Here is a 461373-nt window from a genome sequence, read left to right on the forward strand (position 1 = left end):
CTCAAGACGGTCTTCCTCCTTCGACTGAATCTGCGGAAGGCTCGCCCGCCGCTCTCGCCGAGCGATCGCTGACGCTGCGCGCCGCCCTGTTTCTGACGGGCCGCATCGCGCTTATGCTGGCGGGCATCGCGGTCATGGGGCTTGGCATCGACATCGTCGTGAAGGCCGATTTGGGCAACTCGCCCATCTCCGCCACGCCCAACGTGCTCTCCCTCGGGTTCACGGCCGTGAGCTTCGGCACGTTCATGCTGGGGTGGCAGTGCTTTCTCGTGCTCGTGCAGATTGCTCTGCTGCGCCGGGAATTCCGCCTAGTGGACTTGTGGCAGATTCCCATCTCGGTGTTCTTCGGCGTGTGCATTGACGCCTTCATGGCACTGCTCGGCCCCGCTGCGCCGACGAGTTATGTCGCCTCGTGGCTGTGGCTCGCCGGCGGCATGGCCGTTCTCGCGCTGGGCATTGTGATGACGGTCGTCTCGGGCACGGTCATGAACTGCGGCGAGGCCGTGGTGCAGGCCGTGGTGCGCAAGACCGGCGCCCGGTTCGGCACCGTGAAGGTGGGCTTCGATCTCGCCTGCGCGGCCTTGGCGTGCCTGTGCGCGTTCCTGTTCGTGGGTCATTTGGCCGGCGTGCGCGAGGGCACCTTCGTCTGCGCCGCCTTCACCGGCGTCATCGTGAACGTCTACATGGGCCTCTACGGCAAGCTGCGCGACGCAGCCCGCAGCCACCGCGCCGCAGATTCTGGTACGGCGTCGGAATGCTGCACATCGGCTGAAACGGTAGGGCCCTTTACTTCCGAGTGAATAAATACTAGGCGGTGGCTTTTTCGTCTGGATCGAACAAGCAGTCTGGCTGGTGGACCTGGGTTACGCGTGGCTGGCGTCGCGCGTGGCCATTGCCGATCGCCTTTGCTATGCGCAGGATCGTGTAGGCTCCGAAGAGGGCGGTGTATACGAGCAGCGATCGCTGCGCGGCGATTCCGCCGTGCAGAGCTGCCGGCGCCAGAATGAATGCGAGATGGCAGAATACCAGGCCGAAAAATACATAGGAAAGCCGCTGCGCTCTATTCCAGGTTGTTGCAGTCATAATGCGTTTGACGACGTTAAGTGACGTGATCCCTAAGACGGTTAAGAGTGCAAGCAGAATGAGCGCCACAGCCATGGAGACGACGATGTTCTCGTCGAGATTGTTCGTACTTAGGAGTCGCGGCAGATAGGAGACGGCATAAACGGTCACATGGCTCATGGCGAGTATCCAGGCGATGATCGATAGCTCTCCCCGAATAGGGCTGAGGCGGCGATGGAGACGGGAGGTGCTGTCGAGACATCCTATGAGCATGACGATGGCGAAGAGTGCCAGAGCAAGCTCGCATCGTTGTACGAGTTCCACCAGGATTCCCCACAGCCAGCGGGGGAGGACAATGAAGCCGCTGGCGAGATAGAGCGTATCGAGGGCGATGGCGCAGAGGTAGAAGACGACCGGCCAGCGTTTGATCGGTTTTCGAAGCAGGTAGACTGCCGCGCAGGTCGTAGGGAAAGTCAGAAGGAAGTTCATGGCGGCCTCCTTGGTTTCGAGAAGCGACGGCCGACAGCTCATCAGAGCGTGCCGGCCGTGCGATGCGGTTTACGAGAGGGGCGTTCCCGCTAGCTCGTTTTCGATGCTGGCAAGCGTTATCGCGGTGAGGTGCGCCAGCGCTTGATAGAAGCTCCCCTCAGCTGCGCTGTTGAGCTTTTCGAGATAGGTCGGCGCCCAGGGAAGCAGATGCTGATCCAGAAACTCGCCAACGAGTTCGGGGCGATTGCTGGCGAGCCAGCTGAGAAGCGCGAGCATGCGTCCGATGTGGTCGATCGGCTCCCGGCTTTCCGCCTCGTGGAGCTCGATGCCCTGGGCGCGCATCCATCGGCTGATCGCGAGGCACGAATCGCCGAACACGACCGCCTCGGAATCGAGGTACACCGATCCCCAGGGAGGCGCCGCTAGCTTCCGGGGGCCGACGAAAAGGCGGTGGTAGGCGCGGTCTGTCTCGTGGATGTCCGCTCTGCCTGTTCGAGCGAGCTCCTCGGAGACGGCATGCAAGTCTTCGGCCGTGCCCCAGGGCCATTCTTCGGCGAGGTTCATGGCGGCCAGGCCGCGGATAATCTCCTTGCAGTGGGGCAGTGCCGGGCGCTCCAAGAAGAGGGTGCCCAAAAGCAGGGCGCACTGCTCGATATCCTCAACGTTCGCGTTCATGACTATTCCACTTCCAGCGGATTGGCGATGTAGCCTTCGTCGAGATTGTAGGTGTTCGAGTCGATGGCTTGGCAGGAGCCGATAACAAGGTTGGGTGCCGTGGTCGGCTCGGGAAGGGGAGCGACTTGGCTCGTGTCCCCGTACTTTTCTCGCAGCTCGTCAATGGGGCCGAATTCAAGGGCTCGCAGTGGGCAGGCGCCTACGCACATGGGCTGTTCCTCGTTGCGCACGCGGGCCAGACAGCCGTCGCACTTGCGGGCGCGAGAGAGTTCGGCGTCGATGCGCGGGGCGTCGTAGGGGCAGGAGTTTCGACAGGTGCCGCAGCCTATGCAGACTTCTGGATCGGAATTCACCAGGCCGGTCTCCTCGTCCTTCTGCATGGCTCCGGTGGGGCAGTTTTCCACGCAGGCGGCGTTGTCGCAGTGGTTGCAGGAGATCGCCAGATGGTAGTTGAATGCCGTCTTGTTCCAAGCGCCCTCGGAGGTCTTCTCCCAGCTGCCGCCCTCGAAGTCGTAGATGCGGCGGAACAGGATATCGGGTCCCAGGTCGTGGTAGTCCTTGCAGACCAGCTCGCAGGTCTTGCAGCCGGTGCAGCGGGACGAGTCGAAATAGAAGCCGTACTGGGTCATGGGTTCCTCCTTAAGCCTTCTCGACCTGGACGAGCGTGGAGCCGGTCGACGGACAGTTCTTCGAGATGGGCGACCAATGGTGGCCGCTCAGTGTGTTGGCGTTGGCGCCGATATCCACGCCGTCAACCATTTCGCGACGATGTGCATGCGGCATTCCCACCACGCCGGGCATGATGCGGGAAGTGACGCGGGCCATGATCTGTACCTCGCCACGGTCGTTGAACACGCGCAGGGTGTCACCGTTCTGGATGCCGCGCGATTCGGCGTCGATGGGGTTGATCCACAGGCAGTGGCGACAGGCCTGCTGGAGCTCCTCGATTACCTGGTAGCGGCTGTGGAACTGGTTTTTGGCCTTCCAAGTGGAGAACAAGAGCGGGTAAGTGTCGTTGATATCGGCCACGCCCTCGATTTCGGGGAAGTAGCTGGGCACGGGACGTACTACGTCGCGGTCGCCGTTGTGGAACGTCCAGGTGTCGCGAATGGTGGCCAGGCGCTCGGAGTACAACTCGATCTTTCCCGACGGCGTCGTGCGCGGGCGGCCCTCCGGGTCGTCGACGTAGTCTTTGAGGGCGATGAAAGGAACGGCTTGCACCGGGTCGCGCCAGAAGCCCATTTCGAGCCCCTCTTGGAACGACGGTGCATTGCCGTTGGGGGCCGAGGGACGGCTGTACTCTTCGTAGCGGGTCTCCATCCAGTCCTCCCAGGTTTTGCCCTCGGTGAACTCGTCGCGCAGCCCGAGGCGCTCGGCGAGATCGGCGACCCAATCATACGAGAGACGGCATTCGAACTGCGGTTCCTGGACAGGGCGGCCGAAGACGAACCCGAGAGCGGATCCGCCGGTCACGGTGGAAACCATGTTCATGCGTTCCTGGTACATGAGATCGGGCAAGATGATGTCGCAGAAGGGCAGTGAAGTGGACATGATGACGTCGCAGCCAAGGATGAACTCGCACTTGCTCTCGTCTTCGAGGATTGTCGCGGCCCAATTCAGGTCGGAGCTGGAGTTGCCGAAGCAGCCGGCCTCGTACAGGGCGAGGAACTTGATGCCGACCTCCAGCTTGTCGCCGCCCTGGATGCCGTCGGTGAGCGCGGTCATCTCGAGCGGATGGTCGATAGCGTTGAACCGGCCGGAGATGGAGATCTTCTTGGTGACGGGATTCTCTCCGATGGGCACCGAGTTCCACATACCGCCGTCGAAGTTCATCTGCATGCCCTTGCCGTTGAGGCCGGGGCATGTGCCCTCGCGGCCGATATTGCCGGTGATGACGGGAAGGGCAGCGATGGCGGCTGCGTTCCATTCGCCGTTGTGCCGACGCTGCGGCCCAAAACCTTGGGTGATGAAGCAGGTTTCGTGGTCGGTGATGAAATGGGCGAGATAGGTGATCTTCTCGGAGGGAAGCCCGCAGATGGGGGCGGCCCACTCGGGGGTCTTAGGAATGTTGTCATAGCCGGTGCCCATGATATAGTCCATATAGGAGGAGTTTGCCGGCGCAGATTCAGGCATCGTGTCGGCATCAAATCCGACGACATACTTGTCCAAGAAGGCCTTGTCGTGCTTCCCCTCGCTGATAATGACATAGGCGATAGCGCTCGCCAGAGCTCCATCGGTGCCCGGGTAGATGGGGAACCACTCGTCCGGATTGCCAGATGACCCCTCTCCCAGGCGGTAATCTACGAAGGCGACCGGGATGCCTGCCTCGCGCGCTTTGGCCACCTCGTAGACCTCTCCCATGCCGCACATACGCGATTCACCCGACCCGCAGCCGAAGAACAGACCGCAATCGGCGTCTTTGATGGCCGAGGTGTTGCTTCCGAGACCACCAGCACAATCGAATGTCTGGCTGTCGAAGCCGAACAGGTAGTTGGCTGTCTGGGCGATCTGGCCATTCGATTCCGAGTTAATGGTTCCCAAATGACCGCCGGTCAAATTGAAGAGGCGCTGGATGGGGTAGTTGCGGGTTCCTGTTGCGCACAGGAAGAATGCCTCGGGACCGTAGGTGTCAAGGGTGTAGCGATACTTCTCGGCGATGATATCGAGAGCCTCATCCCAGCTGATGCGTTCGAACTCCCCGCTTCCTCGTTTGCCCACGCGTTTCATGGGGTATTTGAGGCGATCGGGGCTGTTGATCCATTTTCGCACCGAACGAGCCTTGAGGCACGCGCGGAACGATACAGCGCCGAACTCGTCGTCGCCGTCGGTGTCGTTGTCGATCCAGCGAAGGGTGCCGTCTACGACGTGGCACTTGAGGGGGCATGCAACAAAGCCGCAGTGGCAGCAGCTCTGCCAGATGATTTCTCCCTCCTCGGGAATCTCGTTGGCGACGACACCATTCGACCCCGTCTGCGCGAGCTCACCTTTGCTTTGCGCGCTCTGAGGGGCGCAGCCGAATAGGGAGGCGGCGGTGCCGGCTCCGGCCGCAGTTGCAAGGGTCGCGAGTGTCGATCCCTTGATGAAGCCTCGCCGCGAGACGGCCCTCTCCGTTGCTTTTCTGGTCATAGATATCTCCTTCCTCTCTTAGGCGGCGTCCCAATAGCTGCTGTGCCGCTTGACGACAGTGTGCGCCTAGAGAGGGGGCCATCGTGAGACCTCGTTTTGGTGAAAGGGATTCAAAACGTGTCAACCTTTTTCGTGATTTTTTGAGAAACGCCTGGTGATCGCAGAATCAGCAGAGAGTGTAAGGCGTGGTTGTGCTGAGAGGGAATTATCTTTTCTGGTAGACTTCAGCTGTTCGCGGATGAGGAGGGGCACTGTCGATGAAACTGTTCGATGCGGGCAAGATCATCTCGTCGTCTCTCGGCATGGCCGTGGCCATGTCGCTTTCGTCGCTCTTTTTATGGAAGAGTGACTGGCTTTCCGTTCCTTCTGGTTCCTTTCACGGCTCCCATGGCATGGGGATCGTCATCGGCATTGTGACGAGCGCGGCGGTGATGTTGTGGTGTTCTCTGTCGCGGCAATCGCTGCGGCGCTTCGGGATGCAAGTAGTCCCTCCTATTGCCCTTGCGAGCCTCGTCGTCTCTGGTTTGCCGGTGGTGCAGGGGTCGGCTCAGTGGGTACTTGGCATCGCCATTCCCGTGATCGGCTCTTACACGCTTATGTTCTCGTGGTTCTACGTTGTGTCTCTGCGCGATATCGAGGGCAGCCTCATGACCCTGCTCTTTGCCTGGGTGGTAAGCTTTTTTGTGAGAACTTTCTTCGAGTCGTTTACAGGAGCGGCGGTAACCTTGGCTATTTCCGCTACCCTGATGAGCGTCTGCTGGGGACTGCTTCTTGTCCAAGCGCGTCAACTCGATCTCGCTTCGCCCATGGCGTCGAGCTCTTTCTCCGCCAATCGTGTGAGCTATGTCCATGGGCTCGCAAGTTTCTGGCGTAGCGTGCTGTACTGTGGCACCTTCGCCTTTCTCGGGGGAGTTGTTCGCTTTCTGGCTGTCGACACGACGGCCATGACCTTCATCAACTATAGTTCCGCGCTCGCGGGCCTGTTCGCCCCCATCGTCCTTATGGCGCTCTGGCGGTTTCGGACGGTGCGGTACAACATCGATGGCGTATTTCGCCTGGCGTTCCCGCTGATTGTGGTCGCTCTCGGAATTCTGCCATTCGCTGCTGGCATCCCCTTTGTCATTCTAGCGGCGTTGCTCTACATGACATATAGCTTCTTGTCGCTGAGCGTTCAGGCGCTTTCCATTCAGATTTCTCATGACTACGGCATTGACCCCGTGTTCTGTCTCAGCTTCCAGACGCTCGTGTGCGTGGTCGCCCAGGGGGTAGGGTATCTCCTAGGAGCCTGCGCGCCCGCAGGCGAGTCCTTCGGAGTTTCCCCCTATGCCGTCATCGCCCTCGGGTCGGTGTGCTTTCTCGCCTTGGCGCTCTACGTCACGCGAGCGCTGCATCCCTCGCAATCTGAGAAAAGCCGACCCGTCGAGTTTCTCTCGCTCGCTAGCGGACGAGTCGATTGCGGGACCCAGTCCACGCCGTTTGCCGAGATTGAAGAGGAAGACGATGGGGCTGCGTCAGTCTCTGAGGAGACGATCGTCCGGCCGCGCTACGAGGATAAGACGGCTCTTCGCTGCGATCTCATAGGGCGCAAGTACGCTCTGTCCCAGCGGGAGATCGAAGTCATGCTTCTCTTTGCTCGCGGAAATACTATCAGCTCCATAGCGGGGGAGTTGTTCATATCTGACAACACAGTGAAGACTCACATGCGGCGCCTTTACGCAAAACTGGGGATTCACAAGAAGCAAGAGTTGTTCGCCCTCATAAACAGCTACGTCGAGTGACCCATATTTTTCTTTGCGAAGAGGACGCAGGACGGCTATACTGTACCAGTTTGAACCAAACGCGGCGGCCGACCGGAGGGTTTGCTGCGGCGCGTGAGCAGGAAAGGAAACATCCGTGGCAAGCATTTCTACCGCCGATTTCAAGAACGGCATGTGCATCATCAACAACGGCAAGATGTGCACCATCGTCGAGTTCCAGCATGTGAAGCCGGGCAAGGGCGGCGCGTTTGTACGCACCAAGCTCAAGGACATCAAGACCGGCCGCGTGGTCGACTACACCTTCAACGCCGGCACGAAGTTCGATTCCGTGCGCTTGGAGTCCAAGAAGATGCAGTACCTTTACAACGACGGTGCCGACTTCTGGTTCATGGATAACAGCACGTTCGAGCAGTTGCCCGTTTCCGCTGATATGGTGGGCTCCGCGGCCGACTGGCTGAAGGAGAACGACGAGGCGACGCTTCTGTACGCCGGCGACGAGCTCATCAGCCTGGAGCCCCAGATGTTCGTGGAGCTTGAGGTCACCCATACCGAGCCGGGCTTCAAGGGCGATACCGCCACCAACACGCTGAAGCCGGCCACCCTGGAGACGGGCAAGGAGGTGCAGGTGCCGACGTTCATCGAGATTGGCGACGTCCTGCAGATCGACACCCGCGACGGCCGCGTCATCAAGCGCGTGTAAAGTTCCGCCGCCGTTTCAGTGATCTTGGGCCTCCCTTCGGGGAGGCCTTTTTTTGTGCTCCAGACAAAATGCCCTCGCGATTTTTCCGAAATATTGCGTTTGTTAGCGTTCGCAGCCTCGTTTTGGGGCACCGCCCATCCAGTTCAGTGAATTTGGGTATAATTTCTCCGTTATGTCCCCCGTTATGAGCTAAAAACAGGATCCAAACAGGGTCGTTTGGGCCATCTTTACGCTAACAAACGCAATTTCTTGGAAAAGATGGCCATGCAAATGTTCTGGGAGGACGGGATGGCTCTACGAAAGAGCGCGAAAGACTATGCGGGCCCTATTCCCGTGCGAAGAAGGCGAAGGCGACGCCGCCCGGGCCGACGTGGGTGCCGATGACGGCGCCGACCTGCGTGAGGGGCAGATCGTCCGGCGCGGCGGACTCGTCGGCGGCCGCTTCCTCGGCGGCTTTCGCCTGCGCCAGGCTGTCGGCGATGTACTTGCGGGCCGTCGTGTCGGACAGGCCCGAGTAGGCCACCCAGATGGGCCGCGTGAAGTCGATGCCGCCGGCCTCGTCGATCTTCTGGAACACCATGTTTTTCGACTGCTTCGATCCGCGCGCCTTGCCGAGCACCACGACGTCGCCATCGACGACGCCCACCACGGGCTTGATGGAGAGCATGCCGCCCACAAGGGCCGCCGCTCCGGAAATGCGGCCTCCACGGCGCAGGTACTCCAGTGTATCCAGCGAGGCCACGAGCCGGATATCCTTCTTCTCCTGGTTGAGGCAGTAGGCGATGTCGGCGGCGGAAAGCCCTTCGTCGCGCAGAGCCCAGGCGCGCTCGGCCAAGATGCGCTCGCCGATGGTGGCGTTCTCGCTGTCGACCACGAAGACCGACTCCTTGAACGGGGCCGCGGCGATGCAGGCGCTCTGGTAGGTGCCGGAGATGTGGCTGGAAAGCGTGATGCAGACGACCTCGTTGCCGGCATCGACGGCCTCTTGGAAGAGGTCTTGGAACACCATGGGAGGGATCTGGCTCGTGCGGGGCAGCTCGTCGGTTTCCACGAGGCGCTCGAAGAATTCCTCGCGCGAAAGGTCGACGCCCTCGGCGTACTGTTCGGAGCCGAATGCGATGGTCATGGGGATGATGGTAATGTCGTGGGCGCGGGCGTAGTCCTCTTCCATGTCCGCCGACGAGTCCACGATGATGCGAATGGCCACGGTGCCTCCCTCGAAGTCGTTTCCTTTATTTTATCGTCCGTACGCGGAGCCTCGGCGAGGTGGCGTAAAGGCAAGTAAATTGTTCATAATTTGGGAACGGTTTCTCGATTGACAGCGAGCCGCAAAAGTGGCCACTGGGAAGTGTTTAGCCTTCCACCAGATCGAGCAGCTCCTGGTGGGAATGGATGCCGAGTTTCGCGTAGACGTGCTTCACGTGGGCCTTCACGGTGTTGCGGGACACGACGAGCGCCTCCTCGATGTAGGCGCGGTCGCGGCCCCGGGCGAGCATGGCGAATACCTCGGCTTCGCGCGGGGTGAGGGAGAACTCCTCGGCGATGGCCTCGCAGCGGGAGGCGAAGGCCTCCTCGGGGGTGCGGGCCGCGGGCATCGGCAGCGGCACTGGCCCCGTTCCGGTGCCCGGTACCGCTTCTGCTCCCGCATCGGTTCCCTTCCCGGCGGCCGTTGCCCCCACCAGCACCGGATCGATGCCGTCGATGGCTCCGGCGAAGGTGAAGCGTTTCAGCCCGATGGTCACGTAGGCGGCGAACACCAAAAGCAGTACTGCGGGGGTGGCCACACGCAGGGCGGGCATGCTTGCCGCGGCGCTGTTGGCAAGCATGCCCGCGGCGGCTCCCGTAAGCGATCCTAAGGCCGAGACACCGTTTCCCCAGGCTACCGTTGTGATGGCTCCGAGTGGGTTGCGTGCGGCAATGGTGACCAGCGCCATCTGGGCGGCCATGATGAACAGGCCGTTGCCTGCGTTCAGCAGCGCCACGTCGGCCGCACCGCTGTCAGCGGCGAGCAGGGGCTGGGTTGCCAGAAGGAACCCGGCCATCACCGTGAGGGCCGACAGCTGCACGAGACCGTCGGCGGGAAAGCGCCGGCGCGAACAAGTCACGTAAAGGGCCACGAGGGCAAGCGGGATGGCCGAGAGAAACGACATGCGCGGTGTGCCTGCCACCTCCCCGAAGCGCAGGGCGAAGCCGAAGGCCACCTGGAACAAAAACAAGCACACGAACAGGGCCGAGAACGGCGCGAGGAACGAGGCCGGCCGCGTGACGGCGATGTCGCTCGGCGAAGGCCGGTCGTGGGCCATGTCGAAGTAAAGGCGGGCGCCGCGGGCGGTAAGCGCGATGGCCGCCAAGGGGAAAATCAGGAAGAGGGCGGTTCCGACCCACGGGGGCAGAAGCGACGACGCGGGGCTCGCCGCCAGCTGAACGGTGTAGGCCGCAGCGATGATCACGGCCGTCGTGTGCATTTCGAGGCGCACGAGATAAAGCGCCGTCGACACCGTGGCCACCGAGCGGCCGATGGCGGCGAGGCTCGCACCCGCAACGAGGAGCGCCGGCGCGGAAAACCCAAGCCCCAGGGACAGAAGCGCGCCGCCGCCTACAAGACAGGCTACCGCCACGGCGACGATGGCGCGCTCCCGCAGAAGGCGCGGGGCGCGGTAGGCCGCAAGCCCAAGGCCGAGCAAAGTTGCTGCCGAGAACGTGACGGAGATGTCGCGGGCGAACATGAAGATCGCGTCGAACTGCGGGAAGAGCGAGCCGTTCATGAGGGAGGTGGTGCCGAGCGTCAAAAGCAGCGCGACGAACCCGCACAAGGGGCTCGCCTTTTCTGCAGTGCATTCCGTTTCCATGTCACTCCCTTTCGCTCCCTTTCGCTCCCTTTCGCCTCCCTCCATTCTACACGCGAAAACCCCCTGTCCGCACGGGACAGGGGGTTCGCTCTTATAACCGCTGGTCGCTGGAGGGGAGGCGCGACCGGCGGTATCCCTTGGGAAGGGCTTGACGAACTGCCTTCGCGGGCTGCGGAATAAACGGCTCGCGAAGGCGAAGGGGTCTTGAAGGCACGGACGCCTTACGCCTGCCCGGTTGCCGCCAGCATGCCGGCGCGGCGGCCGAAGGTCATGGTGCGCCCGCAGGCGAGCCCCGTCAGCAGGTTCGGGTAGCTCACCGAGAAGAAGCCGCCCGAGTCGTTGCCGGTGAGGTACAGGCCCTCGATGGGGTCGCCGTTCTCGTCGCAGGGGTGCATGTTCGTGTCGATGGTGACGCCGTCGAGCGTCGCCAAGAACCACGCCCCGGTGCGCACGCCGTAGAAGGGCGGCGTGTCGATGGCCATCAGGCGGTGCTTCTCCTTGTAGTAGTCGGTGTCCTCGCCGGCCGCGGCCATCTCGTTGTAGTGCTTCCACGAGGCCACGGTGGTCTCCACGGGCAGGTTCAGCTTCTCAGCGAGCTCTTCCATGGTGTCGGCCTTCTGCACGTAACCGTCCTCGATGAGCTTCTCGATCATGCCGTCCACCACCTGCATGGGAATGTTGTTCTTCGCCCCGTTGGGGAAGGGGAACAGCCGGCAGCAGCCCACCTCGTCGAAGGCCTCGGCCTGCGCGGCGTGGTTCGCGTCCCAGATGTCCACGTAGGTCTGGTGCGGCTGCATGATGGTGGAGTGCAGCATGTAGTCGTAGGGGCCGCTCTCGTTGCAGAAGCGCTCACCCTTCAGGTTCAGCTTCAGGAAGGGCTGCTCGCCGAACCAGAACCAGCGGCCGAGCACCCCGTCGCCGGCGTACTGGTCGGGCTTCACGCAGGCGCGGTTGAAGGTGCAGGCCGCGCCGAGCGGGTCCATGGTGGCGCCGAGCCACAGCGCCGCCTTGATGCCGGATCCGGTGGGGTTGCCGCCGGAGCCGGGGGCCGCGATGCGGATCTTCTGGTTCCAGGCCTGGCGATCCTCCATCATCTCCAGGTTGTTGCCGTAGCCGCCGGTGGAGAGGATGACACCCTTGCTGGCGTTGATGCGCAGGTAGGGGCGCTCGCCCTGCACGTCGCGGGCGATGACGCCGGTCACGCGGCCGGATTCATCGGTCTCGCACTTGATGAACTCGGTGTACCAGCGCACCTCGGCGCCCTGCTCGGCGGCGTAGGCCAGGATAGATTCGGCGAAGCCCCATTCCTCGTCCTCGGCCACGGCATCGGTCTTTTGCGGACTGTGGCCGGTGGCGAAGGCCTTGTCGCGGCCCGGGTCGGAGGTGTCGCCCACGCCGCCCTCGAATTCCATGACGAGCTTGCCGTCGCGCTGGATGATGTCGGTGAGCCAGTCCACCATGGCGCCGGACTCGTCGGCCCACAGCTTCACCAGGTCGTAGTTCACAAAGCCGTTGGCGTAGCGGACGATGTCCTCAACGGCCTCTTTCTTCTCGATGCGGAACTCAGGGAACTCGTCGAAGGAGGCCTGCTGCAGGCGCGAGTCGATGGCGCCGATGTCCTCGCGGACGTTGTGCGGGGTGCCCTGGCGGTCGATGCCGAGCACGCGCGCGCCGTTCTCGGCAGCCGAGATCATGGCCGGGATGCCGCCGGTGCCCATGCCCACGACGAGCACCTCGGTCTCGATGGTCTCGGCGATATCGGCCTCGTCGATGACGGGCGGCGCTCCCAGCCAGGAGGGGCCGCCGAAGTCGCCGGTGCTCGGGTTGGCGGGATCCGCGGCTGCATAGCCTTGGCCGCATCCGGACAGCGTGCCGGCGGTCAGCGCGCCCATGGCCGCGAGGCCGGCGCCTTTGAAGAAGCTGCGGCGGGAAACGTTACTCTGCATTGGGGGCCTCCCATCCTTCGGGCAGGGTCAGGTCGTGGCACTCGTTGCAGACGAGCACCTGGTTCTCGTGGGCTTTATGGCAGTCGCCACATTCCAGGGCCGCGTCCTCGTGGTTGGCATGCGGGTTGTACTTCTCGTCGTTGCCGGCGAATCCCCACAGGCCCGCGGTGATCTCGTCAAAGGACTTGCCTCCGTGGCACTCGGGGCGCGCGCAGAACTCCTCGCTTGCGAACTGCTTGCCCGTGGCGAGCATGGTGCCGTCCTCAGTCATGGGGTAGTTGTCGGACACCCAGGCCATCGCCTCCGAGATTTGGGTCGTCAGCTCGGCGGTGTGGCAGTCGAGGCACGACTCGCCGGCCTTCGCGTGCACAGTCACGCCCAGCTGCGGGTCGCCGGAGTCGTAGGTCTCCACGTAGTAGTCCATGGGGCTGTGGCAGATGGCGTTGCAGAAGCTCGGCTGCTCGTGCCACACCCAGAACCCGGCGCCGGCCACCACGATGACGGCCGCCACCACGCCGGCGACGATCCACCCGCGCTTGGGACGTTTCTTGGGAGCCGGTCCGCCCGCGGCCGTCGCTGAGCCGGCAGCTGCGGCCGAGCTTGTGTCCGTTGCCGGGCCCGCATGGCTCGGCGCCCCCGCGGCCCTCTTCTCTTCATCGATGCTCATGATCGCTTCCTCCCTTCCTTGTCGTGACAGAAACGATGGCGCCCAGTGTGCGCCGCGCCGCCCCGAAAAGCTATTACCCCAGCGGGGTAAACTTCGCGTTTAGCCTGATAAATAAGGGATATTAAAGGGCGAGCGCTTGTTTTTCCTGCCCTAAGCGGAGGGAGAGCTTGAGGATGCTGTTTTCCATCTGCGAGTACTGCGGTCATGAATGTTGGTTCCATCGATCTTATCCCGCGAACGCTTTTCCACGGTCGCGGCACGGTATCGTGCTTGCCCATGAACGTGTATCTTTCCCATAACACGGCGCTGCTGTTCTGGCGCGCTTGGTCCGCCGCCGCGGCTATTCCTCTGTGTGTGTTCCACGATTTGGGCGTGGCGGACGCGTCGCTGTTTCCTGCGACTCTCTTTCCGACATCGGAGGTGCTTCGCAATGAAGCGGTGCTGAGCAGGGATGTGCGGACGATCTTGGAGGACGCACTGCAAAGCCTCGCGGGCGCAGATCCGGTGCGTCCGGCTGACGCGGGTTCGGTGGCCTCGCCGGACGGTTCTGCGGCGTCTGCGGCCGCCGTCGGCGGGATGCTCCCGCAAACTACCGCCGTGGCGTCGGCGCTGAAGGAGGTTGTTCGCTCTCGGGGAGCAGCGCCGCTGCACATCATGGTCGCAAAGGGTCATGGCACGCGGAACTCCAGCGATCTTATACGCCATCGCTCGGTCGCCGCTTTTCCTCGGCAAGCTTTCATCAAAGTAGCTCCGGGCGTGTTCGTCTGCTCTCCCGAGCTCGTCTTCGTTCAAATGGCCTCTTCGTTGACGCGCGGAGGGCTCTTGGCGGTCGGTTACGAGTTGTGTGGCTGCTATCCGCTGGGGGAGGAGCGCGTCGGTGCCCTCGTGCGCCGTCCTCTTTCGTCACCGCGGCGCCTTACGGCTTTTACCGCCCGTGCAAAGGGTCTGGCGGGCGTGAAGGTGGCCCGATCGGCGGCGAAGCAGGTGCTTGCCAAGTCGGGGTCTCTCATGGAGACCGAGGTATCCATCATTGCGTTCTCCCTGTTTTCCCAGGGAGGGCTGGGCTTGAGAACGCCTCTTCTGAACGAACCGGTCGCATTGTCCGACCGCGCGAGGACGGCCACGGGATTGAGCCGCGTGGTGTGCGATTGGCTTTGGGCCGCCGAGCGAGTTGTGCTGGAATACGACGGGCACGATGCGCACAGCTCGCCGCAGCAACAAGCCCATGATGCCCGCAAGCGCGATGCCTTGCGCATCGACGGCTTCGACCTTGCCGTTCTCACGAGCTCCCAATTTCACCACGTCAACCAATGCACTGAGCTGCTGCGCGGGGTTGCCCGAAGCGCCGGGCAAAGGTCGCCTGCCCTGAAGCCCGAGCATCTCCCGCGTCATTTGGCCTTGCGCGAGCAGGTGCGGAAACATCATCGCGCCCATTTTCCCTCGCGTTTTCGGAGGGCGCGTTCGTAAGATGCGCCCGTAAGGTATGTCTGCGGGACGTATCCGGGGGACGCATCCGCAGGCGTGCCTGCGGGGGGCTTCGCAAGGCGCGGGTTCCGGAAAGGTCTCTTCGGATCGCCTCGGCCTTGGCTGCCCGGTTCGCTTCGGGAAAAGCGCCGCCGCTGCAGAAAAAAGTGCGATCGTGCGAGTCTTGAGAGGCGAAAAACTCGCACGATCGCACTTTTTCCTGCATCGGGGGCCTTTTCGAGCGCTTTGGACTCGCATAATCGCACTTTTCTCCGCACGAGATGCCAAAAACTTGTTTTGGAAGGTCTCGGAGCCGGGAAATTAGCTGGAAATACGATAGGGAACAAGCGGTTGTTCTCTGCATCGGGGATCTCGGAGCTGGGCGATTGGTTGGGAAGGTAGGGGATGGGCGGGGGAGGGAAGTTCGGGATTCGCCCCTTCGGCCGCTTCGTTGATGTTTCTTGTCGGCAAATCGGGCGGCGTGGCGCGGGGCCGTGGTAGGCTTCCTCTATAATCCGAAACTTGATCTTTGACTAACCTGTGTATAAGGAGGTGTGAGTTCATGCCACGGCTTCAGATCATGGACACGACCATCCGCGACGGTCAGCAGAGCCTCTGGGCCACCCGTATGCAGATCGGCGACATGCTGCCGATTCTGCCGAAGATGGACCGCGTCGGCTACTGGGCCATCGAGGCGTGGGGCGGGGCGACGTTCGACTCCTGCCTGCGCTTTCTGGACGAGAACCCCTGGGAGCGTCTGCGCGCCATCAAGGCGAACACGCCCAATACGCCGCTTGCCATGCTCTCGCGCGGGCAGAACCTCGTCGGCTACAAGCACTACTCCAAGGAGATCGTGCATCGCTTTATCAACGCGGCGCACCGCAACGGCGTCGAGGTCTTCCGCGTCTTCGACGCGCTGAACGACATCCGCAACGTCGTGGACAACGCCGAGGCCATCAAGGAGTGCGGCGGTCTGTTCGAGGGCGCCATCTCCTACACGATCTCGCCGGTGCACACGCTGGACTCCTACTTGGAATACGGCCAGCAGCTGAAGGATCTGGGCGCCGACACCATCGCCATCAAGGACATGGCCGGCATGCTCACGCCCTATCGCGCCGAGCGCATGGTGAAGGCGTTCAACGAGGAAATCGGCCTGCCGGTGCACATCCACTGCCACTATGTCGGCGGCATGGCCCCGGCCAACATCCTGAAGGCCGCCGAGGCGGGCGTGGCCGTGGCCGACACGGCTCATGCTCCGCTCGCGTTCGGCAACTCGCATCCGGCGGTGGAGATGATCGTGGCCGCTCTGAAGGAGAGCCGCTACGACACCGACCTCGACTTGGATCTGCTGTTCGAGATCTCCGAGTACTGGGAGGAGATGCGCAAGCGCGGCCATTACAAGCGCGGCGTGTCCTCGCTCATTCATATGCAGGTGTACTCGCATCAGGTGCCCGGTGGCATGATGAGCAACCTCATCAGCCAGCTGGAGGTGCAGAAGGCCGCGCACCGTCTGCCCGAGGTGATGGCCGAGATTCCGAAGGTGCGCGCCGAGGTGGGCTATCCGCCGCTTGTAACGCCGATGTCCCAGATCGTGGGCACCCAGGCGGTGTTCAACGTGCTGACGGGCAAGCGCTGGAGCGTCATCTCCAAGGAGATGAAGGACTATGTGTGCGGCTACTACGGCAAGGCGCCGGGCAACATGGACAAGGAAATCGTGGCGAAGGTGGCCGGCGATGCCGAGATCTTGGATCCGAAGATCGCCCCCGGCACGCTGGTGACCACCACCTACGACGAGTGCGCCGCCGAGATTGGCGATTTGGCCCAAAGCGAGGAGGACGTGCTCATGTACGCCCTGTTCCCCAACGAGGCCCGCACCTATTTGAGCAAGCACCGGGTATCCGAGAAAGTCGATTTCATGCTGGAGCAGGAGTCCAGCGCCACCAAGGAGGACGATTACGTGGACATCAATCAGATTCGCGAGCTGGTTCGCGTTGCCGAGGAGAGCGGCGTCGGAGAGATCGTCGTAGAGGAAGAGGGCATGCGCATCGCTGTCCGCATGCCGGGTCAGGGTGCTCCGGCCGCTGCCGTGCCCGCCGCTCCGCAGGCCCAGGCGGCTCCCGTTGCCGCCGTGCCCGCGCCGGCCGCCGAGGAGCCGGCGAGCGATCGTCCGGCCACGTGGAAGCCGGTAGTGGCTCCCATGGTGGGCACCTACTACGAGGCCCCGGCTCCGGGCGAGCCGCCCTTCGTGAAGGTGGGCGACGAGGTGGCCGCCGGCGAGACGCTGTGCATCGTGGAGGCCATGAAGCTCATGAATGAGATCGCCGCCGAAGAGATGGGCACCGTGCGCGAGGTGTGCCTGTCCGACGCCACGCCGGTGGAGTACGGCACCGTGCTCTTCTACGTGGAGCCCCACGACCCCACGCCGGGCGCGTAGGAGACAAGCATGTTCGAGAAAATTCTAGTTGCCAACCGCGGCGAGGTGGCGCTGCGCATCATGCGCGCCGCCCGCGAGCTGGGCGTGAAGACGGTGGCCGTGTACTCCACGGAGGATGCCGACACCTATCCGGTGCGCTACGCCGACGAGGCCGTCTGCATCGGCCCTGCCCAGTCGAACAAGAGCTATCTGGTCATGGCCTCCATCATTGCCGCGGCGAAGAACACCGGCGCCGAGGCGATCCATCCCGGCTACGGCTTTTTGGCCGAGAACGCGGAGTTCGCCCGCGCCTGCGCCGACAACGACCTGGTGTTCATCGGCCCCGCCCCGGAGTGCATCGACCGCATGGGCGACAAGTCGTCGGCCCGCGAGACTATGAAGATGTGCGGCGTGCCCACGGTGCCCGGCTCCGACGGTTGCCTGGATACGGTGGAAGAGGCTGCGGCCTTCGCCGAGAAGGTGGGCTACCCGGTGCTCATCAAGGCCACGGCCGGTGGCGGCGGCAAGGGCATGCGCGAGGTGCACGACCCGGCCGATCTCGCGGCCCAGTACAAGGCCGCCCGCACCGAGGCCGGCGCCGCCTTCGGCAACGACGGGGTGTATCTGGAAAAGCTCGTGCTGCGCCCGCGCCACGTGGAGGTGCAGGTGCTCGCCGACGATCACGGCAACGCTGTGGCGCTCTGCGAGCGCGACTGCTCCATCCAGCGGCGTCATCAGAAGCTTCTGGAAGAGGCCCCCTCGCCGGCGCTTTCCGAGAACCTGCGTCGCGACATGATGAAGGCGGCCCTGAAGGCCGTGCGCGCCGTGGACTACCGCAACGCCGGCACCATCGAGTTTCTGCTGGACGAGCGCGGCCAGTTCTACTTCATGGAAATGAACACTCGCGTGCAGGTGGAGCACCCGGTCACTGAGGAGATCACCGGCACCGACATCATCAAGGAGCAGCTGCGCATCGCCGCCGGCGAGCCCATGAGCTGCGCGGGCCGCGCCCCGTTCACGCCGGCGGGACACGCCATCGAGCTGCGCATCAACGCCGAGGATCCCGAGCACGGCTTCCGCCCGTGCCCCGGCACCGTCACGCGCTTCGAGCCCCCGGCGGGCCCCGGCGTGCGCGTGGAGACCTACCTGCGCCCCGGTTCGCGCATCTCGCCCCACTACGACTCGCTCGTGGCCAAGGTGGTCGTGCACGGCCAGGATCGCGCCGAGGCCGTCGCCCGCGCCAAGCGCGCCTTGGACGAGTTCGTTATTGAAGGAATTGCAACAACTATCCCGTTCCACAAACGCGTGCTCGATAACGAGGTATTCTTGGCCGGTGACGCGACAACCGACTTTATCGAAACCCAGATGGGAGACGTACTATGACAGACCAGATGAACGTCGAGGGCCTTTCCATCGCCCCGGGGGTCATGGAGACCATCATCTCCGTGGCCGCCAGCGAGGTGGACGGGGTGGCCTCGCTGGGCTCCTTCGCCACGAGCGGCATCCGCTCCATGCTGGCGAGCAAGCCCTCCACCTCCGGCATCGAGACCAAGATGGACGAGGACGGCAAGCTTTCCGTGGCGGTGCACGTGGAAGTCTACTACGGCTACGTGCTGCCCGAGCTGGCGGCCCAGCTGCGCACCGCCATCGCCGAGGCGCTGGCCACCCAGGCTGGCGTGGAGGTGTCCTCGGTGGACGTGTACATCGACGGCCTTCAGTTCAAGGCGTAGGTGGCGCGCGGTATGGCTCCGAGAATCCACGAGCGCACCCGCGACCGCGTGAGCGCGGTGCAGGTGCTCTATACGAGCGAGCTGACGGGGAAATCGCCCAGCGAGCTGCTCGATTGCGGGCTGTGCCTGGTGGCTCGCGAGGCTCCCGCCGATGAGGCCGAAGCCGCCGAGGCGGGCGCGTTCGGCCGCATCGAGGAGGGGACGCTGACCGACTACGCCTTGGCGCTCATCCACGGCGTGGAGGCGAACCAGGCTCAGGTGGACGAGCGTATTGAAGCGGCGTCCGAGAACTGGGCGCTCTCCCGCATGCCCATCGTGGACCGCTCCATTCTGCGCTTGGCCGTCTTCGAGATGTTCAACTGCGACGACGTGCCGGTGTCCGTTTCCATCAACGAGGCGGTGGAGCTGGCCAAGGGCTTCGGCGGCGAGGACGATTCGCCGCGCTTCGTGAATGGCGTGCTGGGACGCATCGCGCGTTCTATGGAAGGCGATGGCGCGGGCGCGGTCGGGGTGGCCGGGGCTGATGCTGCTGCCGCCGGCCCGGTGGATGCCCTGGTGGGCGCCTCGGGCGCGGCCGCCTGTGTGCAGGTGGGGGTGTAGGCGCCATGGCCGACGAGCAGGGTCGCACCTTCGAGGACGTGCACGAGCGTCTTTCCGAGATCGTTGACGAGGTGTCCGCCGAGGACATCTCGCTGGACGACGCCTTGAAGTTGTACGAGGAGGCCGTGAAGCTGGGCCTTTCCGCGTGCGACTTGTCCGAGCAGGACTTGGACGCGTTTCTGGCGACGGAAGAGGAAGGCGAGTCTTCCCCGGCTGAGGAGGGCGGCGCAAGCACCGCCCCTACGGGTTCAGCCGGCACGCCGTCTTCCGCTGACGCGCCCGTGCCCGGCGAGGCCTAAAGGAAACCGCTCATGGACGTCCCCCGCATACTTGATGCTATCAGCTCGCCGGCCGATTTGAAGGTGCTCGACAACGAGGAGCTGGCCATTCTCGCCCGCGAGATCCGCCAGGAGATCGTCGCCACCACCTCGGTCACCGGGGGACATGTGGCGTCGTCTTTGGGCGCCGTGGACATCATCGTGGCCCTGGAGAGCCTGCTCGACATGCCGCGCGACCGCGTGGTGTTCGACGTGGGGCACCAGGCCTACGCCCACAAACTGCTCACCGGCCGGCGCGAGGCGTTCAAAACCCTGCGCACCTACGGTGGCCTTTCCGGCTTCACCAAGCCATCGGAGAGCCCTTACGACGTGCACCCGTCGGGTCACGCGTCCGACTCGCTTTCCATCGCCACGGGTCTCGCGAAGGCGCGGCAGCTGAAGGGTACCGACGAGAAGGTGGTGGCCCTCATAGGCGACGCGTCGCTCGCCGGCGGCATGGCCTTCGAGGCGCTGAACTACATGGGCAACGAGCAGCTGCCGCTCGTCGTCATCTTGAACGACAACGAGATGTCCATCTCTCGCAACGTGGGCGCCCTCATGAAGCATCTGGGCAACATCCGCGCCAACAGCCATTACCGCGAGGCGCGCGAGGGTCTGCAGGCGGCCATGGAGCAGGGCGGTCCTGCGGCCCGCGGACTGCTCGGCTTCGGCAAGAACATGAAGGAATCCCTCAAGCAGATGGTGATTCCCCATACCATGATCTACGAATCGCTCGGCATTGTGTGCACCGCTCCCATCGACGGCCACAACATCGCCGAGCTGCGCGACGTTTTGTCGCTCGTGTTGGAAATGGACGGCCCGGCGCTTGTGCACGTGGTCACGCGGAAAGGGGAGGGCTACGAGCCTGCCCGCCGCGATCCCGAGGCGTTTCATGGCACCGGCCCCTACGATATTGCCACGGGCCGCGCGTTGAAGAAGCCCGGGCGCGCCCCCAGCTACACCGAGGTCTTCGGCGCGGCGCTCGCCGACGAGGCGGCCAACGATGCGGATGTGGTGGCCATCACGGCGGCCATGACCGGCGGCACGGGGTTGAAGACCTTCGCGGCGGAGTTCCCCTCGCGTTTTGTGGACGTGGGCATTGCCGAGGAGCAGGCGGTGGGCATGGCGGCCGGCCTCTCATCGGGCGGCAAGAAGCCCGTGGTGGCGCTGTACTCCACCTTCATGCAGCGAGCCGTGGACCAGATGATCATCGATGTGGCCCTGCCCGAGGCCAACGTCGTGTTCGCCTTCGATCGCGCGGGCCTGGTGGGCGATGATGGCCCCACGCACCACGGCGTCTTCGACATGGTGTACACGCGCATGGTGCCGAACATGCGGGCGCTCGCGCCCTCCGACGAGGCGGAGCTCGTGCACGCCCTGCACACGGCGCTCATTTTGGAAGGCCCCGTGTCGCTGCGCTACCCGCGCGGCGAGGCCGAGGGTGCGCCGTTGCCGGATGTGCCGGAAATCTTGGAAGTGGGGAAGTCCCGCATGGTGCGCGAGGGGGACGACGTGGCCCTGCTCGCCTTCGGTCGCATGGTGGGCCAAGCCCGCGCCGCCGCCGAGCTGCTGTCCGCCGAGGGCATCGAGTGCCGCGTGGTGGACATGCGCTGGGTGAAGCCGCTCGACGAGGAGGCCATCGCCGCTGCGGCGGCCTGTCGTTTGGTGGTCACGGTGGAAGAGGGCGTCATCGCGGGAGGCGCCGGCGAGGGCGTGTTGGAAGTGCTGGCCCGCCAGGGTGCCACGACGCCTGCCGTCACGTTGGGCATCCCCGACCGCTTCATCGGCCAGGGCCCCGTGTCCCAGCTCTTCGCCGACCTCGGCCTGAACGCCGAGGGCATCGCCGCCACCGTGCGCGAGGCGCTGTGATAGCGCCGTTCGCGCTCGTGCCGATCTGGATTAGACCAGCTTCTTCTCCATGATGTAGTCGTCCATGATGTAGCCGTCGCCGATGTCGGTTTCCACGGCGTCGATGACCTCAAAGCCCTTGGCTTTGTAGGCGCGGATGGCCATCTCGTTGTGCTTGTTCACCGTGAGGTAGAGGGCGTCCAGGCCGCGCTCGCGGGCGAGGCGCTCGTAGAAGCGGATGGTGGCCGAGCACAGGCCCTCGCCGCGGTGCTCCTTCAGCAGGTAGATCTTCGAGATGAAGAAGCGGTTCGTGTCCGCCTCCACGTGTCCGCCGGTGTAGCCGACGATGCGGGGGACGGCGGCGGTGCGGGCGAAATCCTCGGTGTCGCGGGCCAGCTCGCCGTCGCGGTCGGATTCGATGTCGTCGTTGACGCGGCCGGCTACGGTGTCGCCTTGGTCGTGGATGTCGGCGCCGTGCGTCGCCGCGCCCAGCTCGTGGGGCGTTTCGTCCTCGTGCTGCATGATGAAGAAGTACTCGTAGCCATTGTCGGCGATGTCGGTGCGGAAGGCATTCAGGCTCTGGAACTTCTCCACCATGTAGTCGGTTTGCGCTTGGCCGATGATGGCCGGCCAGTACTCGTTCCAAATATGGTAGGCCATATGGGCCAGGGCCTCGACCTCTTCGTCGCGCTCGACCTGTCGAAATGTAACGCTCATGGGTGCATCCTTCCGCGTCGTGACAAAACTTTTCGAAAAAGTGGTCACAAAATCGAGTTCTGGGTTTTCTTTACGGGAGATATGACCCAATTAACGGCTGCGAGCCTGCGCAATATAGCGTTTGGCGATATATCCCTCTTGTTCTCATGCTGCCTTGAGGCCTGCAAAAACCCAGAACTCGATTTTGTGACCAAATCGCGCCGATTTTTTGCAAGGGCAGCGCTGCCATTGTAATGCTTCGGCGGTTCGTGACGGGACGCGCGGGCATTTGTTTCCGCCCAGTAACAAGGATTGGTCGCCAGTGTTAACACTTATTTTTGAGGGGGTTAACAATCATCGTTGAGCGCGCGGGTCACCAGGTGCCGTGGAACAATCGGGTTGTCCTTGCCGTTGGGCACCTTGGGCGACAAGGGGTGGGGAGGCCCGCGCGGTGCGGCGCGCGGCGCCTCCCGACCTCTTTTCGCCGAGGGCCCGCGAACTGTGAAAGGGGTTGATCGCGATGATTGACACCGGTTCCACCGGGTTCATGCTCGTCTGCGCCATGCTGGTGCTGCTCATGACGCCCGGACTCGCCTTCTTCTACGGAGGCCTCTCCCGCCGCAAGAACGTCGTGAACACCATGGTGATGGTGTTCGGCGTGCTCGGCATCGTCGGGGTGGTTTGGGTCGTGTGCGGCTGGTCGTTCGCCTACGGCGGCGACGGGTCGCTGCCGTTCTTCGGCGGCTTCGACCAGATCGGGTGCTTGGGCGCCGTGAACGACATGGTGGCCGAGGCCGAGGGCACGCCCGATGCCTTCGCGGTGCTGTCCGGCCAGGGTGCGCTGGCCAATGACCCGGAGCTGGCAGCGGGCTACCCGGCCATCATCGACATCGTCTTCCAAATGGCCTTCGCCATGATCACCTGCGCCATCATCACGGGTGCTGTGGCCGGGCGCATGAAGTTCGGCGCCGTGTGCGCGTTCGTGGCCGTGTGGGTCGTCGTGGTGTACGCGCCGCTGGCGCACATGGTGTGGGGCGGCGACGGCTCGCTCATCGGCGACATGATCGGGGCCTTGGACTTCGCCGGCGGCGACGTGGTGCACATCTCCTCGGGCCTCACCGGGCTCATCCTGTGCCTCATGCTGGGGCGTCGCAAGGGGTTCGCCGTGCTGTCCTACCGTCCCCACAACGTGCCGTTCGTGGCCCTGGGCGCGGCGCTTCTGTGGTTCGGCTGGTTCGGCTTCAATGCCGGCAGCGAGTTCGCGGCCGACGGCGTGGCCGGGCTCGCGCTGCTGAACACCGTGGCGGCCAGCGCGGCCGGCGTGCTCTCCTGGATGCTTACCGAGCGCATCACGGTGGGGAAGTGCACGCTCGTCGGCGCGGCGACGGGCCTGGTGGCCGGTCTTGTGGTCATCACCCCGGCGGCCGGGTTCGTGGAGCCCTGGGCGGCGATCGTCATGGGGCTGATCGTGAGTCCCATCGTGTATTGGGCCATCTCCCAGGCTAAGCGGCGCCTCGGCTACGACGACGCGCTGGACGCCTTCGGCTGCCACTGCGTCGGCGGCATCGTGGGCGGTATCCTCACGGGCCTGTTCTGCGTGCCCGGGCTCTCCTGGACCGAGCACGGCGGCCTGCTGTACACGGGCGACTGGTCGCTTCTGGGAGCGCAGGTGCTGGGCATTCTGGTGACTATCGCCTTCGTGGCCATCGCCGATGTGGTGCTCGGGCTCATCATCAAGGCGTGCTTTGCAGGCAGCCTGCGCGTGAGCGCCGAGGACGAGGCGGCGGGGCTCGACGTGGCCGTCCATGGCGAATCAGCCTACCCGGCCTACCTGGGCCTGGACTAAAGGTTCCGTTCGCCCTGCGGGACGAACGGACCGGCCGACGCTGCGGATCCGACAGGCACCTGCCCTTGCCCCTTGTTTTGGGCTCGGCGTTGCGCGAAGGCAACTTGGCCCAAAGGCGGGGCAATTGCAGGCACCTGTCGAACCCTCGCTGACTTTGCCAAGAAAGTTGGATGGTGCAAATAGGAGGATATTATGAAACGAGTAACGGCTATTGTGCGGCCCGAGAAGATGGAGCCGCTGAAGGACGCCCTGTTCGCGGCCGACGTGAAGGGTATGACCATCTCGCAGGTGCACGGCTGCGGCGCCCAGCACGGCTGGAGCGAGTACGTGCGCGGCACCGAGGTGATGCTGAACATGGTGCCGAAGGTGAAGTTCGAGGTGGTGGTGGAAGACGACGCGGTGGACGCGCTGGTGGACACCATCGTGGGCGCCGCCCGCACCGGCGAGGTGGGCGACGGCAAGATCTTCGTGGCGCCCGTGGAGGAAGTGGTGCGCATCCGCACCGGCGAGCGGGGCGCGTCGGCGGTGTAGGCCAAGATGCGGTACAATCTCGCCGAAACAAGTTGCGAGAAAGGAACCGGCATGCACACCTACATTCCCCGCGGCGTCTGCTCCCGCCAGATCGATGTGGAGCTGGACGGCGACACCATCAAGAGCGTCCAGTTCACCGGCGGCTGCGATGGCAACTTGAAGGCCATCTCCAAGTTGGTGACCGGCCAGAATGTCGACGACATCGTCGCCATGATGGAGGGTCACACCTGCGGGCGGCGCTCCACCTCCTGCGTCGACCAAATGACCAAGGCCATCCGCGAGGCTCAAGCGAAGGCCGCCGATCAGGCGTAAGGTATCGGCTGTATGCCTAATCGCCCGAATGAGGCAAGTTCCAGGGCCCGGATGTTTCATCCGGGCCCCCCTTTATGTCGTAAGCTAGCCTTTAAGCCAGGGTTGCAAGAGCTCTTCTGGGAAACGTGTTGTCACCAGGCAGCACGCTGGTGGACGAGGCCGAGCACGGTGACGCGGTCGGCCTCGTCTTCGTAGAAGATAACGATATCGAAGGGGCCGACGGGGATTTTGCGCACGCCTTCGCCGTACTCGTATGCGAGGGCGGCCGCCACGTCGGTCGACCCCATGCTGGGTATCGTCGGCAGAATCTCGATGATCTTGAGGATGTCATCGAGAACTTTGTCCGACAGAACGATCCCCAAATCCTCCTCGAAGCCCTCGGAGATGCGCACTTCGGCCATCAGAGCCCCCGCTTCTCGCGAATGCGGGCGACGAAACCATCGACATCGGTGGTGAAACGCCCCTCCTCGATATCGCGCTTGCCGCGTCGGAGAACGAATTCCATCTCCGCTTCGTAGCGAGCGTCTTCACGGGCTTGCTTGAGCTCTCGATCGAATATCTCTTCGGAGCAGAACACGTAAGCGCCGTTGCCGTTCTCGGTGATGTAGACGACTTGGCGATCGGCCACGTCCTTTACCTCGCGTTGGCGCGAGGCGAGGGCGGTAGACGAATAGATGGAGCCTTTGGGGGCAACCATGGCGTACCTCATTTCCTAGGATTTAGCTAGGTTGATCATATCACGCTTTCAGTAGGAAATTCTACAAGATATCATATTGGTGATAAAAGGAAAGTTCCCTTATAGAAAAGGCCTTACAGCATCATGAACAGCTTGGCCAAGGCCCAGCCGATGAAGCCGCAGCAGGGGAAGGTGAGCACCCAGGCCCATACCATGCGGCGGGCGACGCCCCAGTTCACGCGGCGGAAGCTCTTCGATGCGCCCACGCCCATGATGGAGGCGGTGGAGCAGTGGGAGGTGGAGACGGGCATGCCGGTCATTGAGGCCACGAACAGCGTGATCACGGTAGAGATGGAGGCCGCCACGCCCTGGTACTTCTCCAGCGAGACCATGTCCATGGCCACCGATTTGATGATGCGCTTGCCGCCGAGCAGCGTGCCCAGAGACATTGCCGCCGAGCAGATGATCATGAGCCACAGGGGGAAGTCGGTGGCGCCGCTTGTCTCCATGCCGAAGGCGAGCGCGATGCCCAAAAGTCCGATGGACATGAACTTCTGCCCGTCCTGGGCGCCGTGGAGGAACGACAGCGCGCAGGCGCAGATGTCCTGCAGCACCATGCACACTTTGTTGCCGCGCTGGCGGTTGACGCGGGAGAAGAGAAACTCGATGATCTTGGTGGTCGCCATGCCGAGGATGAAGCCGCCCACCAGCGAGAACACCATGCCGTAGATGACGAGCATCCACTCGGAGAGCACGACACCGGCCAGCCCGTTCAGCGCGATGGCCCCGCCGGTGACGCCGGCGATGAGCGAGTGGGACTTGCTGGCGGGGATGCCCCAGAACCAGCAGAAGACGCCCCAGCCGATAGAGCCTATCATGGCGGCTATGAGCGCGAGGAGCGCCTGGTGGGTGTTGCCGGAGAAGTCGACCATGTTGAACATGGTGTGGGCCACGGCGGTGGAGATGTAGGTCATGCCCACCAGGCCCACGAAGTTGAACACGGCGGCCAGCGCGAGCGCCGCGCCGGGGGTGAGACAGCGGGTGGAGACCGCGCTGGCGATGGCGTTGGGGGCGTCGGTGGCGCCCGAGATGATGGTCACACCGATGACCAGCGCCAGAATGCCGAGCAGGACCGGATGGTCTCCTGCCTGCGAGAGGAACACCGAAAGAGTCAATTCCATGCCTGAGCCTTATCCCGATGAAGCCGACCGGACGCAAACGCACCTTCCTATTCTAGCGCAACGGCTGCACGCACGAAAGATGACCTTGCGAGTCAACTCAAATCCCGGGTGCGGCCGCACGGGCGTCGTGAGTCTGCGGGCGCCTTGTGGGCGCGCTGCGAAAAATGTCGGCACTCGGGGAAAATTCACAAGGAAGCGCGCGCGAGCGGTGCTATACTGGGCGGGCTTGCCGATAGGCGGCAAGTGTAAGTATCTGTTGGCCCCCGAGACATGTTTGTTGCACCGCGATCCTTGCTTCTGCAAGCGAACATGGTACGTATCAACCATCATGACGAAGGGTCCCCGATTTAGTTTTTGAAAGGGGTCCGTTTTGACCGAAATCAAGAACACCTCCGTGATCGACTTCTCCGACATCTCCGATGAGCAGATGAACGAGATGATCGACGGCACGCTGACCGAGTTCGACGAGGGCGATCTCGTCGACGGCACCGTCGTCAAGCTGGAGCACGACGAGGTGCTGGTGGACATCGGCTTCAAGAGCGAGGGCGTCATCCCGGCCCGCGAGCTGTCCATCCGCAAGGACGCCGATCCGTCCGACATCGTGAGCCTGGGCGACAAGATCGAGGCGCTGGTTCTCCAGAAGGAGGACAAGGACGGCCGCCTCATCCTCTCCAAGAAGCGCGCCGAGTACGAGCGTGCCTGGATTTCCGTCGAGGAGAAGTTCAAGGCCGGCGAAGTGGTCACCGGCGAGGTCATCGAGGTGGTCAAGGGCGGTCTTATCCTGGACATCGGCCTGCGCGGCTTCCTTCCGGCGTCTCTCGTGGACCTGCGCCGCGTGAAGGATCTGGACGCCTACCTGGGCACCGAGATCGAGGCCCGCGTCATCGAGATGGATCGCAACCGCAACAACGTCGTGCTGTCCCGCCGCGTTCTCTTGGAGGAGGGCCGCAAGAACGAGCGCGCCGAGATCCTCTCCAAGCTCTCCAAGGGCATGCGCCTCAAGGGCAACGTTTCCTCCATCGTGGACTTCGGCGCCTTCGTGGACCTGGGCGGCATCGACGGCCTGGTGCACATCTCCGAGCTGTCCTGGAACCATGTCAACCATCCCTCCGAGGTCGTCAAGGTGGGCGACGAGGTGGAGGTCGAGGTGCTCGACGTCGATCTGCAGCGTGAGCGCATCTCCCTCGGTCTCAAGCAGACCACGCCCGACCCGTGGATCCAGCTGGTGGAGAACTACCCGGTGGGCACCATCGTCGACGGCAAGGTCACCAAGATCGTGCCCTTCGGCGCCTTCGTCGAGCTGGGCGACTCCATCGAGGGCCTGGTGCACATCTCCGAGATGGCCGGCCGCCACATCGACACCCCGGCGCAGGTCGTGCATGCGGGCGACGATGTGAAGGTGAAGGTCATGGAGATCAACCCGGATCGCCGCCGCATCTCGCTTTCCATGAAGGCTGCTGCCGAGGAGCTCGGCTTCGAGATCGACGTGGACGAGTCGGTGCAGGCCGAGGAGAAGCCGGCCCGCCGCAAGAAGGACGAGACTCCGGCCGAGGCCGAGGTCGTCGAGGTGGAGACCGTCGAGGAGTAGCCTCCAACGCAAAAGCGTGAATTTGACGGGCCGCCCATCGGGGTGGCCCGTTCCTTTTCGTGTATCATGATGCCAGCGAATTCGAAACTCCGAAGGAGAGGTGCGACATGAAGAAGCTGTTTCTCATCGGCGGCATGGGCGCCGGCAAGTCCACGGCGCGCAAGGCGCTCACCGACGAGGGCCTGGCTTGGATCGATCTCGATCAGGTGGGGCACGAGGTGCTCATGTGGGATACGGTGAAGGACGACTTGCGCGGCGCGTTCGGCGACGACATCTTCGACGAGAACGGTGAAGTGGTGCGCAGCGCCCTGGCCGCCAAGGCCTTCGCGACGCCGGCCGCCACGCGCAAGCTGAACACCATCACGATGCCCCGCATCGAGGAGCGCTACACCGACCTCATCGACGGCTTCGAGGCCGAGGGCAAGCCGGCGGTCGTGGTGGAATACTCGGTGTTCCGCAACCGCCAGAGCTCGCTGGCCTACGGAGCCGATGTCGTCATGGCCGTGCTGGCGCCGCTGGAGACCCGCATCGAGCGCGCCGTGAAGTCGGGCTTTTCCGAGGAGGACGTGCGTGCCCGCATCGCTCGCCAGATCACCGACGCCGACCGCATCGAGGCGTCGGATGTCGTCTTCAACAACGACGGTACCCCCGAGGAGCTGCGCAACGAGGTCATCTCCTGGTGGAACGAGTACAAGAAGACGATCTAGCGAGTTCCGGAACACGCCCTTAGAAAGACGCCTCGAAACTCGAGGCGTCTTTTGTGGGCGGTACGAGTGCGACTCACCCGCGAAAGGAATGCCGTGGACCTCGATGCGAAAAAAGAACTCGTCGCTTTTTACGAGCGGCATTTCGACGAACTGGTGGAGGTGTGCCTGGAGGTTTCCTCGCGCAAGTATCGTCTGTCTCCCTTGAACACTTTGCCTTTCGACGAGCGTCGGCAGTGGGTGAGTGTCGGATTCAGGGAAATCATTCGGGCGATGCTTTCCGAAGATGATTCCGTCGAAGGCTCGTCGCTCCGCGTCTATTTTCCTCGCGTGTCGGAACTTGCTGACACGCCGCTGTTCGGTATGGCGGACGTTATCGATAGCTGCGAGTGCGCACTTCTGCCCGATGACGGCATTCTGCCGCTTCTGTGGGAGGATTATGGCGAAAGCCCCGAAGAGCTACTCGCGCTGGTCATGGAATTTCGTCGGGCGCAGAATAACATGATCAAGCTGCAGGTGCGGTGTCAGATCGAAGACTATGAGCGCTTCATCGCCTTTGCCAAAACGCTTGCGGTCAATGAGGAGCGGTCGCGGCTTGAAGGCGAGATTTATCAGCGGTTTTACCTCGCACTGCGCTCTCTGCGCGAGAAGACAGGAGAACTGTACGCGCTCGTTGGGTCAGGGGCGGATCGGGCGATGCTCTCGACGGAAATCACGCAGCTGAAGATGATGGAGGCCGACCTTTTGGCCGAGGTATTCCGTGTGAGCCCCGAAGCTGATGCCGAGCATGGCGCCGCGCCCGCCCCTCCGCCAAAGCGCACCTTCTCCGAGGCAGCTGTGGCTCGTGGGCTTACCGAGCGGGAACGGGAGGTGGTGGCGCTGGTTGCTCGTGGTTACAACAATAAGACCATCGCCAAGCGCCTTCAACTTGCGGAAAGCACAGTGAAGAACAATCTCAGCAACATCCTCTCTAAGCTGGAGTGCGAGAATCGTGCCCAAATCGTGGTGTTCGCCGCCGAGAACGGGTACTTCGAAGATGCTGATGGAGATGCTGTCGGACGCTAAGGCGCTGTTTTGAAGAGGGCTCCTTTCCGTGGAGACAAGCCAGCTTTTTCGTGCGCTTTATGAAGCGGCGTAGGTACTTTTGTCTCTAGCCGCGGTACTTGAGGGCCTTTGAAAGCATTTTCAGTGCAGAAAACCTGACGATACTGTTGAAAGAGTGGCACTTAGTCTCCTCCCTTCGAATCTAGGAGAAGTCCCCGTATCTCTTTAGAATGCCTGATCGTAGTAATGAGCCGCGCATGCGGAAACCGCTAGGGAAGGGGACTCCCATGAGAGAGCGATCGATAAATACAGTGAGCCGTCGTAGCTTTATCGCCGGCGCCACGTCTTTGGGCGTTGTGGCGCTTGCATCGATGGCTGGCTGTGCACCGAAGGCTAAGGGCGAGGATAAAACCCCCGTTGCTGCCACGGGCGGAAGCGATGTGCCTTCAAGTTGGGATATGGAATCCGACGTTGTAATCATTGGCGCGGGCGGTGCTGGTATGTCTGCTGCTTGCACGGCCAAGGAGGCCGGTGCTTCGGTCCTCGTGCTGGAAAAAGGTGGTGTCACAGGTGGCGATACGGCGCTCAGCGGCCAATCGGCCCTCGGCCCCTGGATTTCCAAGCAAAAGGAAGCGGGCATCGACGAGTCCGTTGAGAAGTACATTGCCGATATGGCCAACAGCTACGTCCATGGCGCTTTTGCCGAGCAGGGCCGCGAACTTCCTGCCGAGCATCCCTTTACTCAGCTGCAGACCGAGCTGACCGAGGAGATGTTCGAATGGACGACCGGCACTATCGGCATTGATTGGCAGTGCGATTTGGAAAGTCCCGTATCCGAGGGCGTGCTGCCCCAGCCTACATGGGATACCGTTGCCGGTCGTTCCTGGATGAATCAGACCCCCGATGCCTCCGTGATGGCGGCTTTCAACAAGGCTGCCAGGGATATGGCCATCGATGTGCGCCTGCGCACCGAGGTCGATCGTCTCATCAAGAACAGCGATGGCCGCGTGGTGGGCGTGTGGGCCTACGATGAGAACGACAATTCTGTGGCTGTGAAGGCCGCCAAGGCCGTCATCGTCGCCACGGGATCGTTCTGCTCGAACCGCGGTATGATGGAACGCTATCTGCCTGTGACTCGCGGCATTCAGGGCGGAGGGTGCTATGGCGTGACGGGCGATGGCATTCGAATGGTGCGCAACGTAGGCGGTTCGGTGTCCGAGCTCGACCTCGGCTGTCATTGGTACCCTTATGAGACTTCAACGAACTCGGGCCAGTTCTCTACTACCCTTATCTTCTTCGGCGGACTTCCGGGCCAGGTTCCTATCAGTCAGCAGCCCGGCGTGCTACTGAACTACGAGGGCGAGCGCTTTGTGAGCGAGTCTGACGGATACCACCTTATCGGTCGTGCGACGGCACAACAGACGGGTCAGGAAGCATGGTACGTTTTCGATAGCTCACCCATGGTGGCTGACATGATTTTGGACATCATTCCGTACAACAACCGCGTGGTTCAGGCCGAGACTCTCGATGAGCTGTGGAAGATCACTCGCCTGCCCGCCGAGGCTGCCGACGCTTCTATCGAGGCTTACAACGCCGCGGTGGTCGCCGGCTCCGATGAGGCCTTTGGCAAGCTGCTCGACGGTTGCCAGCCCGTGGCTCAAGGACCCTTCTATGCTATCAACATTCGTCCGAAGCCCTATTGCACCTATGGTGGCGTGGACACCGATCTTGATGCTCGTGTTGTGGACGCGTCCGGCGCAGCTATCCCTGGCCTGTACGCTGCGGGCATCGTTACCGGCTCCTTTGCTGCTCGTGAGGGTTTCTACTACAACGGCGGTCTGGCTCAGGCGCTCATCTTCGGCCGTTTGGCGGGTAAGAACGCCGCAGCTGAGGAAGCATGGGAGGCGGCTGCTCCTACTGGCGCCGAGTCGGAGAAGCAGAACCTCAACGAGTTGGCTCGCTGCGGCGACTGCCATGGAGACAAGCGCGCCCCTGGTGAGCCGAACTATCACAACTTTTAGAAAGAGCATGGCGTCGTGGCTGGTACGCCTGCCGGAAGCTCTAGATTGCCTCCCCTCCTTAAGTGGATCCTCTTTGAGGGTCCACTTTTTGCCCTGGGGCTTTGTCGTTCGGTTGAGAGCTGGCGCGCTGCCGAGCTTGCGGGCTTCATTTCGCTTTGAGTGCTTAACCTTTGGAACTCTCCGATTCCTGAAAGAATTCCTCATAGGCCTCTCGGGCTGTCATCTTCGGAACGAAGGACGACTTGAAAGCCGCCTTATCGTAGCTGATGATGGCATCTACTTGTAGCTCCTCTGCGGCGACGCGGATAAGGCCGTCCTCGTAGTCGGGCTCGTCGGAATCGATGGACTCGAAGACAAAAAGTCCCGTAAGATCGACGAGATCAAACGTTTCGGCGATATCGCGCAGAGACTCCCGTGCCTCCGGCTCCTCCATGTAATGGCGATGCAGAATGTAGTAGACCTCGTTCAAGGAAGAAGAGAGGGCGTAGACGCTTCCCTGATTGAGGAAGGCTTCGTCTATGAGGCACGATATCTCATCGTGATAGATAGAATCGGGATGAGCCCAGTAAATAAGAGCATTGGCATCAAAGAGCAAGGAAGTCACGATAGCGCTCCTCCTTCGCTTCGGCAATGAGATCTTCGGCTGTGATTCCGTCAGGCCAGGGCTTTATCTTTTTGCGCCGCGCCGCAATGCGCGCTTCGGCCCGTTTCAGCTGAGCACGGCGATCGTCGTCCTCTTGGAGGAGAGACGTTATGACCACAACGCCTTTTCTCGGGGATGCGATGCGCAAGGGCGTTTCTTGGTCGATGTCAGCCTCTTGCCGCAGTGCCTTCGGAAGAAGGACGGCCATACTGTTGCCGACTTTGGTGAGAGTTGCCGTTGCCATAATGGGCTCCTTTCATCAGGAGCATTATAACACGTTATAACAAGAGCGGGAAGAATGCAGAACCTTGGTTACCACAGGTTGAGTAGATGTTGCATTCCCAAGCTGGCACCTGCTATGCAGATCCAGCAGATGAGGCCCATGAGGATGGGCTTGCCGCCGGATTTCACGAGCTTCACGAGATCGGTGTTCAGGCCGATGGCGGCCATGGCCATGATGATGAAGAACTTGGAAAGCGTCTTCAGCGGCGCGAACGCCGCCTCGTCGGCACCGGCGGCCACGGCGATGGTGGTGATGATGCTGGCCACGAGGAAGAACAGGATGAACATCGGGAAGGCGCGCTTCAACGAGAAGTTGCCGAGGCCGTCGGCGCCCTCCTTGCGGGCCATGACGATGCCGAGCACGAGCGTGATGGGGATGATGGCGAGCGTTCGCGTGAGTTTCACGATGGTGGCGCCGTCCAGGGCGTTCGAGCCGGGGTGCATGCCGTCCCAGGCAGCTGCGGCGGCGGTGACCGACGAGGTGTCGTTCACGGCGGTGCCGGCGAACAGGCCGAAGCCCTCGTTGGACATGCCGAGCATGCCTCCCAGAGTTGGGAAGATGAGCGCCGCCACCACGTTGAACAGAAAGATGACCGAGATGGCCTGGGCCACCTGCTCGTCTTTGGCGCGGATGACCGGGGCCGTGGCGGCGATGGCCGACCCGCCGCAGATGGACGAGCCCACGGCGATGAGCGTGGCGATGGCGGAATCCACGGACAGCACGCGGTAGAGGATATAGCCCACGATGAGCGCCGTGGCGATGGTGGTGAGGATGATGGGCAGGCTCTCGGCGCCCACGGCGGCGATCTGGGCGAGGTTCAGCCCGAAGCCCAGCAGGATGACGGCGTACTGCAGCACCTTCTTCGCGGTGAACCCTATGCCGTCTTGCACAGCGCCGCGCACGGGCTGCTTCCACCAAAGGGCGATGACCATGCCGATGAGGATGGCGAACACCGGGCCGCCCACCACGGGCAGCGCCTCGCCGAGAAACCAGCAGGGGATGGCGATGGCGGCGCACAGGCCGATGCCGGGGGCCACGTTCTTCACGTTCGCCACGATGAGCTCCTCACGTCACGAGATGTCAACAGCGATTGCAGAGTATAGCACTCATGGTTGGACGGATCGTGAACTTTAAGCGAACATCTGTTCATTTATTGGGGAAGGTGCTAGACTGTTCTCCTTATAGCTAATTACTGCGAGAGGAGGGACGCGCGTGTCCACTCATCTTTCCAATATAGAAGGTATGGAAATGGCGGGGAAGCTGCCCGAGGTGCGGCTGGCGAACACGCCGTTCAAGGTGGTCTCGCCCTTCGAGCCGTCGGGAGACCAGCCCGAGGCCATCGCCGCGCTCGCGAAGGGCGTGGAGGATGGTCTGCGCTACCAGACGCTGCTCGGCGTCACCGGTTCGGGCAAGACGTTCACCATGGCCAAAACCATCGAGGCAGTGCAGAAGCCGACGCTCGTCATGGCACCGAACAAGACGCTCGCCGCCCAGCTGGCAGCCGAGCTGAAGGAGTTCTTCCCCGATAACGCCGTGGTGTACTTCGTCTCCTACTACGACTACTACCAGCCCGAGGCCTACGTGCCCTCATCGGACACCTTCATCGAGAAGGACGCCTCCATCAACGAGGAGGTGGAGAAGCTGCGCCATGCGGCCACCTCGGCTCTGCTCTCGCGGCGGGACGTCATCGTGGTGGCGTCGGTGAGCTGCATCTACGGCATCGGCTCGCCGATGGACTACGCCGGCATGGCAGTGTTCGTCGACAAGCAGAAGGAGATGGACCGCGACGAGGTCATCCACGAGCTCATCGACATCCAGTACGACCGCAACGACTACGAGCAGAAGCGCGGCACCTTCCGCGTGCGGGGCGACGCGCTGGACGTGTTCCCGCCCTACGCCGACCATCCCATCCGCATCGAGTTCTGGGGGGACGAGATCGAATCCATCGACGAGATCGACCAGGTCACCGGCGAGGTGCTGAATAGCTACGAGGCGCTGCCCATCTGGCCCGCGTCCCATTACGTCACGGCGCGGCCGAAGATGGACAAGGCCCTCGGCACGATTCAGGACGAGCTGCGCGAGCGCCTCATACAGTTCAAGGAAGAGGGGAAGCTCCTGGAGGCCCAGCGCCTGGAGATGCGCGTGAACTACGACTTGGAGATGCTGGAGACCATGGGCTTCTGCTCCGGCATCGAGAACTACTCGCGGCATCTGGACGGCCGCGCGCCGGGCGAGCCGCCCTACACCCTCATCGACTACTTCCCGAAGGACTTCCTCTGCATCATCGACGAGTCCCACGTCACGGTGCCGCAGATCCGCGGCATGCACGAGGGCGACCGCTCCCGCAAGATCACGCTGGCCGAGCACGGCTTCCGCCTGCCCAGCTGCCTGGACAACCGCCCCTTGCGCTTCGACGAGTTCGAGGAGCGCATCCCGCAGTTCATCTACGTGTCGGCCACGCCGGGCGACTACGAGGAGCGCGTGAGCCAGGCGAAGGTGGACCAGGTCATCCGCCCGACGGGCCTTCTGGATCCGGAGATTGTCGTGCGCACGAGCGCCAGCCAAATCGACGACATCATCGACGAGGCGAAAGAGCGGGCCGCGCGAAACGAGCGCGTGCTCATCACGACGCTCACGAAGAAGATGGCCGAGGACTTGACCGACCATTTGCTGGACCAAGGCGTGAAGGCGCGCTACATGCACTCGGACATCGCCACCCTGGAGCGTACGGAGATCCTGCGCGATCTGCGCCGCGGCGAGTTCGACGTGCTCGTGGGCATCAACCTTCTGCGCGAGGGGCTCGACTTGCCCGAGGTGTCGCTCGTGGCCATCCTGGATGCCGACAAGGAGGGCTTTCTGCGCAACCACCGCTCGCTCATCCAGACCATAGGCCGCGCGGCGCGCAACGTGTCCGGCCAGGTCATCATGTACGCCGACCGCATCACCGATTCCATGCGTCGGGCTATCGACGAGACGCGCCGGCGCCGCGACATCCAGATGGCCTACAACGAGGAGCACGGTATCAAGCCCCAGACTATCCGCAAAGCCATCAACGACATCATGGGCTTCATCACCGAAGACGTGGAGGGCACCACCGCCGAGCAGGTGAACAAGGAGCTGGCAGAGCTTTCCCGTGAAGAGGTCCTGCGGCTCATCTCGTCCATGGAGGACGACATGGCCGCCGCGTCCCGCGACATGGACTTCGAGGAGGCGGCGCGCCTGCGCGACCAGGTGGTGAAGCTGAAGAGCACCGTGGAGGACAAGTCCGAGGAAGACGTGCTGAAGGATTTGAAGAAGGGCGCGCGCAAGGGGAGCGCCTACGGCAACCGCAAGCACGCCGCCTACGGGTCGTCGCGCGCGAATTAGGGCCCGATGCCCGGGCGCCTCGCCGCTATCGCGGGCGCTTTTCGGCGCGGGGCGCCCCGACGGGTTGACGAGACGCGTTCAATTTTCGTGGAACTCTTGAGGATTGCGAACTTTACGGAAATGTAAGCTGCTCTGCTGTGGACGTTCTGGCGCTTCGTCGTATAATCGCGAGAAAGCTCCTGCACCACCTGAAGTACTTCCAAAGGAATAAAGCGATGCCCGATCAGCCCGCCTCCCACGGTTCGAACAACCCCCGCAACAATCCGCGACAGCACAAGAAGCCCACGCGCCGCCATCCGGGTGCTCCTGCGCCGGCTCCGGCTCCCCGTGCCCATGGGGCCGCGGCGCCGCGTCCGCAGTCGACGGCCGCCCCATCGGGACATCAGACCCAGCCGGCACCGCAGGCGCCGACCCTCCAGCAGGAGTCGGTTGCGCCCCGCGAGCAGCCGGCCGCTGCCGCCCAGTCGCAGGATCCGCGCCTTCACGAGGCGCAACCCTATCAGCCGCATGACTATCAGCCGCCCCAGCCCCAGCCCCAGCCCCAGCCGCACCAGGCATCGTCGCCGCACGGCTACGCGGGCTATGCGGCCCAGGTGCCCCCGCGGGTCGTTCCCGCCACCAAGGCCGATGGCCAGGTGGCTCCCTATGCCGACATGGGGCGCTACAAGAAGAAGGGCAAGAAGAAGGCGAGCGTCGTCTCCATTATCGTCTCCGTGGTCATTCTGGCCGCCATCGGCGTGGGGGTGTACCTGTATTTGAACCCCCTGCAGTTCAACGTGACGGTCAACGGCATGACGCGCACGGTGGATCGGGGCACGACCTTGAACGACATGATCGCCGAGGGCGTGGTGTCCCCGCAGCCGGGCAACTTGCTCGCCGTCGACGGGGAAGTCCTGGAAGAGGGGGGTGGCGCGGTCTTTGCCGGCACGGTCAACGGCAACGAGGTGACCGACGGCGCGACCGAGCTGCACAAGGGCGATGTGGTTCAGCTGGACGACGGCGCCGACGCGACCGAGGACTACGATGTTTCCACCGAGGAGACGGTTCCGGGCCAGGTGGAGCTGGGCGAGGGGGCCATCCACGTGTACGTGCCCGGCGAGCCGGCCCAGGTGGAGACGCGCACGGGCAAGGTATCGGGCAAATCCGTGCAGGAGACGGTGAAGGAGGGCTCCGACAACGTCTATCTGAAGTACAACGCGAACACGAACGGCGAGAAGGTCATCGCGCTGACCTTCGACGACGGCCCGTGGCCCACGACGAGCGAGCTGCTCGACGTGCTGAAGGAGAACGACGCCGTGGCGACGTTCTTTACCATTGGTGAGCAGATATCCGATAAGACCGATTACGTGGAGACGATCCAGCGCATGGCGGCCGAGGGGCACCAGATCGGCACCCATTCCTACGACCATGCGGCCACCGGCGGCGGCAATGGCGTGGACATGACGCGCCAGAGCCCGGAAAAGCAGATCGAAGAGGTGCAAATGGGCCAGCAGGCCATCGCGGACGCGACGGGCAGCGAGGCGTCTAAGGTGTTCCGCTCGCCGGGCGGCAACTTCCACGACGAGATCATCTGGAATCTGCAACCCTATATCACGAGCGAGATCGGCTGGAACGTGGACACGGAGGACTGGCGGCGACCGGGCGCCGATGCCATAGCGGAGCGCCTGCTGTCGGTGAAGCCGGGGGATGTCGTGCTCATGCACGACGGCGGCGGCGATCGCAGCCAGACGATCGAGGCGCTCAAGGTCGCCCTGCCGCAGCTTAGGGCCGAGGGCTACAAGTTCGTGACCATCGACCAGCTTCTGGCCTACGACGATGCCAAGGCGCTCGCCCAAGAGTTGGCCGATCAGCAGACAGCGGAATAACAGCATTCTCCGAAAAACTTTTCAGACAACCTTTGTAGGGGGCGACCTTGGTCGCCCCTTGTCGCGAGCATGGCCATTGTCGGGAGGGCAGACCAAGGTCTGCCCCTACGGGTGGGGATGCACGTATGGCCGTTGCTGGGAGGGCAGACCAAGGTCTGCCCCTACGGGGGACGGATGGCTGCGAGCATGGCCGTTGCCGGGGGTAGCGGCCGATCTGTGCGGAAGCGCCGGGTTATTGCCTGAGGAGCTCGCGGGCGTGGGCGAGGGAGGTCTCGGTGGCGGTGCCCGATAGCAGGCGCGCCACTTCGGCCACGCGCGCATCGCCCGTGACGGGGGTGAGGATGGTCTCGGGCGCATCGCCGGCGGTCTTCGTCACCGTGTAATGGGCATCGGCGAGCACGGCCACTTGAGCCAGATGCGTGATGGCGATGACCTGATGGCTGCTCGCGAGCTCGGCCAGCACGGTGGCGAGCGCATTGGCGGTGCTGCCGCCCACGCCGGCATCCACTTCGTCGAAGACAAGCGTCTCGGTTCCGTCCTTCGCGCCCAAGGCCACTTTGATGGCCAGCATGACGCGGCTGATCTCACCGCCGGAGGCGATGCGGGCCAAGGGACGCGGTTGCATGGAGGCGCCGGGCTTGAACTCGAAGACGACGCTCGCACTGCCCGCGGTGCTCCAGTTTTCGCGGGGCAGCGGCTCCACCGTGCACACCAGCGCCGCCGTTCCCATCTCCAGACGTCCGAGCACCTCGTTGACCGCTGCCGCGAACTGCGGGGCGGCCTCGGCGCGGGCGGCGTCGTAGGCGGCCGCCGCCTGGGCTAGCGCCGCCTCGGCCGCTTCCAGCGCCGCCTCGGCGCGGGCCAGGTTCTCATCGGCGTCGTCGATGAGGCCGACGAGGGCCGCCGCCGCGTCCCAGCGCTCGAAGACGGCTTCCATGGTGGGGCCGAAGGAGCGCATGAGGCCCATGAGCTGCCCCATGCGCTCCTGGGCCGCCGCCAAAGACTCGCCGTCGAAATCGATGGAGTCGCAGTAGCCGGCCATATCTCGGGCGACGTCCTCCACAACAAAGCATGTTTCCCTCAGCGTTGTGGCGAAGGGCGCCAGCGACTCGTCGGCCCGGGAGGCCTCCTCGATGAGCGAGATGGCCGTGTTCAGGGCGTCCAGTGCCCCGCCGTCGCTGGAGAGCGCCTCGGCGGCTCCGTGGGAGTTGCGGGCGAGCACCTCGGCGTGCTCGGCCCGGGCGAGCCAGTCGCGCGTTTCCTCGTACTCGCCGCCCTCGGGGTTCACCGCCTCTATCTGCTGCAGCGTGAAGCGGGCCTCCTCCAGCTGCGTGTTGGAGGCGCTCGCCGTTGCCCTCATCTCTTCCAGGGCCGCCTCGGCGGCACGGGCATCGGCGAGGGCCTCGCGAAAGGCCGCCCCTACGGTACTTTCCAGATCGGCCCAACCATCGAGGATGCGGCCGTGCTCTGCCGGCTTCAGCAGCGATTGGTACTCGTGCTGCCCGCAGAGCTCCACCAAAGGCCCCACCGTGCGCGCGAGCTCCGACACGCTGGCCATGGTTCCGTTGATGGTGGCGCGACTGCGCCCGTCGGCGCTGACCTTGCGCACTGCGACGAGCTCATCGGCGGTGGGATCGGAAGGGAACAGGCGCCCCCGCACCTCGGCGTTTTTCGCCCCCTCGCGCACGTAAGAGCTGTCGGCGCGCTCGCCGACGAGCAGCTTCACGGCGCTGACGAGCGCCGTCTTTCCGGCGCCCGTCTCGCCGGTGAGGACGGTGAGACCGGGGGAGGGCGAAAGGGAGGCCTCGCGGATGAGGGCCACGTCCTTCACTTGGATTTCGTCGATCATGGTTCCCCGCTAGAAGTCGATGACGTCGAAGACGATGCCCTGCTCCGCCTCAAGCACGCTGAACAGCTCGTCGGGGGCCACGCGGCGCACGGCCCGGGAGACGGATACCTCGCCGCCGTGGGTGACGATGAAGTCGGCCTGCAGCTTGCGGGCGCAGGATTCGGTGAGGGCCGCGCGATAGGGCAGCCCCTCGTGCTCCAGGGCGAAGCGCACGTCGGGGCCGTCGATCGAGCACACGGACAGAAACGCCATGGCCGAGCGCAAAGCCGAGCGGGCGTCGTGGTCGGAGAGGGCCTCGGCGAGGGCAGCGCGCACCTCTCCGAAGGCCTCGGCGGAGACCCACAGCTCCGCGGCCCCGGCCAGCTCCATGGCATGGAGCTTCACCCAGGCGGCGGCGGTGCTCTCGCGTTCGCCGATGAAGTCGAGCAGAACGTCGCTATCGATGAGCAGGCGCATGGCTATTCTCCTTCCCTGGTTGCGGGCGCGCCGTCGCGGGCCTCCCAGAACGACGCCGGTACGGGGCGCGTGGCCTGGCGCAAGCGGAAGCGCAGCTCGTTGGCCTGGGCGTCGGTGAGGGTGATGCGAAGGGGAGATTCTCCCCGTTGCGCATCGGGCAGCTCGCCGGTGGCAAGTACGTAATCGTAGGCGGCGTTCACCAGCTCGGTGGGCGACGAGCCGATGGACCGCAGCTTCGCGTTCACCTGGTCGCGGATTTCCAGGGGCACTCGGGCCGTTACCATGGCGTGCATGGCCGCTCCTTTCTCTTACTTTTGGCGCAGTATAACGGAACACCGAACAAATTGCAATAATAATACGAACAAGTATTTGCATTATGGTCAAAAAGTGTTATGCTCCATGGACAAGGAGTCGACGGCTCGTGTCTTTTTCGGCAAGACGCTTGCCTCGGTCGGTCGATTTGGGGAAGATGGAGCGATGCAGCGCACCGGTCGGCGTGTTCGCCCGGGGCAAGCTGCGGCGTAATGGCAGAACGGAAGGGAAACCTTGGCACAGCGAGCGTTCGGAAAAGGAAAAGCGACGAGGGTCTTTCTCGCCCTGTTGCTCGCCTTCTCCCTCGTCGGCATCGGCGCGGTTCCGGCTGCGGCCGATCCTGCCGACGACACTCAGGCTGCCGTGGATGCGGCGCAGGCCACGCTGGATGAGGCCGAATCCCGCATGGCCCAGATCAATAGCGAGTACGAGCAGCTCACCGCTGAGGTGGCCGAGCTGCAGACCAAGATCGACGAGACGGCGGCGGCGGCCATGGAGGCCCAGCAGGCCATGCTCGAGGGGCGCGCGGCTTTAGGCCAGGTGGCCGTGGGCGAGTACCGCGACGGCAGTTCCATGGGGCTTTTGGGCCTCATCCTTGATTCGAAGAACTTCGACGAGTTGCTCCGCAACATGGAGTACGTCACTCAGATCATGTCCTATCAGGCCGACGAGGTGGCCGAGCAGAAGGAGCGCAAGCGCGCCTTCGACGACGTGAGCGACGAGCTGAACGCCCAGAAGAACGAGCAGGAAGAGGCGTTGGCGGCCCAGGAGGCCAAGCGCGCCGAGGCCCAAAGCGTCGTGGAGGATGCCACGGCCCGCCTGGAGGGCGCTCAGGAGGAGCACGCGGCCCGTCTGGCCGAGCTCGCCGCTCAGGCCGAGGCCCTGCGCAAGCAGGAAGAGGAGGCCGCCGCAGCGGCGGCCGCGGCCGTGCAGGAGAGCCCCGACGCCAATACGGGCGATCGCGAGCCGGTGGTCTCCGACGACGAGGGCCCCTCCGATAACGGCGGCTCGTCGGGTAGCTCTGGCGATTCCGGCAGCTCGGGATCATCGGGGAATTCCGGCAGCTCCGGCGGCTCCGGCAACGGGGGCGGATCCGGCGGCTCGTCGGAGGAAGGGTGGCTTTCAGGCGTGGCCTCGGCCTACGGCGGCAGCACCGATCCGAACACGCCGAACCCCGGCACCACGTCCACCGGCGCCGTCTGCGACGACAACTCCATGGGCGTGGCGGTGCCCAAGTCGATGCCGAACTACCGCAGTTATTTCGGACGTACGGTGGAAATCGTCTACGGCGGTCAGACCGTGTATGCCACGGTGAACGACTGCGGCTCCATGGGCGGCGGTTCCCGCGTCCTCGATCTGCAGCCGGGCGTGTGGAAGGCCTTCGGCTTCTCCAGCTGCCGCGCCTGGGGCCTGCGCACCGTCAAGTACCGCTTCCTGTAGGGCGCCTCGCCGCGCCACTGGAGCGCCGCGCCTCTTCGCGGCTCGCCGGAGCCCGCTCCCCGTCTGCCTCCGCGCGCCCGCGGCCCGCTTCCCGTCTGTCGGGCGCGGGAAAGTTCTGCGCTCGTTCCGCTTCGAAGTGCGTTATACTGTGGCGTTACATGCGATGACGAAGACAGCGGACGCGCGTCACGGTCGCCAGAGAAGGGCTTCACCGGCTGAGAGAGTCCGACCCTCTGAGTGCGTCTTATTCCCTTCCGAGCAGCATTCCCGAACGCGAACGCTCACCGGCGAGGCGACCAGTAGGGGTGCCGGGTGCTCCCGTCACAGAGCGCGAACAAGCGGGCGACGCTGCATCGCCACCCAATGGGTGCGCGGGTGCGTTGCCAACCGAGGTGGTACCGCGAGAGCCTTCTCCCGTCCTTGGATTCCTGGTAAGCCGCAAGCGGCCCCAGGCGGGACGGAAGAAGGCTCTTTTTTTGTTGGCTCGAGAAGAAAGGCGAACCTTATGGCAATCGCAGAGGAGTTGGCGGCGCTGCGTGAGCGCACCTTGGCCGAAATCGCCGCGGCGGACACGTCGGCGGCGCTCGAGGCGGTGCGCGTGGCGGTGCTGGGCAAGTCCGGCACGCTGACTGGGTATTTGAGATCCATGGGCCAGGTGCCCGCTGAAGAGCGCGCGAGCGTGGGCAAGGCCGTGAACGCGGCCCGCGTGGAAGTGGAAGAGGCGCTGGCCGCCCGCAAGGCGGCACTCGATGCCGCCGAGCTTGAGGCGGCCATGGGGGCGGCGGCCGTGGACGTGACGCTGCCCGGCCGCGCCCAGCAGGTGGGTACCCGCCACCTCATCAACGGCATCATCGACGAGGTGTCCGACATCTTCTTGGGCCTGGGCTACAAAGTGGTGGAAGGCGAGGAGATCGAGACCGACTACTACAACTTCACGGCCCTGAACGCCCCGGCCGACCATCCGAGCCGTTCCATGCAGGACACCTTCTACGTGCACGATCTGTCCGGCGACACCTCGCGGGTGCGCGGCGAGTCCGACGTGCTGCTGCGCACCCAGACTTCCGGCGTGCAGGTGCACGTCATGGAGGACTGGGACCTGCCCATCTACATGATCGCCCCGGGCAAGGTGTACCGCCGCGATGTGGCCGATCCGTCGCATCTGCCGCAGTTCCACCAGATTGAGGGGCTCGTGGTGGATCGCGGCATCACCTTCGGCGACCTGAAGGGTACCCTCGACTACGTGTGCAAGCAGATCTTCGGGCCCGAGCGCAAGACGCGCTTCCGCGCCCACTACTTCCCGTTCACGGAGCCCTCGGCCGAGGCGGACGTGAGCTGCGGCATCTGCCACGGCGAGGGTTGCCGCATGTGCAAGGGCACCGGCTGGATCGAGATTTTGGGCTGCGGCATGGTGGACCCGAACGTGCTTTCCATGAGCGGCATCGACCCGGAGGAGTACTCGGGGTTCGCCTTCGGCATGGGGGTGGAGCGCATCGCCTGCCTGAAGTACGACGTGCCGGATTTGCGTATGCTTTTGGAAGGCGACATGCGGTTCTTGCGGCAATTTTAGTTGTAGCTCTGCCGGGGTCGGGCTTCCGAGTAGTGCTCAGTCGCTCAGACAGTCCTCGCTCGGCGGAAATGCCCACTGGGCATTTCCGTTCGCTGCGGAACTCGCTTGGTGAGCACCACTCGAAATCCCTCTGCGCATTCCCATGGTGGAGAGTGGAATAGAACCGGCTAGAAATCTTGTTGTCAAATGAGACAGGCGATTAAGAGGAAGAAACCAGTATGAAAGTATCTTTGAAGTGGCTTTCTGAGTATACGGCGGTGCCGGAGGATTTGAAGGCGTTCTGCGACAGGCTCGATCTGACGGGCACGGGCGTGGAAGGCGTGGAGAAGACCGGCGAGGCCTTCGAGGGCGTTGTGGTGGGGCACGTGCTCACCTGCGAGCCGCATCCCGATTCCGACCACATGCACGTGGTGACGGTGGATGTGGGCGCCGAGGAACCCGTGCAGATCGTCTGCGGGGCGCCGAACATCGCGGCGGACATCAAGGTGCCCGTGGCGCTCGTGGGCGCGGTGCTGCCCGGCGATTTCAAGATCAAGAAATCGAAGCTGCGCGGCGTGGTGAGCTGCGGCATGTGCTGCTCGAAGCGCGAGTTGGGGCTCGGCCAGGATCATTCCGGCATTTGGGTGCTTCCCGCCGATGCGCCGGTGGGGCAGTCCATGGCGGACTTCATGGGCGCGGGAGATACCGTGCTCGACCTGGAGATCACGCCGAACCGGCCGGACTGCCTGTCCATGGTGGGCATGGCCCGCGAGGTGGGGGCCATGTACCAGCAGCCGGTGGCCTGGCCGCTTTCCGGCGACGTGGAGAAACTGGCCGCCGTGACCGCCGGCGAGGACGTGGCGGCCGCCGTCACCGTTGAGGTGCCCGATGCCGCGCGCTGCCCGCGCTACACCGCCCGGGTCATCGACAACGTGAAGGTGGGGCCTTCCCCCGAATGGCTTGCCGAGCGCGTGACTGCTGCCGGGGGCCGTTCCATCAACAATGTCGTGGACGTGACGAACTACATCCTGTACCTGTACGGCCAGCCGCTGCACGCCTTCGATTTCGCGAAAGTGGCCAGCGCCGACGGGTGCGCCCATATCGTCGTGCGCGCCGCCGCCGACGGCGAGCACCTCACCACCCTGGACGGGGAGGACCGCGAGCTGACGAGCGACATGACGGTCATCGCCACCCCCGAGCGCGCCGTGGCGCTCGCCGGCGTCATGGGCGGCGAGAACAGCGAGGTCACCGAGGAGACCACCTGCGTGCTTTTGGAGTCCGCCGCCTTCGAGCGCGGCCGCACCTCCCGCACGAGCCGCAACCTGGGCCTTATCTCCGAGGCCTCCATGCGCTACGAGCGCGGCGTGGACGATCACTTGTGCGAAGTGGTCTCCCAGGCTGCGGCGGCGCTTCTGGCCGAGGTGTCCGGGGGCACCGTGCGTCCCGGCGTGGTGGACGTATACGAGCTTCCCACCGCCCGTCCGGAGCTCATCTTCCGCATTCCGCGCTTTGTGGCCATGATGGGGGCCGACATTCCCGCCGACTTCATCGAGGACATTCTCGTGCGCCTCGGCTGTGCCGTTGAGGCCACCGATGACCCCTCCGTGCTCTCGGTGCTGCCGCCCACCTTCCGCCCCGACCTGGAGCGCGAGATTGACCTGTACGAGGAAGTGCTGCGCCTGTGGGGTATGGACCGCATCCCGCCGACGCTGCCCGGCGGCCGTGAGCGCGTGGGCGCGCGCACGCCGGAGCAGGAGACGGTGCGCGTGATCAACGACACCCTGCGCGCCTCCGGCATGAACGAGACCATGACCTACTCCTTCGCCGAGCCCGGCGACATCGAGCGGCTGCGCCTGCCCGCCGAGGGGCTGGGGCTGGCCGTGGAGCTTCTGAACCCGCTGAATGCGGACATGTCGGTCATGCGCCAGTCCATTGTGCCCGGGCTTCTGCGCTCGGTGGCCTACAACCAGGCCCGCGGCGTGAAGAACATCCAGCTCTACGAGATCGGCACGGTGTTCGCCGCTGCCGAGGGCCGCAAGAAGGCCAAGGAGCGCAAGAAGCTCGCCGGCGTTCTGGCCGGCTCCATGCGCGATGCGGCGTGGAACTCACCAGCGGTGCCCTTCGACTTCTTCGACGCCAAGGGCGTGCTGGAGAACCTGGCCCGCGAGCTGGCGCTGCCCAAAGTGCGCTTCCGGGCGCTTTCCGCCGAGGAGGCCCCGCAGCTGCAGCCGGGCCGCGCCGCCGAAATGATGGCGAACGGGGCGGTTATCGGCTGGGTGGGGGAGATCCATCCGCTCGTGGCCGACGCCTTCGGGGCCGAGCCTCCCGTGGTGGCCTTCGAGCTTGATGTGGCGGCGCTCGTGCGCGCGTGCCGCCCGGCCCGCGACTACGTGGACGTGCCCACCTTCCCGGCCGTCACGGTGGATCAGGCCTTCGTGGTGGCCGAGGACGTGCCCCACGAGAAGATGGTCCAGGTGATGACCTCGGCCGGCGGCAAGCTCTTGGAATCCGTGGCGCTGTTCGACGTGTACCGCGATGCGGAGCGCGTGGGCGCCGGCAAGAAGTCCATGGCCTACAGCCTCGTCTACCGCGCGCCCGACCGCACGCTGACCAGCGAGGAAGTGGAGCGCGCCCACGGCAAGCTCGTGTCGAAGGTGGAAAAGGCCACCGGCGCCGAGATCCGCGGGTAGGCGTCGGGCGAAGGCGGAACCACGCGGTATTCTGATTCGCTCAGGCAGTCCTCGCTCTGCAGGACAGGACATTCAGTCCTGTCCTGTTCGCTGCGGAACTCGCTCGGTCAGAACACCCCGTGTTTCCGCTTGATCCGGCAGCGGTCGAGACGGGCTTTTCGTGGAAGGCGGCCGGGGACGGCGCCCCTTCGGTACAATAGCGAACCGGCAAATGAGTGAGGGCGGCCTCGTGCCGCCCGCTTTCGATAAAGGAGCATTTATGTGCGGAATCGTCGGCTATACCGGTGAGGCGAGCGCCACTCCCATCCTGGTGGAGGGGCTCACCCGCATGGAATACCGCGGCTACGACTCGGCGGGTGTGGCCGTGGAGCAGGACGGCGGCATTCAGGTGATCACCCGCAAGGGCAAGGTGGCCGAGCTCGCGCACACCCTCGGCCACTTCGAAATGACGGGCACCTGCGGCATCGGGCACACCCGCTGGGCCACCCACGGCAAGCCGAGCGAGGCCAACGCGCACCCGCACACCTCGTGCTCCGGCGACATCGCCGTGGTGCACAACGGCATCATCGAGAACTTCGCCGAGCTGCGCGAGGAGCTCGTCGGTCGCGGTCACGTCTTCAAGAGCGAGACGGATACCGAGGTGGTGGCGCACCTCGTGGAGGAGTCCTACCACCGCATGCTCGCCGAAGGTACCGGCGACCTGCGTGCGGCGGTGGCCGAGGCGGCCGCGCGGCTCGTCGGGGCCTACGGTCTGGCCGTCATGGCCGATGCCGAGCCGGGCACGATCATCGCCTGCCGCAAGGATTCCCCCATCGTGGTGGGCTGCGGCGAGACCGGCAGCTACGTGGCCTCCGACATCATTGCGATGATCGACGCCACGCGTGATGTGGTGGTGCTCGCCGACGGGCAGATGGCGCGCCTGCGCCCCGATGGCATCGAGTACTACGACGAGGCCGGCAACCCCATTAAGCCCGACGTCACCCATGTCGATTGGGATCTCGACGTCGCCGAAAAGGGCGGCTACCCCGACTTCATGCTGAAGGAGATTCACGAGCAGCCCCGCGTCATCCGCGATACGCTGGCCGGCCGCCTGGTCGCTGGCTCGCTGGTCATCGACGAGCTGGACATGACGCCGGCCGAGCTCAACCTGGTCGATCGCGTCTACATTATCGCGTGCGGCACCTCCTACCATGCGGGCCTTATCGCCAAGAACCTCATCGAGAGCTGGGCGCGCATCCCCTGCGAGGTGGAGGTCGCCAGCGAGTTCCGCTACCGCAATCCCATCATCACGCCCACGACGCTGGTCGTGGCCGTATCGCAATCGGGCGAGACGGCCGATACGCTGGCGGCCATCCGCGACGCCCGCGTGAAGGGGGCGAAGGTCTTCGGCATCACGAACGTGGTGGGAAGCCCGGTGGCCCGCGAATCCGACGGCGTCATCTACACCAAGGCCAACAAGGAGATCGCCGTGGCCTCCACGAAGAGCTTTTTGGGGCAGGTCGTCTCCCTCACACTTTTGGCGATGCTGCTCGGCCAGGCGGTGGGCCGGCTGACCGGCCGGCAGATCAAGCTTCTGTTCAGCGAGCTGGCCGATACCGCCGAGCAGGTCGAGCGCATCCTCGCCGACTGCGATCCGGCGGTGGAGGCGGCGGCCGACGCCATGGTGGACGCGACAAGCGCCCTGTTCATCGGCCGGGGCATGGGGGCCGCCACCAGCTACGAGGGCGCCCTTAAGATGAAGGAGATCAGCTACCTGCACGCCGAGGCCTACGCCGCCGGCGAGATGAAACACGGCCCCATCGCCCTTATCGACGAGGGATTCCCCGTGGTGGCCATCGCGACGAAGAGCCCCGTTTACGACAAGGTGGTGTCGAATTTGCAGGAGTCCCGGGCCCGCGGCGCCTGCATCATCGCCGTGGCCACCGAGGGCGATGAGGAAATCGCCAAGCACGCCAACCACGTCATCTACGTGCCGAAGGTGCGCGACGCCTTCTCGCCCATCACGGCCAGCGTGCCCTTGCAGCTGCTCTCGCGCGCCGTGGCCGTCAAACGCGGCTGCGACGTGGACCAGCCCCGCAATCTCGCGAAATCGGTGACGGTCGAATAGCTTCGAATCTCTTTCGGCGCCGCGCTCGACCCCGAGGCGGCGCCTTTGCGTATCCCCGATGATCTGAAAGGCAGATGGAGTGGCCCGATCGAAGAAATCCCAAGCCGCCGTCGATGGCGCGCTTGCCATGGACGTGCCCAACGAGGAAGTGGGCCTCGGCGTGGACATCGTGGAAATCGCGCGCATGCGCAAGATCATCGATCGCTCGCCGGCCTTCGTGGAGAAGGTGTACTCCGCCGCCGAGCGGGCCTATTGCGACTCCCATGCTCATCCCGAAGTGCACTACGCCACCCGCTTCGCCGCCAAGGAGGCGGTGCTGAAGGCGCTCGGCACGGGGTTTTCCGAGGGCATCGGCTGGCTCGATGTGGAAGTACGCCGCACGAGCAAGGGGCGCCCCTACGTGGTGCTCACCGGACGCGCCCGCGAAGTGGCCCGGGAACAGGGCGTGCGGGAGATTCCCCTCTCGCTGTCCTACACCCATACCGACGCCGTGGCCTGCGCCATGGCCATCACCGAGGAGTCGGTGGCGGCCACCGAGCGGCGGCGCGACCCCATGGAGGAGCTCACCCGCCAGTTCAAGGACGCCCGCTCCCTGCTGGACGACCTCCCGGGAGCGCTTGCAGCCGGGTAGAATGGGCGATCTTCGAAACCCGCTGTCGATCCACCTTCCTGCGCAACCATCGATATCCCAAAGCAAGCCCTCGGGACAACTTTTCAGCATTTCGTGCAGAGAAAAGTGCGATTGTGCGAGTCTGAAGCGCCTTCGTTGACTCATTTTGCGGAGAAAATCACGATCGTGCGAGTTTTTCTCTTCTCGGAACTCGCACGATCGTGATTTTCTCGACATTTGCGACGCATTTTATGTTTTGTCCCGAGGTTTGCTGAGTTTTGCGAAGCGAACAGACAAATGCGGCTAACGCGACAGGTCGGTTTTGCCCTATTGCGACAGCTTGGCTACCACGCGTTCCAGGGCGTGGACGTCGATGGGCTTGGCGACATGGGCGTTCATGCCGGCCGCCAGGGCCTGGCGCTCGTCCTCGGCGAAGGCGTTGGCCGTCATGGCGATGATGGGGATGGTGCCGGCGTCGGGGCGATCCATCGCGCGGATGGCCCGGGCGGCGTCGTGGCCGTTCATGACGGGCATCTGCACGTCCATGAAGATCATGTCGAAGGTGCCCGGGGCGCTCATCCCGAACTTCGCCACGGCCTCCTCGCCGTTGGCGGCCACCTCGCAGGTGGCGTCGTGGATGTTCAGGATGGCGGTGATGACCTCTGCGTTCAGGGCGTTGTCCTCCGCCACGAGGACGTGCTTGTGCGCCAGGGCGTTCCCTTCGGCCCCGCTCGCGTCGCCGACTCGCTTTCCGCCGTCGCCCTCGCTGCCGTCCGACTCGTCGCCGGCCGGCGGGAAGTCCAGATCGACGATGAAGGTGCTGCCCGTCCCCGGCTCGCTTTCCACGGAGATGGTGCCTCCCATAAGATCGACGAGGTTCTTCGTGATGGCCATGCCGCTTGGCGGAGCCGTCGACGCGAAAGAGGATGTGGCCGCCCTCGGGCGTGTACTTCATGGCGTTGGAGAGCAGGTTCATGAGGATCTGGCGCAGCCGCCCCTCGTCGCCGACGAGCCGGTCGTGCTCGACCTTGTCCACTTCCACGGTGAACACTTGGTTTTTGGCGTCGGTCTGCTGGCGCATCATGGCCTCGACGGACTCCACGGTGCCGGAGAGGGCGAAGGCGCTTGCTGCCAGGGTGGTCTTGCCGGCCTCGATCTTCGACATGTCCAGCACGTCGTTGATGAGCCCCAAAAGATGCTGGCCGGAGGTGGCGATCTTGCGGTTGTAGTCGCGCACGTGGGCGGGGTTGTCGGCCTCGCGGTCGATGAGCGTGGAGAAGCCCAGGATGGCGTTCATGGGCGTGCGGATGTCGTGGCTCATGGAGGAGAGGAACGAGCTTTTGGCGCGGTTGGCGTCCTCGGCGGCGGTGGCGGCGCGCTCGAGCCGGGCGCGGATCTCGTGGTCGGCGGTGACGTCGGTGAGCGAGAAGATGGTCTTCTCGCGCTCGGCGAGCATCACGGGCCGCGCCGTCATGCGCAGCCACTGCGAGCGGCCCAGCGCCGGGTTGTCCGCCTCGAATTCCCAGGTGCGCGCCTTATCGCCGGCGCCGGAGTGCACGATGGCGGCCACGTTGGCGTAGGCCTCGTTGGGCGACAGCTCGTTGGGGACGAAGAAGTCGCGGGCCGGAATGCCGAGGATGTCCTGGGTGTTCTCGAAGACGGCCTCGATGAGGCGCTCCTTGCGATCGACGATGAAGATGGCGGTGTCGATGTTGGCGCCGATGGCCGAGTACACGCTCTGGATGTACTGCTCGTAGCGGTGCTCGCGGCGGCGCCGGTACACCATGAGGGCCACCATGGCCGCCGCCGCCACGGCCACGGCCACGGCGAGCACGGCCACCATCTGGTTGGTGATGCCGACGATCTGCGTGCCGTCGGATTCCACCACCGAAAGCGGCAGGATGGTCACGAGCGACCAGCCGCTTTTGGCGCTAATGGGGGTGTAGAAGACGAACTGGTCGGCGCCGTCGAGGGTCATGACGAGGCTGCCGGAGGTATCGGAGGCGGTGCCGGCGAGCAACGAGGAGACCTGGGACGAGTCGGCGTTGTCGTTGATGAGGGCCGAAAGGCTGCCCTGGACCGCCTCGTCGGCGCCGCGGTTGGCGTCGAGCACGATGGTGCCGGAGGAGTCGACGACGAAGGTGGCGCCGGCGCTGGAATAGGCGGTGCCGTAGGAATTCTGCAGCTCGTCGGCGGGGTAGGAGACGTAGACGGCGCCGAGGACGTCGCCGGGATCCGCGGGTGTGGCGGTCGTCCCGGGGCCGGCGGTGACGGGGGCGTCGACGATGGGGGCGTAGAAGAGGATGCGGCGCTCGCCGGCGTGGCCGAGATACATCTCCGAGGAACCGGTCTCGCCGGCCATGGCCGGGCCGAACAGCTTGTCTTCCAAGGCCGGATCGTACAGGTCGGTCTCGCTCGAGGAGCACCAGGTGGTGCCGTCCTTGGAGCGAATCCAGGCGGCGGCGGCCTCGTGGGTGGAGATGAAGCCCTTCACCTGGTCGCGGGCCTCTTGCGGGGTGACGTCGGCGATGAAGTGGGCGAGGCTTTTCACGGAGTTCTGGTCGGAGGCGAGGCATTCGTCCAGGTAGTGGGCGCGGGCCGTGGCCAGCTCCATGACCGAGGTGGTCGTGGTGTTGCGCACGAGGGACTGGATCTGCCCCAAGTAGAACAGATTCACCGTGATGGCGACGGCGGCGAAGACGGCCACGATGACCAGGCCTGCGGCCATGATCTTGCGGCTGTCGACTTTGACGGCGTGCACGGCCTCCCCTTTCTGCTCTCAATGACACCTCAGTATAAGGCCATAAAGCCGCAATTGTGGCGAGATTCGCTATTAACCCCTGTCAATAGGAGGGGGCGAGCGCCCCGCCTTAGGACTCGATGGCGCGGATGGCATCGGGAAGGTGCGTGATGAGATCCTCGGCGGCGACGCAGATGTCGGTGAGGGCGGCCGCGGCGGCCCGACCCGCCTCGGCATGCAGGGCGCAGCCGAGGGCCGCCGCGTCGCGGGGGCTAAGGCCCTGGGCGAGCAGGGCGCCGATGATGCCCGCGAGCACGTCGCCCGTGCCGGCCTTGGCGAGCGCGGACGTGCCCCGGTCCATGACCTCCGCGGTGCCGTCGGGCGAGGCGATGAAGGTCACGGGGCCTTTGAGGGCCACGACGGCGCCGTAGGCCTCGGCGAGCGCGCAGGCCAGGGCCGCAGGCGCGGGGTCGGCTTCGGCTAGCGTGGCGCGGCTTGCGGGGGAGAGGGCGGCCGCAGCCTCCGCGAGGGGGCTGCGCGTTCCGCGGGCGGCCGCGTCCTCGGCCTCTTCCAGGGCCTCCCGGGCGCCTTGGGCCAGCCGCGCCGCCTCGCCGCCGTGGGGCGTGAGCAGTGTCGAGCGCCCGGCGGCGGCCCGCTCGCGGGCCAGGCGCAGGCCGGTGGCGTTGGCGAGAAGCCCGAGGGCGCCCCCGTCGATGAGCAGAGGGGCCTCCCAGCCCCGCACCGTCTCCATGAGAAGCGAGGTGAGGGAGGTTTCCGCCGCGTCGAAGCCGCAGCCGATGACGCAGGCCGTCGGGTGGCCCGGCCGGGGCGCCGGCGCCTTGGCCGGCTTCCACGCTCTCCAGTCGTGCACCACCAAAGACGGCCGCCAGCCGCGCACGGTGATCATCGATTTCCCGGCGCAGAACACCTCAGTGTAGCCGGCCCCGGCACGCTCGCCGGCCGCAGCCGCCAGGCAGGCCGCGCCGGGGTAGGCGGCCGATCCGACCACGAGGCTCAAGTGCCCGCGGGTGTACTTGTTGGCATCGGCGGCCGGGTGCGGCAGCAGGCAGGCCAGCTCGGCATTGCTCCGGCCGGGGGCCGCTTTCAGATCCTCTGCGTCTTCCATCTCTTCCACACCTTCCAAATAATGAGCAAAACCCTCATGAAACACAGCGCCAACGCAGCGCAATCCTATCGGAAACGGGACGGCCGCGCGGCGTAATTCTCATGTTCCCGCTTCTAGAATGAATATCGTCACCGTAGCACACTGCGATGGCGGATAGCCAAAGGGTTAAGGAGTTGTGATTATCATGGACATCAAGGTAGGACGCAACTGGGGCCTGTTCGCCGCGGGCATCGCCCTGGTCATCATCGGATTCGTGCTGCTCATGGTGCCGGGGCTCACGCTGGTGAGCATCGCTGTCATTGCCGGCTGCATGTTTCTGGCCGCGGGCATCGTGGATGCCTACGCTTACTTCAAGTACCGCGAGGCCGAGGGGCTGTCCGGCTGGGCGCTCGCCTACGCCGTCTGCGACATTATCTTGGGCGTGCTGTTCATCGTGCACCCCATAGCGTCGGCCGTGGTGATTCCCTGGGTCATGGGCATCTTCGTGGTGGCCTACGGCATCTTCGAGATTGTGGCCGCGGTTCGCTTCCGCGACGCGCTTCCCGGCTGGGGCTGGGTGCTGTTCGCCGGCATCGTGTCGCTGTTCTGCGGCATCGCCTTCTTCCTGTGGCCGGGCACCTTCGCGCTGTTCTTGGGCTTCTTCCTGATGGCCCGCGGCGTGCAGATGGCCGTCTACGGCGTGTCGCTGCCCCAGGCGACCATCGTGGCCCACACCCACTAGGAAGTGCGCACGCTCGGGAGGAGTTGCGCTCTGAGGAAGCAACGCCCGCTAGGCGAGGAGTTGGCGGCACTACGGCCGCGCCAGTGATACCATAGGCGCGAAGAGATTCGAGGCCCGGAAACGCTTCCGGGCCTCTTCATGCGGAAAGCGAGGAATCATGGCGGAGCAGGGCAATCTGTTCGAAGGGCAGGATCCGGCGGCGCGGGCCGAGGCGCTCAGGCGCGAGATCGAGCACCACAGCTACCAGTACTACGCCCTGGACGCGCCCACCATTTCGGACGCGGCCTTCGACTCGCTCATGCGGGAGCTGCGCGAGATAGAGGCGGCGCACCCCGAGCTGGTGACGGCCTCCTCGCCCACCCAGCGAGTCGGCGGGTATGTGGGCGAGCAGTTCGCACCCGTCGTGCACGAGCGGCGCATGTACTCGCTCGACAACGCCATGGACTTGGACGAGCTTGACGAGTGGATGGAGCGCACCGCCGAGGCCTGCGGAGGGGCGCTTCCGCCTTTGTGCTGCGAGCTGAAGATTGACGGCAGCTCCATCGCGCTCACCTACGAGGACGGCGTGCTCGTGCGGGCGGCCACCCGCGGCGACGGCACCACCGGCGAGGACGTGACCGTGAACATGCGCACCGTGCGCGACGTGCCCTTGCGCCTGCGCGACGAGGCGCGCGCGGCCATCGCGCCGGGGGTGGAGACGCTGGAGCTTCGCGGCGAGGTGTACATGCCGAAGAAGAGCTTCGAGGCTTTGAACGCCGCCGCCGAGGAGGAGGGGCGCGCCCCGTTCGCGAACCCGCGCAACGCCGCTGCCGGGTCGCTGCGCCAGAAGGATCCGGCTGTGACGAAGATGCGCGACCTTTCTACCTTTATGTACGCCATCGCCGACGACGCCGCCTTGGAGGTGGAAGGCCAGTGGGAGCTTTTGCAGTGGCTGCGGAAGGCCGGTTTCCACGTGAACCCGGACGTGCGGCTGTGCACGAGCGCCGAGGAGGTGCGCGGGTTCTGCCGCGAGTGCCTGAATTGCCGCGAGTCGCTGCCCTACGAGATCGACGGCGTGGTGGTGAAGGTGAACGACTTCGCCCGCCAGCGCGCTATGGGGTTCACGGCTCGGGCGCCGCGTTGGGCCATCGCGTTCAAGTTCCCGCCCGAGGAGAAGACGACGCTTCTGCGCGACATCACCGTGCAGGTGGGGCGCACCGGGGCGCTCACGCCCGTGGCGGAGCTGGTGCCCGTGGTGGTGGCCGGTTCCACGGTGGCCCGGGCGACGCTGCACAACCTGGATGAGGTACACCGCAAGGACGTGCGCGTGGGCGATACAGTCATCGTGCGGAAGGCGGGCGACGTGATCCCCGAGGTACTGGGGCCGGTGCTTTCCCTGCGCAGCCCCGAGGCGCGCATCTGGGAGATGCCGAGCGTGTGTCCGAGCTGCGGCAGCCCCGTGGTGCGCGATCCGGGCGAGGTGGCGTTCCGCTGCATCTCCATCGACTGCCCGGCCCAGGCGCTGGAGCGGCTGCTGCATTGGGCGAGCCGCGGGGCGCTGGACATTGACGGCATGGGGGAGGAGATCGTCTCGCGGCTCGTAGAGAGCGGGCGCGTGGCGGACGTGGCCGACTACTACTCGCTTTCCGAAGAGGAGCTGGCGAGCCTGGACATGGGCCGCGTGAAGGCCGACGGGGAGCCGGTGCGCCTCGGGCACACGGTGGCGAAGAAGCTGGTGGCGGCCATCGAGGCGTCGAAGGGCCGCTCGTTTGCGCGCGTGCTGTTCGGGCTGGGCATCCGGCACGTGGGTAAGACCACGGCCGAGGCCATTGCGGCGGCCTATCCCTCCATGGACGCGCTCGCGGCGGCCGGGGAGGACGAGCTGGCGGGCGTCTACGGCGTGGGGCCGAAGGTGGCCCACGGGATGTGGCTGTTCTTCCGCACGCCGGACAACGTGTCGGTCATCGAGCGGTTGCGCGCGGCCGGCGTGACCATGGCCGATGAGGCCGCAGCTCCCGGTGAGGAGGTGCCCCAGGTGCTGGCGGGCCTTACCTTCGTGCTGACGGGGACGCTTGCGCACTCGGGCATGACCCGCGACGAGGCCGGGGCGCGCCTGAAGGCCATGGGGGCCAAGGTGTCGGGATCGGTGTCGAAGAAGACGAGCTTCGTCGTGGCGGGGGAGAACGCGGGCTCGAAGTACGACAAGGCGGTGGCGTTGGGCGTGCCCGTGCTGGACGAGGCACAGCTATTGAACCTGCTGGAGACCGGGGAGGTTCCGCGCGAGGTGTAGGTGCGGGGCTTCCGGGGGCGGAGCCGTGGGGTACCCTGATTCGCTCAGACAGTCCTCGCTTGGTGGAACAGCCCACTGGGCTGTTCCAGTCGCTGCGGAACTCGCTCGGTCAGGGCACCCCGCGTCTCCGCCGGGCTCGGCCTTGCTTGCGGTTTGCATCGTCGCTTCGCTCGATGCAGTGCGTCCAGCATTCAACTATGAGCTGTGAAATAGCAGGTCAAGACCAAACTGTCACGTGTCAGCCATTTCTAAGTTGCGTACTTCGGGATGGGGAAGGCGTGAACGGGGCGTGGGGGTTCGGTTTAGTTCTCGCGCACGGGGCGTGAACTGAAGGCGGGCAAGTTGTGGAGGGGGTTGGCGGGCGCGTCTTCCTCCTTTAGGCTTCGGCCCCATGGTTATGTTCAAAGCGCACATCAAGGCCGCGGGGATGATTGCCGCGGCTGCTCTTCTGGCGGCGTTGTGCACCGCCTTCTCCCACACTTCGGCCCATGCATCGGAGGTGGAAAGCCCCTTTACCAAAGTGGAAAGCTTCGCCCAGGACATCCGTGACTACGTCGGCGGTGTGGCCGACGAGGCCGCAGCGGCCGCCCAGGCGCAGGCCGAGGCCGAGGCGCTGGCGGGACGTCGGCAGTCCGTGGTGGACGAGGCGGCCGCGCAGCTCGGCGTGCCGTACGCCTACGGCGGGACGACGCCCTCGGGCTTCGATTGCTCCGGGTTCACGCGCTGGGTGTTCTCCCACGCCCTCGGGCGCGAGCTGCCGCGCACGGCCGCCGAGCAGAGCGCGCTGGGCACCGGCGTCTCGCTGGACGAGCTGGTGCCGGGAGACCTTCTGTTCTGGGGGCGCGGCTCGGGCGTCTACCACGTGGGCATCTACGCCGGCGACGGCGAGTACATCCACGCCTCCACGGGTGGGGGCCGCGTCATGCGTGCCACCTTCGACTATTTCGCCCCCGACTTCGCCAAGCGCGTCATCGAGTAAAGATGACTCCGTTCATCAGCGAAAATGGCCGCAGGGCGCCGATTGTTCAAAAACCATATTTGTTGCCTTTGCGATGATGCCGTGCGAATTCTGCGAGAAAATGCCAGTTCAGCAACAGTGCGAGCAACTTACTTGCCAAATGATCTGCTGATTTCTTCGCTCAACAACTGTCAACAGGGAAAAATACCTGCTGGACAGCCCTTCTCTTCACGTTATAATGCAAGCTTCCAGGCAATTTATTGCCCTGGTCTTGCGCACCCAAATGCGCAAACGCGAAACGACGACGATAGAGGAGGCACGATGACTTCACCGAGGGAGGCAGTATCTATTCTCACTGCTGTGGCGCTGGTCGTTGCCCCTGTGGGCGGCGTGGCCGCAACCTACACGTCCAGCTACGCCGATGATGACCTTTTGGCCAAGCACACCGCTCAGGAGAAGGCGTTTCCGAAAAGCTACGATGAGCTCGTCGAGCGCATTGAGGCCGGGGAGCTGTTCTCGCTGGCCGATTTGGATATTATGGCCGATGCGAAAATGGGCTTTCTGACCGCTGAGGAGTACGGTGTCCTGCATCCGACCTTCGAGACCATGCAGAGGGTTCTCGATCAGCAGGAGGCCGCCGCTGCTGCCGCAGAGGCCGAAGCCGCCGCACAGAAGGCGGAAGAGGAGCGTCTGGCTGCCGAGAAGGCCGCGCAGGAAGAGGCTGCGCGCCTGGAGGAGGCCGAGCGTGTCGCTGCCGAAGAGGCGGCGAAGCAGGCCGAGGCCGCGCAGAACGCCGCAATGGTGCAGACGCTCGAGGCGACTCAGCAGACCCAGCCCGAGACGGTTCCCGATGAGGCGGGCTCTGCCAACCAGGGCGATTCCGGCCCCACCGAGGACCAGGGCACGGACACTAACGGCCCGAGCACCGATGGTGCGGGCGGCACCGTCGAGGGCGAGGGCAACGAGGGCGAGGTCACGCCTCCCGCAGTCGAGCCCGAGGCGCTGATCATGCCCGACTGGGCGAACGACGAGACGGTCACCCTCGAGTCTCTCATCGCCTTCTTAACGGACAACAAAATCACCTACGTGCAAGAGGAAGTCGAGAGCGACGAGCCTGCGGGAACAATCTTGGAGACGCTTCCGGAGGCCGGCGCGGAGATTCCCGCCGGAACCGAGGTCGTCATCAAGGTGGCCGTCGCGAAATCCGAAGAGCCCGCCCCCGAGGTTCCCGAGCAGCCTTCGGTTCCCGACACCCCTGAAGTTCCCGAAGCCCCCGAGGTTCCGGGTGGATCCGAAATCGATGTGAGCAATCCGGTCGATTCCGGCATCCAGAAGCCCGGCAACGCCGGTGGCGTGACGGACGAGTCGCACACTGCCGCCGTCATCAAGGGCCAGGCCCAGACGCCCCTCAAGCAGGTGGCCGTCACGGTGCCTTCCATCTCCTTCACGCACATCGACAACTCGGCCTACGTGGCGCGCCATTACAGCGAGGATCTCACCACCGAGAAGTTCATCTCGCTGGTGGGCGAGTCGGCCCGCACCATCGCCGCCGAGAACGACCTGTACGCGTCGGTCATGATCGCCCAGGCCATTCTGGAGTCCGCCTCCGGCAACTCCACGCTGGCCCAGGCGCCGAACAACAACCTGTTCGGCATCAAGGGCACCTATCACGGCAACTCGGTGCAGCTGCCCACCCGCGAGGATGACGGCACCGGCGCCACCTACACCATCATGAGCGACTTCCGCCAGTACGAGACGGTGGACGAGTCGCTTTCCGACTACGCCGATCTGCTCAGCAACTCCATGGGCGATTTCTACGCGGGAGCGCGCAAGTCGAACTCCGACAGCTTCGTGGACGCCTGCGACTTCCTCGTGGGCCGCTACGCCACGGATATCTTCTACTCCGAGAAGCTGCAGGACCTCATCGAGACCTACGACCTCACCCGCTTCGACGTGCCGCTCACCTACGAGCTCACCGACACCTTCGTGCTGCCGGTCAAAGACGAGGTCTCGGGCCTGGACAAGTACCTCGACCCCGTCACCGACAAGATGGAGTACGAGGCGCTCGTGGCCGAGTACGAGGACTACATCGCCCGCACCGAAGACTACCAGCAGGCTCTCGCCGAGTGGGAGGCGCAGATGGCCGCCGCCGAGCAGCTCTATCATGTGCCCGTCTACCTGGAGAAGCCCTCGGTTCCGGCCACGGACACCCCCATGCAGCAGCATGCCGACGCCATCGACGCCGAGCGCTTTGAGGGCTTCGAGGAGCTCATCGCGAAGCATCAGCCGCTGCCGGTGCGCGAGGCTCGCACACTGAATGACCTCACGGCCCTGGCGAACTCCTTCCTGGGGGTGCCCTATGTGTGGGGCGGCACGACGCCTGACGGCTTCGACTGCTCCGGTCTGGTACAGTACTGCTACCGCGAGGTCTTCAACATCGAGCTTCCGCGCACCACGTACTATCAGTGCGAGGTGGGCGAGGAAGTGCCCTTCGAGGAGCTGCTGCCGGGTGACCTGCTGTTCTTCGCCGAGGGCGGCGACGTTCACCATGTGGCGATGTATCTGGGCGACGGCTACTACGTGGAGGCGCCGCACACGGGCGACGTGGTGAAGATCACCGCCATGAACGACAAGCTGCCGGATTTCGCCAAGCGCATCGTGGATGTGCGCGACATAGATATGACGGAGTTCTCCGACGAGCAGCTGGCGCAGTTTGTAGAACGGGAGAAGTACCTGCAGGAGCGCGAGCAGCGCCTGGGCGTCACCGACGAGACGCTGGTCGAGCTCACCGAGTGGCTTCGCGGCCTCGAGTTCTAAGCTGCCGGCAGCTGCGTGGGAGTAACTCTGCGACATTTCGTGGTGCTGGGCCTTCTCGCCTTTGCAGTAACGTATCTCTGCGTTCCGCTGGCGCGAAGGCTCGCACTGCGTTTGGACGCCGTCGACTACCCGAGCGCGCGCCGTGTGAACAAGCGCCCCGTTCCGCGCATGGGCGGTATCGCCATGGCCGCTGGTATTGCGGTGGCGTTGCTCGTGGAAGTGGCCGGCGAGTTCTTCCTCGGGTGGGCCGGATTCTATGTGCACGGCGACAACACGGTGAACCACCCCGGCGTCATGGTGGGCCTGCTCGTCATCGTGCTTGTGGGCGCCCTTGACGACGTGTATTCGTTGAAGCCGAGCGTCAAGCTCGCCGGGCAGATTCTCGGGGCAACGATCATCGCCGGATCGGGCCTTCTGCTTTCGAGCATCGCCAATCCCGTGGGACCCGGGTACATCGAGTTCGGATGGTTCGCCTATCCGCTCACGGTGCTCTACCTCGTGTGCTTCATGAACGTCATCAACCTCATCGACGGTCTCGACGGCCTGGCGGCGGGCATTTCGACCATCGCGTCGTTCTTCCTGTTCATCATCGCGTTCGGGCGCGGCATGGAGGAGACGGCCATGCTCTCCATCATCCTGCTCGGCGTCACGTTGGCGTTTCTGCGCTACAACTTCACGCCGGCCAGCATCTTCATGGGAGATTCCGGTTCGCTTCTCCTCGGCGCCATGATCGGCGTCATCTCGCTCATGGGCGTCATGCGCTCGCCGACGGTCATCGTGCTCGCCGTACCGCTCGTGATCGCCGCCATACCCATCGCGGATACGGCGGCGGCCATCGCGCGTCGCCTCTACCACCACCGCCCCATCCAGCAGGCCGACCGAAAGCATCTGCACCATCTGTTGCTCAGCCGGGGCCTGGGAGTGCGCAGGAGCGTGCTCATCGTGTACGCTTGGACGGCCCTGCTGGGTTTAGGGGCGTGGGTCATGAGTAGCTCCCACGGCATTGTGGTTTGGATCGTGATCGTCGTGCTGCTCATCGGGTCGTTCCTCATTCTGTGGAAGCTGGGGATCTTCGACCAAGTGCTGCGTCACCACTACCACGGCCGCCACACCCGTCAGGAGGACAAGCCCCGCTGGTACGGCCAGCATGGGCGGTAGAATCGGTTTCGCCTAGCGTGCCCCCCAGATTTCATTGGCATTCACGCGGTAGCGTCCGATCCAGGTGTTGACGGACATGACGTCCGATGCGTAGAGATTGAAGCGTACTACCCCCCTGGTGCGGCGGCAAGATGCATTATTCGATGGCGTACAGCCTCATGTCGCCGTCCTTAAGGATCAGCTTGAAACCGGGAGTCGCCTCGTCAACGGCATCGATGCCGGCGTAGTTCTTCATGTTGTCCTCGTTCGTCTGTATCAGCCAGACCCCCGTATCCAGCGACACGTCGTGGTCGAGCTGCAGCACGTAGCGCGCCCCGGTGGCGGCCACCGCCTCGGCCACGGCCTCGTCAGTTGCGATAGCGGCCAAACCCTCGCGGATGATGGGGCTCTGCTCGGTCTCCTCGCCGGTGTCGATATGGCGGTAGTAGGTGTTCAGGCCGTTGAGTCCGTAGGCGAAAACGCTGCCGTCGTGGGGTTGGTTGATGACGAGCGCTCCCTCGGGTATGATGCCCATCACCTGACGCACGAAGGCCTCCTCCACGGCGCTGTAGGTCTGCTCCTGTCCCAGGTCGTAGCCCTCGGTCACCAGGTAGTGCATGAAGGCGATGGCTGTTCCTTCGGTGGAAACGAAATGGGGCTCCTCGACTCCCTTGGGGAGCTCCACCTTCACGGGCGGAATATAACAGGGGGAGAAGTTCGCAAGGGAGAAGAGGGCCAGGACGAGGGCGAGGAGGACTTGCCGGTGCCGCCCGCTCGCGAGACGCGCGATGGCGCCGGCGATGGCGGCCAGACCCACGGCGGCTACCGGCACGAGGAACAGCTCGGCGCAGCAGAGGATGCGGTAAGGGTCGCTGTACCAGAAACCCGCCAGGAAGGTGCGCAGCGTGTAGCTCGCCTCGGTGCACCGGCAGACCGCGTATACGATCAGCATGTAGGCGCCGGGCAGCGCGAGCCAGCCGCGCCCTCGGCGAGAGAGCGCGGCCGCGCCGGTAAGGCACACGGCGAACAGCAGCCACTGGGGCGGTTGGTTGGGATATAAGGAAAGGGCGGCGGCCGCGTAGAAGCTCTCGGGCCAGGTAAGGTTCAAGTTCCCGACGTTGTCGTAGAGCACCACCTGCTGCAGCGGCGGCGCGTACAGCATCGCCTGCCACAGGACGAGGCAGACGGCGAATCCCAGGGCCCACACCACCCAGCGGCGGCGCAGCGGGTTAGCGGGGGACAGACGTGGGCTCGCGCGCAGGGCATCGGCGGCGCGCCGGATGGCGAGCGGCGCGACGAACACGAGGGTCGTGAACAGCCCGTTGGGATGGGCGAGGCCGAAGAAGACGGCGAGGGTGGCCGCCGAAACGATGAGCCCCTTCCAACGTATGGGCCCAGGCCCGGTCAGGTAGGACGCGATAAGGGCCAGGGCCGCCGGTACCAAGCTGAAGCTGATGAGGTTCGCGAGCAGCTGGCCCTTCAGAAGGAGCACCCAGGGGAAGCAGGCGAAGGCCATGGTGGAAACCGCCCCAGCCAATATGACGTCGCGGCGCCGGGGGAACAGCACGGTCATAAGGGCGAGGGAGCTGATCGGGTACGCGATGCCGGACAGCACCGTGTTCAGGGCGTTGAAGATAACGGGGAGGTCGAGGCCTGTGGCCGAGTATGCGAGGGCCGCCAGGATATGCCAGGCCGCCGGGTAGTAGCTCGGCGGCGATACCAGCGATTCGGCGCCGAGCGAGGTGGCCAGCGGCGACCAGATGCCGGTGTCGATGAAGACGCGGGGCAGGGTGTCGTGGGTCTGGTTGTCGAAGCGGCAGTAGAACGATGCGGGGGTGTCGAGCGATTTCACGAAGATGTAGCCGCAGACGGCCAAGCCGACGGCGATATAGAGGCACAGCACGAGCAGATCGCGCGTCGCCACGGGCCGCCTCAGGCCCTGCCCGCGCCTGCGGCGGAGCATGTGTCCCGCCGCGGCAACGACGGCGGCGGCCAAGGCGACCGACCCCAGCACGTTGCCCCAGAAGCAGGGCACCCCCGCTTTTTCCCACAGTATGGCGAAAAGCCCGTAGCCGATGCAACTGGCGATAGGGGCGCAGCCCAGGCAGAGGGCCCGCCGCAGCCCCAGGCCCCGCAACAGGGGGTATCCCGGCCCGTAGAGGATGCCGACGAACAGTGCGGCGCAGAGGAAGAAGCTCGTCCACATGGCCCGTCGCTACTCCCGTCCGCTCGCCAGATCCATGATGCGGCGGCACAAATGGGCCGTGCACGTTTCGTTCTCTGGCAGGGCGATGTTGCGCGCGACGAAGGCGTCGAAGGCGCCATGGTCGAAGCCACCTTCCTCTATGGCGGCCATGATCTCGCGGGCGTCGGCGGTGAAGAGCGCGGGGACGTCGCGCTCGAGATCGATGTTGAATGCCCGCTTCTCATGGTAGTCGTCCCAGTCGTAGGCGTACAAAAAGACGGGGATGCCGAGCAGTCCGGCCTCGTACATGACCGTCGAGTAGTCGCTGATGACGTAGTCGGCGCGGTAGAGAGGGTCGATGGCGGGATCCTCAATGCGGATGGCGCGCGGGTCGTCTATCACCTGGGTGCTGACGGGGTGCGGCTTGTAGACGAGGGCGTAGCGGCTGAAGTCGATGGCGTTCAGAAGCGCCGCCATGGCCTCCTTCTCGTTGGCGGGCTCCGCTTTGCGGAAAGTCGGGCAGTAGACGATGACCTTTTTGCCCATGAGGCTGGGGCAGGCCTGCTCGACGGCGGCGCGCTGGGCGGCGCGGTTGCCTTTGTCAAGCAGTAGATCGACCCGGGGCAGCGGCGCCTCGAAGACGATGGACGGCTCCACGTTAAACCCAGCCGCCAGATCCTCGGCGAAGGTGAGCGACGACACGGCCACGGCGTCGTAGCCCTCGTGCATGTGCATGAGGGCCGCCGTCTCCGCGCTATGGCCTTCCTCGGTGTCCAACGCCGTGTAGCCGAACTTCTTCATGTTGCCCAGGGCATGCCAAATCTGCACGACGGGCGCCTTGATGCGCTCGCCCAGCAGGCTGACGACGATGCAGTAGGAGTCGAGCACCACCGCGGGGCTCGTGGCGATGTAGAACACCTGGCGCATCATCACGGGCAGATAGGACAGGGGACTCTTCAGGGTGTTCGCCAAAACGACGACGCGCCAGCCGGGCCACTCGCGCTGGAAGTACGCACGGATCATGCGGAAGTCGACGGGCTCCTGGTCGCTCTGGCGGCTGATGCAGACGATCTGGTCGCGGACGGGCAGCAGTCGGCAGAGGGCGTACCAGGCGGCAAGTAGGGCGGTTGCTATGCGCACGGCGAGGGACTTCACGGCGGCCTTTCATCGGGGTTGGGGGCGGGCCCTCGCGCGGCGCCCATAGGGGAGGGGAGGCGCGGACCCGTGAGTGGCCCCATTATAGTGGAAACGGCGGAAAGGCGGGAAGGGCGCTGGATGCGGCCCTTCCCGCCCCTCAGTTCAAAGGGATTGAGGAAGCGCTTACGGGGGAATGCTGTGAAGGCGGGGTGAGGGCGGCAAGTCAATGGTAGAATAGGAACTCGCCTTTGCCGCCGGGAGAAAAGGGGATTGTGAGCACGCTTTCCGAGATACTGAAGGAGCAGTGGGCTTGGCGCAAGCAGATTCTGAGCCTCGGACTGTTCGATTTGCGCAAGGTGTCGGCAGGCGCAGTGCTGGGTCCGCTGTGGTTCTTTGCCAAGCCAGCTGTCTATATTTTCGTGTTCTGGTTCGCATTGGAAGTCGGGCTGCGCAGCGCTGATCAAACAGGGTCCGACTTGCCCTACCTGCTGTGGCTCATGGGTGGCCTCATCCCGTGGTTCTACATGCAGGAGATGCTTGGAACCGGCGTCGATGTATTCAAGCGGTATTCCTATTTGGTCACCAAAATCAAGTTTCCGCTTTCGGGCATTCCGACCATTTACGGTATCTCCACGTTCATTATCCAGATCGGGCTTGTGGCGGCGCTGCTTGTGGTGTACTTCCTCTACGGGCAGAAACTTGACTGGTATCTGCTGCAGATTCCAGTGGCCATGGTGCTCATGTTCGTGTTCTTCGACATGTTCTCGCTCATGACAAGCTTGCTCTCCGCCATCAGCAAGGATTTCATGAACCTTGTGAAGACACTTTCCACGCCGCTGTTCTGGCTTTCGGGCATCATATTCAACGTGTACAACATGCAGATGCCCGCCATCGAGACCATTCTCATGTTTAACCCCATCACCTTCATTGTGACCATGTACCGCTGTGCGGTGTACGACAAAATGTGGATCTGGGATGTGCCCGGCGCGGTGCCGGGGTTTGCCATCGTGTTCCTCGTCACGCTGGTGGCTATGTGCATAATTTACCGGAGAACGCGCGAGGAGGTGGCCGATGTCCTTTAGCAGCGATGCGCCCCTTGCTATCAAATTTGATCACGTTACGAAGACCTACAAGCTTTTCGAGAACGATCGCCAACGGTTCATGAGCGTTTTCTGGACGCCGGATAAGCGCAAACAGATTACGCGCATCGATGCCAGCAACGACCTTTCCTTTGAAATTCGCAAGGGCGAGGCGGTGGCGTTTCTCGGACGCAACGGCGCCGGCAAATCTACGGCGCTGAAGATGATCACGGGAGTCACCTTTCCCACCAAGGGTACCGTGACGGTCAATGGCACGGTGAGCGCCCTTTTGGAGTTGACGGCCGGCTTCGACTCGAAGCTTACAGGTCGCGAGAACATATATCTGCGCGGACATGCCCTCGGTCTTAATCACGATGAAATCGCCCAGCTGGAGCCCAAGGTGGTTGATTTCGCCGATCTGGGCGTGTACATCGACCAGCCGGTGCGCACCTATTCTTCGGGCATGAAGGCGCGCCTCGGCTTCGCCTTCGCCGTGTCGTCGGATCCGGAAGTGCTCGTGGTGGACGAGGCGCTGTCGGTCGGCGACAAGAAGTTCCAGGAGAAATGCTTCGCCCGGGTGCGCGAGATCATGGAGGACGAGAACGTGACGGTGCTCTTCGTTACTCATTCCTCCTCGGCTGCCGAGGAGTTCTGCACGCGCGGCATTGTGCTCGATCACGGCACGAAAAAGTTCGATGGCCCCATCCAGGAGGCCATCGCCTACTACGAGAACAACTACTGAGCGTCGGCCGCCTGCGCGGCGCCCTCGTCCTCGGTGGCGGTGATCTTGTACAGCCTCATGTCGTCGCCTTCCGACAGAACGAGCTCGAGGCCCGGCGTCTCGTCGGTCACGTTGTTCAGGCCCGCCCACAGGGGCACGTATCCCTCGTGATAGGTGGTGAGCCACTTGCCCTCGTCGTAGGGCACCCCCTCGTCGAGGAGCAGAAGGTACTCGGCTCCGGTGCTGGCGACGGCGTTGCGCACATCGTCGTCGAGGGTGATTTTGTCCATGCCCTGGCGGATGGCGTCGGCCGTGGCCGAGTAGTCGAAGGAGCCCGCGCTTCGGAAATAGGTGTTCAGGCCGTCGAGCCCGTAGGCGAAGACGCTGCCGTCTTGCGGCTGGTTGATTACCAGGGCCCCCTCGGGGATGACCTCCTTGACTTTCTGGACGAAAGCGCGCTCGTCGGCGCTGTACACCTGCTCCCGGGCTGTGTCGTACTCGTTGGCGATGCGCATCTTCACAATGCCGATGGGGGTGGGCGTCACGTTGTCCTTTTCCCAAATGTTGGGTGTGAAGTTGGGGAAATAGGCATAGCAGCTAAACGCGGCGAGGCATGCGACGACGATGGCCGCGCGCGCCTTCTCGTCAAGTTCGACGAGCCCGGCGGAACTCGCGAGGCTCTTAACGAGACGGACGACGAGGCGCAGGGTCATTGCGAGGCCCAAACTTACGATGGGGGTGAGAAAGATGGTCAAGCCTCCTGCGAGGCGGGTGGGGTCGCTGTACCAAAAGCCGGCGATGTACTGCCGTGGCGCCTTCTCGTAGAACGCGCGGGCAAAGAAGTAGGCCACGGCGAAGAACGCCGGCGGCACAATGTGCCAGGGGCGTTTTTTTGCTAGAAGGGCCAAGATGCCGGCGAATGCAAGGGCTACGAGGAGCCACTGCGGGAACGACAGCACGAGCCCGAGGGAGAGGACGTCGTACAGCGTGTTGAAGGGGTCGAGGCCGTTGTCGCTCTTGTAGCGGAAGTTCACGACGCTTTGGAACGTGGGTACCTTGTAGGCCGCGAACCACAGGACCACGACGAGCGCAAGGAAGCCTCCGAACAGCAGAACGCATTGGGCGCGGGACAGGCGCTGCTCGCGGTACTTCCGCTTCAAAAGGCGGTACAGTTTATGCCCGAGGAACGCCACGGCGAAGATGTAGAAGGTAAAAAGGCCGTTGGGTTGGGACAGCCCGAGGGCCACGCAGGCGATGAGGGCGACGGCGCAGAAGGTGACGACGAATCCGGCGCTTTTGCGCGCCGCCTTGCACAGCGCGATGAACGCCGCGCACACGGCGGGCACGATGGCGTAGGAGAGCATGTTGCCCACAAGCGGGCCCTTCAGGAAGAAGTACCAGGGAAACGCGTTGAAGGCGGGGGTCACGAACGCGCCCGCGAGGATGGCCAGGCGATCGCCCTTGTTCAGGTGCAGCATGAGCAGGTACATGCTCAGTGGGTAGACGATGCCCGTGATGACCGCGTTGAACGCGTTGACGCCCACGGCCACCGGGCAGTTGACGACGGACACGGCCAGGGCGACGACGTCATGCCAGGCGCTCGGGTAGAAGACGGCGCTGGAATCGAAGGGCTGGGCGTTGTCCGGCGAGGTGAGGTAGACGTTCATGCCTACGGACGACCAGTTACCCGAATCGATGAAGGCGCGTATGGCGTTCAGGTGCGTCGAATTGTCGTGGCGGTTGTAGAACGTGTCGAAGTCGCCCAGGCCCGACACGAGGATGAACCAGCAGGCGGCCAGGCCCATGGCGAGGTATAGGCAGAGAATGAGCCAGGGCCTATCGATGCAGGGATTTCCGTACTCCTGGTTTCCCTGCCGATTGAAGACGAGCAAAAGGGCGATGGCGAGAAGCAGGGCCGGCAGGACGAGGATCGCCCAGTTGCAGAAGATCCCGCACTTCTCGTAGACGATGGGCAGCGCCGCGTACAGGGCGAGCGTGTAGAGGGGTGCACACCCGAAGGCGAACAACCGCGAGAGGCGCAGCGCTCGGAAGAACAGGTATCCCGGCAGATAGAGGGCTGTCAAAATGATAAGCGCGCATAAGAGAAATGAGTTCCACATGGGGATGTAGGCACCTCGTTTTGCTGTAGAGCCCTCGACGGGGGAGGGAATCAATCGACCGAGTTGTGGGTTTTATACCGCCCGCAATTCCAAGTAGATCATAATAGCATGACCTCACTTGCCAAAGAGGTATCATTACGTCGTTTGCAAAAGAGACGGAGGAAGCCGTGGCCATCGTAATCGAAGACATCTCTTGGGAGCGCGTGTTCCTTCGGGTGACTTACCGCACCGACGACGGTGGCTCCCTCAAGCTCTTTCGCGTACGGTCGCGCCAGTTCGCCTCGTTCCGCGAGGAGCGCGAAAGAGGCGAGGGAGCCTCGGACGAAGTGGTTCATGCGACGATGAACCTCACCCAGGGTCTGGGTCGCGAGCCGCTGGGCGACGGCGAGTGGATCTTCTGCCAACAGGTGAGCCCCGCCGAGGCGAACCTTGCCTGGGCGCGCGAGCACGCCCCCTACCAGATCGCCTTGGCGAAGAAGCGTCTCTGGGGCGAGCTGGGCACCCTGAAGCGACGGCGGCTGGCGCGCAGCGGCGTGGATTACGCCGGTTTTCCCTTCGACGACGGGCAGGTAGATCGTGACCTGCGCGATCATCCCTTCGACACCCATGGCATCGCCTACCGCGAAGAGCTTGTCGAGCGCATGCGCGACCTATCCCGGGTGTTCCGCTATGTCGAGGGGAAGTATTCGATGGCCGCCTCCGTTCTTCCCGAGACCGATGCCACGGACTACTTCATAGTAAAGCTGGCCGTCGATTACTACGTGAAGAACAAGACGCCCCGTACGCGCCGTTTCAGCCTCCGCCAGCTGGAGAAGCGCGCCTTCCGCTTGTACTACCACTTCGCACGCAAGTTGTTGCGGCCCAAAGAGAGCACGGTACTTTTCCTCAAGGAAAACGGCGAGGAACCCACGGAGAACTTGGCGGCCGTGCGCGATCGGATGGTCGAGCGCGGGCTGGAAGAGGCGTTTCCCGTCATCGAACGCTACCGCAACACGTTCACGTCCCGCCAGAGCCTGGGAGCGTGGCTGAAGGACATCGATGCCATCGCCCGCAGCCGCTACATCTTCATCGACGACTATTGCCCCGTTTTCAACTTCATCGAGCCAGATCGCGATACCGTGCTCACCCAAGTGTGGCATGCCGGCGTGGGCTTCAAATCGGTGGGCTATGCCCGGTTCGGCATTTCGGGCTCGCCGGATCCCTACCAGTCGGCCCATCGCCGTTACGACTACGCTTTGGTGGGCAACGAGCAGCTGCGCGATATTTACGCTGAGGTGTTCGGCATCGAGCAGGAGGCGCTCCTGGCCACGGGCATGCCCCGGCTCGACCACTTCCTGGATGCGGATCGGCAGGCGAGCGCGAGGGAGGACCTGCTCGGGCGGTATCCCTGGATGAGCCAGGGCCGCGTCATCGTGTTCGCCCCCACCTTCCGCGGCGCCGGCCAGAAGACGGCCTACTACCCCTATGACACGTTCATCGACTATCGGGCGCTGTGGGAGATGTGCGAGCGCACGAACTCCTATTTCGTGTTCGAGATGCACCACTTCATCGACGAGCGCCCCGAGATTTCGCCCCAGTACGCCGATCGGCTGTTCGACTTGTCCGACGAGCGCTTAAGCGAGCTGCTTTCCGTGGCCGACGTGCTGGTCACCGACTACTCGTCGTGCTTCTACGACTGCCTGCTTCTGGAGAAGCCGGTGGTCTTCTACGTGCCCGACAAGGTGGAGTACTCGGCGACGCGGGGCGTGCAGCGCTCGGTGGACGACATGGCGCCGGGCATCGTGTGCGACACCTTCCCGGCCTTCGTGGAAGTGCTGGAGACGGCGGGCTATGCCGCCGTGCCGCCGGACCCGTCGATGATCGACCGCTGCCTGGAGGGAACGGGCTACGCCGCCGACCGGGTGATAGACACGGTGCTTTTGGGCGAGGACGTGCCCGGCGTGCGCTGCGCTGGCGCGACGCGGGTTCGGCCGGAGGTCCGCAACGGCAAGCTCGACAAGTACAACGGGTATGACGACAGCGACGATAGCGACGATAGCGACGATAGCGACGACTGAGGCGTCGGGAAGGAACCGGACACGTGAACTACGCACTCATCTTTGCCGGGGGCACCGGCCAGCGCATGAACACCAAGACGCGGCCCAAGCAGTTTCTGGAGCTGCACGGCAAACCCATCCTGCTTTACACCATCGAGGTGTTCGAGAACCACCCGGACATCGACGGCATCGTGGTGGTGTGCCTGGAGGACTGGATCCCCTTCCTGAAGAAGAAGCTTTCGCACTACGACATTGCCAAGGTGATCGACGTGGTGCCCGGCGGCGCGACGGGGCAGGAATCGATCCGCCGGGGGCTGGATGCCCTGGAGACGGCCGTGGGGCGCGGCCACACGGTGCTCGTGCACGACGGCGTCAGGCCCTTGGTGAGCGACGAGACCATTTCCCAGTGCGTGGCCTCGGTGGCGGCCCACGGCAACGCCGTGTCGGTGACGCCGGCCATCGAGACCATCGTGCAGGAAGAGGGCGGCACGGTGACCAACATCATCGACCGCAGCGCCTGCCGGCTGGCCAAGGCGCCCCAGTGCTTCAACATCGGCGAGCTCATCGACGCCCACGACCGCGCTCGGGCCGATGGCGAGGAGGGGTTCATCGACTCGGCGAGCCTCATGCGCCATTACGGGCACGAGCTGCACACCGTGGCGACGGGCCCCGAGAACATCAAGATCACCACGCCGTCGGACTTCTACATCTTCCGTGCCTTCGTGGACGCCCGCGAGAGCTCGGAGATCTTCGGATTCTAGGAGGATTCCATGTTCGATCTGACCGCCGAATCGCGCGAGCAGGCGCGCGCGCTTTCGCTGCCCTGGGAGAAACTGGAGGGGCGCCGCGTGCTCATCACGGGGGCCACGGGCCTCATCGGGTTCGCCTGCGCGCGGCTTCTGCTGGAGCGCAACCGGCTGGGGGAGGGAGCGCCCATCGGCGTGGTCTGCCTCGTGCGCGACGAGGCTCGGGCGTGGAAAGTGTTCGCGGGTTACGGCGAGGCCGACGGGCTGGAGTTCGCCGTGGGCGCGGTGGAGGGCTTCCCCTGGCCCGAGGGGCCGGTGGACTACATCGTGCACGCGGCCTGCCCGACGGCCTCGCGGTTCTTCGCCGAGCATCCCGTGGAAACGGCGGACGCCATCGTGCTGGGCACGCGGCGGGTGCTCGAGCTCGCCCGCGCGAAGGGCTCATCCGGCGTCGTGTACGCCTCGAGCATGGAGGCCTACGGCGACGGCAATGAGCGGCCCGGTCTGGAGCCGCTGCTGGACGAGAGCCGCGTAGGCTACGTGGACCCGATGCGCGTACGCAGCTGCTATCCCGAGGGCAAGCGCATGGCCGAGCAGTACTGCTGCGCCTACGCCTCCGAGTACGGGGTGCCGGCCATGGTGGTGCGCCTGGCCCAGACGTTCGGCCCGGGCATTCCCAAAGCCGACGCGCGGCTGTTCGCCCTGTGCGCCCGCAACGCCCTGGCCGGCGAGGACATCGTGCTGAAGACAACGGGCGTGAGCACCCGCATGTACCTGTACACGGCCGACGCCGTGGCGGCGCTGATGACGGTGATGCTGGCCGGCAAGCCGGGGGCGGCCTACAACGCGGCGAATCCGGAGACGTACTCCTCCGTGCGCGAGATGGCCGAGATGGTGGCTCAGCTGGCGCCCGGCGGCGCGGTGGAGGTGCGCTGCGATATTGACCCCGACGCGCCCTTCCCGCCGGAGCACCACCTGCCCTTAGATGTGTCGCGGCTGCGGGCCTTAGGCTGGGAGCCCACCCAGGATCTGCCGGGCATGTACCGCAACCTCATGGCCTACCTGGAGGACTAGCATGGTGGATTCGGCGAAGGTCAGCGTGGTGGTGCCCGTTTACAACACGGCAGCTTACCTGCGGGAATGCCTCGACAGCCTGGTGGGGCAGACGCTCGCGGATATCGAGATCGTCTGTGTGGACGACGGCTCCACCGACGAGTCGCCCTCCATTTTGGAGGAGTATGCCGCCCGCGACGGGCGGGTGCGCGTGCTGCGCCAAAAGAACCAGGGGGCCGGTGCCGCCCGCAACAACGGGCTTCTGCAGGCCCGCGGAGCCTACGTCATGTTCTGCGACTCCGACGATTTCATGGCCCGCGACGCGCTGGAGCTTCTATGGACCCAATGCGAGCAGGATGCGGCCGACGTGTGCGTCTGCGCCGGAGAGCGCTTCTACGAGTCGCTGGGGCTCACGGTGGCCGCGCCGGGGTACCTGGAAGTGAACCGACTGCCCGAGGAGATGCCCTTCAACCGGCACAGCAACGCTGAGCACCTGTTCAGCTTCACCACCATCATGATGTTCAACAAGATGTTCCGCCGCCAGTTCCTTTTGGATCACGGCCTGCGCTACGGCACCACGCGCAACGGGGAGGATGTCGAGATCTGCGCCTTCGCGCTGTGGTACGCCGAGCGCATCACGGTGGTGCGCAAACCGCTCGTCACCTACCGTATCGACCGCCCCGACAGCCTCGTGGGCACGCTCTCCGCCTCGGCCACCGACCCGCTTCGCGCCTGGATGCGCGTGTGGGACGCCATCGGCGGCGAGCTGGGAGCGGCCCGGCGCAGCTTCGACTGCAAGTTCTTGGGCGTCATCCGCCACGGCTTCCGCAACGTCACGACGGCCGAGGCCTTCGCCGCCTGCTACAATTACGTGCGCGACGAGGTGCTTCAGAAGATTGATTTCAGGCCACGCAAGGAGGGCTACTACTACACGCCCTGGTACAACGTGTTCGTCGAGCATCTGACGCGCGACTCGCTGGAAAACTTCATGGCCTACATGGTGTACGCTGCCTCGCGCGAGCTTGAGGCCGAGGAGGCGCGCAGGCTGGACGAGCGCCGCAAGCTGAAAGAGGAGAGACGGGATGTAGCGCGCCTCTCCAAGGAGAACAAGGAGCTCGCCCGCAAGTTCTCGAAGGTGGAGGGTATCTATCGCGCCGGGGCCGCCGTGCGCCGCGTCCTGCGGAAAGCGAAGCGCGGCGCCTAGCTTCGGCCCTTGCGAAAATCGCGCGCGATGCGCTGAATCTTCCTCGGTAGGCGGCAAACGGCTCGGCCTACGCGGTACTCAGCGGACTTCTTCGCACGCGCCCCGGCTTTGGCGTCCTTCTCGGCTTTGGCGAGGCGATTCTTCAAATCGCGGATCTCGTCGAGGCGCACGGCGGCGCGGTACACGGCGCGCTGGCGGATGTCCTCGGTGGTCGCGTACAGGCTGAACAGGTACTCGTCGGCGGTAAGGTGCCTCAGATCTTCCACGAAAGCGCGATTGCGGTCGCTTTGGAAAAGGGCCGGATCGGCATCGATGAGTCCCAGATCTCTCGCACCGCCCCGGGCGAGCGTATCGTAGACGAGCTTGAAGGCATCGTAGGTGTTGAGGGTGTTCAAATTGTACTGGCAGCCCCCGGCCGCCCAATTGAGATAGGCGGCTTCGAGGGGTTCGTAGAGGCCGCGCTCCTCAAGCCATGCCCTTAGGGCGAGAAAGGCGCTCAGGAAGTCCAGGGGGTGTCGGTCCTTGCCGGCCATGGTGTTCTCGCCCGTGCCCTTGCGATGGTAGACGAGGGCTTGGTCCAACTGCGCAATGCCCTTTGCCAGAACGAGGGCGGGTGCGCAGAACATGAGGTCCTCGGTGAGGTAGATTTCCTGGTAGAGGAGGTGGTTGTCGCGCACGAAATCCATGCGGAGCACCTTGTTCCAGGGGAAATTGCCGAAGCTTTCGAGCACCCAATCGGGGTTATCGCGCCATGTTACAACCTCGGCGGGGAACTTGTCGCGCAGGATGGACCAACTTGCGCGTAGAGGGATGCCGTAGCGCTCATCGAATTCATAGTGAGGAAGGGCGGCTATGTTGGCCCCCGTGCGCTCGAGCAGCGCCACGGCCTTCTCGAGCAGCGAGGGGTCGCACCAGTCGTCGGCGTCGAGAAAGTACAGGTAATCGCCCCGGGCCCTCTCGATGCCCCGGTTGCGCGCCACACCGGGTCCGGCGTTCTCCTGGTTAAAGATGCGGACGCGGCCGTCGCGCGAGGCGTAGTCGGCCAGCAGCTGCGGGGTGCCGTCGGTGGAGCCGTCGTCCACGCAGATCACCTCGAGGTTGCCGTGGGTTTGGGCAAGCAGGCTGTCGAGGGCCTGCCCCAGGTGCTTCTCTGCGTTGAAAACCGGGACGACGACGGATACAAGGGGCTCGTCTGCCATATTCTCCTACTTTCCCGCTTTGCCGAGGCTCTTCTTGAGGGCGCGAGCCGGCGCCGTGATCGCATGGCCGACTTTGAACGCGTGGGATGCGCGGACGGCCTGGAGAGAGGTCTGCGCCATTTGTAGCCGCTTTTCGGTTTCGGTGAGGCGCTTTTGCGTCTCACCCAGTTTCTTGGAGCATTCGTCGAGCCGCCTTTTTGCGGCTTCCAACTCGGCCTGGGTGCGGCGCAGGCCGACGGCGGTTTCGTTGCGCTCGGCGGTGCGCTCTGCCATGCCGCACTCGTAGAGATCGGAAAGCCAGCGTGCGTAGTCGAGTGCGTTTTCCTCGTAGGCTCCTTGAGAGCGCAGGAGATCTTCCACTTCCCGGGCCACCTCGAGGGGGCGCGTGAAGTCGAGATGCGGCGCGCCGGTCGGATAGCGCCGCGTGACGACGCGACCGTTCAGCACCATTGCGCGCTCTGCCAGCGAGAGGGCCTCCTGTGCGAAGTCGCCCACGGGGTCGCCGCCGGAATGAAAGCGAAGCTGGTTGTCTGCCAGGAACGAGGCACGGAACATCTTGTTCGACAGAAGCGCTGTGTCGAAGCGAAGAACGTAACCCCGGGCATCTCGGGCGCTGCAGATGCGACTGGGGCGCGGCCAGTCGAGCAGGGGATCGCCGGCCAGGGACGGCGCGCTGCCGATCTTGCGCAGCCAGCGGGAGAGAATGACGTCCAGGTCGTTCCTCTCGGCGTTGCCCACGAAGTAGCCGAGCGTGGGCGCGTCCAAGCGGTCGGCCACTCCGGTGAAGAGCAGATAGGTGCCCGAGGCGTGGGAAAGCCCCGCATTCAGGGCGCTCGCAAGATCGGCACAGGCGTCGAGGACGGAGAGGCGCTCGTCGGATGCGCGGTACCGATCGAAGAGCTCGGCGAGGGCGTTGGCGGAAGCTGCTGCCAACGCTTCGGCGACGTCCTCGCTTTCCTGGGCGCCACCTTCTGCCGGTGATGCGTAGGGAACGCAAATGATCTCGATGGTTGCGTCGGTGAGCGCGACGAGGTTCTCAAGGCGAGAGGCGACAGCCTCGGTGCCCGCGCTTGCGCCTGCGGCGAACACGACGCTCACCTCGGGAGTGCCGTTGGTCATGCGTTTGACGAGATCGTAGTCGCTCCTCTTGAACAGCGTGCGGTCGATGCGGCCCGCACGGTAGTCGTCGCCCAGCTCCTTCCACATGACCGAGGCGAACTCCTCTTTGAACTCGTCACTCACGCGCTGGGAATTCCATTGGTAGGTGCGAAAGCGGAGAGCCGCCAGAGGGGCGCCGAGACGTTCTTCCGCGTCACGTTCGTCGATGAAGCGCGCGCATTCGGCCGTCTCGTCGCAGAGGGCGAAGACCTTGCTCTTCGAATTGGAGGAGGAGGACTCGTTGTCCCGGTTGTAATAGATGACGGGCACGTCCAGCAGCATCACGCGCTTGGCCAGCGCCCAGGTTTTGAAGCCGAAGGCGGTGTCCTGATACGATGCTCCAGGCGTTTCGGTGAACCAGATGCCTTCCTCTTCAAGGAACGCCCGACGGTAGAGACCCGTCCACAAGCTGGGGTTCACCCAGTAGCAAAGCGGGTAGTTCGCTGGGTCGAACACCTCGTCGAATGGGAGCGCCTTCTGTGTGGGCGAGCAGAAGGAAGCAGCGCCCTTATGGGGATCGTAAGGCGATTCGGCGCCGCTGCAACAGCGGATGTAGGAGCCGCGCACCATGTCCAGCTCGTTCGCGATGGCGACGTCGAGGAGGGTCTGCCAGGCGCCATCGCACACCTTGTCGTCCGATTCCAGAATGCCCACGTAACGCCCGCGCGCGGCCTTGAGCCCATCGTTCATGGCGGCACCGTAGCCGGCGTTCGGCTTGTCAATGACGGCAATACGCTCGTCACGAGCGGCAAAGGCCTGCAGGATCCCGGGCGATGAATCGGTTGAGCCGTCGTTGACGCAGATGATCTCCAGGCCGGGGATGTCTTGGGCCAGCGCGCTTTCCAGGCAGCCGGGGAGATACTTCTCGACGTTGTACACGGGAATGATGATGGATAGGACAGGCTCCATGGGGACCCCTTGTCTGCAAGGCGTTTCGTTTGTCTCCCCATTCTACCTTTCTTGCCGCTGCCGATTCTGGCGCAGCAAGCAAATCACCGCAAAAGGACGACGCACCCCAAGTTGTCGGAGCCGAGTCTCGCCTCGGCATTATCGCCGGTGGTTTTGCCGTTGTGCCATCTTCGAAGATTCGTTCGTGGCAATTACGTCGAATCTTGAAGCCGTGCTGGCCTCGTCGAATATCAGCGCTAGGCCGTTGTTGAGATTCTTCTCTCTTTCGGAGAACAAGGGGGTGCGGAAGAGATCCGGTGATCGAGCCCTAAACGCGATATTTACCCTGGTAACACTCGCCATTGGACGTTGAATCGGACGCTTTTTGCTGCAAAGTCGACATTTTGCAGCCAATTCGCGAGGTGTTGGTGGTGCGGCGTGATAAGATGATGGTGTTAGTAATATTACTTTTAGCGAAAGGGGTTTTATGGAACGGACGATTCGCCAGAAGGCAGCTTCCGTGGCGCTGGCAGTCATGTTGGTGCTTGGGGGAGGGCTGCTTGCAGGTGCTGCCCAGGCTACGGTCGAGGCGCAGCCGGCCTTCGCGGCACAGAAGGGGGCGTGGAAGTCGTCCTCGGGCAAATGGTGGTATGCCTACAACGACGGCAGCTGTGCCAAGTCCGGTTGGGCTTCGATTGGGGGTTCGTGGTACCTCTTCGACAATGCCGGCTGGATGAAGACTGGCTGGCAGAAGATCGGGAAGTCGTGGTACTACCTTAAGTCTTCCGGCGCGATGGCCACGGGATGGCAGCAGGTCGGAGGCAAGTGGTACTACCTGAACGGCTCGGGAGTTATGGCTGCTAGCAAATGGATCGGCGACTATTATGTTGATGGCTCGGGCGCCATGGCTACGAACAAGTGGATCGGCAAGTACTACGTGGGCGCTGACGGGAAGTGGGACCGGAGCACAGGATCAGGCACGACGAACAGCTCGACGGTTTATTGGGTTGACTCCGGCAAGGTATACCACACCACGAAGGATTGCCCGTCTTTGAGCCGATCGAAGAACATCCACTCGGGAACGGTGGCGCAGTCCGGCAAATCGCGTGCATGCAAAAACTGCAGTTAGGATGTTCGAGACTCTGGTGAGAGCAGATTGAGCTCTGGTGAAAGCAGATCGAGATCATTTCGAAGGGAAGTGGGGGAGAGCAGCGTGATTGCTCTCCCCCACTTGCTTTGCTGGTGGTTCGCGGCAGGCTGAGGCGCTGCTGCGAATTGTGGTGCCGTGACGGCCTGTGGAACACGACGGCACAGCGAGGCGAAGGCTCATACACCGAGGCAGAGGCTAACCCTTCGGGGTGCCAGAGTCGCTGGGAACCGAGTCGTTCAGGCCCGAGGGAGCGGATCCGGAGGAGGAATCGGGAGCGGAGCCGGAATCGGAGCTTCCGGATCGGGGATCCTCGAGGGGAATCTCTATATGCTTGTCAGTTTTGTGCCAATTGTTGAGGTCCAAAGCGCTGCCGTCGATCTCGTACTCCTGCCAGTCGGTATCGGCCTTGCCGTTGCTGAATGTGGTCCAGTAGTAGCGCGGCCGGTCGCCCTCGGGCACATCCCACACGGGCGTGCCGTACTTCGACACGTCGCCGCCGACGGCGGCGATAAGGGTCGCGGGATAATCGCCGTGGCCCGTGGGCACCTCCGACACCTTGAGCGGCTGGGCCGCCTCCTCGGCGCTCTCCGGAGGCTTCACCAGCATGATGGGAGACGAGGCGTATTCGAGCTCGTCGGCGTTAAGCCGCCAATAGCCGTGATCGGCGGTGATGATAATGGTGGCGCTGTCGTAAAGCCCCAGGCGCTTCATCTCGCGCAGGTAGTCGGCGACGATGCCGAGGGAGCCCTCGCTTTGGGTTATGAGGTCGGTGCCGTTGGCCCGTGCGCCCTGCTTGTCAAGGGTGTAGGGCCAATGCGCGCCCATCAGGTGAATGAACCGGAAGGAGTTCTCCTCGTCGTTCAGGGTGAGGCCGCCTGTGCGCAGCATGTCGCCGTAGAAGGCGTCATCGATGAGGTACTCGGCGCCCTCGGACCGATCGCGGCCCACGTAGGCGTTGTTCATGTCCTCGGTGGAGAACCAGAACAGGGGCTTCAGCGCCCAGGGCATGTCGCGGTACAGCGACACCTTGGCGAGCATGGCCAGCGCTGCGGGGATGTCGGGGCGCGCCGAATCGCCCTCCTCGTGGATGTTCTCGGCAAGTGCGTCCGCGTTGTCGTTGTGGTCGCCCAGCGTGTCGGTGTACACGCCGACGTCGTAACCGGCGTCGGCTATATCGGCTAGCAGCGTGCTATCGGAGAACCAGTTGTCGTAGAAGTCGTAGAACTCCTCATTGCCTTCGGGCACGCGGCCGGTGAGCAGGTACTTCAGACCGTAACGGGTGGGCACCATGGAGCCGGCGGAGTCGTGGTAGTAGGTGAAGCCGGTGAACTCGTCCAGGATATTGGGGTCGTCTGCGAGCACCTGGTCCATGGTGGCGGTGTCGAACATGTCCAGCACGAACACCACGACGTTGCCGTTCTTGGACAGGTCGAACAGGCCCTCGCGGGTAATGACGGTGCGGGGCGCGTCGCCGCCCTCGGCGCTCTGCTGGTCGACGACGGCGCTGATGCCGCCGGCGGCTTGCACCACAATGAGGCAGGCGCTGATGACGAGCACGCAGGCCCTCTCTATGCGGGGTTTCTTCACGGCCAGCATAACGAAGCCGCCCACGACGGCTATCCACACCAGGGCGCTTAAGGCGGTCATGCGCTTGTGGGACCACAGGTCCAGCGATTGGCCGTCGGCAATGGGCAGGCCGCTGTTGAGGAAGAGCGCCTGAAGGTAGCATCCCAAGCCGACGGCGCAGACGATGCCGAGGGCAATGGTGAAGGGCCGTCCGCGCAGAAGCGAGAGCGCCAGCGCGAGGGCAAGCGCCGCGGCGCCTGCGGTCACAAGCAGCGGACCCAGGATGTCGGAGGTGGAGAACACGAGGCTCGTGCCGCTGCCGCTGACGATTTCGATGGGGGCCATCACGAACACCGTGCCAACAGCGAACACCGAGGCGAGCAGGGCGCGCACGAAGCGCAGCGGCCAGGTGAGCGGGCGATCGGCCGAAAGCGACGAGGACAGGCGGCGCTTGCGGGCGCGGGCGTCGTCGTCGGCTTGGGCGATGGCCTCCTTGTAACCGGGGGCGTCGGGTATAAGCTCGTGCACGGCGGGATCGTGCTCCTTCTTGGCGTCCTCGTCGATGCCGAGGATCCTCATGAGGGCGCGGCGGCTGCGGCGGAAGGCCACGCCGATGACCGCGCTTAGGGCCACGGCCACGCCAGCCAGGGCCTGGATGGCGTAGGTCATGACCGACGGGTCCACGTAGGCCCAGGCCCGCCCGGGCAGCCCCAGTGTGGCGATAAGGGCGAAGAGCCCCAGGAAGAACGCGCTGTGAAGGAAGAGCGCGCAGCGCTTAGCGAGCCTCATGGGCGGTCCCCTTTCCGTTGTCGGAGTCGCCGGCGGCCGACGCGTTCTGCGCCGTCAGCACTGCGCCCAGCAGGTAGCGCCCGGCCGCCTCGCCGCCGTGCCCCAGGTTGAACACGAAGCCGTCGCGCACCTCGCGGATGCGATCCTCCCACAGCGCGCGGTCGCGCAGAAGCTCGGCGGCCACGTCGCCGAACGTGCCGGCTTCCTCAAGGGCGATGGATTTCCCCAGGCGGTTGCGCAGCGAGACGTCGGTGGAATCTATGCCGAATCGCTTGTAGTTGGGGTTGCGCACCTTCGGGGGCGTGTCCATGAAGATGGCGGGCTTGAAGGTGGTGAAGCAGAACTCGCAGAAGATGGACGACCAGTCGGTCACGATGAGGTCTGCCTGCAGGATGGAATCGAAGCCGCTGAAGTCGCCCTCGAAGACAAGTTCCTCGCGCGGCACGTCGGCGTAGCGGGTCTTGAACGCGTCCCAGCGGGCGCGGTAGCGCTTGATGTACTCGGGGTGGGGCCGCACGATGATCTGGTAGCCGCGCCCGAGCGCCGATTCCAGCATGGGGTCGATGCAGCTGTCCATGATGTTGTCCTCTTGCCAGCTGGGGGCGATGAGGATGACCGGTCGCTCGTTGGCCACGTGCAGCTCGGGGCGCGCCTCGTAGTCGGCGATCTCCTCGTCGAGCAGGTTGTAGCCGCATTCCACGAGGTTCTTCGGGACGGCGCCCTTCACCTTCTCTATCTGGCGCATCTCGGTGATCTGGTGCGGGCCGGTGCACAGAAGCGTGTCGTAGTTGTCGTACTCGCCCTCGGTGGAGGTCATGTCCATCGAGGTCATGTGGTGGAACATGTACACGTACTCGATGTCGCGGCGCACGTAGGAGCGCTTGATGTAGAAGTTGTCCAAGTCGCCCAGGGTGGTCACCACCACGTCGGCGTCCATCTTCATCATGAGGGTGATGGCGCGCTTCTCGCCGATGTAGTAGGGAAACAGCCTCGGCTGCGTTTCCGCCAGGGCGAACACCTGGTCGTTGGGGTCGTTCGTCACGTAGTGGATACAGATGTCGGAATGGGCGAGCAGCCATTCGATGGCGCCCTTGAAGTACTTGTAGAAGCCGCTGCCCTCCGAGTAGAAGACGATGTGCTTGCCGGCGATGGAGAAGAACCGCTTGAAATCGGTCTTCTCGCGCTTGGCGAGGGGGTCGCGTTGGTACCACTTCGTCTGCTTCTTGCCGATGGCGTTCAGCCCCTCCAGCTCCTCGCGGCTGGCGTTGAGCTCGTCGTAGTCGATGTACTTCGCCGGCTTGATGATGATGTTGCAGGCGATCTGCACCAGGATGGAGAGCAGATTAGAGCAGATCCAGTAGAAGGCCATGCCGGCCGCCACGAACATGCCCAAGAAGAACGAGAGTGCGATGGAAAGCCCGTTGGTGGTGTTCTTCTCGAGGCGCGTCTGCTCCTTCTGCAGGGGGTTGATGACGTTCTGGGTGCAGCCCATGGCTACCGCGGACAGGCCGGCCAGCACGGGCATGACCCACGACAGGCCGCCGTCCTCCACGGGGACGAGGCCCAGAAACTCGGTGCCGGGGGTGCCACTGTCGGTGATGCCGTGGACGACGTCGACCAGGCCGAACAGGATGAGGATCTGGATGGCCAGCGGAATGAGGCTGAGCATCGGGTGGTAGTGCTTCTCCTTGTAAAGGGCCGTTTGCTTCTCGCCGATGGTCTCCGCGTCGCCGAAGTAGCGGATCTTGATGCGGTTGAGCGCCGGCATCAGCTGCACCATGACGATGGAGTTCTTCTGAACCCACAGCGCCATAGGCATGAGGATGATCTTGATGATGATGGTGAACAGCAGGATGGCGAGCCACCAGTTATGGGTGAGCGCGTAGCACGGGTCGACGATGAGAGAGAAGGCGTCCGCTAGAAACTGCATGCCGCCCTCCCTTCTCGCCAGGCCCGGCGGGCGCTTCGGCGGACCTCTTCGATGGGTGCGGTCATAGTGCGCGAATGCCTTTCGGACGAATCGGGGACAAACGCCGCTATTGTAGCGCTCCGGGTTGGAAATGGGGCTGGCGTTTGGCTTCCCACCGTTTGCGCCCACTCGTGTTGGCTGCAAATTTGCGACTTTGCAGCCAACACGAGCGCGGCAAGCATCCCAATACATGGTCTCATGTTGGCGTTTCGCCTGGTGTCGAGCGGCGCTGCACTCACCATGGCGAACGTGGTGCTGCAAAGTCGACAGTTTGCAGCCAATCGGGCGGACGCGCACGGTTCGGAGTTTGCATTTTCGTGAGTATAGCGCGGACTGAACGAATAGTGCGAACGCTATGGCAATAATCTGAGCCGATGCCACGGATGATCGTCTGCCGAATGCCTCCATGTGGGCATCTGAGATCGAGCTGTTTGATGTTAAATTGACCGTTGGTCGAAACAAATTCTGTTGTTTACCAACAGCGAAAAACACATCTTGTTCGATTGTCGAATATTGAGGCTATGGCTACCATAGGCGTCAAGAGGGCGAGTTCCACGGATGCGCGGCAACGTAAACCATTATTGAGATACCTAAAAGGGAGAGGCCAATGGCGGTAATCACATCATTGAAAGCGAAACACATCAAGGGCACCGAAGAGATCGATATCCTGTGTCGGTTGGTGCCGAATCAGCCGAATTTCCTGGTTGCGCCCAACGGCTCGGGCAAATCGTCGCTGGCGGTCGGCTTCGAATCGCTCAGGCGTACTGGGCTGAGGCTCACTGAGGAATCGCTTCACGAAGGAATAGAGTGGCCGGATTCGGAATTAGGGCTAACGCTTGAAGATGGAACGTACCTCGGCGCCACAAGCAGCAAGAATGACATCGCGGGGCAGTTCGATGTCGCCGTCATTCGAGGCAGCCTTTATGCCAAGCAAAGCGTGAGGCAGTTCAATGGACGCGCCTTCGGCAAAGCGCAGATCTGCCTGCCCGACGTCGTCCTCAGCAGTAAGATTCCTGAGAAGACGGCACTTGGGTACCTGATGACGAATGTGAGGGCCGAGTGCCGCGCATCGCTGAGGAAACTCCTCTTCAACTTCTCGGATTTGCTCGCCACCGCATCTTTTCTCGAGAAAGTGATGGACAACAACTGCTTCTTTGCAGATTGCAGCGGTTCTCGCAATTCGGCGCGTATCGAAGCTTTCATGGACAAGCTTGAAGCGGCTGGCACGACAAAACAGGAGATACTTGACGCCGCGGTGGACTGTTCCGATGTGGAGCGAGTCAAACCGATCAAAGAAATCGCCGATCTGATTGCAGGCGATCTGAGCTCGCAAGCTAGGCACTACTGTCTATTTAACGCGATTCAACTGAATCGGTTTTGCGCCAGCAGAAGGAGCCTTTTGTATAAAGCCCTGAAGAGGGCGCAGTTCGAGAAAATGGAGCAGAATTGCGGGGAACTCCTTCACGCCGTTAATGCGACGCGCCTTGAGATCGGCCTAAAACGAGAGAAGGGCAAACTCGTCCTCAAGCTCCCGGATAGGTCGCAGGTGTCGAATGGGGAGTTGGATGTGCTCTATTTTGCCGCCGCAATCTTAAAAGCTCGGGCTCAGCTTTCGAAAGATAACTCAATCTTGCTGATCGACGAGGTATTCGACTATCTCGACGATGGGAACTTGCTTGTGGCGCAGTATTACCTGCTCGAGGTGATGCGTGAGTTCAAAAGCCAGGGAAAGAATCTGTATCCAGTCATATGCACGCACATAGATCCCTCGACTATGAGCAGCTACCGATTCAAGATAAAACACGTCTTCTATTTTGGGAAAGAGGCGCATTGCAAGATCTCGTCCTATATGGCCGCACTGCTTTGCGACAGGAAGAGGACGCAGAAGGAGTGCGAAGCCGTATACAACGAGATATCGGGCAAGTACCTGCATTATTCACCATGCGGTAGTGTCTCGGGGGAGATGAGGGACTATCTGATCTCGAAGAAAGTGCCATCCGGCATGGTTCTTCCGCAGGACTTTGCGAATGCGATGGCAGATGAGCTTGAAGCGTATCTCGCCGGCGATGAGTATGATGCGGCGAAAGTCTGCTGCGCCCTGCGACGCCGCATTGAGCAGAGCGCGTACTTCCAGCTTCCCGAGGAGTGCAAGGAAGCATTCCTCGGGCAAAACGGCACTGAGAAGCGATTGGAATACGCAGAAAGCAAGGGTGTGGCTGTCCCAGAAGTTCACTATCTCCTCGGCTCTGTTTACAACAGCTGCATGCACTTGAACAGGGAACACAACGAGGAGCCACTGATCTACCGAAAGCTGAACAACCGCGTAATCCAGAGCATGATAAGGGCGTCGGTCGAAGGCCTTTAGCAGCGTGACACTGCTGTTCTGTTGCAATATCTTGCCTATGCTAACAGGTGTCCTGCAAGGGACTCTGCTGTTTATGGCAGTTTCAGTTAATGCTTGGTATGAACAATAAAAGATTAGTGATGAACTAGTGTACTGATAATTTGTAGTATTTATAGTGCCGTAGAGGGGTAGCCTTTTGCTCCCCGAGGGTTGCTGACCGAAGGCTTGGAGGAATATTGGAAGAACAATTCAAGTGCCAATTTGACGATGGGGGTATTCGAGACGTCCATAAGGCAATGGAAAATTTGAAACTAGAGGATCCGAACTTACAGTTGGCCGATTTGGTGGCTTCGGTGCGCTCTGCAATGGAGCAAACAAGAGAACAGTCTGTGGTATATCAACAGATGGCGGAGGCTTCGAAGTCGTTGAAGCAGTTTTGCGAAATGAAGGATGAGATAATCTCTCAGTTTCGTTCTATAACTGCCCCGTTTGCAGATCTTGTTCCACCAACACCTTTTAAGATTCCCGAGCTGGACCGTTCTGCATTCATCGAGCCTGTTCTTGCGGCAAGGGAAACCATTCGTGTTTGTGGTCTGATGAAAAGGGCTCGTTGGCCACTTATGCTGGTCCGTAACGGAGCAATGGATGATGAGCTGATGGAGATCAATGATCTTGTCGAAGATGATGATTTGGCGATCGCAGTTTCCGACATTGCTTCTCGTTACCTAGATGACGATTGGCTTTCGGACACAAAGAACCGGTGGTTGCAATGCGATTGCCTAGGTAGTGCACAAAAGAAGAAGCTTATTGATGCATTGAGTCGTCATGGGCATGGCGATTACGATGGCTGTGTAGCGATGCTTGCGTGCATGCTTTCTGGGCTTATTGACTGCTTCCATAAGCGTGTTATCGCACGATCGGATGTTGATGTCGATGTGTTTGACTGGAAGGCGAAGAAATACAATTTGGAACCACTTCACAAAAAAGATAATAAGCAGAGAAGAATATGTGAAAAAGATAAAGTTATCATTATATTCATAAATGCTGATCAAGGTATTTTTATATGGGAGTCTCTGGCCGACTATGTCGTTGAAGTTGTTCTGACGAATCAGTATGATGAAAAAATAGTCGCAAGCAATCCGTGCAGGAACAAAATATGTCATGGGGAGCAATTGAATTATGGAACTTGGGAGCACTCTGCCAAGTGCATACTGGTGATTGACGCAATTCTGCGTATGGGAACTTGCTCTCTTTCTGCAGTTTAATCTTCGCACGATGCTGTTGCCAGGTTTGTTGACGGCATCGGGTGAAGCTTTATCAACATCCTCATGTCTTTCGGTAAAACTGGCGATATGCTTTCTTATGGTCACGGTGGGGCTCGATTTTTGAATGTGAATCGCATTCGCTCAACGATGGCGTCTTTATCAGGTGCTCGCTTGTCTCAGAACAGATTTACCGTGGTCTACGGTACGTCCTGACCGGAAGGAGTCCTGCCGTGGCTGGTTTGAAAGATGAGTTCTTGAGGATGCAGTCGAATCGTGATTTGGCGTATTTTCTCGGTGTGTCTCTGCAAACGTTAACCTATTTTGCCTATTCCGGCAATCAATTCTACACTACTTTCCCCATTCCCAAGAAGATCGGTAATGCGGTGCGTAAGATTGATGCCCCGTGCCCTAAACTCAAAGAAATGCAGTGTCGCATCAACCAGGCTCTTGTAGAAATATACGATGCGCCAGATTGTGTTCATGGGTTCGTGCCAGAGAGAAGCATTGTCACTAACGCTGCTCTTCACGTGGACAGACCGACTGTTGTCAAAGTTGATCTGAAAAGCTTTTTCCCGAGCATTTCCTCCAGCAGGATACACGGTCTGTTTTCTAGCGCCCCATTCAGCTTTCCGGGTGAGGTGTGCAATACGCTCACCAATCTAGTCTGCCATAATGGCTGTTTGCCTCAAGGCGCTCCAACGTCACCCGTACTCAGCAACATGATCTGCTACAAGATGGATTGCGCGCTCCAATCTTTCGCGCGTAACAGGAAGCTCCGATATACGCGGTATGTAGACGATCTTGCATTCTCGTCGAGCAGCAAGCGGGCGATCCACGCTGTTGCACGAGAGGATGCCGAGACGGGGGATATCTTCTGAGCGAACGGCGGTGTCCATCATCGAAAGAAATGGCTTCTCTTTGAACGAGGAGAAGACGGCGATCTTGGGGAGAGGCGCCAGGCAGGTTGTGACGGGAGTGGTTGTCAACAAGAAATGCAACTTCCGACGCAGCGAGTATAGGCGATTGAGCGTTATGTTTCATCGTTGGGAAACGCAGGGCGTAGAGTGCGCTGTGCGAGGTTTTGTCGAGCTATCCGATCGTCGCCGATACGCGAACGCCTTTTTCGCGGAGACTGGCGGGTTCGACAAAAAGCGATTCGTGTCCCATATTGAGGGGTTACTAGCTTACTTCACGATGATCGAACGAGCTAGTGGCTTCGAATCCACCCCTCTTCGTAAATTGTGGGATCGGTTCAGCGATCTAAGTATGAGGCGAGTTCCGGAAATGTCCACATCTCGATCAATCGTTCGCATCGATTCGTTGGCGAGCTGCAGGAAACTGGGGACGGCTGAAAGTCGCGATTATGGAATGGTTGGTACGGGCTTCGTCCTGTCAAATGGAAAACTGCTTTCCGCTGCTCACTGCTTTAAGGACATAGGTGCGTCATCGATGGTTTACAATGAAAGTTCGTTTGCCATCTTAACGTTAGGCGAAGAAGGAGTGACCGTCCATTATGATGGTTTAAGAGTGAGCTACGCAGACGACTGGGCTATTTTGAATAAACCCGAAGAATTCTCTCGCTGTGTCGGCTTATTGCCTTCGATAAACACGGGCTTGCAGGTTGGGCAAAAGGTTGTCGCCTTCGGGTTTGCTGAGGGCGATCCTGCGCTTCGCAGGATAGAAGCGAGGGTGCTGGAAGTAGTTGGGGACATGGTGATCGTCGACAGGGCTTTTGTTGCTGGCATGAGCGGAGGGCCCGTGCTCAATGGGCACGGAGAAGTTGTCGGGATTGTCACGAAGGGGAGCGGCGACATGGCGTATGACCGAGACGGGCAGTTCATCACGTTAGAATCTGTTCCGGAAATCGCCGAGCAGTTTTACTCATAAGTCGCCATTGCTCGAGTGGGGAGGATCGTCTTTGTGCATGCGAATGCGAATGCCCAAACGGCGTGCGGGATTGTGGCAAGGCGTTGCTAGATATGCTGTTAGATGATGGAAAGGCCAGGTATCTCTTCGACTTCATTCGCTGTCGTGATACTGACCAGTACTGATTCGGAAGTAGCGCTCAAAGAGGACGATTTCAATTGTGATCCGAGCATCACCGGATCGCGTGCCGGATGTCGGTGTAGCGGACGTTTCGCGGACTGATTAGCCGGTGCATGAGAAACGGCCATCGCTAGAATCGTTTATTGCGAAGTAAATGATTCAGAGAAAGGCGATGACCGCAATGAACACTTTAGCAGCAATCGGCCCCGATTTGTCCGAGATGCCGAGATTCGACGACGGCATGGTCAACATCCGCGAGCTGATCCGGACGATGGCCGAGGCGTTCGTGAACGAGATCATGGACGCCCAGGCCGAGGACGCGTGCGCCGACGGCAACCAGAGGAACGGCTACCGCGACCGCGCGCTCGTCACCAGCGTGGGGGTCATCAACCTGCGCATCCCCAAGCTCAGGCGGGGCAGCTACTTCTCGGAGGACCTGCTCGTGCGCTACTCGCGCGTGGACAGGGCCGTCGTCGCCGCGGTATCCGAGATGGTGACGTGCGGCGTGTCGACGAGGAAGGTGGAGAAGGTGGCTTCGGCGCTTGGGGCTGACCGCATGGGCGCCAGCCAGGTGTTGTCCTGCGTGCGCGCTGGTCACGGCGATAGGGGCCAGGTCGGACGGCTGCCGGCGGGTTTTCGGCCTGGGCGCCGTCGGCGCCAACGTTTGGGACACTACCAAACAATCGGAAGCGCCTCAAATCCTCTTAACCAGCAGGGTCATCAGTACGGCGTAAAGCGTTCGGGAGGCCGAGGCGATGGCGTGCGAGAAGGGCACTCCCTGAAGTGCCGCCAGATCCTTCCAGGGCACCCACCAGTCGAGGCAGTGGAAGCAGTAAATGTACATGCTGTTGCGCCCCATGAAAGTCAGGAAGCGCGTGAGAAGTCTCGAGAACCGCTCGATCAGCATCGAAAGCCAGCACGTCACCAGCGATCCGCCCAGCGCTCCGGCGATGCACAGCGGGGCAATGCCGTAGAGGCGCATCGCGAGCTCCAGGTAGCTGAAGCTGAAGGCCGCTATGTAAAGGATCGCTGCCGCGACGAGCACGTACCAGCGTGTGCCCCAGCGGGCCATGAAGCTCGTCTTGCGTGCTGTGTATCCGCACCACATGAACCCAGCGGTAACCAGCGCAAGATCGAGATCGAACGGCAGGAATACGTGCAGCTCGTCTCCGATGAAGATCCCCGCTGCGGCCATGACGGCAAACACGACTGCTTGCGCGACAAGCCCGATGCCATGGTGGTCGAACAGGCCCACAAGCCCGTTCAGCATCACCCTTGACACGAACAGGCACATGAGGAACCACGCCATGCCCGTCGTCGTTATGCCCATGTCGTCGTTGGGCGATCCAGAGGCGAAAATGAACCGAAGGGCCAAATCGCCGAGCGCGCCTAAGCTGAGCGCGTCGGGCTGTCGCAGCCACTTGACGCCCTGCCACAGGACGAAGATGATCGCATAGGGAACGAGCAGCCTCTGCGCCGACGATCGAATCACCTCGCCTGCCGGTTTGGGCTTGAAGGTGTATCCGGACATTATGAAGAACAGGGGCATGTGGAACATGAATATCATGGGGATGAGCTGCGATCCGCTGGAAACAGTATGCCCCGTCACCACCAAGATGATCGCGATGCCCTTGGCGATGTCGATCCAGGCCACGCGCCCTTTGGGCTTGCGGGCTTCGCCTTTGGGCGTAGCTTTGCCATTGGGCTCGCGGCCTTTGGCTACGGCAGCCGTCTGTCGCGTCGCGGTGCCCCCGGTGCTGCTCATTGCTCTTACATTGTGCGCCATGTGTCGTCCTTTGCGGGGATAGCTCTCTCGTGTACGAGTCTTAATCATCCGGCTGGCCGCCCATCCCGACACGGAACACGGCGCACGTCATAAGGGGCAGCACCGGAACAAGGGGAAGGAAGTACCTCATATAGCCGTTGACGGGCCCCAGTACACAGAAAACGAGGATCATCAGCCCCGCAACCAGCGAGACGATGCCAGCGGCACCGCGTCTTCGCGCCCCTGCGATAGCAAAGACCACCATGAAGGTGAGAACCCATGTGTAAATACCCGGATTGGATAGCAGGCACAGCGCCGGGTTCGTAACCCACAGTCGGCAATAGCCCTCGAATCCCTCGCGTATGGAAGCGGTATCGTCCGGGAGCAGGAAGCCGAGCGCCATGTCGGGCTCCCTCTGCTCGCGCGGAGTGAGTTGGAAGTTGTCGCGCGGATGTGCGCATAGGTTCTCGGGCCATGGCAGAAAGAAGCCGTAGCTCTCTTGCACAAAGGCGTCGAAATACACGCCGGGATGCCTGATCAGCATCGAGCCCCAGGCCTTCAGGTATCTCAGAATCTGCCCGTTGCTCTGTCCCACCCACAGCGCCTTCACGGGGTCGGCGGAGTTCGGATCGTACACCTCTATCGCCTTATCTATGTCGATGACGTCGGCGATGGCGTCCCTCTCCTCGGCGGTTACGTCGTCGCCGTGATATATCAGACAGCGGATCGTCTGCTGCAGCGGCACGCTGAACGCCTCTCCGCGCGACCCGCTGGTGACGCCGAGGGCCGGCCAAGCAAGCGCATTCGTCAGGCCAACCGTCGCGATTAGCCCAACGGAAATCGCCAGTGTCGCTGTTTTGGTGCTGCGCCCCTTAAGGAAAAGCAAGGCTAAGCACGAGACGACAACGACGAATATGCCGTCCTTTCTCAGCAGCACGAGCAGCAGTCCGAACAGGGCGAGCTCCATCCATGTACGGGCGCCCCTTTTGCCCAAGCAGGCGATTTCAATGAAGGCGCATGTGAAGAGCACGAAGAAGGGGAGGTAAAGAGACTCCTTGTATACGGAAACCTCGCGCGCTGGAAAGAAGCAGAACACGGTGCAGAACACCACAAAGGCGGCTACGAGGCCGAACCGCACGCCGAACGTTCGCATGAGCTCGGCAACTCTTGCCACGGCGCATGCGAACAGCAGCACCTGCAGCAAAACGAGCGCGAACATGGAACCGCTGCCCGGAGTGTAGAAGGCGCCGAGCAGAAGCGTATGGGCCGGAGGGTGGTGGTTGGTGAATGTGGTATAGCCCATGAACTGGCGGATCTCGTAGTTCGGGTCGTAGCCGACCACACCCGGATAGTACGCGACGATTAGGGGAATCCAGCATATGAATATGAACAGGGGCACGATAGCGCCAAGGTGATCGTCCACGAAGGTCTGCCATCCCGATGGTACGCGCCCTACCGCCTTGTTCTTGCAGAAGCAGAGGAAGGCCGAGGAGAGTAGGAAGGCCAAAACGAAGCCGCCAGCGAAAAGGCCAAGCGCAGAAAACGGCTTAGCCGCCAATCCCGAAAGGCTACCCTCGAGACGTGCGGTAACGCCGATCAAGACGTAAAGCGCCAGTACCACAGAAGTGGCAATGAGCGGCCTGATATGTTCGCGGATGATTTCCAGCGATCGGTGTCCTTAAACGAAAACGGGGCGTCGGCAAGATGGCCCTCGTGGGGTTCGTGTTTGAAAGTATAAGCTTTCCCGCGCCCCTTTCCTGCGTTTTTGTCGTGATTGCGCTCAATTGCCAGGCTCTCGAATCATCGAAGCACCGAGGCGCCGATCTTGCGGGCAAGACTACAACACTTACACTAGGGAACCAATGGCATAGTTATTTACCATATGAGACGCGCAAAGCAAGCGATCTCGTCCATAATGTATAGTGCATTTGTTGAATAGGCATCGCTTAAACTTGCCCTTTCGCTCTGAGACTTGGAGACACTAGGAGGAGCTGTGCAGATTTCCGTAATCGTTCCTTGCTTCAACGAGGAGGATACGGTGCGTGCTTTCGAGGCAGCCCTTAGGGGTGTCTGCGAGACGCAGTTGCCGGAGTACGACATGGAAATCCTTTTTGTCGACGATGGCTCAACCGATGCGACTCTGAGCATAGTAAAAGAGCTTGCAGAAAAATCCAACGACATTCGGTACCTTTCCTTTTCCCGAAACTTCGGAAAAGAAGCCGCGATTTACGCTGGGCTTCAATATGCGACGGGCGATCTGGTGGCGATAATGGACGCAGATTTGCAGGATCCGCCCACCCTTTTGCCGAAGCTGGTGGAAGCTGTAACGCGCAGAGACGGAGCAAGTTGCGACATAGCGCGAGTGAGGCGTGTGGACCGGAGCAAAGAGCCCCTGATCCGCTCAGTTTGTGCCCGGACATTTTATCGCGTGATAAATAGCATCTCAGATACGAAGATCGTTGATGGCGCGCGCGATTATCAGGTTATGAAACGGTGTGTCGTCGAAGCTATTTTATCAATGGGGGAGTACAACCGCTTTTTTAAGGGTATCTCCAGTTGGGTGGGATTTAACACCGAATGGTTCGAATACCAAAACGAGGAGCGCGTCGGAGGCAGCAGCTCTTGGAGTTTTGTGGGTTTGGTCCGCTATGCGCTGGAAGGTATCTCGTCTTTCTCCTCGGCGCCATTGCTCCTGGCTTCGGGGGCTGGCATTGTCTGTTTTCTCGTTGCCTTGGTGCTCATTCTTTTCATCGTGGTGCGAGCCTTGCTGTTCGGGGATCCTGTTCCCGGCTGGCCTTCATTGGTGTGCATTATTCTCCTGATAGGTGGTATTCAGCTGCTTTGCATCGGCATTTTGGGACAATATGTGTCAAAGATATACTTGGAGGTAAAGAACCGCCCAATTTTCGTCTTAAGAGAGTCGAATGTGAGAGGGGAAGCGGAATTGCCTTGTCGAAGCAGCGTGAACGGGTCCGTTGACCCTGGTGCTGCGAGAGCACACCGCCCTACATCCCCAGGTGACAGTTCGACTCAGGTATAATGCTTGACATGAATAAGTCTTTTCAAGCACAGCACGCGCAAGGCAGTAAGCTCCTGTCTCGATGGAAGGCAGCGCCGGTTTTCCGACTGCTGCTGATCTGCTTGCTTATTTGCGCTGTTCTCGAGGTGGTCGTTTTCAATTTTGGCAACCTGAGAACCTTGGACGAAACGGGGGAGGGCTTGCTGTCGGAGCCCGCGGAGCTTACGGCTGCAAGCAACGAGCTACTGCTGGAAAACGTTCCAGCTGATATGGGCGATGTTCGAGTCGAAATAGCCGATGCGGATGTTTCCCACTCGCTCGTATCGGTGACGCTGTATTTGCAGGACGAGGGCAACTCAGCTTTCTACGAGCTCGGGAATGCAACCATGACTCAGTCGGCCCCTCTGACTCAGTACTTGCATTTCAGCACATATGGCGAGGCGAAAAGCATGAAACTGCAGTTTCGTTTGGCCGATGGAGAATCGGTTAAGGTCAAGCAGGTTGTGGCCAATCCCAATTATCCCTTCGTGGTTTCGCCATTCAGGATAGTTCTTTACGTGCTGGCTACCGGATTCGTTTTGACCTTCAGGAAAAATGGGTTGCGCCGGGTGCTTGTCAAAGATAACGAGCATCTGCTCAACATGTCTACGGCGGCACTCATGGTCGTATACGTTGTGCTCATGTGCTCGCTTCTGCTGTTGAAGCCCATATATGTGGGCGTGGCAACGGACAGCTTCAACGGGCAGCGCCACGAAGATGGCAAGTCCTTTAGCACGTTTGTGTTTTCGGATCCGAACAATCCGGCAGCCGATCGCTTCCATGTGGATCGCTATTATGAGCTGGCGAAATCTATCGCCCATGGCCGCCTAAATTTGGAGATAGACCCGCCATCGTGGATGCAGGAGATAGAGAATCCCTACGACTTGTACGCTCGTGAGGCCGCAGTTCAGGAAACCGGCGAAGAGTACAAGTGGGACGTGGCCTATTACGAGGGAAGGTACTACCTCTATTTCGGGATAGTTCCCTGCCTGCTGCTCTATCTTCCTATGTATCTTCTGACGGGCATGACGTTCCCTGCCGGTATAGGAGTTTTGATAGGCGTTGCGGGCTACGGATTGGGCCTTGTTGTGCTGCTCAGAACGCTGGCGAAAAACTTCTTCAGCAACATATCCATCGGGTCGTTTCTCCTGGTGTCTATAGGCGCCCTGTCCTCCTCGGGCCTTTTGTACGCGATTCTGAGGGCAACCTCCTATTCGCTGCCCATGGTGTGGGGCCTGCTGTTCGCTGTTTGGGGCGTATGGTTTTTGCTGAAAGCCTGCTTGTCGCTAAAAAAGAAGTACTTCTTCTTCAGCGGGCTGGCGCTGGCTCTGGTTTTTGGATGCCGTCCGCAGCTGGGCATATCCATTCTCTTCGCATTCCCCACGCTTCTATGGCTCTATCGGAGGGCGAAGGCGGATAGCGCTTCCTCTTTGCGCGAGATACTTGCTCCGCGCGCTGGCAGCTTTGTTCTGCCAATCGTGGTCGTTGGATGCCTGCTGGCGCTTTACAATTATGCAAGATTTGGATCCCCACTCGATTTCGGCGCCAATTACAACCTCACTACGAACGACATGACGTTTCGCGAGGCATCTCCCGGGTTGGCGCTGCAGGGGATCTTCTTCTATCTGCTGCAACCGGCGAACATGGCCTTCGATTTCCCGTATCTTTTCGCGGCGAATGACGCAACATCCTATCTGGGCGTCAATATCGTGGAGCAGACCTTCGGCGGCGCTTTTGCCACTCTGCCATTCTTGCTCGGAGCTGTTTTAGCGTTGCGAAGGGCTATGAAGAGCGCTCCGTGGTCGCTCGCTATCGCAGCTCTCTGCGCGATGGGCTTTATTATCGCTGTGTTCGACTCAATTGCCGCAGGTGTTCTTGGAAGATACATGGTCGATTTCTGTCCGTTTTTCGCGACGGCAGCGGGAATTGGCTTTATGGTGCTTGAGGCAAACCGCGATTTGGGATGCTCGAAAGCGTTGGCGCAGAGTCTGCTCGTGGCCGCAGTAGTTGTAACGCTCGTGTACAACTTCTTTCTGCTGCTGGCCTTTTTCGGCGTCGATGGGGGAAGTACTGTCGGAGTCAATCAGTTCGATCCTGCGATGTGGGGCCGTTTGTGCAGCGCTTTCAGTCTTGCCGGGTAGGAGGTCGCCGTGCATTCTCGTGAAGTTGCGCCGCTAAGTAATAGCGGGCATCGGCTTGTCGTCTCGAAGGTACAGGGGAGCCGTCTAGTAGTACTCGCCCTTGCGGTAGCTGTTCTCATCAGCAGCTTTCCGTACTTCAGCAGCTTTCTTCCCTACATCCCTCATCAAGATATGGTGTTCCACCTGTATCGAATCGAAGGCATCGCTGGAGCGCTTTCCGATGGGCAGTTCCCGGTTCGAATGCAATACTCCCAATTCGATGGCGCCGGTTATCCGGTCTCCATTATGTATGGCGATCTGTTCCTGTACTTTCCCGCAATTCTAGTTCTGCTGGGACTTTCTGCCACACGGGCTTATTCCGTGTTCGTCATTGCCATTAACGTGGCCACCGTCGTGATTGCCTACTTCTCTTTTTCGAGGATATTTCGTTCGCGCCGCATTGGCGTGTTCTCCGCGTTTCTCTGGACCTTATCTTCCTACCGGCTCATGGATGCTTTCGTGCGAGCCGCAGTTGGGGAGTACGTTGCCCTTGCCTTTTTGCCGCTCATTGCCTTTGCGGTGTATGCGGTGTTCTCGAAGCAGCCCGATCTTCGAAGAGGCTACTCTTGGCTTTGGGGTGCCGTAGGATTAAGTGCTGTTATCTACTCCCACATAATAAGCGTGTTCCTTGTTCTGGTAGTGCTTCTCCCCGCTATCATAATCGGCCTTATCTATAACCATGAAGGGTATGTTTGGCTAAGGCTGGCTATCGTGGCGGCATTGACGCTCGCGCTTAGTGCAGCTTTTTGGGTACCCTTTTTAGACTTCTATACTATGGAGAGGCTTTCGATAAACAGCGCACAGGTGCCCGCAGAGCAGCAGTTGCTTGAATTCGCCCGTGCTGCGCTGCAGCCCTCACAGCTGTTCGAGTGCTTTTCTCCAATGAATCTGTCTCGCGCGGAGGAGGTGGATGCTGGGATCTACTTGTATGCAGATTCGATGCCCCTATCTTTGGGTGTCGCCCTTATCGGCTGCGTGGTGCTATTTCTTGGCTCTCGGGCGCTTGGCTCTGGCCTATGCAAGCAGTCGGAAAGAACGGTGGTAAGGGTCGGGTGGTTGTGCTTAGCAGGTGGAGCGGTGCTATGCCTTCTGACCACTTGCATTGTTCCGTTCGAATCGGCGGATCCGAACTCGTTGGTAGGTCGTTTCGCGCTTCTGGTGAGCCGCATCCAGTTCCCTTGGCGCTTTCTCGGCGAAGCGGATTTGCTGCTTTTGCTAGCTGGGTGCTGCGCTTTGAAGAGCGTAAGGCGAAACATAAAGGACGTAATAGCGCTTGCAGCAAGCGCACTCGTTTTGCTCGCCATGTTGGAGGGCGGCTTTGCGGGCACATCGTTCCTGGAAAACTCTAAAGCCTATAGAAGCATGGATGAGATAGCCGATTCATGGAGCGTTGGATCGGGGGAATACTTGCCCTACCACGACGGACCGGCCGCGCCGCCGCTTCATCCGGAAATAAAGACGGAAGGCGATGTCATCGAGGCGTCATTGTCTCGCAAGGGAACAACATTCGAAGTTAATTATTCGTCAGGAGCAAAAGGGGGCACCATTGCGCTTCCGATTTTTAGTTACGCGCACCTTGCTATAGGCGGAGTCGACCAAGATGAGGTGGACGTAGCGACCAACAAAGAGGGAATGCTTCAAATTGCTATTCCCCCTAATAGGAACGGAGAGCTGATTGTGTCGTTTGCCCAACCTATCGGGTGGACTCTTGCTGGCTGGTGCTCGTTCCTCTCTCTAGTCGCGCTTACGGTCTTTGCCTGTTGGTCTTTTCGGCAACGACGGCGCAGAGCCGCTTTGCACAAGATGTTCACATAATCCGGGAGTCAATACATGATGGAAGCACCACTGTACCGCCTTGCAAATGAAGGTTCCGTGCTATTCGCGGCCTAAAAAGCTACCGAAAAGAAAAAAAGTCAAAAAATCTGGCAAAACGTTGAGGCTTCGTATAGAACTCGTCCGTGAAAGATTTGCTTCGGTCATATCTTTTGCCTAACTACAGAGGCACAAGCGTTATGCGACAACCACAAGATTTCCGACCCTTAGCAATTCTCTTCAGGAAAGTGTGCTAGAACTGAGGAAGGAGTCATACATGACTACCAGCACAAACAAGACCGTGATCGAGGGTTCTATGAAAGGAGGAGTTGCTAAGGCTACGAGCGTGACGCTTGCCGGTGTTCTTGCTGTCGGCATGGTGCCTGCCGTTGCTCTTGCTGACGATGCTGCCGAGGTCGAGAGCGATGATGGCATCTCTGCGCTGCTTGCAGGCGATGCGTTTACCGGTGGTGCTGTTACTGCAGCTACTTATTGGGCCGACGCCAACGCCGCGAATAAGGATTGGACAACTGGCGCAATTTCTATCGAGGCAACTGGCGATCCCATTAACGTGGTGCCGACAGCTGTGACGCCCGTGGGCGCTGCTGCTGTGAATGTTGCGACCGTTACTGACTATGCTGCTGGTACGCCTGCGACTGGAACCGAGGGTGATCCGGATTACAAGCCCGCTACGCCGGCAACGCCTAACTCCTATCAGATGGCGGAGGGCTATACTCTGACCTATTATCAGGCTAATGCTGATGGCTCGAAGGGTGCTCAGGTTGCCAGCGTGATTTATCCCGGCAAGTATCTTGCAGTTGTTACTGCAACTGCCGGTGACTACGCTGGCGGAGAGATTGCTCTTCCGTTCACCGTTACTCCTGCAAGTTTTGGTGATTTGAGCGTTTACGAGGTAAATCCTGACGATGCTACGGATACGGATGACAAGACCCTCGTTTACACTGGTGCTCCGCTTAACCTTGGCGTTTGCAAGAAGGACGACGGCACGCTTCTTAAAAGTGGTCAGTACAGCGTGAAATTCCTCAAGGGTGGTTCGTCTGCTACTGATGCTGGTATTGACGTTGTAAATGAGGGCACGTACTTCGCAGTGGTTACTGGTACAGGCATTTACGCTGGCCAAAAGGTTACACTTGCGGACGTTGAAGTGAAGGCGTTTGACCTTACTGCGGGTAACGGATCAGACGGCTCTGTTGTTGTGGAGGTGCCCGCCGCTGTTACTGGCACCTATCCCACTACTCCTACTTCCGTGACATGGACTGATGCTTCTGGCAACGTGACCAAGCTTGCCAATCCTGCGCTTGTGAACCTGACTCTGGACAATGACCAGATTTGGGGTAATGTTGGAAGCTACAATTTCACTGCTGCCTCCGCAAAGAAGGATGATGCGAATATCACTGGTACTGCGAATGTGGCTATTGCAAAGGTTGAGGCGCTTGCAACCTTTAAGTACAACAACGCTGCATTTGCAAATGTGACTATCAACAAGGCTAATAACGACGCTGCCTACGACACCACCAAGATTACCGCATGGAACGGCAGCACGGCGCTTGCAGCTCCTACGGTGACTGTGACCAAGAAAGAAACTGTTGAGGGTGCTTCGGCTGCCGCCGATCTGGCTTCCAATAAGGCTGGTACCTATACCGTTACTGCAACTGTTGCGCCGGAGACTCCTTGGGCGGCTGCTGGTGATCAGAGTGTAACGGTTACGGTTACTAACGGAACACTTAACGCGGATACTAACCTTTACGTGTCTTACAAGAACGTAAGTACCACCGCGGTGACGGCTACTTATGACGGTACTGGTATTGCTGCGACTGATATTGCATGGAGTGTCAAGGGCGCAAATAATACTGTAGTTGCATCCGGCAATGGCGGTCAGCAGACCACTGTTACCGATGCGCAGGGTAAGAAGGTAAATTGGCCTCTGGTTGATGCTGGTACCTACACGGTTACTTTCAATCCGACTGGTTATGAGATGACCGGCGTCAATACCCTGCCTATTACGATCAATAAGCTCAATCTTACCGAGGGCAACATTCAGCTTTCTTCTGATCCCGCCGCTATTGAGGATAAATTGGTTGTTAATGAGACCTCTACTGGCTACAAGTGGTTTGACTCTACTGCGGATGTGCCGCTGCCGACAAACTTGTGGGTTAACGTAGGCAAGAAGGGCACTGGCGATGCGGATTTCGATAACGCTGCCTATGATAGCGTCGCAAATACGCTCGCCACTGTAACTTGGGAGCTTTATGACGCCGATACTGATAAGTGGAATACGGTAGTGAAGATTCCTGCTGGCACCACTTCTCAGGTTCGTGCAATCATCACTGCGGCCAACAAGGATGATGCGGACAACTTCGTCTTTACTGATGCTGAAGATAACCAGACTGTGCTTACCTATGAGACTGCTCCCGTTGCCGACATTAAGTTTGTCGATGTTCTTCCGGGTTCTTGGTACTTTACTCCAGTTTACAAGGCTACCCAGACCTTGGGTTATATGAATGGTTATGCCAACACGAAACTGTTTGGACCCAATGACCGTCTTACACGCGGCCAAGCAGCTTGTATCTTGTATAACATGGCTGGCGGTACTGTAAGTATCGATGAAGGTGCTATTGTTGGCAATGATCAAACTGGATACGAGTCGTTCGCCGATGTTGCTCCGAAGGCATATTACGCTAAGGCAATCGCCTGGGCAAAAGCTGCTGGTGTGGTGAACGGATTTGCCGGTACTGACAACTTCGGTCCTGACCAGACGGTTACCCGTGAGCAGTTCGCCTGCATGCTGTGGAACTATGCTAAGGCAGTGAATTCTTCTACCGTTGCTGGTGTGGATGTCGATGCCACTCTGTCCTCTAAGAAGGATGGCGCTAGCGTGTCCGGCTGGGCAAAGGATGGCGTGGCTTGGGCAGTGGCTAACGAAGTGATGGGTAATGGCGGAGTCATTAATCCCCTGTCGAACGTTACTCGTGCTGAAGCAGCCGCAATGGCTGTGAATTATCAGCCCGCAAAGCTGTTGGCCTAGTTACAATAGTGCATCAATTTGCATCCTAAGCCTTAGGATGAGAACGGTTGTCGTATAGGCTTTCGATAGAAACTCCCTCCGTGAATCTCACGGAGGGAGTTTCATGTATTAGCGATTTGGATCTGAGGTTTGTGAATGTCAAAACTATTGTCAAAGTTTCTTACTCTGGGTGAAGGCAAGCGACTTAAGCAATATCGTGAAAAAGTTGGAATGATCAATAATTGCGAAGAAGAGTACGCCGATAAGAATGATGCAGAGCTTCGTGGAATTGCAAACAGAATGCGCGAGCGTATTGCTATGGGTGAGAGTGTTGACAATCTTATGATTGAGGCATTCGCGCTAGTACGAGAGGCAAGCCGACGTTCGATTGGCATGAGGCATTATGATGTGCAACTGATTGGGGCCATGGCGCTTCATGATGGGTGTATCGCAGAAATGAAAACTGGTGAAGGAAAAACTCTGGTATCAACTGCAGCAGGCTTTCTTAATGCACTTGATGGTTCAAATGTCCACATCGTAACAGTGAATGACTATCTCGCTAAACGCGATAGCGAGTGGATGGGGCAAATCTACAATTTCTTAGGAATGCAAGTTGGTTTGCTTCAAAGCGGCATGAGTTCGCATGAAAGAAAGCCTGCGTATATGGCAGCTGTAACTTATGGGACCAATTCTGAGTTCGGATTCGACTATCTTCGTGACAACACGGCAATGAGCAAAGATGGACGAGTTCAACGTGGTCACTCGTTTGCGGTAATCGATGAAGTTGATTCGATACTTATTGACGAGGCGAGGACACCTCTCATTATTTCGAGTCAAGGTTTAGATGCCATTAGCAGATATGAGAGATTTGCGGAAGCTGTGCTCGGCTTGACGGAAGAAGACTATTCTATAGATGAAAAACGACGTACTATTTTTGCGACGGAACTCGGTCTAAAAAAAATTGAAGAGCGTCTAAGCATAGATATATACAGTGACGTAACAGGCCAATTGGCTAATCATTTAAAGCAGGCGTTAACAGCCCAGTATCTCTTTAATCGTGATAATCAATATGTTGTTGTTGACGGCGAAGTTAAGATTGTCGATGAATTCACCGGAAGGGTAATGGAAGGGCGCCGTTATAACGAGGGATTGCATCAAGCTATTGAAGCTAAGGAACGTGTGAAGCTTCAGCCAGAAAACCATACTCTAGCAACCGTAACTTTACAGAACTATTATCGTATGTACGAAAAGCTCTCAGGCATGACTGGTACGGCAATAACCGAAGACAGTGAATTCCTCGAGATATACCATCTTCCTGTTGTGCCGATACCGACGAATAAGCCAATTGCGAGAATAGATCAGCCTGATTTAATTTACAGAACGTCTGATGCGCGAAACAATGCTGTAGTGAATGAAGTAAAGCGGAGGAACGAGGAGGGTCAACCGGTTCTAGTAGGCACATCATCTGTTAAAGAATCAGAGCAAATATCACTTTTGTTAAAAAGGAACGGCATTAAGCATGAGGTACTGAATGCTAAAAACAATGAGCGTGAAGCTGAGATAGTTGCGGGAGCGGGTAGAAGAGGGGCGGTAACTATTTCTACGAATATGGCCGGACGAGGGACGGACATTCTTTTAGGCGGTAGCTATAAGCAGCTATACGAAAAGGCAATAAGTGTTTTTCATATCGATGAGCAGGAGGCTAGTGATTGGCAAAAACAACATGCAAAGAGCGAAGCCGACTATATTATTGAGCGTGAGGGTTATGCGGTAAGGCAGTGCGGTGGCTTGTGCGTAATTGGTACTCAACGCCATGAATCACGACGAATAGATAACCAACTTCGTGGTCGTGCTGGACGGCAGGGCGATCCTGGCGTTTCACAGTTTTTTCTCTCTCTGGACGATCCGCTTATAAAAAGATTTGGAGGGGATCGCCTTGAGGCTGTGGCCAATTTAATGGATAAGAATAGCATTCCAGAAGATCAACCTCTTCAGGATGAGTTGGTTTCTAAGGTTATAGATTTGGCCCAACGGCAAGTCGAGTCCATGCATTTTTCGACCCGGAAGAGTGTTCTAGAGTACGATGATGTTATGGATTTGCAACGTAAAGCTGTTTATTCCGAAAGAAATGCTGTGTTAGACGGAAAGCATATCCTTGACATAATTGATGAAATAGCGACTGATGTCGTCAGGCAAAATGTTTATGCTAGATGTCAGCAGAGCTTGGCCAGCGATGATTGGGATATGGAATCATTGGATCACTGGTATGAATCGGTTACGGGCGATGGATCGTGGTCGATGCGGGCTGTTGATCATGGGGAGGATGTAAATGTTCTTGCCGATGCGATATTGGATAGAATGCTAGAGATAGTCAAGAAAAAAGTTGATGCTTTCGGGGTGGATCAATTCAGGTGTATATGCGATAGCATGATGCTAAACTTATTAGATTTGCATTGGGTAGACCATTTATCAGATATGGACTATACAAAAAAGGGAATTAGTTTGCGAAGCTTGGGTCACAGGGATCCTCTAGTCGAGTATAAGGAAGAGGCTTATCGCTCTTTTGAGCTGATGGTTGATTCGGTTTACGAAAGCTTACTTCAATCGATTTTGCGCATTGAACCACCGAACGATCAGGATCTTGCTATATCTGAAGCCATAGAGATAATCCAAGGATTAGAAGGTTCGATTCCGATGGATCCAAGCAAGATGGTTTTATCGGGCCCCAATACTCCTGAGTGAATCGAGGAAAACAAACAATAACCATGCGAGTATTGGAGAAAGACTCAGCTTTCTTTCGTGATCGTTATAGCCAGTAACATATATTCGCTCGTGAACTTTGATAGCAGCATAGTCTCGATGGCGGAAGACAAGGCACTTGCCTTCAGCATGATCGAATTGCTAGGTTCGATCATGCTCGGAGACGGAATCATGGCCGATTCCATCGTAGCATTCGACGAAGAGGCCGTGTGCGGCGAGTTAAAGGGGTTCGTCAGGAGAATGGTCGAGGATACTCTGAACGGTACTGTCCAGACTCTTGCGCAAATTCCAGCAGGCGGCTGCCGGCCGTCGGCATGGTCACTCGTCCAGCAGCGACACGTCCAGATACCGCCTCGATCCCCACTCGCTGTCGGCCACGTACTTGAGCCTGGCCGTCACCAGCATGAGCGCGCTATTGCCGTCGGGGAACGTGCCCACCACCCGCGTGCGGCGGCGGATCTCGCGGTTCAGCCGCTCTATGGCGTTGTTGGTGCGGATGCGCCGCCAGTGCCGCATGGGGAAGCGCGTGTAGGTCAGCGTCTCCGCGACGCCGTCGCGGACGCACTTGGCGGCCGCCGCCAGCCTCATGCCGTCCAATTTGGCGGCGACGTCGCCGGCCTTCTCCGAGCTGGCCTCCAGCGACTCCTGGGCATGAATGGCCTTGAGCATCGCGGCCACCTCGGCGCGCTTGGACTTGGGGACCTTCGAGAGCACGTTGCGGTAGAAGTGCACCGTGCAGCGCTGGTAGGCGGCGTCCGGGAACACCTCGGCGATGGCGCCGGTCATGGCGGCGGCCTTGTCGCCGGTGAACATGCGCACGCCCGTCAGGCCGCGGCCCTTGAGCCAGGACAGGAACTCCCGCCAGCACTCGGCCGACTCGGTGAAGCCCTCCGCCGCCCCGATCACCTCTCGGTAGCCGTCGTCGTTGACGCCGATGGCCACCATCACGGCCACGTTCTCGAAGGAGCCGCCCCAGCTTCTCTTGAGGTAGATGCCGTCGACGAAGACGTAGGGGTACTCGCGGGCCAACGGCCTGCTCCTCCATTCCTCGACGGCCTCGAACGCTTTCTCGTTCAAGCTCGACACGGTGGCCGCCGACACGCTCGCGCCCCACAGGATCTCGGAGACGTCCTCGATGCGCCTGGTGGACACGCCGGCCAGGTACATCTCGATCATGGCCTCCTCCGCGCTGGTCTCGCGGCGTCTGTAGCGCTCGATGATGGCGGTGGCGAACCGCATGCCCTTGAGCTTGGGCATCCTGAGGGTCACCTGGCCCGAGGTGGTCGTGAGGCCGCGCTCGTAGTGGCCCGCGCGGTACGCCTCGCGCCCCGCCGTCCGCTCGTAGCGGTCGGCGCCTATGAGGTCGTCGGCCTCCTCCTCGAGAAGCGCGTTCAGGGTGTCCTCGACCGTTCTTCTGACGAGCTCCCTGAGCTCGCCGCGCACTGCTTCCTCGTCGAATGTTACGATGGGATCGGACATGGCTCCGCCTCCTAATATGATCGAATCTAAGCAACTCAATCATACCGAAGGCCGGGGCCGTGTCTTTTGGTATCTAGGCTATGCTGCTGTGAAAGTGCGCAAGAGATTGTACGTTATCCGAATAGTTTTTATGACCTTATTTGCCGAGGATCGCTATGCAGGTGACCCTCGGCGCGTTTTGCGCTCTTTGATTGCGGACGTTCCGTACGCTTGACCGCTGCTTTGTTCAGCTTCGGACAGAAGAGGAAGCATAGTAGAAGCGGAGCTGTGTAGATGAGTGGCAGGGCGTATCGGGCATGGAACATGGGGGTTATGAGGCAGGCTATAAGCGAGATCGCCACAGCTCCGTAACTAACGGTGATGAGAGAGCGTCGTTTCAGGCCTACGATGAACCCGATGAGCGGGACGTAGAACGAATAGAGGCAGGTCTGGAAGAGGATGCGCAGTACGGGCGCGCCGGCCAGTGCGTCGTAGAGGTTCATCATGAAATCGTGATAGCCGTTCAGCGCGGACGGGCGCCAGATGAGCGGCGATCCGTCGTGTTCGACATCCCCTGTGTCGCGGTGAATCCCGATGGTGCCGCCTGGAGCCAGGTAGGGTGCTGCTGTGGCCCATGTTGCCTTAAAATAGGCATCGGGGTGTTTCAATCCCTGCCTCACCCAGGTTCGAAGATAGTTCGCCAGATCTTGTGAGCTGCTTTCCGTGTTGAAGCCGAACTTGACCGGATCGGCCCAAATGGCGACGTAGCGCTCGGCCAGGTCGTCGTAGCCGAGCACCGCGTCGATGGCCTCGCGCTCGTCGGGCGTGACTTCGTCACCGTAGTCGATCACATAGCGAGCCGTCTGCTGGAAGAGGGGGCCTAGGGCTTCCTGCTTGCCGCCGGGAACCACGTCGAGCACAGGAAAGATGATGTAAGGGAGGATGCCCCACATGAGAACAAGGCTGGCGGCTCCGCAAGTGCAGAGTCTTGTCAGGGTCGTACAGTGCGAGGACCGATGAATAGTGGCCGGCTTGTTTTCGACTTTTTCTTTTCGGTAATTCCGTACCGTCGCGATGGCGAGGATGGCCAAAGTGAAGAGGACGACGTAGACGCCGGTCTTCTTCGTGAGACAGAGCAGCAGGCTGAGAGCTAGAAACCAGGCGAATGCCCTGTTATTCTCGAGGCACGACGCTCGGGTGCGGGCGATTTCAACGACAATGAGAAACCACGGGACATACAGCCAGGAGAACAGGGAGTCCTTGATCATGGCGCCCGTGTAACAGGCGTAGAAGGGCATAAGCGCGAAGAACAAAGCGCAGCTCAGACACAAGGGCCGCGGACAGCCTTGGCGGCGCAGGTACTCTATGGCCGCTGCGAAGCTTGCCGCCGTGCCGAGGGCCTGCAGGAGGATGTAAGCGAACACACCCTGGTTCCAGGAGCCGAACAGGGCGTCACTGGCTCGGGCGAAGGCGCCGAAGATGAGCGTATCGAAGATGGGATGGTGGTCGGAAAAGTAGTTGTCAACAAAACTCTCCGTCGGATCCCAGGGGATCAGGTAGATGGGATGGCCTTCGGGGTAGCACTGCCAAATCTGGTAGTAAGTGTCCCAGAGCATGGCCCCGGGGTACAACGAGATGATCCAGGGGAGCCAGAGAACGAAGATGAGGATTGTCGTTTTAGCAATGCGCCGGTAATTCATGAGCGGCGCCGTTTCGGATGAGCTGCCATCTGGTCTACTTTCCTGCTAGCCTTCTCTTGACGGCCCTCAGGACCGAGCGCGGGGCGCGTTTGGAGGGCTTCGATGCTTCTTTCAACTGCTTTTTCAGGGCGGCGAGTTCCTTGTCTTTCTGGGCGCATTCGGCCTTCAGGGCGTCGCGCTCGGCTTTGGTTTCGGCGAGGGATTTCTCTAGGTTCGCCGTACGACGGTGGGAGAACGGGCGGCTGTTGAGGAAGAACTCGGCGGGAATGGCCCCGCTCTTTGCGGGACGGGTGTTCTCGATGCGTTCCAGCAGGAAATCGAAAGCGCGATGGCTGGCGGCCTGCAGGGGTGCGATGTGGGCGCACAGCGTTGCGTGCTAGGCGTCGGCATTCTCCAGAGCCGAGCGCAGGGCCGTCGCACATTGCTCGGCAGTGGCCGTCGGGGGCACCAGCAGATCGGCGATGCCCAGATCTTCGTAAAGCGCCGCCACCTTCGGAAGATAGTCCATGCCGACGCAAGGGATGCCGGCGGCGCTCATCACCAAGGCACTGTGGTAACGCATGGAGAAGCCCGCGCGGGCGCCCTTCAGAAAGGCGGTGAGGGCCGAGAGGTCGTTGCCGTAATCCTGAATGGAGCATTGCTGCTTGCAAGTTGCGACGGCGATCACCTTCTCGGCAAGGGCGCGGTCGCCGGGGTCAAGGATGCAGAAGGCGAAGCGCGCGTCGGGGTGCGCCTCGGCCACGATGTCCAGGGCGTGGGCCATGCGCGCGGGGAAGTCGGCCGGGGTGTTCTCGTACTCGCGCAGGGAAATGGCGACGGGGAGCTGCGGGGCGTCGGAGGTTGCGGCCGGCTGGGGCGGCTCTGCGGTCTCGTCTGCCGTGAGGAAGATGGTATCGGCGCCTTCGATCACCTGGCTGGCGGGGACGCCGCAGGAGCGGATGAGGTCGCCGGTCTCGCGGTCGCGCGGGGTGAACAGCGCTCCCTGACGGCCCATGAGTTTCACCAGCTGCCGGCCGTCCAGCACCTCCAGGGGGCCGGCACCGATGCCGTGGAAGACGACGGGGGTATCGTTTGCCGCCGCCAGGGAGGCGTAGGCCACGATGCCCGGAATGTCCGACACGCGGGCCGAGGTGAAGGTCTCCGCCTTGCCCGCCGTCCAACGGATGCCCTGGTCGAACAGAAGGCCCGCCACGACGAGGGCCGCGCTTGAATAGGCGAGCGCGCGGTCCACCGCGATGATGTCCTTCAGCGTAATGGCATAAATGCCGCGCTCGACGAGGGTGTGCTGCGGGTTCTCGCTGACGGCGACGACGGATGATCCCTCAACGTCGGCGCGGATGCGCTCGTCCAAGGTGGCGAGGATGAGCTCGTCGCCGTAGTTGCCCATGCCGAAATATCCCAGGATAGATATGATAGTGCGGGGGCTCCCGGTGCCGGAAAGCCCGGAGCGACCGGGCTCGGGCTTCTCCAAACGATCGATAGCGCTTGAGATAGCTGTTTCCAGCATGGGGAAATCCGCTCCGCTGTCGCGCCAGGCGGCGAGGCGGCGGGATTGAAGGGGCAGTCCCTCGGCGACGAGGTCTTTGAGTGCCCTTTCGGCTGCGGGGGCGCCGTTCTCGCTGGTCTCATCCCAAAGGATGACGGGCGCCCCATCGGCTTCGGTGAGCAGCGACAGGTTCTCTTGGGGCGCCGGCCCCTCGCCGGTGAAGTGCACTTGGGCCACGGCCGAGCGGGAGGTGTAAACAAAGCCGTTCCACAGGCTTTTGTCGGTTTGCCATTCTTTGGGCCATCCTTCGCCCGTGCAGCGGATGGGCAGCTTCAGCTCCTTGGCGGTGGGGGCGAGCGTGCGCAGCGCTTCAATGCGCTTTGGAGTGGCATCCTGGAGGCAGATGAGGCGCGGAGGATAGGCTATGGTGTTCGCAAGGGGGGTGGCTAGATAGGTGTCGTCGATAAGCGGGCGGTCGCAGAGCTCGTCCAAGGTCATGACGATCATGGAGGAGGCAAGGCTCATCGCCTCGTTGCGCTGCGCTTCGGTAAGAAGAACCCCGTCGGCGACGATGAGGCCGTCGGGCTGTTGCCGCTCGAGGAATCTTGCTAGTGGGGTGATGTCTATCGCTTCTCTGTCTTTGCTGAAAAGGAACGGATGACGTTGCGAGTCGAACCAGAAGACCGTGTGCCCTAGATTCTCCAAGGCGCATTTCGCGCGCCACGAGAGGGAGGCAGAGCCATCGGTGGGGTTGGCTAGCAAGACGAAGCGGTGGTACATGGGAGATCCTTTCCGCGAGGGGAGGGAGGCGGTGCCAAAAGGCATCCGGCAAGAAGCGGCAGGGCGCAGGCGATGGGCAGCGCGTAGCGCAGCTGGCCGTTCAGGGGACCGGCGAGCACGGTGAGAAGCAGCATGGCCAAGGGCACCGCCAGCACCAGGGCGCGGCGGTTGCCTCGATGGGCGGCGTAGGCGACAAGGATGAGGAAGGCCCACACGTACAGCGCGGGCGAGTAGATGGCCGACAGCACGGGGATGCTAAGCTGGGCATCGAAGAATTTCGTGACGGGACGGCGCAGCTCGTCGGGCGTGAGGTTGTGCACCTTGAAGGTCTTGTTGATGGGCTCGCCCTGCATCCAGACGTACCACAGCGGTCGGTCGACATCGGGTCCCACGATGGCCCAGGGGTAGAAGTAGGCGTAGGTGTTGGCCAGGGTGGCCCTCAGATAGGTGGCCGGGTGGCGCAGCCCCATGGAGAGCCACGCGCGGAAATAGGCGTCGCGGGCCTCGCCTTCCAAGTTGCCGGACTCGTCCTTGAGGGATTCTTTCACCGGGTCGGCCAGATCGGGGAGGTAGAGGTCGGCCAGCTCGTCGTAGGGCAGCACGGCGGCGATGGCGTCGCGCTCGGCGTCGGTCACGTCGCCGGGGTGCTCCAGCAGCACGCGGGCCGTTTGCTGGAAGGGGACCGACAGCATCTCCTTGTTCTCCTTGGTGTTCACGCCGAGGGCCGGCCATGCCACGTTCATGGCGAGCAGGTAGGCGGCGGCGCAGGCGACGGCGACGCCCAGGGCCGTGCGCGCACGGCGTCGCCCGGCGCGGCGGGGAAAGGCGCGGCCGAGGCCGAAGAGCGCGGCGAGGGCCAGCAGGGAGGGCAGCACAATGTAGACGCCGTTGTTACGCGTGAAGCACAGAGCGAGGCCGGCGGCGGCCGCCCAGGCCCACGCGGAGGGCGCCGGTCGCGCCGAGGCCATGAGGCGCAAAAGCGAGAGCGCGAACAGGCAGAACACGGCGAAGAACAGCGTGTCCTTGATGGCCGTTTGGGCGAAGAGCCCCCAGCCGGGGTACAGCGCGAAGAAGGTCAGGGAGGCGATGACGAGCCAGCGCGGCGCCTTCATGGAGACGAGCTGGCGCACGGAAAGGGAGAAGGCGGCGACGCAGGCGGCGTACTGGAGCAGCACGATGAGGAGGAGCCCCAGGTTGTCGGAGTAGAGCGTGCGGCCGAGCGTCATGAGGCCGGCGTAGAGCAGGTTCATGAGGACGGGGTGGTGGTTCTCCAGCGGGGCGTCGGTGATGAACTGGTTCATGGAGCGCGCGCCGTCCCAGGTGAGCGTGCCGGGGAAGTAAATGATGAGGTAGGGGAGCCAGCACAGGGCGATGACGGCCGCGGAGACGAGCAGGCAATGGCGGCCGAAGAAGCCGTTCTCCGCCACGGTGCGCCAACCGCGCCGGCTTCCTCGGTCGAGCCAGCGGAAGAGGGTGCGCAGCAGCAGGTAGCCTATGGCCCACAGCGCTGCCACGACGGCGACGAGGGCGGGGGCGCTCGGCCAGTGCAGGGCATAGCCGTCATCGGGCACGGCGTGGGAGCACACGTAGCCGGCGACGTTCGCCAGGGCGACGAAGAGGGCGCAGATAAGCGCCGGCCAGACGATCTTGGGCGAACGACGGGTGGCGGCCATGGTATCCTTTCAAATCTCTCTTGTGAGCAGGCGGGCAGTATGTTAAAAGTATCACAAACAAGTTGAGCGCCCATGCGACTATTGGGGAATGACATGAACAAAGAACTGAGACGACCGATATCCGCTCTGCTGGCGGCCCTTCTGGCCGCGAGCCTGCTCGCCGTGCCGGGCACCGCCCTGGCCGAGGAGGCCGCGCAGCCGACCGCCGATGCGCCGGCGGCGGACACGGACGGCATTCTGGTTATCGCGGAGGGCACCTCATCGGTTGCCGCCCTTGCCGCCGACGGCGGGGGAGAGACGGGGGTCGAGGCGGCCGAGGTGCGCGAGGCGCTGGAGGATGCCGGGCTGCAGGTTACCGAGCAGCTTTCCGACGAGGCGGGCGGTGCGGTCTTCGCGGCCAACGCCCCCGCGGGGATGAGCGACGAGGAGGCCGCCCGGATGGCGGGCGAGCTTCCCGGCGTGGCCTGTGCCCAGCCGAACTACGTGTACTACGCCATTGACGACATCTCTCAGCCGGATTTGCTTTCGGCGGGTTTGGACGAGGGGGAGGTTGCCGTACTGGCGGCCCTGCCGCTGCGGGCCAACGACCCCTATGCGGCCATCTCGTCCCCTACGGCATCACGCAACCAGTACTGGCTGTACGCGAGCGCCTTCCCCGAGGCCTGGGAGTTCGTCACCACCGATGGCGCGGTCACTGTCGCCGTTATGGACTCGGCCGTCTATTCCGACCACGAGGACCTGCGCGCTAATGTGCTGCGCGACGAGGCATGGGATGCCACCGATGACGGACCCATGGATTTCGACACTGCGAACTACACGGTGAACTCCGGACATGGCACGAGTGTAGCCGGTGTGGTGTCCGGCGTGGCCAATAACGGCAGGGGCATCGCTGGCGCTTCGTTCAACGGCCAGGTGCTTCCGGTACGCGTCTTCAACAACGAGGGCCAAAGCTCCACCAAATTCATCTACCAGGCGTTCATGCACCTGATGCGGGAGAAGGCTTCCGGCCGGCTGACGGATCTGCGGGTGGTGAACCTGAGTCTTGGCACCTACAAGGCGGAGGCTGTGGCCGACGGCATATTGCGAGGGTGCATCGCTCTTATGCGCGACGACTTCGGTGTCGTCACGATATGTGCCGGGGGCAACGGCGACAAGGCTGGTCGTCCCCGAACCGACCCCTTGTACCCGGCGGACTGGCCCGAGTGCGTGGCCGTGACGGCCCTGACCGCTGACGGCGCGAACGCCTCGTGGTCGGACTACAACCCCTACAAGGACATCAGTGCGCCGGGCGTCTCCATGCTGACGACGCGGCCGGGGTCTTCCAACGCCTACGGCACGATGAGCGGCACGTCGTTCTCGGCGCCGCTCGTGTCCGGGGCCTTCATGCTGCTGTTCACTGCCTTCCCAGAAGCATCGGTAGGCGACGCGCGCGACGCGGTGTACGCGTCGGCGACGCCCATTTCCGATAGCGTGAACGACCGCAGCGAGACGAGCGGCAGCCACGGGGCCCTGAACGCCAAGGGCGCGCTGTGCTACCTGAAGGCATGGCGGTTCACCGACATGCCCCGCAACCATTGGTCCTGCGAGAGTGTCGGCTACGCCGCCTTGAAGGGCATTGTCAACGGATACGCCGACGGCAGCGGGGCCTTCGGCGTGGAGGCGACGGTCACCCGCGAGCAGGCAGCCTGCATGCTGTACAACTACCTGGGCGATGACGCGTCGGCGCCGGCGGCGCCCCAGGGCGATGTGGATCAGGGTCAGTGGTACGCCGGCGGCGTGAACTGGGCCGTGGCGACCGGCGCCATGAACGGATACAGCGCCAGCGATTTTGGGGTGGGTCATCGCCTTACCCGCGAGCAGGCGGCCTGCATCCTCGCCAACGCATCCCATGCGGATGTGGACGTGGCCGATCCGACGAAGTTCAACGGGCTGAAGGGCACTGCCCAGGCGAGCGATTGGGCGCGTGCGGCCCTTATATGGGCCGTGGACGAGGGCATTCTGAACGGCGTGGACAACGGCGACGGCACGCGCAGCCTGGCCCCGGGGCAGTACGTGACCCGCTCGCAGATGGCCGCCCTCATGACGAACGCCATCGAGGCGGGCATTCTGTAGGACGTTGCCGTCTTCGGCGCCGCGGCGAGCAGGTGGTTTTAGCGTAGCCGGTGGGCCTAGCGCCTAGCGGCCGCCCTTTAGGGCGCGCTTGACCTTCGCGGCGAGGCTCGCCTTCTGGGCCGGCTTGGCGGGAGCTGCCGTGCCGCTGAAGGCGAAGCGGTTCTTCTGCCCGTCGGCGTAGGCGCGGGCCAGAAGCTCGTATTTCGCCTGGGCGTCGGTGCCCAGGGCGTACAGCTCGTCTCCCAGCTTGGCCAGACCGCTGGCTGCGGCGCCGGCGGGGCCCTGGTAGGTCCACTGGTCGCTTCCGTAGGTTTGGGATTTCTCGGTGTCGGCCTCGGCGTAGTTGTGCACCGAGGCGCCGTCGAACAGGACGCCCTCGGCCACCTGGCGCGCGGGGTTGCCGGCCCAGCTGGTGTTCGAGGGCACCTTCTTGCCCGCCACCACGGCCTTAGCGCCGATGATGCTGCCCGAGCCTACGGTGGTGCCCTTCAGCAGCATGGCGTCCTGACCGAGCCACACATGATCGCCCACCAGCACGTCGCGGCTGGGGTTCAGGCGCTTCTTCGTCTGGGTAGAGTACACCAAATGCGGGTCGGCCGTGCGGGCCCACAGCCCGAAGGAGAAGAGCCCGCGCTTTCCCAGCACGATGGAGCGCCGCTCCGAGGCGATGGCGTTGAAGGCCCCGTTGGTGAAGGTACTCGCGCCGATGGCGAACACCGAGGCGCTCCACACCGTGACCGACAGGCGCAGGTTCTTGTTCGGGCCCTCGATGAACACCACGGCGTTCGACCCGTTGAAGGTGATGCGCGTGCCGGCGAGGGAGACGCCCTCACCGCAGAACAGGATGTTGCCCCGGGCCCCCTCGGCGAATTCGATGCGCGAGGACGCCATGGCGGGCGCGCAGCCATAAAGCGTGTTGTCGGACTCGGCGAAGTAGGCGGCCACCTCTTCGGGCGTCGTGAGGACGGTGCTCATGGTTTCCCTTCGATCCCTTCTGGTTTGTCTAGTTCTGGAAGAAGCTGATGCCGCAGCCCTCGGCCTCGAGGCCCAGGCTGTGCACGGTCATGGAACCGTCGCGGTAGGCCTCGATAAGGCCGCTGAGCGCCACGGTTTGGGCCTCGGTGATGTCCAGGTTGGGCTTCTTGCCGTCCTGGATGGTCTTCGCGAACACCGATATCTCGTCGCGGATGCCCTCGCCGTTCAGCTGGTAGAAATAGCGCTTGTTGCGGGACAGATCCTCGAAGCGTACTTCGTAGTAGTCCGTTTTCCACCAGGGGGCGGGCACGTACACGTAGCCCTTGGTGCCGGCGACGACCAGCTCGCCCTCGGACTTCACGCCGCTGCCCACCTCGAAGGTGGCGCAGGCGCCCTCGTAGACGAAGTCCACCTTGGTGTACACGTCGGTGCCGTCCTCGCGGCTGGTGAGCGACGCGGCGCTGACGCTCTGGTAATCGGTGCCCAGGATCTCGAAGACGGGCAGGCTGGCGATGGGACCCCAGCCGATGAGGCTGCCCGCCGGGCTCTTGAACGACTGGCTTGTGCAGGTAGCGCGCACCGAGACAGGCGTGCCGATCATGCCGCTTTTCACGAGCAGCGTCAGCCGCGAGAAGGCCAGGGAGTAGGCGGTCTTGATGGCCTCGTGGAAGACGAGGTCGCTTTTGCGGGCGAGCTCGAACAGCGAGCGGACCTCTTCTGCGGTAAGGGCTACCGGCGACTCGCTCAGCACGTGCTTGCCCGCCTTAAGGGCGGCGTGGGCGGTCTGGTAGCGCCGGGCGGGGGCGTTGGCCACATACACGGCGTCGCTTTTCTCGAGCAGGTCCTCCAGGGAGGCGGCGGTGGGGACGCGGCCGGCCAGGTCGAAGTCGTCCCCGTCGGGGAACACGGCGATAACGTCCACGCCGCTCACGTACTTGCTCTCGTCGATGAACTTCGCGATGTCGCGGGAGGCGCCCACGATGCCGAGGGAGATGTGGTTGCGGTCCTCGCGCAGCTGGGTGGAGGAGATGCCCTCGGTGCGGTCGAGGTAGACCACTTCGCAGTACTCGTTCAGGTAGTCGAAGTGCCCGCGCCAGTCCGAGCCGATGGCGAAGATGTCCACGTCGTAGTTGCGGATGTCGTCTATCTTCTGGCCGTAGTACTCCTCGGGGATGACCTCGTCGGCGATGCCGAGGGCCTTCACGGCCTCGATGCGGTCCATGAGCGACTGCTTGACGTTGATCTTCCCCCGATTCTTGTCGAAGTCGCTGGAGGTGACGCCCACGATGAGGTAGTCGCCGAGCTCCTTGGCGCGCCGCAGCAGGTTAACGTGTCCCCGGTGCAGCAGATCGAAGGTGCCGTAGGTGATGACTTTTTTCACAGGGAATCCTCGCTTTTGGGTGATGGGGTCTTAGGCGGCGTCCACGGCGCCCAGGGCGTCGACGAGCTTTTCCATGGCGGCCTTCGACCCGGTGGAGACGCGCAGGTAGTCCTTCAACATGCCCGAGCCCCAGGACTTCACGAGGATGCCCCGGGCCTCCAGGTCAGCGGCCACCTCGCTGGCGGGCCGGTGCGTGCGCACGAAGATGAAGTTGCCCTCGGAGGGGCGGGCCTCCCAGCCACGCTTCTGCAGGGTCTCGATGGTCCAGAAGCGGCCCTCGCGCTCGGCGGCCACCAGATCGTCGATGAGCTCGGGGTGGTCGAGGATCTTCTCGCCGAACAGCAGCGCCAGGGCGTTCACGTCGAAGGTGAGCCGCGTGTTGTTCACGTAGTGGATGATCTGGGGGTTCGATACGATCACGCCCAAACGGCACGCCGCCAGCGAGAACAGCTTCGAGAAGGTGCGCATGACGATGACGTTGTCGTAGGTCTGGGTGAGGTCGATGAAGGTGCTCGGGCAGAAGTAGTGGTAGGCCTCGTCGATGATGACCACGGCGTCGTTGGCCCGGGCCGCCTCGACGGCGGCGACGACGTCCTCGCGGGAGAAGGCGTCGCCCACGGGGTTGTTGGGGTTCAGCAGCACCACCACGTCGGTGTTGGGGGTGATGGCGTCGATGAGGTTCTGCATGTTGAAGGAGAGGTCGTCGTTGTAGGCCACGGGCACGTGGTTAAGGCCCAAGATGTTGCAGTTCACCCAGTACATCTCGAAGGAGGGGGTGACGGTGACGACGTCGTGGCCCTGGGCGCAGAAGGTCTGCAGCAGGTAGCGGATGGCCTGATCGGTGCCGTTGGTGCAGGTGACGCAGTCGCGGGGGACGCCCACGTAGTCGGCGTACTTGGTGAGGAAGCGGTCGGGTTCGGGGTAGATGGCGAGGTATTCCGGCGTGATGGACTTCTTCACCTCTTCCACGAACCACGCGGGAAGCCCCTCGGGGTTCTCGTTCATGTCGTAGCGGAGGAAGTCGTAGCGCCCCTGCTCGGGGAAGACGCGCTGGGTATTCTTGATGTGCTTGTCGACATAGTAGGCCATGAAACGGATCTCCTTTACGATTGGTAGAACTTGACGAAGGCCTCTTTGGTGGTAAGGCCGAAGGTGCGGGGCATGGCGCTGGCGGACGCGTCCTTCAGGGCAGTGCCATCGGCATCTATGTAGGCGATGCCCGTCTGTTCGCGGTAGAAGTCGAGCAGCGTGTCGATGGTCGGCGTGGGCACGCCCGCCATGGAGGCGATGTCCTTGATGATGGCCACGCCGAAGGGATAGTCCTCGGTGAACATGCGATCGTTCCAGTTGGGCACGAAGGTGCCCTCGTCGGTGGGGGAGAGCGGCACCTTAACGGCCTCGAAGGCGCGGATGCTCTTCAGCTTCGCCGTCATGGCCTCGGGCGTGGGCGACTCGTAGTACTCGCGCAGCGAGACCACCTCGGAAAGGTCGAGGGGCGCCAGGGCGCGGCAGATGGCCTGCAGCTCGTCGTCGTAGGCGAGAAGGAAGCGCGAGGTGTCGTCGTTCCACTGCTCGTAGAACATGAGCTGCTCGGGATAGGTGTCGCCGGGGCGGTAGTCCTTGAAGACGCCGTAGGCGCCGGAGGTGTGCAGAAGCGGGTTGGAGGGCACGAGCGTCACCGCCAGGAACTCCTTGAGGGGCACGGTGGGAATGTGGAAGAGGCCTTCGATGGTGCGCGCCACGTCGGCGGTGCGGTCTTTCGGCAGGGCGGCCACGTAGAGGGTGGTCTTCGCCGAGAGGATGCCGGCGGTGCGGTCGCTCCAGCTGGACCGGGACACGTAGGGCACCCGCTGCAGGCCGAAGACGGTGACCCCGCGGGCGATGAGGTCCTGGCAGAAGTACTCGATGCCGCCGTAGCCGGGCATGAAGCCCAAGGAGGTGCCGGCCTGCACGTAGGGTTCGATGTCGGCCACGAACTGCTGGCGCAGGAAGGCGGGGTAGGTGCACAGGATCATGTCGGCCTGGCAGGCGGCGGCGATGTCGTCGGTCACGGCGAAGGGCGCCGAGTGCCCCGGTTTCCCCTCGTAGGTGAAATCGAGGGCCTCGCGGTTTTTGTGGGGCTTGGCCGTGAACAGCGTGACGTCGTTGTCCTGGGCCAGCACGGCGCAGCTGGCAAGGCCGAGGTTGCCCGCGCCGAAGATGGTAATGCGCATAAAGGGACTCCTTTTCGGGCCGGCGTCGCCGCCGACCGGATTGACGTCCTTCATGATAAACGAGAACCGCGGCGCGTCCCGCCGTATTTTCTATCTTACGGCAGATGAACAAAATGCGCCGCCGCGGCCCTGTGGTAAGATGCGAGGTTGAATTTGGAAACGCCCCGCCCGCCGGCCGCCGCGGGGCTGGTTTTGTCCCCGACCGGAGGAGCACCGTGCCGAACTTCGATATTACCGTCGTCATCCCTGTGTACAACGCCGAGGAGTACCTGGGCGAGACGCTTGCCTCGGTGGAGGCCCAGACGCTGGGCATGGACCGCATCCAGGTGGTGCTCGTCGACGACGGCAGCACGGACGGCAGCGCGGGCATCTGCCGCGCCTTCGCGGACAAGCACCCGGGACACGTGGTGTTCGTGCAGCAGGAGAACGCCGGCGTCTCCCGGGCCCGCAACGTCGGGCTCGATCACGCCTTGGGCCGCATCGTCACCTGCCTGGACAGCGACGACGCCTGGACGGCCGACTCCTTCGCCCACGCCGTGGCCTTCTTCGACGAGGGGGGCCATGGGGTGGACGTTCTGTGCGGCAAGCTGGAGCTGTTCGAGGGCCAGAGCAGCGACCATCCGCTGGACTACCGCTTCACGCGCAGCGACGACAAGGACGCGCTCGTCTACCTGGGCATGCAGCCGGCCGACATCCAGAGCACCATCGGCAACTGCTTCTTCCTGCGAAAGGCCATCGGCAACACGCGCTTCGACGAGGGTCTGGCCACGTCGGAGGACACGCTGTTCGTGGCCAAGGTTCTTCTGGGGAAGTGCTGCTACGGCGTGGCGCCCCTCTGCCGCTACCGCTACCGCAAGCGCTCCGACGGCTCGTCGCTCAGCCAGGTGATCACCTTTAAGAAGCATCGCCAGAACCTGGAGGTGTGCCGGCGCCTGTTCGCGGCCTCGCGCGAGGCCTACGGCGAGATCCTGCCGTTCATTCAGGCGACGGCGCTCTACATTGTGAACTGGCAGATCTTCGGCGCTACGGCCGAGCCCCTTACCGAGGAGGAGCGCGCCCTGTGGAGGGCCGAGGTGGAGGAGCTGCTGGTCGATATCTCCCTGGACGTGCTGGCCAAGCCCTCCTGGCTCGCCCGCGAGAAGAAGCTCGTGCTGTACCGCATGAAGTACGGCGAGGACGTCTTCAGCCGCATGGCGTGGGTGGAGAAGGACCGGGGCCTTCTGGAGGGTGTGCGCGCCACGAGCCTGAACGCCAAGGCGCCCTGCTACATTTACGACCTGGAGCAGCGCGGGGACGTGCTGCACCTGGAGGGGACGACGGATCTTTCCGTGTTCCGCGAGCCCTTCCAGCTGTTCGTACTGGACGAGAAATCGGGTCGGCGCTACGACGCCTGCCTGTTCGACTACCCGACGGCCACCCATGAGACCATCGCCGGCGAGGTGGTGTTCGAGGGGCTTCGCTTCACGGTGGATGTGCCCTTGAAGCCCGGATGCGCCTACTCTTTCTGCGCGCAGATCGGCGAGGGCGGCCGCACGCTGGCGCTCACGCCCCACTACGGCCACTTCGCCCTGTTCAGCCAATCGATGAAGCATGACTACCACCGCTTCGGCGACGTCATGGTGAAGCACATCGGCAAGCAGCTGCGCACCTACCGGGCCACGGTCCGCATGGCCGTCGTCTCGGAGCTGCGCCGTTTGAAGGAGGTCGCCACCTACGACAAGGCGGACGCGAAGACCCGCCGCGCCTACGTCGGCCTGCGCCTGCGCTACCACCTGCACCGGCTCCTCTTCAAGAAGCCCATCTGGATCTTCGGCGACAAGGAGTGGAAAGCCGGCGACAACGCCGAGAACGTCTACCGCTACGCGGTGCGGGAATCGGGCTTCCACGGCGCGAAGATGTACTTCGCCTTGGAGAAGTCCAGCGTGGACTACCCAGCCGTGGCCGCCTACGGCAACGTGGTCGATCCCTCGACGGCGCGCTACCGGCTTCTGTTCTTGCTGGCGTCGGTGGTGGTCTCGTCGCGCTCGGAGGAGTCGATGGTCAACCCCTTCGGCGCCAACTTGCCCTTGGTGAAGGACCTTCTGAACTACGACTTCGTCTACCTGACCCACGGCACCCTGTTCGGGGATTTGGCCTTCATGCTGGCCAAGCCGGCCAAGGACATCCGGCGGTTCTGCGTGAGCACCCAGATGGAGCGCCGAGCGCTTCTGACGAGCGCCTACGCCTACGGTGAGGACGAAGTGGTGCTGACGGGCATGGCGCGCTACGACGCCTACGGCGACGCGAAGCCGCGCAAGGTGGTGGCGTTTCTGCCCACCTGGCGGGCGCACCTGGCCGGCAAGATCATCCCGGGCACGAGCACCCGCGAGTACGTGCCCCACTTCAAGGACACCGATTTCTGGGCGTTCTACAACGGGCTCATCAACGACGAGCGGCTGCTTGAGGCCATGCGCCGCACCGGCTACACGGGCGAGTTCTACGTTCACCCCGCCTTCGAGAAGCAGGCCGCCGATTTCTCCGGCAACGAGCTCATCAGCGTGGGGGACGGCTCGGCCGACTACGAGCGCGTGCTCAGCGAGTCGGCGCTGCTGGTTACCGACTACTCCGGCGTCGGGTTCGACTTCGGCTATCAGCGCAAGCCGGTGGTGTACAGCCAGTACGACTCGGTGTTCAGCGGCGGCCACACCTACGGCGAGGACAGCTACTTCGACTACGACGCCGACGGCTTCGGGCCGGTGGCGCGAAGCCTGGACGAGACGGTGGACGCCATCATCGCCTACCTGGAAGCCGACTGCGCCGCAGAGCCGCTCTACCGCGAGCGCGCCGACGCCATGTTCGGCTTCTCGGACTACCAAAGCTGCAAGCGCATCTTCGACGCCGTGGTGGCCATGAGGTCATCAAGCCGAGGATCGGGCGAGGGCGCCTGACGGTTTCTTCAGGCTTGTGGTGTGAACGTGGTGGCTCTGTCGAGGAACCATGAAACCCTCGCGGACAAATTCTCGCGGAGCGACATTTTCCCGACGAAAGGCATGGGCATTGCTAAAATAGCGCAAGGGGTCGCAGCCTGCGACCCCTTGCAATGTTCAGGAGTATAAACGGGAGAGGGGACTTTCCCGGGAAGCGAGGATATTTTTGAAGCGGTTAGCGGCCATGGTCTTGGCGGCGGTCTTGGCCTGCGCGCCTCTAATGCCGGGCGTGGCGGGCGACACTTCACAGTTGGAAGAGGCCATCGCCGATGCGCCTTATCAGATCTGGCCGGCCAAGGCTCGCTCGAATTCGCCGGAATTCGTGCGGGCAGCCATCAAGCAGCGCAACGCCCAGGGCGACAACTGCAAAGTTGTGATGGGGACCTCCGAATTCCGATGGGTGTACCCGGATACGGTCTCCTCGCATCCGGCGAACTTTTTCGCCAACAACAACTACGGTATGGATACGTTCTTGCTGGGCCAACCGTACTGCCAGGATTTATGGCACGCCATCGAGGTGGGCGCTTTGGCCGACGCGTTCCCTGACGACAAGGTGGTCTTCTTTGCCGGCATCACGTGGTTCATGGATTACCAGAATCCCGCCAAATGCTTTCGGAACTCGTTTTCCGAGGAGGCTTATCGGGAGCTAATGGCGAACCCAGCGGTGAGCGATGAGACCAAGGGCAAGATTCAGAAAAAGATGATCGATTACGGCATCGAGGAAGCGGTCGTCTATCCTGAAGGCGAAAAAGGCGAGCAATCGCTCACCGAGGCGATAAACGACCTGTTCCACTCCTCTATCGACGAGACGAAGAGCTACGACGAAGTGCTCTCCGATACGGAGGACGATTGGAACCCGCCCGAGCGCGAGCTGAACCGGAGCCGGCCGGTGCCCGAGGGGCGCCACGGCGAGCTTGAGGAACCCGATTGGGACGGCTGGCTGGCGGCCATGGAACAGGAGGGAGCCGAGCAGACCTCCAGCAACGATTTGGGCGTTTACAACAGCTGGTACGAGAAGGGCAAGTGCGAAGAGTGGATAAAGGGCGCCAAGGAGTGGTGCATCTACACCGACGAGCCCTACCAGGAGACGGAGTTCGAGGACTTCCGGCTGTTTCTGGACGTGTGCCGCGAGACGGGCATCGAGCCTCTGGTGGTGCTGATGCCCCTTAAGGGCGAGCTGTTCGACGAGACGGTGTACACCGCCGACGTGCGGGCCCAATGGTACGACCGCATGAAGGCCATCTGCGACGAGTACGGCGTGGAATACGTCGACTTCTCGCCCTACGAGTACGACCCCTACTTCCTGTACGACATGGCGCACTTCGGCTGGACGGGCTGGGTGCACGTCAACCGCGCCATCTACGAGTTCTATATGGGCGAGGGGGAGTAGACCGTGAGGCGGTTCTGGGACAGGCTTGTGGAGTGGTTCTTCAGCGACACGTGGCTGGGGGCGCTTCTGTGGTTCGTCGTCGTGCTGGGGCTTCTGGCCCTGCTCGTGTGGTTCACCGTGTTCTCCGGATTCGGCGCTCCGGCGGCGCCGGTGTACGAGAACTTCTAGGCGGCTTTTCGCATGTGCTGTCGCGTAGATGAGAGGAACGATTGGTTGTGAGGGTACTGTGAGCAGATTTCTTGAGACGTTCGAAAAGAGGGCGGCACGCTGCCCCGAAAGGCGCGCGTTCTTCAACTCCCGCGGGGGAGAGGGGTCGTCGATCACCTTCGGCGAGCTAAGCGCCCTGTCGGACAATCTGGCCGCCGCCTTGGCCGAAAAGGCGCCCGCCGGCAAGCCCGTGGTGGTGTACGGCCACAAGTCGCCGCTCATGCTCGTCTCGTTTCTAGCCGCCGTGAAGGCGGGGCTCACCTACGCTCCCGTGGACATCGCCTACCCCGCCGACCGCGTGAGCGATATCCTGGCCCAGCTGGACCGACCGCTCGTGCTGTCGCTGGCCGATGGCCCCTTCGTGGGGGATGCGGCCTTGGCCGGCGAGGTGTGGGACGAGGCCGAGGTGCGGGCTGCCTGCGCGGTGGCCTCCGAGGCCGACCGCTCCCGCTGGATTGCCGACGAGACGCCCTTCTACCTGCTGTTCACTTCGGGAAGCACGGGGCGCCCCAAGGGAGTTCAGATGCCCTCCCGCTGCGTGGACGCCTTCATGGACTACTTCTCGCGGCTCTTCCCCTCCCGCGAGGACGGCGTGAGCTTCAACCGCGTGCCCTACACCTTCGACGTGAGCCTCTTCGACATCATCGGGGCGCTGCCGTTCGGCTACACCCTCTTTTCCCTGGAGAGCGAGCACGAGCAGAGCATGCGCGATACCTTCGAGGCCCTGCGCGAAAGCGGCATGACTGCTTGGATTTCCACTCCGTCGTTCGCGGAGATGTGCCTGGCCGACCCCAGCTTCAACGCCCAGCTTCTGCCGCGCCTTGACGCCATCATCCTGTGCGGCGAGGTGCTGCGCAACGCCACGGCGCTGAAGCTTTTGGATCGCTTCCCGGATGCGACGCTGTACAACACCTATGGGCCCACGGAGACCCAGGCGGTGACCGATATTGTGGTGGACTGCGCTCTGGCGACCGATGTGAACCCGCTTCCCGTGGGCTACCTTACCTCCAGCGGGGGCGCCCGCATTCTGGATCTGGAGACCGGCGAGGAGCTGGGGGCCGGGCAGGTGGGCGAGATCTACCTGTTCGGCGACACGGTGTCGGCGGGCTATTACGGCCGCCCCGACCTGACCGAGGCCGCTTTCTCGGTAGTGGAAGAGGGCACGGGGCTCGGCCAACGCTGCTACAAGACCGGCGACAAGGGCTATCTTGACGAGCAGGGGCGCCTGTTCTGCCTCGGACGGCTCGACTTCCAAGTGAAGCTGAACGGCTTCCGGGTGGAGCTGGCCGATGTGGAGCAGGCCCTGGTACGCCTGCCCGAAGTCGGCGAGGCCGTGGTGCTGCCCGTCGAGCGCGACGGCAAGGTGTCGCATCTGGCGGCCCATGTGCGCCTGGCCGACGGCGGCGAGGGCGATCGCGAGACGACGCGCGCCCTGAAGGCGGCCCTGAAGCAGCTCGTGCCCGAGTACATGGTTCCGAAGAAGTTCGTGTACCACGACGAGTTCGCGTTGAACGTCAACGGCAAGATCGACCGCAAGGCGCTGGCCTAGAGCGGAGCGCGACCATGAACTTCTATGTCGATCCCGCGTTCTACGTCTATCTGCTTGTGGCCCTGGTTCCGGCGGCCGTCCTCGGTTTCACGGGGCATCGCATCAAGCGTTACGGGCTTGCGGCCTCGCTGGTATTCCTCCTCCTGCTGTTCGGGGAGAACTGGCAGGGTATGGCGGCCTTCGTCGCCTTCATCGCCATTGCCTGCGCCGCGACGTTCTGGGTGCTGCGCAGCTGGCAGTCCGGCGAAAAGGCGCTGTGGAAGTACCGTGTGGCCTTGGCGGCGGTCATCGCCCCGGTCGTCATCTATAAGATAGGGGCCGTGTTCGACCAGAACCTCATGGGCTTTTTGGGCATCTCCTACATCACGTTCAAGGCCGTGCAGGTGATCATCGAGGTGCGCGACGACATCATCACCGAGATGAACTTCTCGGACTACCTGTACTTCCTGGTATTCTTCGCGCCGTTCACCTCCGGCCCCATCGATCGCAGCCGGCGATTCACCGAGGACGCCAACCGCGTGTACACGCCCCGGGAGTACGGGGACCTGCTCTCGCGCGGGCTTCTGCTCCTCTTGGTTGGCGCGGTGTACCAGATGGTGCTCGGGTCGGTGTTCCACCACTTCTTCACGCCCGCACCGCTGGGAGACGGGCCCTGGTGGTGGGAGATCGGCGCGCAGGTGAAGGATGCGTACATGTACGGCTTCTACCTGTTCTTCGACTTCGCGGGCTACTCGCTCATGGCCATGGGCGTGAGCTACTGCTTCGGCATCAAGACCCCGCGCAACTTCCGCGCACCCTTCCTTGCCACCGACGTGCGCGACTTCTGGGACCGCTGGCACATATCGCTTTCCACATGGCTGCGCGACTTCGTCTTCATGCGCCTGGTGAAGTCGGCCACGCGCCGCAAGGTGTTCAAGAACCGCTTGAACACGGCCTGCGCCGGCTATATGGCGAACTTCATGCTCATGGGCGCCTGGCACGGGCTGACGCTAGATTACCTGGTGTACGGCGCTTACTACGGGGTGCTCATGGGAGCCACCGACGTCTACCAGAAGAAGTCGGGCTTTCACAAGCGGCACAAAAAGAAGAAGTGGTATAAAGTTCTGCAATGGTTCGTTACCATCAATCTGGTCATGTTGGGCATGGCCATCTTTTCCGGGCAAATGCACACCGTAGTGGGAGGTATGATTCATGGCTGACAATTCGGTCGAGGAGCGCATGCTCGAGCTCATCGAGGAGATCTGCGACGACGACGCCATCTACGAGATCCGCGATGCGGATCTGTTCGAGGAGGGGCTTCTGGACTCCATGGCCGCCATCGAGCTTCTGGTGGCCATCGAGACGGAGTTCGGCGTGACTATCGCCCCCACGGCTGTGGAGCGCGAGGAGATGAACTCGGTCAACAAGATCATCCATCAGGTGCAGATACGCGTTGACTAGCCACCCGGTTCGTTGTTCTTGAAGTGAGGCGGTATGGCGCGCGACGCTTTCGAGCCCCGGCGCATTTTGGTGACCGGCGGCGCCGGGTTCATCGGCAGCAACTTCGTCCACTGGGTAGTGGACAACCAGTCCGACGTGCACGTGACGGTGCTGGACGCGCTCACCCACGCCGGGAACCGGGAGAACCTGGCCGGCATTCCCGAGGAGCGCCTGACGTTCGTCCACGGCGACATTTGCGACGCAGCGCTTCTGGAGGAGCTGTTCCCCAGCACCGACGCGGTGGTGCACTTTGCGGCGGAGTCCCACAACGACAACTCCATTGCCGACCCGGCGCCGTTTGTGCGCACCAACGTGGAGGGCACGTTCTGCCTTCTGGAGGCGGCGCGGCGCCACGGCACGCGCTTCCACCATATCTCGACCGACGAGGTGTACGGGGATTTGGCCTTGGACGACCCCGCGCGGTTCAACGAGGAATCGCCCTATCGCCCCTCGAGCCCCTACAGCTCCACCAAGGCCGCTTCCGACATGCTCGTGCGGGCGTGGCGGCGCACCTACGGGCTCGATGTCACCATTTCGAACTGCTCAAACAACTATGGGCCGCGCCAGCACATTGAGAAGTTCATTCCCCATCAGATTGCCGCCGTGCTCACGGGAGGGCGTCCCCAGCTGTACGGCGACGGGTTGAACGTGCGCGACTGGATTCACGTGGACGACCATTCCTCGGCCGTGTGGACCATCCTCGCGCGTGGCGAGCCGGGGGAGACCTACCTCATCGGTGCCGACGGGGAGCGCAGCAACCTGGAGGTGATGCGCGGCATCCTGGGGCGCATGGGGCGCGACGCCGACGACTTCGACTGGGTGCGCGATAGGCCGGGCCACGACCGCCGCTACGCCATAGACTCCTCGAAGCTGCGCCGTGAGCTGGGCTGGCGCCCGCAGCACACCGATCTCGAGGCGGGGCTGGACGAGACCATCCGCTGGTACCGCGAGAACGAAAGCTGGTGGCGCGGCGCCGCAGGCGGAAATCTTTGTTGACTTGGCGTCATCTTCTCGCGGGCGGGGATCCTCTCGCATAGTAGAATAGGGAATCATTCTTGAATCTGCCGCTGGCGCTCGTCGGGAAGGGGCCCTTATGAAGCAATCGGGGAAGGCGTCGTTCCAGCATATCCTCTCAGGCGTTCTGTCGGTTCTGGTGGCCGTCACGCTGGCGCTGTCGCTCGACGGCTATGGGGCGGTGGGGGCGGCCGTCATCGGCGATGCCGAGACGCCCCTGGCCGATGCGCTGGCGAGCGCCGGCGTGGATGCTGCCGGCGAGGCGGCCGCGGCCGAGGCCGAGCGCGCGGAGAACCCGGGCGATTTGGGCTACGTGCCCGGCGAGATCGTGGTCGTGTACGAGGAATTCGCCACAAAGGCCGAGAAGGACGCGGTGGGCGATTTGGTAGAGGGCGCGGTGGCCTCCGAGGAGGCCGTCTTCGAGGGAGGCGCGGCGGCCACGGTGGCGATATCTGACGAGCTCACTGTGGAGACGGCGGCCGGCATCGCCCAGGAGGATCCGGCGGTGAAGTACGCCCTGCCGAACTACGTGGCCACGCCCATGGATGATCCTGTCGCCGGGGCCCAGGGGGCGGTGGCGGTGCCGGACGAGCGCCGGGGGCAGCAGTGGTACCTCGATTACGTGGAGGCCCCGGCGGCCTGGGAGCTTCTGGCCCAGTGGGCCGCCGGCGTGGCCCCGGTGAAGGTGGGGGTCATCGACACGGGCGCCTCGCTTTCCCATCCCGACCTGGCCCGCGTCGTCGACCGCGCGCTGAGCGCCGAGGTCGTGCACGACGAGGGCGCGACGGCCGTCTCGGCGTGGCGCGGCGAGCCTCTGCGGGGCGACGGCTATGTGAACGGCAGCGCGGCGGTGGAGGAGTTCTCCAGCCACGGCACCCATGTGTGCGGCATCATCGCCGCCGAGGCGGGCAATGGCGGCGTTCTGGGCGTGGCCAGCGGGGGCGACACGGCCGTGGCCAACGGAATCGTGGACTTGGTGGCCATCGACGCCTTCTCCGCGAAGGCCCAGGACAAGCGCGGCCAGTGGGTGGCCAACGGAACGCTGCAGGACATCCTGTTCGCGTTGGAGTACGCCCGCGACGCGGGCTGCTCGGTGGTGAACATGTCGCTGGAGTTCGATGTCGCAGACCAGAAGCTCGTCGACGTCTTCGAGGACGTCACGTCGGGGCTCGCGCGGTCCAACGACGTGCTCGTCGTTGCGGCCGCCGGCAACAGCGGCGCCAATGCGCCCTGCGTGCCGGCCGTCTGCCCTAGCGTGATGGGCGTCGTCAGCCTCACGCAGAAGGGGCACGAGGGGGCCGGGTGGGGCAGCATCGCCAAGGCCGCATGGATGAGCGGCGACGTGACGCGCTCGGCGTTTTCCAACTACGGTTCTTGGTGCGACATCGCCGCGCCCGGGGAGGGCATCCACTCCACCTTCCTCTCGCGGGGGACGAGCGACAGCTACGCGAACATGGACGGCACCTCCATGGCCTGCCCGGTGGTGAGCGCCGTGGCGGCCATGGTGCGGGCCGCCGACCCGACGCTCTCGGCGGCCGAGGTGCGCGACCTTCTGTGCCGCACGGCGGTGGACCTGTGCGATGCGGGCAAGGACGACCAGACCGGTTACGGCGCCGTGAACGCCCGGGCGGCGGTGGCGGCGGCTTTGCCGGCGGCGCAGGTGCCGGTGGCCGGCGGGGACGCCCAGGGCGGCGAGACGCCCCAGGGGACGTCCGGGACGGAGCCCTCGCAGCTCTCGGGCGGTGCGGGCAATTCCGACAGCACAGGCAACTTTGGCAACTCCGGCAATTCAGGCGGCTCCGGCAATGCCGGCAGCCCGGGCGACTCCGGCAGCTCTGGCGGTTCCGGCGGCGCGCCCGCTCCGGGTCCGTCGCCCGCGCCCGGCCCCGATGTTCCGGAGGCCGACGATTCCGCCGGCTCCGACGGCGACGGGGCGGCGGACGGCGAGGGGCAAGAGGAGCCCAAGGACGGCGAGGACGCCGACGCGCCCGCTCCTTCCGACCCGCAGCCTTCCCGGAAGGCCGGCTGGCAGTCGTCGGGCGGCACGTGGCGCTACCGCCAGGCGGACGGCTCCAATGCTACGGGCTGGCTGAGGGACGGTTCTTCGTGGTACTACCTCGACAAGGCGGGAGCGATGGTCACTGGATGGGTGAAGGTCGGCAAGAGCTGGTACTACCTCAACCGCTCCGGCGCCATGGCCACCGGCTGGCAGAAGGTGGGGAAAAGCTGGTACTACCTGAAGGGCTCCGGCGCCATGGCCACGGGCTGGTACCGGGTGGGCTCGAAGTGGTACTACTCGAATGGCTCGGGGGCCATGCAGGCCGGCAAGTGGATCGGCAACTACTACGTGACCTCTTCCGGTGCTATGGCCGTCAGCACCTGGGTGGGCAAGTACCACGTGAACGCCTCGGGTGTATGGGACAAGACCCGTTAGGGCAAAAGGGACGCGGCGCAAGCGCGCCCCTACACGAAGTGCTTGTTGAAGAACGGGATCTTCGTCATGAGCGCCGCCAGGGCGAAGGAGATGACGATGGCGGCGCCTGCCGTGGCCGGCACGGCCAGGACGGGGTTGAAGGCCAGGGCGCTCAGGCCCAAACGAGCCAGGGCGTCCAGCACGATGACGTGCACGAGGTAGACACCGAGGGTGCTGGCGGAGAGCCGCGAGACGACGGGGTGCTTGCCGCCGGGGGCGATGGGCCAGCGCCTCGACCACGTGAACAGCGCGGTGCTGGCGAGGCACACTGGCAGCGAGAAGTTGCCGTAGTAGGTGAGCACCGGTTTGCCGGCCGCCTGGGAGGCGGCGTAGGTGAGCAGGATGGTGGCCGCCACCCCAGCGATGCCCAACAGGTAGATGCCCGTCTCCTGCTTGCGGGTGAAGTCGCGTTGGCTCAGCCAGAAGCCCAACAGGAAGTAGAACGAGTAGCCCAAAGGCATTTGGAACAGCATGTTGTCGGTCAGCTGGGTGATGAGCGACAGGTGCCCGAAGCTCGTCAGGAACGGCAGCGCCGTGTTCAGCACGAAGGCGACGGCGAGGAAGTAGTCGAGGGTCTTCGGAGAGGCGGCGATGCAGCGCATCACGGGCACCAGGATGTACAGGCCCGCTATCATGTAGAGGAACCACATGTGGTAGTGGCCCAGCACCGCCGTGCAGAAGAAGGCGTAGAGGCTTTCGGAGGAGAGATCAGCGGGTGGGTGGTTCAGCGCCGCGTACACTAGGCCCCAGAACAGGATGATGGTGACGATGCGCAGCACGTTCTTCGCATACAGCTTCTTCAGCGGCTGCTCCTTGGCGGGGTTTAAGAACAGCACGCCGCTTATCATGACGAAGACGGGCACGGCCCAGCGGACAAGCCCGTCGTAGACGTTCAGGACGGCCCAATCGAGGCCGGTTACGTCCAGCTTGCTCATGTTCTGGGTGGTGTGGATGACCACGACGGCCGAAATGGCCACGATGCGCAGGATGTCGAGGTTCCAAAGTCGTTGCACGGCGGGTTCCTTTCCGAGGGGCCGTTTTAGCGGCAGCCTATCCACTGTACCCCACTCGGAGGCCGCGCGCCACCGAAAGACGTGCGTTGTTTCCGTTATTGCCCCGCGGCGCGCGCTGGAGCGCCCGCAGTTGCCTACAATAGCCTGCACTGCGAAAAACCGCGCCGGAGGAAGGAGGTCGTCGGGCGCCATGGCCGATAAAGCGATACAGCCGAAGTCCATCAAGCAGAACATGATGTGGTACTCGGCCGGCTCTATCACCTATCTGGGGTGCCAGTGGCTGCTCTCCGTGGTGGTCGCCCGCATGTCCGCCGGGTTCGACGACGCCGGCGCCCTGGCGCTCGCCATGGCCATCGGCAACATCTTCACGCCTCTGGCCTACTACAACACGCGCACCTACCAGGTGTCCGACGTGCGCAACGAGTACACCGATGAGCAGTACGTAGCCTTCCGCATTATCACGACGTTTCTGGCGTTCGTCGCCTGCACGATGTACGCGGTGCTCACGGCCGGGCTTTCTCTGGCGCCGGTGGTGGCGTTCCTCGTGTACAAGTCGGTGGTCGTGATCATCGACATTCTGCACGGCGTTGACCAGCGCTATTCCCGGCTTGACTACGCCGGCGTCTCCCTCATCACCCAGGGCGTCACGTCGCTTGGCGCCTTCGTCGCGGTGTTCGGGCTTACCCAGAACCTGACGGCGGCCATCACGGGCATGACGGCGACGGCGGTGGTGATCCTGTTCTCCTACGACGTGCGGCACTCGTCGCGGCTGGACAGCATTGTGCCGCGCATCTCCCTGCGCGCCGCCAAGAGCCTGGCGGTGGTGTGCTTCCCCGCCGTCGTGTCCGGCGTGCTGTGCAGCGCCGTAGTGACGGTGGCCCGCCAGTTCCTCTACGGCATGGAGGGCGAGGCGGCGCTGGGGTCCTACGCCTCGGTGGCCACGCTGGCCGTTATCGTGCAGATGGCCGCCAGCTACATCTACAACCCGCTGCTGGGCACCTTCGCCGAGCTTTCCCTGAAGGGCGACCGCAAGGGCGTCGTCTCGCTCATCGGCAAGGTGTGCCTTGCCGTGATGGGCATCACGGTGGCGGTGAGCATCCTGTTTTTGCTGTTCGGCGAGCTGGGCCTCACGCTGCTGTTTGGCGAGAAGATCGTCCCCTACGTGTACCTGCTGCAGCCCATGCTCTTGTGCACCATGGCCACGGCCTACATCTGGTTCTTCATGGACATTCTCATCGTGTACCGCCGTATGCGGGAGGTGCTCATCGGGAACGCGGCGGCGTTCGTCGCCGTGTTCCCGCTTTCCGTGTGGCTCATCGGGGCCTGCGGCGCCAACGGGGTGAGCTTCGCCGGTGCCATCGCCTACGCCCTGGGCAGCGCGCTGCTGGTATACTTCACCTTCCGGGCCGTAAAAGAAGGAAGAGGCTAGCCCATGGCGACCTACTCGAACGATGATCTGAAGAAGCTCCAGAAGGTGGAGCTGGACATGCTGCGCGTGGTGGACGCGTTCTGCCGCGAGCACGGCATCGCCTACTTCCTGGACGGCGGCACCTGCATCGGCGCCGTGCGCCACGGCGGGTTCATCCCCTGGGACGACGACATCGACCTGGGCATGATGCGCGACGACTACGAGCGGTTCATCCGCCTGTTTGAGGAGCAGCCCCCCGAGGGCTATTCCATCCACACCTTCCAGAACACGGAGAACTACCCCTACCTGTTCGCGAAGGTGTACCGGGAGGGGACGCGGTTTCTGGCCCGGGAGAGCATTGATGCCGGGCTTGACTCGTGCATCTACCTGGACATCTTCGCCTACGACTACGTGGGGCCGGCCCTGGGCGACGCCGAGCTTGGGAAGTGCATCAAGCGCGCCATGTTCTGGCAGCGCATGATGTATTTGTACTACACGCCGCACCCGGCCATTCAGCCCACGGCGTCGTTCCGAACGTTGAAGCGGTGGCTGTGCCGGACCGGCCACGGGGCGGTGCGGGCGCTGTTTACCCCGCAGGGCATCGCGGATCGCCACGACCGGTGGGTGCGGCGCATCGCCGAGGGCGGCTCGGCAGAGGCCTCCGGGCGCATCTGCTGCGTGCAGGACTTCGGCTTCCTGCGCGCCGGGGACGTGCTGCCGCCCCGACCCGTCCGGTTCGAAGGCGATCAGTTTCTGGCCCCGCGCGACATCGACGCCTACCTCACCATGATGTACGGCGATTATATGCAGCTGCCGCCGGAGGAGAAGCGCAAGACGCACTCTCCGGAAGTCCTCGATTTCGGCGATTTGTAGGCGCGCGGCATGAGGGACGTCATCGTCATCTTCTCGGCCCACTTCCTGCCCCACGTGGGCGGGGTGGAGGTGTTCACCGACGGCCTGTCCCGGGCGCTTGAGCGCCGCGGCTACGACGTCGTCGTGGTGACGAGCCGACTGGACGGCGCGCCGGAGCGCGAACGGCTTTCCGACGGCGTAGAGGTGCTGCGGCTGCCGTGCTGGCCGCTGGTGGGCGGGCGGCTCCCCTTCGCGAAGCCCGGTCGGTGCCAGCGCGAGCTTCTGGCCACGCTGGACGGGCGCCGGGTCGTCGCCGTGGTGGTGAATACGCGGTTCTACCCCCTGTCGCTGGTGGGGGCGCGCTTCGCGCGGCGGCGCGGGCTCGTGCCTCTGGTCATCGACCACGGGGCCGACTACCTTACCTTCGGCAACGGGGCCATCGACGTGGCCGTGCGGGCCTACGAGCATGCCATCACGGCCCTGCTGAAGCGCTTGCGGCCCCGCTTCTACGGCGTGTCGGAGGCGAGTGCCCGCTGGCTTCCCACCTTCGGCATCAGGCCTTCCGGCATCATCACCAACGCCATCGACGCGCCGTCCTTTCGCCGGGGCGCCTCGGGGCGGTCGTTCCGCCAGGAGCTGGGCGTTCCCGAAGGCGCGGTGCTGGTCGCCTACACCGGGCGGCTCATTCCCGAGAAGGGCGTCGAGGCCCTGGTGAGCGCCGCCGAGCAGCTGGCGGCGGCGGGGGAGGACGTCGCGTTCGCTCTGGCCGGCGAAGGGCCGCTGCGCGCGGCGCTGGAGGCGCGCGGCGTGCCGACGGTGCATTTCACGGGCCGGCTTGATGCGGCCGATGTGGCCGCGCTGCTGCTGGAATCGGACATCTTCTGCTTCCCCAGCCGCTCCGAGGGCTTCGGCAGCTCGCTTCTGGAGGCCGCCGTGTGCGGGTGCGCCATCGTCTCCACCGACGTGGGCATCGCCGGCGCGCTTGTCGGCGACGAGGGGGGCGTGCTGCTTCCCGACGCCGATGCGGACGGCATCGCACGGGCGGTGCGGGCGTTGGCCGGCGACCGGGAGCGCCTGGCCCGGGCGCAGGATGCCGCGCGCCGGCGCTCGGAATCCCTTTATACTTGGGATGAATCGGTTGAAAACGTCATAGATGCCGCTGGTCTGGGCGGTAAGTGAGGTGCATGACTCGTAATGGGTGATCGTCTGGTGGGTGCTGACCATGGTCTTTTCTAGCACGATATTCCTGTTCGCGTTCCTGCCGCTGTTTCTGGCGGTGTACTTCGCCGTGCCGTGGCGGCCGGCGAAGAACGTGGTCCTGCTGCTGTTCTCGCTTCTGTTCTACGCCTGGGGCGAGCCTGTGTATGTGTGGCTCATGGTGGCCTCCATCTGCCTCAACTGGCTGTTCGCCTTCATCATCGGCAAGTGCGGCGAGGGCAAGACGGCTCCTAAGCGCTTCTGGCTCGTGATGGCGCTTGCGGCCAACCTGCTCGTGCTCGGGTTCTACAAGTACCAGGGCTTTCTGGCCGAGAACGTGAACCGGGCGCTGGGCGAGGAGTTCATCGCCGAGTTGAACTTGGCGCTGCCCATCGGCATATCGTTCTTCACCCTGCAGGCCATCACCTACGTGGTGGACGTTTACCGCGGCGAGGTGAAGGTGCAGAAGAACCCACTTTACCTCGGCATGTACATCGCCATGTTCCCTCAGCTGGTGGCCGGTCCCATCGTGCGCTACGCCGACATCGAGCATGAGATAGACCACCGCCGCGCGACGCTTGAGGGCTTCGCCCAGGGCCTGCGGCTGTTCTGCGTGGGCCTGGGCAAAAAGGTGCTGCTCGCCAACACCGCCGGCGTGCTGGCCGACTCGCTGCTGCCCCGCGAGGCGGCCGAGATCGGCTTCATCGGCTGCTTCTCGGGCGTGGCCGCCTACACCTTCCAGATCTACTTCGACTTCTCCGGCTACTCGGACATGGCCATCGGCCTCGGCAAGATGATGGGATTCGAGTACCCGCGCAACTTCAACTACCCCTACACGTCGAAGTCGGCCACGGAGTTCTGGCGCCGCTGGCATATGTCGCTCGGCGGCTTCTTTCGCGACTACGTATACATCCCGCTCGGCGGCAACCGCGTGAGCACGCCGCGCTTCGTGCTGAACACCATGATCGTGTGGGGCCTGACGGGCATCTGGCACGGCGCCGCGTGGAACTTCCTTCTGTGGGGCCTGTACTGGGGCGTGCTGATTCTGCTGGAGAAGTTCTTCGTCATGAAGGTGCTCGACCGGCTGCCGCGGTTCGTGAGCCACATCTGGTGCATCGTGCTGTTCTTCTTCGGGTGGCTCCTGTTCGCCGTGACGGGGCTGTCGAACGTGGGGGAGTGGTTCTGCGCCATGTTCGGCGCCTACGGATGGCTGGGCACCTCCACGCTGTGGGAGCTGCAGTCCTGGAGCTACGTGAGCCTCGTGCCCATCTTCATCGTGGGGTCGCTGCCCTGGGCGCCGTGGCTGCGCAAGAAGATCCAGGCCTGGGCCGAAGGCGACCCGCACCGCGCCATCGTCGCCGCCTCGCAGAAGGGCAACACCGCCGTGCCGCCCTGCCAGGTGGTCTGCGAGGGCCCCGTGCCCGCCGGCCGCGCCCGCGCCGTGACTGCCGTGAACGTGCTCGCCGACGTGGCCCTTCTGGCCGTCTTCGTGCTGAGCTGCATGTCGGTGGTCTCCAGCTCGTACAACCCGTTCATTTACTTCCAGTTCTAGAGGTGTCCTTTGAGAGTACGCAGCCTTTTGTTCTCGGTGCTTGTCTGCCTCGTGCTCTGTGGCCCGGCGGCGCTTTACCTTGCCGAGCGGGCGGGCGCGGCGGTGCCTCTGTGGCTGACGACTGAGGACGCGAATTATCTTTCCGGCTCGGAGGAGTCTGCCAATGTGGCCGCGGTGGCCACGCTTGAGGGCTTTGAGACCAAGGCGTTCCAGGCAGCTGTTGAAACCGAGGTGTCCGCTCACGTGCCTGCCAAGGCCTCGGCGCTTTTGGCCACGGCAGCTTGGCAGCGTGGAGCCATAACGGCGTCCAATGTCCTGTTTGGATGGGAATGCTATCCCACGTTCTACGACTCCGGCATCGTCGACATTCCCTCCGAGAGTCGCTTGGCGGAGATAGCCAAGAAAGCCGACGAGGATATTACTGCTTGCGCGCGCCGTGTCGCCGCTGGCATGGATGCGCTGGGCCGCGAATTTCCCGACAGACGGTTTTTCGTGTACCTTAGCCCCGACACGCTCAATGTGAGCGGCACGCCTACCGAGGGCCTTGTGTCTAACCCTTTGACCTACGAGGGCATCCAGGCGCTTTTTGAAGAGCAGGACGGCGCATTCCAGATGATCGACGGCGATGTGGGCTACGGAGATTTCAAGGGCCAGTGGTTCTCGACGGATCATCATTGGAACAACGCGGGGGCCTATGCCGCCTACTGCCGTATAGCGTCAGCGCTAGGATTCGGCGACGAGCTTCTTAAACCCGAGGGGGAAGTTGTCTACGATGAGCCGGCGTTCTATGGCGCCTTGGCACGGCAAGGGCTCGTCACGGGCTATTCCGACCGTATCGCCGATTATGCGTTCAGAGATTTTCCGAACCTCACCGTAAGCATCAACGGCAACGCTGCAAGTGAGGAAGATGTCGTCCATCGCGAGATGTACGCCGAAGGAGGCTGGGATGCGAACCGGTACGCTAATCGCTACGCCGAGTATTATCACGGGGACAAGGGTCTGATCGAGTTCGGCAACCCGGATGCTCCGACCGACGCTGAGCTCCTCATCGTCACCGATTCCAACAGCAACTCCATGGAACGCTGGCTGGCGGCTCACTATCGCACCACTTATGCGCTGGATCCGCGCCATGCGTCCGTGACCGTGGGGGATTTTCTGGAGAAGCATGATGGCGTGACCGATGTGGTGTTCATCATGCGCGAGGCGAATCTGTTGTATGAAACAACTGAGGAGGCCTTGGCCCTCTCGTGACGTATCCCCTCAACGGCGCGGCGCGATAAGGCAATGCGCGGCTTTGGGGTATACTGGTGCGCATCGATCAATTGCAACCCGACCTTTGGGAGATAAGTTGAAGGTTCTTGCCATCGTTCCCGCCTACAACGAGGAGGAGAACATCGTTTCCACCGTCAGCGACCTTGTGAGCAACGCCCCGGGCGTCGATCACGTGGTCATCAACGACGGCTCCACGGATGCCACCGAGGCCATCTGCCTCGAGCACGGTTTCAACATCATCACGCTGCCCGTGAACCTCGGCCTGGCCGGAGGGTTCCAGACGGGCATGAAGTACGCCTACGCCAACGGCTACGACTACGCTATCCAGTTCGATGCCGACGGCCAGCACTCGGCGGCCTACGTGTGGCCCATGGTGAAGCAGGCCGAGGCCGACGGCTCCGATATCGTCATTGGGTCGCGGTTCTGCGCCCAGAAGAAACCCATCTCGGCGCGCATGGCCGGATCGACCCTCATTACGGCCATGATCCGTCTCACCACGGGCAAGAAGATACAGGACCCCACCTCGGGCATGCGCCTGTTCGATCGCGACATGATCCGCCGCTTCGCCCTCAGCTACGACTACAGCCCCGAGCCCGACACCATCGCCCTGTGCATCCGCAACGGGGCCAAGGTCTCCGAGATGCAGGTGGAGATGCGCGACCGCGTGGCGGGGGAGAGCTACCTGAACTTCACGAAGTCCGTGGCCTACATGCTGCGGGTGTGCATCTCCATCATGTTCGTGCAGTGGTTCCGCAAGAAGGTGAGCTAAATGTACTGGATTGTGCTCATTGTCGGCGCCGTTCTGGCCCTGGCCTACGTGGTAGTGAAGATTCGCCATAACCAGCTGACGACCGCCGATGCGGTGTTCTGGTTCCTGTTCGCCCTGGCCCTCATCGTGATGGCGGTGTTCCCGCAGATCGTCTACGCCTGCTCGGCGGCGCTCGGGTTCGAGTCGCCCTCGAACTTCGTGTTCCTCTGCATGCTGGCCATCGTCATCTTCCGGCAGCTCACCGTGTCGGTGGAGCTGGCCCGCCAGCGCAATAAGATCTCCCAGCTGACCCAGGTCATCGCCTTGTCCCGCGTAACCGACGGAACCGAGGAAAAGCTCGATAGCTAATCCTCGGTTCTTTTGATTCGTGCTTCCGCAGCGGTGCGGGAAGGGTGTTTCGGGACCTGCGTCTGCGGGAAGGCCCCTACCAGATGTAGACCTTCGTGCCGCGAGGGATGGTGTCGTAAATCCACTTCGCGTTGTTGAGCTTCAGGCGCACGCAGCCGTGAGAGAGGCCCATGCCCACGCGGCCGTCCATGACCGAAGTCGGTCGCGAGTTCTGGTAGTAGAGAACCGAGTGGAACAGATAGTTGCCGCTGAATTGCGTGTAGTAGAAGCAGCGTGCCGCGCCGGAGTCGAAGTAGTAGCCCTTGCCGCCCACGGTGAAGCGGCCCTTTTTGGTGGGAGTGGAGGCCTTGCCCGGTGCGCAGTCCATCATGCGCTGGAGTTGCCAGTTGCCCTGGGAGCCGTAGAAAACGCCCACCTTGCACCGCTTAGTATCGACGAGAATGAGCCATTTGGTGGCGCTTTTCTCCGGTTGGGCCCATTTGACGAAGAGATCCTCGACGCTGTCGCGCCCCTGCCAAACACCGCCGCTGCTGAAGATATGAGCCTGGCCGTTGATGGTGCGCCGGCCCGTCGCCATGGCTCCCGATCCGTCAAGATAGTACCAGGTGCCTTTGAGGTCGAGCCAACCGGTTCGCATGGCACCGGAACCGGGAGCGAGATAGTACCAGGTGCCGCTGACTTTCTGCCAGCCTTCGGCCATGGCGCCGGAGTTCTTCAGAAAGTACCAAGCCTTGCCTTTGGAGAGCCACCCGGTTCTCATGGCGCCGGAGCTGGCGAAATAGTACCAGAGGCCATCGGACTTGGCCCAACCGGTGGCCATCGTCCCGGTTCCAGGTGTGAGGTAGTACCAGGTTCCCTTGATTTTCTTCCAGCCTTCCGCGCGGGCGCCGGAAGGGTTGAAGTAGTACCAGCTTTTCCCGAGTTTCGTCCAGCCCGTTACCATGGCTCCCGATCCGCCCAGGTAATACGTGCTGCCATTTACGTTGACCCAACCTGTGGCCATGTGTCCGTCTTCGGGCATGAGGTAGTACCAGACGCCTTTGACGGAGATCCAACCGGTACGGGGCGTTCCCTGGGCATTGCCGTAGTACCACTTGCCATCGATGATGTTCCATCCGTTCTTGAGGGCGGGCAAGGAGGGCTCGGGGTCGGGTTCTGGCTCGGGCGCAGGGTCGGGATCGGGCTCGGGCGCCGGCTCGGGTGCCGCCGCAGGCTCGGGATCCGTCGCCGGCTGCAGGTCGGGGGCGCCTTCGACGCTACCCTCCTTCTGATCGCCGCCGAGCGCGGCGCTGGCGTCCTTGACGGCGACAGCATCGTCGGCCCAGGCTTTCTGAACGCCGCTCAGTGCTCCGAGGGGCGCACAGCCGATGGTTAGCAAGATCGCAAGGCCTATGGCGCTGGCTGATTTTGCGAGATGGGCGGAAGTCATGGGCGTCTCCTTCGCGAAAGTCCTGATGGGCAAGGTATAGTCATTCTTTGTCATATCGTCAATGTGTTGTCATTCTGTAACAAACGATGGTACCATAAGCGGTCACGATCACCCAGAGGAGAGCGGTGTTTCTGCTAGATTCTCCGCTTTCTGCCAGGAATCGCGATGTGCAAGGAGGTAGAGCATGACCGCGCAAACGAAACTGAAACGTACCATGGCGGTGTTGCTTGCAGCCACGTTGGCCCTGGGGCTGGTTCCCTCGGCGGCCTATGCGGCGTCGGGCGATGCGTTCTTGGACGAGGCTGCGACGGACGCCGAGGCGCTGGCGCCTTCGGAGGATGGCGACGATGCGTCAAGCTGGCGCTTCGCTGTGTCGGATGACGATGCGTCAATGTCGGCCGAAAGCGCTGCCGAGGCCTTTCCGGCCGATGACGGCATTGAGCCTCTGGCTAATGTTACGGTAGCGGGCACCAAAATAAAGATGCCCTCTTACGTGCGCAAGCCGTTGAACGCCACGCGAATCGGCATCGATGTGAGCGAGCACAACGGCAAGATCAACTGGAGCACCGTAAAAGCCGCCGGTGTCCAGTTCGCCATCATTCGCTGCGGCTACGGCCAGGATTACTCGAGCCAGCACGATGATCGGTGGTTGGACAATGTGCGTGGCGCAGTTCGCGCGGGCATTCCCTACGGGGTGTATCTTTACTCCTATGCCGACTCGGTGGCCAAGGCCCAGGGAGAGGCTGACCACATGATCCGCCTTCTGAAGGAGAGCGGTTGCAAGCCGGAGTTCCCCGTCTACTATGACCTTGAGGAAAGCGCGCTGGCCTCGTGGACCAAGGCACCGCTTCTGGCCGAGATGGCCTTCGCCTTCTGCTCGAAGGTGAGCGCCGCCGGTTACACGCCGGCGATTTACGCCAATACGAACTGGTTCAACAACTATCTCACCGATCCGGTGTTCGACGGATGGGGTCGCTGGGTCGCCCAGTACAACGCAACCTGCACCTACAAGGGCACGTACCAAATGTGGCAATGTACCTCCGATGGCTACGTGCCTGGGCTTTCCGGCAGCCGCGGCCGCGCCGATTTGAATTACGAGCTGAGCAATAGCTGCGGCCAACTGGGGGGAAGAACCGGCCTGCAAATGGTCGAGGGGTCCATGGTTTTCCTGGATCGCTCGGGGTCTCGCACGACAGGCTGGCAGACCATCGGGGGGAAGACGTACTACTTCGATGCTTCGGGCGCCATGGTCACCGGCGAGCAGACTATCGATGGCAAAAGGCTCATGTTCAGTCGCGCCGGCGCTCTGGAGGGGGCTTGGGTTCAGCAAAACGGCGCCTGGTACCTGCGCGATCAGAACGATTGCAACAAGACCGGCTGGCAGTACGTGAAGGGGGCGTGGTACTTCTTCGACTACTCAACGGGTCGTATGAAAACGGGCTGGGTGAAAACGGGTGGAAAGTGGTACTTCTTCAAGGACTCCGGCACCATGGCCCTCGGCTGGGTGAACAGCGGCGGTGCATGGTATTACCAGGGAAAGAGCGGCGCCATGGTGACCGGCTGGCAGTCCATAGGGGGGAAACGATACTATTTCAGCAGCTCGGGAGCCATGAAAACAGGCTGGCTTCAGCGCGGACAGAACTGGTACCACCTTTCCAGCTCCGGCGCGCTTGACACCGGATGGCAGAAGATCTCGGGTAAGTGGTACTACCTGAACGGTGGATCAGGCGCTATGGCGACGGGATGGAAGAAGCTGTCGGGCACATGGTTCTATCTGAAGGATTCAGGCGCCATGGCCGAGGGCTGGGTGTGCGTCGATGGCCGCTGGTACTATTTGACGCCCGGTTCGGGCGCCATGAGGACCGGATGGCTGCGCTTGGCAGGAACCTGGTACTACCTGACCGGCTCCGGCGCCATGAAGACCGGATGGCTTAAGCAAGGATCTACGTGGTACTACCTGATGCCTGGCTCCGGCGCCATGGCTGCTGGTACGACGTTGACTATTAATGGCACGAACTATCGGTTCGATACCAGCGGCGCCTGGGTTTAGGAGGTGGCTTGGCCGTGAAATGTTCGAAGTCTTGCAAGGGGATCGCTCTGGCGGTCGGGTTGGCACTGGTGTGCGGAACGGTTCCAGCACTGGCCTATGCCGAGACCGTCGAGTTAGATCCTGAGGATTGCGCTAACAGCTGGCGTTACGATGATGGTGCATGGCTCTACAGCGAAGACGATGCTGACAATGGCGATGAGGGCATCTCCGCGCTCGCGTACCAGAAGGGATGGAACTGGCCGAAGGTCGCCGGTGGTTACCAGAGCAACGACGGGAGTGTGTTCCCCGCCATACGCAAGGGCGTCGATGTGAGCTACCACCAGGGCGTCATCAACTGGGAGAAGGTGAAGGCTGACGGTATCGATTTCGCCATTCTGCGCTGCGGTTACATGCGTACTCTGGGCAAGCCCCAGGTTGATCAGCAGTGGAGGCGAAATGCTCAGGAGTGCGAGAGGCTTGGCATTCCCTACGGTGTGTACATCTATTCATACGCGACTACCGTGGAAGGGGCCAAAGCCGAGGCAGATCATGTTGTCAATACATTGCGGGGTTTCAGCCCTAGCTACCCGGTCTATTTCGATCTCGAGGAAGTGAATCTTGAGAGCACAGAGAATAGAGCGCTTCTGGCCGATATGGCCACGGCCTTCTGCGCGAAGGTGAGTGCCGCCGGTTACACACCGGGCATCTATGCCAATACAAACTGGTGGAACAACTATCTGACCGATCCGGCGTTCAGCCAGTGGGATCGGTGGGTGGCCCAGTACAACAGCAAGTGCACCTACCGGGGATCCTACCGCCTGTGGCAATGTTCGTCGAGCGGCAGCGTGAACGGCATCGCGGGCAATGTGGATCTCGATCTCGAGCGCGATGGCGACTTCGCCACTGTGGCCATGAAGAAGACGTGGGTCAAGGTGGGATCGAACTGGTACTTGCGCGACGGGGCCGGGAATAACCTTATTGGGTGGCAGGTCGTAGACGGGCAGCGCTACTACATGAACAGCGCCGGCGTCATGCAGACGGGCTGGTTGAAATACGAGGGCTCGTGGTACTACCTGACAGGTTCCGGGGCCATGAAGACGGGCTGGGTCAAGGTGTCCGGCTCCTGGTACTACCTTGACGCTCACGGCAAGATGCTCACCGGTTGGCAGGCCATCGGCGGAAAAACGTACTACCTTTACCCATCGACCGGAGCTATGGCGACAGGGAAGGTGACCATCGACGGCAAACGGTATCAGTTCGACAGCTCCGGCGCTCTCGTTGGGGGCGCCGCGCCCGGCAGCGGGTTCACCGATGTGCTTCCAGGTGCTTGGTACTACGACAACGTGTGTCGGGCCACACAGACGCTGGGGTACATGAACGGCTATGGCGCCAAGTTCGGCCCCGATGATGTGCTCAGTCGCGGCCAGGCAGCCTGCATTCTCTACAACATGGCTGGCGGGACGACGAGTATTCTGAAGACGGCCCTAACGGGCAACGAAAGTGTCGGCTATTTCTCGTTCACCGACGTACCGCCAAAGGCCTACTACGCCAAGGCTGTGGCCTGGGCCAAGGCGGCGGGCATTGTGAACGGCATGGGGGGAACCGGGAACTTTGCACCCGACCAGCCGGTTACACGCGAGCAGTTTGCCTGCATGCTGTGGAACTACGCCAAGGCGACGGGCTCGCCCACGGTATCCGGCGTCAACGTCAGTCAGGCGCTTGCGTCGAAGAAGGACGGTGGCTCCGTTTCCGGATGGGCGAGGAACGGCGTTGCCTGGGCGGTGGCCAACAAAGTCATGGGCAATGGCGGCGTCATCGCCCCGACTTCCAACGTGCTGCGCGCCCAAGCGGCGACCATGGCCGTGAACTACCAGCCGGAGAAGTTCATTGCTTAAGGTGTTTACGCCTCGGCCTTCTTCGTGCCGAACAGCTCGCCCCAGTCGCAGGCGGCCAGAATCGTGCCGCAGAGGATGGCGATGCAGCAGACGATCTCCACCGGGCCGGGCACGGTGCCCAGAAGGATGAGCCCGAACAGCACCGCCCAGGCGGAGTAGGAGATGTTCAGCGCCATGCCGCGGGCCGCACCGATGACCGCGATGCCCTTGTAGTAGAACAGATACGAGCACGTGCCAGCAAGTGCCGCCAGCGCCACCACCGCCGTGCCCGGGTTCGGGACGGCATTCCACGTGAAGGCCCAGGCGCCGAAAATGGGCAGCACCACGATGAGGTACACGAGGGCGGACGTGGTCTCGCGGATTTGCAGGGCGGTCTCGTTGTCCACGGCGTCGTCGCGCATGCCCCAGGCGCACAGCACCGCCTCGCTGCCCCAGCCGAACACGGCGGCGAGAGCCCCCAGAAGGCCGATGATCGGGTCGCCCGTCACCGTGGTGTCGGCCGACAGGTAGCCCATGGCGATGATACCCGCGAGTGCCACGATGAGGGCCACCACGCGGCCTGGAGTGATCTTCTCCTTCAGGAGCAGCACGGCCATGAGCGTGCCGAAAGCCGGATAGAACGACGAGATGATGGCCGTGTAGCCGGCACCGATGTTGTTGATGGCGATGACGTAGCCGGTCATGCCAATGGGTCCGCCCAGAAGCGCGCCCAGGATGACCACCTTGCCGCTGCGCGTCTTCAGCGCCGCCAGCGTGTCCTTCAGACGGCCGCGCACACCCATGTACAGAAGCAGCCACAGCGCGCAGCACACGTCGTGCAGTGCCGAGCTGACAATGGCGCCGAGCGCCAGAGCCTCGGCCGTGCCGATGAACGGCACCATGGTGAGGGCGATGCCCAGAATCACCGTGTCCAGGCCCCAGAGGCACCCGCTGAAAAGTCCGTACTTCATGATGAGCTATCCTTCCGTGTAGAAACTCTCGTCGTACCAACGCAGTACTTTGGCCAGGTATTTCTTCGCGTAGTTGTAATAGATGTAGAGCCATTCGCCCACGAAGTCGCCCTCCGCCTCCTTCACGAGGCTCCAAACGTACCAGCACCACCCGGCCAGGGCCACGTAAGCGAAGTTGTGGCGCACCTCCTCGAAGGTGGGCTTGCGGTCGAAGTAGTGCTCCAGCGCGCGCAGTGCCTCTTCGTCGGAGCATTCGCAGCATACGACGTAGGTGCCGAAGTCGTTGGCGTAGTCGCCCATGCCGGCGTACTCCCAGTCGATGAGGTAGAGGTGGTCGTCGCCGTCGATGAGGAAGTTCAAATAGAAGAAGTCGTTGTGGGTCAGGCATACGGGCGCCCCATCGGCTTCGGCGTACTCCTTCACGCGGCGGGCCATGGCGGCCATCTCGTGGTAGCCGGGCACGTCGATGGGCCCCTTCTCGCGCAGCAGCGCCTCGTAGTGACAGCCTTCCTCATAGAAATCGAAGCGGTTGTCGACGCTGGCGCCGGACTCATGGATGAGGCGCGCCATCTTCATTGCCCGGGCCACTTCGGCGTCGTTGCGCGGATCGAGGTTGCGGGCGTTGGAAACGAATCGCGAGATCTTCCAACCGCGGGGATCCTCGTGGATGAAGGTGTCGTCGAGTCCCAGCTCGTGGGCGATTTTCTGCGCCGCGCTCTCGCTTGTGCGGTCGATCATGGCCTCGGTGCCGATGCCGGGATGGCGGTAGACGTACTCGCCGTCGGCGGTGGCGAAGTGGCAGGAGAGGTTCGTGAGCCCCTGCTTCAGCGGGTACACGTCATGGATGGCGCTCTTCTCGCAGCCGACCACGGCCACGATGTTGTCGAAGACCTCGGAGTCGAGGTTTTCTAGAAACAGGGGATCGAACTGGCGCACCTCGTCCAGGCTGTCGAACTCGAAGATGGCGCCGGCGGGGTAGCGGCGGGCGACCATGTCCAGCTTCTTGATGTTGTCCAGGTAGATGTGCTCCCAGAGCTTGTCTTTGGTGTCGGGGTTGTCATAGATGACGTCGAGTAGAGGGACGTAGGTTTCGGAGAAGGCATGGTCGAAGTAGACGTGGCCTATCATGTACCAGGCGTTCTCGCCGCCGATGGTCGCGCCGATGATGCGGTCGTGGGCGCCGGTTTGGACGCACCACTCGGGAGTGGGGCCCTCGGCGAATTCCACGGCGTAATAGGCCTTCCATACGTACGGCTCGAAGGGATTCTCCGTGAAGTAGTCGTCCGAGGAGCAAATGTAGGTGTTGCCGAGGCGATCTTCTACGCGCTTGATGGAGGAGCTGTTGTTGCGCGAGGCGTAGTCGGGATTCACGACGATGGAGACGCCGAACTTGTCTTCGAGATAAAAGAAGTACTCCTTCTTGTAGCCGACGACCACGGTGATGTCAGTGATGCCGGCGGCGAGCAGCTGCTCGATTTGCCGCTCGACGAGCACCTCGCCGCGCACCTTCAGCAGGCCTTTGGGCTTCTCGTAGGAGATGGGGGCGAAGCGGGACGAGAGGCCCGCGGCCAGGATGACGGCGTTTTCCACGCGATAGGGGGCGAGCGCTGCCGTGCCGGCTTCCGTGGGCTCGCCGTCGGCTATGAGTCCGGCGGCCGTGAGCGCCTTCATGGCGTTGTTCACACTGCCGAGGGAGAGCTCTGTGGCCTCGGTGATCTTGCGCTGCGCGCACCCGGGATGCAGGACGATCTCCCGCAGCACCAGAAACTCGTTCTTGCTAAGGGGCAAAGCTGACCTCGATTCCTCGGAAATTCAATAAATGGGATTATAGGACCTGAGATGTGAGAAAGTGTTCAAAATTATGAAGAACAACAAAATATTGAACAACTTGGACGCGAACGGCTGGTAGCGGAGAGATTCGGGGAGACTCGTGCGGAAAGCGGGATTCACGTTGGGCGCGAGATAAACGTTAGGTAACTAAGTAAGATTTGGGACTTCTGCTTGCCTTCGCTTCCCTCGTGTCCCGCTATAATGGCAAGGGATTCCATAGGCTTCTTGAAAGGATTATTCATGATCGATCGCAAGGCATTCCGCTCCCTGTCTTCGGGGCTCTACCTCATCACGGCCAAGGCGGGCGATGCGCGCTGCGGCTGCGTGGTGAACACGCTCGTGCAGGTGGCGAGCGAGCCGGCCACGCTGTCGGTGTCGCTGAACAAGGAGAACGCCACCACCGCCGCCATCCTGGAGTCGGGCCGCTTTGCCGCCACGGTGCTCGCCGAGGACACCCCCATGGAGCTCATCGGCACCTTCGGCTTCCATACTTCCGCCGATACCGACAAGTTCGCCGCCTGCGCGAGCGCCCTCGACGGCGAGGAGGTGCCCTACGTGACCGAGCACGGCTTGGCGCGCTTCTCCGTCTCCGTCACCGAGACCATTGACGTGGGCAGCCACTACCTGTTCGTGGGCGTCGTGGAAGAGGCCGAGGTGCTCGGCGCCGGCGACCCGCTCACTTACGCCTACTACCACGCTGCGAAGGGTGGCAAGACCCCGCCCAAGGCCGCCACCTACAACAACGGCGACGAGGCCGCGGTTCCTGGCGTCACCGAGACGGCTGCCGGCGCGCCCGAGGCCGGCAAGAAGATCGCCTGGCGCTGCACCATCTGTGGCTACATCGAGGAGGGCTACCCGGACGGCCTGCCCGAGGGCTACATGTGCCCCATCTGCGGCGCCCCCCGCGAGATGTTCGAGCGCGTGGAGCTGTAGATTTCCGAATAGAGCTGGAGATTTCTGGAACCGGCCGCGGCCGCGCTATAATTCGTTGACGGAGTATCGATAGGTGCCCGACGAAGCAAGGAGGCTCGATGGACGAGGCCGCGGCCGGGATTGAAACAAGGAAGAGCGCACAGGGGGTTTACGTTCCCGTGCGTTGGACGCGGAAGAAGCGCGCTCTCGCCATTGTCGCGGGGGTTGTCGTCGCATTCTTGTCTCTCGGTTGCGCGGCGGCGCTTTACGTTCACACCATCGATTTGGCCCTGACGGCTGGCATGGACGACGACGAGCGCCGCGAGTTGGTTGGCGTGCTGACGCGGCCGAAGCCCGAGTTGGAGGCCCCCACGAGAGTGGTTGTGGAAGAGCCGGACCCGGAGCCTGTGGTGCCGCAGACCAATGCCTATTATGTGGTCATACTCGGCTGCGACGCGCGTCCGCATGAGACGATCGCGCGATCGGACGTGACCATGCTCGCCCGCATCGATCCGGATACGGGCACGGTGCACCTCATCTCCATTCCCCGCGATACCATGGTGGAGATCGACGGGTACGGCGTTCAGAAGATAAACGCCGCGCTTGCCTTCGGGGGGCCCGCCGGGGCCGTGAAGGCGATATCGGAGTTCGCGGGCGTGCCGATCACCCATTATCTGGAGGTCCGCTTCGAGCAGCTAGTGGAGCTGGTGGATCGGCTCGGCGGCGTTACCGTGAACGTGCCTGAGGGGTTCACGGCCGATACGAGCGGCATAACGCTGGCGGCCGGCGAGCAGCGGCTCACGGGCGAGGAGGCCCTCGCCTTCGCCCGCGAGCGCCACGCCGTCTCCTCGGGCGACTTCAGCCGCGCCGCCGCCCAGCGGGCCATCATCTCCGCCATCGCCGATAAGGTGCTCGCCTCGCCGCCGACGGAGATGCCCTCGCTGGTGGGCTCGCTCGCCGCCTACGTGACCACCGACTACACCGTGGCCGAGCTGGCCGATACGGCCCTCGCCCTGAAGGACGCTGGCGTCACGGTGTACTCGGCTGCCTGCCCCAGCTACTCCTTCGGCGAGGGCGGCATCAGCTACGTCGGTGTCATGTACGACGAGTGGCACGCCATGATGCAGCGGGTCGATGCGGGGCTCGATCCCGCCGACGAGTCCGCGGAAATCCCCGAGCCCCAGGTCAGCGACGAGGATCTCGGCGCCGCCGCCAACGCCCGCTCCCCGCGCGACTATTCCGGCCGCGTCGATCAAGCCGGCTTCAAGGACAACTGAGAACGGGCTGCTTGCGACCCATCCGTAGGGGCCGACCTCGGTCGGCCCTCCCGAGTGGGGGAGTCTCGCTTGCGGCGAGGGGCGACCAAGGTCGCCCCCTACGGAGGGTGCTACACTCGCTCCATGCTCCAAATTGAAAAACCCGGCGACTTCCATCGCCGGGGTTCTAGCTCACAGGAGGTTATGCCGAGCGCCTACAGCGTGCCGTCGCGCCAGGCCTCCAGGCCTTCCACGACGAGCGCATGGGCGCGCTCCACTTCGGGGAGGTGCTTGGCGGCGGCCTCGTACTCGCCGGCGTACAGCGCGTCGGAGAGGAGCGCCGCGCACTCGTAGAGATCCTTGAACGACAGATTGCCCGCCACGCCCTTCAGCGCATGGGCCTGGCTGTAGCCCTCCGAGTAGTCCTTGGCCTCCATGGCGGCCTGAAGCGCCACCAAATGGCCGTCGTCCAGATACTTCAGGGCCAGGCGCTCGTACAGCTCGGCGTTGTCGCCGAAGCGGTCCATGGCGTCCACGTAGTCGATGCCGAAGGGGCGAAGCTTGTCTGCGAGCTGAGCGGTCATGATCGGTCCTTTCCCGTGCTATTCCAGCGCCCGCGGCCCTCTCTCCTCTTCTTTGGACGGCAGTCGCGTTAAGTAAAACTGCTGCTCAGTGTAGTCGCACGTCACGAAGCTGTCAGCGAAGCGGGCCACTCGTTTACGTTTCGTAGCCAGTTGTAAGCAAGCTGTAATATGAATTTTGACAAACCGTCACCAAAGTGCGGACGATATGTGGTATTGACGCTCGTCAACAATGTTTTCCGACGTCAGGCTGCCGAAACGGAGGCTGGCTCCAAGGGAAGCGCGGCGTCAGCCCAGCGGTTGTCGCGCGGTGTGGCGTCGGCGGCTTCGACGGCGGTTGACGGTGGTGGCGGAGCCGCCGGGGTTAACGGGCGCCTAGTAGTCCGCCGCCGCGTCGCTTTCCATCCACTGCTCGAAGAACTCCTCGTAGGCGTCGGCGAGCACGGCTTCCCGCGCGCGGCGCATGAGATCCAGCAGGAAGTGCAGGTTGTGCACCGACAGCAGGATGGCGCCGAGCATCTCGTTCTGCTTCACCAAGTGCCGGATGTAGGCGCGCGTGTGGTTTTTGCAGGTGGGGCAGTCGCAGGTGGGGTCGAGCGGCGTGAAGTCGCGGGCGTACTTGGCGTTGCGCATGTTCATGCGGCCGGCGCTGGAGAACGCGGTGCCCATGCGGGCCGTGCGGGTGGGCAGCACGCAGTCGAACATGTCGACGCCCTCGCGCACCGCGCGCACGAGCGTGGTGGGGTTGCCCACGCCCATGAGGTAGCGCGGCCGGTCGTCCGGGCAGGCGCGGGCCACTTCTCCCAAGGTCTCGAACATCACCTCGTGGTCCTCGCCCACGGAGTAGCCGCCGATGCCGTAGCCGCCGAAGCGCCGGCCGCCCGCAGTCAGCGACTCCTCTTCGATCTCGCGTAGCCGCCGCACGCTTTCCAAGCGCAAATCCAGGTGCATGCCGCCCTGCACGATGCCGAAGAGCGTCTGATCGGGTCGTTTGTGGGCGGCCAGGCAGCGACGCGCCCAAGCGCTGGAGTAGTCCACGGCGCGCGCCACGAACTCGCGGGTGGCGGGGTAGGGAGCGCACTGGTCCAGCTGCATGGCGATGTCGGCACCGATGAGCTCCTGGATGCGCATGTTCTCCTCGGGCGTCCAGTGGATCTTGCTGCCGTCGTAGATGGACTGGAACGTGACCCCGTCGTCAGAGAGCTTCACGGTGTCGGCGAGGCTGAATACCTGAAAGCCGCCGGAGTCGGTGAGCATGGGGCCGTCGTAGTTCATGAAGCGGTGGATGCCGCCGGCCTCGGCCACCAGGTCCGCGCCGGGCCGCATGGCCAAATGATAGGTGTTCGCGAGCACCACCTGGCTGCCCAGCTCGCGCAGCTGGCTCGTCGTGATGCCCTTCACCGTGGCGGAGGTGCCCACGGGCATGAACATCGGGGTGTGGAAATCGCCGTGGGCGGTGGTGTAGGTGAGCGCGCGGGCGTGCCCGCTGGTAGCGTCGCACGTGCAATCGAAGAGTGCCAAAAGAGGATCCTAACATCGGGGGCGTCCGAGCTCGGAGGGGGTGCTCGCAGCCCGCTGAACGCTTTTCCCCGCTGCGAATGCGATAACAGAAATAGCGAAGATGACGCACATCAGCGGGTACCATCCCGGCACCGCTGCTGCTGAAGTGGAAGCTATTTCCTTACGATCGCGTTCTCCGCGGGGCGTTCAGAGGTCTGCGAGCACCCCCTCCGAGCCCGGACGACGCATGGTCATCGAAGATCATGGTAGTATAGCGCCTGCATGCATTCTAAGGAGCGCTTTTCATGAGAACCGATGATTTCGACTACAACTTGCCCGAAGAGCTGATTGCTCAGGAGCCGGCGGCGGTGCGCGACGAGTGCCGGCTGCTCGTGATGGATCGCGTTAGCGGGGAAGTGGAAGATCGCATCTTCAAGGACATCATCGACTATTTACAACCGGGCGATTTGCTTGTGGCCAACGAGACGCGGGTCATGCCGGCGCGCTTGCTCGGCACCAAGCGGGGCACGGGCGGGGCGGCCGAGGTGTTTCTGCTGCGCGAGTGCGGAGGCCCGGAGCCGCGCACGAACCGCGTGGCCTTCTGGGAGGTGCTTGTGCGGCCGGGCAAGCGCCTGAAGCCGGGCTCCGGGGCCGTGGTGGATTTCACCAACGCCGCCGGGGACGTGGTGCTTTCCGCCGAGATCATCGATTGGGCCCGCGACGGGCAGCGCGGCGAGCGCGTGGCGCGACTTTCCACGCCCTTGCCGTCGCTTGACGAGGCTCTACATGCCGTGGGGCACACGCCCTTGCCGCCCTATATCCGCGACTACGCCGGCGACGAGGAGCTGTACCAGACGGTGTACTCGCGCCGGGAAAGCTCGGCGGCCGCGCCCACGGCCGGGCTGCACTTCACGCCCGAGCTCATCGAGCGCTTGCGCGAGCGCGGCATCGGCTGGGCCACGGTAGAGCTGGAAGTGGGCCTGGACACCTTCCGCGTCGTCGACGAGGACGATCCGGAAAAGCACCACATCCACACCGAGTTCTACACGGTGCCCCAGGCCACGGTGGATGCCGTGAACGCGACCCATGCTGCGGGCGGCCGCGTCATCGCCGTGGGCACCACGAGCGTCCGCAGCCTGGAAAGCGCCTGGGATCCCGAGGCCGACGGCGGCCGGGGCGCCCTTGTTGCCCGCGATCGCGAGGCCACGAGCCTTTATATCCTGCCGGGCTACGAGTTCCACGTGGTGGATGCCCTCATCACCAACTTCCACGTGCCGCGCTCCACGCTCATGATGCTCGTCTCCGCCTTCAGCACCCGCGAGAACATCCTGGCCGCCTACCAGCACGCCATCGACGAGCGCTACCGCCTCCTCTCCTTCGGCGACGCCATGTTCTTGCACTAGAGGGATGGCCTGCGGTAGAGGGCCGGCCCCTCATCGGCGGATGCCCAGAAGCGTCTGGCGCTGGAGGCGGACGGCTACAAGGTCATCACGGTGACGGCGGGGCAGATCGGCAATTCGGGCGAGATGCGGCGCATCGCCGAGCAGTGCTATCGACGGCGGGGCAAGAGATTCCGCCCTCAAAGCAAGGAATTCGCGAATCAGCAAGCTCTCCTGTTCCGCATGGGCTGGTCGCTGGAGGATTACTGCCTCAAAGAGCAGCCTCGCTAGGTGCTTTTCAAGAAAATAGTTTTCCCAGCTCACAGTAAAGGATTAGGAAAAAGATTACGAGAATAATCTTTTTCTCGCTCGCTTTCCGATGCGCGATGGCGCGGCAGCGGCCATAGTGGGGGCCGTCACGGGGCGCAAGAGAGCGTCCGCCGACAGCGAGGCATCGGGACGCGCAGAGGCGCCCGGCGCAAGGAGAGGCACGAGGGCGCACGAAAGGCGTCCCGCGCAACGGAAAGAGAGGGAGTTCACCATGACCACCACTGTTACTCGTCGCGACCTGTTCAAGTTCGGCGGCCTGGCCGCGCTCGGCGTGGCCGGCGCCAGCACGCTCGCCGGCTGTGGCCAGCCCAAGACCGTCGCCGAGGCCGCTGCCGAGAAGGGCCTGGCCGACACGGGTGCCGCTACCGGCCCCGCGTTCCTCGCGCTCCAGGAACCCATCACCGATTTCGCCGAGACCCACGAGTACGACGTCGTCGTGGTCGGCGCCGGCGAGTCGGGCCTGTCCGCCGTGCACACCGCGCTCGAGGCCGGCGCGCGCGTGGCCTGCGTGCAGAACATCAACGCCGCCCAGACCACCGGCAACATGGCCGCCTCCATCGACCTCACCCAGACCGACGAGGCCGCCATCCAGGCCTGCGTGAGCTTCATCAACTGGAAGAGCGACTACCGCTCCAACCGCGACCTCGTGAGCATCTGGGCCCACAACTCTCAGGAGGCCCTGGCCTGGTGGGCCGAGGAGGCGGCGAAGGGCGGCGTGGAGAGCAAGCCCCACGACGCCGTGCTCTCCTACAACGGCTACGACATTCACCTGCACGCCAACACCTACTTCCACGTGGAGGGCAACCACAACGCCGCCGCCACGGTGATCGCCGAGAACCTGGCCGCCGCCGGTGCCGAGTTCTTCTACAACATGCCCTGCAAGCAGCTGCAAACCGACGAGTCCGGTGCGGTCACGGGCGCCATCTGCGAGGACGCCGACGGGGCGCACCACCTGTTCACGGCGACCAAGGGCGTCATTCTGGCCTGCGGCGACTACTCCTCCAACCAGGAGATGCTCGACTACTACGCGCCGGACACCAAGGGCTTCTCGCTGTTCACCGACTTCCGCGACGGCTCGGGCCTGGTGGCCGGCATGAACGCGGGAGCCATCATGACGCCGCACACCCACACCAAGATGATCCACGGCGAGCCGGCGGCCGTGCGCTTGGAGATGCCCTTCCTCTTCGTCGACCAGGAGGGCAACCGCTTCATGGACGAGACCTGCTGCCGCATGGGCTACATGAACAACTTCGCCCGCCCGTACCTGGCGAAGGCCGGCTTCGCGGACTCCACGGCGGCGAAGTTCTTCAGTCTGGTGCCCGCGAACTGGGAGAGCTACTACGAGGAGTGGAAGGCCGCCAGCCCCTACGACATCTCCCAGTACAACGGCGACAACAAGGTGAACCCCGAGAAGTGGATCACCGCCGACACCATTGAGGGCCTGGCCGAGGCCATGAATGCCTACGCCGCGGAGAACGATTGGAAGCTCACGAACATCGATGCCGCCGCCCTGGCCGACACCGTGGCCCGCTACAACGAGCTGTGCGCCGCCGGCCGCGACGAGGACTTCGGCAAGGCCGCCAAGTACCTTGTGCCCATCGAGGGCGGCCCCTACTACGCCATCCCCCGCGGCTCCAACAAGCTGCCGGCCATCCTGGGAGGCCTCGTGGTCGATAGCAACCACCAGTGCCTGAACGGGGAGTTCGAGCCCATCGGCGGCCTGTACGCCGTGGGCAATGCCTCGGGCCAGTTCTTCGGTGGCGTGGATTACCCCATGGACATCGAGGGACTCTCCATCGGCCGCGCCATCACCTCGGGCTACTACACCGGCCGCTTGGTGGCGAGCCTGTAGGCCGCCCGCCGTCTCACCCTCCCGTGCCCGGCCGACGCTCCCTCCCCGTCGGCCGGGCTTTTGTTTGCGAGCGTTTGCATCCTCCGATGGGCAAGGGGCTCGGGAAAGCGCCGACCCGGTCGCCAGCCGGCCCCGTCACCTGCTATAATGGCCGCCATGGGGAATCTGCTGAAGGACATACGGAAGGGGAGGGAGGATCGCTCCCTGTACCTGCGGGGCATCTTGCCCTACCTGTTCGCGCTCGGTTGCGCCCGCGCTTGGGTGACGCTGGCCGTGGCGGCGCCGGCCCTCGCGCTGCCGGCCGCCTTCGATCTGCACGACGTCTTCGATTACTCGTTCTGTCTGATCTCCATCGCGGCGGCGCTCGCCGCGCGCCGCCTTCTGCCGCTGAACGCCACGGGGCGGATGCGCGCAGCGTCGGCGGCGTTGATGACGGGGGCGTCGCTCTGCCTCATCGCCGCCGGCACTGGCCTGGTCGGAGGGCCCGCGGCCGTCGTCCTTGTGGCCGCGGGCGCGGCGGCGGGAGGCGCGGGCTTCGGCCTCTTCCTGCTTCTGTGGGCCGAGGTCCTAAGCTGCATCTCGCTCATCCGCATTTTCCTGTATACGACGGCCTCCCAGCTGGTGGCCGTCGTCTGCGTGTTCTTCTGCGACGGCCTGGACGATTTGCGCGTGGCCTGCGCTTTGGTGATCCTGCCGCCGGTGGCGCTGCTCTGCCTGCGCCGGGCCTTCTCGGCGCTGCCCGCCGCCGATCGCCCCTCGCCGGTCATTCCGAAGTTCACCTACCCGTGGAAGATCTTCGTGCTTCTGGCCCTGTACTCCTTCGCCTACGGGCTGCGCCAGCACCAGCTGGCCGCCGGCGCCGGCATGCACTCGTCGGTCTCGACGGCCATCGTCATGGCGGTGCTGTTCGCGAGCGCCTACTTCTTCTCGAACCGCTTCAATATCGGGACGCTGTACCGCTCGCCGCTCGTGCTCATCGTGTGCGGCTTTCTGCTCGTGCCCGTCGAGGGCGTCTTCGGCACGGCGGCGTCCAGCTATCTCATCTCCATGAGCTACTCGCTCGTGGGCATTATCGTGGCGCTGCTTCTGTACGACATCTCGAAGCGTCTCGGGGTCACGGTCGTCATCTTCGCCGCCATCAAAGGCGCCGAGCAGGTGTTCGTCATCTGGGGTAAGGGGGTCGCCGAGGCCATGGCCGCGGCCGGCATGAACGCCGGCGCCCAGGACGCGGTCATCGCGGTTGCGGTGGTGGCCATGATGCTGGCGGCGACGCTCATCCTGCTGTCCGAGAAGGAGCTGGCGAGCCGCTGGGGCGTGCGCATCCTGGATGCGGGCGGCCTCGTGGAGAAGACCCCGGAAGAGCTGCGGCGCGACGAGCGGGCGGCCGAGCTGGCCGAGCACGCCCGCCTCACCCCGCGGGAGACCGAGATTCTGGCGCTGGTGGCCCAGGGCAAGAACGGCCCGGCCATCATGCAGGAGCTGTTCATCGCCGAGGGCACCTTCAAGGCCCATATGAGCCACATCTACGAGAAGTGCGGCGTCGCGAATCGCCGCGAGCTCGTGGCGCTTTTGGGCGCGAGATAGGGCGCGCCCGCTCAGCGGAGGCTCGCCGCCGATTGGAGGAGCGTTGCGGCGTTGGGGCGCGCCTCCGAGGCTCCCGAGGCGCTTCCGATTATGCCGCATAAGTTGTTGCGATGTCGGAATAGGGCTTTGACCTTCGGTTCATTTATGGCACAATAGGCAAGTTAACGCAAAAGCGCCGCTTCGGGGGAGGCTGGGGCGCTCTTCGCGCAAGAGATTTTAGGAACGCGAAAGAAGAAGGTCGCATCCCATGGCATTGGAACGCAACGTCAAGAAGAAGCCGGCCCGTACGGCGGATCGCCGCAACGTGTGGCTGCTCATCCTCACCACCCTGCTCATCGTCGTGTCGGCGGTGCTGTTCACCCCGCCCAACGAGAAGATCAACCAGGGCCTCGACATTCAAGGCGGCCTGTCGGTGGTGCTCACGGCGAAGTCCACGGACGGCCAGCCGGTCACCCCCGAGGACATGGAGAAGTCCCGCGCCATCATCGAGAGCCGCGTGAACGCGTTGGGCGCCTCGGAGGCCACGGTGCAGGAGCAGGGCTCCGACCAGATTCTCGTGCAGATCCCCGGCCTGGCCGACACGGAGGAGGCGCTCGCCACCATCGGGCGCACCGGCTCGCTGGAGTTCGCCCGGCTTGACTCGTTCACCGACGAGGACACCCGCAACGCCATCGACTCCGGCCAGACCTCCGGCGAGGGCACGGTGACCGACGAGTTCGGCAACGCCTTCCCCTCGGGCCAGGTGCAGCACATGGCCGTGGAGCCGGGCACCTACACGCCCATCGTCACCGGCGCCGACATCACCAACGTCACCATCGGCCGCGAGAGCGAGGGCAGCACCTACTACAGCGTGAACATCACGTTGAACTCTCAGGGAGCCAAGGCCTTCGCCGACGCCTCGCGCGATCTGGTGGCCGACCACGGCAAGATCGTCATCATCCTAGACGGCGAGGTGCAATCCGCCCCGGCCGTGCAGTCCGAGATTCCCAACGGCGAGGTGTCCATCACCGGCCAGTACTCTTTGGAAGACGCCAAGGCGCTGCAGACCATCCTGGAGTCCGGCTCGCTGCCGGTGTCCTTCGAGTACGCCCAATCCCAGGTCGTCGGCCCCACCTTGGGCCAGGACGCGCTCGTCTCCGGCGTCATCGTGGCCCTTATCGGCCTGGCGCTTGTCATGCTGTACCTGCTGTTCTTCTACAAGGGGCTCGGCATCATCACCGCCGCGGCCATGGGCGTGTTCGCCGTGCTTTACCTCGGCATCCTGGCGGCCCTTTCCGCCTTCCACCTGTTCAGCCTCTCTTTGGCGGGCATTGCCGGCATCGTGCTGACCATCGGCATGGCGGCGGACTCCTCCATCCTCACGGTGGAGCGCTTCCGCGAGGAGATCCGCATGGGCCGCTCGGTGAAGGCGGCCTCCATCACCGGCGTGAAGCACGCCATCTTCACCTCCATCGACGCCGACCTCGTGACCATGGTCTCGGCGCTGTGCCTGTTCTTCCTCGCCGCCGCCTCCGTCAAGGGCTTCGGCATGACGCTGGCCTTGGGCATCATCTGCGACATCGCCATGATGCTCATCTTCAAGGCACCGCTCATCCGCCTGCTGGCGCCGAAGGTCATCGCGAGGCACCCCGGCTTCTGGGGCATCAAGGACTCCATCGACGCGTCGAAGGGTTACGCCGAACTGGCCGCTGCCGAGGGCGTGCCTGAGGCCGAGGCCGAGGCCGGCGCCCAGATGAACGCCGCCGAGACCCGCGTCATCGCCGAGGGCGAGGGCGAGCCGGGCTCGGTTGCCGTCACCGCCGTGCGCAAGATCAAGGGCCGCTTCATCAAGCGCGACATCAACTTCCTCGGCTACCGCAAGGTGTTCCTCACCGTGGCCGCCGTGGCCATGGTGGCCTGCCTTGCCATCGTGGGCTTCCGCGGCCTGAACTTCGGCATCGAGTTCGTTGGCGGCACGTCGGTGGCCTTCCACGGCACCGGCGACATCACCACCGAGCAGATGCGCGAGGCCTTCAACGACGCCGGCGAGCCGGATGCCGTCATCCAGACCACCGAGACCGGCGGCGAGCCCGGCTTCCTCGTGCGCACCACGACCACCTCGGCCGAGGACGCCACGGCCCACGCCAACCAGGTGGCCGAGGCGCTCGGCATGACCTCGAGCGACTTCGAAGTGACCACCATCGGCCCGGACTGGGGCGCAAGCGTCATCCAGAGCTCGCTCATCGCCTTCCTCGTGTCCATCCTGCTCATCATCGTCTACATCGCCATCCGCTTCGAGTACAAGATGGGCGTCATGGCCATTGTCGCGCTGTTCCACGACCTCATCCTGGTGGTGGGCATCTACGCGCTCGTGGGTCGCGAGGTGAACCCGAACACCATCGCCGCGCTGCTCACGATCCTCGGCTACTCGCTCTACGACACCGTGGTCGTGTTCCACCGCATCAACGACAACATGAAGGGCGAGGACATCCGTTGCACCTTTATGACCATGGCCAACCACTCCATGAACCAGGTGTTCATCCGCACCATCAACACGACGCTCACCTCGTTCATCCCGGTGTTCGCCATGCTCTTGTTCGGCGGCGAGACGCTGAAGGACTTCGCGTTCGCCATGGCCATCGGCCTTATCGCCGGCTCGTACTCGTCCGTCGCCATCGCGTGCCCCCTGTACTGCCTGTGGAAGACGCGCGAGCCGAAGTTCGCGAAGCTGCAGAAGAAGTACGGCACGGAAGTGGGCCTGTTCGAGTTCGACCACTCCGCTTCCACGGGCATCGCCCAGGTGCCGCTGGCGCGCCTTGAGGCCAACGCGCGCGCCGAGGCCTACGTAGCTGAGCAGAAGGAAGCGACCGGCGAGGCGCCCGACGCCGCAGCGGTGGCGGCGGCCGCCAAGCCCAAGCCGGTGAACAACAAGAAAAAGAAGCACCGCCACGGAAGGGCGCAGTAATTATGGTTCGTGAAGGTTCGGCCCCCAACTTTTGTCCGCCTACCGAGGAGGGCATCACCATTACGCTCGTCGACGAGAAGGGCGAGCAGGTGGAACTGGAGTTCCTCGGGCTCGTGCTGAAGGGAGAGAGCTCGTTCGGGTTCTTCTTCCCGGTGGACGATGAGCATCCGGCCATGTCTTCCGGCGAGGTGGTGGTGCTGGAAGTGACCGAGGTCGACGAGGACGGTCAGCCCTGCTCCTTCGAGCTGGTGGACGACGAGGTCATCGCCGCCGAGGCCTACGCGGACTTCCAGGAAGCCGCCAAGGACCTGTACGACTTCGCCTAAGGGCGCGGTTCGAAGGACGCTCGATGATCTTCGTCGCCGACCCTGCCTCCGCGTTCACCTTGCGCGAGCAGCAGATCCTCTACTACATTGCCGGCGGTCTCTCGAACAAGGAGATCGCCGGGCGGCTCTCCCTCTCCGAGCAGACGGTGAAGGCGCACCTGTCCCATATGACCACGAAGTGCGGTCGCGCGAACCGCGCGGCGCTTGTGGCCTACGGCTTCGAAACCGGTCTGCTGCGCCGCCGCTGATTAGCCCGAACGGGGGATGGCGGGGGAGGCGGCCTCGGGTAAACTGGGACTCTCTCGCGGGGAGGAAAGCGCGCTTGTGACCTTGTTCGTCTTCGAAATACTCTGCATCCTGCTCTACGGCGCGGCGAGCGCCTTGGGAGCGTTCGGCCTCAGGCGCGATCACCGTCGGGCCGCGCGGGCGGCCAAGGGCGTCTATCTGGTCGCCGTGGCCGCGCACTCCGCGGTCATCGGCATGGAATCGGTGAGCACGGAGGGCACGCTGCTGTCCGGCCCCAACATCGTCATGCTGGCCTCGTGGGTGCTTGCCGTGGTGACGGCGGCGGGGCTGCTCGTCACCCGCCGCGGGCTCGCCTTCTCCACCGCCGCCGCGCCGGTGGTGGCGCTGCTCATCCTGGTGTCCCAGTGGCTGCGCATCCTCGATCCCGCGGGCGCCGACAATATGGCCTTCTACCACTGGCCGCTCCTCGTGCCCCATATCGTGCTCGTGTTCGTCGCCCTGGCCTGTTTCGCCACCTCGGCCATATCGGCTGCGCTCGACTGGTACCAGCGCCGTCTCATGGCGGCCCGCAGCGCCAAGGTGCTCGAGCTGAACACGCCGGCGCTGGACACGCTCGCCCTCATCTCGCGCTTGGCGGGGCTGGTGGGCCTGACCGCGCTCATCGCCGCCATGCTCATCGGGTTCACGCACCTGGTGGCGCTCTACGCGGCCATGGCCCAAATCGGCACCGAGGGCAATCTGGGCTATCTGGTGCCGCGTGTGGCGCTCTCCCTGGCGACGACGGCCGTCTGGTCGGTGTTCTGCGTCTTGTCGTTCCTCGCGCCCTGGGCTGCGTCGGCGCGGGCTCGCGATGCCCTCGCCATCGCCGGCCTTGCGGCGGCGGTGCTGCTCGTCGCGGTGTCGGCGGGGTAGGGCCATGGGCTTGTTCGTTGCGGGCGTGAACCCGCGTCGCGCCGTCTTCTCGCCGATAAGCCAGCGTCTCGCCGACGGGGCTTCTCGGCGCGCGCTTCTGGTCGAGGTGTCGGCCCACCGGAGCCTCTCCGAGGGGCTCATCGTGGCGAGTGGCGCGCGCGTGGAGCTGTACGCGGTGGCGGAGGAGGGCTGCGACGCCTACGATATCGCCGCCGGGCTTCTCGGTGCTATGGCCGAGGGGGAAGTGGGCGGCGCGCTCTATTTCGCCGAGGGAATCGACGCCGCCTCTCACCTGTTTGCCGCCTTATACGGTCTGGACGAATTCGCCCGGGAGTCCCAGGCGGGGGCGTCGCTTCTTCGGGAAGGCGACTCGCTTGCTGCGGGGGATCTGGCGCAGCCGGGAGGGCGCGGGGTCCTCGGGGCGCCGGGTTCGCCGGACGCGCTGTCCGCATGCTGGGCGCGTGCCCTGTCGGAGGCACGGCGGGCGGGCGCGCTGGGCGACGACCTGACCCGGCTCGCGGCGGCGGTCTCCCGCCTGTCGAGCGCTCTGTCGGCGGCCGACACCTCCGCTTCGACGGCGGCGCTGGCCGAGACGGCCGTGGAGCTGGCCCGGCGCGTGTTCGGTCACCTTGAGCGCCGATGCGTGCTCGTTGCCGGCCCGGACGATTTATCGCTGGCCTTCGCCGGTGCGTTCCTCAGTGCTGGTGTAGAACGCTTCCAGCTCCTCGGCGACGAGGAGCATGGCGTCGCCGCCCGCGCGTTCGACGCGGCCATGGCCGACCCTCAACTGCTTTCGGCACTGCTCGTCGATGCCGACATCGTCTTGGCGGAAAGCGCCGTGGAAGGCGCCGCGCTCGATCGTCGGCTCATGAAGGGCGTCGTCCGCCTGCGTCGGGGCCGTCCGATGCTGCTCGTCGATGCTAGCGCGGACGGCTCGCTCGTCGATCGCCGCATCGCCTCCCTCGACGGCGTCTTCCTCTATACCGCCGCCGACCTGGCCGCTATCACGCGAGACGCCCCCTGGGCGCGTCTCGGTGCCGACGACGCCCGCGAACATCTCCTCGCCGATGCGGTTCGCGCTTTCGCTCTGGAGTTGGGCGAATAGGTTGCACGGCGTTTTCCCGCTTTTGGCTGTGATAGCCTTCTCATTCCCAACCTAACCCGTTCGGGCGATTCCCGCGAAAAGCGCTCTGGGTATCCTTGGAGCCACGTTGCGGCCGAGTCTGCGGCAAACCCGCCGTCGGCCCTGCGGCAAGGCTGCTGCCAAACCTGCGGCCGCGTCCATGCGTGGGAGAGGAGACCCCGACATGATCGTATCGTGGATGACCACGAACCAATGCAACTTGAAGTGCGTCCACTGCTACCAGGACGCCGAGGAGGCCACCGAGCGCGAACTTTCCACCGATGAAGCGAAGAAGATGATCGACGAGATCGCCCGGGCGGGCTTCAAGATCATGATCTTCTCCGGTGGCGAGCCGCTTTTGCGTCCCGACATCTACGAGCTGGTGGCCCATGCGGCCTCCCGCGGTTTGCGCCCGGTGTTCGGCAGCAACGGCACGCTCATCACCGACGAGGTGGCTTGCCGCCTGAAGGACGCCGGCGCCTGCGCCATGGGCATCTCGGTGGACAGCCTCGATGCGGAAAAGCACGACCGGTTCCGCGGGCTGCCCAACGCCCACGCCCTCACCCTCGCTGGCATCGAGGCCTGCAAGCGCGCCGGCCTGCCCTTCCAGCTGCACACCACCGTGGTCGATTGGAACCGCGATGAGGTGTGCGCCATCACTGACTTCGCCGAAGAGATCGGCGCCGTGGCCCACTACATCTTCTTCCTGATCCCCGTCGGCCGCGGCGAGTACATCCAGGAGACGAGCTTGGAAGTGCTGGAAAACGAGGCGCTCCTTCGCGAGATCATGGAGAAGTCGGCGGAAGTGTCCATCGACGTGAAGCCCACCTGCGCGCCGCAGTTCACCCGCGTGGCGAAGCAGCTGGGCGTGGAAACCCGCTTTACCCGCGGCTGCTTGGCGGGGCTCACCTACTGCGTCGTGGGCAGCGAGGGGATCGTGCGTCCTTGCGCCTACATGACCGAGGGGGCCGGCGACGTGCGCGTGCAGCCCTTCGACGAGATTTGGAAGACGAGCCCGGTGTTCGAGCGCCTACGCACCCAGGCCTACTCCGGCGCCTGCGGGACGTGCGACTACAAGGACGGCTGCGGCGGCTGCCGCGCCCGGGCCGCCTACTACCACGACGGCGACATCCTGGCCCAAGACGACTACTGCGCCCATGGCCAACAACTTGACGTTCATTCGGCCATTGCCGAATGAACGTCCTGACGCTGCGGTTCCGACAGGCACCTGGCCTTGGCCCTTGTTTTGGGCTCGGCGCGGCACGAAGGCCGCTTGGCCCAAAGGCGGGCCAATTCCAGGCACCTGTCGAACCCTCGCTGACTTCCTTGGGCGAACCGGTGAGTTTTTGTATAGAAAGGATTTTGTTTTGAAGAAGTTTGTCCTGTGCGCTGCTGCGGCGGCGTTGGCGCTGGCGCTGGTCGGATGCGGCCAGCAGGAAGGCGAGGCCCCGGCGGCCGATGCGCCCCAGCAGGAGCAGCAGACCTCTGGGGCTCCCGCAGCGGAAGCAACGGCGTCCGGTCCGGTCACCTTCACCGACGATATGGGCAGTGAGGTTACCGTGGACGACCCGCAGCGGGTCGTGGCCTGCATGGGCAGTTTCGCGAACGCCTGGGAGCTGGCCGGGGGCACGCTCGTGGGCGTTTCCGACGATGCGCTCACGGCTGCCGGCTGGACCATCGAGAGCCCGGATGTGGCCACGGTAGGGGACTTCACGGCGGTGAATCTCGAGGCCATCATGGCGCTTAACCCCGATTTCGTCATCATGACGAGCGGCACCGGCGGCCGCGGCGGCGACTCCAGCCAGGTCGACCTGCGCGACGCGCTTGTGGGCGCGGGCATCCCCGTGGCCTACTTCGAGGTGACCACCTTCGACGACTACGAGCGCCTCATGCGCACCTTCACCGACATCACCGGGCGCGCGGACCTCTACGAGCAGAACGTCGCGAAGGTGGCCGAGGCCATCGACGGCATCGTGGGCGCGGTGCCGGCCGAGAACCCGCCGACGGCGCTTTTGCTCACCACGTTCTCCGGCGGCACCCGCGTGCAGAGCTCCGGCACCCAGACCGGCGCCATGATGGCCGACCTCGGCGTGAACAACCTCGCTGACGAGAACAAGAGTCTCCTGAAGGACTTCAGCTTGGAGGCGGTTATCGAGATGGACCCGGACTTCATCTTCGTCATTCCCATGGGCAACGACACCGAGGCGGCCATGCGCAACCTCGAGGAGGCCACGGCGGCCAATCCGGCGTGGGGCTCGCTTTCCGCCGTGCAGAACGGCCGCTACATCACCTTGGACCCGACGCTGTACCTCGCAAAGCCCAACGCCCAGTGGGGTGCGGCCTACCAGGGGCTCTTCGATAACCTCTACGGGCAGAACTAGCGACGGGGGATGTCTCGCGCCATGGGTTCTGTCTCCCGCAACATCGTCGTCGTTGCCGCGACCGCCGTCTTTCTTGCGGCGGTCACGGCGGCGGCGCTCATGCTCGGCGCCTCCTCGGTGAGCCTGCCGGAGCTGGCGACGTGGCTTTTCGGCGGCGACGTCTCCGCCACGGCCCGCAACATCTTGGAGAACGTCCGCGTGCCGCGGGTACTGGCGGCCCTTCTGGCCGGTGCCGCCCTGGCCGCCTCTGGCGCGCTTATCCAGGCGTGCCTGGACAACCCGCTGGCGAGCCCCAACGTCATCGGCGTGAACTCCGGTGCGGGGCTTGCCGTGCTGCTGGCCGCCTCGCTCGTTCCCGGGGCGCTGTGGCTCACGCCGCTGGCGGCCTTCGCCGGGGCGCTCGCGACGGCGCTCATCATCTTCGCGCTGTCGCTGGGCACGGGACTCAGCCGCCTTACCGTGGTCCTCGCCGGCATCGCCATCACCACCGTGTTCGGCGCGGGCATGAACACCATCCTCATCGTTGACCCGGACGCCTACATCGGCTCGTCCACCTTCCTCGTGGGCGGCCTGTCCGGGATCCTTATGCGCGATCTGGCGTGGCCGGCCGCCTACATCGCCGTGGGCCTGGCGGCGGCGCTGGCGGGCGCGGCGAAGCTGAACATCCTCTCGCTCGGCGACGAGGCGGCCCACAGCCTGGGCGTGAACGTGCGCGCCGTGCGCCTGGGGATGCTCGCCGTGGCCGCCGTGCTCGCCGGCGCGGCCGTGAGCTTCGCGGGCCTTATCGGATTTGTGGGGCTGGTGGTGCCGCATCTCATGCGCTTCTTCGTGGGTCACGACAACCGCTGGGTGGTGCCGGCGTCCGCCTTGGCCGGCGCGGCCTTCGTCGTGGGATGCGACCTTCTGGCCCGGGTGCTGTTCGCCCCCTACGAGCTGCCCGTGGGCATTCTGCTCGCCTTCATCGGCGGCCCCTTCTTCATCTACCTCATCCTGAAGAACAAAGGAGGCGGCCTTGACTGAGCGTGCCATTCAGGGCGAGAGGACGTCGTGCGCGCGTCTCGCCGACGCTAAGGCGCGCGCGTCGGAGTGCGCCATCCGCTACGAGGACCTCTCGTTCTCCTACAGGGCGGGCGCCCCCTTCATGGAGGGGCTTTCCGCCGCCATTCCCGTCGGCGCGGTGACGAGCATCGTCGGCCCCAACGGCTGCGGGAAATCGACGTTGGTGAAGTTGGCTGCCGGCCTTTTGCGCCCTGTGGCGGGACGGGTGGAAGTGGCCGGCCGCGACACCAGTGCGCTTGTTCCTCGCGAGCGGGCGCGGCTGATGGCGGTGTTGGCTCAGAGCTCGCGCGTGCCTCCCATGACTGTGGAGGCCCTGGTGGCCTGCGGGCGGCAGCCGTACGTGGGCTGGGGCGGCCGCCTCGGCCCCGACGACCGCGCGGCCGTGGAAGCCGCCATGGAACGGGCCGGGGTCGCGGTCTTCCGCAATCACGACCTGCGCCAGCTTTCCGGCGGCGAGCGCCAGCGAGTGCATCTGGCCCGAACGCTCGCCCAGGACACCGACCTCATCGTGCTGGACGAGCCCACCACCTATCTGGATATCAGCGCCTGCCACGACCTCATGGCCCTCGTGCGCGACTTGAACCGCCGCGAGGGCAAGACCGTCGCCATGGTCATCCACGATTTGGATCTTGCCCTGCGCTACTCCGATTACCTCGTGGTGATGCGGAAGGGGAGGGTCGCCGCCCAGGGCCCGACCGACGAGGTGCTCGCCTCGGGCGCCGTCGGCGACGCCTTCCAAATGGACATCTGCCCCCACGACCGCCCGCATCCGTCCGTGCCCGGCGAAGGTGTCGGAACGATTTCGTATACGGAGAGCAATGCGGGCGCTGAAGCTGTCCGCGAAGCCGAGCGCGGCTACGTCCTGTACCCCCGCAGCCGCTAAAAGGCGCCCCGGCGTCCCGAAGCATCGGCGACGGCTATGAACCGCTGCGCGCATCCGATGGCTCGGGGGTTGCGCACGCGGCTCGCGTCGCCTACAATGTGCCCCGTGAATTCTGTTTCAGGGCGAGGTGGAAATCCTCACTGGCGGTAAGCACGGCGCCTGCGCGCGCCGGCAAGCCCGCGACCCTGTGCGAGAGCGCAGGCTGACCCGGTGAAATTCCGGGGCCAACGGTTACAGTCCGGATGGAAGAGGCAGACGCTCGCGCTTCCGGCGCCCCGGCCGATGGGGCCAACGCAAACGGAAGCGCGACATCATGGAAGCCTGTATGAAAGGAATTCATACGGGCTCGTTTTCTTTTTGCGAGGGGAAGCGGCTCCGGAAGATACGCCTCGCGAAGAGAAAGAAGGTCCATCATGGCCAACAAACCCACGACTCACCCCGCTGTCGGTTCCTCCACCGTGCGCCCCGCCAAGGCGCCCACGGCCCAGAAGACCATGGCGAACACGAACCGCTGGTCTACCCGCGTGCTCGTGACCATCGCGCTTCTGTGCGCCATCTCGGTGCTCTTGTCCTTCGTCGAGTTCCCGCTTCTGCCCGGCGTGGCGTGGCTGTCCTACGACGCCTCCATCATGCCCGCGGCGGTCTGCGGCTTTGCCTACGGCCCGGCGGCGGGTCTCGCCTGCGGCATCATCTCGGTGGTGGCCCACGGCATCCTCTTCGCCGACTTCACCGGCGCCCTCATGAACCTGCTCGTGGTCATCGGCTTCATCCTGCCCTCGGCGCTCGTGTACAAGAAGATCCACACCCTGAAGGGCGCCATCATCGGCCTTCTGCTCGGCATCGTGTTCGCCGTCGTCATGGCCGTGCTCGGCAACCTCGTGGTCACCCCGGCCTGGCTCGGCGTGCCGCTCGATGCCGTCGTGGCCATGATCGTGCCCATCCTCATCCCGTTCAACCTGCTGAAGGGCCTTTTGAACGCCATTCTGACGCTTATCGTCTACAAGGCCATCTCGAACCTCATCACCCCGAAGAAAGACCAGGTTAAGGGCCGCTAATGAGCACCGATGTCTTCGTCGACTTCCGCGATGCCGCCTTCACCTACGATGGGGAGGCCTTCGTCTTCCGCCACTTGAACCTGACGGTGCCCCAGGGGCAGTTTTTGTGCCTGCTCGGCGGCAACGGCTCGGGGAAGTCCACCCTGGCCAAGCACATCAACGCGCTGCTTCTGCCCGACGAGGGCGAGGTGGTCGTGTTCGGCTGCGACACCCGCGACGCGGAGCAGACCTACTTCATCCGTTCCAACGCGGGGCTGGTCTTCCAGAACCCCGACGACCAGCTGGTGGCGAGCCTCATCGAGAACGACGTCGCCTTCGGCCCGGAGAACCTCGGCATCCCGAACCCCGAGCTGCGCGAGCGCGTGACCCGGGCGCTCGCCGAAGTGGGCCTGCAGGGCTTCGAGGCCCACGAGACCAATGCGCTCTCGGGCGGTCAGAAGCAGCGCGTGGCCATCGCCGGGGTGCTCGCCATGGATCCGGCCATCCTCATTCTGGACGAGGCCACGGCCATGCTCGATCCGCGCGGGCGCGCCGGGCTCATGCGCGTCGTGCGCGAGCTGCACGAGCGCGGCATGACCGTCGTGATGATCACCCACTTCATGGAGGAGGCGGCCGCCGCCGACCGCGTGGTGGTGCTCGACGGCGGCGAGGTGCGTATGGACGGCGCCCCGGAAGAGGTGCTCGTGCGCGCCGACGAGCTGCGCGCGCTTTCCCTGGAAGTGCCCTTCGCCTGCCGGCTCTCGCTCGAGCTGCAGGCCGCCGGCGTGCCCGTTTCCACCTGCATCACCGACGACGCCCTGAAGGAGGAGCTATGCGCCTTGCGTTCGAAGATGTGAGCTACTCCTACGAGGGCGGCGAGGCGAAGAAGAGGCGCCGCCGCAAGAAGGACGCCGCGCGCCAGGCCGACTGGGGCAACGCTCCCGACGCCGTGTGGGCCTTGCGCGATGTGAGTTTCGCGGTGGAGCCGGGGGAGTTCTTCGGCGTCGCCGGGCATACCGGAAGCGGCAAGTCCACGCTTATCCAGCACATGAACGGCCTTGTGCATCCCACCTGCGGCCGCGTTCTGGCCGATGGGCTCGATCTGGCCGAGAAGGGGGTTGCCACGGAGGTGCGCCGACAGGTGGGGCTCGTCTTCCAGTACCCCGAGAACCAGCTGTTCGCCAGCACCGTCTACGACGACGTGGCCTTCGGGCCGCGCAACATGGGACTGGGCGCCGAGGAGGTCGACCGCCGCGTGCGGGAAGGGCTGGCCCTGGTGGGGCTTTCCTTCGACGAGCTTTCCGAGCGCAGCCCCTTCGACCTGTCCGGCGGCCAGCAGCGCCGCGTGGCCTTCGCCGGCGTGCTCGCCATGGAGCCGGAGGTGCTCGTGCTCGACGAGCCGGTGGCCGGCCTCGACCCGCTCTCCCGCGAGGAGTTCCTGGGGCTCATCCGCGAGCTGCACGCCGGGGGCCGCACCATCGTCATGGTGTCCCATTCCATGGAGGATCTGGCGGTCTTGAGCGACCGCATCCTCGTGCTGTCCGAGGGACGCGTGTTCCGCCTGGGCACGCCGGCCGAGGTGTTCGCCGATGCGGCAGCGCTGAAGGCCGTGGGCCTGGGGGCGCCGGCGCCCGAGGCCTTCGCCGCTTCCCTGCGCGAGGTCGGCTTCACGCTGGGGCGCGACCTCTACGACGAGCGCACCCTGGCCGCCGACATCGCCGCCCAGCTGAGAGGCGGTGATGGCGATGCCTGATCGCGCCATCATCGGCCAGTACTGGCCCGAGGACTCGCTCGTCCACGCTATGGATCCCCGGGTGAAGTTCATCCTGTCCTTCGTGCTCATGGCGGCGGTGTTCTGCGCGGCGACGCCCCTCTCGCTCGCGGTGGCGGCCCTGTTCATCGTGGGCTTCTATGCGGCGAGCCGCATCCCGCTGCTCCAGGCCATCCGCGCCATCGGCCCTCTGCTCGTGCTCGTGGTGCTGACGGCGCTCCTGAACGTGCTCTTCGTCCAGGGCGGTCACGTGTACTTCGAGTTCGGCATCATCTGCATCAGCGAGAAGGGCCTGCAGTCGGCCGTCTTCATCGGCTGCCGCCTGCTGCTTCTGCTCATGGGGATGAGCCTGCTCACCCTGACGACCACCACCCTCGACATCACGGCGGCCTTCGAGCGTCTGATGGCGCCGCTTTCGCGTATCGGCGTTCCCGCCCACGAGCTGGGCATGATTCTCGGCATCGCGCTGCGCTTCCTGCCTCAGTTCATGACCGAGCTCGGCATCATCTACCGCGCCCAGAAAAGTCGCGGCGCCCACTTCAACGCGAATCCCTTCCGCGGCGGCATCCAGTCGCTCACGGCTCTGCTCATCCCGCTGTTTACGAGCGCTTTCCGCCATGCCGAAACGCTGAGCGCCGCCATGGAGGCCCGCTGCTATCACGGCGGCGTCGGCACCACCCGCCTCGATCCGTTGCGCCTCACCTGGCGCGACGCCGTCGGCGCCGGCGCTCTCGTCCTCATGATCGCCGCCGTCATCGCCACCAACTACGTTCCGCTTTCGTTTTGAGTTGAGTAGCGTGGGGCTGGAGGCGGTGGTGCCGCGCGCAGTTCATTCAATGGCAAGAGGAGAACGATATGGCCCTCATCGAGCAATGCCATTGAATGCTGTTTGAGCACGGCACCACCGCCTCCAGCCCCACGCGGACAAGCCACATTCCCGAGAAAGGACCCCGAAATGACCGGAAACGAGCTTATCGTCGACTACCTCACCAGCGTCCCCGCCTGGTACCTCGCCACGGTGGAGGATACCCCGGAGGGCGCTCAGCCCCACGTGCGCCCCTTCAGCTTCGCCGCGCTGCAGGACGGCGAGATCCAGTTCTGCACCGCCACCACTAAGGACTGCTACCGCGAAATGCAGGCCAATCCCCGCGTGGAGCTGACCGCTTGGAAGCCCGGGCGCGGCTGGATCATCCTGCGGGGCCGCGCGAACCTGGAAGACCGCGCCAGCGCGGAGGTTCGCGAGGAGGGCTTCAAGCACATGGTCGCCCTCGGCGAGGACTGGGATGATGCGGCTGATCCGCGCCTCACCTTCTTCACCATCGACGACGCCGAGGCGTGGCTCTGCGACATCGACGGCTCCTGGAACCCCATCGAGCTGTAGAGGTCCCGCCCATCACTTTGTTGACATTCGGCGCATTGCGCGCGGAAGGCCCCTCGATGCAGTACAATCGCACCCATGATTGAACTTCTCACAACTATCGATTCTGTCGTGTGGGGCCCGGCGATGATCGCGCTGTTGCTCGGCACGCATATCTACCTGACGTTCCGCACGGGGTTCATCCAGCGCAAGTTGCCCCAGGCTATCCGCATGTCGGTGCGCCGTGATCCGTCGGGCAAGGGCGACATCTCCAGCTTCGGGGCGCTGGCCACGGCGCTGGCCGCCACCATCGGCACCGGCTCCATCGTCGGCGTGGCCACGGCGCTCCTCGCCGGCGGCCCCGGCGCCATCTTCTGGATGTGGATCGCGGGACTGTTCGGCATCGCCACCAAGTACGTCGAGACCTACGCGGCCGTGAAGTACCGCGTTCGCGACAAAACTGGCGCCATGTTGGGCGGCGCCATGTTCGTGTGGAAGCGCGCCTTCGCGCGGCCGGACGGCAGCGTGCCGTGGTGGGCGACGCTGGGTGCCGTGTCCTTCGCCGCTTTCGCCGTCATCGCCACCATCGGGACTGGCTCGGCGGTGCAGGCGGCGGCCATCTCCGGCATCGTCACCTCGTCGGTGCCCGCCATTCCGGCCGTGGCCGTGGGCGTTGTGATCGTCGTGGCCGTGGCGGCCGTTATCTTCGGCGGCGTGAACTCTATCGCGCGGGTGTGCGAGTGGCTCGTGCCCATCATGGCCGGCGCTTACGCGCTCGGTTGCCTGGTCATCATGGGCATGAACGCCCCGGTGCTCGGCGAGGCCGTCGGGCTTATTCTGGAATGCGCCTTCACGCCGAAGGCGGCTTTCGGCGGCGCGGTGGGTTCCGGCATGGTGATGGCCCTGCAGTTCGGCTGCGCGCGCGGCCTGTTCTCCAACGAGTCGGGGCTGGGCACCGCCCCCATTGTGGCGGCGGCGGCCAAGACGAAGAACCCCGCCGACCAGGCGCTCATCTCCATGACCGGCGCGTTTTGGTCCACGGGCGTCATCTGCCTGCTCACGGGGCTCGTACTCGTGTCCACCATGATCGTGCACCCGGAGATCGGCGCGGACATCCTGGCCAACCCCTCCATCTTCACCGGGGCCGCCTTGGCCAGTGCCGCCTTCGCCGAGATCCCCGTGTTCGGGACGCCGGTGCTCGTGCTCGGCATGTGCGCGTTCGCCTACTCCACCATCCTCGGCTGGTCCTATTACGGCAATCGTTGCGTGGCCTATCTGTTCGGCCCCAAGGGCATCAAGCCGTACCAGGTGATCTACGTGGCCGTGGCCTTCTTCGGCGCCATCGGGGTGGGGGACGTGGTGTGGACCATCTCCGACATCGGCAACGCGTTGATGGCCATTCCCAACATCATCGTCATTCTGCTGCTTTCGGGCATGATCGCCCGGGAGACCAAGCACTACGTCTACGACGGGCACCTCGACGAGGAGTATGCCGAGCCCGTGCCCCGCGTGGACAAGGCACAGCTTTAGAAGGCCCCGCCGCCGCTTACGGGGAATTCTTCCATTGTTAACAAAGACGCTCAACTTCTCCCTCTATAATGCGGCTACTTTAGCACGTTAAAGTGCGAAGGCCCGATGAGCGCGCCTTGCCTCGCCGGGACCGCCGCGCCGAGCCGCTGGCTTTGAAGTCCCGCCGCACTGCGCTCACTGAGAGGAGAACCGCCACATGGACATGATTGTTGACGTTATCAACAGCATCGACGCCTTCGTTTGGGGGCCGCCGATGCTCGTGCTGCTGTTAGGCTCGCACATCTTTCTGACCTTCCGCACCGGCTTCATCCAGCGCAAGCTGCCCACGGCCATCAAGCTGTCGGTGACCAAGGATCCCGACGCTCCCGGCGACATCAGCCAGTTCGGCGCGCTGTGCACGGCGTTGTCGGCCACCATCGGCACCGGCAACATCGTCGGCGTGGGCACCGCCATCATCGCGGGTGGTCCGGGCGCGGTGTTCTGGATGTGGATCACCGGCGTGTTCGGCATCGCCACGAAGTACTCCGAGACCTTCGCTGCCGTTAAGTACCGCGTGAAGGATCACAACGGCGACATGCTCGGCGGCGCCATGTACGCGTGGAAGCGCGGCTTCACTGACAAGAACGGCAACACGCCCTGGTGGGCGCTGCTCGGCGCCGGGGCTTTTGCCCTGTTCGCGGCCATCGCGTCCTTCGGCATCGGCTCGGCCGTGCAGTCCTCCGCCATGACCGAGGTCATCTCCACGAATCTGCCCGGCGTGCCTGCCTGGGGCATCGGATTGGCCATCGTCATCATGGTGTCGGTCGTCATCTTCGGCGGCGTGAAGGTCATCTCGAACGTGTGCGAGAAGCTCGTGCCCTTCATGGCCATCGCCTACATCTGGGGCTGCGTTGTCATCCTCGGCATGAACTGGGAGCTCGTCTGGCCCGCGTTCTGCCTCATCGTGGAGAGCGCCTTCACCGCCAAGGCGGCCTTCGGCGGCGCGCTGGGGTCCGGCCTCATGCTGGCCCTGCAGTTCGGCTGCGCGCGCGGCCTGTTCTCCAACGAGTCGGGCCTCGGCTCCGCGCCCATCGTGGCCTCGGCGGCCGCGACCCGCAACCCGGCCCGTCAGGCGCTCGTCTCCATGACCGGCACCTTCTGGGACACGGTCATCATCTGCCTGCTCACCGGTCTCGTGCTCGTGTCCACCATGCTCGGCAACGCCGATCTGCAGTCCGAGATCATGGCCGGCAACATCACCGCCGGTGCGGCGCTGTCCTCCGCGGCCTTCGCGAGCATTCCCTACATCGGCACGCCCATTCTCATCTTCGGCATGATTCTGTTCGCCTACTCCACCATCCTGGGTTGGTCCTACTACGGCAACCGCTGCGTCACCTACCTGTTCGGCAAGCGCGCCATCCGCCCCTACCAGGTGCTCTACGTGGTGGTGGCCTTCCTCGGCGCCATCGGCGTGGGCGAGGTGGTCTGGACGGTCTCCGACATCACCAACGCCCTTATGGCCATCCCGAACATCATCATGGTGCTGCTGCTCTCCGGGCTCATCGCGAAGGAGACGAAGCATTACGTCTACGAGGGCAACCTCGACGAGCGCGACGAGGCTCCCATTCCGCAGCTGGACAGCAAGTAGGTTCTAGCGACATAGTGTGTCATGAGCGAGCGCCCTGCAATGCGGGGCGCTCGTGTTAGAATGGCCAGATGGCCGACGGGCCGTAAGTCCTGAGCGCCAGGCGGTGCCTTCTTTTGCGAAAGGATGTGAATCGCTTGGACGTCCTCGTTTTCGTCGTGCGCCTGGCGACTGCGGTCGTCGGGTTGCTGAGGGAGGCGGTTGCGTTCTCCGAGACGCTCAGGAGGGGCCGGAATAGGAAGGACCGCTAGTTCGCGCTAGCGGTCCTAACTAAACGACGGTGCCGCCTGCATCCACCTCAGGCTGGTCCGTTGGTCGTATTCTAGCATATATTGCATTGGGAAGCGAGCGGATGGAAGCAGCATGGGCGAAGCGAAGACGATTGCAGTCATAGGCGGCGGGGCCTCGGGGCTGGCTGCGGCCGTGGCGGCCGGGGAGGCTCTACGGGATTTGGAAGGTGCCGGAGGTGCGGCCGGTGAGGTCGTAGAAGGTGACGCGGGCGCGGCGCGGGTCGTCGTGTACGAGGCCTCCGACCGCGTGGGACGCTCTATTCTGGCCACGGGCAACGGACGCTGCAACTTCTCGAACGCGCGGCCCGACGAGGGCGACTACCGCAACGCCGCTTTTGTCAGGCGCGTGCTTTTCGAGTTCGAATGCCAGGCGAGCCGCTATGTGCCGTCCCAGGCCAAGACGAGCACCGCCTATCCGAACGGCGTGCTGGGGTTCTTCTCCGATCACGGGCTGATGTGGCGCGAGGAAGGGGAAGGGCGGCTGTACCCCTTGGCGAACAAGGCCGCATCCGTGCTTGATTGCCTGCGGGCGGCCTGCGTTGCGGCGGGGGTGGAAGAGCGCGTGGAATGCGAGGTCGTGGCCGTGGAGCCGCCGCGCGCCGAGGGCGCCCCGTTCACGCTGCGCTTGGCCGACGGGCGCTTCGAGCGGGCCGGTGTGGTTATCGTGGCCGCAGGCGGCACCGTCGCGCGCGGGCTTCTGCCCAAGGGCACCTCCTTTCGCGAGCCGGAGCCGACGCTGGGGCCGCTGTCCACCGATCCGAGCTGGCCGCGTCGCCTCGACAACATCCGCGTGCGCGGGGCGCTCGAGCTGTGGCGACCCGGCAAGGAGATGACGCCCCAAGAGCTCAACCGCCACGGCTTCCCGATGGGCACCCACGAAGGCGAGCGGCTGGTGTCCCGCGAGGTGGGCGAGGTGATGTTCCGCAAGTACGGCGTTTCGGGGATCGCTGCATTCAACCTGAGCCGCCTGGTCGAGCCCGGCGACGTGCTCGCCGTGGACTTCGTGCCCTGGGTGCGCCTTTGCGACATGGAGGCGTTCCTCAACCGTCGCCGCAAGCTGCTGCGCGCCTCGCTCGGGCGCGATGTGATGTGGAACGATATGCTGCGCGGTATGGTGCTCGCGCCCGTGGCCGACGTGCTGCTAGAGGCGGCGGCGCTGGACGGTGCGCGCCCGGTGGCCAAGGGGGAGACGGCCGTCATAGCGCCGGTGCTCAAGGGGCTGCGGCTTCCTGTGACGGGCCTCGGCGATGTGCGGCAGTGCCAGGTGCACCGCGGGGGCGTGAGCGTCCGGGCGGTGGACGACCGCACGTGCGAGGTGCGGCGCGTGCCGGGGCTCTACGTCGTCGGCGAGGCGCTGGACGTGGATGCGGCGTGCGGCGGCTTCAACCTGCACTGGGCCTGGGCCTCGGGGCTGCTCGCGGGCTGGTCGGCGGCGGAAAGAATCGCGGACCTCGCCAGCTTAGCCGACGCTTCGGGCTCCTCCGGCTCGGAGCGGCGGGAGGGGGCGCCGTGCTCAAACAGCATTGAAGTGCAGGGCTCGTCGCGGGTCGCTGGCGGGAACTTATGCACTTCAATGAACTGCGCGCGGACCCCCTCCCGCCACTCCGAGCCTGCTCGTCGGAACAAGAGGGGGCGCGCATGATTCAGGCTTCCAATGTTCCGGTTTCTCTTGATGCGCTTCTCCCTGAAAACGAATCGCTCTTCCGCCGAGAAATCGCGCGGACGCTCGGGGTTAAGACGGGCGCTATCACTGAGGTGAAGCTGCTGAAGCGGTCGATCGATGCGCGGAAGAAGTCGAACGTGCATGGCGTCGTGACCGTGGCGGTTGGGCTCGCGGAGGGTGCTGCGCCGCGACCGGCGAAGGGTGTGGCGGTGAAGGCCTACGAGCCCCCTGAGCCTCTTTCGATACCGCACGTGGAACCGACTGGGCTGCGGCCTGTTGTGGTCGGGGCGGGGCCGGCGGGGCTGTTCTGCGCGCTGTATCTGGCGCGGGCCGGGTTGCGTCCGCTGGTGGTGGAGCGGGGCGCTTCCGTGGACGAGCGCGTGGAGATCGTCGAGGCCTTCAACGCCGGCGCGCCGCTCGATGAGCGCACGAACATCCAGTTCGGCGAGGGCGGGGCGGGCACATTCTCAGACGGCAAGCTGAACACCGGTATCAAGTCGCCCCATATCCGCCACGTGCTGGAGGCCTTCGTGGAAGCCGGCGCGCCTGCGGACATCCTCGTGGACGCCAAGCCGCACATTGGCACCGACCTGCTCGTCGGCGTCGTGCGCAACCTGCGTCGGGCCATCGAGGAGGCCGGGGGAGAGGTGCGGTTCCTCACGCGCCTCGACGGCCTTGTGCTTGAGGGCGGAGCTGCTGATCGTCCGGGCGTCGCTGATGCTGTGGATGAGGTTGGCGGCGAAGATGGCGAAGCGCGCGTCACTGCCGTTCGCCTCGTCGATGAGCGCACGGGAGCGGCGGAAGTCTTCGCCACCGATTGCGTCGTGCTGGCCTGCGGGCACTCCGCGCGTGACACCTTCCAAATGGTTTGCGAGGCCGGGGCGGACATGGCCCGCAAGCCCTTTGCCGTGGGCGTGCGCATCGAGCATCCCCAGGCTCTCGTGAACGAGTCCCAGTACGGGTCGGCCGCTGGTCATGCGGCCCTCGGGGCGGCCGACTACAAGCTGGCGGTGAAGACCGACGACGGCCGGGGCGTCTACAGTTTCTGCATGTGTCCGGGCGGGGAGGTGGTGGCGGCCGCCAGCGAGGAGGGGCTGCTCTGCGTGAACGGCATGAGCCGCCACGCCCGCGCCGGGGCCAATGCTAACGCGGCGCTGCTCGTGGAGGTGCGCCCCGACGACCTGCCCGGCGACGATCCGCTGGCCGGCGTCGCCTTCCAGCGCCAGTTGGAGCGGGATGCGTATCAGCTCGGCCGCGGCTTGACGGCTGGCGGCGGGGAAGATGCTAGCGCACTTTGTCCTCCGTACACGGCTCCGGCCCAAACGGTCGGCGACTTCCTCGTGCACGCCAGCGGCACCCCGAGCGCCGCGGTGACGCCCACCTACCCGCGCGGCGTGGCTTGGCGCGACCTGCGCGATTGCCTGCCGCCGTTCGTGACCGATGCCCTCGCCGAGGCGCTGCCGGCCCTCGATCGCAAGCTGCACGGATTCGCCAGCGACGATGCCGTCATGACCGCCGTGGAGGCCCGCAGCTCAAGCCCCGTGCGCATCGTTCGCGACGATGGCTTCCAATCGAATATCGCGGGCTTGTACCCCTGCGGGGAAGGAGCCGGGTACGCCGGCGGCATCACGAGCGCCGCCGTGGACGGCCTGCGCGTCGCCGAGGCCATCGTGACCGAACGGCTTTCAGAAACCGCAGCGCCCGTGATCTGCGAGGGGATCGCGTCGGCGCAACCAGTATCTGGCGAAACTGCTTTCTGCGAGAAGGAGGGCCGATGAGCAACTGCCCCTTCGATGGCGCCTGCTGTCCGCTCTCGCTCGGCGAGGCCGCCTGTGCCCTGGCCGCCGGCGAGGCTGTCGTCTTTCCGACGGACACCGTTTTCGGCTTGGGTGTCTCCGTGAAGGCGGCCGCAGGCCCCCGTCTCCTCTACGACCTGAAGCACCGTGACGCTGGCAAGCCCGTGGCGTGGCTCGTGGAAGGCCCCGAGACGCTGGACGTTTACGGCAGGGATGTTCCCGCCTACGCCCGGCGCCTCGCCGAGACCTTCTGGCCCGGTGCCCTCACCTTGGTGGTGCGCGCGTCGGCGGCCGTTCCCGCTGCCTTCCGGTCGCCCGCGGGTACTATCGGGCTGCGCATGCCCGACAGCGAGGCGGCTCTCGCCCTCATCCGTGCCGTCGGCTGTCCCTTGGCCGTCACCTCGGCCAACCTCTCGGGAGCGCCCGATACGGCCCGGATCGAAGATCTCGATGGGGCTCTCATGGCGCGCACCGCCGGTGTGTACCTTCCCGATGATCTCCCGCCGTACTCGATCGCGTCCGGCGTCGCCGAAGCAGCTGAAGCTGTCGAAGCTGGCGAAGCAGCCGAAGCAGCCGAGGGCGCTGCCGCGCTCATGTCGTCGAGCGCTCGCGTCCGCGCCGACGTCGCGGCAGGAACCGCCGGCGATTCTGATGCCCCTTCTGCGGGCATCGCCTCCACCGTGCTCGACTGCACTGGCGACGTCCCCCGTGTCCTGCGCGCAGGCGCCCTCACCTTGGAAGATATGAAAGGATGCCTCTCATGAGCGCCGCAAACGATGCCTTCGCGACCACTGGCCGCACCGAATTCTCCTTCGATTCCGCCGACGGAAAAAGCCAAGTCCGCGCCGTGCTCTGGGTGCCCCTGGCCATGGAGCGGGCCGATGCGGCTGCCGGCGAGCCGTCGCTTGGCTGCTTCAAGCCGCGCGGCGTCGTGCAGCTCGTCCACGGCATGGCCGAGCATATCGACCGTTACGATGATTTCGCCCGTTTCCTCGCCGACGCAGGCTACCTTGTGGCCGGTCACGACCATATCGGCCACGGGGACACGGCCGCCGCGCCCGAATGCCGCGGCGTGATCGGTGCCGAGGGCGGTGCCGACGCCATGACCGACGACGTGGAACAGCTGCGCCTGCTCGTCTCCCAGCAGGTGGCGCCTGGCACGCCGTACTTCATCTTCGGGCATTCCATGGGCTCGCTCGTGCTGCGCAGCTATCTGCCGCGCTACGGGCAGGGCCTTGCCGGCGCTGTCATCTGCGGTACGGCCAACGAGGCCACCGCCGTCTCCCGCGCCGGCAACCTGGCTGCCCGGGCTATCGCGGCCGTGCGAGGCGACGGCTACCGCAGCGGCCTTCTGCACGCGCTCGCCGACGGCGCCTACAGCCGCGCCATCAAGGACGCCCGCACCCCCTTCGACTGGCTTTCCCGCGACCCGGCCGTGCCCGACGCGTTTATGGCCGATGAGGCTTGCGGCTTCATGTTCGGTGCCGGCGCCTACGCCACCCTAACCGAGCTGGCCTGGCGCGCCGCCGCGCCGGCGACCTTGGCCGCCACGCCCCACGACTTGCCCCTGCTCTACGTGGCCGGCGACGCCGACCCCGTCGGCAAATGCGGCCGCGCTGTCGCTGCCGCCGCCGAGTCCATGGAGGCCGCCGGCGCCGAGGACCTCACCTTGCGCCTGTTTCCCGGCATGCGCCACGAAATTCTCAACGAATTCGGCAAAGAAGAAGTCTACGATTTCATCCTGAACTGGATAAACCTACACGAATAGGCCAAAGTGCAACTCGACAATCTCGTCGAGCTGCACTTTGATGTCCTCGAAGGGCGTATCGAGATCAAGCGTCTTCACGCTAATCTGGTTCCCGCTCATTCTGTAAACGCCATCTGGCTGTATTTCCTCGTCGGTTTGCGCGTACAGCAACATCCCCGACACCTCGTGGGGCACGTCGGCGCGTGCGAGTTCCGCCTCCTTATTTTTCACATAGGTGAAAATCTGGTATAGATTGTGCGAATGGACGCTATGCGTGTTGTACTGATGCTGCGTAGCATGCGAGTAATATTTCGCGTCGATGATGAGCGTCGTGTGGCCGAGTGAGAGCACAACGTCGCTCTTCATGACAGGCAGCATATCGTCGAAGTCGTCGTCAAGCGTCCAGCTGATGTGAGGAGCGCCAACATGTAGCTTGGGATGCTCGCGCTTGAAGTATTCTAGGATGAACCGTTCATACAATCGGCTCATGCGCTGTTCGTCTAGAAAGTCCATGAGTTTGGTTGATCCGTCTTCTTGGGTCTGCAGCAGCCCTTTGGCAATGAGCCAGCACACATTTATCAGCATGCGGTAGGTCTGGTTATTTCGATTGAAGCGCATCTGCCAGTTCGCGGTTGCCAGATCGATGTCGCTCACGTCGTCGAAGTATGCGAGCAGTCGCTTGATATCCCGCTTGCGCTCTTTGCTTAGGTTCGAGCGTACCAGCAGCATCATCGTTGCCTTGAGGATGCGATTCATGGGTGTGTCGATTGAGGACTCGTCGTAGCTGCACACCATTTGTCGTCGCAGTACGGATCTTGTTTTCACCGAATCGGTAATCTCGAGTTTTCCTCGTAAAGTCGAGAGTGTATCGGTATGGTCTATGTACTCCCGTCCGAGGCCGCGTTTGACTTGAGAGTTTGTGCCGCGTATCAAAATAGCAGCGCAGAGCTCCGCCGCGTTGTCGAACTCTTCGGTAGCCATCTCGCGATACCCTTGCTCGCACAGCACCTGGAAGGCGTAGGCGAGCATATGATAGATGTTCTGGATGCGGATCATTTGATGGACTTGCGCAGAGCGTCGGTCCACTCGCGAACCTTCGATGGCTCGTCGAACCAGTACTCGCGCAGCATTGGTGCAAGTTCGTATTCCACGATGGCCGAGAGTTTTGCGTCTGTTACGTCGGCAGCTTTCATGCCGCAGAAATAGCTATGCCCGATGCAAAAGCCATCGCCCAAAGTGTCATCGTCGGAGATGGCGGCGTTCAGCTTTACTGTGCATGCGAGAAGGTTGTTAAGCTTCGGGTTGCCCAGGCTGTCGCGGTAGGCAATGAACCCCTTGGAATCGAATCCAGGACGCAGGTCGAAAAATGCGAACCGTCGACGTAGCGCATAATCGAGCATTGCGAGCGAGCGGTCAGCGGTATTCATCATGCCGATGAGATACACATTGCTTGGCACGTAGAAGCGTTCGCGTGAATAGAGTAGCTGCAACTTGTTATTGGGCCCTCGCTTGTCGTTCTCGATGAGCATGAAGAGCTCGCCGAAGATCTTCGATAAGTTGCCTCGGTTGATCTCGTCGACGATGAAGAAGTAATCATTGTCGGTATCGTCTTGCGCCTTCTTGCAGAACGTGTAGAAGCTTCCCTTGATGAGGTCGAAGCCCGATGCGGAAGGACGAAAGCCTTCGATGAAATCCTCGTAGCTATAACTTTGATGGAACTGCACCATCATCACGCGATCGCGATCTTTTGCGCCCATCATCGAATAGGCCAAGCGCTTTGCAACGAAAGTTTTTCCCACGCCGGGAGCGCCTTGCAAGATGATGTTCTTTTTTGAACGAAGCACACCGACGAGCGTGTCGTAAGTTTCCTCGTCCATGTATGCCTCGGAGAGGAATTGCTCGCGGTCGTAAGGGAGGTCTGCGGGGAGCGTCCCCCCGAGGGTTTCCTCGGCATCCTCCTCGAAATAGCCGTTTACCTTCTCCACGAAGTCGGTATAGTCGGTGACGTCAGTGAGGGTCTTCATCGCGAACTGGTCGTCATGGGTCCAGTGACCCTTGTGGGTCCACTTTACTTCGCGTAGGTTGGGGTAGTGGCCAGCATCCGCATCGTATGCGTAGCCCCCTACAACCACTCCGCGACCAAGGATTTCCGTACGCCCCCGCTTAACAAAGACGATATCGCCAGGTTTGATGTCGTGGGTAAACTGCCACACTGCGTGTGCCGAGTTTTTCTGCGAGGTTTCATTACCACGTATCTGCTGAAGAGCGAGCCTCATGTCTTCTTTGGTCGAATACTCGCGCAGGTCGCCGAGTTCGTGCCAACCGAGGCCCATGACGCCACGGGTGTAGAAGTCCTCCCACATGCTTGCGCCTTCGCCGGGTGCATAGAGCCAATAATGGACGACTTCCACCCCCGCGTCGCCAAGTGCGTTCTCCTCTGCTTCTTGTTCAGCGGCCTTGGCTGCTGCCTTTCTCTCTCTATTGACTCGTTCCGATTCGATAAATGCCGCATTAGAGAGTGAAGGAAAGCCATTGTATGGGCAGTCGGCGCTGTTAAGCTCTGCTCGGATAGTGTCACAGATGGCAAGATAATGTTTGCCATCGTGAATAGGCGCGTCTTTTTCTTTTGGCATGATGCTTGCTATAGGGACACCGGCCTTTGCGGTATCGCCCATGAACCACCTATTGCGCGAGTCTAGATTGATGAACGCGAGCGGTCTGGCCCAATAAAGCCCCATAGTGAGTTTCCAGCCCAGGCCGAACTGCCCAACTGTTTTATCGAAGGCGGCCGCAAAGGCATTGCGATTTTCGGGGTTGTCTGCGTCAGCTAGAGCAAGTTCCGCTTCGAACAAATCCCAGAGATTGTCGATATCGGATTCGCCGCGCCTGCTGTCCCCAATGAAAGCGTAGAAGGTGGCATTCAAGTTGTTGAGCAAGGGGGTTCCAGCGAAATCGTTTGGTAGTTCAGCGGTGATGCAGAATACGTCTGCGAGAGCGGCAACGATTTTTCGTCTGTTCTGACTTGAGATACCTTTGTTGAAGAGTCCGAATATCGTAAAGGGGTCAATATCGTTAGGGACGCCGCCGTCATCAAGCTTAGGAAGCTTCGTGTCGATGCTCTCGTACATCGCTTGCAGCTTGTCGATCAAGGCAGCGCGGTCGTTCTTGTAAGGCAATAGCTTGTTTGCCAGCTCGGTGTAAAAAGGAACCCATGTGTAGAGTTCTTCCGCCATGTAATCGCCTCTCTAGCCGATCTCTTTTTCCGTTATCGTATCATACCGTGCGCCAGAAGGGCTGTTGGACGCACTGGTCAGTCCATACCCTTCGCACCTCGTTGCTGGAACGGGGTGCTTCGGCTAAAGTTGAGCGAAGCGGGATGCGGGGTGCCGCTCACCAAGCGAGTTCCGCAGGTGGTATCGAAGGCGCAATGATACGGGGAGGAGTAATCCTTGGTGCCTTCGATACCAACGAGGACTGTCTGAGCGACTGAGCGGTACCCCGCAGCCCGCCCCCGAAGAGCCACAGCAAGAAAGCGAGAAGAGGAGAAACGAACATGAAAAAATACGTCATAGCGCTCGATGCGGGCACCACCTCTTCCCGCGCCATGCTCATCGACCGCGCCGGCCGCCCCGTCGCCTCGGTTCAGCGCCCGTTCCCGCAGATATACCCGCAGCCCGGCTGGGTCGAGCACGACCCGCAAGACATTCTCTCCTCGCAGCTGGGCGCGCTCACCGAGCTCATCATGTCCTCGAACGTGGACACCGCCGAGATCGATTCCATCGGCATCACCAACCAGCGCGAGACCACCATCGTGTGGGACCGCGCCACCGGCGAGCCCATCATGAACGCCATCGTCTGGCAGTGCCGCCGCACGGCGCCCATGGTGGAGGCCATCGCGAGCGACCCGGCGACCGCGGCCGAGATCACCGCGCGCACGGGCCTCGTGCCCGACGCCTACTTCTCCGCCAGCAAGCTCGCCTGGATCTTGGGTGAGGTGCCCGGCGCCCGTGCCCGCGCCGAGGCGGGGGAGCTCTGCTTCGGCACCGTGGACAGCTGGCTCATTTGGAAGCTCACCGACGGGGCCGTGCACGCCACGGACGTGACCAATGCGAGCCGGACCATGCTCTACAACATCCACGAGAGGCACTGGGATCCCTTCCTGCTTAAACTCTTCGGCATTCCCGAGGCCATTCTTCCCGAGGTGCGCCCCTCTTCCGGCAGCTTCGGCATAACGGCGAACCCGGGGCTCGTCCAGGGCATCCCCATCTGCGGCGTGGCGGGCGACCAGCAGGCGGCGCTCTTCGGCCAGTGCTGCTTCCATGCGGGCCAGGCGAAGAACACCTACGGCACCGGCTGCTTTCTGCTCATGCACACCGGGCACGAGGCCTGCGCGAGCGAGCACGGGCTCGTGACCACGGTGGCGGCCTCGGCCCCCAACGCGGGGGGCACCGAGTACGCGCTCGAGGGCAGCGTGTTCATGGCCGGCGCCCTCATCCAGTGGCTCCGCGACGAGCTCGGCATCATCGACAGCGTCGCCGAAACCGACGCCATCGCCCGCAGCGTGGCCACGACCGACGGCGTCTTCGTCGTGCCCGCGTTCACGGGTCTGGGCGCCCCCTGGTGGGATGCCGACGCCCGCGGTGCCATTTTGGGTCTCACCCGCGGCGCCGGGCGCGCCCACATCGTGCGGGCGGCGTTGGAGTCGATCGCCTACCAGGTGTGCGACTTGGCCCGCGCCATGGCCGAGGACGCGCGCATGCCGCTTTCGGTGCTGAACGTCGACGGGGGAGCGGCGGCCAACGACTTCCTCATGCAGTTCCAAGCCGACATGCTCGGCGCGCCCCTGCGCCGCCCCGACAACGCCGAGACCACCGCTCTCGGCGCCGCCTACCTGGCCGGTCTTTCCACGGGCTTCTGGAAAAGCACCGAGGAGCTGGCGGCCCTGCGCGAGGGCGAAGACCGCTTCCTGCCCACCTTCGACGAGCCCATGCGCGCCGCCCGCCTCGCCGCCTGGCACGAGGCCGTCTCCCGCATCCGCAGCTAGGACTTCGCCCGTCTCTCCCGATTTGGTGCGGAAAGCGTGAGCGAGGGGGCGCGGGGGCACTCGAGCGCCTACAATAGGCCTCAAGGCATTCGCGACGGAAAGGAAGTGGCCCATGCGCGTGAGCATCGGAAGCGACCACGCCGGCTTCGAGCAGAAGCAGGCCCTGGTGGATTACCTGGTGGGGAAGGGGTACGACGTCATCGACCGCGGCCCCGACAACGATGATCGCGTCGATTACCCCGACTACGCGGCCCCCGTGGCCCACGATGTGGCCGACGGTGTCGCCGAGCGCGGCGTGCTCGTGTGCGGAACGGGCATCGGCATGGCCATGGCCGCCGACAAGGTGCCCGGCGTGCGTGCCGCTAACATCATCAACTCCGAGTTCGCCGCCTTGTGCCGCGAGCACAACGATGCGAACGTCATTACCCTTTCCGGCCGCTTCGTGCCGCTCGAGGAGAACGAGCGCATCCTCGACACCTTCTTCGCCACCGACTTCGGCGGCGGCCGCCACGCCGGCCGCGTTCAGAAGATAATGGAACTAGATTAGAGAAGACCAGGGAAGCTCAGAGAAGATTAGCAAAGGAGACAATAGATGGCTTTGGAATTTCTCGCCGCTGAAGATCCGCAGGTGACCGACTGCCTGCGCCAAGAACTCGCCCGCCAGCGGGGGAGTGTGGAGCTCATTGCGTCGGAGAACTTCACCTCCCGCGCCGTCATGGAAGCGGTGGGCAGCGTGCTCACCAACAAGTACGCCGAAGGGTACCCCGGCAAGCGCTACTACGGCGGCTGCGAGAAGGTCGACATGGTGGAGGATCTCGCCCGCGACCGCGCCTGCGAGCTGTACGGCGCGAAGTACGCCAACGTGCAGCCCCATTCCGGTGCCAGCGCGAACTTCGGCGCGTATCTTTCCATCATCGAGCCCGGCGACACGGTGCTCGGCATGAGCCTCGACCACGGCGGCCATCTCACCCACGGCAGCCCCGTGAACTTCTCCGGTCTTCTGTACAATATCGTCTCCTACGGCGTGAACCCCGAGACCGAGACCATCGACTACGACGAGCTCGAGCGCATCGCGAAGGAGTGCCGCCCGAAGGTCATCGTCGGCGGCGCCTCGGCCTACCCGCGCTTCATCGACTTCGCGCGCATGGCGGAAATCGCCCATGAGGTGGGCGCCTACCTCATGGTGGACATGGCCCACATCGCCGGCCTCGTGGCCGCGGGGCTGCACCCGAGCCCGGTGCCCCACGCCGACATCGTCACTTCCACGAGCCACAAGACCCTGCGCGGCCCGCGCGGCGGCTTCATTCTCACGAACTCGGATGAGCTGGGTCCGAAGATCAACAAGGCCATCTTCCCCGGTGCTCAGGGCGGCCCTCTCATGCACGTCATCGCCGGCAAGGCCGTGGCCTTCGGCGAGGCGCTGCGTCCCGATTACCGTGTTTATATGGAGCATGTGGTGGAGAACTGCCGCACCCTCGGCCAGGGCATGACCGACGGCGGCCTGCGCCTCGTCTCCGGCGGCACGGACAACCACCTGTGCCTCGTGGACCTCACGGCCTCCGACATCACCGGCAAGGACGCCGAGAAGCTTCTGGAATCCGTGGGCCTTACGGTGAACAAGAACTCCATCCCCAACGAGCAGCGCTCGCCCTTCGTGACGAGCGGCATCCGCGTGGGCTCCGCGGCCGCCACCACTCGAGGATTTACCGCCGAGGACTTCTACGAGATCGGCCAGCTCATCGCGACCACGGTGTTCAACGCCACCGACGACGCCAAACTCGCCGACGTGCGTCGCCGCGTAGACGCCCTGCTGGAAGCCCACCCTCTGTACCCGGGTTTAGAGTATTAAAAGAGGCATTGGGCTTGGCTGAGCAGGCTGCGAGGCGGGGGCGCCCGCGCGCAGGTTGCGCAGCGAACAGGCGACACGGATGTTGCTGCGATAGTAGTTGGGTAGGTGCGGGGGCGGACGAAAGGAACGAACTTATGGAACCGAACGACCGCGTCGTCGTCCTCGATCACCCCATCGTGCAGCACAAGCTGGCCATCCTGCGCGACAAGCACACCCCCTCCAACGAATTCCGCGATGTCGTGCGCGAGCTCTCGCTGTTCGAGACCTACGAGGCCACCCGCGACTTGCCGCTCACGAACGTTTTCATCCAAACGCCCATCGCGCCCTTCGACGCCAAGCAGATCACGGGCCGCAAGGTGGCCTTCGTGCCCATTTTGCGCGCCGGCCTCGGCATGGTGGACGGAGCGCTGGAGGTTATCCCTCGGGCCCGCGTGGGACATCTGGGCATGCAGCGCAACGAGGAGACCCACGAGCCCGAGAGCTATTACGACAAGCTGCCCCGCGACATCGCGAGCCGCCGCGTCTACGTGCTCGATCCCATGCTCGCCACCGGCGGTTCTGCCGAGGCGGCCGTCAAGTACCTGCGCGAGGCGGGCGTGTCGGGCACCATCCGCTTTTTGTGCCTCGTCTCGGCCCCGGAGGGCATCGAGCGTCTGCTCGCCGCCGACGATGATCTCATCATCTACACCTGCGCCATCGACGACGGCCTCAACGAGAACGCCTACATCGTCCCCGGCCTCGGCGACGCCGGCGACCGCATCTTCGGAACCGAGTAATCTGACCGGATTGATTTCGGCAAAGGCTGAGCAGGCACGGGGATGGCGGGGGTCTCCGCGCGCAGGTTGCGCAGCGAACGGAACAGCCCAGTGGGCTGTTCCGCCGAGCGAGCCATTGCTTGAGCACGGAGGCCCCCGCCATCCCCCGCGCCGGACGAAAGGAACAACCATGGCAGAAGATAACCGTCCCAGCTGGGACGAGTACTTCATGAAGATGGCCAACGACGTGGCCACCCGCACCACCTGCCTGCGCCGCGGCGTCGGCGCCGTCATCGTGAAGGACCGCCGTATCCTGGCCACGGGATACAACGGCGTGCCCACCGGCCTGACCCACTGCAGCGAGACTGGATGCCTTCGCGAGCAGCTGGGCGTGCCGAGCGGCCAGCGTCACGAGATCTGCCGCGGTTTGCACGCCGAGCAGAACGCCATCATCCAGGCGGCCCGCTACGGTATCAACATCGCCGGCGCCACCATCTACGTGAACACGCAGCCCTGCGTCGTGTGCGCCAAGATGCTCATCAACGCCGGCATCACCGAGATCGTCTACCAGAACCCGTACCCCGACGAGCTGTCCCAGGAGCTTTTGGCCGAGTCCGGCATCCTCGTCCGGGAGTACACGGGGGAGTAGATCAGGGAAAAGTCGGTGATCGAAGCGACGGACGCGCCGATGGCTTCGTTTTAGTGCACCTGCACAAATTTTCCCAGATCAGGGGCGCAAGCCGCCGCCGCGATCATTTCACCGCTCACCCCAGAAATTGGTTGAGTTGGTCAGCTTTTGTGAACAAGACGTTATCATAGGCAACGGTTTACATTGGGTGTAACAGCGCGCAAGCGCCCCGACGGAAGTAGGTTATGGTACTGGCAATCGCACTCGGCATCTTGGCGGGCATCGCGGGGTTTTTGCCCCTCGTGTTCGGCTTGCACCGGGTGAAGCACATGACGGATTCGGGCAATCTGGGGCACATGGGCGTGCTCATGCTCTGCCTGCTCTTCTCATTTGTCCTCATGTTCGCCTTCGCCATCCTCTGCATCAACGTCAACCGGGATGCTGCGCTGCCCTTTGTCCTGTCGGAAGCCGGGGCTCTCTCCGTCACCGCCATCGCGTTCGGCGTGACGAGGCTGACTCGGAAAAGCTAGGAAAGGTTGATACGTGGACGCTCTTTCAATGCTCTCTGAAGAAGTGCCTCATCTTCAGGCATCCTTCGATCCCACCGTGGTTTTCGGCGGAGTCACCCAGTACATTGTATGGATGGTCATCTGCTGGATCATCACGCTGGTGCTGATCCTCGTCGTGGGCCGCAAGCTCACGCTCATCCCGACGAACAAGTTCGTCAACACCGTCGAGTACGGTTACCAGTTCGTGCGCAACGACATGGGCGAGGGCATCATCGGTCACGGCTTCAAGAAGCACGTGCCCTTCCTCGCCACGCTGTTCTTCTTCATCCTCATCTCGAACTTCGTGGGTCTTATCCCCGGCTGCAAGACGCCGACGGGCACCATCTCGGTGACCTGGGCGCTCGCTACCATCTCGTTTATCTACTTCAACGTCTGGGGCATCAAGGCCAAGGGTGGCCTGACCTACCTGAAGTCCTTCGCTCCGGCGGGGCTCCCGAAGGTCATGGTGCCGATCATCTGGTTCTTGGAGCTCATCTCCACCTGCATCCGCTGGCTCACGCTCGCCGTCCGACTTTACGGCAACATGTTCGCCGGCCACATGGTGCTCGGCATCTTCGCGCTGGCCTCCAGCGTGTTCCTCACCTGCGGCATCCAGGCGCTCGATCCCATCAGCGGCGTGCTGTCGCTGCCCTGGTTCCTGCTGCTCATCGCCATGTACGCCCTGGAGACGCTGGTGGCGTTCCTTCAGGCCTACGTGTTCACGGTGCTCTCCGCGGTCTACGTCCAGATCGCCACGAGCGCCCACTAGGAACCGCTCCCGCGCGCCGCACCCCGCGCCGCGCACCCGGGGCCACCAAGGCCCCACCCCCCATCTGGGTTAAGCCGGCTCCTCCAAAGCCGGAAACCATAATCCGTAAGTGTTTTTGGGAAACAGGCTCAAAAACGACCTAAAGGAGGAAACTGTGGAAACTGTATTCGTCATTGCTGCGCTGAAGCTCGTCGGCTATGGCCTGGCCACCATCGGCCCCGGCCTCGGCATCGGCATCGCCTGCTACGGCTGCTGCGTGGGCACCGCCCGCCAGCCCGAGGTGGGTGGCCGTCTGTTCACGAACTTCATCATCGGTGCCGCTCTGGCCGAGGCCCTGGCCCTCATCGGCTTCGTTCTCGCCTTCATCCTCTAGTTCTAGTCTTTAACCGGTTGTCATAGCCGTTATAAGGCTGGAAGGAGGAATTGCACGTGAAGACAAGAGCGAACAAAGCAGTTGCGAAGGTCGCCTTCGGCGCCTTGGCTCTCAACGCTGCTTTCCCGGCGCTCGCGTTCGCTGCTGAGGCGGAACAGGAGGGCGGTATCTCCGCCATCCTCCCGGACATGGCGGAGTTCATCCCCATGCTCATCGCCTTCATCATCCTCTGGATCATTCTCGCGAAGTTCGGCTGGCCGATGTTTGCCGGCATGCTGGAGAAGCGCGAGAACACCATCCGCGAGGCCCTGAAGAAGTCTGAGGAAGCTCAGATCGAGAGCGAGCGCGTGCTGGCTGAGTACAACAAGCAGCTGGCCGACGCCAAGGCCCAGTCCGCGCAGATCATCGCCGACGCCCGCTCGGTGGGCGAGGCCGTCAAGGCGGACATCACCGCCCAGGCCCAAACCGAGGCCGCCGACATGATCGCGAAGGCCAAGGCCGCCATCGAGGCCGAGAAGAAGCAGGCCATTTCCGAGCTGCAGGCCACCGTGGCCGACACCTCGGTCGATGTGGCCGCGCGCCTGATCGGCGAGGATCTCACCGAGGGTGAGCACCGCGCCATCATTGAGCGCTACGTCAAAGAGGCGGGTAGTTTCAATGGCAACTAATCGTCTCGTCGTGAAAGAGGAAGTCGCGGTTTACGCATCGGTGCTCTTCGATGCCGCCCATACCGCCGGCGGCCAGGAGGCAGTGCTTGAGGTGCGCGAGCAGATGGGCGAGATCATCCGTCTCATGCGCGCCGACCTCGAGCTCACCCAGAGCCTGTCGAACCCGGACTTCACCCCCGCCCAGCGCAAGGAGCTGGTGGAAGGCACCTTTGCCGACTGCCATCTGGCGCTGCGCGAGGTGCTCGCGGTCATGGCCGAGCGCGGCCAGGCGGACCTGCTGCCGCGGGTCTTCGACGCGTACCGCGAGCTGCTGGGCGACAAGCTGGGCATTTGCGTGGTCGACGTGACCACCGCCGTGCCGCTCGACGACGGACTGCGCCAACTCATTACGGAAAAAGCCGAGGCCGATTTGGGACGGCGCGCGGTGCTGCGCGAGCGCATCGATGCGTCCATCCTGGGCGGCATCATCATGGATGTTGACGGCAACTACATTGACGCGAGCATGATCTCGCAGCTCAATCGCGCCCGCAACGTCCTCAAGGACACAACAGATGGAGGTGAATGCTAGTGACTGAAATCACCGCACAGTCCATCGACGAGGCGCTGAAGAAGCAGCTCGAGCAGCTGAACGTCAGCGTCGAGTCTCGCGAAGTGGGCACGGTCATCCAGGTCGGCGACGGCATTGCGCGCGTCGACGGCCTGCGCGATGCCATGGCCGGCGAGCTGCTCGAGTTCATCGGAGAGGGCGGCAAGACCGTGTACGGTCTGGCCCAGAACCTCGAAGAGGACGAGGTCGGCGCCGTGCTTCTGGGTGACGTCACCGCAATCAAGGAGAACGACCAGGTCCGCACGACCGGTCGTATCGTGGAGGTTCCCGCCGGCAAGGCCATGCTCGGCCGCGTGGTGAACCCGCTGGGCCAGCCCATCGACGGCAAGGGCCCCATCAAGGCCGAGGGCACGCGCCCGGTGGAGTTCAAGGCTCCCGGCGTTATCTCCCGCCAGCCCGTGAACGAGCCGATGCAGACCGGTATCCTGGCCATCGACTCCATGGTGCCGATCGGCCGCGGCCAGCGCGAGCTCATCATCGGCGACCGCCAGACCGGTAAGACCGCTATCGCGATCGACGCCATCATCAACCAAAAAGATCAGGACATGATCTGCATCTACGTCGCCATCGGCCAGAAGGCCTCCACGGTGGCCGGCGTGGTGGAGACCCTCGAGCGCCACGGCGCCATGAAGAACACCATCATCGTGGCCGCCACCGCCTCCGACTCCGCTCCGCTGCAGTACATCGCGCCGATGGCCGGCGCCGCCATGGGCGAGTACTTCGTCTACAACGGCGAGGACGGCAAGCCCGCGGGTCCCGAGAACAAGGGCCGCGCCGTGCTCATCGTCTACGACGACCTGTCCAAGCAGGCCGTGGCCTATCGTCAGATGTCGCTGACCCTGCGCCGCCCGCCGGGACGCGAGGCCTATCCGGGCGACGTGTTCTACCTGCACTCCCGCCTGCTGGAGCGCGCGGTCAAGATGTCCGACGAGAACGGCGGCGGCTCCATGACCGCCCTGCCGATCATCGAGACCCAGGCCGGCGACGTGTCCGCCTACATTCCGACCAACGTGATCTCCATTACCGACGGTCAGATCTTCCTGCAGACCGACCTGTTCTTCCAGGGCCAGCGCCCGGCAGTCGACGTGGGCATCTCGGTGTCCCGCGTGGGCGGCTCCGCGCAGATCAAGGCCATGAAGCAGGTGGCCGGCTCCCTGCGTCTGGATCTCGCCAGCTACCGCGAGCTGCAGGCCTTCACCCAGTTCGGCAGCGATCTGGACAAGGCCACCCAGGATCAGCTGACCCGCGGTTCGCACATGACCGAGCTTCTGAAGCAGGGTCGTTACATGCCGATGCCCGTGGCCGAGCAGGTCATTGCCATCTTCGCCGGCAACGAGGGCTTCCTCGACGATCTGCCGCTCACGTCCGTGGTTCGCTTCCGCACCGAGCTGCTCGCGTCGCTGCGCGCCTCCAAGCCGGAGATCCTGCAGACGATCAACACGGAGAAGAAGCTCAGCGACGAGACCAAGGTCGCTCTGAAGGAGGCCATCGCCGCCTTCAAGCAGTCCTTCGACGCCGCAGCGTAAGGTAGGTAGACCATGCCCAACCTACACGACATCGAACGGCGAATCAAATCCGTCACCTCGACGAAGCAGATCACGCGCACCATGGAAATGGTCGCGGCTGCTAAGATTCGCCGTGCTTCCGAGCGCGTGGAGAGCGCGCTCCCTTGGGCGGTCGCCATCTCAGACATGCTCATCAGCACGGCAAAGTACGCTCACTTGGATAACGAGCCGCTGCTGCAGGTCCACGACGAGGTGAAGCGGGTGCTCATCGTAGCCGTCACCTCCGACCGGGGTCTCGCCGGCGGCTTCAACACCAACGTGCTTCGCTATGTGGAGAAGCTCTCGAAGGAAAAGCAGCGGGAAGGTGCCGAGGTGGAGGTGGCTGCCTGTGGCAAGAAGGCCATCGGGTACTTCACCTACCGAGGCATCGAGCCGGTGTTCTCCTTCGCGGGATATTCGGCCGACCCCGAGTTCGCTCAGGCGGCCGAGCTGTCCGGCTATGTGATGCAGGCTTACGCCGAGGGCAAGCTCGACGAGGTGTTCATCGTGTACAACCACGCGAAGAACGCCGCCGAGCAGACCTTGGTCGAGCAGCAGGTGCTGCCGGTGAAGGAGGAGTCCTACGCGGATCTTCTGGGTCTTAAGGCCAAGGAGGAGGACGTTTTCAAGTCCTTCCGCGAGCGGGACGATTCCGCCATCCCGGGCGACATCGACTTCGAGCCGAGCACGGAGTCGGTCATGTCCTACATGATGAACGCCTACCTGAACAACGCGTTCTACTACGCGATGCTCGATTCCGCAGCGGGCGAACAAGGCGCTCGCCGCAACGCGATGAAATCGGCTACCGACAACGCGAACGAGATGGTCTCCACCCTGGAGCGCATTTACAACACGGTGCGCCAGGGCGCCATTACCACGGAGATCACCGAGATCGTCGGCGGTGCCGCAGCTTTGGAGGATTAAATGGCTGATAACACTTCTACTGAAGCGGCCAAGGGAGGCGCCATCGGACGCATCGTCCGAATCGTCGGCGCCGTTGTGGATGTGGAGTTCCCGGCAGACGCCATGCCGGCCATCTACAACGCCCTTACCGTGAAGGCACAAACCCCAACGGGTGAAGTGTCCACCGTGCTCGAGGTGCAGACGCACCTGCCCGGTGACATCGTCCGTACCGTCGCTATGACGTCCACCGACGGCATGGTGCGCGGCTTGGAGGCAACCGACACCGGTTCCCCCATCATGATGCCCGTGGGCAAGGCGACCCTGGGCCGTATTTGGAACGTGCTGGGCGAGCCCGTTGACGGCAAGCCCATGCCCGAAGACGTCGAGTGGCGCCCGATTCACCATCCGGCCCCGCCGTTCGACACCCTGGTGACCACCACCGAGACCTTCGAGACCGGCATCAAGGTCGTCGACCTCATCGAGCCCTACGTCAAGGGCGGTAAGACCGGTCTGTTCGGCGGCGCTGGCGTGGGCAAGACCGTCTGCATCCAGGAGCTCATCAACAACCTGGCTCAGGAGCATGGCGGCACCTCCGTGTTCACCGGCGTGGGCGAGCGTACCCGCGAGGGTACCGACCTCTACCTCGAGATGACCGACTCCGGCGTTATCGAGAAGACCTGCCTGGTCTACGGCCAGATGAACGAGCCTCCGGGAGCCCGTCTGCGCGTGGGCCTCGCGGGTCTGACCGAAGCCGAGTACTTCCGTGACCAGGGTCAGGACGTGCTGTTGTTCATCGACAACATCTTCCGCTTCACCCAGGCCGGTTCCGAGGTGTCCGCACTGCTCGGCCGTATGCCCTCCGCTGTGGGCTACCAGCCGACGCTGGCCACCGAGATGGGCGATCTGCAGGAGCGCATCTGCTCCACGCAGACCGGTTCCATCACGTCCGTGCAGGCCGTGTACGTGCCCGCCGACGACCTGACCGACCCGGCCCCGGCCACGACGTTCACCCACCTGGACGCCAAGACCGTTCTGTCCCGTTCCATCGCCGAGCTGGGCATCTACCCGGCCGTGGATCCGCTGGAGTCCACCTCCCGCGCGCTGGATCCCGAGATCGTCGGTCAGGAGCACTACGACGTGGCCATGGGCGTGCAGCAGATCCTGCAGCAGTACAAGGATCTGCAGGACATCATTGCCATTCTGGGCATGGACGAGCTGTCCGAGGATCAGAAGCTGACCGTGAACCGCGCCCGTAAGGTGCAGAAGTTCCTGGGCCAGCCGTTCCACGTGGCCGAGGTCTTCACGGGCCTGCCCGGCGTGTACGTCAAGGTCGAGGACACCGTGCGCTCCTTCAAGGAGATCCTCGATGGCAAGTGCGACCACATCCCGGAGCAGTGCTTCGTGAACAAGGGCGCCATCGAGCAGGTCTACGAGGCCTACGACGCCATGCAGAAGGAAGGTAACTAATGGCCTCCATGGGCTGCATTGTGGCTCTTCCCGACAAGGCCCTGTTCCAGGGCGAGATCACCTATGCCAACATCCCGGGCACCGACGGCTACTTCGGCGTGCTGCCCGGGCATGAGCTGACGGTGTCGCTGAACCGCGAGGGCGGTGTTGTGACGCTGACCATCGGCGAGAACGAGAAGCGCGAGTTCCTCGTGATGGGCGGCGCCACCTCCGTGCTCGACGACAAGGTGACGGTGCTGGCCCGCTTCGGTACGGCCGTTGAGGACATCGACGCCGAGGCCGTGCGCGCCGAGGCCGCCGAGTGCAAGAGCGCCATCGCCGAGCTGGAGCAGAAGAACGATCCCCAGGATCAGGCGACGCTGATGACCCATCAGAAGAAGCTCGAGTGGTGCGAGGCCCAGCTTGCGCACGTAGGCCAGGCCGCGTAAGGCCCAGCCGAGCCAAGAAAGGGAGCCGCGACACGCGCAGCCCCAAATTTTGAGCCTGTTTCGAGAGGCGCCCACCCGGGCGCCTCTCGTCGTTTGAACGCGAAACCGATTTCGCTTCATGTCCGACGTACGAAATCGACTTCGCTTCATGCTCAACGGCTTTTCCCTGCGCTCGAGCGAGTCGGAAATTTTCGGAGCCTTCCCAGCGGCCACCCCTCCCAGTCAACGAACACCCCCGTTTTTGCATGAAATCTCGAGTTGTTAGCGTCTAGGGCCGCTGCGCGAGAAGATCGGGAAGATGCGCGCCAAATGCGCTCTCGTAAAATACCAGGTCAGGATCTTGCTCCCAAGAGATGTCTCCAAGCTCGCCATTCAGGTGCACTCTCGAGACGCTAACAACTCGAGATTTCATGCGATTTCGGGACAGTTCGTCGACCGAACGAGCGATAAGCAGTAGTCTTGACTTTCTCAAAGGTTGTACTCAAAATGTTGTACATCGGAAAGGAGGTCACTGTGACCGATGCGATGGTGACGGGGCGGATGCCGGAGCGGAAGAAGCAGCAGGGGCTTCGTGTGCTCAAGCGAGATGGAATGAACGCCTCTCAGGCGGTGAACCTCTTGTTCGACCGGCTGATCGAGGAGGGAAGCGCCGACTTCCTTTTGCAAGATGGCGATGCGTCTGCGGACGAGCGGTGGGCATCGGCGGCGCGCTTTGTCGATAGCCTCTCGCGCAAGCGCTCAACACGGTTCGACGATATGACGAAGGCGGAGATCAAACTTGACCGTCTCGCCGCCAAGGGGCTGGTGTGACATGGCCCAAGTCGAGCTACTTCTCGACACCAACGTGGTTGTGGACTACCTGAATGAACGCGAGCCGTTCTACGAGAAGGCGCGCTTGCTGATGATCGGCGGCCGGGTGGGGGAGTTCGAGCTGTGGATCTCCTCGTCTCAGATGACCGACCTCGTGTACATCCTTTCCAACGGAGGACGAACGAGCGAGATGGATGTCGTCATGGGGCAACTGCGGGGCTTGCGCACCTTCGTCAACGTGTTTGCAGCGAGCGAGAGGGAAGTCGACCTGATGCTCGCCGCCTCGTGGCACGACCCAGAGGACTACCTCCTTCACGAAATCGCCCTGGCGCTTAGGGCCGATGCCCTCATCACACGTAACCAGCCCGATTTCCCCCAGGGCCTCGTTCCCGTCATGAACTGCGACGAGTTCTTCCAATGGATGCGAGATACGCACGGCCTCGACTACGGCGAGATCGAGTTCTGATTTGCTGAGGAAAGCGATGGCTTTCTTCACTGATTCCTTTAGAACTGCAAGATTAGTGCTGGGCCTCATCGTCCGTAATACTTCGTGCTAGAATCAGGCAAGTGGAAAAGGCCGAGCATGAAAGGCGAGTGGCGAGCGTGCGATTTTGGGAAGACGGGGAGGGGCGCCTCTATACCGACGAGCAGCTGCTGCGCCATATCGCTCATTACGGCTCGTTGGGGGCGACGCTTGCATATGGCGACATTCGCCTCGTGAGCGAGTCTCCACAGCTCTCGCGTACGCGCCCTGGCGAGCGTCCCCGTCTCGCCGATTACCTCGAGGAGGCCTAACGGCTCATGACCGACGAACTTCTGAAATCGGCCTACGAGGGTCTTGTGGCCACGTGGCGTGCGTTGAACAAGGGACATCGCTCGCAGCTGCTCGATCGGTTCAAGGTCTCCTATTCCTTCAATTCCGGCAACATCGAGAACCCCGAGATCACTTACCACGATACCGCCGAGATATTCGATGAAAACGGCGTGTCGAACTTCACGGGGGATGTGCGGACCATCTACGAGATCAACAACCTCAAGAACGCCTGGATCTGGCTCGAGGATGCACTTGCAAGTGATGCGGCTCTCGACGAGGAACTTGTCCTGTCGGCGCACCTCGTTCTCACGCGCGGCACCTACGATGACGCCCGTTGGGCCAAGGGCGAGCGGCCGGGAACGTTCAAGAAGGGCGACTATCGCGTCGCCGATGACGTGGGAGCCGCGCCTGAGGAGGTTCCCGGGCTTGTTAAAGCATTGGCAGCCGAGGTTCAGGAGGCCCTGCTCTCTGAAAGCGCCGAGAAAAATGCTCTGACCATCGCCGCATACCTTCATGCGCAGCTGGTCGATATCCATCCCTTTGCCGATGGCAACGGACGCACGGCGAGGCTGCTCATGAACTACGTCCTCCTGAAGCTGAACGGCGCTCCCTGCACCATCAGCGCTGACGACCGCCTGGCCTATTTCGGCGCCCTGGACGCCTTCCATCAGGAGGGCGAGCTCGTCCCCTTCATCGACTTCTGCCGTATTCAGACCCTGAAGACCTGGGAGCAATTGCTGTAGGTTTCTCTGGCGCAATCGATGTCGTCTTTTTCAGCGAAAATTGCGTTTGTTAGCATGTTGGGCGGAGTTAAAGGGCGAAATAGGCCGCTCAAGACAAGGGAGGTCTCTCTGGAGTTAACGCCTAACGAATATCTGGAGAGATGTGCGATGGCTGCGGATCGTCTGGAAGGAGGTTCTGCATCCTCGCAGAGCTAACAATCGCAATTTCTGCCAAATTCTTCGAGGGCAAATGGTCTTCATAGATCGGAGGATCTTGCGTCGTGCGAGTTACGCCTAAAAAACTGCTTCGGCCCTCCGCACTCTCCGCGCGGAGGGCATTCCATGCAAAACTCACTGTTTGTTCGCACACCGTGGGGCGACAGGCTGGTATCATGGCAGCCGAGAAAATGACGGAACATAAGAGCGGTCGGAAGGGAAGCGGAGCAGCGGGAAGTCCTCGCGTCAGCTGCGCGCTTTCGGCCTAGCATGACACGACACAGTGCGCATAATCACACCATAAACGAACTCGTGCGCCGCCGACCTTATCGAAGGGGCTGACGATGGCATTTGTCCATTTGCACAACCATACGGAATACTCGCTGCTCGACGGGCTCACCCATATCAAGGACATGGTGCGCCGCGCCGCCGAGCTGGACATGCCGGCGGTGGCCGTCACCGACCACGGCGTCATGTCCGGCATGGTGGAGCTCTCCGACGCCTGCGACGCCGTCGAGAAGGAGACGGGCAAGCGCGTGAAGCCCATCTTCGGCTGCGAGGTGTACTTCACCCCCGACGAGTCGCTGCGCAAGGACGTGAAGCCGAAGCTGTATCACCTGCTGCTTCTGGCGAAAAACAACGAGGGCTACCACAACCTGCTGAAGCTCGTCAGCGAGTCCCACGTGGACAACTTCTACTACAAGCCGCGCACCACCTTCTCCATGCTGCAGAAGTACGGCCACGGTATCATCGGCTCGTCGGCCTGCATCGCCGGCGTCATTCCGAAGCTGCTCGACGAGCGCCGTTTCGACGACGCCGTGGAATGGGCCCGTAAGTTCGCCAGCTGCTTCGACGAGGGCGACTTCTACATCGAGCTGCAGAACCAGGGCATCCGCACCGACGCCGGCTTCACCCAGACCGAGCTGAACCACGAGCTCACCCGCGTGGCGAAGGCCGCGGGCTTAAAGACCATCGCCACCAACGACTTCCACTACCTGCTGAAGGAAGACGCCGAGGCCCAGGACATCATGCTGTGCATCGGCACCGGTTCCACGGTCAACCAGACGAACCGCATGAAGTTCGAGAACGACCAGTTCTACATGAAGACCGAAGAGGAAATGCGCGAGGCCATGAAGGACTTCCCCGAGGCCTGCGACAACACCGTGGAAGTGGCGGCGAAGTGCGACGTCACGTTAGAGCGCGAGCCCATCCTGCCGAAGTTTCCCCTGCCCGAGGGCGAAACCGAGGAGTCGTGGTTCCGCAAGCGCGTGCAGGAGGGCCTGGAGAAGCGCTACGGCACCCCGGTGCCCGAGCGCGAGCAGAAGCAGGCCGACTACGAGATGGGCATCATCATCCAGCAGGGCTTCCCGGCCTATTTCCTCATCGTGCAGGAGTACATCGAATGGGCGCGCAGCCAGGGCATCGGCGTGGGCCCGGGCCGCGGCTCGGCCGCCGGCGCCATCGTGGCCTACGCCATGGGCATCACCGACCTTGACCCTATGCCCAACGGCCTCATGTTCGAGCGATTCCTCTCGCCCGAGCGCGTGGAGATGCCCGATATCGACGTCGACTTCGAGCAGGGCCGCCGCGAAGAGGTCATCAACCACATCAAGGACGTCTACGGCGAGGATCACGTCTCCCAGGTGATCACCTTCGGCACGCTGCAGGCCAAGAACGCCGTGCGCGACTCGGCCCGCGTGCTGGACTACCCCTACGGCGTGGGCGACCGCATCTGCAAGATGATCGGCGACGAGCTGGGCATCACCATCGACAAGGCGCTGGACACGAACCCCGACCTGAAGAAGGCCTACGACACCGAAGAGGACGTCAAGCGCATCATCGACGCCGCGAAGTCCATCGAGGGCCACGTGCGCGGCGAGGGCGTGCACGCCTGCGCCACCATTATCTGCCGCGACCCCATGAGCGATCACGTGCCCATGAAACGCGACACCAAGGGCGGCGGCATCATCACGCAGTACGACGGCCATTACACGCCGGACCTGGGCCTGTTGAAGATGGACTTTCTGGGTCTGCGCACCTTGGACGTGCTTTCCATCGCCTGCCGCAACATCGAGGAGCGCACCGGCACGAAGATCGTGCCCGAGGAGATTCCCACCGACGACGAGAAAGCCTTCCGCCTCATGCAGTCCGGCAACATGGACGGCCTGTTCCAGGTGGAGGGCGCCCTGTACGTGAGCCTGTTCAAGCGCCTGCCCCCCAAGCAGTTCTCCGACGTCGTCGCCTCCATCGCCCTGAACCGCCCGGGCCCGCTGGAGTCCGGCATGGTGGAGGACTACATCAAGGCGGCGAAGAGCCCGGCCGCCGTGCACTACTACGACGACCGCCTGCGCCCCATTCTGGAAGAGACCCACGGCACCATGGTCTACCAAGAGCAGATCATGCAGATCTCCATGGCCATGTCCGGCTTCTCCGCCGGCAAGTCCGACAAGCTGCGCAAGGCCATGGGCAAGAAGAAGCTCGACATCATGCGCCAGCTGCAGGCCGACTGGGACGAAGGCGCCGTGGCCAACGGCTATCCGCTCGAGATCGCCCAGCAGATCTGGGCCGACGCCGAGAAGTTCGCGAAGTACGCCTTCAACAAGTCGCACTCGGCGGCCTACGCCATCCTCGTGATGCGCACGGCCTACCTGAAGGCGCACTACCCGAACGACTTCATGGCCGCCGTGCTCACCAGCTACATGGGCAACACCGACCGTCTCATCCGCTACATCGCCAGCTGCAACAAGAACGGCACGCCGGTGCTGCCGCCGGACATCAACGCCTCCCGCGCCGAGTTCACCCCGGTCGAGGGCGGCATCCGCTTCGGTTTGGTGGGCGTGCGCGGCGTGGGCAAGAACGTCGCCGACGAGATCATCGCCGAGCGCGAGGCCAACGGTCCGTTCACCTCGCTGCACGATTTCGTGAACCGACTCGACGCGAAGTGCTACAACCGCAAGACGCTCGAAGCCCTCATCAAGGGCGGTGCCTTCGACTCCACCGGCTACACCCGCAAGCAGCTCATGTACTTCGTGGAAGAAACGCCGCTTCTGGAAGGCGCGGCCAAGCGCCAGAAGGATCGCGATGCCGGTCAGGTGTCCATGTTCGACATGTTCGCCGACGACGCCGACTCCGGCTTCCAGGAGGACGTGCCCGCCCCCGACGGCGTGGAGTGGGACAAGCGCACCAAGCTCGCCTACGAGAAGGAGATCATGAAGATCTACGTGAGCGAGCACCCGCTGGCCCCCTTCGAGGGCACGCTGCGCCGTATGTCCCGCTACGACATGGGCATGCTCTCCGAACAGACCAAGGAGATCAAGAACGGCGTGTTCGTGGGCATGATCTCGAATGTGGCGACGAAGCTCACGAAGCGCGGCACGAAGATGGCCACGTTCACCCTGGAGGACACCACCGGCTCCATCGAGTGCATCTGCTTCAAGTACGACGACTTTGCCGAGGTCATCCAGGAGGACGTCATCGCGAAGATCAAGGGCAAGTTCGAGAGCGGTGACCGCGGTAACCAGATCATGGCCTTCGAGCTGGAGGCGCTGGAGCTTAACGAGGAAGATGCGCGGCCGAGCCACTTGGAGCTGCGGGTGCCCTCGTGCTCCTTCGACCAGAACCGCTCGGCGCACCTGAGTCGCATCCTGAACTCGTACCCGGGTCGCGACGGCGTGGTGCTCTTCGTGCAGCAGGCCGACGGCCGCCGTTTCCGCGCCGAGCTGCCAGTGTCGGTAGATGCCCAGTCCACGGTGCTGAAGGCCGAGATCCGCGACCTCTTCGGGCCAGAAGCGATGATTGCCTAATGGAAATCTCGCGACCGAGCTTGGAAGAGCGGGCGGCCGAGTGCGCGCGGGAGCTCACGTTCTCGGCGACGGTGGCTTATGACGGGGCGCCGTTTGCGGGGTTCGCTAAGCAGCCGGGGCAGCTCACCGTGCAAGGGGAGCTGGAGCAGGCGCTGTCGTTGTTGTTCCGCCGGCCGGTGGACGTGGTCTGCGCCGGGCGCACCGATGCCGGCGTGCACGCCCGCGGGCAGGTGGTCTCCTTCGACATCGACGAGTGCGAGCTGCGCGGGCGCACGCCCTATAACCTGCGGCGCTCGCTGAACGCGCTCACCTGCGAGGGCATCGTGGTTCGCGCGGTGGAGGAGCGGCCGCGGGGCTTCTCGGCCCGCTTCGACGCCCAGTGGCGCGAGTACAAGTACTTCCTCGCCACGGGGGATACGCCGCCGGTGTTCACCGATCGCACCGCCTGGTATGTGGGTCCGAACTTGGACATCGCCGCCATGGAACGGGGCGCCACGCACCTCATCGGCGAGCACGACTTCAAGAGCTTTTGCATGGCCGCTTCGGCCGTCGGCAAGCCGACCTGCCGCAATGTGGAGGAGATCTCCATTGCCTCCGAGGAGATTCTGGGCGAGCCGCACCGCGTCATCACCGTGCGCGGCAACGCCTTCCTCCATTCCATGGTGCGCACCATCGTGGGCACGCTGGTCATGGTGGGCCGCGGCCAGCGCGACCCCGACTGGGTCGCCGAGGTCCTCGCCGCCCGCGACCGCCAAGCCGCCGGCGAAAACGCCCCCGCCCGCGGCCTCATCTTCTGGTCGGTAGGGTACTAACCTGCTATGATAAGCGCATCGGTAATTTTTGCGCGTGCGCACAAGAAAAGGGGAGTACCATGGAGACTGCAGGGAAGTTGGCGCCGCTCGGGTTCGGGTTCATGCGGCTGCCGCTTAAGGACGCGGACGATCCGACGTCCATCGACATCGACAAGTGCTGCGAGCTGGTGGACATCTTCATGGATGCCGGCTTCACCTACTTCGACTCGGCGCGCGGCTATCACGGCGGCAAGTCCGAGTGGGCGTTGAGGAAGGCGCTGGTCGAGCGCTATCCGCGCGACTCGTTCACCATCGCCACCAAGCTGCCGGCCTGGCTGGCCGAAAACGCGGAGCACGCGCGGGCCATGTTCGACAAGTCGTTGCGCGAGTGCGGCATCGATTACTTTGATTACTACCTGCTGCACAACCTGGGCGAGTCGCTCACGCCGGGGTTCGAGGAGTACGGCCTGTGGGACTTTTGCGCCGAGAAGAAGGCCGAGGGCAAGATCAAGAAGTTCGGCTTCTCCATCCACGACAACGCCGAGGAGCTCGAGAAGGTGCTCGACGCCCATCCCGAGGTGGATTTCGTCCAGCTGCAGATCAACTACATCGATTGGGAGAGCCCCATCATCCAGTCGCGCCGCTGCTACGAGGTGTGCCAAGAGCGCGGGCTGCCCGTGGTCATCATGGAGCCGGTGAAGGGCGGCACGCTCGTGAAGCTGCCCGATCCGGTGGCCGACATCCTGCGCGCGGCCGAGCCGGGCGCGCCTTTGGCCTCCTGGGCGCTGCGCTTCGCCGGATCGCTTCCGAACGTGATCGCCGTGCTCTCGGGCATGAACACGCCCGAGATGGTGGCCGAGAACGCCGCCATCATGCGCGACGGCGTGCCCCTGACGCCGGCCGAGTACGAGGTGATCGAGGCGGCGCGCGACGCCCTGGCCGCGTTGCCGGGCGTTCCGTGCACCGATTGCCGCTACTGCGTGAAGGGCTGTCCCGAAGGCGTGCACATCAACACCATCATGCAGTCGCTCAACATCTACGACCAGATGGGCGATGCCTACCGCGCCCAGGAGAACTACAACTGGAACACCGGCGACGGCAAGGCGAGCGCCTGCATCCAGTGCGGCGCGTGCGAGAGCGTCTGCCCCCAGCATATCGAAATCGTGAGCCAGCTTGAGCGCGCGGTGAAGCTGTTCGAGTAGTGGCCGCCCCGCGTTCTCCGTTTCTCGGAAACATGGGGTGTTCAGGTCAATTTCACGCTATAATCACACAGTTTCAACGGGCGGCTGCACCGTGCGCGATGCAGCCGCCCGTTCCTTCAAGCTAGGCGAGGGCGCGCGGGCGCCTTGGAAATGGGAAAGGAAGACTATGGCAGGAGAGATTAAGAAGCAGCGCGCTTCCTGGTCGGGGAAGTGGGCGTTCATTTTGGCCGCGGCCGCCTCGGCGGTGGGCCTGGGGAACATGTGGCGCTTCCCCTATCTGGCGGCGAAGTACGGCGGGGGCACCTTCCTGCTCACCTATGTGGTGCTCGTGTTCACGTTCGGCGTGTCGCTTTTGCTGCTGGAGACGGCGCTCGGCCGCAAGACGGGGCAGTCCGCTATCGGCGCCTTCAAGGCCTTCGGCAAGAAGTACGCCTTCATCGGCATTTTGGCTTCGGCGGTGCCCTTCATCATCACACCCTACTACTGCATCATCGGCGGCTGGGTGACGAAGTACACGGCGGCCTACCTGGTGAACGGACCGGAGGCCTTAGCCGACGGCGGCGACTTCTTCACCGGCTTCATCACCTCCAACGCCGAGAGCTACATCTGGATGCTCGTGTTCATGGCCATCGTGTTCGTCATCGTGGGCCTGGGCGTGAAGGGCGGCATCGAGAAGGCGAACCTGTTCATGATGCCGGCGCTCATCATCATGGCCGTCGCCATCGCCATCTACACGCTCACCATGCCGGGCGCTGTGGAGGGCGCGCTGTACTACCTCACGCCGGACTTCAGCAAGTTCTCGCCGGAGCTCGTGATCGGCGCGTTGGGGCAGATGTTCTACAGCCTGTCGCTGGCCATGGGCATCATGATCACCTACGGCTCCTACATGCGCAAGCAGGACAGCCTCACCTCCTCGGTCGTGCGCATCGGCGGCTTCGATCTGGGCGTGTCCTTCATCGCCGGCCTGCTCATCGTGTCCGCGGCCTTCGTGGCCATGGGCTCCGGCGACGCGGTGGCCGCCAAGGCGGGCCCCTCGCTCATGTTCGTGACGCTGCCGACGGTGTTCGTCGACATGGGCGGCATGGCCACCTTCATCGGCTTCTTGTTCTTCCTGCTGGTGCTGTTCGCCGCGCTGACGAGCGCCATCTCGCTCGTGGAGACGCTCGTCTCCATCGTGCACGACGGCCTTCAGTGCACGCGCGCCAAGGCCCTCGGCATCGTTATCGCCTTCGTGGTCATCGCCGGCGCCATCATCAACGCGGGCTACAACGGGCTGTCGTTCATCGAGCCGCTCGGGGCCGGTTCCTCGATCCTCGATTTCGCGGACTTCATCTCCAACTCGGTGCTCATGCCCATCGTGGCCCTGCTCACCTGCGTGTTCGTCGGCTGGATCGTGAAGCCCAAGACCATCATCGACGAGGTGCGCATCTCCTCGAAGTTCTCGGCCGCCGGTGCTTGGACGATCATGATCAAGTACATCGCCCCGGTGTTGGTGATTATCATTCTGGTCGCCTACGTCGCGGCTCAGTTCGGCTTCTTTTCCATGTGAGTTAGAAAGCTTCGGCTTTCTAACTCACCTCGACGCTGCGGGTCCGACAGGCACCTGCACTCGACCCTTGTTTTGGGCGCGGCGTTGGCGAAAGCCAACTTAGCCCAAAGGCGGGCCGATTGCAGGCACCTGTCGGGCCCTCGCTGTCTTCCTTGGGCGAACCTGTGAATTGCAAAATAAAGTTCTATAATGGTTTAGCTTTGAAACGCTCTTTCTAGTAAGGAATTTGAATGGCTCTCTCAATCGGTATCGTGGGGCTTCCGAACGTCGGCAAGTCCACGCTGTTCACGGCGATGACCAACAAGGGCGGTCTGGCCGCCAACTACCCGTTCGCCACCATCGAGCCCAACGTGGGCATCGTGCCGGTGCCCGACGACCGCCTGCAGGCGCTGGCCGAAATCGACCATCCGGCGAAGATCGTGCCCGCCACGGTGGAGTTCGTGGACATCGCCGGTTTGGTGGCCGGAGCGAGCCATGGGGAGGGCCTGGGCAACCAGTTCCTCGCGAACATCCGCGAGACCGATGCCATCGCCGAGGTGGTGCGCTTCTTCGGCGATCCGGACGTGACCCACGTGGCCGGCAAGGTGGATCCGCAGTCGGACGTGGACACTATCAAGACCGAGCTCATTCTGGCCGACATCGCCACGGTGGAGAAGGCCATCCCGCGTCTGGAAAAGGAGGCCAAGCGCGATAAATCTGGCGCGGCGAAGCTGGAGGCGGCGCGCAAGGTGCTCGCCGGCCTGAACGAGGGCCATCGCGCCCGCACGCTGGGGCTGACCGAGGACGAGGTCGCGGCCATCTACGAGCTGCACCTGCTCACCATGAAGCCGATGCTCTACATCGCGAACGTGGACGAGGACGCCGTGGACGCCGAGCTGCCCGAGATCGACGGCTGCACCCCGGTGCCGATTTCGGCGAAGGTGGAGGCCGACATCGCCGAGCTGGCCGAGATGGATCCGGACGAGGCCAAGGAGTACATGGAAGCGCTGGGGCTCACCGACAGCGGCCTGGCGCGCCTCATCCGCGAGGCCTATCACCTGCTCGGCCTGCAGAGCTACTTCACGAGCGGCGAGACCGAGACCCGCGCCTGGACCATCCCGGTGGGCGCGAAGGCCCCCCAGGCCGCCGGCGTCATCCACAGCGATTTCGAGCGCGGCTTCATCAAGGCCGAGACGGCCTCCTTCGAGGACTACGTGGCCTTGGGCGGCGAGAAGGGCTGCCGCGATGCGGGCAAACTCCGCCAAGAGGGCAAGGACTACGTCGTCCAAGACGGCGACGTCATGCACTTCAAATTCAACGTGTAGGTCGGGAGAACCTCGCTGACTTCCTTGGGCGAACAGGTGACGTAGAGGAGATTAATGGCTGATTTGCTTGAAGAATACCGTCGCCAGCGCCGCTTGAAGCTTGAGGGAAACATCTACCACAAGACTCAGGTGGAGTTGGCTTACAACTCGAACCATATCGAAGGATCACGCCTGACCGAGGAGCAGACCCGGCAGATATTCGAGACACGGACCGTCGACGGTCACGCCCGCCTTGCGGACATCCAGGACGCAACGAACCACTTCCGTCTGTTCGATGCCATGCTGGACACGGCGGAGGAACCGCTTTCCCCGGAATTGCTCCTGTCCTTCCAGGAGGTGCTGAAGCAGGGCACCGAGCAAGCGGCCTCCGATCCCATTTTTGCCCCTGGCGTCTTCAAGGCGCTGCCCAACGAGGTGGGCGGCCTTGTGACGACGCTTCCCGAGGAGGTTCCCGGACAGCTGGCGTCGCTCATCGGGCGCTACGAAGGCGGCCCGCGCGCCTTCGAGGATATAGTGGATCTCCATTACCGTTTCGAGCGCATTCATCCGTTCCAGGACGGCAACGGCCGCATCGGTCGCATGGTGCTGTTCAAGGAATGCCTCCGCAACGGTGTGTTGCCGTTCATCGTGCCCGACGATAGGAAGCATTTTTACTATCACGGCCTAGCGAACTACGAAGACGAGCCCGGTTGGCTGCTTGACACCTGCCGCGCCTTCCAAGACGACTTTGCCGCCCGCTTCCTGCCCTTGGTGCCGCATCTGGCCTAGCGAGGTTTCTGCTGAGTCGAACTGTTTTGCGACTTGCGCTTGCTGCTGGAGCGCTGCTGCTCCAGGTTGCCCTGGTGACAAAAAGAACCCCTCCGATGCACAAAAATCGACTTATATAGCATCTCGGGGATGCGGGCATACGGATTTCGGGACTTATATAGCCAAAAATCGCCCCTCTGGTTCCCTCTGGATCTTTCGGTTGGCTATATAAGTCCGATTTCGTGCATTCGAAGGCCGTTCCGTGTCACCAGGTTGGCCAATGCGCGGAGATCGCGCTATGGTGTGGGGGTATCAACGACAGTTCGGGGGCGGGAAGGTGCGATGACCAAGACGCGTGAGGATGCGATGGCTGACCGTCGCGAGGGTGCGATGGCGGAAGAGAAGATGGGGAAAGCAGAAGCGAAAGTGCGCGATTCCATCTGGAGCGTGCCCTTCGTCATTCTTATGGCGGTGAACTTCTTCCAGTCGATGGCGGCGTTCATGGCCAATGCCACGCTGCCGGTGTTCGCGGACTCGCTGGGGGCGACGGCTTCCATGGTGGGCGTCGTCGTGAGCTCGTTCACGCTGTCGGCGCTGCTCGTGCGCCCCTTCGCCGGCCCCGCCTTCGACAGCTTCTCGCGCAAGCGGCTCCTGCTTATCGCCCAGGGCATCATCTGCCTTTCGTTTTTCGCCTACGGGTTCGTCGATTCGCTGGGCGTGCTCATCGCCATCCGGCTCTTCCACGGCGTGGGCATCGGGTGCAGCGGGCCTTTGGCGATGTCGCTCGTGTCCGAGTACCTGCCGGCGACGAAGTTCGCCAGCGGCATCAGCATTTACGCGCTGGCGCAGTCCTTCGCCCAGGTCATCGGGCCGGCGACGGGGCTCTATCTGGTGGACGCCGTGGGATTTACGGCAGCTTACTTCCTGGCCGCGGCGCTTCTGGTGGTGGCCATGGGCGGCATCTTCGCTATCCGCGAGCCTTATCGCGAGCGCCTGCCCTATCAACTGAAGCTTTCCCGCATGTTCGCCCGCGAGGCCGTGGGCAAGGCGGCCGCCCTCATGCTCATCGCCGTGTCGTTCTCGTGCATGGGATCCTATGTGGTGCTCTACGGCTACGGACGGGGCGTGACGGATATGGGGCTGTTCTTCGTGGTGTACGCGCTGTGCCTGGTGGTGACGCGCCCGGCTTTGGGCGGCCTTGCCGATAGGGTGGGAACGCCCCGGGTACTCGTCTTCGGAACGATCTGCTTTGCGGTTTCCTACGTGGCGCTCTTCTACGCGCAGGACTTGCCTGGCTTCTTGCTCGCCGCCGTCATCGGCTCGGCGGGGTTCGGCTGCTGCGCGCCGCTTCTGCAGTCCATGGGGCTCGCCTCGGTGGGCATCGATCGGCGCGGGGCGGCCAGCAACACCATGTTCACAGGCCTCGATCTGGGAATGCTCATGGGGCCGGTGGCCGGGGGCGCGGTGACCGAGGCCCTGGCCCCTGCGGCCGGCGGCATCACGGGCGGCTACGGGCTCATGTGGCTTGTCATGATCGTGCCGGCCTTGGGCACGCTGGCCATCGCCCTGGGATGGAGCCTGCGGGGGAGAGCCCAGCGACGCTAAAAGGTGCGCGAGACGCGCAATTGCATTATTATGGCGAGCGGATCATTTGAATGGAAGGAGCGCGGTATGGCGGGTTTCAATGACAGGCGTCCGAATCGGGACGAGCAGCGGGAGGAGCGGCGGCGCGAGGCGGCGCGGCACACGGGCCTCATGAAGGCCGCCTTCGGGCGTGAGACCGACGAGGCCATTGAGAACGCGCGCATCTATGAGGAAGGGGAGGGGCGCTCGCTTCTGTGGGGCGCCGAGGCCGCTGCGGCCGCCGAGGCGGCGAAGCGCGCAGCGGAGATGGCCGAGGCGGATGCCGAGGGGGCGCAAGCGGGCAATGAGGAGGCCCGCGAGGCCGCCGAGATTGCCGAGGGAGCCGCCGAGGAAGCAGCTGAATCCGACGCAGTTGCACCGACCGCCACGGAGACGACGGTCAAGGTCGTGACCTCCTTCGCTCCCGAGGCGCTCTACCGCGATGCCACGGGCAAGACGATGATCGTGGATCCCGGCGCCTTCACCCGCCCCGGCGGCGCCTACGAGGACGGCGCCTTCGGCCCGGAGCAGATCCTGTGCTCCGAGAGCAACCTGTACCCGATCCTTGTAGCCCACAAGCGCGATTTCTACGACAAGAACCGTGACTACCGCCGAGGCTCGCTGTTCACCGACCGGGCTCTGTACGTGCCCGAGGTGCTGTTCTCCCGCGGGGGCGATGTGCGCCGCGCCGACGTGCTGGTCATCGCCGAGCCCATCCGTGCCTTCGCCCTGGAGAACCACCGTTCCGAACGCGAGTGCGACAAGGCGCTCGCCGACCGCATCGAGGCCATCTTCCGCATCGCCGCCGCCAACGGCACTGAGACGCTCATCATGGGCGCCTTCGGCTGCGGTCGCAACGGCTACCCTGTCGAGCAGGTGATCGAGCTCATCCAGAACTGGATCGCGGAACACCCCGGCGCCGTGCCGAACGTGGTGTTCGCCGTGCCGCGCATGCACGCCGATGCCTTCCGCGAGGCCTTCGGCGCCCCGGAGCCCGAGCGCCCCGCGCCGGTCGTTGTCGCCGAGGACGAGAACGACCGCGAAGGCGATGACGAGGACTGGCGCAACGTGGAACTGCCCGAGGGCGTCACGCTGCGCTAAGGATGGCTGCTCCTTGAGGGGCAGAGCATAGAAGAGAACGAATCGGGCGGTGTGTGGCTTCGGCGCGTCGCCCGATATAGTACAGAAGGCGAGTATGGAAGTAACGAAAGTCGCAGAGATCGAGGAAAAGAGCGTGGAAACGGCGGTGGATTTCGAAAGCGTCGTCGCCGAGGACACCGAGGACGTGGGGCCGGGACAGCACCTGTTCGGAGAGCCGCTGGAGATGTATCTTCTGCGCGAGCCAAAGCTGGCCGTGGCCTTTTCGGGCGGCTGCGACTCGGCGCTGCTTCTGGCGGCGGCGAAGCTGGCGGGGTGCGAGGTGCGCGCCTATCTGGTGAAGACCGCCTTCCAGCCCGATTTCGAGCTTGATGACGCCCGTGCTGTGGCGGCGGCGCTGGATGTGCCCCTCACGGTAGTGGAAGCGGACGTGCTGGCTCAGGAGGCTATCTGCGCGAATCCCGCCGACCGCTGCTACCGCTGCAAGCGCTTCATCTTCGGGGAAGTGCGCCGGGCCGCGGCAGCTGACGGGTTCACGGTGATCGTCGACGGCACCAACGCCACCGACGACCCCGAGCGGCGCCCCGGTTTCAAGGCGCTGGCCGAGGCCGGGGTGGTGTCGCCCTTGCGCCGCGCCGGCATGACCAAGGCCAACGTGCGCCACGTGCTCGCCAGCTTGGAAGAGCGTTTCGGCCTGCCGTCCGGCGCGCTCATGTCCGCCAAGCCGAGCTTCCCCTGCCTGGCCGTCTACGTGCCCCAAGGCGAGTCGATCACTGAAGCGTCTTTGCGGGAGGCCGCCCGAATGCGCGGACTGTGAGTCGCCCGCTCTGTTAAATCTTCGCGCTCGGTGGGCGCGGGGCGCGCTGGTGGCGCGCCTTTTGCTATCATGGAGCGGTTGACTTAACGAACCGGGGAGTGCCGATCGCCACGGCGCGGCCGCTCCCAGAGAAGGAGCGCGATTCATGACGCAGCATCTTTCCGAGGCTGATGTGCGGGGCATCGCGGAATACACCCGCATTGGCCTTGACGCGGAGGAGGTCGTCGCCATGACGGCCGACCTGAACGCCATCATCGACAGCCTGGCGCCTATCACCGAGTTCGACCTCGACGGGGTCGAGCCGACGTTCCATCCCATCGGCGACTTGTCCAACGTCATGCGCGATGACGAGGTGTGCGGGAGCTTCACCCAGGAAGTGGCGCTGGAAAACGCGCCCAAGCAGGAAGATGGCAGCTTCCTCATCCCGTCCATCTTGGGGGAAGGGGGCGATCGCTAATGGCGCGCACCTTCGGAGAAATGGGCATTCGCGAGATTCAAACCGGTCTCGCCGCCAAGGAGTTCTCGGCCGCCGAGGTGGCCCGCGGCACCTTCGAGCGCATCGGCGAGGCCGACGGGGCGGTGCATGCCTTCCTGGAAACCACCGAGGAACTCGCGCTCGACGCGGCGGCTCGCATCGACGCGGCCGTCGCTGAGGGGCGCCTCGCCGAGATGGGCCCGCTCGCGGGCGTTCCCGTGGGCTACAAGGACAACCTGAACCTCACGGGCACGCACACGACGTGCTCCTCGAACATGCTGCGCGACTACGTGTCCCCCTACACGGCGACCTGCGTGGAAAAGACGCTGCGCGCCGGCGCTCTTCCCATCGGCAAGCTGAACATGGACGAGTTCGCCTTCGGCGGCTCCACCGAGACCTCCGCCTTCGGCCCCACCTTCAACCCGTGGGATGTCGAGCGCGTGCCCGGCGGCAGCTCGGGCGGAAGCGCCGCGGCCGTGGCGGCGGGCTTTGTGCCGGTGTCGCTCGGGTCGGATACGGGCGGCTCCATCCGCCAACCGGGCTCGTTCTGCGGTCTGGTGGCCGTGAAGCCCACCTACGGCGTGGTGTCGCGCTACGGTGTGGTGGCCTTCGGCAGCTCGCTCGACCAGGTGGGCCCCTTCGCCCGTTCGGTGGAGGATGCGGCGCTCGCGCTGAACGCGCTTTCCGGCCGCGACGAGCTGGACTGCACGAGCCAGCCGTGCGACGTGGACTTCACGGCCAACCTCGCTGAGGGCGCGCGCGGCATGAAGATCGGCATCGTTCCCGCGTTCATGGAGGCGGCCGGTCTTGCGCCCGAGGTGCGGGCGAAGGTGGAAGAGGCCGCGGCTGTTCTTCAGGATATGGGCGCGGAACTGGTGGAAGTGGAGCTTCCGCACGCCCAGGCCGCCATGAGCGCCTACTACGTGCTCGGCCCCTGCGAGGCCTTCAGCAACCTGGCCCGCTTCGACTCGGTGCGCTACGGCTACTGCGACCCGGGCCACAAGGATCTGGCTAGCCAGTACGAGGCGAGCCGCGCGAAGGGCTTCGGCCCCGAGGCGCGCCGCCGCATCATGCTCGGTAGCTACCTTCTGTCCGCCGGCGTCTACGACAAGTACTACTATCCGGCTCAGCAGGTGCGCACCCTCATCACGCGTGACTATGCGGCGGCCTTCGAGAAGGTGGATGTCATCCTCTCGCCGGTGGCGCCGACCACGGCGTTCAAGATCGGCGAGATCTGCGATCCCACCGAGATGTACCTCGCGGACATGTTCACCATCTCCATCAACATCGCCGGCAACGGCGGCCTGTCGTTCCCGGTCGGCCTCGGCGCCGACACGGGCCTTCCGGTGGGCGTGCAGATCATCGCGCCCCCCTTCAAGGACAAGAACATGTTCCGGGCGGCGGCGGCCTTGGAGCAGCACTACGGCCCGGCTCCGGTCGCCCCCGATTTTGCCGACGGAAAGGTGGGTGCGTAAATGAAGACGCTCGAAGAGGTGTTCGAGACCTGGGAGGCCGTCATCGGCCTGGAGATTCACGCGGAGCTGACCACGCTGGAGACGAAGATGTTCTGCGGCTGCAAGCTGGAGTTCGGCGCCGCTCCCAACACCCATACCTGCCCGGTGTGCCTGGGGCTTCCCGGCGCGCTGCCGGTGCCCAACCGCGCCGCCATCGAGTCCATCGTGCTGGCGGGCCTTGCCACTAACTGCGACATCGAGAAGCACTCGATGTTCTACCGCAAGAACTACATGTACCCCGACATGGCCAAGAACTTCCAGACCACCCAGGGCCCCATCGCGTTCTGCATGCGGGGCCACCTCGACCTGGACGTGGACGGTCGGGGCGCGACCGAGCGCTACCGCCTGGACGCGCTCGCCCCCGGCGAGACGGAGGGCAACATCACGCGCACCGAGGACGGCTACGTGGCGCATGTGGGCATCACGCGCATCCACATGGAAGAGGACGCCGGCAAGATGGTGCACCTCGGCGGCGGTGAGGGTCGCATCGCCGGGGCCACGCAATCGCTCGTGGACTACAATCGCGCCGGCACGCCCTTGATCGAGCTGGTGACCGAGCCCGATCTGCGCACGCCCGAGGAGGCGCGCCTGTTCATGCAGAAGCTGCGCCAGATCTATCTGGCCTTAGGGATCTCCGACTGCTCCATGGAGGAAGGCTCCCTGCGCTGTGACGGCAACGTGTCGCTGCGCCGCCGCGGCACCACCGCGTTCGGCACCAAGACCGAGCTGAAGAACATGAACTCGTTCAAGAACCTGCACGACGGGCTGGCCTACGAGATCTGCCGTCAGGCCGAGGTGCTCGAGGAGGGCGGCGTCATCTACCAGGAGACGCGCCACTGGGATCCGTCCGCCAAGCGCACCATCGTCATGCGCGTGAAGGAGACGGCCGACGACTACCGGCTGTTCCCCGAGCCGGATTTGGCGCCCTACGACTTGTCCGACGAGTTCATCGAAGGCGTGCGGGCGAAGCTGCCCGAGCTGCCCGACCAGAAGGCCGCGCGATTCGCCGCCGACTTCGGGCTCACCTCCTACGATGCGCGCCATCTGGTGGACCACCGCGCCACGGCCGACTTCTTCGACGAGTGCATGGCGCTCGCGAAAGCCGAGGCGGACGGCAGCAAGTTCGCCAAACCGCTCGCGAACCTCATCATCAACGACGTGGCCGCGTGGCTGAACGCCCACGAGGGCACGCTGCTCGCCGACACGCCGCTGACGGCGGCCCGGGCGCTTTCGCTTGTGAAGATGCTTGCGGATGACACTATCTCCTCGAAGCAGGCCAAGGAGGTGTTCGCGGCCATCATGGACGAGGACGCCGACCCCGAGGCCATCGTGGAGGCCCGCGGCATGAAGCAGGTGTCGGACACCGGCGCCATCGAGGCCGTGGTGGACGAGGTCATCGCCGCCAACCCCGACGAGGTGGCCCGCTACCGCGACGGCAACACCAAGGTCATCGGCTTTTTCGTCGGCCAGTGCATGAAGGCCATGCGCGGCCAGGGCAATCCCAAGATCATCAACGAGCTTTTGGCGAAGAAGCTCGCCGAGTAGGAGCAACCATGGGCATCTTCAAAGACGAGAACGGCAACAGCTACGGCGACTGGACGCACCGCGGCCAGGGGCGCACGCGCGAGAACGCCAACGACATCGTGGGGACGGGAGACGAGAAGAAGTGGTACGACCAGACCTTCTGGATCATCTTCTTCCTCGTGGTGCTGTGGCCCGTGGGGCTCGTGCTCATGTGGCGCGGCGCCTGCACGTGGCACGTGGCGGTGAAGATCGTCGTGACCATCGTGCTGGTGGGCGTGGTGGCGCTGTCCTACCAGATGTCCCAGGCCGTGATGGCTGCTCAAGGGACGATGGGGATATAGCAGGTCGTCCGGGCGTGGGTACGGGATTATCCCCCGTGCTCAAGCAATGGCTCGCTCGGCTCCACCGTCCACTGGGCTGTTCCGTTCGCTGCGCAACCTGCGCGCGGGGGACAATCCCGCACCCACGCCCTGCCCAATTATTTTCCCAGATGAAAGCCTGCTATCGGGGTCGCCGATGGCGGGCTTTTCCTATTCCGTATGCCGTTTCCCCTTGTGCGCGCGGGCGGCTTCGGGCATCATACTGACCCACGAAACCCCGCCGGGCGCTGGTCGCTCGGCGCTATCCAGTCGGGCGATCCGCGCCCGACATCCGGAAGACCGAACCCGAACGAGGAGCAGTGATGGCGAAGAAGAACATTCCCTACGACCAGAAGTACTACGATCCCGAGATCGAGTGCATGCCGCGCGCCGAACTGGAGGCCATGCAGCTTGAGCGCCTTCAGGAGATGGTTCGCTACGCCTACGACAACACGGTGTACTACAAGCGCTCCTTCGACGAGGCCGGCGTGAAACCCGAGGACATCAAGACCCTGAAGGATCTGGAGAAGTTCCCCTTCATCGACAAGAAGACCGAGCGCGAGACCCAGCACGTGGGCAGCTTCTTCGGCGAGATGTGCTCGGTGCCCGAGGAGGACGTCATCTTCATGGCCACCTCGTCCGGCTCCACGGGCGTGCCCACGGTGAGCCCCTTTACCCAGGAGGACTTCGATCTGTGGCAAGACACCGAGGCGCGGCTGTTCTGGCAGGCCGGCATGCGCCCGACCGACCGCTACGTGCACGGCCTGAACTTCGCCCTGTACGTGGGTGGCCCGGACGTCATCGGCGCCCAGCGCTTGGGCGCGCTCGCCATCTGGGTGGGCGCGGTGCCGAGCGACCGCCTCATCTTCGTGCTGCAGCAGTACCAGCCCACCATCATCTGGACGAGCCCGTCCTACGCCTGGACGCTCGGCGAGAAGATCAAGGAGAAGGGCCTCGACCCGCGCACCGACTTCTCCATCCACACCATCATCGTGGCCGGCGAGCCGGGCGGCTCCATCCAGAGCACCCGCGAGGCCATCGAGGACTTGTGGGACGCGAAGGTGGTCGACTTCTTCGGGCTCTCCGACATCTACGGCGCCTGCGCGGCCATGTGCGAGGCGAAGGATGGCCTGCACATCGTGGAGGACCAGATCCTCGTGGAAACGGTGGACCCGGTCACCGGCGAGGTGCTCGAGCCGGGCAGCGTGGGCGAGCTGGTGTACACCACGCTCATGAAGAAGGCTCGTCCCATGATCCGCTTCCGCACCGGAGATATCGGCTACTTCTCCACCGAGAAGTGCGAGTGCGGGCGCACCTTGGGCCGCATCCACATCACCGGCCGCAAGGACGAGATGTTCATCGTGGGCGCCGTGAACGTGTTCCCCTCCGATGTGGAGTACGTGGTGCGCGCCGAGAAGGGCCTCACCGGCGAGTACCTCATCCGCGTGTACGACGAGAACTTCTCCACCCGTTACGAGGTGTCCGTGGAGCGCGCCCAGGGCTCCGATGAGCCCTTCGACGCCGTGGCTGCCCGCGTGACGGCCGCGTTGAAGGCCCACACCGGCGTGAAGCCGGCCCGCGTCATCGTCTACGACGCCGGCAAGCTCGGCACGTCTTCCGAGCACAAGGCGAGCCGCTTCATCGACGAGCGCGGCAGCGCGAAGTAGGCAACGAACGCGCAAACCGATGGCCGGGCGGGACGCTTTGTTCGGCCATCGGGTATCATTTCATTTGAAGAGATCCCACCGAAGAAGGGAACCTACATGACCTCTTACGACTTCGCCATTTCCGGGCAGCACTACCTGTTCGACGTGCAGTCCTTCGCCCACACCATCCTGGCGGCCGGCGGCGACGCCTTCTCCTACGCGCTTTTAGACCGCACGACCCAGGGCGTCATCGACGACGTGGCCTCCGGGGCCGCCGAGCTGGGCGTCATCATGCAGACCTCCGAGACGGAAAGCGCCCTGAACGAGGCGCTGGCCGAGGCGGGGCTCGCCTTCCACGAGCTGGCCGTCTCCGCGCCGCTCGTGGCCCTGCCGTCAAGCCACCCCTTCGTGAACGCGAAGAGCCTCACCTTGGAGCAGCTGGCCGACTTCCCCTACGTGTACTTCGACCAGGGCGAGGACGCGCCCATTGCCTTCTACGAGGAGGCGCTCTCGCAGGTGCCGCGTGCCAAGAAGGTGGCCTGCACTGACCGCGCGTCGCTCACCGAGCTCATCATGGCCATCAACGGCTACACGGTGACGAGCGGTATCCTCGTGGGCATCACCGACGGCAGCGCGCTCACCACCATCCCGCTTGAGACCGACCTCAAGCTGCATCTGGGTTACGTGACCGCCGACAACCGCGAGCTCTCCGTCATGGGCGAGCGCTTCGTAAGCCATCTCGCACGCAGCTTGGACTTGTACGCGAACCGATAGAGAAGAGCGATGCTGCCAGTGAGGCAACGACAGGTATAATGAAGGGACGGGCGAGAGACCCGTCCCTTTCTTTTCACGTAAGGAACCACTATGCTGGAATTCATTTGGCATGCCCGGGGTGGGCAGGGGGCCTTTACGGCGGCCCGGTGCCTGGGGGCGGCCGCAGCGCTGTCGGCAGGCGCCTATGCGCTGGCGTTCCCCACCTTCGGCCCCGAGCGGCGTGGCGCCCCCATGCGGGCGTTCACGAAGATCGACACCGCTCCCATTGGCGACCGCAGCGCCGTGCATCGGGCCGCGTTCGTCATCTATTTGGACGAGACGCTCGTGGAAGACGGCTGGGAGGACGAGCTCGCCCCCGGCGGCCTCATGCTGCTGAACACGAAGCGGGCCCTTGACGACCCGCGCATTCTGGGAATCGACGCCGATGGCATTTCCGCTGCCGTGCTCGGCCGCCCCATTCCCAACACGGTGTTTCTCGGGGCCATTCCCGCGCTCACGGCGGCCGTGACCATCGAGGACATCCATGCCGGCATCTGTGCCACCATGCCCGAGAAGCTGCACGCGAAGAACTTACGCATCGCGGATGCCGCCTTCGCCGAGGTGGCCTCCCGCGAGATCGCCGCCACGCGCGACCTGGTGGCCGCCGAGCAGGCGGCGACGGATGTGACCGCCGTGCTTTCCGAGAAGGACGCCATGTTCTCGCTGGCCGCCGAGATGCTCGTCGAGGGAGAGGGGAGGGATTTCGATGTCCGCGATTGCTAGTCAGAGCCGCCGCCCCTTCACGCCCACGTTGCGTGAGGGCCTGGCCGTGCGCCCGAGCCAGTTCGCCCGCTCCACCTGCTTTGAGGCGGGGCACCTCACCTCGGTGAACGCCGGATGGCGCAGCGTGCGCCCCGTCATCGACGCTGAGCAGTGCACGCTCTGCCTCAACTGTTATATGTACTGTCCTGACGGCACCATCGCAAAGGTGCGCGACGACGAGGGCGCCTGCGTGGCCGTCGTCGTCGACTACGATTTCTGCAAGGGCTGCGGCGTGTGCGCGAAGGTGTGTCCCGTGCCCTGCATCGCCATGGTGGACGAACATGCGGGCGAGAACGAGGGCGCTTCCGAGACGGCCGAGACCCTGGACGAGACCTCGCCTTCGAGTGGCGTTGCCGGGGTTTCGGGTGTCTCGACCGAGCGAGTTCCGCAGCGACGGGAACAGGACTTAATGTCCTGTTCCCCAAAGCGAGGACTGTCTGAGCGAATCGAGATTCCCGAAACCCGCACTGGGAAGGGAGGCGCGGCATGAGGAAGTTCCTTTCCGGCAACGAGGCCTTCGCCGAGGGGGTGCGGCTCGCCCGGCCCCAGGTGATCTCCGCCTATCCCATCACGCCCCAGACCACGGTCGTGGAGGCGCTCGCCTCCATGGTCGAGGACGGCAGCCTCGCCTGCGAGTACCTGCACGTGGAAAGCGAGCACACGGCGCTCTCCGCCGCCATCGGCGCGTCCGCTACGGGTGCGCGCACGTTCACGGCCACCTCGTCCCAGGGGCTGCTGTATATGGCCGAGTGCCTCACCTACGCCTCGGGCGGCCGGTTCCCCATCGTGATGATGAACGCGAACCGCGCGCTCGCGCTGCCCTGGAACATCTACGGCGACCAGCGCGACTCGCTGTCGCTGCTCGATCATGGCTGGATCCAGGTGTACGCCGAGAACAACCAGGAGGCGCTCGATCTGGCGCTCATGGCCTATGCCGTGGCGGAGGATCCGCGCGTGAGCCTGCCGGTGATGGTGAACGTGGACGGCTTCGCGCTCACCCACACCTACGAGTCGGTGGAGGTTCCCACCGCCGATGAGGCCGACGCCTTCCTGCCGCCTTACCGCACGGCCAACAAGTTCGACTTCGAGAACCCCGTGAACATCGGCTACTCAGCCGGCCCGGACTTCAATCGCTACTACCAGTACTGGCACCACCGCGACATGCTGGCCGCCGAGGCGGTGGTGGAAGAGGTGGAGGCGCGCTTCGCCGAGATGTTCGGCCGGGCGTATCCCGGCATGGTGGACGCCTACCTTTGCGAGGACGCCGATTTCGTGCTCGTCACGCTGGGCTCGGCGGCCGGCCTTGCCCGCGATGTGGCCGACGAGCTGCGAGCGGCGGGCAAGCGGGCAGGCGTCTTGCGCATCCGCTACCTGCGGCCGATGCCCGACGCCGCTCTCGTTCGGGCGTTGGCCGACGCGGCGGCCGTGGGCGTGTTGGAACAGGACATCTCCTTCGGCGGCACCGGCACCGTGTACGCGAATGTGCTGGCGTCGCTCGCCCGTGCGGGCATCGCGCGACCGAGCGCGAACTTCATCGGCGGCCTCGGCGGTGACGATATCAGCCGCGAGGCCGTGCGCGGCGCCTTCGCGCGCCTGGAAGCGCTGGCAGCGGGGGAGGGCGCCTCGGGTGAGATCGTCTTCCTCGGCATCGAAGAGGGAGAGGAGGACCAGCGATGACGGTTAACGCGCGCACCATTACCGACGAGGAGTTCTTCTACGGGCACAAGGCGTGCCCCGGCTGCGGAGGCGCCCTGGCCGTGCGCCAGGCGCTCAAGGTGCTCGGCCCCCATGCGGTGGCGGCGCTACCCGCCGGCTGCATGAGCGCCACCGGCTTCAACTTCCCCCAGTTGGCCTTCGGCAACAACGCGATGATCACGCCCTTTGCGGCCACGGCGGCGGTGCTCTCGGGCATCGAGGCGGGCCTGCGCGCCCAGGGGGCGGCGCCCGAGGACGTCACCGTGGTGGGTTTCGCCGGCGACGGCGGCACGGCGGACATCGGCTTGCAGGCGCTCTCCGGCGTCATCGACCGCAATGACGACGTGCTCTACATCTGCTACGACAACGAGGCCTACATGAACACGGGCATCCAGAAGTCGAGCCTCACCCCCTTCGGCGCCTCCACCACGACCACGCCGGCCGGAAAGCGCGAGCACGGCTGTCTCACGCAGAAGAAGAGCCTGTTCGACATCGTGGCGGCCCACCGCATCCCCTACGCGGCCACGGCCTCGGTGGGGTATCTGAACGACTTCACCAAGAAGGTGGAGCGGGCGCGCGATATCAAGGGCACCCGCTTCATCCACGTGATGGCACCCTGCCCCGTGGGCTGGGGCTTTCCCTCGGCTGACATGGTGGATGTGGCGAAGGAGATCGTGGATACGGGCCTGTGGTACCTCGCCGAGTACGAGGGCCCAGCGCTCACGGGCACGCCCGGCGGCGCGTTCCGCCTGAACCGCGACCCCAAGCAGTTCAAACCCATCGAGCCCTACCTGCGCCACCAAGGTCGCTTCTCCGCCGACGACGGAGCCGATCTGGCCCTCATCGAGCGCGCCCGCGACGAGCGCTGGTCCTACATGCGCGAAGTGTGGGGGTAGGGCGGGCGGAAAGCAAACCAGAGAGTCTGCTGCGAAATCGTGTTGCCGTGCGCCTTAATCTCCCAGGCGATAGCCGAGTCGCCCCACTGTTTGGATGTGTTTCGGTTCCGCAGGATTCTCTTCGATTTTTTCTCGAATATGGCGAATATACGTGGGGATGCTGATTGACGTCCCCACGTATTCGGCCCCCCAAATCTCTGCGATTATTTCCTCGCGTGTGTAGACGCGGCCTGCATTGCATGCGAGAAGAAAGACGATATCGGTCTCCTTCGGCGTGAGGGAAACGGGGCTGCCTTCCATCTTCACTTCGCGACGATGGGGGTCGATAGACAGCTTCCCGATCTCGATGGGGGTCTGTGACAATTGGGTCGTGCGGGATGCTCTTCTCAAGAGGGCCTCGACACGCAAGAGCAGCTCCTTTTGGCTGAAGGGCTTCGTCAGGTAGTCGTCGCCGCCGCTATGAAATCCGGCCGCTTTATCTGAGATGGTGTTTTTGGCTGAGAGAAACAGGAGAGGCACCTCGGGGGACATCTTTCTGATGACCGAGCATGCCTCGATGCCGTTGAGGCGCGGCAGCATGATGTCCATGATGACAAGATCTGGGTGCTGGTCATCAAAGGATTTCAGAGCTTCGATGCCGTCTTTTGCCTCAGAGGTGGCGTAGCCGGCATTGCCGAGCATGATTGACAATGCCGATCTGAGGCTCTTGTCGTCATCCACGATCAATACTCTCTGCATGTCTCTCTCCTTGTTTCTTCTCGCCGGTCTCAGTCCTTGTGCGGCGCGTTCGCGCTGACTGGAAATCGGAGGGAAAACGTACTTCCCTCTCCCGGCTGACTCGTCACTTCGAGTGTCGCCCCTATCATGGCGGCCAGTTGCCGCGAGAGCGACAAGCCCAATCCGCTGCCCTGCTCACCCTCGGGGTGGGTTGATGACGCTTGACCGAATCGATCGAAAATAAGCGCCAGGTCTTCTTGGGCAATCCCGCATCCCGTATCGGAAACCTCGACGGTCAGCGTGCCGGAATCATCGGTTTTCGCAGAAACGGTCACCGATCCTCCTGCATCAGTGAACTTCAGGGCGTTTCCAACCAAATTGGTCAGTATCTTACGAACTGCCTCCCAGTCAGTGAGGACGATGGGAATGCCTGGCATTGCCTCGAACCAAAGAGATATGCCCTTCTTTATAGCGAGTGGATCGGCGGTGGCTTTGACCGCATTCATGATGTCGACGATATCGACTTCCTCGGCTGAGGTTTTGTACTTTCCCGATTCCACGCGAGCCATATCGATGATGTTGTTGACCATGCCGAGAAGCACCTTGCTGTTGTCCCTGACCTCTTCTACCAGATACTGTTCGTCGGGCGGGCGCTCCTTTTCGGAGCTTTGCCAAATGTCTGCAAAGGCGATGATCGAGGAGAGCGGCGTCTTCAGTTCGTGGCTGACGAGGGTGAGAAAATCCGTTTTGGCCGCATTGTCTTCTTCGAGGCGAGCGTTCGTTTCGTCGGCAGGGTCGATGACCCATTTTTTCAGAGCCCACCTTACCAACACGATAGTGACGGCCAGCATGATGCTGAAAAAGGCGATGGTGAGCACCGATTTCGCGAGCGCCTCCTCCCTATGAGCCGACAGCGGAACGACGATGCTAGCGGCCCCGGCTATCCCGCCCTCTTTGAAGCCTTCGCGGTAAGATCCCGTCTCGTCACGCGATCCAGCTGGTTCGCCGTGGCAGGAAAGGCAGCTTTTTTCAACGGTCAGCAGAGACACGTATCTGAAAACGGGCTGTCCGTTTACAACGTCTTTTCCGTAATACTCTGTGGTCCCGCTATTGCGGAATGCCTGGAGCGCTTCAGTCTCGAACGCATCGGGTTCATCTTCGGGGTTGCGCGGGTTGTCGCGAACGTAGCGAATGGCATAGTCAGATGAGCTGTCGGTGAAATCTTTCGCTATCCTCTTTGCCGCTGTGGCGCAGTAGATTCCCTTGAAGTTGTAGCTTCCATCGGCGTCGTAGTTGATCTCGTCTTGGATGCCGCCTATGTAGCGCCATGCGGCCTGCATCTGCAAATCAATGGTGCGGGCCTCAAGGAGTGCTGCCTGATCTGCGGCCGCATCTTGGGCGACGATGCTCCAAGCCACATAGATGGTCGATGCTGCGACAACGACGGCGGCAACCAAATAGGTGAATCTGGATCGGAGCCTCACTGCGCTTTCCCTGGTCTTCGAGGGCATGGGCTGTCCCTTTCGGTCTCGAGCGTATCAGGCGCTGGGTGCGCCGGCGTTTGATTTCGATTATAGAGGACGAGGTTCGTCTGCTGCCACGATTGGCAAATGCAAGCAAAACGCAAGCGAATCGCGATTGCGGGGGCGAAATCGGCACCTACAATGGTGGCGAGGGGAAGGCTGGGCCCTTCAGCGCAACGACCGCGACCGAAGGAGAGAAGGAGCTGTTATGAGACGAGTCTTATCTGGAAAGAGGGAACGTAAAGTTTTTCTGTTGGCAGCATGCGTCGCCTTCGCCTGCTGCCTGTGCCTAGGCGCCTGCGCTGTCCAGCAGAGCGAATTGTCGACGACAGGCGATGCTCCCATGGCGTCGGAAACCGATGCCGGGACGGCCATCTTGAGTCCTTATGCGTGGAAAGATCAGTATCCGAATCAGTATGCGAGCTACATAGATGCCGGCTATGAGACCTACGATGACCGACAGCCCGATGCCCACGGCAAGGTGAACACGTTTTTTAGCGCGACGCATTTCTCCAATATGACGCCAGAGACGGGATGCATGCGCTGTCACACGAGCGAATTCTCATCTTTGGTGAAAGAACATGGAGACGGGCTGTTTGCGATGGATTTCACTGATTTCCGGCGCCAGGTCACAGTCGGCGTGACGTGCTATTCGTGCCATGGCAACAACCCAGGTGAATTGACGCCGGCGAACACGTGGGTCATTGACGCCGCAAAGCGCGGGGGAATCGAAACGGACGAGAAGAATCTTGTCTGCGCCCAATGCCATGCCCTGCCGGATTGGGGCACTATCATGGACAATCCCGATCCGTCTTCGTGGTCGATGCTTCAATTCGGTCTCGATGCGGATGCTTATTGGGAGCATTATGAGGCTTCGGGCAACGAGAACCCCATCGTTCCCGCGGAAGAGATGGAATTCAACAGCTTTGTTGGCAGTATCATGGAGAAGGCCGGCGCCACGTGTGTGGACTGCCATATGCCCAAGGCCCAAAGCGATGACGGCACGATGTACAGCGTGCATATCTTCAAGGGGCCCGACTGCAACGAGGAGCTGTATGAGAATTGCCTTGGCTGCCATACTGACTCGACCGTCGAGCAGCGCAAAGCGGCTGTCGAGGAAGTGAAGGCAGACTACGAGACGAGGAGGGCGCCGGCCCAAGCTGCGGTGGACGAGCTTGCATCGGCTATTGAGCGTGCCGGGAACTCCGTCGACGCATCGAAGGTAGAGCAGGCGACGGTGCTGCTTAACAAAGCCACATTCTATTTGAACTACGGATCGGATTGGGGAAGCGGTATCCACAACATGGGTAATCCAAACAATGTCGATTGCTTCGAGGATGCTATTGCGTTTGCCGAGGAAGGGACGGCATTGCTGGCGTAGTGTTTCGAATGGAAAGAATAGTGCGGCAAGTCTCTGTTTGACGCGGCCTGTCGAGACGCCGGACAATGCGGGGCATGTGTTCTTGAGCCTGTCCCGCATTGCCTGCGCCTTCCAGCAAGCTCGTATGGGAGTGTCTGAAGGAGATTCCCCGCGGTGCGGCCGTCATGGAGGATCCTCTTGGCTCTCTGGGGCCCTTTAAGTCGCACCGCTTCCGAAGGCTGCAGACCTGGGATCGGCCCCGTGTCCTACCGCATGGAAAGATGCGCTATAATGGCTTGCTGCCGGGCGACCCGGCGAACGTTAAGCGCCCATGGCTCAACGGATAGAGCAACGGACTTCTAATCCGTAGGTTGTAGGTTCGATTCCTACTGGGCGCACCAGAAGGCCTGTGAGCCGGGTTTCGGCCCGGCTCTTTCTCTTGGAGCGAGTTTGTACGAGTATTGCGATATCGCCATGCGCCCCGCATCCGTTCTCACGACGGTCGATGAGACCGTCGCTGCTGTGGCGGCGATTTGCCGCGATCATCAATCGGAGGCATGGTTGTTCGGTTCTCAAGCTCGGCATGAAGCTCATGCCGGAAGCGACATTGATATCGCCGTCAGAAGTGACGATTTCGATGCCATCGAAGAGCTCGTCGACGAAATCGACACCGTGTTCCTTATCGACCTCGTCGATTTGAACGTCACCCATAAGAAGGGATTGGAAGATGCCTGGATTAGCATTGCGTGACCGGTTTGAGTCGTTTTTGCGTCTGCTGGCCGATACGAATGAGTTCATCGCCGAGATGCCCGCGTACCGCAAGCGCGATGGTGCTGCGATTATCTACGCCTTCAATAGCCTGTTCGATATCGCTTGGAAGCTCATGAAAGACTCCCTTACTGAGTTCTATGGGCTTGCTGACGTGAAGCCCTCTCCTCGCGATGTCATTAAGCAAGCAGGAGCGGTGGGGCTTATCGCGGAGCAGGAGCGATGGTTGTCCATGCTCAAGAACCGCAACCTGAGCACCCATGACTACATGAGCGTGAACCAAGAGCACTACTGCGAGCTGATCAAATGCGAGTATCTACCTTTGATGGATTCGCTGAAAGCGGCAATCGCGAGCCAGATTGCCGAGATGGATGCGGAGTAGGCTGTCGCAAAGAACCGACGAACGAAAACGGCCCCGTCGCAATGGCGGGGCCGTGGCGTTTCTGGAGCGGGTGACGGGAATCGAACCCGCGTTATCAGCTTGGAAGGCTGGAGTTCTACCATTGAACTACACCCGCAAAGGTAGAGGGGATTATACCCCAATTGATTCGCCTTCCAAAACAAACCCGATGAATATTCCATTAAGCGGCAATATCGTAGGATCTAAGGAAATTCATATAGCGACTGCCCAACTCGACGCCGGTCTTGGGCACGTATCCGGCATACAGGTCAAGCGTGTATCGGTGCTCTCGTGACCTAAGAGCACCGATACGGTCTTGATGTTCTCCCCATTGGCGAGGTTCAGCATCACGAAGGTACGGCGAGGGGCGTAGGGCGTAGGGTACTCTCGCGGAAAAGTTTTCGCGGCCCTTGCGCGCCGCCCGGTTCCCGGCCGAGCATCCGGGCATCGAGGACGCCGGGGGCTGGGGCCGCGCCCGTGGAGGTCGGATGGCGACGGGGGAAGCTGTTCCGTTGCGGCGATGTTCCGCTTTCGGGAACGCATGGTTTCTGGGCGATGACGGCTTGCGTAGAATAGGGGCATGGAAGAAACGGAAAAGACATACACCGCTTGGGGCCTGGACGAAGGCGAGCACGAGGCGCAAGGATTGAAGCCCATGCTGACGCCCGAAGGACAGGTCGAACTGCTGAAGGCGAAAGGCGTCACGTTCGATCGCTGCAGCGAGGAGCAGGCCATCGAGGCGCTGTCGGGCAGGGACACGTTCCTGCACACCGCCGCGTACCGGAAGTTGTTCCAGGTTCACCGCGAAGGAGGCAAGGCGGGCCAATACGTCAAGCTGGATTTCGCAGACTTGCTTGACCTCGATGCATTGGACGGCAGGTTGAGACGCACGTTCCTCGCCGTGACGGGCGACATCGAGCGGATCGCCAAGACGAGGCTCATCGCTAGGTTGGCCGACGATCCAACAGAAGACGGGTACGGCATCGTTTCAGAGTTCATGCAAGGCCAGAGAGCCACTTACCGCAATTCAATAGCGCGGGGGCTAAAGGCGCGTGCAGGGAGTTCAGGAGGTGCCGACACTTATTCAGGGAACCTCATCGAGCATTACCGCTCCGCGATGCCGGTGTGGGTGTTTCTGGAGGTAGTTCCCTTCGGCACGCTGCTGGCCTTCCTTCTGTTCTGCGCTGACCGTTGGGGCGACAAGGCGCTTGAGAACAGGCATTACGAGCTGACAGGCGTTAAGGCGGTGCGCAACTGCTGCGCCCATCAAAGCTGCATCATAAACGGCTTCACAGACGGGAACCGCGCAAGCCATGCACCCCGCTACAGAATCATGGAGTGGCTGTCGGGGAGAGAGGTTGGAAGCGCCAGAGCTCGCAAGGAGAAGATGAGGAACGAGGGGATGCAGCAGCTAGTGACGACGCTGGCGGTGTTCGACACTATCGAGGGTCAGAGATCATCCGATACAAAGGCTGCGCTCGTCGAGCTGTCGGGTGCTTTGAAGGACCACTGCCAAAGGTACGGAGAGCAAAACGCCTTCGTGTCGTTCCTGTCGTTTCTCGCCAAGACAATTGACGCGGTGCGGGATATTTGGGAATATAATCGCACGTAGAAAAACCGCAAGGTTTTGCAAGGGCCGGTCCTGTTGGGACTGGCCCTAGTTTTATCTAGGCGTGTTCCAGGACCCCGTCGAGGTTCGCCGCGCAGGTCTCCACGATGCAGCGCACGGCTGCCAGCTCGGAGGCGGTTATCCTCCGGTTGTCGGCCTTGTCCTCAAGCATCTCAAGGAGCGATGCTGCGCCTTCCAGCTTCCCCGAGGACTGCACCCTAACGTTGACGAGCTCTTTCGGCGGGGCGTATTCTGCGCTTGCTGCCATGGGGCCACCTTTCCGTATTCGGGATGAAGAAGATAGTGGCCCCAGAGAACGTGCGGCAACCTAGGTGGCAGCACCGAAGGGCGGCCCTTTCCAAGGGCCGGGATCGGATCCGCGCGACTGCCTTTGGAGGATCGGGTGTCGCGACCGGTGTCGATATCCGGAGGTTTGGAACTTCGGGGCGACGAACTGCCTGAAAAATGCACGAGATCGCGAGTTGTAAGCGTCCCGGGGGTGCGAATGACTCGGAACTGAAGGCTTGCAAATCGGCTCCAATTCGCTGACCAGGCATTTCTCAATAGCTTTTCAGAGCACGGGTCTTCATCGGCGGGATCGGACGCTTACAACTCGAGATTTCGTGCATTTTCGGGGTGCTTCGGCGACTGAGCGGGGCGCCCGCGTTAGCGAACCTCTGCCAAATAGGCGTTGGCGCTGCGGGGGAACTCGCGCTTGAAGGCCTCCTTCAGCAGGCGCTTGCCAGCAGCGCCCGGCGGCAGGGGAGAGCGGCTCTTCTCGAAGCCGTCCTCGACGAGGAGCCAGCCCTCTCCGTCGCGCTCGAGGGTGAGGGAGCGGTCCTTCTTGAACGTCGCCAGAGTGAGCGACTTCAGTCCTTTGTCGGCCGGAGCGTTGAAGAGCTTGGCCTGGGCCTGCTTCACGGGAACGAGCTTCATAGCGACCTCCTGTCGGGCGCGCCTCGGCCGAAGGTCGGGTACCGGGCCAGGTCGCAGAGATGCTTTTCGCGATGATTGTACGCGTTGCCAATGCTCCTTCGAACGGCCCGTTTTTTCCTTCCCCGAACTGTAACGCGCGCCGAAGAAAGAACGGCCTGTTTCGCCGATCGGGCACGGCCGGCATCGGTCTGCTATAGTGGCGTCGGGAAATGGGCGCCGGGCATGTCGGCGCAGTTGATAGGAGGTTTTCATGGAGATCGTTGTTGCGGAACCTGAGCAGGTGGATGCCATGGTCGCTATCACCGAGCAGGCCCGGGCCAACATGGCCGCTATGGGCATCGATCAGTGGCAGTGCGGTTATCCCGACCGGGGTACCTGGGAGGCTGACGTGGCGGCAGGTGCCGCCTATGTTGCCCTGGACGAGGGACGCGTGGTGGCTGTGTTCCGCTACGCCGATGAGCCCGAGGCCGCTTATGAGACTCTGGAAGGGGAGTGGCTGACCGACGGTCCCTACGCCACGGTGCACCGCTGCGCCGTGGATCCGGCCTGTCGGGGGCGCGGCATCATCGGAAAGCTCTTCGCCTTCGCCTGCGAAAAGGCGGCTGCCGACGGCATGGTTTCCGTGCGCATCGACACCCATGCCGACAACGCCCCCATGCGCCGGGCGGTGGAGAAGTTCGGCTTCGTCCCCTGCGGCGACATCACGCTGACGGAAGGCCCCGAGGCCGGCGCCCCGCGCATCGCCTTCGAGAAGGTTCTAGGTTAGGCGGTCGAAAACGGGGGCTTCAGCTGCATCGGGAAGGCGAAAGCGTGCGGATGACTTTGCGGGCGCTATAATGGCACCCGACCAGAGATTCGGGGAGGCATCTATGACCGCGACGCGCATCTACACCTACGACTCCACCTTGCGCGATGGGGAGCAATGCGAGGGCATCACGCTCTCGCTGGCCGACAAGCTCGCCATCGTGCGGCGTCTCGACGAGTTCGGCATCGACTACATCGAGGGCGGCTTCCCTGCGTCGAACCCCAAGGACGTGGTCTTCTTCCGCGAAGTGGCGGCTATGGATTTGAAGCACGCCCAAATCGCGGCCTTCGGTTCCACCTGCAAGAAGGGCGTCGCCGCTGCCGAGGATCCCGGGTTGGCCGACCTCATCGCGTGCGGGGCGCCGGTGGTCACTATCGTCGGGAAGACGTGGGACGCCCAGGTGGAGCGCGCGCTGCAAACGACGCTCGAAGAGAACCTGCGCATGATCGGCGAGTCGGTGGCCCACTTGAAGGCGGCTGGCCGGCATGTGGTGTTCGATGCCGAGCACTACTTCGACGGCTTCAAAGCAAATCGCGACTATGCCCTGGCCTGCGTGGGAGCGGCCGTGGAGGCGGGTGCCGATTCGGTGGATCTTTGCGAGACCAACGGAGGCGCGCTGCCCTTCGAAGTGGAGCAGATCGTCGCAGCCACAGTCGCTGCCTTTCCGAGCCAGGCTTTCGGCATCCACTGCCACAACGACTCCGGTTGCGCGGTGGCCAACACGCTCGCGGCCGTGCGCGCCGGCGCCACGCAGGTGCAGGGTACCGTGAACGGCATCGGCGAGCGCGTGGGCAACACCGACCTGCTCACGGTCATCGCCGACTTGGAGCTGAAGATGGGTGCGGAATGCGTGGGGCACCGCAGCCTCGTCCAGCTTACAGGCGTGGCCCAGTACGTGGCCGAGCTCTGCAACGTGTCCATGCCCGCGCATCATCCCTACACGGGTTCTTCGGCCTTCGCCCACAAGGGCGGCTTGCACGCCAGCGCCATCGCGCGGTTCCCCGCCGCCTACGAGCACGTGAGCCCCGCCGCCGTGGGCAACACGAGCCGCACAGTGGTGAGTGAGCTGGCCGGCAAGGCATCGCTTCTGGCGAAGGCGAGAAGCCTCGGCTTCGATCTGGAAGCGGCCGGCGTGGACGTGCAGGCGGTGCTCGACGACATCAAGGCGCGCGAGGCGGCCGGCTTCACCTACGAGGTGGCCGACGGCTCGCTGGGCCTTCTGCTCATGCGCCACCTGAGGCTGTACGCGCCGGCGTTCACGTTGGAGAGCTTCCGCGTCATCGTGGACGATCGCGAGGACACGGGAGCCCTGGCTAAAGACGCCCTGTCCGAGGCCACGGTGAAGATCCACGTGGGGGAGGGGCGGTTTGTGGCAACGGGCGAGAGCGCGGGCCCCGTGGGCGCCCTGGACGCTGCCCTGCGCATGGCCATCGTGGCGTCGTATCCGCAGGTGGAGGCCATGGAGCTCATCGACTACAAGGTGCGTCTGCTCGACGAGTCCCAGGGCACCGACGCCATCACCCGCGTGACCATCACCGCCACCGACGGCGTAGACACCTGGGGCACCGTGGGCGTCTCGGAAAACGTCATCGAGGCCTCCTGGAACGCGCTCGTCGATTCCCTGGAATACGGCCTTTTCCGCGCCCGTGTACGGGCGGGGAAGTAGGTTTTCGTATCCCTCGGCGAAGATGCTCGGTTGCCTTGGATATTAGTCGGTTGGCGTTTCCTCGGGCTTCTCTTCTCGGGCCTCGGCGAGGAGGAGGTCTACCATGCGGCCGTAGCTGCGGGTGCCGTCTTGCTGCTGGTTGGCCTTCAAATAGGCGTCGTTGGCGGCGTTTGATGCCTCGGCCACGGGGCCCTCGAACTGTTTCAGGTACTCAGCGCGCGCACGGCGGTCGGCCTTCACCTCTTCCGACAGCCCGTCGCTCACGGCAACGGCCGTATCGCGATCCGCCTTGACGAGCGCCGAGAGCGCGTATTCGTAGGCCAGCGAATAGCCGCTGTAGCGCGTGAGCGGGTCGGTTGCGTCCTTGCAGGCGAGGTATCCGATGAAGTTCGCCTCGTCCTCGCGCATGAAGCCGCATTGGTGGGCCATCTCGTGCCCCATGGTGGCGGGAATGGTGAAGAACGGCCCGTCCACGTTGATGTTCGATCCCACGGTGAAGGGGAAGTACATGCCCGCGATGTCGGCGTAGCTCATCAGCTCCGAGAAGAGCACGGGTTTGGGAGGGGAGTACAGCGGCCGCGCGAGCGCCGGGTAGCGCTCGGCCAGCGCCTCCATGTTCGCGACGGTCTCGTGGGAGTAGGTCCAGAAGCCGCCGCGAGATTCGGCGTACTCGTCGGGGATCGCGGCCATTTCGGCGCCGGCTCGGGTGGCTTCTCCCTCGTTTGTTGTCGCGGTCACCTCGGCCCGCGTCTCGTTCATGTTGGCGGCCAGGCTCTCGCACAGCGCCGCCAGCTCGTCGGTGGAAGATTCCCTCAGCTCGAATCCGGCGTCCTCGGCGAAGGTGTGGCGGTAGTAGTTCAGCCCGCACATGAGGGCGAAGATGCAGTAGGCTACCGAGAGCACGGCGAGCATTGTGGTCAGCGCGCGCCACAGCACGAACCGCCGCCGACCGCGCCCACGTACGAAGGCGACGAGGTAGAAGCCGAGCCACCCGATGCAGAACGCGAGTGCCGCCACCACGACCCACTGCGCCACCGAGAACGGCGCCAGCGACGGCAGAAACCCCCATGCCGACGACAGCCACGGGTAGACGCCCCGCGAGAACCACGCCTCGGTCAGCGACGGGTTCGCGCTCGCCACCCAGGTCAGCACAAGCGCGGCCGCGCCGGGCAGCAAAAGCCAAAGCCGCTTCAGCCGGTATGTCTCGGATTTTTCCATAGACGCTATTATGCAGGTGTGCGGGGGCGCAAGCAAAAGAAGACTTACATGGTAATGGTTTTGTTTCCGTGTTTGAGAACCCAAAGATTTTGTGCAGGATTTTGCGTTTGGGAGAGTCGCACGCTCCCTGCGAGCTCTCCCAAACGCAAAATCCTGCACCGAAAAGGACCATAAGGAGTTCCGAGGCTCTCCCAAACGCAAAATCCTGCGCTTTTGCTCGATAGCGAGGGTTCTGCTATACTTTCCGCGCTATTTCGGGACGTGGCGCAGTCTGGTAGCGCGCCTGCTTTGGGAGCAGGATGTCGCAGGTTCGAATCCTGTCGTCCCGACCATGAATTTAGGCTGCGAGCCCTGCCGAGCAATCACGTTTGGCAGGGCTCGCCTTTCCCTTACCAAAAAGCTCACCGAAAATAAAGAGCAGTTGGCCGATTTGCAGGTGACAAATTCGTATCATCTCGTTTCCGCTGAGAAAAGCAAACCGTCGGCTTCCTGGAGCGAACCACAAGTTGTGGGACAGTAGATACCGTCAAACACAACAGACCTTGTTACGACTTGGTGGGCCTCTGCTCTCGAAGCCGCGTGAGATCTTGTGTGGCTGGCACGTTTCTATCTGTATCCGATCTAGGATAGGAGAGCTTCTATGCAAGGAGTAAACGTCAAAAGCGAGATCGGCAATCTCAAGAAGGTCATCCTTCACCGCCCCGGCGACGAGTTGCTGAACCTCACCCCGAACACCTTGGAAGAGCTGCTGTTCGACGACATCCCGTTCCTTCCCGTGGCCCAGGAAGAGCATGACGCCTTCGCGAAGATCCTTCGCGACGAGGGCGTCGAGGTCGTGTACCTGGAGGATCTCATGGCCGAGGTCCTGGACGCCAAGCCCGAGCTGCGCCGCCAGTTCCTCGATCAGTGGATCTACGAGGCGGGCATCCGCACTGATATGTACCACGACATCATCACCGACTATATCGAGAGCAACTACCCGAACACCAAGGACATGGTCATGAAGACCATGGCCGGCATCAACCTGCAGGAGCTGCCGCAGAAGGACACGCACCTGCTCGTGGACATGGTGTCCGACCGCTGCAAGCTCGTGTGCGCCCCGATGCCGAACCTGTACTTCACCCGCGACCCGTTCGCGATGATCGGCAACGGCGTGTCCATCAACCGCATGTACAGCCAGACGCGCAACCGCGAGACCATCTACGGCGATTACATCTTCAAGAATCACCCCGATTTCGTGGGCACCCCCGAGTACTACAGCCGCAACGACACCTTCCATATCGAGGGCGGCGACATCCTGAACATCAACGAGCACGTGCTGGCCATCGGCATCTCCCAGCGCACCGAGCCCGACGCCATCGACCACATCGCTCACAACATCTTCAACGACGAGACGAGCCCGATCGACACCATCCTGGCGTTCAACATCCCGGTATCCCGCGCCTTCATGCACCTCGATACCGTGTTCACGCAGATCGACCGCGATAAGTTCACCATTCATCCCGGCATCATGGGTCCGCTGACCGTCTTCGAGATCACCCCGGACGGCAAGGGCGGCACCAAGATCCGCGAGCGCAACGAGGATCTGGAGTCCGTGCTCTCCGAGTACGTCGGCGAGAAGGTCACGCTCATCCCCTGCGGCGGCGGCGACCGCATCGCGGCCGAGCGCGAGCAGTGGAACGACGGCTCCAACACCCTGTGCGTCCGCCCCGGCACCGTGGTGGTCTATCAGCGCAACAACGTCACCAACGACGTGCTGTACAAGAACGGCATCAACTGCCTGGTCATGCCGTCCGCGGAGCTCTCCCGCGGCCGTGGCGGCCCGCGCTGCATGTCCATGCCGGCCTGGCGCGAGGCGCTGTAAGGCAACCCACCGCGCGGCTTGAAGCGCTGCGCATTGCTTGAGAATTTCCCTGCGGCCGGCCTGTCGGTCGGCCGCCATCTCATTGAAAGGAACGTATTATGCCCGTGAATATTTCCGGCCAGTCCTACCTCCGCCTGCTCGATTTCTCCACCGAGCAGATCGAGTACCTGCTGAAGCTCTCCAAGAACTTCAAGGACTTGAAGCGCACCGGCACCCCGCACCGCTACCTCGAGGGCAAGAACATCGTTCTCTTGTTCCAGAAGACCTCCACGCGCACCCGCTGCGCCTTCGAGGTCGGCGCCATGGACCTCGGCATGGGCGTGACCTACCTTGATCCGGGCAGCTCCCAGATGGGCAAGAAGGAGTCCATCGAGGACACCGCCCGCGTGCTCGGCCGCTTCTACGACGGCATCGAGTTCCGCGGCTTCGCCCAGTCCGATGTGGAGGAGCTCGCCGAGAAGGCCGGCGTCCCGGTGTGGAACGGCCTGACCGACATGTGGCATCCCACCCAGATGCTCGCCGACGCGCTCACCGTGCAGGAGAACTTCAACTACGACATCAAGGGCCTGAAGTTCGTCTTCTTCGGCGACCTTAAGAACAACATGGGCCGCTCGCTCATGGTGATGTGCGCCAAGCTCGGCATGAACTTCGTCGGCTGCGGCCCGAAGGACTGCTGGATGGACGATGAGCTCATCAAGACCTGCGAGGGCATCGCCGCCGAGAACGGCTGCACCGTGAAGTGCACCGAGGACGTGAAGGAAGCCGCCACGGACGCCGACGTCATCTACACCGACGTGTGGGTGTCCATGGGCGAGCCCGACGAGGTGTGGCAGCAGCGCATCGAGCAGCTGCAGCCCTATCGCGTGACCAAGGAGATCATGGCCATGGCGAAGCCGACGGCCATCTTCCTGCACTGCCTGCCGGCCTTCCACGACACCAACACCACCACCGGCGCCGACATCGCGAAGCGCTTCGGCGTGACGGAGATGGAAGTGGAAGACGACGTGTTCGAGTCGAAGCAGTCGAAGGTCTTCGACGAGGCCGAGAACCGCATGCACACCATCAAGGCCGTCATGTACGCCACGCTGCAGTAGCTTTCGTACCGCTACGGTAGCTGGCACATAGTTCGACACCTCGGGGCCGTGCGGAGTCGGGAGGGGAACCGCACGGCCCCCGTGTTTTGTCAGTCATTCGATTAAGGAGGGATAACCATGGCAGCTGCAGAGAAAGGCAAGAAAAAGAGGGCGCCTCTGTCCTCGTTCACCATCTTGCTCATCATCTTGGTGGTTCTGGCGATTGTCACTGTTATCATGTCCGCGTCGGGCGTCGAGGGCGTCCAGGGCGCGACGCTTTCCCAGGTGCTCACCGCGCCCGTGTTCGGCTTCCAGGACGCCATCGGCGTGTGCCTGTTCGTCATGATCCTGGGCGGCTTTCTGGGCATCGTCACCGAGACCGGCGCCCTTGACGCCGGCATCGCGGCCCTCGTGCACAAGCTGAAGGGCAACGAGCTCGTGCTCATCCCGATTTTGATGGCGATCTTCTCCATCGGCGGCACCACCTACGGCATGTGCGAGGAGACGGTGCCCTTCTACCTGCTGCTCGCCGCCACCATGGTGGCCGCCGGCTTCGACAGCCTGACCGGCGCGGCCGTGGTGCTGCTCGGCGCCGGCGTCGGCGTCATGGGCTCCACCGTGAACCCGTTCGCCGTCGGCGTGGCCGTCGACGCTTTGAACGGCATCGGCGTGTCCGTGAACCAGGGCATCATCATCGCGCTCGGCGTGATCATTTGGCTCGTGTCGCTCGCCATCGCCATCGTCTTCGTGATGCGCTACGCCAAGAAGGTGAAGGCCGACAAGGGCTCCACCTTCCTGTCGCTGCAGGAGCAGCAGGACATGATGAACGAGTGGGGCATGAAGGAGTCCGAGACCGAGGCCGCCGACGATGACGCCGCCGCGACGCCGAAGATGTCCGGCCGCCAGAAGTGGTCGCTCATCGTGTTCGCGCTCACCTTCGTCATCATGATCGTCTCGTTCATTCCCTGGGCCGACCTCGGCGTCACCATCTTCGATGCCGGCGCCACCACCCAGGAAGTGACGACCACCGTGACCGGCGAGGAGCTTGTGAGCGCCTACGACGAGGCGAACGGCACCACGACGACGCTTGCCGCTCCGGTTGAGGCCACCTCGGTCTCCGAGGAAGAGGTCACCCCGGCCTGGTCTTCCTTCCTGACCGGCGTGCCGCTGGGTAGCTGGTACTTCGACGAGGCCTCCACGTGGTTCCTGCTCATGGCGCTCATCATCGGCGTCATCGGCGGCGTGTCCGAGAGCCGCTTCGTGAAGGCGTTCATCAACGGCGCCGCCGACATGATGTCGGTCGTGCTCATCATCGCGCTGGCTCGCTCCATCACCGTGCTCATGGCCAAGACGGGCCTTGACATGTGGATCCTGAACAACGCCGCCGCGGCGCTGACGGGCATGTCGGCGATCATCTTCGCGCCGCTGTCGTTCCTGCTCTACATCGTCCTGTCCTTCCTGATCCCGTCCTCCTCCGGCATGGCCACGGTGTCCATCCCGATTCTGGGCGGCCTGGCCCACCAGCTGAACTTCTCGGTCGAGACCATGGTCATGATCTACTCCGCCGGCAACGGTCTTGTGAACCTGTTCACGCCGACCTCCGGCGCCATCATGGGCGGCTTGGCCCTCGCCAAGGTGGAGTACTCCACGTGGCTCAAATTCGGTGCCAAGCTGTTCGTGGTTCTCGGCGTGGTCTGCATCGTGATCCTCACGGCGGCCATGGTGATCCTGTCATAGCATCCACGGCAAGCGTGCGAACTTGTGCACTTGCACAGTTCTGACCTGCGGAACCGTTAGCGGGAGCGCCCGGGCACAGTGCTCGGGCGCTCCTGTTTTTCTCGGGCCGTTCATGCTATTATGGCCGCTTATAGGCGCGATTGGGTACGGCACAGCCCGCGCGCGTGGTAACGCCGACGTACTGAAGACGTACAGAAGAGGAAGTTAGACCAATGGAAATTCGCGAATCCCTCGAAGCGATCATCGACGCCGCGATTGACGCGGCCCGTGCCGACGGCTCACTTGAGCTGGCGGAGGCCCCGCAGGCAGCTCTTGAGCGACCCCGCGACGAGGCCAACGGCGACTGGGCGAGCACCGTCGCCATGCGCACCGCGAAGCTCGCTCACAAGAACCCCCGCGAGATCGCCCAGATCATCGTGGACCACATTCCCGCAAACGACATGATCGCCTCCGTGGAGATCGCCGGCCCCGGCTTCATCAACATCCGCCTGTCCGATGCCGTGCTGCAGGGCGTGGTGCGCGAGGTGCGCGAGGAGGGCGACAACTTCGGTCGCGGCACCATTCCCGAGGGCGAGCGCTACGTGAACCTCGAGTACGTGTCCGCCAACCCCACCGGCCCCTTCCACGTGGGCCATGGCCGTTGGGCGTCCTTGGGCGATGCCATGGCGCGCGTCATGCGCCACGGCGGCTACGACGTGTACGAGGAGTACTACATCAACGACCACGGCAACCAGATGGACGTGTTCGGCAACTCCGTGAACGTGCGCTACCAGCAGCTGCTCGGCCGCGACGTGGAGATGCCCGAGGCGTGCTACGGCGGCGCCTACGTGAAGGACATCGCCCAGGACATCATCGACCGCGACGGCGACAAGTGGCTGAACGTCTCCGACGAGGAGCGCGTTGAGGCCTTCCGCGAGATGGCTTACGACATGACGCTCAAGAACCAGCGCGAGGTGCTGGCCAACTTCGGCACCACCTTCGACAAGTGGTTCTCCGAGCGCTCGCTGTACGTGGAGGACGAGAACGGCGAGAGCGCCGTGTCCCGCTCCCTGGACGCCATGCGCGAGAAGGGCTACCTCTACGAGAAGGACGGCGCCCTGTGGTTCCGCTCGACGGATCTGGGCGACGACAAGGATCGCGTGCTCATCAAGGGCGACGGCGAGGCCACCTACTTCATGAGCGACGTGGCCTACCACTACGACAAGATGATGCGCGGCTTCGACCACCTTATCGATCTGTGGGGCGCCGACCACCACGGCTACATCAAGCGCTGCGAGTGCATGCTCGAGGCTTGGGGCTGGCCCGGGGCGCTCGAGGTGCAGCTGGGGCAGCTCGTGAACCTGTTCCGCGATGGCAAGGCCGTGCGCATGTCCAAGCGCACCGGCGAGATGGTCACCTTCGAGGAGCTCATCGACGAGGTGGGCGTGGATGCCACCCGCTACCTCATGCTCTCCCGCTCGGCTGACCAGCCCATCGACTTCGATATCGAGGTGGCGAAGAAGAAGGACGCCTCCAACCCGGTGTACTACGTGCAGTACGCCCACGCGCGCATCTGCTCCATCCTGCGCAAGGCGGCCAATGAGGCCGACGCCGCCGCCGTCGAGGCGGGGGAGATGACGATGGGCGAGCTCGCCGAGAAGATCATTCCCGAGGATTGCGACCTGACGCCGCTCACCCATCCCTCCGAGCTGGCGCTCATGCGCAAGATGGCCGACTTCGGCAACCTCATCGCCCTGGCGGCCCGCGACCGCGCGCCGTTCCGCCTGACCCACTACGCGCAGGACCTGGCGTCGCTGTTCCACCAGTTCTACACCAACTGCCACGTGCTCACCGACGACGCCGACGTGCAGACGGCGCGTTTGGCCCTGTGCGACGCCACCCGCATCGTGCTGGCCTTGACGCTGAACCTGCTGGGCGTGTCGGCTCCGGTGAAGATGTAGCCATCGGATTTTGTGCTTTCACCCATTTGAAATAATTTGGGTAATTGACTATCGGGAAGAACGGCCGTAATATCCTTCCCGTCGAACAACTACATAGCATCTTCAGGGCAGGGTGAGATTCCCGACCGGCGGTAAAGTCCGCGAGCCTTAGGGCTGACTCGGTGAAATTCCGAGACCGACAGTACAGTCTGGATGGAAGAAGATCTTCAGCGTGCGCGCGTATGCTCAAGGGCCCTGGAACCTCGTGTTTCAGGGCCCTTTGCGATGCGGGCGCCCCCCTGTCCTGAGGTGTCTTTGTGAAAGGAGGCATGATGGACGGAGGGCGCAGCGTCCCCGATGGGGCGCGAGGGGGCGTGCGATCGTCGGAAGTGGGTGCGCAATCAGCGGATGCCGACGGCTCGCTGCCCGCTGAGGCTGATGAGCGCTTCATGGCCCGAGCCGTTGAGCTGGCCCGGCGCGGAGCGGGATGGACGAGCCCCAACCCCCTTGTCGGCGCCGTCATTGTGCGAGACGGCCGTATCATCGGCGAGGGCTGGCACCACCGTTTCGGCGGTCCCCATGCCGAGCGGGAGGCGCTTGCGGCTTGCAGCGAGTCGCCGGCCGGTGCCACGGCCTATGTCACCTTGGAGCCCTGCTGCCATACGGGCAAGACGCCGCCGTGCACCGAGGCGCTTATCGAGGCCGGCATTGCGCGCGTGGTCGTGGGCGTGCTCGATCCCAACCCTCTTGTGGCGGGCAGGGGCAACGAGGCTCTGCGGCGGGCCGGCATCGAAGTGGCCGTGGGGGTCTTGGAGCCATCGTGCCGCGCTGTCAACGAACCGTTCCTGCACGCCATGGAGCAGCGCCGTCCCCTGGTGATAGCCAAATACGCCATGACCTTGGACGGGAAGGTGGCCACGCGGGAGGGGCTTTCTCGCTGGGTGACCGGAGAGGCGGCGCGCCGCCGCGTTCATGAGGACCGCCACCGCCATGCCGGGGTCATGGTGGGCATCGGCACGGCGCTCGCCGACGATCCTCTGCTGACGTGCCGCCTCGATGGACGCGAGGTCTCCCAGCCGGCGCGCGTCGTGGTCGATGCCGCCGCGCGCCTTCCCCTGGAATCCCAACTGGTTCGCACGGCAAGCGAGGCGCCCGTGATAGTGGCCGTGGCCGAGGGCGCGCTGCTGGCTCGCCGCAACGCCCTGGCCGAGCGCGGATGCGCGGTGGTTGCGGTGCCTGCGAGAGAAGGTCGCGTTGACCCTCGCATTCTCATGGAGCTGCTCTGGCAGCGCTTCTCTCTGGACTCCCTGATCGTGGAAGGGGGGCCGACGCTTCTCGGCAGCCTTTTCGACGAAGGTTTGGTCGATCGCGTCCAAGCCTACATTGCGCCCAAGATTTTCGGCGGCTTAGAAGCTTTGGGCCCCGTGGCGGGGCGCGGGGTGGGGGATCCGGCGGATGCGCCCGTCCTTTCCGAGGTGTCCCTGCAGATGATGGGAGGCGACGTGCTGCTGGAAGGGAGGCTTCAGCCATGTTCACCGGTATCGTAGAGGAAGTGGGACGCGTGCGTTTCCTGCGCGGCGGCTCCAAAGACGGCGTGCTACGCATTGCCGCCAAGCGGGTTTTGGGCGATGTGCGACTGGGCGACTCTATCGCAGTCAATGGTGTGTGTCTGACGGTGACGGACTTCGACGGCGGCTCTTTCACGGCAGATGTCATGCCCGAGACCCTGCGGCGATCGAATCTGGGAATGCTCCGCGCGGGGAGCCCCGTCAATCTGGAGCGCGCTCTGGTGGCCGACGGGCGCTTCGGGGGCCATATCGTATCGGGCCATATCGACGGTATGGGCACGATTGCCTCGGTGCGCCAGGAGGCGAACGCCGTGTGGTACGAGATAGAGGCGGCGCCCTCCCTCCTGCGCCTGGTCGTCGAGAAGGGCTCGGTTGCCCTCGACGGCATCAGCCTGACGGTGGCAAGCGTCTCGGACGCTTCTTTCACGGTATCGGTCATTCCGCACACGCGGGAGCAGACAACCCTCGCCTCCAAGGGCGTCGGCGATAAGGTCAACATGGAGAACGATGTCATCGGCAAGTACGTGGAGCGTCTGCTGCCGCGCGCATCGCCCGGGAAGGACGAGCTTTGGGGAAAGGGTGGCGGCAGTCCGAAGGCGAGTCCGTCGTCACCGGGTCTCACGCGGGATTTTCTTGCGGCCCATGGGTTTTAGGCTCGCATCTGCACGGCAAGGCTATCAGAGAAAGAGAAGCATCATGAACGACTTCCAATTCGACACCATTGAACAGGCCTTGGGGGACCTGCGCGCGGGAAAGGTCATCCTGGTGACCGACGACCCCGATCGCGAGAACGAGGGCGATCTCATCTGCGCCGCGCAATTCGCGACGACGGAGAACGTGAACTTCATGGCGAGCGTGGGAAAGGGGCTCATCTGCATGCCTATGAGCGCAGAGCTGTGCCGCCGCCTGCGCTTCCCCCAGATGGTCACCGACAACACCGACAACCACGAGACGGCATTCACCGTGTCGGTGGATCATGCGGACACGACAACGGGCATCTCGGCGGCCGAGCGCGGCCTTACGGCGCGCAAAGTGGTGGATCCCACCTCGTCGCCCAGCGACTTTCGCCGGCCGGGCCACATGTTTCCCCTTATGGCGAAGCCCCTCGGCGTGCTGGAGCGCAATGGGCACACTGAGGCAACGGTGGACCTGTGCCGGCTGGCCGGCCTTGAGCCGTGCGGGCTGTGCTGCGAGATCATGGCCGATGACGGCACGATGATGCGCACGCCGCAGCTGATCGAGCTGGCAAGGCGGCATGGCCTGACGTTCGTGTCCATCAAGGCGCTGCAGGACTATCGCAAGAAGCACGAAGTGCACGTGGAACAGGTGGCCGACGTGTTCATGCCCACGGAATACGGCGAGTTCCGCGCCAAGACCTTCGTCAACCGCTTGAACGGCGAGCACCATATCGCCCTCGTTAAGGGAGCGATCGGCAACGGCGAGGACGTGCTGGTGCGCGTGCATTCCGAATGCCTGACCGGAGACGTGTTCGGCTCGCAGCGCTGCGACTGCGGCGCGCAATTTGCGGCGGCCATGGCCCAGGTGGAAGCGGCCGGCCGCGGTGTGGTGCTGTACATGCGCCAGGAGGGCCGCGGCATCGGGCTCGTGAACAAGATGCGCGCCTACGAGCTGCAGGAGCAGGGCCTCGACACGCTGCAGGCAAACGAGGCGCTGGGGTTTGCCGGCGATCTGCGGGAATACTATATCGGGGCCCAAATTCTGCAGAGCCTCGGAGTGAAGACCATGCGCCTGCTCACGAACAACCCCGACAAGGTGTATCAATTGGAGGATTTCGGCCTGGTCATTGCTGAGCGGGTGCCGATCCAGATTGCACCTACAGCCCACGACGGCTTCTACCTGAAGACCAAGCGGGAGAAGATGGGCCATATGCTCAAGGCGGAGGAGCCGCAGCCCCAGGTGGCGTAACAGACGGAAAATTCGAAAATTTGGAAACTCGAAAGGAATTGAGAGAAAGGCAAGATCATGACCGTATTTGAGGGAAAACTGGTATCCGAGAACGTCAAGGTGGGCATTGTGGCCTCCCGCTTCAATGAGTTCATAACGAGCAAGCTGATCGCCGGGGCCATGGACGGGCTTCTGCGCCATAATGTTCGCGAGGAGGATGTGGACATAGCTTGGGTGCCCGGTGCCTTCGAGGAACCGCTTGTGGCGCAGCGCATGGCCCGAAGCGGGCACTACGATGCCGTGATCTGCCTGGGAGCGGTCATTCGCGGCGCTACGTCCCACTACGATTTGGTTTGCAACGAGGTTGCCAAGGGCATCGCGCAGGTGGCGCTGGCATCGGATGTGCCGGTGATGTTCGGCGTCGTCACCACGGACACCATCGAGCAGGCCATCGAGAGGGCGGGCACCAAGGCGGGAAACAAGGGCTTCGATTGCGCCACGTCGGCCATCGAGATGGTGAACCTGCTGCGCGAGATCGAGGGCTAGCTGACGCGCGCCCTGGGAAAGGAGAGGCGAATGGGCGATCGACGAGGCACGGTGTTCTTCGACTACGATGGCACGCTGCACGATACGATGGCGCTCTACGGACCGGCTTTTCGCGCGGCCTGCGCATGGCTTTCGAAGGAGGGCTGGCTCGAGCGGCGCACCTACGCTGACGCCGACATTGCATGTTGGCTCGGCTGGACGACCGAGGAGATGTGGACCACCTTCGCCCCGCATCTTCCCGAGCCCGTGTGGCGCGAGGCCTCGCTGCGGGTGCGAGACGAGATGGAGCGTTTGCGAAAGGAAGGCCGGGCCCGGCTGTTCCCCGGTGTCGAGGAGGCCCTCGATGAGGTAGCTTCCCGAGGGGCGACCATGGTGCTGCTGTCGAACTGCTGGCGCTCCTACGGCGAGGATCACATGCGGGAGTTCGGCCTTGGCCGATGGATTGAAGGGCTTCACTGTGCCCAAGACTTCGACTGGATTCCCAAATGGCAGATCTACCGCGAGGTGGCTTCTTTCTATCCGTTGCCCCATATTATGGTAGGGGACCGATTCCACGATCGCGAGGTGGCCCTGCGCAACGACATTCCCTTCGTGGCCTGCGCCTACGGATTTGGCGAGCCAGGGGAGTGCGAAGGCGCAGACGCCATCGCCGAATGCGCGGAAGAGCTTCCCAGGCTAATCGCACAAAAGCTCGCCGCGTTTGAAAGATAGCGTCGTATAGCAAATGCGCCCGCCGGAAATATCCGACAGGCGCATGTCTGTTTTTGGTAGGGCCGCCCGGATTCGAACCGAGAACCAAGGGATTATGAGTCCCCTGCTCCACCGTTGAGCTACAGCCCCGTAAGTGCGTTGGCTATTCTAGCACACATTTGGAGACTCCATCGAAGTCCTACGGGTTGCAGCGCTTGCAGGGGTCGTAGCCGTTGGCGATGAGGTTCTCGCGGGTGTCCTCGACGTCCTCGCGGTTCTTGGGGCTCATCTGGCCGACCGACGAGCAGCTCGGCACATGAAACTTCTTCGAGTTCGTGTTCAGCACGTACTCGGCGACGCCCTTGCCCTCGTCGGAGCCCGTCGCGCCCTTCTCGGACGCCTCCCTGGCACCTGCGCCTTCGCTTGCGGCATCGGGTGCGCTTTCGGCTCCCGACACGTCGGGGAGGGGAGTGGCATCCTCCTCGAGCATCGATGCGCCCGTGCCGTAGTCGATGACCACTCCCGGCTGCACGTTGTAGCAGAAGACGTTGAAGGCCACGCCCTCGCCGCCGTCTTCCACGGACTCAGCCATCATGTGCACGCCGCGGGCCACCAGCTCGCTTCCCTCGAAGACGGGCGCCACGGTCATGAGCACGTGGTTGCCCGTGGCATCCACATAGTCGGCCACGGCGTTCTCGAAGGGCAGCATGCCCTGGACGTTCAAATAGCGCGTGCCGGTGATGAGGTTTTGCGTATTGGCGTTCTCGCCCGTGAGCTGGTAGCCCAGAAGATGGCAGCGATTGAACAGGTACTTGCCCTCCACGAAATCGTACTTGGCCATCTGCCAGCCGGAGGGGCGCACCTCGCCGATGGAGCCGCGCTTCTCCGTGGGCTGAGTCTCGGGGCCCACGACGGCGAAGGCGGCGGCGCAGCGGCCTAACTCGTCCAGCTCGCCGTAACGCTCATACCCGGGCTCGGCCGCGCGCTGCTCGTCGGTGAACACCGGCTCGCCGTCGTTCACGTAGACGTAGGGATTGCCATCGAAGGCGGGGATGTCGCGGTAGGAGAGGGCGCCATCGTCGGTTACGGATCGGTTTTCGCTAGCAGCTTCAGCATTCTGCTGGTTTGCGTCCTCTGGGGGAGTGGCCTGCGGCTCTTGTGAGTCGTCGGGCGCCCCTGTGCTCGCGAGCTCAGGGGTCGACTTATCGGTCGGCGCCTCATCAGCTGCCATCGAGGCACTGCATCCGGCCAAAGAGCTCATCGAGAGCAAGAATGCTAGAGCGATACCGATGGCAGGGGTCAAATTTTTGTGCTGCGAGGATTGTTGGGACATCGTCTTCTCCTAATCGGGGCCGCAAGCGCCTTCCCGACAAAAAAACTGCGATAATATGGTCACAAAATCGAGTTTTGAACTCTATATCTTCGATTCTGAACCCTATTTTGTTAGTTTAACGCCTCTTTTCCGCGTTTCACTGCTGAAAATGACGGGTTTGCGGTTCACGAAGAGTTCAAAAGTCGATTTTGTGACCATTTTTGCGAAACTTATTGCAAGAGCGCCCATGTTCGACACTCGACGCTCTTCAGGGAAGATGGGGGTGTGCTCGTGGATGACCTCTTCGCGCGGACGCGGTTGCTGCTGGGGCAAGACGGGCTCGACCGCTTGGCGGCGGCTCGGGTGGCCGTGTTCGGTATTGGCGGAGTGGGCGGCTATGCGGTGGAGGCGCTGGCTCGCAGCGGGGTGGGGGCGCTCGATCTCGTCGACTCCGACACGGTGGATCCCACGAACCTCAACCGGCAGATTATCGCCACGATGGGCGCTATCGGGCGTCCGAAGACGCAGGTGGCGGCCGAGCGCGTGGCCTCTATCAATCCGTCGTGCATCGTGCGTCCTCGCCAGTGCTTCTTCCTTCCCGAGACGGCTGACCAGTTCGATTTCGCGGCCTTCGATTATGTGATTGACGCGGTGGACACGGTGAGCGCGAAGATCGCCCTGGTGGAAGCCGCCTTTGCGGCAGGTGTGCCCATTGTGTCGTCCATGGGCGCGGGCAACAAACTCGATCCGACGGCGTTTCGGGTGGCGGACATCTACGAGACCTCGGTCGATCCGCTTGCCCGCGTCATGCGTCGCGAGCTGCGGCGGCGAGGCATTCCGTCGTTGAAGGTGGTCTACTCCACTGAGTCGCCGCTCGTTCCCGCGGATGACGACATGGCTGTGAAGGACGGTACGCGTCCGGCACCCGGCTCGGTTGCCTTCGTCCCCTCCGTAGCCGGCCTCATTCTCGGCGGGGAAGTGGTGAAGGACTTGGCGGCCTGCTAAAGCGCACCGCGGCGTGCTCGTCGGCGCCGGGGTGCTCGGAAACGGTCGGACGGTGGCGAGACGAATCAACGGGCGACGGGAGTGGTGCCGGCAGCGGCGACGGGAGCGGCGCCCATGGCGCGGGGAGCGGCATGGGAAAAATAACTCTTGCACCCAGGCTCTCTGTTGCCTATAATTCTGCCTTGCGCGAAATGGTGGGTGTGGCCTAGTTGGCTAAGGCGCCAGATTGTGGCTCTGGAGATCGTGGGTTCGAGTCCCATCATCCACCCCAGCGCGCTTGAAAATTTAGGGCTTGCAATTCTGAAAAGCTTCGCCTAGAATATTCAAGCGCTTTGCGCAGGAACCAAGTGCACCATTAGCTTAGTTGGTAGAGCAGGGGACTCTTAATCCCAAGGTCGAAGGTTCGAGTCCTTCATGGTGCACCACCGAAATGCTAGGCCAGCGGCTTATTGTCGCTGGCTTTTTTGTTGCCTCGGCTGCCCCTATCCCCCGACTTCCTGTATTCTCGGGAGGAAAGGTGCTTCTCAACGTTACGGCTTGACCTGAGTCCAAGATAGGTGCAGCATTTTAGGCCGAAGTGTGCCATACTGAGTGACAAAGGCCCCTTATCTCAAGCAAGGAATTTACCTCCCATGGAATCAAAGACAACCACCGAGTCGTCCGACCGCCGCTTCGCGCTGCTCATCGACGCGGACAACGTGTCGGCGCGCTACTTGAAGCCGATCTTGAACGAGCTGTCGAAGTATGGCACCGTCACTATCAAGCGCATCTACGGCGACTGGACGCTCACCCTGCACGCGAAATGGAAGGACGCGCTGCTGGAGAACTCCATCACGCCCATCCAGCAGTTCGGCTACACCCAGGGCAAGAACGCCACGGATTCCGCCATGATCATCGACGCCATGGACATCCTCTACACCGACAACGTCGATGGCTTCTGCCTCGTGTCCAGCGACTCGGACTTCACGCGCCTGGCCAGCCGTCTGCGCGAGAGCGGGCGCATGGTCATCGGCATGGGGGAGAAGAAGACCCCCACGCCCTTCCGGCGCGCCTGCGACGTGTTCACCACGCTCGAGCTGCTCGTGCAGAACAAGCGCAACGAGAAGGGCGGCGGCAGCAACGCGGTGCCGAAGGACTCCGTGGAGCAGGCCGTGGTGGACATCATCACCGACAACCAGAACAACGGCAAGGCCACCGGCTTGGGCGAGATCGGCAGCCGCCTGCAGAAGCGCTACCCCGATTTCGACGTGCGCAGCTACGGCACGAACCTGCTCTCGAAGCTGCTCGAGGAGTTCACGCGGGTGCGCATCACCAAAGACCACAGTTCGGTCACCGTGGAACTCGCCGAGGGCGAGGAGCGCCCCGAGAAGGCGGAGAAGCCCGAGCGTGCGGGGAAGCCCGAGAAGGCCGCGAAGGCCGCTAAGGCCGCTAAGGCAGAAGAGGCTGCCGACGTCGCCTCTGAGCTCGATGGAGAGGCGGCCGCGACTGAGGCGTCCTCGGCCGAGGCCGAGAAGCCCGAGATGGAGAAGCCCGAGAAGCCGAATCGCCGCTCGCGCAGCCATCGCGGCACGCGCCGGGTTGCGACGAAGGCCGTGGGGCGTTTGTCGGAGGGCCGCCAGGCTGCTGCGGCGTTGCCCGAGGGCGAAGCGGAGCAGTCGGATGTCTCACCCGAGGTGGCGGTGGAGGTGCCGGCGTCCGAGGCCGTCGAAGTGGTCGTGGAGGCAGCGCCGGAGGTGTTGCCCGAGTCCGAGGAGGCTCAGAAGGACGTGCGGCCCGGCCGCCGCGCCCGCGCCGAGCGCAAGACCCGCCAGACGAAGAAAGCCGATGCCACCGAAGAGGCGAAGGCGCGCGAGACGAAGGAACCGACGGAGGCCGAGGAGCCCGCGGAGACGGAAAAGCCGACGCGGCGCCGCCAGGCGGCCAAGTCGAAGGCGGAGGAGAACCCGGCCGCCAAGAAGACTGCCGCGAAGAAGAACACGGTCAAGAAGGAGATCCCCCAGAAGGCGCCGGCTCGCAAGAAGAAGCCCGCGGGCGACACCCCGGCCGGCTACATCCGCGAGCTGGTGGCCGGCGCTGGCACCGAGGGCATCATGCTCTCCACCATCACCGACGCCCTGCGTGCCAAGTTCAAGGACTTCAAGGTGCGCGACCTCGGCTATTCCCAGATGCGCCAGTACATGGCCTCGGTGGGAGATTACGAGCTGGAGAAGAGCGGCCGCAACTTCCGCGTGCGCCTTTCCCAATAGCCCGCCATGCTCTAAAATATCTTATTCGCCCATTGCCGACACCCAAAAGGAGATGCATTTGTGGAAGCGCTGACCCTCGGTCTGCTCCTGCTCGTCGCCGTCTTGGCGTCCTCGCTCATCGACCAGATTATCCCGCGCGTCTCGCTTCCGCTCATCCAGATCGTCATTGGGCTCCTCATTGCCGTTGTGGCCGGCGGCGAGGTGGAGGTGACGCTCGACCCGGAGCTGTTCCTCGTCATGTTCATCGCGCCTTTGCTCTACGACGAGGCGAAGCACGCCGACAAGCAGGCGCTCTGGCGCGAGCGCAAGCCCGTGCTCTCCCTGGCCATAGGCCTGGTGGTGGCCACGACGCTCGTCATCGGCTTCCTGCTGAACGCGTTCGTGCCCTCCATTCCGCTGGCGGCGGCCTTCGCCCTGGGCGCGGCCTTGGGCCCCACCGACGCCGTGGCGGTCTCGTCGCTTTCGAAGCAGGTGGACATCCCGAAGCGCCAGGCCTCCATGTTGAAGGGCGAGCTGCTCTTGAACGACGCCTCGGGTATCGTGTCCTTCCAATTCGCCATTGCCGCCGTGGTCACCGGGTCGTTCTCCCTGGTTGACGCCGGGGTCGACTTCCTCGTGGAATTCGTCGGCGGCCTGCTGCTCGGCATTCTCCTGGGGCTGCTCGGCAATTGGGTCGTCAAGCGCGCCCGCTCCATCGGCGTGGAGAACACGAACTTCCACGTGCTCTTCGAAGTGCTCATTCCCTTCCTCATCTACCTGGTGGCCAACGTGTGCCACGTCTCCGGCGTCATCGCCGTGGTGGTGGCCGGGCTCATCAACGTCACGTCCCCCAAGGGGGTCATCGGCCCTTCGGTCTCGCGCATGAACATCGTCTCGGGCAGCGTGTGGCACGTGCTTACCTATGCCCTGAACGGCATCGTGTTCGTGCTTCTGGGAACCCAGCTTCCCTTGGCCATGCAGGATACGTGGGAGAACGTGCGCATCACGAACTCCACGCTCATCCTGCTCGTCTTCGGGCTCACTTTCGTGCTTCTGGCCACGCGATTTCTGTGGGTGCTCGCCATGGATCTTTTCCACGTGGTTCGCTCCGAGAAGCGCCGGTTCAATAAGGGCGATCTGCGCAGCGCGCTCATCACGACGTTTTGCGGGGCCAAGGGCACCATCACGCTCTCCATTATGTTCTCCATTCCCACCTATGCCGTTTACGGGCCGCCCAACGTGCCCTTTCCCCAGCGCGAGCTGCTGATCTTCCTCGCCTGCGGCGTCATCGTGTGCACGCTGCTTCTGGCCACCTTCGTCGTGCCGCTTCTGGCGCCGGCCCGCGACAAGGGGGAGGAGGAGCTGCGCCGCATCGACCAGGACGCCGCCACCACTATGGACATCATGCGCGAGGTCATCGAGATGCTCGCGGCCCAGCAGACCCGGGAGAACCGCGCGGAGACCCGGGCGGTCATTCGCTCCTACAACGACCGCCTCGCGCGCATCAAGGCCAACAATGGCATCGAGAGCGAAATGAACGTGGAGCTGCGCGTCCAGGCCCTGATGTGGGAGTACGAGCGCGCCATGGAGCTGATGGAGCGCGGCGTCGTCTCCGGCGTGGTGGCCTACCGCTACATGGGGCGCCTCGAGCAGGCCATGCAGCTTCTGCAGCACGGCAAGGGGCACGGCACGTTGAAGCGTTGGAACGGCCGCTTCCGGGCGCTGTGGCACCGCGGCGTGCGCGCGGTGCTGCGCGAGCTGCCGGGCAACACGGAGCTGGCCGAGCAGACCGAGGAGATGCGCTGGCTGCAGACGGCCACGCGCACCTATGCCGTGGAGCATTTGGAAGCGGCCGTCGCCTCAAGCCAGGTGCCCACCGAGGACGCGGCGGCGGTGCTCGTGGAGTACCAGCGCTCGGTGGCGGCGCTGCACGACGCACGGCCCACGGTGACCTCCGTCATCAAGGCCGGCGATCGCACCGAGGACATCAAGCGCAAGGCCTACACCTTCGAGCTGGAGCAGATCCAGAGCGCCTACGAGGACGATCGGCTCTCCCGCGCCCATGCCCAGCGCATGCGCGAGAGCGTCCAGCTCATGCAGATGGATCTGGAGGACTCCGTATAGAAAAACGGCGCCCCCTCCGCTAAGGGGGCGCCGTGGTCGCGCGGTATCGATAAGCTTTCCCGCGGCGGCTAGTACACCATGCCCATGGCCTCGCGCACCTCGTCCAAGGTGGTGTTGGCGATCTCGTTGGCACGGCGGTTGCCCTCGTGCAGAATCTCGCGCACCATCTCCGGCTGGCCTTCCAGCTCGCGGCGACGCTCGCGGATGGGGGCCAGGTACGCGTTCACCGACTCGGTCACGTAGCGCTTGAGGGCGCCGGCGCCGTCATTGCCGATTTCCGCCGCGATGTCCTGCTCGGTGCGGCCGGTGGTCAGCGCCGCCGTGGTCAGCAGGGCCGACACGCCGGGACGGTTCTCCTTATCGAAGGTGATCATGCGCTCGGAGTCGGTCTGCGACTTCTTGATGAGCTTGGCGGTCTCCTCTTCCGTGGCCGAAAGGGCGATGGCGTTGCCGTAGCTCTTCGACATCTTGCGGCCGTCGAGGCCGGGGATTTCCACGGCGTCGGTGAGAAGCCCGTGGGGCTCCGGGAACACATGTCCGTAGCGCTCGTTGAAGCGGCGGGCGATCTGGCGGGTCTGCTCGATGTGGGGCAGTTGGTCTTTGCCGACGGGCACGACGTTGCCCTTGCAGAAGAGGATGTCGCAGGCCTGGTGCACCGGGTAGCTGAGGAGCAGCCCCGTGAGCGCGTGGCCCGAGGCCTCCTGCTCGGCCTTCACCGTGGGGTTGCGCATGAGCTCGGATTCGGTGACGAGCGACAGGAAGGGGAGCATGAGCTGGTTTAAGGCCGGCACGGCGGAGTGCGTGAAGATGATGGTCTTCTCCGGATCGATGCCGCAGGCCAGATAATCGATGACCATGTTGTGCACGTTGTCGGCGATATTTGCCGTGGTGTCGCGGTCGGTGATGACCTGGTAGTCGGCGATGATGATGCGGGTGGTAACGCCGGCGTTCTGCAAAGCGACGCGCTCGCGGATGGTGCCGAAGTAGTGGCCCATGTGCAGACGCCCCGTGGGGCGGTCGCCCGTGAGCATGGTGTATTTCTCTGGGTGCACGGCCAGATCGGCCTTGATCTCGTCGCTGATCTTCTTGGAGGCGAGGAAGGTGTCGCTCGTCAAATCGCTTGCCATGGGGGCGGATCCTCTCTTTCTCGTGCGCCGTTTCGGGGTGGCGGCTTCGGCACTGAAAGCGCGGGAAGAGCCGCCAAACGGTGGAATTGTGAATATGTTGGGATAGTATACAAGATTCCCCCTTGCGCGCGTCGCGGAATCCGTGTAGTATATACAGCCGTCGCAAGTCACCAAGTGAGTTGCGAAAACCTTTCGGTCGCTTGGCTCAGCGGGAGAGCATCGCCTTCACACGGCGGGGGTCACAGGTTCAAATCCTGTAGCGACCACCATAAACAGCAGGCCCCTCCTCGGAGGGGCCTTTTCGTATTCGAAGAGCTTTTCGCCCGGGGAAGGAAGCCGTCGTGAAGCGGATTGCATTTGCTGTGGTGACCGTGGTGCTCGGGGCTTGCGCCGGGGCGTTTTGCTGGGCGTTCTTCTTTCTCATGAACGCGGGCCTCGATCTTTTGTGGGTGAAGGCGCCGGCGTGGCTGGCGGCGATAGGGATGCCCGCTGTCGTATACCCGCTTGCCTTCTGCGTTGCCGGTGGCGTTGCCATCGGATTGTTTCAAAAGAACGTGGGGCCGTACCCCGATGATATGAACGCGGTGCTCGCCGAGGTGAAGAAAACCGGGCGCTACGATTACCGGCACTTGGGAGCTATGTTCTTCGGCGCGCTCCTGCCGCTTCTATTCGGCGGCAGTATCGGGCCTGAGGCTGGTCTCACCGGCGTGGTGGCGGGGCTTTGCAGCTGGGTGGGGGATCGACTCAAGTTCGTAGGCGCCGAGATGCGCGAGCTGGCGAACGCGGGCACGGCGGCCATTTTGTCGGCGATCTTCTCGGCCCCGCTGTTCGGTCTGGCGGCGCCGCTGTTCGGCTATGCGGACGATGCCGACGGGCGTCGGCGCCGGATCGACTCGTTCACCGCGACGGTGGTTTCCGCGCCCCAGGTTTCCAAACCGGTCAAAACGGCGGTGTACCTGCTCTCCGTGGCCGGGGCGCTGGGGGCGTTCATGCTGCTCAACGAGGTGGCTGGCGGCGGTTCGGGGCTGCCGCGCTTCTCCGACATGGCCGTGGGGACATCCGAGCTCGCCTGGGCGCTTCCCGTCATTGCGCTTGGCGCCTGCGCCGGCTGGCTATTCCATGGCTTCGGCTGGGCCGTGGGCAAGCTGTCCGCGCGGCTCGGCGATCGCGTCGTAGTGAAGGCGGTCGTTGCCGGTGCGATACTGGGAGTTCTTGGGATCTTTCTCCCCTTTACCCTGTTCGCCGGCGAGGCCCAGACCGAGATGCTGGCGCAGCAGTGGACGGCCCTCGGTGCCGGGGCGTTGCTCGCGACGGGGTTTCTCAAGGTGCTGGCCAGCCAGGTGTGCCTCGGACTCGGTTGGCGCGGCGGCCACTTCTTCCCGCTCATCTTCTCGGGGATCGCCATCGGCTATGCCGCCGCCGGGCTCTTTGGCATCGACCCGGTCTTCGCGCTTTCCGTCAGCACGGCGGCCCTCTTGGGCGCCGCTATGCGCCAGCCGCTGATGGTGGCCTTGTTGCTCATCCTGTGCTTTCCCGCGAAAGCCGTCGTCTTCGTCCTTGCTGCTGCGTGCTTGGGCGCCGCCGTTCCGGTTCCGAAGGCGTTCTCTCGAAAACTGCCTCATTAGATGCTGGGGATATCGCGATTCGTTAATTCTGTCTCTTCTAGGCGCTTATAACTCGAGATCTCATGCAGAAAAGCAGCACTTCGTGAACTGAAGGAGGTCGTGCGCAGGAATCGCGGGGCTCTCTGCTATGGTACGGGGGTGTTTGGAATAACCTACTCGAGGAGGCGGCCGTGGGGCACGCGCAATATGATACTGATGGGTTCGATCAAGCCGCGGCGTCGAAGCCGAGGGAGCGCGTTGCGGTAAAAGGCTGCATCTTCAAGGACGGCCGCATGCTGTTCCTGTTCAAGCCCGATGCGGCGCGCCGTCTCAGCATCGCGCCCGATCTCGAGGAGGATCTTCCGGGGGGATGTGTGGAAGCGGGCGAGAGCTGGCAGGAGGCGCTGGTGCGCGAGGTGCGCGAGGAGACCGGTCTGGAGATCGAGGTCGGCGAGCCCTTCGACGCCTGGACGTTGCGCGCCCCGGGGCGACGGATTCTCGGCGTCGACTTCGTTTGCCGCTGGCGCTCCGGCGACGTGCGCCTGAGCCACGAGCACGAGTCCTTCGAATGGCTCACCCTGGAAGAAGTGGAGGCGAAGGGCTGGGAGGCGGAGCCCGTCTACCGGAAGGCCTTCGAATTGGTTGAGGCATGAGGGGGTGCGGACGGTTCCCGATAAGCCCAACAGCCGTTTTCAGAAGTACCGGAAGGCATAGCGGGGCGCATCGTTTCTCGGATGCGTTACACTATGCAGTTGGCAAAAGCGGGGCGGCTTAGGCGTCGCTCCTTGATGGAATGCGGGGCGGCTTCGGGCCGTCCCGAGACGACAAACTTCGGGAAGCGCTTATGATCCTGCAAACTGAACATCTTTCGAAATCCTACGGCGGTCGCACGCTGTTCCACGACGTGACGTTCCGCTTGGAAGAGTACGACCGGCTGGCGCTTGTGGGCCCTAACGGCGCGGGCAAGACGACACTGCTCAACATCATCTCCGGCGAGGACGATCCGGACGAGGGCCGCGTGCTCTTCGCCAAGGGCGCGCGCGTGGGCTATCTGGAGCAGGAGGCCATCGAGATGGGCGACCTCCCCGTCTTCGAAGAGGTCATCTCGTCGCAAACCGAGGTGCTCGAAGCCGAGCAGCGCCTGCACAAGCTGGAAGCGGAGCTGGGCGCGAACCCCACCGAAGCGCAGCTGGCGGCCGTGGGCCGGGCGCGGGATGCCTACGAGATGCTCGGCGGCTACTCGTTGGAGTCGAAGGTGCGAAGCGTGCTGTTCGGCCTCGGCTTCACCGAGCGCGACATGACCCGCTCCACCACCGAGTTTTCCGGCGGTTGGCAGATGCGCATCGCGCTCGCGAAACTGCTCATCCGCAATCCCGAGGTGCTCTTGCTCGACGAGCCGACGAACCACCTGGACTTGGAATCGGTGAAGTGGCTCGAGGGCTTTCTGCGCGGGTATGCCGGCACGGTCATCGTCGTCTCCCACGACCGCGCCTTCATGGACAACATGGTCGACCGCGTGGCGGAAATCGACAACGGGGAAGTGAATCTGTACAAGGGCAACTACTCGAAGTACCTGGTGGCACGCGAGGAGCGCTTGGAGCGCATCAAGGCAGAGCGTGCGAAATCGTTGGAGGAGATCGCGCACCTGCAAGCCTTCGTCGACCGCTTCCGCTACAAGGCCACCAAGGCCAAGCAGGCCCAGGAGCGCGAGCGGCGCATCGAGAAGATAAAGGAGACGCTGCCGGTCATCCCCGAGGAGAAGAAGACGGTGCACTTCAACTTCGTGCAGCCGCCGCGCACGGGAGATGAGGTGGTGCGGGCGCGCGGCCTCGTGAAGCGCTACGGCGACCACACGGTGTACGACGGCATCGACTTCACGATGTACCGCGGCGACAAGGTGGCGCTCGTGGGCCCCAACGGCGCGGGCAAATCCACGCTCTTGAAGATGATCGCCGGGGTGGAAAAGCCCGACGCCGGCACCATCGACTACGGCGTGAACGTCGATCTCACCTACTACGCCCAGCACCAGCTGGAAGAGCTGCACGCGGGCAACACCGTCTTCGAGGAGCTGGATCACGCGGCCCCCGGCTGGTCCATCTCCCAGGTGCGCAGCCTGCTGGGCGCGTTTTTGTTCACGGGGGACGCCGTGGACAAGAAGGTGTCGGTGCTCTCCGGCGGCGAGAAGGGGCGGCTCGCCCTGGCGAAGATGCTCGTGGCCCCCAAGCCCCTGCTGTGTTTGGACGAGCCCACCAACCACTTGGACATCTCCAGTGCCGACGTGCTGGAGCAGGCCCTGCAGCACTTCGACGGCACCATCCTGTTCATCACCCACGACCGCCATCTCATCCGCGGGGTGGCCAACCGCATCGTGGAGGTGAAGGACGGTCAGATCACCAACTACGAGGGCGACTACGACTACTACCTGTACAAGTCGGGCCAGCTCGATGGCGACGTGGACGCCGACCGCTCGGTGGTGGACGAGGCGCTCTCCGATGCGGGCATCCACGGGAAGGGGAGCGCTGCGGCCCCCGAGAAGCGCCGCGCCGGAGCGGCGTCCCCCACGAAGATCACCGTGAACCGCCGCCGCGACCGCCAAGGCTCGAGCTCGACGGCTGCTCGGGATGGTTCCGTAGGGGCTGACCTCGGTCAGCCCTCCGCAGCTGTCAAGGGCTCCGGGGTCACGCCGGCGCCCAAGGGCGGTGATGTGCAGCTCACCGCGCCCAAGGGGAGCGCCCCCAAGACCAAGGAGCAGAAGCGCCGCGAGGCCGAAGCCCGCAACCGCGCCTACGCGGCCCTGAAGAACCACCGCAAGCGCATCGCCCAGCTGGACGAGCAGATGGAGCGAGACAACGCCCGCATGGAGGAGCTGCTGGCCATGATGGCCGACCCCGACTTCTACGTGAACGAGGACGCCTCCTCCGATGCCATCGCCGAGCACGCCAAACTGAAGCAGCGTCTGGCCGCCGCCGAGGAGGAGTGGTTCACCCTCACCGAGGAGCTGGAAGCCGAAATGGCCCGCCAACAGGAGCGGGCTTAGGGGATCCCTCCGGTTCGAGCTGCGCGGTACCGTTCAGTCGCTCAGACAGTCCTCGCTCGGCGGAAATGCCCACTGGGCATTTCCGTTCGCTGCGGAACTCACTTGGTGAACGGCACCCCGCATCTCGAACCTGCTCTACCAACTATGAAAGGGTTGCAATGTTGAACATTGTTCTTGTGGAACCGGAGATTCCCCAGAATACGGGGAATATTGCGCGGACATGCGCGTGCGTGGGGGCGCGGCTGCATTTGGTGGAGCCGATGGGGTTTCGGCTGACGGAGAAGAACTTGAAGCGGGCCGGATGCGACTATTGGGACGATGTCGAGGTTGTGCGGTGGCCGTGCGTCGAGGCGTTCTTCGCGGCTCACGGCGATGATGAGCTGCACCTTTTCACGGGACAGGCGGCGTGCGGCTATCGCGATGCCGTCTACGGACCGGACGCGTTTCTGCTGTTCGGGCGCGAGAGCCGCGGGCTCGATCAGGCAATCATCGATGCCCGCGCCGACCGTTGCCGGCGCATCCCCATGCGCGAGGGCGCCCGTTCCCTCAACCTTTCCAATGCCGTCGCCATAGCTGCCTACGAGGCTCTGGCCCAGCAAGGCTTTCCGGGGTTGGTGTAGATGGAGACCTTCGAGCTGATTCTGTTCCTGCTGACGGCGGTCATCGCCTCCAGCATTCTGGACAAGTTCCTGCCGCCGTTGTCGCTGCCGCTCGTGCAGATCGCCCTCGGCGCGGTGCTCGCGCTGGCGGTGCCCACGCCGTTGGAATGGGGCATCGATCCGGAGTTGCTGCTCATCCTGTTCATCGCGCCTCTGCACTTCAACGAGTCGCGCCACGTGGACTCCGGAGCCCTGTGGAAAAACCGCTGGGGCATCGCGTTGCTTTCCGTGGGGCTCGTCTTCGCCATCGTTGCTGCCTGCGGGGCGACGTTGCACGCGCTTTTGCCCGCCGTGCCCCTGGCGGCTGCCTGCGCGCTCGGCGGCGCCATGGGATCTACCGATGCCGTGGCCGTCACGGCGCTGACCCACGACCGCCGGTTCGGCCGCCGTCACGAGGCGCTGCTCAAGGGCGAGGCCCTGTTCAACGACGTGACGGGCACCGTGGTGTTCCAATGCTGCCTGACGATTCTGGCCACGGGATCGTTCTCGCTTTTGCACGCGGGCGAGGAGTTCGCCCTCGATCTGTTCGGCGGATTCTTCGGCGGTCTTATCATGGGGCTTCTTGCCTGGGGCCTTTTGCAAGTGCTGCGCCGCACGGGACTCGACAACCCCACGCTCCACGTGATGCTGGAGCTGCTTTTGCCCTTCGTCATCTATCTGGCGGCGAAATCGTTGCACATCGGCGCGGTCATCGCCGTGGTGGCCTCGGGGCTTATGCTGTCCCTACTGCCCCAGCGCCACACGGCTGCCACGGCCCGCACCAAGCTGCAGGCCCAAAGCGTGTGGACGACCTTGGAGTTCGTGCTGAACGGGATCATCTTCGTCGTGCTGGGCATGCAGCTGCCGCGCCTTCTGGAACCGGCGGCCGAGGGGAGCTTGGGCGATCCGGCGACGCTGCTGGGCGTCGTGGTGGTGCTGACTCTCGTGTTGGAAGGAGTGCGATTCCTGTGGCTGCTCGCCATGGACGTGAGGGCTGCGGCCGCTCGGGGCGACGGCGTCCGCAGCTGCTTTGCGCCCGAGGCTCTGCGCGGCACGCTCGCCATGGCACTGGCCGGCGCCAAGGGCGGCATCACGCTTTCCCTCATGCTGACGCTGACGGCGAGTGCGGCGCTTTCTGCCGCGGGCCGGGCCACGCTCGTCTCCATCGCCTCGGGCATGATCGTGCTGACGTTGGTGTTGGCTGATTTCGCGGTGCCGGCGCTTACGCCCTCGAAGCGTTCGGCGAAGCGCACCCGCGATCGGGTGGACGCCGAGATCGACCTCGCCCTGGGCGTGATCGCCTCCATCGAGGCCGATGCGCATCTCACTGGAGCGGTGAAGGGCGCTGTCGCCGACGCTGTCGATGAGCCGGCCACGGTCGTCGTCATGCACCGCTATGCCGAGATGCTGGAAGATCTCGCGCCCGCGGCATCGCCCGCGGCGGCGGCCCGGGCCCGTGCGGAAGTCGCTCGGGTGCGCGGCCTTTACGATCAGCTGGACGACATCGCCCGCAGAGCGGCGCGGTGGGATGAGGGCGAAGGCGACATGGAAGGGGAGGAGAGTCCGGCTGCCCCCAGCCTGTCCGACCAGTTCCATCAGATGCGCGAGACCCATGACGCTGTGGAGGACGTGCAGGCCCAGGCCCTCGTCCGCGAGCTGCAGCTCATCAAGGCCATGGTCGCCGACGGCGCCATCGACGCGGCCCATGCCAAGGACCTGCGCAATGACGTCTACATCCAGCAGCTGGTACTCGACTAGCGCTTTCTCCTATTTGCCCAGATGGGAGCCGAGTCGGTATAATGGCGCAGATGACGTAGCGCAAGGAGGGAATGTGGGCATCGGAGAACAGGGGTCGCCGAAGGACCGCGCGACGGACAGTGCGGCGGCTGGTAAGGAGCGCCGGCCGGCCGTGCTGCGCAATTTCGACATTTCCTACATCGGGGTGTGCGCGCCGCAGATATGGATCTACTGCATCGCCCATCGCAGCGACGGGGCCCTCGGCGAGGTCGCGTTGGGCGTGCCTTTGTATTTGGCCCTTTCGGCGACGATGGCCGTCGTTATGATGCTGGTGCTGAGGGGGTGCGTGCCGAGTCTCCGGCGCCTCGCGTGGCCCTTGGCCGTTGTGCAGGGGCTTGCCAGCGTCGCTTTGGTGGTGCCGCTGCTCCCAGCATCACCCTCAGCTTCGATCTTTTATGCGGTCGCCGCCGCGCTCGCGGGCGCGGGCGTCGCGTGGCTCTATCTGCAATGGGCGCCGTTCTTCGCCAGCTTGGGAGCCAAAGATGTCATCGCCTGCGTGTTCATCGCCATGGCGGTAGGTTCCGCGTTGAAGGTGCCCCTCGATATGCTGCCGGCTCCCGCTGCGGCCATCGTGCTGGCGCTGCTTCCGGCCGTCTCGGTGGCCCTCGCGCGCCGCGCCGATGCCCACCCCGTGCCCGCAGGGCGCGCGCCGCGCATGTTCCACGAGGTGAATCCCACGGCGATTCCCTGGAAGATTCTCTTCGGCGTGGCCGTCTACAGCTTTGCCATCGGGGCCGTGAAGGGTGTCCCCGTGCAATCCGACCCCGTGCCCTTCGTGGCGCTCACCGTTGTGCACCACGGCGTCGAGATCGTTCTTGCCGCAGCCATGCTGTGGTGGGTGCTCGTGCGCGGGCGGCTCATTAACTTCTCGGGGCTGTGGCGCGCCGTGCTGCTGTTCACGGCGGCGGCGCTGTTCTTTTTGCCCGTGGCCGGCCCCGCGGCCGTGCCCTGGTTGCTTCTCGGCGCCGGTATCGCCCAAACCCTCGTGGTCATGCTGCTGTGGGCCATGCTCGCCGATGTGGCCCACCATTCCACGGCCTCGCCCCTCGTGATCTTCGCCTCGGGATGGCTCGCCTACTCGCTACCCTTGGCCCTGGGCGAGACGGCGGGCGTGCTCCTCGGGCAGTTGGAATCTCCCGCGATCGCCGTGGCGATGCTGGCCTATGTCGTCACGGTGACGGTGGTGCTGGCCTTGAACGACAGCGCCTTCGCGCAGCGGCGCATCTTCGCCGATCTGGACGTCGCCGCTCCGGTGCCTGCGGTCTTCGAAAGTTTGGATGCGGGCTGCGAGCGCCTCGGCGCCGAGGGCGGTCTCACGGTGCGCGAGGTGGAGGTGCTCCAGATGCTCGTGAAGGGCCGTTCCAAATCTTATATCGCCGAGACGCTGTTCATTTCCGAGAACACCGTGCGATCCCATTCGAAGCACATCTACCAGAAGCTCGGCGTTCACTCCAAGCAAGAGGTGCTCGACTTGCTCGGTCTTGGCGACTGAGATGCCGCCCCGCATCGTCCCCCCGGCCGCCACGGTGCGGCCTTTTTCTTCGACAACGCTTTCAGGTTTTGCCCGTATTCTCAATGACCTGGGGAAACGTCCGTATCACCCCCTTCGTGTCATAGGGGTTCTCCGCGAAAACACACCGTTCGTGTACTAGTCCGCCCGCCGGGCCGGGCCCTAGGATGGCCTCATCGGCGGCGAGCAGACGGCTCAACCGCCCAAGGACATAGGGAGACCCGAGGAGGACACCATGAGCACTATGATTCAGAACCCCAACGAGATCGAGGCCTTCACGCGTCGTCAGCGCGCCCTCGCCCGTATCCATCGCAACATCGCGGAGAAGTTCCAGCTGAACCGCCGCCAGTTCATCAGCGGCAGCCTCGCCACCATGGCGCTCGCCGCGCTCGGTCTTTCCGGTTGCGCGCCGAAGACCCCGGCGGCCTCCACGGGCGATGCCGCGCCGGCCTTCACTCCCGGCACCTACGAGGCGACCGCTCAGGGCCGCAACGGCGAGATCAAAGTGTCGGTGACCTTCGAGGCCGACCGCATCGCCTCCATCGAGGCCGACCACATGGAGAGCCGCAACATCGGCGATGCCGCCGTGCGCCTTCTGACCGACAACTACCTGGACACCCAGAAGCTCTCCGTCGATACCGTGACCGGCGCCACCCTCACCTCCATGGCCTTCGCCACGGCCGTGGCCGAGTGCGCCGAGGCCGCGGGCGCCGACATGCGCGCCATCATGAAGGGCGACGCCTCCGTGAACGCTGCTGAGCCCATAAGCGATGAGGCAGACGTGGTCGTCATCGGCTCCGGCGGCGCGGCCCTGGCCGCCGCCGTGACGGCCGCCGAGGCGGGCAAGTCCGTCGTCATGCTTGAGAAGATGGACATCTACGGTGGCAACACCAACGCCGGCGAGGGCACGCTGAACGCGCCGGACCCGGAGCGCCAGGAGCCCATGGGCATCGAGGACTCGCCGGACTTCTACTACACCCAGACCTTCGAGGGCGGCGACTCGGCGGGCGACCCGGCCCTCGTGCGCATCCTCGCCGACAACGCGCTGGACGCCGTGCACTGGATGGAAGACCACGGCCTTGTCTACGAGAAGGAGGTCTTCACGGCCATCGGCGGTCTGTGGCAGCGCGGGCACGCGGTCGAGGTCGAGCGCAAGGGCGAGCAGGGCGGCAGCTACTACGTCTCCTGCCTGATGGACGCCGCCCAGGCCACGGGCAACTTCACCCTGTACACCGATGCGAAGATCGAAGAGCTCATCGTGGAAGGCGGCGCGGTCGTAGGCGTGCGCGGCACCCGTCCGTCCTCCGGCGAGGCCGTGGAAGTGCGCGGAAAGTCCGTGGTGCTCGCCACGGGCGGCTACTCCCGCAATGCCGAGCTGGCCATGCAGTACGACAAGCGCGTGACTGAATCCATGCCCTCTTCCAACGTGTGTTCCTCCACCGGCGACGGCCTGGCTTTGGCCGAGGCCGCCGGCGCGGGGCTGCGCAACATGGAGCTCGTGCAGATTCACCCCTTGGGCGACCCGCAGAACGGCGGCGTGGCCACCTTCGTGGGCAACTGGCTGGGTGTGGAGGACTACGTGATGGTCAACGACGATGCCGTCCGCTTCGTCCGCGAGGACGAGCGCCGCGACACCATCGCCGATGCCATCCTGGAGCAGCCGAACGACGAGATGTGGCTTCTGGTGGATTCCACGAACATCAAGGACGACCGCTTGGAGGAGATCGCCGACTTGGTGGCGAAGGGCCACAGCTTCAAGGCCGACACCATCGAGGACTTGGCGACCCAGATCGGCGTGGATCCCTCGACGCTCGCCGAGACCATCGAGGGCTACAACGCCTGCGTGGCCGCCGGCAAGGACACGCAGATCGCGCCCGGCAAGGAGCTTTTGGGCGATGCGGTGTCCGATCCCTCCTTCTACGCCTCCAAGCGCATCCCGACCATCCACTACACCATGGGCGGCGTGTGCATCAGCCCCGAGGCGCAGGTGCTCACCGCTGCGGGCGAGGTCATCCCCGGCCTGTTCGCCGCCGGCGAGGTGACCGGCGGCGTGCAGGGGGCCAACCGCCTGGGCGGCAACTCCTACACCGATCTGATCGTGTTCGGCCGCATCGCCGGCGCCTCGGCCGCCGCTGCCGCCTAAGATCCCTGCGCCCCTCCTCTTTTGAGCCCCGCGACGCCTCCCTCCCTCCGTCGCGGGGCCCGCTGTCGTTCATCGGCGGTTTCTGTGGGTTTGGAAGGCGGCGCGATGATGAGGGCGCGCGGTGCGCTACACTTATGCGTTATGATTAGCATTCCCTACATCATCTGCTCGGTGCTGAGCTTCATTCCGGCCCTCGTGCTGCATGAGGTGGCCCACGGCTTTGCGGCCTACAAGCTGGGCGACCCCACGGCTAAGCGCTCCGGACGCCTTTCGCTGAACCCGCTCAAGCACATCGACCCCTTCGGCACGGTCATTCTGCCGCTTCTGCTCATGGTCATGGGCTGGCCAGTGTTCGGCTACGCGAAGCCCGTGCCCTACAATCCGCGCTACTTCAAGGATCCGCGCCGCGACGATGTCATTGTGGGTTTGGCCGGGCCTTCCGCCAACCTCGCCATGGCCGCGCTGGCCGCTGCAGTGGCGTGGGGCTGCTCGGGGCTCGTCAGCAACCCCACCTTCGCCAACAACGAGCTGTTCGCTTACTTCTACGTGATGTTCCTGCCCACGTTCGCTCTCGTCAACCTGTACCTTATGTTCTTCAACCTGCTGCCCATCCCGCCTTTGGACGGCTCTTCCATCTTCGCCATCCTGCTGCCGCCGAAGTACCTGCCGAAGTACTACCAGATCCAGCAGTACGCCTTCCCCGTGTTCATGATCGCCATCGTGGTGCTGCCCTACGTGTTCAACTTCAACCCGTTCTCGTGGTATCTGGGGGTCACGGCCGGCAATCTGTTCGATCTCATGTTCCCGCCGTTTTTCTCCTAAGAGACGGCGCCGCCCATGTCCTACAAAGTCCGCATCGACAGCTTCGAGGGTCCCTTCGACCTGCTGCTTTACCTCGTGAGCCGCCAGAAGGTGGATATCGGCGCCATCTCCATCACCGAGATCGCCGACCAGTACCTCGCCGAGGTGTCGCGCATGGAGACCCTCGATCTGGACGTGGCGAGCGACTTTTTGCTGGTGGCCTCTACGCTGCTCGAGATCAAGGCCCAAAGCCTCATCCCGCGCGAGCGCGACGAGCTTGACGACGACTTGGCGGAGCTCGCGCCTTCCGAGGCCCGCGATATGCTGGTCGAGCGCCTCATGGAATACAAGAAGTTCAAGAATGCCGCCGCGGTGCTCCACAACCGCTTCATCGCCGAGGGTCGCATGCACACGCGCCCCTTCGGCCCTGATGCCGACTTCCTCGGCCTCATGCCCGACTTCCTGGAAGGGGTGTCGCTGGACGCGCTGGCCTATCAGGCGGCCGCGGCCCTTGCGCGCCGCGAGGTGTTCCTGCTGGAAAGCGAGCACATTGCCGCCAAGCCCATTCCCGTGGAGGTGCACGTGCGCGCCATCCATCAGCGCATTCGCACGGCCAAGCACCTGCGTTTCTCGCAGCTTGTGGGCCCGGGCACCCCCAAGGATGTGGCGGTAGTGACGTTTCTGGCCATCCTCGAGCTGTACAAGCGCGTCATGGTGAGGCTCGAGCAGGACGAGCTGTTCGGCGATATCGCGATCGACTACATCGAGGGTTCGGGCGATTTGCGTTTGGAAGGCGACGACGCCCTCACGTCGGTGGGGGAGGAGTAGAGGCACATGTTTCAAGGATTGCAGGAAGACCAGCTGGCGGGCGCCCTGGAGGCGATGCTCTTCGTGACCGACGAGCCCGTGGGTACCATCGCGCTTGCCGAGATGCTCGAGTGCGAGGTGGGCGCGGTGGAGGCGGCGCTCGTGCGGCTGCGGGATGATCTGGAGGCCCGCGGCTCCGGCATCCAGCTGCGCGAAGTGGCCGGCGGCTGGCGTTTGTTCACGCATCCGGCCTACCACGAGCTCATCGAGAAGTACGTGCTGTCCTGGGATACGCGCAAGCTTTCCGCGGCGGCCATGGAGACGCTGGCCATCGTGGCCTATACCCAGCCGGTGACCCGTGCCGGGGTGGCCTCGGTGCGCGGCGTGAACTCCGACAGCTCCATCAACTCGCTGGTGGAGAAGGGGCTCGTGCGCGAGGTGGGTACAGAAGACGCGCCGGGCAACCCGGTGCTCTACGGCACGACTCGGGGCTTTCTGGAGAAGTTCGGTCTGCGCAGCCCTGCCGACCTGCCCGATTTGGCCGATTTCGCGCCCGATGCGGAGACGCGTCGGCTCATCACGGAGCGGTTGTCGGCCACGCGCAAGGACGCGGTTGTCTCCAACGAGCAGGCCCGCACCATGGCCCGCGCGCTCATGGGCGAGGACTTCGAGGCCGACGACGGCGAGGCCATGCTATCTGACGAGGAGCTGGCCCAGGGCACGGATGCGGCGGCCGAGGTGCTCGCGGACGCCCTGGAGGAGGAGCGCGGGGAGGAAGCGGCAGCGATAGCAGCTGGTCGAGCGAAGATCGAGGACGACGAGGCTGCCGAGGCTGCTGGGGGTGGCGCGGATACTGGAGCTGCCCGCATCGCCGTGCCCGGCGCTGCCGCCGACGCGCTCGGCACCGCAGACGCCGACGCCATGTTCGCTCGCGCCATCGCATCCACGCTAGGCGTCGTCGACAAGATCGACTTCGACTCCCTCGTCTTCGAGACCGACGACGAGTAGGTCCCCCGCCATGGCCGAAATGAGGTTGCAGAAGTTTCTGGCTCGGGCCGGGGTGGCCTCGCGGCGCCATGCCGAGGAACTGATCGTGGCTGGTCGCGTGACCGTGAACGGCGCGCGAGTGACCGAGATGGGCGTAAAAGTTGATCCTGCTGCGGACGTGGTGGCCGTGGACGGTGCGCCCGTCGCGCTGCCCGAGGAGAACGCCACGTTCCTGCTGCACAAGCCCGCCGGCTACGTGACCACCATGAGCGATCCCCAGGGGCGCCCCACCGTGGCTGCGCTCATGGCCGACGAGCTGCTCGCCCATCCGGGGCTTTTCCCCGTGGGGCGGCTGGACACCGACACTACGGGGCTTCTGCTGTTCACCGACGACGGGCAGCTGGGCCATGGCCTTCTGCACCCGCGACGCCATGTGGAGAAGACGTATCTGGCCCTGGTGGAAGGGGTGCCCGACGCGGGCGACGTGCGGCGCTTGCGCGAAGGGGTTCTGCTGGATGACGGCCCCACGCTGCCGGCGGCCGTGCGCGTGCTCGAGGGCGCCGACGCCTGCCGGGCCGCGCAGCTTATCGGCGAGGGGGCCGGAGCCAGCGGGTACCGCCAGCGCCACGGGGGCAAGCGCGGCCGCGACGCGCTGGCCGCCAGGGGATCTTACGTGGAAGTGCGCCTGCGCGAGGGCCGCAACCGCCAAGTGCGTCGCATGCTGGAAGCCGTGGGGCATCCGGTGATCGCCCTGCACCGCGAGGCCTTCGGCCCGCTCGTCCTGGGGGATCTGCCCCGGGGCGCCTCGCGTCCGCTCGCGGAAGAGGAAGTGGCGCGCCTCAAGGAGCTCGCGTCCTAGCTCGGGCGCCGGCGAGGGCTTGGTTTGGCCCATGTTCCGGCGTCTGCGAGTATCTGAGCCGATCCGCGTCCCGGCGCGATCCGCGACGCGCGCCAACGTCGACCTCTTGTCGGGGCGCGGGTCGCAGCCGGCTTTCTTATAGATCGCAAGAATGGCAGTATCGGCAAATCTGATCGAAATCACCAACATTTTGGGATGCCGCGTCGGCGTCAGCGCTTATAATACGCGCCAGTGAAGGATACCGTTGCACCCGGGAGGGCTCGGGGCGACAGGATCGAAAGGAAGTAACCATGAGTGTTACCGTATCGACGTTTCTCAAAATGAAGGCCGAGGGCAAGAAGATCTCGATGATCACCGCCTACGACTACACCACGGCACGGCTCGTGGACGAGTCCGGCATTGATTCCATCCTCGTCGGCGACTCGCTCGGCAACGTCATGCTCGGTCTGGGCGACACCGTATCGGTGACGATGGAGGACATGATCCACCACGGGGCCGCCGTGGCCCGCGGCACGAAGAACGCACTCGTCGTCGTCGATATGCCCTTCATGTCGTATCAGTCCAGCGTCTACGACGCGGTGGTGAACGCCGGCCGCCTCATGAAGGAGGCGCGCGCCAACGCCGTGAAGCTGGAAGGCGGCGTGGAGGTGGCGGACCGCATCCGCGCCATCGTCGACTGCCAGATCCCCGTATGCGCCCATATCGGCCTTACGCCCCAGGGCATCAACGCGCTGGGCGGCTTCAAGGTGCAGGGCAAGACGGCCGATTCGGCCCGCAAGCTTCTGGAAGACGCCCACGCCGTGGAGGAGGCCGGCGCCTTCGCCGTGGTCCTCGAGGCCATCCCCGCCGAGCTTGCCGAGCGCGTGTCGGCGGAGCTGACCATCCCCACCATCGGCATCGGCGCCGGCGCGGGCTGCGACGGCCAGGTGCTCGTGAACCAGGACATGCTCGGCATGTTCCACGACTTCACGCCGAAGTTCGTGCGCCGCTTCGCCGAGGTGGGCGACGTCATGCTCGAGGCCTACCGCGCCTACGACGCCGCTGTGAAGGACGGCTCGTTCCCCGCCGCCGAGCACACCTACGCCGCTCCTGCGGGCGTGCTGGAAAACCTCTAGGAGGCCGGCCATGGAGATCATTCGCACTGTTGCGGACATGAAGGCCCGCGCGGCCGCCTGGAAGGCCGAGGGGCTCTCCATCGGGCTCGTGCCCACCATGGGGTCGCTGCACGAGGGCCACGAGAGCCTCATGGACGCCGCCCGCGAAGCGAGCGACCGCGTCGTCGTCTCGGTATTCGTCAACCCCATCCAGTTCGGGCCGGGCGAGGACTACGAGGCCTACCCGCGCGATCTCGAACGCGACGCGCGCATCTGCGAGCGCCACGGCGTCGACGTCGTCTTCCACCCGGAAGTGGACGACATGTACGCCCCGGCCCACAACACCTTCGTGGTCATGGAAACGCTCACCGACTCGCTGTGCGGCGCCTCGCGCCCGGGGCACTTCCGCGGTGTGTGCACGGTGGTCACGAAGCTCTTCAACATCGTGCAGCCGCATCGCGCCTTCTTCGGGCAGAAGGACGCCCAGCAGCTCGCCATCATCAAGCGCATGGTGGCCGACTTGAACATGAACGTGACCGTCGTCGGCTGTCCCATCGTGCGCGAGGCCGACGGTCTGGCCAAAAGCTCGCGTAACGCCTACCTGAGCGCGGAGGAGCGCCAGGCGGCTCTCGTGCTGTCGCGGGCCATCTTCGCCGGGAAGGCGGCCGTGGAGGCGGGGGAGCGCGACGCCGCGGCGCTCAAGGCGCTCATGGGCGGCATCATCGAGGCTGAGCCGCTCGCGCGCATCGATTACGTGGAAGTCGTCGACGGTGTGACCATGCAGCCGACCGACGCCATCGGCGCCATGGCGCTCGTGGCCATGGCCGTCTACATCGGGAGCACGCGCCTCATCGACAACTTCCTGTACGAGGAAGGGGAATAGCCCATGCTGCTGAACGTCCTGAAGGGGAAGATCCACCGCGCCCGGGTGGTGCAGGCCGAGCTCGATTACGTCGGCTCCATCACCGTGGACATGGCTCTGGCCGAGGCAGCGGGCATCTTGGAGTACGAGAAGGTGCAGGTCGTCGATATCGACAACGGCAACCGCTTCGAGACCTACGTCATCGCCGGCGAGCCGGGCAGCGGCATGATCTGCGTGAACGGCGCGGCGGCCCACTGCGTGGAGCCGGGGCACAAGGTCATCATCATGTGCTACGCGCAGATGACTCCCGAGGAGTTCGCCGATCCCGACAACGCCCCGCGCGTGGTGTTCGTGGATGACGACAACCGCATCGCCCGCGTCACCCGCTACGAGAAACACGGACGTTTGGAAGATATGCAGTAGCGGCTTTTACGAATTCGTCCGAGAAGAGCCGCGCGGCATTCCAATTCGCTCAGACAGTCCTCGATGGTATCGAAGGCCCCATGGTGGCCGCATCCCTGAAACGTTGCGCCTTCGATACCGTCTGCGGAACTCGCTCGGTTGGAACGCCGCGCGTCTCCTCCCTGCATTGCCATCGTTGAATAGCAAGGAGGCTCCTATGAAGCCTATTGAAAATGTCGCCATTGTCGGGTTCGGGTCGCTGGGGGCCATGTATGCCGGCTGCTTCGGGGCCGCCATGGGGCCCGAGCGCGTTTTCGTGGTCGCCGATACGGCCCGCACCGAGCGCTACCGCGCCGAGGCCGCCACGTTCAACGGCGAGCCCATCCGCGTCACCTATCTGACCTACGATGAGGCTGCCGAGCGCGCCGCGGAGGAACCCTTCGACGCCGTGCTGTACGCCGTGAAGTACGGTGCGCTGCCCGAGGCCATCGAGCAGTCGGCGCCGCTCATCGGCTCCGATACCGCCATCATCTCGGTGCTCAACGGCGTCACGAGCGAGGAAGTTCTCGCCGAGCGCTTCGGGTGGGATCGCGTCCTTTTGTGCGTCGCCCAGCAGATGGACTCCCGCAAGGAGGGCGCCACGGTGACCGCCGGCTGCGTGGGCGTGATGGCCCTGGGCGTCCACGATGCCGAGGACGCGGCCCAGCGGGCGAACCTCGAGCGCGTCACGGAATGGCTCACCGCCATCGACCAGCCCTTCATCACGCCGGATGACATCCGGCACCAGCTGTGGGGCAAGCTCATCTGCAACGTGGGGGTGAACCAGGCCTGTGCCGTCTACGACTGCTGCTTCAGCGGCATCCACGCACCCGGCGAGGCGCGCGAGGCCATGATCGCCGCCATGCGCGAGGTGGCGGCGGTGGGCCGGGCGGAAGGCGTGGGTCTCACCGAAGAGGACGTGGCCTACTGGCTCGACATCATCGACCACTTGAACCCGGAGGGTCTGCCGAGCCTGCGCCAGGATGTGCTGGCGCGGCGTCCCACGGAGGTGGAGCTCTTCTCGGGCACCATCAACCGCCTGGGCGCGGCCCACGGCATCCCCACGCCGCAAAACGAGCGCTTCTACGCCGCCATCAAGGAGCTCGAAAGCTCCTTCTCGTAGGGGCGAACCTCGGTTCGCCCTCGTCAAGCATGTTAATCTCGCCTGAGAGGGGCGACCAAGGTCGCCCCCTACGGTTGGGTTGCGGGCCCTTTCAAGTTCACCGTCGAGTTACGTTCTCGTGACCGCTTGTTTTCAGTGATAAACTGACGCAGGAATAACAAGCATGCACAAGGACGGCTTTTGGAGCGCAGAAAGTACATCGCCATCGTATCGGCCGCGGCGGTCGTCATCGTCGTCGCGGTCTGCGTCTACCTGGCCCAACTCTCCGCGACGGTCGCCGGCAACCTCATGACCTCCGTGGACGAGATATCCCGCCACGACGTGGAGACCATCGAGGGCACGCTGAACAATTGCTACGCGCGCCTGGGCTCGGTGGCCGACCGCCTCGAGGTCTACGACGTGCAGACGGTGCACGAGGCCCAGGAGCAGCTGAACCTGGAGGCGGCCTCGTCGGCCATGTTCAACGCGGTCTATCTCATGGAAGCCGACGGCACGCTCTACAGCAGCTCGTACGTGAGCCTCGATGCCGACGAGCACGCCTACGACGAGCTCATGGAAGACGGGCGCGAGCACTTCGCCATGCTCTACGACGACGAGAACGGCCGGCTGGAAACCACCAAGGAGTCCCTCATCTTCGGCATCCGTCTGCCCGATACGGAAATCGGCGGGCGAACCTTCGTGGCCATGCTCGCCCGCAGCGACTTGTCCACCATCTCCAGCCAGCTGGTCATCGAGAGCTTCGACGGCCAGGGCGTCTCCTCGGTCGTGAACGCGCGGGGCTATTACATCGTGAGCGCCAGCCCTGCCACCGACCTCGCCGGGCGCGACAACTTCTACGACACGCTCGAGGCCGGGCGCATCGACGACGGCGTCACGGTGGAGGACATCCGCCGCAACATCGCCGCGGGCGAGAGCTTCGTCATCAATTGCACGACGAGCGCCGGCGAGGATCTCGTCATGTCCTTCGCGCCGGTCGCAGGTACCGAGTGGTCGTTCATCATGACGGTTCCGACGGAGGTGTTCAGCCAGCGCTTCGCCCCCTTTATCGCCATGACGGTGGGCATGCTCGGGGCCATGGTGGCGGTCATCTCCATCATGCTGGCGGTCATCTACCGGTTCATGAGGCAGTCGATCCAGGCTCGGGCGGAGGCCGTCGCGCGCACGGAGTTCCTTTCGAACATGAGCCACGAGATCCGCACGCCCTTAAACGGCATCATCGGCCTGAACCATCTGATGGAGCGGCACGTGGACGACGCCACCGCCATGCGCGACTACGTGAATCGGCTCGGCAAGGCCGCCCAGTACCTGCTATCGCTCGTGAACGACATCCTGGACATGTCGAAGCTGCAGGCCGGCAAGGTCGATTTGACGAGCGAGCCTTTCGACGTGAACGCGCTGGTCGACAATGTCTGCGAGATGCAGCGCGGGCCCATGGCTGACCGCGGGATCCGCTTCGAGCTGTCGCGCACGGTCGAGCACCCGTGGCTTCGAGGCGACGAGGTGCGCCTGTCGCAGGTTCTCATGAACATCCTGTCGAATGCGGTGAAGTTCACGCCCGAGGACGGCCGCATCACCATGAAGGTGCACGAGGCGGTGTACGCGTCGGGGAATGAGGCCGTGCTCACGGTGTCGATCGCCGATACCGGCTGCGGCATGACCAAGGAGTTCGCTGAGCATGTCTTCGACGCCTTCACGCAAGAGCGCAACCGCAACAGCGATTCCCAGAAGGGCACGGGGCTGGGCATGTCCATCAGCTACCTGCTCATGACGCAGATGGGCGGCTCCATCACGGTGGAAAGCGAGCCGGGGTGCGGTTCCTGCTTCACCGTCATCGTGACGCTTCCCACTGTCGCGAATGGTGATGAGCTGACGCCTGCCCAGGCGCCCTCGCTGATTTCGTCGAGTGCAGAAGGCGCGGAAGGCGTGGGAGGCGCAGAATGCGCGGAAAAGGTGGAGGCCGAAACCGCCGAAACCGTCGAAACCGTCGAAGCCTCCGGGGCCCCCGGAGCCGTTCGGGCCGTCTCCTCGCCGTCTGGTGCCGAAGCCGCTCGGGCGCCCGTCGAGATCCTCGTGGCCGAGGACAACGAGCTGAACGCCGACATCATCTCGTCCATCCTCACCGAGGAGGGCTTCTCCATCACCGTGGCCGAAAACGGCGAGGAGGCCGTGCGCCTGTTCTCCGAATCGCCGGCGGGGCATTTCGCGGCCATCCTCATGGACGCCCAGATGCCGGTCATGGACGGCTACGAGGCCTCTCGCGCGATCCGCGATCTGAAGCGAGCCGATGCCAAGACGGTGCGCATCTTCGCTTGCACGGCCTCCACGTTCGCCGAAGATCGCAATCGCGCTCTGGCATCGGGCATGGACGACTTCCTCAGCAAGCCTTTGAACGTGACGGTCATGCTGCAAAAGCTTGAGGCCGTTCGGAAGGGCGGTGCCTCATGAGTAGCGAGAGCCGCAGAATACATCGCAGGATGATCGAGCCGGCATTGTCGCCGACGCAAAGCGTCGCGCCGCCGATCCCTCGTCGCGGCATGACCCGCCGCGCTTTCTGCGCGGGAGCGGCCTTCCTTGCGGCTGCAGCGGCGCTGCCCCTTGCCGGCTGCAGCGGCCTGCCCTTCACGGGTGCCGCGCCCGTTCGTCTGGTGATCAAGGTGCCCCGCACGGGCCACGATGTCGTCTTCGACGACTCTATCAGCCAGGTGGAGATGGTCATCCAGGGCATGGCCGACGAGTTCCAGCGCACCTACGCGCGCCCCGTCGACGTCGAGGTCATCGTCTTCGAGCAGAACCAGTACGACGAGGCCGTCGAGGGGTCGTTCGATACGGACAAGTCACCGGACGTGCTTTACGGCGACTACTTCAACATCTCCACCTACATTCGCACCGGGCGCGTCGTGCCGTTGGACGATGTCGCTACTCCGGCTATCCGCGACGACCTCTTCGACGATTTGTGGAACATGGGCGTGGTGGAGGGCCGCGCGTATATGATGCCCTATCTGGCGCGCCAGAACGTGCTCGCCTACAACAAGGAGATGTTCCGCAACGCGGGGCTTGGGGAGTTCATCGCCGAAGGGGAAATCACCGCCTGGTCGCTGAGCGAGTGGACGCGCATCTTGGACGCGCTTTCCGCCTCGCTTCCCGAGGGAAGCTTCCCGATGATGATGTACGCGGGCAGCTCCCAAGGCGACACCCATATCGTGACGCTTCTGCGCTCGGCCGGATCCGACATCTACGACGAGGCTGGCCGCTTCAATCTCTCGGCACCCGAGGGTGTGTCGGCGCTCCGGTGGATTCAGGACGGCGTGGGACGCGGCTGGTTCCCGCCGCACGCGGAGAATCTCGAGATCGAAGACTGCTCCAGTTTGTTCCGCCAGGGGCAGTTGGCCATCTACATGGTGAACAACGCCTCCATTACCCGTTACGGCGATGCGGTGGGGCTCGTGAACTTCCCGGGGCCCGATGCCGACGGCAGCGCCACCGCCTTCGCCTCGGGCTTCCAGATCTTCGACAACGGCGATGCCGAGAAGCTGCAGGTGGCGAGGGATTTCCTCTCCTTTGTGTACGACGATGGGCCCTGGCTCGACTACGCGGCGGGCGCGATACCGGCGAGCAAGCGCGTGTCCGACCGCTACGGGGCCGACATCCCCTTCTACGATCTGTTCCGCGCCAATGCCGGCAACGTTTGGGATTTCACGGGCAACAACCCCGACACCCAGAGCGTGCGCGACATCTTCTACGCCGGCATCCACGACCTGCTCATGGGCAAGACGACTCCCGAGGAGTGCGCCGCCTTTTTGGATGCGCGCTGCAACGCCGCTATCGACGAAGGCTGGGCCAAAAGCCAGCTGCATGAGTAGAGAGAAGTATAGCAAAGTTTCTCTAAAATACTAGTACAAATGTACGTTGCATTATGGTGCCATATAACTGGCTGGGTGGCATGGCTGCCTCAGATAAGGAGGTTGCCATGGTTACTTGGACGCAATTGCTGACATTCGTCCTCGTGATTATTGCGGTGATCGATCTGACCGTAAGGGCCAGAAAGTGAAATAGCCGCTCCCGGTACCACGGAAAACGGCTACTTCGCCAAGCTATAAACTTGAAAACGAGGTAGCCGCCGTTCGCCCCGGCAAGCCACCCAGCCCCGTCAGTATATAACCCCGAGCGGAATTTTGTCAAACATTGCGGAGGCGGAGAGACGTGCGGAAAATGCGGCGCTGGAGGGTGTTTGGGCGCGGGGGCGGTTCGTTCGTATACAATGGGTGGTGACTGGTACCTGATCGATTGAGGAAACAGACACTCCCATGACTGAATCTGCTGAACTGAACGGCGCCAACGCCCCCTTCTCGGCCGTGGCCGTCATAGGTCTCGGGCTCATCGGGGCGTCGTTGGCCGGGGCGCTTGCGGCCAAGATGCCCGGCGCGCGCGTTTTCGGGGTGGATACCGACGCCGCCACCTGCGCCGCCGCCACCGATCGCGGCTGGTGCGACGCGGCCTCAGGCCCCGACGACCCCGCCTTCCGCGCCTTCATCGAAAACGACTGCGAGCTCGTGGTCATCGCCACGCCGGTGGCCGCCGTGGACGACTACCTCGTCCGCCTGCGCGACTGGGGCTACACCGGCGTCGTCACCGACACCATCTCCACCAAGGGCCACATCCTTGCCGCGGCCGCCGAGCTTCTGCCGGCGCCTGCACGCTATGTGCCGGGCCATCCCATGGCCGGCTCCGAGCAGAGCGGCATCGCCGGCGCCCGCGCCGATCTCTTCGAGGGCGCGAACTGGATCCTCTGCCCCGACGAGTCCACCGTTCCCGAGGACTTCCAGCACCTGCACGAGCTGGTGACCGGCCTTGACGCCCGCGTGGTGTCGCTGCGCCGCGAGGAGCATGACGCCGCCGTGGCCGTGGTGAGCCACGTGCCGCACATGGTGGCCTCCTCCCTCATGCAGCTGGCGAGCGCGCACGCCGACGACACCGGCTCCATCATGCGGCTGGCCGCCGGCGGCTTCAAGGACACCACGCGCATCGCCGCGGGCAGCCCGAAGCTGTGGTGCGGCATCGCCTTCGACAACGCCTGCGCCCTGAAAAGCGGCCTGGACGAGATGGCCTCCATCCTGGGCTCGTTCGCCGCGGCGCTGGAAACCGGCGACCGCGAGACGTTCACGCGCCTGCTCGCCGAGGCCGCCGACGCCCGCCGCGCGCTGCCGGCCGCCTGGGTGCCCTCCACCGAGAAGCTGCTCGAGGTGCGCATCCCCATGGTGAACCGCACCGGCGTGGTCGCGGAGGTCTGCACCATTGCCAGCTCGGTGGGTTGCAATATACAATCTATTGACATCGACCACATCAGCGAGGGCAACGCCGTGCTCTCCCTCATCCTCACCGATGAAGGCGATATCGGCCAGCTCTCGATGCAGCTGATCAACGCCGGTTTCTCCGTATCGTTCAGTCCGCTCATGCCGAAGGAGTACGCTCATGTCGAATAGCGAATTCGCAGAACCCTACACGATCATCGAGCCTTTCGGGGGGCCCTTCAAAGGTGACGTCACGGTGCCGGGCGACAAGTCCATCTCGCATCGCGCCGTGCTGTTCGCGGCCATGGCCGAGGGCACCTCGCATCTTTCCGGCGTACTCGATTCCGAGGACGTGCGCGCCTCCATCCGCGCCGTGGAGGCCTTGGGCGCCGAGGTCGATTTGAAGGCCCAGCCCGACGGGTCGCTTTCCGGCACCGTCACCGGCTGGGGCGCCGAGGGGCCAAGCCAGCCCGCCGCCCCCATCGACTGCGGCAACTCGGGCACCACGGCGCGCCTGCTCATGGGCATTGTGGCCCCGTGGGACATCGAGGTGACCATCACCGGCGACGAGTCGCTGCAGAAGCGCCCCATGCGCCGCATCGTGGCGCCCCTGGCGAAGATGGGCGTCGATTTCAAACCCGAGACGCCGGAGACGCTGCCCATCACCGTGTGCGGCAACCGCGCCCTGCGCGCCATCGACTACGCGAGCCCCATGGCCTCCGCTCAGCTGAAGACCGCCGTGCTCCTGGCCGGCGTCTTCGCCGACGGCACCACCACCGTAAACGAGCCGGCGCCCTCGCGCAACCACACCGAGCTCATGCTGCCGGAGTTCAACGTGCCCACCACGGCCGGCACCCGCGTGGCCACGGTGACCGGCCCCGCCGAGATGCTCGCCTCCGACGTCGTCGTGCCGGGCGACCCCTCCTCGGCCGCTTTCGTGGCCGCGGCCGCCCTGCTGAAGCCGGGCAGCTCCATTACCATTCAGAACGTGTCGCTGAACCCGGCGCGCATCGGGTTCGTGCGCACCTTGGAGCGCATGGGCGCCGACATCCGCGAGTCCTACGGCGGCCATGAGGGCAAGGAGCCCCGCGGCACCATCACGGTGAACTACACGCCCGTGCTGCGCGGCTGCGAGATCCCCTCCCAGCACATCGCCTCGGTCATCGACGAGATCCCCGTGCTCGCCCTGGTGGCGGCCCACGCCCGGGGCATCACGGTGTTCCACGAGGTGGGGGAGCTGCGCGTGAAGGAATCCGACCGCCTGCAGGCCATCATCGACGGTTTGGCCCTGCTCGGCGTCGACGCCTGGGAAGAGGGCGACGACCTGTTCGTCGAGGGCAACCCGCAGCTGCAGGTGCCCGAGGGCCTCGTCTTCGAGTCCCATGGCGACCACCGCTTGGCCATGACCTGGGCGCTCGTGGGCGCGTGCGGGCGCATCCCCGTGTCGGTGACCCGCTTCACCTGCGTGGCCGTGAGCTACCCCGACTTCCTTGCCGACTTGAAGGGATTGGTGAAATAGTGATCGTCGCCATCGACGGGCCCTCCGGGGCCGGAAAGTCCACCGTGGCCAAGGCCGTGGCCAAAGAGCTCGGCTTCTCCTGCCTGGACACGGGGGCCATGTACCGCGCCATCGCCTGGCGCGCCCTGCAAGACGGCGTCGCGCTCGACGACGAACCGGCCTTGGGAGCCATCGCCCGCACCTACGACATCGCCTTCGGGCATGTGGAAGGCGACCCGGTGCCGCGCCGCGTGTTCATCGGCGACGATGAGGTGACCGACGCCATCCGCACCGCCGAGATCGACCGCGCGGTGAGCCCGGTGTCCGCCGCGCCTGCCGTGCGCGAGGCGCTGCTCGACCAGCAGCGCCGCATCGGCAACGCCGGCGACTACGTGGTGGAGGGCCGCGACATCGGCACGGTGGTGTTCCCCGATGCGGCTGTGAAGGTGTTCCTCACCGCGTCCGACGAGGAGCGTGCCCATCGCCGCGTGCGCCAGAACGTCGACCGCGGCATCGGATCGATCGACTACGACGAGGTGCTGGCCGACCTGCGCCGCCGCGATGAGGCCGACTCCTCTCGCGCCACGGCGCCCTTGCGCCCCGCCGACGACGCCGTGCACATCGACTCCACTAGTCACTACATCGAAGAGGTAATCGACCAGATCTGTTCGCTAGCCCGAGAGGCGCGCTGATGTTTCTAAAATACTCCGAGATGTGGGACATGGATTTGGGCGGCGAGCCCAGCACCAACGAGATCCCGCACTGGTTCGGCAACGCGGCCTACGTGGTGGTGGGTGGCCTGTGCAAGCTGCTGTTCCGCTACCGGGTGGACAACCGCGACAAGCTGCGCGCCTTCCAAGGCGCGGAAGGGGCGCTCGTCATCTGCAACCACACGTCGTTCTTCGACGTCGTCTTCATGTACCTGGCCGCGCGCCCGAAGCAATGGGTGCGCCTCATGGGCCGCGACAGCCTCTTCGACAACGCCCACGGCCTGCTCGGCCAGGCGCTCTCGCGGGTGGGCGCCTTCCCCGTGAAGCGCGACACGGCCGACATGACCTCCATCAAGCGCGCCGTACGCATGCTCAAGCGCCAGGAGCTCGTGGGCATCCTGCCCGAGGGCACGCGCCGCGGCAAGACCGACCGGGTGCCCTCCATCCACGCCGGCGTGTCGGTGATCGCCCGCATGGCGAAGGTGCCCATCCTGCCCATGACCGTGCGCGGCGTGGAGCGCATCAAGCAGAAGGGCCAGCGCGTCCATTTCCCGAAGGTGACCGTCGACTACGGCGATCCCATTCTCGTCGGCGATTTCGACTTCCTGCCGAAGGACGAGCGCGTGGAAGCCTGCACCTGGTACGCCATGCGCGAGTGCTTCGCGCTGTACTACCGCTGCGCTCCCGAGGACGTGGACATGGCGGCGTTGTTCCCCGAGACACGCGACTACGCCCCGGTGTTCGCTGAGCATCCCATCCCGCGCCACACGAGCGAGGAGCTGGCCCGCGCCGCCCGCACCGCTCGCGCCGAGAAAGCCGCCAAGGCCGCCGCGAAAGCGAAGGAGAGCTAGCCGTGGAAGTGATTCGCGCGAAACGGGCCGGAGCCTGCTACGGGGTGCAGCGGGCGCTGGATATGGCCGACGAGGTCATCGCCGACGGGGGCCGGGCCTACACGCTCGGGCCGCTCATTCACAACCCGCAGGTGGTGGCCGATCTGGCCGCTCGCGGCGCCGAGGCCGTCGATTCCGTGGAGGAGATCCGCTGGGAAGGTGCCGCAGCTGCGGGTGCGCCTGCAGACGGAGTCGTCCCGACGAATGCAAACGCGCCGGCGGTGGTCATCCGCTCCCACGGGGTGACGCCCCAGGTGCTGGCTGCCGTGGAAGACCGCGGGTTTTCCGTGGTCGATGCCACCTGCCCCCATGTGTCCCGGGCCCAGCACGCCGCCGCGGAGCTCGCGGCCGAGGGTTGCCGCGTCATCGTGGTGGGTGAGGCGGGGCACCCGGAAGTGGAGGGGCTCACCGCCTGGGCCGAGGAGGCCGGCGGCAAGGTGGACGTGGTGGCCGCGCCCGAGGAGATCCCCGAGGGCCTGTACGATCCGGTGGGCGTGGTGGCCCAGACGACCCAGCGCCGCGAGAACTTGGAGGCAGTGGTGGCCGCCCTGCGCGAGGCGGGGCTTGCGCCCATCGTGAAGAACACCATCTGCTCGGCCACGCGCCAGCGCCAGGAGGCCGCGGCCGATCTGGCCTCGGCCGTGGACGCCATGGTGGTCATCGGCGGCCGAAACTCGTCGAACACCACGCGGCTGGCCGAGGTGTGCGCGCTCACCTGCCCGCGCACCTTCCACATCGAATCGGCCGACGAGCTGGATCCGGCCGCCTTTGCCGGTTGCCGCCGCGTGGGTGTCACGGCCGGCGCGAGCACCCCCGAGAACCAGATCGCCGCCGTGGAAGCGTTTCTGCGCACGCTGTAGCCATGGCAACCTATCCCGGAAAAGACATCGAGCGCGAGGCCTCCTGTGCCTCTTGCGCCGCCTGTGGCCAGACGACCCTCGCGCCGGCCGAGGCGGCGGCCGCGGCGTGGGAGGGGCCGGCGGCGCGCGTCGTCGCCGTGGAGCCGGAGAGCCCCGCCGATGACGCCGGCTTTACGCCCGGCTGCTACCTCACGACGGTGGACGGCGAGCCTCTGCGCGACATCATCGACTGGCGTTGGCTTGCGGCCGACGACGTCATCTGCGTGGGCTATATCGATCTCGACGGCGAGGCCGGGGAGGTGGAACTGGAGCGGGAGCCGGGGGAGCGGTGGGGCTTCGAGTTCGACGGCGTGCTGTTCGACTCCGTGAAGCTGTGCCGCAACGCCTGCGTGTTCTGCTTCATGCGCCAGCTGCCCGATGGCGTGCGCCCCTCGCTCGTGCTGCGCGACGACGATTTCCGCCTGAGTTTCCTCTCGGGGACCTTCGTCACGCTCACGAACTTGAAGCCGGAAGACGAGGCCCGCATCATCGAGCAGCACATCAGCCCCTTGCGGGTGAGCCTGCACGCGAGCGAGCCGGAGCTTCGCCGCCGCATGATCGGCAAGCACGCCGCCCACGGCCTGGCGGCCCTCGACCGCCTGCTGGCGGCCGGCATCGAGGCCCATGCGCAGATTGTGCTCATGCCCGGCGTGAACGACGGAGAGGCCCTGCGCGAGACCTTGGAATGGGCCTGGGAGCGCCCCGGCATAAACGGCGTGGGCATCGTGCCTCTGGGCTTCACCAAGCACCAGACGGCCCTGCACGAGAGCTTCACCACCCCCGAGGCCGCCCGCGGCGTCATCGATGTGATTGCCCCCTTCCAACAGCGCGCCCGGGCCGAGCGCGGCACACCCTGGGTCTTCGCCGCCGACGAGTTCTACGTGAACGCCTTCGGTGCCGCCACACCGGCCCATATCCCGCCGGCCTCCGACTACGGTGACTACGACATGTTCGAGGACGGCATCGGCATCGTCCGCTCCTACGTGGACGAGTTCGAAGAGGTCTGCGAAAACGGCCTGGCTGCCCGCGCCGCCGAGGCGCTCGCCGCCCGAAATCTCACGGCCCGCTACATCATCGGCGAGGCCATGCAGCCCTTCCTCGACGCCATGATCGCGGCAAGCCCCCTTGCCGGCCGTCTCGTCCCCCTCACAGTGAGAAACGACTACTTCGGCGGCAACGTCAACGTCACCGGCCTCCTCACCGCCCAAGACATCGCCCCCGCCATCAAGGCCGCCAGCGAGGAAGAGAAGAACTCAACCATGGTTGAGCAGGGGGCAGACGCGCGGTGCTCTGACCGAGCGAGTTCCGCAGATGGTATCGAAGGCGCAACGAGAAGGGGAGTGAATAGCCCTGACGCCTTCGATACCAGCGAGGACTGTCTGAGCGAATCAGAGTACCGCGCGGCTGCCCCCGGAGGGACACGCCAGCTCTTCCTTCTTCCGAGCGTTATCTTCAACGATAACGGCGTGACGCTCGATGACATGACCGTGCAGGATATCGAAAACGCGGCAGGTGCTCCGGTGTCCGTGGTATCCTGTAACCCTTGCGATTATCTGCCTGAGATCATCAAGCTCGCCCAAGACGAGCCGTAAAGAATAGCGAGGATAACCATGGCCCTTCCCATCGTCGCCATCGTGGGCCGCCCGAATGTGGGCAAGTCCACCTTGGTCAACCGCATCGCCCAAACCGGCGACGCCATCGTGCACGAGATGCGCGGTGTCACCCGCGACCGCAGCTACCACAAGGCTGACTGGAACGGCGTCGAGTTCATGCTCATCGACACCGGCGGCATCGAGATGGGCGGCGACGACGCCTTCCAGGGCTCCATCCGCGCCCAGGCCTTCGAGGGGGCGCGCGAGGCCGACGTCATCATCTTCCTCGTGGACGGCAAGGCCGGCATCAACACCGACGACGAGGAGGTGGCCCGCATCCTGCAGAAGGCGGGCAAGCCGGTGTTCGTCGCCGTGAACAAGATGGACAACCCGGCCCGCATGGATGAGGTCTGGGAGTTCTACGCGCTGGGTCTGGGCGACCCGTGGCCGGTGAGCGCCCAGCACGGCAACGGCACGGGCGACTTGCTGGACGAGGTCGTGAACGAGCTGCGGAAGGTAGAGGTCGTTCCGGAAGAGGAGGTCGAGGCCATCAACGTGGCCATCATCGGCCGCCCGAACGCGGGGAAAAGCTCGCTCACCAACAAGCTCACCAACAACAACCGCTCCATCGTGTCCGACGTGGCCGGCACCACGCGCGACGCCATCGACACGCTGGTCGAGCACGAGGGACAGATGTACCGTATCGTGGACACCGCGGGCCTGCGCCGCAAGAGCCAGATCGACGAGGACGTGGAATACTACGGCTTCGTGCGGGCCATGCGCGCCATCGACCGCGCCGACGTGGCCCTGCTCGTCATCGACGGCACGCTGGGCCTCACCAACGAGGACCAGCGCGTGGCGGGGTATGCCGCCGAGCGCGGGTGCGCCATGGTGATCGTCCTGAACAAGTGGGATATCGTGGAGGGTCCCGAGGAGAAGGCGAAGATCCGAGAGCGCATCGAGGATCGCATGACGTTCGTGGGCTATGCGCCGGTGGTGGCCATCTCCGCGCTCACCGGCAAGCGAGTCGACCGCATCTGGAACGCCATCGACGATGTGTACGCCAACTACAGCCGCACCATCCCCACGGCCCGTTTGAACACGTGGCTCGCCGGCATCCGCGAGACGGGGCACACCGTGTCGAAGGGCAAGGCGGTGCTGCGCATGAAGTACCTCACCCAGACCGGTACCTGCCCGCCCCACTTCACCTTCTTCGTGAATCGCCCCGATGTCGTGGACGACAACTACGAGCGCTATCTTGAGAACCGCATGCGCGAGGCCTTCCCGCTTGAGGGCACTCCCATCCGCCTCAAGTTCAAGAAGAAGGACTAGCCCGTGGACACCGTCATCACCTACTTGACCCTGTCGTTCGTCGTCTCGTTTCTGCTAGGCTCCATTCCCTGGGGCGTCATCGTCTCGAAGCTGGCCTTCCACAAGGACATCCGCGACGAGGGGTCGGGCAACATCGGCACCACCAACGCCTTCCGCGCCATGGGAAAGGTCGGGGGCGCGCTCGTATTCGTTCTCGATTTCGGGAAGGGGCTTCTGTCCGGCTGGCTCGCGGCCTTTGTGTTCGCCCCGGCCATAGCCGCGGTGCCGGTGGACGCCGCCACTCCCGACGGCCAGCTGCTTCTCGGCATCTTCGGCAATCCGGCTTTGAATCCGGTGGGTCTCGCTTTGGCCCTTGCTTTCGCGGGCTGCACGCTCGGCCACATCTTCAGCCCCTGGCTCAAGTTCAAGGGCGGCAAGGGCATCGCAGTGGCCGCTGCCTGCCTGTGGTTCGTGTTCGGTCCGGTGGGTTTTTTCATCGAGATCGCCGCGTTCGCCTTCGGCATTGCCATCACCCGCTGCGTGTCTGTGGGCTCCATCGCCGCGGCGGCCATCTGCCCGCTGCTCGCCCTGTACTTCTACTGGGGCCAGTGGGTACCCTGGCTCATCATTGCCGCCACGGCCTGCGTCGTCATCTGGGCCCACCGCGCCAACATCGCCCGCCTGCGCGCGGGAACTGAGAGCAAGATAGGTGGTAAGAAATGCGCGTAGCAGTGATTGGGGCCGGTAGTTGGGGAACAGCTTTGGCACTCGTGCTGGCGGAAGCGGGGCACGAGGTGGTGCTCTGGGCCCGCACGCCCGAGGTGGCCCGCGCCATCAACGAGGAGCACCGCAACCCGCGCTACCTCTCGGACTACCGCCTTCCTTCCGCCATCCGCGCCACCGCCGAGTACGCGGCTGCCTGCGACGGCGCCGAGGCCGTGGTCATCGTGACGCCCTCGGCTGCCCTGCGCTCGGTGGCCGCCGACCTGCGAGAGCTCGTCGCGCCTGCGACCCCCATTGTCATCTGCTCGAAGGGCGTGGAGGAGAAGACGGGCCTTCTGCCTATCGATACCTTCGCCGCTGAGCTGGGGGGCGCGGGCCGCATGGCGGTGCTGTCGGGCCCGACTCACGCCGAGGAGGTCATCTGCCGCAAACCGTCGGCCGCGGTGGTGGCCTCGGCCGACGAAGGGACGGCGCTCTTCTTCCGCGATCTGTTCGCCACGCGATTTTTCCGCACTTACACCTCCGACGACCCGGTGGGCGTGGAGCTGTGCGCCGCTTTCAAGAACGTCATTGCCATTGCCGTGGGCATCTCCTACGGCATGGGCTTCGGCGACAACACCGCGGCCATGCTCATCACCCGCGGGCTCGCCGAGATGAGCCGCATGGTGGTGGCGGCCGGGGGAGAGGCGCTCACCTGCATGGGGCTGGGAGGTGCCGGCGACATGGTGGTCACCTGCATGTCGCAGCACTCGCGCAACCGCCGTTTCGGCGAGCAGTACGTGGCCCGCGGGCTTACCCTGGACGATTTCACGGCCCAGACCCACATGGTGGTGGAAGGCGCTATCGCCTGCAAGACCCTGGCCACGCTCGAGGCCCGCTACGGGGTCGATTTGCCCCTCACCGACACGGTGCGCAGCGTCGTGTGGGAAGGGGTGAACCCGCGCGAGGCCGCGGCCGCCCTCATCGATCGGCCGCTTAAGAGCGAGTTCTACTAGTAAGCTCGTTCCAGCTGTCCAGCCCGAGCTTCGGGGCGGGGGTGCCGTGCTCAGACAGCGGTCTATGGCATTTCTCGCCGGGGGTTCGGGCCTTTCCGTTTGCCATAGACCGAACTGCGCGCGGCACCCACGCCCCGAATCTCGGGCTTACTCCGTAAAATACGAGCGATTGCCTTAAGATTTCGCCAGGTAAACGGGGTGCATACATGGTCGCAACCGTCGGGCCTTCCCGCTTCTGTGAGGACGGGAAGGCCTTATTGTTGTCATCAGCCGAGCGGAAGGGCGGAAATCCGGGCAACCGGGCGCCCGTACCGCGAGGTCCTTGACAACCAATTCGAGCTTTCCGTCGCACCGTCTCCTGCGTGAACCCTCCTCTCTCCTCTCTCTCAAAACCCTCGCGGCGGAAACGATTTCCATGCGCACGTTATCCCCTTCTCCTCCGTGCGTACTGAGCAAAGCTCCTCCGGTTCCCCTGCCGGAGGAGCTTTTTTATGGGCATCTCTTTGCGGCCGCGCCTCGTTTTCCCCTTGTCGTATGCCGTTTTCGCCTTGCAGTTTCCCCTCTGATGACGTACTGTTAAGCAAGCAAATTTCGAAGGGGAAGGGTGCGCCGCCGTTATGAAGACGACTGAGAACGCCGTCCGGGATCGGAAGGGCTTCGCGCGCCTGACCTTGGTCATCGTGCTCATCTTCGCAGTCATGGGGGCCTCTATCTGGGCCGTCTCGAAGAAGACCTCCGACGACATGGCCGATGCCGCCATTCTGAACCTCAACGAGAACTTGAACCTCATGGAAAGCACGGTGGAGGCCATTCAGGACAGCGAGGCGCAGTTCCAACGGCTTTTGGCCACCGAGCTTGCCGCCGCGGGCGATCCGGCCGCGGCTGTGGAGCGCTTGGGCAAAAGCGATGCCGCCGCGCTCATCTCCGTCGTGCCCGAGGGGGCCGACGTCGGCGTCTCCAACGACGGCGCCCCCTTCGATCCGGCGTCGCTCGATTTCAGCGGCGGGGGAGCCATCGAGGGGCTGCCCGTCTCCCAGGCCTACGTGAACGCCGAGGGCAGCTGGGCCTACACGGTGAAGTGCCCCATCGAACGGGACGGCGTCCCCATCGCCGAGCTGTACACCGAGTATACCTTCGACGCCATCGATCAGTCGCTGCCCCAGGGCTTCTATGGGCAGCGGGCCGTGCTCTACCTCATGGACGCCGCCACGGAGCGCTTCGTGCTGAAGCCCGAGGGCATGGGCGAGCGCGATGCGGGGCACGTGAACCTGGAGGACTTTTACCGGGCCAACAACATCACCGATCCGGCCATCCTCTCCATGGTGGCGGACGGCGTCGAAAACCGCGAGAACATCATGTTCGCCCATAAGGTGAAGGGCGCCGAGGCCCTGTGCTATTTGTGGTCCATCGGCGACGGCACCACCTATCTGGTGGGTTATGTGCCCATGGAGGCCATCCAACGCGAGGCCCAGGCGGTGAACGTCGCCCTGATCATGGTGGCCTCCATCACGATTGCGGCCTTCTGCCTGTGCGTCATCCTGTACGGCTTCAACCGGCGCAAGCAGGCCCGGGCCCAGCGGGCGCGGGAGGAGGAGCGCGCGCTGCACGCCGAGCAGCTCGCCCAGGCGCTTCGGGCGGCCGAGGTGGCCAACGAGTCGAAATCGGCCTTCCTCGCCAACATGTCTCACGACATCCGCACTCCCATGAACGCCGTGCTCGGCTTCACCACCATCATCGAGAAGGAGGCCGACAACCCGGCCAAGGTGCGCGACTGCGCCGGCAAGATCATGGCCTCGGGGCGCCATCTGCTCGACCTCATCAACGACGTGCTGGACATCTCGAAGATCGAGAGCGGCAAGGCGTCGCTCACCCTGGCGGAGTTCGACCTGGGTGACTCTCTGGCCGCCGCGGAATCCATCATCGCGCCCATGGCCCGGGACAAGGGGCAGACGTTCTGCGCGGAAATCCGCTCCGTCCGCCACGAGCGCCTCATCGGCGACGAGACGCATCTCAACCAGATTCTGCTGAACCTGCTGTCGAATGCTGTGAAGTACACTCCGGAGGGCGGTCGCATCTGGCTGCGCTTCATCGGGCTTCCGGCGCATTCCAACGCGCTGGAGCATCTGCGCATCGAGGTTGAGGACGATGGCTACGGCATGACGCCGGAGTTCCTTAAGACCATCTTCGACTCGTTCACGCGCGCCGAGAACTCCACCACCAACAAAGTGCAAGGGACGGGCCTCGGCATGTCCATCACCAAGAGCCTCGTCGATCTCATGGGCGGCACCATCGAGGTGGAAAGCGAGGTGGGGAAAGGGTCGCTGTTCCGGGTCGATTTGGAGCTGCGCATCCCCGAGGAGCAGGCCGCCGGGTACTTCTGGGAGCGCGCAAGCATCAAGAGCATGCTCGTGGCGGACGCCTCGCCTGCGGCGCACGCGGCCATTGCCGATTTCATGGAGGGCACGGGCGTGGAAGTGGACGTGGCGGCCAGTGCCGATGAGGCCCGCAAGCTGGTGGAGGCGCGCGGCGGCTACGACGTGGTGCTCGTCGGCGTCCCGTGGCTCGACGATGCCGCCGTGCGTGCGGCCGACGGCCTGCGGGCGAGCGCGGAGACGCCGCTTCTGTTCATGCTCGAGCACACCTTCGACCAAGACGACGACGTGGTGCTGCCGCACGGCGCGGCGGTGCTGACCAAGCCCTTCTTCCCCTCCATGCTGAAGCAGAAGATCGAGGCCGTGCGCGGCGTGGGCGCCGACGAGGACGACGATCTGGCCCAGGTGCTTTCCGGCAAGCACTTCCTCGCCGCCGAGGACAACTTCCTCAACGCCGGCATCCTCACGGATCTGCTGGAGATGGAGGGCGCCACGGTGGAGATCGTCGAGAATGGCAAGCTGGTCGTCGAGCGCTTCGAGCGCTGCGAGCCCGGCGAGTTCGACGCCATCCTCATGGACGTGCAGATGCCGGTCATGAACGGGCATGCGGCCGCCCGGGCCATCCGAGCGCTCGCGCGGCCCGATGCGGCAACCATTCCCATCTTCGCCATGACCGCCGATGCCTTCGTGGAAGATGAGAAGGCGGCGCTGGCCGCCGGCATGAACGCCCATGTGGCGAAGCCCTTAGAGATAGACGAGCTGTGGCGCGCCGTCGACCGCTTCGTCGAGAAAGGACGATCATGAGACGTATCGCGAGCAAGCGCGCCCGCAAGGGGGCCGTGGCCGTCGTCGCCCTCGTCGGCGCTTTAGTGCTCGGGGCCTGCAGCGCTCCGGCGCCGGCGGAGAATCTGGCCGTGCAGGATGCCGACGAGGGGCGCACGGTGAACTTCTTCAGTCCCATGGAGAAGATCAGCCCCGACACCGAGAACACGGCCCGCACGGCGAGCGACCTGACGATCGCCATGGCAGAGGAGCGGCTCGGGCTCACGCTGGCCTATCACACCTACACGGCCGAGAACTACCAGGACAAGACTTACGACGAGGTGTGCCTGGAGCGGGCCCGCAACAATTCGGACGATCTGTACCTGCTGAACACCGATACCATTGTGACCCTCGGGTCGGAGGGGCACTTGGCCGACCTGTCGGGGCTTTCCTGCGCCCAGAACCTGCGCGAGGTGGTGCGCACGGCCAACACGGTCGATGGCAAGCTCGTGGCCATTCCCCAAGAGGTAGTGGCCTACGGCCTGTTCGTGAACAAGGATATCTTCGACGAATGCGAGCTTTCGCTGCCGAACACGCCCGAGGAGTTTCTGGAATGCTGCCGGGTTCTCAAAGAGAAGGGCTATGAGACGCCCATCGGCGCCAACCGTTGGTGGCTGGAGACCTTCGTTTTCGCCCAGGCCTACGCCGATCTGTACAACGGAGGAGACGTGGCCGCCGAGGTGCAGGCCCTGAACGCCGGCGAGGCCCGCTACAGCGATTACATGCGCCCCGGGTTCGAGTTCTTGAAGACGCTGATCGACCTCGGCTACGTCGATGCCGAGAACGCGCTGGTGAGCGAGGCCTTCGAGGGAGCCGGCGAGGGTGAGGACTTCATGGCGGGAAAATGCCCCATCGTCATGGCCTACTGGGGCGCGGCCAACACCGATACCGCCTACGGCAGCCCCTCGTTCAACATGGAGGTCATCGGCTTTCCGAGCGCGCGCGGCCAGATGCCCGTGCTCTCCATGACCGGATGCGGCGTGGGCGAGCGGGCCGAGCACCGCGATGAGGCCCTCGAGGTGGTGGACGTCATTTGCTCGGACGAGGCCCTGCAGCTGTACGCCGAGACCAACCGCGTCATCTCGCCGTCGAAGAACGTGGAAGTGGAGTGCGTGGAAGCGCTTCGCCCCTTGAACGATCTGGTGCAGGCCGATACCTACGTGCTCGCCTCGAACGCGGGCATGGATGTGGAGCAGTGGGGCAATACGTGCCTCATCGTGCGCGACCTTCTGGGCGGTGCCTCGGTGGACGAGTGCATGGCGAAGCTTGATGCGCTGCAGGATGCCGCCTAGGACGTTCGACCTGTCCGCGCTCTCGGGCGCTACAGGGTCTCGGTTGCTCCGGTGCCCGGGAGCGCTACTTGGCGAGCGGCTGCTGCTCCAGTTTCAATAGGGCGGCGTTGATGTCGTTGGTGGGTTTGCCGGTGGCGGTGACGATGCGGTGGGTTGGTACGAGCAGGGGAGTGGGGCAGGCGCGCAGGGCGGCGCCGACGGAGCGGAAGGAGCCGGGGCGCCCCAGCGTTTCGGCGAGGGCGCGGGCCGTGGTCGTGTGCCCGTAGGGGATGTTCGCCGCGGCCTTCCATACCTCCTGCTGGAAGGCGCTGCCATCGGGGCGCATGGGAACGGTGAACGCCGAGCGCTGGCCGGCGAGGTAGGCCATGATCTGGTTGGCGGCCTCGGTGGTGAGCGCCGTGGGCTGTCGGTCGCCGGGGAGGTTCTGCTCGCCGAAGCTGACGGCGGTTACGGCGGTACCGTCGGCGGCGATGGTGACGGGCCCGAACTTCGTCGGATAGGTGAAGAAGGTGCTGCGAGTCGTGCTGGGCATGGGTGTCCTCGCTCTCGTCGGAAGGCGTCGGCGCCCCATCGGGGCGCGGGCGCATCTGCGGGGCCGGCCGTGGGCGCCGGGCCGCTCCGTGCAGGTTTGCCGCTGATGGTCATTATAGGCCGTCGGGGCCTCGCCGTCGCGGTAGAATGTCGCCATCGGAAAGCCGCGAGATGAGGATGCGTCCTATGTACCAACCTGTGAAAATCGCCCCTTCAATCCTGTCCGCCGATTTCATGAACCTCGGACGGGACATTCGCATGATCGAGGAGGGCGGCGCCGCCTTCGTCCACATCGACGTCATGGACGGCCACTTCGTGCCGAACCTCACCATGGGCGTGCCGCTCTTGAAGCAGCTCAAGCCCGCCACGAACCTTCTGTGCGACGTGCATCTCATGATCGACAACCCGCTGGACGAGCTGCCATGGTTCATCGACGCCGGCGCCGACCTTTTGAACGTGCACGTGGAGGCGCTGGACGAAGCCGACCTTAAGCGGGCCGTGGCCCAGATTCACGAGGCGGGCCTTCTGGCAGCGGCGGCCTTAAAGCCCAAGACGCCCGCGAGCGCGCTTTCGCCGGTCATCGCCGAGCTGGACATGGCGCTCGTCATGTCGGTGGAGCCGGGCTTCTCCGGCCAAAGTTACATCGCGGGATCCGATTTGAAGGTGGCCGAGGTGGTGCAGATGGCGCGGGCGGCCGGCAACGAGGAGCTGCTCATCCAGGTGGACGGCGGCATCGGGCTGGCCACGGCGCCGCTTGTGGCCGCCGCCGGGGCCGATGTGCTCGTCTGCGGCAACGCCGTGTTCAAGGCTGACGACCCGCGGGCTGCCATAGGCGCCGTGAAAGACGCGGCCGATGAGGCCCGCGAGAATGCCTTGGCCCGCGGCCAATGGAATTAGGAAGAAGAAGGAGCGCGATGAGCAACACTGCGGAAAACCTTGCGGCCGTCGAGCGCGAGTTGGCGGCCGATGTGGCCATGGCCGAGGGGCGCGCCGATGCCGAGGACGCCACCCTGCCCGAGCCGGCGGCGGACTTCATCTATCTGGACTACGCCGCCACCGCCCCCTTGTGCGCCGAGGCGGCCGGCGCCATGGCGCCCTTCCAGGTGCCCGGTCCGGCCAACCTCGCCGTGAACGCCAACGCCAACGCCCTGTACGGGGTGGGGCGCGCCGCTTTCGACCTTCTGGAAAGCGCCCGGCGCCGCGCGGCCCGGGCCCTGGGCGCCCGGCGCCCCGATGAGATCGTCTTCACCTCCGGCGCCACCGAGGCCGACGACGCGGCCATCCTCGGCCTTGTGCAGGCGGCCGCCGAGCAGCGGCGCCTTACCGGCCAGAAGGACCGCGCCCTGCACGTCATCACCTCCGCCATCGAGCACGATGCCGTGCTCGCGCCCTGCCGGCGCCTTGAGGCCGAAGGCGTGCGCGTCACCTACCTGCGCCCCAACCGCCAGGGCTTCATCGAGGTCGCGTCTCTCGCCGAGGCGCTCACCGACGACACGGTGCTCGTCTCGGTGCAAGCGGCCAATTCCGAGGTGGGCGCCATCCAGCCCATCCGCGAGCTAGCCGAACTGGCCCACAAGCGCGGCGCCCTCTTCCACACCGATGCCGTGCAGGCCCTGGGCAAGATGCCGCTCGACGTGCAGAAGCTCGGCGTGGACGCGGCCTCCTTCTCGGCCCACAAGATCGGCGGCCCCAAGGGCGTGGGCGCCCTGTACCTGAAGGCCCGCACTCCCTTCTCCCCGTACCTTTTGGGCGGCGGTCAGGAATCCGGTCGCCGCAGCGGCACCCAGAACGTCGCCGGCATCACCGGTTTCGTCGCTGCCCTGGAGGCGGCCCAGGAGGCCGAGCCGGAGGAGTCCGCCCGCCTGCGCGCCCTGCGCGACCGCCTCTACGCGGCCATAGCCGCCACCGACGGCATCCAGCCCACGGTGGAGGTGGATGCGGGCAGCCGCGACTTCCTCCCCAACATCGTCCACGGCCTGGCCGACGAGTGGGAGAGCGAGACCATGGTGCTGCGCTTCGACCAGCTCGGCATCTGCGTCGCCGGCGGCAGCGCCTGCTCCAGCCACTCCCTGGAGCCGAGCCACGTCTTGCGCGCCATGGGCATCACCGGCGATACATCCTACAACGCCCTGCGCATCTCCATGGGAAGATACACCACCGAGGCCGACATAGCGGCCTTCGAGAAGGCATTAAAGAAGGTACTAAACTGGTAAGACATTCGTATTCGTAAGAGCAGCGTGTGGGGTGGGGGCGGTGGTGCCGCATCTGAGTGAGTGCAGCGGTCGAGGAGGCGGAGGTGGTGCCGCGCGCAGTTCATTGAAGTGCATTTGGCAATGCTAGAACCCTCAGTGAGCCCTGCACTTCAATGCTGTTTGAGCACGGCACTTCCTCCGCCTCCTCGACCGCGGACAGATAGCATAAGCCATTCAGATACGGCACTTCCGCCCCCAGTCCACACGTGGACAAGGAGAACAATTAAGTGGAACTCGTAAACACCCATTGCCATTGCGTCTATTCCGGCCACGGCATCGGAAGTATCGCCGAGTACGCCGACGCCGCCGCGGCCGCCGGCCTGACCACCCTCGCCTTCACCGAGCACTTCCCGCTCTCTGAGGCCTTCGACCCCGACGAGTACCTCTCCATGAGGCCGCCGATGGTCGATGCCTACCTGGCCGAGATCGACGAGGCCCGCGCCCGGTACCCGCAGATCGAGTTCGTCACCGGCACCGAGATGGACTACCTCGGCGCCTTGGAGGACCGCCAGCTCACCGAGGGCGCTCTGGCCCCCTTCCGCTTCCGTCTGTTGTCGGTGCACTTCATCGACGGCTGGGCCTTCGACGACCCCGACCAGAAGGCCCGCTGGACGGAGCCCGGCGCACCGGATGCCATCTGGCGCCGCTACGGCGAGCTGTGGTGCGAGGCGGCTTCGAATGCGAGCCTGCCCTACGACGCCATGAGCCATCCTGACTTAGCGAAGAAGTTCGGCTACTATCCGAGCTTCAACTTGGAACGCCTCTACGATGAGATGGCCGAGGCGGCGCGCGCCGGCGGCCGCATGGTGGAGGTGAACACGTCGGGCGCCTACTACGCCTGCGCCGAGATGTTCCCCGCCCCGGGGCTGCTCGCCGCTTTCCGCCGCGCCGGCGTGCCCTGCACGGTGGGCTGCGATTCCCACGACCCGGTCAACGTGGCCCGGGACATCGAGCGGGCCTACGGGCTCATGTACGAGGCGGGCTACAGAAGCGTTACCGTCCCGACAGCCACAGGCGACCGCCGAAGCATTACCATCGAATAGGGTGCGTCCGCGATAGGGCGCGCCGATTCCGTTCCAAGAAAGAAGCTGATCATATGGGATTGTTCAACAAGGCCGACAAGGCCAGCACCGAGGCTCTTTCCAAGCGGGGCGAGTCCCATCTCGCGCCGCGTACGTTCAACATGACCATCGGCGGCCTGGAGAAGGCGCTGCTGAAGGAGTTCCCGGCCGAGGATGCCGAGAAGTGGGACCGCACCGGGCTTCTGGTGGGGGAGCGCTCGCTGCCCGTGACCCGGGTGGCCGTGGCCCTGGACGCCACGCCGGCTGCCGTGGCCGCGGCTGCCGAGGCTGGGGCCAACGTGCTTCTCACCCATCATCCGGCGTTTCTCGAGGCCCCCGACGGCTTCGCGCCCGAGGCGAGCGCCCTGGAAAGCCCGGGCGCCGTGGTGTGGGCCGCCATTCGCAACCAGGTGGCGCTCATGGATTTCCACACGGCGCTCGATGTGAGCCCGGCGGCGGCCCGGGTGCTGCCCGGTATGCTGGGGCTCAAGTTCACCCTGCGTTTCGCCGAGCCCTTGGAGGGTTCGCGGCGCAAGGGCTACGGGCAGATCTGCGAGGTGCCTGACAACGACGGCGAGCCCGAGACCTTGGCGCGCCTGGCGGCCCGCTGCATGGCGGTCTTTGGGCGCGCGCCGCGGGTATGGGGCGCGCCCGACGCTGCGGTGCGCCGGGTCGTCACGGCCACGGGCTCGGCGGGAAGCCTTGCGCCGGCGCTCGTCGCGGCCGGGGTGGACGCCGTCGTCTGCGGCGAGATGAAGTACCATACCGCGCTGGAGCTGGCGGCGGCGCACGTGGCCGTCATCGAGCTCGGCCACGATGTGAGCGAGCTGCCCTTGGTGGCCGTGCTGGCCGAGGCGCTGGCCCGCGCCGGCGTCCCCGCCGAGGCGGTGACGCTCGTCGATCAGTCCGAGAACTGGTGGACGCCGGAGGCCGTCCGCGTCTAGTTGCGTAATTTTCTCCATTGCCCCTGCCCAAGATCTGGGTTTTCGCCTATTATTGTCAGGGAGAAAACAGAGATCGAAAGTGAGGTTCCATGGAGGCTACGCGCGACGATATCGAAGGTCTGTTCGAACTGCAGCGCATCGATCTCGAGATCAAGCGCCTGAGCAAGGAGCTTGACGAGCTGCCCCAGCGCGGCATCATCGTGGCCGCCCGCGATAAGAAGACCGCCGTCGAGGCCAAATCCGAGCAGGTGGCCGAGCTCAAGCGCGCCACTACGAAGAAGATCACCCGCATCGACGACGAGGACGCGTCGCTCGCCAAGAAAGAGGCCGGCGTCCAGGCCGCCATCGACGCGGCCCACGGCGACTTCCGCAACGTGGAGGCCCGCACCAAGGAGCTGGCCGGCATCGTTCGCCGCCGCGCCACCATTGCCGAGGACCGCGCCGCAGTGGCCGCCGAGCTGGACAAGATCAGCGCCATGGAGGCCCAGATCTCGCTCGCCCTGGAGGAGATCGGCGCCAAGGAGCAGGAGGCCATCGACTCGTTCCAGAAGCAGGGGGGCGACCTCAAGCTCGCCATCGCCAAGCTGGAGGCGGCCCGCGGCCAGGTGGAGACGAAGGTCTCCCCGCAGCTTTTGGACGTCTACAACCGCACGGCGGCTCGCTCCGGTGTGGCCATCGGCGTGCTCGACGGCAACCGCTGCGGCGCCTGCCGCACGGTCATCGACGGAGGCCGTCTCATCGATCTGCGCAACCAGGCACCGCTGGGTATGTGCCCCTCGTGCAAGCGTTTGCTGGTGATCGCATAATTTCTGTTGCCCTCTCGCCGCGCGCTGTGCTATAGTTGGCGAGCTGTGTCCAAAACGAAACAACAAGCACTACGGAGTTGATATCAATGTCGAAGGTTTGCGAAGTTTGCGGTAAGCACCCGGTTGCCGGTCGTAGCATCAGCCACTCTCACCGTGTGAGCAACCGCATGTTCCGTCCCAACATCCAGAAGATCACCATTCGCGACGCGAAGGGCCATGTCCGTCGTGCCAACGTGTGCACCTCCTGCATGAAGGCCGGAAAGGTGGAGCGCGCCTAGCAAGAGCGCTCCCGCTTTCTTTTCCAGAGAATCCAAAAGCCCGCCCCGCGGGCTTTCTCTGTTTTGGCACAAAGTTGACGCCGCGAAGGAGGCAGGACGGCCCGCGCGCAGGTTGCGCAGCGACTGGAACAGCCCAGTGGGCTGTTCCACCAAGCGCGCCGTTGCTTGAGCACGGGTCGTCCCGCCTCCTTCGCGGCGCCCCCGGTGATGCGAGTTCGTTTGTGGAATATGACCGACTGTCATCAGGGGGTAACGGCGGCGGAGTGTTCGTTGCGCTATACTCTTCTCGACTATGTATGCAAAGCTCAGCGGAAAGGATTTGTCCCATGAGTTCTACGATACCCGGCAACCTCCACGTTGCCAACGACGTGCTTGCCGACCTGGTCGGCAACGCCGCCATGGAATGCTACGGCGTGGTGGGGGTGTGCGCTCCCAACGCCGCCGACAGCATCGCCAAGATCCTGCCCGCCTCGCGCCTGCGCCGCGGCGTGGTGGTCAGCTCTCTGGAAGAGGGCGTGCACGTCGATTTGTACATCGTCGTGGAATACGGCACCAACATCGCCACGGTTTCCCGCAACCTCATCGACCAGGTCAGCTTTGCGCTGAAGGAGTACGCGCGCGTGCCGCTGGCCGGTGTGGATGTTCACGTCATGGATGTCAAGGTGCGCCGCTAAGGCTCATCGCGAGATGGGCTCAAGTGCCCGCCTGATGCGGGCAGCTCGCCCTTGAAGGAGAATTAACCCCTCATGTCTACTACGACTTACTCTTCCAACAACGTGCTGAACGCCGTGGCCGCCGCCGCCAAGGTTCTCGACGAGCGCAAGGAGGAAGTGAACCGCCTGAACGTGTTCCCGGTGCCCGACGGCGACACCGGTACGAACATGTCGCTCACCATCCAGTCGGTGGTCAGCAACGTGGCGAACCTTCCCATCGGCGCCTCGGGCGCCGACATCCGCAAGGCCGTCACCACCGGCGCCCTCATGGGTGCGCGCGGCAACTCCGGCGTCATCACCTCCCAGATCCTGCGCGGCCTATGCGAGGGCAGCCAGGGCTTCGACGAGTTCGACGTCGAGTCCATCGCCGGCGCCTTCGAGCGCGCCCGCGAGGTGGCCTTCCAGGCCGTGCGCAAGCCGGTGGAGGGCACCATCCTCACGGTGCTGCGCGATTCTGCAGCCGCCGCCAAAAACGCAGCTGAGCAGGAACTGCCCCTGCCCGACGCCCTGGACGCCATCGTGGCCGAGGCCTACGCCTCGGTGCAGCGCACGCCCGACCTTCTACCTGTGCTCAAGGAGCACGGCGTGGTGGACGCCGGCGGTTTCGGGCTCGCCATCATCTTCGACGCGTTCACGGCCGCCCTGCTCGGGCGCTCCGGCACCATGGTCGACGAGATGTCCTTCGCCCGGGGCGCGCACCCCAAGGTGGAGATCGAGCAGGTGAACGACTGGGAGGGCTCCCAGTACCGCTACTGCAACGAGTTCCTCGTGGATTCCGACACCCTGGACAAGGACGCCGCCCTGGAGTTCCTCTCCACCATGGGCGACTGCGAGCTGTGCGTGGGCGAGGTGCCGAAGTTCAAGGTGCACGTGCACTCCGACCACCCCGATCAGGTGCTGAAGTACTTCCTCGATCACGGCCAGATCTCCGAGGTGTTCATCCACAACATGCAGATCCAATCCGCCGAGCGCAACGAGAAGTTGGCCGCCGAGGAACAGGCCGAGCGCAAGCCTTTGGGCTTTGTGGCCGTGGCCGCCGGAAGCGGTCAGGCGGAGATCCTGAAGAGCCTCGGCGTCGATGTCATCGTCTCCGGGGGCCAGACCATGAACCCCTCCACGAAGGACTTGCTGGATGCGGCCGGATTGGTGAACGCCGACGCGGTCATCATTTTGCCGAACAACTCGAACATCATCATGGCGGCCAACTCCGCTGCCGAGCTGTCCGAGACGCCCTGTGCCGTCGTGCCCACCAAATCGGTGCCCCAGGCCTTCTCGGCCCTGTTCGCCGTGGATGTGGACGCCTCTTTGGAAACGAACGTCGAGGAGATGACCGAGGCTGCCCAGGCCGTGAAGACCGGCGAGGTCACTTGGGCCACCCGCGACTCCAAGGACGCCGAGGGCAACCCCATCGCCGAGGGAGACGTCATCGGCATCGCCGACGGCTCCATCGAGGCGGTGGACGATTCCATCGACGGCGCGGTGCTGACGCTGCTCGGCAAGATGGAGGCCGAGGACGCCGATACCTGCACCATTCTGGCCGGCGAGGGCTACTCCGACGAGGATCTGGAGGCGCTCGTGGCGAAGATCGAGGAAGCCTACGACGAGCTGGAAGTGGACGCCCAAAGAGGAGAGCAGCCTTTGTACCCCATCGTGTTCTCGGTTGAATAATCTGCTTGAAGCTCTCCTGGGACGCGAGCTGGACGGCATGTTCAGTCGCTCAGACAGTCCTCGCTGGTATCGAAGGCGTTAAGGATCCCTTCTCCCTTAATCGCACCGCCTTCGATACCATCTGCGGAACTCGCTTGGTGAACACGCCGTCCATCTCGCGTTCGACTCTGCCGTAATAGAAAGAAGATAGTTTGCCCATTGATCGGGAAAAAGCTACGCTCTCGCTGGACGAGCCCGTGTCCCGGGTTCGTCTGGTCAGCCCTGCGCGGGCTGCGGCGCTCGAGAAGCTCGGCGTGCGCACGCTGCGCGATTTGCTGACGCACTTCCCCCGATCCTACATCGACCTTTCCCAGGTGGAGACCTGCGGTACCGCTCGTATCGGGGAGGTCTGCACCATTCGCGGCACAGTGCACGAGATCAAGCTGAAGAAGCCCCGCTACAATCTCAAGCTCGTGGAGATCGCGCTTGTGGACGGCACGGGCATCCTTATGGTCACCTGCTTTCGCCAGCCGTGGCTGATGGATCAGGTGAAGGCGGGGGATGCGGTGGCCGTCTCGGGCAAGGTGACCTTCGACTACGGCTACAAGCGCATGACCAATCCCTTCATCGAGGTGATCGGGGAAGGCGAGGAGGTCACCGGTTCGGTGGTGCCAGTGCATCCGGCCACCGAGAAGCTCACGGCGGCCTGGGTGCGACGCATCGTGGCCAACGGATTGGAAGCCGCCGAGGGGCTTTTCGACCCGCTGCCTTTGGGGCTGCGCCTGCGCTACCGGCTCATGAGCCGGAACGCCGCGCTGCGCGCCATCCACTTCCCGCGCACCATGGCAGAAGCCGACGAGGCGCGCCGGCGACTCGTCTACGAGGAGCTGCTGTATTTGGAGCTGTTCCTCATGCAGGAGGGCGCCGCCCGCAGCGCCGGGTGCGTGCCCCACGCCCACGTGGTGGACGGCCCGCGGCTTGCCGCTTTCGCCTCCTCGCTTCCCTTCGAGCTCACCGGCGAGCAGCAGCGGGCGCGCGGCGAGATTCTTTCCGCCCTGGCCGCGCCGACGGTGGCCAACCATATGCTTCTGGGAGACGTGGGCACCGGCAAGACCGTCGTGGCGGGCCACGCCCTGGCCGCTGCCGCCGATTCCGAGGGACAGGCCATGCTCCTCGCGCCCACGGAAGTGCTCGCCCGCCAGCACATGGAGGGCCTGGGCGAGCGTTTGGAAGGCGCCGGGGCGCGCGTCGCCCTGCTCACGGGCTCCACGCCCTCTGGCGAGCGAGCCGCTATTGTGGAAGGCTTCGCCTCCGGGGAGGTGGACGTGCTCATCGGCACTCACGCGCTGCTCTCCGACGACGTCGTGCCGCGCAACCTCACCCTGGCGGTCATCGACGAGCAGCAGCGCTTCGGCGTCGATCAACGGGCGAAGCTTCTGGAAAAGGGCGAGGCGCCCGACGCGCTGTACCTGACGGCCACGCCCATCCCGCGTACCTTGGCGCTCGCGCTCTACGGCAATCTCACCTTGTCCTACATCAAGCACCGCCCCCACGACAGCGCGCGGCGCACGACGCGGGTGCTCTCCCGCGAGCAGCAGGGAGACGCCTTCGAGGCGGCTCGCGAGGCGCTCGCGCGCGGTGAGCAGGTCTTCGTCGTCTGCCCGCTCGTGGGCAAGGACGCCGAGGCGCGCGATGCCAAGGCGGCGGGACGCGCGCGCGAGGCCGATGCGGCGGGGGAGGAGTACCACCCGGCCGTGGCCATCGAGGACGATGCCGATCTCGCCGGCGACGATGTGACGGCGGCTACCCGCGAGGCCGAGATGCTGCAGCGCACCACCTTCGCCGACTGGACGGTGGGGCTGCTTCACGGCGGCATGGGCGCTGAGGCCAAGCGCGAGGTCATGGAGCAGTTCCGCAAAGGCGAGGTCCAGGTGCTCGTGGCCACGACGGTCATCGAGGTGGGCGTCGATGTTCCCAACGCCACGGTCATGATCGTCCAGGACGCCGACCGCTTCGGACTCGCCCAGCTGCACCAGCTGCGTGGACGTGTGGGCCGCGGCGAGAAGGCGGCTGAGGTGTTCCTCGTCTCCGCTTCCCAGCGTGAGGAGTCGCTCGCGCGTCTGGCGGCCATGGAGAGCACCGACGACGGCTTCGAGTTGGCCGCCTTCGACCTGTCGCTGCGCCGCGAGGGCGATATCCTCGGGAACCGCCAGCACGGCGCCAGCGGGCTGAAGCTCGTGAACATCATGCGCGACGGCGCCGTCATCGAGGCCGCCCGCGCCGACGCCCAGGCCCTTCTGGAGGTGGATCCGAACTTGGAGGAGCCCGACCACGTCGCCCTGGCTCGCGAGGTCCGCCTCGCCTTCGCCCACGAGTCCGCCATCGTCGGCGGCTAGCCTCCGCTCTAACCCCTTCGGAGCGGTCGCAACCGTTCCTGAACCCAGCGACTGCGGTCGCCCGTCCGACCCGACCCGTAGGGGGCGACCTTGGTCGCCCCTCCTCAAGCGAGAAGGAGACACCAATGCGCATCATCGCCGGAGAATTCCGGGGCCGCAAGCTGGACGCCCCCAGAGGCGACGGCACCCGCCCCACCACCGACCGCGTCCGCGAGTCGCTCATGAGCGCGCTCGTTTCCCTGCGCGACGGCCTCGACGGCGCGGTGGTGCTGGACGCCTTCGCGGGTTCGGGGGCCCTGTCCCTGGAGGCTCTTTCCCGCGGCGCCGATACGGCCGTGCTCTGCGAGCGCGACCGGGACGCCGCCGCCGTCATCGAGCGCAACATCACCGCCCTGCGTCTGGGTCGCGATCGGGCGCGCCTCGTGCGCGGCGATGTCCTCAAGCGCGGTGCGGCGGCGCCCGGGCGTCCCTTCGACCTCGTCTTCCTCGATCCTCCCTACGCCACCGATCCGGCGGAGATCTTCGGCCTCCTCGGCCGCCTCGGCGACGCAGGCGCCCTGGCCCGTGACCTCGTTGTCAGCTACGAACACGACGCCTCCGACGACGATGCCGTGGAGGCGCTGGCCGAATCGTCCGGCTACGAAATAGCCTCCCGCCGCCACTTCGGCGACACTACCCTCGATCTTTTGGAGCGTTTGTGCACGGAATGAGGGGGGTATTCCATAGTTTTTCCATCATGGTAGAATGGTAAAACTTAGCGTGCACGACGTCTGTCCGCGCGTGTCCAAATGGGGCCGCGGGGCGATGCGATATAGTCAGGAAGGAACAACATGGACGAAACCGGAGTACTTGGGCTGCTCGAAGAGCTCTCGATCCTCTTGGAGGACTCGAAGCCGGTCTTCGGCAAGAATAACCTTCGCCAGGTCGATATCGCCGCCGCCTTCGACATCATGGACGAGATCCGCGACCTGTTCCCGGCGGAGTTCTCCCAGGCCCGCCAGATCGTGCGCGAGCGCCAGAGCCTTCTGGACGACGCCGAGGTCGAGGCCAATCGCATGATCGAGGACGCCCGCAGCCAGGCGATCACCATCGCCTCCGAGCAGGAGATCGTGCGCATCTCCCAGCAGCAGGCCGACACCATCCTGGCCGATGCCCGCGAGCTGGAGCGACAGACCCGCGCCGGCGCCGAGGACTACGCCGACGAGGTGTTCGGGCACATCGAGCAGAGCCTCGACACGCTGCTGAACAACACGCGCCGCTGCCGCGATCGCCTGAACGCCGCCCGCTAGGCTGCGTGGCGCCAGTAAACAAGCAAGTGACGAGGGCGCGCCGTCTGTGGCGCGTCTTCTTTTTTGGAAGTAAATGCCACTTCGACCTAGAAATGGCATGTGACGATGCCACTTCATGGCCGAAATGGCACGATTTGAGTCAAAAAGGGCCGTTTTCGTGACGGCTCGCATGCCATTTCGGGGTCGAAGTGGCATTTACGGAAAGGAATTAGAAAATGGCTACGGATGCCACGGCGATTATCGCCATTCCCGAGGCGCTGCTGGAGACGGCGGCGACCCGGCATTTCGAAGGAACGCTCGATCTGGCCGAGCTGGCCGCCGGCCCCGACACCTACACCTTCGCCGCGCCCGTCACCTGGTCGGTGGAGGCCACCAACACCGGCGACGCCATCCTCGTCCAGGGAACGGCCGCGGGCGACGCCACGACCCAGTGCGCCCGCTGCCTGGAGGACGTGACCTATGGCTTGGAGGGCGACATCGAGGGATACTTCCTCATCGGCGGCGAGGAGGAAGCGGAGACGCCGGAGGATATGGAAGGCGACGAGTTCGACTTCCTGCCCGACAACCGCAAGATCGATCTGGTGCCGCTCATCGTGGCGGCCCTGCTGCTCGAGGTGCCGCTCGTGCCCCTGTGCGACGACGACTGCAAGGGGCTGTGCCCCCAGTGCGGCGCCAACCTGAACGAGGGGCCCTGCGGCTGCTCCCGCGACGAGGCAGACGTGGAGGCGAGCCCGTTCGCGGCTCTCAAGAACTTCGACTTCGGCGACAAGTAGAAGATCCGGTCCATAACGGCTTTTCAACGAAGGGCGGCGCGGCGGAAACGCTTCGCCGCCCTTCGGGCTATGAGTGCGAAAGGTCGTCTAAAGTTGTCCCGTACGGTTCGGATGCGTGAAAGCGAGGAGGCATGCGGTGAAAGGGGCATCGAGCGCGCAGGTGCTGCGCCACGGGGTGTTCGCCGTGGCCGTCGGCGTCGTGGGGGCGGCGGCCTCGGTGGTGCTGTGCCTCGTTGTCGGCTGGGCCTACGATCTCGTCTGCGCCCATGGCTGGCTACTGTACCTCCTGCCCATTTTCGCGGTGGCGAGCCTTCTGCTGTACCGCGCCCTGAGGCTTCCGCTGGACACCACGACGCACACGGTGATAAACGATATCTGCGCCGATCGCCCCATCTCGCCCGCGCTCGCCCCGGGCATTCTGCTCGGCACGGCGCTTTCCATTCTCGGAGGCGCCTCGGTGGGCAAGGAGGCGGCCGCCCTGCACATGGGGGCGTCGCTGGGCGATCTTGTCGCGCGCCCTTTGAAGCTGCGGCCCTTGAGGGGGGTTTGGAAGGGCGGAAGCCGTGCCGACGGCGCAGGTGGCACGAGCGGCGGTGACGGCGCAGTTGGGAGCGCGGGCGCCAGCGGAGGCGCAGGCAACGGCGGAGGCGCCAGCGGCGGCGTGCACGCCTATGCCGCCTCCTGCGGCATGGCAGCGTGCTTCGCGGCGCTGTTCTTCGCGCCCTTGGGGTCGACGGCCTTCGTCGTCGAGCTCTCTCGCTACGACCGCTCGGTTTGGCGGCATGCGCCCTTCATGCTGCTGGCGTGCTTCGTGGCCTTCGGCTTGGCGAGCATCATCGGCATCGGCGATGTCATCCCCAAGGTGCCGCTGCCTGCGCTGTCGTGGCCCGTTGTCGGCCAATGCGTCGTGATCGCCGTCGCCTGTGCGCTGGTGGGAACCGTCTACATTCAAATCATCGACGGCGCCCAGCGCCTCACCAAGCGCATCTCGCAGAACTACTATCTGTGGGCGGCCCTGGGCGGCGTGCTCATGGCGGTGCTGGTCACGCTGTTCGATTGGCGCGGGTTCGAGGGCACGGGTGCCAACCTGCTCTCCGACGCTCTGGCCGGCCGCGCCGGCGGATGGACCTTCGCCGTGAAAGCGCTGCTCACCATCGTGTGCCTCGGGCTTTGGCTGCGCGGCGGCGAGATCATGCCCACCTTCACTGTGGGCGCGCTGCTCGGCGCGAGCTGCACGGTCATGACCCAGGGCGATCCGGCCTTCTCGGCGGCTGTGGGGCTCGTCGCCTTCTTCGCCGCCATGAGCCGCTGCCCGGTGACCGCCTTCCTCATGGGCTGCGAGATTTTCGGCTGGGCCGGCGCGCCCGCGTTCGCTTTGGCCGTGGCCGTCGCCTTCTCCCTCGGCCGCGACGTGGGATTGTACGGGCGCGGGGCCACCGGCATTCTGAAGCGCGCGACTTCGGCGGCGCGGGCGCGCCTTGTCGTGAAGAAGCCGTGACCGCTGGCGAATTCGTGGGAAATTGCCCTTGCGGGGCCGCGTGCGGTTGGGTATCATATCAGATCGTGCGTTTACAGAAGAAGTTGTGAACGGCACCCGCTGTTCCCAGCTATAGAAGGAGTAATCGAGATGGCAGTACCTAAGCGCAAAATGGGCCGTGCCCGTACCCACGCCCGTCGCAGCACCAACGACAAGATCGCGGCTCCCGCCCGCTCCATTTGCCCCCAGTGCGGCGAGGTGAAGCTTCCTCACCGCGTGTGCGGCAACTGCGGCTACTACCGCGACCGCGAGGTCATCGAGACCGAGTAGCTTTTGTGCGTGACGGTCGCGGAGGCGCCAGGTAGCCTCCGCGATGTCGGCAAAGCCTCCTCGCATGCCAAGCTGGATAAGCCTGGTCTGCCAGGGGGCTTTTTGGCTATAGGCCCGTGCCTCCGACCGTGTCCGCAGGCTGTGCGGATAGGGCCGGATGCGCAGCGCCCGTGCAGCGAAAGACCCTGCCGCCCCGGGCGGCACATCGTTTTGAGGAGATACGCAACGTGGCAGAACCAGTAACAATCGCCGTGGACGTCATGGGCGGTGACCGCGGCCCGGCCGTGGTGCTGCGCGGCGCCCTGCAGGCCCTTGAGGCCGATCCCGACTTGAGGCTCACGCTCGTCGGGCCGGCCGAGGAGGTGGAGCCCTTCGCCGCCGCTCACGATCGGGCGACGGCGCAGGTGGCCACCGAGGTCATCGAGATGGGGGAGCATCCGGCCGGCGCCGTGCGCGCCAAGAAGGACTCCTCCATCGTCGTGGGCTGCCGTCTCGTGAAGGAGGGCGCCGCCGACGGCTTCTTCTCCGCCGGCTCCACCGGCGCCTGCCTGGCCGCCGCCACCATCGTCGTCGGGCGCATCAAGGGCGTGAAGCGCCCGGCCTTGGGCCAGGTCATTCCGGCTTGGGCCCGTCCGACCCTGCTCATCGACGTGGGGGCCAATGCCGACTGCAAGCCGGAGTACCTCGTGCAGTTCGCCCAGATGGGCGAGGTGTACATGAACGCTATCATGGGGGTGGAACATCCGAAGGTCGGTCTTCTGAACATCGGCGAGGAGGACACCAAGGGAGACCTGTTCGCCCAGGAGGCCCACCGTCTTTTGACCGAGGCCGTCCCCGCCTTCGCCGGAAACTGCGAGGGGGGCGACCTCATGGCGGGCGACTTCGACGTGGTGGTCACCGACGGGTTCACCGGCAATGTCTGCCTGAAGACCATCGAGGGCACGGCCAAGACGCTCATGCGGAACCTGAAGGCCGCGCTCATGTCCACGGCGCTTTCCAAAGTGGGGGCGCTGCTCGTGAAGGGCCCGCTCGGCGCGCTCAAAGAGAAGATGTCGCCGGACACCTACGGCGGCACGCCGCTGCTCGGTGTCAAGGGCGCCGTCATCGTGGGGCACGGCTCCTCCAACGAGACGGCCGTGAAGAACGGCATCGCCGTGGCCGCCGCCACGGTGCGCGCCCATGTGCCCGAGGTCATCGCCGAGCGCGTGGCCGCCGCGCCCGCGTCGGCTTCCGCGGCCGTTGGCGCCGAGGAGAAGGGGGAGGCCGCCGCCTCTGATGCCCGATGAGCCTCACCGCAGAACAGCAGACCAAGCTCGAGCGCGCCCAACAGATTGTGGGTCGCACCTTCGAGAACACCCAGTACCTGCTCTCGGCCATCACCCATCCTTCCGCCACCGAGGGTCGGGCCGTGAAATTCTCCTACGAGCGTCTGGAGTTCCTCGGCGATTCCATTCTGGGGGCTTTGGTGGCCAACGCCGCCTTCCATCAGTTCCCCGAACTGGACGAGGGCGGCCTCACGCGCATTAAGGTGGCCCTCGTCTCCGGGGCGAGCCTGTCGGAGGTGGCCGAGAAGCTCGGGTTCGCCGACGTCATCGTGTTCGGCTCATCGGAGACCGGCACGGGCCGGCGCGGGCTGCACTCGGCGCTCGAGAACGTCTACGAGGCCGTGGTGGCGGCGCTGTTCCTCGACGGCGGCCTCGATGCGGCGTGGGCCTTCGTCGATCGCACGCTCATGCCCAAGATGTCCCTCGAGCTTGCCCGCGAGCCGGAGAATCCCAAGAGCGCCCTGCAGGAGAAGCTGCAGGAGGGCGGCATCACGCCCACCTATCGGTTGGTGGAGACCCAAGGACCGCCCCACGACCGCACCTTCGTCGCCCAGGTGTACGCCGGCGACAAGGGGCTCGCGCAGGGCGTCGGCCGCACGAAGAAGGAGGCCGAGAGCCAGGCGGCGAAATCCACGCTCGCGCGCCTCTCCGAGTTCTTCGGCATCGGCATGACCGAGGAGCAGGCCGCCGAGAAGGCGGCCGAGAAGGCGGCCCGGGCCGAGGAGAAGGCCGCCACGAAGGCGGCGCGGGTCGCCGAGCGCGAGGCTGCGGCCGCCGCGAAGGCCGCCGCGAGAGCCGAGCGCGCCGCCGCCAAGAAGAAGCAGGACTAGGCGCCCATGTATCTGAAATCTCTCGTTCTCAAGGGCTTCAAATCCTTCGCCGACCGCAGCGCGCTCACGCTGGAGCCGGGCATCACCGCCGTGGTGGGCCCCAACGGGTCGGGCAAGTCGAACATCTCGGACGCCGTTCTGTGGGTGCTCGGCGAGCGCAACGCCAAGAACCTGCGCGGCCAGGCCATGGAGGACGTCATCTTCGCCGGCTCCTCGGCGCGCAAGGCCTCCGGTCTCGCCGAGGTCGATCTCGTGCTCGACAATTCCGACGGCACGCTGCCGGTCGATTTCGACGAGGTGGCCATCACCCGGCGCATGTACCGCAACGGCGAGAGCGAGTACCTCATCAACGGCACCGTGGCCCGGCGCATGGACGTGCTGGACATCCTGCATGACTCGGGTCTGGGCACCGGCACCCATTCCATCATCTCCCAGGGCTCGCTCGACTCCATCCTGCAGAGCAAGCCGGAGGATCGCCGCGCACTCATCGAGGAGGCTGCCGGCGTTCTCAAGCACAAGCAGCGCAAGGCGAAAAGCGAGCGGAAGCTGGCGAACATGGATCAGCACCTCTTGCGCGCCCGCGACGTGGTGGGGGAGGTGGCCCGGCAGCTGGGGCCGCTCGAGCGCAAGGCCAAGAAGGCGCGCACCTACCAGGAGCTTGCGGCCCAGCAGGCCGAGATGAGCCTCGCCATCGCCGTGGACGATTTGCGCGGTCTGCAGAAGGAGTGGGACGCGGCCAAGGCGCGGGAGGCGGCGCTTGCCGCCGAGCTGGAGGAGCGAAGGGGTGCCATCCAGGAGGCCGAGGCCGCTGTGGAGGCCTTGCAGGAGCGCATCCGCCAGCAGACGCTGGACGCCGGCGACCTGTCGCGGCGCCATCGCGCGGCGGCGACGGCCGTCGAGCGATTCGACTCCGCGGCCATGATGCTGCGCGAGCGGCGTCGGGCCGCCATGGCCCGGGCCGGCGAGCTGGAGCTTTCCATCGAGGCCAATGCCGTGAAGGCCGACGAGGCGGCATCCGAGCTTAAGCGCGCGACGGCCCAGTACGAGGAGGCGGCCGGCGAGCTGGATGCGGCCAAGAAGAAGGTATCGGACTTGGACGCGGTCTACCGCGATTTGGGAGTGCGCCGCGGCGCGCTGGAGCGCGAGCTTTCCGCCCTTTCCAAGGAGGCTGAGAAGATGACCGCCGAGCGCGAGACGGCGCGTCGCCGCCATGCCGAGAACACTGAGGCGCTCTCCCATGGCCTCGCCCACGTGCAGGTGGTGGAGGGGCGCGCCGCCGAGCTGGCGCTTGAGCTCGCGCGCGCTCAAGAGGAGGCCGAGCGCGCGGCGGCCGGGGCCGCCGAGGCCGATGGCGAGCTTTCCGCGCTGGTGGCGGACGAGGCGGCGGCGCGCGCCGCCGTGGGCACCGCCGTGCAGTCTCGCGACGCGGCCCGCGCCGCCATGGACGAGGCCCGCGACGCCCATCGGGCGCTTTCGGTGGAGATCGCCACCTTGGAGGAGATGGAGCGCGCGAGCGCCCTGTCCGCGGGCGAGGCCCGGGCGTGGCTCGTGGAGCACGTCGACGAGGTGCTGGGGCTCTGCGAGCCGCTCTCCCACGTCATCCAGGCCTCGGCCGGCTTCGAGCCTCTGGTGGAATCGCTTCTGGGCGGGGATGTGGCCACGCTGCTCGTGGAGGACGCGGGCGCGGTAGAGCTCATCGCCGGCCAGCTCGCCGCCGCCGGTGCCGCGGGCGAGGCATCCTTCCTCATTCGCGACGACGCCAGCCCCTCTCGCATCCGCGGCGCCGCCCTCTTGTGGCGCGAGCGATCCGGCGGGGCCGAGGGCGTCCCGCTCGTGGACGAGCTCCTCTTCCCGGAAGAGGCCCGGGGCGCCGTGGAGGCGCTTCTGGGCGATGTGGTGGTGTGCCCGACCCTGGAGGCGGCGCTTTCCGCCCACGGACGGGACGACGCGGCCCTGCGCTTCGCCACTCCGGATGGTGCCATCGTGTGGCCCTCGGGCAAGGTGAGCGTGGGGGGTGCCGTGGTGGACGAGGGGGCCGGCGTGCTCGCCCGCGTGCGCCACTTGGAGGAGCTGCGGGCGCAGCTTTCCGGCGCGGCGGCGGCCCAGGCCAAGGCTGAGGAGGCCCACCGCTTGGCCGAGGAGGCCCTGCGCCAGGCCCAGGCTACGTCCCTGGAGCTTTCCCAGGCCCTGGCCAACCTGCGCGGCCGTGCCGAGGCGGCCCGCAACACCGCGAGCGCCGCCGCCGAGAAGCTGGCCTCCTGCCGCCGCGAATTGGAATCCGTCGAGCGCCAGCGCGCCGAGGCCGAGGCTGCCGTGGCGTCGGCCCGTCCCAACGTGGAGTCCTTCGAGGCCCGGGTGAAGGAGTTGGACGCGGCGCTGGATGCGGGCAAGAAGAAGCAGGAGGCTCTGACCGAGGAGCTGGCGCCTCTGCGCCGCGAGGCCCATCGCGTCTCCGACAGCCTCGCCGAGGCGAAGCTGGCGCAGGCCACGCTCTCCGAGCGCACTACCTACGCCGAGCGCGTCCGCGATGCCCGCGTCCGCGACTTGGAGGCCCTTGCCGCCGCGAGCGAGGAGGCCCGTGTGGCCCTGCGCGCGAAGACGGTCTCCGCCGCCCGCATCGAGCCGGTGCTCGCCCTCATCGACGAGCTGACGGCCTCGGCCCAGAAGTGGACGCGTCAGCTGGAGGAGCAGGCCACCGCCGCCGAGGACTCCTCCACGGGCCTGCATTCCTCCGTCACCGAGGCCCGCGGCCGGGCCCATGAGGCCCACGCCCTCTTCGACGGCGTAAGCGAGCGCCTCAGTGAGGCCCGCGTGCGGAAGGGGCGGCTCGAGCTCCAGGTTGAGGCGGCGGTGAACCACATCGCGACCGATCTGGCGGTTCCCCTGGAGACGGCGCTTTCCGTGCCGCCCCTGGAGAACCGGCCCGAGGTGGAGGACGCCCTGTTCAAGATCAACCGCCGCATCGCCAACCTCGGCACCATCAACCCGGACGCCGCCGAGGAGTACGACGCGCTGAAGGTGCGCTACGACTACCTGGCCGCCCAGCTGGACGACCTCGATCGCGCCCGGCGCTCGCTCGCGAAGATCAACCGCGTCATCGACGCGCGCATGAAGGAGGACTTCATCCGCACCTACGAGGCGGTGGACCGCAACTTCCAAGAGATCTTCTCCATCCTCTTCCCCGGTGGCAGCGCGAATTTGTCGCTCGTGGATCCGGATGATCTGGAGAACACCGGCGTGGAGGTGAACGCCCAGCCCAAGGGCAAGCGCATCGCGAAGATGATGCTTCTGTCCGGCGGCGAGAAGTCGCTCACGGCGCTGGCGCTGCTGTTCGCGGTCTACCGCATCCGGTCGACGCCGTTCTACATCTTGGACGAGGTGGAGGCGGCGCTCGACGACACGAACCTGCGCCGTCTGGCGGCCTACATCGACAGCCTGCGCGACGAGACCCAGCTCATCATGATCACCCATCAGCGCCGTACCATGGAAATGGCCGACGTGCTCTTCGGCGTGTCCATGCAGGGCGACGGCGTCACCAAGGTCATCAGCCAGAAGCTCGACCAGGCCTTAAAGCACGCGGAGTAGGGGAGACGGCGGCCGCCTATCCGCCTTGCTTCGAGCCGAACTGCCCGCTTATGTATCGAAATCCGCGCTTATCAGCGTCGTTGGGGTCTTCCGGACGCTGATAAGCGCGGATTCTATGCACTATCTGGCTTCGAGACGCTGCTACACGCGGATCTCCGTACGAAATTGGATAACTCGTAAGCGCGTGGCGCTGTTGTGGTGGGTGCTTGCCCTCGAGGAGGCCAAGGCGGCCGCTTGCCAAGGGTGCGACGGGTCGTCCGGCGGGTTGTCCCGTTGTTGGGTGGCGTCGACCGATTGAGGCAGCTGTGGTTGGGCTGCGGCGCCTGCCAGACCGCGTGCCCCTATGATGCGCGCCATTTGGCGGCGTCGGAGGACGGCTATTTCGGCTCGGAGTTGAACGAGTACGAGACGGTGATGTACGAAGCGATGCCTCCGATGACCGTCTTGCGCAGTCGGCAGCCTCATCGCTCATCCGCGCCGCCCGCGCATTCCCTCCTCCGCAGGCAGCACCTCCCTCCCTTCGCGGCGGCCCCCTGCGGGCCGCCACTTTGCGCTTTCATCTTAATTGTGCGAGACATCCGTCATTGAGTCACTTCGGCCATAATTGCGTTGAAGAATCCCGTGGCTTCCGGGCACTCGTAGACCTTGTTGCGACGTCCGTGACTGACTTGAACGATAATGCCTGCCTTCTCGGCGGTGTCAATAAGCTTTGCTGCAGTGGTGAATGTTGTGTCGATGGATTCCGCGAGAGTGGAAGCGGAAAAGACGGGGCTGCCAATGAGGGAGATGAGAAAACGCTTTGCCATCTCCGTAAGGCGCCGCTCGCCGTTTAGCGCTCGTCCCCAGCTTTCGATGGCACGACAGGCCAGACTGTAACTGTATTGGGCCACTTCGAAGGCATTGCGAGATGCGCGAGCGGTGTGGTACACCCATTCGTCGATCATTTGCGTTTCGCTGGCGCCACGGCAGAACTGGTACGGTTGGAGCACTTCGTCGTGATTGCGTTGGGCGAGAGCCGGCGTGATGGCGATGGGGGCCATGATGTGCGTGATGAGGTTTGCGTTGCGCCAGATACCCACCAGGAGTGCTCGGGCGAGCTGGTCGATATCGGTGTCGAACATCTTAGTTGCTTCCATCTGGTAGTGCATGAGCGCCACTTTCGCAGAGGGCCCCAGTTTCGAATTGTTGAGGAACATTACCAGATCCTGAAGGAATTCAGGAAGTTCGAGTGGGGAGGGGGGACGATAGGCGCGTCCGAGTCCCTCTGAATCTTTGTCGTTAACTTCCCAACCTCGTAATCCGGTGGGCGCTCCAGGGTGAAATGTTCGGCTGATGGCTTGGTGGAGGGCGAGTACGTAACGAGGGGTGATGGTAGTTGGAGCCGCCCCGCACAGCGAGTTGATCTCGATGGCCATCATCTGATGGGCGCATCTTGAGGCTTCGAGCACTTTCTGATCAAGCCGGGGAGATCCCATAATAGCCTCAACCTTTGCCTTGTCGGGAACGCCTTTTGTCCAACCTCCGGCTTCCTTCAGATAATCGAGGAAGCAGCAGGTACGGTAATCGGCGCGGGCGCCGTTGAGGAGGGCGACGAAAATGCCGTCCATGCGAGCCAAGGTGCGACTCAGAGAAGGGCCGAGCGGGGAGGTGCCGATAGTGCAGTCGCAACGGGAGGCGAATATCTCGAATTGGGAGATCGCCCCGAGCGTTTCGTCGCTCAGAATGATTTTCCGGCCCATCAATTGGAAAGGCTGGTAAATCGCTCGGTCATCTTGCGCTGTCTTGCCGGCATCGCCGCAGGCGCCTGCGGCGGAAAGCACTTCGTGAAGATGGACGAGATCCTCCGGGGCGGCTTCTCGCCTGAACGATGTCCTCAGTCTCACGATCCCCCTCTCATTTGGAAACCCTATAGTAGCGCGACAAAGTCGAATTTACACGGAACAAGGGCGCTTAATGCAAGTTTCGCCCGCTTTCTTCAATAAAGGACTGCTCCATATTTCATTCTTTGCGGGCATTGGAACAGAACTTGATTGATCTTTTTGAAGTCGTGAATGCTGATCATAATGCCACGTCGTCGAGGATCCTGTCTGGATTTTCTCGATTCGGTTCAATGTTTAAGAGAGGAGAAGGAGACTATGGAGGATGTGAAGGCTCCCGCGTCGTCGACGCAGTCGGGAATCACACGCCGCAGTTTACTGAAATGGACGGCCCTCGCGGCTGCGGGAACGGCTGCGCTCGGCACGACAGGTTGCGCGGGCTTCAACGAGAAGGAGCCTTTAAGTGAGACCGGTGGCGAGAACGTCCAGCCGGAAGGGGAGTGGATTCCCTGCAGCTGTTGGGCCGACTGCGGCTCCAAGGGCTTTAACAAGGCTTTCGTACGCAATGGGGAAGTGGTGCGCTTGGGCACCGACCAGACCCATGACGACACGCCGGACTGCCCCCAGTTGCGCGCGTGCGCTCGTGGTCGCGCCCTGCGCGGCATGATCTTCGGCGCCGATCGCATCAAGTACCCCATGAAGCGCAAGAACTGGCAGCCTGGCGGCGGTGAGAACGCCCACGGCGAGTTGCGCGGACGCGACGAATGGGAGCGCATCAGCTGGGACGAGGCTCTCGACCTCATTGCGGGTGAGATCCTGCGCATCATCGACACCTACGGCAACGAGGGCATTCTTCTGCCTGGCGGCGTGCCCCAGCGCCTCGGCGATTACGACATCGGCCGCATGATGTATATTAAAGGCGGCTGCCTCGAGCAGACCGGCGCGGTGTCTTCCGGCGCCTGGACCGAGATGGCCAAGCTCATCGGCCTTCCCGAGGAAACCAACGACCGCATCGATTTGCGCTCGAGTGAGGTCATCGTGCTGTGGGGTTCCAATCCTGCCTGGAGCCGCGCGGGCCTTCCCACCTATGATTACCTTCAATGCAAAGAGGCGGGCGTGAAGTTCGTCTGCGTCGACCCGTTCTATACGCCCACGGCCAAAGTGCTCACCGACGACTACATCCCCATTCGCCCCGGTACCGACAGCGCCGCCTTCCTCGCTATGGCCTACGTGCTGCTCACCCAGGACGATCCGGAGAACAATCCGCTCATCGATTGGGATTTCCTCGACCGCTGCACCATCGGCTTCGATGCCGACCACCTGCCTGAGGGGGCCGATCCGAAGAAGAACTACCGTGATTACGTGCTTGGCACCTACGATGGCGTGCCGAAGACGCCCGAGTGGGCTTCGGAGATCTGCGGGTCGCCCGCCGAAGACCTGGAGCGTCTGGCTCTGATGCTGGGCGGCGCCGAGCGTGCTGCGGTCATTACGGCGCCGGCTTTGGCCCGTACCGGATCCGGCGCGCAGCTCTGCCAGAACCTCATGGCTTTCGGCGCCATGGCCGGACTCATCGGTAAGCCCGGCTGCTGCTGCGCTTCCGACTGCGGCCATTCCTGGATGCAGGGTGGTTTCGAGACGCTGCTCAAGGGTGGCATGAACCACGCCAATCCGCGCAACGCTACGCTCGGCAATATGGAGCGCATCCCCAATCCGCTCGAGTACCGCAAGGTGAACGTGAACCAGATGTGGACCTCCATTGTCGATGAGCGCAAGTACATCGGTCTGGACGGCAAGACCTACGACAACAACGTGCACATGATCTACGACCGCCAGGAAAACTTCCTCAATCAGGGGCCGGCCACCATGAAGGGCATCGAGGCCTATCGCATGATGGATACGGTGGTGGCCCAGAACCTGGTCATGACCACCAATTGCAAGTATGCGGATATCGTGCTCCCGGTTGCGAGCCCCTGGGAGCGCTACGGCGATCTCAGCCCCGCCTATCGCGAGACCATCGTGTGGTTCAGCCAGGTAGTGGAGCCTCTGTTCGAATGCAAGAGCGATGCCGAGATCGCCCTTGAGCTGGCCGACCGCATCGGCGTGGATCGCAATGTGCTGCGACCGGTGAGCGAGAAGCAGCTGATCATAAATATGGTTGCCGCTTCTCAGATCCTCTCGGAGGACGGCGAGAACTTCGAGAATCTCGTGAGCATCACCGAAGAGGACTTGGCCGAACTGGGCGTTGAGGGCCAGCCCCAGGAAGGTCGCGTGCCGATTCTCGATTTCAAGCGCGATGGCATCTTCACTATCGAGCGCTCCGTTGGCGACGGCCTCGATTTCATTGCCCTGAAGCCTTTCCGAGACGATCCCGAGGCGAACCCGCGGCCCACGGCTTCGGGCAAGCTGGAGATCTACTGCCAGGCCGCCGTGGACAAGGTGAAAGAATTCGGCTTCAAGGAGATATCTCCTATTCCCGAGTACGTGCCGCCGGTGGAGGGCTACGAGCAGACTTTCTCCGATTGGGAAGCGAAGGAAAAGGGCGAGTTCCCGTTCCAGATCTACAGCCTGCATATCTTGCGCCACTCCCATTCCTCGTTCGCCAACGTGCCGAATCTGCGCGAGGCCTTCGACCATCCTCTGTACATGAACAGCCTGGATGCCGAGCGTTTGGGAATGGAGACTGGCGAGACGGTGCTCATCACTTCCAACTGGGGCCGTTGCCTGCGCCCCGTGCAGGTAACTGAGATGATGATGCCAGGCGTTCTGGCCATGGGCCAGGGCGCGTGGGTCGAGATCGACGAGGAGACTGGCATCGACAAGGCTGGCTGCATGAACGTGCTCTGCGGGCCGAACGTGACCACGACCGGTTATCAGGCCTGGAACACCTGTATCTGCAACGTCGAGAAGTGGGACGGCGAGCCGCTGGTGCCCGACTATCTGTGGGATTCGCGCGAAGTGCTCAAGGAAGGAGAGTAAATCATGGCCCAGATGGGATTTCTGATCAATAGCGCCCAATGCAGCGGCTGCAAGGCCTGCGAGTTGGCGTGCAAGGATATCCATAACTTCGAGATCGGCCCCCGGGCACGTCGGGTGCGCGAGGTATGCGGTGGCGGCTGGTCTGTGGACGAGAAGACCGGCGTCTGCCATCCGAGCGGGGTGTTCACCTATTCGGTGAGCTATTCTTGCGGCCACTGCGATAATCCTGCCTGTGTGGCGGTGTGCCCGACCGGCGCCCATGCCAAAGACGAGGAGACGGGGCTCGTGACCATCGATCAGGAGCAATGCATCGGCTGCAAGTCCTGCATTCAGGCCTGCCCCTATGGCGCCCCGCAGTTCGTCGAGGCCAAGGGCGTGACCGAGAAGTGCGATATGTGCGCAGAATTGCGCTCTTACGGGGAGGAACCGGCTTGTGTGGCCATCTGCCCCCAGCGCGCGCTCAAGGTGGGCGATATCGACGAGCTTCGAGCCGAGTTCGGCGACTGTGCCGATGTGGCCCCTCTGCCCTCCTCGGCCGACACGGCGCCCAATGTGGTCATCGTGGCTCACCGCAATGCCAAAACGAACCTGGCTGACGTGCGTATCCTGTCGCTGGAGCAGTAGGGAGCACGCTATGGATGAGAGGATCGAGGACGAGCGGCTCTCTGCCGAATACCTGGAAGAAGGCGCGGCACTGTTTCTGCTGCTGGGACGGCTCTTCCATGGAGTACCGGATCCGGTGCTGTTCGCTGAGGCGGCCAATGACCGTATCTTCGACGAGATGCCTTTCGTGCGCGGAGAGGAGGCGCTGCGCGCTGGCGCTTGCTTGCGCGCATGGGCGGATCGGTGTTCCTCGCCCTTCTCCGACGATGACTTCCACGAGGTGTCCGCCGAGTACGCGCGATTGTTCGTTGGGGGCCTGACGGTGCCGGCGCCGATGTGGGAATCGGTGTACTTCAACAAGGATCGCATGGTGTTTCAGCATCAGACCTTCGAGGTGCGGGCGATGTACGCACGCTACGGCTTGGAGGTGGATGCGCTTGCTCACGAGCCTGATGACCACCTGGCCTATGAGCTCTTGTTCGTAGCGAGGCTCTTCGCCCTGGCCGCCGAGCATCGGCGCGCCAGTTGCCACGATGAGGCAGATGCCGTTCTGGCCGATCTGGTCTCGTTCGCTGTGTGCCATCCGCTGACGTGGGTCTCGCAGTGGCGCGACAATGTGCGCCGGTATGCCAAAGACGGCTTCTATCGAGGCTACGCCGATCTCGTGTGCGCGGCGCTGACTGAGGTAGAATGTGCGTTGGCGCCCCAAATGGCATCAGCGCCCTCGGTTTAGTTCACTCTCAGGCAGGCATTGCCTCGAGCGATGACTCGGAGGTGCCTTGCCGGGGCCCGGAAGTCTCCCCTCCCTGCTTCCGGGCCCCTGTTTTGCGTGGCGTCCGAGAGATTTTGCGCGAGGCGAAATGCGGGAGGGATGAGGGGAAAAGGAAGAGGGGAGGACAGTGAGAGGAAGAAGCTTTTCCAATCGATCGCTCGTTGCCGGCGCCACAGGGTTCGTGCTGAACTTACTTCTGGGCGTCGTGTACGCCTGGTCGATGTTCGTGGAGCCCCTGGAGGCCCAGTTCGGCTGGACGCGCGCGGAGACCTCTCTGGTGTTCACCGTCTCCATGGCCTGCCTGTGCGCCGGTCATCTTGCCTCCGGGATCCTCTTGCCCCGCACCTCCCCGCGCTGCGTGCTGCTTCTGGCCGCTGCTTTGTCGGGCGCGGGCTTTCTGGCAAGTGCGGCGGGGAATTCGCTCGGCTGGTTCGCCGTGTCCTATGGGATTTGCTGCGGTCTGGCGGTGGGCTTGGGTGCCAATTGCGTGCTCTCCACGGTGCTTCTGTGGTTTCCCGACCGTCGCGGTCTGGCATCGGGCGTTCTGCTGGCCGGTGTCGGCCTCGGCTCCTTGGCGCTCGGCGTGCCGGTTACGTCGGTGATCGAGGCGCTGGGTTGGCGGGCGGCCTTCGCCTGTCTCGGAATCGCCTTCGCCCTGGCTTTGGGCGTGGGGGCGCTTCTGCTGAAGGCGCCTTCGTCGCAAAGCGAGGGGCCGCAAAGGGAAGGGGCGCTCGGCTCGAGGGAGACTGGAGGAGCGCCTTCGGAAAGTGAACCGGCGGCACCCGCTGCCTGCCGGGGTATGACCACGGCTCAGATGCTGCGCACAGGGTCGTTCTGGGGGTTCTTCTGCTGGATCGTCCTGATGGGCGCGGGAGGGCTCGCGCTTATCAGCAACGCCGTGCCCGCGGCCGCCGTGGTGGTGCAGCGATCCGGCGGCGGCGCGGGGGCGCTCGCCTTCGCCACGGCCGCCATGGGGCTCATCGGCGTAGCGAACAGCGCGGGAAGACTCGCTTCCGGATGGATTTGGGATCGTTTCGGCTTCCGCGTCGCGCTCGCGGCGGCCCCGATGGCGCTCATGGCCGCCATGGCGCTGTGCATTGTCGCCGACGAGCTCGCGAGCCCTGCCTTCATCATCGGGGGCTTTCTGCTTCTGGGCGCCTCCTACGGAGGGTCGGTCTCGGCGGGCAGCGCGCTGACGGGATCGTTTTTCGGCATGGAGTGTTACCCTATGAATTACGCCGTCGTCTCGCTCAACATCCTCGTCGCCTCGCTTGTCGGCCCCGCTGTGACAGCCGCGAGCTGGGATCTCTCTGGGAGCTACCTTGCCGCCTACGTGATCCTTGCCCTCCTGGCCCTCGCGGCGTTGATCATCGGGCGCTTTCTCCGTCCTCCGCGAGATTGAGACGGGAAGCGCTTGGCAACTGTGCTCTTGAGGTGGCTGGCGATAGGTATCTCCTGATTTGTCGGGCACCCGTTAAGATAGATGGCGTGTTGGCTATCGGTGAAGAATGGAGTGGCATGGGCGCTCGATACGAGAGAGGGGAGCTGGAGTACGCCTCCGGCTACGAGAAGATGTACGGCGTGACCGACGAGCAGCTGGCGTTTCTCTAAACCTACTTTGGACGTCGAAGCTCGGGCCGCAATTCAGACACATACAACTCGAGATCTCATGCGGAATTCGGCCCTTTGGCCGACCGAGATGGCTGGTATATGGCCGGTGGGCTGTGGCGAAGGCGCATAATTGACGAAGGGCCGAAGGGAGGGGTGTGGCAGGGATACCCCTTTTGGGGAATGCGGGGAAGGTTCGGGCGCTCTTCCGCTCCCGACGCGAGGTGGTTGCTCGCCATGTGTGCTTCGATGATTCCCGCCTGTTCAAAGGTTTCGACACGCCGGCCGACCTCGCTCGCATAGAGGAGATGGTGGCTCGTGACTGACCCGAGAAAGACCCCGCTCGACCGGGGCTGCTATCCCATCTTGGAACGGAGAGTGGGGCGGGACGGCACGCATCCGCTCGTCTACCTGGACAGCGCTGCCACCTCGCTTGTGTCAGATTAGGTCGCTAGCGCCTGCGCGACGTTTTTTGCGCACGAGCTGAGCGAACATCCATCGGGGTGCCCATACCCTGGCCGAGGAGGCGACCGATGCTTACGAGGGCACCCGCGAGCGTTTGGCCCGCTTCTTCGGCGTGGAAGGCGCGGATCGGTTCGTCTTCACCCATGGGTCCACGGAGTCGCTGAACCTGGCCGCCCTCGGCTGGGCCGACCGCCGGCTGCGCCCCGGGGATGTCGTGGCCGTGGCCGAGGACAACCGTCACGCGAACATCGTGCCGTGGCAGATGCTCGCGCAGCGTCGCGGGGTGCGCGTCGAATGGATTCCCGTGAACAGTGCGGGGCCGCTCGACTACGACGCCTGGTGCCGCATCGCCGAGGCGCGCCCGCGCCTTGTGGCCCTCTGCCAGCAGCCTAACGAGGTGGTGGTGCTGGATGTGCGCACGCCGGAGGAGTACGCCGAGCGGCATATCGTGAACGCGCGGCTGCTCACCCTGGACACCATCGACGAGACGACCGCCGCGGAAGCCGCCCCAGACAAGGAAGCGCCCGTGTTCGTCTACTGTCGCACCGGCGTGCGCTCCGCCGAGGCGGCGCTCAAGCTCGAGGCCCTGGGATATCGTCAGATATACGACTTCGGCGGCATCATGGACTGGCCTTATGCCACCATTGATGGCGACGAGCCGACCGAAAGCGGTCTTCCCGAAGGCGAGCTCCCCGTCGGCGTGAAAGTCGTCTGCGGCAAGACAAAGCCCGCCCCCTCCGCGGAGTAGTCTGTTTTCGCGCCGCTTGGCAATAATTGCGAAAATGCACGAGTCGTTCCGCAAGACTCGCGCATTTGCGCGTATTCTGAAGAGGTGGACACACAAGATCTGTGCATTTGCATGGATCCTGCGGGTCGGAATGGGATCCAGAGGGCCGACGAGGTGCCGATGTGAAAAGCGATGAGTTGCGCCAGCATTACGACGGGCTTGCCTGCGAAGGCGGGTTTGAGGCGCGTTGCCATATGGAGCTGCCGGAGTGGTCGCTGGTCGGCGCGCATGTGGTGAACGTGGGGTGCCGGCGCGGGAAGGGCACCTATAAGTTGAGCGAGCAGGTGGGCGAGGGCGGCTTCGTCGTCGGGGTCGACTGGAACGAGGCTTTTGTGGAAGCGGCCCGGGCGGGCGTCCCCAGGGCCCTTGAGCGCAGCGGCTTTACCCGGTGCAACATGGCATTCCGCGTTGGATTCCCCGAAGATCTGGTCGCAGCGGGCATTGAAGAAGGCTGGGCGGATTTCGTCTACTTGAACAGTTCGCTGCCGCTGTTTGCCTCGCCGGCCCGGGCGCTGCGCGAGTGTTATCGCGTTCTGGCGCCCGGCGGCGTGCTGCTGGCTGAGGTTCCCGTGACGGAGCCAAACGGCGAAGGGCGCGCGGGTGATACCGACTCCGCAGCGGATGCTAATCGCGCGGACGTCATCAAGGCGGCCCGCGCCCTTCCGAACGCCGTGCAGGCGGCGCCGACCGTCGAGGAGCTTCTCGGCTGGCTGGCGGAGGCGGGGTTCTCCGAGCCGATCGTCCGCATCGAGCGCCCGCTGTCGCCCGACGAGGGCAGCACGCCCGATCGCCCCGCTGCCACGGTGCCCGGCGACGAGGCGACCTATCGCCTTCTGTCCATCGAAGCTTCCAAGTGAGTCCGCTACGCCGCTTCCACGGTGACGGCGGTGCCGGAGGCGGTGACCATGAGCATGTTGCCCTGGCCGAGCACCTCGTAGTCCATGTCCACTCCAACGATGGCGTGGGCGCCCAGGGCCGCGGCGCGCTGCTGCAGTTCCTCCAAGGCCTGGGTGCGGGCCACCATCAGCTCCTCCTCGTAGCCGGCGGATCTTCCGCCCACGAGGTTGCGGATGCCGGCGCCGAAGTCCTTCAAAAAGTTGATGCCTGTGATGACCTCGCCGAACACGATGCCGTAATAGCCGGTGATGCGGTAGCCCTCCACGGTGGGGGTGGTGGTGACGATCATGGGGGAGTCCTTTCTCGAAGAGGCGCCACGCCGGCGTAAAAGCCACGGGCGCGCTGCGAATCCTGCGCGATCATGATACCTGAAGCGGCCGTGTCTCGGCGAGGATGCGCCGCCGATTGTCCAACCTGTGGGGAGGTTCCCGAAACAGCGCCGTGCGGGCACGGGTGCTGTGCTACCCTGTTGCCCGTGCACATTCCCCGGGCGTCATCCGACCCGGAGAGACGAACTTATACGAAAGGAAGCAATCCGTGAGCCAAGCCTGCGATATTTTGGACATCAACCTGGCCGACGAGGGGCAGAAGCGCATTCTGTGGGCCGACCGCGACATGCCGGTGCTCGCCCGCATCCGCGAGCGCTTCGCCGAGGAGCGCCCGCTCGAGGGCGTGCGCATCGGCGCCTGCATGCACGTGACCACCGAGACGGCGAACCTCATGCGCACGCTCGTGGCTTCGGGCGCGGAGGTGACGCTCTGTGCCTCCAATCCGCTGTCCACCCAGGACGACACCGCTGCCTCGCTCGTGCGCGACTACGGCGTGCGCGTGTATGCCATCGCCGGCGAGGACGCGGAAACCTATGGGCGCCACATTGCCGAGGTGGTGGCCACCAACCCGCAGATCATCATGGACGACGGCGCCGATCTGGACACCGCCCTGCACACGAAGTTCCCCGAGAAGCTGGAAGGCGTGATCGGCGGCACCGAGGAGACCACCACCGGCGTGGTGCGCCTTATGGCCATGGCGAAGGACGGCGCGCTACGCTACCCGGTGTTCAACATCAACGACGCCAACACCAAGCACTGCTTCGACAACCACTACGGCACGGGCCAGTCCACCTTGGACGGCATCGTGCGCGCCACGAACCGCCTTCTGTGCGGCCGCACCATGGTAGTGTCCGGTTATGGCTACTGCGGGAGCGGTCTGGCCCAGCGCGCGAAGGGCATGGGCATGGACGTCATCGTCTGCGAGGTCGACCCCCTGAAGGCGCTTGAGGCCCACATGGAGGGCTACCGCGTGATGAAGGCCGAGGATGCCGCCCGCTTCGCCGACGTGTGGGTCACCGTCACCGGCGACTGCAACGTCATCGACGAGCCGGCCTTCAAGAACATGAAGGACGGCGCCATCATCTGCAACTCCGGCCATTTCGACTCCGAGATCAACATGAAATGGCTGCGCGCGAACGCCGTGAAGGTGGAGGAGCTGAAGCCGCTGGTGGAGGAGTACACGCTGCCCGACGGGCGCACCATCACCGTGCTCGCCGAGGGGCGCCTTGTGAACCTCGCCTGCGCCGAGGGGCACCCGGCCTCGGTTATGGACATGAGCTTCGCCAACCAGGCCCTGGCCGCCGAGTACCTCTACAAGCATGCCTCCGAGCTTGAGGACAAGGTCTACGACGTGCCCGCCGCCATTGACGACGACGTGGCTCGCGTGAAGCTGGAGACGCTCGGCATCGAGATCGACACCCTCACCGAGGAGCAGATCGCCTATATGAACTCTTGGAATTTCTAGAAGCTTCCTAAACTGTCCGGCCGCGGGTCGGCAGAGGGGCACGTGCGCAAGCAATGAAATGCTGACGGGATGCACGCGGGAGGCCGGGAACGGCGGAGGGGCTCGCGCGCAGGTTGCGCAGCGAACGGAACAGCCCAGTGGGCTGTTCCGCCGAGCGAGCCATTGCTTGAGCACGTGCCCCTCCGCCGACCCCGGCTTCCCGCCCCTCCACCAAACCTTACGCTTCCCTTACAGGTATGGAGGGGATGTGGCGCAAATGCGGCGAAAAGGAACACTTTGGCCTCGATTGCCCCCATTTCGGCCGTCGTGACCCAACTGGCGCTGCCAACTTGGCTCGAAAGGGCTATACTTTCAGCCGTTTGTGCAGCCGCGCCCACGCCACTGACCGTGCGGGCGCATGTCATGTCCTAGGAGCCTCAAGGTGTTCGATACCGTAGCATCGCAAGTGTCGGCGTTGTCCTTCGTCGACATCTTCAATTTCTGCGTGTTTCTTACCTTCACTATTTGCTATACCTACCAGCTCTTCTACGTGCTCGTGGTGCTGACGCGCCGGGCGCCGAAGAAGGTGGCGCGCGCCAACCACCGCTATGCGGTCATGGTGGCGGCGCGCAACGAGGAGACGGTCATCGCCGACCTCATCCACTCCATCAAGGTGCAGAACTATCCCGCCGAGCTCATCGACATCTTCGTCATCGCCGACAACTGCACCGACAACACGGCCGACGTGGCCCGCGAGGCCGGCGCCATCGTGTTCCCGCGCAGCAACGACAAGCTGGTGGGGAAGGGCTATGCGCTCGATTACGGCCTGAAGGCCATTTGGGAGCAGTACGCCGATCGCGACTATGAGGCGTTCTTCGTCTTCGACGCCGACAACGTGCTCGATGTGAACTACTTCCGCGAGATGAACGCCACCTTCGATAACGGTGCGAAGGCCTCCACCTCCTACCGCAACTCCAAGAACTTCGGCAGCAACTGGATCTCGGCCGGCTACGGCGTGTGGTTCCTGCGCGAGGCGAAGTTCTTGAACCAGGCGCGCCTCACGCTGAACACCTCCTGTGCCGTGTCGGGCACGGGCTTCTTCATCGCCGCCGACATCCTGAAGGCCGCCGGCGGCTGGAAGTGGCACCTGCTCACCGAGGACATCGAGTTTTCCGCCGCCTCCATCATCGACGGCGTGCGCATCTCCTACTGCCCGACGGCGGTGCTCTACGACGAGCAGCCCATCACCTTCCGCGATTCGTGGAACCAGCGCTTCCGCTGGGCCAAGGGCTTCTACCAGGTGTTCGCCCATTATGCGGGCGGCCTGGTGAAAGGCACGTTGACCAACCCGCGCGGTTACCGCTTCGCCTGCTACGACATGCTCATGACCATCGCTCCGGGCATGCTGCTCTCCATCATCTCCATTCTGTTCAACACCATCATCATCGTGCTGGCGGCTACGGGCGTCATGTCCACGGGTGTGGCCATCGCGAGCTCGGTGACCTCGGTCGTGTTCTGCCTGTGCAACTACATCGTGTTCATGTTCGTCTTCGGCGTGCTCACCACCTTCGTGGAATGGGACTCCATCCGCACCACCACGGCGAAAAAGATCCGCTACATGTTTACCTTCCCCTTCTTCATGCTCACCTACATTCCTATCGCGCTCATCGCTCTGGTGAAAAAAGCGGCGTGGAAGCCCATCCGCCATTCCATCTCGGTGGACGTCGCCGAGTTCTCCGAGGCCGAGGGCGTCCGTCTCTCCTCGAAATAGCTCCTTTCATTTTCTAGCGATGCTTGCTAGAATATAAGGCAGGCTCGAGGGGAGCCACTGGCCAGTGAAATCTCCCCTGAACCGTTTGTTATTTGGGCCGTCTTGCATGACGTGCCCGCCTTGCCTTTCGGCTCGAATCCGCGTACTCGCGGATTCGAGCCATCAGGTTCAGCAAGCAAGCCGCAAAACGAACCCAATCGCAAAGGTTCATTTGCCTGCCTTTCTCCCGTTGCCTAAGGTAGCGAAACGGGCGGGGTCGGCCAGCTCCCCGCCCCGAGGATGCGTCTCGCGCATCCTCGGGGCGAAAGGCTGTGCCCTAGGTTCGCGCGAACGTGAGGCACCGGACGATCTTGGCGCCGGCGGCGCGCAGGGCCTCGGTGGCGGCGAACAGGGTGGCGCCGGTGGTGCACACGTCGTCCACGACGATGACGGCGCCGGGCATGCTGGCGCCGGCCAGCGCGGTGAGCGAGTGCCTCATGTTGCCGATGCGCCCCGTCCGCCCCAGCTTCCGCTGGTCGCGACTGCGGGCGGCCACGAGCAGAGGGGCGAAGTCCAGCCCGGCGATGAACGACAACTCGCGGGCCAGATGTTCGGCGTGGTCGAAGCCGCGCCGGCGCCGGGCGGCGGCCGTGGCGGGCACGAAGGTGACGACCGGCGCTGCGCCCATCCAGCGGGGCGGCAGGTAGCGGGCCATGATCTGGGCCATGGGCCGTGCCAGGGCCCGCTCGTTCTGGTCCTTGTACACCGTTACGATGCGGCGGACGGCCTCGGTAAGCACGAGGGCGCTCGCCATCTCGTCGTAGGGCGGCTCCTTGTAGCCGAAGGGCTCCATCAGCACGGACGTGCACTCCGAGCACTGCACGACGCCGAAGGGCGCGCCGCAGCGCGGGCAGGCCGTCAGCGCGTCGATGTAGGGGAGCGCCGCGGCGCAGGAGCCGCACAGCACCGCGCCGGGCTTATCGCACACCGCGCAGCGGGTGGGGTAGAGCGTCTCGGTCACCATGTCGGCGGCGAAATCGCGTACGGCGCGCCAGTCCGCGCGCAGGCGGCGGGAGGGAGCGGCGTGTTTCGCGGCCGCGCCCTCCCGACGGCTCTTCGCCGGTTTTCGCTCATCGAAGAGCGCCATCTGTCCTTTCATCGGCTTCATGGGGGCAGTCTACGCGCGCACGACCGTGGCAATGACGCGGGAATGTCCCGTTTCGCTCCCCGCGCCGACCGCGTTCGCGTCCCATCCCGCGCCCCGCGCCAACCGCACGGCTTTCGCACTTCGGAGGTTCTGCGGGGCTTTGCCCCGTCTAAGCCCACTTCTGCTACACTTAGCGATGCTTCTTTCGGGTCTGTAGTTGCGGAAAGGCGCGACGTCTTTCCAAGTCCATGGCAGATGCGGTCGAAAGGATCCACGTAAGCGCGTGGGCATTGCCCGCCGTGAGCATGGCGTATCCTAGAGGTAAGTCGCACCGCCCGCTGACATTTTCGCGGCACGGACGCCGCGACGGGCGAGAGGGCTACTAGCGCAAGCGAACGCCCCGGTGCGCGAGTGTGGGGTCAAAGACTAGGTCAGTCGAAAGAGGCAACGTACCGATTGAATTAGACGGAGGATGATGTGAGAAAGCGTTCGTTCGTTGCGGTTGCCTTTGCGGCGCTGCTCGCGGTCGGCCTGTTCGGCCTGGCCGGATGCACTGGATCGGGCACCTACCAGCCGGAGCTGAAGTCCGCCGAGGTGGCGCCCCCGGTCATCGGCGAGGAGGGCACCCTGCGCGTGGGCGTCAACACCGAGAACCCGCCTCTGGCCGGCATGGGCAGCGGCAAGATCATCGGCATCGACGTGGACATCGCCGCGGCTCTCGCCGACGAGCTGGGGCTGAAGCTGTCGGTGGTGGATGTGGGCAGCGATCCGGCCGGGGCGCTCGCCAACGGCACGGTGGACGTGGTGCTCGGCATCGACGACTCCGCGAGCGACGGCGATTTCTGGCGCTCGGCCTCCTACCTGCCCACGGGCATCGCCCTGTTCGCGCTGAGCCCCGACGCGGGCATTCCCACGCAGGACTCCGGTGCCACCTTCGCTGCCCAGGTCTCCTCGAAGAGCGCCTGGGCCGTCTCCAACGGGTTCGGCGAGTCCAACCTCACGCCCACCGACAGCCTGAAGGAGGCCTTCGAGGCACTTGAGGCCGGAAGCGTGCAGTACGTGGCCGCCGACGCCGTCATCGGCCTGTACGCGGCCCATGGCCAGGGGCTCGACGTGTCCATCGTCGCCATGCTCATGTCGCCGACCGGCTATTGCATGGGCGTCTCCAACGAGAACGTCGATTTGCAGACGGCCGCCGGCGACGTGCTCGCGCGCCTGGTGAGCGACGGCACCATCAACGTCATCGAGCGCAAGTGGCTCGGCACCACCGTGGCCCTGGGCGATCTTACCGTCGTCAGCGATCTGACCGCCTCCGCCGCCGACGCCGTCACGGGTTCCGATAGCGAGGACACGGGTGATTCGGGCGACACGGGCTCCAGTGATTCCGGTGACTCGGGCGACACAGGTTCCGAGGACGCCGGTTCCGGCGACTCGTCGGACGGCTCCGATGAGTCCAGCGATACCGGCAGCGGCGACGACTCTGGCAGCGAGGACTCCGGCGATGCAGGCGACTCCGGCAGTTCCGGCGACGAGGACGCGACCGAATAACGATCCGCCTCATCCTCTCAACACAAAAGCGGTCCGACGGCAAGTTCCGTCGGACCGCTTGCTTTACGGGCTTGTCGAGTTTAGCTGGAGCCTAGCTCAGGAAGTCGTCCAGGATCTCGGCTTCGGCCTCTTCCTCGGTGAGGCCCAGCGTCATGAGCTTCACGATCTGGTCGCCGGCGATCTTGCCGATGGCGGCCTCGTGCACGAGCATGGCGTCCTCGCTGGCGGCCTCAATGCCGGGGATAGCCTTCACCTTGGCGTTGCCCATGATGATGGCGTCGCACTGCACGTGTCCGCGGCAGGCGCACTCACCGATGACGAGCGGGTTGAACACCTGCACAGAGTCGTCCTGGGCCACCGAGCGGGAGATCACCTGCACGGAAGAGCCCTCGCCCTTCAATTCCACTTTCATGTTGGAAATGGCGGTCTGGCTGCCGTGGGTGAGCAGCTTCTCGGTGAGCACGAGCTTGGCGTTCGCGCCCAGCTCGGCGTTCGTGTCGCGCACCGTGCTCGTCACGCCGCGCAGCTGCACCATCTCCATCTCGCAGGAGGAGCCCTCCTCCATGTACACGTTGGTGGTGGGGTTCAGGATGCGCTCGCCGGTGCCCTCGCCCTCGCCGTAGTGCTTCTCCACGTAGCGCACGCGGCTGTTCTTCCCCAGGTAGAAGCTGTGGATGCCGTCGTGCTCGGAGGCGTCGTGGGAATCGTTGTGGATGCCGCAGCCGGCGATGATGGTGATGTCGCAGTTCTCGCCCACGTAGAAGGTGTTGTACACGACGTCCTTCAAGCCCGACTTCGTCACGATGACGGGGATGTACACCGTCTCGCCCTTGGTGCCGTCCGCGATGCGGATGTCGATGCCGGGGTTGTCGGTCTTGGTGGAAATGTCGATGTAGGCCGAGGAATGGCGCTCGACCAGCTCGCCGTCCTTGCGCACGTTGAAGGCGCCCTTCGGCATGCCGTGCATATTGGCGATCTCGGCGAGCAGGTTCTCGTCGATGGGGGAAAGATCAACGGTCATGATAGCTCCTCTAGCAAGTAGTGGGGATCTCGGTTAGGTGCAGCTCGGTGGGGGTGGAAAGCGGGCAGCCGTGATCGTCCAGGCTGCGGGCCGCGAACCCGAGCCGCGGCATGAGCTCGGCCGGCGTGCCCGTCTCGGCCACCTGGCCGTCGCGCAGAAGCACGATCTCGTCGGCCAGCGAGATGATGCGCTCCTGGTGCGAGATGATGACGATGGAGCGCCCGTCGCGGGCCTCGTGGATGTCGCGGAACGTCTCGGTGAGGCGGTCGAAGCTCCACAGGTCGATGCCGGCCTCGGGCTCGTCGTAGATGGCCAGCTTCGGGTCGCGGGCTAAAATGGTGGCGATCTCGATGCGCTTCACCTCGCCGCCCGACAGCGACTTGTCCACCTCGCGGGTGAGGTAGCTCGCCGAGCACAGGCCCACCTTCGAGAGGTACTCGTTGCAGGCGAGCATGGGCAGCTTCTTGCCGGCGGCGATATCGAGCAGCTTCTTCACCTTCATGCCGCGGAAGCGGGCCGGCTGCTGGAAGCCGTAGCCGATGCCGAGGCGGGCGCGCTCGGTGATGGATTTGTCCGTGATGTCCTCGCCGTTGAAGAGGATCTGGCCGCTCGTGGGCTCCTCGATGCCCATGATGAGCTTGGCGAGCGTGGACTTGCCGCCGCCGTTGGGGCCGGTGATGACCGTGAAACGGTCGTCGGGGATGGTCAGGGAGAGATTGTCGATGATGCGCTTGGTGCCCCCGTCGTCGGCCGGCACCTCGAACACCAGGTTCTTAAGTTCGAGCATGGGATACTCCGTATCTGTCTCGTCTCGTCTAGATAGTTCGGGGCTGATTATAGCGAAAATTCCCCCGTCGCGGAGAAATCATAACGACACCATATTGGTTGGAAACGGCGACGCGCGGACGGGTAGAATACTCACGAACACTCCGTTGCTCCGCGCCGGGCCGTCAGAGCCGGTCGCGGGGCCCTTCGCAGGAACGCTTCGAAAGGAAGACAGACCATGACCGATTTGGAACAGGTGGCCGCCTCCCACGGCTTTACCGCCGTGAAAAGCGAGCCGGTGAGCGAGGTGGAGGGCACGGTGCACCTCATGCATCATACCGCCTCCGGCGCCCGCCTCATGTTCATCGAGAACGACGACGCCAACAAGGCCTTCTCCATCACCTTCAAGACTCCGGCCGCCGACGACACCGGTGTGTTCCACATTCTGGAGCACTCGGTGCTGTGCGGATCGGAGAAGTTCCCGGTGAAGGAGCCCTTTGTCAATCTGCTGAAGACCTCCATGCAGACGTTCTTAAACGCCATGACCTTCCCGGACAAGACCATGTACCCCGTGGCGTCCACCAACGAGCAGGATCTCGTCAACCTCATGGACGTCTACCTGGACGCGGTCTTTCATCCCGACATCTACCGGCGCCCCGTCATCTTCCAGCAGGAGGGATGGCACCGCGAGCTGGAAGGGGAGGGGGAAGACGCGCGTCTTGTGGTGAACGGCGTGGTGTACAACGAGATGAAGGGCGCGCTCTCCGAGCCGGATTCCGTGCTCTACGACGGACTCTCGGCGGCGCTGTTCCCGGACACGACCTACCGCTTCGAGTCCGGCGGCACGCCGGCAGCCATCCCGACGCTCACTTACGAGGGATTCCTCGAGAACCATCGGCGCCACTACCGTCCCGACAACGCCTACATCATCCTGTACGGCAACCTGGATGCCGACCGCTTCCTCGGCTTTCTGGACGAGCGGTACCTGGCTCCCTTGGCCGCGAAAGAGTGCGGGCCACTGGACATCAACCCCCTTGGGCTGCAGGCTCCTGTGGCCCCCGCGCCGGTGGTCGTGCCCATGGCCACCGCGCCGGAGAACGCCTGCGCCGCCGTGGGCTTCGTCATTGGGCGCGCCGCCGAGCGCGAGCGCATCGTGGCCGCCGACATTTTGATGGACGCCATCATGGGGGCCAACGAGTCGCCCCTGAAGCGGGCGCTGCTCGACGCGGGCATCGCCGACGACGCCATCGGGTACGTGGCCGATTCCGTGGCCCAGCCCTTCGCCGTGGTGTCCCTGCGGGGCGCCCGGCCCGGTGCCGCCGAGAAGCTGCGCGCCATCGTGGAAGCCGAGGCCCGGCGCCTTGCCGAGGGAGGGCTCGACCGCGAGCTGGTGCGGGCGGCCCTCTCCCATGCCGAGTTCGTCATGCGCGAGCGCAATTTCGGCTACCCCGACGGCGTGGTGCTGGCCATGTCCGCCATGGCCGGATGGCTGTACGCCGACGACGACCCGGCGGCCTACCTGCGCTTCGAGGACGTCTTCGCCAGCCTGCGCGGGAAAGTGGAGGAGGGGTGCTTCGAGGCGCTTTTGCGCGAGTTGTTCCTTGACAACGACCACCGCGCCTGCGCCGAAGTGGTGCCCACGGAAAGCGACGAGGCCGCTGAGGAGGCCGAGGCGGCCGGCGAGCGCGAGGCGGCCGCCGAGCTCACCGAGGACGAGGCCGCGTTCATCCGCGAGGCCGTGCGCGCGCTGCGCGAGGCCCAGGAGGCGCCGGACGCGCCAGAGGCCCTGGAGAAGCTTCCGCAGCTTTCCCGGGCCGATATCGGCGAGGCGCCCGCCGAGGCGATGTGGGAGGTGGGGGAGTGCGGGCCCTGGCGCCTTATCCGCCATCATCTGCCCTGTCGCGGCATCGCCTACGCCTACCGCTACTTCGCCATGGACGGCCTCGCCTTCGACGAGCTGCCCTACGCCACGGTGCTGGCCTGCGTGCTCGGCAAGCTGGACACGGCCCGCCATACGGCGGCCGAGCTGGATACCCTGGTCCAGGCCCATCTGGGCAACCTCGGGTTCGCCGTGGAAGTGCACGAGAACGCCGAGGATCGCGAACGGCTGCGGCCGATGTTCGTCATGGGCTCCTCCGCCCTCGACGAGGAAGTTCCCTGGGCGGCCCGTCTGGCCGAGGAGGTGCTGCGCGAGACCGACTTCACCGATACCGAGCGCATCCGCGACATCCTGGGCCAGCGGCGCATCGCCATGGAGCAGGCTTTCGCCTCGGCCGGCCACAGCGCCGCCATGGCGCGGGTCGCCTCCTACTACTTGCCGGCCGGGGTGGTGCGCGAGGCACTCTCCGGCGTCGGCTTCTACCGCTTCTTGAAGGAGCTGCTCGCGCACTTTGACGAGCGGGCCGGCGAGCTTACCGCGAAGCTGGCCGACCTGGCGGCGCGCCTGTTCACCGACAGCGGCTGCACGCTTTCCTTCGGCGGCAGCGAGGAGGCTCTGGACGCCTATCGGGAAGCCTCGGCGCCTTTCGGCGGCGTGGCGGGCGCGCGGGTGCTCACGGTGCCGGCCCCCGAGGACAAGCACGAGGCCTTCGTCGTGGCGAGCGACGTCACCTACACCGCCTGCGGCTGGGACCGCCGTCTGCTCGGCGAGCCCTATGGCGGTACGTGGCTTTTGGCCTCGCGCATCCTGTCCTACGATTTTCTGTGGACGGAGGTGCGCGTGAAGGGGGGCGCCTACGGGGCCGGCTTCCAGACGACGCGGTCGGGATCGAGCCGCTTCTACTCCTACCGCGATCCGCGCATCGACGAGACCGTCGAGCGCTTCCGCACCGCCGGCGACTGGCTCGCCGGCGTCTTTAGCCCCACAGAGTCTGAGATGGACGGCTACGTGGTCTCCACGGTGGCCTCGCTGGACGCGCCGGCCAAGGCCCGCGAGCTTCTGCGCCGCCAGGACGGCCTGTACTTCTCCGGAGCCACCTTGGCGGACCGGGCCCGGGTGCGCGAGGAGGTGCGCGCGGCCCGCACGGAGGACGTGCGCGCCCTCGCCCCGTCGGTGGACGCCATCGCCGGCGCGGGATGCGTGTGCGCCTTCGGCAACGGCGAGGTCATCCGCGCCAGCGGCGAGGACTTCAACGTCGTCGATCTTCTGGCCTAGGCGCGCCGAGCGCCCACGGCTCGGGCGCATCTTGGGACGGGGCGGGGGCGCCGCCTTCGCCCCGCCCGGATGCAGAACTGGTGCAGCAGCGGCGCGGGACGGCCCTCATCGGCTATAATGGGGCGACCCAAAGCAGAAAGGATGCAAGCTTCCATGGCGAATCCCCAGGAGTTCTCCCATATCACGGTCACGGCCGATGAGGACGATGTGGTCATCCAGGCCGGCGCCGTGGAAGAGGCGGTCGTCGAAGAGGCGCCTGCAGCGGAGGTCGACGACGCGAGGGAAGAGGATCCGGAGTCTGCCCCCGAAGACGTCTCGTCGGCGTCTGGGCGCAATGCCGAGGTTCCGGCGTCCTCCGAGACGACACCGACGACCCCGACGGCCCGCGAGAAGGCCGACGCCGCCTCCTTTCGCGAGACGACCCTCGATGACTTGGAATCGACCCGAATGTCCACGACCCAGAAGGCCATCATCGTCGTGGCCGTGCTGGGCGTCATCGCCTTTGCGGCCTGGTATCTGCTGGCCCACTAGCCCCGTGAGCCTTCGAGAAGCGAGAGGAACAGCGAGCACATGGTGAGAAGAAGCAAGCGCAACCGCGATGTCAGCGCCGACGACGGCAACGCCATGGGCCTGACGGAGGCCTTCCACCCCGTATCGGCGGACGGCTTCACCACGGCCATGCCCCCCATGGGCGAGGGCGACGGCTCCATCATCGAGGAGGATGTCGTCGTCGACGAGGAGGGCGTCTTCGAAGAGGTGGACTTGGGCGATGGGGAAGCGCTCGACGACGAGGGCCTGCCCGCCGGCGAGTCGTTTCCCGATGAGGCGGTCTTCGAGGACTTCTACGCCGGTCGTCCGCTGGATGCCGACGGCGCCGATGCCGCGGACGCATCGCCCGTGCCCGACGCCGTGCCCCTCGGCGTGGTGACGGCCGATGCGGCGCCAACCAAGCCTGCGAGTAAGGCCGCCCATGGCGCGAAGAAGGCCGACGGCGCCTCGCGCGGGCGTCATGCCAAGCACGCGAGCGAGATGAACGAGAAGACCCGAAAGAAGGCGGAGCTGCCCGAGTACATGCGCAAGTCGCGCCGTATGCGCCGCATTCTTATCGTGGTCATCATCCTGCTCGTGCTCATTCTGGCCGCCATGGTCTACTTCGGCGTTCAGCTGTACAAGGAGGCCTCCTCCAGTGCGGTGCAGCAGGCGCTCTCCTCGGAGCAGGAGGTCGCCGCCATCGCCTCCGAGGACGCGACGGACTCCGCCGATGCCGCCAAGGTGACGACGGTGCCCGACCTGGTGAGCTTGCTGGGCCACACCCAGCAGGAGGCCATCGACATCCTGCAGCACGGCGCCACGGCCGCCGAGCCCCGGGCGGTGAACGAGGAGGGCAACCCCATCAAGAGCGAGGTGCGCGTCGCGCTCACCGCCGAGCCGGCCGACAGCCGTACGGGCACGCCCACGGTGTATTTGGGACTCGACGCCGACGGCAAGATCATTCAGGCGGGCTATTCCACGTCCACCAGCTCGCTCGGCTACGGCTCCCTCAGCTTCGCCGATGCCGTGCGCACCGAGCACATCATCGAGAAGACCCTGGCCGAGGCCGGCGTGTCGGTGCCCGAGGGCGCCGTGGAGCTGCCCGAGGACGCGGAGTCCTACACCTCCTTCGACACCGACGGCACGACCCGCACCAAGGAGTACTGTTCCTTCAACGGCGAGGTGGACATCGACGGTGCGCCCCATGCCTGGTCGGCGGTGCTCTCTTACGACTACTCCATGGCCAACGCCTCCGACAACCTGGCCGACACCGTGAGGACGATCTTCATATATGTAAACTCCTAGAATTTCCCTTGCGTGGGAGCGACGGCAACGCTATACTAGGCAAGCTGTCAATCAAGCGAGGGCGAAAGCTCTCCACCTGGTTCGGCGCCTTCCGAGGTTGCTGATGGGTACCCGCAGATAGAAACTTTGCGTGTAAGCCCGCCGTGCGCCTCGTTGGCCCGGCGGGTTTTTATGTGTGAGAACACGAAAGGGAGGTGAGCGCGATAGCTGCTCAAGAGCCCCGGCTCAACGATGAGATCACCACGCGCGAGTGCCGTCTCATCGATTTCGACGGGAACCAGATGGGCGTGTATCCCACGCACCAGGCCCAGCAGATCGCTGACGACATGAATCTCGATCTGGTGGAGATCGCTCCGAACGCCACGCCGCCCGTGTGCCGCATCATGGACTACGGGAAGTTCAAGTACGACCAGGCCATCAAGGCCAAGCAGGCTCGTAAGAACCAGAACAAGATCGAGGTCAAGGAGATGAAGTTCCGGCCGAAGATCGACGTGGGCGACTACACCACCAAGAAGAAGCACGTGCTGCGCTTTTTGGAGGCCGGCAACAAGGTGAAGATCACCATCATGTTCCGCGGCCGCGAGATGGCCCATCCCGAGCAGGGCCTCTCCATTCTCGAGCGATTGGCCGACGACCTGAAGGACGTTGCCGTCATCGAGAACCAGCCGAAGATGGAGGGGCGCAACATGCACATGCTCATCGCGCCTCTGCCCGCGACTGCGAAAAAGAAAAAGGATTCCAAGAACGACGAAGGAAAGGACAACTAATGCCCAAGATGAAGACCCATCGCGGTATGGCCAAGCGCGTCCGCAAGACCGGTACCGGCAAACTCATGCGCGCCAAGGCGTTCAAGAGCCATATCCTCACCAAGAAGAGCCCCAAGCGCAAGCGCAACTTCCGCCACGAGACCGAGGTCGCCAAGGCGGATACCAAGGTCGTCGAGCGCCAGCTCGGCCTTCGCTAGTCCCATTCGTCTTCAAGGAGTGATTAAGATATGCCTCGTGTAAAGCGTTCCGTCCATGCCCGCAAGAAGCGTCGTACCGTCCTCAATCGTGCGAAGGGCTACTACGGCGCGAAGTCCCGTTCCTACCGCGCCGCGAAGGAGCAGGTGCAGCATTCGCTTCAGTACATGTACCGCGACCGCCGCAACAAGAAGCGCGAGATCCGTCGTCTGTGGATCACCCGCATCAACGCCGCGGCCCGCATCAACGGCCTGTCCTACTCGGTGTTCATGAACGGCCTGAAGAAGGCCGGCGTCGTGCTCGACCGCAAGGTGCTCGCCGACATGGCCGTGAACGATCCGAACGCCTTCGCCGCCCTGGTGGAAGTCGCCAAGAAGGCCGTTGCCTAGTTTGTTTCGTTCGAAAGAGCGCATAAGAAAAGGACCCTTCGGGGTCCTTTTTCGTTGGGGGAGTGCGAGCGGGGCTAGGCGCTTTGGGCGACGAGCTTGAGCTCGATGCGGGCGAAGGCGTCGTCCAGCTCGCCTAAGGGCTCCTCTTTGATGCTCTTTTCCGATAGGCCCTCTTCCCCCATGAGCGTGCGGTAAAGATACAGATCCGCCGCCTCGCGCGGGGAGGCGGCGTTGGAGAGGACGGCCTCGATGCCCGCTTCGTCCAAAGCCGCGAGGCCTTCGGGGCTGAATTGGCGGGCTATGAGGGCATCGACGCCCATCTGCTGCAGGATGGAGGCCCTCTCTCGTGGGGTGATCCCCATGTTCGGCACGTTGCTGCAGCCTGTGACGACGCCGCTTTGCGCGGTGTAGCAGGCAAAGCTCGAGCAGGTTGCAGCAGTCACGGCTATATCAAGTCCGTCGCAAGCGACAGCGATCTTCATGCAATATTCCCTTCCCCAGAAATACTTCCGATAAGATACCCGAACAATCCCTTCCCAGATGTGGAGTACGGCAAACGGAGGGTATCTTCCCGGTGAGCAGCCCGAACGTTGAACGGCTCGCCCGCTCGCGGGCGCAACGGGCCGCTGTGGTTCGGCCGCCATCGCCCTGTTCCGGCAATGGTTGGCTTGCGCACGACCCCGTAGGGGCCGACCTTGGTCGGCCCTCTCGACGATGGCGATACTTGCGACAAGGGGCGACCAAGGTCGCCCCCTACAGAAAGCTTATGGCGTAGATGCTCTTAGCCGCGGCGCTTGCCGCCGCTGCGCTTGGCGGCGACGGCGGCGCGGTGGGCGCGGCCGGGGCGGAAGTCGCCGGCGGGACGAGAGGGGCCGGCAGGGGAGCCCGCGCCCTTCTTCGGACGTCCGGAGCTGCCCTTAGCGGTGCTCTTCGGCTTCGGCGCCCCTTTCTTCGCATTGTGCGCGGCACCGGCGCTCTTGCCGCCCTGCTTCTTGCGCGTGCCGCGCTGGCGCGACTCGGCGGCAGCCTGCTCGGCGCGCTCCTTCTCCTTGGCGCGGCGCTTCTCCTTCTTGGCGAGCTCGCGGGCGGCCGCTGCCAGCTCGGGGTCGCGGCGGGCGTTGGCCCGCGTGGCGCGCTCGGCCGCGGCCTCGGCGGCCTCTTCCAAGTTGAAGCCCGCGATCTCGATCTCGGGGATGTCGCGCTTGATGAGCTTCTCGATGGCCGCCAGCTCGTCTTTGTTCTCGGGGCTGACGAAGGTGATCGCGAAGCCCTCGGCCCCGGCGCGGCCCGTGCGGCCGATGCGGTGCACGTAGTCCTCGGCCTGGGTGGGCACGTCGTAGTTCACCACGTAGGACACCTCGTCGACGTCGATGCCGCGGGCCAGCACGTCGGTGGCCACGAGGATGTCGGTCTCGCCGGAGGCGAAGTTGTCCAGGGCGCGCTTGCGCTGGTTCTGGGAGCGGTCGGAATGGATGGCCTCGGCGTGGTAGCCGGCCCGCTTCAGCTTGCGGCAGGCGGCGTCGGCCCGATGGCGCGTGCGGGCGAAGACGATGACGCGCTTGTGCCCCCGCTCTTTCAGGAGCGCCGCCAGAAGGTCGGGCTTCAGGGTGTGGGGCACGTGCGCGATGTACTGCTCCACGGTGTCGGCCGTCTCGCCCTTCGCGGCGATCTGCACAATGGCCGGATCATTCAGCATGGCGTCCACCTGGTCGAGGACGCCCTTGTCGATGGTGGCCGAGAACAGAAGCGTCTGGCGGCTTTTCGGCGTCGCCTCCACGATACGGCGAACCGAGGGGAGAAATCCCATGTCGAGCATGCGGTCGGCCTCGTCCAGCACGAGCACTTGAACCTGCGAGAGGTCGACGGCCTTCTGGTTCATGAGGTCGATGAGGCGCCCCGGCGTGGCGATGAGCACGTCCACGCCGCGCGCGAGGCGGTCGATCTGCGGCTCGATTTTCACGCCGCCCACCACATTGGCGACGCGCAGGCCGCGGGTGCGGGCGATGGTTTGGCAGACTTCCTGAATCTGCATGGCCAGCTCTCGCGTGGGGGTGATGACGAGCATGGCCGGTGCCTTCTTGCGCTCGGCGCGGGCGAGGATGTCCAGGCTCGGCAGCGAGAAGGCGGCCGTTTTGCCCGTGCCGGTCTTGGCGGCGGCGATGATGTCGCGGCCTTGGAGGACGAGCGGGATGGCCTGGGCTTGAACGGGGGTCGGCTCGGTGTAGCCGAGATGATCGACGGCGGCAAGGACGGCGTCGGAAAGGCCGAGTTCGGCAAAGGTGGTCATGAAACTCTCTTTCGTGGTTCGGATCGTGACGGTAGCGGTTGGGGGTCCTAGCGGACGTGGGCCGGCTTCTTGCCCCAGTAGAAGTGCAGGAAGTGCTTGGCCCGCAGCTTCGCGTCCCGCGGCGGCTCGCGCCGGATGAGGGCGAAGGTGGCCCGGGCGATGTCCTCGGCGGCGTTGGGGCGCCGCAGGATGGAGGCGTTCATCAGCATGGCGTGGGCGCTCGCGGAGTGGTCGCTGATGTGGCGCAGGGTGTCCAAGAGCTCGCGAGGCGTGGTGGCGGCCATGGCGGCGCCGGCGGCGGTGAGCATGCGCACGTTGGCCTTCTCCTGGCCGTAGGCGCGGCCCAAGAGGATCATGGGTGCATGGGCGCATAAACACTCGGTCACCGTGAGGCCTCCCGGCTTGCAGATGACCACGTCGGCGGCCTCCATGAGCTCGGCCATGGCGTTCACGTAGCCGAGCACCGTGACGTTGGCCAGGCCGTATTCGGCCACCTGGCGCCGCAGCTCGCGCTCGTAGTCCTCGTCGGCCCCGGCGACGATCACCAGCTGCATCGAGGGCATCGCGTGCATGAAGGGGAGCATCTCCCCGATGGCGGCACGGAAGTGCACATAGGGCTGGGGGAGCTTCGCGCCGGCGAGCGCCAGCACCACCTGTTTGTCCTGCGGCAGTCCGAAGGCCTCGCGGGCCTTAGCGCGGTCGTAGGTTCGCGAGAAGGCGGGGCTGGCGGGGATGCCGGTGATGAGGATGCGGTCCTCGGGCACGCGCCGCGGGCGCAGCGTCTCGGCCATGGATTCGTTAGCGACGCAGAACAGGTCGGTGTGCAGATGGGGCCACAGCCCCTCGGCCTCGTAGTCGGTGGGCACGCAGACGATGGGAAAGCTCTGGCCCGTGATCATGCGAGCGCTCACGGCCACGTTGGCGCCGGTGATGTGGGTGGCGACGATGGCCGCCGGCCGCAGGCGGCGCACGTACTCGGTGAACTTCGGGTACATGAGGCGCGCCCAAATGGTGCCGCCGCCCCACAGAAGACGCCCGGTGAGGGTGTAGCGCCAGGTGAGGTCGTAGAAGGGGCGCGTCCAACCGGTGAACATGGAGGCGGTCTTGTCGCCGTCGAACACGATGCGCCCGAAATCGAGGATGTCGAGGACGCGCACTTCCGAGCGCGCTTCCAGCGAGTTGTCGTCCCCGGCAGCGCGGGCGGCCTCGCCGGCCTCTTCCAGGGCCTCGGCGATGGCGTTGGCCGCCGAGCGATGGCCCGAGCCCACCGAGGCGTGCACCACTAAGATGAGCGGATGGGCGGCGGCCTCCTCGGCCGTGCGCTCCGGCGCGGCCAGCGCGCACGCGATGGCCTCGGCGGCCGTGGCGCCTTGGGCGCCCGCGGCGAGGGGGGAGGGCGAGGGCTCGGCAGGGACGGCGAGCGTCTGGGCGGGGGCGTCGGGGGCGATCGGAGCCGAGGGCTCCGTCGATTTCAGTGCAGGTGTGTTCATGGAAGCTATCATAGCCTATTTTCCCCGCATCGGCCCCGCGTCGGCGGCAAGCCCGCCAAGATGCCAGAAAATCCGCTTATGGGTCGCAGGAGCTTTTCGCCGATTCGGTCAAAGTTTTTCTCGGGGGATTTTCCGCGCCCCCGCGTTCATTTAAGATAATGGACGCGGTCAACAATGGACAGGAGGTTTGTCTTCCCATGACCGATATAGCGACAGTTTCCAACGCTGAGGCCACGGCGTCTGCCGTCGAGGCGGCCCGGCGCGGCGAGGGGGTGGCCGTGCTCGTTCCGTGCTACAACGAGGCGCCCACCATCGCCCGCGTGGTGGCCGACTTCCGCGCGGCGCTGCCCGAGGCCACGATCTACGTCTACGACAACAACTCCACCGACGGCACCGCGGACATCGCCGCGGCGGCCGGCGCGGTGGTGCGCCGGGAGTCCCGCCAGGGCAAGGGCAACGTGGTGCGGAGCATGTTCCGCGACATCGACGCCGAGTACTACCTCATGGTCGACGGCGACGACACCTACCCGGCCGAGGCCGCCGGCGACCTCATCGCGCCCCTGGCGGCCGACGAGGCGGACATGACCGTGGGCGACCGCATCTCCAACGGCGCCTACGGCAAGGAGAACGAGCGGCCCTTCCACAACTTCGGCAACAACCTGGTGCGCCGGCTCATCAAGGTGATCTACGGCTACGCCTTCGAGGACGTCATGACGGGCTACCGCGCCTTCACCCGCGCCTTCGTGAAGACCATGCCCGTCATGAGCGGCGGCTTCCAGATAGAGACCGAGATCTCCATCTGGGCGGTGGACCGCCGCTGGCGGGTGGCCGACGTGCCCATCGACTACCGCGACCGGCCCGAGGGCTCGGAGTCGAAGCTGTCCACCTTCTCCGACGGTATGCTCGTGCTGGCGGCCATCGCGAGCCTGTTCCGCGACTACCGCCCCATGGCCTTCTTCGGCTGGCTCGGCCTGGCGCTCGCCGTGGTGGGGCTCTGCTTCGGGCTGCCCGTGGTGGCCGAGTACCTCGACACCGGCTACGTGGCGAAGCTGCCCTCGGCGGTGCTCGCCGTGGCGCTCATGATCGTGGCGGCGCTCTCCTGGACGGCCGGGCTCATCCTGGACACCGTGGCGAAGTCCCACCGACGCCAGTGGGAGATGAGCGTGTACCGGGTGATGGAGGCGGATGCCGAGCGCTAGGGGCCTGAGCGTCGCGCACTGTGCGGATCTCGCGATGCGGGGTGCTTGGTGCCGCCGCTGCCGGCTTTCGGCGCGTTCCGAAAACAAGAAACCCCGCGCGAAGCGGAGTTTCGTTTGTGGCAAAAGTGGTGCCCCCAACGGGAATCGAACCCGTATTTCAGCCTTGAAAGGGCCGCGTCCTAACCGTTAGACTATGGGGACTCGTTCAAAACAGCTTGCATAGTATGGCAGAGCCGCCCCCGCTTTGCAAGGGTTGCGGCCGCAAAAATCTGGGAAGGAACCATGGAGAAGCTCATTGCACAGTTCATGAAGTTCGGCGTGGTGGGCGTTATCGCCTTCGTCATCGACTACGGCCTCATGGTGGCGCTCACGGAGTTGGTCGGCGTGAACTACCTCATCAGCGCCACGATCTCTTTCACGGTGTCGGTCGTCTTCAACTACCTGGCCTCCATGCGCTACGTGTTCACGCACAAGCAGGGGCTCTCGCGCCGGCGCGAGTTCGTCATCTTCGTGGTGCTCTCCGTGATCGGCCTGGGAGTGAACGATCTGCTCATGTGGCTCGGCTCGTCGGTTCTGGGCGTGAGCTACCTCATCGTGAAAATCGTCGCCACGGCCATCGTCATGGTCTACAACTTCGTGACGCGCAAGATCTTCCTCGACGGCGACACCGGCGCCGTCCTCGAGTAGCGAACGGGCGACCCCTCCGTTTCGAAAACGAGTTGCGAACAGCGCGACTTGGTAGGTGGGTGACACGGTACTCGGTGCTAGAATGAGGGAAATCGCAGGTCGGCGCTGGGCCGGTCGCTCGGTTAGGAGGCAGGTTGTGGTTCCGTCCGTAAAAGAGGGGAAGATCGTCCTTATCGCGAACCCCGTGTCGAAGAGCGGGCGAGGGGCGGTGGCGGCCTCCGAGGCGGCGCGGCTTCTGCGCGAGCGCGTGGGCCAGGAGCGCTTCGAGATGCTTACCACGGCCTGGGCCGGCCACGGGGAGTCGCTGGCCCGCGAGCTGGGCCCCGACGTGGGCTGCGTCATCGCGCTCGGCGGCGACGGCCTGGTGAACGAGTTGGTGAACGGCCTTATGGCCCGCATCCCCGAGGATCGGCCCGTCCTGGCCGTCATCCCCGTGGGCTCCGGCAACGACTACGCCGAGACGCTGGGCATGGCCTACTCCGTCCCCACGGCAGTCACCGAGATTCTGCGCTTTCAAACGGTGCGGGCCGACGTGGGGCGCGTCAACGGCCGCTACTTCGCCGAGACGCTCTCCTTCGGTTTGGACGCCGCCATCGCGCTCGACACCATGGATCGCCGCCAGAAGTCCGGCCGCGCCGGCACCATGCTCTATTTGGAAAGCGCCGTCGACCAGCTGTTCCACCACTTGCAGGTGTTTTCCTTCAAGATGGATGTCCTGGGAGCGGAGCCGGGATGCGCCCCTCATCCGGAATGGGACGATGCCTACCTGGTAGCCGTGCAGGTGGGGCCCACCTACGGCGGCCACTTCCGCATCACGCCCAAGGCGCGCCTCGACGACGGGCTGCTCGACATCTGCTGGGCCACGCCGGAGCTTTCGCCCATGCGGGCGCTGGCGCTTCTTCTGCGCGCCCGGGGCGGCAAGCACACGGGCAACGACCACATCCATTTCCGGCGGGCGTCCTCCCTCGTGCTCGACTTCGAGGAGGAGCCGCCGGCCCAGATGGACGGGGAGCCGGTGCGCGGCACGCACTTCGTCATCGACTGCGTCCCCGATGCCCTCACCGTCGTCGTGGGCCAGCGGTAGGGCAAAGAAAAAGCCCCGTCGGGCGGGGCTTGGTGAACGTAGGTGGTGCCCTCGACAGGATTCGAACCTGCGGCACCTTGCTCCGGAGGCAAGTGCTCTATCCCCTGAGCTACGAGGGCACGAATTCAGGGTCCCGACAGGCGGGTGCTGCGCTATTATAGGGCAATTGCGCCGCCGCGGACGGCAAATCCGCAAAATACCCCTCAGATGGAACGAGAACGGAACAGGAGCCCCCAGTGATCGATACGTCCACCAGGAACGATAACGCCGCGCCCGACCGCTCCGTCGACACGGCGAAGGCTCAGGACGCGCCGGCCCCTGAGGTCGCGACGGCTCCCGCCTCGGCTTCGTGCGCCTCAGACACGCCCGGCGAGGTGGTGCCCATCGAGCGCATGAGCTTCGGGTCGGCGGCCGTGGGGCATCTAACGGACGGCAAGACCGTGTTCGTGGAAGGGGCGGTGCCGGGCGATGTCGTTCGCGTGGAGCTGACGGAGGAGAAGCACCGCTTCGCCCGGGGACATGTGGCCGAAATCGTCGAGGCCTCGCCCGACCGTGTGACGCCCCCGTGCGCGGCGGGGTGCGGGGGGTGCCCCTGGGCGCCCCTTTCCTACGAGGCCCAGCTTATTGCCAAGCGGGCGAACGTGGTGGACGCACTTGTGCGCACGGCCCATATGGACGCGCCGCGCGCCGAGGCCCTCGTCGCTGCCTGCGTGCCCTCGAAGCGTCAGTGGGGCTACCGCAACAAGCTGGAGCTGTCCTGCGGCGCCGACGGTGCCGGTCGCCTCATCTTGGGCATGCGTCCCGAAGGGGGCGCCGACGTCGTCTCGCTGGACGCGTGTCCCTTGGCCCACCGGAACATCGAAGGTGCCCCCAAGGCGCTGCGGGGCGCGCTGCGCTACCTCTCCGGCGGCAGCGACTTGGGCCTGTTCCGCGTGGGGGTGCGCGGCAGCCTGCGCACCCGCGACGTGGAGATCGCCCTGTGGACGACGCCGGGCCCCTTCCCGCGGGCCGCGGCGGCCAAAACCCTCGCCAGCGCCCTCAAGAACACCTCCGTCGTCCGCGTCGTGGCCGATCCAGGGCGCGCGCGCAAGGTGAAGAAGGTGGAGGCCATCTCGGGCAAGGGCTGCTGGGAGGAGGAAGTGGCCGGCAGCCGCCTCCTTCTGAGCGCGCCCTCGTTCGCCCAGGTGAACACCGCCCAGGCCGAGAAGCTGGTCGAGCTGGTGCTCGCGGGCCTGGAAGTGGACGCCGGCGACTACGTGGCCGACCTCTACGCCGGCGCCGGCACCTTCACGCTGCCGCTGGCCGCGGCCGGTGCCTGCGTGGTGGCCGTGGAGTCGGCGGGCAGCTCCGTGCGCGATCTGCGCCGCAACGCCGAGCGGGCGGGCGCCGACATCGACATTATCGGCGGGGACGCCGCCCGGGAGCTGCCCGAGCTGGGCGAGCTGGACGCGCTCGTGGTGGATCCGCCGCGCGCGGGACTTGCCGACGGGGTCGTGGCCTCCATCGCCGCCGCCTCGCCGCGGCGCGTGGCCTACGTCAGCTGCGACGCGTCCACCTGGGCCCGCGACGCGGCCCGTTTCGAGCAGGAGGGCTACCGCCTTATCCGCGCCACCCCCGTCGACCTCTTTCCGCAGACCTACCATGTGGAAGTGGTTAGCATTTTCGAGCGGCCCGGCTCCTAACCTGCTAGAATCATTCCCCGTATGCAATGAGACGCGTTCGCGCCCGCAGCGCCCGCAAGCGCCGGCCGTCCGCGTCGCCGAGAACAAAGGAGGAGCCCCATGGCTCTCTACACCCCGGAATATCAGCCCACCGGCGAGGAGATCGCCGTCATCAACACCTCCAAGGGCCCCATCCGCGTGCAGCTGGCGGGCGATGACGCCCCCATCCACGTCGGCAACTTCGTGGAACTGGCCCAGAAGGGCTTCTACGACGGCCTGAAGTTCCACCGTTACGTGCCCGGCTTCGTCATCCAGGGCGGCTGCCCCAACACCCGCGAGGCGACTCCCGAGCAGGTGGCCGCCGGCCGCGCTCCGGGCATGGCTCCCTTCGGCACCGGCAACCCGGGCTACTCCATCAAGGAGGAGTTCACCACCAACCCGAACAACTCCCACGAGGACGGCGCGCTCGCCATGGCCCGCTCCATGGATCCCAACTCCGCCGGCTCGCAGTTCTACCTGTGCCTGGGCCCCCAGCACAACCTGGACTCCGGCTATACCGTGTTCGGCCAGACCATCGAGGGCAAGGACGTCATCGGCCAGCTGCGCGCCGGCGATGTCATCGAGTCCGTCGTCATCGAGAACGCCGCCGAGTAAGTACCGCGCCGCGCGAACGCCCGCGGCATCCCGTCCGCGCCGTGAGCGCTTTGCCTTGCGCCGCCTGAGCGGCGCCCCCTCCGAATGTCGAGTGAAGGAAGTCTATGAACAACGAGTTATTCGATCGAGCAAATGAGCGCTACCGCCTGCGCGACTACCGCGGCGCGCTGATGGCTTTCACGGAATGCTTGCAGGACACGAACTTCCCGCTCACTCCCGGGGAAATGGGCCTTCTCTACCACCAGATCGGCAACTGCCTGGTGAAGCTGAAGAACCCGCGCGAGGCCATTCAGGCCTACAGCCAGGCCACGGCCGATACGGCCTACCGGGCGCTGGCGACGGTGGAGTGCAACTTGGGCATGGCCTACGCGTCGCTGCGCGACTACACGAACGCCATCAACTGCTTCGAGAAGTCGGTGGCCGACACGACCAACCCCACCCCCTACAAGTCCTACATGGGCATGGGCAACGCGCTCATGAAGCTCGGCAAGTCCGCCGAGGCCGGCGTGGCCTTCCGCGAGGCCGCCCTGGATGAGTCGAACCCCGATCCCACCAAGGCGCTTTTGAACCTGGGCGTCTGCTTCATGGCCTTGAACCGCCCGGCCGACGCCGTGGCCTCCTACGAGAGCGCGCTGCAATTCGACATGCAGCCGGCCACGCGCAACAAGCTGCAGGCGAGCCTGGGACAGGCCTATGTGGCCTGCGGCCAGATGGAGAAGGCGGTGCATGCCTTCGAGGAGGCCATCGCCGACAAGACGTACTACCTGTCCGACTCGGCCAGCGTCGACTACCAGCGCGCCGTGGGTGCCGTGGCCCAGGGAACGTCCGAGCAGAACCAGGCCACCCAGGTGCTGCAGCTGGCCGATATGTCGGGGCTCGACGTGGCCGCCGACGGCACGAGCGTCTACGACGAGGGCGCCTACGAGGGCGGCGACGTCTCCGAGGCCTTCTATTACGACGAGGGCACCTACGAGGCCGACCCGGCGAGCTTCCCCGGCTACGTGGGCGCCTACGAGAACGTCGACAACGACCGGTTCTTCACGGCCACCGACGCCGAGCTCGAGCAGTGGTCGCGCGGTTTGGCCAAGCAGGATCGCAAGCGCCGCAACGTGGGTTTGAAGATCCTGCTGTTCTTCGTCATCGTCATCGTGCTGGCCGCCGCGGCCGGCGTGTTCGCCTATACCCAGGGCTACGGCTACCCCACGGTGCAGACGGTGACCCAGGAGCTGTTCAGCGACCCGTCCGGTGCGGCTGACAAGGTGTTCTCCGCCGATGTGGACAAAGATGCCATCCCGGCCATGCTCGATCCGGTGGTGACCGATTCCAACGTGACCATCGACGGCGTGAGCCGCTCCATGACCGAGTCCACGGTGTACGCCACGGCCAAAACCGAGGAGGGCGGGTCCGTGCAGTACCGCATCTCCATGGTGCGCGACGGCATCACGTGGAGGGTCAGCAACGTGGAGCTGTACTTCCCGAGCCAGGCCTAAAGCGCATCGGGCCGTTTTCCGATTTCAGCAAACCCGGCCCGCGCCTTGCGGGCCGTCTGCAAGCAAGACCCTCAAACGAAAGGATTTCCATGGCTATCCAGCAGACCTACTCCATGATCAAGCCCGACGGCGTGCGCAACGGGCACATCGGCGAGATCATCAACCGCTTCGAGCGCGCCGGCCTCACCATCGAGCGCATGGAGCTGGGCATGGTCACCCCCGAGCAGGCGAAGGCGAACTACGCCGAGCACGAGGGCAAGCCCTTCTACGACGGGCTGATCGCGTATATCACCTCCGGCCCCGTGGTGAAGATGGTCGTCTCCGGCGAGGGCGCCGTGGCCAAGTGCCGCTCGCTCATGGGCGCCACCAACCCGGCCGAGGCGGCCCCGGGCACCATCCGCGGCGATTTCGGCCTCATCATGGACGAGAACGTGATCCACGGCTCCGACAGCCCTGAGTCCGCCGAGCGCGAGATCGGGATCTTCTTCGCCTAAACTCGCTGGTTGATTCCGTGAGGCCCCGCTGTGCCGATGGTTGGCGCAGCGGGGCTTTTTGCGTCTCTGTCTGGTTTTTCTGGGCCATCGGCCTGCGCGAGGGAGTGGGGCGGCGGAAGAGCCGTTACTATGGAAGGAGACGGAACCGTTGCGCGAACCGTTGCGCGCGCAGGACGTAAGGAACAGAATCGCCTATGCTGTATCGCGTCATTGACGAGACGGAGGCGCCGGCGCTCGTCGCCGCCTTCATGGAGCGCTACGAGGTGGTGGCGCCGGTCAAGCGGGGGGACAAGTACGTGTTCTCCGCCGTCGATTCCTTCGACGAGATCGCGCTGGACTACCCCACGACCATCGCCTCTCCCAAGAAGTACCTCCTGCCGGCCAAAGAGACCCTCTTCGAGTTCGATGCCGAGAATAACGAGGTGACCGATTACGCCGATGAGGTGCGCCCCCGGGTGCTCTTCGGCGTGCACGCCTGCGACATCAACGGCCTGCAGAACTTGAGCAGCGTCTTCAACGACCCGCGCTATCCCGATCCCTACTACGCGGCCCATGCCGCCGCCACGCTCATCGTCGGCGTCGCCTGCATGCCGTCGGCGAACTGCTTCTGCAACCTCATGGACGCCGAGGAGGCACGGGCCGCCTACGACCTGTTCCTCACGAACATCGGCGGCCGCTACCTCGTTTCCATCGGCAGCGTCGTGGCGGCGAACATCTTGGAGGCGGCCTGCGATGTCCGCGAGGCCACCGATGAGGACCGCATCGCGTTTCGGGCCGCCACCCGCGCCCGCCAGGAGGCCTTCAACCGGGACATCCCCGACATCCAGGAGATCCCCATGCTCATGGACGCCTTCCACGAGGACGAGTTCTGGGAGGAGCTGGGCGGCCGCTGCCTTTCCTGCAACGCCTGCGCGAACGTATGCCCCACCTGCTACTGCTTCGATATCCGCGACACGCTGGATCCGGGCGCGGCCACGGGGCGCCGCGAGCGCGTGTGGGACGCCTGCACCTCGCCGCAGTTCGCCATGGTGGCCGGCGGTCACAACTTCCGGCCCACGCCGGCCTCCCGCGTGCGGCACCGCATGTACCACAAGCTCAACGGCTTTCTGGCCAAGCACGACCGCAACCTCTGCGTGGGCTGCGGCCGCTGCGTTTCCGCCTGCAAAGTTGACATCAGCCCCATCGAGGTGCTGAAGTTCTTCGATCGAAAGGGTGCCTAAGAGCCATGGCGAACGACAACATCGTGGCCGTGCATCCCTTCCGCGACGCCGGGCGCGAGGCCACCGGCGCCGAGCTCATGCACGCGAACCCCTACCGTCCGTGGCCGGCGCGCATCACCTCCATCACCGAGCTCACGCCCACTGAGAAGCTCTTCGAGTTCCGCTTCGTGGACGAGCGCATCCGCGAGGCCTTCCGCCAGGAGCCGGGACAGTTCGTGGAGCTGTCCATCTTCGGCGTGGGGGAGGCGCCCATCTCCATCTCGTCGTCGCCCACCAAGCAGGGCTTCATCGAGCTGTGCGTCCGCCGCACGGGACGCTTCACCGAGCGGCTGCACCAGATGCAGTGCGGCGAGATCGTCGGCATCCGCGGGCCCTTCGGCCGCGGGTTCCCCATCGACGAGATGCGCGGCCACGACGTGCTTTTGGTGGCGGGCGGCCTGGGCATCGCGCCTCTGCGCTCGCTCATCAACAACATCCACGACGAGCGCAGCGAGTTCGGGAAAGTCACCATCATATACGGTTCCAAAAATCCCTCTGAGGTCATGTTCCGCAACCAGTTCGAGATGTGGAAGCACCGCAGGGATTTCGAGCTGCACCTGACCGTGGATCATCCCGACGATACGTGGGATGGGGAAGTGGGCCTGGTCACCAAGCCGTTCGAGCACTTGGAGATCGACCCGACGAACACCTTCGGCGCCCTTTGCGGGCCGCCGATCATGTACCGGTTCGTCGTGCAGGAGATGCGCAAGAAGGACATCCCCTACGATCGCATCTACATGAGCTTCGAGCGCCACATGAAGTGCGGCGTGGGCAAGTGCGGGCACTGTCAGGTGGGCCATCAGTACTGCTGTATCGACGGGCCCGTCTTCAACTATTGGGAAGCCAAGAACATTCAGGGGTCGATGTAAATGAGCGAGAACCTGTCACCGACCGCCGAGCGCCGTGCTCCCCGCGTGGTCGTTATCGGCCTGGCCAGCTGCTTCGGCTGCCAGATCAACATCACGAACATCGAGCGCCACCTCATGGACGTGCTCGGCCAGATCGATCTGGGATACTGGCAGCTGACAAGCTCGGTGCCGATGCCCGACGAGTTCGACGTGGCCGTCATCGAGGGGGCCGTCACCACCGAGGAGGCGGCCGAGACGGTACGCCGCGCCCGCGAGCGCGCGGGGAGCGTGATCGCCATCGGATCGTGCGCCGTCACCGGCGGCATTCCCGGCATGGCCTCGGGCGATCTGGCGGGTCATGTGGAGGCCGTCTACGGCGATGCGGCGCCCGATGCCTGCGGCGACCTCGTGGCGCCCCGTCCCGTGTCGGCTGTGATCGACGTGGACGCGGAAGTGCGTTGCTGCCCGATTGACCCCTTCGAGTTCGTGTGCGTGCTCGACGGCGTTCTCTATGGAAGCAACCGGCTGCCGGCCACCTCGGCTTTGTGCGGCGAGTGCTCCCGCAACGAGAAGGGGTGCTTCTACAGGCAGGGCGTCATGTGCCTGGGACTCGTGACCCGGGCCGGTTGCGGGGCGAAGTGCCCGGCGCTGGGCCGTCCCTGCAACGGCTGCGCGGGGCTCTCTCCCGATTCCAACGTGGAGGCCGCCCGCTACGTCGTGGGAAAGCGCGGCCTTGAGGTCGCGCGCTTCAACGACGCCCTGGAGATGTTCAACGCCGTGGCGATAAACGCCGCGCAAGGGGAGGAGTAACCTCATGGCCGCCACCGAGATTTCCGTCGACCACATCGCCCGCGTCGAGGGCCACGGCGACATCCGCCTCGTTATCGAGGACGGTCGGGTCGTCACCTGCGAGATGGCCGTGGTGGAGCCGGCGCGCCTGTTCGAATCCATGGTGCGGGGCCGCTCCTTCGAAGAGGTGCCCTACATCGCCTCCCGCGTCTGCGGCATCTGCTCGTCGAGCCACGTCGTCACCGACCTGCGCGCCATCGAGCAGGTCTTCGGTGTGGAAGTGGCCGACCGCACCGAGGCCCTGCGCGAGCTTCTGCTCTACGGCTCCTACCTGCAGAACCACGGCACGCACCTGTTCGTGTTCGCCGCTCCGGACTTCTTGGGCCACAAGTCGGTGTTCCCGTTGGCCGAGGGCAACCCGGAGCTATTCGAGCGCGCATTGGGGCTGAAGGCGCTGGGCAATGAGCTGTGCACCCTGGTGGGCGGCCGGTCCATCCATCCCATCACGGCGGTAGTGGGCGGGTTCACCCACGAGATCTCCGCCGACGAGTACCTGCGTCTGGCCGAGGCCATGGATGCCACGCGCGAGTTCGCCTTAGCCAGCGTCGATCTGTTCCGCGACTTCGACACCGTGGACGTGCAGACGGAGGGCGACCTGCTCGCCATGGTGGCGCCCGGTGCCTACCCGGTGTGCACTTCCGACACCCTGCGCTTCGTTCGCGCCGGCTACGATTTCAGCGCCCAGGACGTGGAAGAGGAGATCGAGGAGTACCCGGTGGGGCACTCTGCCGCCTTCCTCGCCCGGGCGCGCCGCACGGGACGGCCCTATATGACCGCCGCCCTGGCCCGCGTGAATGCCAGCTGGGACGCGCTTTCCAAGGACGCGCGCTACGCCGCCGCCAAGGCGGGGCTGCGCCCCCCCGAGTACAACCCCTTCGCCAACAACATCGCCCAGGCGGTGGAGCTGGTGGACGCGCTCGACCGCTGCGCCGCGCTCTGCCGGCGCCTGGCCGCCGACGAGTTCGAGGGGTCGAGCGAGCCAGTGCCCTTCACGGTGCGCGCCGGTCGCGGCGTGGGATTCACCGAGGCCCCGCGCGGGGCGCTGTTCCACATCCTGGACATCAACGGTGAGGGCCGCATCGAGCGCGCCTCCATCATGACGCCCACGGCCCAGAACATCGCGAACCTGGAGGCGGACATGCGCCAGCTCGCCGAGAAGATGGTCGCCGGGGGCTACGACGCCGACCTCATCACCTTGGAAGTGGAGAAGCTCGTCCGCGCCTACGACCCCTGCCTTTCCTGCAGCGTGCACTAAGCCTACCTATGGAGTTTCTAAGCCCCTAGGCCCCGTGTGATAAAATCTAAGGCTGACTGTAACCTATACGTATCCGAAGGGTTTGCCTGTATGTCATTCCTTGATTGGTTTTCGGGCCTGACCGGCCAGATGTCCGCGGACATGGCCATCGATCTGGGCACTGCCAATACCCTTGTTGCTATTACGGGGGAGGGCATCGTCATCAACGAGCCCTCCGTTGTCGCCATAGAAAAGTCCACTCAGCGCGTGCTGGCCGTTGGCCACGAGGCCAAGAACATGATCAACCACACGCCGGACGCGTTCTCCGCCGAGCACCCGCTCAAAGACGGCGTCATCGCCGACTACGATGTGACCGAGGCCATGATCTCGGCCTTCATCAACAAGGCGGCCGAGCGCAAGTACCCGTGGCAGCCCAAGCCCCGCATCGTCGTGTGCATCCCCTGCGGCGCCACCTCCGTGGAGAAGCGCGCCGTGTTCGAGGCCACCATTCAGGCGGGGGCCCGCCAGGCCTACCTCATCGAGGAGCCCATGGCCGCTGCCATGGGCGCCGATCTGCCCGTGACCGAGCCGACCGGTTCCATGGTGGTCGACATCGGCGGCGGCACCACGGAGGTGGCCGTCATCTCGCTCGGCGGCATCGTGACGTCCTCCAGTCTGCGTTTGGCCGGCAACCGGCTCGACGAGGCCATCGCCATGCACTTGCGCGATCTGCTCGGCATCAAGATCGGCGAGCGCACGGCCGAGGTCATCAAGATCAAGATCGGCTCCATCCTGCCCTTCGAGGACGGCCGCGAGCGCGACATGATCATCTCCGGCCAGGACGTCTACACCGAGCAGCCCAAGGAGGTCACCATCCAGTCCGAGGACGTGCGCGCGGCGCTTCAGGCCCCCATCGAGGAGATGGTGCTGCACATCAAGGACACCTTCAAGAAGACCAACCCCGACCTGGCCAGCGACATCATCCAGAACGGCATCCTGCTCACGGGCGGCGGCGGCCTGCTCTCGGGCCTCGACCGCTACCTCACCGACAAGCTTGAGATCCCCGTGTGGGTGTCCGAGACGGCGCTGACCAACGTGGTGTCGGGCTGCCTGAAGGTGCTTGAGACGCCGACGGCCCTCAAGCAGACGCTCATGCGCTCGAAGTAGGTCTTTCGCTTCCTATGGCTCTCAACTTTCAGCAACACGAACCGGCCTCCGCGGGCCGGCTCTCGCTCATTATCGCGCTGGCGGTCTCGCTGGTGTGCGTCGGCCTGTACCAGGCCGAAGGTGCCACCGGCCCCTTGCATTCCCTTCAGTCCGCCGTGGAAGGCGCCATGGTGCCCCTGCAGCGGGCGAGCGCGCCTCTGACCGAGGCCGTGGACGATGCCGGCGCCGCAGCGGCCGAGGGCGGCGTCACCGAGGAGACCTACGCGACGTTGCGCCAGCAGAACGAGCAGCTCGTGCAGCAGCTGGCCGCCGCCGAGGAGCAGCGTCTCGAGAACGAGCGGCTGCGCGGCCTTCTGAACCTGCGCGACACCTACGAGATCACCGGCGTGTCCGGCCGCGTCATCGGGCGGACCACCGACGCGTGGAACCAGACGGTGACCCTGGACGTCGGATCGAGCTCCGGCGTGGAAACGGGGCTCACCGTGCTCGGCCCCACGGGCGTCGTGGGCCAGGTCATCTCCGTGGACGGCGGCTCATGCCGGGTGCGCCTGCTCACCGACCCGCAGTCCGGGGCGGCCGCCATGGTGCAGTCGAGCCGGGCCGAGGGCATCGTGCGCGGCTCCATGGACGGCCTGCTCTATCTGGAGAACATCGGCGCGGATGTGAACGTGCAGGTGGGGGACGTGGTTCTCACGAGCGGCCTGGGCGGCAGCTACACCCGGGGCCTCATCATCGGCACCGTGGTGCGCGTCGAGGGCAGCGCCGGCAGCGACACGCGCAAGATCGTCGTGGCTCCCAACGACACCGTGAGCCTCATGGAGGAGGCGCTCGTGGTGTTCTCCGCGGCCGACGACGCCGCCGACCGCACCGTGACGGCGCCCACGAGCGCCGACGGCGGCGAGGGGGCGTCCGGCTCCGGCTCGGGCGATTCCGGCGAAGGCGACGGCAACGACAACGGCGGTTCCGGCGACGATGCGGGCCGCTCCGACGGCACCGAAGGAGGCGAGGCCGCATGATGGAACTTTCCCGCGAGACGGTGGCGGGCGTCATCGGCGCCGCCATCGCCGTGCTTCTGCAGATAACCGTGGCACCGGCCATCACGCTGTTCGAGGCCGTGCCCAACTTCATCGTGGCCTTCTGCATCGTGCGCGCCGTGGCCACGCCGGCTTCGGCCGGGTCGGTCATGCCGCTGGTCCTGGGCCTTCTCTTCGACCTCATGGGCGGCGGTCCTGTGGGTGCTCTGGCCTTTGTGCTCGTGCTGGTAACGTTTCTGGCCTCGCGGCTGTTCATGGCGCTCAACAACGATACTCTGTTCATGCCGGTGGCCATCATGCTGACGTGCATCATGCTCGTCGAGGTGATGTACGGGCTCATCGTCGTGGTCTGCGGCGCCGACGTGCCCTTGGGGGAGGCCTTCCTCTACCGCACGCTGCCCTGCATGCTCTACGACTGCGTCATCGGCCTTTTGCTGTATCCGATCGCCGCCCGGGTGATGGTCGATCGCCCGCGCGTCCAACCCGGGACGCCGGTCCTTCGCTAGGAAGGGGGAGCCGTGCTCGTAGCTATCATCGTCGCCGTTCTGGCGGCGGTCGTCGTCATTGTGGCCGTGGCAGCGGCCCTCGCCCTGCGCGCCCGCAAGGAGACGCCCTCGGTCGGGCGCGCCAAGGGAGTCTCGGAACTTTCCACCGTGGGCGTGGGAAGCTCGCCTTTCGAGCGCCGTTCCAAGGCCCAGGCCGCCCGCGAGGGCGACGTCACCGTGTCCAGCTCCGAGCCCGGGGCCGCGTCTAAGAAGCCCTCTGACGAGCTGGGACGCCGCTTCGCGGGTCTGGCGGCGGCGGCCGTGGCCATCTTCGGCGCCCTGTCGGCGAAGCTGTGGTCCATGCAGATCGCGGGATCTGAGGCCTACGCCCAGGCGGCGGAGGAGAACCTGTACACCACGGTGAAGACGCCCGCCCCCCGTGGCTGCATCTACGACACCAACGGCGAGGCTTTGGTGGTGAACCGCCCGAGCCAGACCGTCGTGGCCGACCCGGAGGTGGCCGACAACCGAGATGTCGTGCGACGGCTCTCCACGGTGCTGGGGCTTCCCGCCAACGTGGTGCTTCAGCGCATCAACGATGCCGCCGCCGGCGCCCAGAGCCTGCGCGTGGTGGGGGAGGACGTCCGCCTGCGCGACGTCGCCTTCATCGCCGAGCACGCCGACGCCTTCCCCGGCATCACCGTGGAGGAGCGGTCCCAGCGCGAGTACCCGTACGGGGCGCTCGCGGCCCATGTGCTCGGCTACACGTCCATGGCGACTCCCGAGTCTCTGGAGAACCAGGCTGCCGGCCGCGACGTGCTCGCCATCGACACCATCGGCAGCGCCGGGGTGGAAGCCACCTATGACGCGTACTTGTCCGGCGAGCACGGCGAGAGCCAGGTCATGGTGGACGCCAACGGTCGGCGCATCTCGGTCATGAGCGACATCAAGGATACCAAGGGCAACGACCTCTACCTCACCATCGACGCGCGCGCCCAGTACGTGGCCGACGCGGCCCTGGCCAAGCTCATCGCGCCATCGGGCGGCGTCATCGGCACGGGCAAGGGATCCAAGGGCGCCGTCGTGGCACTCGACGTGACCGACGGGTCGGTGCTCGTCATGGCGAGCTTCCCCACCTTCGACCCGACGAACTTCACCGGCTCCATTCCCACGGAGCTGTGGGACAAATACCAGGAGAAAGGTGCCTACGCCCCCCTGAACAACAACGTGGTGTCCGGCCAGTTCATGGCCGCCTCCACCTTCAAGGCCTTCACCTCCTTAGCCGGCCTGGAGTACGGCTTCGCCACGGAGGGCAGCTCGTGGAACTGCACGGGCAAATGGGACGGCTTCGGCACCGGGGACGTGCAGCGCTGCTGGAAGCACGACGGCCATGGGACGCTCGATCTGCACGGGGGCATCGTGAACTCCTGCGACACGGTCTTCTACGAGATCGGCAAGGCTTTCTACGACCACGGGCCCGCCGGCACCGGCGAGATATCGGAGACGGCGCTCCAGGACTACCTGGGGCAGTTCGGCTTCGGCGAGAAGACCGACATCGATTTGGGCGGCGAGGCCGTGGGCGTCATCCCCACACCGGCCTGGAAGGCCGAGCGCTGGCAGAACGTGCCCTCCGAGGCCACCTTCCGCGGCGGCGACTACACCAATATGATCATCGGCCAGGGCGACGTGCTTGTGACTCCTTTGCAGGTGGCCTGCGCCTACGCCGGCGTGGCCACGGGCCGCATCATGCGGCCCCATCTTCTGAAGGAGGTGCGCAACAGCGAGGGCGAGACGGTCGTCACCTACGAGCCGGTCGTCGAGCGCACGCCCGAGGTGACCGAGGCCCATCTGGCCTACGTGCGCGACGCGCTGCACGGCATGGTGCAGGAGTCCCATTCCGTGGGGCCCTTGTTCGAGGAGCTGGGAATCGACGCGGCCGGCAAGTCCGGCACCGGCGAGAAGCAGGATCAGAACGACACGGCCTGGTTCGTGGCCTATGCCCCCTACAACGACCCGAAGTACGTCGTGGCCTGCGTGGTGGAGCAGGGCGGCGGCGGGTCGGATACGGCGGCGCCGGTGGTGGCCGAGGTCATGGGGGCGCTCATGGATTGCGCCGCCGGCACGTCCCAGGTGAAGCCGGCGCGCATCTCCGGCTCGCCCGGCGAGTCGGTCGCCATCGCCAACGATTCCGGCGGCCGTGAGGACTAGCATGGCCCAGCAGCTTCCCCAAATCCACTCGGTTCATTCCAGCCAGCGCCGACCGGCCCACGGCTCGGCGCGCCCGGCCGCACCCTCGCTGCTCTCGCGGGTGCCCTGGGGCTTCCTTGCCGTCATCGCGGTGCTCGTCGCCTACGGCCTGGTGGTCTGCTGGTCGGCAGTCCAGGGGGATGCCGACTACAACTTCACCCGCCAGCTGCAGGGCGTGGCGGTGGGGCTCGTGGCCATGGTGGCCCTGTGGGCCTTCGACTACCGGCGCCTTTCGAACCTCACCACGGCGCTGCTCGTCATCAACGTGGCGCTCATCCTTCTGCCCCACGTTCCGGGCCTCGGCACCGACGCGGGCATGGGGGCGAAGTCCTGGATCAAGATCGGCATGCAGGTGCAGCCCGGCGAGTTCGCGAAGGTCACGGTGGTGCTCTTCGCCGCGAGCCTTCTGGCCCGCTACCAGGGCACGCTGGACGATTGGCGCGAGTACTGCAAGGTGCTCGGGATGCTGCTCGTTCCGTTCGCGGCCATCATGACCCAGCCGGATTTGGGCACGGGTCTGGTGTACCTGGCCATCTCGGCGGTGGTGCTCGTCATGGGAGGCGCCAAGGGGCGCTACCTGCTCATCACGCTTATCGCCGGCATCGCGGCCATCGCGGCCGTGTTCGCCGTCGACGAGCTGCTGAAGTACCAGCAGTCCGACGGCACGTGGGAGTACCGCCTCTTGAAGAACTACCAGCGCAGCCGCCTGCTCGTGTTCCTGAACCCCGAGGGAGACCTCTCCGGCGACGGTTACAACCTCGCCCAGGCCAAGATTGCCATCGGCAGCGGTGGCCTGTTCGGCAAGGGCATCGGCAACGCCACGCAGTCGACCCACGGCTTTCTGCCCGAGGCCCCCACGGACTTCATCTTCTGCGTTCTGGCCGAGGAGTTCGGGTTCGTGGGCGTCATGGCGCTCATCGGCCTGTACGCCCTGCTCATCGTGGCGTGCCTCTCCATCGCCCGGCGCGCCGACAACCTCTTCGGCATGCTCATCGTCATGGGCGTCATCGGCATGTGGCTCTTCCAGATTTTGGAGAACATCGGCATGGACTGCGGCCTTATGCCCATCACGGGCATCCCGCTGCCCTTCGTCAGCTACGGCTCCTCGTTCATGGTCGTGAACTTCGCGCTCATCGGGCTCATCGGCTCGGTGTACTCCCATACGTCCACGCAGTCCGGCTTTGCCCGGACTCCCTCTCACGGAAGGAAGGCCTCATGAATCTTCCCCTGGATATCCCCGCCCTCCTGAAGGCGGCCACCGACATCGACGAGGCGCGCAACACGCCTCTGGCGGTGTCGGTCTACATCGACGAGACGGCCCCGGGCGATGTGGTGGGCCATGTGCGCAGCGCCTTTGCGAGCGCGGGGGCCAAGACCCGGGTGACCATTGGGTATTTGGATGACAACCTGCTCGCCGAGCCCTACGGGGCCGACGACATGGCAGTCATCGTCGCCGGGGATTCGCCGCGCATCGGCGAGCAGGCGGCGCACATCCGCGGCGCCGGCATTCCGGTCATGGTGGCCACCACAGCGCCCCGTGCCGTGGCCGCAGCTGCCGAGGCGGCAGGCTGGCCCGTGCCCGAGGGGGACATCGTCGCGCCGAACATGACCAACCCCACGCCCTTCGGGGACGCGGCCCGGGCGCTGGCACGCCGCATCACTGCTGGCAGCACCGCCAACGAGGCGCCGAATGCCGCAGCGGTTGAGGCGGCGAGCGCGGCCGAGGCGGCCATCGAGGACATCGAGCACGCCCTGCCTGTGGAGACCGAGCCCGCCGATGCCGAGCCCATTCCGCTGGACGCCGAGGGCGCGGCCACGCTGGATCGCCGCATGGGGGAGTGGATCATCGCCGCCTGCAAGGACAAGCGCCTCGCCTTCGCGCTGGCGTTCCCCTTCGTGCGCCGTCCGCTGTCCTTAGATGCCGTGCGCGCCACGTCTGTGCAGAACGCCGGTGTGGGCGTCGTGGTGTTCATCCCCGGGGCCGATATGCCCATCATGACGCTCAACCAGGCGAAGATGCTGCTGCAGATCGCCGCCGCCTACGGCCAGCCGCTGTCGGCCGAGCGCATCAAAGAGCTGGCAGCCGTTGTGGGCGGGGCGTTTCTGTTCCGCAACATCGCGCGCACGGCCGTCGGCGTGGTGCCGGTGCTCGGCTGGGCCATCAAGGGAGCTGTGGGATTTGCCGGCACCGAGGCCATGGGGCACGCGGCCATCGAGTACTTCGAGGCCGGCGGCGACATCGTCGGTGTGGCATCGGTGGTGCAGAAGGCCCGCGACGAGGCCGTGGAGGCCGCGTCGAAGGCAGCGGCCACGCCTGCCGGCGGCAAGGTGATCGAGGCCGCCCGCGGGGCCGGGGCCTCGGCCTTCCGTACCCTGCGCGGCAAGGGGAAGGGTGCTGGCAAGGGAGGCGCCCGTGGCTAGGCGCGATCTGTGGCTTCGGGTGGAGCCTTTGCTCTCCCGGGTGGAGCGGCCGGCCCGCTACCTGAACCACGAGTGGGGCTGCGCCGCGCCGGTGGCCGAGGGCGATTTCGCCTTCTGCATGATCTACCCGGACACCTACGAGTTGGGCCAGGCCAACCAGGCCGTGCGCATCCTCGTGAACGCCGTGAATGCCATGGGCGGCATGGGGGCCGAGCGGGCCTTCTTGCCCGCGGTGGACATGGCCGACCTCATGCGCGAGGAGGGCGTGCCGCTGTTCTCGCTGGAGAGCTGCCGGCCGGTGGCCGACTTCGACGTGGTGGGCATCACGCTGCCCCACGAGCTGGCCGCCACCAACGTGCTGGAGACGCTCGATCTCGCCGGCATCCCGCTGCGCACCGCCGACCGCGCCGAGGGCGACCCCATCGTGCTCGCCGGCGGCCCGTGCGCCTACAACCCGGAGCCCTACGCGCCGTTCTTCGACGTCATCTTGGTGGGCGAGGGCGAGGAGCAGCTGCCCGAGACGCTGGCGCTCATCCGCGAGCTGCGCGCGTCCGGCGCGCCCCGGGCCGATATCCTGCGCGAGGTGGCGCGGCGCGTGGGAGGCGCCTACGTGCCGAGCCTGTACCGCTGGCGCAGCGAGGATGAGGCCCAGGCGGCCGGCAGCTGGGCGGAGCCTTTGTTCGACGACGTGCCGCGTGTGGTGCACAAGCGCGTCTTCGAAGGATTCGCCGACAGCCCGGCGCTCGAGCCCATGATCGTGCCCTATACGGAAGTGGTGCACGACCGGCTGAACGTCGAGATCCTGCGCGGCTGCGCCCGCGGCTGCCGCTTCTGCCAGGCGGGCATGATGTACCGCCCGGTGCGGGAGCGCTCGGCCGACAACATCGTGGACGCCGTGGCGCGGGGCCTCGCCGAGACCGGCTACGACGAGGTGAGTCTGACGTCGCTCTCCTCCACGGATCACTCGCAGATCGCCGAGATCCTCTCGCGGGTGAACGCCGACTGCGCCGGGGCCGGCGTGCGCGTGAGCGTGCCCTCCCAGCGCCTGGACGCCTTCGGGGTGGAGATGGCCGAGCTCGTGGCCGGCCAGAAGAAGGGGGGCCTCACCTTCGCGCCGGAGGCCGGCACCCAGCGGCTGCGCGACGTCATCAACAAGAACGTCACCGAGGACGACCTGTTCGCCGCCATCGACGCCGCCTTCGCCGCCGGCTGGCGCCGCTGCAAGCTGTACTTCATGGTGGGGCTGCCCACCGAGACCGACGATGACATCAAGGGCATCGCGAGCCTGGCCCAGCGCGCCTACGACCGCGCCAAGGCCGCCGTGCCGCCCGACCAGCGCGGCAGCGTGCGCATGAGCGTGTCCTGCGCGGTGTTCGTGCCCAAGGCCCAGACTCCCTTCCAGTGGGACGGGCAGATCTCGCCGGAGGAGACGCTGCGGCGTGTGGGACTGCTCAAGCGCTCGGTGAAGTACAAGGCCGTGGACGTGCACTACCACGACCCCGCGACGTCGTTCGTCGAGGCGGTCATGAGCCGCGGCGGCCGCGAGGTGGCCGACTGGGTTGAAGCGGCGTGGCGCCGCGGCGCCCGATTCGACGCCTGGACGGAGCTTTTCAACGAAGAGGCGTGGACCGGCGCCGCCGAGGAGCTGGGGCTTGATCCCGCCGCGATCGCCCAGGCCGAGTTCCCGACCGACTACGTGCTGCCCTGGGCGCACATCACCGCCGCGGTCTCGCCGAAGTTCCTCGCGCGGGAGAGGGAGCGCGCCGCTGCCGGCATCACGACGCCGGACTGCACCTTCGAGAACTGCTCCGCCTGCGGCGCCTGCCCCACGCTAGGCGTCGACATCGAGCTGCAGCAGGAGCGCGAAGGCAAGGAAGCGGCCCCGGCGGCCAATCCGTACCGCAAGGTCGTGCATCCCAGAGAGGCCGAGCCCCCATGCCATCCCGATCAAGCGCGGCAAACTGAAGGATCTACCGAAGAGGAGGCGATCCGATAATGGCCGATCCCCGTTTGTTCCGCCTGCGCGTCACCTTCCATGAGACTGGACGTTTGGCCATGCTGTCGCATCTGGAGCTGGCCCGCGCCCTCGAGCGCGCCGTGCGCCGAGCGCAGCTGCCCTTCGCGGTGAGCCAGGGTTTTTCGCCGCACATGCGCATCGCCTTCGGGGCGGCTCTGCCCGTGGGGGTGGGAGGCACCGCCGAGATATTCGATCTGTTCCTCACCGACTACGTGCCGGCGCCCCGTGCCCTTACGGCGTTGCAGGAGGCGAGCCCCGCCGATCTGTACCCCACGGAGGCACGCTACATCGAGGCGCGGGACGCAGCCGCCAGTGTGGCGCTGCCGGTGAGCACCTACGAAGTCGTGCTCTCCGAGGCCCCGCGTGCCGTTGTGGTTCCCGAGGCAATCACCGTCGTGCGCAAGAAGAAGGAGAAGACGCTCGTGCCGTCCGACTTTCTTGTAGGGCCGGTGTCCCTGGACGGAGCCACGGTGCGCTTTTCTCTGGAGGCCAAGCCCACGGGATCCTTGCGCGCCGACGCCTTCGCCCGCGAGCTCGTCCGCGAGACTGTCGCCGCAGGCCACGCTTCGGAGGATCTGCGGCCGATCACCTTCCTGCGCGTCGACCAGCGCGCAGCCGACGGGCAGTAGCGGCCGATTTCGGGTATGATGTAGAAGTCAGGAGATGAAAGGAAGACCCATGGACGATTGCCTGTTCTGCAAGATCGTGTCCGGCGAGATCCCGTCGGCCAAGGTATATGAGGACGATGTGTGCTACGCCTTCGACGACATCGAGCCCGAGGCGCCGGTGCACACCCTCATCGTGCCGAAGACCCACTACGACAACTTGGCCGCCGGCGTGCCGGCCGAGGTCATCGGGCATATGATGAGCGTCGTGCCCGAGGTGGCGCGTTTGAAGGGTGTCGACGAGTCCGGCTATCGCACCGTGGTGAACACGGGCCCCGACTCGGCGGCCACGGTGAATCACCTGCACATTCACGTGCTCGGCGGCACCAAGATGGGCCGCTTCACCTTCGAGGGCTCCTATCGCGAGGCACAGTAGGAAAAAATCTCGAAAAAGGGGCTTGTGCGGAAGAGCGATTCTGTTAAACTATACGGGCTGCTGAAACACGGGGTGTTAGCTCAGTTGGTTAGAGCGCCGGCCTGTCACGTCGGAGGTCGCGAGTTCGAGTCTCGTACATCCCGCCATTTTTCAGCCCAGCACCATTCGGGGTGTTAGCTCAGTTGGTTAGAGCGCCGGCCTGTCACGTCGGAGGTCGCGAGTTCGAGTCTCGTACATCCCGCCATTCGAAATTGAATCGCCGTCCTTTGGGGCGGCGATTTTGCTATGTCGGGGTACCTGCCCCTCGGGGCGGGGATTTGGCGTTTCGAGGCGACGGAGCAGGGGGCGGGGGAGACCCGATGCTAGAATCTGTCGTGGAAAACGATGACCCTAAAAGTTAGGGGAAGCTATGATCTGCGATAACGTTCTGGAAACTGTGGGATCGACGCCGCTCGTGCGGCTGCGGCGTATGACCGGGCCCGACGACGCCCAGGTGCTCGTGAAGTTCGAGGCGGTGAACGTGGGCGGCTCGGTGAAGACGCGCACGGCGCTGAAGATGATCGAGCGCGCCGAGGAGCGCGGCGAGCTTGGGCCCGATTCCATCATCGTGGAGCCCACGAGCGGCAACCAGGGCGTGGGACTCGCCCTTGTGGCGGCGGTGAAGGGCTATGCGGCCCGCATCATCATGCCGGACTCCTGCTCGGTGGAGCGCCGGCGCATCATGGAGCATTACGGCGCCGAGGTGGTCTGCGTCCACGACGAGGGCGACATCGGCGCCTGCATCGAGGAGTGCATCGCGCTCGCCCAGAGGATGGCCGCGGAGGACCCGCGCGTGTTCGTGCCCCAGCAGTTCGTGAACCGCGACAACCTGGCAGCCCACGTGGACGGCACGGCCGCGGAGATCCTCGCCGATGTGCGTGCGGCCGGCATCGCCATCGACGGCTTCTGCTCCGGCTTCGGCACCGGCGGCACCATCACCGGCGTCGGCGCTGAGATGCGCGCGGTCTTCCCCGCCATGCAGATCTGGGCGGCCGAGCCCGAGCACGCAGCGCTGCTGTCCGGCGGCGCCATCGGCACCCATGTGCAGATGGGCATCGGCGATGGCATCCTGCCCGCCATCATGGATACCTCACTCATCGACGAGATCGTCGTGGTGACCGATGAGGAAGCTCTGGCGTGCGCGCGGCGCCTCGCCCGGGAAGAGGGGCTGTTCTGCGGCATCTCCTCGGGCACCAACGTGGCGGCAGCTCTGCGGTTGGCCCGCAAGCTCGGCCCGGACAAGACCGTGGTAACGCTGGCCCCCGACACCGGCGAGCGCTACTTCTCCACGGTGCTGTTCGAGGGGGAGTGAGGCAGCGCGAAGTGGTTGCGGCGGCATCGGATGAGCCCCGCCTTTTGCATGCGGGACAGCTCCGCCGATAGCGCGCTGCGATCCACCCCCAGGTAGTCGGCGAGCTGCTGGCGGTTGAAGGGGATGTCGAACTCGCGGGTGCCGGTGCGCTCGGCCTCATTGGAGAGGTAGGCGAGCACCTTGCCGCGGATGGACTTGGGCGCTACGTGAAAGATGCGGCGCGAGAGGGCGAGGCTCTGCCGAGCGATGGCGGCGATCATGTTGCGGGCCACGAGGGCGTGGTGGTCGCAGCGGCACGAGCAGGGGCCGACCACCTTCGCGAGATTCAGGAAGAGGACGGTGCAGTCCTGGTCGGCGACGACGTCCACGAGCAGCGGCTCGCCGGCGGCGGCGTAGGCCTCGCCGAACATGGCACCGGGCCCGCGCATGCCCACGACGCTCACGTTGCCCCAGGGGTCGACGTGCTCGATGCGGACGCGCCCCGTGAGTACGATGCCGGCAGTGGACACCGAATCCCCCATATGATGGATGCGCTCGCCCTGGGCATAGCGGCGCTCATGGGCATCGAGGCAATCGAGCATCGCGCCGACCTCCTGCGATGCCACGCCCGAAAACAGCGGCGTTCCCGCCAGGAAGGCGTTTCGTTCCATGGGTCAACCTTTTCATTGAAGGAAGCTTCGTTTGTTGTGATTACAACATACAATGCCCTGCCGTGCCAGTACCTTCACAACAGCGGCGCAACGGTGCCGTCTATCTACTGGAACACGGCCGCAAGGGCCGCGACCCGAAAGGGAGTGTCTATGGCGACAGAGCAAATGTTTTGCTTCCAATGCGAGCAGGTGGCGAAGTGCGAGGCCTGCACCGGCGGCGCCGGCGTGTGCGGCAAGCCGGCCGATGTGGCCGATGCCCAGGACGCGCTGACCGGGGCGATGATCGCTTTGGCCCGCACGGCCCGGGAGGCCGGCGTCAAGAACGACCGTATCTGCGATCTCATCGTGGACGGCCTGTTCACCTGCATGACCAACGTGAACTTCGACGGGCAGGCCGTGACCGCGCTTAAGGACGCAGTGCGCGCCGAGACGGCCGCCGTGGCCGCCGCGGCCGGCATCGAGCCGGTCTCCGACTACGACGTCGACCAGATCTGGGGCGACGACGAGGACATCCGCTCGCTCAAGTCCCTCGTGCTGTTCGGCCTGCGCGGTACGGCGGCCTACGCCTACCACGCCCGGGTGCTGGGCTACCGCGACGCGACTGTCGACGAGTTCTTCGCCGACGCCCTGGCGCAGCTGGCCGAGCCGGGCTCGGTGGACGCGCTTCTGCCCCTGGCGCTGAAGGTGGGCGAGGTGAACCTCGGCTGCATGAGGCTGCTCGATGAGGCCAACACGGGCACTTACGGCACGCCGGAGCCCACCACCGTCGCCATGGAGGTGGAGCCGGGCCCGTTCATCGTCATCTCCGGCCACGACTTGCACGACCTGAAGCTTCTGCTGGAGCAGACCGAGGGCACAGGCGTGAGCGTCTACACCCACGGCGAGATGCTGCCGGCCCACGCCTATCCGGAGCTGAAGAAGTACCCGCAGCTCAAGGGCAATTTCGGTACCGCGTGGCAGAACCAGAAGAAGGAGTTCGACGGCGTGCCCGCGGCCTTCCTGTTCACCACCAACTGCCTCATGCCTCCCAAGGAGAGCTACGCCGACAACGTGTTCACCACGGAAGTCGTCGCCTTCCCCGGCTGCACGCATATCGGCCCCGACAAGGACTTCGGCCAGGTTATCCAGAAGGCGCTGGAGCTGGGCGGCTACGACGAGCCCCACACGATTCCCGGCATCAACGGCGGCACGACGATGACCACGGGCTTCGCCCAGGGCACGGTGCTCTCCGTGGCCGACACGGTGGTGGACGCGGTGAAGAGCGGCGCCATCAAGCACTTCTTCCTCGTCGCCGGCTGCGACGGCGCGCGCCCGGGCCGCAACTACTACACCGAGTTCGTGAAGGCCACCCCCGACGACACGGTGGTGCTCACCCTGGCCTGCGGCAAGTACCGCTTCAACGACCTCGATCTGGGCGAGATCGGCGGCCTGCCGCGCCTCATGGACATGGGCCAGTGCAACGATGCCTACAGCGCCATCCAGGTGGCCGTAGCCCTGGCCGAGGCCTTCGACTGCGGCGTGAACGACCTGCCGCTGTCCATGGTGCTGTCCTGGTACGAGCAGAAGGCCGTCTGCATCCTGCTCACGCTGCTGCACCTGGGCATTCAGAACATCAAGCTCGGCCCCACGCTGCCGGCCTTCGTGAGCCCGGGCGTTCTCGACGTCCTCGTTGAGAACTACGGCATCGCCCCTATCACCACCCCGGAGGCCGACCTCGCGGAGCTTCTGGGCGAGTAGCGCCGAGCACAGAACGAGGAGCCCCGAGAGATCGCGCGAGCGCGACGCGATGCGAGGCAAACGGAAGGCGGCGACCGACGGAGGTCGTCGCCTTTTTCGTTGCCTTCCATGGCTCACGAAGGGTCGGCCGCCATTTTGTGGCACCGCTCGGTACTTACCGAGAGAGGAGGATGTGGGGTTCCGGCGATGCTAGATCGCGAGCAACTCCAGGATGAGCTGGCAGCGGGTGCCGATGGGGAGCTGGTTGGCGTCCAGGAAGGCGCGCAGGTCGGCGCGGGCCACGGTGAAGGGCTCGATGAGCTCGGCGCTGTCGGGGCGCGCCTGGCCGGCGGGCTCCACCTGGGCGAAGACCACCTGGACGTTCTCCTCGGTAAGGCCCGTGGACGAGAAGCCGGGCTGGGGCAGCGGACGCACCGCCGGGGCGATGTCGTCGCGCAGCCGGTAGCCGGTCTCCTCGGAAAGCTCGCGAGCGACGGCCTCTTCCAAAGACTCGCCGGCGTCGATGAGGCCGGCGGGCAGCGATACGCACCAGCTGTTCAGCGGATAGCGGAACTCGCGCTCCAGCAGCACCGAGCCGTCGGGCAGAAGGGGCACGATGCAGACGGCGTCGGGGTCGGGCGCACCGGTGCTCCCTAAGGCCTCCAAAGCGGCCTCGTAGCGCTCGGGCCCCTTGCGGGAGACGCCCTCGTAGGTGTAGGGGCGCCCGTCGGGCAGCGTGTAGTGCAGGTGGTACTTGTTGATCCAGCCGGTAGAGACGGTCTCGATGGACTCGAGCGTCGGGGTAGGGGGCAAGGGAGCCCCCGAGCCATTTGCGGCCGCCGTATCCGCTGCCGCGTCCGTTTCCGTGTTCCGCGCCTTCGCCTCCAGCTCCAGGGCCACGGCCCGGGCCACCTCGGCCTCGGTGTCGCGGACGTGCAGAAGCCCGTTGGCCGCGAAGTCGTCGGTGTGGATAAGCTGGATGCCCGCGGCCTCCATGTCCGCCAGATTCGCCTCCTGTGCTTCGGGGCTGCGCGAGGAGGTGGCGTCCCGCAGGACGGCGACGTTGAAGCCGCGCGCCAGCCCGTCGTAGGCCGTCGAGCGCACGCAGTTGGGGGTGGTGGTGCCCGCGAGCACGAGGGTGCCGATGTCCCCTGCGCGCAGCAGGGCGTCCAGATCGGTGCCGAAGAAGGCCGACCAGCTCGGCTTCACGACGACGGGCTCGCCAGGGGCCGGCGCCAGCTCAGACGGGCACGCAAGGCTCATCGGATCGGCGCTGGAAAGCGGCCGGCCCCCTTCTGCCCATGTCTCCCAGCGCACGGCCTCCACATCGCTGCCGTCGGCGGCGTAGGCGCGGCGCACGTGGAAGACGGCGAGGCCGTGCTCGCGGGCGGCGGCCAGGGCATGGGCGCAGGCGGGAACGGCGGCGGCGGCACCGGCGATGCACAGGGGCGAGGCGCCGTCGATGAATCCGTTCTGCATATCGATGAGCAGGAAGGCGGCGCGGGCTGGTTCTATCACGGCAACTCCTTAAACTTCGCGGTAGGTTCGCTCCATTGTAGTACTATGGGAGGCGAATCAGGCGAGGCGTTGCCAATCCATCGCCTGGCCCCCTCGACGAAAGGAATCCCATGATCGGACTTGCTATCATCATCGTTCTTTTGGTGCTGCTTCTGCCCCAGGCGCTGTTCATCGTTCCGCAGCAGAACGTCTACATCATCGAGCGGCTGGGCAAGTTCAACCGCACCGTGGGCGCGGGCCTGAACATTAAGATCCCGTTCTTCGAGACCATTGCCGCCAAGGTGGACATGCGCACGCGCCAGGAGCAGTTCGGGATCGATGCGAAGACCCGCGACAACGTGACGGTGACCATGGCCATCGCCGCCCAGTACCGCGTGAGCGCCCAGCCGGCGGCCAACGGGCAGCCCTCGGGCGTGTGGCGCAGCTACTACATGCTGGCCAACCCCACGGCTCAGATGCGCTCCTACCTCATCGACGCCCTGCGCTCCAGCGTGCCGCAGTACACGCTTGACGAGGTCTTCGACAAAAAGGACGCCATCGCGTCGGACGTGAACCAGACCGTTTCCGGCCTCATGGTGGCCTACGGCTACGACGTGGTGAGCACGCTCATCACCTCCATCGATTTGCCCGCCGACGTGGAGCAGTCCATGAACCGCATCAACTCCGCCCAGCGCGAGAAGGAGGCCGCCCAGTCGCTGGCCGAGGCCGAGCGCATCAAGGTGGTCACCGAGGCCCGCGCCCGTGCCGAGGCCATGGAGCAGGCCGGTCGCGGCATCGCGGCCCAGCGCAAGGCCATCGCCGACGGCATCTCGGAGTCGCTCGCGGTCATCAAGAGCTCCGGCGTGTCGGCGGCCGAGGCCAACCAGCTGTTCATCTTCACCCAGTGGACCGACATGATGAGCGAGTTCGCCCGCAACGGCCGCCAGTCCACCGTGGTGCTGCCGAGCGACTTCACGGCGACGGCCTCCATGTTCGAGCAGATGCTCGTGGCCCAGGAGACGGAAGGCGCCGACGAGTTCGTCATCGTGGAGGAAGAGGAGAAGTAGCTCCTTTGTCGCGCCGCTTCGAGCTTCCGTGTGCCGTTCGTGGACTTTCCCAGAAAGGCGCGATAATTTCCCTTGCGCCGAGGGTATAGGGGCGATATACTGTCAAATCGCGTCCAAACGAGAAATGATGCAAGACCATTTAGAAGTATAGAGTAGGAAAAGGCAATGGATATCATTCGCGCTATTGAGCAGCAGCAGATCAAGCAGGACCTCCCCGAGTTCCACGTGGGCGACAACGTGAAGGTTCACTATCGCATCACCGAGGGCAACCGCGAGCGTATCCAGGTGTTCCAGGGCGACGTCATCCGCCGTCAGGGCGAGTCGGTCCGCGAGACCTTCACCGTGCGCAAGATCAGCTTCTCCATCGGCGTGGAGCGCACCTTCCCCGTGCATTCCCCGAAGATCGAGAAGATCGAGGTCACCCGCAAGGGCGATGTGCGCCGTGCCAAGCTGTACTACCTGCGCAACAAGGTGGGCAAGGCCGCCAAGATCAAGGAGAAGGCGTTCCGCTAGGCCTTATCTTTTGTGTTTGCGAGGGCTCCTTCGGGGGCCCTTTTTCGTATTCCTCGCCGGTGGGAAGGAGCCCGAGGTGATTGATCTGACCGTCCCCGAGATCCGACGGAAGCTGCAGGAGGCCGATGCGGCCGCCTTCGCCGTGCTGGAGCGGTCGCTTGTGGCCGACACGCGCAAGGGCGTGCGGGCCGCCGTGGAGGTGGCGCGGCGCCGACTTGAGGCCGAGGCCGCCGAGGAGGCGCGGCTCGCGGGGATGTACGCCTTCGAGCGGGAGCTCGCCGCCGAGCGGGGAGGGTCGGTGGTCATCGGGCTCGATGAGGTGGGACGCGGGCCCTTGGCGGGGCCTTTGGCCGTGGGGGGCGTGGTGCTGGACGCGGACGACCCCATCGCCGGGCTCAACGACTCCAAGCAGGTGAGGCCGGAGGACCGCGAGGCCATCGCAGGCGAAGTGCGCCGGCGCGCCCGGGCGTGGACGGTGCAGTACGTGGAGCCGGCCGACATCGACCGGGTGGGCATGACGGCGGCCCTGCGCCGGGCCTTTGCCGCCGCCATCGCCGAGGTGGAGGCCCAAGGCGTCGCGGTGGATGTCGTGCTTCTGGACGGCAACCCGCTGCATCTTGATCCGCGGGAGGTGAACGTCGTGAAGGGGGACGGGAAGTGTGCCTCCATCGCCGCCGCGTCGCTCGTGGCCAAGGTGGCGCGCGATCATGTGATGGAGGCCTATGCCGAGCAGTACCCCGGCTACGGTTTCGAATCGAACAAGGGGTACGGCTCCGAGGGCCATATGGCCGCCATCCGCGAGCGGGGGCTTTGCCCCATCCACCGCCGCAGCTTCTGCTCCTTTGCCGCCCAGGAGAGCCTGTTCTAGGGATTTTGCGACGCTAGTGCGACGCTAGTGCGACGCTGTTGCGACGCCAGTGCGACGCCAGTGCGGTCGGCGCGAGGAACGAAACGGGACATTCCCGCGTCATTTTTACGGTCGTGCTCGACTAAGGTGTGCTCCATCGAGAGGAAAGGAGCGCACCTTATGGCTGCGAGCAGTGAGGCGGGCGTGTTGGAGCGTCCCGCAATTAAGGAGAAGAAGGCCAAGTCCGCGTCGGCACCCAAACGCAAGGCGAGAGAGGGATCGAGGAAGCGGCGGCCTGCCGACCCGAACGCCCAGGGACGCCGCAACCAGGCGCTGGGGGCGCGGGGCGAGGAGGCGGCCGCGCGGTTCCTCCAGCGCAACGGCTACACCATCCTCGAGCGCAACTGGACCTGTTTCGCCGGGGAGGCCGATATCATCGCCGTCAACGACGAGGCGCTCGTGTTCGTCGAGGTGAAGACGCGCCGCAACGCCGACAAGGGGCTGCCCAGCGAGGCGGTCACCCGGGCCAAGCGCGAGAAGTACGAGCGCATCGCCCTCGCCTACATCCAAGACCATTTCTTCGGCGAGGCCGTGGTGCGCTTCGATGTGGTGGCCATTATCGTGCTCTCCGACGACCGCGCCTTCATCCGGCACCATCTGGGCGCCTATTCGGTGGGTTGAGCCGTGGCGCGGGGTCAATGCGCCGTCACGGGGGCGACGGTTCGCGGCGTGGAAGTGGTGCCGGTGCGGGTCGAGGTGGTCGTTTCCGGCGGCCTGCCGGGCATGGCCATCGTGGGCATGCCGGATGCGGCCATCCAGGAGGCGCGGGAGCGGGTGCGCGCCGCGCTGCGGGCAGCGGGGTTCTCCATGCCGGGGGAGAAGATCGTCGTGAACCTGGCGCCGAGCCATCTGCGCAAGACGGGTTCGGGGTTCGACCTTCCCATAGCCTTGGGCATTCTGGCGGCCACGGGGCAGATCGATCCGGCTTGGGCGCGGGACGCGCTCTACGTGGGCGAGCTCTCGCTGGATGGGCGGGTGCGGCCGGTGGCGGGCACGCTCGCCTGCGCCATCTGCGCCCGGCGCCTCGGGCTGGACTTCGTCTGCGCCGCCGACAGCGATCCGGTGCCCTTAGACGACGTGCGGCTGCTCGCTATGACGTCGCTGGTTCAGGCGGCCCGTGAGGGAGGCGCGGCAGCGGTGCTGCCGGCCCACGGGGGACGGGCGGCCCCGGCGGCCGTCGAGGCGCTCGACTTCGCGGAGGTCGCGGGCCACGAGACGGCCAAGCGGGCCTTCCAGATCGCCGCGGCCGGCGGTCACGGGCTGCTCATGATGGGACCGCCCGGGTCGGGCAAGACCATGCTCGCCTCCCGAGTGCCCACCATCATGCCGCCGCTCTGTCCCGACGAGATGCTGGAGGCGGCCGTGGTCCATTCCGTGGCCGCCGAGCCCATCGATGCCATCATCGCGGGCCAGCGCCCCTTCCGCCATCCGCATCACAGCGCCACGTTGGCCGGGCTCGTGGGAGGCGGCAGCCCCCTGCGGCCGGGCGAGGTGTCCCTGGCCCACCACGGAGTGCTCTTCTTGGACGAGCTGGCGGAGTTCAAAAGCTCGGTTTTGCAGGGTATACGCCAGCCCATGGAGAGCGGATCGGTGATGCTCACCCGGGCCGACGGCAACGTGACCTTCCCGGCGCGGTTCGTGCTCGTGGCGGCCAGCAACCCGTGTCCCTGCGGGTACTTCGGCGACGAGGAGCGGGAGTGCACCTGCACGGTGCCCCAGATCCGGGGCTACCAGAACCGCATAGGCGGACCGCTCATCGATCGCATCGACCTGCATCTGGATGTCCGCCGCATTCGTCCGGCAGAGATTTTGGAACGGAAGCGGGGGACGAGCTCCGCGCAGCTGCGGGAGGGGGTGATGGCGGCCCGGGACTTCGCCTCGTGGCGCGCATCGCAGATGGCCGAGAAGGGGTCTGATGGCTCCATAGAGGCCTTGGCCGACGGGCCGCGCCGCTTCATGATCGCCCAGGCGGAGCTGCGCGCCATGAGCGGCAGGGCCATCACGCGCACGCTCGCGGTGGCCCGCACCATCGCCGACCTGGCGGAATCCCAGGAAATCGAGAGCGCGCACATCGCGGAGGCCGTGAACTTCCGCGTGCGCGATGGAATAGGAGGAAAGTGACCGATGCCGGTGAAGGTAATGAGATTGGAAGGGGAGCGCTTCGAGCTTGCCTTGGAGGATTCGCTGTTCCCGAAGGCGCTGAAGAGCATACCCCACCCGCCGGCGCGCCTGTACGGTGTGGGCCGCCCCGGCGCGCTGGCCGAGGGACTGGCCGTCGTGGGTGCGCGGCGCGCGACGCCCTACGGGCGCGGCTGCGCCAAGCGCTTTGCCGCAGCCGCAGCCGAGCGCGGCGTCGCCATCATCTCCGGGGGCGCGCGGGGCTGCGACGCCGTGGCCCACGAGGCGGCCCTGGCCGCGGGCGCGCCCACGGTGGCCTTCCTCGGGGGCGGCTGCAACCAGCTGTACCCGGCGGAGAACGCGGGGCTCTTCCAGCGCATCGTGGCGGCAGGCGGCGCGGTGGTCTCCGAGCACGAATGGGACTTCCCGCCCCAGCCCCACACCTTCCGCGCCCGCAACCGGCTCATTGCGGGGCTCTCCCGGGCCACGCTCATCGTGGAGGCGGGGCTGCCCTCGGGCACGTTCTCCACGGCCGACGAGGCGCTGCTCGCGGGCCGGGAGGTATGGGTGGTGCCCGGGGCCATCACCTCTGCGGCGTCGAAGGGGGCGAACCGCCTGCTGTACCAGGGGGCGCTTCCTATCGTCGACGACGATGCCTTCGCCGATGCGCTCTTCTCAACCTTCGGTTGTCTGAAGGAGCAGCGGGCCGAGGCTGCGGACGATCGCGGCAAGGCGAGTCAGCCCTATCGCGGCGAGGAGGCTCTGCTCGCGGCGCTGCAAGCGGAGCCTTTGGGCATGGAGGCCCTGCGTCAGTTGGCCGAGGACCATGCTCCGGCTGGCGACACGTTCACCTGGCTCATGATTTGGCTCGCCGAGGCCCAGCGCGACGGGCTCATCGCCCAGTACCCCGACGGGCGCTACGGCCCGCATCCGGCCCTGCGGACGGCGGTATAGGCCATGGCTGTGTCAATAGGGAGAAGCTGGGGCGCCCAAGCGGAATTGACGGGCCTTGCGGCACCGTTGTTTGGTATCCTTTTGCCCCATGAGCAATACGGTAACCATAGTAGGCGCAGGACTGGCGGGCAGCGAGGCGGCCCTGAGCCTCGCCTCGCGCAGAATCTCCGTGCGCCTTGTCGAGATGCGCCCCGCGCATCCGACCGCCGTGCACCATACGGGGGACGCGGCCGAGCTCGTCTGCTCCAACTCGCTCAAGAGCACCAAGCCCGACAGCGCGGCGGGGCTCTTGAAGGCGGAGCTCGCGACTCTGGGATCGCCGCTGATCGCGGCGGCGAAGCGCCATGCGGTGGCCGCGGGCGGCGCGTTGGCGGTGGATCGGGTGCTGTTCTCCCAGGACGTGACGCGCCAGGTGGAGGAGCATCCCCTCATTGCGGTGGAGCGCCGCGAGGCGACGGACATCCCCTCCCTTGTCGCCGGCTCGGACGCGATCGTCTTGGCGAGCGGCCCGCTCACCTCCGATGCGCTCTCGTCGTCGCTTATGGCCCTGACGGGGCGAGACGCCCTGGCCTTCTACGACGCCGCGGCGCCGGTGGTGATGGCGGATTCCATCGACTTCGGGAAGGTGTTTCGCCAAAGCCGCTACGAGGACGCCGGTGCCGGCGGGGACTACCTGAACGCCCCGTTCACCCGGGAGGAGTACGACGCCTTCATCGAGCAGCTTCTCGCGGCCGAGCGCGTCATCGCGAAGGACTTCGAGACCCGCGAGCTGTTCCAGGCCTGCCAGCCCATCGAGGAGATAGCCCGGGCCGGCCGCGACGCCCCGCGCTTCGGCACCCTGAAGCCGGTGGGGCTCACCGATCCGCGCACGGGGCGCCGCCCTTGGGCGGCTTTGCAGCTGCGCGCCGAGGACGCCCACGGCGCCAGCTACAACCTCGTCGGGTTCCAGACCAACCTCACCTTCCCCGAGCAGCGCCGCGTGTTTCGCATGATCCCCGGCCTGGAAGAGGCGGAGTTCGCGCGCTACGGCGTCATGCACCGCAACACCTTCATCGACGCGCCGCGGCTGCTCGACCGTCGTAACCGGCTCGTCACGCCGCAAGCGGACGTCCTCGGCGTCCCCGTCTACGTGGCGGGGCAGCTTGCCGGCACCGAGGGCTACTGCGAGGCCATCCGCAGCGGGCTGCACGTCGCGCTGGCCGTGACCGCCGACCTTGCGGGGATCGCGCTGCCGGAGCTGCCGACGGAGACGGTGTTCGGGGCGCTTCTGGCCTACGCCACGGATCCGGCGACGAAGGACTACCAGCCCATGCACGTGAACTTCGGGCTCATGGCTCCGCTCTCGCCCCCGGTGCGCAACAAGCGCGCCCGCTACCAGGCCTACGCCGATCGCGCCAACGAGGCGCTTGCGGGCTACAAGGAGGCCCTGGCCGAGGCGGGGCTGCTGCCGTGACGGGGCGCAAAGGCGCTGGCGGCGGAAACGCCGCCGACGGGGCGCCGCTGCCCGGCGAAGAGGCGGTGGCGCGGTTCGGCGATCACCTCGCCTCCGAGATGGGCGCCTCGACCCATACGGTGCGCGCCTATCGCGAGGACATGGAGGCCTACCTGCGCTGGGCGCAGCGGGCGGGCGTCGATCCGCTCGCTCCCACCTACCGCCAGCTGAGGCGCTACCTCGCCGAGCTCGACCAGGCGCGCTACGCCCGCACCACCATCAAGCGGCACCTGTCGTCTCTGCGCACGTTCTTCCGCTGGGCGTGCGTGACCGGTCTCGCCCCGGCCGATCCCGCCAGCGTGCTGTCGGCCCCCAAGGTCGACCGCCGGCTCCCGAAGGTCGTGTCCGACGGCGACGTGGAGCGCCTGCTGGCCGTCTACGGCCCGACCGACGCCGACGGCGCGCCCCGCGAGCAGACGGCGGCGCAGATGCGCGACGCGGCGCTCCTGGAATTTTTGTTCTCCTGCGGCGCCCGCGTCTCCGAGGCCTCCGGGCTCCTCCTTTCCTGGGTGAACTTCCCCGAGCGCGAGGTGAAGGTGTTCGGCAAGCGCGCCAAGGAGCGCATCGTGCCCTTGAGCCGCCGGGGCGCCGAGGCCATGGCCCGCTATCTCGAGAAGGCGCGGCCGGAGCTGCTCGGCGACAGGCAGAGCGACTACTTCTTCGTCAGCAACCGGGGCAACCAGATGAAGCCCGACGGCATCCGCAAGATGTTCAAGCGCGCTCTGGCCGCTGCGGGGTTGGACGAGTCGCTCTCGCCCCATGCCCTGCGCCACTCCTTCGCCACCGATCTTCTGGAGGGCGGCGCCGATCTGCGCAGCGTCCAGGACATGCTGGGGCACGCGAGCCTCACCACCACGCAGATCTACACCCACGTGACCCCGGAGCGCCTGAAGGAGATCCACGGCCTCGCCCATCCGCGCGCGTAAGTCGCCCCCTACGGTTGGGCGCACTGCGGCCGATATGTGCGTAATTTACAAACGGCGAACAGGGGCGTTGCGCGGGGTCATCGGGGCGGTTGCGCCATCGTGACTAGTGGCTTTTTCGGGTCTTCCCCTCCTGTGTTTTGTGCAAGAATCACGGTGACGATCCAGATGGACCGTCGATCGGACGGATTGCGCGGAAGGGAGGAGCCATGAGTCGCAAGAAGGCGAAGATGCTGTTTTGGGCGGCGCTCGTCGTGCTCGCCTACATTCCCTACCTCATGCAGTCCGCCAGCCACGCCGTCATGTAGCTTCCGGATACGCCACAGCGGAAACCCACACAGGAGCCCTCGGGGGAGAGGGCTCCTTTTGCGCTCGCTGTCGGTTGCGGGGAGCGCTTGGCCAGCTGCTCGCGGCGGCCACCGTCGGCGGCTTTAAGGCGGCGGCGGGCGGCACGGGACTCCGAACCCTCGCGCGGCTTGCGGGGCCGTTTCATCGCTGAGTGGAAAACTCAGCGCAATCCCTTGAATTCCCCTGAAGCGAGGTTCATACTTCACCCACCCTTTCGGGATATCCGTTCCCGAAAGGCAGGCTGGCACATCTCGTTCAAACGGAGGAAAGGATGCACAAAGAGGAGCTCACCGACGGGCAGTCCCTGCGCGGGTTCGCGCTCGCCACCATCGCGTTTCTGGCCATTTTCGCCGCCACGGCGATCCCGATTCCCCTCTATGCCGACTACCAGGCCACCATCGGGCTCACCACGGCGGATATCTCCAACACGATGTTCACCTACCTCACCGGCGTGGCCTTGACGCTCTTGCTCGCCGGGCGCATCTCCGACGCCTTCGGGCGCACTCCCGTGACCAGCCTCACCCTCATGCTCGCCATCGTCGGCTGCATCATGTTCATGATGGCGGACAGCGGCGCGGCCGTGCTTGCCGCCCGCTTCGTCCAAGGGCTCTCGGCCGGTCTCGGCATGAGCGCCGTGTCGGCCCTGGTCATCGACTGCGTGGGGGAGAAGCACCTCGGCTGGGGATCCACTGTTGCCAGCTGCGGTGCCATGGTGGGCATCATGATCGGATCGGTGGCCGTGGGCGTCCTCTACGACGTCGTGCCGAGCATCGCCGTGCTCTACGGCATCATGATCGTCATTCTGGCCGTGTGCCTGTTCCTCATGCCCGTGGTGCACGAGCCCCTCGACCAGACGCTCTCGCTGCGCGCCGTCATGAGGGTGCGCGTCTACATCCCCACCGACAACCGGCGCCTGTTCGCCGTGGTGGCCGTGTGCTACCTGGCCACCTGGCTCGTCTCCTGCTTCTACCAGTCGTTCTCGGCGCCCATCGCCCAGCAGTGCTTCGGCGAGACCTCGCCTCTGGCCGGGTCGGTCATTCTGGCCCTCATCATGGCGCCGTCGCTTCTCGGCGGCCCCCTCGTGCAGCGCTTCGAGCCCAAGCGCACCCTCGTCGTCTCCATGGCGGCCGTGACGGCCACCACGGCGCTGATGGCGCTGTTCGTCCTCATGGGCGCCGAGCTTCTGTTCATGGCCGACTGCGCCCTGTTCAGCTTCGCCATGGGCGTGGCGGTGTCCGTGTCGCTGCGCCTTCTGCTTCTGCGCGTGAGCGTGCTGCGCGTCTCGGCCATCCTCGCCTCGGTGAACCTCGTGGCCTACGCCGGCTCGGCGATCACCGGCGTGATCTGCGGCATCCTTCTGGAGGCGACCTCCTTCGCCTTCGTGTTCGCCGCCATGGCCGCCGTGCTCGTCGCTGCCAGCCTGTTCGTGACGGTCTGCCTGCGGGCGCCCAGCGAGAAGAAGAAGGACGGCCGCCTCACGCTGTCCCGTTTCCGGAAGATGAAGGGCATGGGGGAGTCCTCGGCGCCCGAGCCCGCGACGGGGGAGGCCGCTCCCGAGGATGCCTCCGTCGCTGCCCCCGCGCTCATATAACCTGAGCGCTCATCTATGCAAAATCCGTGAACCCGAACAAAAGTTCCCTAAATTGCTAGCCAGCGGCCGCGCGAATCGCTAGAATACGCAGGCGAAACAAGAGAATTCGGCAACGGGCGGCCCGCGCGGCGCCCGTTGCTTCACGTCTGCGAAGGAAATCCAGCCAATGGCCAACGAGATCGTCATCAAAGGCGCCCGCGAGCACAACTTGAAGGACGTCGACCTGACTATTCCCCGCGACGAGCTGGTCGTCATCACGGGCCTTTCCGGCTCCGGCAAGTCCAGCCTCGCCTTCGACACCATGTACGCCGAGGGGCAGCGCCGCTATGTGGAGAGCCTCTCCAGCTATGCCCGCATGTTCCTGGGCCAGATGTCCAAGCCCGATGTGGACTCCATCGACGGCCTGTCGCCGGCGGTGTCCATCGATCAGAAGACCACGTCGAAAAACCCCCGCTCCACCGTGGGCACCACCACCGAGATCTACGACTACCTGCGCCTTCTGTTCGCGCGCGTGGGCGTGCCCCACTGCCCCGAGTGCGGCCGCGAGATCAAGAAGCAGACCACCGACCAGGTGACCGACGATATCCTGCGCCTCGGCGACGACGCCCAGGGCGAGTCGACGAAGGCCATCCTCATGGCCCCGGTGGTGGCCGGCCGCAAGGGCGAGTTCACGAAGCTCTTTGCCGATCTGCAGAAGGAGGGCTTCTCCCGCGTGCGCATCGACGGCGAGATCGTGAAGCTTTCCGGTGAGCCCGTCACCCTGAACAAGAAGATCAAGCACTTCATCGACGTGGTGGTCGACCGCGTCACGCTGAAGGAATCCGTCCAAAGCCGCATCGCCGAGGCCGTGGAGCTGGCCTGCAAGCTGGCGCAGGGCCGCGTGCTCGTGCAGGTGCTCGGGCCGGACGGGAAACCGCTCGGCGAGGCCGGGGGCACCTCCTCGGGCGCCACGGGCGGCCTCGGGGAGGGAGAGCATTTGTTCTCGCTGGCCCTCGCGTGCCCCGAGCACGGCCACTCCATGGACGAGCTGCAGCCCCGCGACTTCTCCTTCAACGCCCCCTACGGCGCCTGCCCCGACTGCCTCGGCATCGGCAGCCGCGACGAGGTGGATCCCTCGCTCGTGGTACCGGATCCGTCCCTCACGCTGAACGAGGGCGTCATCGCGCCGTTCAAGAGCGGCAACTACTACCCCCAGGTGCTGCGCGCCGTGGCCCAGCATGTGGGCACTGACGCCGACACCCCGTGGGAGGACATGCCGAAGAAGGCCCAGAAGGCGCTCTTGCATGGCCTCGGCAACGAGAAGGTGCGCGTTGACTACCGCACCGTGGACGGCCGCGACACTTACTGGTACATCGAGTGGGAGGGCGTGCTCGCCGCGGTGAAGCGCCGCTATACCGAGGCCCAGTCCGACGCCCAGCGCGAGAAGCTGTCGGCCTATTTCGCCACGGTGCCCTGCGAGACCTGCGGCGGCAAGCGCCTGAAGCCGGAGGTCCTCGCGGTCACGGTGAGCGACAAGTCCATCCACGACGTCACGGAGATGTCGGCGGCCGAGTCGCTGGCGTTCTTCGAGGGGCTGCACTTCACGGGCCAGGCGGCGGTCATCGCCCTGCCCATCGTGAAGGAGATCCGCGAGCGGCTGCGCTTCCTCGTGGACGTGGGCCTGGACTACCTCACGCTGGAGCGGGCCACGGCCACGCTCTCCGGCGGCGAGGCCCAGCGCATCCGGCTCGCCACCCAGATCGGCGCCGGGCTCATGGGCGTGCTCTACATTCTGGACGAGCCCTCCATCGGGCTTCACCAGCGCGACAACGAGCGGCTCATCGCCACGTTGGAGCGCCTGCGCGATCTGGGCAACACCGTCGTCGTGGTGGAGCACGACGAGGACACCATCCGGGCGGCCGACTTCGTGGTGGACATGGGCCCGGGCGCCGGCGAGCACGGAGGCCATGTCATCGCGGCGGGGACGCCGGCCGAGGTCATGGCCACGGAGGGCTCCGTCACGGCCGACTATCTGTCGGGGCGCCGCCGCATCGCGGTGCCGGAGGCTCGCCGCAAGCCGGGCCGCGGCACGCTGAAGATGACCGGCGCCAAGGAGAACAACCTGCAAAACGTCACGTTGGAGGTGCCCATCGGCACGCTCACCGTGGTCACGGGCGTCTCCGGGTCGGGAAAAAGCTCCCTTATCACCGACACGCTGGCGCCGGCGCTCGCCAACCGGTTGAACCATGCCCACCGCCGCACCGGGCCCTACCGCAAGATCACGGGCCTGGAGAAGCTCGACAAGGTCATCAACATCGACCAGAGCCCCATCGGGCGCACCCCGCGCTCGAACCCGGCCACCTACATCGGACTGTGGGACGACATCCGCGCGCTGTTCGCCAGCACGGCCGAGGCCAAGGCCCGCGGCTACGCGCCGGGGCGCTTCTCCTTCAACGTGAGCGGCGGCCGCTGCGAGGCCTGCAAGGGCGACGGCCAGATCAAGATCGAGATGCACTTCCTCCCCGACGTCTACGTGCCCTGCGAGGTCTGCAACGGCGAGCGCTACAACCGCGAGACGCTGCAGGTGACCTACCGCGGCAAGAACATCTCCGAGGTGCTCGACATGACCGTTGAGGACGCCCTGCACTTCTTCGAGAACATCCCGGGCATCAAGCGCAAGCTGCAGACGCTCTTCGACGTGGGCCTCGGCTACATCCGCCTGGGCCAGCCGGCGACCACGCTCTCCGGCGGCGAGGCCCAGCGCGTGAAGCTCGCCAGCGAGCTGCAGAAGCGCCAGTCCGGCAAAACGTTCTACATTCTGGACGAGCCCACCACGGGCCTGCACTTCGAGGACGTGCGCCAGCTTCTGGAGGTGCTGCAGCGCCTCGTGGACGCGGGCAACACCGTGCTCGTCATCGAGCACAACCTCGACGTCATCAAATGCGCCGACCATATCGTGGACTTGGGCCCCGAAGGCGGCGACCGCGGCGGCACCATCGTCGCCCAGGGCACGCCTGAGGAGGTGGCCGAGGTGGAGGGCTCCTACACCGGGCACTTCGTCAAGCGCATGCTGGAGGCCGACCGCCAACGGGCCTCCGCCAGCTAGGCGCCTTGGCCAGGGCCTTAACCGATCTTCATAGATGTGGAACCTCGTGCCCCGTCGCGCCTTCGCGGCGGGGCTTCGGTATAATTTTCCCCATGAAGAAGCGTACCCGCGAAAAAGTCGCCCTGCTCGTGTTCGCGCTGCTCGTCGTGCTCGGCGGCAGCGTGCTTCTGCGCTACTTCGAGACGGGCCGCTCCTTCAACATGGCCGCCACCGCCGTGGACGACGCCTTCGGGCAGATGTCCGGATATACGGCCATCGTCTTTGACGGCACCTACGATGTCCTGGATGCGCTGCGGCCCACGAAGCTCCCCTCGGTGGACGGGGACGCCGACGAGCGTCCCGAGACGCTGGGCGAGATGGTGGCCGCCGAGCTGGCGCGGTTGCCGCTGTCCATGCGCGAGCGGCCCGTCTACGCCTCGGATGTGCGCTCGTTCTACGAGGAGAAGGGTGCCGGCGTCCTCACGCTGAACCTGGACGATCTCGCCCGCTACGAGAAGCCGCGCATCCTCATGGCCGGCGACCGCAAGATCGGTGTCGTGGCCGTGGACTACTACGCCTCGGCTCGTCAGCTGGAAAAGCTGCACGACGAGCTCGCTTCCGCCGGCGCCGAGTCCTTCGTCTGCCTCGTGCCGCGCCTGAGCTGCCTTGCGAGCACCGACGACTTCAACGTGGTCATCGTCACCGACGACGACCAGGCCGAGCCCGGCCGCGGCGAGGGCGAGGGAAACGCGCACATCGTCTACGCCCCGGAGCGCGGGCAGGTGGGCGTCGTGCTGCTCACGTCCCTGAACGTCCCCTCCTCGAAGGTGTACGCCTCGCTCTAGCCCGTTCGCCGCTCCCGTGCGCGCAAATTCGCGGGCTTTGTTTCGGCTCAGTTAATTAGTCATCGTTTGGAAATTCCCCGTTCTATAATGCGGCGCGAAGGCGGAGGTGCATCGTGGCACCGCCGCGAGCCCTTTCCGCATAAAGGAGGTTCCTTTGAGCTACGTCGACAACGTCATCGAGCAGGTGAAGGCGAAGAACGCCGAGCAACCCGAGTTCATCCAGGCCGTCACCGAGGTGCTTCAGTCCCTCGAGCCGGTCATCGAGGCCCATCCCGAGTACGAGCAGGCCGCGCTGCTCGAGCGCATCGTCGAGCCCGAGCGCGTCATCATGTTCCGCGTGCCGTGGGTCGACGATAACGGCAAGGTTCAGGTGAACCGCGGTTTCCGCGTGCAGTTCAACAGCGCCATCGGCCCCTACAAGGGCGGCCTGCGCCTGCACCCGTCGGTGAACCTCGGCATCATCAAGTTCCTCGGCTTCGAGCAGATCTTCAAGAACAGCCTCACCACGCTGCCCATGGGCGGCGGCAAGGGCGGCTGCGACTTCGACCCGAAGGGCAAGTCCGATATGGAGGTCATGCGCTTCTGCCAGGCCTTCATGACCGAGCTGTTCCGCCACATCGGCGCCGACACCGACGTGCCGGCCGGCGACATCGGCACGGGCGCCCGCGAGATCGGCTACATGTTCGGCCAGTACAAGAAGATCAAGAACGTCTTCGAGGGCGTGCTCACCGGCAAGGGCCTTTCCTTCGGCGGCTCGCTCGCCCGCACCGAGGCCACCGGCTACGGCCTGGTGTACCTCGTGGAGGAGTACCTGAAGTGCAACGGCGACTCCTTCGACGGCAAGACGGTCTGCATCTCCGGCTCCGGCAACGTGGCCATCTACGCCACGCAGAAGGCCCAGCAGCTCGGCGCCAAGGTGGTCACCGTGTCCGACTCCACCGGCTGGGTGTACGATCCGGCGGGCATCGATGTCGCGCTGCTCAAGCAGGTCAAGGAAGTGGAGCGCGGCCGCCTCACCGAGTACGCCGCCCGCCGCGAGGGCGTCGAGTACCACGAGGGCCGCGGCGTGTGGGTCACCCCCTGCGACATCGCGCTGCCCTGCGCCACCCAGAACGAGGTGCACATGGAGGACGTCGAGAACCTCGTGAAGAACGGCTGCAAGATCCTCGCCGAGGGCGCCAACATGCCCACCACCCTCGAGGCCACCGAGTACGTGCAGGAGCACGGCATCGTGTTCTTCCCGGGCAAGGCGGCCAACGCCGGCGGCGTGGCCACCTCCGGTCTGGAGATGTCCCAGAACTCCGAGCGCCTCTCCTGGACCTTCGAGGAAGTGGACGCGAAGCTCAAGGGCATCATGGTGAGCATCTTCCACGCCATCGACGACGCCGCGAAGCGCTACGGGCACGAGGGCAACTACGTCATGGGCGCCAACATCGCCGGCTTCGAGAAGGTCGCCAACGCCATGATGGCCCAGGGCATCGTGTAGGAAGAGCCGCTCGCTGACGTTACGAACGACCTGTGGGTCACGTGAAAAGAACCCCGGTGAGAACGAACCGGGGTTCTTTTGCGTTCTAGAGGCCGGCCTGCTGCTTGCAGTCGGCGAGGGCCTCGGCGACGGCGGCCAGCTGCTTGCAGCTGGCGGGGATCTTCGAAGCTGCGATCGAGTAAAATAAAAAAGCACATTTTCCAACTTGTATGAGACGAGAAGTAAGGGGGTGTGGAATGCGGAAATAGAGTTTTACCAGTTCAAACGCTTGCTAATTTTCATACTTCATTTACGGAGCAATCAGTTTTAATCAGGTATCTTGGAAAATGTGCTATTTTGGACTCGCCTATTTGGAAAACATGCTTTTTTGAAAGCGGGAAATCGCGAATATGCTGAATCTGACCAAAAAAGCACGATTTCCAAAATAGAGGGATGGCTCGGCGATGATCGATGAGTGGTAAGATCCTCGTTGCTGTGCCCGCGCTTCAACACAGGGAATAGGTGGCCGAGCAGGCAATGATGGCTGACGGTCTTTCTCTTCTGCCGTTGGGGGTATCCAGCTGGTTTGCGACGAGGCCGGGCGAAAAGGCGGAGAAAGGGGGAGCGGTGGCGATTCGGGAAGATGTCGGGGCGTTTCTTGTCTCCCATGCGGATGAGGGGTACCGGGCGTTCCAGGCGAAGCTCATCCCGAACATCGACGCGGTCACCATCGTGGGCGTGCGCACGCCCGAGCTGCGGAAGTTCGCGAAAGGGCTCGCGCGGCGGGAAGATGCGGGGGAGTTTCTGGCGGCGCTGCCGCACGGCACCTTCGAGGAGAATCAGCTGCACTCGTTCGTCATCGCCCAGGAGCGCGACTTCGATAAGCTCGTCGGCGAGATCGAGCGCTTCCTCCCCTTCGTCGACAACTGGGCCACCTGCGACCAGCTGTCCTGTCGCGGGCTCGCCGCGAACCCGGATGCCGCGCTGGTGAAGGCGCGAGCGTGGCTGGAAAGCGACCACGAGTACACGGTGCGCTTCGCCATCGGCGTGCTTATGGAGCTGTTCCTCGACGAGCGGTTCCGGCCGGAGTTCTTCGAGTGGGTCATCGGCGTCTCGCGCCCGGAGTACTACGTGAACATGATGCGGGCGTGGTACTTCGCCGAGGCGCTGGCGAAGCAGCCGGCCGCTGCCGAGGCGGTCATCGCCTCCGGCGCCCTCGATGAGTGGACCCACAACAAGGCCATCCAGAAGGCCGTGGAGAGCCGCCGCATCCCCGCCGAGCAGAAGAACCGCCTGCGCGCTATGAAGCGACGATCGTGAGCGGGACGTGCGGCGGAAGCATCTTCGTTCTGGTTGGGCAATTACGGCGATTCAGTATGATGCGAACGAACGTTCCATGTTATACTGGGCGGCATGGAACGTGAGCGCACATATGTCTGTATCGATCTGAAGAGCTTCTACGCCTCGGTGGAGTGCGTGCGCCGGGGGCTGGATCCCATGACGACGCGGCTGGTGGTGGCCGATCCGACGCGCTCGGAGATGACTATTTGCTTGGCGGTGAGCCCGGCCATGAAGGCGGCGGGGGTGAAAAACCGCTGCCGGCTCTACGAGATTCCCGAGGGGATCGACTACATCACGGCCCAGCCGCGCATGACGAGCTACATGGAGGTGTCGGCGGAGATCTACGGCACCTACCTGCGCTATGTGTCCCAGGAGGACATCCATCCTTATTCCATCGACGAGTGCTTCATCGACGCCACGCCCTATCTGGAGCTGTACGACCTGACGGCCCGCGAGTTCGCCGACACCCTGCGCTCGGCGGTGCGCGCGGAGACGGGCATCCCGGCCACCGTGGGCATCGGCCCCAACTTGTTCCTCGCGAAGGTGGCGCTCGACATCTCGGCCAAGCACGCGCCGGACGGGGTGGGCGAGCTCGATGCGCGCTCCTTTCGCGAGAGCATCTGGCGGCATCGGCCCATCACCGACATTTGGAACATCGGGCCGGGCATCGCTCGGCGGCTCGCGAAGTACCGGGTGTTCGATTTGAAGGGCGTGACCGAGATGGATCCGGACGTGCTCTACGGCGAGTTCGGGGTGAACGCCGAGTACCTCATCGATCATGCCTGGGGCGTGGAGCCCTGCACCATCGCCGAGATCAAGGCCTACGAGCCGGAGAGCTCCTCCACGATGAACGGGCAGATCCTGCCCTGCGGCTACAACTTCGACGACACCCTCATGGTGCTGCGCGAGATGGTGGACGACTCTGTGCTCGATCTGGTAGAGAAGCACCTGGTGACCGATCATATCTCGCTGCACGTGAGCTACGGGAGGGGCGGGGATGGGGACGAGGCGGCGGAAGGTGCCGGGGGCGACGCCGCAAAGGGCCCCGAGAAGGCGGGGGAGCTCTTCGACGGCGGCCATGGTACCCGGCGCGTCGGCGGCACGCGTCCGCATGGGGGCGGCTCCCGCAAGATTCCCGAGCGCACGAACTCCTTCGCGAAGCTCTACGGATACTTGGAGGCGCTCTTCCGGGAGACGGTGGATCCGGCCCGCACCATGCGCAAGATCAGCATCGGTTTTGGCAACCTGGTGGACGCCGATCTGGCCACGGTGGACCTGTTCACCGATGTTGCGGCCGCCGATCGCGAGCGGCGCCGCGCCGAGGCCGTGCTCGCCGTGAAGGGGAAGTTCGGGAAGAACGCCCTCATCAAGGGCACGAGCCTGAAGGAACACGCGCTCGGTCGCGAGCGGAACACCATGGTGGGAGGGCACCATGGCTAGGGAAGTGGATGTGCTCGCGGGACTTAGGTGGGAGGAGGTCGGCGACGCGGGCTCGTGCGGTGCGCAGACCGCTGTCGGGGCCGAGGCGCCCTTGGATCCGCCGGTGCCTCCGGGCATCGGACGGCCGCACCCCGATCGCGCCCGCCAGTTCATGCCCTTCGCGGCGCTGCGCGGCTACTACGATCTCGTCCACGCAAAGGAGGCGGTTCCCGAATCGCGCCGGCCGCTTTCCGACGACGAGGCCCGGGCGCTGGATGATCTCATCGCGAACCTCGACCGCGGGGACGTGGTGCGCTGCCGCTACTACGAGGGCGGCGGCTATCGCGAGGCCGAAGGGGCCGTGAGCCAGATCGATGTCACCTTCCGCGATCTGTGGATCGTGCGTCGGCGCATCCCCTTTTCGGCCATCCAGTCTCTGGAATTGCTGTACCCGGCCAGCTGAGCTTCGAGCCGCCGCGTCGGCGACGGTGTATGATTTCCTCGAGCAACAGGAAGGAACCGTTTCATGAGCAACGAGATCAAGTGCCCCCATTGCGGCGAGGCGTTCACCGTGGACGAGAGCGGGTACGCCGCCATTTTGAACCAAGTGCGCGACCAGGAGTTCCAGCGCGAGGTGGATGCCCGCGTGTCTCTGGCCGAGAAAAGCCGCGAGCAGGAGGTGGCGCTGGCGGTCACCAAGGCCGAGGAGGCCCTGCGCGCCCAGATCGCCGAGCGCGACGGCGAGCTCGTCAACCTGAAGGCCCAGCTAAGTGTCCAGCAACAACAAGCCTCCATGGAAACGCAGATCGCGGTGCAGAGGGCCGAGGCCGCAGCCAAGGACGCCCAGGTGGCCGTCGAGCGCGAGCGGGACGATTTGCGCGGCAAAGTGGAGCGGGCGCGCGACGAGCTGGAGGCGCAGAAGACCCGCGCCGAGGCCGAGCTGGCCCGGGCTCGGGCCGAGGCCCAGGCCCAGCTGGCCGAGAAGCTTCGGGCGAAGGACGAGCTCATCGCCGACCGCGAGCGGGAGATCGAGCGCATCCAGGACATGAGGGCGCGCCTTTCCACGAAGATGCTCGGCGAGTCGCTGGAACAGCACTGCGAGATCGAGTTCAACCGCCTGCGCCCCACGGCCTTCCCGCGCGCCTACTTCGAGAAGGACAACGAGGTGGTGGAGGGCACCAAGGGCGACTTCGTCTTCCGCGACTTCGACGAGGAGGGCAACGAGATCGTCTCCATCATGTTCGAGATGAAGAACGAGGCCGACGACTCCACCCATCGAAAGACCAACGAGTCGCACTTCAAGAAGCTGGACGCCGATCGCCGCAAGAAGGGCTGCGAGTACGCCGTGCTCGTGTCGCTGCTCGAGCCGGACAACGAGCTGTACGCCGCCGGCATCACGGACGTGTCCTATCGCTTCGAGAAGATGTACGTCATCCGGCCGCAGTTCTTCATCCCCCTCATCACGCTTCTGCGCAACGCGGCGCTCTCGTCGCTTCAGTACCGCAAGGAGCTCGCGCTCGTGCGCCAGCAGAACATCGACGTCACGAACTTCGAGGACCAGCTGGCCGACTTCAAGGACAAGTTCGGCCGCAACTACCGGCTCGCCAGCGAGCGCTTCGCGAAGGCCATCGACGAGATAGACAAGTCCATCGACCATTTGCAGAAGATCAAGGAGCACCTGCTGGGAAGCGAACGTAACCTGCGTTTGGCTAACGACAAGGCCGAGGATCTCACCGTAAAGAAACTTACCCGCAAGAACCCCACCATGAAGGCCCTGCTCGACGAGGCCCGCGCCGCCAAGGAGGAGCAATCGGAGGGCGTGTCTGAAGGTGAGCTCGATTGAGATCATTGACAGGAGCGTGTATTAACTCTACAGTAATGACCCAAATTTAGGCTATTACTGTAGAGTGGGACAATGAAACTTATAGAAGCGGAAAGAAAACTCAGAGCCTTCAGCGAGCAAAAGCGCGTGTTCCGCTCGCGCGAGCTTGGCCGCGTCCTTGGAGAGAGTGGCAATACTTTGCGAAGCTCTATCAAGCGTCTGCTTGATTCGGGGATCATCACGCGGCTGGCGCGAGATGTCTACTGGTTCGGCGACTTCAAAGGAAGAGACGTGCCGGCCATTGAGGAAGTCGCCGTCGCCTTGAGATCCGGTGAGTTCAACTACATCGGCATGGAGAGCGCGGCGTCTCTGTGGAGCGTGATTTCCCAGATTCCCGTAGGGCGTTTAACGGTTGTCACGACGGGTAGGGAAGGGGAGTTCAACACTCCCTTCGGCACAATTGAGTTTATTCACACTGCCGCCGATGCCAACGAGATCATTTCGAATACGGTCGATTATCCCGGCCACGCCCTGCGGCTCGCAACTAAGAGATATGCTGTCCAAGGGCTCATGCGAGCGCGGAGATCAACCTACCTCATCGATTGGGAGGAAGTGGAAGATGGCGATTGATTTCAAGAAGTTCGCTGAAAACGTTGCCCGTCGAGGCGAAGTGGAGGCGTTGCTCCCGATTGTAGAGAAAGAGCTCATTCATTACGACATCATCCGTGCGCTCGATGAATCGCGATGGCTCGACGGCCTCACGTTCCAAGGAGGAACATGCCTGCGTCTGTGTTATGGCGCTGTCCGCTATAGCGAGGATCTTGATTTCACCACGGCCTTGGACTTGGAGGAATCGGATCTCGCCGGTTTTCGGGAACTGCTGAGCGATAGCTTGCGGAGCAAATACGATGTGGGCGTTCGGGTCAAGGACCCGAAAAAGATCAAGCACTTCGAAGGCGGTGGGTCGATGAAGAGGTGGCAGGTGGTCGTCGACACGGCGCCGGCGCGACCCGATCTTCCTTCCCAGAAAATCAAGATTGAGATCGCGCAAATACCCTCATATACTCGCGATCTTCGCGTTCTTGAGGAAAACTATCCGGAAGTGGAAGGGATGTGCAGCCGAGCTATTATCGGTTGCCAATCTTTGGATGAGATTCTGGCGGACAAAATCGTGTCGTTCTCGCAGCAAGTGCTTGCCCCGCGCTATCGCGATTTATGGGACATTCCCTGGATCGCTTTGCGACCGGGGAGGAATATGGACGAGGTTGCGGTCATGGTTGGCCGGAAACTGAACGATTACCATGTGGGCGAGAACGCTCAAGAGCTTCTGCGCAGTGGGCTTTCCCGTGCGCGGGAGGCGCTTGGGAGTGCCGCTTTCGCTGAGGAAATGCGTCGATTCCTTCCACCAAAGTTTTTGGAAAGAACAGCGGCACGACCGGAGTACCGCGAAGCCATGACCCACAAAGTGGAAGATGTTTATCGCTTTGTTGCAGAGCGTCTATAGCGAATATCCCTAGGCCTTCTTCTCGCGCAGCTTGAGGGCGGCGGCGAGGCGGCGGCCCTTGCCGCACTTCGGTTTGGAGAGCGGGCAGCGCTTCTTGCAGCAGGTGCAGTGGGAGAGCGCAAGCGACGCCTTCGCCTTGGCGCAGCCCTTGCAGCCTGCGGCGCCCTTCTCGCCTTTGCAACCGGTGTGCTTCTTCTTGCGGGCGAGTTTACCGGCCTTCTTGTCGGCGGCGGCCTTCTTCGATTTCTTGTCTTTCATGTCATTCCTCGTCTTTCGGGGAAGCGGATTTCGTGTTAGCGGACTCTAACATAATCGTGCAGCTGCGACAACCATGATCGATCTGCTCAGCAAGGGCGATCTTCGGTGGCTCGCTGTACCGAATAAGGGACACTTGATCGCAAGCGGTTCTTTATCATGATCGATCATAAGGTTATCGGTCAGGAGGAACCATGGCAAATGCACCAAAATCGATTCGCGTCGTGGAAAACACTACTGTGGCGGGAACGCGCCACGTGCCCGCGATGGCGGCCATTGCGGAAGGCTACGGAAAGGGGGATCGGTTCTCCCTCGTGCGGGACGCGGCCAACCCCCACGACGGCTGGGCCGTGGAGGTGCGCGACGGCGCCGACCGCCGGATTGGCTACGTCTCCTGCGAGTGCAACGAGTTCGTCGCTCGGCTCATCGACGGCGGCAAGTCCGTGGAGGGGCGGCTCACGGACAAGGAGCAGATCGGCTCGTGGACGCGGCTCGTGATGGAGGTGGTGCTCAATGACTAGCGCCGTTGCGGCCGTGGCCGACCCTTCCGTCGCCTGCGCCTTGGCCCTTCCCGCTGAGGATGTCGCCTCCTCGGTGGCCGCTCCAGCCCGTGCGCGGGAAGTGGGCTGGGCCCAGCGGGCCGCCAACGTGCTCTTTGGCGCGCCCAGTGCGCGGCGGGCCTGCGGCGGCGCGGAGACGAGCTTCACGCCGAAAGTGCTGCGCAACGAGAAGTGGCGGCGTCGGCGCGAGACGGGCTCGGTGTTCGCCGTGGATCGCAAGGGAGGCGCCGGCGAGGGCGGTCTGCCCCGCATCTGGGTGAGCGAGCCGGCGCCCGACGGGAGAGGGCGCACGTTCGTCGCCTCCTATCCCTGCGGCGCCGACCGTGGCGGCTGGCGCGCCCTGGAGCTGGCGGAGGTCTATTTCAGCGAGGCTCTGGGCCTGCCGGGCGAGGAGCATCGGCGCCGCCGCGTCGACTGCTACCGCGCGGCCGAGATGCTCCTTCTGCATGCGGCGGCCCGGGGCAGTATCGGTGCCCACTGCCGTCTCGGCGTCATCTACGAGGGCGATCTGTGCGAGGGGGCGTACTGGGACGGCCTGGCCGATCGCCAGGCGCTCCACAAGGCGGACACCCCCTGCGACGAGCGCGCCTACCTGCACTTCTCCTTCGGCGCCTATCATGGTCACGGTGAGTGCTGCTGGCGTTTGGGCGATCTGGTGGCCGCAGGCCGGGGATGCGCTCCCTCGGCGGCTCGGGCTTTCTCGCTGTACCGGCGAGCCTTCGATTTGGAGAGCGGGCGCATCGACGAGGACCGTGCGAGCACGGGCAACGCCGCGCTGCGCCTCGCCCGCGCCTTCGAGCTGGGACGCGGCTGCGAGCAGGACTTCCGCCGGGCGCGCACCTGGTACCGGCTGGCCGCCATTGGCCTCGGCGCCGCCTTCGACGCCGGTCAGTGGCACTTCAAGCGCGAGCGCATCGAGGCTCGCCGCGGGGTGGCCCGCATGGCCCAGGAGATCGCGGGCACTTACTAAGGGCAACGCGGCCGCAGACGGCGAGAGCCGCCCGTTAAGGCGGCTCTCGAAGATAGCGGCTGGATTGACCGGCTGGCATTCGACGCTCGTCTTCTGGGCGAGGGCGAAGCGGGGCGCGTGGCCGGAGGTGCTGCGGAGCCTACTGGCCGAGCGGGTGGGCGAAGGCCTCGGGCAGCTGGCCGGCGAGCACCTCGTACTCGGCGATGTTGCGTCGCATGAAGTCGTTGAAGTCGTCGTAGTGATCGCGCAGGGCCCGGGCGAACTTCTCCACGGGCCAGATCTCCGGGGCGTCTTCCAGGCCGCCGTCGCCGTCCACGGTGTGCTCCCACTCGATGATCTCGGCCTTGGCGACCTTGAGGTCGTGGGGCAGCCGATCCTCGCGCTCGAACTTCTCCAAGTCGGGCATCATGTGCTTCTGAATCTCGATGAGCTTGGTAACCAGTTCCTGATAGGTCATCATGCGCCTCCTGTAATCTGCGGTTCGGGAAAGCGGGCCGGCCTGGGCGGGGGAGCGCCCGGTGCCGACTCGTTCTTTCGCTATGGTAGGCCTGGCCGCGCCGATGCAAGGCCAGGTCGGCGACGGGTCACCGCACGGGCGGCAATCCGTTGCCAAATGCTCACGGGAGCTGCCGACGGAAGAGGCGTTCTGGCTGTGGAGGGACATAAAGAGGACACCGAAGCGCCCCGGTCGCGCTAGAATGGTCGGAACTGATTTTTGAGGAGGACCGCCGTGCCGACAACCGTTCCCGTAGAGCTCTACCGCACCATCGAGCGCGCCAATGCTGCCGCCAAGGCCGCTGCAACCGCGACGGCTCCCGGTGCCGCTTTCGGCGTGCGTCGCCTTACGGCCGCGGGATTGGTGGAGGAGCTGTGGGAGCTGTGGGGCGACGGGCGCGTTCTCGTTTCTGCTGAGGAGCGCTCCCTTCTTGCGGCCCGGGCGGCTTCGACTTGCGATGCCGCCGCTGCCTCCGGGGCGCCATCGGTGCTGGCGGCTTTTGCCGCCGAGCACGCGGCCGCTCTCGCCGACGAGGGAGCTGTTCCCGTTGCGGAGTTGACCTCTCTGCAGCGCGGGCTCGTCGCGTGTTTGCGCTCCTACTACGATGAGCTGGCCGCGCGGAATCTGATCGAGGCGGATGAGGCGGCCGATCTCCTTGCCTCGATGGTCGAGGATGGGCAGCTTCCCGCCATGGGTGTGACTGTTTGCGATTGCCTGGACGTCTCGGGGGGGCTTCGGCACCTTCTGACGGCTTTGGGCGCTTCCGCGGAAGGCGATGAGGCTCTTGCCGCGGTTTCCTGTCTTCCGGAAGTCGTGGAGCCGGGCGTGCTGATCGCCGCAGGAGCGGCGGCGATGCCCGGGCTTCTGCTCGACGAGATAGGGCGCGCCGGTCGTGCGGGCGCAAGAAGCGTTCTGGTGGTGGCCGCCGACCCTGCAGAGCTGTTCGGCGTGTTGGGAGCGCCTTTGTGCGCCAGCGGTTGGACGGTGGCGCTTCGGGGCACCGCGCCCTGGAGGGCCACCGCCTTCGGGCGCGCTTGGGAATGCGCGCGGCGGCTGGAGGAGGGGAGCCCCCACTGGCTCGAGGCGGCCACTGATTTCGCCTACAACCCCTTTTCGGGCATCGCCGAGCGAAAGGCGCGGGATCTCAACGGGCGTCTGCGCAAAGACCGCTTACTGACTGCCGCCGATGCCGCCGAGATCCTCGCGGGGGAGAGCGACTCGTTTTCCGCTCTGGCCCTCGCCGTGCGCGCCGTGGCTTGCGGCGAAAGCGTTCCTCCTCGTATTCTCGACAACCTTTCCAGCGCCGTCGGTGCCGCCTCGTCGGACGCGCTGGAGCGTGCCGTCGAGCGCGCCGCCTTCGACAAGCTCTGCGGTCTGCTTGCCCTGGCGGAGGGGCTGGGCGTGTCGACCTGCGCGCTGACGCCGCTGCTTGCCGATGCCACGCTGCGCGTCGAGGGCTCCTCCGGGACGGACGGCCCCCTCTGCGAAATCGCCGGTGCGGCCGTACTGGACTCGCTCGTGCCGAAAAGCTGGGATGTGGTGATCCTGGCGGACGTCAGCGCGCGCACCTTCGGCATCTCCGAGAGCCTATCGGCTTTGGACGGCCTCGCCGAGACGCTCGGACTTCCCCGAGAGCCTTCGGCACTCTGGCGCCAGCGCTCGCGGTTCGCGGCGGCACAGCGCGCCGCCCGCCGGCGATTTGTCCTGGGCGTGAGCCGGCGCGACGAGCGGGAAAACGAGCTGTTCCCCTCCTTTCTGCTGGGAGAGTTCGCGAGCGCCCAGGCCCGGGCCGGTGCCGACCGGGCCTTGGCGGCCGGCGATGAGGAGCTGGCCTTGCGTTGGGGCCGCCCTGACCCTGCGCGCTTCGGACTCCCCGAGCCCTTGGCCGCCGGCGCCCGATGCGCCGGCGAAGGCGACTTGCCGCAAGCGCTTGGCGCCGCCTTCGCCCCGGTGACGGGATGCGAGGAGCTTCTCCGCCCGTCGCGAGGCAGCCTGCGGTCGCTTCCGCTTCTTCGCTACCTTCCGCGCACGCCCGAGGGTCTGCCCGTGCTCTCTCCCTCGGCGATCGAGCAGTACCTCCACTGCCCCTATCGGTGGTTCGTGCAGTCGTGCATCCGGCCCGAGGCTCCCGACGAGAGGTTCGGGCCGCGGGAGCTGGGCAATTTCGCCCATGAGGCCTTTGCCCGCTTCTACGACAGGCTCGCCGAGGAGGGCGTGCGACGCGTGGACGCGGAGAACATCGAGGCTATGGTGCCCCGGTTCGAGGCGCTCGTGGACGAGCTTGTCCGCGAGCAGCCCGAGCGCCGAGGGGGCTCTCGCCTTGCGGCAACGACGCGCGAGGAGCGGCAGCGGGTGACGCAGCTCAAGCGCCAACTGGTTCACAGCTTGCGCCTGCAGACCCAGATGCCCCCGGGCTATGAAGTGGTCTTTTGCGAGCATCCCATCGAGGTCGCCGATGGCGTGGACTTTGCCGGCGTCCGGCTGCGGGGGCGCGTCGACCGCGTCGATGCCGACGCAGAGCGGGGACGTTTCGTGGTGATCGACTACAAGGGATCGTCCAAGGACTACGCATCCGGCCTGAAGGAGGGCGACGAGCCGTCCGTGCCGCATCACGTGCAGGGGCTCATCTACGCCCAGGCACTTTTGCGCACCGACCTCGGCCTCGCCTGCGCCGGGGCGCTGTACTTGGGCTACCGGGCGCAGAGTCCCAAGGAACTGTTGGCGGGGGCCTACGACGGTGCGGCCTTCGACCCTGCGGGCCTGTCTTCCAGAAGCTCGGCGGTGGCCATGAACTTCTCCGCCTATCTGGATGCCATCGAGGCCTTGGTGGCCGATCGGTTGGCGGCGCTTTCCGAGGGGGCCATCCCCGTGAGCCCGTCCGCGCCGAAAGCTTGCGAATACTGTCCCGCCTACGATTGCCCCGGGAGGCTCGCGTGAATCTCGATACCTGCAAAGAGGGCCAGCGCCTTACCATCACCACCTTCGACCGCCCCCTCATGGTCGCCGCCGGCGCCGGCTCGGGAAAGACCTTCACCCTGACGAGGCGCATCGCCTACGGGCTGCTCGCCGGCGAGGAGGCGCCCGGCGGTCTGCAATCCATCGACGAGGTGCTCGCCATCACCTTCACCGTGAAGGCCGCCGCGGAGCTGCGCGACCGCATCCGCGCTCTTCTGCGCGAGGAGGGGCTTGCGGAGGAGTCGCTGAAGGTGGACGACGCCTGGGTGTGCACCATCGGCTCTATGGCCGCGCGCATCCTGCGCGAGAACGCCTTCGAGGTAGGCATCGATCCGAAGTTCGAGGTGATCGACGAGGCGGAGGCGAGCTACCTTCGGGCCGAAGCCACCGAGCAGGTGCTCGCCCATCTCGAAACGGGGGCCGATCCGCTTCTTCGCGCGGTTATCGACGAGTTCGGGCTGAGGGGGCAGGGGCCCTTCGACAAGAGGCTCTTGGAGTATTCCCAGGAGGTGGTGGCCCGGGTGCGGGCGATGCCCGAGGGGTTCGAGGGCCTGCGCCTGTCCGAGCCGACCGCCACGCCTGCGCGCCTTGTGCGACAGGCTCTGGAGGCTGCCATGGAGATTCAGGAGGTGGTGAAGGTCTGGGGAAAGACGAATGCCACCGACGAGACGTTCGCCTCCGATCTAGAGACCGGCATCGACCGGGCCGAGCAGTGGCTCGCTGCCGATACGGGCGAGGGATTCTTGGATGCGCGGTTCGAGGCGGGGCCTTTTCTCGAGGCGCTTCTGGCGTTTCCCCCTTCTTCGGACAAGTACCGCGCCAAAAAGCCGGACGCCGATGCTTTCGCTGCCTGGCGAGGTGCCTACGCGAGCGTGTTCTCCGAGGCGCAAGCGGCCTTGGGGGCGCGGGTGAGCGTTGCCGCCGTGTCGCTCGCGCGTCTTCTGGAGGACGCCTACGCCCGAGCGAAGGGGAACGACCGACTCGATCAGGGCGATTTGCTGCGCCGGTGCTTGGACGCGTTTTCCGCCCACCCGGAGCTGTCCGAGCGCTACCGCGAGCGGTTCAAGGTCATCATGGTCGACGAGTTCCAGGATACCGACAAGCTGCAGGTCGCCGTTATCGCCGCCCTGGCGCAGCCGGGCTTCGCCAACGTGTGCACGGTGGGCGACGCGCAGCAGAGCATCTACCGGTTCCGCGGCGCCGATGTGAACGTGTTCTTCGAGTACCGCGACCGGCTGCGATCCCTCTCGCCCGAGGCGGAGTTCCCCCAGCTGCCCCACAACTTCCGCAGCCACGGCGACGTCTTGTCGTTGGTGGATGCCGTCTTCGGCCAGCCCCAGGTCTTCGGCGACGAGTTCTTGCATCTGGAGGCCGCCGGCGCGGTGAACACGGCCGCCGATCCGGTGTTCGAGGGGGACGGCCCGGCACGTATCGCCGTGAGCGTCTTCCAGAACGATGGCAGTCGCGCCACCGTGTCTTCCGAGGAGCTGTCGGCCCGGTGCGCCCGCGAGGTGGCCGAGCGCTTCGCGCAGCTGAGGGAGGCCGGCGCGCGCCCCGGGGAGATGGCCCTGCTGCTGGGAGCGATGACCCGCGCCTCCGTCTATCAGGAGGCGCTGCGCGATGCGGGCTTCGAGAGCATCGTGACGGGCGGATCGGGGTTCGGCCAGAGCGCAGAGGCCCAACTTGTGGCTACGCTGCTGCGCGTGGCAGTGAACCGCGACGACTCCGAGGCACTTTACCAGGCGCTCGCCTCCGATCTGTTCGCGCTTTCCGACGATGCTCTTCTCGCGCTCGCCACAACGGACGCCTGGGCGTCGGAAAGCGACGGCGAAGGCGAAGGTGATGATGGCCGTGCTCGCCCCCGTCAGCCTATCTCTCGCGGCTTCTTCGGACGAGAGGAAGATGATGGGTTTCCCCTCGGGGAGAACGATCGCGCCGCTTTGGCGCTGGCGCGCCGCTGCCTGCGCGATTTCGTGCGCCGCGCGGTTCGCGAAGAGCCGGCGTTGGCGCTGCGGCGCCTTTTCGTGGACAGCGGACTGGCGGATCGGCTTCAGCTTGAGGGGGCCGACGGCATGGCGCGCGCGGGCAACTTCAACAAAGCGTGTGTGGTCGTTGGGGAGCTCGCGCGGGAGAGCTGCGGTATCGCCGATGTGGCCCGCCAATTCGCCGACTACCTTTCCCTGGCTAAGGAGGCGCCGGGCGCGCTGGCGTGCCTCGATGCCGATTTCGTGCGCATCATGACGGTTCATACCTCCAAGGGGCTGGAGTTTCCCCATGTGGCCGTGGCCGAACTGAAGGACGGCTATCCCGGAAGTCGCGCCCCCTCGTTCTTCGTCGAGAACATCGGCGAGGGGACCTACGTGGCTGCAACGTGGATGCCCCATGGTCCTTGGGACAAGACCGCCTCCAAATTGAAAGGATGGGCGCGGGCTCAGGAGGCAGAGGATCTTGACGTTTCCCTGGACGGCCCCGCCGAGGCCGAGCGCGCCTTCGGAGCTCTTTCCGCAGCTCAATTCGGCGCGGCGCTGGCCGCGTATTCCGCCGCCCAGGAGCGCGAGGAGGCGCGGCGCCTCATGTACGTGGCCCTCACGCGCGCGAGCCGATCTCTTCTTCTGGCTATGAGGGTGAGCGCGAAGATAGAGGACGGTTACGAGAGCACCTGGGTGACCGGCGACGTCTTTAACGCCCTTGGCTGGGCCATGGACGACGGCGCGAGCGTCGCAATGATGGATTTCGGCGGCCGTGCGCCTGCCCGGGTGGCGAGCGAGCGGGTTCTCGCCGAGGTTGGGGAAGAGACGGGCGGGGAGCCTCTTGCGGCCTCGGCGCCCACAGGGGAGGAGCGGCTCGACGAGGAGCTTGGCGCGGCTCCGCCCCTTAGTGAGGATGCCCCTGCCGTCTTCGCGGTTGTCCGGCGAGCGCATGGCGAAGACCCGGCGCTCGCGCCGCACAATTTCGCGCGGGAGGGGCTGTACTCCTACACGTCGCTTTCGGGCGCGCATCCCCATAGCGACGAGCCGGCTATTGAGGCTGACGAGGGCGTCGTTCTGTTGCATGAGGGCCGCAGCGCACTCGGTTCGGGGGCTTCGAATGAGAGCGATGAGAGCGAATCTTCGTTCGCTGACGATGCTTCAGAGTCTCGTGAATCTGACGGTTCCCCTGCGTGCGTCTTTGGGGCGCAGGAGTCCGCCACGGCCCTGGGCACGGCGTTTCATCGTTTGGCCCAACAGGCCATCGAGCGCAGCGAGCGGGGATCGCTCTTCGCTCCCAGCGAGGAAGCCATCCGGGCGCAGATTCAGAAGGAGGGCCTGTCGGAGGAGCAGCAGGCGCGCTTGCGCGCGGCGCTCGTTCGCTGGCTCGGCAGCGACGAGGCCGCCCGTTTTGCCGCTTTCGAGAACCGACGCGCCGAAGTGCCCTTCACCGTGGCGATAGGGAACTTCTTCCTTGAAGGCGAGATCGACGGCCTCGCCGACAACGGGGACGGAGCCGCCTTCCTCATCGACTACAAGACCGGCGGCCGTAACGACGAGGCGCCCGAGCAGCTCGACGGAAAGCACCGCCTCCAGGCGAGCTGCTACGCCTATGCGCTCATGCGCGCGGGCTACGAGTCGGTGGAGGCCCACTTCCTGCGCATCGAGCACTCCAGCGCCGACAACCCGTGCGATCCGCAGATCGTTCCGTACCATTTCGAGAAAACCGACCTTCCCGTCCTGGAAGCCCTTATAATCGCCAAGCAGAAGGAGGCGACGTCATGAGCCGTGAGCATACCGGAACCAACCGAGAGCGCAGCGAGTACTACGGGGCGCTCCAAGATATCGTGGACTCCCTGTTCGCGCAATACGGCGATTTGGATCCCACTATCGCCGAGGCCATCGGCGCCAAGGTGCGGCGGCTCGATGTGGTGGTGGCCGCCGAGGCAGCCGATCTGCCCGAGGAGCTGTTGCGCATCGTCACGCTGCTCCCGCCCGGCGACTACACGCGCCAGCGTCTGTGTACCCAGCTCAACAGCGCTATCGCCGGCCACGCCTGGGGCCAGGTCTATGGTACGGTGGAGTGAGCCTGCGAGCCTCTCGGGGCAGGGCGCCTGGCTGGGCGTTGATCGCAGCGCATGAAAGAACGACGCTGTCTTCCGATGTGCCCGTTTTTAAGCCCTCAAGGTTTGTCTCAGGTCTATACGATGCCCAGATCAAGCGCGTGGTTGACCGCCCTCAAAGCGCGATAGACGCCCGAGAATACGGCTATGCCCGGACCGGGGTATCCTGAAACGAAGGATGCGGCGTTGCATCCGCTGGCGTAGAGGCCGACAATGGGCCCCTCTTCGCCCAGTACCCGCGCGTGCTCATCGACCATCAAGCCTCCCGCCGTGCTCCACGAGCCAGCGCCGTACTTAGCCGCATAGAAGGGAGGTTTGCTGAGGGTGCCCAAGTATTGGTTGGGGACTCCGTCCTGCTGAACGATGTAGAGGGAGGCGACTCCGACGGGAAAGAGCTCAAAATTGCTCTCGCCTCGATGAAAATCCCGATCAGTACCTGTTTCGCAGAAGCTATTAAAGCGCTCTACCTCTTCAAGGAAGCGGTCTTTGTCGATGCCTTCTCCTTCGGCAAGTGCTTCAAGGGATTCGTACTCGGTGAGAAGATCGGGCTTCTGCTCTCCGCCACCGCACGGATAGCCGTACGTTTCGATGAATTGGCTGTCGCAGATAAAGGTGGCAGGTGAAACGAGAGACCCTCTTTTGGCTATCTCCATGTTGAAAAGTGCCGTTCCCACATTGTCGTAGCTTCCGCCCTCGTTCATGAAGCGTCGGCCATTTGAGTTGACGATGATCGAATGTGGACGCGCTCGGTCGTAATTGCGATCCATAGTCGAGATGTTGCCCAGTTCTTCTCCGCCTCGGCTGCAGAACGCGCTATTGGTGAAGGCGGAGGCCATGTTCATAAGGCGTCCTCCAACGGCGACGCCCATTCGGTGCCCGTCTCCCGTATTGGTTTGGATGGCCACCGAGTTCACCAACGGCCCGCGCAAATAGGCCCTTCGCATTTCCTCGTTGTGATCGAAGCCGCCGGCAGCGAGAAGGACTCCGCACGTCGCCTTAACGGCCACTTGCTTTCCGCTGGATATGCCGACAACGTCTGTGACTTCACCCGCGTTGTTTGTCACGAGCTTTATCGCTTCGGTGCCAAACCGAAAATCGATGTCCAGCGAATCGATGAGAGGGACCATGGATTGCCAGTCCTCAATGGATAGAACTCGATAGCCCCAATGTTCCCAATCGTTGTAATCGCAGAGATGCAGGGGATTTGCGATGAGCGGGATTTCGAGACGGTTTAGCAAATAGTCTACAACCGACGGCGTATTCTCGAGAAAGTCCCTGCATATCCCTTCATCCATAACTCCGTAGAGATCGGAGCTTCTCATGTATTCCAAGACATCGTCAGGCGCGTCCAGCGCTCGGTCTTCGGTGCTTTGGAGGGGGTTGTTCGGTATCCACCAGCCACCGTCGGACAGAAACATGGTTCCCCCGTAATGGCTGTCTTTCTCCATGACGACGACTCGATGACCTTCTTTGGCTGCGGCCATAGCCGCCGGCAGACTTGTTCCCGCCCCCACGATGACCACCTCGGCCTCGTCGTCCCAGGCGACCTCCCCCGAGGAGGCCAACGGCCTGGGCTCGCTTTCCCGGGAGGGGGCGCATCCCGCGAGCGCGCCGCCCGCCACCGCCGCTGCCGCCGCCCCGGCGCCCATCAGAAACGACCGCCTCGATTGCATCCGCTCCATACCTGCTCCTTTCTCGCGCGCCGCGCTCCCTGCGCGCGGCCAGTACACCGCAGTCTACGCAGGGCGCCCGAGATAGGTCAAACGACTATGTGGAATAGCAAGATGATGTTTTGGCATCTTGATCGACGGGGACCCTTTCCGATCGGGAGAGTAAGGTCGTGCGATCGCTCATTCCCAGTAGTTTGCAATATGCATTTTGCCAACGACCCCTCTCAGCGCTTCCAAGAACAGAGGAGTTGCCGGATTGTCATCGTGCTTGCGATAGACCGCCGAGAGAGGTACTGCGAAGGCGCTGTCGGAGAAGGGGACGGCTCGGTACTCCTCCAAGACGGGAAGGGGCGTCGAGTTTTTTGCGATGCTCGCCGACTGGATAAGCACACCGCTTGCGAATCCGAAATCGTAGAGGCTTTGAGCATCTTTCCAGGGGAGATTTCGCCAAGTCAACTCCACTCCCCGCGAGTTCAAAAGTTCGGAGACGTATCTGCTGTACTCCGCTACGGCTGGTGCGTCGATGGTGAAAATCGTCTCATGCGCTAGGTCGTCGGGAGCAAGAGTTTTTTTGCGCGAGAGGGGGTTGCTCTTTTCCACGATGGCGACAAGAGGCTCGTGGAAGAGAACTTCCGACATAAGGTCGGTAAGATCTGCGGTCGAGGAAAGATGGACGAGGGCCAGGTCGCTCACCTCCTTGCGCACATCGTCAAGGGGCGAGGAGACGGTGGTGTCGAGCACCTCGAGCGTGAAAAGTGGAAACCCGGCCTTCATCTGTTTTGCGGCGCTCCTCAATAGGTCGTCGCCGGGCCGATACCCCACAAACGTATTGGCACGAATCGCGAGCAGCTTCTGCGCCCGGAGGTCACGGATTCTCTGGCACGCGTTCTCGTAATCAATGAGCACTTTTTGGATGTCCTCAAGGAAAATGGAGCCATAGGGCGTCAGTGTCGTCTCTTTATTGCTGCGGACGAAAAGCTCGACTCCGAGCTGTCTTTCTATGGCGGCGACGTGCTTGCTCAAGGCAGATTGGGTGAGGCCCAGTTTACTTGCGGCGCGCGAGAAGCTCGCATGCTGAGCGATAGTCGTCAGCTCTCGCATGTGCTCGGTTTCCATGCAGCCTCACGATTCCCTTCCTGATCTTTTCCGCAGTATAGCGCAGAAAGGTGCTGCCAAGCAAGCATGGATGGAGCTCTGGCATCATCTGGTTCCGAGGAACGGAAGCGGGAAGGGGAGGTCTATCAGCGCGTATTCCGTATAGGAAAGCATCTATGGAAATATATCATTCATTTGTTCTGGATGGTCGTTTGACCTATCTCGGGCGCCCTGCGTAGACTGCGGCGCGCGAGAAAGGAGCGGGTATGGAGCGGATGCAATCGAGGCGGTCGTTTCTGATGGGCGCCGGGGCGGCGGCAGCGGCGGTGGCGGGCGGCGCGCTCGCGGGATGCGCCCCCCTTCCGGGAAAGCGAGCCCAGGCCGTTGGCCTCCTCGGGGGAGGTCGCCTGGGACGACGAGGCCGAGGTGGTAGTGCTGGGCGCTGGCGGTACGGGTTTGTCTGCAGCATGCGCTGCGGCATCGAGGGGCGCGAAGGTTGCCGTCTTCGAAGCTGATTCTAAGCATGGAGGAACTACGGCGTTTTCCGACGGCGTGATACAGGCGGCGGGAACTGATGCGCAAAAGCGGTTCACTGATTGCCAGGACGACAGCCCGGACAAGCATGTCGATTACTATCTAAAGGCGGCAGAGGGGGTAGCGGAAGAGTACCTGGTAAGAACCCTATGCGAACGAGCTCCCGAGATTATCTCCTGGCTTGAGGGCCTGGGAATGGAATGGTCGACAGTATGCGGAGGCTATCAGATTCCCTACGAGGCCGCCGAATCGCTCGTTCCTCGTATCCACAAGCCCGATGCGCCCGATGGCATGGGGGGAGGGGCGTACCTGGTGGATCTGATGTTCACGAATGCGAGAGATCAGGGCGTCGAGTTCAATTTTGATTGCTCTGCGAAAAAACTGATATATGACACGGAGAGAGGAGTTTTAGGCGTTCAGGTTGAGCAGGACGGTGCAACGCGCAATATCAAGGCCGAGAGAGGCGTGGTGCTAGCGCTCGGGGGCATGGATCACAATATGGAAATGGCGAAGGCCTACAATCCCCAGCAGCTTTGGGATTTGACGACGCAGATCTCGTCGGTCACCCCGTTTTCCGTAGGTGACGGTATTCGCATGGGCCAGGAGATAAATGCGGCCCTCGCATCCGTCGGAGGTACGATCGATTTCGACTACCAGACGTTTGCCGGCACCTATGACAGCATCCCCATTATTCCATGCATCTATGTAAATGGGAACGGTGTCAGATTTGTTGCCGAGGATGCCACCTGCTCTTACATGCTGAGAGCGATTTTCCAACAGGAGATGCAGATCGGCAAACCTACTTACATGATCATGGACCAGCATATGGTCGAGCTTGGAGTCGGTCCCTGGGCGGAAAGCCCCGATACCGCCGTATCGGAGGGTTCTCTTGTGAAAGGGGAGACTCTCGACGAGATTGCTCGGCAGATTGATGTCGATCCGGCGTCTCTGAAGAGAACGGTAGAGCGATGGAACGAGAGCGCTCAGGCGGGTTCAGACGAGTGCTTCGCCCGAATCAACCAGCTTATCGCGTTGGATAAGCCGCCTTACTATGCGAGGAAGAACGTCTTAAACAATCTCGGCTCGCTGGGCGGCTTGAGGATAAATGAGCAAGCGCAGGTCGTGGATAACAACGGGGACGTGATACCGCGACTCTTTGCCGGTGGGATGAACTCCGGTGGTTGGTATGGGCCCTATTACCCTGGATCCGGCACCTCTATCGTCGGCGGCCTTGCTTTTGGAAGGATCGCTGGAGAGCAAGCAGCCGACACTGAAGCATGGAGTGCGTGAGCGATCCCGACCCCTCGATAGCCCTCCCTGAAGGATCCCTCGCGCAGCGAGGGGATCCTTTTTCGTGCAAATTGGAGCAGAGGGCGTGCTGGCCCTCTGCTCCTGAGCGCCATTTTCTATGGCTTGGGCCTAGAAGCGCAGCGACAGGCAGGACAGGCCGCCGTCCACCTTGCGGTACTCGGAGGTGTCCACCACAAGCGTCTGGTAGCCGAGGTCCTGTACCGCTTTCAGCACGGTGGGGTAGCCCTCGGGCACGATGACGGTGCCGTTCACCCAGATGCAGTTGGCGCCGTAGGCCTCGTCCTCGGGAACGATGACCTTGTTGTACTCGGCGAAGTCGGGCTTTTCGATGAACTCGCCGGAGACGAGCATGTTGCCGTCCTCCAGGTAGTTCACGCCGGTCTTCAGGTGCAGCACTTCCTCCAGCGGCACCTCGGACCCTTCGAGCCCCCAACCTTCGAGGATCTCGATGAACTGGCGGATGCCCTCCTCGTTGGTGCGGGCGGAGCGTCCCACGAAGAAGTGATCGCCCACCATCATGACGTCGCCGCCGTCGAGCGTGCCCGGGGCGACGATGTGCTTGACGTGCTCGTCATCGAAGAACTGGCGGATGGTCGGCTCGATCTCGTCCTTCTCGCCGTTGCGGGAATCGGCGCCGGGGTTGGTGATGATGGCGCCCATGCGGGTGATGACCGCGGGATCCTCCACAAAGCACGAGTCCGGGTACTCCTCCAGCGCCGGCAGCTCGGTCACTTCCACACCGCACTGCTTCAGGGCGGCGATGTAGTCGTCGTGCTCCTCCACGGCGCGCTCGTAGATGGGTTGTCCCAACTCGGGGGCGCTCGTGATGCCGTTGCACAGAGATTTGCCCGGCTTGCGGACGATGACATTGGTGAACTTGGTCATAGAAGACTCCTTGTCGTCGCGTGCGCGTTTTCGCGTGAGAACAGTGTAGCGCCGACTCGCCGTCAACGGAGGACTTTTCTATACTTCCGCAAGAATCTGCGCCACGGCCAGACCCTCGCCCTGGGTGCCCACACCGCTGCTGCCCACGATGGTCTCACCGACGGCGTAGAGCCCCTCGATGGGCTCGCCCTCTTCCGTCGTGACGTGGAAGGAGTCGTCGTAGAGCAAGCCGCCCACGGTGATGTGCATGGCCCAGGTGCGCGGCGAGGCGTAGAAGGGCGGGTTCTCGATGGGGCTGAGGTCGCTGAAGCTCGTGCGGCCGAACGCAGCGTCCACGCCGCTGCGGGCTGCCTCGTTGTAGTCCTCCACGGTCTTCGCCAGGACGGAGCCCTCGCAGCCGATCTGTGCGGCGAGCTCCTCAATGGTGTCGGCGACATACAGCTGACCCTGATTGATGAGGCTCTCCAGCTTGTGGCCGTAGCGGTTCAGGTCGCCTTCGACGCGGCAGGTGTCGGCATCGGTGATCATGTACATCATTTGCCCCGGCTGTTCCATGATGTCGGCGGTCATGGAGTAGCGGTCGCGCACCTCGTCCATGAAGCGGACGCCCTCGCTGTTGATCATCATGCAGTCGATGTCGTCGCCCACCGTCGTCTCGTCGCTGGAGTTCTTGCAGTCGGCCATGGGGAAGGGCATCTGGTCGTCCATGAGCGCCACGCCGGCGCCCAGGGCCAGGGCCATGTTGATGCCGTCGCCGGTGTGGCCGTAGGTGTTGGTGGTCGGGATGTCGACGCCCTCCTCGAAGGGCCACATGGTGTTGTACTGGCGAAGCATCTCGGGGCTGCCGGAGAAGCCGCCTGTGGCCAGCACGACGCCCTTTGCGGCGCGCACCTCGTAGGTGGTGCCGTCCTCGGCCTGGGCCTTGGCTCCCACGACGCGGTCTCCCTCGCAGATGAGCTCGGTGGCCGGGGTGTTCAGCAGAATCTCAACAGGTAGCGCCTGGTCCTCCACAAGTCCTTGATAATGCTGGAAGTAGCCCTGGCCGCAGCGGCCCTCGGCGGGCGAGGACCAGCGAGGCCACGGATAGCCGACGATGCCGACGAGCTCCTTGAACGCGAAGCCGTCTTCCACAAGCCAGGCGTCCAAGGCGGCGATGTTCTGGCAGAACAGCACGTTGCCCTCGTAGTCGCCCTCGCCGGCGATGGTGTACTGGAGCGCCTGCAGCTCGATGCTGTCGAAGCACTTGGTGTTGCCCGCCGCCTGCCAGTTGGCCCACTGGCCGCGGATGAGTTCGAGGGCCTCGGCCGGCACGACGCCCTCGGCGGCGGCCAGGTCGGCCTCCAGCTGGGCGCGCTGGCTGTCGGTCATCTCCTCGCGCAGGCTGTCGTCGGCCTCGACGTACTCGAGGTAGCCGCCGGAGACAAGGGCGTTGCCGCCGATGGAGCAACTCTTCTCCAGCACCACGATGCGCTCCATTCCGAGCTTGGCCGCAGCGATGGCGCAGGCCATGCCCGAGCCGCCGGCGCCTACCACCAGCAGGTCGGCCTCAAGGGACTCGGTGCCCGTGGAGGCGGTCTTCTGCGGCGCCTCCTTCAGGTCGGAGGGATTGCCGCCGGCCTGGCGCACGCAGTCTTCGGTAGCGGCCAGGACGGCCATGGACGAGAGGGTGGCGCCGGTGATCGTGTCCACGGCCAGAGACTGGTTCTCGACAATGGCCTCGGGCAGCTCGGTGAGCGCGCGGTCGGATATGAAGGCGGTCTCCTCGTGGTCGGTCACCTCGATGTTCTCGATGGCCTCGTTGGAGAACGTCGCCTGAATGGTGACGGGACCGAACTTGCCCTGGCTGCTCGCGGTGTAGGTGCCCGCCGTGTAGGCGCGGGCCGCACCTTCCGAGGCGGCTGGCTTTTTCGGCGCGCAGCCGGCCAGGCCGAGCACGGCCACGCCGATGCCGGCGATGGTCGTGCTGCGGATGAACGAGCGACGGGAAAGTTGGGGAATTTCGTACATGGGTTGCTCCTCCTATGGTATTGGGTTCGTCCGGCGCATGGGGAGGGAGCACCGGATCGCATGACAAGGCAAACCCTACCGAAGGGACGCACGCTTGCCATCGGCTTAGGGAAAATCAGAGGAGTAACTTTGTAACCCGTCTTATGTAACCCATTATTGATCAGGAGAAACACGTTGCAGTACCTATCGCGACCAAGACGATTCTCTCGCATATCGCACTCAACGGGCGCGACTTGGTACGCTACAATGAGGCCATGGCAAACCAAGGAAGACATCTAGAAGGCTCACAGCGCTCAAAGGGCGAGGCTCTGTCATCGCCGCTTCACCGCCGCCTGCGCGAGCTTGGCTACCTGTCGATGCCGTTATTCGGTTTCGCCTTCGTTAGGGCGTTCAACGACCTCTCCTTTTTGCGCGCCGCCCAAGTCTTTGGCGAAAGTGCATGGAAGGGCCAAGACATTCTGAGTCTTACGATGGTGGTGGTTTTTCTCGCCGGGGTGCTGCTTGCTCGCCGTCTTGCGCCGCTGTGGGAGCGCCGCCCGGTAGTCGTCGGTGCCACATTTCTCATGATTGCGTCGGCTCTCTGCCAAGGTGCGGGTTGCGGCTCTCGGGCGCTGCTCGTTGCGGGGCTGGTGCTCGGAGGGGTGGGCACAGCCGTGCACATTTTGCTTTGGGCGGAACTGGAAAGCTGCTTGAACACGCTGCGCATCGTTCTGTATGTGAGCGGAAGTTTTTTCTTGGGCGATCTTCTGGGATGGCTGTTCCAAGATGCAGAAGGTGCTCGTGCCGCAGTAGTGCTCGCGCTGCTCCCCCTGGCGTCGGTCGGCTGCCTCAACGTGGCTTTCTCGTCTATTCCTCGAGAGGATAGGCCTGCCTCGACATGGGGGACGGTGCGCTTCCCCTGGCGGCTTGTGGCCGTACTGGGCGTATATGAGTTCGTCTTAGGATTCAACGAGGCAACGCTTGGAGCCGATGAAGGGACGATGTACCTGTTGGGAACTCTTTTGGCTGCGGGAGGCTTGTTCGTTGCGGCGTTTTTTCTGTCACACCGCTTCGATTTGGCCCTCATGTTCCGTACGCCGTTTCTGTTCGTAGCCTGCGGATTGCTTGCTGCGTTTCTGTCCATGGGACAGAAGGGGGCATTCTCGGAATTCCTCGTTGCGCTGGGCTATGGTCTTATGTTTTTGATCCTTACCATTTTGCTCTGTGACATAGCCCATCGTTTCGGCGTGTCGGTGCTCGTGCTCTGCGGCATTGAGGAGCTTATGTCGATGTTCATGGTGGCGGGGCACAAGGTGGCGCCGTTGTTCGACGCAGGAACAGGTGCGGAAGGTGGAACCGATACGATTCGCGTGGTGCTCATCGCTGTGGTGATTGCCGTGAGTGCTATCGTGTTGTTCGGGGTCGAGAGGAAGCAGTGGGGCGCGGCGCTGTTCGGCGTGGGGTCGGTTTCAAGTGGGGGAAGCGCCCGCGAGCGCCTGCTCAGCCGCTGTGCGGTCATCGCTGAGGCGTATCACCTCAGCCCGCGTGAGAGCGAGGTGTTCCAGCTAATCGCTCTGGGAAAGAGTCCAGCGTCCATCGAGCGCGAGCTTTGCATTGCGGGGGGAACATTGAAATCGCACACCCAGCGCATCTATCAGAAGCTGGGTGTGCACAGTCGAGACGAGCTCTATGCTCTGGTGGGAGAGCGGCCCGCTGGCCGTTAGTCCTCTTCGCGCTCCAAGATGAGGTCGCCGAGGAAGCGGATGATATCGTCGGATTCGAACATCGGGACGCCGTCCACCACCAGGCACGGCACCTGGCCTTTTCCCGCGATGCGGACGAGGTCGTCCTTTACGCCGGGCTCCAGGGTGTCACGCATGGGCATGGCGATATCCTCCTCTTCCATGAAGGCGAGCACCCTGTGGCAGAAGGGGCAGGTGGGCTTGTAGTAGAGAACCATGTTGTCGAAGTACATGAACAGTCCTTTCTTCGCTGGTGTTGACGGTCACATCGGTGAGCACTCTCGGGATTTTTGGACAAAATGTGCCCCGAGTGAACACGCGATCCGCTCCGATTCCATTCTAATAGTCGTTTCGCGCTAAAAAACGAGAGGACACCCTTCTTCGCCGAAGTGTAACCATGGCTTTTCTGCCTCTTTGAGCCGTCGAAGCGTTCACTCGGGGCATGTTTTGTCCAAAAAAGGCAAAAGTGCTCTCATACAGTTTGCGTGCCGGAGGCGAAACGCCCCAGGCTGTTGAACCGCTCGGCTCTTATGTTGAGGGCGCGGCTCGCATATGGGGTTACAATGGCCGAGTAACTGACGGCTGCTCGGGGCATGACGCAGGACGGGGCGCATCGGCGCCGCCGCAGGGGCTTCGGGCGTGCGACGAAGGAGAATCGCCTCATGGCTAGGGTCTACAACTTTTCCGCCGGTCCCGCTGTGCTTCCCGAGGAGGTGCTGCGCCAGGCGGCCGCCGAGATGCTCGACTACGATGGCACCGGCATGTCCGTCATGGAGATGAGCCATCGCTCCAAGCCCTTCGCGAACATCATCGAGACGGCCGAGGCCGACCTGCGCGAGCTTCTGCAGATTCCCGACAACTACCAGGTGCTCTTCCTGCAGGGCGGCGCCACCCAGCAGTTCGCGGCCGTCCCGATGAACCTCATGCAGAACAAGAAGGCCGACTACATCGTGTCCGGCTCCTGGTCGAAGAAGGCCTGGAAAGAGGCGAAGCTCTACGGCGAGGCGCGCTGCGTGGCCTCTTCCGAGGACGAGAACTTCTCCTACGTGCCCGACGTGGCCGGCCTCGAGTTCGACCCTGAGGCCGACTACGTGTACATCTGCCAGAACGAGACCATCTACGGCACCACGTACCACACGCTGCCCGAAACCGGTGACATTCCGCTGGTCACTGATGTGAGCTCGATGTTCCTCTCCGAGCCGATGGACGTGTCGAAGTTCGGCCTCATCTACGGCGGCGTGCAGAAGAACATAGGTCCCGCCGGCGTGACCATCGTCATCGTGCGCGACGATCTGGTGCGCGAGGATGTGCTGCCCTTCACGCCCACCATCATGCGCTACACCACCCAGGCGAAGGCGAAGTCGCTGTCGAACACCCCGCCGGCGTACGGCATCTACATCTGCGGCCTTGTGTTCAAGTGGCTGAAGGAGATGGGCGGCCTGTCCGCTATGGCCGAGCGCAACAAGGAGAAGGCCGCCATCTTGTACGACTACCTCGACCAGAGCAAGCTGTTCCGCGGCACCGCCCGCAAGGAGGATCGCTCGCTCATGAACGTGCCCTTCGTCACGGGATCCGACGAGCTGGATGCGCTGTTCGTGGCCGAGGCGAAGTCCCACGGCATCGAGTCCATCAAGGGCCATCGCTCGGTGGGCGGCATGCGCGCGAGCATCTACAATGCCATGCCCAAGGCCGGCGTCGAGGCGCTCGTCGCCTTCATGGCCGAGTTCGAGAAGAACAACGGTTAACGACCAAACAAAAGGGGGAGGCGCCAGCCTCCCCGTGATAAAGCGGAAGCCCTGCGAGGGCGACGAATGCGGAAGGTGGCGCTCATGACGAAGAAGATCCTGGTTACCGAGGACTTGGTGCAGGAAGGCATCGATTCGCTCACCGAGCACGGCTATGAAGTTGACATGCTCATCGATCCCACGGCCGAGGAGCTCGCCTCTGCCATCGCCCCCTACGACGCGCTCATTGTGCATCCGAACACGGTGGTCGACTCTTCGCTGCTCGATGCCGCGGAGAACCTGAAGATCATCGGGCGCGCGGGCGTGACGGTGGACAACATCGATATCGAGGCCGCCTCCGAGCGCGGCGTCATCGTGTGCAACGCGCCGAATTCGAACGTCATCTCGGCCGCCGAGCACACCATGGCGCTCCTGCTTGCCGCCGCGCGCCACATTCCCGAGGCAAGTGCGTCCATGCACGAGGGCCAGTGGCGGCGCGCCGATTTCATGGGCAGCGAGCTGTTCGGCAAGACGCTCGCCATCTTCGGTTTGGGACGCGTCGGCGGCCTTGTGGCCGAGCGGGCCGCGGCCTTCGGCATGAACCTCATCGGGCACGACCCCTACTGCTCGCCCGAGCGCGCCCTGCATCTGGGCGTCACGCTTTACGACGACATGGCGCCGGTGCTCGCCCAGGCCGACTTCATCACGGTGCACCTGCCCCGCACGGTGAGCACGCTCGGCATGTTCGGCGCCGACGAGTTCGCCGCCATGAAGGACGGGGTCGTGCTCGTGAACGCGGCCCGTGGCGGCATCTTCAACATGGACGCCCTGGCCGATTTCGTGGCCGCCGGCAAGATCGCGGCCGTGGCTGTGGACTCCTTCGAGGCCGAGCCCTGCACCGACTCGCCCTTGCACGAGTTCGAGAACGCCATTCTGACGCCGCATCTCTCTCCCATGACCCACGAGGCCCAGCGGCGCGCCTCCACCCAGATCGCCGAGTACGTGGAAGCGGGCCTGGAGGGCGGCATGGTGGCCACGGCGGTGAACCTCTCGCCGCTGCCGCCGGAGGTCTTCGACGCCATCGGCCCCTACGTGCACGCCTGCAAAATGATGGGATCGATGGCCAGCCAGATTCTCGGTCACACGCCGAAGAGCCTGAAGGTGGAGCTGGCCGGCGGCCTGGCCGATGCCGACCCGGCGCCGCTGCTCGCGGCGGTGCTCGACGGCGGCCTGTCCTACCGGCGCCTCGGGGCCTTCTCGGCGGCCAACGCCGAGTCGGTGGCCTCCCAGCACGGCATTTCCGTCACGACCGCCTCGGTGCGCGATGCCGGCGAGTACGCCTCCTCGGTGCGCATCGTGGCCGACGAGGTGGAGGTGGCGGCGACGCTGTTCGGCACGGAGCACACGCCCCGCATCATCTCGCTCATGGGCTACAAGATCGATATCGCGCCGGCGACCACGTCGCTTGTGTTCGAGTATGTGGACGCGCCCGGCCGCATCGGCGTTATCGGCACCATTCTGGGCGACGCTGCGGCCAACATCACCACGATGCAGATCGGCACCAAGCCGGAGGAGTCCTGCGCGCTCGTGTACATGAATGTCGAGGGGGACGTGTCCGAAGCGGTGCTCGACCGCCTGCGCGGGGCCATCGATCTGCGCAACCTGTGGAAGATCACCTTGTAGCGGCCATCGACGGCTCCGATGTCGGGCTATAGAAAGATTTAACCGTGTCCAGCGGCGCCTCTTAACGGGGGCGCCGCTGGTTTTTGCTATGATGCTTTCGGTCAACTATGTCCGCGTCTCGGGCGCGAACTGTCGGAAGAAGAAAAGAAGAAAGAAGGACGGCATGACACGCAAGATCGACATCTTCGATACCACGCTGCGCGACGGCGAGCAGTCGCCGGGCGCCTCTATGAACACGGAGGAGAAGCTCGTCATCGCCCGCCAGCTCCTTCGCCTGAACGTCGATGTCATCGAGGCCGGCTTTCCCATCTCAAGCCCCGGCGACTTCGAGTCGGTGCGCCGCATCTCCGAGCTGGCCGGCGACGCGGCCGTGGTGTGCGCGCTCACCCGCGCCGTGGACAAGGACATCGACTCGGCGGCCGATGCGCTGAAGTTTGCGAAGCGTCCCCGCATCCACACCGGCATCGGCGTGTCGCCCTCGCACATGCGCGACAAGCTGCGCATCACCGAGGACGAGTGCATCGAGCGAGCGGTGCATGCGGTCAGCTACGCCAAGAAGTACGTGGAAGACGTGCAGTTCTACGCCGAGGACGCGGGCCGGTCGGACTTCGCGTTCCTCGCGTGGGTCATCGAGGCGGTCATCAAGGCGGGGGCCACGGTGGTGAACATCCCGGACACCACGGGCTACTCGCTGCCGGAGGACTTCGGCGCGCGCATCAAGTACCTCATGGACAACGTGGCCGGCATCGACGATGTCACCGTGTCGGTGCACTGCCACAACGACTTGGGCATGGCCACGGCGCTGTCGCTGGCCGGCGTGCGCAACGGGGCCACGCAGATCGAGTGCACCATCAACGGCCTCGGCGAGCGCGCGGGCAACACGGCCATGGAGGAAGTGGTCATGGCCATGCGCATGCACGGCGAGGAGCTCGATGCGCACACCGACATCAACACCCGCGAGTTCATCAAGGCGAGCCGCTTGGTCAGCTCCATCACCGGCATGAACGTGCAGGCCAACAAGGCCATCGTGGGCGCCAACGCCTTCGCCCATTCCTCGGGCATCCACCAGGACGGTGTGCTGAAGAAGCGCGACACCTACGAGATCATCGATCCGGCCGAGGTGGGCGTGGGCCAGAGCCAGATCGTGCTGACGGCCCGCAGCGGACATGCGGCCTTGAAGCACCGCCTGGAGGAACTCGGCTACGAGTACGAGGGCGAGGAGCTCGACCGCCTCTACAACGCCTTCCTCGATGTGGCCGACAAGAAGAAGGAAGTCTACGACGAGGATCTGGAAGCGCTCGTGAACGAGCGCGATCGCGAGGAGTGCGCCATCTACACGCTGGAGGGCGTGCAGGTCAGCTGCGGCTTCCCCTTGAAGCCCACGGCCACGGTGACCCTGCGCGGGCCCGAGGGCGACGTGCGGACGGTGTGCGATTGGGGCGCCGGCCCGATCGATGCGGTGTACAAGGCCATCGATCAGATCGTGCAGGTCGACAACGACCTGTCCGAGTTCGCCGTGAACGCCGTGACCCGCGGCATCGACGCGCTCGGCGAGGTGACCGTGCGCGTGAAGGCCGCCGGCGGCGAGGTGTATGTGGGCCGCGGGGCCGATGGCGACATCATCGTCAGCTCGGCGAAGGCCTACTTGAACGCGCTCAACCGACTGCTCGCCGAGAAGCGCTAAAGGAGGCCTCGTCTCTAAGGGCGTTGCCGAAGAGCGTGCCTGGCGTTACGTTCACCGAAGCCGATGGGACATCTCATCGGCTTCTTTATTTCCCTTTTCCGTCCTCAAGTAAAATAGTGCGATATCGAATTTCAAGGAGGCACGTTATGGCTGAGGACAACAAGCTCGGGCGCAAGATCACCACGCTGCGCGAGGCGCATCATCTGACCTGCCAGGATCTGGCCGACCGTTGCGGTTGCGACGTGACGGTCATCGAGAAGCTGGAGGCCGGCGAGGTGCCGCCGTCCCTGGCGCCGCTGATCAAGCTCACCCGCGCCCTCGGCGTGCGTCTGGGCACCCTCATGGATGACGATGAGACCTACGGGCCCGCCTACATCAGCACCGATCAGATGGAGGAAGTGGAGCGCGTGAAATCGCTCCAGACTGCCAAGGATGCCGGCGACCTGTCCTACTTCAGCCTGGCCGCGGGCCGTCCCTCCCGTCATATGGACCCGTTCATCATCACCGTGAGCCCCACCGGCGAGGCCACGCACAAGCTGGATTCCCATGAAGGGGAGGAGTGGCTCTACGGCATGGAGGGTGAGATCGAGATCGAGTACGGCAACGAGACCTACGTGCTCGGCCCCGGCGAGTCCATCTACTACGATTCCATCGTGCCCCACCAGGTGCGCGCGCACAATGGGCAAAACGCGAAGTTCTTGGCGTGCGTATATACGCCGTTCTAAGCGGGGGAGGGATCTATGACGGAAGAGAACAAGACCACTGACGCCCCCGTTCCCGGGTCTCCCGATTATCCGCTGCACTCGGAGCTGACTATCGGCGCCTACTTGAAGCAGCAGGTGGCGATCGATCCCGATCACGAGTTCGTCGTGTACCCGGACCGCGACCTGCGCTGGACCTACAAGGACTTCGACGAGCGCACCGATGCTTTGGCTAAGGGCCTCTTGGCCATCGGCATGAAGCCGGGCGATCATTTGGGCGTGTGGGCGCGCAACATCCCCGACTGGCTCACCTTCATGTACGCCTCCGCGAAGATCGGCGTGGTCATGGTCACGGTGAACCCGGTGTACAAGTCCCACGAGCTCGACTACGTGCTGAAGCAGTCGGACATGAAGGCGCTCTGCGTGATCGATGCCTACCGCGATGTGGACTACCTGCAGATCATCCGCGATCTGGTGCCCGAGTCGCTGAATGTGCAGCGCGGCTTCCTCCATTCCGAGGAGTACCCCTTCCTCGAGAACCTCATCTACATGGGGCCCGAGAAGCACCGCGGCTTCTACAGCGTGCCGGAACTTCTGCTGCTCGGCCAGCACAAGCCGGACAGCTCCCTGGAATGGGCCCAGGGCCAGTTCGACAACAACGACGTGGTCATGATGCAGTACACGAGCGGCACCACGGGCTTCCCCAAGGGCGTCATGCTCACCCATCGCAACATTCTGAACAACGGCTTCTACATCGGCGAGGGACAGAAGCTCGGCGCCGAAGACCGTGTGTGCCTGCCGGTGCCGTTCTTCCACTGCTTCGGCTGCGTGCTGGGGGTCATGGCCTGTCTCACCCACCGCTGCACCATGCTCATCGTGGAGGAGTTCAACGCCGAGCTGGTGCTTCAGGCCCTCGACAAGGAGAAGGCGACGGCGGTCTACGGCGTGCCCACCATGTTCATCGCCGAGCTGAACCACCCGGACTTCGACTCCTTCGACCTGTCGCATCTGCGCACGGGCATCATGGCCGGCAGCCCGTGCCCGCCCGAGACCATGCGCGAGGTCATGGAGCGCATGAACATGCGGGACGTGACCATCTGCTACGGCCTTACGGAGACGAGCCCGGTGTTCACCCAGACCTCCGTGGACGACGACATCCCCCACAAGTGCGAGACCGTGGGCCGGGCGCACCCCCCGGTGGAAGTGCGCGTGCTGGACGTGAACGACGGCCACATCTGCGCGCCGGGGGAGCACGGGGAGCTGTGCTGCAAGGGCTACAACGTCATGAAGGGCTACTACAAGATGCCCGAGGAGACGGCCAAGGCCATCGATGCGAACGGTTTTTTGCACTCCGGCGACATGGGCACCGTGGACGAGGACGGCTACTTCCGCGTCACGGGCCGCATCAAGGACATGATCATCCGCGGCGGCGAGAACATCTACCCGCTCGAGGTGGAGAACTTCCTGCTCACCATGCCCGGCGTGCTGGACGCCCAGGTGGTGGGCATCCCCGACGCGAAGCTCGGCGAGATCGTCGGCGCGTTCATCCGGGTGCGCCCCGGCTTCGAGGATATGACCGAGGACGACGTGCGCGCCTACGCCATCCCGCGCATCGCCCGCTACAAGGTGCCCAAGCGCGTCTTCTTCGTGGACGATTTCCCCATGACCCCCTCCATGAAGGTGCAGAAGTTCAAGCTCCGCGAGATGGCCGAAGAGCTGGTGAAGTCGGGGCAGTAGGGGAATGGCGAAACGCGCGGGGGTTCCACTTCGCCCCGCGAGGCTGCACCCCATCCGGCCGATCCCGTAGGGGGCGACCTTGGTCGCCCCTCCTCAAGCGAATTTAACTTACCAGGGGAGGGCTGACCGAGGTCAGCCCCTACGGGGAAATCGGATCAAGCAATCGTTTTCATGCAAAAGGCCCTGCGATTTGCGTCGCAGGGCCTTGCTCGTGAAGGGGGGATGGCTGCCGTTCGGTGCCTACAGGTCGGTGCCGGCGATCCAGTCGAGGGCCGGGTATTCCACGACGCCGTCGTGGCGCTCCAGCTCGCGGGCGATGGTGATGCGCTGGATGGTGGGGGAGCCCTCCTCCAGCCACAGCGCCCGGCAGTCGCGGTAGAGGCGCTCGGTGGGGCCGTAAGGCGAGTCCTCGAAGTAGCCGTCGCCGCCGAAGATCTCCAGCATCTCGTCGGAGACCTTCTTCACTGCCTCGATGGAGAACAGCTTGCACATGGCCGCCTTCTCGGCGATGTAGGGGTTGTGCGGGTCGCGGTCGTAGTCCTCGGCGAAATCGATGATCATGCAGCGCAGGGCGTGGGTGGCCGTGGCCATGTCGGCCAGCTTCATCTTGATGGCCTGGCGCGTGTTGATGGTCTTACCGAAGGTCACGCGGTCGCGCGCCCGGGCCAGCGACATCTCCAGCATGCGCTGGCACATGCCGAGGTTCGAGTCGGCGATGTGCACGCGGGAGATGGCCAGCGAGTGCATGGCCACTTCCATGCCCTGGCCTTCCTTGCCAAGCAGGTACTTCGGCTCGAGCTTCACGTCGGTCATTTTGAAGCCGGCGTGCCCCGCGCCGCGGCAGCCCATCATGTGCGGCATGTCCACGAGCTCGAAGCCCTCGGCATCCATGGGCACGAAGAAGGCGGAGAGGCGCTCGTCGCCCTCCTTGTCGGGGTCGGTCACGGCGATGACGTAGGCGAACTGGGCCACGTCGGTGTGAGAGATGAGCCACTTCTCGCCGTTCAGAATGTAATTCCCATCCGCGTCCTTCACGGCGGTGGTGTGCACGTCGGCGCCGGTGCCGCCGGTCTGCTCGGTGAGCGCGAAGCAGGTGAAGATGGTCTTGTCAGCGAACTTGTCCATGTAGGCGGCCTTCAGCTCGTCGCAGCCGTAGTCGTCCAGGATGCGCCAGTTCAGGTCGGCGGCGTAGTGCAGGTGCATGCGCATGCCGCCCGGGCCGCGCGAGAACTCCTCCTGCACCTGCAGGATCTCCTTCTCGGTGAAGCCCCATCCGCCGTATTCCTCGGGCAGCGCGTAGCGGTACAGGTTGTTCTCGCGGGCCAGGTCGATGAACTCCTGCGGGAACTTGTTGGTGACCTCCACCTCACGCTGCATCTCCTCGAAGGGGCCTTCCGCCAGCTCGCGGCAGGTCTTCAGGAAATCACGGAACTCCTCGTCGGTTAACTTGCCCATAAAGCCTCCTCGTGATCGTGTGCCCGTGCCATCGCGCGCGGGCGCGTATACCCTGATGAACAGTTTGACAGCCCGTCTTGAGGTTCGTCCAATAGAAACCGCCCGAAAATTTCCAATGGAAAATAGGCAAAAGCTATGGAAGGGGCCTACTTCTACAAATTGCGCCGCATCTGGGCTTCCTTGATCTCGTTTTCAAGGGAGCTGTGGATGATGTTGGCGAAGGGGCCGGCCTGACCGCCGATGGACTCGACGCCGCGGGCGTCGCAGCGGCGGATGTAGTAGTAGAGGAAGGCACAGGTGTAGAACTCGGCCAGAAAGTCGATGTTTTCCTTCGGCAGGTAGCGGTTGGACAAAATGATGTCGATGTCCCGCTTCATGGCCTCAAGGTACAGCGCGTACAGGTAGTTGCGCAGCGAGTAGGGGCCGTTGTCCACGAGCGCCTGGCGGTAGAAGTTGCGGCGTCCCTCCAGCACCTCGGCGAAGCACTGGAAGAACTCGGCGTGGTCGAGCGAGCGCACGCCGGACTTCTGGGTAATATAGTAGGGGAATCGCGAGGTGGGATCCTCCGGGTTATCGTCGTAGAGGAGCACCGACTCGGAGAAGTGCTGCTTGAGGCACTGGCCCATGTCGTAGCGGAAGATCCAGATGATGAGGCGGTCCTTGTTCTCGAAGTGGTAGTAGAAGGTCTTGCGGTTCTTCCCCGTGCGCTCGACGATATCGCTGATGGACACCTTGCGCAGGGGCATCTCGTCGCACAGCTCCACAAAGGCGTCGGAGATGAGCAACATGGTGGAAAGCGCGTTCATGGGTTCCTCCTTCGATTCTCTTCCGTTGCGCTCATTATAGGATCTTTCGAAGAAATATGGGACAGATAAAACGGAATGGGCAATGGAATTGCCGATGACTCGGTTAGTTGCGCCTATTTAACGGGGTCAAAACGGCCACTTATGCGGCAAATGCCTATGGATGATGAAGATTTGCCTATGAAGTACTACACAGATAGATAAATCTGTCCATCGTAAAGCAAAGCAATCTCCGTAGAATAAGAGTCACGAGGAGACTTCAGCTCGGTCGGCGCTTCGAAAGGCGGACAAAGCAAGTCAAATTGGGTAGAGATTTCCAAATACAAGGATCATGAGAAGGCAACATGGTCAAAAGCCTGAAATCATACCTAATACCCTTGAAACCTGTGGGGAAGTAATTGAAAGGAGTTTAGCCGTGGCGAAGTACCAGAAACTGGTGGAGCCGTTTAAGATCGGCAATGTCGAGCTGCGCAACCGTTTCGTGATGCTGCCGATGACCATCGAGAAGGTGGACAACTACCACGTGACCGATGACTTGGTGGACTTTTACGAGCAGCGCGCAAAGGGCCATGCCGGTCTGATCGAGATCGGGTCGTGCTATGTGTGCGACTGCTTCGGCACCGAGCCGAAGTACCACACGACCACCGGCGCCTGCGGATGCTGGGACGATGAGTTCATCCCCGGCTTCCAGCGCATCGCCGAGGTGTGCCACAAGCACGGATCCAAGGTTGCCGCCCAGCTGCAGCTGTGCTACGAGTGGCGTGCCTCTGGCGACGATCCGCTTTTGTCCTACGCTCCTTCCAAGGACGTGCCCTCCGGCCCGTTCGTGGGCATGCCCGAGCGCGAGTACACCAAAGAGGAGATCGCCGAGGTCGTCAAGCAGTACGGCCAGGCCGCCCGCCGCTGCAAGGATGCCGGCATCGACATCATCGAGATCCACGCGGGCATCGGCTACATGGTGATGCGCTTCCTTTCCAAGTACTCCAACCACCGCACCGACGAGTACGGCGGATCGGCCGAGAACCGCGCCCGCTTCCTCTGCGAGATCATCGACGAGATTCACAAGACCTGCGGCGATGACATGCCGATTCTCGTGCGCATCTCCGCCGACGACCTCATGCCCGACGGCAACCGCATCGCCGACACCCTCGAGCTCATCCCGATCATCGAGGCCCACGGCGTTGACGCCTGGTCCGTGCAGGCCGGCTTCCACGAGGCGCCCCGCCCCGTGGCCAACCAGATCGTGCCCGAGGGCGAGTTCATCGACCTCGCGAAGCAGGTGAAGACCGTGACCAGCAAGCCCGTCTTCCCCGGCACCCGCATCAACACGCTCGACATGTGCGAGAAGGTCGTCACCGAGGGCTACGGCGACGCGGTGGGCATGGCGCGCCAGTTCATCGCCGATCCCGACACCGCCCGCAAGGTGGAGGAGGGTCGTCCGGAGCAGGTGCGTCCCTGCATCGTGTGCTCCCGCTGCCTGGACAACATCTTCATCGGCAAGCCCTGCCAGTGCTCGGTGAACGCGAACGTGTGGGAGGGCGTGGAAGTGGGCCTGCCCCAGGACAAGCCCGCCACCGAGAAGCAGCACATCGCCGTCGTGGGCGCCGGCCCGGGCGGCCTGGAGGCGGCCCGCGTGGCGGCCGAGCGCGGGCACAAGGTGACCGTGCTTGAGAAGTCCGACAAGCTCGCCGGCCTGCTGACCATGGCCCAGGTGCTCAACGCCAACATCGAGCCTCTGGTGTCCTACTGGAACGAGGAGATGAAGCTTCATCCCAACATCGAGATCAAGCTGAACACCAAGGTCGACGTGGACACCCTGCGCGCCCTGAACCCCGACCAGGTCATCGTCTCGCCCGGCGGCGGCATCATCCCCATCGACGTGCCCGGCATCGACGGCAAGAACGTCGTGAAGTCCGAGGACATCAAGGCCATGTGCAACGGCATCGTGCCCGAGGGCAAGGGCATGATCTGGAAGGCGGCCGTGGCGGCCATCAAGGCCCAGGGCGGCACCGTCGGGTTCATGCGCATGGGCCTGAACATGAAGAGCGGCCCGACCGCCATCGTGGGCAAGCGAGTGGTGGTCGTGGGCGGCGGCTTCGCCGGCCTGGAAGTGGCCGAGGCCATGTGCGACGGCCGCGAGATCTGGGTGATCGACCCGGCCAAGAAGCTCGGCAACGGCATCGGCATCATCGACAAGAACCCCACCATCAACCTGCTCAAGAAGAAGGGCGTGCACCTGATGCCCCTCACCGAGCTCATCGAGGTGACCAAGAAGGGCGCCAAGGTGAAGAACGTCGAAACCGGCGAGGAGCAGCTTATCGAGTGCGACACCGTGCTGACCTCCCTCGGCGTGGAGCAGAACACCGATCTGTACGACGAGATCGTGAAGGTGTGGCCGCGCGCGAAGCTCATCGGCGACGCCACCACCCCCGACGGCAAGGTGTACCGCACCCTCGAGGCCGTCAAGGGCGGCTACCAGGCCTCCATGGCCATCTAAATCGGGCTTATCCCCGGTTGCGGGCGCCGTGTTCAAACGGCGCGGCGCCCGCTCTCTCAATTTGGTTCAAACGCGCAGGCGTTTTGAATAAAGGCAACGTTCCTTAAAGGAGGAAGAAATGGATTTCAGCTATTCCCAGCAGCAGCTCGAGATCAAGCGCGGCATTCGCGAGTGGGGCAAGAAGCACCTGACCGAGGAGGCCATCGCCGCCGGCTATAAGAACCGCGGCATCGCCCCCGAGATCGCCAAGGCGTGGGTCGACGACGGTTGGGGAATGTACGGCCTGCCCGAGGAGTACGGTGGAAAGCCCGTCGACCATCAGACCATGGCCATGATCATCGAAGAGCTGAACCACTGCGGCGGCAACATCCCCATGGCTCCCAACCTGCTCATCATGTTCGACATGGTCGAGTTCGGCACCCCGGAGCAGATCCAGTACGCCATCGACTACTACAAGGAGAACGGCTACCCGCCGTACTGCCTGGCCATCTCCGAGCCCGAGGCCGGCTCCGCCAACCAGTGGATGACCACCACCGCCACCAAGGACGCCGATGGCAAGATCCACATCAACGGCACGAAGACCTGGGTGACCTCCGGCGAGAACTCCGACGGCTTCATCGTGGTGTGCAAGGACGAGGACCCCTCCGCCGAGAACAAGGAGATGTCCATGTACCTGGTGCCCGCCAACTCCAAGGGCGTCACCATCGAGCCGCTGAACAAGATCGGCATGCAGATCATGCCCTTCTCCAAGATCATCTTCGACGACGTCGTGGTTGACGAGTCCGCTCTGCTCGGCATCAAGGGCAAGGGCTTCCTGCAGCTCATGAAGAACTTCGAGTGGGAGCGCTGCGTGCTTCTGGCGGAGCTGCTCGGCGAGGCTCAGGCCGCCATGGACGACGCCTGCGCTTGGGTTAACGAGCGTCAGCAGTTCGGCAAGGGCATCAAGACTTTCCAGCTCGTGCAGGAGCACATCGTCGAGATGCAGATCGAGCTCACCAACACCCGTAACTTCCTGTACCGCACCTGCTGGAAGATGGACAACGGCATCCCGGTGAACAACGACGCCGCCATGCTGAAGCGCTACGGCGCCCCGGCGCTCACCGACTGCTGCTCCCGCGCCCTGCAGCTCATGGGCGGCCTCGGCTTCACCGACGAGACCCGCGTCTCCCGCCTCATGCTCGACTGCCGCGGCTTCCAGATCGGTGGCGGCACCGTCGAGATCATGGTGCACATCTCCGGCCGCGGCATCCTCAAGGAGTACGCCAAGGCTGCCGAGGATCCGGATTACCTCTGGACCATCTAAATCGCTCCTGCGATACAACTCGGATGGAAGGGACCTGCGCATGCGGGTCCCTCTTTTTTGCTTGGAATCGACCTGGGGGAAGCGCTCCGGAAGGTGCTGCTCGCTGCCCGCTGCGCGCTTTTTCCTCCTGCGAACGCGGCAAAAGAAATAGCGAAGATGACGCACATCAGTCGGTACCGTCCCGGCATCGTTGCTGCTGAAGTGGAAGCTATTTCTTAACGGCCGCGTTCTCCGGAGGGCGCGCAGAGGTCGTCGATCAGCACCTTCCGGAGCGCGTGCAGGGGGGCGGTGAGCGACGTCTCCTGGAGGCGCGCAGAGGTCGTCGATCAGCACCTTCCGGAACGCGCGCAGAGGGCGGCGAGCAGCATCCTGAGTGCTTTGAACCAGTGAAATGAGATGCAGAAAAAGGGCACCTGTCGGTGCCCTTTAAGGTTCGTGAGGTCGATTACTGCTGGTCAGCGGAAGGGGTGGGCTTTGCCTTCTTGCGGGTGCGGCGGCCGTGGCAGGTCATGCCGATTTTGCGGATGGTGCAGGTGCGCACGTTGTGGCAGTAGGCGCAGCCTCGGCGCTTCTTCTGGGTCTCGTTGTACAGGCCGATGACGCCCCAGGTGCTCCAGCGATCCGACGGCGTGCCGTCCTCGGCGGCGGTGAGCCCCAAGCGCTTCTCGGTTTGGGTGAAGAAGGCGAGCGTCGTGTTCATGGTGAGGGGGAAGTCCTCGACGCCGGTCTCCAGGGTGCTGCCCCGGTGCAGCCCGCGCTCGTGGGCGTCGTCGGCCACGGCCTCGGCCAGCTTGTCAGCAGCCAGGGAGGCCATGGCCTCCAGGCAGGCGTCGAAGAGCAGGGCGTCCATGTCGCTTTTCACGAGGCGCTCCCGCAGGCAGGCGATCTCCTCGTCGGTGCCCACGGTGGAGACCACCATGGCCGTGTGCTCCGCCTCGCTCATGCGCTCGTAGGCGGCGCTGCCGTAGAGGACCGCGAGCGTGCCCACGAGCTTGATAGCCGGCTCGGTGTACTTCGGCGGCAGGGTGCAGATGGCGGGATTGAACAGCTTGTAGACCCCGCGCGGATGCAGCTCGGCGCTCATGGCGTCCGCCATGGCACAGATGGAGTCGGCGAGCATGGGATCGTCGGAGAGCTCGGCGTCGAGGAAAGCCTCGACGACGGCAGGATCGATCCGCTCGACGGAGCAGTCGATTTCATGGATGACGTGTACTTGCATGGCCGCCTCGATTCTTCCAATGATTCAAGCGGTATCTCTTCTCTGGGACTATTCTATCAATGAATCCGATGAATTGGGATACTATTGGACAAGTATTGGTAAGATTGATCGTATTTCGGACGAATTAATGGGACAGATTTACGAATATGTCTATATAATGCCGCAGCGGTCTTTTCTACAATGGCTCTCGAGCGGTGCGCCGGCCCTTTTTCGAATCCTAGGAGAAGGGGCGCTGCGCATCGTGTAAACTTCCAAGGAGCATCTGGCGCGCCCGTGCGTCGGTGCCACTACCATCCGATGCCCCCGCGCGTCGGAGCCAAGTCGTTCGAGCCGCCTTGCGCGGCCGCCGTTAAGAGAAAGGGAGCCGCCGTGAAACGTGCGCTTACCCCCGGCACCTTCGACCCCATCACCGCCGGACATCTCGACGTTATCAGCCGTGCCGCCCAGCTTGTCGACGAGGTCATCGTTGCCGTGGCTGTCTCTGCGAAGAAAAAGCCGCTCTTCTCCCTCGAGGAGCGAGTGGCCCTTGTGAAGGAGGTCACGCGCGATTTGCCCAACGTGCGCGTCGAGCCTTTCGACGAGCTGCTCGTCGACTTCGCCCGCCGCATGGGCGCCCAGGCCGTGGTGAAGGGATTGCGCGCCATCACCGACTTCGAGTACGAGTTCCAGATGACGGCGCTCAACTACCAGCTGGACAAGGAGCTGGAGACGCTTTTCATCATGTCGACGCCGCAGCATATGTACCTGTCGTCTTCCATCGTGCGCGAGATCGCCTCTCTCGGCGGGGATGTGTCCCAGTTCGTGCCGCCCTGCGTGAACGAGGCCCTCGTCAAGCGCTACGCCGAGCTGCACGCGGCCCAGTAGATCCGGTCGCTCGGCCGAGCCGCGCTCTGGCGGCCATTGGTTGCGGGCTGTAACCGCGCCCTGAGGGACAGAACGTCCCTTATAAGGGCATAAGAACTTCCAATAACTCCCAGAAAGCCCTGATCTGTCCCATTGCGGACGATCGGGGCTTTGTGCATTTTGGGACAGATAGAAAGATACGTCCGTATGGTGCGGACAAAAGCGGGGGAGTAGTGGTGTTGCGCGTAAAGGACCTTCCGTAAAATTACCCTTAAGAGACCGTATACGGGTGAAAGGGATGAGATGAACATCGTCGTTTGCGTGAAGCAGGTGGTGGACACCGAGGCCGTCATAGCGCTTGACGGGGCCGGAGAGGTGGAGCTAACGGGCCAGACCATGGTCATCGATCCCTACAGTGAGTTCGCCGTGGAGCGCGCCGTGCAGCTGAAAGAAGAGCTGGGCGGCACCGTTACCTTGCTGACGCTTGGCTCTCAGGACTGCCTGGCCGCCGTGCGCCACGGGCTGGCCATGGGCGCTGACGCGGCCGTGCTCATCGAGGACGACCAGTGGACGGCCCGCGACGCCGCCCAGGCCGCGGCCCTGCTCGCCGAGGCGGCCTCCACGATGGGCGCCGACCTCATCATGGGCGGCTGGAAGTCCGGCGACACGGCGGCGGCCCAGGTCATGGGGCGCATGGCGGCCATCATGGGGCTTCCCTTGGCGAATATGGCCACGGGTCTTTCCGTGGAAGGCGACGCCATCGTCGCGGAATGCGAGGTGGACGACGGCGTGGAGACCGCGCGCCTTCCTCTGCCGGCCGTCGTGGCCGCCCAGCAAGGGCTGGCCGAGCCGCGCTACCCCTCGGTGCGCGACGTCATGCAGGCGCGGCGACGTGGCGCCGAGGTGCGCCCCGTGGCCGACCTTGCCGCGGCGGCCGAGCCGACAACGGTGACCGTCGTCTCCCGGGAGCTGAAGCCGGGTCGCTCCGGTGGCCGCATCGTGGCGGGAGAGGCGCCCGAGGCCGTCGCCGAGACGGTGCGCCTTCTGGCCGAGGAGGCGAAGGTCCTCTAGCCCGCCGCTCATTCGCTTCCAACGTTCGCGCAGGTTTTTAAGAGAAAGGTTTTCTCATGGCTGATATATGGGTAGGGGTCAACGGTGCCGATGAGGCGCTGCGCCAGGTAAATGCCGAAATGCTGGGTGGTGCCCGGGCGCTGGCCGACCAGGCGGGCGCGACGGTTGTCGCCGTCGTGTGGGGCGCGTCCGCCGCAGGCCACGCCAAGGCGCTCGCCTCGTGGGGCGCCGACCGCGTGGTGGTCGTGGAAAGCGAGGCCGCACCGGCCCCCGAGGCCGTGGCCCGCACGCTGGCCCGGCTGGCCGCCGAGAGCGCCCCGGCCGTGGTATTGCTCGCCGACGGCGCCGAATCTCGCGTGGCGGCCCCTCTTCTGGCCGAGGCCCTGGATGCGCCGCTGTTCTCGGACGTGGTGGATATCGAGGCCGGCGACGAGGTCGTCTTCACGCGCCTGCCCTACACCGCCAAGGTGATCGAGCGCGCAACCGCAGCCGCCCCCACCGTGGTGGCCACGGTGCGCCCGAAGGCGCTTCCGGTGCCCGAGGCCGACGCCTCCCGCACCGCCGAGGTCGTCGCGGCCCCGGCCGACGCAGCCGACCTCGCCCGCATCGTGCAGTCCGTGGCCCGCGCCGCCTCCGAGCGTGTCGATCTGGCCGAGGCGGACATCGTCGTGGCCGGCGGCCGCGGCTGCAAGGGGCCTGAGGGCTTCGCGGTCATCGAGTCTCTGGCCGATGCCCTGGGGGCCGCCGTGGGCGCCTCGCGCCCGGCCGTGGACGAGGGCTGGGTCGACATCCAGTACCAGGTGGGCCAGACGGGCAAGACCGTGGCGCCCTCGCTGTACATCGCCTGCGGCATTTCCGGCTCCATCCAGCACATGGCCGGCATGGGCGCCTCGAAGTGCGTCGTGGCCATCAACAAGGATCCCGAGGCGGAGATCTTCGCCGGCGCCGACTACGGCATCGTCGCGGATCTCTTCGAGGCGGTGCCGCTGCTGGAGGCCGCCGTCCGCGAGCGCAAATAGGGGAGGTGCGTCATGGGCGAGGTGCCGGCACGCGAGGTTCTGTGGAACATCACGGGCCACTGGCTGATCTACCCCTGCTTCATCGCGGCGCTGGCCGTAGCCGTCGTCTTCTTCGTGCGGCGCTGGCGCCTGTGGAAGATCGGCGAGCCCGAGAATCGCTCCGATAGGCGCGGCGAGCGTCTGCGCGGCGCGGTGCGCGACGCCCTTCTGCAGGTGAAGGTGGCCGAGCGGCGCGGGCCCGGGCTCGTGCACGTGGCCATGTACGTCGCCATGATCATCCTGCTTATCGCCACCGCCACCGTGGCCGCCCAGGCCGATTTGGGGCTCCCTCTCGTTCAAGGCGACTTCTACCTGTACTTCCTCTCGCTCACCGTCGACATCGCCGGCGCCGCCTTTTGCATCGCCATGGTGGCTTGCATCGTGCGTCGCATCGCGAACCGCGCGCTTGACACCAAGCCCGGCGACATCGTCGTTTTGGGCCTGCTGCTGGCCATCGGCCTCACGGGATTCGTGCTGGAGGGCCTGCGCATCGCCGGCACGGGCGATCCCTGGAGCGCCTGGTCGCCGGTGGGGAGCCTCTTCGCAGGGCTCTTCGTCAGCTGGGACCAGGGTCAGATCGAGCTTGCCCACCGCGTGCTGTGGTGGTTCCACATGGCGCTCGCCTTCGCGCTCATCGCCTACTGGACCTATTCCAAGCTCGTTCACGTGCTGCTCGTGCCGGCCGGCGTCTACTGGCGCGATCTGAAACCCAAAGGCGAGCTGCCCTTCATCGACATGGAGGACGAGGGCCTGCTCTCCTTCGGTTGCGGCCGCTTGGAGGAGCTCACGTGGAAGGATCTGTTCGACACCCAGGCCTGCGTGCGCTGCAACCGCTGCCAGGACCTCTGCCCGGCCTTTGCCACGGGCAAGCCCCTAAGCCCCAAGTCTTTCATCCAGGATTTGGGCGCCGAGCTAGAGCAGCGGGGGCCCATAATCTACCGCTTGCAGAAGGAGGCGGCCCTGGAGAAAAACGGCGCGGCCGCCGACGAGGGCGGGAAGGGGGCGAAGGCGGTTCCCGAGCTGCCGGCGTCCGAGGCGCTCCTTGAGAACGCCGATCTCGCCGACGCCGAGCGCGCCATCGTCGATCGCCCGCTCGTGGGCGCGGTCATCGCGCCCGAGACCCTGTGGGCCTGCACCACCTGCGGCGCCTGCATGGAGGCGTGCCCGGCCTTCGTGGAGCACGTGCCGAAGGTGGTGAAGATGCGCACCTACCAGGTGTCCATGGAAAGCGCGTTCCCGCCGGAGGCCCAGGCCACCTTCCGCAACATGGAGAACAACGGCAACCCGTGGGGTCTGGGCTGGCAGACCCGCGCCAAGTGGGCCGAGGGGCTGGATGTGCCCACCATCGCCGAGGCCCCCGATGCCGAGTACCTCTACTGGCCCGGCTGCTCCGGGGCCTTCGACGCACGCAATCGCAAGGTGTCCGCGGCCTTGGTGTCGCTGCTCGCGGAGGCGGGTGCGAGCTTCGCCATCTTGGGCAACGAGGAGAAGTGCTGCGGGGACGCGGCGCGGAGAATGGGCAACGAGTTCGTCTACTTCATGCTGGCCAGCGAGAACATCGCCACGCTTCAGGCCTACGGGGTCAAGAAGATCATCGTGCAGTGCCCCCATTGCTACCAGGCCCTGGCCCGGGACTACCCGCAGCTGGGCGGCCATTTCGAGGTGATCCACCACAGCGAGCTTTTGGCACGGCTCGTGCGCGAGGGGCGCCTGCCCCGCGCGAGAGAGGCGCTCGGGCGCGTGTGCTTCCACGACTCGTGCTATCTGGGCCGCTATCAGGACATCTATGAGGCACCGCGCGAGGTGGTCCGTGCCGCCGGCGGAAGCGTGGCGGAGATGGAGCGCGCCCGCAAGACGAGCTTCTGCTGCGGAGCCGGCGGCGGTCGCATGTGGCTCGAGGAGAGCGCCGGTGCGCGCATCAACGAGGCGCGCTGCGCCCAGGCGCTTGACACCGACCCCGATCTCGTGGCGACTTCGTGCCCGTTCTGTCTGACCATGCTCGCCGATGGTATGGTATCGGCAGATTCCGATGTGCCCGTGAGGGACATCGCCGAGCTGTTGGCAGGAGCGGAAAAATGAGCGAGAGCGCGGGCAAGATGAGGCACGGAGCCGAGAAGACGGCGAAGGCGGTGGGCGCGACGGCCGCGGGCGCGGCGGAGGGACGGCGTGTCCAGAGCATCCGAGAGCCGCTTTCCCCCGGCGCCTACGTGGAGTACTCGGTGGACGATCAGCCTGGTGTGGTGGAACGCGCCCGGGCCTTCCTCGCAGGAGCGCCCGGCGAGTCGGTGGCCCCGCGCATGGCCGCCACGGTTATGCTGGTGAGCGAGGGCAAGCCCCATTATCGTCGTTTCGAGAGCCCGCTGGCGGGGGGAGCGCCCATCGAGGAGACCGTGGATGCGGCTCCGGTGGATGTCTTCATGCTGCGCCGCGCCTCCACCATGGCCTTCACGCCGGACGCCGTGGTGTTTCCCGGCGGCGGCATGGACGTGCGGGATGTGGAATGTGCCGTGCCCTGGGCCGGGCCTTCTCCGGAGCAGTGGGCCTGTCTCATGAGCTGTCCCGTGTCCGTGGCAAAAGGCGTCATTACGGCGGCGGCCCGGGAGGTCTTCGAGGAGAGCGGCGTGCTTCTGGCCTCTGCTCTCGACGGAGGCGCGCCCGTCGACGAGCGCGAAGACCATTGGGCTGCCGAACGTGAAGCCGTGGCCACGCGGCGCGTCTCCTTCGGGGAATTCCTTCGCGAGCGGGGGCTCGTGCTGCGCAGTGATCTGATGCGCCTGCGCAGCCATTGGGTCACTCCCGAAAGCGAGGCACGGCGTTACGATACCTATTTCTTCCTGGCGCGGCTGCCCGAGGGGCAGCACGCCGATGGCCGCACGAGCGAGGCCGTGGAGGCGGCCTGGATCGCCCCGGGCGAGGCGCTCATGCGTTTCGATGCAGGGCTGCTCAAGCTCGTGCCCCCGACTATCTCCAATCTCACCTCCATCGTGGCAGCGACCTCGGTGGACGAGGCGTGGAATACTCCCTTCGACGGGCACGTGCGGCCGCATCCGGTGGCGCGGGCGTGCGGCGAGGTGGTGCTCGGCTGCGAGGTGAGCGAGACATGAGTGCGCGCTTCACGCCTCCGGACAACGAGGCCATGGTGGGGCCTTTCGCCCAGTGCGTGCGACATCCCAACGCCACGCCGCTCACCTATCACGGCACCAACAGCTGGATTCTCGCCGCTCCGAACGACGGGGCCTGCGTGGTAGTGGATCCGGGTCCCGACGACGCCGCCTGCATCGGGCGCATCGCCGAGGCCTGCGCTCGGCGCGGCCTCACCGTGGCCGCCGTGGCGGTAACCCACGATCATTTCGACCACGCCGAGTGCGCCGAGGAGGCGGGTCGGGTCTTCGGCGCGCCGGTGCTGGGCGTGGCGTCGGGCACGCTGGGCCCTGGGCCCCTTGAATTGCCCGGAGTGTCGCTGGCCATCGAGGTCGTGCCGCTGCCCGGCCACTCCAGCGATTCGGTGGGCTTTCTTGTGGAAGAGGGCGCGCTCGTGGTGACGGGGGATGTGGTGTTCGCCCAGAGCCCCACGATGGTCTGCTGGCCCGACGGGCGCATGGGCGACTATCTGGCGAGTTTGGACGTGCTCGGGCGCCTGGTGGCCGAGCGCGGCGTGGAGCGCCTGCTGACGGGCCACGGGCCGGTGATCGAGAACCCCTCCGAGCGCATCGAGCAGGCGCGCCGTCACCGCCTCCAGCGGCTGCAGCAGGTGGTGTCCGCGGTTCGCAGCGGCATCCCCGCCGATGCCGAGGCCTTAGTGGAGGCTGTGTACAACGACGTGCGGCCCGAGCTGCACGACGGTGCCGTTCGCTCGGTGAACGCCCAGCTGCGCTATGCCTTCGACGAGGGCATCCTGCAGGAGAACCGCTAGCGCCGGCGGCCTCGTTCCGCCCGGCACGCGATAGAGCCGCATGCAAGTGCCCCGCGGGGCTGAAAGAGAGAGGAAACCTATGGCCATCACCTACACCGAGGAGCAGCGCGAGCTCGTGAAGCTTGTGCGCGACGTCGCCCGCAACGAGGTCATGCCGTACGTGGCCGCGGCCGACAAGGCAGGGGAGTGCCCCCGCGAGCTGTACCAGTGGGGCTTCGATTTGGGACTGCACATGGTGGAGATCCCCGAGCAGTTCGGCGGCATGGGCTTAAGCTACGAGACCTGCGCCATGATGTTCGAGGAGCTGGCCTGGGTTGACGCCGCCTACGCCGACACCTTCGTCACGAACTTCGTCGCCTTCCGCAACATCCTTCTGAACGGCACCGAGGAGCAGGCGCGCCACTTCGTGGAAAAGACCGAGAACAACGGATTCGCCGCCTTCTGCCTCACCGAGGCGAACGCTGGGTCGGACGTCGCCGCCATGCGCACCACGGCGGTGCTCGACGGCGACGAGTACGTCCTGAACGGGACGAAGACCTTCATCACCAATGGCTCCATCTCCGACATCTACGTGGTGTTCGCCAAGACCGATCCGGAAGCCGGCGCCCACGGCATCACGGGCTTCCTCATCGACGGCGACACCCCGGGTCTTGCTGCCGGCGCCAAGGAGCACAAGATGGGCTTCCGCCTGTCGGACACCACCGAGGTCGTTCTCGAGAACGTGCGCGTGCCGAGAAGCGCCGTCATCGGGGAAGTGGGCCAGGGCATGTCCATCGCCCTGAACGCCCTGAACCTCTCCCGGGCCTTCATCTCCACGCTGGCCGTGGGCATCATGCAGCGGGCGCTCGACGAGGCCGTGGCCTACGCCAAGCAGCGCAAGCAGTTCGGGCGGCGCCTCATCGACTTCGAGATGGTGCAGGCTATGCTGGCCGACATGGCCATCAAGACCGAGGCGGCCCGCGTTCTCGTGAACAACTGCATGCGCCAGATGGACGCCGGCGAAATGGTGCGCAAGGACGGCGCCATCGTGAAGACCTTCGTCACCGACGCCATGCAGGAGGTGGTGAGCAACGCCGTGCAGGTGCTCGGCGGCTACGGCTATTCCGAGGAGTATCCCGTTGAGAAGCTCATGCGCGACGCCAAGATCTTCCAGATCTTCGAGGGATCGAACCAGATCCAGCGCATGACCATCGCCAAGGAGCTCGACCGGGAGTACCGATAAGTTAAAAGAAGTCTCTAGCAAAAAGTCCGAGCGCGATCAGCGGTGCTCGGGCTTTTTGCTGCTTGTCCGGCTGCCGCTGGGAGGTATACCTCCATGCTCAAACAGTCCTCGCTCGGCGAAAGTGCCCACTGGGCACTTTCGTTCGCTGCGGAACTGCGCGTGGAGGCACACCTCCCAGCGGCAGCCTACTCTACCGACGGTGAAGAGATCACTCCGCTTCCATGCGCTCCTTCAAGATTTGCGCGAGGATGAAGCGCTTCACCTTGCCAGTGGCGGTGACGGGGATCTCGTCGATGATCTCGATGCGCTCGGGCCACAGGCGCTTGGCCACGTGGCGCTCCCTCAGGTAGGCGATGAGATTGTCCTGGGTGGGAGGCGCGGCGGGGTCGCTCGGTACGACGAAGGTGCAGATGCGCTCGCCGAGGCGCGCGTCCGGCATGCCGATGGTGGCCGAGTTGGCCAACCCCGGCGCGCCGATGAGGTCGTCGTCGATCTCCCGGGCCGAGATGTTCTCGCCGCCGCGGATGATGACCTCCTTCTTGCGCCCGTTGATGCGGATGCGCCCCTCCCCATCCATGTAGCATAAATCGCCGCTATAGAACCATCCCTCATCGTCCAGGGCGCGATCGGTGCGGTCGCGCTCGTTCAGGTACCCCACGAACATGTGCGGCCCCCGCGAGATCTCCTCGCCCTGGGCGCCCCGGGGCACCTCGTTGCCGGCCTCGTCGATGACCTTGACCTCGATGCCCGCGAAGGGTACGCCCGACCAGGCACCGTTCCATTCGGCACACTTCTCTGGAGGGACGAACACGTGCGGGCAGCTCTCCGTGGAGCCGTAGATCTCGCAGAGGAGCACCCCGTAGCGGGCCGCGCGCTCGATGAGCGCCGGGGGCAGGGGCGCGCCGCCGCAGCAGAACAGCCGCAGGGTGTCGAAGGCCAGGCCGTCCTCGGCGTCCAGCACGTTCAGCATGTCGTAGATAAACGGCGTGGCCGACATGGACCAGGTGACGCCTTCGGCGTTCATGAGCTCGATGGCCTCGCGCGGGCGGAAGTCCTGCTGCAGCACGGCCCGGCCGCCGAGCAGAAGCGGGGAGATGAGCCCGTGGAAGAAGCCAGTAGCATGGTTCAAGGGCGAGGGCATGAACATGACGTCGCCCTGCGTACGCCCGAGCTCGTTCGTGAAGACGCGCTCGGAGAACAGGATGTTGTTGTGGGTGAGCATGGATTGCTTCGGCTTGCCCGTGGTGCCCGAGGTGGGCAGAATGCAGGCCACGGAATCGGCGGACACGGCGACGGGCTCGCGCAAGGGCTCGAAGCGCCCGTAGATGTCGTCGAAGGTGGGAAGCTCCGAGTGGCTCGGCGCCTGCTTGTCCAGCACGGCGATGGCGGCCAGGCTCGGTATGGCGTCGCGAACAGAGAGGATCTGCGCCTCGTAGTCGGTGTTGTGGGAGAAGGTGGGGGAGAGGTAGGCTCGGGAGCCGACGAGGTTCATGGCGTATTCCAGATCCACGTCGTTGTAGTTGCGCGGCACCGGGTGCACCACGCCGCCGACTTTCAGCACGGCCACATAGGCGATGGTAAACTCGGCCCAGGTGGGGAACTGCAGGGTGACGACGTCGCCGGCTTTTACGCCCTCGGCGACAAGCCATGCGGCCACACGCCCGGCTTTGTCGTCAACCTCCCCGTAGGTGAGGCGGCTTCCCGTGTCGTCGCAGACGTATTCGCGGTCGGGGTGAGCGGCACTCGTTCGCTCCCAGATGTCGGCGATGGTGTCGTGCGTCCAATACCCCTTGTCGTACCAACGCTTCTTAAGCGCCTCGTTGATCTTCAGGTCGTCGATCATGTCAGCCCCTTCTGCTTTTCTGACCGGCCGCTATCGCTCCCCAGGCGGCCACGAACCTTGTAGTTACTATCATACAAACGACCGTGTCGAAATGGTCATAGTAAGAAAGAGGGCATTCATAGGAATGCCCTATTGATATCGTGCCAGCTTGACGTGCCGGCTGCTTTAGGCCATGCGAGCCGCGAGCTCGTCGGTGAGGACGTTGCGGCGCACCTTGCCCATGAGGGTCTTCGGGATCTCGTCGATGATCTCGATGCGCTCGGGCCACAGGCGCTTGGGCACGCCCTCGCCTTCCAGGTAGGCCGTGACCGACTCCAGGGTCGGCACCGTATCTCCCAAAGGCGCCACGAAGGTGCAGATGCGCTCGCCCAGGCGGTCGTCGGGCATGCCGATGGTGGCCGACTCGCCCACGCCGGGGCAGCCCACGAGGTTGTCGTCGATCTCGCGGGCCGACAGGTTCTCGCCGCCACGGATGATGATCTCCTTGCGCCGGCCGTTGATGCGAATGCGGCCGTCCTCGTCCATGTAGCCCAGGTCGCCCGAGAACCACCAGCCGTCGTCGGTGAGCGCGCGGTCGGTGCGCTCCGGCTCGTTCAGGTAGCCGACGAACTGGTGCGGGCCACGGGAGATGTGCTCGCCCTGGACGCCCGGGGCCACATCGTTTCCCTGCTCATCGATGTAGCGCACCTCGATGCCGGGGAAGGGGATGCCGGACCAGTCGCCGTTCCATTCCACGCATTTGCTCGGGGGCACGAACACGTGCGGGCAGCTCTCCGTGGAGCCGAAGATCTCGCAGAGCAGAATGTCGTGGTTGTGGGCGCGGTCGATGAGCGCTCCGGGCACCGGCGCGCCGCCGCAGGAGTGCAGCACGTAGGTGGGCAGCGACTCGTCCGGGTGGGCGTCCAGGTACTTCACGATGTCGTAGATGAACGGCGTGGAGCACATGGACCAGGTGGCGCCCTCGGCGTTGATGAGGTCGATGGCGTCCTTCACGGCGAAGTCCTGCATGAGCACGGATCGGCCGCCCAGAAGCATCGGCGCCACGAGACCGTGGAAGAAGCCCACGGCGTGGTTCAGCGGTGCCGGCATCCACATGACGTCGTCGGCGGTGCGCTCGAGACCCTCCACGAAGACGCGCTCGGAGAACAGGATATTGTTGTGGGTGAGCATGACCTCCTTGGGCTTGCCCGTGGTGCCGGAGGTGGAGAGCAGGCACGCCACCTGGTCGGATTCGACGGGCACCTTCTCGGCGAGGGGCTCGGTAGTGGCAACGATCTCGGCCACGGTGGGAAGGTCGGTCTGCTTGGGGGCCTTCTTGTCCACCAGCGCGATGACCTTCAGGGTGGGGATGTCGCCGGCGATGTCGAGGATCTGCTGCTCGTAATCGACGCCGTGGAAGGAGGTGGGCCCGATGTAGGCGCGGCTCTCCACGAGGTTCATGGCGTAGGTGAGGTCGGCCCCGTTGAAGTTGCGGGCGAGCGACTGGATGACGGCGCCGGCCTTGAAGCAGGCCACGTAGGCGATGGTGAACTCGGCCCAGTTCGGGAACTGCAAGGTGACCACGTCGCCGGGCTTTATGCCCTGGGACACGAGCCACGCGGCCAGACGGCTTGCCGCGTCGTCCACTTCCCCGTAGGTCATGCGGCAGCCCTGGTCGTCGGCGACGTATTCCTTGTCGGCGTTCGCCCGCGCCTGGCGCTCCCAGACGTCGCGGATGGTGTCGTGCGTCCAATACCCCTTTTCGTAGTACTCTTTCTTCTTCTCCTCGTTGATCTTGAGATCGGTGATCATAGGCCTTCCTTTCTAAAGAACCTAAAACCCTTTTGCCACGGAAGCGCCCGGCCGCTCGTGCGCGGCTCCCCGGTGCTCGAGCGCCTCCGCTGATACCCAGAAGAAATTCGTGCTTTTAGCATACAAAGGTATTTATCGGACAGGAAGCCAAAATTGAGAAAAGATAATTGGAATAATTGATGAGTCAATAGGGCCAAGCGATGCGTGGAAATCTATAGACCCACAAAATCAATTAATTGGGTAGTAAAAGAAACAATATTTCAAAATTGTCCGTGGAAAACCGCTGTATCATCCTTAAAAATCAGAAGCAAGTCAGGCGGAACAAAATTCCAATGGGCTAAAAAGTAAAACTTGAGTAAACAAGCGCGAAAGGGGTTCATCCATGAGTGTCTACCAGGAGGCCTACCATCTGCCCGAGTTCACCTACGACTACGAGAAGCTGAAGATCGAGCAGCGCGGTCCGGTCTACATCTGCTCCTTCAATGATGCGGACAACCTGAACGCCATGTCCTACGCCCAGATGGCCGAGTTCAACGACTTCCTCATCAAGGTGCGCATGGACAAGGACTGCCGCGTCATCGTGCTGACCGGCGAGGGCCGCTCCTTCTGCGCCGGCTTCAACCTGAACGACCTCGCCCTCGATCCGCCCGAGGACATGGGCCGCATCCAGCGCGACTTCTACATCATGCAGCGCATGTGCTCCGACCAGATTATCAACATGCGCCGCTGCGAGCAGCCCATCATCGGCGCCCTGAAGGGCTTCGCCGTGGGCGGCGGCCTGTCCATCTCCTGCGCCTGCGACATGCGCGTGCTCGGCGAGTCCTACAAGATGAACGCCGGCTATCTGTCCATCGGCTACACCGGCACCGACATGGGCGGTTCCTTCTTCCTCCCGAAGATCGTCGGCTACGCCCGCGCCTGCGAGATCCTCATGAACCCGGCCCGCTTCGATGCCCAGAAGCTCTACGAGTGGGGCTTCGCCAACCGCGTGGTGGCCGACGATGACGTGCTTGAGACCGCCGTGGCCATGGCCGAGGAGATGTGCCGCGAGACCGCCCCGTTCGGTCTGCGCCTCACCAAGGAGGCCCTGCAGTGCTCGCTGGACGGCACCAGCTTCGAGAACTGCATCAAGATGGAGAACCGCAACCAGGTGCTGGCCTCCAACACCAACGACGGCATCATGGGCACGCTGAAGATGAACCCGAAGAACCGTGCCGACGTGAAGGAGAACCCGGAGAAGTACGCCTTCCACAACATGTAAGAGAGGATCGGCAAAACCGAACCTGCTATCTGGAGCCCCGCAGCCCACAAGGCCGGGGCTCCCTTTTCTCTTTCTGGGTAGAAAATCGCCACGGGGGAGCCGCGCGGTACCTTGATTCGCTCAGACAGTCCTCGCTTGGTGAAACAGGACATTTAGTCCTGTTTCAGTCGCTGCGGAACTCGCTCGGTCAAGGTACCCCGCGTCTCCTCTCGAATCGAACGTTGTTAAGACGAGGAGGACGCTATGAAAGTGCTGGGAATCAATGGGAGCCATCGGGCCGGAAAGGGGACGGCGGCACTTCTGCAGGCGGCGCTCGACGGCGCGGCCGAGCAGGGGACGGCGCTCGGAGTGCCGGTGAGCGGCGAGCTGGTGGAGCTCTCCCGGCTCGATATCGGGTTCTGCATCGGCTGCAACCGCTGTCTCGCGCAGACGAGCTGCACGCTCGCGGACGACATGAACGACCTCTACGAGAAGCTGCGGGACGCCGACGTGGTTCTGCTCGCCTCCCCGGACTACTTCGGCACTGTGAGCGCGCGGATGAAGAACTTCATGGATCGCACGCGTCCCTTCCATATGGTGGAGAACGTGCTGACGGGCAAGGTGGGCGGCGCGCTTTCCACGGCCGGCCTCAACAACTGCGGAGGGGAGGGGACGCTCGCCCTTCTGGACAGCTGGTTCGCCACCCAGGGCATGCTCGCCGTCCATCCGCGCACCCATGGCGCGCCGCTGGCCGGCGGCGTGGTGGCAACGGGTTTCGCGGGGCTGAGCGAGGAAGGCCAGCCCCAATGGCGTTCCGTGAAGGCCGATAAGATCGGCTTTGCCCTGGCCAGGCAGTTGGGCCGCGAGGCCGTCTCGCTGGCCGCGCGCCTGCGGTAGCGGTTTTTCCGTGCAGCGAATCAAACAGATCGGTGCCCAATGTGACGAATTGTTGACAGGGTTTCAGAAGTCTTACACCGTTCGCGCACAAAGCTAACAAGAGCCTGTTGACCTGTTGTTGCCAGCGCCTGGCGCGCTAAAGTCCGGCTATCAGGTAATCGTTCGAGTCGCTTGGGTGGTTCGATAGCTCGGCAGGCTGATCCTTCAAGCGACTTCCGGTTCCCTTACTGTGACGTGTTAGAAGGAGGCTCATCATGACCCGCACATCCGATTCTGTTCCCCTGAATGGCATCTCTCGTCGTACGTTCTGCAAAGGGGCGGCCGTGCTCGGTATCTGGGGCGGTCTGGCCAGCTTCGGTCTGGCCGGCTGCGCGCCCCATAGCCGCGCCGAGGAGCTGGCCGATTCCGCGCCGTGGAAGGCGGGCACCTACACGACCGAGGTGACGGGCCACAATGCCCCCTACACCATGACCGTCACGTTCTCCGATGACGCCATCACGGCCATCGACACCTCGGCGAACCAAGAGTCGCTCGGCGTCGGCGCCGATGCCTTGAAGGCTCTGCAGCAGCAGGCCATCGACAACCAGACCATCAACATCGATGCCGTCACCGGCGCGACGCTGTCCTCGCTCTCCCTGCAGACCGGTCTTGAGGACTGCGCGAAGCAGGCTCAGGCCTTCGAGGTGCTCTCGGAGGCGCCCGTGCCCGAGAAACCGGCGGTGGAAGAGGTCTACGACGCCGACGTGTGCGTCGTGGGCGGCGGCGGGTCGGGCCTGGCGGCGGCCGTGGCGGCCGTGCAGGCCGGCGCGAGCGTTATCGTGCTTGAGAAGTGTGGCATTACCGGCGGCTCCACCAACGTCTCCGAGGGCGCGCTGAACGCCGTCGATCCCGAGCGCCAGGAGCCCCAGGGCATCGAGGACTCCATCCCCACCTTCTACGAGACCACCATGAAGGGCGGCCACAACACCAACAACCCCGAGCTCGTGCACTTCCTCACGGACAACGCGCTGGATTCCGTCCACTGGCTCGAGAGCCTGGGCGTCGAGTTCAAGGACGAGATCGGCTCGGCGACCGGATCGCTCGGCCAGCGCAGCCATTATCCGGCCACGCCGTCGGGCAACACCTACATCCGCTCGTTCCAGCAGTTCATCGACGACAACGCCGATGCCATCATGCTTCTCAACGATATGCAGGCCAAAGAGCTCATCCTGGATGACGCCGGCGCGGTCGTGGGCGTGAAGGCGCTCTACGACGGCGAGCAGGAGGTCACCGTGAACTGCGGCGCCGTGGTCATCGCCACCGGTGGCTTCGGCGGCAACGTGGAGTACCGTCAGAAGGTGAACACGGGCGTGTGGAAGGAAGTCGTGCTGGACGATTCCATCGGCTGCACCAACATCAAGCCCTGCGCCCAGGGCGAGGGCATGGTGCTCGCCGAGAACGCCGGCGCTGAGCTCATCTGCCTGTCCGACATCCAGCTGCATCCCTGCGGCACCCCGGGCACGGGCCTCATGGAGGACATCCGCACCTCCGGCCGTAACCGCATCTTCGTGAACACCGACGGCAAGCGCTTCGTGAACGAGGGCGCCGAGCGCGACGTGTTGTGCAAGAACATCTTCGCCCAGCCCGACGGCACCTACTGGGTCGTCGTGAACACCCTGCGCTACCCCGATCCCGATGAGCCGGACGCCAACGGCGCCACCATCAACAACATGCTGGCGCTGGGCCATATCGTAACCGGTGACACCGTGGAGGCCCTGGCCGGCGAGATGGGCGTGGATGCCGCGAACCTGCAGGCCTCCATCGACGCCTACAACGCCGTGGTGGAAGGCGGCACCGACGAGTTCGGCTTCGTGGCCGACAATACCGCCGACGCGGTCATGACCGAGGGCCCCTGGTACGCCTGCCGCAAGGTGCCCACCGTGCACCATACCATGGGCGGCATCCGCGTGAACGTGGAGTCCGAGGCCTGCAACGCCGACGGCGAGCCGATTCCCGGCCTGTACGCCGCAGGCGAGTGCACCGGCGGTATCCACGGAGAGAACCGCCTGGGCGGCAACGCCATCGCCGACTGCATGACCTTCGGCCGCAACGCCGGCACCAACGCCGCAAAGTACGCCCTGGCATAATCCTTCCAGGTACAGCCTTCTTCCCGCCACGGGAATAGAAAGCGGGCCCCTCACGGTGAGGGGCCCGCTTTGCTGTGCACTTAATGGGTAAAGTGTTTCTGCGGAAGCCGACCTACCTCCGTACCGCCACGGCGGCCGTGCCTCTCGCCGCCAGGGCCTTGTGGAAGGCAACGGGATACGCGCGGGAGAAGCCGGGTCGGGGCCTAGGCTTGCAGGCACGTGATATCTATGGGTTTGGACATGGAGAGGTTGCTGACGGCTTCCCCGGCGATGAGTACCTCGAGGTTCTTCTCGCGCGCGGAACTCATCGCGCATCACCATACAGCGAATCGAGATAGGCCTCCATGTCGAAGGAATCGTTGCGCATTTTGGGGCGCACCCCGCGATCGAGGCTGAGCTCCCAATTGGTGGCGTTGAGAATGCGCTCAACGGTGCCCAGGGCGATATGCTCTGCGCCTCCTCCTTCTATGCGGGCAATGGTGGGACGGCTCACTCCGGCAAGGTTTGCGAGATCGGATTGCGTCAAACCGAGCCGTCGCCGGCCTTCTCTGACCCTTTCCGCTATGTCTTCGTTGAGCAGCATGGATCTCCTTTTGTAAAGAATATGATACATAGTATCACAAAATGATAAACTAATCGAAAGATTAGGCTATAGAGTGTAATAAATTTGATATATCTGCTTTGGAACCGAGTATTTGCACTTGATAAAGCAGCGTTTAGGCCTGCAACGTCACGGCGACGGAGGAGAAGCGCTCGATGATCTCCGTGCGGTACAGCTCGCGGATCTCGGCGTTGGGGATGCGCAGGGTCCGCCGGATGCGGGTGTTGTTCGGCATCTCAACATCGTCGGTGGTATGGTAGCCCGCATTTTCATGAACGTCACGGCCTCCCGGTAGTAATGGTTGGCCGACGCGCTCATGACGGGGGCGTCGTACTCGTCAATGAGAATCACTGCGCGCTGCCCATGGTGTTGGAAGAGCAGGCGGGAAAGGAGGAGCAGGGAGTTGGTCGGCAGCTGGTCCTCCCCGTGGCTTCCTGCGATACGGGAGAAGAGTGCCCTTTCCTCCGCCGAGAGCGCGGCGCTCTCGGCGAGGTAGCCGTGCCGCAGGTGCTCGCCCACGATGTTCTCCTCGATGGAGCGCCGCCCCTCGCTTCAGGTCTGGGCCTTGGTGTTGTTGAAGGAGAGATGGACGACCGGATAGGCGCGGTGGTGCTTGCGGAACGCCACGGCGTCCTCGTCCCAGATGGCCATGGACGCGAAGACGTCGTCATCGGGTGCCTCGGCGGGGGAGTCGGATGGCGCGATCTCGAAATAGCAGTGCAGCATGCTCAGGTTGAGGGACTTCCCGAATCGGCGCGGCCGACAGAAGAGCGTGGCCTTCGAGCCGCTGCGGAAGAGGTCAGCGATGAGCAGCGACTTGTCGACGACGACGGAGTCGCGCACGGCAGGCATGACCTGGATGCAGTTGGCCTGAGATTGATCTGATTTGCGAAGTCGGTCCCTCTGTGTTCGGCGGCGCAGGGAACCGACGCTTTTGTTTACCAAATTACCTCAGAATTTTTGTAAAACACCAGTTCAAAGCCTATAGATGGGAAACTTGTTTCCTAGAATTTCACCGGTTTCGCTCCTATACTTTTGCGCGGTTTCAAAACCCGTTTGAAAACGAGAGCAAGGAGGAGAGATGACCGAGTCTTCAAGCACGCGCGGGCAGCTGACGCGCCGCGGATTCCTGAAGACCGCCGGCGCCGCGGCCGGCGTTGCGGGGCTCGCCGGTGTGGCGGGCATGGCGTCTGTCGACGGCTGGCTCGCGCCGGCCACCGCCGAGGCCGCACCAGAGGAGCATGTGGCGCGCACCTACCACCAGAGCCACTGCGGGGGCATGTGCTCGCTGGCGTGCACGGTGCGCGACGGGCGCATGGTGAAGGTGCAGCCCAACGGCGTGGGCAACCCCGACTTCCAGACCATCTGCCTGAAGGGCATCTCGGAGGTCGCGCACATCTACGGGAAGGGCCGCGTGCAGACGCCGCTCAAGCGCGTCGGCGAGCGCGGGAGCGGTCAGTTCGAGCCGATCAGCTGGGACGAGGCGCTCGACGAGATCGCCGAGCTTATCAAGACCACGCAGGATTCCTACGGCCGCGACTCCATCATGGTGCTCGCCACCGCCGAGGCCGACTTCGGCTTTCTGGCTCCCATGCTGGGCGCGCAGAACGGGGGCTTCGACGGCATCGACGTGGGCACCGGCAACGGGCTCGACCCGGCTATGGGCTTTGGCGCGGGGTACGCGATGTGTGCCCCCGAGGCGCGCGATTGGCAGCGTTCCAAGCTCGTGCTCACGGTGGGATCGAACTACTGCGAGTCGAGCCTGCCCAACGTGTTCACGTTCTTCGACGCCAAAGAAGCCGGCGCGCACATGGTGACGGTCGACCCGCACTATTCCACGACCGCCTCGAAATCCGACGAGTGGATTCCCATTGAGCCGGGCACCGATGCGGCGCTGTTTTTGGGCATGATCTCGCACATCATCGATAACGGTCTTACCGACGAGGAGTTCATGGCGCAGCACTCGACGATGCCGTTCCTCGTCGACGCCGAGACGGGCCTGCTCATCCGCGATCATGAGGAGATCGCCCCGGTTGATGCGGCAGCCGCTGCCGAGCCGGAGACGCCCGAGCAGAACCCCTATTTCGTCATCGATCCGGTAACCGGCGCGCCGGTCCACCACACCCAATGCGCCGCGCCGGCGCTCTCCGGCGCCGCTCAGGTGCACGGCCGCAGCGCGGTTACGGTGTGGGATAAGCTCGTAGAGGGACAGAAGCCCTACACGATCGATTGGGCGGCCGAGATCACGGGCATTCCCGCCGAGCGCATCGCCAGCCTGGCCGAGGAGTACGCCGAGGGTCCCTCGTCGCTGGCGCTCGGCTGGGGCGGCAACGACAAGATGACCAACGCTGACATTGCCGGACATGCCGCCGCGGTGCTCGTGGCCATCACGGGCAATGTGGGCAAGCCGGGCACGGGCGTGGGCGTCTACGTGGGTCAGTCCTACAACAGCTACGCCCCGGCACTTGGCGCGTGGGCGATGCCGGAGGACTGGGCTGCCGCCGCATCTGAAGTGAGCATCTACGACATGCCCTACAAGGAGAGCAACTGCCATGCGGCCATCTTCTGCGGCGACATCGTGGCGCAGCATCTGGCCAACATGAACGTGACCTGCGACTGGGCCGACACGCTCGACTTCATCGTGACCATGGATCCCTACTTCACCGAGGGCGCGAAGTGGTCCGACTACATCCTGCCGTGCACGTCGCGCTTCGAGTATGATGAGCCGTTCGGCAACGTGAAGGCGGGCTACAGCCAGATCGTCATCCAGGAGAAGGTCATCGATCCGCTTTTCGAGGCGCGTACCGATCTGTGGATTCAGCGCGAGCTGGCGAGCCGCCTGGGCCTTGAGGCCGGCATTCCCGCAAGCTCGGTCGATCGCTGCAACGCGATTCTTTCCACCTCGACTGAGCCGTGGGTGTCCGAGCTCACGGTGGAGAAGATCTCGGAGAACGGCGCCGTATGGCCCGTGCCCGATCGCGAGGTCATCCGCGAGGTCGTGCCCGACCAAGTGTTCCCGACGCCGACGGGCCGCATGGAGCTGTACTACGACACCATGGTGCCCTTCGACCAGCAGCTACCCCAGTGGGAGCCCTGCACCGAGATCGCCGATGCGACCCTGCGCGCGCAGTTCCCGCTCCAGCTCACCAACACGCGCACACGCTTCCGCATCCACAACCAGTTTTACGATTCGGACTGGCTCCAGCTGATGTACGAGCCGCTCGTCATGCTGAACCCGGCCGATATGGAAAGCCGTGGCCTTGAGACAGGCGACACTGTGCGCGTGTTCAACGACCGCGGTGAGTTCGAAGTGCATGCGGCTGCGAACGACGCCATCCGTCCCGGCTCGGTGCGCATCTACGAGGCGGCCACGGCCGACTACACCGTCGCGGGCAACCTGCAGAACGTCACGAACAACACGATGATCGAGCGCGGCTACGACCTCATGTGCGGCCCGGTGATTCCGTTCTCCGACACGCTCGTCGAGATCGAGAAAGCGTAAGGGAGGGACATCATGACCAGACTAGCCATTGCCATCAACCTCGACCGGTGCGTCGGCTGCCACACCTGCGCCCTGTCGTGCAAGATGCAGAACAACGTGCCCGAGGGAATGCTGTGGAACCGCGTGCTCACCGAGGACTGCGACGTTATGGACGGCGCGCTCGGCACCTATCCCAACGTGACGCGCACGTTTCTGCCCGTGGCCTGCCAGCACTGCCAGAACGCGGCGTGCCAGCGCGTGTGCCCCACCGGCGCCACCTACAAGGACGACAAGGGCCGCGTGGAGATCGACTACGACAAGTGCATCGGCTGCCGCATGTGCATGGCCGCCTGCCCCTACAACGCGCGCAACTTCAACTGGCAGACGCCGATGCGCGTGACGGGCGCCAACTACGGCGATGCCGAGGTGCCGGTGCGTCCCAAGGGCGTGGCCGAGAAGTGCACCTTGTGCAAGGAGCGCACCGACCGCGGCGAGGAGCCCATGTGCGTCGTGTGCTGCCCGGCCCATGCGCGCATCTTCGGCGACTTGGACGATCCGGACAGCGAGATTTCCCAGACCATTCTGAACCGCAAGGCGTGGACGCTCCTGGAAGGCCAGGGCACCCGTCCGTCCGTTCACTACTTCGAATAGGAGGCTCTCATGGAACTGATCAAGCGATACAAAGTCCTGGCGGCCATCCTGGCCGTGGTGGTGGCCGTGGGCGTGGGGTGCTGGGTGTACCAGCTCATCTTCGGCCTGACGGTGACGGGCATGAACAACGGCACCTCGTGGGGCCTCTACATCACCAACTTCATGTTCTTCGTGGGTCTTTCCGCCGGCGGCCTCATCGTGGCCTCCTCGGCGAGCGTATTCCACATCACGAAGTTCAAGGCGGTGGCGCTTCCCGCCATCATCCTCTCCACGGTGTGCATCTGCGCGGCGGGCATGTTCGTGCTCATCGATTTGGGCGGCATTCAGCGCGTGTGGCGCATTCTGACCGGCCCCAATCCGACCTCCCCGCTTCTGTGGGACGTGTGCGTCATTACCTGCTACCTCATCATCAACGTGCTCTATCTCGTGTTCATGACGCGCGGCAACCAGCATGCCGTGTCCATCGTGTCGCGCTTCGCGCTTCCCTGCGCCATTCTGGTGCACTCGGTGACCGCGTGGATCTTCGGTCTGGAAGCGGCCAAAGAGGGCTGGTACACGGCTATCATGGCTCCCATTTTCGTGGCGAGCGCTATGGATTCGGGCCTCGCGCTTCTGCTTGTGGTGCTCGGCATTCTGAAGAAGGCCGGCATCTACGATACCTCCCGCGAGCTCATGGCGATGCTCGCCGGTCTTCTGTGCACGTGCGTGGCGGTGGACGCGTTCTTCATCTTCTGCGAAGTGCTCACTATGGCTTATCCCGGAGCGGCCGGAGCGGAGACTTTGGCGTTGCTGACGACCGGTCCTACCGCTCCTTTCTTCTGGTTCGAGATCATCTGCGGTTTGGTGGTTCCGTTCTGCATCCTCGTGTTCGCGAAGAACCGCCAGAGCGCCGTGCACGTCAACGTGGCCTGCGTGCTCATCGTCGTGGGCGTGTTCTGCAAGCGCATCTGGCTTCTGTTCACCGCTTTCATCGTTCCCAACGTGATGGGCGCGCCGGGCATTATCTCCGGCTCGAGTGAGGCGGCGCACGCGACCGGCACGGCGTCGTTTGCGGTGCTGAGCTCGTATGCGCCCACGCCGATCGAGATCCTCGTGGTCGCCGGCGTGATTTCCCTGGTGATCTTGGCGTTCATGGTGCTCGCGAGCAAGCTGATCGTGGAGCGCCGCGAGAAATAGGACTAAGGAGAGGAAGGGAGTGCGTCATGGAGTACGCCTTGGAGCACGAGAGGCCCTACGGGTGCGAGGAGGCGGCCGCGCATGAGCTGGCCCGGGCGCTGGCCTTCGCGGGGAACTCATTTCTCGCCCCGATGAGCCAAACGTCCAATGCGGGACTCGGCCGGACATTTTGGGCCGCCTTCCCCGATTTCGGAAGCGAAGAAGTGACGTGCGCTTTGGACGGGCTGTTCGCCTGGGCCGCCGCGGACGAAGGCACGCCGCGCGACGAGCGCGTGCGCGATGTCTCGGTTGAGTACGCGCGCCTGTTCATCGGGCCGCCGGAGCCGGCAGTGGCACCCTGGGAGTCGTTTTATGTGCAGGAAGGTGTGACGAACGGGTTCGGCGAGCCGACGTTTCGCATGCAGGAGCGCCTTCGCGATGCGGGGCTCGAGGTGTCGAACGAGAACAACCAGTATGCCGACCATATCGGTATCGAGCTCCTCTACTGCAGCGCGCTCGCGCAGCGGGCGGCCTCGAACGGCCTTGCAAAGGCGGAGGAGGCAGCTTTGCTGAAGTCGTTCGTCGAGGCCGATTTGGTTCCGTGGTTCGGGCAATTTGCAGCGGCGCTGCACAAGGAGGGGGCGACCTATTATGGCCTTCTGGCCGATCTCGCCGGCGGTCTGCTCGGGGTCGTTCAAGCCGCTTCGCCGAATACGTTGGCCTCGGTAGCCTAAAGAAGGCCCCCTCGCTTAGCGCCTGTTCCTGCGTACGCTATAATGTCGCAGGTGCAGGCGCTTTTTTTGCGCGCCGATCGGACGCAGAGGCGGAAAGGGGCGGGACGTGGACTATGCGAAGGCCCATATCGTCACCTTGTGGTGCGCTGTGATCGCCAAGGCGACCCGAGGCGTGACTAAGCTTCTCCCCAAGCAGATGACCCCGCTTCAGTTTCGTCTTCTGGCGCAGCTGACCTTGCCTGAATCCGAACGGGTGCTCCCGATGCGCGCCGCGCGGCTGTTGGTGCTGAAGCCGGCCGATGTCGACGAAGCGGTGGGCGTTCTGGCGGATCGGGATCTTCTTAGGGTCTGCGATGATGGCTGTATCGAGCTGACGCGGGCCGGGCGCGAGAGAGCGGCACGGTTGACTGAGCGTCTGAATGCATTCTTCGCGCTGTGCGTGGATGACCTTTCCGAAGAGGAACGCGCTGTTTTGGCTGATCTGCTGCGCCGCGCGTTTTCGATGCCGGGTAGCTACTACGCGCGCAGGCCCCTTGCGGGGGAGGCGTCCGAGGCGTTTGATGCCCGACGCGGGCTGGCGGCGACGGCCATGCTCCATTATGCGGTTCAGACGGCCGTCAAGAAGGCGACGTCGCTATCGCTCACTGATTTCCGCTTTTTGCTGGAGCTCTATCCCAAGCGCCGTACAGCGGCGAGGATGATGCGCGCTCGCGATATGGTGGCCTTCCTGCGAACGGGGCGGGCCTATGTGACCACGGCCTCGGTGCGTCTGGAGGAACAGGGTTATTTGGTGCGCGTGCCCGACGAGCGTGATGCTCGCGGCATTCTGTTCAAGCTCACGCCCCAGGGAATGATCTGCGTGCAGGAGGTGGCCGAGGATCTGTACGCCGTGCTCGTGTCGATGTTCGGCGAGGCGGTGGAGGAGCGGGTTGTGCAACGCGCGCTCAAGCATTTGCTCGAGCTGGAGGATGCAGCCCTCGATGCACTGGCGGAGCTTCCATGGTAAGGCGCGAGGGGTGGTCGTCCGGCCGGGACGGGGCGCAAGAGGTGTGGCAGACGTGCTCGGTGAACTGCGGATCCCGTTGCGCGCTGCGCCTCCAAGTGCGCGACGGCGAGATTCTCTGGACGGAGACCGATTGTCGCCCCGAGGAGCCCGGCAACCCGCAGATGCGCGCGTGCCTGCGCGGCCGGGCCCTGCGCTACTGGCTGGGCAGCTCCGATCGCTTGAACGAGCCGCTGCGCCGGGTGGGGCCTCGTGGCTCGGGTCGGTTCGAACCCATCAGCTGGGACGAGGCTCTCGATGAGATTGCCGGGCGCATCAAGGAAACGGTTGCGCGATGGGGAAACGAAGCGGTGCTGCTTCCCTACGCGACGGCGATATGGTCGGGTTCCGGCTCGCCGTTCGAGCGACTGATGAACTGCTACGGCGGACATTTGGGCATCTACGGCGACTACAGTTGCATGCAGCTGCAAACGGCGTGCACGTCGCTCTTTGGCGACGACGGCTACTACACTGGATCGCTGCTTTCCGAGGCATCCCGGGCCGATTTGGTGGTGCTCTTCGGCGCCAACCCAGCGCTCACGCGCATGGGCGGGGCAAGCGGCGCGTACCGTCTCGCGCAGGCGCGTGAGGAGGCCGAGGGAGAGGGGCGCCCCTTCAGGGTAATCGCGATCGACCCGTGCCAGAGCGACGCGGTAACGGGCGAGGGCGATGCGTGGATCCCCCTTCGCCCGGGTACCGACGCGGCCTTTGTGGCCGGCGTGGCTTGGGTGCTCATCACCGAGGGGCACACCGATGAGGAATTTTTGCACCGGTACTGCGTCGGATACGACGGCGCGACGATGCCTGTGGGTGTGCCCGCCTCGGAGAGCTATCGCGCCTACGTGCTGGGGGAAGGGCCGGACGGTGTGGCGAAGACGCCGCAGTGGGCTGCCCGCATCACGGGATGCCCCTCGGCCCGCATCGTTTCGTTCGCCCGCGAGCTCGCCGGTGCGAAGCGGGTATTCATCATGCAGGGCTGGGGCCCACAACGCACGGCCTTCGGAGAGCAATCGGCGCGGGCGATCTGTCTGCTTGCCCTGCTCACGGGCAATTTCGGTCTTCCCGGTACAAACAGTGGGGCGCGCGAGCGGCTCTTTAGGCCCGCGCTTCCCGACGACCCGGTGGGGGAGAACCCGGTAAAGGCGGCCATCCCGGTGTTTCTTTGGTCGCGCGCGGTCGAGCGGGGGAGCGAGCTTGCGGCCTCCGACGGCGTGCGCGGCGTCGACCGATTGCCCTCGCCGGTGAAGCTCATCATCAATCATGCGGGCAACGCGCTCACCAACCAGCACGCCGACATCAACCGAACCCACGAGATCCTCGCCGATGAGAGCCTGTGCGAGTTCATCGTGGGCATCGACGTGATGATGACCGATTCTATGCGCTACGCCGACATCGTGCTGCCCGATGTGGCCCAGGCCGAGCGCGATGTGCTCGTTTCGTCGGGAAACTCCGACGGCGTCCGCGGCGTCATCTCGGCTGCGTCGTGGGGCGGCGATGCGCTCGATCGTCGGTGCGCATGGGAGGTGGCCCGCGAGCTCGCGCGCAGACTCGGGGTGGAGGAGGCCTTCTGCGAAGGCGTCGCCACGTTGGGCGAGATGGACGAGCTGCGGCTGCGCGAGAGCTGCTTTGCCGCCTCCGCCGAGGCCGTGCGTGCCGAACTGGCCGATCAGGGGGTCGTGCGGCGTCCCTACGAGGGGGAGGCGGTCGCCTACGCCGATTTCCGACGAGATCCGGAAGCGCATCCTCTGCCCACGCCCTCGGGGAAGGTCGAGATATACGATCAAAAGGTCGCGGAGCTTTTGGCGGCCGATCCGAGTCTGCCGGTAAGCCCGATCCCGGCGTACATCGCCGCGCCCGAGGGCGCCGAGGCGGCACTTGACGGCCCCTATCCCTTCCAAATGATCAGCTATCACGGGCGACAGAGCGCGCATTCGTCATTTTCCAACGTGCCCGAGCTTGCGGTCGTGGTGCCCAGGCGCTTGTCGGTGAACCCCGTCGATGCCGAGAGGCTCCAAATCGCCTCGGGCGCTCTGGTGGTCGTCGAAAACGATCGGGGCGCCCTTGTGTGCCGGGCGCGGGTGACGCCGCGCATCATGCCGGGCGTGGTGGCGCTGCCCGAGGGTGCCTGGCACGACGCGGACATGCAGGGCGATCGCCTCGATTGGGGTGGGTGCGCCAACACGGTCTCCTCCGACGAGCCGACGGCGTGGTCACATGGCAATCCACACAACTCGTGTCTGGTGCGTCTGCGCCACCTGACCGACGCCGAACGGGCGGAAGCGGCGCGGCGTGAGGCTGAGGCGGGCCGAGGGGAGGGGGCGCGATGACGCGCGCGAAGGTGACGTCCGCGCCCGTCGCGGGAGCGGACGCTTTGGGCGATTCGCACCATCAGTTCGGCTTCTCGTTCGACCAGCGGCGCTGCACCGGCTGCAAGACCTGCGAGATGGCCTGCCGGGACTACCACGACCTCGGGGTGGGCCCGGCATTTCGCACCGTGCACGAGTACGCCGGCGGAATCTGGACTCAGAACGACGAGGGGGCATGGGAGCACGATGTGTTCGCCTTCTACGTTTCTATGTCGTGCAACCACTGCACGAATCCCGTTTGCTTGCGCTTCTGCACCTCCGATGCCATTGCCAAGGACGAATTCGGGTTCGTGAGGGTCGATGTCGAACGATGCACGGGGTGCCAGGTATGCGCTCTGTCGTGCCCGTATCACGCCCCGCGCTTCAACGAGGCGAGCGCGCACATCGAGAAGTGCGACGGGTGCCACGACCGCGTCGCCGCCGGTTTGGGCCCGATATGCGTGGAGGCGTGCCCTCAGCGGGCCTTGGGCTTCGGCATCTACGACGACCTCGCCGATCATCCGCTTGCGGTCGAGCGCGTGGCCCTGATGCCCGACCCGGTCATTACCCAGCCGAACTACGCGATCGAGCCGTGCGAGGCGGCGTTGCGCGCCGTCGGGCCGGATGCCCTGAGGAACTTGGGCGAGATTTGAGACGCGAGGGCGAAGTTGCCATCTGCATCCTGCAGGGAGGCTTCGGAGCAATTCTGGCTCAGTGATTCTCTCGCGGTGCGGTTCGCGCGTCGCCTTCGTCGGGATGACGACGCCGCTGGAAAGATGTGCTTGCCAAGCGGGAGATGGTCGAGAGCTTCCACGAGGAAAGTGGAGTATATGAACGTGAAAGAGTTGCTGCGGAAGATGGGGAAGTGAGGTGCCAAGGGAGGGGGTGAGACACAAAAGGATGGAGGCGTGAGAAGCAAAAAGAAGGAGCCCCTCGCGATGAGGGGCTCCTTCTCGAGATAGGAAGCGTGTTTGGCGGGGGGAGGGCCTACCAGTTGCAGGGGGCCTCGCCCTTCTCCTGGCGCTCGGACTTGAAGATCGTATCCGGCACCTCCTCGCCGTGGTAGCACTTCACAGCGCCCTTCTCCTCCAGCTCGGCGATTTGCTCGGGCGTGTAGCCGTACTGCTCCAGGTACTCGGCGGTGTGGTAGCCGATGGGCTTGGAGAGGATGATCGGCGGGTCGCCGTAGCCGCCGAAGCGGATGGGCGTGGTGGGCAGCGCGTGCTCGCCGAAGGCGTTGTACTTCACCTTACGGATGGCGTCGTTGACGTAGGCCTCGTCGTCCTTCAGGATGTCGGTGAAGCGGAAGACCTTCTGGCTCGGCACGTCCCACTCGGCCAGAATCTTGAGCCACTCCTCCAGGTCCTTCTTCGAGAAGCCCTCGTCCAGGATGGTGATGAGCTCCGGCTGCAGGTGGTTCGCCTTCACGTTCTCGATGGTCGCGTAGCGCGGATCGTCCACCAAGTCGTCGCGGCCGATGATCTTCATCATGTCGTTGTAGTAGCGGTTGTGCTGCGGCTGGCAGATGTAGAGCCACTTGTCGTCCGCCGTCTTGTAGGTGTTGTTGAAGGGGTTGGGCACGTCGGTGCGGGACTTCGGGTAGTCGGCGCCGAACTGCTGCGCGCAAAGGCCGATGGAGCCCCCCCAGATGGCGGAGTGGTACAGATTCACGACCACCTTGTCGCCCTGGCCGGTGCGCAGCTTGTTCACGAGCGCGCCGAGAAGGCCGGCGGCCATCATGATGGCGGTGTTGTAGTCGCCGAAGGCCTGCGGGGGAATGGCGGGGGAGGTGTCCTTCTCGGGGAAGGTGCCGGCCACGCCGCCGCGGGCGGCCCAGCACACGGCATCATAGCCGGGGGCATGGGCGAACTCGCCGAACTCGCCGTAACCGCGCATCTGGCCCCAGATCAGCCCCGGGAACTCCTCGTGCAGGGTCTCGTAGTCGAGCCCGAGCTTCTTCAGGGCGGCGGTGCGCATGTTGTTCATGAAGATGTCGGCCTCGCCGATCATCTTCTTCGCGATGGCCAGGCCCTCGGGATCCTTCAGGTTGAGCGACACCCAGTTCTTGTTGGTGTTGTTCAAATCGATGGTGGGATCTTCCGTATCGGTCAGCTCGCAGCCGAAGCCGGGGCCCTGGGTGCGCTGGGTATCGCCGGCGAAGGACTCGATCTTGATGACCTCGGCGCCCATCTCGGACAGGACGCGGACGGTGGCCGGGGCGGCCACGTAGGTGCACATCTCGACGACCTTGATGCCGGCGAGCGGGCCGTAACCGTTGAGCTTCTCGGTGACTGTCATCGGAGCATCTCTCCTTTCATGCAAGTGGTTGGTCGGGCGGTTCGTTTGTTTGCATCCCTATCATCGCAGGGGAAAGAACCCCTATCTACGGACAAAATAGAATATGTGTGTAAAATAGACTCGAAATTGAGTAGAAAATACCACTAGATGGAAAAGTTATCCCTATGCAAACAGGACAACAAAGGTATTCTGTTTCAACAAATCAAAGGAGTGGTGTGCTAGGGTCATCGTGTAGAATGCACACTATAGTAAAGAGAAGGGAGCCATAAGGTGGACTTCACGCTGACCGACGGGCAGAAGAAGCTCGTCAGCGCCTTCCGTACGTTCGGGGCCGACACCTTCACGCCGGAGCGCGTGGCCAAGTGGTGCCGCGACCAGGGTCTGCCCGATACGGTGATGAAGGAGTTCGTCGATCTGTACTACGAGACCGCCGAGCCGGACATCGCGCCCGATCTGGCCCACAGCCTGCTCTCCCAGGTGCTCATCGTGGAGGAACTCTCCCGCTGCGCCGGCACGACGCTGCCGTTCCAGAACGACTTGTTCAACCTGCAGATCATGAGCGGGTTCGCCGGGGCCGCCGAGGCCGCCTCCATCGCCGAGGACTATCGCGCCGACGGCCGCCTCATGTTCGCCCTGGCCATTTCCGAGCCCGACGGCGGATCCGACACCATGGCCATGAAGACCTCGTGCCAGACCGTGGACGGCCGACTGCTTCTTAACGGGCGCAAGTCCTACGTGAACAACGGCGAGTACGCCCCCTATATATTGGTGGCCGCCATCGACAAAGACGCGGGGGATACGGGCCGCTACCCGTCGCTGTCCTTCTGGCTCGTGCCGCGCAGCGTGCCCGGCATCAACGCCGTACCCATCAGCAAGATCGGCCAGTCCATGCTGCCCTTCGCGCTCATCTCCTTCGACGATGTGGAGCTGTCCCCGGAGTGGCGTCTCGATGCGAGCGAGGGAGGGTTCCAGCAGCTGTTCCATCTGCTGGAATACGGGCGCGTGCTTCTGTGCGCCTCCAGCTTGGGCATGGCCCAGGCGGCCATGGACGACGCGGTGGCCCACGCGCGCTCCCGCAAGGCCTTCGGCGTGCAGGTGGGGCGCTTCCAGCAGATAGAGACCCTTCTCACCGATATGGAAGTGCGCCTGCGCAACATGCGCTCCATGGTGTACCGCGCGGCCTGGTCCATCGATGCCGCCGACGAGACCGAGCGGCTCGACGTGGCCCTCATGAAGCGCTACGTGCCCGAGGCCTCGGTGCAGGTGGCCTCGGACGCCATGCAGATTCTGGGGGGCCTCGGCTACACCGAGGGCTCGCGCGTGAGCCGCATCTGGGAGGACTGCCGCGGCAATCAGATCGCCGAGGGAACGGACCAGGTGATGGTGTACATCGCCGCGCCCTTGATAATGGAGCACTATAGGTCTTTCTAGAAGCGGCTGTGAGCATTCTTATTAAGTGAACGATCACAAGAAACTGGGGGAAATATTCTCCCAGTTTCTTCTATTTGTGAAACCTATCAATCATAAATCCTTTCGATATTAGGACAAATTAACTGAATCTGTCCTATTTTTGCAAAGATTATGGGACAAAGCATCCCTTTTTGACCATCCTCAAGGGAATCGTTCTACGGTACAAATACGATAGCGGCGAAAGATCGCCGTCCACGGCTCACGCCAACAGGGGTTCGACGTTTGCGCAAGAGTAGAAGAAATCGATAGAGGAGGTTTACCTTGAGTGGGACCGCTACCAAAGAGAAGCTGACCGTGCGTCACCTTCTCGTCGTTCTGACGGGCATCATGATCACGTTCGGATGCTCGGCTCTATGCTTCTCCACCTGGGGCCTGTTCCAGCCGGTCGTGGCTGAGGGCCTGGGCGTGGAGGTCACCGCCTTCGCCATGTACGTCACCGTTATGTACCTGACCATGACCATCGCCTCGCCGTTTGCGGGCAAGCTGCTGCAGACCATGGACATCCGCATCCTTTTGTCCGCCTCTGCCGCGCTCGTGGGCTGCGCCTTCTTGCTGATGAGCTTCTCGAACACCATCGTGCTGTTCTACGTGGCCGCCGTCATGCTGGGCTTGGGCGAGATCACCATCCTGTGGCTGGCCATTCCCACGCTCATCAACCGCTGGTTCGTGGAGCGCGCCGGCTTCTTCATCGGGTTGTGCATGGCCTTCACCGGCATCGGCGGCGCCATCTGGTCCGCCGTGTTCACCGCGCTGACCGCCTCGGGCGTCGACTTCCACACGATTTACCTCATCTGGGGCGTCATCGCGCTCGTCACGAGTCTGCCCTTCACGCTGTTCTGCGTGCGCAACTCTCCCGAGGACTGCGGGCTGGCCCCCTACGGCGCCTCCATGCAGAAGGCGGCCTCGGGCGCTGAGGTGGCCGCGAAGCCCGCGGGCCTGTCTGCCGGCTTCGTCATGAAGACCCCGATGTTCTACGCCATCTGCGTCTTCGCCGGCCTCATCAACATCGCCATCCTCATCGCCATGCAGTTCCCCACCTACACCAAGTCGCTCACCGACGTGGCCTTCGACGTGGCCGTGGTCGGCGGCGTCATGACCTCGGTCATGATGGTGGGCCAGGCCATCTTCAAGGTGGTGCTGGGCGCGGCGGCCGACAAGAACGCCAAGGGCGCCCTCATCTTCGCCTTCGCCGCTGGCGTTGCGGGCATCCTGCTGTGCTGGTTCGGCACCTTCTCCGAGTACGTGATGTACGTGGGCGCCTTCATCTTCGGCGGCTGCTACGCCACCGCCGTGGTGCTCGTGCCGGTCATCTGCCGCCAGTCCTTCGGCACCCGTGAGTACTCGGTCATCTACTCTCGCGTCTCCACGGTGTTCAACCTCATTGCCGCCTTCGCCGCTATGATCTGGGCGTGGCTCGGCTCGTCGTTCGGCTTCACCGTCGAGTTCATCGTGGCGCTCGCCATGCTCGTGGTCATCCTGCTGCTCGGCCTGTACATCTTCAAGGCTGCTGCCGGCTACAAGAAGGACTGGACGACCGAATAGTCGGGTCCCTCATACCGCTGGCGGGCTCAAAGGGATAAGCGGGGAGTGTAGACTCCCCGCTTTTCGCACTTATAGGAAATCTCTATGAGCCAAGCCTGATAAACTACGATCAAGAGAGAAACGCGCAATCTGAGATCGGGCCGAACGCACGCCCTTTGCCTTAGGGGGAACCATGAACCTCTCTCAGCTGAACTACTTCAAGAAGCTCGCCGAGGTGCTTCACTACACGCGAGCGGCGCAGGAGCTGTTCATCACCCAACCGACCCTCTCGGGGGCTATTTCGTCCTTGGAGAAGGAGCTGGGCGCTCCCTTGTTCGAGCGCAACGGCCGCTCGGTGCTCCTCGCCCCCTACGGCGAGGTGTTCTACGAGCACGTGTGCCTCGCCCTGCGCGCCATCGACGACGGCGTGGCGGCCGTGAGCGCGCGCTCCTCGGCCTCGTTCGGCACCGTGAACCTCGGCACCACCTTCACCACCCAGGACCACTACCTGCCGAGCCTCATCCGCGACTTCGAGGAGGCCTTCGACAAGCGGGTCATCGTGAAGGTGTCCCAGGGATTCACCAACTACCTCACCGAGCAGCTGCATCGGGGCACGCTGGATGTGGCCTTCTGCGGCAAGCGCGACAACGAGCCCGACATCGCGTATTTCCCGGTGAAGCACTGCGAGCTGGCCCTCTACGTGCGCGACGACCATCCGCTGGCGTCCCGCGAAACGATCACCTTCGGCGAACTGAACGACGTGGATCTGCACACCTACCGCCGCGGCACCCCCATCGGCGAGCGCGTGGCGAAGATGCTGGAGGAGGCCGACGTGCGGGGCGCCTCCTTGGGCTACGACGACGATGTGTCCATGGGGTCGTTCCTCTCCTACAACGGCGGCAACGCCGGAGCGCTTATGCTGGACTCGCTGGGCGCCCAGCTGTTCAGCAACCTGCACCAGGTGCGCGTCGAGGGCGTCCCGGAGCACTTCTACACGGTGTACATGGCCTATCACAAGAAGCACGTGCACTCGCGGGCCGTCACCGATTTCATCGACTTCGTCAAGGCCTACCCGGGCAACGACCTCATCGGCCAGGTGCTGCCCGAGGCGGCGGGCGAGTAGGGGCGCCGGGCCCGATCGGCCGAGGCGGGCGCGCGGCGGACGTTTGGGTGTCTGGTCGTCCGACCGCCGGAGCCGCCCGACCGCCCAGGCCGCCTGACTGCCGTCTGTGGTCATTTTGCGCCGTATGCGGCCACTTGTTGCGGGAGGCTGGCAAAGCGCGACCCGTTGTGGTATAAATACGACTGCTGTGCAGATCAGCTGCACGGACATACTTTCGCTTCTGGAGAAAGTGGGACTTTTCCCGCTTTCTTTTGTTGTAGGGGGCTTTTTGCGGCCCGGAAAGTATGGGAGCGTAGGCAACGGAAAAGGAGGCAGACGAGGTGCTGACGGCCAAGGAGAAATCGCTTCTTTCCGCCCTGGAGCCCCGAGCGGCCTCCGAGGGCGTCGAGATCGTCACGCTGGAGATCGTCGGCTCGAAGAAGGCGCCGACCATCCGCGTCTACATCGACGCGGCCGGCGGCATCAGCTTCGACGAGCTGGCCCGCACCCAGGCCTGGGTCGGGGACGTCATGGACGAGCTGGACCCGTTCCCCGGGGCCTACATGCTGGAGGTGTCCTCTCCGGGCATCGACCGGCCGCTGCGCACGCCGGAGCATTTCGCGCGCTTCGCCGGCGAGACGGTGACGGTGAAGACGACCGGCCCCATCGACGGCCGCAGCTCGTTTACCGGCGAGCTTCTCGGCTTTGAGGACGGCTGCGTCATGGTGGCCGCAGACGGCGCCGGCACCTTCCGCATTCCGTACGACAACATCAAAAAGGCCCGCGTTAAGGGCACCATCGACTTCAGCGCCTAGGGAAAGGATTAGATACGTGGCAACTTCAGAACTGATCGAGGCCTTGCAGGCACTGGCCCACGAGCGCAAGATCGACGAGTTCTACCTCATCGAGCGCTTGGAGCAGTCCCTGGCGAAGAGCTACGAGCGCATCCTCGATCTGGAATGGGACGCGCGTGTGACCATCGACCGCCAGACCGGCAAGATCTACGTCTACGAGCTCGTGCCCGTGGGCGAGCCCGACGAGGAGACCGGCGAGTACAGCGAGTTCGAGGAGCGCGACGTTACCCCCGACGACGTGAGCCGCATCGCCGCCCAGAACGCCAAGGGCGTCATCTCATCGCTCGTGCGCGAGGCCGGGCGCCAGTCCATCTACGACGAGTTCCGCGGCCGCGTGGGCGATTTGGTCACGGGCACCGTGCTGCAGGGCACGCCGGACTTCACCATCATCAAGATCCGCGAGGGCGTCGAGGCGGAGCTGCCCCATTACGACGCCAAGCGCAACCCGGGCGAGCGCAACGAGCGCCCGGCCAACGAGCACTACCGCCACAACCAGCGCTTGAAAGTGCTCATCATCGAGGTGCGCAACCCCAACGCCGACGCGCCCCGCGCCCGCGGCGAGCAGGCGCGCCCGGCCATCGTCGTCTCCCGCACCCACCCCGACCTCATCCGCCGTCTCTTCGAGATCGAGGTGCCGGAGATTTACGAGGGGGTCGTGGAGATCAAGTCCGTGGCCCGCGAGCCCGGCGCCCGTTCCAAGGTGGCCGTGTTCTCCCGCGAGGCGAACCTGGATCCGGTGGGCGCCTGCGTGGGGCCGAAGGGCTCCCGCGTCCGCATGGTGGTCGAGGAGCTGCGCAACGAGCGCGTCGACGTCATCCAGTGGAGCCCCGACCCGGCGGTCTACGTGGCCAACGCCCTGTCGCCGGCGAAGGTGAGCCACGTGAGCATCGACGAGGACAACAACTACGCCACGGTCATCGTGCCCGACGACCAGCTGTCGCTGGCCATCGGCAAGGAGGGGCAGAACGCGCGCTTGGCCGCCCGCCTCACCGGCTGGCACATCGACATCAAGCCCCAGAGCTTCCAGGGCGCGTCTTTGGTCGATGTCGAGATGGACGACGAGGTGGAGGAGGACGACGGCTTCTGCATCTTCGTCGACGAGGACGGCAACCGCTGCCGCAACCACGCCCGACCGAACAGCCAGTACTGCGGCGTCCATGCCGATGCCGAGGCAGAGGCCTAAGGGGTAGAACCTGATGGCAGCACAGACGACAAAGCGCCAGCGCACCTGCATCGGCTGCGGCGCGACCCTTGGGAAGGGCGCGCTTCGCCGCATCGTGCGCAACGGCGAGGGGCATATGAGCTTCGACCCTACGGGCCGCCTCGCCGGCCGCGGCGCCTACGTCTGCTCTGAGGACTGCCTCGCCGCGGCGAGAAAGACCAGGAAGCTTGAGCGCGCCCTGCGCTGCAAAGTGACCGACGAAGATTACGAGCGCGTTCTTCGCGAGCTTGCCCTCGCCGAGGCACCGGGAAAGAATGAGGAGTGATATATGGCCAGCATGCGCGTACACGAGTTGGCGAAGGAATTCGATATGTCGAGCGGGGATCTGCTCGATCGTTTGAAAGAAATGAAGATACCGGCGAAGTCCCATGCGAGCATGCTCAACGATGCCTACGTTGACAAGATTCGCAAGAACCTGGAGCCGGAGATCCGCGCCCGCGCCGGCGCCCTCGAGGCCGAGGAGGCCGCGGCGCTGGCCGCCGAGCAGGAGGAGGCCGAGCGCAAGCGCGCCGAGGAAGAGGCCGAGCGCAAGGCCGCGCGGGAAAAGGAGCTCGCCGAGCGCGAGGCCGCCCGCGCCCGCCGCGAGGGGTCGCGCTCCGACGACGACGCCGAGGGCGAGGAGCACCCGGCGCGCAAGCAGGCGCCCAAGCAGCCCTCCGCCTTCGCGAGCCTCGAGCAGCAGATCGCCTCGGAGAAGGAGCGCGTCGAGCGCGAGCGCCAGGAGGCCCGGGCCCGCGCCCGCGCCGAGAAGGCGGCCGCCGAGGTGGCCAAGAAGCGCGCCGTGGAAGAGGCCCTGCGCCGCGGCCACAAGAAGCCCGCGAAGGCCGCGCCCGCCCCGGCACCGGCCCGTCCGGCCCCGGCTCCCGCGCCGTCCCGTCCCAAGAACAACTTCGACTCGCTGCTCTCGCAGATCGAGGCCGAGAAGCAGCGCATGGAGGCGGCCAAGAGCGCCCAGGCCGACACCCGCGCCCCCCGCGGTGGCAAGAAGGGCAAGAAGGGCGGGGCTCACCAGGTGGTGCCCGAGCTCGAGGCCCAGATGACCGCCGGCGAGGACCGCTACGCCCAGATGGCCGTGCAGGCCGAGAAGCTGCAGCGCGACAAGGTGCTCGCCGAGGCCCGCGCCGCCGTGGCCGCGGCCAACACCCACGAGGGGGAGGGCCGCCGCAAGAAGCGCAAGGAGAAGCGCGAGGCCGAGGCCCGCGAGCGCGCCGAGCTCGAGGCCATCGAGCGCGGGCTGGACCCGACGCTGGTGCTGGACGACTCCGTGGTGGAGATCCCGCAGGGCGCGTCGGTGGCCAAGTTCGCCGAGCTTCTGGGCGTGCAGCCCAACGACGTCATCAAGCGCCTGTTCATGCTCGGCCAGGTGCTCACGCTCACCCAGACCATGAGCGACGAGACTATGGAGCTCATCGCCGACGACATGGGTCGCAAGGTGCGCGTCGTGTCGCCGGAGGAGGAGTACGCCGTGGTGTACAACGACTCCGAGGCCGATTTGAAGCCGCGTCCCCCCGTGGTCACCGTCATGGGCCACGTCGACCACGGCAAGACCTCGCTTCTGGACGCCATCCGCGATACCGGCGTGGTGGCCAGCGAGGCCGGCGGCATCACCCAGCACATCGGTGCGTCGGTGGTGAACATCGGCGACCGCCAGATCACCTTCATCGACACCCCGGGCCATGAGGCCTTCACCGCCATGCGCGCCCGCGGCGCCCAGGTCACCGACGTCATCGTGCTCGTGGTGGCCGCCGACGACGGCGTCATGCCGCAGACCATCGAGGCCATCAACCACGCCAAGGCCGCCGAGGTACCCATCGTCGTGGCCGTGAACAAGATCGACAAGCCCGGCGCCAACCCCGACCGCGTGCGCCAGGAGCTCACCGAGTACGGCGTCATCCCCGAGGAGTGGGGCGGCTCCAACATGTTCGTCGAGGTGTCGGCCAAGAAGAAGCTGCACATCGACGACTTGCTGGAGACCATCATCCTGCAGGCCGACGTGCTGGAGCTGAAGGCCAACCCGGACGCTTCGGCCTCCGGCTTCGTCATCGAGGCGAACCTGGACAAGGGCCGGGGCCCCGTGGCCACGGTGCTCATCCAGCGCGGCACCCTGCACACCGGCGACGTCGTCGTGGCCGGCACGAGTTACGGCCGCGTGCGCGCTCTGGTGAACCCGCGCGGCGAGCACGTCGCCGAGGCGAAGCCCGCCGACCCGGTGGAGATCCTGGGCCTGAACTCGGTGCCCACCGCCGGCGACGAGTTCCGCGTCTTCGAGGACGAGCGCGACGCCCGCAAGCTTGCCGAGGAGCGCGCGCTGCGCGCCCGCCTGGCCGCCCAGGAGACCAAGAGCCACATGAGCCTGGACGACCTGTTCAGCCGCATCGAGGACGGCAAGACCACCGATCTGAACCTCATCGTGAAGGCCGACGTCCAGGGCTCCATCGAGGCTCTGCGCGACGCCTTCGACAAGATGGACCAGTCCGAGGTGCGCATCAACATCGTGCACTCGGCCGTGGGCGGCATCACCGAGACCGACGTCACCCTGGCCGCCGCCTCCGACGCCATCATCATCGGCTTCAACGTCCGTCCCACGGGCAAGAGCCGCCAGCAGGCCGAGAAGGAGAAGGTGGACATCCGCCTGTATCGCGTCATCTACCAGGCCATCGAGGATATCAACGCCGCGCGCGTGGGTCTTCTGTCGCCGGATATCGTGGAAGAGGACACCGGCATCGCCGAGGTGCGCGAGACCTTCAAGGTGCCGAAGGTGGGCACCATCGCCGGCTGCTACGTCGTGGAAGGCGAGATCCACCGCGACGACAAGGTGCGCATCGTGCGCGACGGCACGGTCATCTTCGAGGGCCACATGGCGTCGCTGCGCCGCTTCAAGGACGACGTGAAGTCCGTGAAGCAGGGCTACGAGTGCGGCATCGGCATCGAGAAGTTCCAGGACCTGAAGGTGGGCGACACCATCGAGGGCTACCAGGTGAAAGAGGTCGAGCGCACGGAATAACTCGACTGTCCGGCGTCGAGGAAGCCCCGCATCCCCGTGCTCAAGCAATGGCTCGCTCGGCGGAACAGTCCACTGGACTGTTCCGTTCGCTGCGCAACCTGCGCGCGGGGACACGGGGCTTCCTCGACGCCTACTGTTACAGTTTTGCTTAGTTTTCCACGACTGGCGCATGGCTCTTGGTTTCAACTCTATACTAAAACTATCTGTCCGCCTCGATTGAGGAGATGACGTCATGAAGCAGAGCGCTTCCAACCGCAAGGTCAACGAGCAGGCCCGCGAGGTGATCGCGAGCATCCTTCTGTTCGATGTGTCCGACCCGCGCCTCCATCTGGTCACCATCACCGGCTGCGAGGTCAGCTACGACCGTTCCGTCTGCAACGTCTACTACACCACCGATCCCGAGCGCTACGCCGGGGCTCAGGCTGCCTTCGAGGCCGCTGCGGGGCATATCCGCTCGCTCATGGCGAAGAAGCTCTCCTGGCGCGTGGCGCCGGAGCTGCGCTTCTACGTGGACACGTCCGTCGATCAGGCCGAGGCCATCTCCCAGGCGCTGAATTCCGAGCGCGAGCATCAGGAGAAGCGCATCGAGGAGGAAACCATCGGAGAGGATCGGGAGTACTAGTTTCATGACGGTGACGCCCCAGACCAACACGACGCTTTCCGAGATCGCCTCCGCGCTCGCCGAGCGCGACCGCTTCGTCATCGGAGGCCATGTGAGCCCTGACGGCGACTGCCTTGGTTCGGCGCTGGGGCTCGTCTGGGCCTTGCGCCAGCTGGGCAAACAGGTCACGTGCGTGCTTGCCCGCGACGAGGAGCCGCCGAGCGATCTCATGTTTTTGCCCGGGGCCGACGGGCTCGTTCCCGCCGCGCGCTTCGAAGGGCCCTGCGAGTGCTTCATCGCCGTGGACGTGCCCACGCCGGAGCGGCTCGGCGATGGGGCGCGCCTTCACGAGGCGGCGCCCTTCACGGTCACCGTGGATCATCATGCGGTGCCCCGGGCCATGAGCGACCTCAGCTACACCGATCCGAACGCCGCCTCCACGTCGCTGCTCATCTGGGAGTTGGCGGCGCTTTTGGGCGCCGACCGCGAGCGCATCATCGCCACCTGCTGCTACACCGGCCTCATGACCGACACCGGCCGCTTCCAGCACGGCAACACCGACGCTGCCGCGTTCGAGGGGGCGTGCGAAATGGTGGCCGCTGGTGCACGGCCTGGGGAGATCGCCCGGGAGTTCTACCAGAACCGCAGTCTCGCGTCCATCGAGCTTGAGGGGCGCACCGTGAGTCATATGTGCTTGTCCGGCGACGGCGAGGCGGTGCTCTCGTGGCTCTCGCTCGCCGATTTCGCCGAGTGCGGTGCCGTGAAGGCCGATGCCGAGCCCATGATCGATCTTCTGCGCTCCTTGCGCGGCGTGCGCGTTGCCTGCATGCTGCGGGAGCAGGACGGAGAGGTGCGCGGCAGCTTCCGTTCCAAGGACGACACCGACGTGGCCGCCATCGCCGGTGAGTTCGGCGGCGGCGGACATAAGGCCGCGGCCGGATTCACCATTCACGATGATTTGCGCGGGGCCGTGGAGACCGTCGCGCGCCGTTTGGGCATCGAGAGCCCGACCTTGCCGGAGGAGCGCCTGTGAAGCGGGGGACGACCGATCTGTGCCTCGTACTTGCCGTGGACAAGCCGAGCGGCATGACCTCCCACGATGTGGTGAGCCGCGCCCGGCGCATCTTCGGCGAGAAGCGCATCGGGCACACGGGCACCTTAGATCCGCTCGCCTCGGGGGTGCTGCCCCTGTGCGTGGGGCCGGCCACCCGGCTCGACCAGTTCCTCACCGGCCACGACAAGTCCTACGTGGTCTCGGTCGTCTTCGGCGCCGCTACCGATACCGACGACTGCGACGGTGAGGTCATCCGCACGGGCGTTGTGCCCGACGAGGTGTTCGACCCGTTCTTCGCCAGCGTTTTCGTGGGCGGTTTGGTGGGGAAGTCCAAGCAGCTGCCGCCGGTGTACTCGGCCATCAAGGTGGGGGGAACCAAGGCCTGCGATGCGGCTCGCAAGGGGCGCGTTATCGATCTGGCGCCGCGCGACATCGAGGTGTACTCCGCCGAGCTTCTGGGCATCGGGGGCGCCGACGGCACGGAACCGGCCCGCTGGGACATCGCCTTCAAGGTGTCGAAGGGCACCTATATTCGCGCGCTCGCCCGTGACATCGGCAACAGCCTGGGGTGCCCCGCCCATGTGGGGGCGCTGCGCCGCACGGCGGCCGGCGCGATCGGCATCGCCGACTGCGTGACGCTGGAGGTCTTGGAGGAGATGGGGGAGCGCGCCGCCCTGGATCCGCTGAAGGTGCTCGGCATGCGCTTCATCTACCTCGACGATGCCGCCGCGGCACGGGTGCGCAACGGCAACCCGCTGGACGGGCGCGCCGTGGAGCTCTTCGAGCGCCGCAGCGTCGACCCGGCGGCGGAGCTGTGCGCCTGCACGGCCGGGGTGCGCCCCAGCTGCGAGCCGCCGCAAAATGGCGAGGTCGTGGCCCTTGTGGCCGATAACCGCATCGTGGCATTATATGAGTATCATGTCGACAAGGGGCGTTTCGCCCCCCGATGCGTGTTTCCGATAGGAGTTTCCCGTGGCTGCAGTGATCTCTAGGAACGATCCCGCCTTCGACGAGGCCCTGCTCGATCGCGCCTCGGTGGCCTTCGGCGTCTTCGACGGCGTCCACGAGGGGCACCGCTTCATCATCGGCGAGGCGGTAAACACGGCCCGCGAAGAGGGGCGCGCGAGCGCCGTCATCACCTTCGACATCGATCCCGACGAGGTGTTCGCGGCTGATCGGCTGAAGAAGCTCATGACCAACGAGGCGCGCATCGCCAAGCTGGCCGAGCTGGATGTGGACGCGGTCGTGGTGCTGCCGTTCTCCCGCGAGTTCGCGGCCCAGAGCCCCGAGGACTTCCTCGACGCCTGCTTCGGCGGCGGCGTGCCGAGCCACATCCACATCGGCAGCGACTTCCATTTCGGTCGCAAGGCCGCGGGCAATGTGGAGAGCTTGCGTGTGTGGGGCGCCGAGCGCGGCATGGAGGTGCACGGACATGAGCTGGTGGCCGAGGGCGGCCGCCCCGTGACGGCCACGCGCATCCGCGGCCTTCTGTCCGAGGGCCGGGCCCGCGAGGCGGCCGACCTTCTGGGGCGCCCCTACGAGCTTTCGGGTCTCGTGCGCCCGGGCCGCGGCGAGGGCCGCGACTTCGGCTTCGCCACGGCGAATTTGGAGGTGCCTCCCATGCTTCTCGCCGTCGGCGAGGGGGTGTACGCCTGCTATGCCGTAGTGGAAGGCGCCCGCTACAAGGCGGCCGTGAACGTGGGCGTTCCCGCTACCTTCGCCGACACGGCCAAGGAGAACATCGAGGTGCACCTCCTCGATTTCGATGAGAACATCTACGGCCAGGACATCGAGGTGGAGTTCATCGAATGGCTGCGCCCCATGCGCGCCTTCGAGAGCACCGACGAGCTCATCGCCACCGTCCAGTCCAACATAGCCTGGGTACGCGAGAATCTGTAGCGAAATCGGGTCGAGTCGGAGCGAACCTATCGGTTCGAGCGGTCTTTGAAGAGCTGGTCGTACTGGACGATGGCGTAGGACTTCAGGGCGTCCTCGGCCTTCTGCTGGGCGTCGGTTTCCACGGTCTCGCCGAACCAGTGCCACGTTCCCTCAGCATCCCGGTATCCGTTCAGGTTCACGGCGGGCAGCGCCTGGCGCAGAGCCGATCGGTACAGGGCGCGGGAGTCGCGGGGCAGCCCCGTTGCATCCAAGAGCAGGCTTGAAAGATAGTTCAAGCTCGTGACGTCGGCGTTCTCGATGCGCGCGAGCGTATCCCCGTATTTCCCGCGGGCCGCAGCGTTCGCCCAGATGAAATACGGCGTCCGGTAGCGTGCCTGCACCTCTTCCAAACTGGCGCTCTCCACGGGCTTGCCGAAGGTTTCCTCGAAGAGCCAGTCGGCGAAGCCGGGTTGGTGGTCGCCGAAGAACACGACGATGGTGGGCTCGTTCCGCGCGTTCAGCTCGTCCACGAGCCAGCGCAGATCCTCATCCGAGCGCCGGATGGCCGCCAGAAACTCGTCCACCTCGGGGTTTTCCACCTCATCCGATTCCAGATGCACGGCATCGGCGGCGGGAACGAGTCCCGTGTCGTAGCCGCCGTGGTTCTGAATGGTGACGTCGAAGACGAACTGGGGCCCCTCTCCCTCGTCGATCTTCTCCAGCACGCGCTCGTAGGTGGCGCGATCCGTGACGAGGTCGCGGAACGCGTCGGCGTCTTCCATGGTGGTGATGTCGTCGAACGTGTCGAATCCGAGCTGCTCGTAGATGCGGTCGCGCCGCCAGTTGGCCGCCTCGGCCGGGTGAATCGCGTGGGTGCCGTACCCCAGACCGCGGAAGTAGGAGGCGAGGTTGTCCACCCCTTCCAAATCGTAGAGCACATAGGGGTACACGCCGCCGCCCATGTTGCCCATGGAGGCGCCGGTGAGGAACTCGAACTCGCTGTTGCAGGTGCCCCCGCCCATGGCCGAGACGTACACGTCGCCCGCGGCCAGGGAATCGTCGGCCACCTCGTGGAAGAACGTCGGCGCGGCGTTTGTTCCCTCGAGGCCGGGGTATTCGGAGAGATCGGAGAACGTCTCGTTCATGATGGCGATGACGTTGGGTCCGTCGTAGGGGAGTGCTTCGGGCTGTTCCGGCGCTGCATCGCCAGTGGTGGGCGCCGCTGAGTTTTGGTTGCCCGTTGTGTCGGGCGAGGGGGACTCTGCCACCGTGCCGTCCGTTCCCGTCAGCGGATCCTCGGCGAAGGGGGCCAGGATGGCGTCCACGGCCTCGGCGGAGTAGCCCTCCGGAGGCTTGGGCGTCAGCTCTTGGGCCCGCGAGAGGAAGCAGAGCGCGGTGCCCTGGGTGGCGTAGGAGCCGCGCACGTCCCATACGTCCACGGTTACGTCGCAGTCGCTCTTGATGTCGATGGCTTGGTACTGCATGGTGCCGAGGCACACCAGCAGGGCCGCCGCCAGCACGTTGGCGGCTACGTCCCAGCGAGCGTGCTTTCGTTGGGGGCACAGCTTCGCCAAGGCGACGCAATAGGCGGCGAACAGCGCCCAGCAGAACACGAGGCGACCGGTGAGAAACAGGCTGTAACCACCGGCCACGGAGGCGGCGGTGCCGAGGGCGAACAGATCCGCCGGCACGATGGGCTGCCCCTTGAAGGTAATGATGAAGAAGTTGGCGGTGCCCCACAGCAGGCAAAAGCCCGTGAAGACGGCCAGCGATGCGCGGGTGCGTTGTCCTGCCAGAAACACGATGGCGCAGCCCAGACCCAAGATGAGCAGGTTGTCTACGACGTAGCGCTGTGGGATGGCGAAGACGCCGTCGTTCCACAGCAGCTCGAGGAGCAGGAAGCCTAAAACGACGGCGAGTGCGAAGAAGGCCCCGCGCCGCAGCGCATCCGTCGCTCGCGAACGGCCAGTGGCGTCCAAGCTGGTTTCAGTTCGTTCCCTGTTCAAAAGACCCTCCGGTTCAAATGCAAAACAACAACTTACCACGGTCGAGGCTGCTTTACTTTGGGCGTCGCGAAACGTCCCGCCTGTCTCGGGAAAATCTCCACGGCGATTTGAGCCATGATTTTCGAGTTGTTAGCATTGCGAATGGCGTTCTGTGGCTCAATCAGCTCCATGAGAAGGCAGAAATTATCGCTAAGCGAATAACTGATGAGGCGAATTCCTCCAGTGGCGGCCGAGGAACGCTGTAAGCGATCCCTTCGATGCTAACAACTCGAATTTTTTGGCGAAAACGTGGGTGAAGAATTGTCCGAGAAGACAAGGGGACGGCCCTGCGGGTATACTGCACCCATGAGTAAAGAACGAATTTCCTGGGAAAACGAATACCCCGACGAGTTGGAGCGCGAGGGCCGCATGAGGCCGACGCTCGCCCGCGCCGTGCGCGATCATGAAGCCGCGGGCAACGCTGTTGACGAGGCCGTCGCGGAGGCAGTCTGGGCGGACGGCGAAGGCGAGGCGGCCGCCATGGGAGCGGTCGACGAGGCAGCCGTCGCGGAAGCCGTGGGCGAAGGCGGTCGCGTCAAGTCCGGCCGCCCCCGCGAGACCCAGCAGCAGAAGCTCGCGCGCATCAAGCGCGAGCTGGAAGCAGTGCCCACCGAGCCCGGCGTGTACCTGTGGAAAGACGCCGCCGGCGAGGTCATCTACGTCGGCAAGGCCAAGCAGCTGCGGGCGCGCATGCGCCAGTACGTGAACTTCCAGGACGATCGCGCAAAGATTCCCTTGCTCGTGGAGGCCATCGACTCCTTCGACTACCTCGTCGTCGACAACGAGCACGAGGCGCTCGTGCTGGAGAAGAACCTCATCAACCAGTACAGCCCGTTTTTCAACGCGGACTTCAAGGACAACAAGAGCTACCCCTTCATCGCGCTCACCAAAGGCGATGTGTTCCCGGCCATCAAGTACACCCGCGAGAAACACAAGTCCGATACGAAGTACTTCGGTCCTTTCACCGACGCCCGCGCCGCCCGGGAGATGATCGACATCGCCCGGCGCGTGGTGCCCCTGTGCGCCGCCACCTGCGCCGACTGGCGGGGACTCACGCGCGCGCTGGAGAAGGACCCGCTCGCCTTCCTGAAGCGCGATACCAGGCCCTGCTTCGACTGCCACGTTGGGCTGGGCCCCGGCGCCTGCTGCGGGGCCGTCACGCCGGAGGAGTACGCCCAGAACGTGCGGCGCATCGAGCGCTTCCTCGCCGGCAACCACCGCGAGTTCGTCGACGAGCTGACGGCGGAAATGCAGGAGGCCGCCGCCGAGCTCGACTTCGAGCGGGCGGGACGGCTGAAGGCGCGCATCGACACCATCAACTCGCTTGCCGACAAGCAGCACGCCGTGTCCTCCCGCGACCTGTCCGCCGACGTCGTCGGGTTCTTCCGTGAGGAGACCGTGGCCGGGGTGAACGTGCTCGTCATCCGCGAGGGCCGCATCGTGAATGCCAACGAGTTCATCTTGAACCGCGGCACCGACGTGCCCGACCAGGATCTGCTGCGCAACTTCCTCATGCGCTACTACGACACCACCACCTCCATCCCGCGCGAGGTGATCGTGCGCGCGTTGCCCGAGGACGCAGAGGTCATGGGGGAGTGGCTCACGGGCAAGCTCGATTCGGCTCATGGCGCCAAGGTGCGCTTCACCGCGCCGCAGAAGGGGGAGAAGGCTGATCTTCTGACCATGGCCGAGACCAACGCGCGGCATACGCTCATGCGCTACAAGGTGCGCACGAACTACGATGACAAGCGCATCAACAACGCCCTTCTGCAGCTAGAGAGCGCCCTAGCCTTGGACGCGCCGCCCATGCGCATCGAGTGCTTCGACATCTCCACCATCCACGGCTCCTACACCGTGGCCTCCATGGTGGTGTTCACCGGTGGCAAGCCGGACAAGAACCAGTACCGCCGCTTCAAGATAAAGACGCCGCTCGACGAGGCCAACGACTTCCTCTCCATGCAGGAGGTGATGCGGCGCCGTTATGCTCCGGAGCGCTTGAACGACGAGCGCTTCGGCAGCAAGCCGGACCTCATCATCCTGGACGGCGGAAAGCCGCAGCTGACGGCGGCGCTCGCCATGTTCGAGGAGATGGGGATCGACGACATCGCCATTTGCGGTCTGGCCAAGCGCGACGAGGAGCTGTTCGTGCCCTGGCAGGACACGGGGCCGGTGGTGCTTCCCTCAGGCTCGGCGTCGCTGTACCTGGTGAAGCAGGTGCGCGACGAGGCCCACCGCTTCGCCATCACCTTCCATCGCGAGCTGCGCGGCAAGGGCATGACGGCGAGCATTCTGGACGACGTGGCGGGACTGGGTCCCGTGCGGAAGAAGGCGCTGATGAAGCACTTCAAGTCGTTCAAGAACTTGAAAGCTGCCAGCTTGGAGGAAATCAAGGCCGCCAAGGTCATCCCCGAAGAGGTGGCCGAGGAGCTGGTGCGCGTTCTCGCGCAGTATAATGAGCGGAAAGAAGAGAAGGAAGAGCAGCTGGCGGAAGACGCTTCTTAGGGAAAGGAGGCCTGTGTGGCCGAGGAGATAATGGAAGAAGACCAGATGCCCGACTTCGTCATCGTGACGGGCATGTCCGGCGCCGGGCGCACGGAAGCCATGCACGTCTTCGAGGACTTGGGCTACTACTGCGTGGACAACTTGCCCTCGAGCCTGCTCGCCGATCTCGTGCGCGTGAACGAGAGCACCGAGCACGAGGGCGGACGGCGGCGCCTGGCCGTGGTCTGCGACTCGCGCAACGGCGATTTCTTCGGCGATCTGGAGGCCGAGCTTTCCTCCATGCAAGAGGCCGGCGTCTCCTACAAGATGCTGTTCCTCGATGCCGCCGACGACAAGCTCATCGCCCGTTACAAGTCGAGCCGCCGCCGGCATCCGCTGTGCACCGACGGCACCACCATTTGGCAGGGCATCCAGCGCGAGCGGCTCATGCTCATGGGCCTTCGCGACCGCGCCGACTACGTCATCGACACCACCGATATGCTGCCCCAGAAGCTGCGCAGCACCATCCGGGGGCTCTTCGCCACGGGCAGCGAGCGCAAGGGACTCGCGGTCACCGTGTACTCCTTCGGCTTCAAGCACGGCGCTCCCTACGACGCCGACCTCGTCATGGACGTGCGCTTCCTGCCGAACCCCTATTACGATCCGGAGCTGCGGCCGCTGACGGGGCTGGACGCCCCGGTGCGCGACTTCGTGCGCATGCGCGAGGAGACCATCGAGTTCGAGCAGAAATGGCACGATTTGCTGGACGTCGTCATGCCGGGGTACGTCGCCGAGGGCAAGCAGCAGTTGGCCATCGGCGTGGGCTGCACCGGCGGCCAGCACCGGTCGGTGGCGCTTGCCGAGGCCACGGGCGACTACCTGAAGTCGAAGGGCTATCGGGTGAGCGTGGCCCATCGCGATCTGCGTCTGGCCGAGCGCGGTCACGACGTGCAGTGCGAGAGCGACAACGTGCTGGACGCCCGCGCCGGCGGCGGAAAGGAAGCGTAGAAGGTGGCCGGCATAAAGAAGAGCACCGAGGCCTTCCGCGTCGATCCGGCGGCCACGGCGGCGTTCTCGGCCCTGCGCAGCGCGCTTCCGAACCTGCGGCCTTTGGATGAGGACGCCCGTGCGCTGAAGGCGGTGGTCATCGGCGGGGGCACCGGCGCTCCCGTCTCCATCCGGACGCTGCTCTCCTTGGGCGTGCAGACGAGCGCCGTCGTGGCCATGGCCGATGACGGCGGCAGCACCGGCGTTCTGCGCGAGGAGGCCGACGTCACGCCGCCCGGCGACATCCGCAAGTGCCTCGTGGCCTTCGCGAAGGATCCCGCCGACCCGCTTGTGCGGGCGCTCAAGTACCGGTTCGCCGTGGCCCGCGACCATGCTCTGGGCAACCTCCTTCTGGCTGCGCTGGAAGATGCGACGGGGTCGTTTCCCGAGGCCATCGCCATCTGCGAGAAGCTGGTGGACGCCCAGGGGCACGTGTATCCCTCGACGCTCGACCATGTGATGCTGTCGGCCCAGACCCAAGACGGGCGCATTCTGGACGGTCAGGCCGTGGCCTGCCATTCCAAGACGGCGCTTGCGCAGGTGTGGCTCTCCGCCGAGGACGGCCGGCCGCCGCGACCTTACGAGCCGGCGCTTCAGGCCATCCGCGAGGCCGACCTCATCGTGCTGGGCCCGGGGTCGCTGTTCACCTCCATCATCCCGAACCTGCTCATCCCCGGCGTCGTCGAGGCCATCCGCGCCTCCCGGGGCCGCGTGCTATTCGTGTGCGCCCTGGCCGACGTGCAGGGGGAGACGTGGGGGCTGACGGCCCGCGAGCACTTCGAGGCGCTGGCGGCCCACGGTATGGAAGGCCTCATCGACTACATGCTCGTGCACTCGAAGGTGCCCTTGCGCGCCGAAAGCCCCGCCACGGGCAGCTTCGCGGCCATCTCCGGGGCCGAGCTGGAGCACGCCTCCACGAGCGATTTGAACGACGACCAGCTCATCAAGGGGGTGCGTCCCATCTCCATCTCCTACGCCGATATGCTCGCCATCCAGTCCCGCGGCCCCATCGTCATCAGCCGCAACCTGGTGGACGCCGAGCAGCCCACGTGGCACTCGCCCTTCGCGCTGCGCGATGCCTTCCAGAACGTCATCAAGCTCTCGCGGGCGCGCCGGAGCTAGACCATGTCGTTCACGTCCGAGGTGAAAGACGAGCTGGCCCGGGTCGTGCCCGCTTGTCCGCAGTGCGAGAAGGCGACGCTCGCGGCCCTCGTGCGCATCGAGGGCACGCTGTTCGTGAGCGGACCGGCCCGCTACCGGGTGGAGATCGCCACGGACGCGCCGGCCTCGGCCCGGCTCGTTGTGAGGCTTCTGCACGGCATCTATCAGCTGAAGACCAATCTCACCATGCGTCGTTCGGTGCTGCACAAGACGCCGAACTACCTCATCGAGGTGCCGGCCCAGCCCCACCTGGCCGACGCTTTGCGCGACATGGGGGTGCTCTCGGCCGAAGGGGGCCTGGAGATGGGCATCAAGGAGGCGCTTGTGGAAAAGCCCTGCTGCGCGGCGGCCTATTTGCGCGGCGCCTTTCTGGGCAGCGGTTTCATCTCGAATCCCAAGAGCGACTTCCATTTCGAGATCACCGTGGAATCCGAGGCGCTGGCCGAGGGGCTCGTGGAGCTCATGGCCCGCAAGGACATCACGGCCCGCATCATGGCGCGGCGCAGCTCGTACATGGTCTATCTGAAGAGCGGCAACGCCATCACGGAGTTCCTCGCCTTCACCGGCGCCCACCAAGCGGCGCTTTCCATGGAGGAGGAGCGCGTCGTGAAGTCGGTGCGCAACGACGTGAACCGCCAGATCAACGCCGAGTTGGCCA

At 64.3% G+C, this 461373-nt stretch carries 371 protein-coding genes, 11 tRNA genes, 3 pseudogenes and 2 riboswitches (2 of these 387 running past the window's edge); of the genes and pseudogenes, 301 read left to right on the forward strand and 84 right to left on the reverse strand.

Going from position 1 to position 461373, the window contains the following annotated elements:
* Nucleotides 1–800, forward strand: the 3' portion of a protein-coding gene (locus AEQU_RS11755; protein ID WP_022739453.1) for a YczE/YyaS/YitT family protein. It extends 157 nt beyond the left edge of the window; only the last 800 of its 957 coding nucleotides appear in the window; its start codon lies beyond the left edge, outside the window; its stop codon occupies nt 798–800.
* 7 nt (nt 801–807) lie between these two features.
* Here the strand turns inward: AEQU_RS11755 and AEQU_RS03035 are convergent, their stop codons facing one another.
* The 4 genes from AEQU_RS03035 to AEQU_RS03050 form a co-directional block, all read right to left on the reverse strand.
* Nucleotides 808–1551, reverse strand: a complete 744-nt coding sequence (locus tag AEQU_RS03035) for a ferric reductase-like transmembrane domain-containing protein (RefSeq protein WP_022739454.1) — start codon at nt 1549–1551, stop codon at nt 808–810.
* Nucleotides 1552–1620: 69 nt separating this feature from the next.
* Nucleotides 1621–2226: a Tat proofreading chaperone DmsD gene (gene dmsD / locus AEQU_RS03040; RefSeq protein WP_022739455.1), complete on the reverse strand. Its 606-nt coding sequence runs from the start codon at nt 2224–2226 to the stop codon at nt 1621–1623.
* Between the two features lie 2 nt (nt 2227–2228).
* On the reverse strand, nt 2229–2855 hold the full coding sequence (locus AEQU_RS03045; protein WP_022739456.1) for a DMSO/selenate family reductase complex B subunit: 627 nt from the start codon (nt 2853–2855) through the stop codon (nt 2229–2231).
* A 10-nt stretch (nt 2856–2865) separates the two neighbouring features.
* Entirely contained in the window at nt 2866–5352 is a 2487-nt protein-coding gene (locus AEQU_RS03050; RefSeq protein ID WP_022739457.1) for a molybdopterin-dependent oxidoreductase, read from the reverse strand.
* A 257-nt stretch (nt 5353–5609) separates the two neighbouring features.
* Between AEQU_RS03050 and AEQU_RS03055 the strand changes: the two genes are divergently transcribed.
* Nucleotides 5610–7130 carry a helix-turn-helix domain-containing protein gene (locus AEQU_RS03055; protein ID WP_022739458.1) on the forward strand — a complete coding sequence of 507 codons (1521 nt, stop codon included), beginning with the start codon at nt 5610–5612 and terminating at the stop codon, nt 7128–7130.
* Between the two features lie 115 nt (nt 7131–7245).
* Nucleotides 7246–7809, forward strand: coding sequence for an elongation factor P (gene efp, locus AEQU_RS03060; RefSeq protein WP_022739459.1), 564 nt, complete (start codon nt 7246–7248; stop codon nt 7807–7809).
* 325 nt (nt 7810–8134) lie between these two features.
* On the opposite strand, the gene AEQU_RS03065 is transcribed toward efp, so the two are convergent.
* The 4 genes from AEQU_RS03065 to AEQU_RS03080 form a co-directional block, all read right to left on the reverse strand.
* Entirely contained in the window at nt 8135–9016 is an 882-nt protein-coding gene (locus tag AEQU_RS03065) for a DegV family protein (RefSeq protein ID WP_022739460.1), read from the reverse strand.
* Between the two features lie 145 nt (nt 9017–9161).
* Entirely contained in the window at nt 9162–10658 is a 1497-nt protein-coding gene (locus AEQU_RS03070) for a helix-turn-helix transcriptional regulator (RefSeq protein ID WP_022739461.1), read from the reverse strand.
* Between the two features lie 221 nt (nt 10659–10879).
* Nucleotides 10880–12604, reverse strand: coding sequence for an FAD-dependent oxidoreductase (locus tag AEQU_RS03075; RefSeq protein WP_022739462.1), 1725 nt, complete (start codon nt 12602–12604; stop codon nt 10880–10882).
* Nucleotides 12594–13271, reverse strand: coding sequence for a cytochrome c3 family protein (locus tag AEQU_RS03080; protein ID WP_022739463.1), 678 nt, complete (start codon nt 13269–13271; stop codon nt 12594–12596). The genes AEQU_RS03075 and AEQU_RS03080 overlap by 11 nt, the downstream gene beginning before the upstream one ends.
* 372 nt (nt 13272–13643) lie before the next feature.
* Here AEQU_RS03080 and AEQU_RS03085 point away from each other — a divergent pair, with 372 nt between their 5' ends.
* The 7 genes from AEQU_RS03085 (at nt 13644) to dxs (ending at nt 21664) form a co-directional block, all read left to right on the forward strand.
* The gene (locus AEQU_RS03085) at nt 13644–14738 is read left to right on the forward strand and encodes a hypothetical protein (RefSeq protein ID WP_144079462.1); all 1095 of its coding nucleotides are present in this window, start codon (nt 13644–13646) and stop codon (nt 14736–14738) included.
* Nucleotides 14739–15297: 559 nt separating this feature from the next.
* On the forward strand, nt 15298–17169 hold the full coding sequence (gene accB / locus AEQU_RS03090; RefSeq protein ID WP_022739465.1) for an acetyl-CoA carboxylase biotin carboxyl carrier protein: 1872 nt from the start codon (nt 15298–15300) through the stop codon (nt 17167–17169).
* Nucleotides 17170–17178: 9 nt separating this feature from the next.
* Entirely contained in the window at nt 17179–18531 is a 1353-nt protein-coding gene (gene accC / locus AEQU_RS03095; RefSeq protein ID WP_022739466.1) for an acetyl-CoA carboxylase biotin carboxylase subunit, read from the forward strand.
* On the forward strand, nt 18528–18878 hold the full coding sequence (locus AEQU_RS03100; protein WP_022739467.1) for an Asp23/Gls24 family envelope stress response protein: 351 nt from the start codon (nt 18528–18530) through the stop codon (nt 18876–18878). The genes accC and AEQU_RS03100 overlap by 4 nt, the downstream gene beginning before the upstream one ends.
* Before the next feature lie 12 nt (nt 18879–18890).
* Nucleotides 18891–19478 (forward strand): transcription antitermination factor NusB, encoded by a 588-nt coding sequence (gene nusB, locus AEQU_RS03105; protein WP_022739468.1) that lies wholly within the window; start codon nt 18891–18893, stop codon nt 19476–19478.
* A gap of 5 nt (nt 19479–19483) precedes the next feature.
* Nucleotides 19484–19777 carry an exodeoxyribonuclease VII small subunit gene (gene xseB / locus AEQU_RS03110; protein ID WP_022739469.1) on the forward strand — a complete coding sequence of 98 codons (294 nt, stop codon included), beginning with the start codon at nt 19484–19486 and terminating at the stop codon, nt 19775–19777.
* Nucleotides 19778–19789: 12 nt separating this feature from the next.
* On the forward strand, nt 19790–21664 hold the full coding sequence (gene dxs, locus AEQU_RS03115) for a 1-deoxy-D-xylulose-5-phosphate synthase (RefSeq protein ID WP_022739470.1): 1875 nt from the start codon (nt 19790–19792) through the stop codon (nt 21662–21664).
* Nucleotides 21665–21694: 30 nt separating this feature from the next.
* On the opposite strand, the gene AEQU_RS12250 is transcribed toward dxs, so the two are convergent.
* Nucleotides 21695–22360, reverse strand: coding sequence for a GNAT family N-acetyltransferase (locus AEQU_RS12250; RefSeq protein WP_022739471.1), 666 nt, complete (start codon nt 22358–22360; stop codon nt 21695–21697).
* Nucleotides 22361–22859: 499 nt separating this feature from the next.
* Between AEQU_RS12250 and AEQU_RS03125 the strand changes: the two genes are divergently transcribed.
* From AEQU_RS03125 to AEQU_RS03135, 3 genes are all read left to right on the forward strand, one after another.
* Entirely contained in the window at nt 22860–24185 is a 1326-nt protein-coding gene (locus tag AEQU_RS03125) for an ammonium transporter (RefSeq protein WP_022739472.1), read from the forward strand.
* A 192-nt stretch (nt 24186–24377) separates the two neighbouring features.
* A complete protein-coding gene (locus AEQU_RS03130; RefSeq protein WP_022739473.1) occupies nt 24378–24716 on the forward strand; it encodes a P-II family nitrogen regulator in 339 nt (112 codons plus the stop codon).
* 51 nt (nt 24717–24767) lie between these two features.
* On the forward strand, nt 24768–25028 hold the full coding sequence (locus tag AEQU_RS03135) for a TIGR03905 family TSCPD domain-containing protein (protein ID WP_022739474.1): 261 nt from the start codon (nt 24768–24770) through the stop codon (nt 25026–25028).
* A 131-nt stretch (nt 25029–25159) separates the two neighbouring features.
* Here AEQU_RS03135 and AEQU_RS03140 read toward each other — a convergent pair whose 3' ends face one another.
* The 3 genes from AEQU_RS03140 to AEQU_RS03150 all read right to left on the reverse strand — a co-directional run bounded on the left by AEQU_RS03140 (nt 25160) and on the right by AEQU_RS03150 (nt 26885).
* On the reverse strand, nt 25160–25429 hold the full coding sequence (locus AEQU_RS03140; RefSeq protein ID WP_022739475.1) for a type II toxin-antitoxin system RelE/ParE family toxin: 270 nt from the start codon (nt 25427–25429) through the stop codon (nt 25160–25162).
* The gene (locus AEQU_RS03145; RefSeq protein ID WP_022739476.1) at nt 25429–25725 is read right to left on the reverse strand and encodes a hypothetical protein; all 297 of its coding nucleotides are present in this window, start codon (nt 25723–25725) and stop codon (nt 25429–25431) included. The genes AEQU_RS03140 and AEQU_RS03145 overlap by 1 nt, the downstream gene beginning before the upstream one ends.
* 113 nt (nt 25726–25838) lie before the next feature.
* Entirely contained in the window at nt 25839–26885 is a 1047-nt protein-coding gene (locus AEQU_RS03150) for an inorganic phosphate transporter (RefSeq protein WP_022739477.1), read from the reverse strand.
* 370 nt (nt 26886–27255) lie between these two features.
* Between AEQU_RS03150 and rpsA the strand changes: the two genes are divergently transcribed.
* From rpsA to AEQU_RS03170, 4 genes are all read left to right on the forward strand, one after another.
* On the forward strand, nt 27256–28473 hold the full coding sequence (gene rpsA, locus AEQU_RS03155) for a 30S ribosomal protein S1 (protein ID WP_022739478.1): 1218 nt from the start codon (nt 27256–27258) through the stop codon (nt 28471–28473).
* Between the two features lie 107 nt (nt 28474–28580).
* Complete coding sequence (gene coaE, locus AEQU_RS03160; protein WP_022739479.1) at nt 28581–29180, forward strand: dephospho-CoA kinase; 600 nt, start codon at nt 28581–28583, stop codon at nt 29178–29180.
* A 93-nt stretch (nt 29181–29273) separates the two neighbouring features.
* The gene (locus AEQU_RS12745) at nt 29274–30242 is read left to right on the forward strand and encodes a helix-turn-helix transcriptional regulator (RefSeq protein ID WP_022739480.1); all 969 of its coding nucleotides are present in this window, start codon (nt 29274–29276) and stop codon (nt 30240–30242) included.
* A gap of 266 nt (nt 30243–30508) precedes the next feature.
* The gene (locus tag AEQU_RS03170) at nt 30509–32242 is read left to right on the forward strand and encodes an FAD-dependent oxidoreductase (RefSeq protein WP_022739481.1); all 1734 of its coding nucleotides are present in this window, start codon (nt 30509–30511) and stop codon (nt 32240–32242) included.
* A 163-nt stretch (nt 32243–32405) separates the two neighbouring features.
* On the opposite strand, the gene AEQU_RS03175 is transcribed toward AEQU_RS03170, so the two are convergent.
* The 3 genes from AEQU_RS03175 to AEQU_RS03185 form a co-directional block, all read right to left on the reverse strand.
* Nucleotides 32406–32846 (reverse strand): type II toxin-antitoxin system VapC family toxin, encoded by a 441-nt coding sequence (locus AEQU_RS03175; protein WP_022739482.1) that lies wholly within the window; start codon nt 32844–32846, stop codon nt 32406–32408.
* Nucleotides 32827–33129, reverse strand: coding sequence for an AbrB/MazE/SpoVT family DNA-binding domain-containing protein (locus AEQU_RS03180; RefSeq protein ID WP_022739483.1), 303 nt, complete (start codon nt 33127–33129; stop codon nt 32827–32829). The genes AEQU_RS03175 and AEQU_RS03180 overlap by 20 nt, the downstream gene beginning before the upstream one ends.
* Nucleotides 33130–33197: 68 nt before the next feature.
* Nucleotides 33198–34223 (reverse strand): YeiH family protein, encoded by a 1026-nt coding sequence (locus AEQU_RS03185; protein ID WP_022739484.1) that lies wholly within the window; start codon nt 34221–34223, stop codon nt 33198–33200.
* Nucleotides 34224–34416: 193 nt separating this feature from the next.
* Between AEQU_RS03185 and uvrB the strand changes: the two genes are divergently transcribed.
* Together uvrB and AEQU_RS03195 are read left to right on the forward strand one after the other, a co-directional pair.
* Complete coding sequence (gene uvrB, locus AEQU_RS03190) at nt 34417–36534, forward strand: excinuclease ABC subunit UvrB (protein ID WP_173400364.1); 2118 nt, start codon at nt 34417–34419, stop codon at nt 36532–36534.
* 215 nt (nt 36535–36749) lie between these two features.
* Nucleotides 36750–38399 (forward strand): polysaccharide deacetylase family protein, encoded by a 1650-nt coding sequence (locus tag AEQU_RS03195; protein WP_022739486.1) that lies wholly within the window; start codon nt 36750–36752, stop codon nt 38397–38399.
* 232 nt (nt 38400–38631) lie between these two features.
* Here AEQU_RS03195 and AEQU_RS03200 read toward each other — a convergent pair whose 3' ends face one another.
* From AEQU_RS03200 to AEQU_RS03210, 3 genes are read right to left on the reverse strand one after another with little or no spacing between them, the layout of a single operon-like run.
* Complete coding sequence (locus AEQU_RS03200) at nt 38632–40248, reverse strand: DNA repair protein RecN (RefSeq protein WP_022739487.1); 1617 nt, start codon at nt 40246–40248, stop codon at nt 38632–38634.
* A gap of 9 nt (nt 40249–40257) precedes the next feature.
* Nucleotides 40258–40704, reverse strand: a complete 447-nt coding sequence (locus tag AEQU_RS03205; protein WP_022739488.1) for a PIN domain-containing protein — start codon at nt 40702–40704, stop codon at nt 40258–40260.
* A gap of 2 nt (nt 40705–40706) precedes the next feature.
* Nucleotides 40707–40997 (reverse strand): hypothetical protein, encoded by a 291-nt coding sequence (locus tag AEQU_RS03210; RefSeq protein WP_022739489.1) that lies wholly within the window; start codon nt 40995–40997, stop codon nt 40707–40709.
* A 253-nt stretch (nt 40998–41250) separates the two neighbouring features.
* Here AEQU_RS03210 and AEQU_RS03215 point away from each other — a divergent pair, with 253 nt between their 5' ends.
* From AEQU_RS03215 to acpS, 5 genes are all read left to right on the forward strand, one after another.
* Nucleotides 41251–42456, forward strand: coding sequence for a coiled-coil domain-containing protein (locus AEQU_RS03215; protein WP_022739490.1), 1206 nt, complete (start codon nt 41251–41253; stop codon nt 42454–42456).
* 505 nt (nt 42457–42961) lie between these two features.
* Nucleotides 42962–44023 (forward strand): phenylalanine--tRNA ligase subunit alpha, encoded by a 1062-nt coding sequence (pheS, locus tag AEQU_RS03220; RefSeq protein WP_022739492.1) that lies wholly within the window; start codon nt 42962–42964, stop codon nt 44021–44023.
* A gap of 218 nt (nt 44024–44241) precedes the next feature.
* Entirely contained in the window at nt 44242–46692 is a 2451-nt protein-coding gene (pheT, locus tag AEQU_RS03225) for a phenylalanine--tRNA ligase subunit beta (RefSeq protein ID WP_022739493.1), read from the forward strand.
* A 259-nt stretch (nt 46693–46951) separates the two neighbouring features.
* Entirely contained in the window at nt 46952–48799 is a 1848-nt protein-coding gene (glmS, locus tag AEQU_RS03230) for a glutamine--fructose-6-phosphate transaminase (isomerizing) (RefSeq protein WP_022739495.1), read from the forward strand.
* A 79-nt stretch (nt 48800–48878) separates the two neighbouring features.
* Nucleotides 48879–49430, forward strand: coding sequence for a holo-ACP synthase (acpS, locus tag AEQU_RS03235; RefSeq protein WP_022739496.1), 552 nt, complete (start codon nt 48879–48881; stop codon nt 49428–49430).
* Between the two features lie 306 nt (nt 49431–49736).
* Here acpS and AEQU_RS13120 read toward each other — a convergent pair whose 3' ends face one another.
* From AEQU_RS13120 to AEQU_RS11770, 3 genes and pseudogenes are all read right to left on the reverse strand, one after another.
* Nucleotides 49737–50303 carry an ATP-binding response regulator gene (locus AEQU_RS13120; RefSeq protein ID WP_368853782.1) on the reverse strand — a complete coding sequence of 189 codons (567 nt, stop codon included), beginning with the start codon at nt 50301–50303 and terminating at the stop codon, nt 49737–49739.
* A 262-nt stretch (nt 50304–50565) separates the two neighbouring features.
* A pseudogene (locus tag AEQU_RS13125) lies at nt 50566–52137 on the reverse strand (histidine kinase dimerization/phospho-acceptor domain-containing protein); the annotation flags it as partial.
* A 142-nt stretch (nt 52138–52279) separates the two neighbouring features.
* On the reverse strand, nt 52280–53275 hold the full coding sequence (locus AEQU_RS11770) for an ADP-dependent NAD(P)H-hydrate dehydratase (RefSeq protein ID WP_051353377.1): 996 nt from the start codon (nt 53273–53275) through the stop codon (nt 52280–52282).
* Nucleotides 53276–53459: 184 nt separating this feature from the next.
* Here AEQU_RS11770 and AEQU_RS03255 point away from each other — a divergent pair, with 184 nt between their 5' ends.
* From AEQU_RS03255 to AEQU_RS03280, 5 genes are all read left to right on the forward strand, one after another.
* Nucleotides 53460–53996 carry an HdeD family acid-resistance protein gene (locus AEQU_RS03255; RefSeq protein WP_022739499.1) on the forward strand — a complete coding sequence of 179 codons (537 nt, stop codon included), beginning with the start codon at nt 53460–53462 and terminating at the stop codon, nt 53994–53996.
* Between the two features lie 157 nt (nt 53997–54153).
* Entirely contained in the window at nt 54154–56265 is a 2112-nt protein-coding gene (ligA, locus tag AEQU_RS03260) for an NAD-dependent DNA ligase LigA (protein WP_022739500.1), read from the forward strand.
* Nucleotides 56266–56656: 391 nt separating this feature from the next.
* The gene (locus tag AEQU_RS03265) at nt 56657–57244 is read left to right on the forward strand and encodes a C40 family peptidase (protein ID WP_022739501.1); all 588 of its coding nucleotides are present in this window, start codon (nt 56657–56659) and stop codon (nt 57242–57244) included.
* 300 nt (nt 57245–57544) lie between these two features.
* On the forward strand, nt 57545–60040 hold the full coding sequence (locus AEQU_RS11775; protein ID WP_022739502.1) for an NlpC/P60 family protein: 2496 nt from the start codon (nt 57545–57547) through the stop codon (nt 60038–60040).
* Nucleotides 60041–60055: 15 nt separating this feature from the next.
* A complete protein-coding gene (locus AEQU_RS03280; RefSeq protein WP_084280391.1) occupies nt 60056–61198 on the forward strand; it encodes an MraY family glycosyltransferase in 1143 nt (380 codons plus the stop codon).
* A gap of 136 nt (nt 61199–61334) precedes the next feature.
* On the opposite strand, the gene AEQU_RS03285 is transcribed toward AEQU_RS03280, so the two are convergent.
* Complete coding sequence (locus tag AEQU_RS03285; protein WP_022739504.1) at nt 61335–63383, reverse strand: DUF6541 family protein; 2049 nt, start codon at nt 63381–63383, stop codon at nt 61335–61337.
* A 9-nt stretch (nt 63384–63392) separates the two neighbouring features.
* Nucleotides 63393–64517 carry a CDP-glycerol glycerophosphotransferase family protein gene (locus AEQU_RS03290; RefSeq protein WP_022739505.1) on the reverse strand — a complete coding sequence of 375 codons (1125 nt, stop codon included), beginning with the start codon at nt 64515–64517 and terminating at the stop codon, nt 63393–63395.
* A gap of 254 nt (nt 64518–64771) precedes the next feature.
* On the opposite strand from AEQU_RS03290, the gene AEQU_RS03295 reads away from it, so the two are divergent.
* Nucleotides 64772–65581 (forward strand): ABC transporter permease, encoded by an 810-nt coding sequence (locus AEQU_RS03295; RefSeq protein ID WP_022739506.1) that lies wholly within the window; start codon nt 64772–64774, stop codon nt 65579–65581.
* Nucleotides 65571–66320 carry an ABC transporter ATP-binding protein gene (locus AEQU_RS03300; RefSeq protein WP_022739507.1) on the forward strand — a complete coding sequence of 250 codons (750 nt, stop codon included), beginning with the start codon at nt 65571–65573 and terminating at the stop codon, nt 66318–66320. The genes AEQU_RS03295 and AEQU_RS03300 overlap by 11 nt, the downstream gene beginning before the upstream one ends.
* Here the strand turns inward: AEQU_RS03300 and AEQU_RS03305 are convergent.
* A complete protein-coding gene (locus tag AEQU_RS03305) occupies nt 66314–68419 on the reverse strand; it encodes a DUF6541 family protein (RefSeq protein WP_022739508.1) in 2106 nt (701 codons plus the stop codon). The genes AEQU_RS03300 and AEQU_RS03305 overlap by 7 nt on opposite strands.
* Before the next feature lie 167 nt (nt 68420–68586).
* Here AEQU_RS03305 and AEQU_RS11780 point away from each other — a divergent pair, with 167 nt between their 5' ends.
* From AEQU_RS11780 to AEQU_RS12705, 4 genes are read left to right on the forward strand one after another with little or no spacing between them, the layout of a single operon-like run.
* Complete coding sequence (locus tag AEQU_RS11780; protein ID WP_022739509.1) at nt 68587–70476, forward strand: CDP-glycerol glycerophosphotransferase family protein; 1890 nt, start codon at nt 68587–68589, stop codon at nt 70474–70476.
* Nucleotides 70477–70499: 23 nt separating this feature from the next.
* Entirely contained in the window at nt 70500–71216 is a 717-nt protein-coding gene (ispD, locus tag AEQU_RS03315; RefSeq protein ID WP_022739510.1) for a 2-C-methyl-D-erythritol 4-phosphate cytidylyltransferase, read from the forward strand.
* 9 nt (nt 71217–71225) lie between these two features.
* Entirely contained in the window at nt 71226–72275 is a 1050-nt protein-coding gene (locus AEQU_RS03320) for an NAD-dependent epimerase/dehydratase family protein (RefSeq protein ID WP_022739511.1), read from the forward strand.
* Nucleotide 72276: 1 nt separating this feature from the next.
* Entirely contained in the window at nt 72277–73458 is a 1182-nt protein-coding gene (locus AEQU_RS12705) for a glycosyltransferase family 2 protein (RefSeq protein ID WP_022739512.1), read from the forward strand.
* On the opposite strand, the gene AEQU_RS03330 is transcribed toward AEQU_RS12705, so the two are convergent.
* Together AEQU_RS03330 and AEQU_RS11790 are read right to left on the reverse strand one after the other, a co-directional pair.
* Nucleotides 73455–74657, reverse strand: a complete 1203-nt coding sequence (locus tag AEQU_RS03330) for a glycosyltransferase family 2 protein (protein ID WP_022739513.1) — start codon at nt 74655–74657, stop codon at nt 73455–73457. The two genes, AEQU_RS12705 and AEQU_RS03330, sit on opposite strands and share 4 nt — an antisense overlap.
* Nucleotides 74658–74663: 6 nt before the next feature.
* On the reverse strand, nt 74664–76724 hold the full coding sequence (locus tag AEQU_RS11790) for a glycosyltransferase (RefSeq protein WP_022739514.1): 2061 nt from the start codon (nt 76722–76724) through the stop codon (nt 74664–74666).
* 466 nt (nt 76725–77190) lie between these two features.
* Here AEQU_RS11790 and AEQU_RS11795 point away from each other — a divergent pair, with 466 nt between their 5' ends.
* On the forward strand, nt 77191–77832 hold the full coding sequence (locus AEQU_RS11795) for an N-acetylmuramoyl-L-alanine amidase family protein (protein WP_022739515.1): 642 nt from the start codon (nt 77191–77193) through the stop codon (nt 77830–77832).
* Between the two features lie 216 nt (nt 77833–78048).
* Here the strand turns inward: AEQU_RS11795 and AEQU_RS03345 are convergent, their stop codons facing one another.
* Complete coding sequence (locus tag AEQU_RS03345) at nt 78049–80208, reverse strand: alkaline phosphatase family protein (protein ID WP_022739516.1); 2160 nt, start codon at nt 80206–80208, stop codon at nt 78049–78051.
* The gene (gene yidC, locus AEQU_RS03350) at nt 80195–82138 is read right to left on the reverse strand and encodes a membrane protein insertase YidC (protein WP_022739517.1); all 1944 of its coding nucleotides are present in this window, start codon (nt 82136–82138) and stop codon (nt 80195–80197) included. The genes AEQU_RS03345 and yidC overlap by 14 nt, the downstream gene beginning before the upstream one ends.
* A gap of 646 nt (nt 82139–82784) precedes the next feature.
* On the opposite strand from yidC, the gene AEQU_RS03355 reads away from it, so the two are divergent.
* From AEQU_RS03355 to AEQU_RS13130, 5 genes and pseudogenes are all read left to right on the forward strand, one after another.
* The gene (locus tag AEQU_RS03355) at nt 82785–84542 is read left to right on the forward strand and encodes a hypothetical protein (protein WP_022739518.1); all 1758 of its coding nucleotides are present in this window, start codon (nt 82785–82787) and stop codon (nt 84540–84542) included.
* 215 nt (nt 84543–84757) lie between these two features.
* Nucleotides 84758–85786 (forward strand): hypothetical protein, encoded by a 1029-nt coding sequence (locus tag AEQU_RS03360; protein WP_041714398.1) that lies wholly within the window; start codon nt 84758–84760, stop codon nt 85784–85786.
* Nucleotides 85787–86016: 230 nt separating this feature from the next.
* Nucleotides 86017–86664: a reverse transcriptase family protein gene (locus AEQU_RS03365; protein WP_051353382.1), complete on the forward strand. Its 648-nt coding sequence runs from the start codon at nt 86017–86019 to the stop codon at nt 86662–86664.
* A 40-nt stretch (nt 86665–86704) separates the two neighbouring features.
* Nucleotides 86705–87673, forward strand: coding sequence for a trypsin-like peptidase domain-containing protein (locus AEQU_RS11800; protein ID WP_051353383.1), 969 nt, complete (start codon nt 86705–86707; stop codon nt 87671–87673).
* Nucleotides 87674–88013: 340 nt separating this feature from the next.
* Nucleotides 88014–88406, forward strand: a pseudogene (locus AEQU_RS13130) (transposase); the annotation flags it as partial.
* A 120-nt stretch (nt 88407–88526) separates the two neighbouring features.
* On the opposite strand, the gene AEQU_RS03370 reads toward AEQU_RS13130, so the two are convergent.
* Both AEQU_RS03370 and AEQU_RS03375 read right to left on the reverse strand, forming a co-directional pair.
* Nucleotides 88527–89618, reverse strand: coding sequence for an acyltransferase family protein (locus AEQU_RS03370; protein WP_022739522.1), 1092 nt, complete (start codon nt 89616–89618; stop codon nt 88527–88529).
* A gap of 40 nt (nt 89619–89658) precedes the next feature.
* The gene (locus tag AEQU_RS03375) at nt 89659–91218 is read right to left on the reverse strand and encodes a DUF6020 family protein (protein WP_041714404.1); all 1560 of its coding nucleotides are present in this window, start codon (nt 91216–91218) and stop codon (nt 89659–89661) included.
* A gap of 372 nt (nt 91219–91590) precedes the next feature.
* On the opposite strand from AEQU_RS03375, the gene AEQU_RS03380 reads away from it, so the two are divergent.
* The 5 genes from AEQU_RS03380 (at nt 91591) to secA (ending at nt 102414) form a co-directional block, all read left to right on the forward strand.
* Entirely contained in the window at nt 91591–92637 is a 1047-nt protein-coding gene (locus tag AEQU_RS03380; RefSeq protein WP_022739524.1) for a glycosyltransferase family 2 protein, read from the forward strand.
* A gap of 8 nt (nt 92638–92645) precedes the next feature.
* Nucleotides 92646–94796, forward strand: coding sequence for a hypothetical protein (locus tag AEQU_RS03385; RefSeq protein WP_144079464.1), 2151 nt, complete (start codon nt 92646–92648; stop codon nt 94794–94796).
* A gap of 9 nt (nt 94797–94805) precedes the next feature.
* Nucleotides 94806–96650 (forward strand): hypothetical protein, encoded by a 1845-nt coding sequence (locus AEQU_RS03390; RefSeq protein WP_022739526.1) that lies wholly within the window; start codon nt 94806–94808, stop codon nt 96648–96650.
* A 274-nt stretch (nt 96651–96924) separates the two neighbouring features.
* Nucleotides 96925–99693 carry an S-layer homology domain-containing protein gene (locus AEQU_RS03395; RefSeq protein ID WP_022739527.1) on the forward strand — a complete coding sequence of 923 codons (2769 nt, stop codon included), beginning with the start codon at nt 96925–96927 and terminating at the stop codon, nt 99691–99693.
* 135 nt (nt 99694–99828) lie between these two features.
* Nucleotides 99829–102414, forward strand: coding sequence for a preprotein translocase subunit SecA (secA, locus tag AEQU_RS12265; protein WP_022739528.1), 2586 nt, complete (start codon nt 99829–99831; stop codon nt 102412–102414).
* A gap of 336 nt (nt 102415–102750) precedes the next feature.
* Here the strand turns inward: secA and AEQU_RS03405 are convergent, their stop codons facing one another.
* The 4 genes from AEQU_RS03405 to AEQU_RS03420 all read right to left on the reverse strand — a co-directional run bounded on the left by AEQU_RS03405 (nt 102751) and on the right by AEQU_RS03420 (nt 109529).
* Complete coding sequence (locus tag AEQU_RS03405) at nt 102751–103911, reverse strand: IS256 family transposase (RefSeq protein ID WP_022739529.1); 1161 nt, start codon at nt 103909–103911, stop codon at nt 102751–102753.
* Nucleotides 103912–104039: 128 nt separating this feature from the next.
* On the reverse strand, nt 104040–105590 hold the full coding sequence (locus AEQU_RS03410; protein WP_022739530.1) for a DUF6020 family protein: 1551 nt from the start codon (nt 105588–105590) through the stop codon (nt 104040–104042).
* Nucleotides 105591–105966: 376 nt separating this feature from the next.
* On the reverse strand, nt 105967–107856 hold the full coding sequence (locus tag AEQU_RS03415) for a polysaccharide pyruvyl transferase family protein (protein WP_022739531.1): 1890 nt from the start codon (nt 107854–107856) through the stop codon (nt 105967–105969).
* A complete protein-coding gene (locus tag AEQU_RS03420) occupies nt 107832–109529 on the reverse strand; it encodes a DUF6020 family protein (RefSeq protein ID WP_022739532.1) in 1698 nt (565 codons plus the stop codon). The genes AEQU_RS03415 and AEQU_RS03420 overlap by 25 nt, the downstream gene beginning before the upstream one ends.
* A gap of 93 nt (nt 109530–109622) precedes the next feature.
* Between AEQU_RS03420 and AEQU_RS03425 the strand changes: the two genes are divergently transcribed.
* The gene (locus tag AEQU_RS03425; RefSeq protein ID WP_022739533.1) at nt 109623–111641 is read left to right on the forward strand and encodes a S8 family peptidase; all 2019 of its coding nucleotides are present in this window, start codon (nt 109623–109625) and stop codon (nt 111639–111641) included.
* A 63-nt stretch (nt 111642–111704) separates the two neighbouring features.
* Here AEQU_RS03425 and AEQU_RS03430 read toward each other — a convergent pair whose 3' ends face one another.
* Genes AEQU_RS03430 through AEQU_RS11810 form a run of 4 tightly spaced genes read right to left on the reverse strand, consistent with a single transcriptional unit; the run spans nt 111705 to nt 116210 of the window.
* Entirely contained in the window at nt 111705–112616 is a 912-nt protein-coding gene (locus AEQU_RS03430) for an LbetaH domain-containing protein (protein ID WP_022739534.1), read from the reverse strand.
* A gap of 28 nt (nt 112617–112644) precedes the next feature.
* The gene (locus AEQU_RS03435) at nt 112645–113997 is read right to left on the reverse strand and encodes an adenylyltransferase/cytidyltransferase family protein (RefSeq protein WP_022739535.1); all 1353 of its coding nucleotides are present in this window, start codon (nt 113995–113997) and stop codon (nt 112645–112647) included.
* A 30-nt stretch (nt 113998–114027) separates the two neighbouring features.
* The gene (locus AEQU_RS03440) at nt 114028–115086 is read right to left on the reverse strand and encodes a pyridoxal phosphate-dependent aminotransferase (RefSeq protein ID WP_022739536.1); all 1059 of its coding nucleotides are present in this window, start codon (nt 115084–115086) and stop codon (nt 114028–114030) included.
* Nucleotides 115087–115100: 14 nt separating this feature from the next.
* On the reverse strand, nt 115101–116210 hold the full coding sequence (locus AEQU_RS11810; RefSeq protein WP_022739537.1) for an NAD/NADP octopine/nopaline dehydrogenase family protein: 1110 nt from the start codon (nt 116208–116210) through the stop codon (nt 115101–115103).
* Between the two features lie 215 nt (nt 116211–116425).
* On the opposite strand from AEQU_RS11810, the gene AEQU_RS03450 reads away from it, so the two are divergent.
* The 8 genes from AEQU_RS03450 (at nt 116426) to AEQU_RS13020 (ending at nt 127249) form a co-directional block, all read left to right on the forward strand.
* Nucleotides 116426–119137 (forward strand): bifunctional glycosyltransferase/CDP-glycerol:glycerophosphate glycerophosphotransferase, encoded by a 2712-nt coding sequence (locus AEQU_RS03450; protein WP_022739538.1) that lies wholly within the window; start codon nt 116426–116428, stop codon nt 119135–119137.
* A 205-nt stretch (nt 119138–119342) separates the two neighbouring features.
* A complete protein-coding gene (gene dltD, locus AEQU_RS03455; protein WP_144079465.1) occupies nt 119343–120566 on the forward strand; it encodes a D-alanyl-lipoteichoic acid biosynthesis protein DltD in 1224 nt (407 codons plus the stop codon).
* Nucleotides 120567–120569: 3 nt separating this feature from the next.
* Nucleotides 120570–120734 carry a hypothetical protein gene (locus AEQU_RS12595; protein WP_022739540.1) on the forward strand — a complete coding sequence of 55 codons (165 nt, stop codon included), beginning with the start codon at nt 120570–120572 and terminating at the stop codon, nt 120732–120734.
* A gap of 58 nt (nt 120735–120792) precedes the next feature.
* A complete protein-coding gene (locus tag AEQU_RS03460; protein WP_022739541.1) occupies nt 120793–122322 on the forward strand; it encodes an AMP-binding protein in 1530 nt (509 codons plus the stop codon).
* Nucleotides 122323–122336: 14 nt separating this feature from the next.
* A complete protein-coding gene (dltB, locus tag AEQU_RS03465; RefSeq protein ID WP_022739542.1) occupies nt 122337–123521 on the forward strand; it encodes a D-alanyl-lipoteichoic acid biosynthesis protein DltB in 1185 nt (394 codons plus the stop codon).
* On the forward strand, nt 123514–123762 hold the full coding sequence (gene dltC, locus AEQU_RS03470) for a D-alanine--poly(phosphoribitol) ligase subunit DltC (RefSeq protein WP_022739543.1): 249 nt from the start codon (nt 123514–123516) through the stop codon (nt 123760–123762). Before dltB ends, dltC begins: the two co-directional genes overlap by 8 nt.
* 33 nt (nt 123763–123795) lie before the next feature.
* A complete protein-coding gene (rfbB, locus tag AEQU_RS03475) occupies nt 123796–124797 on the forward strand; it encodes a dTDP-glucose 4,6-dehydratase (RefSeq protein WP_022739544.1) in 1002 nt (333 codons plus the stop codon).
* A 97-nt stretch (nt 124798–124894) separates the two neighbouring features.
* A complete protein-coding gene (locus tag AEQU_RS13020) occupies nt 124895–127249 on the forward strand; it encodes a S8 family serine peptidase (protein WP_022739545.1) in 2355 nt (784 codons plus the stop codon).
* Between the two features lie 29 nt (nt 127250–127278).
* Here AEQU_RS13020 and AEQU_RS03485 read toward each other — a convergent pair whose 3' ends face one another.
* Nucleotides 127279–128301, reverse strand: coding sequence for an acyltransferase (locus AEQU_RS03485; RefSeq protein WP_022739546.1), 1023 nt, complete (start codon nt 128299–128301; stop codon nt 127279–127281).
* Between the two features lie 190 nt (nt 128302–128491).
* On the opposite strand from AEQU_RS03485, the gene AEQU_RS03490 reads away from it, so the two are divergent.
* The 7 genes from AEQU_RS03490 to AEQU_RS03520 all read left to right on the forward strand — a co-directional run bounded on the left by AEQU_RS03490 (nt 128492) and on the right by AEQU_RS03520 (nt 135699).
* Nucleotides 128492–129730 (forward strand): lipopolysaccharide biosynthesis protein, encoded by a 1239-nt coding sequence (locus AEQU_RS03490; protein ID WP_022739547.1) that lies wholly within the window; start codon nt 128492–128494, stop codon nt 129728–129730.
* A 3-nt stretch (nt 129731–129733) separates the two neighbouring features.
* Complete coding sequence (locus AEQU_RS03495) at nt 129734–130582, forward strand: LicD family protein (RefSeq protein ID WP_022739548.1); 849 nt, start codon at nt 129734–129736, stop codon at nt 130580–130582.
* Between the two features lie 9 nt (nt 130583–130591).
* Nucleotides 130592–131740 carry a glycosyltransferase family 4 protein gene (locus tag AEQU_RS03500; RefSeq protein ID WP_022739549.1) on the forward strand — a complete coding sequence of 383 codons (1149 nt, stop codon included), beginning with the start codon at nt 130592–130594 and terminating at the stop codon, nt 131738–131740.
* A 43-nt stretch (nt 131741–131783) separates the two neighbouring features.
* The gene (locus AEQU_RS03505; protein ID WP_041714983.1) at nt 131784–133310 is read left to right on the forward strand and encodes an MBOAT family O-acyltransferase; all 1527 of its coding nucleotides are present in this window, start codon (nt 131784–131786) and stop codon (nt 133308–133310) included.
* A 9-nt stretch (nt 133311–133319) separates the two neighbouring features.
* Entirely contained in the window at nt 133320–134561 is a 1242-nt protein-coding gene (locus AEQU_RS03510; protein WP_022739551.1) for a DHHW family protein, read from the forward strand.
* A gap of 97 nt (nt 134562–134658) precedes the next feature.
* Nucleotides 134659–135351, forward strand: coding sequence for a glycosyltransferase family 2 protein (locus tag AEQU_RS03515; RefSeq protein ID WP_022739552.1), 693 nt, complete (start codon nt 134659–134661; stop codon nt 135349–135351).
* A complete protein-coding gene (locus AEQU_RS03520) occupies nt 135352–135699 on the forward strand; it encodes a DUF2304 domain-containing protein (RefSeq protein ID WP_022739553.1) in 348 nt (115 codons plus the stop codon). It abuts the gene before it with no gap.
* 76 nt (nt 135700–135775) lie between these two features.
* Here AEQU_RS03520 and AEQU_RS03525 read toward each other — a convergent pair whose 3' ends face one another.
* On the reverse strand, nt 135776–137128 hold the full coding sequence (locus AEQU_RS03525) for a L,D-transpeptidase family protein (RefSeq protein WP_022739554.1): 1353 nt from the start codon (nt 137126–137128) through the stop codon (nt 135776–135778).
* Between the two features lie 184 nt (nt 137129–137312).
* On the opposite strand from AEQU_RS03525, the gene AEQU_RS03530 reads away from it, so the two are divergent.
* Both AEQU_RS03530 and AEQU_RS11815 read left to right on the forward strand, forming a co-directional pair.
* Nucleotides 137313–139178, forward strand: coding sequence for a GH25 family lysozyme (locus AEQU_RS03530; protein ID WP_022739555.1), 1866 nt, complete (start codon nt 137313–137315; stop codon nt 139176–139178).
* 14 nt (nt 139179–139192) lie between these two features.
* Complete coding sequence (locus AEQU_RS11815) at nt 139193–141052, forward strand: S-layer homology domain-containing protein (protein ID WP_244874841.1); 1860 nt, start codon at nt 139193–139195, stop codon at nt 141050–141052.
* A gap of 5 nt (nt 141053–141057) precedes the next feature.
* On the opposite strand, the gene AEQU_RS03540 is transcribed toward AEQU_RS11815, so the two are convergent.
* Nucleotides 141058–142002, reverse strand: coding sequence for a DMT family transporter (locus AEQU_RS03540; RefSeq protein ID WP_022739557.1), 945 nt, complete (start codon nt 142000–142002; stop codon nt 141058–141060).
* A gap of 6 nt (nt 142003–142008) precedes the next feature.
* Entirely contained in the window at nt 142009–143790 is a 1782-nt protein-coding gene (locus AEQU_RS03545; RefSeq protein WP_022739558.1) for an NTP transferase domain-containing protein, read from the reverse strand.
* A 282-nt stretch (nt 143791–144072) separates the two neighbouring features.
* On the opposite strand from AEQU_RS03545, the gene AEQU_RS03550 reads away from it, so the two are divergent.
* Together AEQU_RS03550 and AEQU_RS03555 are read left to right on the forward strand one after the other, a co-directional pair.
* On the forward strand, nt 144073–144765 hold the full coding sequence (locus AEQU_RS03550; protein ID WP_022739559.1) for a flavin reductase: 693 nt from the start codon (nt 144073–144075) through the stop codon (nt 144763–144765).
* Between the two features lie 98 nt (nt 144766–144863).
* Nucleotides 144864–146021: an LCP family protein gene (locus tag AEQU_RS03555; protein ID WP_022739560.1), complete on the forward strand. Its 1158-nt coding sequence runs from the start codon at nt 144864–144866 to the stop codon at nt 146019–146021.
* 194 nt (nt 146022–146215) lie between these two features.
* Here the strand turns inward: AEQU_RS03555 and AEQU_RS03560 are convergent, their stop codons facing one another.
* Both AEQU_RS03560 and tgt read right to left on the reverse strand, forming a co-directional pair.
* Nucleotides 146216–146584, reverse strand: coding sequence for an Hpt domain-containing protein (locus tag AEQU_RS03560; protein ID WP_022739561.1), 369 nt, complete (start codon nt 146582–146584; stop codon nt 146216–146218).
* Nucleotides 146585–146956: 372 nt separating this feature from the next.
* Nucleotides 146957–148102 (reverse strand): tRNA guanosine(34) transglycosylase Tgt, encoded by a 1146-nt coding sequence (tgt, locus tag AEQU_RS03565; RefSeq protein ID WP_022739562.1) that lies wholly within the window; start codon nt 148100–148102, stop codon nt 146957–146959.
* 284 nt (nt 148103–148386) lie between these two features.
* Here tgt and queA point away from each other — a divergent pair, with 284 nt between their 5' ends.
* The 24 genes from queA (at nt 148387) to AEQU_RS03685 (ending at nt 175933) form a co-directional block, all read left to right on the forward strand.
* The gene (gene queA, locus AEQU_RS03570) at nt 148387–149484 is read left to right on the forward strand and encodes a tRNA preQ1(34) S-adenosylmethionine ribosyltransferase-isomerase QueA (RefSeq protein ID WP_022739563.1); all 1098 of its coding nucleotides are present in this window, start codon (nt 148387–148389) and stop codon (nt 149482–149484) included.
* A gap of 90 nt (nt 149485–149574) precedes the next feature.
* On the forward strand, nt 149575–149751 hold the full coding sequence (locus tag AEQU_RS12600) for a hypothetical protein (RefSeq protein WP_022739564.1): 177 nt from the start codon (nt 149575–149577) through the stop codon (nt 149749–149751).
* 250 nt (nt 149752–150001) lie between these two features.
* A complete protein-coding gene (locus AEQU_RS03580; protein ID WP_022739566.1) occupies nt 150002–151642 on the forward strand; it encodes an FAD-binding protein in 1641 nt (546 codons plus the stop codon).
* 156 nt (nt 151643–151798) lie between these two features.
* Complete coding sequence (locus tag AEQU_RS03585; protein ID WP_041714425.1) at nt 151799–153226, forward strand: helix-turn-helix domain-containing protein; 1428 nt, start codon at nt 151799–151801, stop codon at nt 153224–153226.
* A gap of 247 nt (nt 153227–153473) precedes the next feature.
* The gene (locus AEQU_RS03590) at nt 153474–156170 is read left to right on the forward strand and encodes a protein translocase subunit SecDF (RefSeq protein WP_022739568.1); all 2697 of its coding nucleotides are present in this window, start codon (nt 153474–153476) and stop codon (nt 156168–156170) included.
* Between the two features lie 2 nt (nt 156171–156172).
* Complete coding sequence (locus AEQU_RS03595) at nt 156173–156496, forward strand: DUF1292 domain-containing protein (protein WP_022739569.1); 324 nt, start codon at nt 156173–156175, stop codon at nt 156494–156496.
* A 23-nt stretch (nt 156497–156519) separates the two neighbouring features.
* On the forward strand, nt 156520–156744 hold the full coding sequence (locus AEQU_RS03600; RefSeq protein ID WP_022739570.1) for a response regulator transcription factor: 225 nt from the start codon (nt 156520–156522) through the stop codon (nt 156742–156744).
* A 76-nt stretch (nt 156745–156820) separates the two neighbouring features.
* Complete coding sequence (locus tag AEQU_RS03605; RefSeq protein ID WP_022739571.1) at nt 156821–157654, forward strand: hypothetical protein; 834 nt, start codon at nt 156821–156823, stop codon at nt 157652–157654.
* Nucleotides 157655–157658: 4 nt separating this feature from the next.
* Nucleotides 157659–158759 (forward strand): glutamyl-tRNA reductase, encoded by a 1101-nt coding sequence (locus tag AEQU_RS03610; RefSeq protein ID WP_022739572.1) that lies wholly within the window; start codon nt 157659–157661, stop codon nt 158757–158759.
* 202 nt (nt 158760–158961) lie between these two features.
* A complete protein-coding gene (gene nirJ2 / locus AEQU_RS03615; protein ID WP_022739573.1) occupies nt 158962–159975 on the forward strand; it encodes a putative heme d1 biosynthesis radical SAM protein NirJ2 in 1014 nt (337 codons plus the stop codon).
* 169 nt (nt 159976–160144) lie between these two features.
* A complete protein-coding gene (locus AEQU_RS03620) occupies nt 160145–161158 on the forward strand; it encodes an ABC transporter substrate-binding protein (protein ID WP_022739574.1) in 1014 nt (337 codons plus the stop codon).
* A gap of 21 nt (nt 161159–161179) precedes the next feature.
* Nucleotides 161180–162178, forward strand: a complete 999-nt coding sequence (locus tag AEQU_RS03625) for a FecCD family ABC transporter permease (RefSeq protein ID WP_022739575.1) — start codon at nt 161180–161182, stop codon at nt 162176–162178.
* Nucleotides 162171–163100, forward strand: coding sequence for an ABC transporter ATP-binding protein (locus AEQU_RS03630; RefSeq protein ID WP_022739576.1), 930 nt, complete (start codon nt 162171–162173; stop codon nt 163098–163100). The genes AEQU_RS03625 and AEQU_RS03630 overlap by 8 nt, the downstream gene beginning before the upstream one ends.
* Before the next feature lie 109 nt (nt 163101–163209).
* Nucleotides 163210–163358, forward strand: a riboswitch (FMN riboswitch).
* A gap of 155 nt (nt 163359–163513) precedes the next feature.
* Complete coding sequence (locus tag AEQU_RS03635) at nt 163514–164155, forward strand: ECF transporter S component (protein ID WP_022739577.1); 642 nt, start codon at nt 163514–163516, stop codon at nt 164153–164155.
* Nucleotides 164155–164991, forward strand: coding sequence for an energy-coupling factor transporter ATPase (locus AEQU_RS03640; protein ID WP_022739578.1), 837 nt, complete (start codon nt 164155–164157; stop codon nt 164989–164991). Before AEQU_RS03635 ends, AEQU_RS03640 begins: the two co-directional genes overlap by 1 nt.
* The gene (locus AEQU_RS03645) at nt 164967–165887 is read left to right on the forward strand and encodes an energy-coupling factor transporter ATPase (RefSeq protein ID WP_022739579.1); all 921 of its coding nucleotides are present in this window, start codon (nt 164967–164969) and stop codon (nt 165885–165887) included. Before AEQU_RS03640 ends, AEQU_RS03645 begins: the two co-directional genes overlap by 25 nt.
* Nucleotides 165880–166692 carry an energy-coupling factor transporter transmembrane component T family protein gene (locus tag AEQU_RS03650; protein ID WP_022739580.1) on the forward strand — a complete coding sequence of 271 codons (813 nt, stop codon included), beginning with the start codon at nt 165880–165882 and terminating at the stop codon, nt 166690–166692. Before AEQU_RS03645 ends, AEQU_RS03650 begins: the two co-directional genes overlap by 8 nt.
* A 168-nt stretch (nt 166693–166860) precedes the next feature.
* A complete protein-coding gene (locus tag AEQU_RS03655; RefSeq protein ID WP_022739581.1) occupies nt 166861–167286 on the forward strand; it encodes a pyridoxamine 5'-phosphate oxidase family protein in 426 nt (141 codons plus the stop codon).
* Between the two features lie 75 nt (nt 167287–167361).
* Nucleotides 167362–168792 (forward strand): alanine/glycine:cation symporter family protein, encoded by a 1431-nt coding sequence (locus AEQU_RS03660; RefSeq protein WP_022739582.1) that lies wholly within the window; start codon nt 167362–167364, stop codon nt 168790–168792.
* A 196-nt stretch (nt 168793–168988) separates the two neighbouring features.
* Nucleotides 168989–170419, forward strand: coding sequence for an alanine/glycine:cation symporter family protein (locus AEQU_RS03665; protein ID WP_022739583.1), 1431 nt, complete (start codon nt 168989–168991; stop codon nt 170417–170419).
* A gap of 360 nt (nt 170420–170779) precedes the next feature.
* Nucleotides 170780–172348 carry an NAD(P)/FAD-dependent oxidoreductase gene (locus AEQU_RS03670; protein ID WP_022739584.1) on the forward strand — a complete coding sequence of 523 codons (1569 nt, stop codon included), beginning with the start codon at nt 170780–170782 and terminating at the stop codon, nt 172346–172348.
* Nucleotides 172345–174147 (forward strand): NAD(P)/FAD-dependent oxidoreductase, encoded by a 1803-nt coding sequence (locus AEQU_RS03675; protein WP_022739585.1) that lies wholly within the window; start codon nt 172345–172347, stop codon nt 174145–174147. The genes AEQU_RS03670 and AEQU_RS03675 overlap by 4 nt, the downstream gene beginning before the upstream one ends.
* On the forward strand, nt 174144–174929 hold the full coding sequence (locus AEQU_RS03680) for an L-threonylcarbamoyladenylate synthase (protein WP_022739586.1): 786 nt from the start codon (nt 174144–174146) through the stop codon (nt 174927–174929). The genes AEQU_RS03675 and AEQU_RS03680 overlap by 4 nt, the downstream gene beginning before the upstream one ends.
* On the forward strand, nt 174926–175933 hold the full coding sequence (locus AEQU_RS03685) for an alpha/beta fold hydrolase (RefSeq protein WP_022739587.1): 1008 nt from the start codon (nt 174926–174928) through the stop codon (nt 175931–175933). Before AEQU_RS03680 ends, AEQU_RS03685 begins: the two co-directional genes overlap by 4 nt.
* Here the strand turns inward: AEQU_RS03685 and mcrC are convergent.
* Both mcrC and AEQU_RS03695 read right to left on the reverse strand, forming a co-directional pair.
* On the reverse strand, nt 175922–176968 hold the full coding sequence (mcrC, locus tag AEQU_RS03690) for a 5-methylcytosine-specific restriction endonuclease system specificity protein McrC (protein ID WP_022739588.1): 1047 nt from the start codon (nt 176966–176968) through the stop codon (nt 175922–175924). The two genes, AEQU_RS03685 and mcrC, sit on opposite strands and share 12 nt — an antisense overlap.
* The gene (locus tag AEQU_RS03695) at nt 176965–179145 is read right to left on the reverse strand and encodes an AAA family ATPase (RefSeq protein ID WP_022739589.1); all 2181 of its coding nucleotides are present in this window, start codon (nt 179143–179145) and stop codon (nt 176965–176967) included. The genes mcrC and AEQU_RS03695 overlap by 4 nt, the downstream gene beginning before the upstream one ends.
* 320 nt (nt 179146–179465) lie before the next feature.
* Here AEQU_RS03695 and glpK point away from each other — a divergent pair, with 320 nt between their 5' ends.
* The 37 genes from glpK to AEQU_RS03880 all read left to right on the forward strand — a co-directional run bounded on the left by glpK (nt 179466) and on the right by AEQU_RS03880 (nt 216675).
* Nucleotides 179466–180956 carry a glycerol kinase GlpK gene (gene glpK, locus AEQU_RS03700; protein ID WP_022739591.1) on the forward strand — a complete coding sequence of 497 codons (1491 nt, stop codon included), beginning with the start codon at nt 179466–179468 and terminating at the stop codon, nt 180954–180956.
* A 112-nt stretch (nt 180957–181068) separates the two neighbouring features.
* A complete protein-coding gene (gene rpiB, locus AEQU_RS03705; RefSeq protein ID WP_022739592.1) occupies nt 181069–181503 on the forward strand; it encodes a ribose 5-phosphate isomerase B in 435 nt (144 codons plus the stop codon).
* Nucleotides 181504–181548: 45 nt separating this feature from the next.
* Nucleotides 181549–182805 (forward strand): serine hydroxymethyltransferase, encoded by a 1257-nt coding sequence (gene glyA / locus AEQU_RS03710; protein ID WP_022739593.1) that lies wholly within the window; start codon nt 181549–181551, stop codon nt 182803–182805.
* 134 nt (nt 182806–182939) lie between these two features.
* Entirely contained in the window at nt 182940–183581 is a 642-nt protein-coding gene (gene upp, locus AEQU_RS03715) for a uracil phosphoribosyltransferase (RefSeq protein ID WP_022739594.1), read from the forward strand.
* A 169-nt stretch (nt 183582–183750) separates the two neighbouring features.
* The gene (locus tag AEQU_RS03720) at nt 183751–184209 is read left to right on the forward strand and encodes a deoxycytidylate deaminase (RefSeq protein ID WP_022739595.1); all 459 of its coding nucleotides are present in this window, start codon (nt 183751–183753) and stop codon (nt 184207–184209) included.
* Between the two features lie 224 nt (nt 184210–184433).
* Nucleotides 184434–184718, forward strand: coding sequence for a hypothetical protein (locus AEQU_RS03725; protein ID WP_022739596.1), 285 nt, complete (start codon nt 184434–184436; stop codon nt 184716–184718).
* Between the two features lie 13 nt (nt 184719–184731).
* Nucleotides 184732–185505 carry a F0F1 ATP synthase subunit A gene (gene atpB, locus AEQU_RS03730; protein WP_022739597.1) on the forward strand — a complete coding sequence of 258 codons (774 nt, stop codon included), beginning with the start codon at nt 184732–184734 and terminating at the stop codon, nt 185503–185505.
* A 154-nt stretch (nt 185506–185659) separates the two neighbouring features.
* Nucleotides 185660–185878 (forward strand): ATP synthase F0 subunit C, encoded by a 219-nt coding sequence (gene atpE / locus AEQU_RS03735; RefSeq protein ID WP_022739598.1) that lies wholly within the window; start codon nt 185660–185662, stop codon nt 185876–185878.
* Between the two features lie 56 nt (nt 185879–185934).
* Nucleotides 185935–186546, forward strand: coding sequence for a F0F1 ATP synthase subunit B (gene atpF, locus AEQU_RS03740; RefSeq protein WP_022739599.1), 612 nt, complete (start codon nt 185935–185937; stop codon nt 186544–186546).
* Nucleotides 186536–187114, forward strand: a complete 579-nt coding sequence (gene atpH / locus AEQU_RS03745) for an ATP synthase F1 subunit delta (RefSeq protein WP_022739600.1) — start codon at nt 186536–186538, stop codon at nt 187112–187114. Before atpF ends, atpH begins: the two co-directional genes overlap by 11 nt.
* On the forward strand, nt 187108–188679 hold the full coding sequence (gene atpA / locus AEQU_RS03750; protein WP_173400365.1) for a F0F1 ATP synthase subunit alpha: 1572 nt from the start codon (nt 187108–187110) through the stop codon (nt 188677–188679). Before atpH ends, atpA begins: the two co-directional genes overlap by 7 nt.
* A gap of 12 nt (nt 188680–188691) precedes the next feature.
* A complete protein-coding gene (gene atpG, locus AEQU_RS03755; protein ID WP_022739602.1) occupies nt 188692–189621 on the forward strand; it encodes an ATP synthase F1 subunit gamma in 930 nt (309 codons plus the stop codon).
* Nucleotides 189622–191067, forward strand: a complete 1446-nt coding sequence (gene atpD / locus AEQU_RS03760; protein WP_022739603.1) for a F0F1 ATP synthase subunit beta — start codon at nt 189622–189624, stop codon at nt 191065–191067.
* Complete coding sequence (locus tag AEQU_RS03765) at nt 191067–191495, forward strand: F0F1 ATP synthase subunit delta/epsilon (RefSeq protein ID WP_022739604.1); 429 nt, start codon at nt 191067–191069, stop codon at nt 191493–191495. The genes atpD and AEQU_RS03765 overlap by 1 nt, the downstream gene beginning before the upstream one ends.
* Before the next feature lie 513 nt (nt 191496–192008).
* On the forward strand, nt 192009–192305 hold the full coding sequence (locus tag AEQU_RS03770; RefSeq protein WP_022739605.1) for a hypothetical protein: 297 nt from the start codon (nt 192009–192011) through the stop codon (nt 192303–192305).
* Between the two features lies 1 nt (nt 192306).
* Entirely contained in the window at nt 192307–192771 is a 465-nt protein-coding gene (locus AEQU_RS03775) for a type II toxin-antitoxin system VapC family toxin (RefSeq protein WP_022739606.1), read from the forward strand.
* A gap of 137 nt (nt 192772–192908) precedes the next feature.
* A complete protein-coding gene (locus AEQU_RS03780; protein WP_022739607.1) occupies nt 192909–193100 on the forward strand; it encodes a hypothetical protein in 192 nt (63 codons plus the stop codon).
* A 6-nt stretch (nt 193101–193106) separates the two neighbouring features.
* Nucleotides 193107–193862, forward strand: a complete 756-nt coding sequence (locus AEQU_RS03785) for a Fic family protein (protein WP_022739608.1) — start codon at nt 193107–193109, stop codon at nt 193860–193862.
* 539 nt (nt 193863–194401) lie between these two features.
* Complete coding sequence (dnaE, locus tag AEQU_RS03790; RefSeq protein ID WP_022739609.1) at nt 194402–197860, forward strand: DNA polymerase III subunit alpha; 3459 nt, start codon at nt 194402–194404, stop codon at nt 197858–197860.
* Nucleotides 197860–198672, forward strand: a complete 813-nt coding sequence (truA, locus tag AEQU_RS03795) for a tRNA pseudouridine(38-40) synthase TruA (protein ID WP_022739610.1) — start codon at nt 197860–197862, stop codon at nt 198670–198672. Before dnaE ends, truA begins: the two co-directional genes overlap by 1 nt.
* Nucleotides 198673–198731: 59 nt before the next feature.
* Nucleotides 198732–199853 carry an aldo/keto reductase gene (locus AEQU_RS03800; RefSeq protein WP_022739611.1) on the forward strand — a complete coding sequence of 374 codons (1122 nt, stop codon included), beginning with the start codon at nt 198732–198734 and terminating at the stop codon, nt 199851–199853.
* Nucleotides 199854–200019: 166 nt separating this feature from the next.
* Nucleotides 200020–201402, forward strand: a complete 1383-nt coding sequence (locus tag AEQU_RS03805; RefSeq protein WP_041714440.1) for a sodium-dependent transporter — start codon at nt 200020–200022, stop codon at nt 201400–201402.
* Between the two features lie 230 nt (nt 201403–201632).
* A complete protein-coding gene (ychF, locus tag AEQU_RS03810; protein WP_022739613.1) occupies nt 201633–202706 on the forward strand; it encodes a redox-regulated ATPase YchF in 1074 nt (357 codons plus the stop codon).
* A gap of 54 nt (nt 202707–202760) precedes the next feature.
* Nucleotides 202761–203474: a Fic family protein gene (locus tag AEQU_RS03815; protein WP_022739614.1), complete on the forward strand. Its 714-nt coding sequence runs from the start codon at nt 202761–202763 to the stop codon at nt 203472–203474.
* A 321-nt stretch (nt 203475–203795) separates the two neighbouring features.
* Nucleotides 203796–205058, forward strand: a complete 1263-nt coding sequence (locus AEQU_RS03820) for an MFS transporter (protein WP_022739615.1) — start codon at nt 203796–203798, stop codon at nt 205056–205058.
* 66 nt (nt 205059–205124) lie between these two features.
* On the forward strand, nt 205125–206177 hold the full coding sequence (locus AEQU_RS03825; protein ID WP_022739616.1) for a TIGR02452 family protein: 1053 nt from the start codon (nt 205125–205127) through the stop codon (nt 206175–206177).
* A gap of 94 nt (nt 206178–206271) precedes the next feature.
* A complete protein-coding gene (gene larE / locus AEQU_RS03830) occupies nt 206272–206991 on the forward strand; it encodes an ATP-dependent sacrificial sulfur transferase LarE (protein ID WP_022739617.1) in 720 nt (239 codons plus the stop codon).
* A 145-nt stretch (nt 206992–207136) separates the two neighbouring features.
* Nucleotides 207137–207448 carry an Asp-tRNA(Asn)/Glu-tRNA(Gln) amidotransferase subunit GatC gene (gene gatC, locus AEQU_RS03835; RefSeq protein WP_022739618.1) on the forward strand — a complete coding sequence of 104 codons (312 nt, stop codon included), beginning with the start codon at nt 207137–207139 and terminating at the stop codon, nt 207446–207448.
* Nucleotides 207448–208941: an Asp-tRNA(Asn)/Glu-tRNA(Gln) amidotransferase subunit GatA gene (gene gatA, locus AEQU_RS03840; RefSeq protein WP_022739619.1), complete on the forward strand. Its 1494-nt coding sequence runs from the start codon at nt 207448–207450 to the stop codon at nt 208939–208941. The genes gatC and gatA overlap by 1 nt, the downstream gene beginning before the upstream one ends.
* Nucleotides 208942–210525 carry an Asp-tRNA(Asn)/Glu-tRNA(Gln) amidotransferase subunit GatB gene (gene gatB, locus AEQU_RS03845; RefSeq protein WP_022739620.1) on the forward strand — a complete coding sequence of 528 codons (1584 nt, stop codon included), beginning with the start codon at nt 208942–208944 and terminating at the stop codon, nt 210523–210525.
* Nucleotides 210526–210533: 8 nt separating this feature from the next.
* Nucleotides 210534–210845 (forward strand): hypothetical protein, encoded by a 312-nt coding sequence (locus AEQU_RS03850; RefSeq protein WP_022739621.1) that lies wholly within the window; start codon nt 210534–210536, stop codon nt 210843–210845.
* A gap of 341 nt (nt 210846–211186) precedes the next feature.
* A complete protein-coding gene (locus tag AEQU_RS03855; protein WP_022739622.1) occupies nt 211187–212530 on the forward strand; it encodes a phenylacetate--CoA ligase family protein in 1344 nt (447 codons plus the stop codon).
* 96 nt (nt 212531–212626) lie between these two features.
* Nucleotides 212627–213283: a LysR substrate-binding domain-containing protein gene (locus tag AEQU_RS03860; protein ID WP_022739623.1), complete on the forward strand. Its 657-nt coding sequence runs from the start codon at nt 212627–212629 to the stop codon at nt 213281–213283.
* 90 nt (nt 213284–213373) lie between these two features.
* The gene (locus AEQU_RS03865) at nt 213374–214045 is read left to right on the forward strand and encodes a 2-oxoacid:acceptor oxidoreductase family protein (protein WP_022739624.1); all 672 of its coding nucleotides are present in this window, start codon (nt 213374–213376) and stop codon (nt 214043–214045) included.
* Nucleotides 214029–214574: a 4Fe-4S binding protein gene (locus AEQU_RS12110; RefSeq protein WP_022739625.1), complete on the forward strand. Its 546-nt coding sequence runs from the start codon at nt 214029–214031 to the stop codon at nt 214572–214574. The genes AEQU_RS03865 and AEQU_RS12110 overlap by 17 nt, the downstream gene beginning before the upstream one ends.
* On the forward strand, nt 214571–215761 hold the full coding sequence (locus AEQU_RS03875) for a transketolase C-terminal domain-containing protein (protein ID WP_022739626.1): 1191 nt from the start codon (nt 214571–214573) through the stop codon (nt 215759–215761). Before AEQU_RS12110 ends, AEQU_RS03875 begins: the two co-directional genes overlap by 4 nt.
* Nucleotides 215758–216675 (forward strand): thiamine pyrophosphate-dependent enzyme, encoded by a 918-nt coding sequence (locus tag AEQU_RS03880; RefSeq protein WP_022739627.1) that lies wholly within the window; start codon nt 215758–215760, stop codon nt 216673–216675. Before AEQU_RS03875 ends, AEQU_RS03880 begins: the two co-directional genes overlap by 4 nt.
* 54 nt (nt 216676–216729) lie before the next feature.
* Here the strand turns inward: AEQU_RS03880 and AEQU_RS03885 are convergent, their stop codons facing one another.
* On the reverse strand, nt 216730–217413 hold the full coding sequence (locus AEQU_RS03885) for a response regulator transcription factor (RefSeq protein WP_022739628.1): 684 nt from the start codon (nt 217411–217413) through the stop codon (nt 216730–216732).
* Between the two features lie 29 nt (nt 217414–217442).
* Nucleotides 217443–218903, reverse strand: a complete 1461-nt coding sequence (locus AEQU_RS03890; protein WP_022739629.1) for an ATP-binding protein — start codon at nt 218901–218903, stop codon at nt 217443–217445.
* Between the two features lie 220 nt (nt 218904–219123).
* Here AEQU_RS03890 and AEQU_RS03895 point away from each other — a divergent pair, with 220 nt between their 5' ends.
* From AEQU_RS03895 to AEQU_RS11820, 4 genes are all read left to right on the forward strand, one after another.
* The gene (locus AEQU_RS03895) at nt 219124–220296 is read left to right on the forward strand and encodes an ammonia-forming cytochrome c nitrite reductase subunit c552 (RefSeq protein WP_022739630.1); all 1173 of its coding nucleotides are present in this window, start codon (nt 219124–219126) and stop codon (nt 220294–220296) included.
* Nucleotides 220297–220600: 304 nt separating this feature from the next.
* Nucleotides 220601–220676: transfer RNA gene (locus tag AEQU_RS03900), tRNA-Arg, on the forward strand.
* Nucleotides 220677–220725: 49 nt separating this feature from the next.
* Nucleotides 220726–221025, forward strand: coding sequence for a nucleotidyltransferase domain-containing protein (locus AEQU_RS12115; RefSeq protein ID WP_022739631.1), 300 nt, complete (start codon nt 220726–220728; stop codon nt 221023–221025).
* Entirely contained in the window at nt 221003–221425 is a 423-nt protein-coding gene (locus AEQU_RS11820) for an HI0074 family nucleotidyltransferase substrate-binding subunit (RefSeq protein ID WP_022739632.1), read from the forward strand. Before AEQU_RS12115 ends, AEQU_RS11820 begins: the two co-directional genes overlap by 23 nt.
* A gap of 62 nt (nt 221426–221487) precedes the next feature.
* Here AEQU_RS11820 and AEQU_RS03915 read toward each other — a convergent pair.
* Nucleotides 221488–221561: transfer RNA gene (locus AEQU_RS03915), tRNA-Gly, on the reverse strand.
* 462 nt (nt 221562–222023) lie between these two features.
* On the opposite strand from AEQU_RS03915, the gene AEQU_RS03920 reads away from it, so the two are divergent.
* On the forward strand, nt 222024–223055 hold the full coding sequence (locus tag AEQU_RS03920) for an Abi family protein (protein ID WP_022739633.1): 1032 nt from the start codon (nt 222024–222026) through the stop codon (nt 223053–223055).
* Between the two features lie 55 nt (nt 223056–223110).
* Here the strand turns inward: AEQU_RS03920 and AEQU_RS03925 are convergent, their stop codons facing one another.
* Together AEQU_RS03925 and AEQU_RS03930 are read right to left on the reverse strand one after the other, a co-directional pair.
* Nucleotides 223111–223320 carry a hypothetical protein gene (locus AEQU_RS03925; protein WP_022739634.1) on the reverse strand — a complete coding sequence of 70 codons (210 nt, stop codon included), beginning with the start codon at nt 223318–223320 and terminating at the stop codon, nt 223111–223113.
* Nucleotides 223321–223718: 398 nt separating this feature from the next.
* Nucleotides 223719–223988: a hypothetical protein gene (locus AEQU_RS03930; protein ID WP_022739635.1), complete on the reverse strand. Its 270-nt coding sequence runs from the start codon at nt 223986–223988 to the stop codon at nt 223719–223721.
* Nucleotides 223989–224238: 250 nt separating this feature from the next.
* Here AEQU_RS03930 and AEQU_RS03935 point away from each other — a divergent pair, with 250 nt between their 5' ends.
* Nucleotides 224239–224754 carry a GNAT family N-acetyltransferase gene (locus AEQU_RS03935; RefSeq protein WP_022739636.1) on the forward strand — a complete coding sequence of 172 codons (516 nt, stop codon included), beginning with the start codon at nt 224239–224241 and terminating at the stop codon, nt 224752–224754.
* 103 nt (nt 224755–224857) lie between these two features.
* A complete protein-coding gene (gene cimA, locus AEQU_RS03940; protein WP_022739637.1) occupies nt 224858–226459 on the forward strand; it encodes a citramalate synthase in 1602 nt (533 codons plus the stop codon).
* A gap of 42 nt (nt 226460–226501) precedes the next feature.
* Here the strand turns inward: cimA and AEQU_RS03945 are convergent, their stop codons facing one another.
* Nucleotides 226502–227677, reverse strand: a complete 1176-nt coding sequence (locus AEQU_RS03945) for a DUF3810 domain-containing protein (RefSeq protein WP_022739638.1) — start codon at nt 227675–227677, stop codon at nt 226502–226504.
* A gap of 255 nt (nt 227678–227932) precedes the next feature.
* On the opposite strand from AEQU_RS03945, the gene AEQU_RS03950 reads away from it, so the two are divergent.
* The 10 genes from AEQU_RS03950 to AEQU_RS03995 all read left to right on the forward strand — a co-directional run bounded on the left by AEQU_RS03950 (nt 227933) and on the right by AEQU_RS03995 (nt 239000).
* Nucleotides 227933–228009: transfer RNA gene (locus AEQU_RS03950), tRNA-Pro, on the forward strand.
* 308 nt (nt 228010–228317) lie between these two features.
* Nucleotides 228318–229541 carry an arginine deiminase gene (arcA, locus tag AEQU_RS03955; protein ID WP_022739639.1) on the forward strand — a complete coding sequence of 408 codons (1224 nt, stop codon included), beginning with the start codon at nt 228318–228320 and terminating at the stop codon, nt 229539–229541.
* 98 nt (nt 229542–229639) lie between these two features.
* On the forward strand, nt 229640–230635 hold the full coding sequence (gene argF / locus AEQU_RS03960; RefSeq protein WP_022739640.1) for an ornithine carbamoyltransferase: 996 nt from the start codon (nt 229640–229642) through the stop codon (nt 230633–230635).
* A 117-nt stretch (nt 230636–230752) separates the two neighbouring features.
* Nucleotides 230753–232351, forward strand: a complete 1599-nt coding sequence (locus tag AEQU_RS03965) for a YfcC family protein (RefSeq protein ID WP_022739641.1) — start codon at nt 230753–230755, stop codon at nt 232349–232351.
* Nucleotides 232352–232563: 212 nt separating this feature from the next.
* Nucleotides 232564–234291, forward strand: a complete 1728-nt coding sequence (argS, locus tag AEQU_RS03970) for an arginine--tRNA ligase (RefSeq protein WP_022739642.1) — start codon at nt 232564–232566, stop codon at nt 234289–234291.
* Between the two features lie 94 nt (nt 234292–234385).
* Nucleotides 234386–234499, forward strand: a riboswitch (FMN riboswitch).
* A gap of 100 nt (nt 234500–234599) precedes the next feature.
* Nucleotides 234600–235817 carry a bifunctional diaminohydroxyphosphoribosylaminopyrimidine deaminase/5-amino-6-(5-phosphoribosylamino)uracil reductase RibD gene (ribD, locus tag AEQU_RS03975; RefSeq protein ID WP_225885598.1) on the forward strand — a complete coding sequence of 406 codons (1218 nt, stop codon included), beginning with the start codon at nt 234600–234602 and terminating at the stop codon, nt 235815–235817.
* Nucleotides 235799–236491: a riboflavin synthase gene (locus tag AEQU_RS03980; protein ID WP_022739644.1), complete on the forward strand. Its 693-nt coding sequence runs from the start codon at nt 235799–235801 to the stop codon at nt 236489–236491. Before ribD ends, AEQU_RS03980 begins: the two co-directional genes overlap by 19 nt.
* A 43-nt stretch (nt 236492–236534) precedes the next feature.
* Complete coding sequence (locus tag AEQU_RS03985) at nt 236535–237764, forward strand: bifunctional 3,4-dihydroxy-2-butanone-4-phosphate synthase/GTP cyclohydrolase II (protein WP_022739645.1); 1230 nt, start codon at nt 236535–236537, stop codon at nt 237762–237764.
* Between the two features lie 57 nt (nt 237765–237821).
* Nucleotides 237822–238289, forward strand: coding sequence for a 6,7-dimethyl-8-ribityllumazine synthase (gene ribH, locus AEQU_RS03990; RefSeq protein WP_022739646.1), 468 nt, complete (start codon nt 237822–237824; stop codon nt 238287–238289).
* A 30-nt stretch (nt 238290–238319) separates the two neighbouring features.
* Nucleotides 238320–239000 carry an HAD family hydrolase gene (locus tag AEQU_RS03995; protein WP_022739647.1) on the forward strand — a complete coding sequence of 227 codons (681 nt, stop codon included), beginning with the start codon at nt 238320–238322 and terminating at the stop codon, nt 238998–239000.
* A gap of 54 nt (nt 239001–239054) precedes the next feature.
* Here AEQU_RS03995 and AEQU_RS04000 read toward each other — a convergent pair.
* Nucleotides 239055–239129: transfer RNA gene (locus AEQU_RS04000), tRNA-Ile, on the reverse strand.
* A 49-nt stretch (nt 239130–239178) separates the two neighbouring features.
* Complete coding sequence (locus AEQU_RS04005) at nt 239179–240210, reverse strand: DNA/RNA non-specific endonuclease (protein WP_022739648.1); 1032 nt, start codon at nt 240208–240210, stop codon at nt 239179–239181.
* A 366-nt stretch (nt 240211–240576) separates the two neighbouring features.
* Here AEQU_RS04005 and AEQU_RS04010 point away from each other — a divergent pair, with 366 nt between their 5' ends.
* The 5 genes from AEQU_RS04010 (at nt 240577) to AEQU_RS04030 (ending at nt 245645) form a co-directional block, all read left to right on the forward strand.
* Nucleotides 240577–241296, forward strand: a complete 720-nt coding sequence (locus AEQU_RS04010) for a tRNA threonylcarbamoyladenosine dehydratase (protein ID WP_197536804.1) — start codon at nt 240577–240579, stop codon at nt 241294–241296.
* Nucleotides 241297–241490: 194 nt separating this feature from the next.
* Nucleotides 241491–241567, forward strand: a tRNA-His gene (locus AEQU_RS04015).
* A gap of 78 nt (nt 241568–241645) precedes the next feature.
* Nucleotides 241646–241721, forward strand: a tRNA-Lys gene (locus AEQU_RS04020).
* Between the two features lie 207 nt (nt 241722–241928).
* Complete coding sequence (locus AEQU_RS11825; protein WP_022739650.1) at nt 241929–243542, forward strand: NYN domain-containing protein; 1614 nt, start codon at nt 241929–241931, stop codon at nt 243540–243542.
* A gap of 60 nt (nt 243543–243602) precedes the next feature.
* Nucleotides 243603–245645, forward strand: a complete 2043-nt coding sequence (locus tag AEQU_RS04030; protein ID WP_022739651.1) for a Na+/H+ antiporter — start codon at nt 243603–243605, stop codon at nt 245643–245645.
* Between the two features lie 68 nt (nt 245646–245713).
* Here the strand turns inward: AEQU_RS04030 and trpS are convergent, their stop codons facing one another.
* The gene (trpS, locus tag AEQU_RS04035) at nt 245714–246772 is read right to left on the reverse strand and encodes a tryptophan--tRNA ligase (RefSeq protein ID WP_022739652.1); all 1059 of its coding nucleotides are present in this window, start codon (nt 246770–246772) and stop codon (nt 245714–245716) included.
* 194 nt (nt 246773–246966) lie between these two features.
* Here trpS and AEQU_RS04040 point away from each other — a divergent pair.
* The 29 genes from AEQU_RS04040 (at nt 246967) to AEQU_RS04180 (ending at nt 282867) form a co-directional block, all read left to right on the forward strand.
* Nucleotides 246967–247041: transfer RNA gene (locus AEQU_RS04040), tRNA-Val, on the forward strand.
* Between the two features lie 72 nt (nt 247042–247113).
* Nucleotides 247114–248397 (forward strand): chloride channel protein, encoded by a 1284-nt coding sequence (locus AEQU_RS04045; protein WP_022739653.1) that lies wholly within the window; start codon nt 247114–247116, stop codon nt 248395–248397.
* A 170-nt stretch (nt 248398–248567) separates the two neighbouring features.
* Nucleotides 248568–249029 (forward strand): NUDIX domain-containing protein, encoded by a 462-nt coding sequence (locus AEQU_RS04050; protein ID WP_022739654.1) that lies wholly within the window; start codon nt 248568–248570, stop codon nt 249027–249029.
* Between the two features lie 191 nt (nt 249030–249220).
* A complete protein-coding gene (locus AEQU_RS04055; RefSeq protein WP_022739655.1) occupies nt 249221–251413 on the forward strand; it encodes an ABC-F family ATP-binding cassette domain-containing protein in 2193 nt (730 codons plus the stop codon).
* Nucleotides 251414–251571: 158 nt separating this feature from the next.
* The gene (locus tag AEQU_RS04060; protein WP_041714448.1) at nt 251572–252033 is read left to right on the forward strand and encodes a tRNA (cytidine(34)-2'-O)-methyltransferase; all 462 of its coding nucleotides are present in this window, start codon (nt 251572–251574) and stop codon (nt 252031–252033) included.
* Nucleotides 252034–253809: a cation:proton antiporter gene (locus AEQU_RS04065; protein WP_022739658.1), complete on the forward strand. Its 1776-nt coding sequence runs from the start codon at nt 252034–252036 to the stop codon at nt 253807–253809.
* 73 nt (nt 253810–253882) lie between these two features.
* Nucleotides 253883–255340, forward strand: a complete 1458-nt coding sequence (locus tag AEQU_RS04070; RefSeq protein WP_022739659.1) for a helix-turn-helix transcriptional regulator — start codon at nt 253883–253885, stop codon at nt 255338–255340.
* A gap of 253 nt (nt 255341–255593) precedes the next feature.
* Nucleotides 255594–257501 (forward strand): flavocytochrome c, encoded by a 1908-nt coding sequence (locus AEQU_RS04075; protein WP_022739661.1) that lies wholly within the window; start codon nt 255594–255596, stop codon nt 257499–257501.
* Nucleotides 257502–257642: 141 nt separating this feature from the next.
* Entirely contained in the window at nt 257643–258323 is a 681-nt protein-coding gene (locus tag AEQU_RS04080) for a site-2 protease family protein (protein ID WP_041714453.1), read from the forward strand.
* 15 nt (nt 258324–258338) lie between these two features.
* Nucleotides 258339–259130 carry a segregation and condensation protein A gene (locus tag AEQU_RS04085; RefSeq protein ID WP_022739663.1) on the forward strand — a complete coding sequence of 264 codons (792 nt, stop codon included), beginning with the start codon at nt 258339–258341 and terminating at the stop codon, nt 259128–259130.
* Nucleotides 259131–259136: 6 nt separating this feature from the next.
* On the forward strand, nt 259137–260117 hold the full coding sequence (scpB, locus tag AEQU_RS12890) for an SMC-Scp complex subunit ScpB (protein WP_022739664.1): 981 nt from the start codon (nt 259137–259139) through the stop codon (nt 260115–260117).
* Nucleotides 260118–260127: 10 nt separating this feature from the next.
* On the forward strand, nt 260128–260955 hold the full coding sequence (locus tag AEQU_RS04095) for a pseudouridine synthase (RefSeq protein ID WP_022739665.1): 828 nt from the start codon (nt 260128–260130) through the stop codon (nt 260953–260955).
* Nucleotides 260956–261245: 290 nt separating this feature from the next.
* The gene (panB, locus tag AEQU_RS04100; RefSeq protein WP_022739666.1) at nt 261246–262070 is read left to right on the forward strand and encodes a 3-methyl-2-oxobutanoate hydroxymethyltransferase; all 825 of its coding nucleotides are present in this window, start codon (nt 261246–261248) and stop codon (nt 262068–262070) included.
* A gap of 10 nt (nt 262071–262080) precedes the next feature.
* Nucleotides 262081–262932 carry a pantoate--beta-alanine ligase gene (gene panC, locus AEQU_RS04105; RefSeq protein ID WP_022739667.1) on the forward strand — a complete coding sequence of 284 codons (852 nt, stop codon included), beginning with the start codon at nt 262081–262083 and terminating at the stop codon, nt 262930–262932.
* Nucleotides 262933–262935: 3 nt separating this feature from the next.
* A complete protein-coding gene (gene panD, locus AEQU_RS04110; protein ID WP_022739668.1) occupies nt 262936–263334 on the forward strand; it encodes an aspartate 1-decarboxylase in 399 nt (132 codons plus the stop codon).
* 196 nt (nt 263335–263530) lie between these two features.
* Nucleotides 263531–264475 carry a ketopantoate reductase family protein gene (locus AEQU_RS04115; RefSeq protein ID WP_022739669.1) on the forward strand — a complete coding sequence of 315 codons (945 nt, stop codon included), beginning with the start codon at nt 263531–263533 and terminating at the stop codon, nt 264473–264475.
* A gap of 180 nt (nt 264476–264655) precedes the next feature.
* A complete protein-coding gene (locus AEQU_RS04120) occupies nt 264656–266920 on the forward strand; it encodes a hybrid sensor histidine kinase/response regulator (RefSeq protein ID WP_022739670.1) in 2265 nt (754 codons plus the stop codon).
* Nucleotides 266917–268335: an ABC transporter substrate-binding protein gene (locus tag AEQU_RS04125; protein ID WP_084280444.1), complete on the forward strand. Its 1419-nt coding sequence runs from the start codon at nt 266917–266919 to the stop codon at nt 268333–268335. The genes AEQU_RS04120 and AEQU_RS04125 overlap by 4 nt, the downstream gene beginning before the upstream one ends.
* Nucleotides 268336–268779: 444 nt before the next feature.
* The gene (locus AEQU_RS04130; RefSeq protein WP_022739672.1) at nt 268780–269955 is read left to right on the forward strand and encodes a prephenate dehydrogenase; all 1176 of its coding nucleotides are present in this window, start codon (nt 268780–268782) and stop codon (nt 269953–269955) included.
* On the forward strand, nt 269945–271282 hold the full coding sequence (gene aroA, locus AEQU_RS04135) for a 3-phosphoshikimate 1-carboxyvinyltransferase (RefSeq protein ID WP_022739673.1): 1338 nt from the start codon (nt 269945–269947) through the stop codon (nt 271280–271282). Before AEQU_RS04130 ends, aroA begins: the two co-directional genes overlap by 11 nt.
* The gene (cmk, locus tag AEQU_RS04140) at nt 271282–271953 is read left to right on the forward strand and encodes a (d)CMP kinase (RefSeq protein ID WP_022739674.1); all 672 of its coding nucleotides are present in this window, start codon (nt 271282–271284) and stop codon (nt 271951–271953) included. The genes aroA and cmk overlap by 1 nt, the downstream gene beginning before the upstream one ends.
* A complete protein-coding gene (locus AEQU_RS04145) occupies nt 271953–272822 on the forward strand; it encodes a lysophospholipid acyltransferase family protein (protein ID WP_022739675.1) in 870 nt (289 codons plus the stop codon). The genes cmk and AEQU_RS04145 overlap by 1 nt, the downstream gene beginning before the upstream one ends.
* Nucleotides 272823–272824: 2 nt before the next feature.
* Nucleotides 272825–273721 carry a 4-hydroxy-3-methylbut-2-enyl diphosphate reductase gene (gene ispH / locus AEQU_RS04150; protein ID WP_022739676.1) on the forward strand — a complete coding sequence of 299 codons (897 nt, stop codon included), beginning with the start codon at nt 272825–272827 and terminating at the stop codon, nt 273719–273721.
* 2 nt (nt 273722–273723) lie between these two features.
* Nucleotides 273724–275352, forward strand: a complete 1629-nt coding sequence (locus tag AEQU_RS04155; protein WP_022739677.1) for a DUF512 domain-containing protein — start codon at nt 273724–273726, stop codon at nt 275350–275352.
* A gap of 18 nt (nt 275353–275370) precedes the next feature.
* On the forward strand, nt 275371–276684 hold the full coding sequence (gene der / locus AEQU_RS04160; RefSeq protein ID WP_022739678.1) for a ribosome biogenesis GTPase Der: 1314 nt from the start codon (nt 275371–275373) through the stop codon (nt 276682–276684).
* A gap of 3 nt (nt 276685–276687) precedes the next feature.
* A complete protein-coding gene (gene plsY / locus AEQU_RS04165) occupies nt 276688–277392 on the forward strand; it encodes a glycerol-3-phosphate 1-O-acyltransferase PlsY (protein WP_022739679.1) in 705 nt (234 codons plus the stop codon).
* Nucleotides 277383–278381, forward strand: a complete 999-nt coding sequence (locus AEQU_RS04170; protein WP_041714456.1) for an NAD(P)H-dependent glycerol-3-phosphate dehydrogenase — start codon at nt 277383–277385, stop codon at nt 278379–278381. Before plsY ends, AEQU_RS04170 begins: the two co-directional genes overlap by 10 nt.
* 617 nt (nt 278382–278998) lie before the next feature.
* A complete protein-coding gene (locus AEQU_RS04175) occupies nt 278999–281557 on the forward strand; it encodes a hybrid sensor histidine kinase/response regulator (protein WP_022739682.1) in 2559 nt (852 codons plus the stop codon).
* Entirely contained in the window at nt 281554–282867 is a 1314-nt protein-coding gene (locus AEQU_RS04180; RefSeq protein ID WP_022739683.1) for an ABC transporter substrate-binding protein, read from the forward strand. Before AEQU_RS04175 ends, AEQU_RS04180 begins: the two co-directional genes overlap by 4 nt.
* Nucleotides 282868–282931: 64 nt before the next feature.
* Here AEQU_RS04180 and AEQU_RS04185 read toward each other — a convergent pair whose 3' ends face one another.
* Nucleotides 282932–283399 carry a methylated-DNA--[protein]-cysteine S-methyltransferase gene (locus AEQU_RS04185; protein ID WP_022739684.1) on the reverse strand — a complete coding sequence of 156 codons (468 nt, stop codon included), beginning with the start codon at nt 283397–283399 and terminating at the stop codon, nt 282932–282934.
* Between the two features lie 185 nt (nt 283400–283584).
* On the opposite strand from AEQU_RS04185, the gene rpe reads away from it, so the two are divergent.
* The 17 genes from rpe to smc all read left to right on the forward strand — a co-directional run bounded on the left by rpe (nt 283585) and on the right by smc (nt 303104).
* Nucleotides 283585–284295: a ribulose-phosphate 3-epimerase gene (gene rpe / locus AEQU_RS04190; RefSeq protein ID WP_022739685.1), complete on the forward strand. Its 711-nt coding sequence runs from the start codon at nt 283585–283587 to the stop codon at nt 284293–284295.
* 17 nt (nt 284296–284312) lie between these two features.
* Nucleotides 284313–285611, forward strand: a complete 1299-nt coding sequence (locus tag AEQU_RS04195; protein ID WP_022739686.1) for a cysteine desulfurase family protein — start codon at nt 284313–284315, stop codon at nt 285609–285611.
* A 266-nt stretch (nt 285612–285877) separates the two neighbouring features.
* Nucleotides 285878–286693, forward strand: a complete 816-nt coding sequence (locus tag AEQU_RS04200) for a histidinol-phosphatase (protein WP_022739687.1) — start codon at nt 285878–285880, stop codon at nt 286691–286693.
* A 53-nt stretch (nt 286694–286746) separates the two neighbouring features.
* Nucleotides 286747–287655, forward strand: coding sequence for a Nif3-like dinuclear metal center hexameric protein (locus AEQU_RS04205; RefSeq protein ID WP_022739688.1), 909 nt, complete (start codon nt 286747–286749; stop codon nt 287653–287655).
* A gap of 89 nt (nt 287656–287744) precedes the next feature.
* On the forward strand, nt 287745–288461 hold the full coding sequence (locus AEQU_RS04210; RefSeq protein ID WP_022739689.1) for a zinc ribbon domain-containing protein: 717 nt from the start codon (nt 287745–287747) through the stop codon (nt 288459–288461).
* Nucleotides 288462–288547: 86 nt separating this feature from the next.
* Complete coding sequence (rpmB, locus tag AEQU_RS04215; protein WP_016308562.1) at nt 288548–288739, forward strand: 50S ribosomal protein L28; 192 nt, start codon at nt 288548–288550, stop codon at nt 288737–288739.
* 326 nt (nt 288740–289065) lie between these two features.
* On the forward strand, nt 289066–289413 hold the full coding sequence (locus tag AEQU_RS04220) for an Asp23/Gls24 family envelope stress response protein (RefSeq protein WP_022739691.1): 348 nt from the start codon (nt 289066–289068) through the stop codon (nt 289411–289413).
* 72 nt (nt 289414–289485) lie between these two features.
* Nucleotides 289486–291120: a DAK2 domain-containing protein gene (locus AEQU_RS04225; protein ID WP_022739692.1), complete on the forward strand. Its 1635-nt coding sequence runs from the start codon at nt 289486–289488 to the stop codon at nt 291118–291120.
* Between the two features lie 191 nt (nt 291121–291311).
* Nucleotides 291312–293495 carry an ATP-dependent DNA helicase RecG gene (locus AEQU_RS04230; RefSeq protein ID WP_022739693.1) on the forward strand — a complete coding sequence of 728 codons (2184 nt, stop codon included), beginning with the start codon at nt 291312–291314 and terminating at the stop codon, nt 293493–293495.
* A gap of 125 nt (nt 293496–293620) precedes the next feature.
* On the forward strand, nt 293621–294205 hold the full coding sequence (rsmD, locus tag AEQU_RS04235; protein ID WP_022739694.1) for a 16S rRNA (guanine(966)-N(2))-methyltransferase RsmD: 585 nt from the start codon (nt 293621–293623) through the stop codon (nt 294203–294205).
* Nucleotides 294206–294325: 120 nt separating this feature from the next.
* Entirely contained in the window at nt 294326–294784 is a 459-nt protein-coding gene (locus tag AEQU_RS04240) for an ATP synthase subunit B family protein (protein ID WP_022739695.1), read from the forward strand.
* A gap of 215 nt (nt 294785–294999) precedes the next feature.
* Nucleotides 295000–295557 (forward strand): YceD family protein, encoded by a 558-nt coding sequence (locus AEQU_RS04245; protein ID WP_022739696.1) that lies wholly within the window; start codon nt 295000–295002, stop codon nt 295555–295557.
* 136 nt (nt 295558–295693) lie between these two features.
* A complete protein-coding gene (locus tag AEQU_RS04250; RefSeq protein ID WP_022739697.1) occupies nt 295694–297055 on the forward strand; it encodes a chloride channel protein in 1362 nt (453 codons plus the stop codon).
* Between the two features lie 129 nt (nt 297056–297184).
* Nucleotides 297185–297364 (forward strand): 50S ribosomal protein L32, encoded by a 180-nt coding sequence (gene rpmF / locus AEQU_RS04255; RefSeq protein ID WP_022739698.1) that lies wholly within the window; start codon nt 297185–297187, stop codon nt 297362–297364.
* Nucleotides 297365–297591: 227 nt separating this feature from the next.
* A complete protein-coding gene (gene plsX / locus AEQU_RS04260; RefSeq protein ID WP_022739699.1) occupies nt 297592–298650 on the forward strand; it encodes a phosphate acyltransferase PlsX in 1059 nt (352 codons plus the stop codon).
* Nucleotides 298647–299519, forward strand: a complete 873-nt coding sequence (rnc, locus tag AEQU_RS04265; RefSeq protein ID WP_022739700.1) for a ribonuclease III — start codon at nt 298647–298649, stop codon at nt 299517–299519. Before plsX ends, rnc begins: the two co-directional genes overlap by 4 nt.
* Before the next feature lie 6 nt (nt 299520–299525).
* Nucleotides 299526–303104, forward strand: a complete 3579-nt coding sequence (gene smc, locus AEQU_RS04270; protein WP_022739701.1) for a chromosome segregation protein SMC — start codon at nt 299526–299528, stop codon at nt 303102–303104.
* Nucleotides 303105–303685: 581 nt separating this feature from the next.
* Here the strand turns inward: smc and AEQU_RS04280 are convergent.
* Nucleotides 303686–304987, reverse strand: a complete 1302-nt coding sequence (locus tag AEQU_RS04280; protein WP_022739702.1) for a Fic family protein — start codon at nt 304985–304987, stop codon at nt 303686–303688.
* A gap of 252 nt (nt 304988–305239) precedes the next feature.
* Here AEQU_RS04280 and AEQU_RS04285 point away from each other — a divergent pair, with 252 nt between their 5' ends.
* The 8 genes from AEQU_RS04285 (at nt 305240) to AEQU_RS11840 (ending at nt 312989) form a co-directional block, all read left to right on the forward strand.
* A complete protein-coding gene (locus AEQU_RS04285; RefSeq protein ID WP_022739703.1) occupies nt 305240–307897 on the forward strand; it encodes a molybdopterin-dependent oxidoreductase in 2658 nt (885 codons plus the stop codon).
* A gap of 3 nt (nt 307898–307900) precedes the next feature.
* Complete coding sequence (locus tag AEQU_RS04290; protein WP_022739704.1) at nt 307901–308521, forward strand: 4Fe-4S dicluster domain-containing protein; 621 nt, start codon at nt 307901–307903, stop codon at nt 308519–308521.
* Between the two features lie 10 nt (nt 308522–308531).
* Complete coding sequence (locus AEQU_RS11830) at nt 308532–309233, forward strand: TorD/DmsD family molecular chaperone (RefSeq protein ID WP_022739705.1); 702 nt, start codon at nt 308532–308534, stop codon at nt 309231–309233.
* Nucleotides 309234–309399: 166 nt separating this feature from the next.
* Nucleotides 309400–310674, forward strand: a complete 1275-nt coding sequence (locus AEQU_RS04300; protein WP_022739706.1) for an MFS transporter — start codon at nt 309400–309402, stop codon at nt 310672–310674.
* 364 nt (nt 310675–311038) lie between these two features.
* Nucleotides 311039–311206 carry a hypothetical protein gene (locus AEQU_RS12605; RefSeq protein WP_022739707.1) on the forward strand — a complete coding sequence of 56 codons (168 nt, stop codon included), beginning with the start codon at nt 311039–311041 and terminating at the stop codon, nt 311204–311206.
* Nucleotides 311199–311327 (forward strand): hypothetical protein, encoded by a 129-nt coding sequence (locus AEQU_RS13025; protein WP_280508301.1) that lies wholly within the window; start codon nt 311199–311201, stop codon nt 311325–311327. Before AEQU_RS12605 ends, AEQU_RS13025 begins: the two co-directional genes overlap by 8 nt.
* 46 nt (nt 311328–311373) lie before the next feature.
* Nucleotides 311374–312093 (forward strand): aminotransferase class V-fold PLP-dependent enzyme, encoded by a 720-nt coding sequence (locus AEQU_RS11835; RefSeq protein ID WP_084280452.1) that lies wholly within the window; start codon nt 311374–311376, stop codon nt 312091–312093.
* A 161-nt stretch (nt 312094–312254) separates the two neighbouring features.
* Nucleotides 312255–312989: a class I SAM-dependent methyltransferase gene (locus AEQU_RS11840; RefSeq protein ID WP_022739709.1), complete on the forward strand. Its 735-nt coding sequence runs from the start codon at nt 312255–312257 to the stop codon at nt 312987–312989.
* A gap of 5 nt (nt 312990–312994) precedes the next feature.
* Here AEQU_RS11840 and AEQU_RS04315 read toward each other — a convergent pair whose 3' ends face one another.
* On the reverse strand, nt 312995–313318 hold the full coding sequence (locus AEQU_RS04315; protein WP_022739710.1) for a heavy metal-binding domain-containing protein: 324 nt from the start codon (nt 313316–313318) through the stop codon (nt 312995–312997).
* 248 nt (nt 313319–313566) lie between these two features.
* On the opposite strand from AEQU_RS04315, the gene ahcY reads away from it, so the two are divergent.
* Nucleotides 313567–314823, forward strand: coding sequence for an adenosylhomocysteinase (ahcY, locus tag AEQU_RS04320; protein WP_022739711.1), 1257 nt, complete (start codon nt 313567–313569; stop codon nt 314821–314823).
* A gap of 421 nt (nt 314824–315244) precedes the next feature.
* Nucleotides 315245–316573, forward strand: a complete 1329-nt coding sequence (locus AEQU_RS04325; protein WP_022739712.1) for a glycosyltransferase family 2 protein — start codon at nt 315245–315247, stop codon at nt 316571–316573.
* A 316-nt stretch (nt 316574–316889) separates the two neighbouring features.
* Here the strand turns inward: AEQU_RS04325 and AEQU_RS04330 are convergent, their stop codons facing one another.
* Nucleotides 316890–317699 carry a ComF family protein gene (locus tag AEQU_RS04330; RefSeq protein WP_051353391.1) on the reverse strand — a complete coding sequence of 270 codons (810 nt, stop codon included), beginning with the start codon at nt 317697–317699 and terminating at the stop codon, nt 316890–316892.
* Between the two features lie 477 nt (nt 317700–318176).
* Here AEQU_RS04330 and AEQU_RS04335 point away from each other — a divergent pair, with 477 nt between their 5' ends.
* Nucleotides 318177–319247 carry a substrate-binding periplasmic protein gene (locus tag AEQU_RS04335; protein WP_022739715.1) on the forward strand — a complete coding sequence of 357 codons (1071 nt, stop codon included), beginning with the start codon at nt 318177–318179 and terminating at the stop codon, nt 319245–319247.
* Between the two features lie 91 nt (nt 319248–319338).
* Here AEQU_RS04335 and AEQU_RS04340 read toward each other — a convergent pair whose 3' ends face one another.
* Nucleotides 319339–320268, reverse strand: a complete 930-nt coding sequence (locus AEQU_RS04340) for a SufB/SufD family protein (RefSeq protein WP_022739716.1) — start codon at nt 320266–320268, stop codon at nt 319339–319341.
* 10 nt (nt 320269–320278) lie between these two features.
* Entirely contained in the window at nt 320279–321055 is a 777-nt protein-coding gene (locus AEQU_RS04345) for an ABC transporter ATP-binding protein (RefSeq protein WP_022739717.1), read from the reverse strand.
* Nucleotides 321056–321271: 216 nt separating this feature from the next.
* On the opposite strand from AEQU_RS04345, the gene AEQU_RS04350 reads away from it, so the two are divergent.
* The 6 genes from AEQU_RS04350 (at nt 321272) to rplT (ending at nt 327374) form a co-directional block, all read left to right on the forward strand.
* A complete protein-coding gene (locus tag AEQU_RS04350; RefSeq protein ID WP_022739718.1) occupies nt 321272–324187 on the forward strand; it encodes an insulinase family protein in 2916 nt (971 codons plus the stop codon).
* A 153-nt stretch (nt 324188–324340) separates the two neighbouring features.
* Nucleotides 324341–324718 carry a hypothetical protein gene (locus AEQU_RS04355; protein WP_022739719.1) on the forward strand — a complete coding sequence of 126 codons (378 nt, stop codon included), beginning with the start codon at nt 324341–324343 and terminating at the stop codon, nt 324716–324718.
* Nucleotides 324719–324757: 39 nt separating this feature from the next.
* Nucleotides 324758–326023, forward strand: a complete 1266-nt coding sequence (locus AEQU_RS04370; RefSeq protein ID WP_022739720.1) for a hypothetical protein — start codon at nt 324758–324760, stop codon at nt 326021–326023.
* A 194-nt stretch (nt 326024–326217) separates the two neighbouring features.
* Nucleotides 326218–326790: a translation initiation factor IF-3 gene (infC, locus tag AEQU_RS04375; RefSeq protein ID WP_022739721.1), complete on the forward strand. Its 573-nt coding sequence runs from the start codon at nt 326218–326220 to the stop codon at nt 326788–326790.
* The gene (rpmI, locus tag AEQU_RS04380; protein WP_022739722.1) at nt 326790–326987 is read left to right on the forward strand and encodes a 50S ribosomal protein L35; all 198 of its coding nucleotides are present in this window, start codon (nt 326790–326792) and stop codon (nt 326985–326987) included. The genes infC and rpmI overlap by 1 nt, the downstream gene beginning before the upstream one ends.
* A gap of 30 nt (nt 326988–327017) precedes the next feature.
* The gene (gene rplT, locus AEQU_RS04385; protein WP_022739723.1) at nt 327018–327374 is read left to right on the forward strand and encodes a 50S ribosomal protein L20; all 357 of its coding nucleotides are present in this window, start codon (nt 327018–327020) and stop codon (nt 327372–327374) included.
* A 74-nt stretch (nt 327375–327448) separates the two neighbouring features.
* Here rplT and AEQU_RS04390 read toward each other — a convergent pair whose 3' ends face one another.
* From AEQU_RS04390 to AEQU_RS04400, 3 genes are all read right to left on the reverse strand, one after another.
* Entirely contained in the window at nt 327449–327856 is a 408-nt protein-coding gene (locus AEQU_RS04390; RefSeq protein WP_022739724.1) for a NifB/NifX family molybdenum-iron cluster-binding protein, read from the reverse strand.
* A gap of 299 nt (nt 327857–328155) precedes the next feature.
* Nucleotides 328156–329661, reverse strand: a complete 1506-nt coding sequence (locus AEQU_RS04395; protein WP_022739725.1) for a DEAD/DEAH box helicase — start codon at nt 329659–329661, stop codon at nt 328156–328158.
* A 47-nt stretch (nt 329662–329708) separates the two neighbouring features.
* Nucleotides 329709–331151 carry a glycosyltransferase gene (locus tag AEQU_RS04400; RefSeq protein ID WP_022739726.1) on the reverse strand — a complete coding sequence of 481 codons (1443 nt, stop codon included), beginning with the start codon at nt 331149–331151 and terminating at the stop codon, nt 329709–329711.
* 197 nt (nt 331152–331348) lie between these two features.
* On the opposite strand from AEQU_RS04400, the gene AEQU_RS04405 reads away from it, so the two are divergent.
* On the forward strand, nt 331349–332350 hold the full coding sequence (locus AEQU_RS04405) for a glycosyltransferase family 2 protein (RefSeq protein WP_022739727.1): 1002 nt from the start codon (nt 331349–331351) through the stop codon (nt 332348–332350).
* 126 nt (nt 332351–332476) lie between these two features.
* On the opposite strand, the gene AEQU_RS04410 is transcribed toward AEQU_RS04405, so the two are convergent.
* Nucleotides 332477–332551: transfer RNA gene (locus tag AEQU_RS04410), tRNA-Glu, on the reverse strand.
* A gap of 81 nt (nt 332552–332632) precedes the next feature.
* Here AEQU_RS04410 and AEQU_RS04415 point away from each other — a divergent pair.
* Nucleotides 332633–333037 (forward strand): GtrA family protein, encoded by a 405-nt coding sequence (locus AEQU_RS04415; protein WP_022739728.1) that lies wholly within the window; start codon nt 332633–332635, stop codon nt 333035–333037.
* Between the two features lie 136 nt (nt 333038–333173).
* The gene (locus AEQU_RS04420) at nt 333174–334121 is read left to right on the forward strand and encodes a diacylglycerol/lipid kinase family protein (RefSeq protein WP_022739729.1); all 948 of its coding nucleotides are present in this window, start codon (nt 333174–333176) and stop codon (nt 334119–334121) included.
* 43 nt (nt 334122–334164) lie between these two features.
* Here AEQU_RS04420 and AEQU_RS04425 read toward each other — a convergent pair.
* Nucleotides 334165–334240, reverse strand: a tRNA-Arg gene (locus tag AEQU_RS04425).
* Between the two features lie 117 nt (nt 334241–334357).
* On the opposite strand from AEQU_RS04425, the gene rlmD reads away from it, so the two are divergent.
* The 20 genes from rlmD to AEQU_RS04525 all read left to right on the forward strand — a co-directional run bounded on the left by rlmD (nt 334358) and on the right by AEQU_RS04525 (nt 354373).
* Nucleotides 334358–335803: a 23S rRNA (uracil(1939)-C(5))-methyltransferase RlmD gene (gene rlmD / locus AEQU_RS04430; RefSeq protein WP_022739730.1), complete on the forward strand. Its 1446-nt coding sequence runs from the start codon at nt 334358–334360 to the stop codon at nt 335801–335803.
* 99 nt (nt 335804–335902) lie between these two features.
* Complete coding sequence (locus AEQU_RS04435) at nt 335903–336436, forward strand: peptidylprolyl isomerase (protein ID WP_022739731.1); 534 nt, start codon at nt 335903–335905, stop codon at nt 336434–336436.
* 104 nt (nt 336437–336540) lie between these two features.
* A complete protein-coding gene (locus tag AEQU_RS04440) occupies nt 336541–337926 on the forward strand; it encodes a tetratricopeptide repeat protein (protein WP_022739732.1) in 1386 nt (461 codons plus the stop codon).
* Nucleotides 337927–338015: 89 nt separating this feature from the next.
* Nucleotides 338016–338420 (forward strand): nucleoside-diphosphate kinase, encoded by a 405-nt coding sequence (gene ndk, locus AEQU_RS04445; protein WP_022739733.1) that lies wholly within the window; start codon nt 338016–338018, stop codon nt 338418–338420.
* A 194-nt stretch (nt 338421–338614) separates the two neighbouring features.
* A complete protein-coding gene (locus tag AEQU_RS04450) occupies nt 338615–339640 on the forward strand; it encodes a 4Fe-4S dicluster domain-containing protein (protein ID WP_022739734.1) in 1026 nt (341 codons plus the stop codon).
* 5 nt (nt 339641–339645) lie between these two features.
* Nucleotides 339646–340548, forward strand: a complete 903-nt coding sequence (locus tag AEQU_RS04455) for an FAD/NAD(P)-binding protein (protein WP_022739735.1) — start codon at nt 339646–339648, stop codon at nt 340546–340548.
* Nucleotides 340549–341337, forward strand: a complete 789-nt coding sequence (locus AEQU_RS04460; protein ID WP_022739736.1) for an NADH-quinone oxidoreductase subunit B family protein — start codon at nt 340549–340551, stop codon at nt 341335–341337. It abuts the gene before it with no gap.
* A 4-nt stretch (nt 341338–341341) separates the two neighbouring features.
* The gene (locus tag AEQU_RS04465; RefSeq protein WP_022739737.1) at nt 341342–342631 is read left to right on the forward strand and encodes a Ni/Fe hydrogenase subunit alpha; all 1290 of its coding nucleotides are present in this window, start codon (nt 341342–341344) and stop codon (nt 342629–342631) included.
* A gap of 90 nt (nt 342632–342721) precedes the next feature.
* On the forward strand, nt 342722–343777 hold the full coding sequence (mreB, locus tag AEQU_RS04470; RefSeq protein ID WP_022739738.1) for a rod shape-determining protein: 1056 nt from the start codon (nt 342722–342724) through the stop codon (nt 343775–343777).
* A 14-nt stretch (nt 343778–343791) separates the two neighbouring features.
* The gene (gene mreC, locus AEQU_RS04475) at nt 343792–344793 is read left to right on the forward strand and encodes a rod shape-determining protein MreC (RefSeq protein WP_022739739.1); all 1002 of its coding nucleotides are present in this window, start codon (nt 343792–343794) and stop codon (nt 344791–344793) included.
* Nucleotides 344790–345317 (forward strand): rod shape-determining protein MreD, encoded by a 528-nt coding sequence (mreD, locus tag AEQU_RS04480; protein ID WP_022739740.1) that lies wholly within the window; start codon nt 344790–344792, stop codon nt 345315–345317. Before mreC ends, mreD begins: the two co-directional genes overlap by 4 nt.
* Nucleotides 345318–345329: 12 nt before the next feature.
* Entirely contained in the window at nt 345330–347504 is a 2175-nt protein-coding gene (gene mrdA, locus AEQU_RS04485) for a penicillin-binding protein 2 (protein WP_022739741.1), read from the forward strand.
* A gap of 1 nt (nt 347505) precedes the next feature.
* Nucleotides 347506–348762, forward strand: a complete 1257-nt coding sequence (gene rodA / locus AEQU_RS04490) for a rod shape-determining protein RodA (RefSeq protein WP_022739742.1) — start codon at nt 347506–347508, stop codon at nt 348760–348762.
* Nucleotides 348759–349964 carry a YcjF family protein gene (locus tag AEQU_RS04495; RefSeq protein ID WP_022739743.1) on the forward strand — a complete coding sequence of 402 codons (1206 nt, stop codon included), beginning with the start codon at nt 348759–348761 and terminating at the stop codon, nt 349962–349964. Before rodA ends, AEQU_RS04495 begins: the two co-directional genes overlap by 4 nt.
* The gene (locus AEQU_RS04500; protein ID WP_022739744.1) at nt 349957–351960 is read left to right on the forward strand and encodes a TIGR03960 family B12-binding radical SAM protein; all 2004 of its coding nucleotides are present in this window, start codon (nt 349957–349959) and stop codon (nt 351958–351960) included. The genes AEQU_RS04495 and AEQU_RS04500 overlap by 8 nt, the downstream gene beginning before the upstream one ends.
* A complete protein-coding gene (locus tag AEQU_RS04505) occupies nt 351960–352610 on the forward strand; it encodes a TIGR03936 family radical SAM-associated protein (RefSeq protein ID WP_022739745.1) in 651 nt (216 codons plus the stop codon). The genes AEQU_RS04500 and AEQU_RS04505 overlap by 1 nt, the downstream gene beginning before the upstream one ends.
* A 49-nt stretch (nt 352611–352659) precedes the next feature.
* Nucleotides 352660–353022 carry a histidine triad nucleotide-binding protein gene (locus AEQU_RS04510; protein ID WP_022739746.1) on the forward strand — a complete coding sequence of 121 codons (363 nt, stop codon included), beginning with the start codon at nt 352660–352662 and terminating at the stop codon, nt 353020–353022.
* Between the two features lie 69 nt (nt 353023–353091).
* A tRNA-Asp gene (locus tag AEQU_RS04515) sits at nt 353092–353168 on the forward strand.
* A gap of 21 nt (nt 353169–353189) precedes the next feature.
* A tRNA-Asp gene (locus AEQU_RS04520) sits at nt 353190–353266 on the forward strand.
* A gap of 165 nt (nt 353267–353431) precedes the next feature.
* Complete coding sequence (locus AEQU_RS04525; protein WP_022739747.1) at nt 353432–354373, forward strand: PLP-dependent cysteine synthase family protein; 942 nt, start codon at nt 353432–353434, stop codon at nt 354371–354373.
* Here the strand turns inward: AEQU_RS04525 and AEQU_RS04530 are convergent.
* On the reverse strand, nt 354340–355023 hold the full coding sequence (locus AEQU_RS04530; protein ID WP_022739748.1) for a Crp/Fnr family transcriptional regulator: 684 nt from the start codon (nt 355021–355023) through the stop codon (nt 354340–354342). The two genes, AEQU_RS04525 and AEQU_RS04530, sit on opposite strands and share 34 nt — an antisense overlap.
* Before the next feature lie 150 nt (nt 355024–355173).
* Here AEQU_RS04530 and hcp point away from each other — a divergent pair, with 150 nt between their 5' ends.
* On the forward strand, nt 355174–356760 hold the full coding sequence (gene hcp / locus AEQU_RS04535) for a hydroxylamine reductase (protein WP_022739749.1): 1587 nt from the start codon (nt 355174–355176) through the stop codon (nt 356758–356760).
* 189 nt (nt 356761–356949) lie between these two features.
* Here the strand turns inward: hcp and AEQU_RS12895 are convergent, their stop codons facing one another.
* Entirely contained in the window at nt 356950–358257 is a 1308-nt protein-coding gene (locus AEQU_RS12895; RefSeq protein ID WP_022739750.1) for an isochorismatase family protein, read from the reverse strand.
* Nucleotides 358258–358367: 110 nt separating this feature from the next.
* Between AEQU_RS12895 and AEQU_RS04550 the strand changes: the two genes are divergently transcribed.
* The 18 genes from AEQU_RS04550 (at nt 358368) to AEQU_RS04635 (ending at nt 379609) form a co-directional block, all read left to right on the forward strand.
* Nucleotides 358368–359303 (forward strand): SPFH domain-containing protein, encoded by a 936-nt coding sequence (locus AEQU_RS04550; RefSeq protein ID WP_022739751.1) that lies wholly within the window; start codon nt 358368–358370, stop codon nt 359301–359303.
* Between the two features lie 165 nt (nt 359304–359468).
* The gene (rplS, locus tag AEQU_RS04555; protein WP_022739752.1) at nt 359469–359816 is read left to right on the forward strand and encodes a 50S ribosomal protein L19; all 348 of its coding nucleotides are present in this window, start codon (nt 359469–359471) and stop codon (nt 359814–359816) included.
* 79 nt (nt 359817–359895) lie between these two features.
* Nucleotides 359896–360684 carry a ribonuclease HII gene (locus AEQU_RS04560; protein ID WP_041715058.1) on the forward strand — a complete coding sequence of 263 codons (789 nt, stop codon included), beginning with the start codon at nt 359896–359898 and terminating at the stop codon, nt 360682–360684.
* Nucleotides 360685–360843: 159 nt separating this feature from the next.
* Nucleotides 360844–361344, forward strand: coding sequence for a YraN family protein (locus tag AEQU_RS04565; RefSeq protein ID WP_022739754.1), 501 nt, complete (start codon nt 360844–360846; stop codon nt 361342–361344).
* Nucleotides 361345–361347: 3 nt separating this feature from the next.
* Nucleotides 361348–362844, forward strand: a complete 1497-nt coding sequence (locus tag AEQU_RS04570) for a YifB family Mg chelatase-like AAA ATPase (RefSeq protein ID WP_041714469.1) — start codon at nt 361348–361350, stop codon at nt 362842–362844.
* Between the two features lie 3 nt (nt 362845–362847).
* Nucleotides 362848–363795, forward strand: a complete 948-nt coding sequence (dprA, locus tag AEQU_RS04575; protein WP_022739756.1) for a DNA-processing protein DprA — start codon at nt 362848–362850, stop codon at nt 363793–363795.
* 88 nt (nt 363796–363883) lie between these two features.
* Nucleotides 363884–365248 (forward strand): methylenetetrahydrofolate--tRNA-(uracil(54)-C(5))-methyltransferase (FADH(2)-oxidizing) TrmFO, encoded by a 1365-nt coding sequence (gene trmFO / locus AEQU_RS04580; protein WP_041715062.1) that lies wholly within the window; start codon nt 363884–363886, stop codon nt 365246–365248.
* Nucleotides 365245–366213, forward strand: a complete 969-nt coding sequence (locus AEQU_RS04585; protein WP_022739758.1) for a tyrosine recombinase — start codon at nt 365245–365247, stop codon at nt 366211–366213. Before trmFO ends, AEQU_RS04585 begins: the two co-directional genes overlap by 4 nt.
* Nucleotides 366214–366829: 616 nt before the next feature.
* Nucleotides 366830–368149 carry an MFS transporter gene (locus AEQU_RS04590; RefSeq protein WP_022739760.1) on the forward strand — a complete coding sequence of 440 codons (1320 nt, stop codon included), beginning with the start codon at nt 366830–366832 and terminating at the stop codon, nt 368147–368149.
* Between the two features lie 166 nt (nt 368150–368315).
* Nucleotides 368316–371234: an excinuclease ABC subunit UvrA gene (uvrA, locus tag AEQU_RS04595; protein WP_022739761.1), complete on the forward strand. Its 2919-nt coding sequence runs from the start codon at nt 368316–368318 to the stop codon at nt 371232–371234.
* 92 nt (nt 371235–371326) lie between these two features.
* Nucleotides 371327–372058: a hypothetical protein gene (locus AEQU_RS04600; RefSeq protein WP_022739762.1), complete on the forward strand. Its 732-nt coding sequence runs from the start codon at nt 371327–371329 to the stop codon at nt 372056–372058.
* Nucleotides 372059–372212: 154 nt separating this feature from the next.
* Nucleotides 372213–373544, forward strand: a complete 1332-nt coding sequence (gdhA, locus tag AEQU_RS04605) for an NADP-specific glutamate dehydrogenase (RefSeq protein ID WP_022739763.1) — start codon at nt 372213–372215, stop codon at nt 373542–373544.
* Between the two features lie 606 nt (nt 373545–374150).
* Nucleotides 374151–374843, forward strand: a complete 693-nt coding sequence (locus AEQU_RS04610; protein WP_041714472.1) for a DNA alkylation repair protein — start codon at nt 374151–374153, stop codon at nt 374841–374843.
* 93 nt (nt 374844–374936) lie between these two features.
* Complete coding sequence (locus tag AEQU_RS04615; RefSeq protein WP_022739765.1) at nt 374937–376304, forward strand: Y-family DNA polymerase; 1368 nt, start codon at nt 374937–374939, stop codon at nt 376302–376304.
* Nucleotides 376297–376746, forward strand: a complete 450-nt coding sequence (locus tag AEQU_RS04620) for a YolD-like family protein (RefSeq protein ID WP_144079468.1) — start codon at nt 376297–376299, stop codon at nt 376744–376746. Before AEQU_RS04615 ends, AEQU_RS04620 begins: the two co-directional genes overlap by 8 nt.
* Nucleotides 376747–376809: 63 nt before the next feature.
* On the forward strand, nt 376810–378126 hold the full coding sequence (locus AEQU_RS04625) for a DUF2130 domain-containing protein (RefSeq protein WP_022739767.1): 1317 nt from the start codon (nt 376810–376812) through the stop codon (nt 378124–378126).
* A 72-nt stretch (nt 378127–378198) separates the two neighbouring features.
* A complete protein-coding gene (gene abiEi / locus AEQU_RS04630) occupies nt 378199–378735 on the forward strand; it encodes a type IV toxin-antitoxin system AbiEi family antitoxin (RefSeq protein WP_022739768.1) in 537 nt (178 codons plus the stop codon).
* Nucleotides 378725–379609 carry a nucleotidyl transferase AbiEii/AbiGii toxin family protein gene (locus AEQU_RS04635; RefSeq protein ID WP_022739769.1) on the forward strand — a complete coding sequence of 295 codons (885 nt, stop codon included), beginning with the start codon at nt 378725–378727 and terminating at the stop codon, nt 379607–379609. Before abiEi ends, AEQU_RS04635 begins: the two co-directional genes overlap by 11 nt.
* A 9-nt stretch (nt 379610–379618) precedes the next feature.
* On the opposite strand, the gene AEQU_RS04640 is transcribed toward AEQU_RS04635, so the two are convergent.
* Complete coding sequence (locus AEQU_RS04640) at nt 379619–379867, reverse strand: hypothetical protein (RefSeq protein ID WP_022739770.1); 249 nt, start codon at nt 379865–379867, stop codon at nt 379619–379621.
* A gap of 191 nt (nt 379868–380058) precedes the next feature.
* Between AEQU_RS04640 and AEQU_RS04645 the strand changes: the two genes are divergently transcribed.
* On the forward strand, nt 380059–380385 hold the full coding sequence (locus AEQU_RS04645; protein ID WP_022739771.1) for an HIRAN domain-containing protein: 327 nt from the start codon (nt 380059–380061) through the stop codon (nt 380383–380385).
* On the forward strand, nt 380378–381394 hold the full coding sequence (locus AEQU_RS11845) for a tetratricopeptide repeat protein (protein ID WP_022739772.1): 1017 nt from the start codon (nt 380378–380380) through the stop codon (nt 381392–381394). The genes AEQU_RS04645 and AEQU_RS11845 overlap by 8 nt, the downstream gene beginning before the upstream one ends.
* Before the next feature lie 139 nt (nt 381395–381533).
* Here the strand turns inward: AEQU_RS11845 and AEQU_RS04655 are convergent, their stop codons facing one another.
* Entirely contained in the window at nt 381534–381854 is a 321-nt protein-coding gene (locus AEQU_RS04655; RefSeq protein WP_022739773.1) for a hypothetical protein, read from the reverse strand.
* Nucleotides 381855–382124: 270 nt separating this feature from the next.
* Here AEQU_RS04655 and AEQU_RS04660 point away from each other — a divergent pair, with 270 nt between their 5' ends.
* From AEQU_RS04660 to AEQU_RS04670, 3 genes are read left to right on the forward strand one after another with little or no spacing between them, the layout of a single operon-like run.
* Nucleotides 382125–384827 carry a PD-(D/E)XK nuclease family protein gene (locus AEQU_RS04660; RefSeq protein ID WP_022739774.1) on the forward strand — a complete coding sequence of 901 codons (2703 nt, stop codon included), beginning with the start codon at nt 382125–382127 and terminating at the stop codon, nt 384825–384827.
* Nucleotides 384824–388597: a UvrD-helicase domain-containing protein gene (locus AEQU_RS04665; protein ID WP_022739775.1), complete on the forward strand. Its 3774-nt coding sequence runs from the start codon at nt 384824–384826 to the stop codon at nt 388595–388597. Before AEQU_RS04660 ends, AEQU_RS04665 begins: the two co-directional genes overlap by 4 nt.
* Nucleotides 388594–388899, forward strand: a complete 306-nt coding sequence (locus AEQU_RS04670) for a hypothetical protein (protein ID WP_022739776.1) — start codon at nt 388594–388596, stop codon at nt 388897–388899. Before AEQU_RS04665 ends, AEQU_RS04670 begins: the two co-directional genes overlap by 4 nt.
* Nucleotides 388900–389012: 113 nt before the next feature.
* Here the strand turns inward: AEQU_RS04670 and AEQU_RS04675 are convergent, their stop codons facing one another.
* Both AEQU_RS04675 and AEQU_RS04680 read right to left on the reverse strand, forming a co-directional pair.
* Complete coding sequence (locus AEQU_RS04675) at nt 389013–390617, reverse strand: FAD-binding protein (RefSeq protein ID WP_022739777.1); 1605 nt, start codon at nt 390615–390617, stop codon at nt 389013–389015.
* A 168-nt stretch (nt 390618–390785) separates the two neighbouring features.
* Entirely contained in the window at nt 390786–391721 is a 936-nt protein-coding gene (locus AEQU_RS04680; RefSeq protein WP_022739778.1) for a LysR family transcriptional regulator, read from the reverse strand.
* Between the two features lie 254 nt (nt 391722–391975).
* Between AEQU_RS04680 and AEQU_RS13135 the strand changes: the two genes are divergently transcribed.
* Together AEQU_RS13135 and AEQU_RS04685 are read left to right on the forward strand one after the other, a co-directional pair.
* On the forward strand, nt 391976–392215 hold the full coding sequence (locus AEQU_RS13135; RefSeq protein ID WP_368853783.1) for a hypothetical protein: 240 nt from the start codon (nt 391976–391978) through the stop codon (nt 392213–392215).
* Entirely contained in the window at nt 392127–393524 is a 1398-nt protein-coding gene (locus tag AEQU_RS04685; protein ID WP_158318396.1) for an FAD-dependent oxidoreductase, read from the forward strand. Before AEQU_RS13135 ends, AEQU_RS04685 begins: the two co-directional genes overlap by 89 nt.
* Nucleotides 393525–393653: 129 nt before the next feature.
* On the opposite strand, the gene AEQU_RS04690 is transcribed toward AEQU_RS04685, so the two are convergent.
* Together AEQU_RS04690 and AEQU_RS04695 are read right to left on the reverse strand one after the other, a co-directional pair.
* Nucleotides 393654–394430: a dimethylarginine dimethylaminohydrolase family protein gene (locus AEQU_RS04690; protein ID WP_022739780.1), complete on the reverse strand. Its 777-nt coding sequence runs from the start codon at nt 394428–394430 to the stop codon at nt 393654–393656.
* Nucleotides 394431–394508: 78 nt separating this feature from the next.
* A complete protein-coding gene (locus tag AEQU_RS04695) occupies nt 394509–396437 on the reverse strand; it encodes an FAD-binding protein (RefSeq protein WP_022739781.1) in 1929 nt (642 codons plus the stop codon).
* 254 nt (nt 396438–396691) lie between these two features.
* On the opposite strand from AEQU_RS04695, the gene AEQU_RS04700 reads away from it, so the two are divergent.
* Nucleotides 396692–398140, forward strand: a complete 1449-nt coding sequence (locus AEQU_RS04700) for a helix-turn-helix transcriptional regulator (RefSeq protein ID WP_117282279.1) — start codon at nt 396692–396694, stop codon at nt 398138–398140.
* On the opposite strand, the gene AEQU_RS04705 is transcribed toward AEQU_RS04700, so the two are convergent.
* On the reverse strand, nt 398137–398391 hold the full coding sequence (locus tag AEQU_RS04705) for a glutathione S-transferase N-terminal domain-containing protein (protein ID WP_022739783.1): 255 nt from the start codon (nt 398389–398391) through the stop codon (nt 398137–398139). The genes AEQU_RS04700 and AEQU_RS04705 overlap by 4 nt on opposite strands.
* A gap of 429 nt (nt 398392–398820) precedes the next feature.
* On the opposite strand from AEQU_RS04705, the gene serC reads away from it, so the two are divergent.
* From serC to AEQU_RS04730, 5 genes are all read left to right on the forward strand, one after another.
* The gene (gene serC, locus AEQU_RS04710) at nt 398821–399903 is read left to right on the forward strand and encodes a 3-phosphoserine/phosphohydroxythreonine transaminase (RefSeq protein WP_022739785.1); all 1083 of its coding nucleotides are present in this window, start codon (nt 398821–398823) and stop codon (nt 399901–399903) included.
* A gap of 84 nt (nt 399904–399987) precedes the next feature.
* Nucleotides 399988–401565: a phosphoglycerate dehydrogenase gene (gene serA / locus AEQU_RS04715; RefSeq protein WP_041715071.1), complete on the forward strand. Its 1578-nt coding sequence runs from the start codon at nt 399988–399990 to the stop codon at nt 401563–401565.
* Between the two features lie 163 nt (nt 401566–401728).
* Nucleotides 401729–403249 carry a 2-isopropylmalate synthase gene (locus AEQU_RS04720; protein ID WP_041714478.1) on the forward strand — a complete coding sequence of 507 codons (1521 nt, stop codon included), beginning with the start codon at nt 401729–401731 and terminating at the stop codon, nt 403247–403249.
* Between the two features lie 146 nt (nt 403250–403395).
* The gene (locus AEQU_RS04725) at nt 403396–403974 is read left to right on the forward strand and encodes a helix-turn-helix domain-containing protein (RefSeq protein WP_022739788.1); all 579 of its coding nucleotides are present in this window, start codon (nt 403396–403398) and stop codon (nt 403972–403974) included.
* A gap of 15 nt (nt 403975–403989) precedes the next feature.
* Nucleotides 403990–405687, forward strand: a complete 1698-nt coding sequence (locus AEQU_RS04730) for an AMP-binding protein (RefSeq protein WP_022739789.1) — start codon at nt 403990–403992, stop codon at nt 405685–405687.
* Between the two features lie 240 nt (nt 405688–405927).
* On the opposite strand, the gene AEQU_RS04735 is transcribed toward AEQU_RS04730, so the two are convergent.
* Entirely contained in the window at nt 405928–407142 is a 1215-nt protein-coding gene (locus tag AEQU_RS04735) for an acyl-CoA dehydrogenase family protein (RefSeq protein WP_022739790.1), read from the reverse strand.
* Between the two features lie 152 nt (nt 407143–407294).
* On the reverse strand, nt 407295–407948 hold the full coding sequence (locus tag AEQU_RS04740; RefSeq protein ID WP_022739791.1) for a TetR/AcrR family transcriptional regulator C-terminal domain-containing protein: 654 nt from the start codon (nt 407946–407948) through the stop codon (nt 407295–407297).
* A 412-nt stretch (nt 407949–408360) separates the two neighbouring features.
* Between AEQU_RS04740 and AEQU_RS04745 the strand changes: the two genes are divergently transcribed.
* Together AEQU_RS04745 and AEQU_RS04750 are read left to right on the forward strand one after the other, a co-directional pair.
* Nucleotides 408361–410442, forward strand: coding sequence for an oxidoreductase (locus AEQU_RS04745; RefSeq protein ID WP_022739792.1), 2082 nt, complete (start codon nt 408361–408363; stop codon nt 410440–410442).
* A gap of 118 nt (nt 410443–410560) precedes the next feature.
* A complete protein-coding gene (locus AEQU_RS04750) occupies nt 410561–411745 on the forward strand; it encodes an acyl-CoA dehydrogenase family protein (protein ID WP_022739793.1) in 1185 nt (394 codons plus the stop codon).
* A gap of 445 nt (nt 411746–412190) precedes the next feature.
* Here AEQU_RS04750 and AEQU_RS04755 read toward each other — a convergent pair whose 3' ends face one another.
* A complete protein-coding gene (locus AEQU_RS04755; RefSeq protein WP_022739794.1) occupies nt 412191–412964 on the reverse strand; it encodes a hypothetical protein in 774 nt (257 codons plus the stop codon).
* Nucleotides 412965–413333: 369 nt separating this feature from the next.
* Between AEQU_RS04755 and coaD the strand changes: the two genes are divergently transcribed.
* The 7 genes from coaD to AEQU_RS04790 all read left to right on the forward strand — a co-directional run bounded on the left by coaD (nt 413334) and on the right by AEQU_RS04790 (nt 421071).
* Nucleotides 413334–413828 (forward strand): pantetheine-phosphate adenylyltransferase, encoded by a 495-nt coding sequence (gene coaD, locus AEQU_RS04760; protein ID WP_022739795.1) that lies wholly within the window; start codon nt 413334–413336, stop codon nt 413826–413828.
* 282 nt (nt 413829–414110) lie between these two features.
* Nucleotides 414111–414878 carry an electron transfer flavoprotein subunit beta/FixA family protein gene (locus AEQU_RS04765; protein ID WP_022739796.1) on the forward strand — a complete coding sequence of 256 codons (768 nt, stop codon included), beginning with the start codon at nt 414111–414113 and terminating at the stop codon, nt 414876–414878.
* Nucleotides 414879–414934: 56 nt separating this feature from the next.
* Nucleotides 414935–415897, forward strand: coding sequence for an electron transfer flavoprotein subunit alpha/FixB family protein (locus AEQU_RS04770; protein ID WP_022739797.1), 963 nt, complete (start codon nt 414935–414937; stop codon nt 415895–415897).
* Between the two features lie 12 nt (nt 415898–415909).
* Nucleotides 415910–418015 carry a heterodisulfide reductase-related iron-sulfur binding cluster gene (locus AEQU_RS04775; RefSeq protein WP_022739798.1) on the forward strand — a complete coding sequence of 702 codons (2106 nt, stop codon included), beginning with the start codon at nt 415910–415912 and terminating at the stop codon, nt 418013–418015.
* Nucleotides 418012–419040 (forward strand): NUDIX hydrolase, encoded by a 1029-nt coding sequence (locus tag AEQU_RS04780; RefSeq protein ID WP_022739799.1) that lies wholly within the window; start codon nt 418012–418014, stop codon nt 419038–419040. The genes AEQU_RS04775 and AEQU_RS04780 overlap by 4 nt, the downstream gene beginning before the upstream one ends.
* Entirely contained in the window at nt 419037–419849 is an 813-nt protein-coding gene (locus tag AEQU_RS04785) for an MBL fold metallo-hydrolase (RefSeq protein ID WP_022739800.1), read from the forward strand. The genes AEQU_RS04780 and AEQU_RS04785 overlap by 4 nt, the downstream gene beginning before the upstream one ends.
* Before the next feature lie 79 nt (nt 419850–419928).
* Nucleotides 419929–421071, forward strand: a complete 1143-nt coding sequence (locus tag AEQU_RS04790; RefSeq protein ID WP_022739801.1) for an acyl-CoA dehydrogenase family protein — start codon at nt 419929–419931, stop codon at nt 421069–421071.
* Nucleotides 421072–421279: 208 nt separating this feature from the next.
* Here AEQU_RS04790 and fadK (AEQU_RS04795) read toward each other — a convergent pair whose 3' ends face one another.
* Together fadK (AEQU_RS04795) and fadK (AEQU_RS04800) are read right to left on the reverse strand one after the other, a co-directional pair.
* Complete coding sequence (fadK, locus tag AEQU_RS04795; protein ID WP_022739802.1) at nt 421280–422914, reverse strand: medium-chain fatty-acid--CoA ligase; 1635 nt, start codon at nt 422912–422914, stop codon at nt 421280–421282.
* A gap of 165 nt (nt 422915–423079) precedes the next feature.
* Nucleotides 423080–424705 (reverse strand): medium-chain fatty-acid--CoA ligase, encoded by a 1626-nt coding sequence (fadK, locus tag AEQU_RS04800; protein WP_022739803.1) that lies wholly within the window; start codon nt 424703–424705, stop codon nt 423080–423082.
* 382 nt (nt 424706–425087) lie between these two features.
* Between fadK (AEQU_RS04800) and AEQU_RS04805 the strand changes: the two genes are divergently transcribed.
* The 3 genes from AEQU_RS04805 (at nt 425088) to AEQU_RS04815 (ending at nt 428968) form a co-directional block, all read left to right on the forward strand.
* Nucleotides 425088–425966 (forward strand): enoyl-CoA hydratase/isomerase family protein, encoded by an 879-nt coding sequence (locus tag AEQU_RS04805; RefSeq protein WP_022739804.1) that lies wholly within the window; start codon nt 425088–425090, stop codon nt 425964–425966.
* Between the two features lie 243 nt (nt 425967–426209).
* Nucleotides 426210–426842 (forward strand): flavodoxin family protein, encoded by a 633-nt coding sequence (locus AEQU_RS04810; protein WP_022739805.1) that lies wholly within the window; start codon nt 426210–426212, stop codon nt 426840–426842.
* Between the two features lie 254 nt (nt 426843–427096).
* Nucleotides 427097–428968, forward strand: coding sequence for a flavocytochrome c (locus tag AEQU_RS04815; protein ID WP_022739806.1), 1872 nt, complete (start codon nt 427097–427099; stop codon nt 428966–428968).
* A 304-nt stretch (nt 428969–429272) separates the two neighbouring features.
* Here AEQU_RS04815 and AEQU_RS04820 read toward each other — a convergent pair whose 3' ends face one another.
* Both AEQU_RS04820 and AEQU_RS12900 read right to left on the reverse strand, forming a co-directional pair.
* A complete protein-coding gene (locus AEQU_RS04820; protein WP_022739807.1) occupies nt 429273–429551 on the reverse strand; it encodes a helix-turn-helix domain-containing protein in 279 nt (92 codons plus the stop codon).
* Between the two features lie 297 nt (nt 429552–429848).
* Nucleotides 429849–430421 (reverse strand): annotated as a pseudogene (locus AEQU_RS12900) (AAA family ATPase); the annotation flags it as partial.
* A 229-nt stretch (nt 430422–430650) separates the two neighbouring features.
* Between AEQU_RS12900 and AEQU_RS04830 the strand changes: the two are divergent.
* From AEQU_RS04830 to AEQU_RS04860, 7 genes are all read left to right on the forward strand, one after another.
* Entirely contained in the window at nt 430651–433071 is a 2421-nt protein-coding gene (locus AEQU_RS04830) for a molybdopterin-containing oxidoreductase family protein (RefSeq protein ID WP_022739809.1), read from the forward strand.
* Between the two features lie 12 nt (nt 433072–433083).
* Nucleotides 433084–433701, forward strand: coding sequence for a 4Fe-4S dicluster domain-containing protein (locus AEQU_RS04835; protein ID WP_022739810.1), 618 nt, complete (start codon nt 433084–433086; stop codon nt 433699–433701).
* A 9-nt stretch (nt 433702–433710) separates the two neighbouring features.
* Complete coding sequence (nrfD, locus tag AEQU_RS04840; protein WP_022739811.1) at nt 433711–434877, forward strand: NrfD/PsrC family molybdoenzyme membrane anchor subunit; 1167 nt, start codon at nt 433711–433713, stop codon at nt 434875–434877.
* 26 nt (nt 434878–434903) lie between these two features.
* Entirely contained in the window at nt 434904–435590 is a 687-nt protein-coding gene (locus tag AEQU_RS04845; RefSeq protein ID WP_022739812.1) for a molecular chaperone TorD family protein, read from the forward strand.
* Between the two features lie 106 nt (nt 435591–435696).
* Complete coding sequence (locus tag AEQU_RS04850) at nt 435697–436596, forward strand: helix-turn-helix domain-containing protein (protein WP_022739813.1); 900 nt, start codon at nt 435697–435699, stop codon at nt 436594–436596.
* Complete coding sequence (locus tag AEQU_RS04855; RefSeq protein ID WP_051353393.1) at nt 436590–438959, forward strand: DMSO/selenate family reductase complex A subunit; 2370 nt, start codon at nt 436590–436592, stop codon at nt 438957–438959. The genes AEQU_RS04850 and AEQU_RS04855 overlap by 7 nt, the downstream gene beginning before the upstream one ends.
* A complete protein-coding gene (locus AEQU_RS04860; protein ID WP_022739815.1) occupies nt 438956–439630 on the forward strand; it encodes a 4Fe-4S dicluster domain-containing protein in 675 nt (224 codons plus the stop codon). The genes AEQU_RS04855 and AEQU_RS04860 overlap by 4 nt, the downstream gene beginning before the upstream one ends.
* Nucleotides 439631–439964: 334 nt before the next feature.
* On the opposite strand, the gene AEQU_RS04865 is transcribed toward AEQU_RS04860, so the two are convergent.
* Nucleotides 439965–441275, reverse strand: coding sequence for a CaiB/BaiF CoA transferase family protein (locus AEQU_RS04865; RefSeq protein WP_022739816.1), 1311 nt, complete (start codon nt 441273–441275; stop codon nt 439965–439967).
* Nucleotides 441276–441545: 270 nt separating this feature from the next.
* On the opposite strand from AEQU_RS04865, the gene AEQU_RS04870 reads away from it, so the two are divergent.
* From AEQU_RS04870 to ribF, 11 genes are all read left to right on the forward strand, one after another.
* Entirely contained in the window at nt 441546–442706 is a 1161-nt protein-coding gene (locus AEQU_RS04870; protein WP_022739817.1) for an acyl-CoA dehydrogenase family protein, read from the forward strand.
* Between the two features lie 300 nt (nt 442707–443006).
* On the forward strand, nt 443007–444287 hold the full coding sequence (locus AEQU_RS04875) for an MFS transporter (RefSeq protein ID WP_022739818.1): 1281 nt from the start codon (nt 443007–443009) through the stop codon (nt 444285–444287).
* 172 nt (nt 444288–444459) lie between these two features.
* Nucleotides 444460–445389: a LysR family transcriptional regulator gene (locus AEQU_RS04880; protein WP_022739819.1), complete on the forward strand. Its 930-nt coding sequence runs from the start codon at nt 444460–444462 to the stop codon at nt 445387–445389.
* 320 nt (nt 445390–445709) lie between these two features.
* A complete protein-coding gene (locus AEQU_RS04885; RefSeq protein ID WP_022739820.1) occupies nt 445710–446183 on the forward strand; it encodes a ribosome maturation factor RimP in 474 nt (157 codons plus the stop codon).
* A 16-nt stretch (nt 446184–446199) separates the two neighbouring features.
* Nucleotides 446200–447405: a transcription termination factor NusA gene (gene nusA / locus AEQU_RS04890; RefSeq protein WP_022739821.1), complete on the forward strand. Its 1206-nt coding sequence runs from the start codon at nt 446200–446202 to the stop codon at nt 447403–447405.
* 13 nt (nt 447406–447418) lie between these two features.
* Nucleotides 447419–447709 (forward strand): RNase P modulator RnpM, encoded by a 291-nt coding sequence (gene rnpM, locus AEQU_RS04895; RefSeq protein ID WP_022739822.1) that lies wholly within the window; start codon nt 447419–447421, stop codon nt 447707–447709.
* Nucleotides 447710–447712: 3 nt separating this feature from the next.
* Nucleotides 447713–450448 (forward strand): translation initiation factor IF-2, encoded by a 2736-nt coding sequence (gene infB, locus AEQU_RS04900; protein WP_022739823.1) that lies wholly within the window; start codon nt 447713–447715, stop codon nt 450446–450448.
* 232 nt (nt 450449–450680) lie between these two features.
* Nucleotides 450681–451070, forward strand: a complete 390-nt coding sequence (gene rbfA, locus AEQU_RS04905) for a 30S ribosome-binding factor RbfA (protein WP_022739824.1) — start codon at nt 450681–450683, stop codon at nt 451068–451070.
* Nucleotides 451071–451074: 4 nt separating this feature from the next.
* Nucleotides 451075–452082, forward strand: coding sequence for a DHH family phosphoesterase (locus AEQU_RS04910; RefSeq protein WP_022739825.1), 1008 nt, complete (start codon nt 451075–451077; stop codon nt 452080–452082).
* On the forward strand, nt 452079–453095 hold the full coding sequence (truB, locus tag AEQU_RS04915; RefSeq protein WP_022739826.1) for a tRNA pseudouridine(55) synthase TruB: 1017 nt from the start codon (nt 452079–452081) through the stop codon (nt 453093–453095). Before AEQU_RS04910 ends, truB begins: the two co-directional genes overlap by 4 nt.
* A complete protein-coding gene (gene ribF / locus AEQU_RS04920; RefSeq protein WP_022739827.1) occupies nt 453076–454002 on the forward strand; it encodes a riboflavin biosynthesis protein RibF in 927 nt (308 codons plus the stop codon). Before truB ends, ribF begins: the two co-directional genes overlap by 20 nt.
* A 26-nt stretch (nt 454003–454028) precedes the next feature.
* Here ribF and AEQU_RS04925 read toward each other — a convergent pair whose 3' ends face one another.
* The gene (locus AEQU_RS04925; RefSeq protein ID WP_022739828.1) at nt 454029–455960 is read right to left on the reverse strand and encodes an LTA synthase family protein; all 1932 of its coding nucleotides are present in this window, start codon (nt 455958–455960) and stop codon (nt 454029–454031) included.
* A 372-nt stretch (nt 455961–456332) separates the two neighbouring features.
* Between AEQU_RS04925 and uvrC the strand changes: the two genes are divergently transcribed.
* The 4 genes in view from uvrC to whiA are tightly spaced (at most 30 nt apart) and all read left to right on the forward strand, a layout consistent with a single transcriptional unit that may run on beyond the window.
* Complete coding sequence (uvrC, locus tag AEQU_RS04930) at nt 456333–458528, forward strand: excinuclease ABC subunit UvrC (protein ID WP_022739829.1); 2196 nt, start codon at nt 456333–456335, stop codon at nt 458526–458528.
* Between the two features lie 30 nt (nt 458529–458558).
* Nucleotides 458559–459515 (forward strand): RNase adapter RapZ, encoded by a 957-nt coding sequence (gene rapZ / locus AEQU_RS04935; protein WP_041715090.1) that lies wholly within the window; start codon nt 458559–458561, stop codon nt 459513–459515.
* A gap of 3 nt (nt 459516–459518) precedes the next feature.
* On the forward strand, nt 459519–460676 hold the full coding sequence (locus AEQU_RS04940) for a gluconeogenesis factor YvcK family protein (protein WP_022739831.1): 1158 nt from the start codon (nt 459519–459521) through the stop codon (nt 460674–460676).
* A 3-nt stretch (nt 460677–460679) separates the two neighbouring features.
* Nucleotides 460680–461373 carry the 5' portion of a DNA-binding protein WhiA gene (whiA, locus tag AEQU_RS04945; protein WP_022739832.1) on the forward strand. It continues 245 nt past the right edge of the window, so the window shows 694 of its 939 coding nt (coding positions 1–694); its start codon is at nt 460680–460682; the stop codon falls past the right edge of the window.

It is taken from the genome of Adlercreutzia equolifaciens DSM 19450, from assembly GCF_000478885.1.
Lineage (GTDB): Bacteria > Actinomycetota > Coriobacteriia > Coriobacteriales > Eggerthellaceae > Adlercreutzia > Adlercreutzia equolifaciens.

What these genes read in the sequence shown, in the direction of transcription:
- AEQU_RS13020 (WP_022739545.1), top strand. Translation starts at nt 124,895, where the DNA reads ATGAAGCAATCGGGGAAGGCGTCGTTCCAGCATATCCTCTCAGGCGTT.
- AEQU_RS03855 (WP_022739622.1), top strand. Translation starts at nt 211,187, where the DNA reads ATGGCGAAGAAGAACATTCCCTACGACCAGAAGTACTACGATCCCGAG.
- AEQU_RS03875 (WP_022739626.1), top strand. Translation starts at nt 214,571, where the DNA reads ATGAGGAAGTTCCTTTCCGGCAACGAGGCCTTCGCCGAGGGGGTGCGG.
- fadK (WP_022739803.1), bottom strand. Translation starts at nt 424,705, where the DNA reads ATGATCACCGATCTCAAGATCAACGAGGAGAAGAAGAAAGAGTACTAC.
- rfbB (WP_022739544.1), top strand. Translation starts at nt 123,796, where the DNA reads ATGGCGCGCGACGCTTTCGAGCCCCGGCGCATTTTGGTGACCGGCGGC.
- AEQU_RS03820 (WP_022739615.1), top strand. Translation starts at nt 203,796, where the DNA reads ATGACCAAGACGCGTGAGGATGCGATGGCTGACCGTCGCGAGGGTGCG.
- AEQU_RS04220 (WP_022739691.1), top strand. Translation starts at nt 289,066, where the DNA reads ATGAGTTCTACGATACCCGGCAACCTCCACGTTGCCAACGACGTGCTT.
- AEQU_RS03895 (WP_022739630.1), top strand. Translation starts at nt 219,124, where the DNA reads ATGAGACGAGTCTTATCTGGAAAGAGGGAACGTAAAGTTTTTCTGTTG.
- AEQU_RS11810 (WP_022739537.1), bottom strand. Translation starts at nt 116,210, where the DNA reads ATGCGCATTACCATCTTCGGCGCGGGCAACCTCGGCCTTGCCAGCTGC.
- AEQU_RS11775 (WP_022739502.1), top strand. Translation starts at nt 57,545, where the DNA reads ATGACTTCACCGAGGGAGGCAGTATCTATTCTCACTGCTGTGGCGCTG.
- AEQU_RS04700 (WP_117282279.1), top strand. Translation starts at nt 396,692, where the DNA reads ATGGCAAACCAAGGAAGACATCTAGAAGGCTCACAGCGCTCAAAGGGC.
- AEQU_RS04080 (WP_041714453.1), top strand. Translation starts at nt 257,643, where the DNA reads ATGATTAGCATTCCCTACATCATCTGCTCGGTGCTGAGCTTCATTCCG.
- AEQU_RS04695 (WP_022739781.1), bottom strand. Translation starts at nt 396,437, where the DNA reads ATGTACGAAATTCCCCAACTTTCCCGTCGCTCGTTCATCCGCAGCACG.
- AEQU_RS03610 (WP_022739572.1), top strand. Translation starts at nt 157,659, where the DNA reads ATGGGCTTGTTCGTTGCGGGCGTGAACCCGCGTCGCGCCGTCTTCTCG.
- glmS (WP_022739495.1), top strand. Translation starts at nt 46,952, where the DNA reads ATGTGCGGAATCGTCGGCTATACCGGTGAGGCGAGCGCCACTCCCATC.
- trmFO (WP_041715062.1), top strand. Translation starts at nt 363,884, where the DNA reads ATGAGCAATACGGTAACCATAGTAGGCGCAGGACTGGCGGGCAGCGAG.
- AEQU_RS04170 (WP_041714456.1), top strand. Translation starts at nt 277,383, where the DNA reads ATGCGCGTAGCAGTGATTGGGGCCGGTAGTTGGGGAACAGCTTTGGCA.
- AEQU_RS04240 (WP_022739695.1), top strand. Translation starts at nt 294,326, where the DNA reads ATGGACGAAACCGGAGTACTTGGGCTGCTCGAAGAGCTCTCGATCCTC.
- AEQU_RS03580 (WP_022739566.1), top strand. Translation starts at nt 150,002, where the DNA reads ATGACCACCACTGTTACTCGTCGCGACCTGTTCAAGTTCGGCGGCCTG.
- AEQU_RS04655 (WP_022739773.1), bottom strand. Translation starts at nt 381,854, where the DNA reads ATGATGACCTATCAGGAACTGGTTACCAAGCTCATCGAGATTCAGAAG.
- AEQU_RS04615 (WP_022739765.1), top strand. Translation starts at nt 374,937, where the DNA reads ATGGAACGTGAGCGCACATATGTCTGTATCGATCTGAAGAGCTTCTAC.
- AEQU_RS03860 (WP_022739623.1), top strand. Translation starts at nt 212,627, where the DNA reads ATGACCTCTTACGACTTCGCCATTTCCGGGCAGCACTACCTGTTCGAC.
- scpB (WP_022739664.1), top strand. Translation starts at nt 259,137, where the DNA reads ATGTTTCAAGGATTGCAGGAAGACCAGCTGGCGGGCGCCCTGGAGGCG.
- AEQU_RS03430 (WP_022739534.1), bottom strand. Translation starts at nt 112,616, where the DNA reads ATGAGCACCGTCCTCACGACGCCCGAAGAGGTGGCCGCCTACTTCGCC.
- coaE (WP_022739479.1), top strand. Translation starts at nt 28,581, where the DNA reads ATGAAGAAGCTGTTTCTCATCGGCGGCATGGGCGCCGGCAAGTCCACG.
- AEQU_RS04910 (WP_022739825.1), top strand. Translation starts at nt 451,075, where the DNA reads ATGACGGTGACGCCCCAGACCAACACGACGCTTTCCGAGATCGCCTCC.
- serA (WP_041715071.1), top strand. Translation starts at nt 399,988, where the DNA reads ATGACGAAGAAGATCCTGGTTACCGAGGACTTGGTGCAGGAAGGCATC.
- AEQU_RS04435 (WP_022739731.1), top strand. Translation starts at nt 335,903, where the DNA reads ATGGCTCTCTACACCCCGGAATATCAGCCCACCGGCGAGGAGATCGCC.
- AEQU_RS04405 (WP_022739727.1), top strand. Translation starts at nt 331,349, where the DNA reads ATGACCGATATAGCGACAGTTTCCAACGCTGAGGCCACGGCGTCTGCC.
- AEQU_RS04465 (WP_022739737.1), top strand. Translation starts at nt 341,342, where the DNA reads ATGGCCGCCACCGAGATTTCCGTCGACCACATCGCCCGCGTCGAGGGC.
- AEQU_RS04055 (WP_022739655.1), top strand. Translation starts at nt 249,221, where the DNA reads ATGATCCTGCAAACTGAACATCTTTCGAAATCCTACGGCGGTCGCACG.
- AEQU_RS03355 (WP_022739518.1), top strand. Translation starts at nt 82,785, where the DNA reads ATGGCGGTAATCACATCATTGAAAGCGAAACACATCAAGGGCACCGAA.
- AEQU_RS03685 (WP_022739587.1), top strand. Translation starts at nt 174,926, where the DNA reads ATGAGCGCCGCAAACGATGCCTTCGCGACCACTGGCCGCACCGAATTC.
- rapZ (WP_041715090.1), top strand. Translation starts at nt 458,559, where the DNA reads ATGGAAGAAGACCAGATGCCCGACTTCGTCATCGTGACGGGCATGTCC.
- smc (WP_022739701.1), top strand. Translation starts at nt 299,526, where the DNA reads ATGTATCTGAAATCTCTCGTTCTCAAGGGCTTCAAATCCTTCGCCGAC.
- AEQU_RS03130 (WP_022739473.1), top strand. Translation starts at nt 24,378, where the DNA reads ATGAAACGAGTAACGGCTATTGTGCGGCCCGAGAAGATGGAGCCGCTG.
- AEQU_RS03150 (WP_022739477.1), bottom strand. Translation starts at nt 26,885, where the DNA reads ATGGAATTGACTCTTTCGGTGTTCCTCTCGCAGGCAGGAGACCATCCG.
- AEQU_RS03775 (WP_022739606.1), top strand. Translation starts at nt 192,307, where the DNA reads ATGGCCCAAGTCGAGCTACTTCTCGACACCAACGTGGTTGTGGACTAC.
- AEQU_RS04400 (WP_022739726.1), bottom strand. Translation starts at nt 331,151, where the DNA reads ATGAACACACCTGCACTGAAATCGACGGAGCCCTCGGCTCCGATCGCC.
- trpS (WP_022739652.1), bottom strand. Translation starts at nt 246,772, where the DNA reads ATGGCAAGCGATTTGACGAGCGACACCTTCCTCGCCTCCAAGAAGATC.
- rpmF (WP_022739698.1), top strand. Translation starts at nt 297,185, where the DNA reads ATGGCAGTACCTAAGCGCAAAATGGGCCGTGCCCGTACCCACGCCCGT.
- AEQU_RS04525 (WP_022739747.1), top strand. Translation starts at nt 353,432, where the DNA reads ATGATCTGCGATAACGTTCTGGAAACTGTGGGATCGACGCCGCTCGTG.
- rpiB (WP_022739592.1), top strand. Translation starts at nt 181,069, where the DNA reads ATGCGCGTGAGCATCGGAAGCGACCACGCCGGCTTCGAGCAGAAGCAG.
- AEQU_RS04675 (WP_022739777.1), bottom strand. Translation starts at nt 390,617, where the DNA reads ATGGAGCGGATGCAATCGAGGCGGTCGTTTCTGATGGGCGCCGGGGCG.
- dnaE (WP_022739609.1), top strand. Translation starts at nt 194,402, where the DNA reads ATGGCATTTGTCCATTTGCACAACCATACGGAATACTCGCTGCTCGAC.
- AEQU_RS03590 (WP_022739568.1), top strand. Translation starts at nt 153,474, where the DNA reads ATGGCATTGGAACGCAACGTCAAGAAGAAGCCGGCCCGTACGGCGGAT.
- fadK (WP_022739802.1), bottom strand. Translation starts at nt 422,914, where the DNA reads ATGATCGACGACCTGAAGATCAACGAGGCGCTTAAGAAGCGTTGGTAC.
- upp (WP_022739594.1), top strand. Translation starts at nt 182,940, where the DNA reads ATGGAACCGAACGACCGCGTCGTCGTCCTCGATCACCCCATCGTGCAG.
- AEQU_RS03720 (WP_022739595.1), top strand. Translation starts at nt 183,751, where the DNA reads ATGGCAGAAGATAACCGTCCCAGCTGGGACGAGTACTTCATGAAGATG.
- AEQU_RS03440 (WP_022739536.1), bottom strand. Translation starts at nt 115,086, where the DNA reads ATGGCCTACTATGTCGACAAGCACATCAAGAATACCCAGCGCGTCTTC.
- AEQU_RS12705 (WP_022739512.1), top strand. Translation starts at nt 72,277, where the DNA reads ATGGTGGATTCGGCGAAGGTCAGCGTGGTGGTGCCCGTTTACAACACG.
- arcA (WP_022739639.1), top strand. Translation starts at nt 228,318, where the DNA reads ATGCAAGGAGTAAACGTCAAAAGCGAGATCGGCAATCTCAAGAAGGTC.
- AEQU_RS03495 (WP_022739548.1), top strand. Translation starts at nt 129,734, where the DNA reads ATGGCGACCTACTCGAACGATGATCTGAAGAAGCTCCAGAAGGTGGAG.
- mreD (WP_022739740.1), top strand. Translation starts at nt 344,790, where the DNA reads ATGATGGAACTTTCCCGCGAGACGGTGGCGGGCGTCATCGGCGCCGCC.
- AEQU_RS04415 (WP_022739728.1), top strand. Translation starts at nt 332,633, where the DNA reads ATGGAGAAGCTCATTGCACAGTTCATGAAGTTCGGCGTGGTGGGCGTT.
- AEQU_RS04145 (WP_022739675.1), top strand. Translation starts at nt 271,953, where the DNA reads ATGTTTCTAAAATACTCCGAGATGTGGGACATGGATTTGGGCGGCGAG.
- accB (WP_022739465.1), top strand. Translation starts at nt 15,298, where the DNA reads ATGCCACGGCTTCAGATCATGGACACGACCATCCGCGACGGTCAGCAG.
- AEQU_RS03045 (WP_022739456.1), bottom strand. Translation starts at nt 2,855, where the DNA reads ATGACCCAGTACGGCTTCTATTTCGACTCGTCCCGCTGCACCGGCTGC.
- infB (WP_022739823.1), top strand. Translation starts at nt 447,713, where the DNA reads ATGGCCAGCATGCGCGTACACGAGTTGGCGAAGGAATTCGATATGTCG.
- AEQU_RS03825 (WP_022739616.1), top strand. Translation starts at nt 205,125, where the DNA reads ATGGCGGGTTTCAATGACAGGCGTCCGAATCGGGACGAGCAGCGGGAG.
- AEQU_RS04680 (WP_022739778.1), bottom strand. Translation starts at nt 391,721, where the DNA reads ATGGAAACCGAGCACATGCGAGAGCTGACGACTATCGCTCAGCATGCG.
- AEQU_RS04115 (WP_022739669.1), top strand. Translation starts at nt 263,531, where the DNA reads ATGAAGCCTATTGAAAATGTCGCCATTGTCGGGTTCGGGTCGCTGGGG.
- AEQU_RS03425 (WP_022739533.1), top strand. Translation starts at nt 109,623, where the DNA reads ATGAACAAAGAACTGAGACGACCGATATCCGCTCTGCTGGCGGCCCTT.
- AEQU_RS03345 (WP_022739516.1), bottom strand. Translation starts at nt 80,208, where the DNA reads ATGAGGCTCGCTAAGCGCTGCGCGCTCTTCCTTCACAGCGCGTTCTTC.
- AEQU_RS03540 (WP_022739557.1), bottom strand. Translation starts at nt 142,002, where the DNA reads ATGAAGTACGGACTTTTCAGCGGGTGCCTCTGGGGCCTGGACACGGTG.
- atpA (WP_173400365.1), top strand. Translation starts at nt 187,108, where the DNA reads ATGCTAGTGACTGAAATCACCGCACAGTCCATCGACGAGGCGCTGAAG.
- AEQU_RS03140 (WP_022739475.1), bottom strand. Translation starts at nt 25,429, where the DNA reads ATGGCCGAAGTGCGCATCTCCGAGGGCTTCGAGGAGGATTTGGGGATC.
- ndk (WP_022739733.1), top strand. Translation starts at nt 338,016, where the DNA reads ATGGCTATCCAGCAGACCTACTCCATGATCAAGCCCGACGGCGTGCGC.
- AEQU_RS03625 (WP_022739575.1), top strand. Translation starts at nt 161,180, where the DNA reads ATGGGTTCTGTCTCCCGCAACATCGTCGTCGTTGCCGCGACCGCCGTC.
- AEQU_RS03070 (WP_022739461.1), bottom strand. Translation starts at nt 10,658, where the DNA reads ATGGAAACGGAATGCACTGCAGAAAAGGCGAGCCCCTTGTGCGGGTTC.
- AEQU_RS04180 (WP_022739683.1), top strand. Translation starts at nt 281,554, where the DNA reads ATGAGACGTATCGCGAGCAAGCGCGCCCGCAAGGGGGCCGTGGCCGTC.
- AEQU_RS03650 (WP_022739580.1), top strand. Translation starts at nt 165,880, where the DNA reads ATGCCTGATCGCGCCATCATCGGCCAGTACTGGCCCGAGGACTCGCTC.
- atpH (WP_022739600.1), top strand. Translation starts at nt 186,536, where the DNA reads ATGGCAACTAATCGTCTCGTCGTGAAAGAGGAAGTCGCGGTTTACGCA.
- AEQU_RS03500 (WP_022739549.1), top strand. Translation starts at nt 130,592, where the DNA reads ATGAGGGACGTCATCGTCATCTTCTCGGCCCACTTCCTGCCCCACGTG.
- AEQU_RS03680 (WP_022739586.1), top strand. Translation starts at nt 174,144, where the DNA reads ATGAGCAACTGCCCCTTCGATGGCGCCTGCTGTCCGCTCTCGCTCGGC.
- panD (WP_022739668.1), top strand. Translation starts at nt 262,936, where the DNA reads ATGCTGCTGAACGTCCTGAAGGGGAAGATCCACCGCGCCCGGGTGGTG.
- AEQU_RS04085 (WP_022739663.1), top strand. Translation starts at nt 258,339, where the DNA reads ATGTCCTACAAAGTCCGCATCGACAGCTTCGAGGGTCCCTTCGACCTG.
- AEQU_RS03655 (WP_022739581.1), top strand. Translation starts at nt 166,861, where the DNA reads ATGACCGGAAACGAGCTTATCGTCGACTACCTCACCAGCGTCCCCGCC.
- AEQU_RS04765 (WP_022739796.1), top strand. Translation starts at nt 414,111, where the DNA reads ATGAACATCGTCGTTTGCGTGAAGCAGGTGGTGGACACCGAGGCCGTC.
- panB (WP_022739666.1), top strand. Translation starts at nt 261,246, where the DNA reads ATGAGTGTTACCGTATCGACGTTTCTCAAAATGAAGGCCGAGGGCAAG.
- AEQU_RS03255 (WP_022739499.1), top strand. Translation starts at nt 53,460, where the DNA reads ATGGACATCAAGGTAGGACGCAACTGGGGCCTGTTCGCCGCGGGCATC.
- AEQU_RS03600 (WP_022739570.1), top strand. Translation starts at nt 156,520, where the DNA reads ATGATCTTCGTCGCCGACCCTGCCTCCGCGTTCACCTTGCGCGAGCAG.
- mreB (WP_022739738.1), top strand. Translation starts at nt 342,722, where the DNA reads ATGTCATTCCTTGATTGGTTTTCGGGCCTGACCGGCCAGATGTCCGCG.
- AEQU_RS04730 (WP_022739789.1), top strand. Translation starts at nt 403,990, where the DNA reads ATGACGGAAGAGAACAAGACCACTGACGCCCCCGTTCCCGGGTCTCCC.
- dxs (WP_022739470.1), top strand. Translation starts at nt 19,790, where the DNA reads ATGGACGTCCCCCGCATACTTGATGCTATCAGCTCGCCGGCCGATTTG.
- AEQU_RS03675 (WP_022739585.1), top strand. Translation starts at nt 172,345, where the DNA reads ATGATTCAGGCTTCCAATGTTCCGGTTTCTCTTGATGCGCTTCTCCCT.
- AEQU_RS03420 (WP_022739532.1), bottom strand. Translation starts at nt 109,529, where the DNA reads ATGGCCGCCACCCGTCGTTCGCCCAAGATCGTCTGGCCGGCGCTTATC.
- AEQU_RS03930 (WP_022739635.1), bottom strand. Translation starts at nt 223,988, where the DNA reads ATGAAGCTCGTTCCCGTGAAGCAGGCCCAGGCCAAGCTCTTCAACGCT.
- AEQU_RS03505 (WP_041714983.1), top strand. Translation starts at nt 131,784, where the DNA reads ATGGTCTTTTCTAGCACGATATTCCTGTTCGCGTTCCTGCCGCTGTTT.
- abiEi (WP_022739768.1), top strand. Translation starts at nt 378,199, where the DNA reads ATGAAACTTATAGAAGCGGAAAGAAAACTCAGAGCCTTCAGCGAGCAA.
- AEQU_RS03370 (WP_022739522.1), bottom strand. Translation starts at nt 89,618, where the DNA reads ATGGCGCACAATGTAAGAGCAATGAGCAGCACCGGGGGCACCGCGACG.
- AEQU_RS04510 (WP_022739746.1), top strand. Translation starts at nt 352,660, where the DNA reads ATGGACGATTGCCTGTTCTGCAAGATCGTGTCCGGCGAGATCCCGTCG.
- larE (WP_022739617.1), top strand. Translation starts at nt 206,272, where the DNA reads ATGGAAGTAACGAAAGTCGCAGAGATCGAGGAAAAGAGCGTGGAAACG.
- AEQU_RS04460 (WP_022739736.1), top strand. Translation starts at nt 340,549, where the DNA reads ATGAGCGAGAACCTGTCACCGACCGCCGAGCGCCGTGCTCCCCGCGTG.
- gatA (WP_022739619.1), top strand. Translation starts at nt 207,448, where the DNA reads ATGGCGCGCACCTTCGGAGAAATGGGCATTCGCGAGATTCAAACCGGT.
- AEQU_RS04820 (WP_022739807.1), bottom strand. Translation starts at nt 429,551, where the DNA reads ATGCTGCTCAACGAAGACATAGCGGAAAGGGTCAGAGAAGGCCGGCGA.
- AEQU_RS03640 (WP_022739578.1), top strand. Translation starts at nt 164,155, where the DNA reads ATGAGCACCGATGTCTTCGTCGACTTCCGCGATGCCGCCTTCACCTAC.
- AEQU_RS03670 (WP_022739584.1), top strand. Translation starts at nt 170,780, where the DNA reads ATGGGCGAAGCGAAGACGATTGCAGTCATAGGCGGCGGGGCCTCGGGG.
- AEQU_RS03100 (WP_022739467.1), top strand. Translation starts at nt 18,528, where the DNA reads ATGACAGACCAGATGAACGTCGAGGGCCTTTCCATCGCCCCGGGGGTC.
- AEQU_RS04625 (WP_022739767.1), top strand. Translation starts at nt 376,810, where the DNA reads ATGAGCAACGAGATCAAGTGCCCCCATTGCGGCGAGGCGTTCACCGTG.
- AEQU_RS04125 (WP_084280444.1), top strand. Translation starts at nt 266,917, where the DNA reads ATGAGTAGCGAGAGCCGCAGAATACATCGCAGGATGATCGAGCCGGCA.
- AEQU_RS03265 (WP_022739501.1), top strand. Translation starts at nt 56,657, where the DNA reads ATGGTTATGTTCAAAGCGCACATCAAGGCCGCGGGGATGATTGCCGCG.
- queA (WP_022739563.1), top strand. Translation starts at nt 148,387, where the DNA reads ATGAGAACCGATGATTTCGACTACAACTTGCCCGAAGAGCTGATTGCT.
- AEQU_RS03490 (WP_022739547.1), top strand. Translation starts at nt 128,492, where the DNA reads ATGGCCGATAAAGCGATACAGCCGAAGTCCATCAAGCAGAACATGATG.
- rnc (WP_022739700.1), top strand. Translation starts at nt 298,647, where the DNA reads ATGAGCCTCACCGCAGAACAGCAGACCAAGCTCGAGCGCGCCCAACAG.
- AEQU_RS03285 (WP_022739504.1), bottom strand. Translation starts at nt 63,383, where the DNA reads ATGTGGACGAGCTTCTTCCTCTGCGCCGCACTGTTCGTCGGCATCCTC.
- AEQU_RS04775 (WP_022739798.1), top strand. Translation starts at nt 415,910, where the DNA reads ATGGGCGAGGTGCCGGCACGCGAGGTTCTGTGGAACATCACGGGCCAC.
- AEQU_RS04735 (WP_022739790.1), bottom strand. Translation starts at nt 407,142, where the DNA reads ATGGGCAAGTTAACCGACGAGGAGTTCCGTGATTTCCTGAAGACCTGC.
- secA (WP_022739528.1), top strand. Translation starts at nt 99,829, where the DNA reads ATGTCAAAACTATTGTCAAAGTTTCTTACTCTGGGTGAAGGCAAGCGA.
- AEQU_RS04600 (WP_022739762.1), top strand. Translation starts at nt 371,327, where the DNA reads ATGAAGAAGCGTACCCGCGAAAAAGTCGCCCTGCTCGTGTTCGCGCTG.
- AEQU_RS03075 (WP_022739462.1), bottom strand. Translation starts at nt 12,604, where the DNA reads ATGCAGAGTAACGTTTCCCGCCGCAGCTTCTTCAAAGGCGCCGGCCTC.
- argS (WP_022739642.1), top strand. Translation starts at nt 232,564, where the DNA reads ATGGAAATTCGCGAATCCCTCGAAGCGATCATCGACGCCGCGATTGAC.
- AEQU_RS04645 (WP_022739771.1), top strand. Translation starts at nt 380,059, where the DNA reads ATGGCAAATGCACCAAAATCGATTCGCGTCGTGGAAAACACTACTGTG.
- AEQU_RS03125 (WP_022739472.1), top strand. Translation starts at nt 22,860, where the DNA reads ATGATTGACACCGGTTCCACCGGGTTCATGCTCGTCTGCGCCATGCTG.
- accC (WP_022739466.1), top strand. Translation starts at nt 17,179, where the DNA reads ATGTTCGAGAAAATTCTAGTTGCCAACCGCGGCGAGGTGGCGCTGCGC.
- AEQU_RS03205 (WP_022739488.1), bottom strand. Translation starts at nt 40,704, where the DNA reads ATGCGCCTGCTCATCGATAGCGACGTTCTGCTCGACTTCATCGGCGAA.
- AEQU_RS03330 (WP_022739513.1), bottom strand. Translation starts at nt 74,657, where the DNA reads ATGGCAGACGAGCCCCTTGTATCCGTCGTCGTCCCGGTTTTCAACGCA.
- der (WP_022739678.1), top strand. Translation starts at nt 275,371, where the DNA reads ATGGCCCTTCCCATCGTCGCCATCGTGGGCCGCCCGAATGTGGGCAAG.
- AEQU_RS03555 (WP_022739560.1), top strand. Translation starts at nt 144,864, where the DNA reads ATGGACGAGGCCGCGGCCGGGATTGAAACAAGGAAGAGCGCACAGGGG.
- AEQU_RS12250 (WP_022739471.1), bottom strand. Translation starts at nt 22,360, where the DNA reads ATGAGCGTTACATTTCGACAGGTCGAGCGCGACGAAGAGGTCGAGGCC.
- ribH (WP_022739646.1), top strand. Translation starts at nt 237,822, where the DNA reads ATGACCGTATTTGAGGGAAAACTGGTATCCGAGAACGTCAAGGTGGGC.
- AEQU_RS04390 (WP_022739724.1), bottom strand. Translation starts at nt 327,856, where the DNA reads ATGAAGATCGCTGTCGCTTGCGACGGACTTGATATAGCCGTGACTGCT.
- AEQU_RS03865 (WP_022739624.1), top strand. Translation starts at nt 213,374, where the DNA reads ATGCTGGAATTCATTTGGCATGCCCGGGGTGGGCAGGGGGCCTTTACG.
- AEQU_RS04740 (WP_022739791.1), bottom strand. Translation starts at nt 407,948, where the DNA reads ATGAACGCGCTTTCCACCATGTTGCTCATCTCCGACGCCTTTGTGGAG.
- AEQU_RS12110 (WP_022739625.1), top strand. Translation starts at nt 214,029, where the DNA reads ATGTCCGCGATTGCTAGTCAGAGCCGCCGCCCCTTCACGCCCACGTTG.
- AEQU_RS04725 (WP_022739788.1), top strand. Translation starts at nt 403,396, where the DNA reads ATGGCTGAGGACAACAAGCTCGGGCGCAAGATCACCACGCTGCGCGAG.
- AEQU_RS11825 (WP_022739650.1), top strand. Translation starts at nt 241,929, where the DNA reads ATGGAATCAAAGACAACCACCGAGTCGTCCGACCGCCGCTTCGCGCTG.
- AEQU_RS04370 (WP_022739720.1), top strand. Translation starts at nt 324,758, where the DNA reads ATGGTGAGAAGAAGCAAGCGCAACCGCGATGTCAGCGCCGACGACGGC.
- AEQU_RS03595 (WP_022739569.1), top strand. Translation starts at nt 156,173, where the DNA reads ATGGTTCGTGAAGGTTCGGCCCCCAACTTTTGTCCGCCTACCGAGGAG.
- mreC (WP_022739739.1), top strand. Translation starts at nt 343,792, where the DNA reads ATGGCTCTCAACTTTCAGCAACACGAACCGGCCTCCGCGGGCCGGCTC.
- AEQU_RS04330 (WP_051353391.1), bottom strand. Translation starts at nt 317,699, where the DNA reads ATGGCGCTCTTCGATGAGCGAAAACCGGCGAAGAGCCGTCGGGAGGGC.
- AEQU_RS03635 (WP_022739577.1), top strand. Translation starts at nt 163,514, where the DNA reads ATGGCCAACAAACCCACGACTCACCCCGCTGTCGGTTCCTCCACCGTG.
- AEQU_RS04830 (WP_022739809.1), top strand. Translation starts at nt 430,651, where the DNA reads ATGACCGAGTCTTCAAGCACGCGCGGGCAGCTGACGCGCCGCGGATTC.
- uvrB (WP_173400364.1), top strand. Translation starts at nt 34,417, where the DNA reads ATGGCGGGGAAGCTGCCCGAGGTGCGGCTGGCGAACACGCCGTTCAAG.
- AEQU_RS04455 (WP_022739735.1), top strand. Translation starts at nt 339,646, where the DNA reads ATGGCGAACGACAACATCGTGGCCGTGCATCCCTTCCGCGACGCCGGG.
- cimA (WP_022739637.1), top strand. Translation starts at nt 224,858, where the DNA reads ATGACCGCGACGCGCATCTACACCTACGACTCCACCTTGCGCGATGGG.
- rplS (WP_022739752.1), top strand. Translation starts at nt 359,469, where the DNA reads ATGGATATCATTCGCGCTATTGAGCAGCAGCAGATCAAGCAGGACCTC.
- AEQU_RS04185 (WP_022739684.1), bottom strand. Translation starts at nt 283,399, where the DNA reads ATGCCCAGCACGACTCGCAGCACCTTCTTCACCTATCCGACGAAGTTC.
- gatC (WP_022739618.1), top strand. Translation starts at nt 207,137, where the DNA reads ATGACGCAGCATCTTTCCGAGGCTGATGTGCGGGGCATCGCGGAATAC.
- dprA (WP_022739756.1), top strand. Translation starts at nt 362,848, where the DNA reads ATGCCGGTGAAGGTAATGAGATTGGAAGGGGAGCGCTTCGAGCTTGCC.
- AEQU_RS04095 (WP_022739665.1), top strand. Translation starts at nt 260,128, where the DNA reads ATGGCCGAAATGAGGTTGCAGAAGTTTCTGGCTCGGGCCGGGGTGGCC.
- AEQU_RS03180 (WP_022739483.1), bottom strand. Translation starts at nt 33,129, where the DNA reads ATGGCAACGGCAACTCTCACCAAAGTCGGCAACAGTATGGCCGTCCTT.
- panC (WP_022739667.1), top strand. Translation starts at nt 262,081, where the DNA reads ATGGAGATCATTCGCACTGTTGCGGACATGAAGGCCCGCGCGGCCGCC.
- glpK (WP_022739591.1), top strand. Translation starts at nt 179,466, where the DNA reads ATGAAAAAATACGTCATAGCGCTCGATGCGGGCACCACCTCTTCCCGC.
- AEQU_RS04340 (WP_022739716.1), bottom strand. Translation starts at nt 320,268, where the DNA reads ATGACCGTTGATCTTTCCCCCATCGACGAGAACCTGCTCGCCGAGATC.
- AEQU_RS04880 (WP_022739819.1), top strand. Translation starts at nt 444,460, where the DNA reads ATGAACCTCTCTCAGCTGAACTACTTCAAGAAGCTCGCCGAGGTGCTT.
- AEQU_RS04195 (WP_022739686.1), top strand. Translation starts at nt 284,313, where the DNA reads ATGAGCAACACTGCGGAAAACCTTGCGGCCGTCGAGCGCGAGTTGGCG.
- AEQU_RS04750 (WP_022739793.1), top strand. Translation starts at nt 410,561, where the DNA reads ATGGATTTCAGCTATTCCCAGCAGCAGCTCGAGATCAAGCGCGGCATT.
- AEQU_RS03550 (WP_022739559.1), top strand. Translation starts at nt 144,073, where the DNA reads ATGATCGATCGCAAGGCATTCCGCTCCCTGTCTTCGGGGCTCTACCTC.
- AEQU_RS03405 (WP_022739529.1), bottom strand. Translation starts at nt 103,911, where the DNA reads ATGTCCGATCCCATCGTAACATTCGACGAGGAAGCAGTGCGCGGCGAG.
- AEQU_RS03300 (WP_022739507.1), top strand. Translation starts at nt 65,571, where the DNA reads ATGTCCTTTAGCAGCGATGCGCCCCTTGCTATCAAATTTGATCACGTT.
- dmsD (WP_022739455.1), bottom strand. Translation starts at nt 2,226, where the DNA reads ATGAACGCGAACGTTGAGGATATCGAGCAGTGCGCCCTGCTTTTGGGC.
- ligA (WP_022739500.1), top strand. Translation starts at nt 54,154, where the DNA reads ATGGCGGAGCAGGGCAATCTGTTCGAAGGGCAGGATCCGGCGGCGCGG.
- AEQU_RS03935 (WP_022739636.1), top strand. Translation starts at nt 224,239, where the DNA reads ATGGAGATCGTTGTTGCGGAACCTGAGCAGGTGGATGCCATGGTCGCT.
- atpD (WP_022739603.1), top strand. Translation starts at nt 189,622, where the DNA reads ATGGCTGATAACACTTCTACTGAAGCGGCCAAGGGAGGCGCCATCGGA.
- AEQU_RS03395 (WP_022739527.1), top strand. Translation starts at nt 96,925, where the DNA reads ATGACTACCAGCACAAACAAGACCGTGATCGAGGGTTCTATGAAAGGA.
- uvrC (WP_022739829.1), top strand. Translation starts at nt 456,333, where the DNA reads ATGAGTAAAGAACGAATTTCCTGGGAAAACGAATACCCCGACGAGTTG.
- AEQU_RS04755 (WP_022739794.1), bottom strand. Translation starts at nt 412,964, where the DNA reads ATGCAAGTACACGTCATCCATGAAATCGACTGCTCCGTCGAGCGGATC.
- AEQU_RS03530 (WP_022739555.1), top strand. Translation starts at nt 137,313, where the DNA reads ATGACCGCGCAAACGAAACTGAAACGTACCATGGCGGTGTTGCTTGCA.
- AEQU_RS03920 (WP_022739633.1), top strand. Translation starts at nt 222,024, where the DNA reads ATGGAAGAAACGGAAAAGACATACACCGCTTGGGGCCTGGACGAAGGC.
- AEQU_RS04845 (WP_022739812.1), top strand. Translation starts at nt 434,904, where the DNA reads ATGGAGTACGCCTTGGAGCACGAGAGGCCCTACGGGTGCGAGGAGGCG.
- pheT (WP_022739493.1), top strand. Translation starts at nt 44,242, where the DNA reads ATGAAAGTATCTTTGAAGTGGCTTTCTGAGTATACGGCGGTGCCGGAG.
- AEQU_RS04290 (WP_022739704.1), top strand. Translation starts at nt 307,901, where the DNA reads ATGGCCCAGATGGGATTTCTGATCAATAGCGCCCAATGCAGCGGCTGC.
- AEQU_RS03145 (WP_022739476.1), bottom strand. Translation starts at nt 25,725, where the DNA reads ATGGTTGCCCCCAAAGGCTCCATCTATTCGTCTACCGCCCTCGCCTCG.
- AEQU_RS13135 (WP_368853783.1), top strand. Translation starts at nt 391,976, where the DNA reads ATGCAATCGAGGCGGTCGTTTCTGATGGGCGCCGGGGCGGCGGCAGCG.
- argF (WP_022739640.1), top strand. Translation starts at nt 229,640, where the DNA reads ATGCCCGTGAATATTTCCGGCCAGTCCTACCTCCGCCTGCTCGATTTC.
- AEQU_RS04075 (WP_022739661.1), top strand. Translation starts at nt 255,594, where the DNA reads ATGAGCACTATGATTCAGAACCCCAACGAGATCGAGGCCTTCACGCGT.
- AEQU_RS03135 (WP_022739474.1), top strand. Translation starts at nt 24,768, where the DNA reads ATGCACACCTACATTCCCCGCGGCGTCTGCTCCCGCCAGATCGATGTG.
- AEQU_RS04550 (WP_022739751.1), top strand. Translation starts at nt 358,368, where the DNA reads ATGATCGGACTTGCTATCATCATCGTTCTTTTGGTGCTGCTTCTGCCC.
- xseB (WP_022739469.1), top strand. Translation starts at nt 19,484, where the DNA reads ATGGCCGACGAGCAGGGTCGCACCTTCGAGGACGTGCACGAGCGTCTT.
- AEQU_RS03965 (WP_022739641.1), top strand. Translation starts at nt 230,753, where the DNA reads ATGGCAGCTGCAGAGAAAGGCAAGAAAAAGAGGGCGCCTCTGTCCTCG.
- dltB (WP_022739542.1), top strand. Translation starts at nt 122,337, where the DNA reads ATGAACTTCTATGTCGATCCCGCGTTCTACGTCTATCTGCTTGTGGCC.
- rplT (WP_022739723.1), top strand. Translation starts at nt 327,018, where the DNA reads ATGCCTCGTGTAAAGCGTTCCGTCCATGCCCGCAAGAAGCGTCGTACC.
- AEQU_RS04855 (WP_051353393.1), top strand. Translation starts at nt 436,590, where the DNA reads ATGGTAAGGCGCGAGGGGTGGTCGTCCGGCCGGGACGGGGCGCAAGAG.
- AEQU_RS04635 (WP_022739769.1), top strand. Translation starts at nt 378,725, where the DNA reads ATGGCGATTGATTTCAAGAAGTTCGCTGAAAACGTTGCCCGTCGAGGC.
- AEQU_RS03385 (WP_144079464.1), top strand. Translation starts at nt 92,646, where the DNA reads ATGAATAAGTCTTTTCAAGCACAGCACGCGCAAGGCAGTAAGCTCCTG.
- AEQU_RS03520 (WP_022739553.1), top strand. Translation starts at nt 135,352, where the DNA reads ATGTACTGGATTGTGCTCATTGTCGGCGCCGTTCTGGCCCTGGCCTAC.
- AEQU_RS03080 (WP_022739463.1), bottom strand. Translation starts at nt 13,271, where the DNA reads ATGAGCATCGATGAAGAGAAGAGGGCCGCGGGGGCGCCGAGCCATGCG.
- AEQU_RS03660 (WP_022739582.1), top strand. Translation starts at nt 167,362, where the DNA reads ATGATTGAACTTCTCACAACTATCGATTCTGTCGTGTGGGGCCCGGCG.
- AEQU_RS03890 (WP_022739629.1), bottom strand. Translation starts at nt 218,903, where the DNA reads ATGCCCTCGAAGACCAGGGAAAGCGCAGTGAGGCTCCGATCCAGATTC.
- hcp (WP_022739749.1), top strand. Translation starts at nt 355,174, where the DNA reads ATGGCGACAGAGCAAATGTTTTGCTTCCAATGCGAGCAGGTGGCGAAG.
- AEQU_RS04785 (WP_022739800.1), top strand. Translation starts at nt 419,037, where the DNA reads ATGAGTGCGCGCTTCACGCCTCCGGACAACGAGGCCATGGTGGGGCCT.
- aroA (WP_022739673.1), top strand. Translation starts at nt 269,945, where the DNA reads ATGTCGAATAGCGAATTCGCAGAACCCTACACGATCATCGAGCCTTTC.
- atpG (WP_022739602.1), top strand. Translation starts at nt 188,692, where the DNA reads ATGCCCAACCTACACGACATCGAACGGCGAATCAAATCCGTCACCTCG.
- AEQU_RS03805 (WP_041714440.1), top strand. Translation starts at nt 200,020, where the DNA reads ATGGCAGGAGAGATTAAGAAGCAGCGCGCTTCCTGGTCGGGGAAGTGG.
- AEQU_RS03995 (WP_022739647.1), top strand. Translation starts at nt 238,320, where the DNA reads ATGGGCGATCGACGAGGCACGGTGTTCTTCGACTACGATGGCACGCTG.
- AEQU_RS03305 (WP_022739508.1), bottom strand. Translation starts at nt 68,419, where the DNA reads ATGTGGAACTCATTTCTCTTATGCGCGCTTATCATTTTGACAGCCCTC.
- AEQU_RS03985 (WP_022739645.1), top strand. Translation starts at nt 236,535, where the DNA reads ATGAACGACTTCCAATTCGACACCATTGAACAGGCCTTGGGGGACCTG.
- AEQU_RS03525 (WP_022739554.1), bottom strand. Translation starts at nt 137,128, where the DNA reads ATGACTTCCGCCCATCTCGCAAAATCAGCCAGCGCCATAGGCCTTGCG.
- mcrC (WP_022739588.1), bottom strand. Translation starts at nt 176,968, where the DNA reads ATGATCCGCATCCAGAACATCTATCATATGCTCGCCTACGCCTTCCAG.
- AEQU_RS03645 (WP_022739579.1), top strand. Translation starts at nt 164,967, where the DNA reads ATGCGCCTTGCGTTCGAAGATGTGAGCTACTCCTACGAGGGCGGCGAG.
- AEQU_RS04505 (WP_022739745.1), top strand. Translation starts at nt 351,960, where the DNA reads ATGGCCGATCCCCGTTTGTTCCGCCTGCGCGTCACCTTCCATGAGACT.
- AEQU_RS04495 (WP_022739743.1), top strand. Translation starts at nt 348,759, where the DNA reads ATGAATCTTCCCCTGGATATCCCCGCCCTCCTGAAGGCGGCCACCGAC.
- AEQU_RS03880 (WP_022739627.1), top strand. Translation starts at nt 215,758, where the DNA reads ATGACGGTTAACGCGCGCACCATTACCGACGAGGAGTTCTTCTACGGG.
- AEQU_RS04770 (WP_022739797.1), top strand. Translation starts at nt 414,935, where the DNA reads ATGGCTGATATATGGGTAGGGGTCAACGGTGCCGATGAGGCGCTGCGC.
- AEQU_RS03050 (WP_022739457.1), bottom strand. Translation starts at nt 5,352, where the DNA reads ATGACCAGAAAAGCAACGGAGAGGGCCGTCTCGCGGCGAGGCTTCATC.
- AEQU_RS04175 (WP_022739682.1), top strand. Translation starts at nt 278,999, where the DNA reads ATGAAGACGACTGAGAACGCCGTCCGGGATCGGAAGGGCTTCGCGCGC.
- AEQU_RS04395 (WP_022739725.1), bottom strand. Translation starts at nt 329,661, where the DNA reads ATGACCACCTTTGCCGAACTCGGCCTTTCCGACGCCGTCCTTGCCGCC.
- AEQU_RS03850 (WP_022739621.1), top strand. Translation starts at nt 210,534, where the DNA reads ATGGGCATCTTCAAAGACGAGAACGGCAACAGCTACGGCGACTGGACG.
- AEQU_RS03815 (WP_022739614.1), top strand. Translation starts at nt 202,761, where the DNA reads ATGGCTGATTTGCTTGAAGAATACCGTCGCCAGCGCCGCTTGAAGCTT.
- gatB (WP_022739620.1), top strand. Translation starts at nt 208,942, where the DNA reads ATGAAGACGCTCGAAGAGGTGTTCGAGACCTGGGAGGCCGTCATCGGC.
- AEQU_RS03585 (WP_041714425.1), top strand. Translation starts at nt 151,799, where the DNA reads ATGGGGAATCTGCTGAAGGACATACGGAAGGGGAGGGAGGATCGCTCC.
- AEQU_RS03765 (WP_022739604.1), top strand. Translation starts at nt 191,067, where the DNA reads ATGGCCTCCATGGGCTGCATTGTGGCTCTTCCCGACAAGGCCCTGTTC.
- AEQU_RS03170 (WP_022739481.1), top strand. Translation starts at nt 30,509, where the DNA reads ATGAGAGAGCGATCGATAAATACAGTGAGCCGTCGTAGCTTTATCGCC.
- rsmD (WP_022739694.1), top strand. Translation starts at nt 293,621, where the DNA reads ATGCGCATCATCGCCGGAGAATTCCGGGGCCGCAAGCTGGACGCCCCC.
- AEQU_RS03415 (WP_022739531.1), bottom strand. Translation starts at nt 107,856, where the DNA reads ATGTACCACCGCTTCGTCTTGCTAGCCAACCCCACCGATGGCTCTGCC.
- AEQU_RS04640 (WP_022739770.1), bottom strand. Translation starts at nt 379,867, where the DNA reads ATGAAAGACAAGAAATCGAAGAAGGCCGCCGCCGACAAGAAGGCCGGT.
- AEQU_RS11820 (WP_022739632.1), top strand. Translation starts at nt 221,003, where the DNA reads ATGCCTGGATTAGCATTGCGTGACCGGTTTGAGTCGTTTTTGCGTCTG.
- AEQU_RS11790 (WP_022739514.1), bottom strand. Translation starts at nt 76,724, where the DNA reads ATGGAGCCTGTCCTATCCATCATCATTCCCGTGTACAACGTCGAGAAG.
- AEQU_RS04865 (WP_022739816.1), bottom strand. Translation starts at nt 441,275, where the DNA reads ATGACAGTCACCGAGAAGCTCAACGGTTACGGCCCGCTCGCCGGCATC.
- AEQU_RS04355 (WP_022739719.1), top strand. Translation starts at nt 324,341, where the DNA reads ATGGCGAATCCCCAGGAGTTCTCCCATATCACGGTCACGGCCGATGAG.
- AEQU_RS03200 (WP_022739487.1), bottom strand. Translation starts at nt 40,248, where the DNA reads ATGATCGACGAAATCCAAGTGAAGGACGTGGCCCTCATCCGCGAGGCC.
- AEQU_RS04780 (WP_022739799.1), top strand. Translation starts at nt 418,012, where the DNA reads ATGAGCGAGAGCGCGGGCAAGATGAGGCACGGAGCCGAGAAGACGGCG.
- AEQU_RS04450 (WP_022739734.1), top strand. Translation starts at nt 338,615, where the DNA reads ATGCTGTATCGCGTCATTGACGAGACGGAGGCGCCGGCGCTCGTCGCC.
- rpmB (WP_016308562.1), top strand. Translation starts at nt 288,548, where the DNA reads ATGTCGAAGGTTTGCGAAGTTTGCGGTAAGCACCCGGTTGCCGGTCGT.
- AEQU_RS04350 (WP_022739718.1), top strand. Translation starts at nt 321,272, where the DNA reads ATGACCGATTTGGAACAGGTGGCCGCCTCCCACGGCTTTACCGCCGTG.
- AEQU_RS11830 (WP_022739705.1), top strand. Translation starts at nt 308,532, where the DNA reads ATGGATGAGAGGATCGAGGACGAGCGGCTCTCTGCCGAATACCTGGAA.
- AEQU_RS03665 (WP_022739583.1), top strand. Translation starts at nt 168,989, where the DNA reads ATGGACATGATTGTTGACGTTATCAACAGCATCGACGCCTTCGTTTGG.
- AEQU_RS03945 (WP_022739638.1), bottom strand. Translation starts at nt 227,677, where the DNA reads ATGGAAAAATCCGAGACATACCGGCTGAAGCGGCTTTGGCTTTTGCTG.
- yidC (WP_022739517.1), bottom strand. Translation starts at nt 82,138, where the DNA reads ATGCAGTTTCTAGCGGACGCCTTCTCTCTCATCGTCGACCCGTGCTAC.
- ychF (WP_022739613.1), top strand. Translation starts at nt 201,633, where the DNA reads ATGGCTCTCTCAATCGGTATCGTGGGGCTTCCGAACGTCGGCAAGTCC.
- rpe (WP_022739685.1), top strand. Translation starts at nt 283,585, where the DNA reads ATGTACCAACCTGTGAAAATCGCCCCTTCAATCCTGTCCGCCGATTTC.
- AEQU_RS03785 (WP_022739608.1), top strand. Translation starts at nt 193,107, where the DNA reads ATGACCGACGAACTTCTGAAATCGGCCTACGAGGGTCTTGTGGCCACG.
- AEQU_RS04565 (WP_022739754.1), top strand. Translation starts at nt 360,844, where the DNA reads ATGGCTGCGAGCAGTGAGGCGGGCGTGTTGGAGCGTCCCGCAATTAAG.
- AEQU_RS04805 (WP_022739804.1), top strand. Translation starts at nt 425,088, where the DNA reads ATGAGTGTCTACCAGGAGGCCTACCATCTGCCCGAGTTCACCTACGAC.
- rnpM (WP_022739822.1), top strand. Translation starts at nt 447,419, where the DNA reads ATGGCAGCACAGACGACAAAGCGCCAGCGCACCTGCATCGGCTGCGGC.
- AEQU_RS04835 (WP_022739810.1), top strand. Translation starts at nt 433,084, where the DNA reads ATGACCAGACTAGCCATTGCCATCAACCTCGACCGGTGCGTCGGCTGC.
- AEQU_RS04440 (WP_022739732.1), top strand. Translation starts at nt 336,541, where the DNA reads ATGAACAACGAGTTATTCGATCGAGCAAATGAGCGCTACCGCCTGCGC.
- rodA (WP_022739742.1), top strand. Translation starts at nt 347,506, where the DNA reads ATGGCCCAGCAGCTTCCCCAAATCCACTCGGTTCATTCCAGCCAGCGC.
- nusB (WP_022739468.1), top strand. Translation starts at nt 18,891, where the DNA reads ATGGCTCCGAGAATCCACGAGCGCACCCGCGACCGCGTGAGCGCGGTG.
- AEQU_RS03055 (WP_022739458.1), top strand. Translation starts at nt 5,610, where the DNA reads ATGAAACTGTTCGATGCGGGCAAGATCATCTCGTCGTCTCTCGGCATG.
- AEQU_RS04670 (WP_022739776.1), top strand. Translation starts at nt 388,594, where the DNA reads ATGAGCCGTGAGCATACCGGAACCAACCGAGAGCGCAGCGAGTACTAC.
- AEQU_RS04065 (WP_022739658.1), top strand. Translation starts at nt 252,034, where the DNA reads ATGGAGACCTTCGAGCTGATTCTGTTCCTGCTGACGGCGGTCATCGCC.
- AEQU_RS04620 (WP_144079468.1), top strand. Translation starts at nt 376,297, where the DNA reads ATGGCTAGGGAAGTGGATGTGCTCGCGGGACTTAGGTGGGAGGAGGTC.
- AEQU_RS04690 (WP_022739780.1), bottom strand. Translation starts at nt 394,430, where the DNA reads ATGACCAAGTTCACCAATGTCATCGTCCGCAAGCCGGGCAAATCTCTG.
- AEQU_RS03560 (WP_022739561.1), bottom strand. Translation starts at nt 146,584, where the DNA reads ATGACCGCTCAGCTCGCAGACAAGCTTCGCCCCTTCGGCATCGACTAC.
- rbfA (WP_022739824.1), top strand. Translation starts at nt 450,681, where the DNA reads ATGAAGCAGAGCGCTTCCAACCGCAAGGTCAACGAGCAGGCCCGCGAG.
- AEQU_RS04205 (WP_022739688.1), top strand. Translation starts at nt 286,747, where the DNA reads ATGGGATTGTTCAACAAGGCCGACAAGGCCAGCACCGAGGCTCTTTCC.
- ribD (WP_225885598.1), top strand. Translation starts at nt 234,600, where the DNA reads ATGATGGACGGAGGGCGCAGCGTCCCCGATGGGGCGCGAGGGGGCGTG.
- truA (WP_022739610.1), top strand. Translation starts at nt 197,860, where the DNA reads ATGGAAATCTCGCGACCGAGCTTGGAAGAGCGGGCGGCCGAGTGCGCG.
- AEQU_RS04590 (WP_022739760.1), top strand. Translation starts at nt 366,830, where the DNA reads ATGCACAAAGAGGAGCTCACCGACGGGCAGTCCCTGCGCGGGTTCGCG.
- AEQU_RS04130 (WP_022739672.1), top strand. Translation starts at nt 268,780, where the DNA reads ATGACTGAATCTGCTGAACTGAACGGCGCCAACGCCCCCTTCTCGGCC.
- AEQU_RS03410 (WP_022739530.1), bottom strand. Translation starts at nt 105,590, where the DNA reads ATGAATTACCGGCGCATTGCTAAAACGACAATCCTCATCTTCGTTCTC.
- AEQU_RS04245 (WP_022739696.1), top strand. Translation starts at nt 295,000, where the DNA reads ATGGCTACGGATGCCACGGCGATTATCGCCATTCCCGAGGCGCTGCTG.
- nirJ2 (WP_022739573.1), top strand. Translation starts at nt 158,962, where the DNA reads ATGATCGTATCGTGGATGACCACGAACCAATGCAACTTGAAGTGCGTC.
- AEQU_RS03695 (WP_022739589.1), bottom strand. Translation starts at nt 179,145, where the DNA reads ATGGCGGAAGAACTCTACACATGGGTTCCTTTTTACACCGAGCTGGCA.
- AEQU_RS04790 (WP_022739801.1), top strand. Translation starts at nt 419,929, where the DNA reads ATGGCCATCACCTACACCGAGGAGCAGCGCGAGCTCGTGAAGCTTGTG.
- AEQU_RS04155 (WP_022739677.1), top strand. Translation starts at nt 273,724, where the DNA reads ATGGCAACCTATCCCGGAAAAGACATCGAGCGCGAGGCCTCCTGTGCC.
- AEQU_RS04720 (WP_041714478.1), top strand. Translation starts at nt 401,729, where the DNA reads ATGACACGCAAGATCGACATCTTCGATACCACGCTGCGCGACGGCGAG.
- AEQU_RS04060 (WP_041714448.1), top strand. Translation starts at nt 251,572, where the DNA reads ATGTTGAACATTGTTCTTGTGGAACCGGAGATTCCCCAGAATACGGGG.
- AEQU_RS04810 (WP_022739805.1), top strand. Translation starts at nt 426,210, where the DNA reads ATGAAAGTGCTGGGAATCAATGGGAGCCATCGGGCCGGAAAGGGGACG.
- AEQU_RS04285 (WP_022739703.1), top strand. Translation starts at nt 305,240, where the DNA reads ATGGAGGATGTGAAGGCTCCCGCGTCGTCGACGCAGTCGGGAATCACA.
- pheS (WP_022739492.1), top strand. Translation starts at nt 42,962, where the DNA reads ATGGCAATCGCAGAGGAGTTGGCGGCGCTGCGTGAGCGCACCTTGGCC.
- dltC (WP_022739543.1), top strand. Translation starts at nt 123,514, where the DNA reads ATGGCTGACAATTCGGTCGAGGAGCGCATGCTCGAGCTCATCGAGGAG.
- AEQU_RS03800 (WP_022739611.1), top strand. Translation starts at nt 198,732, where the DNA reads ATGGAGACTGCAGGGAAGTTGGCGCCGCTCGGGTTCGGGTTCATGCGG.
- nrfD (WP_022739811.1), top strand. Translation starts at nt 433,711, where the DNA reads ATGGAACTGATCAAGCGATACAAAGTCCTGGCGGCCATCCTGGCCGTG.
- AEQU_RS03035 (WP_022739454.1), bottom strand. Translation starts at nt 1,551, where the DNA reads ATGAACTTCCTTCTGACTTTCCCTACGACCTGCGCGGCAGTCTACCTG.
- AEQU_RS04225 (WP_022739692.1), top strand. Translation starts at nt 289,486, where the DNA reads ATGTCTACTACGACTTACTCTTCCAACAACGTGCTGAACGCCGTGGCC.
- AEQU_RS03725 (WP_022739596.1), top strand. Translation starts at nt 184,434, where the DNA reads ATGGTACTGGCAATCGCACTCGGCATCTTGGCGGGCATCGCGGGGTTT.
- AEQU_RS13120 (WP_368853782.1), bottom strand. Translation starts at nt 50,303, where the DNA reads ATGGCCATCACGAAGAACCTCGTCGATCTTATGGGAGGCACCATCTCC.
- glyA (WP_022739593.1), top strand. Translation starts at nt 181,549, where the DNA reads ATGGCTTTGGAATTTCTCGCCGCTGAAGATCCGCAGGTGACCGACTGC.
- rpmI (WP_022739722.1), top strand. Translation starts at nt 326,790, where the DNA reads ATGCCCAAGATGAAGACCCATCGCGGTATGGCCAAGCGCGTCCGCAAG.
- AEQU_RS04705 (WP_022739783.1), bottom strand. Translation starts at nt 398,391, where the DNA reads ATGTACTTCGACAACATGGTTCTCTACTACAAGCCCACCTGCCCCTTC.
- AEQU_RS03980 (WP_022739644.1), top strand. Translation starts at nt 235,799, where the DNA reads ATGTTCACCGGTATCGTAGAGGAAGTGGGACGCGTGCGTTTCCTGCGC.
- AEQU_RS03320 (WP_022739511.1), top strand. Translation starts at nt 71,226, where the DNA reads ATGTTCGATCTGACCGCCGAATCGCGCGAGCAGGCGCGCGCGCTTTCG.
- AEQU_RS11845 (WP_022739772.1), top strand. Translation starts at nt 380,378, where the DNA reads ATGACTAGCGCCGTTGCGGCCGTGGCCGACCCTTCCGTCGCCTGCGCC.
- AEQU_RS04315 (WP_022739710.1), bottom strand. Translation starts at nt 313,318, where the DNA reads ATGATCGTCACCACCACCCCCACCGTGGAGGGCTACCGCATCACCGGC.
- AEQU_RS04860 (WP_022739815.1), top strand. Translation starts at nt 438,956, where the DNA reads ATGACGCGCGCGAAGGTGACGTCCGCGCCCGTCGCGGGAGCGGACGCT.
- AEQU_RS03885 (WP_022739628.1), bottom strand. Translation starts at nt 217,413, where the DNA reads ATGCAGAGAGTATTGATCGTGGATGACGACAAGAGCCTCAGATCGGCA.
- AEQU_RS04530 (WP_022739748.1), bottom strand. Translation starts at nt 355,023, where the DNA reads ATGGAACGAAACGCCTTCCTGGCGGGAACGCCGCTGTTTTCGGGCGTG.
- AEQU_RS04345 (WP_022739717.1), bottom strand. Translation starts at nt 321,055, where the DNA reads ATGCTCGAACTTAAGAACCTGGTGTTCGAGGTGCCGGCCGACGACGGG.
- uvrA (WP_022739761.1), top strand. Translation starts at nt 368,316, where the DNA reads ATGGCCAACGAGATCGTCATCAAAGGCGCCCGCGAGCACAACTTGAAG.
- AEQU_RS03210 (WP_022739489.1), bottom strand. Translation starts at nt 40,997, where the DNA reads ATGCACGCCATGGTAACGGCCCGAGTGCCCCTGGAAATCCGCGACCAG.
- AEQU_RS11770 (WP_051353377.1), bottom strand. Translation starts at nt 53,275, where the DNA reads ATGGAAGACGCAGAGGATCTGAAAGCGGCCCCCGGCCGGAGCAATGCC.
- AEQU_RS03925 (WP_022739634.1), bottom strand. Translation starts at nt 223,320, where the DNA reads ATGGCAGCAAGCGCAGAATACGCCCCGCCGAAAGAGCTCGTCAACGTT.
- AEQU_RS04005 (WP_022739648.1), bottom strand. Translation starts at nt 240,210, where the DNA reads ATGGCAGCTGATGAGGCGCCGACCGATAAGTCGACCCCTGAGCTCGCG.
- AEQU_RS04210 (WP_022739689.1), top strand. Translation starts at nt 287,745, where the DNA reads ATGGAGGCTACGCGCGACGATATCGAAGGTCTGTTCGAACTGCAGCGC.
- serC (WP_022739785.1), top strand. Translation starts at nt 398,821, where the DNA reads ATGGCTAGGGTCTACAACTTTTCCGCCGGTCCCGCTGTGCTTCCCGAG.
- AEQU_RS03195 (WP_022739486.1), top strand. Translation starts at nt 36,750, where the DNA reads ATGCCCGATCAGCCCGCCTCCCACGGTTCGAACAACCCCCGCAACAAT.
- AEQU_RS04815 (WP_022739806.1), top strand. Translation starts at nt 427,097, where the DNA reads ATGACCCGCACATCCGATTCTGTTCCCCTGAATGGCATCTCTCGTCGT.
- AEQU_RS11795 (WP_022739515.1), top strand. Translation starts at nt 77,191, where the DNA reads ATGGAACGGACGATTCGCCAGAAGGCAGCTTCCGTGGCGCTGGCAGTC.